Source organism: Halobacillus sp. 12SKB (assembly GCF_052941655.1).
Window position 1 is genome coordinate 3,356,858 of sequence record NZ_JBRFWR010000001.1, and the last position, 459,307, is coordinate 3,816,164.

Sequence of the window (459,307 nt, forward strand, 5' to 3'; positions counted from 1 at the left end):
CCCAGCAATTGGAACGATGAAAGTTCGGTCACCATCGTTTCATCTGCCGCGGTACTTCTTGCCACCTCACAAGAGACATGACCGATATTTCCTGCAAGCGACACCTTTTGTTGATCTGCCTGAATCATTTCATGGATCAATGTCGTCGTTGTCGTCTTCCCGTTGGAGCCTGTTACGGCAACTAATGGACCCTCATGAAGGAAACTTGCCAATTCCACTTCGGTTACGATCGGAATATTCCGTACCTCCGCTTCCGCTATGACGGGATTTTCATAAGGGATGCCTGGATTCTTGACGAGGTAATCCATGTCATCCAATACGGATAATGGATGACCACCAGTAATAACCTCTGCCCCTTTTTCGATCAGTTTACGCACTTCCGGTGCATTCTGGTCAGCTTTTAGATCATTGATTCGTACTTGGATGCCACTGTCTAAGAATAATTCAGCTGCTGCTGTACCACTTTTCGCAAGCCCCAATACGAGAACTTTCTTGTATGGAAAGTTTTTTAATGTTTTCATCCGAACATCACCTCAATATAAATGCCGATTACTGCAAAGACAAGTCCAACCGCCCAGAACGTCGTCACGACACGCCACTCGGACCAGCCCTTCAATTCATAATGGTGATGAAGCGGACTCATCTTGAAGACACGTTTTCCTGTCGTCTTAAAAGAGATGACCTGAATGATGACAGACAGGGTTTCAAGGACGAACACACCGCCGATAATGACAAGAATGAGTTCAAGTTTCGTTAAGATAGCGATGATAGCAATCGCTCCACCTAAAGCAAGAGACCCTGTATCTCCCATGAAGACTTTAGCCGGATGAGCATTGAAGACAAGGAAACCGAGCAAAGCTCCAACAATAGCAAGAGAGAAAATGGTGATTTCTACATTCATCTGGCCTGTCCACGCTAAAATAGCGAACGCACCGAATGCGATCGCAGCAGTACCTGCAAGCAGACCATCCAGCCCATCCGTCAGGTTCACAGCATTTGATGCACCAACGAGCATAAACAGAATCAACAGAGCATAACCCCAGCCAAGGTCTACTTCAAAGGTTGTGCCAGGAATACTGATATACGTCGGGAAATCCGAATTTCTAAGAATAAAATAAACGACGAGCGCAATGACGATCTGACCGAGCATTTTTTGCTTGGACGTGAGGCCCAAATTCCTTTTCATTGCCACTTTAATATAATCATCCAGGAACCCAAGCAGCCCATACCCGACTAATACAAATAATACGAGGAACATTTGTGTGTTCCCAGTGTCCGGGGTGAACCAAAAGGATGCAAGGATGGTGGTGATGACCACCGCTACAATGATCATCACCCCTCCCATTGTCGGGGTTCCCGATTTTTTCTGATGGGATTCAGGTCCCTCATCCCTAATTGCCTGACCGAACTTCAACCTTCTCAAAAAAGGGATGATCATCGGCGAGATCACAACAGTGATTGCGAATGAAATAGCCATAGTGATTAGTAGTATGTATTCGTTCATGTTTAGTTCTCCTCCTTTTCCATCATCATCGCCTATCGATCAATCCACGAGATTTTCAAGTAATTCTTCTAGTTTCATTCCTCTGGAAGCTTTGATGAGTACGACGGTGTCCGCTGTTAACCCTTGACGGACGTGATGACTTAACGTTTGTTTGTTTGTAAAGTGATGCGTTTCAATGGACGGGTATTGATTCTCTACGGCATCCGTGATGGCCTTGGAATCCTGACCGATCGTATAAACCGCTTGAATCTTCTCATCAATAGCAGCGGCTACACTCTTATGAAGCGATTCTGATTGTTCTCCTAACTCGAACATATCACCTAATATTAACACTTTCCTGCTTTTAGATGTCAATTGACTGACAACTTCAATGATTGCTTTCATGGAAGTCGGGGAAGCATTATAGGCATCATTAATGATCAAGGAACCCTTATGGCCCTCATGTTTTTCAAACCGCATACCGGACATTTGCAGGTGCTGAAACCCTTGTTGGATCTCTTGTGAAGATAAACCTAAACGTTCGGCAAGAGCAATGACATATGTAGCATTTTTCACATTGTGTTTCCCGGCCATAGGCAATTCAAAAGACTGCCCACCGACTGTAAACGTACTATTCTCATCTGTCAATTGAAGAATCTCAGCTTGATAGTCAAGGGTGTTACCAAAGCCACATGTAACCGTCCAGTTTTTAGACTTTTGTTCTTGCAATAACGGCTCATCTCCATCAAGAATTAAGGCCCCTTCTTCAGAAAGACCTTCTGTGATCTCAAGCTTCGCCGCTGCGATTCCTTCTCTGGAACCGAGATTCTCGATATGGGACTCCCCGATGTTCGTTATGATGGCATAGTTTGGTTCAGCAAGCCTTGATAAAACGGAAATTTCCCCCGCACGATCCATTCCCATTTCCAGAACGACAGCTTCTGTTTCTGGATCCATGGCAAGGACAGTGAGAGGGAGGCCGATATGATTATTAAAATTACCCGCGGTCTTATGTGTTTTGTATTTGATTTGCAGAACGGATGCTGTAAGGTCTTTTGTTGTTGTTTTTCCATTTGATCCGGTGACGCCGACAACAACAGGATCCACCTTTTTCAAGTAAAAGGACGCCAACTCCTGCAGTGCCTTCGTTGTGTCTTCCACGAAAAAGACAGGGAAATCCGTAGGTGTCAGCTTCGGCAAAGGCTGGTCTTCCTGCCATAACGTTGCGACCGCTCCCTGTTTAATCGCATCTCCAAGAAAATGATGGGCATCGAAATTCTCACCCACGATCGGGACGAACAAGCTTTGCTTGGCGGTTTTTCGACTGTCGGTCATCACAGACCTGAGCTGGATCTGATCCGATGCGGCTCCTTGTTTTTTCGGAAAAAGTTTTGTAAGTTCATTGACTTCTAAAATCATGATGGATGCTCCTTCATCTCTCTTAATATCGTACGGGCCACCTCGCAATCATCAAAATGATAGCGGGTGCCTTTGATTTCCTGGTACGTTTCGTGGCCTTTTCCTGCAATAAGAACAATATCTCCTGTTTTTGCATGATGTAGTGCGTATTTAATGGCCTCTCTTCGATCCTCAATCTGTTTATAACGCCCTTTCACATGGGCGGTCATATCTCTGAAAATCTGTTTAGGGTCTTCCGTACGCGGGTTATCATTAGTAAATATGACCCGGTCTGCATAATCGACGCTTACTTTCGCCATCTCAGGACGTTTGCTGCGGTCACGGTCCCCTCCGCATCCGACGACAACCGTGATGGTCCCTTTGCATAGATCCCGAAGCGTCTGCAAAACGTTCTTCAAGGAATCAGGAGTATGGGCATAGTCGACGACAACACCGAAACCCTGCCCTTCTCTTACAGGTTCGAATCTCCCTTTTACGCCTTTGGTTTGTTGAAAGGATCGCTGAATCGTCTCTAGAGGAACGCCTGATAAAATAGCGGCACTTGCTGCAGCCAGCATATTATAAATACTAAACAGCCCCATCAATGGACTCTTTATGAAGACCGAACCGATGGGAGTCGTCATAATAAAGGCGGTACCCGTTTCAGTCATCGTGTATTCCTCTGCTTTTACATCCGCCTTTTCATAAATGCCGTAAGTCAGCAGTCCTTGTGAAGTAGAGCGGATGAATTTCTTCGCCTGAGGGGAGTCGTTATTGATGACGGCAAATTTCTCACGTTCCTTATTATACCCATTCCCCAATTGCGCGAACAATAGGGACTTTGCACGAAGATAATCATCAAAATTTTCATGATAATCCAGATGATCCTGGGTTAAATTCGTAAACACAGCAATATCAAAATCACAGCCGTACACCCTGCCTTGGTCGAGGGCATGGGAAGATACCTCCATAATCGCATGGTCGACGCCCGCCGCATGCATCTTGTGGAAATAGCGCTGCAAGGTAAGAGCGTCCGGTGTCGTGTTTTTCACCGGGAACGTCTCTCCCGCTATATTCACCTGAATCGTTCCGATGATCCCGGTCTTCTTTTTATGGTGCTGAAAAATTTCCTCCAGTAAATAGGTAATGGTCGTTTTGCCATTTGTTCCGGTCACTCCGATAACGTGGAGAGACTCTGAAGGGCACCCATAATAAGCAGCAGCTCCCATAGCAATTGCTCTTGAAGTATCATTTACAAGGACGACAGGAACAGAAACGGCCACCTCTTCTTCAGCAATGACGGCCACCGCCCCTCTTTCCACTGCGCCCTTTGCAAACCGGTGCCCATCGACATCCACTCCGCGCAGGCAGACAAACACATCGCCAGGCTCCGTCGTCCTGGAATCCATGGAGAGCCCTTTAATATGGAGGTCCGCCACTGATTTCGTCACTTTATAAAAAGGAATATATCGCAAGAGTTTCTTCATTTTCATATGTGTCACCCTTACCTGATCACAAGTTTTATTATACCAAACGTGGGTTTAATTCCCCAGATACACACGAATGGTCGAACCACTTGGAACTTTCACACCGGCTTCAGGCGCCTGTGTGATCACTTTGGATCCGCTCCCACTGACTTCCACTTCCAAATTCAAGAGCATTTGTTTTAATTCTTTTTTCTCCATTCCTGTCACATCCGGAATTTCTACCAACGGTTCATCCGGCCAGGAATATTCTTTTTCCAACCCATCTTTTCTAGGTTCCACTCCTAAGGCACGTAAGCTGTCACCCATGATGTTCCCGACAATCGGCGCAGCGACGACGCCACCGAACTGAACGGTATTTTTCGGGTTATCAATGGCAAGATATACGACTAGTTCAGGATCATCGGCTGGAGCAAAACCGATGAAGGATACGATGTGGTTATTTTCCATGTATCTGCCGTCTGGACCGACTTTTTGAGCGGTCCCGGTCTTCCCGCCGACACGATACCCTTCCACATAGGCCCCTCTTCCTGTTCCTTTGGCCACAACACTCTCAAGAGCACGACGTATTTCTGCCGATGTTTCTTCAGAGATGATTCTCTCTTTCAACTTCGGTTCATTTTTTTCTAACGTTTCACCAGTGGTTGGATCGAGCCACGCTTCCTGAATATAAGGCTCGTAATAATACCCTCCATTCACTGCTGCTGCGACAGCCATGACCTGCTGGATTGGTGTGACGGATACCCCTTGTCCGAAAGCTGTCGTCGCCTGCTCTACAGGACCGACGTTTTCCGGTTTGAACAGGATCCCTTTTCCCTCTCCTTCAAGGTCGATACCGGTCTTCTCACCGAAGCCGAATCGATCGATATATTCAAAAAGCTTCTCTGTGCCGAGGCGCTGACCGAGGGTGACAAACCCAGGGTTACAGGAGTTTTGGACAACTTCCAGGAAAGTCTGATCCCCGTGCCCGCCTCGCTTCCAACAACGAAGAGTCGCTCCGTCTACTTTAATTGATCCCGAGTCGTGGAAGTGTTCGTCATCAAGGTCGACAAGATCCTCTTCCAGAGCTGCAGCAAGGGTGATAATTTTGAACGTGGAACCAGGCTCGTACGTGCTCCACACAGGTAAATTCCGGTTATAGACCTCTGGTTTCACTTCCTGATAGTTGGCTGGGTCAAAATTAGGACGAGTCGCCATCCCCACCACTTTCCCTGTATCAGGATCCACCGCTAACGCCACTGCTCCATCAGGGTTGTATCTAGCCTGAGCGATATCAAGCTCGCGTTCCATAATCGATTGGACCTTGTAATCAATTGTCAATTGCAGGTCTTTTCCATCTTCGGGCGGCTTATAAATATCTGCCATATCCGGCATCCTCTTCCCTTTGGCATCGGAGAAAAAAGACAACGCTCCTTTTTCACCCCTCAATTCATCATCATAGTACGCTTCTAAGCCAAGCAGCCCCTGATTATCTATGCCGCTGAACCCAAGCACATGCGAAAGGAAAGAGCCGTGAGGATAATATCTCTTCGAGTCTTCGGCAATGTACACACCAGGCATCTGCAATGACTGGATCGCCTCCGCCTGTTCCTCACTTATTTTACGTCCCTCCGGGTGAATTCTTTCAATCGAGGTCACTTTCGTCACGTGAGAATAAGCCTTCTCTTCACTCATGTCCAAAATCTGAGCGAGGCTTTTTGCTGTCTGCTCCGCATCTTTGATTTGTCTCGGTACCACCATAACGGTCGGAGCTGATTGATTACCGACGAGCACTTCACCATTCGAATCGAGAATCTTCCCCCGCTCCGGTTCGAAAGTAATATCACGGCTCCATGATTCCTCCGCCTTTGAAATCAGGAAGTCACTTAAGAAGAACTGGACGTATCCAAGCCTCCCTGCGATGACAAAAAAAATAACCATTCCAACAAGAAAGACAGCGACTAACCGTTTCTTTACGACCACTTGTGATACTCGTCTCATCTTAATAACTCCTTTTTGAAGTCAATAGAGTCAGCTTGTATCACTATATGCAATCTAGAAACGATTAGAACACTGCCTGGAATGGTGTCACTCCTCTCTTGGAGGAGCTAATTCTACGACTAAATAGCCGCCTTCTTTTATGCTGGATCCTTCAGGGATGCTTTGCTTTTCTACAAAGCCGTTCCCCATCGTCTCGATATTCAGATTGAAATGTTTCACAAGTCTATGCACATCTCGTGCTGAATAACCGGTCAAGTCAGGCATGGTCGGTTTGTCTGTAATGACCATGACCCTTTGATTCTCTACAACTTTTGAGCCTGGCTGTGGAAGAACAGCTGTCACCTCGCCACCGTTACCAATGACTTCTACACTCTTGAACGTTTGTTTCAACTCATCTTTTGCCGTAGACGTACCTTTTCCTATTACATCTGGAACAGTCAATGGTGAAATTGATTCATCCACCTCTTTATCTGGTTGGATATCCATGTAATGGAGACTGTTTTCAAGTACAGTCCTGGTAATGTATGAAACAGGTTCAGAACCTAACTCCGTAACTTCCAGATCCGGCTGCTGAACAGCGACATACATGAGAAGTTCAGGATCCTCCTTGGGAGCCATCCCCATGAAGGAGAAGATGTAGTTATTACGCCCCGTCAAATAACGCCCATTCTCAATCATCTGAGCGGTACCTGTCTTGCCTGCGAGCGTGTAATCATCCAATTTGAACGATTGGGCGGTTCCTTGTTCAGACGTGACGACTGTTCCCATAAGTTCGCGCATTTGCTTTGCCGTGCTTTCAGAAATAGGCTGTCCAATCTCTTCCGGTTTGTTTTCCTTCAACACTTCACCGGTTTCACTTGAGGTGATTTTAGACAGCATATAAGGGCGCATCATTTTGCCATCATTCGCGACAGATGTCGCTGCCGTCATCAATTGAATAGCCGTAAATGTGGAACCCTGCCCAAATGAAGTCGTCGCCTGTTCAGACGCCTTATTGAAAACAAAGCGGCCGTTCTTTTCATTCGGAAGATCAATGCCTGTCTGTTCATCAAAGTGAAAATCGGTCAAATATTTTCGTAGTTTCGTAGGCCCCAGAACCTCGAGGGCAATCTTAGATGAAGCTACATTGGAAGAACGTTGAAATCCTTCGTCAAAAGAGATCATGCCCCATCCCTCATCATTGTTATGATCCCCAATGGTATGACCGGGAACTTTATACGTTCCGGACTTGAACATATCACTTCCGTTATATAGTCCTTCTTCCATCGCTGCAGCCCACGTGAAAATTTTCATTGTGGAGCCTGGTTCGAAGGTATAGGAAACAAGATCGTTATACCAGTTATCCACCTCACCTATATTGTTCGGGTTATAACTCGGACGGTTACTCATCGCTAAAATTTCACCGGTATCCGGGTCCATGACCGCTGCCATGATCTTTTCCGGATTATACTGTTCATCCACCTGTGATAAAGCATCTTCCAAGAATGTTTGAATCTTTTGGTCGATGGTCAAATGGACATCGTTCCCGTTTTCAGGTTCTGTCATCACTTCGTTCGGATCTAACAGTTTCGTTCCGTACTTGTCCCGTTCATAACTGATCTTACCCTTTTCTTCCTGCAGATGTTCTTCCATCTGCTTCTCAACCCCTGTCACGCCGTTGATGTTTCCATCCTGACTTCGGGCAAACCCAATGACATGGGAAGCAAATTTCCCATTAGGGTAATAGCGTTTGGACTCTTGTTTGAATGCAATGCCGTTCAACTCAAGATCTTCAATTTCTTCTTTGGTCTCCTGGGAAATGGAACGTCCGTTGGAACCGAATTCGACTTGAAAGCGTTCATTTTCCTGGCCTTCTTCAATCGTCGTTCTAATTTCACTCGCTTCCATATCAAGCAGTGGAGCGAGTTTATCTGCTGTCTCCCCCGGATCCGTAACGTGCCTCGGTGGATCGAGGTTAGCGGAATACTCAGGGTCTACAATGGCATAAAGTCTATAAGTAGGACGATCATAGGCAAGTACCATGCCATTTTTATCAAAGATTTTACCTCTGTCTGCATCGATTTCATAAGAGCTTGTCCGGATGTCTTCCGCCCATTTTTGCAAATCGACACCTTCCACTGTCTCTGCTGTCTCAATATAAATGAAACGCCCCGCAATGATGAAAAATACAATCGCAAAGGCGACCATCAAAAATGCGGAGCTTTTATTATTGTTGCTTTTTTTCATTAGGAAATCACCAGCCGTTACTCGTTATTGATTTTACCGGCTTGCTTCACTTGTGCATTTTGGATATTCAATCCATTTTCTTTAGCAATGCTCAAAATCCGATCCGGGTTACTGAGTTCTTTCACCTGATAAGCTAGATTTTCGTTGAGAGACTCCTGTTGTTGGATCTCTTGTTCAAGCCCGCGGATATCACGGTTGATCGTATCTGTTTGAGCAGATGTCTGCACTAAAAACACCGACGCTGCAAGCACTGCAGTCGTTGCAAACGAATAGAGGAACTTCTCCCCTGTACTAATCCATTTCTTCTTTTTATGTACCTTTACTTTCGCCTGTTTTTGTCTTTCAGGCTGCTGTAAAGGCTGCTGTTTTCTAATCTGTTCAGCACTCATGTTTGTTTCCACCCTTCATTAAATTCAAATTCCTTATTCCAAGGTTTGACTTTCTCGACAATCCTCAGTTTCGCAGAACGTGAACGACGATTCTCTTCGAGTTCTGACTCATCGGCTACAATAGGTTTTCGGCTGACCAATTGAAAAGGTGGCTGTTTATCTTCCGGGATCATTGGGATGTTCCTCGGCAATGGAGGGTTTGTACTCCATTTCTTGAACGCCTGCTTGCATAGACGATCCTCTAGAGAGTGGAAAGTGATGACGGCAATCCGTCCACCGATCCCAACGACTCTTGCTGCCTGATGAAGGCTGTCCTGAAAAGCTCCAAGCTCATCATTGACTGCAATACGGATGGCCTGAAAAACCCTTTTGCCAGGGTGTCCGCCTTTTCTTCTGGCAGGTGCAGGAATCCCTTCCTTGATGAGTTCCACCAATTCTCCTGTTGTTTCAATCGTTTTCTCTTTTCTTGCTGCTTCAATCTTTCTTGCAATTTGTTTCGAAAATTTCTCTTCTCCGTATTTGAAGAAGATTCGGACAAGGTCCTCGTAGGGCCACTCATTGACAACTTCTTTCGCACTAAGTTCTGCTTCCTGGTTCATCCGCATATCGAGCGGAGCATCCTGATGGTAGCTGAATCCTCGCTCTTCTACATCCAATTGGGGACTGGAAACGCCAAGGTCGTAAATAATACCATCGACTTCCGTTACCTCAAGTTCTGCTAATTTCTCTTCCAATTGACGGAAGTTGGCATGGACGAAAGTAACACGGTCCTGATAATCCTCCAGGCGGTCTTTTGCAGCTTTCAAGGCCACCTCATCCTGATCGAAAGATATCAATCGGCCATTCCCTTTCAAGGCTTTGGCAATCGCTTCGGAATGCCCTCCGCCTCCTAAGGTGCAGTCGACATAAATGCCTTCTGGGTCCAAATCTAAATGTTGTATGGTTTCACTTTTTAATACACTGTAATGTTCAAACATGGTTTCACTCGTTTCTATCGATCAGATATCAAAATCCAACATATTTTCTGCGATCTCTGAGAAGGAATCTTCAGATGCCTCGAAGTAACTTTCCCATTCATCATGACTCCAAAACTCGATCCTATTGGATACGCCGATGACGACACATTCTTTTTCCAGTGATGCATATTTCCTGAGAGGTTGTGGAATGTTGATTCTTCCTTGCTTGTCTACTTCACACTCAACAGCACCAGAGAAGAAAAAGCGGGTGAAAGCGCGGGCATCTTTTTTTGTTAAGGGGAGTTTTTTCAGCTTCTCTTCAAGCAGCTTCCACTCGTTCATAGGATAAGCAAACAAGCACTGATCTAAACCTCGAGTGAGAACAAAGCTGTCACCAAGGTCCGGGCGGAATTTCGAGGGTACGATGATCCGTCCTTTTGTATCAATGTTGTGTTGAAATTCACCCATGAACATAGAGTTCCCCCACCTTCTAATTTCACCTTACCACATCGCCCCACTTTTCTCCACTTACTTTTTTATCATTCTATTCCCATGAAAAAAATCCTGCCCGTGAAGGCAAGATTTTAAGGGGTTTGTTCATATTTTTTCGTGGTGGGGGATGGTGGAGGACCTTCCCTACAAATATACGACATAATGATCGTTTCTAAAGCTCAAATGATGTCTGTTCATCTGCTGAAACACCGTCGTTCCGTACTTGTTTACCCATGGGACGATGCTCCACATCCTCTCCTGAAGTCCACCACCAGGATGAAGGGTCCATTCCATATTTTCAAACTGATCCATTTCATGTTGATGACGGGATTCCATCGTATGGTTGATCCGTTTTTCTAGAAAATCGATGTTTTCCAAAATATACTCCAAATTTTTCTCCGCAAGCTGACCGAGGTCTGCACCGAGTGTCGCAGATTTTTCGCGAAGTGGAGCATGGACGGCGTTTATTTCTTTCTTCACCTGCTCAGTTAGATGATGAATCTGAGGGGTGCTTTGGGAAGCGATCCAATTCATCTTCTTTTCTCTCACTCCAGAGCGGATCGCTTCATCCGTTGGAATATGAAATTTTTCTAACTGCTGGCCTGTCTTCCTGTCAATCATCGTAAAGGATAGACGCGGAAGAACAGGCGGCATACACAACCCCGCTGCTTCAAAAGCTGGCTTTAAAACAGACCAGTAATTGATTTCTCCCGGACCTCCGATAAAGGCGAGGACTGGGAAAAGCGCCTCCTGCATCAACGGTCTTGTTACTACGTTATTACTGAGAAGCTCCGGTGTTTCTTCAGCGATCTTCAATAGCTCTGCTTCACCAAGGACGACTTCATTGTTTTTGCCTCGAAAATTCCCTTCTTCATCGCGTACAAGGAGAACTCTTTCTCCTTCGAAACTATAGAACAAGTGGGCGTCATCCAGCTCGCTGTCAAGGATAGTCTCATACCCTTCCTGGCGGTTTTTCTGCAAGACAGCGTACACACCACTAGCCATTTCTCTATTTTTTTCAATCATCGTACTGAAGTAGGGCGTTTCAAGGCGGCGCAGTTCCGGGTCATGAGCATCGATTAAAACGAGTCCATCATCAGGGAAAAGATGATAAACCACTTTGGCAAAAAAGTCACTGTAACTGTCCGATTCTTTTAATAACCTTTCCATTTCTTTATAAAAGTCATGCGTGTGCTCTGTTTCCTTCACCATTCCGAAAACGTCCTTCAACCAGGCAGAAGCTTTTTGTTGATCGATGGTAATCTCAGAAACGGAAGCTTTCGTCTCAGGGGTATGATCGATGGTCATCTTTTCCATACCGCTTCCCTGCTTCATCATGACATGGTGAATCTCATCAAAATCGTGATCCTCCCCAGCAATCCAAAAAACAGGAATGACCGGTTTTCCAAGATCACGTTCCTTTTCTTTTGTCAGCTGCAGAACGGATATGATTTTATGGACGGAATAGAGCGGACCTGTAAGCAGGCCGGCTTGCTGGCCAGCAATGACGACGACACTCTCTTCATCTTTCAGCTTTTCAATATTGTTAAGGGTTTTCTCAGGAGCTTCCCACCGTCGATTCATTCGATTCAGCACTTCAGAAAGCTCAGCCCTTTGATACGTTTGATTCCTTATTTCAGATAACCGACGCTCCCAAGTAGATTCTTCAAACGGGTGGTGGTTAAACCGATCAGCTATTTTTTGATAATTGTTTTTATAGTCACGAAACAATGTTTGTTTCGGTTCGAGTTTAATCGGTTCGATGCGCATCTCTATACGACTCCTTTATCGGCAATAATTACATGATTAATTATGTATCCTATTGTATTGTACAAAAAACCACCACAGACTTCACATTATCTGTTTGAAACCTCTAAATTCCATATAAGCTCCCTTTACTTGAAGACTCAGTTTCGAGATGACCGGGGTTCGTTGCCTAGGTTGAGCGTCAGGGGGTTGGGAAGCTACTCGCTTTCCTGTGGGGGAGTGGCGAGCTTCCTCGGGCTAACGCCCTGCGGGATCTCGCCTATCTCCTTTCTCCCACGGGAGTCTCGCAGCTTCCCAACCACCCCATTCGATGCATGTGAGAAACGAACCCCATTACCAAATTGGATTGTCTTCCGCTCTTCTCGATTGAGGCATAAAACGCTCTGTATCAAGTTTTCAGGATTTTAATACCTGAGCATAGAGTTTTATCCTTGTACTCCCAACAAACTAAATAGCAGATTATTAGGGAAGTGGTTTCGAGACACTTATATAGAAGAGGGCGGAGGGGAATGGCGAGACTCCTGCGGGGAAAAAGTGCAGGGTGAGACCCCACAGGACGAAGTCCGAGGAGGCTCATCACTCGCCCACGGAAAGCGAACCTTTTCCCGGAGCCCCTAAATCCACACAAACATCTCGAAAACGAGTCTTCCACAATCCTGCCATATTCTTTAATAACTAATAAGGAAAACTAACATGTGAAGAAGTCTTTAACATGTATAAGCACAGCCTTTTTCTTTGGGCTGTGCTTATCAATTGCTTTCATTATTTTATGTCGGACTGAGGAATTCATGTAAAAGCTTTGTTCAGGCACTAACTGAAAAAGACTCTTGTTACGAGTCCAAAGGTACTCAAGCCCATATAGAATAGAATGAATAAGAGGAAACTCACACGCCAGAATCCTTTGAGCGCGCGGAAGAGCCGGACTTCTTCGTTTATTTTGTATTGCGCTACCATCGACATACCTAAGAGGATCAAAAGGAAGATAATGATGAACGGAAGAAAGCTGCGGTCAAACAAGACGGTAAGGAGAACATGAACCGACATAATAAAGATAGGCGCAGTATAGTTCGCTGTACGGTGCAAGGCTTTTAACTTATGCTTGCTCCACTTTCTCGCACATAAGTAGAAAACCACCAGGAAAGGAATAGGCAGGGTAAGCAGAAACGCAATCGTATAGATAATCAGATCACTCATCTTTTTCGCATCCCCCTTTCATATTCGAGTGCATGAATGGCATGCACGACGAAGTGATGGTAAGGAAGTGGGTTTTTCCCATGATCGAGGATGTAGCCACTGATGCTGTCCACTTCTGTCAGCCTGTTTTCCGTGATGTCCTTTAACATCGAGGAATGATTTTCTCCTGTTGTTTCGGCGATTCTTTTCACCCGCTCCCATTCTTCAAAAAAGGAAAGGCCTAGAACGGAGCAAGCTTCTTTGCACAACATGCGGGCCAGTTCATTTATGGATGGATTCGTGAGGATAGAACGATTTGGTTGAGAGAAAAGTGCAGTAAGAGGATTAATCACCGTGTTTATGATTAATTTGCTCTTTAACATAGGCTCATATTGTTCTTTATAAACGACCGGAAAGTTTGCTGTATGTAATTCTTTTGCCAGGGATCTTCCATGAGTGGGCTCCATTCTTCTATAGGCGGCTATTTGAATATTTCCTATCCCTCTATGATCGACTTCGTTTGAACTTTTAGCTAATGCCCCGTGTTCGATGACACCGACAGCGCTTTTCAAACTGGTTCGTGATAGTTTCTCCAAATGCCCCATCCCGTTTTGAAGGAATAAATATGGGGCGTCACTAGGAAGGTCTTGTTCTAAAAAGTCATCCATCGCATGTTGTTTGATGGTAACCACCCATAAGTCGTAACCTTCTCTCATTTGTGTAACAAGATGCGCATAAACGGGCACAGGTTCTGTGAACTGTTCGCATATTATGCCTTCCTCCGCAAGGGTTTTTCTTTGTTCTTCCTTTTTAACAAACATATGCACTTCGTGCTGTTCACCTAAATAGGCCCCTGCCAATAATCCTATGGAACCAGCCCCTATGATACCGATTTTCATGATTCTCTCCTCATTTCGTACTAATCTGCTTCACTATTGTAGCAGATTCCTAAACGATATTGCAGTCGATTCTTGTCCAATGTATTATTATTCATTTCATTCTGAAAATTTTTATATTATAATATGGATATAGACAGATATTTGAAAGGGGATTCTTTCATGATGACGAAAACAAGAGTTCAACCTTTGTTGGTCAACTATAAGACACTTGAGGAGTTTAAGCGGTTCAAAGAATATGGGAACCAGGAACTTGCGATGCTCGAGGACTTAGAGAGCAATATTGTGGAAAACGATAGTGAGTCGCCATTTTACGGAGTGTATTATGGAAGCGCTTTAGTTGCCCGCATGAGTTTATATCGAGTGAAAGCGAAGTATGATCATTATTTCACTCCTTCCCAGGACTACCTGGAACTGTGGAAACTTGAGGTTCTTCCGGATTACCGCGGGCTCGGATATGGAAAAGCGCTCGTAGAATTCGCTAAAAGCTTTGATCTGCCAATTAAAACGAATCCTAGAATCAATTCTCATGGATTTTGGGAGAAGATGGGTTTCCAGAAAGCTAATTATGATGTAGAACGCGACCTCGGGGAGAATCCATTGATCTGGATGCCTTCAGGCGTGGAAGAAAGAGATATAAACGCATAAAATATGAATGAGGCCGCTACACAATGTTGTAGGGGCCTTTATTTATGATGGTAAATAATATGAATGGCAGGTGAAAGAATCGTTCAAACACCACTCTCACTTTTTCTTTTTTCTCTTACCCAATGCACAAGTTTATCCATTTCATTCCACGCAGCTTCCCACTGTTTCAATTCTTCTCTAAGCTTCTCATTATCTTCATTGAGCTTTTTCAGCTGGGTTTCTAAATTCTCTTTCCCATAATCTTCAAACTGCTTGGATCTCATTTCTTTCAGAAACGAGATAGCCGCGTCCAAAGACATGGGTGCATCGTCAGAAGACTTGGAGGATGAATAAATTGTCCGTGTGGCTTTACGGCTGTTTTTCGCTTCCTGGATCTCTTTCTGATATTCTTTCCTTACAGTCGCATTCCATCTGAATCCACAGGCAGCCGGCGTCCTGTGCAATTGTTCAGCCACTTCCTGGAAAGCTTCCAGCTGCGTCTTCCCTTCACGAATGTGCTTTAAAACCGTCGTTGCCAATAAAAGATCTTCCTCGTCCTTCCAGGCATCTTGTCTAGGGGCATCCATAGCATCCCTCCTCTATCGTTTGCTTATAGTTATGCAGGAGGAATGATTGATAGAATCCCATTTCTCATCTTTTTCTCTTAGCTTCAAAGTTTCGAACCGCTTCTTTATGCTCCTCCGACTCCCATAATAAGGAGCATTGCTTAACCTCACGCCCCATACGTTCAGAGAGTGTTTGGAAATCTAAGTGATCCAAAAACTGTTGCTTAAAGATTCTCATTTGTTCAGGGGTTTTAGTGAGAAACGATGAAAAAATTTCTTCACCCCAGTTTACTGTAATCATCTTATGTAACCATCCTATTCGATAGACTCGCTCCGCTGAGTACATGTCAGCATCCATTAACCAATGAGCTGCTATGTCACAGTTTACCCGCTGATATAGGAGAGTGCCTCCTCCCCATCCAGGGATAATGCCTAAATTAGCTTGCACGAAACCAAAAGAAGCGTTCTCTATTCCATATCTAAAATCACAGGCCGTAGCAATTTCACATCCGCCTCCCCTTGCTTGGCCGTTTAATACGGCAATCGTTGGGACAGGGAACGTAGCCAATTCATACAGGACTTCTTTCATCGGATGCAGCGTCGCGTAAGCTTCTTCAGCATTCATTTCTCCATGAAGTTCACGCAAGTCTCCCCCTGCACAAAAAGCACGATCACCAGCACCCGTGACGACAAGGAACTTCAGGTTTTCTTTCTTCAACTCTATAATTGCTTGATAAAATTCTTTCGTCATTTGTTTAGAAATGGCATTCATCTTTTCCGGCCGGTTCAAGGTTAAAACCGCATAGCCTTCTTTTTTCTCTACTAAAATTAGTTGTGACACTACCTCCACCCCTTCCTATACTAATGTACCAGAAATTTATAGAATTTGTTCAACTATATGGCAGGATTGTATAATACTCGATTTCGAGATGTTTGTGCGCGTGTAGGGGCTCCGGGAAACAGTTCGCTGTCCATGGGGCGGGCGGTGAGCCTCCTCAGGCTACGCCTTCCGGGGTCTCACCTGTCCCACACGTCCCATAGGAGTCTTACCGTTCCCCTCCGCCCCTTAGCCGTATAAGTGTCTCGAAACCACTTCTAGAATATGCTGTTATTCAGCTTGGTGGGAGTATAAGGATAAAACTCCCATGCCCAGGCATTTGAATCCTGGGAGCTTGATGCAGCGCGCTTTATGCTTATTACAGTAGTATAGTGGAAGGCAATCCAAATTAGTAAAGGGGTTCGTTTCTCACATTCATCGAATGGGGTGGTTGGGAAGCTGCGAGACTCCCGCGGGAATGGATGGGCTGGCGAGACCCCACAGAGCGGAGCCGTCATCCCCGCAGGAAAGCGAGTAGCTTCCCAGCCACCCCTGACGCTCAAACTCAGCAACGAAACCCAAAAGCATCTCGAAACTGAGTCTTCAAGAAAAGGGGGCGTTAGTGGAAGAGTTTGTGGACATAAAAAAAGACCTGACGGATGTCAGGCCTTTTTTTGATAAACTTAGTCGTTTACCACTTGTTTTCCATTATATTGTCCACAAGATTTGCAAACATGGTGTGGTTTTGAGTACTCGCCACAGTTATCACACTGAACCATTCCTGGTGCGTGAAGTTTTTTGTGAGTACGACGTTGGTTTTTGACTTTCTTAGACGTTTTACGCTTAGGTACTGCCATGTTGTACACCTCCTTTAAGGGATTTCTGAGAACCATAACATATTGTTTTACTCGTTCTCTTCTTCATTTAATAATGATTGCAGTTTAGCCATTCGAGGATCCACTTTCTTTTCCTCTGGTTCCTCTGTAACCACCTGCCAGCCTTTCCCTTCCTGGGGGGCTGCTTCATGAGCCTCATCATCATTGGAAAAAACGCGAGTCGGAATCTCCAACTGTACATTTTCCTTGATATAAGGCGTTAAGTCAAGCACTTCTCCATTCACGGAATGAACTTCAGAGTCATCTTCTTCTGTATGGTAAGGTGACAGATTAAATGCCTCCAGAGCATCAATGTGAAATGGATAAGTCACATCAACTAACGTTCGGGCACAAGGCAACACCATTTCTCCATCAATTGAAAAAGTTACCGTTATATCATTTCCTCGAGTCATTGCTTGACCTTTGACATGAACAGGGGAAATCCTGCGAATGTCATTGTTCAGTTGTGCTAATTCGCGAATATCTACGTCATCCTCAAAGTAGAACGGCTCATCACCTGTCTGCTTGAGTTTTTGTAGAGGAAATTTCATAGTTATCACCTCATGGCAACAAGAGTTATTGTAAAAGGATTTCGCTGATTTGTCAATATTTTTTCTTTACAGCATATCCTTATTCTCGTGCGGTTTTAGTAAGATTCTCATATTTCACGGTCAGGAATGCGAAATTTCCATAGTATCATGATAAAATAAACCAAACACTTGTTCAATAGTAAAGAATCAGATGGGAGGATCTTTTGTGAAATCATGTGGAGTAGTTGTTGAATATAATCCTTTTCATAATGGACATCTTTATCATTTGGAAGAATCGAAAAAACATGCAGAGGCCGACTGCATGATCGCTATCATGAGTGGTAACTTTTTACAGCGCGGAGAGCCTGCTATCATCGATAAATGGCATCGTACAAAAGCCGCCCTTCATGGTGGTGCCGACCTTGTCCTTGAGCTTCCTTTCCTTTATGCGGTTCAACACAGCGATTATTTCAGCCAGGGAGCTATCCAGACGCTTGCAGAAGTTGGAGTGGACAGCGTTTGTTTCGGGAGTGAAAACGGCAGAATCGCTGCTTTCACAGAGGCCTTTGAGCATATGAACAAACACCAGGAAGAGTATGATGTGACCGTCAGAAGGTATTTGAATGAAGGATATGCCTATCCAGAGGCCTCCCGCCTTGGATATGAATCCATTGCTTTCCCCTCCGGTTCCATTGACCTCACACAGCCGAATAACATTCTTGGTTACAGTTACGTAAAACAACTTCTTACTTATGCTCCTGATATCAAACCACTTACCGTCTTACGAAAAAATAATCACTACCATGATGAAGAGATCCATGGAAAGATTGCAAGTGCTACGAGCATTCGAAAAGAACTGTTTGAAGAAGGTCGGATGACAGAAAAGGCTGAACAGTCTCTTCCCCCTTCGACGAGAGAGGTTTTACATCAGTACAAAAACAGCCAGGGTCTCTGGCACGATTGGGAAGCTTATTTTCACCTGCTTCAATACAAGATCATGACAATGGAGGAAAGTACCCTCCGCTGTTTCCATGGGGTCGACGAAGGTTTGGAATATCGTTTAAAAAGGACAATCAAAGAAGCTGCAACGTTCCATCAGTTTATCTCATCATTAAAGACGAAGAGGTACACGTGGACAAGACTTCAGCGAACCCTTGCCCATATCCTTGTTGGAACGGACAAGCAAGAGGCGCGCGTTCTTTTAAGAGAAACACCGCCTCCTTACGCAAGGGTCCTGGGCATGTCAGAAACTGGAAAAAAATATTTACGTTCCGTAAAAAAAGAAGCCTCTATCCCGCTCATCACTCAACCTCAGCAGTTGGAACATGAACTGCTAACCTTGGAAGCCAGAGCCGCTGCTGCTTATTACAGTGTCTTAACTCCTGAGCGTAGAGTGGATCAACTGAAACGAGAATACGGACCACCTGTAATCCATTCTTAACCGGTATAGCATACATCTCCCCTAGGAGCGTACTCGATGCGGTTTTACGGGAGCTTACAACTAATAAAAGTTCACAGTATAGAATTGATTCCATGATAAAAACAGCCGCTCCTCCTTCGGAGCGGCTGTTTTTTATGCTTCCTGTTTCGGTTCTAATTCCTGCAGATAATCCAGCGCATCCTGGAATGTATCCACGGGAACGACTTTCATTTCGGTATCGATTTCTTCCGCCGTTTCTTTAGCGATTTGATAATTGGACCCTTCTCTTCCCTCTTCATTCGGAGCAAAGAAAATATCGGCACCATGATCAGAAGCGGCTACCACTTTCTTATCAATGCCTCCGATTCTGCCTACCTGTCCTTCATAATTGATTTCTCCAGTACCTGCAATTTCATATCCTTTTGTGATATCCGGTTCTGTCAATTGATCGTAAATTTCCAGTGAAAACATCAACCCGGCACTCGGCCCTCCGATTTCACCACTTTTAACATTCACTTTCGGATTCACATCCACCGTCCGGTCAGTCACAAGGGAAATGCCGACACCGACTTTGTCAGGGTTATCAGGGAAAGGAGCCAGTTCAAGTTCCCGTTCGATTGTTTCCTCATCTCTCACAATGGTAAGCATCACAGACTCCCCTTCGCCCTTGTTGCTCACATAGTCGATCAAGTCGCTTGTCTCTTGAATGTCCTGTCCATCGACTTTCACAATCTGATCGCCCGTTTCTAAGATTTCTTCCGCCGGCATGCCTTCGATTACGTTCATGACATAAACGCCTTCGTAGTTGATGTCAATTTCTTTGCCGGCTGCTTGATAGGCGACGACTTTGGAGGCTTCTTGAGATGATTCCATCATTTGTAGCTGCGCATGGAAGTACTCTTCCTCCGAAACCCCTTCCGGACGGATGTCTTCTATAGGATAGATTTGATGGAATGGACGTACCTGGGCAAGGACCCATTGAATGGGTGTCGCTTGTCCACCACGTACGGTTACAAGGTGCATGTCCCCTTCACTGTCGAAACCGCCTTCGACTTCGACAATGTCATTCAGCGCATCCGCTGTTCCCGGCTTATAAATATAATAAGGGAGGCGGAAAGCCCCCAGAAATGCCACGATAAGTACGGTTATTATTCCGGTAATAATCAGTCTACGATTTGCTTTCATTCGTCATTTGACTCCTTCCACGCAGCGAGCTTCTTCTTTATTTCTTCTATAACTTCTTCCGCTGCTTTCTCCCCCGCCTCTACAATTTCCTGGATCTTCGTAAAAGCCCGGGAGCTGAACTTCGATACATCCGGCTTGATCATCACATCTGCATCAGAGGAGACACCAATCGCTGTGACTAATTCATCCTGCATAATATCGATGCTCTGTGTGATGACATCATAGATGGAATTAATGTTTGGGTCGGAATCAAAATGCGCACAATCCACAGCAATAATGAATGCGGCCCCCATATCTTTCACCACGGATACAGGTACACGGTCAATGACCCCACCGTCAATATATAGACGATCTTCAATTTTTTCTGGAACAAAGATCCCGGGAATCGCAATGCTTGCCCTGACTGCTTCACTGGCAGGACCTGTCGTAAAGATTTTTTTCTCTCCTGCATAAAGATCCGTGGCGACAATGGACATTGGTGTTTGAAAATCCTCAATGTTCTTTCCGAACGTGAAAAGCCGGATGTATTCTTTGATCCTTTTCCCTTGCACGAATCCCATTTTCGGAACGGTGAAATCCAAATAATACTTCCGTTTAAACGTAAAGGCGAGTTTATACATATCTTCGATTCTTTGTCCGGCAGCAAAAAAAGAGCCGACGAGCGCCCCCATGCTGCTTCCTGCAATGAAATCAACGGGAATATCATGTTCACGGAGGACCTTCAGAACACCCAAGTGTGCAAAACCACGTGCTCCTCCAGAACCTAAAGCCAATCCGATCTTTGGTCTCGCCACTCGTCATTCCTCCTTCATCCATGTGGTTTATTTTATGGAATAAACCATTCCCTTATGAGCGTACACATGGAATATAGACAACCTGTGAGCACGCGTCGAAATCTATACCCATTCTACTATTCCTATGATGAGAAGTACAGAAAACACCCATGTCTAAGGAGGCGTTCTCGATTTCCAAATTGAAAACCTTCGCATTGACGCTGCTCGCTTCGGCGCTTGCGGTTTCCTTGATTTTATATCCACGTGATGCCCTGTCCGCTAGTCTCAGGGGCCTTGATCTTTGGTGGGAAATCGTCTTCCCTTCCCTTTTACCATTTTTTATTACGGCAGAATTTTTAATCGGCTTCGGTGTTGTCCACGGGCTCGGCGCCCTTAGTGAACGGTTTATGAGACCATTGTTCAATGTCCCTGGTTGTGGCGGGTTCGTTTGGGTGATGGGAATGGCAAGTGGCTATCCATCCGGAGCGAAATGGACCGCCGATCTGCGTAAGAAAGGACAAGTAACCCGTGCAGAAGCTGAGAGACTTGTCGCCTTCACCAACGCATCCAGTCCACTTTTCATTTTCGGGGCGATCGCTGTAGGCTTCTTCCACGATGCAAGCCTTGGAATTCTCATTGCCATAGCCCATTACGGTGGGAATTTCCTAGTGGGCATTGGTATGCGCTTTTATAAAAGGAAGGACCAGGAACGAAGCATGGACCGGGGTTCTGCTTCATGGAAGGATGCTTTCGGTAAAATGCACCAATCCCGGCTCGAGGATGGCCGGACGCTGGGGAAATTGATGGGTGATGCGGTAACACGTTCAGTAGACACGCTTCTTATGGTCGGTGGTTTTATTATGCTTTTTTCTGTTCTCACGGAATTGTTGAAGCAGACGGGAGCCATTCATATTTTTTCGCATTTGCTCTTTTATACAGGACTGCCGGAAACCTTTCATGTTCCCTTTACTGCCGGTATGTTGGAACTTACAACCGGTATCGGTGCGATTACTGAAACGCATGAGCCATTGCTCGCTCAGCTTTTGATCGTAAGCTTCATTCTCGGTTTTCACGGGTTTTCCATTCAGGCACAAATCGCAAGCATCCTCGCCGAAACGGACATTGGGTTCAAACCGTATGCACTCGCAAGGATTGCTCATGGATTTGTTGCTGCAGGTCTGATATATGTGTTGTATTTCATTTACCGTCCTTTTCAACAACAAAGCATGCCGATCTGGAATCCGAACGAAAACTTCACAACCCCCATTCTCGAATTTTTCAATCATTACGGACCGCCGATTACTTTGCTCATGATCATGCTTATGATCGGGGTGAAATGGAACAGTGAGCGGAAAACAAAAAAACGATCCCTACGCATATAATTCGTAGAGATCGTTTTTGTTTTACCTTTAAAATTTTTCTGAAAGAGCTTTTTCTACGGGCGGAGGAACAAGGTCACTGATGTTCGCTCGGTATTTGGCCACCTCTTTAACGATGCTTGAACTCAAGAAAGAATATTGATTGTTTGTCATTACGAAAAACGTTTCAATGTCTTCATTCAATTTCCGGTTCATGGAAGTGATCTGCATTTCATATTCAAAGTCACTCACGGCCCTCAAACCTCGAATAATCGCATGCGCTCCTTTTTCCTCCGCATAATCCATCAAAAGGCCACTGCAGGCATCTACGGATACATTGCCGATATCTTTTGTTACTTCTTCCAGCAATTCTTTGCGTTCGTTCACATCAAATAGAGGAGATTTACTTTGATTGTTGAAAACAGCCACAATGACGTGATCAAAGACTTTCGCCCCTCTTCGGATAATATCCAAATGTCCATATGTAACGGGATCGAAACTTCCCGGGCAAATCGCAATACGTGTCATACCCTTCTCTCCTTACTCAAAAATCGATACACCAATATTACTCCCGTAATGATCGGTTTTCATACGTTTCAGACGCCCCACTTCTTCAGGTATTTTCTCTGAAGCATCGTGTTCACAAACGATGGTCGCATGAGCTGCAACCAAATCAAATTCTAAAAGCGCTTCCATTAAGTCCTGATAAGAAAACTTCTTATAGGGTGGATCCAGGAAAATATAATCGAACGTCAATCCCCGTTTTCCAGCCGCCTTGATTGCGCGCATGGCATCGGTTTTAAAAACTTCAGTACGCTCATTGATGTTGAGCGTTTTTATATTTTCATAAATGGTTTGGATCGCTTTTTGCTGTTGATCGACGAACACACAAGAGTCCACACCACGGCTCAAAGCTTCGATACCAAGACCACCGCTCCCAGCGAATAGATCCAAAGCTTTACCACCCTCAAAAAATGGTCCAATTCCATGAAAGACCGCTTCCTTCACCTTATCTGTCGTCGGTCTGGTTTTATGTGTAGGGACAGATTTCAACGGACGTCCCTTAAATTCACCAGCAATCACTCGCATCCTGTACACCTCACTTGTCATCATTCCCCATAATCCTACCACAAAACAGACGTCGCAGGGAAGTTCTAAAGCGGAAGTGCCTTGGGCAGCCCCGACAAGCTTAAGAACAAATGTGCAGTGAAGCGTTTTTCTTCACGGAACATTTGGGCTTAAGACCTCGAGGGGCTAGGCACTGGAGCTGGATGGGATAGGGTGTGGAAGTGCCCTGGGAGACACGACAAGCATAAGCAAATCTGCGGAGTGACGGGCTTTGCCACAGAGCAGAGTTGCTTATGCCTCGAGTGTCTCCCAGGGCACTGGAACCGGATGATTAGGGTGTGGAAGGACCCTGTGAGCCCGAAAACTACATAATATTGTACATTTTTTTAAAACCAGTGAATAATCAAGTTCAGCAACGTACATACTAGCACTTGAAGCGGATGATACTGCTTCTGAAAACGGAGAAGGCTTACATCCCCATAAGCTCTTCCTCCGGTTTCTCCTCTCCCTTTACTTTTTTGTTTCATCTCTGATGAATCAGAAAAGCAGGGTCGCCCGTGATGGGCGACCCTATTTTTTTTGCCATTAATACGGTTTGGTCGTAAGGGATATATCAAACAACTCCTGAAAATCCTGCCACTTTATATACGGAGAATTCTCGACCATGATCAATAACTCCTCCCCCATACCAAAACTTTCTTTATTAACGATAAACGTCGGTTGATCAACATAAAAGCGATACTCATTTCCAATAACCTCTAAACGATAGACCGCGCTTTTCTCGATTTCCGTAAGTTCATAATCCAGTACAGTGCTGATATCGATTAATGAAACATAGGGCGCTCCATGATAATGAACAAAATGATTTGTGACAAGCTGCTCATTATAAAAAACACGTTTGTCTTCCACGAAGTAGAGGTTATCTTTTGTAGGAGCGTCAAAGTCTTGAAAATAGGAGGTTTCTGCTCCGTACACGGTAGACAATGCGCGATCAAGGAATAGTCCTAAATCCTCTACGTTTTCAGCTCCCAGCAGATGTTTCTTCCATAACGTAAGCTCTTCATTGGATAGCGAGGCTGCTATTTCATTGGCCATCACTGTTTGCTTTTCTGTAAAAACATCTAAGAGGGTCTTCAACTCCCAAGGTTTTTTTTCTCCAGTGACATTTCTCAAATGTGCCACTACATATTCTGCTTGCATCTTCTTTACATTTCTTCCTTCTATCTTTATAAGGTTGTCCGACACTTTAGTTTCGGACTGATCCAGCTGAATCAAAACAGGACCTGTCGACTCTATAAAGGATTGTAACTCCTGTTTGACTTCAACCGAAAGTTCTGTTCCTGCTTCATATGTAACTATACTATTTCCTTTTTTCCATAAGGAGGCTTCTCCTTTTCTTATAAGAGGCAATGATTCATCCATGGAGGGAAACTTATAATAACGCAGGTTCTCCATTGGGATATCACTTTTTTTAGCGGAAGGAACAAGCCATGGGTCTTTCATCTCATCCAAATCATGTATGGTCAATGAAAATGGGGACTGCATCACACGATTTTCTTTTTTCAATACAAGCAACCAATCATGGATGACCTCGTTCTCGGGCATTGGCATTGTATAATCTACAAGAACTTCTCCTTCGGTTTCTATAATCATATCAGGGGTTGCTTGATTGGTTATACGACAGGGTGACTCTTTTTGTGAACACCCGATTCCTGCTGCTTTTTCCGGAACCTCAAGCGTATAGATTCCTGGTTTTAAATGTTCATATGTATAAGCGAACTGCAGCTTGTTCTCACTGACCGTCATAGTAACGTCCAGATTAAGATAATTGCTGACCTTTTCACTACCCGCTTCTGCTCGGTCCCACTGATAAAGAAGCATGAGGGTGGACACACTGAGAAGTAAAGTGAGCGGAATCCATATGCGCTTCATCCTGCTCCCCTCCTTTTCCAATTTACATGCACAAAGTTTCGTGCTACCTTTAATTTGATTGTTTAATAGTCTGCTCTGGTAAATCTCAATGTTTATTCCTGATAAGCTCCCTATTCTTGAAGACTCCGTTTCGAGACGTTAGTTGAGTGGAAGGGGGCATCGGGGGATGACTCGCTTTCCGCGGGAGCGCGTTGAGCCTCCTCGGACTGCGTCCTGTGGGGTCTCACCATGCACTTTTTTCCCGCAGGAGTCTCGCCATTCCCCTCCGCCCCTTGGCCATATAAATACCTCGAAACCCCATTCGGAATAAGCTGCTTTAGTCACATGGTAATTGGAGAGCGATTAACTCCAAAAGCCCTATTCTTCATGCGGAAAGCTGATAATAGAGACTTTATACTTATGAAACCGAGATAGTGGAAGGCACCTTCCCAGTGAAGGGTTCGTTTCTCTCTTACATCGAATGGGGTGGTTGGGAAGCTGCGAGACTCCCGTGGGAGAAGGAGATAGGCGAGATCCCGCAAGGCGATAGCCTGAGGAAGCTCGGCGCTCCCCCACAGGAAAGTGTTCAAATGCGGAATCGCCCTGGTAGACACGACTGGCATAAGCCGAACAGCAACGGAATGTGCTTTTCATTCCTTTGCTGTTCGGCTTATGACGCGAGTGTCTGGGCGATGGAGCTAGACGAGTTGCTTCCCAGCCACCCCTGACGCCCAACAGGGTAACGAACCCCGGAAACATCTCGTTACTGAGTCTTACACAATCCGTCCATATACTTGAATAACTAATAATCAATGAGTATCAGAGCTGATAAGAAAGGATGTACATATCTATGATACAAAAATTCATCGAACTTGGCGAAGGGTATGCGGATATTTATGAACTGATCGACCTCGGCACGCGGATGCCTGAACGTATTCAGCATGCCATCGCTTTTTACAGTGAAAAAAACGGCGTACCCGTCGCTTCCTTATCTTTAGTGATGAAGCCTGCGCATAACGATAAATTCCAGCCCATCTATATTTGCAGGGAAGGCGTGCCCAACCCGCATGAAAAGCCGAACCAACGCTTTGATATGTATAAAGAAATGGTCGAACAGGCAGGAAAAGAAATCGCCGAATTCACCATCAAACCTTCCAACCTCTTTCCTGAAACCGAGCTTTTTTACCAGCATCTAATCGGGATTCTTCGAATGAATAAATTTATTGCACCATTAAGCTGAAGCATCACCATTATGGGCTTTACAGCATCAAAAAAGCGTCCGCTCAAGAAGCAGACGCTTTTTTTGTAGATCAGATGCCCATCTTATAATCGTACTGTTTGGCTTTGTCAGGCTTCGCCCCTTCATATTCTGTGCGAACCTCCGGTTTATAAGAGGGTACGACACGGGAAACGAATGGTAAGCGTTCAAGTTTTTCCATTTTAAACTCGATATCTTCCTGATTCACATACAATAAGGCATACTTCATTTTTTTAGATGCGTGGATCAAATGTCCATGTTTCTTGATCTGTCGGATGTTTTTCATATGTTGAAAATATACGATTAGTCCTTGTCGTTTCGTTCGGATCATTGTTTGACTCTACTCCCCATCGAACATAATAGATTAACGTCAGTTTACCAAATATCCCCGCTTACGGCAATGAGGAGGTTGGTGTTCATGCTCACAGACCATGAACGGGCATCCCTTGTTTTTGAAGAGCTCTTACAAAAATCGGACAAAATCCATACGGTGATTTTAAAAAAGGTCGCTGGTATTCCTTTCGTCTATTTGCAGCCGGAAAAAGGTACAACGAAGAAAGATGTGGAAGAAACATTAAAGTGGTGTGCATCGAAGGCGATGAAAGGAAAACGCCTGACTCTTGCGATGAGCTATGTACGCAAGAATCAGGCGCTCTATGTTTATCGTGTCCGCTTTTTAGTTCCCCAGCGTAAAATGTTCTGCTGTGGGAACTTATGCGACGACTGTATTCGTTTTACTGATCCTTAAGATGCGCAACCACAGCTGCCGCCACTTCCGCATCCACCACTGCAACCTGTGTCGGTAAGCGCCATGCCATTTTTCGGCACTTTGATTTGCTCACTTACACTGAAAGCTACACTTTCGCTGATTTCATCCAGCAGTTTCTGGATATTGCGTTCAGCTTTTTTAAAGTGGGCTACCGTTTCATGCATGTCCATCTCTCTTTTTACGGAGCGGACTTTTTTCATGATGGTATTGTAATCGGGATGATAACGTCCGAAACGTTGCACATCCTCATAGTGTTCTTTCATATCTGCAAAGCTTTTAATGAGCCTTTGCGCCTCTTTATCGTTCTCAAGAGCATTCTTTGCCTCTTGGTACTCTTGCATGGTGTCTGAATGCATGACCATCTGGCCAATCGATTCCGAGTGGTCCAGCAGATCGACAATCTCCATTGTAGCTAGCATAGTACATGTCCACCTCCACTTTCTATCTTATCAAATAGGAAAGCAGATGGAAATGAAAGATCTTTTCCATCTGCCCTGTTTTTTAATAATAAGGGTATTCCATTTCCTTCTGATTCTTTCCTGATTCTTTCTTGACATTGGTGATCAGCTGTTGAAATTGCCCTATTGCTCCGTTCAGTTCATCGATTTGCCTTGAAACCTCTTCCCAATTGATTTCTTCCATCAGGCCACCCAGCTGCTTGATCCAGTCCATCTTTGCTGTAGCACTTTCTTTTTTTTCAGATGGAAGAGAATCCCAAAAAGGGTCATCTTCGCCGAGGATCATATACTTCTCGTAATAACTTTGGATCAATTTATGATTTTTCCTCAACTCGCCCTTCACTTTTGAGTGTTTGTTGACAAAGGCTTTGAACTGCTGGACGCTCGGGTGCAATTCATTTGTACTCATCCCTTTTACACCTCACTGTAAGAACTACAGTATAGCCTATGCAGAAAAGAAACGGGCGTTCATGGGACAGTCAAGAAATTCTGTGTATAATACCGCTGATGAACGCCTACTCCCAGGTGTGTATAAAGAGGATCAAGAAGGGCTTTTCTGTGTCCTGGACTGTTCAGCCATCCATGAACCGCTGCGGTAGCATCTACATATTGGGAAGCAATATTTTCACCAGCTCGCACATAGGATATTTCACCCAGTCGCTCTTTCAAACCTTCTCCATTCTGCGAATAGTGAGAAAAATACTTATTCTGATTCATATCCCGACTATGTGCGTAAGCAACGAAAGAGGCTTCTTCATGTGCCAGAAGGGGGCCGGATTCATGGAGAGCTCGGACGCCATTGGTAATGGATAGGATTTGTGCTTCCATGCCATCTTCAATTCTTTGCCATGCTTTCTTGTCCAAAACCTCTTGAATAGGAAGGGTACCTCGATATACGACTTTGTAAGGCTGATGTTTGAGAAGGACATCATTTCTCAACATCCGAATGGCAAAAATTTCATCGGTCACGTTGTCAAAGTATAACTGTGCTGACCATCGTTCTCCTAAAGAGATCACAGGTCTTTCGACGATATCCTTTTCTGTCAGCTTCAAGGTGTACGCTCCTTCACTATCCAGACGATAGGACGATTCAAAAGGATAAGACTCTGCGACCTCTTCGTAAGAATCTTGCACACGAACGGGCCCATCCTCTATTTTAAAAAGAACCCCTGTCACCACTTCTCTGTCCTGCACACCAAACTGCATCTCGATCTCCTCTTCAGAACCATAAACCCACCAATCATATCCATATTCACTAAGGTCTTTCCTCAGCGGTTCCCCTATTTCCTCCAATAAGGCGTCAGAGGATACTCCACGAAAAGAGAAAAAGTCCGCACCTTTCTCGGTCTGGGGCTCGCCAACCGTTTCTATGGTAGGTTCTGAAAACTCCTGAACTACCTGCTCCTCTAGAGGAGAGTCAAATAGTAGGTACACCCCCATTAAAATAAGAGTAACCAAACATAAGATCACGAATTTTTTTATCATATCGGACCCCTCATCAAAGACTATTTTATTTTATGTATAAGCGAATCAACTGGAGGCTATGATTAGAAAGAGATGATTGCACCCTTTCATAAGACGAAAAGAGCCTGCTCCCTTAGAAGCAGACCCTTGTAATTAGTGAAGCTCCGGACGCTCGGAAATATCCTGCAACGCAACACCTGCTGCATGGTCGGACATTTCTTCTGTCGACAAGTCACCAAGAGAAAGGATGCCGGAAAGTTTCCCGTTTTCCACAACAGGGAGACGGCGTACCTGGTGTTCAGCCATGATTCTGCTCGCCTCTTCTAATGAACAATCGGGTGTACAGCTGTACATACGATCACTCATCACTTGTTGAATCGGTGTAGAATCAGGTTTTTTCGCTGCATATCCACGAATAACCAAGTCACGGTCTGTCACCATACCCATGAGGTTGCCTTGATCGTCACAAACAGGAATAGCGCCGACATTCTTTTCTTTCATCATAGAAGCTGCGTCACTCAACTGGTCATTCGTATGACAGATGGAGACATCGCTTGTCATGATATCTTTTACACTTTTCATGAAAGATCCTCCTCATTAATCATGATCAATGTTTATTGTCCCCGTTTTACCGAATTTATTACATGCATCCGGTTTCCTTTTATAGTATAATGAGAACGTAATCACAGATATTAAATGTATGACAGGACGTTTGTCATGCCAAAATTGCAAGCATTACCTTTTCATACTAAAATGAGGTAAGATACATAACAATTGCGAGGTGGAACAAATGAAATTAGAAGGTACTGGGATTGAAGGTCTCGTCGTTGACTACAAGCCATTGACAGAAATCATGGAAAGAAATGGATTCATCCTCGGAGGATCCTGGGATTATGAGCGTGTTACATACGATTATAAAATTCCCGCTCCGGAAAAAAATATTACCTATTATATCCGCATCCAGGGATTTGCCCTTGAAGGGGATGTAGATAAAGGCGACGCTGTTGTGCGTTTAATGAAACCGCTTCTAGGCCGCCACTATTATCCACACGGCGTAGAATATGGTCATCAGGAAGGGTTTACAGACAGCATCATTTCTAAAGCGAAATCATTGGTTTCCAAAGTGAGTGAACCTGCAAAAAAATACCACAGCCAAGTGCCGGAACATGTGGTCCTGGACAAGCTGAAAAAATGGGCGGAAGAGAATGAAAACCAGGAAGTTCTTAAGAAAGTCGAAGAACTATCCACGGATTCCGATCGCCGTATATAATCATCCGGATCTTCCGGATGAACAACAGTCGCACATCATTGTATGGTGAGCGACTTTTTTAAAAGGAAGCAAAGAGTGAACTCATGACTGGTCTATGGGGGAAAGGAGACTCATACATAAATTGTTCCGATATCTATCAAAAAAACAGTGGATTTTAATTTTAATATCCACTCTACTCATCATTGCAGGGTATTTCATTTTACCTGTCTCTATTCCATTAATACTCGCTTTCGTTACGGCACTATTCCTAAATCCGGCGGTAAGGTTCATCCAATTTAAGTTCCGGATCAACCGGAAAATGTCCGTGACGATCGTTTTCTTATTGTTCCTTATCTTTCTTGGTCTCTTGGGAACATTCGCTGTGACACGTGCCGTCACCCAAATTGTACAGCTGGCAGACAACGCCCCGCAGTACATCAATCAAATTAATAATGTGCTGCTGGACTGGGAAGATCACATGGCCAGCTTTTCACAATCGATGCCAAAGGAATTCGTAGATAAAGTGACCGCAGAAATGATGAATGCGATCGACCGGACGACAACAGCTATTTCCGAAAAGCTTCAACTTTCCAATATAGCCGCTGCTGCTGCAAAAATTCCTGAGCTGCTTGTCAGTTTTCTCGTTTATTTGATCGCATTGTTCTTGTTCATGCTTGAACTTCCTCGACTGAGGAATAAAATGCACGACCAGTTCACAGAAGCGACATCGGAAAAAGTGAAGTTCATGAATGCACGTCTCTCTTATGTCGTGTTCGGATTCTTGAAAGCACAGTTTCTTGTCAGTATTATCATTTTCTTCGTGTCATTAATCGGCTTATTATGGATTGCGCCCGATGTCGCTTTAATTATGTCATTGATCATTTGGGCTATCGATTTCGTCCCGATTATTGGTTCAATCGTCATCCTTGGGCCATGGTCTGTCTATATGCTCATTATCGGGGATATTGCGATTGGAACAAAGCTTGGTTTGCTGGCGATCGTCCTGCTCGCCATCCGAAGGACTGTCGAACCGAAAGTGATGGGTCGTCACATTGGCTTGTCACCGCTTGCCACGTTGATTGCCATGTATTTAGGATTACAACTGATTGGACTTCTCGGGTTCATTCTGGGGCCACTCGTTGTCATTGCATTCAATTCTGCCAAAGAAGCAGGCATTATACGTTGGAACTACAAACTATAAGGAAAAAAAAGCCTGAAGCGAAGCTTCAGGCTTTTAAAGTTCTTTATTCATCGTATTCTCTTTTTGTTGAATTTTTTTCTCTTTCTTAAAAACGAGGATATCCATACTTCTACCTGTATGGTTAAATCCGTTATTTATGAGCACTTTCTGTGAAGGAATATTATCCTTATCACACTGCGCCTCAATCCCCTCTACCTCAGGATGCTCAAAAGCCCATTCACAGAGGGTTTGAACGGCTTCCGAAGCATACCCGTAATTCCTTTCTGAAGCGACAACATGATAACCGATCTCAACATTACCCTCACTGTCCGGCTTGCCTTTGAATCCGATATCCCCAATGACATGCTCACCTGCAGAATCAATCATGACCCATGGGCCAAATCCCAATTGATCCGAATCATTTTCTAAACGTTCCGCATACATGGGCATAAGTGCTTTCAAACCGTCATGTGGCCAGTTTTTATTCCATGGCAATTGAAACTTATAATAAAAAGCGAGTGAATTTTTCATTAGTGTCTGTGCGAGGTCCAAGGTAATCGGGAATAGCTGTAATCTCTCTGTTTTCAATTCCATTGTGGGTCATCCCTTTCCTATTTTTATGTACATGGAAATTTATGCATCCATACACTGTTTCCCTCTACCAACACAAGATAAACCAAAAAACAACGAATCGCTGATCAACGATTCGTTGTTTTTCTTTAAGTCCCTAATATGGCTTTAATCATACTTGTCGTCGTACCACCATCATAGATGATGTATAACAGCATATAGACGGCGACACCCGTAACAGCTGTACAAAACCAGATAATACTTGTCACTGGTCCAATTTTACGATGTTTTTTAATTTTGCGCTTGAAAGCGAAAGTCAAAGTCACTAAACCGAATACGGCTCCAACCGTCGCAAGGAAGATATGAAAAATCAAGAAGATCGTATAAAAGATTTTCACATCATCCGGTCCACCAAAGCTTGTGTTCCCAACGAAAATGGTACGGCTTAAATAAATTATGAAAAACGTCAGAGCACTGATGGCAGCTGCAATCATCACTTTACGATGCGAGCTTCTCTTATTTTTTACAATCAGTACCCAACCGATAGCGACGAGTACAGCGCTTAATACAATGAAGAATGTACTCAGTGTCGGCAATAACGGCATACTTCCACCTCTTCCCCTCTAGCAAAACTTTAAGATTCTGTCTGTACTTGACTCGGCAGTGGATCGATCGTATCTCTTTCCCTGTTGAACCAACTAAAGAAGATATAAGCGATGATCGCACCAAAGATCACTTCCTGCGCAATCTTCATGATAATTCCACCTAATTGCTGATCTTCAATCAATGGCATCGGTGTAAAGTAATTCGGACCACTCAGGTTCGATGCGAGACCATTCAAAACATCTGCTGGTACACATAAACTCATTGCCTGGATCCAAGCTCCAGCTTCTGAGTAGGTTTCATATAGCGGTGCTCCAGCAAAAATGATTAACCCACACGCTGGTGTAATTAGCACACCATTGGCGAAAATGAAGCCGATTTTTAAAATCGGACTTAACCTGTCCAAATGCTCCAGTGGAGGAAAGACAGAAATCCACATACAAAAAGCGATGAACAATATGACCGTTGTAATCACTGTGTGTGCCAGGTCACTGGATTTGGCGTAATCAAAAATGACAGGCATGTGGTACATGGAAAACAGACCGTTGAAAAGCAACAGGGATATTAATGGGCGTGTAAGAAGATGCAGCACGGACTTTATACCTTTGACAGCAAAAACTTTTTCCCATATCCATAGAGGAATCCCTTTGATAACCAGAATGGGAAACAACAAAAAGTAAATCGCCATTTGTGTCATGTGCGCGGTAAACATGATGTGCCCAAGCAAGTCTACAGGAGATCCTTTGACGATGTATAAAAGCACCATTCCACTATAAAACATGAATTGCTGTAAAGCACTCGGACGATCCGTTCCCTTCTTGCGTCCAGGTCCTGTTATGTAGAAATATAAGGCTGATAATAACAGAACGAATACGAAATAATACGGGCTCCATAAGGCGCGGAAGCCAAAAATTTGAAGTTCTAACCACATTGGTGTCTCACCCCAGATTGTTTTACTTGTACTTCTCCATTTTACCTAATTATCGCCGAAAAAACGAGCGGACATAAGGAATTCTTCCATTGTTCATAATTTAGTCATATCTATTATGAAAAACAAAGGCGCAAGCCCCACGGAAGCTCCGACACGCATAAGCAAAACGCCCGGGGGAAGGTGTTCTTTCCTTCCGCAGCATGGGAAGGTTATGTCGCGTGGAGCTGGTTGCTCGAGCCAGACCTCGATGATTAGGTATGAGTAGTTTCCTAAGCAAGAATAAAGAAAAAAGACCGGAACACCGGTCTTTTTTCTTGGTCTCTTATTCACTTACCACCAGATAATCGATGTGAACGTGATGATGGTCAAAGCAGCAACAGCCACGCCACCATACATCATGACAGCAACCATATTATGACCTTTATTCTTCATGTGCATGAAGTAATAAAGTTGAAAGGCTACCTGAACGACAGCAAGGATAATCAATGTCGGAATGATGAAGTAAGAATTCACTTCAAAAATAACCATTCCAAAAGCAATCAACGTGAACAGAATCATCAACCCGAAGGTAAGGACCTGCTGTTTCATTTCTTCACGATGCTGCTTTTTTTCATATTCCTGGTGATGAATGGGTTTGGAATGTGTTTGATCTGCCATGGATTAACCCACCTTTCCCATAAGATACACAACTGTAAAGATGAATACCCACACAACGTCGATGAAGTGCCAATAAAGGCTTGCAATATAAAACTTCGGCGCGTTATAAAGGTTCAATCCACGCTTCTGGTTACGGATCATAAGCGCTACAATCCAGCTGAGTCCAAAGAGAACGTGTCCCCCGTGGAAACCGACAAGCGTGTAGAAAGCTGATCCAAATGCGGAGGAGCGGAACGTAAATCCGTATTCATGGATGTAGTGATAAAACTCATAAACCTCCATACCCAGGAAACAGAGTCCAAGCAGGACCGTTACTCCCAACCACATTTGCATCTTACGGAAGTCATGATTTTTCATGTGGTACATTGCATAAACACTGGTTAACGAGCTTGTAAGAAGAAGCATCGTCATGATGAACACAAGTTCCAACCCGAACAGATGCTCAGGTGTATTCTCCCCTTGCGTTGAACCATTCAAAGCAAGGTACGTACCGAAGAGGCTTGCGAACAAAACGGTTTCTCCACCAAGGAAAAACCAGAAGCCAATGAATTTATTTTTTCCTTCAAGGGTGGCTTTTTCCGGATCATGCGGCATACGTTTTGGATTGAGTACATCTTCAGAACTCATTATTTGCCAACCCCCTTCTTAATATCTTCTTCCAGTTCTTCTTTATGAATATGGTGACCCAAATCGTCTTTCACGGATCTGATTAACATGGAACCGAGTGTGATTCCCATACCTGCGAACACAGCGATTAACCACATTGGATCATCGATTTGGTAAATAAATCCGAAACCGGCGATGAATAATCCTAAGGACATCGTAAATGGAAGAATAGATGCATTTGGCATATGAATGTCACCCAGCGGCTCTGCAGGTGTCATGCCTTCTTTTCCATCCATCTTCTCTACCCATAGTGGATCAAGCCCACGTACAAGCGGTGTCTGTACAAAGTTGTAGTGTGGCGGTGGAGATGGAATGGCCCACTCAAGAGTACGGCCATGTTCCCAAGGATCTCCATCCGCTTTCTTCTCTTTTACTGATGTGTACACGACATTAATTAGGAAAATAATCGTACCGATCGCCATTAAGAATGCGCCGATTGTACTGATTAAGTTTCCTGTAGCAAGTCCCTGTCCTTCAAGGAAGACCCAGTAACGACGAGGCATACCCATAAGTCCCAGGAAGTGCTGGATAAAGAAAGTCAAGTGGAAACCGATAAAGAAAGGCCAGAATGCCAGTTTACCGAGCTTCTCATTCAACACTTTACCGAACATTTTCGGCCACCAGTAGTGTAGAGCTGCAAATATACCAAAGGCTACTCCACCAACGATAACGTAGTGGAAGTGTCCGACTACAAAATACGTATCGTGATACTGGAAGTCAGCTGCTGCCGCGGCCAGCATAACCCCAGTCATTCCACCAATTGTGAATGAAGGGATAAAGGCGATGGACCATAACATCGCAGCTGTCATTCGAATTTGTCCGCCCCACATTGTAAATAACCAGTTGAAGATCTTGATTCCTGTAGGTACGGCAATTGCCATTGTCGCAACAGCGAAAATGGAGTTAGCAATTGGTCCCATACCAACCGTGAACATGTGGTGGGCCCAAACCATGAAGCCTAAGAAACCGATTAAGACAGTTGCAAATACCATTGCTGAATAACCGAAAAGACGTTTCTTAGAGAATGTTGAGAAGATATCACTGAAAGCTCCGAACAACGGAAGGATCAATATGTATACTTCCGGGTGACCGAAGATCCAGAATAAGTGCTCCCAGATGATGGCATTACCACCAAGACCTACATCAAAGAATGCGGATCCGAACATACGGTCAAACATCATAAGGAATAGTCCAACTGTCAAAGCTGGGAAAGCGAATAGAATCAGCGTACTTGTGACGAATACTGACCATGTGAACAATGGCATACGCATGTACGTCATACCTGGTGCTCTCATGTTTACAATCGTTACAAGGAAGTTAATTCCGCCAATTAACGTTCCGGCACCGGATATCTGCAGACCCATAACGTAATAGTCTACCCCGTGCCCTGGTGAAGTCGTCGATAATGGTGCATAGTTGGTCCAACCGGCATCCGGTGCACCACCTGTAAACCAGGAGACGTTCAGTAAAAGTCCTCCAAATAAGAACAACCAGAATCCTAAGGAGTTCAAAAATGGAAAGGCAACGTCCCTTGCCCCGATCTGTAAAGGAACTACAGCGTTCATGAGGGCAAAGATGAGCGGCATCGCCGCTAAGAAAATCATCGTTGTACCGTGCATGGTGATCATTTCATTGTAAAGTCCAGCAGAAATGAAATCATTGTCTGGTTTCATCAACTGGATACGAATTATCATGGCTTCGAGCCCACCGATTAGGAAAAACAGCCCTCCAGAGACCAAATAAAGATGCGCGATCTTCTTGTGGTCTACTGTTGTCAGGTAATCCCAAATCACAGCGCCGAGCCCACGTTTTTGTGCTACTGCAGTACTCACGCTTTAACCTCCCTTTTCAACCTCTTTCTCATAAATCCTTACTCTTCAACGCTTTGCATCTCAAGATCGTTTCCTACATCCGAGTGATCCAACTCTAGAAGGTAATCAGCAATTTTTGCTGCATCTTCCTCTGAAACCAGCTCTGCAGGCATTTGGTTCCCCGGCTTGACTTCATCCGGATGAACAATCCAATCCACAAGATTTTCTTTCGATGGCTGCAGGATCCCTGCAATTTTCTCTCGGTTTGCAAAGTTGCCTAAGTTCGGTCCTACACCAGCTGACGCGCCACCAATTGCGTGACAACTCATGCAGTTTTCGTTGAACAAATCTTGACCAGTCTGAACTGTTTCAGGCGCAGCTTCAGGATCGATGTTCTGCATGTCTTCCACCCATTGATCAAACTCATCAGGGCTGACAGCGATTACTTTGAAGTACATAAGGGAGTGGGAAGGTCCGCAAAGTTCAGCACAAAAGCCTTCGTAAACCCCTTCTTCATAAGCTTCTAAGTACATTGTGTTCATGTTTTCACCAGGAATGGTATCCATCTTACCCGCAATTGCCGGCACCCAGAAGGAGTGGATGACGTCACTGGCTTTCATGTTTAAGTATACCCTTTCATTTGTAGGGATGTAGATTTCTTGACTTGTAGAGATCTCTTGATCTGCATAGTCAAACTGCCACCAATATTGGTTACCTGTGACATCGACCGTTATAACACCTTCATCTCCTTGCGTCGATTGATCAGCGAGGTCGAAAGTCGCCTGCACAGTAGGGATTGCCAGCACAAGTAGCAAAATGATTGGAATGACTGTCCAAATCACTTCCAAAGCTTTGTTCCCTTCTGTTTGTTTCGGAACGATGTGTTCCTGCCCTTTCTTCTCACGATAACGGAGAAGAACGAAAGCATAAATGGCCATAACGATTACGAAAACGAAAATCATTATCGCAATACTGATCAACATAAGATCAAATAATAATTCCGAGCCATACCCTTTTGGTTTCAGTGCACTGATGTTTTCAATACCACATCCGGTAAGGAGCATGGTTAGGGCACCAAATAAGAATAATGAACGGAATTTTCCCATCCAACCTCTCATGCGTCATACCTCTCTTTCTCTTGTAATGCATTTTTTTATTTAGAAACTGACCTCCTTGTAGGAGGTCAGTTCTTTAAAATGGGAATGGCAAAGTGACGATGACCATCATAAAGAACATGATCGTCAGATAGTTCAAGGAAAAAATGAACATCCATGTCGCCCACTTGTAGTCGTCTTTCATGAAAAAGCCTGCAATCCCTAGAGCCAACCAGCCGATAGAGAGTACATAAGCCGTGATTAGAAAGACTGTTCCAAGAGAAGCCAAGTAAATCGGTAATGGAAGCAAACAGGCAACATATACGACAATTTGACGCTTTGTCATCTCGAAGCCGTGAACAACAGGCAGCATCGGAATTCCAGCTGCTTTGTATTCATCCTTTTTCTTCATGGCGAGTGCCAGGAAGTGAGGAGTTTGCCAAATGAACATAATGAGAAACAGAATCAAAGCTTCTAATTGCAATCCTGGATCAACAGCAGCCCATCCGATCAATGGTGGAACAGCTCCTGAAAAGCTTCCAACTACTGTATTGATCGTGTATCTTCTCTTCGACCACATCGTGTAAAGAACGACGTAGACGAACCAACCAAATGCGCCCCACAAGGCCGCTTGCCATGTCGTGAGGAGCAATGTGACAAATCCGAGAATGGATACGCTGATCCCCAATGTTTTTATAAATGATAAAGACATCGTTCCTGTCACAGTCGGACGATTATTCGTCCGTGACATAACCGGGTCAATGTCCCTGTCATACCAATTGTTAAGAATACAGCCGCCGGCGATTACGAAAGCGGTTCCGAGCATCGTCAGCAGGAAAGTGACCCACTGATCAAAAAATAGTGTACCAGTATAATGGAGAGCCAGCCAAAATCCTGCAAATGTAGTAATCAAATTAGAGTTAATGATACCGACTTTGATCAAGCTCTTTATATCAGCTAACAAAGAATGGTCATTGGTTTTTGTTTGGATCATTTCTGTAGAAGCAGATTCGACTGTTCTTGGATTGTCCATCGTATTATCTTCCTCCTTCTACCACCTTCGTATAGTGAATCATGTAGATTAATAAACGGATTCAACGAAGGCTATTTCCATTCTTGCCTCATAAAAGGATGACAAGAAACATCAAAATAATTGTATCATGTAATTGTAGTTGTATCTATTTAAACTCAACAATTTTATTTATTTGTGACAACTTTGTGAAACGCCAATCACTCTTAGTATCTACCATTCTCAACGATTTTAACGGTACTGGCTGGATTCCCTCAGAAAAAGGAACAGCGTCCACTTAAAACACACCCTTTATTTCTAGCAAAACCTGCCACATATTGCAAGTTTTTTTCAAGACTTTAGTGATTTTAAAGAGGGGAAATGGTATGATATCCTCCGTGTTCTTTTGATAGGAATGGAGGTGGCTTCATGCCATGCGATTATTAAAGTGGTTAGCGGTTTTTGCCACATTAGGGATGCTTCTCGTTTTATTAGGCGGAGCACTCGTCACAAAAACAGACTCAGGGATGGGGTGCGGAAACAGTTGGCCGTTATGTCACGGTGAATGGATCCCATCTGAAATTGATATCGCCTTAATCATTGAATTAAGTCACCGGCTTGTTTCTGGAGGCGTAGGTTTGCTGGTACTGGCTCTTTCCGTGATCGCCTGGGTGAAAGTTGGACATATAAGAGAGGTGAAGTTCCTTTCCTTCCTTGCCTTCTTTTTCTTGCTCGCTCAAGGTCTGATTGGGGCCGCTGCCGTTAAATGGGGACAATCCGACTTCGTACTCGCGCTTCACTTCGGAATCTCCCTTGTATCCTTTGCAGCCGTCCTTCTATTGATGCTGATTATATTTGAGATCGACCGGAAATTTGATGCACATTCCCTACTCATTCGTAAACCATTCAGGCTTCATATTTATGCTTTAACTACATACACATTAATCGTTGTATATACGGGCGCGCTTGTCCGCCATACCTACTCATCAATGGCTTGTTTGGACTGGCCGCTTTGTACAAATGCATCTCCTTTTGACTTTTCTTCATATGGCTCTGCTCAATGGATTCAAATGGGACACCGTGCAGCAGCAGCCGGGGTTTTAATATGGACGGGTTATCTTATGATGAAAGCTTTGAAAGATTACATGAACAGTCCGATTATGAGAAAAGGCTGGATTCTTGCTGCAATTCTTATGGCCGCTCAGGTTCTCGTCGGTGCTTTCGTGATTATGACGTACGTGCATTTGGGCCTGGCCCTCCTGCATGCATTGATTATTTCCCTGTATGTCGGTCTTCTATCATACTTCCTATTGCTTTCTTCAAGAAGCGCTAAATATGAACGTTCGGTGAAATAAACCAAACAAAAATCTCAGAGCCCATGCCTCTGAGATTTTTTATATGAGCTCCCGTTTGTTTAATATTCAGTTTCGAGACGATTGTGTAGTTCTGGGGGCTCCGGGAAAAGGTTCGCTTTCCGCGGGGCCCCACACGAAGTGGGGTCGTTCGATGTTGGCACAGGATGTGCCGAACTTAATCGAACTTCCTCTATTCCTTTTAGCCTCCTCGGACTGCGTCCTGTGGGGTCTCACCATGCACTTTTTCCCTCTTCGATATCCGGTTCCGGCGCCTGCACACTTAAGGTAGGTGTCTCGCCATTCCCCTCCGCCCACTTGCCGAAAGAGATTCTCGAAACTACTTTCCAGTTATAAGAGCTTTTATGACTAAGAATCCTATATCGACGCAGATTAAGCTTGAATTCACAACACAACCAGGCAGTAATTAAAAGAGGGATTTCGAAAACCTCACTTGGTAAAGGGGGCGGAGGGAAAAGGTGAGACTCCTGTGGGAAGTGCGTGGTAGATGAGACCCCGCAGAGCGTTAGCTCGAGGAGGCTCATCACTCGCCCACGGAAAGCGAACCTTTTCCTGGAGCCCCTATCTTCCAATAAAAGTCTCGAAATTGAGTCTTCAACAATCCTGCCATATTGTTTAACAAATCAAAAAAGAGAGGAAGACTCTCATGAGCTTCCTCTCTTTATAAGTTATTCAAATTCAATCAGTAAATCACCGACGTGGATGGCTTCGTTGTTTTCTACATAAATATCCTTGATCACACCATCAAAAGGAGCTTGGACGGTCGTCTCCATTTTCATGGCTTCTGTAATCATCAAGTGATCGCCTTTTTTCACATCCTCACCTTTATTAGACAACACTTTAATAACCGTTCCCGGCATAGTTGCTCCGATGTGTTTACTGTTTGACTTATCCGCTTTCGGACGCTGCTGAACAGTCGCTTTCACGTTTTCATCCTTTACAACGACTTCACGAGGCTGTCCATTCAACTCGAAGTAGACGGTACGGGTCCCATCGATCTGCGGCTCACCGACGGAGACAAGCTTCACGATCAACGTTTTCCCTTGTTCAATATCCACCTCAATTTCTTCACCAAGCCTCATTCCGTAGAAGAATGTCGGAGTGTCGAGAACAGACATATCGCCATACTGCTCCCTGAACTTATGATGATCCATGAACACTTTTGGATAAAGAGCGTAGCTGATCATATCAAAGCTGGTTACTTGACGGTCCAGGGAATGGAAAAGTGTCTCCTTCAAATTATTGAAGTCCACCGGTTCCAAAAGCTCCCCTGGTCTCACCGTGATCGGTTCCCGGCCTTTCAATATAATCCTTTGCAGTTCCGCCGGAAAGCCCCCGTATGGTTGTCCGAGATAGCCCTGGAAGAATTCCACGACGCTGTCAGGGAAATCAAGAGAATCACCTTTTTCATAAATGTCATCCTCATTCAGCTCATTCTGGACCATGTACAGGGCCATATCCCCAACGATTTTGGAAGACGGAGTCACTTTTACAATATCACCGAACATATCATTCACCCGGCGATACATCGTCTTGACTTCATCCCAGCGGTGTCCTAATCCAACCGCTTTTGCTTGTTGTTGCAGGTTGCTATATTGCCCTCCAGGCATTTCGTGTTCATACACTTCTGTATGCGGGGCCATCATACCGCTTTCGAAATCCTGATAGTACTTTCTTGTATCTTCCCAATAGTGACCGAGTTCTTCATAAGCAGAGATGTCCAAATTCGGCTTACGTTCACTACCTTCAAGGGCATAATAAAGGCTGTTTGCGCTTGGCTGAGAGGTCAATCCTGCCATTGAACCCGTAGCAACATCGACGACATCAACTCCTGCTTCTATCGCTTTGGCATATGTGAACAAACCATTTCCACTTGTATCGTGTGTATGAAGGTGGATCGGGATGTCGACGGTTTCCTTCAATGAGCTGATCAATTGATACGCCGCTTCTGGTTTCAGCAGTCCAGCCATATCCTTAATTCCAAGGATATGTGCTCCTGCTTCCTGAAGTTCAAGAGCAAGTTTTTTATAGTAAGCGAGATCATACTTCGGTCGGCTGCTATCCAGGATGTCCCCTGTATAACACATAGCGGCTTCAGCTACTTTCCCACTCTCCCGCACAGAATGGATAGCAAGCTTCATACCTTCCACCCAGTTCAAACTGTCAAAAATGCGGAAGACATCAATGCCTGCGCTTGCACTTTTTTCTACAAATTCACGAATGAGATTATCGGGATAGTTTTTGTAACCGACTGCATTAGAAGCCCTTAAGAGCATTTGGAAAAGCACATTCGGTGCTTTCGCTCTCAACTTCAACAGACGCTCCCATGGATCTTCATTTAGGAAACGGTAAGAAACATCGAATGTCGCTCCCCCCCACATTTCCATTGAGAACAGGTCAGGCAAAAGGCGGGCGGTCGGTTCTGCTATATTTTCTAAATCCTTTGTTCTTACACGGGTAGCCAGTAACGACTGGTGAGCATCCCGGAAGGTCGTATCTGTGAGGAGAACTTCATTCCTCTCTTTCAACCATGAAGCGAGACCTTCAGGACCTCTTTCATTTAGAATTTGTTTTGTTCCGCCTGGAATCGGTTCCGAATGCTTAATGATTGGAATCCTAGGCTTTGAATAGTTCGGTTTCTTTCGGTTGCCGTAACCTTCGAAACCATTGACGGTACGATCAGCAATATAAGCCAACATCTTCGTCCCTCGGTCTTTTCGTTTCGGAAAAACAAAGAGCTCTGGAGAACGATCAATGAACGTTGTATCATACTCTCCGGACAAGAACTGTTTATGCTGTACCACATTCTCTAAAAAAGGAATGTTTGTTTTGATTCCGCGGATACGAAATTCTTTCAAATTTCTGACCATCTTATGAGCGGCTTGGTCAAAGCTTAGGGCCCATGTAGAGAGTTTCACCAGTAAAGAATCGTAGTATGGAGAGATGACCGCACCCTGGAATCCATTCCCGGCGTCAAGCCTTACCCCGAAACCACCACCGGATCGGTAGGCCATGATTTTTCCTGTATCTGGCATGAAATTGTTCAGAGGATCCTCCGTCGTCACTCGAGATTGAATGGCATAGCCGTGGGTAACAATATCCTCTTGTTTCGGAATGGCAATGCGGTCGCTATGTAAGCCATATCCTTCTGCAACAAGAATTTGGGTCTGTACAATATCAACACCTGTTATCATTTCTGTGATCGTATGCTCCACCTGTACACGAGGGTTCACTTCGATAAAGTAAAATTCATCCCCGGTCACTAAAAATTCTACCGTTCCTGCGTTGATATACTTCACGTTATCCATAAGTTTGACGGCAGCATCACAAATGGCCTCTCTCACTTCATCTTTCAAACTGACACTCGGAGCGATCTCCACAACCTTTTGGTGCCTACGCTGCACCGAGCAGTCCCTTTCATACAAATGAACAATGTTTCCGTCCCGGTCCCCGATAATTTGCACTTCGATATGCTTCGGTTGTTCAATCAGCTTTTCGACATAAACTTCATCACTACCAAAAGCTGCCCGCGCTTCCGAACGGGCGCGGTCGTAGGATTCTTCAAGGGTCGTAGCGCTTCTGACTACACGCATACCTCGACCACCGCCGCCCATCGCTGCTTTGATCATCAAGGGATAGCCATGCTTATCACCAAATTCACGAATCTCTTCCAGCCCACTAACAGGACCGTCACTTCCCGGTATGACGGGAATCTCCGCTTGTACCGCTTGATCCCGTGCCTTAACTTTGTCACCAAACATATTCAAATGTTCACTGGTCGGTCCAATAAAAGTAAGACCTTCTTCTTCACATCTTCTCGCGAACTCGATGTTTTCAGATAAAAATCCATATCCAGGGTGGATGGCATCAACCTCCACACTCTTAGCGATTTCAATGATTCCTTCAATATCCAAATACGCATCGATCGGTTTTTTCCCTTCACCAATTAAATAGGCCTCATCAGCCTTGTAACGGTGGTAGGACCCAGTATCTTCCTGCGAATAAATGGCGACGGTACGAATATTTAATTCTGTACACGCCCGGAAGACTCGAATAGCGATCTCGCCACGGTTAGCGACTAATACTTTATTGATTTTCTTTGTATTTGCCATGATTCCACTCCCTGATTATCTATGTTTTAGGAATTTGTCCGTTCTGTTACATAGTTTTCTACTCAAGGTCCGAAAATTCCTTTAAATCTGACAATTTTAGTTGTAAAAATCATAAACAAACACCCTGTGTGTGTATAAAAGTGAAAACAAAAAAACCCAAATCACAACAAAACGTCGCAATTTGAGTTCTTATCTTATGACTTCTGTGCAGCCTCATGCAAAACATTCAGCTGTTTTTCAAGGTTATCCAAAAGTGTTTTACCTTCTTCGTCGCTGATTAAATTCAAGCGAACCGCAAAATGAATTTCGCGGGATAATCCAAACATTTGTGTATCTAAAACTTCCTCGTAGAGTGGACACTGAGGCATAGTCAAGTTGTCCATCTGTACTTTTATTAACCTTAATATTTTATCAGCGTCAGCTTTTAGAAGGGCATAGGCTTTTTCACGATGATCCACAGCCACATCAGACAACATCAAAATCCCCTCCAATGTACATGTCTTTCTTCTTTTTATCTTATCGTTTAACACAATAAATTGCAAGATAGGAATGAACAATTAGAAGATTGACAAATCGTAACGATTGGACAGAATTTCTAACAGCTTCAACCCGACAACACTATTCCCCTTTTCATCAAGGCTGGGACCATAAACTGCAATTCCTCCAAATTCGTTTAACGAAGCAAGAACGGATCCCGACACCCCACTTTTCGCTGGAATACCAACTTTGATGGCAAAAGACCCTGAAGCATCGTACATGCCGCACGTGACCATAAAGGTTTTACAGATTCTTGCAAGATGCTTCGGTATGATTCTACGCCCAGAGTGGATGTCCTTTCCACCATTTGCAAGGAGCGCTCCAATCCGCGCCAGTTGACAAACATTCACTTCAATCGCACATTGTTTTGTATAGGCATCAAGAGTTTCCTCTACACTACCAGTGACAATCTGATGCTGCTTCATGTAAAAAAGCAGGGACCGGTTCAAAAATGCGGATTCAAACTCCGAAGTGGCCACTTCTTCGTTGTACCCGATGGAATGATCATCGGTCAAGTCATGAATAAAGCTCAACAAGCGCCCGACTTTCTCATCAGGCGTATCTCCGTGAATCATATTTGTCACCGCAAGGGCCCCGGCATTAATCATCGGATTGAGCGGTTTGGAAGGGATTTGTTCCAGACGGTAAATCGAGTGAAATGGATCCCCTGTTGGTTCCATACCTACACGGTCGAACACATAACTTTCCCCATTATCCATAAGAGCAAGAGCAAGTGAGATAACTTTCGAAATACTTTGAAGTGTAAACCTCACTTCTGTTTCTCCGGCCTCCACTGTATTACCATCTAAGTAATGGATAGCGACAGCGAGATCTTCTGGATTGCTGCGGGATAAAGCTGGGATATAATTGGCTACCTGGCCATCGTATGCATAAGGTCGTACATTGTCTAACCAGTCTTCCAGTACACTTTCCGTAATATCTTTAATCAATGGATCATGCCTCCTTTAATGAAATCGAATTCATTTTTTGCTATGATTTTGGATGGATGACTTTTTATTAATCGAAAGGTGGCCAAAGCCATGATTGTTCAAATAGCAGGAAATGTTAAATTCCCAATTACTCTCGATCCGACTGTCTGGATCTTTGACGATCGAAAACAGACGTTTTCAGAAGTATTCGAAGGCGAAGAAAAACCAACAGAATCAACGCAAGAAGACGAGTTAAAGCGCCAGTCTACTCGTTTTGACAGAGAAGTCTATCAACAAAAAATTAACCCGCCAGTCAACAAGAGCATCAATCGTTATGAAAAACAAAGGATTTTGAAAGGCACATTTCTCATGCCGTTGAAGCCTTTTCTACATACGAGCGAACCTGCTGCTGATGTACAAAAAGCGGCTCTGATCACAGACGAAGGCGAAGAAGTGATCGATGCCGATGTTTTATCCGAATCGCTTCTACTTTTCGCTGAAAATGGGAAACCTTTGCAAGAGCATGGCCCGGTTCACCTTTATTTCAAAGACGGATCCAACCGTTCTGAGCCAATCAAAGGAATTAAAAAAATCGTATTGCAGTAAGGATGGGCAGCTTTTAAGCTGCCCTTTTTGTATATTATCTGCAAGCTGACACAGGCTATAAATAAAAAAGTGGTGATTCCCTTGAAAAAATTTATTTGGTTAGCAGCCCTTTTGGCCTTAGTTGCGTGTCAGCAAAACGGCGGTGAAGAGTCACTGCTTCAAGAGCGACAAAGCGATCCTGAGTTGAAGTATGTTACGGATTCAGATCCGGTGGAAAAGAAAAACATGACGAGCCAGCAGGCAGCCAGGCACCTTGCTAAGCTCGCCGTCCAAGTTCCTGATGTCCATGATGCAACCGCCCTTGTCCTAGGCAACTATGTAGTTGTAGGAATTGATGTAGACAAAGACCTGGATCGCTCCCGCGTCGGTGTCATCAAATATTCAGTAGCCGAAGCCTTAAAACATGACCCTTACGGAAAACAGGCGGCTGTTATTGCGGACGCAGACGGCGTGGAACGAATCCGGGGACTTGGCCAAAAAATGGCTGAAGGTCACCCTGTGGAAGCGGTCACCGATGAACTGAGTCAAATTATTGGTCGTTATATGCCAAGTGGTTCTGTTGAAGAAAAGCCACAGTCCAATTCCAATCAAGAATCGGTCCCGCAAAATGATCAAGAACAACTTGAACAAATTGAAAAAGAACAATCAAAGCAAAACTAAACGAACAGAAAAACAGCTAAATCCTCTCGGGGATTTAGCTGTTGCTTTTCTCAAGGATTTCTCTTTCTTTTTCAGTCAATTCATTATAGTATTGGACACCGAATTGAGATCCTTCTGCAACCATATCTGAATTATCCAGCGATGCTGTTTCAGGTTTGCCAGCTTCTTCAACCGGAAGATCCTCTGATTTTCCTAAGTTGCTTTGAATGGATTTTGCTTTGTCTTTAACCTGCCGACGCTTGTCCTCATCTTTCAAGAAATAAGCAAGCGTTCCTCCGAGAGCGGCACCAATTGCTGTAAACATCCAACGTTTTCTCAAACAAATCATCCTTTCCTCTGCTTCTGTAATTACATTTCCCAATCACAATTGAAGTCAAACGTGGAAATCTCATCTATTTATAAAAAACTTATTATGTTAAACTATATGTAATCGAATGGATAATAGAGGTGAAAAAGATGCGTGTACAATGCGTCATTTGTGATGAAATTGAAAAAATTGACAGCTACTGCCTACAGGCAAAACGACTTCGGAACCGCCGGATTCACACGTACATGTGTCAATCCTGCCACGATCGTATAGAAGACAACACAAAAAAACGTTTAGCAACCGGGAATTTCCGGTTTAACAGAGAGCGAAAAAAAGAAAAGCATTTAAGCTAGTCACTGAAAGAGAGAGGTTTTCCTCTCTCTTTTTTTATTTGTTAAACATAAGCTCCCGTTTGTTGAAGACTCAGTTTCGAGACGATGGGTGGTTCTAGGGGCTCCGGGAAAAGGTTCGCTCCTTTGCCATGGAAAGGATTCTCGAAACCAACACTAAAAGGTCAGCTCTTATGATTATAGAAGGTGGATTATAGAACTCCTAAACTTATAAGTAAGGTTCCAATTTCACCCACATAGTCAGGCATAAAGTGTTTTCTAAATGTCCATTGAGTAGAGTTTATATGATTCACTTCCCATAACCATACAAGGTGATCTTACAAGTAGTGGTTTCGAGAATCTTACTTGTAAAAGGGGCGGAGGGGAATGGCGAGACTCCTAACTTAAGTGTGCAGGCGCCTTGATCAGCGGCGTATGGACTGGACTGAGCTGGCGGAGATAAAGGAAACACGAAGAACGGAGTGATTCGATGTTGACTTATCGTACAGAAGCGAGGGAAGTCTCACTAGCCGCTAGGCGCCGGAACCGGATATTGAAGAGGAAAGAAGTGCATGGTGAGACCCCACAGGACGCAGTCCGAGGAGGCTCACCGCGCTCCCGCGGAAAGCGAGCTATTCCCCGCAGCCCCATCCACTCAACAAAAGTCTCGAAACTGAGTCTTACACAATCCTGCCATATACTTTAATAACTAATTAGACAGCTTTCTATACAGAAATGTTAGACAAAACCCCCTTTCCTTGGTAAGGAAAGGGGGTTTTGGGGTCAGGATGATTCGTTTTGTTGACGGGCTCCGCGCTCTCTATGAAGCCGGATCCGGTAAATACCGAGAATCAAGGCTGCCACCACTAAACTTTCAGGAAGGGGCAAGTTCAATCCAAGGATTAAGGTTAAGATAAATGTCCCTATAATGAGAACGGAATAAACGACAATCGTCTTCATTAAAGGTAATTTTCTTGCGAATCCAAGTTTGAATGTAATGATAGCAAGTGTAACAGTTGTTAAGTATAGAAGCATGAAAGAACGAAAGAGCATGGTAACTTCGCTTTCATCGTTTAAATTCACTTCACTCCCGAATCCGCGGAAAAAGAAATCCGCCACAGGCCATAGATCCGTCGGCACAGGTAGTGTGGACATATCGTTCATGATGTTCCTCCTCATGGATACCCTATTCTTTTATCTATCATACTAGAAAGCCCTGAAGGATGCTACCCGTGAAACCATTTTCATTATATCGACAAATCCTATATAATAGACCTGAATAGAGGTGAGCCTTTTGAAGAACTTTCATATGAACACAGCACTATTAGCCAGTCTGGTTATTTTATCGTTTATCTCCGTTGGATTTGCTATCGGCCAAGAAATTTTCTGGCTTGCAGCCGTCCTTTTCTTTTCCGGATTCGCTCTAATGAGTGTTGGGTTAAGAAGAAAAAGAAAACAACAGCAAACGTCCTGAATCATGCAGAAAGCGACCTCGATCGAGGTCGCTTTCTTTTATTTCTTCAATCGGACATAATCCTTCGATATTTCTTCATGAATGTTGGAACGGCTCGCGAGGACGGTCGTCTTGTTCAACAAGTCCAATTCTTCACGGTCCGCACGGGTAACGATTCCACCCACTTCACGGACGATGATACTTCCAGCTGCGTAATCCCAAGGCATCAACGTCATCGTCAAGTACCCATCCAGCAGCCCCTCTGCAACAAAAGCAAATTCCAAAGCAGCAGAACCATAAGATCTCGTACTACGCAATTTTTTCACTAAATCTTCCATACCTTTATGATCTACGTGAGGATTTTCAGGTATTAACCAAGTAGTATTTAGTGCGAGAATCGATTGATTCAATGGACGCTTTTCATCAAGTTGTGGTAACTTTTGTTCGTTCTTATATGCGCCTTCGCCTCGTTTAGCTGTATATAAAACATCGTCCATGACATTGTAAATCAAACCAACTTCACCGACACCTTCATAATAAACCCCAACAGAAATGGCGAAATTTCTTTTTTGATGAACAAAGTTCATTGTTCCGTCAATGGGATCTACAATCCACACAGTTCCACCGAGGTCTTCTATTTCATCCCCGAATCCCTCTTCTCCTAATAAGTAATGATCCGGATACGTCTCATTGATTTTTTTTGCGAAAAATTGTTCTGTTTCCTGGTCCATTTCAGTGACCAAGTCGTTCGGGTTGGATTTCGTTTCAATGGATCGAGGCGAATCAATGTTGGTTTTGATTCGTTCACCAGCTTCCAAGACCCAAGCTTTTGCATTTTCAAAAATCTCGTTCTTTTTCTGTTGATCCATAACATCGTACCCCTTTTATAAGTATCAATCTTTATCGTACCAAATCCGTCCAAACATTGCATCAATCCGATCCCCTTGTCCAACTAAAGCTCCCGAATGTGGAATACTCAGTTTCGAGACGTTTGTTGAGTGTATGGGGACTGCGGGGAATAGCTCGCTTTCCGCGGGAGCGCGGTGAGCCTCCTCGGACTGCGTCCTGTGGGGTCTCACCCTGCACTTTTTTCCCGCAGGAGTCTCGCCATTCCCCTCCGTCCACTTGCCGGAAGAAATTCTCGAAACTACCTTCCAGCAATAGGAGCTTTTATGGTTGAAGCCTATGTCAACGCGGTTTATGCAGGATTTAAAAGAGTTTTAGGCAGGGTACTATAAGAGGGATTTCGAGAACCTCATATGGCAAAGGGGCGGAGGGAAACGGTGAGACTCCTGTGGGAAGTGCGTGGTAGATGAGACCCCGCAGAGCGTTAGCTCGAGGAGGCTCATCACTCGCCCACGGAAAGCGAACCTTTTCCCGGAGCCCCTAAACCCACACAAACATCTCGAAATCAAGTCTTCCACAATCCTGCCATATTCTTCAATAAGCTGTTTGGATTTAAAGGCAATAAAAAAGACGAGCAACTTTAGTGTTGCTCGCTCTTATATGGACCATTCAATCAATTGCTTACGAAGTTCAGAGAGTCTTCGCTTTGTCTTTTTCATTTGTTCGACATCTCCGGCGACCATGGCATCATGCAACGTCACCAATTCGTAATCAATTTCCATACGGATTACCGGGAGCTTCTCTTCAGCTTCTCTTTTACGCAATGCTTCCATGACATGTTTCACTGCTAATCCCTCCCTCTCAAATCCTTACTATATATATATGTGACTTTTACGACAGAAGTTTCAATTAGATTACTTATATGTAACCCATTTTTACATCATTCAAACCCACCGAACACATCACTTAGTAAGCATAGTTTCTTGTGGTAAAATAAGGGCGAGAAATGAAGGAGTTGATCGAATGACGACATTTAGCGGATTTACACAAGAGGACTTTGACGTTTTTTCCATTCCCGGATTAGAAAATAGAATGGAAGCTTTGAGAGATCGTATTTCCCCAAAGCTTGAGTCTGTTGCGACAGAGCTTGCGGCAGATGTCACTGCCATGACTGGTGACGAAATGTTTGTACACGTAGCGAAACACGCGCGACGTAAAACAAACCCGCCGAATGATACTTGGGCAGCTCTGGCTTCAAATAAACGTGGTTACAAGAAGCTTCCCCACTTCCAAATCGGTCTTTGGGAAACTCATGTTTTCATTTGGTTTGCTGTGATCTATGAAAGTCCCATTAAACAGGACTTCGCTTATAAATTGGAGCAGAACAAAGATGAAGTTCTCAATCGTATTCCGGAGGATTTTGTATGGTCCATCGATCATACGAAGCCAGGCAGCATTCCTCAGTCAAATGTTGATGAGGACAAGTTTTTGAGTATGACGGAGCGTTTGAAAACTGTGAAAAAAGCAGAGATCTTATGTGGCAGAAACATTGAACGCGGAGATGCACGACTGAAAGATCCGGATGCTTTCATAGAGCTTTGTAAAGAAACATTCCAAACCCTTGAACCACTATACCGCTACACCAAACAACTGGATCAGTAAAAAAAGGCGCCCCTATGGGAGCGCCTTTTTTTGTTTACATCTTCACTTTGTCGCCTTTACTGAGACCTTTCGCCTGTTTAACAGCTCTGTAACAAGAATAGCCGGATTCTTTTTCAAATTGTCCGCACAGCGTTTTTTCTTCACTTTTAGATGGGACGATCTGTTTGAACCGAGTATAGGCAAGCATCAGCTCATCACGGTCGATTCCTTTTTCATAAGCTTGTTCAACCATGCTGTAAAAATTGACGACATCAATAATTTCTTCTTTTGACCAATAAATTTCATCGATTGGATACGTATAACTCACTCATCTTCCTCCTTACTTGCTCCACCGGCTTCGGATCTCTTCCGCTTCCGTGACGATGCGTTTGAACAATTCATCCACTGATGGCACGTCATGGATTCTTGAAGCCACTTGACCAGCCCAGCCGAACCCGTAAGCTTGTTTTCCATCATAAATGAACTTTTTATTCGCTTCGCCGTTGATGTAAGTTTTCAAGCCTTCATAACCGGCTTGCTTGTCTTCCAATTCTAAAATACGTGCTGTCCAGTCATTTTTCAAGGCGCGGGCCGGGGCCTTTAAACTCCTTTTGATGACAGTGGTGGATGTTTCATCCGCTTGAATCAAAGCTTCCAAATAAGCGGGATGGGCGTGAACACATTCTGTGGTTGCGATAAACCGTGTCCCCATTTCCACTCCTTCTGCTCCTAAAGCAAGTGCAGCCATCAGCCCTCTACCGTCACCTACTCCTCCTGATGCGATGACAGGTATATCCACGGCGTCTACGACTTGTGGCGTCAGGACAAATGTACCGACATCATCACGACCGAGGTGTCCACCGCCTTCATGACCGACGACCATAACAGCATCAGCTCCAAGCTCTTCCGCTTTGACAGCCTGCCGTCTAGCCGCTACAAGTACGAGGGTTTTGATCCCAGTATTCTTGACAAGTTCAAGAACAGGGGCGGGATTCCCACCTGTAACTGAGATGACCGGCACCTTTTTTTCCACGGCTACTTGAACCATTTCTTCAAATGGACGACCATGCTGACCAATCGCGAAGTTCACACCAAACGGACGGTTTGTTTTTTCTCTTACAGCCTCAATTTCTTCTTTCAGTTGATCAGGACTTTCCATACTCATCGCTGTTAATTGACCGAGCCCACCAGCGTTTGATACCGCTGCCGCCAATTCTGAATAAGCAAGATGTGCAAGTCCTCCTTGGATAATCGGGTATGTAATGCCTAATACTTCTGTAACGCGAGTTTTCCATTCCACATGAATCCCTCCCTTTTATTCATTTTAGCATGATTGGAAAAAGGATACACAAAAGACTAGCAAGGGAACGCGGAAACTGCTATAATTCATGTGCTTTTCTAAATTAAAGAGGTGGAAACACATATGAACCAACATGAAACTCCCCTGTTTACAGGGTTAAAAAAACATAGAGATCGAAAGCCTGTCCAATTTCATATCCCAGGACACAAAGGCGGAAAAGGAATGGATGAAGAATTCCGATCTTTTATCGGTGAACAAGCGCTTTCGATAGATTTGATCAACATTGAACCACTGGATGACCTGCACCACCCACAAGGCATGATCAAACAGGCACAGGACCTTGCTGCAGAAGCCTTTGGTGCAGACTATACATTCTTCTCCGTCCAAGGTACATCTGGTGCGATCATGACGATGATCATGAGTGTCTGTCATCCAGGTGATAAAATCATCGTACCTAGGAACGTCCATAAATCTGTAACCACTGCGATTATTTTCTCAGGAGCGAAGCCCGTCTTTATCCATCCCGAACTTGACGACCGCTTCGGAATCTCTCATGGCATTACTTCAGATGCTGTGCAGAAGGCTTGTGAAGCTCACCCGGATGCGAAAGGGCTGCTCGTCATCAACCCGACCTATTTCGGCGTCTCTGCCGATTTGAAAAAGATTGTCCATATTGCCCACAGTTTCGATATTCCTGTACTTGTCGATGAGGCGCACGGCGTCCACATTCACTTTCATGAGCGCCTTCCCCTTTCCGCCATGCAGGCAGGTGCTGATATGGCAGCTACGAGTGTCCATAAGCTTGGTGGGTCGTTAACCCAGAGCTCCGTATTAAACTTGCGAGAGGGGCTCGTCTCCCACGAAAGGGTTCAGTCCATTTTGTCCATGCTTCATACGACTTCGACTTCATATCTTTTACTTGCGAGTCTTGATGCAGCCCGGAGACACCTCGCGATTAACGGCAGGGAATTGATGGAAGAAACTTTACGTCTCGCAGACCATGCAAGAAGAAGATTGAATGAGATCCCGGGCGTCTATTGCCCTGGAAGCGAAATATTGACGAGCGATGCTACCGTAGACTTCGACCCTACGAAATTGATCATCTCCGTAAAGAAACTCGGATTGTCCGGCTATGATGTAGAGGTTTGGCTACGGGAAAAGCATAACATTGAAGTAGAACTTTCCGATTTATACAACCTCTTATGTATCGTCACTCCTGGAGACCGGGAAGAAAACATCGATCAATTAGTATCCGCTCTAGAAACACTTTCAGAAGAGCGATCCACAGAAGAAGAAACAGAAAACATCCGCGTGAAAGTGCCGGACATTCCTGTATTGGCTCTTTCTCCAAGAGAAGCCTTCTACTCTTCAACAGAAACGATTCGCTTAAAGGAAGCTGTCGGGAGAATCAGCGCCGAGTTCGTCATGGTGTACCCCCCAGGCATCCCTATTTTTATACCGGGAGAAATCATTACTCAAGAAAACATTGACTATATTCATGAAAACGTTGAAGCCGGGCTGCCTGTACAAGGCCCGGAAGATGACACACTCGAAACGATCCAAGTCATTCGTGAACAACGTGCATTCAAATAAAAATGAAGCCCAGTGTGGCTTCTTTTTTTATTTACTGTTGGACGCGTTTCACCCTTCTTACGCGGAAACAAAAAAAGAGCCAAGTCTAAGACCTGGCTCTTCCGCTTTTATGCTTCCTTCACAGGAAGGATGCCCCCATTTAATAGTACATACTCTTTATTGATCTTCTGGTTTGTTGCAAGTAGGACAGGTGCTGTAAAGAGTAGAAACCTTCTCATTTTCGTAGTGCTCAATTACCTTCTGACAGTCTTGACAAACGATTGTACCCATTCACATCCACTCCCCATATTTGTAATCGTTTTCAACGTAATTTTATTCTAATATGGCACAATCGAAAAATCAAGCCCAAAAGTATAACTTTTTATAAAATGTGTCATACTAATAATTTCTTTACCTACTAGTATATGATCAAGATTCATCTTTAAGCCTAAAAAAAGATCACTCCTCGGAGTGATCTTTGCTTTATGGTGTTTGAATAAGCGCTGGATCTAACAGCTCATAGCCTTTGTCCCGCAAACCATCTGCAATAGAACCCAGTGCCTTGTTTGTCCATTCCCTGTCATGCATGAGCAGGTTTGCCCCGTTATTTAGCAGCGGTGTATTAACCATGATGTCTGCAAGTGCTTGAGCGTCCTGGTAATCACTTTCCCAATCATATCCATACGTCCAGTTCATCACCAGCATGCCTTCTTCTTCTGCCAACTGTTTGGAGTAATCAGTGTTCTGACCAAATGGTGCTCGGAAGAAAACGGGACGTTCGCCGATGATTTCTTCAATCGTATCATTCAATCCAACAATTTCCTCTCGTTGTTCTTCCTCACTGAGGTCGGGGAGACTCGCATGTGAAGCCGTATGGTTCCCAATGGCAAAGCCCATCTCATGAATCTTTTTCAATTTTTCTTTTTCTTCTGGTGTATCAATGAAGTGTCCGTTCACGAAAAAGATCGCTGGTGCATCTTTCTCTTTCAACGTTTCAGCCATTTCTACTGCATGGGTATCTGGTGCATCATCAATAGTAAGAAGAGCGACTTTTGGATTCGCATCTTCGATCGGCGTGAACGACCAGTTACCTGTCAATTCATATTGCGGTTCCACATTCTTCATTACTTCCTCTTCTTCTTCAGTCGTTTCTTCCGTTTCTTTTTCTTTATCAGTTTCTTCAGCCTTCTCTTCTTCCTCGACTACTTCTTCTTTCGGCTCGTTCTCTACAGTCTCTTCTTCTGATTTCTTAGCTTCCTCACTATTTGCTCCAGAGCAGGCAGAAAGCAGGAAAATAAGTACAAACCACAAAATTGTCCATTTTTTCATAGGTGTTCCCTCCACTGTTATGTATTTCCACTTCCTTCATTATAAAAGAAAATTCAACATTTTTTCTATCGTTTTCGGGTAAAATATTATATAATGTTTTATCGTGGTCTCATGACTTCTTACATATGGGTGATTTAAATGCTACATTCATTGAAAAAATTCAAATTTTTAGGAAGCCGAACGTTAAAAACGGGGATTTCTGTCTTTTTGACTGCATTGATTTGCGGTTTTTTTAATTTACCCATTATATTTGCTGTGATCACAGCAATTGTAACGATTGAACACACAGCTGCAGATTCGATTAAAAAAGCCGCCGTACGTTTTCCTGCCTCCGCCATTGGAGCGTTGCTCGCAACAACTTTCTATGGGCTGTTGGGAAAAGGTGCGTTGACATTCGCTCTTGTAGCTATGGTGACGATCGCCGTCTGTCACAAGTTGAAACTGGATGATGGAATTCTCGTTGCTACCATTACAGCTACCGCAATGATTCCTGACTTCCAAGATCAATACGTGGTTTCGTTTTTCACGAGATTGGGTACAACCTCCATTGGAATCATCATCTCGACTTTTGTGAATTTTTTCCTTCTGCCACCCAATTATTCGCCGATGATTTACAAAAACATCAACGATTTGTATAATCATGCTGGTCTGCTTTTAAAGCGAATAATTTCTGAGGTAACGGCAGAATCTAAAGAGAAAACTCGTGCTATCCAGAGGTCCTACCGGCAGTTGACGGCCCATCTGGAAAAGACCAATCAGCTTTCTCAATATCAAAGAGAAGAGTGGAAATATCACCGGCACTCAGAAGAGTCGATGGTCGCTTTTCAACTATCTCAGCGGAAATTGGCGGCTTTCCAACAAATTGCTTATCATCTCGGAAACTTACAGTACGTCCAAACAAAAGCTTCTGATTTTACGAAAGAGGAGAAAGAGCTTTTGCTTGCACTTACAGAAGAATTCACCAAAGTACTTAGTGACCCGACCCACTCGATTAATGAAAGGCAATTCGAGATGGTAAATCAATTGGATGATGCATTCTGGAAATGGAAAGAAGACCATGTCATAAAGCAGACAGGTTATCGACACCATTTACCACCGCAGACGATCTTAATTTACGAATTGCTTTGTTTTCATGACGTCTTGGAAGAATTGCAAAATTTGTCAGAAAAACAAAAACAATTAGTGAAAAAATGTTACTTACCAGATCAGTCATAATGTGGTGAAGAAATCTTTAATAGGAGGGAAGTCAGTAATGAAACAAGTAACAAAAGTGTTTTATATTTCAGTTGTTGTCGCATTCTTATTCATTGGCTGGGGAGTCATCCCTGAATCAACATTACCGACTTGGAACTTACAAAATGTAACATCAAACATTCAAGGTTTCCTTACAGAAAAGTTTGGATGGTTCTACTTATTATCAGCTACAGGATTTTTAATTTTTGCTATCTTTTTGGTCTTCTCGAAATATGGAAAGTTAAAACTGGGTAAGCCGGATGATGAACCGGAGTATCCTTATATCACATGGTTTGCCATGCTCTTTAGTGCGGGTATGGGTATAGGACTTGTTTTCTGGGGAGCAGCAGAACCGCTTTCCCACTTCCATACACCACCTGTGGTAGGACAGGAATCAATGAGTGAAGAAGCCGCTCAATCAGCTATGAAGTACACGTTCTTCCACTGGGGTTTACACCCTTGGGCTATTTACGCGGTACTTGCCCTTGCACTTGCTTACTTTAAATTCAGAAAAGATGCACCAGGAGTTATTAGTGCAGCTTTAACACCTGTATTAGGTGAAAAAAGAGTCAAAGGCCCACTTGGTACACTTATTGACTTCATTGCTGTATTTGCAACGATTTTCGGTGTAGCCACTTCCTTAGGTCTAGGTGCTTTGCAGATCTCAAGTGGACTTGCTTTCACTATTGATGGTTTAGAAGATACGTTTGGACTACAACTGACAATCATTGCTGCTGTTACCGTGTTGTTTATGGTCTCTGCCATGACCGGCTTAAACAAAGGAATTAAGTATTTAAGTAATACGAACGTTGTTCTTGCCATTGTCTTGATGGTATTCATGCTATTTGCTGGTCCGACGAACTTCATTATGGATTATTTTACAACCTCATTCGGTTCATACCTGCGCGACTTGCCGTACATGAGTTTCCGAATGACTCCATTTGCTGAAGATAATTCATGGGTTCAAGGATGGACGATCTTCTACTGGGCATGGTGGATCTCATGGGCTCCATTCGTAGGTACGTTCATTGCCCGTGTTTCCCGCGGTCGTACAATCCGTGAGTTCATCCTGGGCGTTCTTTTAGTCCCTACCGTCTTTGGTGCTCTATGGTTCTCCATATTCGGTGGAACAGCAATCTCCCTTGAGTTCTTCGATGGAGTGGACATCTATTCTGATGTCAGCGAATTAGGTACAGAAGTTGCTTTATTCTCTATGATGGAAAACGTTCCTCTTGGAGCCATCATGTCTGTCATCGGGCTATTGCTTATCAGTACATTCTTCGTTACCTCTGCCGATTCAGCTACATTCGTACTTGGAATGCAGACGACAAACGGAAGCTTGAATCCTAAGAACCAGGTGAAATTCACATGGGGAATCATCCAAGCAGGAGCAGCAGCCGTCCTGCTATGGCAAGGTGGTTTAGGTGCCTTGCAAACGGCAGCGATCATCGCAGCCTTCCCATTCACCTTCATTATGATTCTTATTTGCTTCTCCTTGTTCAAGACATTCCAGGAAGAAGCGAAGAAAGTCGATCTTAAGAAGAAAACAAAATAAAGATGCAAAAAAGAACCTAGAATTGATTTTCTGGGTTCTTTTTTAATTGTTGTCTTTTCTATTTAACCAGTCATCCTTTATAACTCCTGAGATGTACAGACAGCACTTTTTCCTCTTTCGCTACTCTCCCCCTCTCTTCTCTTCATTTATGGCTCACACCCTCCTTAAACGCTAATATTCGCTTCTATTTCTTCGTATTCCTGGATAAGAGTATGTAAATGATTTTACATGAGATGTCACAATACAACATGGGACTATCATTTACATGACAAAACAATAACAACCATTAAATATCCCTTTTTCCTTGTTACACTTAGTATGGATTAAAGACAAGGGAGTGGGTCGGACCATGATGAATCGCATTATCCTATCTTTCTTAGCTATATTCTTACTTGCAGGATGTCTCCAGAAAGGCGAAACCGTCCAAGTACTTACAGCTACACCCGAAAATTATGAATTATACTTATACTCAGAAGCCGATAAGGAAGAGTCCGCACAGGATTATTTAAGTGCCCTTCTCGATTGGAAATTAAAACAGGATGACGGTGCTGAATTGCAGTTCGAACAAACCGAAAAGGACAAAAACGACTTGAACATCCCTACGGAAGAATTACCCGTTCTCGTAGTTAAAGAAGAAGGTAAAACAGTCACCACGATCTCTGGAAAGAACCCACGTGAAAAAATATTAATGACATTAGAAAATCATATAGCGATGGTCAGATAAACCTTTAAGCCTCCCCCGTAAAAGCCGTGGGTGGCTTTTTTTGTAGGCAAAAGAAGACAACTCAGGTCCTATGAGAAATCCCTGGTCGACTGATAGCACATAGACCGGTTAGAATTTCTTCCTCCATGCAAAAAAGCCCGACAGACTCATGGGAGCCTGCCGGGCTTTCTATCAAAATATTACTTAACGATGTGAATCGGTTGGTCAATGGCAACTTCAGCTGCTTCCATCGTGATCTCACCTAGTGTCGGGTGAGCGTGGATCGTTAGAGCTAAATCTTCAGCAGTCATACCAGACTCAATTGCCAAGCCAAGCTCAGCAATCATGTCACTAGCATTCGCACCAGCAATTTGAGCACCGATGACAAGGCCATCTTCTTTACGTGTCACGAGCTTCAAGAAGCCGTCACTTTCGTTAAGAGATAGCGCACGTCCGTTTGCTGCAAATGGGAATTTGGAAGCTTTCACTTCGTAGCCAGCATCTTTCGCTTCTTGCTCTGTGTAACCAACAGAAGCTAGTTCTGGATCAGAGAAGACGACAGCTGGAATTCCAAGGTAGTCAATTTCAGACTTCTCACCAGAAATCGCTTCTGCAGCGATTTTACCTTCATAAGAAGCTTTGTGAGCAAGTGGTGGTCCATCAACGATATCACCAATCGCATAAATGTTATCAATGCTCGTGCGGCACTGTTTATCGATTTCGATGATACCTTTATCTGACATCTTGATTCCTAGATCTTCAAGACCGAGTTCGTCTGTGTTTGGACGGCGGCCGACAGTTACAAGTACGTAATCCGCATCGATGGATTTTTCTTCACCTTTAGCTTCATACTTAACAGTCACGCCGTTTTCTGTCTCTTCCACACCTTGAGCCATTGCTTCCGTTACAACGTCTACGCCTTTTTTCTTCAGACGCTTCTTAACGATGGAAGACATTTGCTTCTCGAAGCCGCCAAGGATGTCTTTTGTACCTTCAAGGATAGTTACTTTTGTACCGAAGTTTGCATACGCTGTACCAAGTTCAGTACCGATGTAACCGCCGCCGATTACGACCATTTTCTCTGGGATTTCATCCAGGTTTAAAGCACCTGTAGAATCTAGAACGCGATCAGAGAATTTGAATGAAGGAATCTCAATTGGACGAGAACCTGTTGCAATGATGCAATTGTTGAACGTGTATGTTTGAGAGTTTTTCTCATCCATAACACGGACTGTGTTTTTATCTACGAAGTAAACTTCGCCTTTTACGATGTCTACTTTGTTTCCTTTAAGAAGACCTTCAACACCGCCAGTCAGTTTGTTTACAACGCCGCCTTTCCACTCTTGTACTTTAGAAAAGTCGACGGTTGTGTTCTCTGACTTGATTCCCATGTCTTCAGCGCCTTGAGCGTGTTCGTAACGGTGACCCGCCTGGATCAACGCTTTGGAAGGAACACAGCCGACGTTCAAACAAACGCCACCAAGGTTACCTTTGTCGACAATGGTTACATTTTGACCGGATTGTGCAGCACGGATGGCGGCAACATAACCGCCAGGACCCGCACCGACAACTAACGTATCTAGTTCAATTGGGAAATCTCCTACTACCATACTTTACGCCTCCATCATGATTAGTTGTGGATCGTTCAGTAAACGCTTGATGTTGTTCATTGCGTGCTGAGCTGTTGCGCCATCGATAATACGGTGGTCGAAGCTTAGGGAAATCGCAAGAACTGGAGCTACTACAACTTCACCATCGCGTACGATTGGCTTATCTGCAATGCGTCCGATACCAAGGATCGCCACTTCTGGGTGGTTGATGACTGGTGTAAACCACTGGCCACCGGCAGATCCGATATTCGTAATTGTAGTGGAAGCACCTTTCATTTCTTCAGATGATAGTTTACCGTCACGAGCTTTCACAGCTAGTTCGTTGATTTCGCTTGAGATTGAGAAGACGGACTTGCGGTCTGCGTCTTTAACGACTGGAACCATTAGACCTTTCTCTGTATCAGCAGCGATACCAATATTATAATAGTGTTTCTGAATAATTTCATCCGTATTGTCGTCAATTGACGTATTAAGAACAGGATATTTTTTCAGAGTAGAAACAAGAGACTTCACAACATATGGAAGGTAAGTCAACTTGATGTCCTGTTCAGCTGCAACAGCTTTGAACTTCTTACGGTGAGCAACTAGTTCAGATACATCCACTTCGTCCATCAACGTTACGTGAGGAGCTGTGTGCTTGGAGTTCACCATAGCTTTGGAGATCGCTTTACGGATTCCGCTCATCTTCTCACGTGTTTCTGGGTAAGCTTCACCTGCAGCTGGAGCTGCTTGCTGTGTAGAAGCTGCTTCTTCCTGCTTCTCTTCAGCTGGAGCTTCTGTTGCTGCTTCTGCTTGTCCGCCGTTCATGAAGCTTTCAACGTCTTCTTTAAGAACGCGGCCGTTTTTGCCGGATCCTTGAACTTTACGGATGTCGACATCGTTATCACGAGCGAATTTACGCACAGAAGGCATCGCTACAACGCGGCGGTCTTCGTCCACGTCACCATCGTTTGCAGATGCTGCTGGTTGTTCAGCTTTTTCTTCTTTGCTTTCTTCTTTCGATGCTTCCTCTTTTTCTTCCTTCGGCTCTTCTTTAGGCTCTTCAGAAGCAGGAGCATCTTCAGATCCATCATCGATTGTGATGATAACTGTTCCAACAGTCGTTGTTTCACCTTCGTCCACGTGGATGTCTTTGACCGTTCCATCTACTTGGGAAGGGATTTCTACTACTGCTTTATCGTTTTGTACTTCACAAAGTACATCGTCTTCTTTTACTTCGTCGCCAGGCTTGACGAACCACTTCGCAATTTCACCTTCGTGGATACCTTCACCGATATCAGGCAGTTTAAATTCGAATGCCACGGTTATTACCTCCTAGTATTAGAGATGATTAAAAGTTCATAACGTCGTTGACTTTTTCAACGATCGTGTTGTGATTTGGCAACCATACTTCTTCTGCTTGTGTGAATGCATACACCGTGTCTGGTGCTGCTACACGCAATACAGGAGCTTCAAGGTGAAGGATGGCTTTCTCTTGAATTTCAGAAACAACGTTCGCTGCGATTCCTGCTTGTTTTTGAGCTTCCTGGACAACAACAGCGCGGTTTGTTTTCTTAACAGATTCAAGGATTGTTTCGTAATCGACTGGAGATACAGTACGTAGGTCGATGACTTCAGCACTGATTCCATCTTTCTCAAGCTCTTCAGCAGCTTTAAGAGAAGAGTGAACCATTGCACCATAAGCAACAAGGGTAACGTCTGTACCTTCACGCTTAACGGCAGCTTTATCAAGATCTACTGTATATTCTTCTTCCGGCACTTCTTCACGGAAAGAACGGTAAAGCTTCATGTGCTCAAGGAAGATGACAGGATCGTTATTACGGATGGAAGAGATCAAAAGACCTTTCGCATCGTATGGATTGGATGGGATAACTACACGAAGACCAGGCTGTTGAGCCATTAGACCTTCAAGGCTGTCTGCGTGAAGTTCTGGTGTGTGTACACCGCCGCCGAAAGGAGAACGAACAGTAATCGGCATTGGACGAGTACCACCAGAGCGGTAACGATAGCGAGCCATTTGACCGCTGATTGCGTCCATGACTTCGTATACGAAACCGAAGAATTGAATTTCAGGTACCGGACGGAAGCCTGTAAGAGCAAGCCCGATGGACATACCGCCGATTCCGGATTCAGCTAGTGGTGTATCAAATACACGATCTTCGCCGAATTCTTTTTGAAGACCTTCAGTCGCACGGAATACTCCGCCGTTCTGACCAACGTCTTCACCGAAAACAAGCACGTTTTCATCATTTTTAAGTTCTGTGCGCATCGCGTCTGTGATGGCTTGGATCATTGTCATTTGTGCCATGATTTACTTCGACTCCTTTTCCTTGTATTCTTCCATCTGCTCTTTCAAGTTTGAAGGAAGTTCCTCATGCATGATACCGATCAAATCAGTAACACTTTGTTTTGGAGTATTGTCAGCTTCTTTAACAGCTGCTTTAATTTCTTCTTTTGTTTTTTCGATCAATTCGTTCTCTTCCTCTTCAGACCATAGACCTTTTGCTTCGAGGAACTTACGGAAACGAACGATTGGATCTTTCTTCTCCCACTCGTTGTCTTCATCTTCCGTACGGTAACGAGTCGGATCGTCTCCGGCCATTGTGTGTGGGCCATAACGATAAGTAAGTGTCTCGATCAATGTCGGACCTTCACCGTTTACAGCACGCTCACGAGCATCTTTTGTTGCCGCATAAACCGCAAGTACGTCCATACCGTCAACCTGGATGCCTTCGATTCCGGCAGCTACTGCTTTTTGAGCGATTGTTTGAGCTGCGGACTGCTTCTCAACAGGTACAGAGATCGCGAAACGGTTGTTTTGTACAACGAAAATCGCTTGCGCACCGAATGCACCAGCAAAGTTGATGCCTTCGTAGAAGTCACCTTGGGATGCACCGCCATCACCAGTGTAAGTGATTGCTACAGCATTTTCACCGCGCTTTTTATAACCAAGACCAACACCAGCTGTCTGCGTAATTTGCGCACCGATGATGATTTGTGGGCTCACTGCGTTGACACCTTCAGGCATTTGGTTTCCTTTATGGTGTCCACGGGAGAATAGGAATGCTTGGTAAAGTGGAAGACCGTGCCAGATCAACTGTGGAACATCACGGTATCCTGGAAGAATAAAGTCTGCTTTCTCCAGTGCAAATTGGCTTCCAAGCTGAGATGCTTCCTGTCCAGCAGTTGGAGCGTAGAATCCAAGACGCCCCTGGCGGTTAAGCGCGATGGAACGCTGGTCTAGAATACGCGTATAAACCATACGGCGCATAATTTCTTTTAGATCTTCATCAGATAGGTCAGGCATAAAATCTTCGTTTACGATTTCGCCTTCTTCGTTAAGGATTTGAAACGTTTCGAACTGATTTTCAATGTTCTCAAGAGTTCGTTTCAAAGTCATTCACCCTTTCCTTTCGTATTTTAAAATGGATGCTGTGAGTAGCTTTCCCAATTATGAAAAAAAACTGTACCGATTTGCTCTTTACGTTTTACCCTGAACACTTATTTATTAATCATTCAGGGGCGTTTATAGAAACTGTTACATTCTTCAAGTAAGATTCAATGGTACAATGTCAATCCATTATGTAGTTTAGCTCAAATCGTCATCATTCGTCAATCACTTCGCTACATAATATCTATACATAGTCATAGAGGCTTCTAACAGCAGTCGGAAAATGACTTATTTTGTTATTTCAGAACACAATACTGTATCACCACAAAATTAAGCCTGTATTAATCTTACGTTTTTTTCCCTTTACAATCAAATGAATTGTTTAGTGGAGAGCCTCCACTGTTAGATTCAAATTCTTCGTTCGGGAAGTTGAACAACAAAGCACCACCTTCACCACTAAACATTTCACAGTCATCTTTTTAAAACAAAAAGCCGTTGGCGACCATAGTCACCAACGGCTTTCCTGTTACTCTTCCGAAGAAGATGATTCTGATTGTTCCTCATAAGTTACATCAAGATCCATCGCTTCATAAAGTTCTTTTTTCAATGCATTATATTCTTCTGTGTGTTTATTGAACGTTTCGTTATGTTCGATCACTTCATTATATTTCTGATTGATCTTATCGATTTGTTCCTGCAGTTTTTCTTCTTTCAAATCTTCATTCTGCATCATTTCATATAGTTCCTCATCCAGAGTCAAAGCTTCGTCATAAGCCGCATATAAACTTTGATAGGAATCGTACCTTGCATTCATTGTTTCAACTAATTGCTCTGCTTTTTCTTTTGCCTCTGAATTTTCTTCATCTATATCTTCGATTAAAGGTTCAATCTTATCGAATTCCTCTTTTGCCGTATCAATGCTTTCTTTTTCAAGTTCGAGCTTTTCTCTGCGTTTTTCAACAATAGATGCCGCCTGCTTGGATTTTTCTTGGATTTCATCAAACTGATCCATGTTCAAATTGATGATTTCTTCATATAATTGTTGTTCTTCTGTCTCAAGATCCACCATCGGCTGCTGCTGTTCGCGAAAAGCATCTTCTAACGTCACTGCTTTTTCAAGATGTTCATAAATTTGTTCTTCTGCTGACTGACCTGTACAGGCAGATAAGAAAGCTGCAACTGCCAGGAGCACCACTAGCTTATGTAATCGCACACCTTTTCCCCCTCGAATTCCATGAAACATTATTGTAATCTAAACGTATCTACAATAGTATAATAAATGATATCAAATTGAAAGCACCTTTTTCACATATGTTACCATTGACATGGACAGGAAAAAGGTCTAAAAGCGAGTACTCATTATTCCATTCATTATAAATACTGAATCCAATGAGTTAGAGCTGTTTGAAAATGTCTAGTTTGAAAGGATGTTGCTTAAATGATCACAATGGACGATATCGTTCGTGAAGGTCACCCCGCTTTGCGTAAAGTGACAGAGGAAGTGACCCTCCCCCCTTCTGAGGAGGATAAAAAAACATTGGAAGAAATGATCCAATACTTGAAAAATAGTCAGGATGAACAAGTGTGTAACCGATACGGCCTCCGTCCTGGGGTCGGCCTGGCTGCACCGCAAATTAATGTGAATAAACGGATGCTCGCGGTCCATTTCACTGATATGAAAGATAAGTTATACAGCTATGGCTTATTCAATCCTCGTATTGTTAGTCATTCAGTGGAAAAGACCTACCTTTCTACAGGAGAAGGATGTCTTTCCGTCGATCGTGAAGTGCCTGGATATGTTCCACGCTATCGCCGTATTACAGTGAAAGCTACGGACCTTGAAGGTAATGATGTGAAGCTGCGCTTGAGAGATTATGCAGCCATCGTGTTCCAACATGAAATTGATCACCTCCACGGGGTCATGTTCTACGACCACATCAATCAGGAGAACCCTTTCAAAGAGCCGGAAAACGCTACACCTGCCGATCGATAAAAAACAAAAGCTCCACCGTCCTAGGACGGTGGAGCTTTTTTATACTCTTAACTTCTTGCGTGTAAGCTCCCTATTCTGGAAGACTCAGTTTCGAGACGATTATGTGGTTCTAGGGGCTCCGGGAAAAGGTTCGTCTTGCTCCATCGTCCAGACACTCGAGTCATAAGCAGAACAGCAAAGGAATGAAAAACACATTCCGTTGCTGTTCTGCTTATGCCAGTCGTGTCTACCAGGACGATTCCGCATTTGAACACTCTCCATGGGGCGGGCGGTGAGCCTCCTCAGGCTACGCCTTCCGGGGTCTCACCTGTCCCACACGTCCCATAGGAGTCTCACCGTTTCCCTCCGCCCCTTTACTTTATAAGTGTCTCGAAACCACTTCTAAAAGGGACAGCTAGTATGGTTGAAGGAAGTGGATGATTAGAACATATGTATTCATAAGAAAGGTTCCAATTCTTCTCCCCCGGGCGGGCACATAGTGTGTTGTATCAAGCATTCGCGTATCCTAAACGTCAATGGGATAGAGTTTATATCATTCACTACTCATAACCATACAAGTGATTTTTTAAGTAGTGGTTTCGAGAACCTTACTTGGTTAAGGGGCGGAGGGGAATGGCGAGACTCCTGCGGGAAAAAAGTGCAGGGTGAGACCCCACAGGACGCAGTCCGAGGAGGCTCACCGCGCTCCCGCGGAAAGCGAGCTATACCCCGTAGCCCCCATCCACTCAATAAAAGTCTCGAAGCTTAGTCTTCCACAAACCTGCCAGTTAGTTGAAGAACGGTTATTTCAACAAACCTATTTCATAAATCGCATGAGAGAGACCGTCTTCACCTACATCTTTTGTTACAAAATCACTGACGGCTTTCGTTTCAGATACCGCATTTCCCATCGCGATTCCTGTTCCTACCTCACGGATCATTTCGATATCGTTCAATCCGTCGCCAAAAGCGTACGTATCCTCCATCTTTAGACCAGCTGCTTCAATCATCTTCTTGATTCCTTCCGCTTTCGATCCACCTTTTGGAAGAACATCACAGGAAACGGGGTGCCAACGGATGTAATCGAAGGATTCGTATGCGTCTCTATACTCTTCGATTTCATCCCCTTCACAAAACAGGAGGGACTGATAAATATTTCTTCCTTTAAAAAAGGAGGCGTCCGCACTAGGGTGATCAATATACAGCGTTCCTAGACTCTCTTCTATATGATCGTGATCCGGTACAGAGGCTTTCATCTCTTCATGGTTCATGAATACCATTGGATGGTCGTTCTGCTCTGCGTGTTTATGAAGTTTTTCTAACTCAGGTTCAGATAATGGATTCGTGTAAATTTCTTTTCCTTCAAAAACGACATATTGGCCGTTGAAACTTACAAAGGAATCGATTCCAAGTTCCTCTCTCAACTTCTTGTACATAAAAGGAGCACGACCGGTTGCAATGGCGCAGTACACTCCTTCATCTTTAAGTGCCTGGATCGCTGCCTTCGTTTTCTCCGGAAGTTTTTTATCGTGATCCAATAGTGTTCCATCAATATCAAAAAAAGCAATTTTTTTCGTCATATCCTCGTTCCTCCTCGTCGGCCTGCGTACAATTTCTCTTATGTATCATAGCATACCCCACTCTTTGGCTATACTGTAGCATGAGTGGATAGGTTTGAGAAGAAAAACACACGATATATACAAAATCTAATATGTAAATGTTTCATTCTTCCACAAACCGTATTATACTAGAGATAACAGGGATTGGGCGGTTTAACGTTTTTTTGTTTTCTTCTTCAGGATGAAAGGGGATAGATGCCAATGATGAAGCGTCTACGAAGGAAGCTTAGAAAACGTTGGAAAAATTTCATGAAACGAAAAACATACGCGTAAACCATTGTTTTAGGGGTGTACCGAGCACCCGCACATACCATTATCATTCCCATACAGGAAACAAACGTGCTATGATGATGACAGGACAAGAATGTGGAAATTATATCTAGTTAGGAGCGATAGAGTAATGATATTTAAAGTACTTTATCAGGAACTTGCGAGCGAAGTTCCTGTCCGTGAACGTACAGACAGCATGTACGTGGAAGCGGAAACAGAAAGACAAGTTCGTGAAAAATTAAAAAATGAAGGATTCAATATTGAATATATTCAGGTGCTTGATGAGGATCACCTTGAATATGAAAAGCAATCCGAAGATTACAAAGTGGAGAATTTTTAACCGATGAAATTCGTGAAAAATGACCAGACAGCCGTATTCGCCCTTGGCGGACTCGGTGAAATTGGTAAAAACACGTACGGAGTACAATTCCAAGACGAAATCATCCTCATTGACGCTGGTATCAAATTCCCGGAAGACGAGCTGCTCGGTATCGACTATGTTATTCCGGATTATACGTACCTCGTCCAAAATCAAGACAAAATCAAAGGACTATTCATTACGCACGGTCACGAGGACCACATTGGTGGAATCCCTTACCTGCTACGTGAAATCAATATTCCGATTTACGCGGGCAAATTGGCCCTTGGCCTGATCCGTAACAAGTTGGACGAACACGGTCTCTTGCGGAATGCGAAACTGAATCCGATTCAGGAAGACGATGTCATCAAATTCCGTAAAACATCCGTTTCCTTCTTCCGTACGACCCACAGTATTCCTGATTCCTACGGAGTTGTAGTTAAAACGCCACCAGGAAACGTCGTGCACACAGGGGATTTCAAATTCGACTTCACCCCTGTAGGAGAACCGGCTGACCTTGCCAAGATGGCCGAAATCGGTAAAGAAGGCGTGCTTGCCCTATTATCCGATAGTACAAATGCAGAGGTTCCTGGTTTTACAAAATCAGAACGTGTGGTTGGACAGAGCATCGATGACATCTTTTCGCGTATGGATGATGGTCGATTAATCTTTGCTACCTTTGCATCAAACATTCACCGCCTTCAACAAGTGGTGGAATCTGCCGTTAAGAAAGGCCGTAAAGTGGCTGTTTTCGGACGCAGTATGGAATCTTCCATCCGAATCGGTCAGGAACTTGGATATATCCGTGCCCCTAAGGATACATTCATTGATGCCCAGCAGATCAACCGACTTCCAGCAAATGAAGTCGTGATCCTATGTACGGGCTCACAAGGTGAACCAATGGCTGCCCTGTCACGTATCGCCAACGGTACTCACCGTCAAATTCAAATTCAACCAGGCGACACCGTCGTGTTCTCTTCTTCCCCAATCCCTGGAAACACGATCAGTGTCAGCCGTACCATCAATAAACTCTACCGCGCCGGTGCAGATGTCATCCACGGCCCATTGAATGACATTCACACATCCGGTCACGGTAGTCAGGAAGAAATGAAGCTTATGCTTCGTTTGATCCAACCGAAATTCTTTATGCCGATTCACGGGGAATACCGTATGCTGAAAGAGCACACGAAGCTCAGCCATGATTGTGGCGTCGAGCCTGAGAACTGCTTCGTCATGGATAATGGTGACGTCCTTGCTCTCGGGAAAGATGAAGCAAGTGTCGCAGGTAAAATCCCGTCCGGCTCTGTCTATGTAGATGGAAGCGGAATTGGTGACATCGGTAACATCGTCCTTCGCGATCGTAGAATCCTTTCTGAAGAAGGTCTTGTCATCGTAGTCGTAAGCATCAACATGAAAGAATTCAAGATCGCATCAGGTCCTGATATCATCTCCCGCGGATTTGTCTACATGAGAGAATCAGAAGACTTGATCAAAGAAGCACAGAACCTTGTCAGCTCCCATGTTGAAAAAGTGATGGAGCGTCGTACGACTCAATGGTCTGAAATCAAAAATGAAATCACTGATACCATTGCACCGTTCTTGTTTGAAAAGACAAAACGTCGTCCGATGATTCTTCCAATCATCATGGAAGTGTGATCATAAAAATCCCCGCTGGGAATTCCAGCGGGGATTTCTTTTTATGTCAGGCGTTTCAATGCTTTTTTCATGTCTGGTAAGTCGAGATTTCCTGACTCAAAGAACTCTTTAACGATATACTTGGAAAAATTCACAGCTGACTGATAATCAATCTTCCCAGGTAGTGGCGCCTGATCTTCAATAACAACATCAATCAGGACAGGCTTTTCGGAAACGAAGGCCTGCTTCATCTTTGTAGAGAGCTCTTCATAAGATTCAATTCGATAACCTTCTCCTCCGCAAGCTTCCGCAAATTTAGCGAAGTCCACTTCCCCTAAGTTCGTCGCGTAATTGAGATGACCCATCTGCTCTTGTTCGTATTTAATCATTCCGATTTTACTGTTGTTTAGCACAATCATCTTAATGGGCAGCTCATATTTAACGGCGGTTACAAAGTCATGCATGACCATGGAAAATCCACCGTCACCGGAAACTCCGATCACTTGTTTATCCGGATAGGCTTTTTTCGCTGCAAGCGCGCCAGGAAGACCACTTCCCATTGTTGCAAGCCATCCAGATAAAACGAATTTCTGGTTCACAAGGTGGAGAAATCGGGAAAGCCAAACGGTCACGTTCCCAACATCTCCAGAAATAATAGCTCCTGGTTCCATATGTTTTTCAAGTTCATACATCACTTGAGGTGCATGTAATGGGTTTTCCGTAGATCGCTTCTCTTCTTGAAGAGCGATTCTCCAATCATTCATTTTTTCCTGATAATACTCAAGGTACTCTCGCTTTTCGACAGGAGTCGTAAGCTTCGTCAAAGCGGCGAGGGTCTCTTTACTATCCCCAGCCAGTCCGACTTCAATAGGATAATACTTCCCTAGGTTCTCAGGCTTATTGTCGATTTGAATGGCTGCGACATCTCCAGGAAGGAAATCACGGTATGGAAACTGTGTTCCTACTAGAATCAATAGATCCGTCTCCTTCATCGCATGGTAAGCTGGCTTCGTTCCGATTTGACCATGCTGTCCCAGGCAATACGGATGGTTATCCGGGATTACTCCCTTAGCAAGCAGACTTAAAATGATCGGGGCTTTAATGGACTCTGCAAAATCGATCAATTCATTCGGGGCATTTCTCGTTCCCTGCCCTGCCAGAATGATCGGTTTCTCTGCTTTTTCAATCAGCTGTCTTGCTTCGTTCAATTGTTTCTGCGCAGGGAAGATTTCTGGTCGATAATAGTCTCCAGATGTGAGGCGGACCTCATCTTTCTGTTTGGCTGCAAACAAATCATCCGGCACAATCAGAACCGAAACTCCTTTGTGGGCGTATGCCTCTTTAATGGCTTGATCCAGCAAGTCGGGAAGCTGTGCCTCTGTCTCTGCACGGCGATTGAAGACCGCTACATCATCGAACATTCTCTCCAGATTGATCTCCTGGAATGCACCTGTCCCTACCTCTTCACTATGGACTTGTCCCACAATTGCAAGCACTGGCGCACTATCCGCTTTGGCATCATAAAGGCCGTTAAGTAAGTGGACGGCTCCTGGTCCAGCAATCGCTGCGGTCACACCGATTTTTCCTGTCAACTTTGCATAAGCGGCCGCTGAAAGTGCTCCCGTTTCCTCATGACGGACTTGTATGAATTCGATTTCATCCTGCCTTTTTCTCAAATCATCAATCAATTCATTGATGGAGTCGCCCGGCATTCCATATATGTGATCGACACCCCAATTGATGAGTTGTTGTGTCATGACTTCCCCTGTTCGTTTATTGAACATCCAAATCATCCTTTCAAGATCCATAAATTATCTCCTATAACCCTTCTTATTTCCTTTTCCCGCTTTTCTTAAACAAAAAATGGATGAGCAAACCTAATCATCCATGTGCTGCCTATCTGCTCTTATCGTTTCTCATTTTCGATCTATGTACTAATGAATTAAAAAAAGCGCTTCGAATGATCATTCGAAGCGCTTTCTGAACTACTTTTTATTCTCCTTGTCTTCCAGTTCAAGTATTTCATTTCCCAGCTGATCAATTTTCTCCTCCAGAGACTTCATAAACAGAATTTTCGAATCCAGTTCTTCTTCGTATTCAAAAGTCTGACCAAGGATCTTTCTCATTTGCTCATCTAAAAAGGTTATCATATCTTCGGAAGCATCCCCTGTTTCATTTGAGAAAGCATGCAAGTATTTTTGATTGAGTTTTACCAGTTTTTCATTCTCAGCCTTCCATTGATGCAAAGACTGTTCTTTTTGCTCCAGTTCCGAGCGGGCGGCAGACAATTTCTTTTCTAACTGCCCTTTCGTCTGTTCCCATGCTTCCTCTTTCTTCTTCCATTGCTGACATTCCTTTTCATATACATGATTGTTCTTCTCGAACTGCTCTTTTTCTTTTTTAAATTGTTGAAGCAATTGGTCATTTGCTTTTTGCTGACCCATTAATTTGTCTTTCTCCTGCTTCAATTTTTGAATCGAATCTTGTAAAGTCGGCAATTTCTGCTCAAACGCTTTACTCGTGGCACTTCGTTTTTCAAGCTCATTTTTTAAATGTCGAATCGTGGCCTGCTGTTCGGACTTTTCTTCTAAAGAATTCTTTAACCTGCTTGCCTGCGATTCATTTTTAGCAAGGAGTTTATTGATTTTTCTATCCTTATCTTCAAAGGCAGCTTTCAGTTTTGTATACTCTTCTTTCTCTTTCTCCTGTTTATTCATCAATTCAGCATAGGTTTCTTCTGCCTGATGTAAGGATTTTTTGTACGTATCCATTTGTTTGTCTCTTTCCACTTGTTGAGACTCTAACCCCTGGACCTTTCCATTTAATTCTTCTTTTTCTTGAAGGATCATTTCCATGCTTTCTTTCAACGATTGGTTTTCTCCGGATAGATCAGCCAAGCGTGCCGCATGTGCAGATGCTTTTTCTTCATACTCCTGGATGGATTTTTTCCACTCTATTTTTATCTCATCCAGTTCTTTTTCTTTCTTATGGAGCCGAAACTCGACTTGAGTGATCTCTTTTTTAGCTGAGGAAAGGTGTTGGGAGATCTCTGAGAAATTTTTTTGATACCGTTCTGCTTTTTCCCTCCACACAGCCGCTTCCTCTTGTAACGCTTCTTGACGCTTCTGGCTATTGGACAATTGGGATTCTATTCCTTGAATCCTGCGATGGGCTTCCTCTGTGGCTACGCCTTTTTCTTTAATCAGTTCTTCATTCTCCTGCAAGAGTTCAGCATTTTCTTTTTTTAATTTACTTAAAAGAGCATAATGGTAGTTTTCCTGATAATCCTTGACTTTCTCTTTGTATTTGGCGAGTTCTGACTTAAAATGAATGATTTTCTGTTGAAGAACAATTGTGTCTTTTTCCATTTTCATTCCTCCCATCAACAAATCTGCTTACTCCTCCAACAAATCAAGAATGTCCTTGAGCTTTTTTTCTTGTTCTTCCATAAGGGACTCCCATTTTTCATCATCTAAAGGAGCGGAAGCCACAGGTTTATTCCAGGAGTGTCCTTGATGGAACATCATCATTATAAATAGCATATGAATGGTCTCCCCATCCAAAAACATGAAACTCTTGCCTGTATCGCCTTCCTTTACTTCTTCCAGTTTACGAACCATCCATTGTTTTAGATACTTTTTCATTAAAATTTGGAGTTCCAGGTCATCCACCTCAGCCTTCCCCCTCCCTCACATTCATTCCACTAACATGAATTTGATTCAAAGAAGGGATGCCATTTTCAAATCCATCCCCATACGTAAAACCTTTCATGCTCTCTGAATAATTCTCTTGAGGTGACCATTTCATTTGGAAATTATTAAACGATAAGAGGTTGCCAGGTTCTATCTGATTCACTTCTATTGGCTTCAACCAAAACTCTTCTTTATCGGATTTTTCATTCATCCTTTCCCAGGCTCCCGGCATGCGCATTTTCATGGTTGAGTCCTTGTAAACATATTTTCCGGAAAAGCGAAGAATGGAAGCTTCTTTAAGCTTCAGACAGATGTAGGGGTTACGGAAGGGTTTCATTTGATGATTATAAATATGAAAACTTCCAATAAGCATGCTTTCTTGAGCTGGGTCGTGGGAAAAATGAATAGAATATGTAAAATAACAGTACGTGGATGGAGCCTGGTGTTTTTTTAGTGACTGAACCTTAGCTTTAATGGATTGAAGATACTGGTCATTCTTCCTCTTCCATTGTCTGATGTTGTCCTCCACTTTGACCACCTCCTCTAGTCTCCATGACTTCCTATTAATGGGGGACCCGCCGTTTGAGGGTTCACCATTTTTTGCAAAAATAAAAAGAGAGGATTAGATCCTCTCTTTTAATCTATGCTTAATACTTAAGCATCATCACCATTGTCGCCATCAACATTTGGGAACAATACAGGGCATTGTGGTGGAATTGTAGGAGCCGGGCAAGGCGGGATAGGAAGAATATCACGCGGCTGGCAGAACTCTGCTACGATTTCAAGTGTGACATCGTATGTGGACTGAATGCTTTGGCATAGACGTACAGTCACATCAACATCAAGCTCGTCGACTTCTGTTCCGTTTTCTATACCGGAAGCTGTGCAAACGAAACAGCTCAAGTCTGTGTAATCCACATCAATGTCTGTGCCTTCTGGTGCACAAAGAAGGACCTGCTCACAGCGCGTGAATGTAGCGCTTCCAACCTCAACGGTTCCTCCACCTAATTCAGGTGTAAGTTCAACAGAAATGGTCACTTCAAAGTTTTTACGGATGTTGACAAGCTGCAAAGTCAGCAACGTACCATCGACAACAAGTTCCTGATCGACTCGGCCAAGAACCTCGACATCCACAGGCTCCACTTCACATGTTACTGAATCGATGACGATATCATCAAATGTCAACTGACCCCCATCTGGACCGACTGGTAGTTCAAGTCCATCGACACTCAAATCGAAAGTCGCTTCATTGATAATCCAATCATAAACTTTTTCTGTGTTGATACATAGGAGCTCCTGGCCCCCAGTAAGATTTTTTGCTTGCATGGTATGCAAACACCTCCGAATAAGATTTTTCTTTCATTCGTAGCATATGAACGGATGTACCGATGGGTCTAGTGCAAATGCTGATATTTCGTACGTTTTAGCATTTTGTGCGAACACCTATAGTAGATTCATGGACATGGATGGCTGTGACTGTCCTTATAAAAAGAAAAATCTAATATAATCCTTTTTACAAGGCATACAATGATTAGTACACGAATACAATTGCGGAATTTACAAAATAATTGGCACATATGTCACGTATTGGAAACACAAAAATAGTATATTAATGTGCTTGAAAAGGGTGATGAGTGATGGATCAAAAACGTCCGAACAACTCAAAAGAACTAGAATCTAAACTGGAAAAATTGTCGCTTTATAAAGAGATGCTGCAATCACTACAGAAAACCAATGTCATCGATGACTACCTTCTTATCAAACAAGAATCTCATGATTCTAAGAATCAAACAGAAGGAGTTTTAAAGAAAATGGATGAATACCATTACAATGCCGAGCAGAGATCCCAACAACTCGCTGCTCAATTACAATCCGTGAAGGAAACAGTGAACGGATTGCAAAAAGACATCGACTTTATTAAAGATAAAATGGACCGTCTTCAAATCCATGATTTAATGGAGAAAATGAATCGTTTCATGGATAATCAAGGGTCTGCTAAAAAAGCAGAGGAAGTGAACGAGGTTACACGTTTGACTCAGGAAATCCAGCAGTTGAAGCAGCAAATGCAAACCGTTGAGCATCAGAAGGAAAGACCTGTTGCTGAACACCCTGCGAATCAAAAAGGAAAAGTTCAAACCTCCGATTTTCGGAAGCTTCAAAATATGCTTCAATCAAAAAGGATCTCACCACAACGAAATGATTACCATCAGCCAATGAGTCACCACCATCCCTATACGTCCTACCAGCAAAACTACTCTGCCAATACACAGGGTTTCCAAGGCCCCTCATCGTTTCCTAAACCGACGAGAGCCAAAGCTGGAAAATCAAAAACTTACGTCAACCCTCAGTTCGACTTCAACCAGCAGACAACGATAAAGGCAAACTCAAAAAAAAACGATAAAGAAACCGCCCAAGTCGCAATAAACAAAGAAAAGACCACGAAGAAAACGAATATTCAATTTCAATTGATGAAACCAGAATCAGCTCAAATGGCGATGCACCATACGGAAGTACAGAAAACAAAGATGAATAAACAGGAACCCATCAAAGAAAAAAATCAACTGGAGACTAAAGATCAATCACAGCTTCCTTCCAGTGAGAAAAAAGAACGTTCCCTGTTTTCTATTTTCCAACGATGGAACAGCTGACATGAAAATCCCGGAGAATTTATATGCCCAAATGATTCAGCAAGGCTCAGAAGCTCTTCCATTTGAAACGTGTGGTCTAATCACAGGAATGAATCCAACCGTTATTGAGAAGTTATGGCCGTTAGAAAACGAGTGGAAGTCAGTGCACCGCTTTTATGTCAGTAAGAAGGTCGTCGCAGAGACAATAAAGAAAATTACAACGATCAATCACATGGTGCTGGGCGTTTATCACTCTCACCCAACCACAGCACCAGTTCCTTCCTTTTATGATCTTAAGAATCATCCGGATGATGAGGTTAAAATGCTGATTATCTCCTATAAAACCAGCCCTCCAACGATAAAATGTTATTCCATTAAAAATTATACTTATGACGAACACCCTTTTTCCATAGAATAAACATCTGCCCTTCCCATTCAACCTTTTTTGATTATAATAAACTATCAAGGTTAAGGAGAGGTAAACGTGAAAGCCAGAAATGTGAAAAGACAAGTTCAAAACAAGCCTTTTATGAGAGCTTCCAACCAACCAATTGTCATTAACACATCTTCCAGTAAAACCGTTCGTCCACGTGGCGGATGCTGTGGTAAAAAGAGAACCTAATCCACTCGCCTCCGAATGAGAGGAAATGTGCGTTCTTATTTTATGTATCCTAATCCCTGGGAACTCTTTCTCTGCTTATTGGAGTTCGACCATCCCTGGAATAACAAGTTTAAATGAATAATTCAAATTAAATTTTTCTTCATATAAGATAAAAAAGGAAGAAGACGCGAACCGGTAAATTGCGTCTTCTTCCTTTTTTTATCTTATATTCACTTGTGCAGGCTTTTTATGTCCTAATCCTCTAGTACCAAATTCTTTTCAAAACGACTGATATCTTTATCCGCCCCAATGACGATAAGAACATCGCTTTCTTTAATTTCTTCCGTGGCCATCGGGGATACAATCACATCTTTCCCCCGTTTAATCGCAACAACGTTACATCCATACTCGGCACGGATATCAAGGTCTACGAGCGTTTGTCCGCCCATTTTGCTTCCAGCTTTTACCTCGACAACACTGTGATCATCAGAAAGCTCGATATAATCCAGGATGTTGTTTGAGATAATATTGTGAGCGATTCGTTTCCCCATATCTCGTTCCGGGTGAACGACTTGATCTGCTCCAATTTTGTTCAATATTTTTTCGTGGTAATCATTTTGAGCTTTGACCGTAATCATTTTGATGCCCATTTCTTTTAGAATTAATGTTGTCAGCATGCTCGCCTGAATGTTATCACCAATGGCTACGATGACATGATCAATGTTCCGAAACCCGAGCTCTTTCAGCACATTTTCATCTGTAGAATCGGCAATAACAGCGTGTGACGCGATATCCCGGTATTCGTTTACTTTATCTTCATCAAGGTCGAGGGCAAGGACTTCCATTCCCTCTCGGCTCAATTCGCGGCAGATGCTGCCCCCGAATCGGCCCAGACCGATGACAGCGAATTCTTTTTTCATACGTCAACCTCCAACTGTCTCGCAAAATCTAAGCTTATTCTATCACATAAATCCCCACCTCAACATATAGATCCACCATATTCATCAAAGAAAAGATCTTCAACTAAAGCTCCCGTTTGTGGAAGACTCAGTTTCGAGATGCTTTCGGGTTTCGTTTGCCAAAATGGGAATCAGGGGTGGCTGGGAAGCAACTCGCTTTCCTGTGGGGGAGCGCCGAGCTTCCTCGGACTGCGTCCTGCGGGATCTCGCCTATCTCCTTCTCCCACGGGAGTCTCGCAGCTTCCCAACCACCCCATTCGATATGTGTGTGAAACGAACCCCTTTACCAAGTTGGATTGTCTCCTGCTATACCGATTGGAAAAGCATAAAAAGCTCTGTATCAAGCTTTTCAGGGTTCAAGTACCTCGGCATGGGAGCTTTATCCTTATATAACTGACTAGCTGATTATTCGGAAAGTAGTTTCGAGACACTGATATAGCAAAGGGGCGGAGGGGAATGGCGAGACTCCTGCGGGAAAAAAGTGCAGGGTGAGACCCCACAGGACGCAGTCCGAGGAGGCTCACCGCGCTCCCGCGGAAAGCGAGCTATTCCCCGCAGCCCTATCCACTCAACAACAGTCTCGAAACTGAGTCTTACACAATCCTGCCATATTCTTTTATAAAGAGAAAAAGCATAGAATCCTTAGACTCTATGCTTTTCAGGTAACTTTATTATTTTTTTCCTTTTACATAGTCAGCGTCGAATAGGAAGAGTCTCATTAATAGAATGAGTGATGGAATCAATAATAACAGCCCTGCGATAAAGACGATGACCAAAGCGATGGCCATGGATTCGTTGGTCACACCACTCGTAATAGTCACGTAAGGATAGAGCAAGTACGGCAAATGAGAGGCTCCATAACCAAAGAAGGCTATGAAGAATTGAATCATGACAGCGACGAACGCCCAGCCATAATACTTCCCTTGATATACAAGAAAGACAGCAATCATGAAAAAGGCTACGGATATACCGAAGACCCACCATAATTCAATGGCCCTTTGAAAGTGATCCATATTTTGCTGACTAAGTGCGATGAACGTCGTGAGACTGGCAATGATTGTCGGAGAACTCCAGAACAGCGCGTACTTTCTAAGGATTTCAAGTGCAGGCTTATCCCCTGCCCGGTTGGCATAATACGTCAAGAACATGGCGCTGATATAGAGAACACTGACGATGGCAAGGAAAACAACACTCCATGAATACGGACTTGTGAGTAGTTTTCCAAACAGCAGCTGGACCCCGTTATCGGTCTCTTCAATGTACCCACCTTCGGAAATGGTGAGAGCCGTGGAAAGAGACGCCGGGATGAGCAGGCCTGTTGCTCCATATAAAAACATATAGAGGGAGTTATCCTTTGAACCATAGTTTTCAAACGCATAGAAAGATCCTCGGATGGCGAGCAGAACAATCGCTATACTTCCTGGTATAAGCAAGGTTTGTCCGAAGTAGTACGCCATATCCGGGAAAAACCCGACGAGTCCAACGAAAAAGAAGACGAAAAAGACGTTGGTCACTTCCCATACGGGCGATAAATAACGTGAAATCAGCTGATTGATCAAATGATCCTTCTTCGTCATTCGTGCGTAATAAGCGAAAAAACCGGCTCCAAAGTCGACAGAAGCGACGATTAAATACCCATAAAGGAAAAGCCATAGAACCGAAATCCCAATCAATTCATAACTCATACGTCACCCTCCTTGCTTGCAGCGGCTGTCTGAGGATAACGATGTTCCAGTTCCAATTCAGCCGGTTTACCTTTGAAAATTTTCCGTAATGTGATGAGACATCCCATAGCCAGTACAAGGTACACAGCTGCAAATAGAATGAACATCCAGAATACATACGGAGAGGTTGTCGCCCCTTCTGCGACAGTCATGAAACCACGTAAAATCCATGGTTGGCGCCCTACTTCTGCGTAAATCCAGCCAAACTCGATCGCAAACATCGTCAGAGGACCTGTAGCTACAATACCCCATAATAGAAGTGGGTTGTATTCGTTCCACCTTTTAATCTTCCAAAAAATGAGGAATAGGAGCGAAATGCCGAGTGTGTAGAATCCGATGCTGACCATGAGGTCGAACATGTAGTGGATCCATAGAGGCGGCCGTTCCTCTTCGGGTGTTTCATTCAATCCTTCAACCTCTGCATTAAAGTCTCCGTGTGCAAGAAAACTCAACGCGTTCGGAATCCGAATCGCATTCTCTACTTCATTGTTTTCATTTAAGGTACCGAAGACAACAAGGTCCGCACCCTCCTCTGTCTCAAAATGCCACTCCCCTGCCGCCAATTTTTCCGGCTGGTACTCAGCAAGAAATTTAGCAGAAAAGTCGCCGGCAACAGCTGTCAGAATCGCAAATAGAAACGTCATCGTAACCGTAAGCTTCAACGCTTTTTTATGATATAACGATCCCTTTTTTATAAGAATGATAAAAGCTGCAATACCAGCAAGTACAGCCGCGGCTGTTAAATAAGAAGAAGAAATAACGTGAAACACTTTCGTCGGGGTCGCAGGGTTGAACATCGCCGCAAGCGGATCAACCGCTGTAAAGCGCCCGTCCTCCATCTCGAAACCCTGAGGTGTGTTCATAAAAGAGTTGACTGTGGTAATGAAAAACGCAGACAACGTACCACCAATGACCACGGGAATCGATAAGATCCAGTGGTAGATCGGCTTTTTGAAACGGTCCCATGTATATAAATAAATGCCTAGGAATATCGCTTCAAAGAAAAACGCGAACGTTTCCATAAAAAGCGGTAACGCAATGACATTCCCCGCCAACTGCATAAAACTTGGCCAAATCAATGATAACTGCAGCCCAATAGCCGTACCTGTCACAACTCCGACAGCTACAGTGATCGTATAGCCGCGCGTCCAACGTCGGGCAAGCAATGTATAGTGTGGATCTTTTTTCTTAATTCCGATGAGCTCGGCAATCGATACGAGCACAGGAACACCGACTCCAAGCGTCGCGAAAATCGCATGGAAAAGCAGTGTCATAGCCGTTAGTGCCCGGCTCACTTCAACGGTTTCAAAACCAAACATCTTTGTTCCCCCTAACTAAAATCGGTCACTACTACCGTTAGTATAATGCGTGAAAACGGTTCATGGTTAGATGGTTGTTGACGATTTTGTGACATCCTTCACAAAGTGTCCATTTTATGAAAATGTTACCCGATCTCTTTGTTGTTGTCGAACGTTATGCCTGTATCTCTTCTTCCCTATTGCTCAATCTAATTAACTTAAGAATGCACACCGCTTCTTCCATTAAAGCTCCCTATTCTTGAAGACTAAGTTTCGAGACTTTTGTTGAGTGGATGGGGGCTGCGGGGAATGACTCGCTTTCCGCGGGAGCGCGGTGAGCCTCCTCGGACTGCGTCCTGCGGGGTCTCACCCTGCACTTTTTTCCCGCAGGAGTCTCGCCATTCCCCTCCGCCCACTTTTCGTAAGACATTCTCGAAACTACCTTCAAGTAATAAAAGCTTTTGTAGTTAAGAATCCTATACCGACGCAGATTAAGCAGGATTTCACTACACAACTAGGCACGTTACTATAAGAGGGATTTCGAGAACCTCATTTGGTAAAGGGGCGGAGGGAAACGGTGAGACTCCTGTGGGAAGTGCGTGGTAGATGAGACCCCACAGAGCGTTAGCTCGAGGAGGCTCATCACTCGCCCACGGAAAGCGAACCTTTTCCCGGAGCCCCTAAACTCCAACAAAAATCTCGAAATCAAGTCTTACACCATCCTGCCATATATTTGAACAAAAAAAGACACCGGATGACCGGTGTCTTTTTGAAAAATCATATAGCATCGAGCATTTGGAACTGGGCTTTAACAAGGTCGTAGTACTCGCCTTCCTGGTCCATCAATTCATCATGCGAACCTTGCTCGAGGATGCGGCCGTTTTCCAGAACGAAAATATTGTCCGCTTCCCGTATGGTCGACAAGCGGTGCGCAATCATGATCGCTGTCCGTCCTTTAAGCAGTTTACGGAGCGCCTGTTGGATTTTCAGTTCTGTTTCAGTGTCGATACTGGCGGTCGCTTCATCTAAAATTAGAATTCTAGGATTGGCAAGAAGCGCGCGGGCGAAGGACAGGAGCTGTCGCTCACCGGCGGAAAGGATATTTCCGCGTTCTTCTACTTCTGTTTCATATCCATTGTTCAAACGCTGGATAAAGTCATCGGCTCCGACGACTTTCGCGGCTTCCATGACTTCTTGATCGGAAGCATCGGGACGTCCGAAACGGATGTTTTCCATGATCGTCCCTGAGAAAATGAAGGTATCCTGGAGGACGACACTGATCTGCTGACGCACACTATCAATCGTGGCATCTTTCAAGTCTACCCCATCAATTTTGACAGCTCCCTTAGTCGGATCATAAAAGCGGCTGATCAAGTTCGCAATCGTCGATTTACCAGAACCGGTATGACCGACAAGAGCCACGGTTTCGCCTTGCTTCATTTCAAGGTTGATGTCGTGTAGAGCGATGCGTTTAGAATCATACGCGAATTGAACATGATCAAATTCAATGTGGCCACGCATATCTTTCAGTTCAATCGCATCTTTCTTCTCTTCGACGTTCGGTTCCTCATCCAGAAATTCAAAGATTCTTTCAGAGGCGGCCATCGCCATCAGAAGCTGGTTATACATCTGTCCCAAACGGGAGATCGGCTCCCAGAACATGCCAAGGAAGAAAGCGAACATGACAAAGTCGCCTACTTCGATACTGGACTGTAAGATTAAATGAGCTCCATAAGCGATAAGTATGACCGTTCCGACCGCATTACTCATTTCAACAAATGGGCGGAACATGGCACTTTTCTTTGAAGCTGTATTCCAGGATTGGAAGTTATCCGTATTCACTCCATTGAAGTACTCTGTATTTTCTTTTTCCTGAGAAAAAGATTGAGTAATGCGAATCCCCTGGAGGCTTTCATTCAAGTGAGAATTCAATTTAGACTGCTGAATCCGGACATTCTGCCAGGAGCGGCGGATGTTACGGCGCAGCTTTGTTGAGATGTAGAACATGAGCGGCAGGATGACAAGAATCGCCAGGGCCAGTTTTGGACTGAAAACTAAAAGAATGACGACAATTCCTGTCAACATGACGACATCCATCAGCAGGTTGATGATTCCATTCGTGAACAATTCCTGCAGGGAGTTGATGTCATTCATGATCCGGACAAGGATCGAACCTGCGGACCTCGAGTCGAAAAACTTATGAGAAAGTCTTTGGACGTGGGAAAACAAATGCTGCCTCAAGTCATAAATCACATTCTGACCGAGGATGTTCACATATTTAATCCTAAGTGCATTACCGATATAACTAAGTAAATACATGATAGCAATGCCAACCACGAGTTGAATCAATAGATTGGTGTCCCCTTCAGCAATCGCAATATCGATCGCTACTTGACCAATTAACACGGGAACAACCAGCCTCACAATAGTGGAAATGAGCATCGCAATGATGGCAACGGGCAACAATGTTTTAGCATAGGGCTTCAAGTACGTAAGCAGCCGCCACATTTGCGCCCAGTTGAACGGCTTTTCAATCGCCTGGTCCTGCGTATATTTAAATCGATTCAAATGGGTGCTCGTTTCTGGTTCATGCTTTGGTTTGCGAGCCATGGTCTCCCTCCTTTTATGAAATGTTAGATGTCTTTAAAATTTTCTCTTTATCCTGATATTGAATATCGTAAATCCGTTGATATGGTCCACCATTGGTAAGAAGTTCCTCATGAACCCCTCGTTCTTTGACGGATCCATCTTCAAGAACGATGATTTCATCGGCGTGTTTTAATGAAGAAATACGGTGGGCGATGATGAAGGTTGTGCGTCCTTTCATCACTTCCTGAAGCGCTTTTTGAATGTTGAATTCTGTTTCCATGTCCACAGCAGAAGTCGCATCATCCAACACGAGGATCGCCGGGTCAATAAGGATCGCACGAGCTATCGCTATCCGCTGTTTTTGACCACCGGAGAGTCCCATGCCACGTTCACCTAAGAGGGTGTCATACCCGTCCGGCATATCCATGATGAACTCATGAGCCTGTGCCCTCTTAGCCGCGTCGATGACATCATTCAGTGTCGCATCCGGATTTCCATAAGCAATGTTTTCTTTAATCGTCGTAGAGAAAAGAAACGACTCTTGTAAAACAAAGCCGATGTTTTTGCGCAGACTTTTCAATCCATAATCTTGCACCGGACGACCATCGACGAGGACTTCCCCTTTTTCCGGTTCGTAAAAACGGGTGATCAATTGGGTGATACTCGTTTTCCCTGATCCCGTTGCTCCGATCAGTCCGATCGTTTTTCCAGGAGGAGCATCAAAGCTGATATCTTTCAATGCGGAATCGTCATCTTCGACGTAAGTGAGTGTGACATCCTTGAACGTCACGTGTCCTTGCAAACGGTCCTGGTGAATGGCATCATCTTTTTCAGAGATTTCTTCGGGTGCTTCTAAAATCTCTAACAACCGCTCCCCGGAAGCTTTCGCCTGGGAGAAAAGGTTGATGACGAAACCTAAGTTCATCAATGGCCCGAGAATGTACCAGACCAAACTGAAAAAGGCGACCAGTTCGCCGAGCTGCATCATGTTATTCATAACCATATATCCACCGTAGGCAAGCAAGGCTACAACCGATACGTTGCCGATGAACTCCATCAAAGGAAAATAACGCGCCCATATGTTGGATGTGGTAATGAACTTGGATCGATAATCTTCACTTCTGTTGGAAAAACGTCCAATCTCAAAATTTTCTCTTGAAAGAGATTTAACGGTATTCATCCCGCTGATATTTTCTTGCACCCTTGTATTCAGCTTCCCGAACGACTTACGGATCTTTCGGAATGCCGGGTGTACTTTGCGGTCAAACCGGTACACCACAAGTGCAAGAAACGGCATTGCAGCCATTGTCACAAGGGCCAGAGGGACGGAGAAGTAGAACATGACGCTCAAACTGATGACGATCAATAGGAAGATCCGGATCAGTTCTGAGAATCCAAAGGAAAGAAAAAAACGGAACCCTTCGACATCTGCGGTCAGTCTTGACATCAAATCGCCAGTTTTCGCATTGTCATAATAGCGGAAAGGAAGCCGCTGCAACTTTTTATACAACTCGTCACGAAGGGTATAAACGGAGCGTATGCCGAAGAAGTCCCCTAAATACTGATGAAAATATGTAGCGAACCCTTTGATGATCATGAGTGCGATAAATGCAATACATATATATGGAATGAGACGATACTCTTCAGCGAGAACAACATCATCGATGGTGATCTTCAATACGATTGGATAAACCACTGTGATGATGGTTACGAAGAATAATGAAAACAGAGACCAAAAGAAAAATTTTCGATATGGCCAATAAAATGCCTTTAGTTTTTTAAACGTATCCAAAGGTTTTCCTCCTTCTTATTTTTTAACGTAATATTAAATATATCGGGTTACGAAATAAATATCTACCCATTTGCAATAATTTTTAAAATTTTCTATCTAGAGGATGATTTTCCCTCATACAAAAGTTGTAGACGAGCCTTTCGTTTCATGTAGTGCCGGATCGTATAAGGTTTGATTTTAGGATAACGCTAGGCGTGCCAAGGTTGAGTTTCGGGAATGGTTGGTGAGATGAGCCATCTCCCCACCTCTATGTAGATCAATCACATGAGCAGATTTTCCCTTTACCGCTCTTCCATTATGAGTGATATTCTTCATTCTTATGCCGATTGTTCCTCTTCATGCCATCCCCTCTTTTGATTGGTAACAAAAGAAAATCCGTGTCTTTCTATGTAAAATGTTGAATTCTCCTGTCAGATTCCGCTATTCTAATAGAGGAGACTGGAAGTTGGAAAGGAGTTTATTGATGAATTTATTTGAAGAAGGATTAAATTTTAATTTTGATGTCCTCGTGGAGTGGCTGATCACAGGAGGACTGAAAATCGCTGTCATCCTCATCGCTTTTGCGATTATTAAACCTCTAGGTACGAAGGCGATTGAAGCAGCGATCAATCGTATGAGCCAGCAGCGTAATATTGCAGAAGGAAGAAATAAAACGTTGCAGAAGATTTCTGTGAATATGTTTTCATACACGTTGCTTTTTATCCTGATTATGATGCTGCTCAGTGCAGTGAACATTGAAATTGGTCCATTGCTTGCTGGTGCCGGAATTCTTGGTTTAGCAATCGGATTCGGTGCACAGGGACTTGTTTCTGATATCGTTACCGGATTTTTCTTATTGATCGAGCGTCAGATTGAAGTAGATGACTACGTCACTGCTGGTGGATATGACGGTGTCGTAGAAGAAGTCGGTATTCGTACGACAAAGATCCGCAGCTTTGATGGAACATTGAACTTTGTTCCAAACCGTAACATCGTCGGCGTCGCTAACCACTCCCGTGGCAACATGCGCGCGCTTGTGGACATCGGCATTGGTTATGATGAGAACATCGATGAGGCGCTTGCAGTGCTGCAAAAGGTCGCGGACCAATTTGCAGAGGATGAGCGCTTTGTTGAAGGACCGAACGTGCTCGGTGTCCAGAGCCTCGGTTCTTCTGATGTGGTCATTCGCATCCTCGGTAAAACCGAAAACATGGAACAATGGGCAGTTGAACGTGATATGAGAAAAGCAATGAAAGAAGCCCTGGATGCTGCGGATATCGAAATCCCATTCCCGCATCAAGTGTATATTCAAAAAGAATCTTAAAAAAATAACCCGACCTGATGAGGTCGGGTTATTTTGATTCTTCTTTCCACATTTCCACTTTCTTAATTTGTCCTTTGACGAGGTCTACGATTTTAAATCGGTATCCCTCCCCTTCGACTACTGTTCCTTCTTTTGCTTCAAAATCCTTCGTATAGATCCAACCTGAGATGGTATCAATATCGATGTGATCCAATTGGATATCAAAGTAATCATTGATGTCCTGAATCGCCGTTTTGCCTTCAATCAAAAAGTGGCCATTTTTCAGCCGTTTGATATCACGTTCTTCTTCTGCATCAAATTCATCACGGATTTCCCCGACGATTTCCTCAAGAATATCTTCCACGGTCACAATGCCTGAGGTTCCACCGTATTCATCGATAAGAACAGCCATGTGCGTATGATCTTTTTGCATCTTAACGAGGAGGTCGTGGATGGGAATATTCTCAAACACTTTCATGACCGGTCGCAAAAATGGTCGGAGCGTACTTTGATTTTCTGCATCATCATAGAGCAGTTCTTTCATATGGATGATGCCGATAATTTCGTCTTTACTGCTTCCGATCACCGGATACCGGGTATAACGGTTATGTTTCACTTCTCTTACCGCGTTCGTCACAGACTGCCTTACATCAAGGACAGCCATCTCCGTGCGGGGAATCATGATCTCTTTCGCCGTACGGTTATCAAATTCAAAGATTCGATCGACATACGTATATTCGGAACGGTTGATTTCCCCTTTTTGATAGCTTTTCGTTAAAATATGTCTCAGCTCTTCTTCAGAGTGCACTTCATCCGATTCACGAGCGGTCTGGAAACCGAGCATGCGCACAAAAATATTGGCAGATCCATTCAACAGCCAAATGAGTGGATACATCAATTTGCTGTATAACATAAGGGGTCTGGCTAAAAGCAGGGTGATACTTTCTGCCTTCTGGATCGCCATCGTTTTCGGAGCGAGCTCACCGAGGACGACGTGTAAAAAGGTGATGACAAAAAAGGCGATGACAAATGAAAGCGTGTGGGTAAGGCCTTCGGGTAGAGCAATTTGATCAAACAAAGGTCTCAACAAAACTTCAAGCGTGGGTTCTCCTAACCAACCGAGCCCAAGGGCGGTGATCGTAATACCTAATTGGCAGGCACTAAGATAATAATCAAGATCACTAACGACACGGATGGCATTCTCGGCTTTTTTATGCCCTTCCGCTGCCTTAGCTTCCAGTCTTGTTTTTCTTACCTTTACAATGGCAAATTCACTCGCTACAAAGAAAGCAGTGAGGAGAATCAATATTGCCACTGCTGTCAATTTAATCGTTATTTCCATCAGGGCCACTCCTTATAAAAAAGAAGGAGGAAACCTCCTCCTTCTCTCATCTATCCTCTATTGTTAACTGGAATGACCAACCTATGCGCACTTTACAATTCTCGAAGTGTTTTTTCAACAATATGAACGCCTACACTTAGTGCCTCTTCTTTAGGTTTTAACGTGGATTGATGAAGGCCGGAATCAGAATCGACACCAAGCCAGAACATGAACCCTGGAATCTCTTTTAACATGTAGCCGAAATCTTCACCTGTCATTGCCATCTTCGCTTCCTTGTATTGATACTCTGTCTCTTGCACAAGGTTCTCAAAACGTTGCACTTGTTCGGCATCGTTGAACACCTGATGATAGTTGGACCCGTAATCGATGTGAATGTCGCAGTCATTGGCGATTTCAAAACCGCGGGCTACCTTCTCGACCTCCGCTTTGACTTTTTCCATAGCTTCTGGAGACAACGTACGGATGGTGCCTTCTAAGCGAGCAGCCTGGGCGATAATATTCTGTACTGTCCCTGCTTCAATTCTTCCAATGGTAATGACCGCACTGTCCAATGGATCGACTCTGCGGGCGACGATTTGCTGCAAATGCGAAACGAAGGCACTTGCCGTGACGACCATATCATGTGTCAAATGAGGAAAAGCGGCGTGTCCTCCTATGCCCTTAAAATCAATAAAAAGTTCGCTCGTGTTGGCAAACAATAACCCGGACTTCGAGGAAACGGAGCCGACCGGAAGTTCTGGTGCCACGTGCAAACCGAAAATCACATCCGGCCGGTATTTTTCCATTGCTTCCGATTGAAGCATCGGTTCTGCTCCACCCGGCCCTTCCTCTGCGGGTTGGAACAGGAAAACGACATCATCTTCGGCTGGATTCTGAGCGAGTTGCGTCAAAGCTCCAAGGGCGATGGTCATATGAAAGTCATGACCACAGGCATGCATACGTCCTTCATGGGTGGACCGAAACTCATACCCCGTCTCTTCCGTTAGTGGAAGTCCGTCGATATCCGCCCGGTAACCGATCGTTTTACTCCCGAGGCTCCCTTTGACACGAACAAAAATACCCGTTCGCCACGTTTCTACTGTCAAAGCCTCTTGAGGAAGTTTGTTTATATAATCCAACAAATACTGCTGTGTTTTGTACTCCTTAAAACCAAGTTCAGGAATCTGATGCAGCTCTCTTCTGATTTGACTCAACCATTCTTGTTCCAAAAAGGTCCCTCCCTATACGAAAGGCCCTGCTCCAGGAGCAAGGCCCTTCCTTCTATATCATCAGATCGAAAATTAGTTATCCAGTTTACGAAGGGCCTGCATGATTTCCGTCTTGGACTTCGTCTGATCGTCAATTTCTTTGATCACTTTCGCAGGTGTGCCGGCAACAAGGGTGTTGGCCGGTACATCTTCTGTGACGATCGCTCCGGCAGCAACAACCGCCCCTTCGCCGACCGTTACCCCTTCAAGAACGACAGCGTTCGCACCAATGACGACACCATCTTCAATGACAACCGGTTTCGCAGAAGGAGGTTCGATGACGCCTGCAAGGACAGCACCTGCTCCGATGTGGCAGTTCTTTCCGACCGTTGCACGTCCGCCAAGAACAACATTCATGTCGATCATCGTGCCTTCACCGACGACAGAGCCGATGTTGATCATAGCCCCGAGCATGATGACCGCTCCGTTTCCGATTTCCACCTGGTCACGGATGACAGCACCTGGCTCGATACGTGCATTGACTTTTTTCAAGTCAAGCAAAGGAATCGCAGAGTTGCGGCGGTCGTTTTCAAGCACGTAGTCCTCAATTTCGTTTTCATATTTTTCTAGAATCGGCTGGATGACTTTCCATTCTCCGAAAATCACGCCGGAGTTACCTGTGATGAAATCTTGAACCTGCTCACCAAATTCGATATTTTCTAAATTTTCACCTTTCAAATAAACTTTGACCGGTGTTGATTTTTCACTATTTGAAATGAATGAAATGATTTCATTTGCGTCCATCTGTTTCATGAGTAGTTCCTCCTTTATGTATCTTTCATCCTTTACTTTATCAAAGGGAGCCTGTCTTTTTCAATCTTCTTTTTTTGGAATTCTGAGAATTAGTAGAAAACTAATGACAGCAAGTAAGAGTAATCCCATATAGACGAAGTGTAACCCTGATGTCAATCCATCCTGCAAAACGAGGAGAGCTTCCTGACTCAACTGCTCTCTCGTTTCCTCTCTAAGCAGGGAATTGGCAGAATCGACACTGAATGAGGCCGGAAGACTTGATCTCTCTATCGCTTTCGCCACCTGACTGTTCAAGATCCCTCCGAGTAGTGCTGCACCAACGGCACTCCCAATCGTACGCATGAACATATTGGTCGCTGTCGCAATCCCTCTTTTTTGCCAATCGACACTGTTTTGAATCGAGACGATAAAGGAGGTTGACGAAAGCCCCATCCCGATTCCGATGAACAAGGATCCCATCGCGGCAAACCAAGGGCCTTTTTCAGGACTGAGCATGGAAAATATAACCGCTCCGATGATGAGCGAAATTCCCCCAAGGATGGCGGTTGGCCGAAAACCGATTTTCAAAATCAGCCGTCCCGCAACGGTTGCTGCAATCGGCCACCCGATTGACATCGTCGTCAACGTAAAGCCAGCAACGGTAGCGGACTGCTCCATCACCCCCTGCACGAAAGCCGGTAAATAGCTGCTCACCCCGATGAGAATCATTCCGGTCGTAAGTGAAGTAAGGTTGGCATATCGGATGGAACGAATGTGCCATAAATCCATCGGCATCATAGGATCATCCGTTTTTCTCTCATGAAAGAAAAAGGCCAGTGCACCGACGAGAGCCACGACAATCATGGAAAACATCGTCCAGGACATCCAATCAATCCCTACTCCGCCTTCCACTAGGATAATCATCAGCGTGCTGACTGTGATGACGACCCACATGGAGCCAGCTACGTCTACACTTCTCTTTTCTTTGGAAACTTCTTCTTTAAAGAAAAAGAGGATGCCGAAAAGAGCAAGCAGGCCGAGAGGGATATTCATCCAGAATACATACGGCCAGGAGAGGAGATCGACAAAGAACCCTCCGAGTGCCGGCCCCGTAACCGCAGAGATGCCCCAGACACTCGATAAGTACCCCTGGATCTTCGCGCGCTCTTCTTTTGTATAAATATCACCAACAATCGTTGTCGCAATCGGCATCAAGGCTCCTGCCCCCAGCCCCTGAACGAGTCTCGCCCCAATCAAAACATTCATGGAAGGAGCTAGGGCGCAAAGAACGGCTCCCAATAAAAAGAGGCTGATTCCGAGCATGAAGATCGGTTTCCGACCGAAGACATCTGCTAATCTTCCGAAAAGCAGGACAGTCGCTGCATTTGTCAGGAGATAGGCGGAAAACACCCAGCTGTATAAGCTGAACCCCCCGAGATCCGCTACGATGCTCGGCATCGCTGTCGAGACGATCGTCGCTTCAATCGCTGCGAGGAACATGGCGAGCATGATCGATGCAAGCACAAGTCCCCGTTTTTGTTTGTCATTCTTCATATGTACGTTCACCTTCAATACAAAAATAGATGACATCTCAGATGCCATCTATTCTATCATAATCATTTTATTTGCTTGCTTCTACCATTGTATGTTTAAACGTTTCATGATAATGCTTGCTGAATTGTTTAAGGATTGTCCGACGAGTCACTATTCCGTCGAATTCTCCCTCTTCATTCGTCACACAGACAAAAGGATAATCAATAAGCTTGTGCATCGCATCAATCATATTGTCACCAAGCTGTAGACAAGGGACTTCATCATCCATCACTTCACTCACTGTCATTTCAGACAGTCGGTTTAATTCAAATTGTTCAATTCCCAACGTTTCTTCCAAAATCTTCGTTTTGCTGATGACTCCTTGAAATTTAAAGGTAGGATCCAGTACAGGTACCGCAGAATAACCAGACTTCACTAAAACCAAAAGCGCATGCTCAAGCGGGTTACCAATTTGTACGTGGGCTACTTTCTCAGATGGGATCATGAGTTCTGAAACGAGTGGGATCCTCAATGCTTCTTTTTCTAAACTTACCATGTTCTTGTTCACTCCTCTTTTTCTTGAACATTGAAGGAGCAGAAAGAGACGCTCTTAAGACCATTACATATTCTAACACAATTTCTACCTAAGCACGAACGCAAATTCCGACAATTCTCTCTCCAGCAATCTTCCGACTATCTATTACCCCCATTGCTGTTCTGGATAAACCTGTTTAATCCTCCATTCTTTATAAAAAAACGAATCAAGCGTATAATGGAATCAGTTCATGAAATTGGAGTTGAAAAATGTGCTGACACACACCTTTACAAAGCGCGAAGAAATAGCCAATGCCATCACCCATGGGATTGGTGCCATTCTCAGTATCGCTATGCTCGTCCTGCTTATCGTGTTCGCAAGTCTCGGAGGCAATGCCTGGCATATTACAAGTGTGACGATCTACGGGGTAACGATGCTCATCCTGTACGTATCCTCAACTCTTGTTCACAGCTTCCCACCAGGCCGTGCCAAGGATTTGTTTGAGATTTTCGACCACTCCGCCATCTATCTCTTTATTGCCGGAACATACACGCCGATCATGCTCGTTCCGTTACGAAGCACACTTGGTTGGACGTTGTTCGGCATCGTTTGGGGGATGGCCATTCTCGGAATTGTCTTCAAAGTATTTTTCGTCAAACGATTTGTAGTGATGTCGACGGTCTTTTATGTATTGATGGGCTGGTTGATTGTTCTTGCCTGGGGCCCATTGACAGCAGAAGTCCCTGCAGCAGGCATCACCTATCTCGTCGTCGGGGGCGTCATGTATTCGATCGGATCGATTTTTTACGTCTGGCGGAGCTTCAAATACCACCACATGGTCTGGCATTTGTTCGTGCTCGGCGGTTCGATTCTTCACTTTTTCTCGATTTTCTTCTATATTATCGGTTGATCCAAGACTCGCAGATGCCTCCTGCGAGTCTTTTTCTTATAACCGTTCCTAATGAAAATCGTTCGTCCGCCTGCGGGTTCCCTATGAAAAAATAAAAACTCCAATGGCATCCCATTGGAGTTTCTTCCTTATGAAACGGTTTCCCCTTTTTCAACAACCTTCTCCCAATTCTCTCCCCCATCTTCAGAAATATAGGCGGCACCATTAAAGGTATAAATGGCTATTCGGTTGTCCTTTTCTGCAAAATACATGACGGCGTCTTCGGTCAGGTCGGGAAGTGGAACATCCGAAGTGCCGGATTCTCCAATTAAATAGGAGGTCATCGTAGCTTCGCCGTTGTATAACCCATAAAATAATTCGTCTTCAGTAAAATACAGGCCTCCAGCTTGTCCAGACTCAGAAATCCTCTCAAAGCTCTGCCCGCCATTTTCACTTAAGAAAACTCCGGAATCTGTAGCAATCGCCACCGTATCACCATTCGTAGGATGGACCGCCATTTGGAAAACACCGCCCTCTATGCCTTCCGCACTGATAGACTCCCATGTCGCGCCAAGATCGGTACTTCTATAAAAACCTTGATCCAATTGAGAATTAGGCTGCTCATTGAACACGTAAACAAACTCATTGGCAAAGCCTGCCCCCATGACATGAAAGTCACTTTCCCCGACAAATGCAAGAGATTCTAAGCTCTCTTCAGAAACCTTCCCCTTCTGTAGACCCAGTGGATTTTGAAGGTCACTGGATGGAACCGGGTGACCTGAAGAGAGAAATCCGTCCTCTCTCACCTGAAAACCCATGTAATCATGAGGGTGAAAAACCGCTTCTTTCCATTCCCCCTCCTGGTATATTTTGATTCCCGTATGGGCGGCAAAAGTGAATCCTTCTTCTATATAGCCGAGACCGTGAACATGTCCGAGATTTCCTTCAAATGGTTGTAAGTATTCCTGCTTTTCTACCTTCTCTTCTGAGCTGTCCTCAGAATCCGTCGCTTCTTCTTCCACTTCCTGACTGCAAGCCCCGAGAATAGTGGCGGCTGCAAGAAAGCTCAGTGCCGCTTTTTTTAGATGACCCATAAGATTTCACCCCTTTTAAAAAATACCCCCGGAGCGTGTTACACCGGGGGTTTGTTCGTTATACCACATCGTAGCCTTGTTCTTCGACCGCTTCTCTCATTTCTACTTTATTGGCGGTTTCTGAATGAGATACTTTCACGTTACCCGTCTCAAGATTGACGTCAACAGAGCTTACGCCGTCGACTTCTTTCAAGGCTCCTTCAACAGCACTTTTACAGTGTCCACATGTCATTCCTTCTACTTTTAATGTTGTTTCCATCTTCAACATCCTTTCATTATTATTGTGCGTTTATATTTTCGCCCGCTTCAAGCGTAGGGAGTTTGTGACAACGCTGACGGAACTGAAAGCCATTGCTGCGCCGGCCACCCATGGAGCGAGAAGGCCAATCGCAGCGACTGGAATACCGGCAGAGTTATACGCAAGTGCCCAGAAGAGATTTTGACGAATGTTACGCATCGTCTTTCTGCTTAAGCGGATCGCCTGACTCAAGTGAGCAAGATCTCCACCGACAAGGGTAATGTCTGCTGTTTCAATCGCTACATCAGATCCGGTCCCGATGGCAATACCGATATCAGCCGTAGCAAGAGATGGAGCATCATTGATGCCGTCTCCAACCATGGCAACCTTTTCTCCCTGTTTCTGCAGTTCTTTCACTTTTTCAGCTTTCTGCTCAGGAAGAACTTCAGCAAAGACACCGTCAATGCCAACTTCTTCAGCGATCGCATCCGCTGTACGCTGGTTGTCTCCCGTCACCATATAGACGTTCAGTCCAATGGATTTCAAGTCAGCAATCGCTTGTTTGGAGGTTTCCTTAACTGTGTCTGCGACAGCGATGTAGCCTTTTAATTCATTTTCAACAGCGATGAACATTGCTGTTTTCCCTTGTTGTTCCAGTGTAACCAATGGATCTTCATACGAACTATAATCGATGTTTTCGCTCTGCATTAATTTTCTTGTTCCAATATAGACCCGGTCTCCGTCTACAACGGCTTTAATTCCATGCCCGGGAATCGCTTCGAACTCCACGGCGGCTGACTTATTGACACCCTTTTCCTCTCCATAATGGACAATGGCTTCTGCCAAGGGGTGTTCAGAGGATTTTTCTGCAGCAACGATGAGAGGCAGTAACGTTTCCTCATCCTCAAAGGCTACTAAGTCGGTCACTTCCGGTTTTCCTTTTGTGACGGTGCCGGTTTTGTCTAATAAAATAGTCGTTAAGCGGTGGGTGCCTTCTAAATATTCTCCGCCCTTGAACAAAATCCCCTGTTCGGCTCCTTTACCTGTACCGACCATGATTGAAGTCGGTGTAGCCAGGCCAAGTGCACACGGACAGGCAATGACGAGGACAGCAATGGCAGCTTCCAGAGCAGGTGGCCATTCTCCCGGAGAGACGATCAGGAACCACACAAGGAAAGTCAGAACAGCGATACCGACGACAATCGGAACGAAAATTCCAGAAATCTGATCGGCGGTTCTTTGGATCGGTGCTTTTGATCCTTGCGCTTCTTCCACAATTTTGACGATGCCGGATAGTGCCGTATCTTTCCCGACCTTTTCTGCTTTCATTGTGATCGTTCCATTTTTGTTGATCGTTGAACCAATGACAGGTTCCCCTTGCTGTTTATCGACAGGGATGGATTCTCCTGTGATCATCGATTCATCGACAGAGGTGATGCCGTTGACAACCGTGCCGTCGACAGGAATTTTCTCCCCTGGTTTGACGAGGATGTCATCGCCGACCTGTACATCATCGACAGGAACTTTTTCTTCATTTCCATCACGGATGACGGTCGCTTCTTTGGCCTGAAGATTCAATAACTTTGTCAGGGCAGCTGTCGTCCGGCCTTTGGCGAGCGCTTCAAAAAGTTTCCCTACAAGGATGAGGGTGATCAGGACGGCACTCGTTTCAAAATAGAGTTCAGGCGTGATCCCGGGATTCAATTGCCAGCGGATCGCTTCGACCAGGCTGTAAAAATAGGCGGCCGAAGTTCCAAGCGCTACAAGGACATCCATATTGGCACTTTTATTGGATAGTGCCCGGTAGGCTCCTTTATAAAACTGGGCCCCGATATAAAATTGGACGGGGGTTGCGAGCAGGAATTGGAACCACGGATTCATCAGCCACATCGGCACAGGAAGCCCGATATCCCAAGGTAAGTGACCAATCATCGTATAAAGGAGAGGAAAAGATAACAGAGCTGATATCCAAAGCTTCCGTTTCTTCGCTTGGATTTCCTCTTCCTTCTGCTCTTTTTGTTCTTCCCGGTTCTGCTTCGTCACCGCATGGTAGCCGAGCTTCTCTACTTTCCCAATAATGTCATCGACGGTCAGGGTATTAGGGTTGTATTCGACAACCCCCGCTTCTGTCGCTAAGTTAATGTTTGCCTCACTGACACCACTCGTTTTGGACAATACTTTCTGGATCCTTGTTGAACAGGCAGAGCAGGTCATCCCTTGAATGTCCAGCTCTACACGCTCTTTCTGAACGCCATAGCCAAGTTTTTCGATCTTGGCCTCGATATCCTCCGGCTGTACTTTGGACTCATCATAGTGGACATTCGCTTTTTCCATAGCGAGGTTGACGTTCGCTTCGACACCATCCATTTTGTTAAGTACTTTTTCAATTCGGGTGGAACAGGCAGAGCAAGTCATTCCAGTAACTCCTATATTCATCTGCTTCTGATCAGCCATTTTTACACCCCCTTATTTCGAAAACTGTTGGACGACTTTCATCAATTCATCGATCGCTTCATCACCATTACCTTTTTCAATGGCATCTTTGACGCAATGATGGGTGTGGCGCTCCAGCAAGTTGTATCCGACTTTATTCAAAGCGTTATTGATTGCTGAAATTTGTACCAGAATGTCTACACAGTAACGATCATCTTCCACCATTTTCTGAATGCCGCGAACCTGGCCTTCGATTCGTTTCAAACGATTCAATACGGCAACCTTTTCATCTTCTGTTCTCGGCTTTGCCGGTTGTTTCCCACTATCCTCGGGGAGAATACTCTCTGACATATCCACCGCCTCCTTTGGTTATTATTATATACCGGGTATGGGTATAGGAGTCAATAAATCAAGCTTATCAATTCTAAATATTTTCCGCGTTTATTTATTTACTACCTGAGGGTATAGATATTTACACGTAAAAAGTACAGAGGTGATTGGAATGTTGTCTACGATTTCTGTGACCGCTCTTGCGATTGGACTTTTATGTTCTCTTATTATTACCATCGATGTTTTAAGGCACCCGCAAATGATGAAGATCATGAATGTTGTCTGGCCGATTAATGGATGGTTCATGGGCCCTTTAGCCTTATGGACTTACTTTAATTGGGGACGTTTGAAAAGCAAGGATAATGATAAAGAAGATCATCGGGGCCGACCTGCGAAAGTGTTTGTTTCCACGAGCCACTGTTCAGCAGGCTGCACCCTGGGTGATGCTGTTGGAGTACCGATTGTCGCTTTGACAGGGATGATGATCGCCGGTTCCACATTATTTGCCCACTACACCGTTGAATTTATCCTGGCTTACTTGTTCGGCATCCTTTTTCAGTTTTATGCCATTTATCCGATGAATAAAGATCTTGGAAAAAAAGGCGCCGTCTGGGCCGCGATCAAAGCCGACTCGCTATCATTGATCGCTTTTGAAGTGGGGATGTTCGGGTGGATGGCCATCGTCCATTTCGTCCTTTTCCAGGAGCCGCCGAAGCCGAACGAGGCTACGTATTGGTTCATGATGCAGATTGCAATGATTCTCGGCTTCCTTACTAGTTACCCTGCAAACTGGGTATTGGTGAGAAAAGGAATTAAAGAAGAAATGTAAAAAAGTAAGAGCGTCAGAGAAGCTTTTCCTCTGACGCTCTTACTTTTTTTATTCTGTGGGGATTAAGTTGGAAGTGAAGCCTTTATATATAAAAGTCCGCACTCATGGCTATGAACTCTTAAATTCGTCGATCTGTATCTGAGCGAAGTAAAGGGCTGTGAGATACCAAAGGGTGACAAAGAAAACAACAAGTACGTACTTCCTTACCTCTCTCCATTTCCGCGGAAGAGATAACCTTTGGTGTTCGGTGACTTCGACTGGTTTGAAAGGAATGCTAAGCAATAAGCTCATGAAATATAAAAAGATATTTTTCATCTTTTTATTTGGCGACAGCATCGCGATTTTATAAAAGATATAAAAGAGTAAAACGGAGATTAAGAACAGATAACACATGGTAGCAATGAACGAGTAAAATTCTACCTGGGCCATACTTTTCGCTTTTGGATAAATAAAGGACACAACTTTCTATTCCGATATTCTTCAATGTGCTTCAAAATAACCATAACAGGAAGGTTGCTCCATCTTTAAAGGAAATTTGCACCAATTCATCTCTCCTCTCCCCCCTGCATGCACGTTGGAATTTTCTTTTTTTTCCAATCGTATGATAGTCAATAAAGGGGGAGATTGCAGTGAGTCATCGCATAGATCTACACAGTTACGGAGCATTAAGTTACCCCAAAGATATGCTGTCCATCATTCAAGATGGATTGCCTGTTTCGAATGGCCCACCGAAAAAAGTGGTCATCGTCGGAGCAGGCATGGCCGGCTTGGTTTCTGCTTCCTTATTGAAACAAGCAGGACATACGGTAAAGATCATCGAAGGCAACGATCGGGTCGGTGGGAGAATCTACACGTTAAGAGAACCTTTTTCAGAAGGGCAGTACCTTGATGTCGGGGCCATGCGATTCCCGAATATCCATGAGCTGATCTTCGCCTACATGCGCAAATTCGATTTGCCTATCAATGAATTCAATAATGAGAATGATCTCTATTTCGTCAATGGTGTCCAGAGTACAAGTACGACGTACATGCAAAACCCCAACGTTCTTAAATTCCCATTGAAGCCTGAAGAACAAGGAAAAACGGCGAAAGAATTGCTTTCACTTGCTGTTCAACCCTACTTGGATCTGTACGAGAATGCCTCCCCCACTGAACAAGAGCGCTTAAGAAGGAAGTTTGACCGTTATTCATTTGAAGGATTTCTCCGGTTTAATCCCTTAGGAGTTTCCTTATCTGAAGGGGCGATCAGAAAGGTCAAAGTATTGTTGGGAATCGAAGGTTTTCCTGAACTGTCCTTTGTCGATATCTTGTTGGATATTGTCCGGACCGTGTTTAATCCAGACCTCAAATTCTATGAAATCACCGGAGGGAATGATTTGCTTCCTGAAGCGTTCCTCCCTGATCTAAGTCCCCACATCTTATACAAAAGGAAAGTGCAGCAAATCTTCCAGGAAAACAATGGAGTCAGAGTCGTCGCCATCAACCGGAACACATACGAATACGAAAGTTTCAAAGGAGATTATGTGATCGTCACCGTTCCTTATTCCGTCATGCAGTTCATTGATATCATTCCTTACGATTCCATATCTTTTGAGAAGTGGAAAGCGATCAAGGAGTTGTCCTACGTTTCATCAGTAAAAATTGGACTTGAATTCAAATCAAGGTTTTGGGAGGAGTTGAAGATTGGGAATGTCCTAACAGATATTCCTTTAAGGTACACCTACTCGCCCAGCCCTGGCCGTCAGGTGATGCTTGGCAGCTATAGTTGGGGTGCGAATGCCAATTTGTGGAACAGCTTACCTGAAAGAGAAAGGATCAATGAAGCTCTCTATGGTTTATCAAAAGTTTACGGCAAGAGAGTGTACGAAGAATTTACAAAAGGGGCTTCTTACAGTTGGAGTCAAAATGAATTCTCAGCCGGATGTTTCACTTTATTTGCTCCAAATCAGGCGACTGATTTTGCGGATCGTCTCTATACACCAGAGGGGCGCATCCATTTCGCCGGTGAACATACATCCACGTTCCATGGATGGGTAGAAGGAGCCATCGAGTCTGCGATTCGGGCTGCGAATGAAGTGAACAAGAGATGAATTTAACATTGGAAGTATTCTCATAAAAAAGGTTCCTGCCCATGCATATAGAGATCATGGCAGGAACCCATTTCAAAAGACCCGGTCGTTCTATCTCAAAAACTTATCGTGTGAATCGATCATGTCGGGATTGAGTCCGGTGCTTGTCTGCGCGTCTTTCTGCATCGATTGATTACAAGATTTGCACACATAGGACGCTTCAGGATTTTTACTAATTTTCATATATTGTGGATCAGAACGGTCTAATTTGTACACCTTTTTACAAAAGAAACATTTCTTTTCCATGCACTCTCCCCTTTTTAAAAAGGAAATTTGCTGAGCCATTGGCCTCCATCAAGGGTGACGACTTCTCCATTCATATAAGCTCCTTCTTCAGAAAGAATGAACTTCGCCAAGCCTGCGATTTCCTCCGGCTTCCCTAAGCGGCCGAGAGGTACGGAAGCAAGCGTACGCTGCGCCGCTTTTTCCGATTGAAACAGTTTCTCAGCACCACCGGTACGCTCGATTGGTCCAGGAGCGATGGCATTGGCACGAATGCCGTATTTCGTTCCCCATTCGACTGCGAGTGTACGTGTCATGGTAAGCACTCCTGACTTCGCAGAAGCGGAATGGATGACGCCTGCGCCTGCATTCCAAGCATAGGTGGCGACGATATTCAAAATCGACCCTTTGATTTCATTTTCAATCCAATACTTACCGACCGCCTGGCTGCAATAAAACGTTCCATTCAAGACGATGTTGATGACGGAATTCCATCCGTTCGGAGACAACTCCTCCGCAGGTGCAATGAAATTACCAGCGGCATTATTGACGAGATGATCGATCCTCCCGAAAGCCTCCACGGTTTCTTTGACCATCCGCTCGGTATCTTCCACTTCACGGACGTCCATCTGCACGGTTAGGACATGGTCTTCTTTTCCGGCTGCGATCTGCTTCTTCGCTTCTTCCAGCCTTTCCACATTCCGGCCGGTAATCGCGACCTTCGCCCCTTCCTGCACAAACCTTTTTGCCATATGCAGTCCCATTCCACTGGAACCACCCGTAACGATGACGACTTGATTTTCCATATGTACAAACCTCCTCTTCTTGACTACTTATCTAATTCAACAAGAACAAACTGAATACCTGTTCATTTTCAAAAGAAAGTGTAAAAATTCGACGTAATCTTCCCTTCACCCATGTTATAATGGCGGAAGAATTCAGAGGAGAGACGTCATGAAAATAACGCGAAGAACCTTTATAAAACGGACACTAGCAAGCGCGGCAGCCTTGATCGGCCTCAATGCGTTCGGCTATTCGTACGCGCGGTACTTGGAACCGAATATGCTCGCGATCCGCCGCCATGAAATTGAACATGGGAAAATTCCCAGGCATTTTCATAATTTCAAAGTCCTTCAGTTCTCAGACACACACGTCGGCTTTCATTATGAATTGGATGACTTGGAGCGGCTCGTTGAAAAAATGAATGAAGAGGAAGCAGACCTCCTATTGTTTACAGGAGATCTCGTGGACGAACCACACACCTACTCTTTCCCACCCCGTCTGATTCAAATCCTGAAGAGATTGGAAGCGAAGCACGGCAAGTATTGGATCTATGGAAATCATGACCATGGCGGCTATGGAACGGAAAAAATCCGCGATGTCATGCAGCAGAGCGGCTTTCAACTTTTGCAAAATGAACATACGCTCATTGAAAATGGATCGGCCTCCTTTGCGCTTGCTGGTGTCGATGACATCATGCTCGGACAACCAGATGTAGAACGGACACTCGAAAATGTTCCCAAGGATTCTTTCACCTTACTCATGGTTCATGAGCCGGATGTTGCTCTTGAATATCAGCACTACCCTGTGGATGTCCAGTTGTCCGGACACAGCCATGGCGGGCAGGTGCAGGTCCCTTTTCTCGGCTACCTTGTCACTCCACCGTTCGCCGAGCATTTCGTCGAAGGGCACTATCCATTAGTGAACGGTTTCAACCTTTATGTGAGCCGCGGCATCGGCACGACAAGACTTCCTTACCGGTTCATGTGCCGTCCGGAATTTTCGGTATTCCGCTTAAAATCAATACAATGAACGAAACGGAACTCTTACATTTTTGTGACAGATAGAAAACAAGTCTGTCCTTTTTTCTTTGGAGTGATACACTAAAGACAATTTAGAAAGTTGGAGGATCTTATGAAACTACGATTTTGGATCAGCATCATTTTTCTCCTATCCTTCACCGCGGCCTGTGGGTCAAAGGATGTTGGAGAATTATCAGCCGTGAATCAACACGGAAAAGAAATTTCTGTGCCCCAAGCATACGCGGGAGAGTACTGGGTCGCGGATTTCATTTTCACCAACTGTGAAACCGTCTGTCCTCCAATGACTGGAAATATGTCCAGGCTGCAAGCACAATTGGAACAGGAAAATCTAGACGTTCAACTCGTCTCAGTAAGTGTAGACCCCGAGAATGACACCGAGGAAGAACTGCTTTCTTTTGCCGAGAATTATCAGCCAAATTATGAGCAGTGGGACTTTCTTACAGGTTATTCTTTTCAGGAAGTGAAAGAATGGTCCATCAAATCATTTCAGTCTCCCGTCAAAAAGATGGAAGATTCGGACCAGGTCGCACACGGAACAAGCTTTTTCCTCGTCGATCCTGATGGAAACATTGCAGAAACATACAGCGGTACGAAAGCAGAATCCGTTAAAAAAATCGTCGAAGATCTAAAAAAATATAAAAATGAATCCTGATATTGTAAAATGTTGTAAATAAACAAAAAGAGAGCTATACTTGGATGGAAAGGAGATCATAGATGAAAGACAATCAAATATCCAACCGCGAATTAGCCGAATCCCTATTCATCGTCAACCGGCATGCCAAAACTGCACCAGAACCGAGGCATCTGTATGATATTAAGAAGCATACGATTGACAAACTCCTAAATGAAAACCGCGCCAAAAAGGTCGGACTCCATTTTTCCGACCATCCGAAATTCAGCCAGCAGCACTCGACCCTCCTCATTGAAGTTGGTGGTTACTATTTCCATGTTCCTGCAACAAAGAAAGACTTTCAAGATTTGGAACACTTGGGGAAAGTCGACCAGTCCTACCGGAACCCAAAACCCAAATTATCACTGTCGAGAGCCAAGCGAACACTGTATCATTACTTGGATTGGAAGCAGCCGAAAAAGCCTGCATATTCCTTCCAAACGTCTTCTCAACCAAGTATGCTCGGCCAGCCGACAGGCAGTCCATGGAACCAGCGCAGACGAAGGCGCCCGTAAACCCTTTTCGAGGTTTCATTTCTTGAAAAATAAGGAATGGACAAGAAGAGGAGGATGATACAAATGGCTGTAAGTGAAGTCGAGGATTTTTTATATCATTTAAAGAAGTATATGGAATACACAACAGAAATGCGTGCTTCCTACGAGCACCTTTCCGATCATCACAAAAATATCGTTGTAGAGTCATCACCGACAAAAGCTGGTCCTGAAACGTTATCCAAGCATGCGTATGACTGGCACGATGAGTTGTTCGAGCGATTAAAGAAGGAATAAAAAAATCCGCCCCGGAGCGGATTTTTTTATTCCTTCTTTTGTGTACCTCTCATCCATATGCAGCAAAAGCTCCCTTTTCTTGAAGACTCGTCCCGAGACGATTGTGTGGTTCTAGGGGCTCCGGGAAAAGGTTCGCTTTCCATGGGGCGGGCGGTGAGCCTCCTCAGGCTACGCCTTCCGGGGTCTCACCGTTTCCCTCCGCCCCATTACCTTATAAGTGTCTCGAAACCATTCCTGGAATAAGCAGTATCTCCAGCTTTATGGAAGTGAAAAAAATTTAACTCCCAGCTATGTGTTTGAATCCTACAAGCTTTAGATAGAGCGCTTTATGCATATAACAGCGGATAGTAGAAGGTGATTCCCCTGAGCAATAGGGTTCGTTTCACTCATACATTGAAGGGGTGGTTGGGAAGCTGCGAGACTCCCGTGGGAGAAAGGAGATCGGCGAGATCCCGCAGGACGTAGTCCGAGGAAGCTCGCCACTCCCCCACAGGAAAGCGAGTAGATTCCCAGCCATCCCTGGCGCACAACCCGGGAAACGAACCCTGGAAAGTCTCGAATCTGAGTCTTACACACCCCTGCCATTTCCTTTAATAACAGAATGGATGTCATTAAGGGAATCTGCTTTTTCAGAGGATGTGATGATCGATAATTTTTACGAGTTCTACGATTTCCGGTTTGGAAACTTGGGCATCGGCTCCGACGATTTCTCCTTTGTGACGAAGGTCATCCGTGATCAGTGATGAGAAGATGACGACAGGGAGTTTACTCAAATCGTTATGGTCCTTCAACAAACGAGTAAAATGATGGCCGTCCATCCGAGGCATTTCAATATCAGTGATAATCAATTGATATTCCTCTTCGATTGTTTTTCCTTCTTCCAATAAATCTTTCAGATGTTCATAGGCTTCTTTTCCGTCCTCAAAAGAGATCGTATTTTCATAACCCGCTTCACTCAGCGTTTCCTGAAGCATGGCTCGAAGCATTCCCGAATCTTCGGCAATCAGAATTTTCTTTAGTGAGCGGTCCCTTTGGCCCAGTTCACGCAGCTGCTCCGCGTTAATACTGGATTCAGGATTGATATCTGCGACTACTTTTTCGAAATCAAGCAGAAGCAGCATGTCGTTATCCATTTTGATAACGCCAGTGATTTGTGTTTCCAGGCCCTGGTACATCTTATTCGGCTTCTCAATTTGTCCCCAGGAAATCCGGTGAATTTGTGTCACGGTATGTACGTGGAAGACGATCTTGGTCTTATTGAATTCTGCCAGAATAAACTTATCCTGCTTTGGGTTTTCTGATGGTGAAAACCCGAGCGCATGGGCTACATCGACGACAGGGACGACTTCCCCACGGATTTCTATGATTCCTTCCACCGATTTATGGGAATGAGGAATTTTTGTAATGGATTGAGGGTTCAGTATTTCTTTTACTTTTATAACGTTGATCCCGAAACGGTTATCGCCGATTCCGAATTCGACGATTTCCAATTCGTTCGTTCCGCTTTCTAATAAAATGCCTTGGTCCTGGTTCATGAAGCATCGTCCTTCCTTTGATAGAATCCACTCTTTATATCGTCTATCAAAGGCTAATTGTGAAGCAGTTGTGCTCGATTACTATAAGCCTCTCATTTGTTCCATATAGCTGCCTATTGTTAAAGACTCAGATTCGAGATGTTTTCGGGGTTCGTTGCTATGTTTAGTGCCAGGTGGTGGTTGGGAAGCTACTCGCTTTCCTGTGGGGATGGCGGCAAGCCTCCTCGAGCTTCGCTCTGTGGGGTCTCGCCAGCCAATCCATTCCCACGGGAGTCTCGCAGCTTCCCAACCACCCCATTCGATGTATATGAGAAACGAACCCCTAAACCAAGATGAGGAAGGTCTCCCAAACCAAAAACAGACATATAGTGCTATGTCAGGCCTTTCCCGCTGAGAATCAACACTGGGGAGAACTTTATAATATTCACCTCGCTTAAGCATACTAGCGGAGTTACTGAGAAGTGGTTTCGAGAATCTTCCATGGCAAAGGGGCGGAGGGGAATAGCGAGACTCCTATCTTAAGTGTGCAGGCACCTCGATCAGCGGCGTATGGACTGGACGGAGCTGGCGGAGACAAAGGAAACACGAAGAACGGAGTGATTCGATGTTGACTTATCGTACAGAAGCGAGGGAAGTCTCACTAGCCGCTAGGCGCCGGAACCGGATATCGAAGAGGAAAAAAGTGCATGGTGAGACCCCGCAGGACGCAGTCCGAGGAGGCTAAAAAGAATAGAGGAAGTTCGATTAAGTTCGGCACGTCCTGTGCCAACATCGAACGACCCCACTTCGTGTGGGCCCCCGCGGAAAGCGAGCTATTCCCCGCAGCCCCATCCACTCAACAAAAGTCTCGAAACTGTGTCTTCAACAATCCTGCCATGTACATGTCGTTAATAACGAAGAGCACAAAAAAAGAGCGGGAGGCCCGCTCTTTTTTTAGTCATTTCTTATAATGAGGTAAACAATCAGTCCGACTAAGGGGAAGAATAATGTACCGATAAGGACGACGAGGCTGTAGGCGGTACTTCTGCCTTTGCGGACAGAATCACGATACGCCCATACACTCGTAATAATATTCAATACCAACAACCCGACCACGAAGATTAGGAAAGTTAGAAATAAGATGCCGATTTCCATGATGTTCCTCCTCTATTCCCGTTTCTCACTTATTCTACGATTAAGAAAAGAGAAGGTTTCAAATCAGGCCGCTTTTCTTTTGTTTCGTTTCGATAGGCGCGCATAAAGCTTACGCATCCACCTTATGGTTACGTACACCACGCCGAAGCTGCTGATGGCAAGAAGGCAAACAGACCAATAGGAGGCGGGCAGTGTTGAAGTCGTGTCAGACATCGCGTAACGATCGACAAGCTGAAGAAAGACCAGGGCTAGAAGAGTGCTTGTCACATAACTTGATAAGGTCTTCCAATGATTCAGCATCATCCATTCGATGACTGGTTTGACGACCCACATGAGGGACAGCATAAACAGAAAGACGAGTGAGAATTGAACATACTCCGGCTCCAGACCGAACACATCCAAGAGATCGTGATCAAGCCAGCTAATGGTTTCATCTAAAAACGATGGATCGAACCATTCCATAATATTCATTTTCTACCGCTCCTTGTTCGTTTTTTACCATTATGAACAAGGATAGAATGGAATAAACTTCACGCCTCTAAAAGGTGTGGATGTTTGTTTTTCAGCCACTTTAAACCTTCACGTCGGCTAAGTGGCCGTACTTCCTCCTGATTAAGGTAGTCGATGACCGCAGCTGCATCGGTTTTGCTGTATTCGCGGAGCGCCCACCCGATTGCTTTTTCAATAAAAAATTCTTTTTCATGCTTGAGGGCATCTATCGTTTCGAAAAGGAGGGGAGCATCTGTTTTTTCTTTATATTTCAACTGATGCAGGACGCTCGACCGTCTGACCCATAGGTGATCGGACTCTCTCCACTCTTCTGTGTAGGGGCGCAGCTTGTCTTCGTATCGAAGAAAATATTCGCCGCACAATGTGGATGCAATCATATCGACCGTGTCCCACCACGGTTTCGTCATAAGCAACTGTTTGTATGTATCAATGCTGTGTTCCGGGGCTTTTTTGATCCCTTTTTCAAGAAAAGCGAGAGCAGCGTAGTGACATTCTCTTTCCGACTTTTGAAAAAGGAGCACCGCCGCTTCTAATCGTTCATCTGCCGTCATATCTTTGTATTCTTTCAGCAAAGGTGCGAGGATGCGTTTCCGATCAGGCGCTTTAATCCCGAAAAAAGGGAAATGATTTTTCATGTAATTCTCCATAGGGATTCGCTGATCTTCATCTCTATGTTTTTCTAAAACTGTCGTCACGTTCTCACATAATTCAGCAGGTCTGTTCATTCCTTCTCCTCCGTTTCATTAAAAAGGCGTACGCCGACGATCAGGAACATCGATACACTCCATACAAAGGCACCGTCCAAAGATGAAAGGACATCGCAGCTGATGCCATCGATTGAGGTTCATCCTGAGAAGCCCTGGGGCGCAGTGATCGAAGTGCCTATACCAGAAAAGCCATGGAAAAGAAAAGATGAGCAGCCATATGGGCGCTTGTTCCCTTTTCTCTTCATCAGGAAAACGATCATCCCCGGACTTGCAGAAACTGCTCCAGCCTTGTTGCATGGGCCTCCGCTTCTTCATATCCTTGAGCATACAAGTCATGCAGACGGTCACGATTCCGTTCGATTCTGCTCACTTTCAAAGGCTTTAAAGGCCGGATGACAAACGCATCTCCGTTTTGTTCCGCTTCTTTCACTTTTTGCAATTGCTGATTATAACGAAGGTGCCTTTCAAGCAGGGCTTTCGCGAAGAGCGGAAACTTTTTGTACTTCCGGTTGAAATACCAGCCGGCTTTCATTCTACCTTTGATGTATCCATCATTGCGTGTAAGCACCACGACATGCTTTTTGTTCCCATCCCGTTCAGAAGCCTGCATCGGTATAGGGTCGGCAATTCCTCCATCCATCAACTCCCGACCATCATACAGAATGCTTGGGGCGACCATCGGTAAAGAGCTCGAGGCCCGTATGACTTTCAACAGACTCTCCCTGTCAGGAAAACGGTCGTAAAAGACAGGTTCTCCCGTATTCATATCTGTAGTCCCCACGACAAAACGCGTTTTCTGCTGAAGGAACGTGTCATAATCGAACGGAACAAGTTGATTAGGAAGCTTATCAAATATGAAATCCATTCCAAACAACTGACGTTTCGTAATCATCCTTTTGTACGATATGTATTCCGGATGCGCCCCATATTCGACGATCACTTCATAGTTCCTTCCCCTCTGTTTCGCGACGTAAGAGCTGCCATTACATGCTCCGGCCGATGCTCCGACCACATAGGGGATGTGTATGTCTTCATCGAGAAAGAAATCAAGCACGCCCGCGGTGTATGCGCCTCTCATCCCACCGCCTTCAAGAACTAAACCAACATCATCCATAAGATATAAACACCTTCCTTTTCTCATTTGTTCCCATATCTATATTTTGCCATGTTCTCTTAGAAAAGTAAAAAAGCAACCCCTTCTATGCGGTTGCTTTTTGGTGTGATATCATCAGTTTACATAAGCATCGGAATCGTTTTTCCTTGTATGTTTTTCATCTATTTGACGTTCGATTTTTTCGATTGCTTCCTGATCGTTCAACAATTGTTGTTTATTACGATCCACTAAGTCTTCAAAGGAAATTCGTTTGTAACTTCTCATTATACAACTCCTTTCATAGGCTTATTTTAAATTATAACAAAATTCAACAAATTCCACGCAATAATTGTTTGAACATTTTGTTAACTTTATGTAAAGAAGGAGAATACGCATTGGAACACTTCATCAATCCAAAAGTCAAGCAAATAGAAATATCAGGAATCCGGCGTTTTTTCAACATGGTCTCCCACTATGAAGACGTTATTTCATTGACTATCGGACAGCCTGATTTCCCCACACCTCCTCAAGTGAAAGAAGCGGGAGTTCAGGCCATCAAAAATAATCATACGAGTTACACGCACAATGCCGGGATGCTGCCCCTTAGAAAAGCCATTCAGCAGCATGTGAAAGTTTCTTATGGACTCGATTATGAAGCGGAAGAAGAAATCATCGTCACCGTCGGAGCTTCCCAGGCGCTTGATATTACGCTGCGAACGATCATCCAGCCTGGGGATGAAGTGCTGCTGCCAGGTCCGGTCTATCCCGGGTATGAGCCGCTGATCCGCTTAGCCGGCGGGACCCCTGTGTTCATCGATACATGTCAGGATGGATTTAAGTTGACGGGGGAGAAAATCAAAGAGAAGATCACTTCAAAAACAAAAGCCGTTATTATGCCGTATCCATCCAATCCAACGGGAGTTTCTTTGACGGAAGAAGAGCTGCGCGGGATTGCGAATGTGATCAAAGAGCATCAAATTTTCTTATTAGCCGATGAAATTTACAGTGAACTTGTATATGATCGTCCGCACACATCTATAGCAAGCTTTTCAGATGTTCGCGACCAGGTGATCGTCATTAACGGGGTGTCGAAATCCCACAGTATGACCGGCTGGAGAATCGGGTACCTCCTCGCCCCTTCCTGGCTGAGCCGGCACCTATTGAAAGTGCATCAGTACAATGTCTCCTGCGCTAGTTCAATCAGTCAGCACGCGGCACTAGAGGCGTTGACCAACGGAAAAAAAGAAGCCGAATCGATGCGTGATGCTTATAAGGAAAGAAGAGCGTTCGTCGTCAAACGCCTCAATCAAATGGGCCTTCCATTTGCTGAGCCGAATGGAGCCTTCTACATTTTCCTGAACTTCCCATTGAATGGAAAGACGACGTTCGAGCGTGCTGTGCAGCTCGTAGAAGAAGCAGGAGTTGCCCTTGTTCCAGGGGATGCCTTTTCAGAATATGGGAAAGGCTATATGCGCCTATCCTATGCCTACAGTATGGCTACGTTGGAAAAAGGACTGCAGCGCCTGGAGGACTTCATCTCAACAGAGGATTGAGCTTCCCTGTAGATCTTCAGGTACGACGGGAGGACCACTGTTCTGACGCCTCATAAGGTCCTTAAAATAGACATAAAAGAACTCATGGATGCGGATTCCATGAGTTCTTTTAATTCGGCTTATCTTTTTGTACTTCATTCAAAAGGGCATCGAGTTGTTGACTGATTCTCACAGACTCTGGACTCGACAACCCTTTTTCAAACGCCACTTTCGTCATTTTCTTACGCAAATACTCTAATTCAGCAATACGAGGATCTTTGTCGGCCACTTGCACTATCGACTACCTCCTGACTTGTTCTTATCCTTATTGTACATCTTTTATAAAAAAATGAAAAGAATGTGTGTTCGCATCCAGTTCTTGCACGAAATGAATTATCTCAATTTTCTTTACTATTGTAAAGACAATCGGTAAAGGTTCTGATATTTCGACAGATAGCGATAAAATAAAAAATCACCTGTTAGGAGAGTTTACAATTTCGTAAAACCCTTCTCCCGTACCTTTTCTTTCCGTTACGATATGGTAAAATTAAGGATGAGATATTCTATGTTCATCTAGAAAGGAAGATGAGTTTGTCTGAGCAATCTAAAAAAGAATGGTTGGAATGGTTGAAAGCCATTGCTGTTGCCATTACACTCGCATTTATATTACGAACATTTTTCTTTGCCACCTCGATCGTTGAAGGGGCCAGTATGGACCCGACACTAAAAAACGGGGAACGCGTCATGTTCAATAAGATTATATATTATGTAGATGAACCTGAACGAGGGGATATCGTCATCATTGAGAGACCAGTTAAAAGTTATGTAAAACGAGTCATCGGACAGCCGGGAGATACAGTGGAGATCCGTAATCATGAACTGTATGTAAACGGTGAAGAGCAGACTCAGGAATACTTGACGGAAGAGGCAGCGTCCTCAACGAGAGATTTCGGTCCCATCGAAGTTCCAAAAGGAAAATATTTCGTCATGGGAGACAACCGTTCCATCAGTAAAGACAGCCGCAATGGACTTGGTTTTGTGGAAGAGGAAGAAATCATCGGACGTACCGAATTGATCATTTACCCCTTCAATGAATGGGGCTTAACGAAATAAACAGACAAACGACCCGCCGTTCAAATGGCGGGTCGTTTGATTTCCTCTTATTTGTGAATCAGAAAAGCTATGCATTCATTTAGTCGTGACGATTTTCTCTGGCAGCTGATGTAGCGTTTCAATCAGTTGATCAAGTTTTCCTTCCACGCGGTGCAGCAAGTAAAACGTCACCGCCATTGGAAAACCAACATCGGCTAAAATTGAAATCCACGCATCAATCCCCATCCTTTCACCTCTTCTCCTAAAATTTATAGATGCTTTCGAATTTGAAAACTTAGTATAGAGATACAAGGGGTTCTTTGCCTGTGTTGAGCGTCAGGGGTGGCTGGGAAGCTACTCGCTTTCCTGTGGGGGAGCGTCGAGCTTCCTCGGACTGCGTCCTGCGGGATCTCGCCTGTCTCCTTCTCCCACGGGAGTCTCGCAGCTTCCCAACCACCCCATTCGATATAGGTGAGAAACGAACCCCTTCACCAAGTTGGATGCTCTCCCACTATCCTAACGGCTAAAAGGATATGGCGCTCTATATCAAGCTTTTACGTTCTTTACAGAGGCTTATATGGTACACTTGCAAGCTAATATTTACAGAAGTGGTTTCGAGAATCTTCCTTGGTAAGGGGCGGAGGGGAATGGCGAGACTCCTGCGGGAAAAAAGTGCTTGGTGAGACCCCACAGGACGTAGTCCGAGGAGGCTCACCGCGCTCCCGCGGAAAGCGAGTTATTCCCCGGAGCCCCCATCCACTCCATAAAAGTCTCGAAACGGTGTCTTCCAAAATTCTGCCATATGCTTGAATAACTGATCATGATTGTTTTTGCTAAAAAGAGCCGCTACTTTGGATAGCGGCTCTTTCGTTTTTAGAATGTGATATCGAAGACGTTGCGTTCGACGATCCTTGCTTCTTTCTTCTCAACAAGTTCTCCACCGTTGGAATAAAAACAACCTTGAGCAATGATAGCGTCCATTGCAGCAGTGACCTGGGCTGTATCAACAGGCTCTACGGGGTCGTCCAGGCTGATGGTGACTGTTTTTCCTTCTTCATTTAAAAATTTCAGCTCCAACTTTTTCATTTATTCTCCTCCTATCTGATTATGATTCCGTCAAGACAGAGCGGTCATCACGAGCGATATCGACAAGGATGTGCTGCTGTAACGGGTATAGAGCGATAGATACTTCATGCAATTGTTCGTCTGTAGCACTTGTTTTGATGTTGTTGAATGATTTACGTTTAAGGACCATGTTTCCGTCTTCATCCGTTCCTGTTGAAAAGACAAGCTGCAAGCGACTGTCTACTTTCAAAGTATTTACGGCCATCTGCTTCACCTCCTCTCACTTCTATAATCGAAGGAGAAGAGAAAAAAGTGTCGACCGCTAACTTTTTTTCATATTTAAAAGTTTACCTTATATGTTTCAGTTAACTAAAGAACATAAAAAAGCGTCGGGGGAAGGAACCTGTTAAGGCTCCTTCCCCCGACGCTTTTTTTCATTAAGTATCAACCGTTATCAAAAATCGTTAATCCTATGAGTCCTAGCATTACAATAATACTTACAAAAAACATGATCATTTCCATCCTTGTTCCACCCCTCTTTCTTCTCTATCATAGCAAATATTTAAAGCGTTTGCTTTGGTTGTTTTCTATTCCTTGTATATTTTATCTTTCCCTGAAATGTAAATAGAAACACTCGTCTTTTCATAATCCTGACATAACTAATTGGACATATTGTGAAATTGTGATCAAAGTGTGGATATTCTTTCCTTCTCACCATATACTTGAATTGTAAGAAAGAGATCTTCTTACACAACATCATGTGAAATGATGAACAAACTTTGATAAGGAGTGAGTGACATGTTGAATGAACTGTTACGGAACAACAAAGGGATTGCAATGATTCTTACTGTCTTCCGCATTTATCTAGGCTATGCCTGGTTGACTGCCGGCATCGGAAAAATCACAGGCGGGTTTGAAGTGAGTGGCTTTCTGAATGGAGCCATTGTGAAGGCAGAAGGCGCGCACCCGGCTGTCCAGGGATGGTGGGCTGTATTCCTTGAACAATTCGCCCTTCCGAATCATGAGTTTTTCGCTTTCATCGTCATGTGGGGAGAAGTTCTCGTCGGTATTGCACTTATTTTAGGATTATTCACGAACGCAGCTGCTCTCGGTGGCATTCTCATGAACTTCGCTTTCTTATTCAGCGGAACGGTCAGCACGAATCCGCAGATGGTTCTGCTAACGATCTTCCTTCTAGTTGCCGGTGCCAATGCCGGACGTTATGGATTAGATCGCTGGGTCTTGCCAATGCTCAAAAAACAAGGCACCAAACTTCACATGGGAAGAGGAAGACTGGCTCATCAATAATACATCAAGCCCTATGTCATCGCGCATAGGGCTTTTTTCGTTTATTTTACTTCTGGATGAGGTATGATGATTTTATACATTATTCTTTTGAGGACCGTACAATAAGAGAGGTGTCCTATGGCAAATTATTTCTACCGCTTTTTTATTTTTTGGTACATATGTGGCGTGTTTCTAGTAACTTTCGACTGGCTTCCCCCCTGGCTCGAATGGGCGAACAGCGTTTTTTTAATTTCTGCCGGCATCGTCGCAGGCATTTATTTTATTAAAATGTACGGGGTTTGGCGTGGGATTATCTACAGCTTGATCATCATTATCGTCAGTATTTACGTGGAACACTTAGGTGTAGAATACAATTTCTTATTCGGAGCCTATCACTATACAGATAATTTTGGATTAAAGATTGCAGACACCCCCATTACCATTGGATTTGCATGGCTTCTGATTATCGGATGCTCTCATGAACTGGCACGTATTCTATCGAAGGGATGGGGTCTTTGGGCCAGTCGGTTCATTTTTGTTGTCACCGGTGCGCTCGCAGCGGTGACGATGGATCTCATTCTTGATCCAGTCTCCTTTAAGGTGAAGGAGTATTGGATTTGGGAAGATCCTGGCTTCTATTATGATATCCCATTTTCAAACTTTTTTGGCTGGTTTGTTCTGGCTGCACTGTTTCACCTGATTTTCCTATTCATTCATCGGGATGTGGTAGAGAGGAACGTTCAACCTTGGCCGGGAAGGATGGTCCTGACGTTCGGTCTGATCATATTCCTGTTTATTTGTATCGCCTTCACCGGACGGTTGTATGGGGCGATTGCGTTCGTGAGTACCCTTACACTCGTATGGTATGGCTTGTACTTTTGGAGGAGATCAAATGTTTCTACCCGCACGTAAAACGGCATGGATTGAGTGGGGTTTCACCCGTTTCAACCGTTTATTTTTAAACTATCATTTCAACAAAATTCTGATCCAGCCCCCTTCTTCCCTACCTGATGAGAAGACCCTTTTTCTTATCAATCATTCGACATGGTGGGATCCGCTTTTCATCTTTTACATCAATGATCGTCTCGTGAAATCAGACGGATATGGCATGATGCATGAAGAGGGTATCCGCCGCTTCCCTTTCTTTCGGAGAATTGGAGCTTATTCAGTGAACGGTGATGATCGCCGCCATTTGGTGCAATCGTTGCACTACAGCAGGCGTTTGCTAGAAGAGAGCAAAACGGTGTGGATCTTCCCTCAAGGGAATGAACAGCCTCTCGAGAAAAGGCCGCTTGAATTTTTTTCAGGTATCAGTTACCTTACCCAGCAATGTCCGGACATAAAAGTCGTACCTGTTTCCCTATACTATGCGCTTGAACATACGAAAAAGCCGAATGCCTACATACGCCTGGGAGAAGCACTGCCCCCACTGGAATACGCAGGCCTCTCCAGAAAAGAGATGACACGATATTTTGAGGAGGCGGCAACCAAACAGCTTGACCAATTACGGCAGGACGTCATCGAAGAAAATCTTCAATCCTTTAAAAAACTGTAATGGAAAGGGGGAATCGTCATGTCGCTATTTTTTATTCTCTTGATCATAACCATCGTTTTGAATGTGTGGACGATTATTAACAGTCTCTTCCTCTATCCTTTATCTGCGAAAAGAGAGCTGGAAGACCAGCCATCCGTTTCGCTGCTTGTACCGTTAAGAAACGAAGCAGGAAATGTGGAGGGGATGGTCAGGTCGCTGCGTTCGCTTACTTATCCCGATTTGGAAATGATTCTGCTTGATGATCATTCGGAAGATGGAACATTGGAAAAGCTCAACGAACAGGTGGCCGATGATGAACGTTTTTCTGTAATTCAAGGAAAAGAACTTCCGGAAGGCTGGAACGGAAAAGTTCATGCGTGTCACCAGCTCTCCCAGGCCGCCAATGGCGATTATTACTTATTCCTTGATGCCGATGCACGTGTCGCTCCCGGAATCATTCAACAAACGCTCGCCATGATGCAGCAGAAAAAAGCGAGCATGTTAAGCGGATTTCCGAATTACCCGAATCACCATTTTCTGAGTCATATGCTCGTCCCGCTTCAACATATGGTCGTCCTGCTCCATCTTCCCCTGTTCGTCGCCAACCGGACGACGAAGCCGATGTTCACGGCTGCGTGCGGGATCTTTCTTATGATTGATAGAAAAGCATATGAAGCGATTGGAGGTCATGCATCCGTCAAAGACTCGCTGGTCGAAGACGTACATATTGCGAGAGAAGTGAAAAAACATGGATACAAGATGGTCCTCGCTAACATTACAGAATCCGTCCTTTCCTACATGTATGATTCTGGAAAAGAGACGTGGGAAGGCTTTAAAAAAAATGTGTACACAGGTATTGGCCGATCAGCGGGTATGGTCTTGAACCTGACCTTATTTTATGCCGTAGTCTTCTTAGCCCCGGCCGGCTTTGCCATAGTGGGACTGGTTACCGGTGATTACGCCTTTTTTCTTCCATACCTTTTGACGGTTGCGTTCAAGATGTACGTGGACGCACGGACAGGTCATCCGTTATGGCTTTCCTTCCTCCTGCCTGTGGCCGTTGTGCTGCTGATTTCGATTATGATGGCGTCAATGTTCGTACATAAACGAGGGGAAAAATACCAATGGAAAGGGAGGTTCTATCAATGAAAGTAGCCATCATCGGGGGCGGACTCGGCGGCTTATCTGCTGCTGTGACCCTCGCAAAACATGGAGTGGACGTCAGGCTGTTCGAAAAAAATGAACACTTTGGCGGAAAAATGATGAGCGTCGATGAATCTGGATTTCATTTTGATTTTGGTCCCAATACGATCACGATGCCTGAAGTGTTTCAGGACGTCATACGTCAAGGGGGACTTGATCCCCGTGAGGAGCTTCCTTTTGCGAAAATCGTCACCCACACGAGAAATGAGTTTCATGATGGGACAACTTTTGATTTCTCTACAGATCAGACGTATATGAAACGTCAGCTGGAAAAAATGGATCCTAAAGGACATGTCATGTATGAAGATTTTCTTATAGAAATCGAACGCTTGTACCACCTATCCCAAAAGCACTTTTTACACAGGACCTTCAATGGGTGGCTCGACTACCTTTCCCCTTCTCTGGCGAAAAGCATGACGAAGGTACGTCCGCTTGAATCGATGGACCACTTTTTCACACGGTATTTTTCAAATCCGAAGATCATCCAATCATTAAATCGGTATTCCACCTACATCGGTTCCAACCCTTATCAAGCACCAGCCACGTTCAGTATGATTGCTCACCTTGAGTGGAATGATGGGGTTTATTTTGTCCGCGGGGGCAACACACGGATTGCAGATCGGTTCGTTAAAGCTGCGGAGAACGTCGGAGTCCGGCTGTACAGCGGAACTAAAATAAATCATATCCTTCACGCAAATCAAAGAGTGACAGGAGTCGAAACGGAAGATGGCGAGCGCTATGAGGCGGACCATGTCATCTTGAACGGGGACCTCCTCCATTCTGTTCCGGAGTTGATTGATTCTGAAGCGAGAGGCAAACTGACGAACCAGAAGCTGAAAGGCTACGATCCTTCCATTTCTGCCTTTGTCATTATGGCTGGGCTTGATACGAAACTCAGCCGTTTGAAGCATCATCATTTGTTTTTCTCAAACGACTATAAAAAGGAATTCAATGTTTTAAAGAACGGTTATTACGCTGACGATCCGACGATCTACATATGCACTTCTTCCAAATCGGATTATTCCGTCTCTCATCAGGGGGACAACTGTTTTATCCTGGTCAACGCTCCCGCTCTCAATGAAAAAGACGGATACGATAAACAAGCCTATAAGGAGCACATTTATGATCGACTTCAGGAAGCCGGCGTTCCCATCAAAGATCATATCCAGGTGGAAAAAGTCTGGGATCCAGAAGACATCCAAAACCATTTCGGTGCTTATCGAGGGTCGTTATACGGGCCGTCCTCAAACCGCCGGTCACAGGCTTTTATGAGACCCTTCAATAAATCTCAGGATCTTGATGGTCTCTGGTTTTGCGGAGGAAGCACGCACCCGGGCGGCGGGTCCCCGATGGTCGTTTTGAGCGGCCAGAACGTCGCCAACGAAATTCTCGGAAAGATTGTCCAAATCGAATAACTCCTCTCCTTTTCAGGCAAGCTAAAATGGGAGGTGTACGGAATGGATAAGAACAAACGCGACCAACCGAGAAAAGAAGAAAAAAGGCCGGTGAATCCCATAACCAATGACCTTGGTGTCGATCAGGATGAACAGGCGATGAATGGCGATTATGGCATGCTTGAGACGGAAGAAGAAGATCGCCTGCACGACCGTAAAAAATAAAAAGAGGAAAGCATAGATGTGATGCTATGCTTTCCTCTTTTTTTTAATCATCCAAAGATAAAGTTTCATCCATTCTAAAAAGTGAAAAGATGCCGGATAATACCGGAAGCGCACCAACGATCCCGATCGCCCATGGGACGGATAAGACATCCGCGAAAACTCCTGCGAGTATTGCTCCGAATGCATAGCCGCTGTCGCGCCAAAAACGGTAAACTCCCATAGATGTGGCTCTCCAATCCGGACGTGCCACATCACTGATCGATGCCAGAATGGTTGGGTAAACCATCGCCGTACCAATCCCTAAGAAGAGGGCACCGGCCAGCCACATGCTGTACGTTTGAACGAGGAGAATAAACCATAAAGAGAGCCCTTGCAGCAGCATTCCTGACACAATCAGCTTCTTTCTGCCAATTTTGTCACTCCATATGCCTGTAAACAATTGAAAGAATCCCCAGGCTGCAGGGTACAACGCGACCACTGTCCCTACCTGACCCACGCTCAGGCCGCCCGCACTCAGGAAAATAGGAAACAACCCCCAGGCCATTCCATCTTTCAAGTTCGTCGTCAGACCAGCCAGACTGCTGCTCGATAAGTTTTTATTTTTCCATGTGGTTTGCTTGAATACCTCTTTTGTAGATAAAGCAGCAATCATACCTTCCTTTTTCACCTGGCTTTGAACATGTTTTTCTGTATCTTCAGCGAAGCATGATAAGAAAAGTCCTATGAAAACGAGAACGATGCCGATATAGAAAGGTTCTGGTGTGAGCGAATAACGAGATGCCACGTAACCTGAAACAGCCGCCATTACAGCGACACCAATGTAGCCTGCGAATTCATTAAAACCAACTGCCAAACCTCTTTGTTCAGGTTTCGCAAGATCCACTTTCATATTCACCGTCATTGACCACGTAAGGGCCTGATTGATTCCAAGGAAAATATTCGCTACGACGATCATCCACCATGCTTCAGCAAAGATGACGAATAGAGGGACAACCAGACCGATGATCCAGCCACCTAAAAGTACGCGTTTTCTCCCCCACCGGTCCGCCATACTTCCCGCGAAAAAGTTCATCAGCGCTTTTGAAAAACCGAAGCTGACGATAAAGGAAAGTGCAGCACTTGTTGAAGCCATTCCATAAAGCTCTTCTCCTAGGATCGGCAGAATGGTTCGTTCTAAACCGACCATTGAACCGACAAAAAAGTTAATGACAACAAGTAGCGAAAATGAAAGCAGATTGGCTTTTACACCTAAACGAATCGGGTTGGGTTTCATTTTTTCCCTCCTCTCTAAATTATGGATCTTTCCATAGAGACTATCATACTACACAGGGTATACTTTTCAAAACGTCCCGACTAAACAGGAAAAGAGCAAAGGGCTGCATCCCTTTGCTCTTTATACTGGCTTTTTATAGCTTTCTACATGGTTGAAATAATCGTCAATAACTGCAAGTTCGGAGTAAGGGACTTTTTCATCACCAATGATCTGGTATCCACCAAATCCGATACCTGTCAGTAAAACAAGGTCCCCTGGTCCAGCCAAGTCGAGGGACTTGTGAATACCTTCTTCTCTGCGGAGCCGTGTATGGATATGGGGAGAAAATCCACGTGTGAAGCCACGGCATACATCATTGATGACCGTTTGGCGATCCGCATGGCCCGGTTGGTCGACGCTGACGACAATTTCATCCGCCACACCTTCCACAACCTCAGCCATCCGCGGTCGTTTTTTAGGATCCCGAAGTCCAATACCCGTAATCATCACCACGAGTTTCCGATGAGGAATCTGAACGACAGCTTCTAAGACATGAGATAAGGCATCCGGGGTATGAGCATAATCCAATAGAATTTGGTAGGGGACTTCTTTTTCAACGATTTGGAAACGTCCCTCCGGTTTCCTGATGGTATCGATGACCGATAAAATAGACGTTATGGAAAAACCGACATGATGACAGGCTGCAATGGCGGCAAGCAAATTTGATACATTGTATTCTCCAAAAACCGGAGCCTGCACCTTATATTTCATTCCAAATGCATCCAGATCGAACGTGGTACCTGTTCTGGTCGAGTGGATGTGAGAGGCTTGCAGGTCGGCAGGCTGGCGAATGCCATAAGTGGTCGCAGGGCCTTGAAACGCTTGAATGAGATCATCAGCCATCAAGGGATCATCTACATTAATCACCGCCTGATCAGCCTGCTGAAACAACTTCATTTTCGCCGCTTTATAAGCATCCATTGTCTGATGAAATTCCAAATGTTCCGGGGTAAGATTGGTGTGGACCGCTACATTGAAGTGGATTGTTTCTAATCGTTTTTGTTCAAGGGCGATTGATGTGGATTCAATGACGGCTGCTTGCATCTTTTCCTCACAGAAATATTCCAGAACTTTATGAATATCCGGTGCTTCCGGAGTAGTCGGTACCGTTTGTTTGAAATCCGTTTTTTTGCGATCATCCCATATGCCCGCTGTCCCAAGTGATCCCGTCCGGAACGAAAGGCTGTTTAGAATGGAATGCGTGAACGTCGCCACCGTCGTTTTCCCGTTGGTACCCGTTACACCGATTGTATGTAAAGATTCTGATGGAGAGCCACACACAATGGACGACAATACAGCAAGAGCAGAGCGGCTATCCTGTACACAAACGAAGCTGAGGTCTGGGTGTTCAGCTGCATAAAAATCTAGCACCTCTCCATATGTTCCGACAATGGTTTGGGCACCCGCTTCGATCGCCTGCTTTATGAATAAGTGACCATCATGATGTTCTCCATTTATGCAAATAAAAGCATCTCCCGCTTCAACTTCCCTTGAATCATAGGAAACGGAGTGAATCTCCTGTCGTTCAGGACCCTTGAAAGAACCGTGCAATAGTTCGCTCAAGATGTAGGTTTTCTTTGTCATATCATCATCCTCTGTTCACTAAAATCCGCTTTATTTCGATAAAGTAACACATTATTTAATTTCCCACATTCGAGAGTATTGAAACCTAACATCTCGAATTCGATAGGTTTTCCATAAAAAAAAGACAGTGGCCGGAGCAGCACTGCCTTTTCTTCTAAAAGAAAATGGATTACAAAAGACGAATATGCGTAATTTTTGCCTGCGGGTTACTTTTCAAATGAGCTTCCCGTGCTTTTTCTTTATGCGAAGCATAGACAGGAATTTGTTTGACTACGCCTGATTTTGCCTGGTAATAGATTAAATATTTTTCTGCCATTCGACTCTACCTTTCCTGAATCATTGTTGCTACAAGTATTCGCAGGAGTTGACAGGAATATACATGGGGTAGGCTTTGGCGTGTTGGTCTTGCGCGCGATAGACACGTTCTTGTGCGCGAATCACGCACTGGAGGCATAATTCACCAAGAAAAGAAGCAGCATCACTGCATTTCTGCAATGATCTGCTTCTTTTCTTGGTCGGTCACATAATTGCGATGGTTGAAGACGTGATATCCGTTTTTTCTTACAGTCGGGAGGATGGCCCGGTACATCTTGGCAGCGCCTCCTACGGGTGTTCTTGAGTATAACGGATAATCCGGTAATGTTTTCATCGCCTTGTCGTAGTAGGCTTCAGCCTCAGTGGCCAACTCTTCCCACATGTTGATGAAAGCTTGATTGACCTTTTTCTCTTTCAGGTCAAAAAAAGTGTAACCATGACGATCCATCACTTCTTGTGGTAAGTAAATGCGGTCAATTTCCATGTCCTCACCTATATCTCGCAGTATGTTGGTGATCTGCATGGCGTAGCCGAGCTCGATGGCTCCTTGGCGGAGAGCACCGACTTTTCCTGGAGCAATGACAGGAAGAAGCATCAGACCAACGGTGCTTGCGACATGATAACAATACTCTAATAAGTCTTCTTTCGTACGGATGGTGGTGGGGTAAAGGTCCATGCGTTGGCCTTTGATCATGTCATAATAGGGCTCGGGATCGATAGAGAAATTTCTGAACACATCATCGAGCGCGATCCAGGAAGGGTCTTTCAGTTCGAGCTTCCCTTCCATGAATTGATCGAATTGCTGAGAGAAAGTTTCTAGTTCTGCTTTTGGTTTAAGTCCTTCATCTACGATATCATCTACGCGACGGCAAAAGGCATATATCGCCCAAACCGCTCTTTTTTGCTGTTTGGGCAGCATAGCGAATGCTTTTGAAAACGTTTTGGAATGCTTTTCAATTACTTTGCGACAATGATCGTATGCTTGGTTCAAGTCCGTCATCACTAAACACCTCGCTTGTAATTATGCCTTTCTTTGACCCTATATTGCAAATAATCTGCCAACAATTTTGCTCCTTGCATGACAATTGGAACGCCACCTCCTGGATGAATCGAAGCTCCAACCGCGTACACATTGCCGACTGCATACGGCTGCAGCTGCGGCCGGAACACCCCGGATTGGAAAAGAGTGGGGGCAATTCCAAAGCTTCCTCCTGCATACAAGCCTTCGCGCTCTGCGTCTTCAGGAGTTCGAACGTGCTGCCATTCGATATGATTTCTCAAACCTGGAAAACCACGTGCCTCCATTTCATCAATGACGCTCTCAATCAATTGGTCTTTCTTCTCCCAATCGACGGACTCTCCTGTAGGAACCGGAATCAATGTGTAGAGCACCCCTTTTCCCTCAGGAGCGAGCGAAGGATCGACTAAGGAAGGGTGGAAGGTATAAAACGATGGATCATCCGGCAGTTGCTTTTCCACAAATACTTGCCGCATATGCCTGTCAAAGTCATGAGACATGAAAAACTGGTGGATGGAGTCGTTTTCATAGATGCGGTCAAGTCCCATATAGAGCAGGAGACAACCCGAGGACGGGGTGTATTTACGTTGCAGCTGCTTTTCAGCTGGCATGATTTTGTCCATGAGAGGAAAATCCCCATTCAAAATCAGCTCATCGAACCGTACTTTTTCTCCTCCTACGGTTATGGACACTGCTCTATCCTTCTCTGTTTCTACACCTTCTACAGGTATTCCTTTATTGATTTGCACCCCTCTTTTTTCCAACTCTTCCTCAATGATCTCGACAAGGTGAGCATAGCCGCCTTTCATGTACCAGATGCCGTGCTCATGTTCACTGTAAGACACGAGCGAGTACATCGCCGGCGATTGTTCCGGGTGACCTCCGATGTAAAGCGTCTGTAGCGTGTAGGCTTCCACGAGACGCTCATCGTCAAAGTAACTGCGCATCATTTTCTTCACATTTTGGTAAGCTTTTAACTTGATCAATGTTTTCAAGTTTTTACGGGAGAAAAACGTTCGTTTGTCGACGAACGACTTTTCGAGAAACTGAGCTTTCCCCTGCATAAAACGAGCCCGCATATCATTTAAAAAACGGTCGAAATGCTTTTCATTGCCAGGAAACTTTACCTCAAGCTCTGCTTTTTGTTTTTCAGCATCGGAATACTTATTGAACGTTGTTCCGTCAGGGAAATGGATGTTATAAAGAGGATCGCATGGAATCAATGGAATACGCTCCCTTGAAATGCCTCCTTCTTCTAAAATACTTAGGAGCATATCAGGAAGTAGAACGATCGTAGGTCCCTGGTCGATTTTGAACTCGCCATGCCGTTCGTAAGCAAGTCTGCCTCCGAGCACGTCTTTCTTTTCATACATAGAGATATCCCTGTCCGGGTCGTTGGATAAAAGCAGGGCCGTGACAAGTCCACCAATACCTCCACCGACAATTGTCGTCTTTGTCATATCGGCTGCACCTCCTCTTCCCTGATCCATCCTGTCGTTATCCTTGCAGATTCCAGTATAGTCGGCAGCCCGCTTCCGGGATGGGTTCCTCCTCCGACGAGCCAGCAATGATCAAGCTCCTGAAACCTGTTGTGCGGACGGAAGTACATCATCTGGGAAAGCTGGTGACCGAGACTGAATGTAGCACCCTGATGTACGAAATGATCGGTCTGCCACTGCTTTGGAGTAAGTACTTTTTCTTCGACGACGTGGCTGCGGATATCGGTAAACCCTGTCTTTTTCTCAATTTCATCGTAGATCAACGATTTGAATGTTTCCTGCTTATCGTCCCAGTCGATCTCCGAATAATTGTTCGGCACTGGAGCTAAGATGTAGACGGCCGAATGCCCCTCGGGTGCAAGCGTCGGGTCGGTTATGCTTGCGTTATGGATATAGATGGATGGTTCATCGGACAACACGAGGTCTTTCGTCATCTCATTTACATTCTTCTGGTAGTCCTCTGCAAAGAGAATGGTATGATGCGGCATATCGTACACCTGATCAAGACCGACATAGATCATAAATGTCGAACAGGAAAACTTTTTCTTCTGGAGTTTTTGTTTGGAGTGGCGGCGCAGGACGCCGTCATCAACTAAACGGGTCATCGCTTCAGCAAAATCCGCATTGATGATGTATTCATCCGCATGCACCGTTTCCCCGGAGTCGAGAACGAGCCCGGTAATCTCCTTGCCTGATACGTTTATTTTCTGGACGCCTTCATTCAAATGAATCTGCCCTCCGTGCTCTTCCGTCACTTTTGCCATTGCTTTCGAGAGTTGATTGACCCCACCGATTGGGTGGAACACTCCCCACTCGTGTTCCATATATGAAAGGATGGAAAAGGCTCCCGGACATTCCCATGGAGACATCCCTAAGTATTTCGCCTGGAACGTAAAAGCGATTTTTAAACGTTCATCTGTAAAGTAGTCGGAAAGGACGTCATAGACGGATTTGCCGAGTGATAGTTTCGGCAAAGCCTTCAGCGCCCGCTTGCTCATATAATCGGTAAGCTTATTATGTTTGGTTTGCAAAAGCGGCATGAGCGCCTGCATCTTTTCCCGTGTATCCTTCATAAAGTTTTCATATCCGGCCTCATTGCCCGGGAAATGCTCTGAGATCACATCCAGCATTTTTTCCCGTTCCCGGTACATCGGTACTCTTTTTCCATCGAACTGAAGTTCGTACATAGGGGAAAGTTCTTTCAAATCCATGTAGTCGTGAACATTTCTCCCTGACATTTCGAAGATCTCCTCCATAATTTGGGGCATACTCAAAAATGTCGGGCCGATATCAAATGTGTACTCCCCGAGCGAAAAATGGCCGTTCCTTCCGCCCACATAGGATTGTTTTTCATAGACATGAACGTCATAGCCTTTAGCTGCAAGGATCATCGCTGAGGCTAAACCTCCAGGTCCCGCTCCGATTATGGCGATCTTTTTCATAACCATCCACCTTCTCTCCTGAACTTCTACTGTACAATCATTATACAAATTATGTACAAAAGCAGCCATTGATCCAACTTCACCAATGTGCTCTGCCAATTTTTCCATTTCTTTATACTCATTTTTTACCCTTCAGGTGGATGTTATAACCCTCTACTTCAGTAAAGTACTACTTTCGCTTCTGCTTCTTCATTTTCCTTCTTGCGATTCAAGGTAAATGTAGGACAAGGATAATAAAGGGAATCGAGGGGATAATATGGTCGAAGGAGGCATGGTTATGTATTCAAATCAAAGGATTTCCGGTCCTTATTTCCCTTCCCATTCGACCCACAACCCGCCACACAACCAATACAGCAATGAACAATTGAACCATTGGTGTGAGGAACTGGATCAATGTGAACATCACCAGGAACAACAGTCGGACAGCATGCACCAGAAAAGTAAAATCACCAAACTCTCTCCCCCGACCTTCATGATTTGATGAACGTGGGTAGATGACCATACACAGCCGCTCCTCCGTGCATAGGCTAGGAATGTAACAACAGGAGGTGAGCTTATGTACGGAGGCAATCCTTACGGAGGAAGACGGTGCTACAGACCACGACGTTACGGCAACAACTTCGCCTTGATCGTCGTATTGTTCATCCTATTGATCATCGTAGGTGCAGCATTTTACTGCTAAGCACTGATGAGTGATTGAGAAGAAAACAAAAAGCATATGACAGGGGACGGGAAGATCTGCTTTTTCCCCAAACTTGTCCAGCGTCTTATGGAGAAAGTAGAGATAGACGCTGAGAGAGGGTGGGAGAAAAAGATCCGCTCCCCTCTTACAAGACTTATTTTTATTCTTTTTCCTAAAAAAGGACACAGCCGATAAAGCTGTGTCCTTTTTATTAGTGGATGGTTTTGTTTTCAAAGACTGTGATTAACTGATCAGGAGGGAGCGGCTTGCTGTAGAAATACCCCTGAATTTCATCACACTTTTCATTTTTCAGAAAATCCCATTGTTCCGCGGTCTCTACACCCTCAGCAATGACTTTCATATTCAAGGAATGGGACATGTGAATGATCGATTTTACAATAGCCTGGTTTTGCTCCTTGTTTTCGCTGATAAAAACTTTGTCGATTTTTAACTTACTTACTGGGAAACGGCTCAAGTATTTGAGTGATGAATATCCGGTGCCGAAATCATCGATCGAGACATGGACGCCTAGATTTCGAAGATCATTCAGCGTTTGGATAATGTACTCTTCATTGGTCATCGCCATGGATTCGGTAATTTCAAGTTCCAGATACATGGGATCAAGGCCGGTTTCTTCTAAAATCTGTTTCACACGGGGGACCAGGTCTTTTTGTAAAAACTGCAAGGCAGAGAGATTCACTCCAACAATCACGGCCGGGTACCCTTCCTCCTGCCACCGCTTATTTTGTCGACAGGCTTCCCGAATCACCCAATCCCCTATTTCAAAGATCTGCCCATTTTTCTCAGCCACCGGTATGAAAGTCGCCGGAGAAATCCTTCCTTTTTCCGGATGATTCCAGCGAATCAATGCCTCGAGTCCCACGATTTTTCCTGTATGGATGCTTTTTTGTGGTTGATAATGCAGTTCCAGCTGATTGTTTTTCAAAGCTTTCCGCAGTTCAGAATCGATCGAAAGCATTTCTTCAAACGCTTCACTGATCGATGCATTATAACAAAGGTAATCGTTTCGGTGCTGTTCTTTGACCGTGTACATCGCACTGTCCGCCTGTTTGATGAGATCTCCCGCTGTCTTCCCGTGTTCAGGATAAAGGCTGATCCCTATGCTCACCGACGTGTATAACTCATACCCGTCAATGACGACGGGCTTCCGGAAAGCTTCAATCAACTTTTCTGCCAATGACTCTGCGTCACTCTGATCGCTCACATGCCTTTGCAGGACAAGGAATTCATCGCCGCCCATTCGAGCAATGAACGTATCCGCATCCTGGTACAGCTTCAACCTTTGAGCACATGCTTTTAACAGTTCATCCCCGAAAGAATAACCGAGAGTGTCATTGATCTGTTTGAAATAGTCCAAATCGATGAAGTGAACAGCAAGCCCGTCCTTTTCTTCAACCGCCTCTTTGACCATATCCATGAAGTAATAGCGGTTGGGAAGGTCCGTCAGTTCATCAAAATAGGACATGAATTCGATTTTTTTCTCATTATGTACTCGTTCGGTGATGTCCCGAACGATCGCCACGCGTAAAATACGACCATCCTGTGGATAAGGATGAGCGAGGACTTCGATATAAAAAAGGGACCCATCTTTCTTGATCGCCTTCAACACATAGGGCTGTTCAGGAAAGCTGAGAAAAAGCCTATGAAGCGCTTCGTGTTCTCCTTCTTCGGTGAGTGTGAATGCATCCTGATTCATGATTTCTTCTTTTTCATAGCCGAACATGTGAGCAAGCGTGTCATCGCAATCGATGATTTTTCCTTCTTCATGAATGACCATTCCCTCGGATGGAACCGTCAACCGTTGATCCATGATCTTCTTAACTTCGTACGATTGATCGATCATCGATACGGGTTGAAGAAAAATGGCATAGAGGGATCTGATTTTTTCCAATTGTCGGCATAGCACTTTATACAACTGCCCCCCTTTTAGCGGAAGGTCCACCATTTTCGGAGTTTCGTCCTTTTTCAGTTGATGAAAATCAAGCAGGTCGACGAGTGACTGCACATCACCGTCGTTCAGTTCTCCTGCTTTGTCATTAAACCGGAGCAGCCCACCTTCTTCATCTACGAAAATCAGGGCATCATTCATTTGTTGAAAAATCCAATCATCTATAGGTAATGCAAGCTCTCTCAAACGGTCCGACATATGTGCGCCCCCTAAACAGCTGTGTTCTAACCAATAATGATTCTTTCTCTAGGATAATGAAATTTCCCTTGGGCTTTGTCATGTTTCTTAAAGGAGAATAAGAATGTCAATAATCCGATCCGTCCTAAGAACATAAGCAGCATAAGCACAATTTTCCCAAAGGAAGACAGGCCCGGCGTGATGCCGAGGGATAACCCGACGGTTCCGAACGCGGAACAGACCTCAAAAACGAGTTCATTCAGTGTAAAAGGTTCAGTGATGGTCAGTGTAATGACGGCGCTGAAGCAAACAAATAAAGCGACGATCGTGACAACAACCGCTTTATTCAAATCTTCCGGATGAACTTCTCTTCTAAACAAGCGGATATTGTTTCCGCCTCTCGCAAAGGTCAGCACGAAGATGACCACAAGGGCGAACGTCGTCGTCCGAATCCCGCCTCCCACACTACTCGGGGATGCTCCGATGAACATCAAGGAAGACATGAACAGCTGCGTTTGTTCCGTAAATTGATTGATATCCATCGTGGAGAGTCCTCCGCTTCTCGTTGTGACAGACTGGAACAAGGCATAAAAGAAAATTTCATGCCAGGATTTGTCTGTAAAGAAATGGTTGCTTTCCAAGATGATAATCATAACTGTCCCCAAGATGACCAAGGCAAAGAAAGTAAAAGTCGTCAATTTGGCAAACAATGAAAAACGAATGGTTTTTTCTTCTTGGTTCTGCATCAAATATTGTTTGACTTCAATCAGCACTGGAAAACCGATGGCACCGGCAATGATGAGAATAATGTTTATAAATTGCACAAAATAATCATCACGAAACGGAATCAAGGATTGGCCCGTAATGTCGAACCCACCGTTCGTCATTGCACTGATCGTACCGAAGAATCCTTGTAGATAGGCCTCTCCTGGTTCGTAGTACTGAAGAAAATAAGTCCCAAGAACAAGAAATCCGACCAGTTCGATGAGCAGGACGACAATCACAATCTGCTTGACAAGCCGGACCATCCCGGAGAAGGAGGTTTGGTTTTGGTCGGTCATAATCAAACGGCGCTCTTTCAAACCGATTTTCTTCCCGAGCATCAACCAGATCAGCGTACCTAAGGTCATCACACCGATCCCTCCGAATTGGAGAACGATCGCCAGGATGAAATATCCCGTTGTACTGAACGTTTCAGCCGTCGGCAACGTGGTCAACCCTGTAACACTGACCGCACTGACAGCGGTGAATAAAATATCGATGAATTCAATTTTGACTCCCTCCCGATGTGCCACAGGAAGGGCAATCAATATAGAGGATATGGTTACTGCGACCATATAGTATAATGCGATTAATTGGAATGGCGATAAGTCATTCAGCCATCGCAGGCTCTTTCTTCTCACCCACATAAAGTAAAACTCCTTTGATGTTGCCAGGTCTAATGGATGTCTATCACCACTAATAGTATAGCAGTATATTCGACAAATTACTTCCGTTTTTTAAAAAATGTAAGACATTTGAACTAATACACACGTCGGAGGCGTCTGAATATCAGACGCCTCCAATCGTATGCTTATGCTTTTGATTCCTGGCCACGCTTTTTGAATTCTTCTAAGAGGTCTTCTCCTTGATAGCCTTCATCCATCAATTGCCGTAACACCCACTCCACTTGTTCCTGCTGACGATCAACTATGGTTCCCATAAAAATGACGTTCATCCGGTCGCCGATCATGTTCACGTCAATCGGCTTTACGAGGAAAGTCGCTGGACGGTTGCTTTGTTTCGTTATTTTCACTTGAATGATGATTTCTTCTTCTTTTTCTTTCATCGTTTCAAAGAAATCCCGATAACTCTCATCGACGTATGCCTCAATCACCCAGCGGCCGTGATCATCTTCTCTATTGATAATCAAACCGTCTTCGAGCTTGATGCGTCTTTGAGTGATATCCTCGTGCTTTTCTTCCACGATATCCAATGAAATCAGTTTAAAGGTTTTCATTCGAATGACCTCCGAGAATGATAATTAACTCCATTATAGAACACGGAGAGGACTGGAGCAAAGACTGATTTCGACCTTTTTTTATCCTCCGATGTAGGACATTTCGATTTTGTTCTCTTTCATCGGCTTTCCCTGGGCTCTGTCGACCGAATATTGATCGGTACGTCCTGTCCAGATCGCGAGCAGATAATCAGAGATCGTTTCATCATTTTCCCCTTTACGAAGCATCGTTTTCAAATCATACCCGGAAGAAGCAAACAGACAGGTAAACAAGTTTCCGTCTGCGGACAAACGAGCCCTCGTGCAGCTCGAGCAAAAGGCTTCCGTTACGGATGAGATCACCCCGATTTCTCCCGCACCATCTTCATAACGGTAGCGCGAGGCCACCTCCCCATAATAGTTCGGACCTTGAGCGACGAGCGGCATTTCCTGATCGATCTGTTCGATGATCCATTTTTTCGAAACGACCGCATCCATATTCCAGCCGTTGTGGTTGCCGACTTCCATGAATTCAATGAAGCGGAGCGTATCACCGGTTCCTTTGAAATAGCGCGCCATCGGCAGAATTTGGTCTTCATTCATCCCTTTTTTCACGACCATGTTGATTTTTATTTGTAACCCAGCTTCTCTCGCTGCTTCGATTCCTTTTAACACAGGTTTTGTTTTGATTCCCCGCCCATTCGTTTCCTGGAAAACGTGATCTTCAATCGCATCCAGACTGATGTTTACACGATCAAGACCCGCATCCTTCAGTTTTTGGGCTTGTCTGACGAGAAAGACCGCATTCGTCGTAACGGCAATATCCTCGATGCCATCGATCTCTTTTAACCGGCGTATGAGATCAGCAAGATCTTTCCTCATCAGCGGTTCACCTCCGGTCAGACGGATTTTCTCCACACCGAATTTCGCAAAGATCTTGGCAAGCCGGATGATTTCATCAAAATTCAAAAGTTCTTCTTTTGGTAAGAAAGCGTAGTCCGGTCCGAAAATTTCTGCCGGCATACAATAGGTACAGCGAAAATTGCATTGATCGATCACAGATATTCTTAAATCTTTAATGGGACGACCAAGTTGATCAATGATGTGTGAGTCGATACGATCACCCCTCCTCAAAATACTCTTGTCCCCTTTGATCTTCTAAAAGAATCGCTTCTGCTGTATCTCCGTTTTCAAACCCTCTCGTCCCTCCAGGAAGCACAAGAAAAGCATCTGTATGTGCTAAGGATGTCACCACATTCGACTTATCCATCCCTGCAGGGGACACCATGACTTTCCCTTCTTCGTAGTGCACTTTACCACGTACAAAACGGGTGAAAGGATTAGGTTTAGGGAAATCCTCCCCGAGTGTCGCTACAATGCGGTTATGAAAAGGTTTCGGATTCCCAAGTAACTTTTGTATGATTGGATAGGTGAATAATTCAAAACCGACATAACAAGCCGACGGATTGCCGCTCAATCCATAAAGCAGCTGGCCATCAAGTTCAGCCACAGTCGTGACACTACCCGGGCGCATCGCAACTTTATTGAAAAGCACCTGAGCCCCTAGTTCCTCATAAATATCCGGCATGAGGTCATAATCGCCGACGGACACGCCTCCTGTCGTGATCAGGAGATCGTAATCGTGCAATGATTGAGAAACAGCATCAAAACAAGCGTCAAAGTCATCCACCAATTTCCCTAAGAAGTGACCTTCTGCTCCGGCACGTTCAATCTGGGATAAAATCATCGGAGCATTGGAGTTACGGATTTTCCCCGGCTGAAGCGGCTCATCAACGTCCAGCAACTCTGTTCCAGTGGCAAAAACGCCGATTTTCGGCTTCCGATAGACCTTTACTTCCGGATATCCAAAAGTAGCGAGGAGTGCTTTGACACCAGGATTTATACGGGTCCCTGCCTCGACGAGTACCGTCCCCTCTTCTGTCTCTGACCCTTTTCCGATAATGTTCTGGTCCTTTTCCAAGGATCGCTTCAGTGTCATGTAAGAGGCGCCCTGATCTTCATAGGTTTGGCAGATTTCAAACATCGCGACACAATCCGCCCCCTCAGGGATTTCTGCCCCCGTCATGATCCGGACGGCTTCTCCTTTTTGTACCGGATGACTTGCCAGCTGTCCGGCACCAATGGTTTCCGTGACATGAAAATGACCAGGGTTTTCTCTCGATAAATGCCTTGTATCTTCCGAACGGAGGGCAAATCCGTCGTATGGAGATTTATTGAAAGGAGGTACAGGGTGCGTAGCAAGTAAATCCTCCGCTAACCTCCGTCCATCCACATCCTCAAGCGGGACGGTTTCCATTCTTCCTTCTTTTTTATAATTCATCACCCTGTCGACTGCTTCAGGCACAGGGAGCGGTTTTCTATGTAAGTTCATCTTCGATCCTTCCTTTAAAAACGTCTTCCTTTGAACATATAGGAATATTCATATTTTTTCAAAGATTGTCTATGTAGGATTATGTTCTTTTCCCCAATCGGTTGAAAAATAAACACGCATTTTGCAGATTGATGAATCCTTCCTGTGTAGCAAATGATGAGAATCGCTGCGATCCAGATTTGTGATCGCAAACTTTTTTTTGAATATAAAAAAGCCCGGGAGCAAGGCTCCGGGCTGTGTATACGTTAAATGGGGTCGTAAACATTGACGACGTGGTTGATCGCCGTTTCATCCTGCTTTTTGCTGCGTCTTTCTTCTTTACGCGCATGCTTTTTCTCATTACGCTTCGTTATTTTCTTATTGCCAGATGCCATGTTCATTCACTCCCCTCTCTCCTATTGTCCCAAGGGAAGTAGGATTTTATGAAAAAAAACCTCTGCCTGTTAAGCAGAGGTTTCAACGTTTATATGATTGTGTATTTGCTTTTTACATCATTGATGCTCTGTTCGATCTGCCGGCTGCGTCGTTTCGATTTCTCGATGGAGGCGGCATTCGCACGTTCAATAATGATCGTAAAAAGGATCATATGGATTCTCATGTATTTTCCTCCTCTTTGTACTGAGGCTAAGCGGTATCCTTCTCAACATTCAACCAGTTCATAAATGCCAATCTTACTAATTCTCCCATTTCCATCTCCTCCTTTTGTATTGTACCTATTACATGTAACGGCTGAATGCGGACTTCCGGTCGAGCCACTGGTCTTTGGCTGTCGGTCGGTACCCTGGTAACGGCTGACAACTTTTTTTGTTCTTCGCAACAGTGATCGTAAAAATCAAAAATTGAATCGTCATGATAACCCCCCTTTTTATAGTGTAATATTTATATCTAAAGAGTAATTTTACTCTTAGATAGCATAAGAAAAAGCCGCAGGGACACTGCGGCTTTTTGAAGAAATCTCTCCATTAAAAAAGCCACAGGAATACATTATGCATCTCCTGCGGCTCATATGAATGCTTTTTTATGAATAGTCGTAGATCTCAGAAATGGATCTCCGCGCAGGTCGATGGTATGAAGTTGGTTTGGTTTAGTGTCATCCAGTTTTTCATGTTTTCCGACCTCGCTTTCTGAGAATTTTTTCTTACACTGGAAATTATATAGGACGTTTTATGGAAAGTAAAGCCCATTTCCAAAATATTCTTGACTTTTTAGAAGGGCAGAAATAATTCCTGCCCGTTACGCCCCTGCTCTAATTGAATGTATGAAGAGTCCGTTCTAGTTATGCCAACTCATCATCATCTTCCAGAAATTTTTCGATTTTCAAGTCTAATTCGTGCAATCGCTTCAAGGCTTCGCTTCTATCCATTTGTTTGTAATGATGCAGACCCATCGGCTGCTCATCCTTTTCATCGGCTTTGGCAACGACATGTTGAAGCGGTGTTCTTTTTTGTTCGAGACCAAATGGTAAATAACTGTCCGTATGGAGAAGAACCGCCACAGAGACTTCCTTGGCAACGAGACGATCTTCGCCCAGACGGATCAGCAGCTTATGCGCCCGTTCTGCTCCCTTGATTGCATGGATGTCTGACTTCCGGTATTCATCATAATCCCATTTGCCATCCCGGTACCATTCATAATGCCCCATGTCATGAAGCAAAGCTGATTTCGTAGCAAGATCAGGGTCCACTCCCTTTTTCACTGCCATATCAAACGCGTATCCTGCAACGGTGACCGCGTGGTTGATGCCTGAGCGCTGCAAGTACTTCTGTGTAATGCGGTGTTTGAACACATCGACGAGTGTCACTCTTTTCATACGATCACCTCCGATTTTTAAAAAAGATCATATCATGATTACCCTTTCAGAACAAGATTCCACTTATAAGGTTGGTCGCTTCAGAAGAGATTGGTGGGGAAGGAAAAGCTTGGTGAGGAGTATACGAAACAAGTCTTTGTTTCACGTCCATAAGGAAGTTTACCCTATAATAGAAAAAGGAAACGATACCGGGGAGGGATCAACATGTCAAAGCAGAACGAAACAGTACTTATTACAGGCGTTGCCGAGGGCATTGGACGTGGATTAGCTACAGCTTATGCAGAGAAAGGGTACGAGGTGATTGGCTGTGATGTGCAGGAAGAAAAAGGCCGGAAAACGATGGAAAAGGTGAATGGACGATTCTTCCATTGTGATGTGAGTGATCCACAACAGGTCGAGACTCTTTTTAAAAACATCAAAGATCCTTTTTCGATCCTCATCAATAATGCCGGGGTAAGTGAATTCAAATCGATGTTCGAGTTGGATGTGGATGAATGGGACCGTGTGCTGAATACGAACTTGCGCAGCTGCTTTCTTTTTTCAAAATATGCAGCTGAGCGTTGGAAAAAGGAGGAGACTCCAGGTCGCATTGTGAATATCGCGTCCACGAGGGCATTTATGTCTGAGCCGGATTCAGAAGCCTATGCGGCTAGTAAAGGAGGCATTTTCTCACTCTCCCATGCGATGGCCGCTTCTTTATCTCCCTACAACATCCGGGTGAACAGCATCAGTCCAGGATGGATTCATGCAGGAGACCCTGATGAGTTAAGAGATAAGGATCATCATCAGCATTTATCCAATCGTGCAGGTACAGTGAAGGACGTTGCCAAAGCTTGTTTTTATTTGACGGATCGAGAGAATGATTTTGTGAATGGAGAAAACATGACCGTTGATGGCGGGATGACTCGAAAGATGATTTACGAACACTGAATATGGCGAAATGTTTAGTACAAGTTTTGCACGGGTAGTGATATAGCAACAAAACATTACGGAGGTGACGACAGTGAATGAGCTGTCTTCTTACCAAATCACATTGAACCGCCCGTTAAAAACAAACCAGATTATGAAAGTGTACAAAAAGATTTCGAAAAATGGGTGTGACTTATACTTACATCAAAATCAGCTGATTGCTGATGCTGGGCACCTTCCGAAATTATTATCATTTTTCCTATTCATGAACAAGGAAGAGTCGTTTGTTATGATTATCGATGGCGAGTGTGTTGATGATGTTTACAACGAAATCAAAGGCGAATGGCAGGATCATATTGCTGAAAGTACATGCCGTAGAAAATACAAGGAAGATATGGTTCAAAACGAAACTTCTATCCTAGTATAACTTTTGTATAATAATTATGAAGTCCACTGTAGGATGTAAATGTCGAATTATCATGAAACTTCTTCCCAGCGAAGGAGTGATCATCTTAGTTTTTCATACCTATCCAGAGACTCCTTCGCAATTCTTTATACATAAGACGAAAACCCGCTCCTTTTACAAGGAAGCGGGTTTCTTTTGCGCATACGTCTGTTCTTTTTTATTAAAGTTCAAGCGGAACTGTAGAAATCCCAGGAGGATGATGAGCGCGAACGCAAGAAAAATGTTGCTGTAAACTGCTGTCGTGCCTTCAAAACCAAACCAGTTGAACGGCTGGTTCGGGTTGAATACATCAAGCGCTCTGCCAATCAAAGCCCCACTCAGCGCACCGGATACGAAGTTGAGCAGGTTAAACACACCCATCCCTACCCCGGTTTCATTTTTGTGTAAAATGTTCGCAAGGATATCAGCGGATGATGCCTGCACGAGCGGGAAGCTCATGTAGGCAATGATAATCGCTGCACTTACGATATACGGATGAGCTCCGACAAGTGTAGACAACACGACAAATCCAGTTCCTAATAAACCGAGTGCCATATAAAGAACGAACGTGTTCCCTTTCGAATCGACGAGGTTTCCACCTTTTTGGCCCATCAAGGCTGCACTTAAGGCTCCTGGGAAAAGGACGAGACCGATCATCATCGTTCCAAGTCCATAGGCATCACGGAACATGATCGGCAGCATGAACATCATGCCGAACAAACACACGACGCCGAGAAAGCTTGTAATGATGGTCGCTCTATACGGGTTGCTTTTGAATAGATGAGCCGGTATGAACGGTTCGTCAATCGCCTTCATCCGCCATAAATTCAGAACAAAGAACAGTACCGTAAATAGGAATAACCATGTGATTCCGAGTGTAATACCTAGCATCAGCGTGGAAATTACCCCAGCGATCAAAGCGGCACCGACGTAATCGATGTACCCCTTTTTTGACTCTTCCTGAGGCAGGTTTTTACGTAAGAATGGCAATGTAATGATAATCATCGCGGACGTTAAGAACAAATAACGCCAATCGAGAAAACCTGCAATGAAGCCACCCGCAATCGGACCGACACCTGAAGCAAAAGCCATTACAGAGGAAACGATGCCGAGCACTTTCCCGCGTTCATTCGGAAAATAACGGATCGGTGCCAGGAAAACGAGTGCCGGAATCATGGCCCCACCGACAGCCTGGATGACCCTCGCTAACAGCACCATCCCATAGTTCTGAGCGAAAAAGCCGAACAAGGATCCGGCACAAAATATACTGAGTCCGAACGTAATCAACGTTCGATAGGGATAGTAGTCCGCCAGTTTTCCGTAAGTAAGAGCTCCGACGGCATAGACCATTATATATCCAGTCATGACCCAGCTGACTTCCGATGGCATCAATTGATACGTTTTTGCTATATCTGGTACGGCGATGTTGAACATCGTCCCATTCATCACTGACATCATCATAACCGCGCAAAGGGAGATCAATAATCCCTTTGGGTTACGTACTTGTTGTTCTTCCTTCATGTTTTGATCTCCCTTCCATTATTTCGTTACCCGAAATGATTCTACAGGACATCTCTAAATAAAGCAACGGTCAAACGTTGGATATGAAAATTTTACTTTGTCTTCATATTTATTTCATATAAGCTCCCAGGTGTTAAAGACTCTGTTTCGAGATGGTCGATGAGTGGATAGGGCTCCGGTAAACCGTTCGCTTTCCATGGGGCGGGCGGTGAACCTCCTCAGGCTACGCCTTCCGGGGTCTCACCTGTCCCATACGTCCTTTTAGTTATCCGGTTCCGGTGCCTAAGCGGCTAGTGAGACTTCCCTCGCTTCTGTACGATAAGTCAACATCGAATCACACCGTTCTTCGTGTTTTCTTTATCTCCTCCAGCTCCGTCCAGTGCATACGCTGCTAATCAAGACGCCTGCACACTTAAGATAGGAGTCTCGCCATTCCTCTCCACCCACTTTTCGTAAGACATTATCGAAACTACCTTCCAGTAATAAGAGCTTTTGTAGTTAAGAATCGTATCCCGATGCAGATTAAGCAGGATTTCACAACACTACTAGGCAGGTTACTATATGAGGGATTTCGAGAACCTCATTTGGTAAAGGGGCGGAAGGAAACGGTGAGACTCCTGTGGGAAGTGCGTGGTAGATGAGACCCCGCAGAGCTTTAGCTCGAGGAGGCTCATCACTCGCCCACGGAAAGCGAAGCTTTTCCCGGAGCCTTAAACTCCAACAAAAGTCTCGAAATCGAATTTTCCACAATTCGGCCAGATTGTTCACCAAAACCATACTGTCAAAATTTAAATGGACGGAAAATTCAGATATAATGGAGGAGAAACTTCAAAAAGGAGTGGTTGGATGTACGATGTAGCGATTATCGGTGCCGGACCTGCTGGTGCCAGTGCCGGGCTTTTCACAGCAAAAGCCGGCAAGAAAACGATTCTTTTTGATAACGGAAAAAGCATTACAGCAAAAGCCTGGGTCGAAAACCACTACGGCGTCGATCCGATTGAAGGTCCGAAGTTATTAGAACAGGGACAGAAACAGGCAGAGAACTTCGGAGCAGAAATCATCCAGGATGATGTGGTTTCCATTGAGGAAAAAGAAGAGCTCTATGTCATCCATACAGGAGAGGGCAGTTATGAAGCCTCCCACGTCATTTTTGCGACTGGCATGTCTGTGAAAGCTGCCGAATCCTTCGGTCTTGATGTGGTCGAAGGGACCGAACCGCGCGTAGCCAAAATCATTGAGACCGACAAACACGGACGTACGTCCAAGCCGAAAGTTTGGGCTGCCGGTACTGTTGCCGGTGTGAGTGTCCATACGATTGTGACATCAGGGGATGGAGCGAAGGTGGCCATCAACGTCATTAGTGAGTTGAATGGCAAGCGTTATGTCGATCATGACGTACTCGGTAAATAAATACGCAACGAACAAAGCCCCCGATCTTTTTCAGATCAGGGGCTTGCTTTATGATTTTTTATCGTCAGGCGGGTTGAACCGTCCTACACCCAGCTCCCTGCCCTCTTTGTAGATCGCCTTCACAAAACTGATGACCATCATCAACATGATGATCGAAAATGGCAGGGCTGCGATAATCATCGTATTTTGCAGCGCCTGCAGCCCTCCTGTATAGAGAAGAGCCAACGCTGTTGCAGACAGCAGCCCACCCCATGTCAGCTTGATGGACGTTCCCGGTGTTTCAGAACCACCCGTCGTCATCATTCCGAGGACAAAAGTTCCCGAGTCTGCGGATGTGATGAAGAACGTAGCGATCAATGTCATCGCAACAATCGAAGCCAGCCATCCGAGAGGAACGTTTGAGAATACTCCGAACAACGATTCTTCTGTCGCCAGAGATGAAATCGTATCAATCGCATTGTGCTCCAGTTGTATAGCTGTACCGCCGAAGGTCGCAAACCATAGAAATCCGATGATCGAAGGCACAACTAGGACTGTGAAAACAAACTCACGAATACTCCGCCCTCTCGAAACACGGGCGATAAACACTCCGACAAACGGCGACCACGCGATCCACCATGCCCAGTAAAAGATCGTCCACGCATTGATCCATTCACGCGTTTCCTGATTAAGCGGGGCAATCCGAAAGCTCATGGTAGGCAAGTATTGAAAATAGGCCCCGATGGAACTGGTGAAGATGTTCAAGATGAACATGGTCGGCCCTACAATGAAAACAAGGAGAAAAAGAAGACCTGCAAGCGCCATGTTCGCATTACTGAGGATCTTGATTCCTTTTCCTAAACCCGTCCAGGCGGAAATCATGAACAAAACGGTGACGATCGCGACGATAATGAATTGAACGACAATGCCGGTCGGAATATCAAATAGATAGGACAGTCCTCCATTGATCTGTACGGCACCGAACCCAAGAGTCGTCGCCACCCCGATGACGGTCGCGATGACGGCAAGGATATCAATGACTTTCCCAAACGCTCCTTCTGCCGCCTTTTCCCCGATTAATGGTTTTAATGTGGCACTAATCAGCCCTGCATGGCCGTGACGGAAATTGAAATATGCGAGCACAAGCGCAACAATCCCGTAGATCGCCCACGCATGAATGCCCCAGTGGAAAAAGGTGAACCGCATCGCATCTTTGATCGCCTGATCAGTTCCGGTCTCCCCCGTCGGTGAACTGATGGCATAGTGGCTGATCGGTTCCGCTGTTCCCCAGAACACGATCCCGATCCCCATGCCGGCACTGAAAAGCATCGCAATCCAGGTCGGACGTGAAAATTCGGGTTTCTCCCCCTTTTTCCCTAACTTGATCCGCCCAAGCGGGGTAAATAGGAAGGTGAGACAAACAAGTACAAATAGTGTGACGACGATCAAATAATACCAGCCCAGTTTGTTGGCGATGAAACTTTTGACGTTCGTGGTCATCTGTTCCAAGCCATCCGGCCAGACGATACCGATGATGACGAGAACAAGCATGATTCCAGCTGAAACCTTGAAAACTGTATTGAATTTTTTCATCAGCAAGCGATCCCTTCCAAAAAAAGATTGTTAGAGATAGTATCTTTCCACTTGCTTTTCCTATTCTTTTTGAGGAAAACTGAAAAATAAGAAAGTTGCTTTCCATTCCGATACCTGTCAGACTTGAATAGTCGAAGAAACGAGATTATCCGTGGGAACGGATCGCTTTTATAGAAGAAAAATCACGGAGGTGAGACGATGATCGAAGTACGTATGTCTACACTGGAAAACGAAGAATTGAACCGCGGCATTTTCGCAAAAAGGGATATTGCCAAAAATGAGCTCATTCACCAGGCTCCTGTCATCCCTTATCCAAATGAAGAACATGTCCACATTGAAAAAACCCGCCTGGCTGATTATGCGTTCGAATATGGCGAAAATCACACAGCCTTCGTGCTCGGCTATGGAATGATGTTCAACCACTCCTATGAGCCGAACGCCAACTATGTCATCAATTTCGAGACACACACGTTTGACTTTTATGCTTACAAAGATATCAAAGCGGATGAAGAAGTGTACATCAACTACAATGGTTTTGTTGATGAACAGGAACTTCTTTGGTTCGACCAGGACGAAGAAGAATCTTAAATAATATTTAAAAACGGTCGTGACATTCGTCACGACCGTTTTTTATTAGCGAGGGCGGCGCTCCTGGATATCGATAGAGATTTCAAAGATGTTGATCATTCCGGTCATCTCCTTTGTTTTCTTGTTACTTTAAGTATAGAGCGCTTTCCATTTCTTTCTAACGGCCGTTGGAGTGATTTCCCTTCATCCTCTGGACCGAAAAAAGACGGAGGGGAAAGGACTGAGCCGCTTCCGCCTTCTGTCTCAGAGAGATAGATACTGATAAATGCTTCAAACCCACCGATAAAAGTGCAAAAGTTACCGATAAAACCTCAAAAGCCACTGATAAAAGCTTAAAAGTAATCGATAAACTCTTAATTGAGACTGATAAATGTCCAAAACCCCTAACAAGCAGATCCTATGTCATGCGCTCAACAAAAAAACGCCCGCGACCTCTCAGTCACGAGCGTTAGTTCTATATAATCAGCGAGGGCGGCGGTCCTGGATATCGGTAGAGACTTCAAAGATGTTGATCATTCCGGTCATCTCCTTTGTTTTCTTGTTATCTTAAGTATAGACCGCAACCCTTTTCTTTCTAACGGCCGGTGGAGTGATTTCTCCTCATCCTCTGGACTGAAAAAAGACGGAAGCCACCTGCCCTGGTGGCTTCCGTCTTACGTCTTAGATTCAATCAAACCATCCTTTGTTTCTGAACCAGATAAACATCGCAACCGAGACCGCAATCATAACTCCCCAAACGACAAAGTAGCCGTACTCCGTCTGCAGCTCAGGCATGTTGGCAAAGTTCATGCCATACACACCAACAATGAATGTCAGCGGCATGAAGATGACGCTGATGACCGTGAGAATCTGCATCGTCCGGTTGGTTTCGTGGGAGTTCAAGGACAAGTAGCTGTCCCGGATATCCTGCGTCATTTCCCTGTTTGATGCAACCATGTCGGCCACTTTGATCAAGTGGTCATGGATATCTGCAAAGTATTCCCGTCGATCAAACACCCCGTCCAAGTGCCTTGTGTTCAAAATACGGTAGAGCAGATCTCTCATCGGATGAATCGTCTGCCTCAACGTCAGCAGTTCGCTGCGCCGGTCGAACAACTCCTCCAGCAGCCTTTCCATCGACAAGTCTTTCGTGTTGTCTTCGATTTCATTGATGTGGTCTTCAATTTTATAAATGATCGGAAAATAATGGTCGACGACCTTATCCAGAATCTGATGAAAGACATAATACTCGTCGACATCCTCATGCTGCTTGTTACCCTTGACGATCCTTTTCGCTTGTTCCAGCGGTTCATTCTTCTCTTTATGAAAAGTGACGATGGAACAATGACCGAGAAAAACGTTGATTTCCTCCCGCTCCAGTGTCTGTGGATTTATGGAGTGGACAACGATGAAGCTGTGATCGTCATAGTAATCCAGCTTCGGACGCTGCAGCCCGTGCAGGCAGTCCTCAACCGCCAGGGGGTGGAACTCGAACGTTTTCTCTAAGAGCGTTACTTCCCCTTCCGACGGTTGATTGAAGTCGACCCAATACCAGTCCCAGTCCCCGCTGGAAAGTTCTTCGATGGAGAGACCATTATGCAACCCAGACTCTCTATTATAAGCCATAACCTCAATCATGCGTTTCACCTACCTATGTACGTCTTATTCTTTTATAACCGTAAACGAAATTATTCAAACAACCATTCTCACTTATGGTACGATGGTAGAAAACACGGAACGGAGGCAGGCGGATGCTGCAACGATTGAAAAACGATGAGCAATTAAAAGGACAACGGGTAACTTTACGGACGATTTCCGAGAAAGACATCCCCGTTTTGTACCAGTTGATCTACAATGGCGACCAGCCGGAATGGAAAAAATGGGATGCGCCTTATTATCCGCTCGAGCCTCATACTCTTGATAGCTATCGCAGTCACGAAAAAGCCCGCATCCACAGGCTCGGACCGAACGAACCCGACTCACGACTGATCATCGAAGTGGATGGAAAAACGATCGGCACCGTCACTTATTATTGGGAACACAAACCATCCCTATGGCTTGAGGTCGGTATCGGCATCTATGACCCCGACTATTGGAACGGAGGGTATGGATCAGAAGCGCTGGAGCTTTGGGTGGACTATCTGTTTCGCACACTTCCCCTTGCGCGCGTGGGTCTCACGACATGGTCCAAAAATGAGCGGATGATGCGAGTCGGTGAAAAGCTCGGCATGAAAGTGGAAGGCCGTTTGAGGAAGTGCCGCATTTATGAGGGTCAGTTTTATGATTCGATCCGTATGGGTGTCCTTAGGGAGGAATGGATGAAACGTGCGTAGAAAAAGCTTGGCTAAGCAGCCAAGCTTTTTCTTTTTCCTATCATTCTAAATGACTGGTCCTGTGTTCCATTTCACTTCGTAATACCTCATCCCTCTCGGAACACCTCTAATCAGGAATTCCCCCTGCAGGACAAGTTCACGGACGCGGTACTCAAAAAAGCTGTCCCCCACGACTTGTGACGAGTGCCCCAGCACTTCTCCAATTAATCGGGCTGCTTTTATGTAATCTTCCCTCTCACTCTCCTCCTGCAACCTTTTTAATGATTGGATGAGAACCGCATCAAAATAGTCTTCAGTCTTGGATTGGATGCCTTCCTCCCACACTCGGAGATTCGCATTCTCCTGGGATAAAGCCTGCCATTCGTCCCGATAGGATTTCTTGATCTGTTCGGACACGGGGAACCTAAAGGAACGCTCCAACAATACCGCAAAACGACCGGGAGAGAGTTCCCCTGTGTGAAGCGGAAAATCTAAAACATCCGTTACTTGAACCACATCGATTTCGTTCGGTTTCTTATTCAAAAGATGCATCACAAAACAAAGCCCGGTCTGTTCGTGTGCATTGGTACTGGTCCAGATTGTAACCGGCACCCCGGCTGGAATGGACCTCAAGTTCTCAATGGTCTTCAGGGAATCTTCTACCATGTGCATCCACTCTTCATCATCTATGACTAGATGATAGAACAGCCATTCTTTCCGCTTTTCGATCCCTTCTTTTTTATCCAAATCCTGAATGGGCCCGATGGAAAACATTGGAGAAAGAGCTATGACTTCTTCCCTCGACTCTTCTTGGTTCAAAGCATGCTGCAAAGAACCTTTTGTAGATTCACTAAAGACGATATGTACATGCTCTACTTCGCTCCCTTCCTCCGCTTGGAACGGGGTCAGACGATCATCACACACCCGTTCTGTTCTTTCATTCATTTCTTTTATCCGATGTAGCCATTCTTTCTCTGATATCTTGCCCGCTTCAACATAAGAGAACATCGCCCACTGATGAAACAGAATGGTGCGCATTTCTTCTTCCTTCAATACTTCAAGCTTTCTTTTCATGGATAGATCCATTATTTATCCCCTTTAATTTAGTAATAAGCGTGAATACGATTCAACAAGCCTGATGGTTTCATTTCATAAGAAAACGGACACCCGCATAGGTGTCCGCCTAACTCAATGATACACTACTCATAAGACCAAGGTACAAGCACCATACAACCATGGCACTGACGAAAAAAGTACCTGCCAACGAGTTGCGCTTGATCATCACTGCTGTAAACAGCAGAAAAATGAAGGCTAAGACAAAAGAAGCGATACTGATCAAATTCGGAGCAAGGGTCAATGGACCGACCCCGTCAACCGTTGTGAATAGACGGAAAAGGATAGAAGGTTCCTGTTGCTCCAGTGTTTGTGCAATCTTATGCGGCGTTTCCTGTTCGGTCATGTATCCGGTAATCGTATAGATGAAAACGATGAGAAGACCTTCTGCTTTCCACCAGCGTCTCGGTGAGAAATTTGGATCCTCCGCTACTAAGCGCTTCATGAGAAAACCATTGACGAAGGCAAACAGCAGGAGAACGATAAACAGAAGATGTTTGACTACCAACGCCTGACCATAGGAGAGCATCCATGAAGCTACGATGCTTTCTGATAATAATAAACTCATAGCTACTCCAGTCAGGATGACCCATACGATGCAGCCGATAGCTACCTTCGTAAACCAGCTCACAAAAGATTCCCAATGGTGCTCCCGATCAGAAAAATAGCTGACAACAAACAATATTCCAGACCATACGCCTACAGCGATAAAATGAATCGTATGAAAGAGAGCCCCTTGAAAAGAATTTGTGCTCGCAGAATGCCCTGTCAAACTTTGGGTGAGAATCATCCCCACGATGAATAATAGACTGAATGAATAGACGATTTTCGACCTTTCTACCGTGTTCAGCAACACCACAAGAAGAACAGACAGGGAAAATAGAAGAAGCCAGGACTGTCCTCCCTTTAACTGGGTAAGCACATGAATAAGACTCGAGAAAAAGCTGCCTTCTCGATACCCCTGAAGCGTGACTGAGAGCTCTATGATTGGAGATAGAGCGAAAACTGGCACCAGTAGGGTAACAACAGTCCATATCTTTCTTCGTTGAGCAAGCTTTTCATCAGAAAAGGACAAGAGGCTTGCACCAATCAGAATGGAGAGACAAGCATAGAGGCCTCCATTCGTTAACGCATGAATCATGATTTTTTCCTGATCCCCAGAAATACAAGAACAGCCGTAATCAAAATCCCGAATCCAAGTACCGGTACAATCCAGACCATCGATTCATTCCCCTGGTTCGACCCTGCTACTTCTTCACTTTCAGCAGCTTCTCCGCTTGTATTTTCATCTTCATCTGAAGTGGTTTCTGGATCCTCTGTTTCGGTATCCTCCTCAGCTGCCGCTTCATTCACTGTATAAGTGAAAGGCAACTGATTTTCCATCACATGCCCGTCTTCCCCAATGATGCTGTAGAAGACCTCAATCTCTCCACCATCAACTTCATCAGGAATGCTGAATTCAATGACATTTTCAGGGGAATGGGTATAGCTCTGTATTTCGAACTCCTGCCCATCTTCACCTGTAACCGTCAGGGCGGTCGGCTCCTGGACTTTTGAGTCAAAGGTCAGCGTGACATTTGGGTTTTCAGAAGTTAACGCACCTCCTGATTCAGGTTCTGAGCTGTCAAGATGTGTGTGTGCCCCTACCGTCATTGGCAGTGCAAGTACAATAAGTAAACAAAACATAGAGATATATTTCATGGTCCTACTCCTTTTCTCTTTTATAAAGACTACGAATGGAAAGGAGCGATGGTTCACTCCTCCTCTCATTTAATCAGAGCAATGGTAGGAATACCAGAGTAAAACATGGACAATTTGGTGAACAGAAAAACCTACGTTCTAGAACGGAACATAAACCAAGGGACTTTTTTTGAGGGGATTATTGAATGATGCTTTTCTTTCCTATACCACATGTATAAATATCACCACTAGTCTTCTTTATATTCCTGTTAGTAACAAGTACAGTTCCACCGTCTTCCATAGCGAGGATGTGAAATCTGCCTTTCTTTGTGACTCGAACGATTTCATTCTCGCTCTCAGGCTTGTCGTGGCACCAAATCCTGTAGTCCTCCACAAGATTCAGAGCTTCCCCTCCTGAAAAGGCCTTTCCAAACAGTGGTGTGCCTGCACTCTTACCGAAAATTACGCCGCATCGTTTGTAAACCCGCCTTTCACCAATTATTTCAAAGGTTCATGAAATACTCAATTCTTTTAGTAAACATGCCAACGTGTTCCATGATACGATACGGTTAATGATGGACAGCAAAAAAGGAGCCGTTACTCATGTACAAAATTTTCACAGGAATCTTCTTATTAACCAGCATCATTTTCGCTTATCTTTGGTTCGATACAACCAGGTCCTCTGAGATTGACACGTTCACAAGAGATGCCGCCACATCCGCCGTGTCCGAACTTCCTTTTCGTATAGAAGACGTCACCCTATCTTTTGAGTCGTTTCATAGCGAAAAAGATGAGAAAGCAAAGTTCTACGCAGAGACATTGCTCACCCGCAGTCTTCAGCAATTGACCGGAAATCAGAGGCTGTTGAATGCTGCCGAACGATCAAATGAATTGGAAAATGGATACTTCCGTGATTATTCGAATGAGTTATTCAAACTTCGGTCAGTGATTACTAAGGAGTCCTTCAAAAACGAGGAATCAGACAAAATCGAGGAAATCACAACCGCTTTAAAACAGATCCACACCGACGTGAAATACATTATAGAAAAAGAATCTTTCACAGTATCTGACAAGGAAAAAATGGAGGCCCTGACAGAAACGATCCGTTCATTTAATGACCAGTTTCTATGATAGAGGATCCATAGTAGTTATGAAACTAAATGGCAGGTTTGTGGAAGACTCAATTTCGAAACTTCTGTTGAGTGGATGGGGGCTGCGGAGAATAGCTCGCTTTCCGCGGGGCCCCACACGAGGTGGGGTCGTTCTATGTTGGCACAGGACGTGCCGAACTTAATCGAACTTCCTCTATTCTTTTTAGCCTCCTCGGACTGCGTCCTGTGGTGTCTCACCCTGCACTTTTTTCCTTAAATATCCGGTTCCGGCGCCTAGCGGCTAGTGAGACTTCCCTCGCTTCTGTACGATAAGTCAACATCGAATCACTCTGTTCTTCGTGTTTCCTTTATCTCCGCCAGCTCCGTCCAGTCCATACGCCGCTGATCAAGGCGCCTGCACACTCAAGTTAGGAGTCTCGCCATTCACCTCCGCCCCTTTGCTATATCAGTGTCTCAAAACCAATTCACGAATAATCAGCTTTTCAGTTTGAAGGGACTATAAGTATAAAACTATCATGCCGAGGTATTTAAACCCTGAAAGCTTGATACATAGCCTTTTATGCTTGTAACAATCGTAGATAGCGAAAGACAATTCAACTTGGTAAAAAGGGGTCGTTTCTCACCGATATCCAAGGGGATGGTTGGGAAGCTACGAGACTCCAGGGGGAGAAAGGAGATAGGCGAAATCCCACAGGGCTTTAGCCCGAGGAAGCTCGCCACTCTCCCACAGGAAAGCGAGTAGCTTCCCCGCCACATCCTTCGAAGTGATAAACGTATGCCCTGTGCAAGGTGGAAAATCTTCCATTATCCCAATGTTTGAGGGATATAACGCTCAGGATCAAGCTTTTACGTACCTTATCATCTACTTCCCGCAATCATACGAACTGACCTTTTAAAAGTGGTTTCGAGAATCTTCCATAGCAAAGGGGCGGAGGGAAACGGTGAGACTCCTATGGGACGTGTGGGACAGGTGAGACCCCGGAAGGCGTAGCCTGAGGAGGCTCACCGCCCGCCCCATGGAAAGCGAACCTTTTCCCGCAGCCCCTAGAATCACACGAACATCTCGAAACTGAGTCTTCAACTAAAGGAAGCTTATATGGAAAAGAATGATATAAAAAAAGCGAACGCCTCTTGATGAGGGTTCGCTTTTTTTCTTATCCGAAATACGTGTTCAATGGAGGTACGATTTGTTTCTTACGGGAGACGACACCTTTCAAGACAGCCTGATTTCCATCAAGCTCCGTTTCAAAGGCTTTCGCAACCGCTTCTGTTTCGTTACCGACCGCAACGACTGTTGAATCACTTTCCAGAATGTCTGTCACGACAAGAAGGAACAAGTCCAAATCCTTTTCAGAAACGTTCTTCTCAATCGCTGCTTCAAGCTCACTCTTACGGGAAAGCACATCGTCTGTATCGACGGTGTTCACTTGAGCGATTTCTACTTTTTTATCGCCCATGTTGAAGCCTTTCGCATCCAGGGAGATCAGCTCTTCTGCTGTCTTGTCACTGATATCCGCACCAGCTTTCAACATCTTCAGGCCGTATTCTTCAGCATCGACACCAGCAATCGCCGCAAGTTCTTCAGCTGCTTTACGATCTTCGTCCGTGCATGTCGGGGATTTGAATAATAGAGAATCGGAAATGATGGCAGACAACATCAGTCCTGCCATCGGCTTGGAAACCTGCTGTCCTTTTTCCTTATACAGCTTGTTCAAAATCGTTGCTGTACAACCGACAGGCTCGGCACGATAGTAAAGGGGGCCTTTTGTTTCAAAGTTTGCGATACGGTGGTGGTCGATGACCTCAAGCACCTGCACCTCATCAATATCCTCAGCACTTTGCTGGCGCTCGTTGTGGTCAACAAGGATAACCTGCTCCACTTCATCGGAAACACGCTCAACAAGACGCGGCGCATCGACATTGAACTGATCCAATGCAAATTGAGTTTCTCCGTTTACTTCTCCAAGACGAACCGCTTCCGCCTCTTCGCCAAGGGCTTTTTTCAATTCAGCATACACAAGCGCTGAAGTAATCGTATCCGTATCCGGGTTCTTGTGCCCGAAAATCAATGTTTTGCTCACAAAAATCTTCCTTTCTTTATCAAGGGTATGTAGGATATCTTGTCCGTCTCGATTATAAAATAGATTGCAGCCATAGTCCATCTTCTCCTACCATTCCCCTTAATATGGAAAAGAAACTATTCTTTTTCAAACCCTTTGATCAAAAAGTATCCGCACAAAACCTGAATCACCGAACTAACGGAAGGGTTGGTAATCAGTAGATTTGGAAAGAGTGAACCGACAGGGATGACATAGGGAACCAGCATGATATATATAGTAGGAAAAAGAAAGAACAGTCCATACCTTTTCTTCCATTTCCACTGACCTTCCTCTTCCCATTGACGAAGAAACCCAGGTATAGCGAGCAGAATTCCAACAGGGACATACACGAATTGTGAGAAAATAATATAAAAATAAAAATTTTCTGTCACAAGGGCGGACCCCTGTACTTTCACTGTTACAAAAGAGATGAAAATCAAGTAACCAAAAATGGCCATAGACTGCATAAGAACAAGCTTTTTACGATTCATACCATCCCTCCATTCCACTTATAATCTACCTTATGTAAGAGGACGAAATATTTTACTAAATCATAGGTTTAGGTGAAAAAAATAAGGGAATTTAAATAAAAGACATTTGAGATTTGTCTACACTATGTGTTAGAATTCCTTACATAAGAAAAAGTGAGGTACATATCCAGCACTATTCCGGATACAAATCTCATAATAAAATTGTTAAAGAGAGGGTAATGTATGACTTACACAAAAGAGCAAATTATTCAGGAAGTAAAAGAAAACAACGTTGAATTTCTACTATTAGAATTCACAGATATGTATGGGGATACGAAAAATGTTGAACTACCAGCTGAAGAGCTAGAAATGGTTCTAGCAAATGAAGCAATGTTCGACAGTTCTTCCATTTCAGGTTTTTCCGATATCCAAGAGAGTGACATGTATCTCGTTCCAGACTTAGATACATTCCTACTACTTCCTTCTTTGGTCGATGAAGACCGCAGTGCGCGCTTCATTTGTGATATCTACAAGCCGGATGGCACTCCATTCGAAGGAGACCCTCGTTACATCCTAAAACGTGCAATGAAAGAAGCAGAAGATATGGGATACACCGTAAACGTCGGTCCAGAACCAGAATTCTTCCTATTCAAATTGGACAAAGATGGTTACCCAATCCGCGAAATGAATGACCGCGGTGGATATTTCGATGCTTCTCCTAAAGATAAAGGAGACAAAGTACGTCGTGACATCGTACGTACCCTTAAGAAATTCGGTTTCGAAATGGAAGCTTCCCACCACGAAGTTGCGATGGGTCAGCACGAAATCAACTTCCGTTTCGATAACATGCTGAAAACAGCTGATAACATCCAAACATTCAAAAACGTCGTAAAAGATATCGCGACGAACCACGATTACCATGCGACATTCATGCCTAAACCGATCGCAGGTGAGAACGGTTCCGGAATGCACGCCCACCTTTCCCTATTCAGAGATGGCGACAGTGCTTTCTATGATGAAGATGCGAAAGATGGCGTTTCTAAAACGATGAAACAGTTCATCGCAGGAATCCTTCACCACGCTCGTGCGATCGCAGCGATCACGAACCCGAACGTGAACTCTTATAAGCGTCTCGTTCCTGGTTATGAAGCACCTGTAAGCATCGCTTGGTCTCACTCCAACCGTAGCTGTATGGTCCGTGTACCAACAACACGTGGTCAAGGTACTCGTTTCGAAGTCCGTAACCCGGACCCGACAGCGAACCCTTACCTGACACTTGCGGTATTGATCCAAGCTGGTCTTGAAGGTATCCGTAACGGATATGATGCAGGTGAAGCAGAAAGCCGTAACCTGTACGAAGTTGAGGACGACAGTGTACCAACACTTCCTACAAACCTGAAAGAAGCTCTTTCTGCTCTTAAAAAAGACGAAGTTCTTCTTAAAGCTCTTGGCGATCACACAGCCAATGCGTATATTGAAGACAAAGAAGATGAATGGACTCAGTACTCCTTGCAAGTAAGCAAGTGGGAAATCGACAAATATATGAACAAGTAAGAAATAGAAAAAGCAGCGCTCCGTCTTGGGCGCTGCTTTTTTTGTGTGCGTTCCTGTCTCCCTGCGCGCGACTCACTCTCCCTGCGCGCGACTCACTCTCCCTGCGCGCGACTCACTCTCCCTGCGCGCGACTCACTCTCCCTGCGCGCGACTCACTCTCCCTGCGCGCGACTCACTCTCCCTGCGCGCGACTCACTCTCCCTGCGCGCGACTCACTCTCCCTGCGCGCGACTCACTCTCCCTGCGCGCGACTCACTCTCCCTGCGCGCGACTCACTCTCCCTGCGCGCGAAAGGTCATCCTCAAATCGGATGACCTTTCGCTTCATTTATCCATAAAATAACGATAAGACAGAACCAACCCTGCCACGTAAAAAAACAGGGCGATGTAGGCAGGCAGCAAGTGGATGAATGTCGTATACCCGATCATGATATGTACAAAAATCCCTGCGCAAAAGGCCGGAATCCCTCCGATCAGGAACATCCACCAAAACCAGCGTTTCCCCTGGTGATAGCCCCATAAAGCGCTCATGAGGACGAGAGCTCCCACACTGAAGAGAGCACTCCCGAATCCGGCACGGTCGTGGGCAATGACGGGGATCAATCGTTCGTTGAAGTTCTGAATCAATTCAGGAGGCATACACAGATATGCGATATCGGTCGGAATAAAAACCCCAGTCACCCCAATACAGGAAATGATGATCCCTCCAAGTACAAAAGAGAATCCTAGGACGACGAAGCAAAACTGTCCGTAGACACCGAGAAGCCACGCGCGATCATTTCTTCGATTCTTGGAAGCTGGCTTTTCAGACAGCCCTCGTGATTTCATCCATCCCGTCACATACAGCGGCAGGAGAATCAACCAGAATAACAAATGCAGCCAATCAAAATAGCCATAACCGATGAAAAAGAGAATGCCTAAAAAGCCTGCAATCGCCGCAAAGTCTATCGCCTGTTTCGCCCATTTTTCTCCCTTAGATACAGAAAATCTTGCAAGCCACATGTAAAGGTGGCCACCGGATATCATCGTACCGGCGAGAGTCATTCGGTCATGGGCCATAAACCAGAGGATCCGTTCGTTGAACAAAAGCAATTCTTGTCTCGATATTCCGAGAAACGCTTCATCATAAGGAAGGATGACCGAGGTCAAGCTGAACACCAAGGCAAGGATGCCACCTAGAAAAATCGCCAGACCGAACAGGAAATACCACATCCAACCGGTCTCCTTTTCGTAAACCACGGGTGTTTTATCCAGGAGAGCTTCATGAATCCGCTTCGGCAGGCCAGGACCTGCATCGACGTATTCAGCAGAAAGAAACACCATGCTTGCTCCAGCGGATAGGAGGACGAGCGCATCTTCGGGGTCTTCCACCCCTCCGACTGTAATCACTTCATAGCCATGAAGCTTTTCTAAGGCCTCTTGATAATCTTCTACGCCACCACCACTTCCAGATTCTTCTAAAATAATACCGGCAGCTCCTTCAAAACGATCCATATCGGAAACGCTTTTGACAGGCATTCTTAAAAAAACAGGTTTCCATTCCGACAGTTCTTCAACGAGCTTTGACTCCCACTCCTTGTATGTGATACTAAAAACCCCACGGAAAGGTTTTAATGCTTCTGCCATTTCCATTATTTCACCCTGTGATCCTTGCAAATGAAAGAGAAAAGGAACATCTGCGTCCGCCTTTTCCAGACGCCGAACCGTTTCTTCCAAACCGATGGATTCTCCTTGATCCGGAAGCCGAATACGACCCTCTTTTCGTTCAGGGAAACCTCCACGCTCTGGTTCCCGTGTCACAGGACCAACTTCAATCATGCTGACCCCTAAGTTGCTGAATGCTTTCGTGCCTGTTAATCGCGGATCAATTTTTCCCGATAATCCAACAGGTCCTCGTATAGGTTCGCCTCCTACAGAAGTGGCAAGCCGCTCAGCAATCTCTTCTCTGCCAAGAAATTGAATGATATTGCTGCCTCCTGGTAGAGAGGCGATCCGGTTCATATTTTTATGTATAAATTCCCTGGAAGTCACAGGTGAGATTTTTGACAGCCAAGGTTTGAACAACACATGATAAGACCAATCCGGCATAAAATCTTCCTTTTCATTAATAATCCAACGGTGCAGTTACAAAAAAAGAGGCACCGGACCCGGCACCTCTTTTTTCTACTTGACCGCGTTCGGTCCATGCAGCATCCGGTTTGTCCGGTGCGTCCCGTACCGATCTTTCAGCTCGAGCCGCTTCAGCTCCCGTTTCAACTTGTTGTAGCTTTTCAGGCGTGCGGCTTCAAGCTCGCCTTCTTCAATCGCTTGTATTACCGCACATCCCGGCTCTTGTTCATGCTTGCAGTCTCTGAATTTACAAGACGCGCTCAAGAGGTCGATATCCGAGAACGTCTGGTCGACACCATCTTCATCTCCACCCCAAAGCTGCAACTCGCGCATCCCGGGTGTATCGATGATATAAGTACCATTCGGCAGTTCAAACAGCTCCCTGTGAGTCGTCGTATGGCGCCCGCGCTGATCCTCTTCACGCACGCCTTGAGTCGCTTGTTTTTCCATACCGAGCAAATGGTTGATCAGCGTCGATTTTCCAACACCTGAAGAACCTACAAGGGAAATGGTTTCGCCCGTTCGTAATTCAGTGACAAGCCCTTCCATTCCAACCCCTGTCAAACTATCGACCGCATAGACAGGAACGCCAGGCGCAACACTTTCGACTTCAGCGATATGATCAGCAACCGTGTCGCACAAGTCCCTTTTTGTTAAAACAACCGCCGGGCTCGCTCCGCTCTCATATACTTGTTGAACATACCGTTCAATTCTTCTTGGATTGAATTCTTGCGTCAAAGCGGTGACGATAAAAACGGTATCGACGTTCGCAGCTATGATCTGCTCTTGATGACTTCCTCCCGCCTTTTTCCTCGACAAGACTGTTTTCCGGTCCAGGACGCGGTGGATTTTGGCGCGCGTTCCTGCATCATAAGGTTCAAATACGACCCAATCCCCGACAGCTGGATAATCTTTGTCTACCTCAACGGTATGATGAAACCTTCCGGATACTTCTCCATTCCGCTCCTGCTCATCATCCACGACGGTATACAAGCCATGAGTCAGACGGGTGACCCTTCCGATGTGGTCCCCTTCGTGCATTTGTGCTTTGAAAAATTCTGTAAAATCATTCCGTTTCATTCGATTCCTCCTGAAATGTTGGAGGACGTTACGAGTGATGTCCTCCGTGATTTGATTGATTTGAGTTGATTAGAATCGTTACGTTTGCCATAAAACATCACTCCTAACTTTTTGATTAGTTCTATTATATCAGAATTTATTACCAGTGATTAGATTTATCCGCGGGAAACCGCTTTTTTTGCAGAAATGGCCGCAAAGGTAATGGTGATGGTGCACACGATGACGATCGCGAATACGCCCTGCATCAAATCCCAAAACACCCAGCCATCGATGAGTGCCGTCCGCATACTTTCAAAGATATAGGTCGTCGGGTTGATCGTCGCTGCGACTTTCAGCCACTGGGCTTCAATCAGTTCATACGGGACAAAAGTCGTACTAAGAAAAATAAGCGGGAAAAAGATGAACGTTCCTGCTTGTGCTGCCTGTGCGTTTCCTGTACGGAGGGCAACCCCAGCGGAATACCCGGCAAACGCAAGCCCCCACCCGACCGCAATAAGCAGCACAAATAGAATGCCGCCAAAACCGGTGACGACTTCAAGGCCCAGCAAAAAGGCGATGCCTATGATGAGCAGCGTTTGGACGACAAGCTGGAGCATTCCGGCAATGATCGGTCCGAGGACGATCGCCAGTCTTGAAGCTGGTGTCAACAACAAACGGGAGAAGAAACCATTTTCTATGTCTTTGACTATGCTCTGTCCGGCACCGCCGGCTCCACCAATAGCTGCAGACACAATCGATACAGGCAGAATGAACGCCAAGTAGTTCGCTCCTTCAAATGTCGGGAGCTGGGAGATCCCGCTCAAACCACCTTCATAAACAAGGAGGAAGAATGCCGATATGATCAAGTTTGGGATAAAAGAAAATGGATTGCGTAACGTCGTTTTGATGTTTCTTACCGTCATCAGCCACGTATCTTTCCAAAGGTTATTCCCCATGTGCTCTCACTCCTTCCTTTTGCTCACTCGTAATTTTTAAGAAAATATCATCCAAGGTTGGAGATGAAAGTTGGATATCCTCAATTTCATAGCCTTGCTGATCAAACAAACGGACAACTTCAAGCAATTGTTTCGTCCCTTCTTCCACGTAAATGAGAACCTTATTCTGGCGGCTGATGACGTCAACATCCGCCATTTGCCCTCGTAAGTACGCCACTGCTTCGGATTGCTGGTTTTCATCTTTCAATGTAAGTGTGATCAGGTCATTCCCGATTTGAGCCTTCAACTCTTTCGGTGTGCCTGTCGCAACGATCTCCCCATCATTGATGATGCTGATGCGATGAGCAAGCGAATCGGCTTCCTCTAAGTACTGGGTGGTAAGAAAAATCGTCGTCCCCACCTCTTCGTTCAGCCGTCGCAGTTCCTCCCAAATCGCCATCCGGTTTGAAGGATCAAGTCCTGTCGTCGGTTCATCGAGAAAAAGAATCTTCGGTTCATTGACGAGCGTTAGAGCAAGATCAAGACGCCTGCGCATCCCACCCGAATAATTGCCGATCCTACGTTCCGACGCTTCCGTCAGCTGCACAATCTCCAAAAGCTCCTGCGCCCTCTTTTTCCCTTCTTCTTTCCGGAACCCGAAAATATTCGCTTGAAGCTCAACCATTTCTCTCCCTGTCAGATCAGGATCCACGCCTGTTTCCTGCAATGCCACACCGATATAACGTCTGACTTTTTCCGGTTCCCGGATGACGTCGTGGCCTGCGACTTCCGCCTTCCCTGACGTCGCGTTGATGAGCGTCGTCAGAATTTGAACGGTGGTCGATTTACCAGCTCCATTCGGTCCTAAGAAAGCGAAAAATTCACCTTCCTTTACTTCAAAAGAGACATCTTTCACTGCTTGTACGTTTCCTTTTTTGAACGTTTTTGTTAAATGTTCCACAACGATTTTCCCATTCACTACAATCCCTCCAGTCGTCGTTCCTTACCTTAACTATATACAAAAGTCCCACCATAATCACTTTTCCAAACCCATCCCACCACATCCCTTTGTTAAACGATCTGGCAGGATTGTGAAAGACTCGATTTCGAGATTTTTCGGGGTTCGTTGCTTGGGATGATCGTCAAGGGTGGCTGGGAAGCTACTCGCATTCCTGTGGGGGAGTAGGTGAGCTTCCTCGGACTACGTCCTGCGGGATCTCACCTATCTCCTTTCTCCCACGGGAGTCTCGAAGCTCCCCAACCACCCCTTTCATTGTAAGTGAAAAACGAACCCCCTGTACGAAGTTAGAAGCTCCCACTATCCAACTGTTAAAGGTACAATGCGTTCTGGATCAAGTTTTTACATACTGTGGAAGTGTTCTAATCATCCCCTTTCCTATATCATACGAGCCGATTTTTCAGAAGTAGTTTCGATAACCTCCCATGGCAAGGGGGCGGAGGGAAACGGTGAGACTCCTATCATTTAGTGTGGAGGCGCCTTGGTCAGCGGCGTATGGACTGGACTGAGCTGGCGGAGATCAAGGAAACACGGAGAGCGAAGCGATTCGATGTTGACTTATCGTACAGAAGCGAGGGAAGTCTCACTAGCCGCTAGGCTCCGGAACCGGATAACTAAAAGGACGTGTGGGACAGGTGAGACCCCGGAAGGCGTAGCCTGAGGAGGCTCACCTCCCGCCCCATGGAAAGTGTTCAAATGCGGAATCGTCCTGGTAGACACGACTGGCATAAGCAGAACAGCAACGGAATGTGTTTTTCATTCCTTTGCTGTTTTACTTATGACGCTAGTGTCTGGACGATGGAGCAAGACGAACCTTTTCCCGGAGCCCCCAGAACCACGCAATCGTCTCGAAACTGAGCCTTCAAGAATAAAAACCTTTATTGACAGAATTTTAGGAATAAAGACTTAGAGGTTTGAAACTGTTTCAAGCGGGGAATCTTTATTTTTACGTCACTACGGAAAACCGCCAAAACTAGACGGTTTTCACGGTTGAAACAAGATTTCAAAACGTGATAGAATCTTCAATAATAATAATTTTCAGAATATATTTCAGGAGGTGAATACCATGGAGCTTACTCAATTATATCCTTGGTTGATGCCGGCCCTTTTGATCATCAGTATCGGGACATTGTTCGGTTCATACTTAACGTTTAGAGCAGAAAAATACATGATGTTGATCGCTATTGGGATGGTACAGACGCTGATTAGTACGATGCTTGCGACAAATGTCGGGCCGCTTTTGTTCGGGATTGGGCTGACACAATTTTATGTAGGAATCGTCAACATGAAAAAGGTGAAAGGCTATGAGACATGAGAAATCATCGTCTTATAGGTCTTTCACCTTTTTTTCTATATATATACAAAGATCTCCAAGCGTCGGAAATTGGGATAACTCTTGATATTCAGGCAGTTCCTGATGGCTGTTCGGAGGGAGCTCCCAATGTTGAATAAGGGCAGCGAACGCTTCCAAAAATTTGTCACGGTCATTTTTGAAAATGTCGGCAAGATCGATATTGGTCGTTAAGTGCTCCAGCGGATGTTGATCGGTTTCATCGCTATACAAATGTACATAATAAACAACACTACGATAAATGGCTACCGTTGTTCTCGGGTCCTGGCTCTTCTTCTCTCTTTCCTTCTTTGACTGAAAAGCTTTGAAGCTGTAGATTTCTCCCATTACCCCCACCTCACTCTTTTTTCTATAACGATATATTTCTTGTTTTTTAATCCTTATTCCTTTAAAAAAGTAGATAAACTTTGTAAAAGTTTCACCCTCATGAATTTTTGTTTGTTGTGGTATCCTTTAGAAAAGAGCTTTTTTAAGTGAGGGAATGGTTTATGATGAAGAAAAATGTGTGGTGGATCGGCTTGTTCCTTCTTTTATTGACCGGATGCAGCTCGAATGCAGATGCACAAGAGACGTTGAGTATAAATCCGCTTGAGGGGGACGATCCCCTTACCGAAGAAGAATTGGCCGAAGACAATGGAGATAACATGCAGCTCACCCTCGATGGTGCTTCTTATCCATTTACAACTAAAGACTACCCCATTCTAGCGCAGTATGTACATAATTTTGACCGCCCGGAAGAGCAATTACGCCATCTTCCTTTTTCTAAAATAAACGAGGATCAGTACTTGGTGGAGTTTGCCTGTCATGAGGAGCGTTGCTCGCATTTGATGATTGACTTCGAACAGCAGCACTCGTTTTTAATCAGCGATTTGAGTAAACTGGTTTCCACTCACGTTTCTCCTGACCAGCAGTATGCCGCCTTCCTTTTTGAACGCACGTATGAAGAAGAAGCACTGCATCAGCTGGTTGTCATGGACATTGGCACGCTCGAACCGGTGGATCTCGAACCCGGGGAAGATCACCTCCTACCAAAGCCGAATCAGTATCAATACGCTATCCATTCTGTTACTTTTATGGATGAAGAACGATTACAAATTACCAGTGACGATCCAGCGGCAGGTGCCGATACCCATGATCCGGTTCGGACGCAATGGATCTATAAATAGGAGGAAACGATTATGAATGAGACCATTGAAACACTTTTGAACCACCGTTCGATAAGGAAGTTCAAAAACACCCCTATCACTGACGAGCAGCTGAGCACCATTTTATCTGCGGCCCAGCAAGCATCTACATCCAGTTACATGATGGCTTATACGATCATCGGGGTGACGGATGAAAAGAAAAAAGCACAGCTTGCCGAAATCACCGGTCAAGGCTATGTGAAAGATAACGGCCACCTGATGATATTCTGTGCTGACCTTTATCGCCATACCCTTCACGCCTCTTCAGAGCAGTATGAGGAGATGCTCGCCAACCTTGAAAACAGTGAACATTTTCTCGTTTCTGCCATTGACGCTGCCCTTGCTGCCCAGAATGCGGCGGTTGCTGCCGAATCGATGGGGCTCGGCATCTGCTATATCGGAAGCATTCGCAACCAGCTCGATAAAGTCGATGAAATACTCGGATTACCGAAACATGTGCTTCCACTCTTCGGCATGGTCCTCGGCGAACCCGATCACCAGCCAGATCAAAAGCCACGACTTCCGAAAGAAGCGGTATATTTTGAAAATGAATACAACCGCCATCACAAAGATGAACTCGGAGTGTTTGACGAGAAGATCGCTGCTTATTACCAGTCACGTCAAACGAATACGAGGAACGATTCATGGACGGATCAAATGCTCCGCCGTTTCACTAAACCGATGCGGATGGACGTCACCAGTATCGTGAAAAAGAAAGGTTTTAACAAGCAGTAAGAGGAGTTTGTGTCTATGTATGAAACGATTGCTCTCCATATAAAAAGTGCTGAACGGATGGCCGTCTTGACCGGTGCCGGTGTGTCGACCGCGAGCGGAATTCCTGATTTCCGCTCAAGCGAGGGATTATGGACAGAAGATCATGATCGCGAGTATTACATGTCCACCGACTACTTTTTCCATGATCCTGAGGATTTCTGGAAGAAGTATAAGGCGATTTTCCGAATGAAACTTTTGAAAAACTATCGGCCGAATCCTGTCCATGAATTTATTAAGGAGTTGGAAAGCGAGGATCGGGACGTTTCGGTCATTACACAGAATGTCGACGGGCTTCATTCGCTTGCCGGCAGTTCCCATGTTCTTGAATATCACGGTACATTGAACCGCTCCAGCTGTCCAAACTGCGGCAGGTCCTATGCTTTGGATGAGGTCATGAGAGTAGCTGTACCGGTTTGTGAGGACTGCGGATCTGTTTTGAAACCGGATGTCCTGCTGTTCGGTGACTTGATCACCGCTCATGATGAAGCCGAGTCGATCATTGAAAAAGCCGACCTCCTTCTCGTGATGGGGACGTCGCTTTTTGTGACTCCTTTCAACCTTCTGCCGTATCTTGCCTATGAACAAGAAAACACGACGACCGTTCTCATCAACAACGAACCGACAGATAAGGATCACCTTTTCGACTATGTCGTGCACGAAGATTTGTCAGAAGCCATAGCGAAAATCAAAGAATACATGTAAAAAAAGCCTCCTTCATGAAGGAGGCTTTTTTCCATTATCTGTATGACCTGGTACACCATAATATGGAAGTTAAGCCAGTCCGAGTTTTTTTATGACTGGCTTTAGGGTGAGTCCTTGGACAATTAATGAGAAGAGGACGACGGAGAAGGTGAGCAGCAGCACTTGTTCGCGTCCGTCAAAATCCATGGGCAGGCTTAAGGCGAGAGCAATAGAGAGACTTCCTCTTAAACCACCCCAGTTGATGAGAATTCTTTCTTTGGAAGAGAGTTCTTTTATCCAGCCTGTTCCGATATAAACCGCGATGGTACGTCCAACAAGTACAATAGCGATCGCCCCGACGATATATCCCCAATTGCCAGCAAGATCGATATTCCTTATTTCCAAACCGACCATCAGGAAGATCAAGGCATTAGCAAGCAGGGTGACACTATCCCAGAACGTATTGAGGTTCGTCTTCGTTTCCTCTGACATTCCTATCTTCGCTCCGTAATCCCCGAAGACGAAACCGCCGACGACAACCGCGATAACGCCGGACGTATGGAAGTGTTCAGCAATGAAGTAGCTTCCGAAAAACAGCAGAGCACTGAAGGCAACTTCCAGCGGATAATCATCATAGAACCGGATGACTTGAGAAAACACATAGCCTAAGATCAGGCCGATCAGGGCGCCACCGACCGCAAATTTCAAGAACATGAACACTCCGCTGCCAAGTCCGGCCCAGCCCATTTCAATGTAAGTAAGCAAGTAGATGCTGGCGATTTTGAAGAGCACGACGGCAATCCCGTCATTGAACAATGACTCCCCTTCCATAATCGTCGACATTTTTTGTTTCACCCCGAGAGACTTGAAAATGGAAAGCACACTGATCGGATCGGTCGCACTCATGAGCGCAGCGAAGGTAAACGCGACAGCAAGCGGCAGGTCCAATAAGAAATAAGCCGCTGCCCCGATGGTGAGCGAGGATATGAACGTTCCCAAAAAGGCCAGTCCCATGACCGTTTTCTTTTGTGAAAATAGATGATGAAAAGGAAGCTTCAACGTCGCATCCCCAAGCAGGATCGGAAGGAAAAGGGAGATGACCGTTGCCTGGAACACTTCCGATTGTGTGATATAACGCTCCGCTTCCTCAATGAACGGGAGCTGAGTCAGTCCGAGGACAAGCCCCACCAGAACCAGGGCTATGGAGTCTGGTTCCTTCAAGAGTTTGGCGATGGCGATCACCGTGACAGAAATGGCGAGTAACAGTAGAATTTGAATGAAAACATCATGAAATCCGTGCATGAAAAACCCTCCCTGAAATCAAAACCTATCGTTAGTTTTACCCTTAATGACTATACGTTACCCATAAAACCGCCACGATTGCTGCTAGTTTTTTCGGAACGTATGCTCAGACAACAGGATCGCCAGTTGATCTTCAATCTCCTTCACCTCATCAGACAGAACGTTGTTGAAAACAAAGGCAAAAATCAACGGGTTACCGTCAGCTGTTGTAACATAGCCGGACAGGGAAGAGACTTCTGAGAGCGTTCCTGTTTTCGCCTGCACCTTTCCCTCTGCGTGCGTATCGATCATCCGTGACCGTAATGTCCCTCCTGCAAACCGTTCCGGGTTCCCTGCCATGGGCAGGGATTGAAACAACACCGGAAACCATTCCTCATCCTGTACTTGAAAAAGCAGCTCAGAGATTTCATGCGCAGGGATTAAGTTGGACCGCGACAGTCCAGATCCATCCTTCAATCGCATCGTCTCCACATCGACTCCCATCTCGGCCAGTACCTCTTCTACCACTGAAAGACCTTTCGCCCAGCTTCCTTCCCCATGAACAACCCTCCCCATTTCCTTCACGAGCACTTCCGCATGGCCGTTGTTGCTCAGTTTCATAAAAGGAAAAAACAACTCTTCAAGCGCCATCGAATTCCTAGTAACTAAGAGTGTCGCCTCTTCAGGCGTGACCCCTGAACCTGCCTTATCAGCTTTCATGGTAATCTTGTATTTTTGAAGAGACCTCTGAAAAAGTTCCATGACAAGTCCAGACGGTTCCGACACAGCGACCCAGGAATGGGAGAAAGGGTCGTCCAATGCTATTTCTCCTTTCACATTAATCTCGTTTGTTCCATGCCTTCGTTCGACCTCAAGCTCTGTCCCTTTTTCCGGTGAAGATGTCACGGTTTGATTGATGATCTGCACATACTCATTGTCCGGAAAAATTTCGATATGTGCTTGAGCCCCTTTTACATCAGCAGGTATGGTCTTCACGATAACTGTGCCCGCATCATAATCCTTATCCGGCGACAATGTGAGGGCGGAAATCTGGGCTGCATAGTACTCCGTCTCATCCGTCCATTGGATCCCGTCCGATAAACGCACATCATCATACCACGAATCATCTGCGATCAGACGGCCTGTAATTTTACGGACACCCGCTTTCTTCAAAGCCCGCGCCATAGCATCCAGGTCTTCTGTTCTTAATGTGGGATCCCCTTTTCCCTTCAAATAAAGGTTCCCGTCCAATATCCCCCGCTTCGACTCTCCATCTGTCCAAAGTTCCGTTGCAAACGTGTACCGAGGCCCAAGTGTTTCCAGGGCTGCAGCACCAGTGAAGAGCTTCGTATTAGAGGCAGGGATCAATCGAAGGTCCGCATTTTTTTCAAAAAGGATGGCTCCCGTGTCGGCATGACGGATGCTGATGCCCGCAATAGCCCCTGCCAATCGCTCGTCGGTTAACACCCGTTCCACTTTTTCCTGGAGCGACTCATCGTTTCTTGCCTCCCCTTCCTTATGTATCAAAAGCGCGGCTGTGAAGATCAGGATCACACCAAGGAGGGAAATGGCGGCTTTCGTCTTCGGTATTGTTCGCATATGTAGGTTTCTCACCTTTCATTGAAAATGGGGATTCACTTCCCTTCTATTGGTTCCCTCTTCGGTAAGCTTCATCCAGAAAAGAGCTGCAGGAGATGAAACGGAAACGGTAGTTATTCGTACATAAGGTAAGGAGTAAAGACAACCTGGAGGTGTTTGCCATGTTTATGTTCTCGATTCTGTTCGGATTATGCGTTTTATTTTTCCCCTTACAAGGAATTAAAAATTTCAGAAATGAAAAAACAAGCCACAAAGTCATTCGACTCATTTTCATTGGAATCGCTCTTTTACTCCTCACAGCAGGAGGGATTGATTTAGCCGCTTTTATCAACAATCCAGGAGATTATTTTCAATGAGGATACCTCTTCCCCATACGTAAGGAAAAGCTGCCTCCGGTTGGCAGCTTTTTTTTTCATTCTAATAAAATTTCAAAGCATTTCCGTATTCATTGCAACCAATCATTGATAAAGTACAAATAGAAGAAAGAGGTGCCGAAATGAAAATAAAACTCACATTGACCATCGCCGCTGCGCTGGCAGCGTTGCTGTGGTTTTTATATGAAGGAAAAGAGAAAGGATCGCAGCAAGTAGAAGACGACTGTTCCGGGGATCGGTTTTGTTCATTTGAAGAGCTGACGGAGGTCTATAAAGAAGGGGAAGACTGGGTCATTGCCACAAGTACAAAAGGTCATCCAAAGTGGCTGATCAGCGCAATACATGGTGGCGGTATCGAAGAAACGAGCTCGTCCTTAGCTGAGGCGGTTGCAGGTGACTCCTATCCTTATTACGCCTTCAAAGGAAGGTTAGCCTCTGATAATTTCAAAAACTTACATATCACCTCTACAAATTTCAATGAGCCCAAGGCGCTTGAAATGGTGGCAAAGGCCGATCACCACCTTTCCATTCACGGGGCAGGCGGAGAGGAGCGAAAAACACTGATTGGCGGCCGGGATAAAGAGTTGATGAAAATCGTGGAGCGGCATTTAGAAGAAAAGGGATTCACCGTCGAAGATGCTCCGGAACACCTGGACGGGGACGACCCTGACAACTACGTCAACAGAACGAAGACAGGAAAAGGTGTGCAGCTTGAGATCACACGCGGGCAGAGGAAAGCCTTTTATAAGAACGGCGACATCAGTTACTCCTCAAGGAAAGATCCTTCTAATGAGACCGGTGCGTTTCATGCTTATGTAGGAGCCATTCGGGAAGCACTGAAGGAATATCAAGACTAGCAGACGTAACGCCCCACCCTGAGGTGGAGCGTTCTTAAATCAGTCAGCACAACTTTCACCCTTCCTCCCATGTAAACTCACCATTCTCGATCACTTGTAAAAGCATGTTCTCTCCTTCAATTTTATATTCACCGCCCACATCCTCTCCATCCATACGTCCCAAAATACGGACGGCACCCTTTCCGACAATGATCTGAATCTCGTCTCCGTAAGAGTCCCCTTCCAGCCAGATCGAATAAAGGTGCGTAGATAAGCCTTCATCAGAAGTCACAAGCGTCATATCCGAGGGGATCTGGAGGATTCTGTTCTTCTCTTCCGTTTTTTTCAACGTCACAGACTTGAATGGTTTCCCCATCTCACGATAAATTTTAATTTCAGTGACCACTTGGCCCGAGCTGATAGGCTCCGGCAGTGCTTCACCGAATGTGGTCGTTGTAGGTTTGTTTATTAAATAAAACAATACAGGAGTCGCAAGAAAAACAGCCAGCACCAAACCTATCACGAGCTTACCTCTTTTTTTGAAGAGGAGTGACAGGAAGACGAAAACAGCTGCTCCGATCATGCCTATGAGTACGATGACATTCCCTATTTCCACATCATCCTTGAAATAGATCCCTGACAAACCCACTGCGATCAGTAACGCAGCTGCTGCGAGCGGCAGGACGATAAGCGCTGTTTTACGCAAGCGGTCGTTGATCAAGAAAAACACCTCCGTTCTCCTCCCCTTTTTTACATTCTTCAATGAATCTTAAATGTTACTGATCATTGGAAAAGGATCGAGAAATAAATAAAGAGGCTTCCATTTTTCAGAAAAGCCTCTTTGAAGAGAGTAATGAAGTCATTAAAAACCCAACCCGTGACAGAAAAGAAAACAGGATGTTGCATGGCTTATTTTTTCAGCTTCTTAAATCCACCGACAGCCATGAAGACTACAAAGAACAAAATGAACCATGAACCAAAACCCATAGGATCTCCCTCCTTGAAAGTCTTGTTGACTTCTATACGTTCGAGAGCTTTAAAGGTTTCAATCTAATGGGTACTCCCTAAAACGGGTGAATAATGGCGATGACTAATAAAAGGAACCATCTAAAATTTCCTTGATATCCCCCAAATGACGGATAAGGGATAGTCCAGAGACAAAAACGTAAAAACAACTGAGGACAAGCACTTTCTTCAAGGGTACCCCTTTAAGGACATCCAATCCCACCCAGAAGATGGCCACCATGATGGAAGTGAAAAAAAGATGGTACTCCATAGCTTGACCTTTGATACGATCAATCAGTGCTTCCGCTCTCCATTCATCCCCTTCAGGTGGTTGATAGGTGATCCTCTCTTCTTTGAAACCCCAAGCATTCAAAGACTGTACCACGACCGCATTCTCCTGTTTTTCCACCACTTCATAACCGAGCGGAGCATAACCGAGTGGATAAGCGAGACCATAGGATAAGATGAATGCAGCCAGCAGAAACGCGATGTAAAGAAGGATGCGTCTAACTTTATTCAATAGCTCTTCACTCATGATCATCCCTCCCTGACGATTGATGCAGCCAAACCATATGACCGGCTCCTGTCTGTCTATACGATGCCAGCCCAAAATCGTTTCACTTCGCAGATCAAAAATTCATTTCCTCTTCTTCAGTAAATAGTCCCTGGGGTTAATCCTTAAACGATAATCCTTTTTCACTCAAGGCTGAGCGGAGTTTCGGAATCGAACTTTTTCCAAGGCCATGAAGTTTCAAAATTTCCTCTTCCCTGTAAGTAGATAAAACCTTCAGAGAGTCTACTCCGTGATTCTCCAATGCTCTTCCTGCCGGAGAGGCGAGTGTCGAAAGAAACCCGTTCTCAGGCTTCCGCTCTTGCTCACAGATCGGACAGATCGGGCAGTCACTTGTCTTCTCGTACTTATGACCTCTGTCACATGTTCGATGACTCATCGATCGTACCTCCTTGAACCGCTTTTTTTATTTTGAACACCAGCATTCACTCTTTCGGCAATCTCAACGTAAACGTTGTCCCGCTCGGGGAAGATTGACGTAGAAAAAGGTCTCCGCCAAGGGCACGGGCTAGCATGCGGCTGAGTGGGAGACCAAGCCCCAGTCCCCTTTCCTTCAGTTTCTTCGCTTCGCCTCTATAGAAACGTTCAAAAATAAGCGTCTGTTCTTCACTCGGGATTCCACCACCGGTATCCGACACGTCGATGTCGACATAATCGTTGGAATGATGGACTGTCATAGTGATGATGCCATCGTTGTCCTTGACGGCGTGATCGGCATTCTGGACAACGTTTAACAGAATTTGCTTTACTCGGTGGTCATCGACGTTCATTTTCAAAGCTTCTGCCGGTCCTTCCATTCTTAAAGGGGTATGCGTTGGATTCGAACGCCATTGTTTTTCAAAGTCCCGGAGGATGAGGTGAAGGTCCTGATGTTTTTTATGGATGGGGAACGAGCCGGATACGTAAGTATTGAAGCTTAACAGGTCCTGGATCATCGTTTGCAGGCGTTCCATTTCTTTTAAAGAGAGATCCAGGTATTCTTTCGCTTCCTCCCCATCCACAATCTCGTCCTTCACTGCCTGAATCAACCCACTCATCGATGTGACGGGTGTTTTCAAATCATGGGTCACACCAGCGAGCAGTTCATTTCGCATGTCCTCAAGGCGCTTCAATTTATCCGCCATTTCAGAGAACGAGCCCATCAATTCAGCGAGCTCCCTCTCTTTAGGAACGTCCGTAAGATGGATGTCATAATTCCCTTCACTCACTTGTTTGGCTGCCTTTGCCGTATCCTTTAGTGGTTTGGATACCTTCTTCGTCATATAGTAGATCACCACCCAGCCAAGCAGACCCACCCCGCCAAGCATGGCTGCGAGCAGGCGGTATTCCTGGTTGATGCTTTCGAGAACCGATTTTTCGTTCACGAGGACAATATACCCCAATGTTTCTGAATCACTTTTGATCGGTTCACTCACCACGTAGGCCTTTTCGTTTCCTTCCAACGTTATGGTGGATTCATTTGTTTTATAAAGGGATTCGGCCAGATAGTCCCCTCGGTTTTTAAAGGTTCCTCCCCTGTTGTTGGTAATAAGGATTTCACCTTCTGCTGACACAACGATTCCTGTAGGCGGTTCGGCCACCTGCAGTTCTTCTGACCTCTTCCTAAGAATGTCTTCAAAAAGAGGTCCGGCTAAGATCCGGCCGTTCGTGCTCACGACGCGGCCCGCGATCTCCTGGGCGACGATATGCATCAAGTTCAGACGGTTGTCCACCGTCGTCTGACGAATCCATACGACAGAAAGTACGGCAATAATCACGAGACCCACGAGGAGGGTGGTCAAATATCTTCGTGACCAGTAATAGAAGATGTTTTTACGTTTCTTTTGTTTGAACACGCCACTGATACCCCAATCCACGTAGAGTTTTGATCGCATAAGGATCGTCTTTGGAAAGGCGGAGCGCTTTGCGGATCCTTTTAATCGATAAATCGACCGCCCGGTCACTGCCATCGTAATCAAATCCCCAGACGTGATCGAGCAGCTGGTCCCTGGAAAACGTCTGGTTCGGATGTTGGACGAGGAACAAAAAAAGAGAACAGTCCTTCGGAGACAATTCCACTTCCTCCCCCTCATGCAGGATGGTGTGGCCAACTGGATCAATACGAAGCGATCCATACTGCAGGATGTGATCCTCTATTGTCGGAATCGGACGGCGCAGCACGGCTTTGACACGGGCGACGACTTCCTCCCCGATAAAGGGCTTTGATATGTAATCATCCGCACCGCCCTCAAATCCTTTCAATCGATGATCGATTTCACCGAGAGCCGTCAGCATAATAACCGGGCACGAGCTCTTTTTCCGTATATCTGACAAAATGGACCATCCATCCACATCAGGAAGCATCACATCCAGAAGCACAAGATCCGGCCGACTCCGGAAAAACACATCGAGGGCATCCCTTCCTGTGAAAACCTGTTCGACTTGAAGTCCGTTTTTCGTTAAATAGGCGGTAAGAACACGGGAGATCGTCGGTTCATCTTCCACAATTAATACTTTACTCATCGTCATGAACTCCTTTGGCTTTCATTATAAAGGTTTGCCGGACTAAAAGAAAAAGAAGACTTCTTCTATTGAAAAAGCCTTCCTTTCTTATGCACGACGTTACACGGAAGAATCCGTGTCCTCCGCTGTCTCTTCTTCTGTAGATTCCTGAGGGCGGTCCCTATGGAAGAAATCCAAACCGAGCGCTTCCATTTCTGCTCTCGCCTCTTCTTTCGTCAGTTCTCCGCTCTTCACTTTTTCATGGATGTCTTCTAAAGCCGTTCTTTGTTCCTCTGTCAGGTTGTCCAGCATTGGTTTTTTGAACCCTTTCGGATGAGGGCGTTTAATTCCCAGTTCTTCGATTTGCTCCCTTGCCTCTTCTTTCGTCAGCTCACCAGCTTCCATCTGATCTTTGATCGCTTCAAGTTTTTGCTTTGTTTCTTCATCGATCTCTTCAAAGTGATGGTTGCCTTTGTGGAAAAAGAACCGTTTCTGCTCCCTCAGTTTCTCAACCACCTCATCTTCCGTCAGTTCCCCGTTTTTAAAGGACTGCAGAAGACTGCGGATTTCGGTTTCACCGCTTTCGACCACTTCCTTGTTCACGTTTACCTCCACTTCTGCGTCCGAAGTACTTGAGGCATAAGAGATCCCAGGTATAGCAATAGCCAAAGCAATCGCACCTGTTAAAGCTTTTTTAGATAAAACGTTTTTCAATTTCATGCCCTCCTCTGGGTGTCATTTTTGATGGTACCCGTTTATCGTATAGAAGAAATAAGTCAGGAAGATGTCAAAGGATCTTTTTTTCATGATCGCTCTCAGCTACTCCAACACTTACAGAAAGTCACACACATGAATCCTAAACCACCGACTCATACTAACTTCAGGAGGAGTCAGGGATGAAAATTGCCATACTTTCATTATGTTTGCTAATTGCTGCCCCGTTCATTCAGGAACAGCATTTATCCATTACTCATGACGGGGAAAAATTATTGACCGTGAACCGGGAAGACTTCGCGGATGAGGTGTTCGGAAAGCCTTTTGTTGATAAAACGAAAACAGCGGACCTGTTAAAACAATTGGAGAAGGAGATCAACCGGGAACCCGTTTCTGCAAAGATCGGAAAAGCGGAAGAAATCATCCCTGGTAAGCCGGGAGCTAAAGTCGATCACCAAACATTCACCGAAGAGTTTTACCGTTATCTGCACAGCACCGGAACATCTACAATCGACGTGCCTACGATTCCGGCTCACCCTAGAGTCGATAGTGAACTGCTCGCAACGATCCGGACGAAACAGATCGGCCAATATGTGACCTATTTCAATAAAAACAATGAAGAGCGCTCCCACAATATCCGGTTGGCTGCTGAAGCCCTGGACAGCCATGTCGTTTTCCCCGGCGAGGTTTTTTCTTTCAATAAAGTGGTTGGAAAAAGAACAGTGGAAAAGGGATATAAGAAGGCTCCAGTCATTGTCAAAGGAGAAGTGTCGGAAGGTATCGGCGGGGGTATATGCCAGTTATCTTCCACCCTGTTTAATTCTGTCGACAAAGCGGGGGTTAAGATCCTGGAACGCTATTCTCACAGCAAGCGTGTGCCTTATGTTCCCGAAGGCCGTGATGCGACAGTGAGCTGGTACGGTCCTGATTTCACATTTAAAAATCCATACAATCAGCCCCTGTTGATCCGGTCAAAGGTGTACGGCGGACAGATGATTGTAAAAGTGTATTCTTCTGATGTGATCAACACAGAACCAAATGAAGTTCCCGATGCAAGCAAGCAGCTTCCGGAAGAGATGTTCCAATAATTTCGCACCATCATAAAAAAGCCTGTTCATCCTGAATATCACAGGAGGTACAGGCTTTTTTTGTGTGAGACATCAGACGTAGAGCGAACCCCGGAACCCTCTGGCCTTATAATAGGACTCTGCCCCGTTATGATACAAAAAGACGTGATCAAAGCGACGATCGCAAAAAAGCGCCCCGCCAAGTTCTCTAATCTTCTCAGGCGTATGAACCCAGCTGGATGTCTTCAAATCAAATTCCCCGAGATCCTGCAGAGCACGATACTGTTTTTCCGTCAGCATTTCGATCCCCATCGACGCGGCCAGATCCATTGCGCTGGTTTCCGGTTTATATTTCTTCCTGGATTCCAGGGCAGCGCGGTCATAACACACACTTCTCCGGCCTTTAGGACTTTCTTTTGAACAATCATAAAAGATGTAGGCGTCCTTCTCTTTGCTGTATCCAACGACATCCGGTTCGCCACCGGTTCTTTCCATTTCATTCAGTGACCAGAGTTTTTCCGGGTGTGCTTCCAATTTGGCCTGAACTTTGGCCCAATCCAGCTCCTCATGCCGGTGGCTATTCTTTTCAAAGCGTGCTTTCAACCCTTGAAGTAATTCCTGCTTCTCTTCTACTAAAAGCTCCCCTTTATTGCTTGTCCCCGTTTCCTTTGACATGACTCTTCCTCCCTTATTTTCAATCCAATGTAGTCGTTACCATCTATCTTACTATAAAAAAGCAATCCCTTCCTCCTTCTATGAAGCAAATGGAAATGCCAGTGAACGATGGGAAAAGCCTGGATTACCCAGTGGTCATAAAGTTCTAAAATACATCCCACAACACCTTGCCTTGACAGAGTTTTACATATTCATTCGCAACATACCCGTTTAGGTATGAAAGAAACCGGTTATGGAACAACTGTAAACGTAGATAAACAATAGTTTGAGTTCGGTCATGTTTAAAAATCCCTAATGTCGCCTTTCATTTTGATTTGAAATTTCGAACAACCAATTTAGAGGAGTGATCGTATGGAACAAGAAAATCAGGTACAGGAACAAACGTACAGCTTACCTAGAATTGGTGAAAAAGCACCCGATTTCACGGCGCAAACCACACACGGGGAAATTTCGTTAAACGACTACGAAGGAAAATGGTTCATTCTTTTCTCCCACCCTTCCGATTTCACACCTGTGTGTACGACTGAATTTGTGGCTTTTCAAGGGATCTATGATCAATTACGTGAACGGGACACAGAATTGATCGGATTAAGTGTCGACAGTGTCACATCCCACATTGCCTGGATTCGAAATATTGAAGAAAACTTCAATACGACCATTGAATTTCCGGTCATTGCTGATCTAGATAAACGAGTCGCTACAAAGTTCGGAATGATCATGCCGGAAAGCAATGGAACAGAGACCTCAAGAGCCGTCTTCGTCATTGATGATAAAGGGACCGTCCGATCTGTGATCTATTATCCACTCACTACCGGTCGCAACATGGGTGAAATCCTCCGTCTTGTGGAAGCACTGAAAACGACGGATGAACATGGCGTATCCACTCCTGCCGATTGGAAGGAAGGAGATCGAGTCGTGGCTTCTCCTCCAAAAACGACAGAGGATGCAAAAGCACGTATCGATGATCCGAATTATGAATGTGTGGATTGGTACTTCTGTAAAAAGGATATCCACTCCTAAAGGTAAACGATTATAGCGGGACGAAATAGAATCCACCTGTCTTCAAATACGCACCTTTCCCTTACACCCGGGAAATCATCATAAGAAGACCATGGAAGATAAGACTATGAAGTGAAGTCAATCATTTTCAAGGAGGAGTTCCAGTGGCGAATACAAAAGTGGCCATCATTGCGGCAAATGGAAGTCTATTTGATGCTTATAAAGTTTTTAATATCGCCTCAGCGGCAGCAGCTTCTGATGCAGAGGTAGGCATTTTCTTCACATTTGAGGGGTTGAACTTGATTCATAACGAAGGGCACAAAAACCTGCCTTTACCTGAAGGAAAAGAACATTTCCAAGAAGGTTTTGAAAAAGCGAATGTGCCTTCCATTGAAGAGTTGGTCGGCATCGCTCAAGAGATGGATGTCAAACTCATCGCCTGCCAAATGACAATGGATGTCATGAGTTTAGACAAAGAGGATTTTGTAGAGGGCATCGAAGTCGGCGGCGCTGCTTCTTTCATTGAGTATGCAAAAGATGCAGACATTTCCTTAACTTTCTAAACAAAGGAGCTTGAATGGTGACCGTTAAACATTTATCAACTAGTGATTTAGCTGAAAAGATGCAGAACAACGAGGATAAAACTCTGATTTTGGATGTGCGCAACAGTGACGATTTTGATGAAGGGAAGATTGAAAGCAGTCAGGTGGAGGTCATCAACGAACCTTACTTCAATCTACTCGACGACCTCCAAACCCTTGATGGGAAATTGGCGAAAAACCAAGAGATAATCGTCGTTTGTGCGAAAGGGAATTCATCGCAGATGGTCGCAGAAATGCTTGATGAAGAAGGATATGAAGAGGTGTACTCTTTAGACGGCGGCATGCAAGCATGGAATGAGCAGTTCGAACGATAAAGTCAGCCGATTAAAATGATGAACACAGAACCGTCGTCTGTCACAGCCACGGAACAGCAATAAAAAGGAGGAAGAACAATGGAAGCGAATGAAGTGTTGGATGCAAAAGGATTGGCATGCCCGATGCCGATCGTTAAAACGAAAAAAGCGATAGAGAAACTGGAGACCGGTGAGGTTCTGGAAGTCCAGGCGACCGATAAAGGAGCGAAAAGTGATATCGCCGCCTGGGTGAAATCCGGCGGGCACGAACTTTTGAAAGATACAGAGGAGAACGATGTCTTGAAATTCTGGATTAAAAAGGGATAAGGATTGGACAAGTGAGCCCTTTTTAAAGATGGGCAACATGCTGACAAAAAGAAAAAGATCTGCCCCGGGCTTTATGAAAGTCGGAGGCAGATCTTTTTTTATATAGGATGAATGCAAGAAGGTTCACAGAAATACAAAATACATAATAAACAGTCCACCAAGCGTGTACATGATCGGGTGTACCTGCTTCCAGTCTCTCTTCGCAATCATAGCAAACGGATAAAGAATAAAACCAAGGGCGATTCCAGTCGCGACACTGAACGTGAGCGGCATCATGATGATCGTGACAAACGCCGGCACAACGATTTCAAATCGGCTCCAGTCGATTTCTTTCACTTCTGTCGCCATAAGAGCACCGACGATGATCAACGCAGGTGCCGTCACTTCTGGTGTAATGACACCAAGGACAGGTGAAAAGAACAAGGCAATAAAGAAACAGATTGAAATCACAACGCTCGTAAATCCTGTACGTCCGCCGACAGCAACACCCGCGGAAGATTCGACGAAGGAAGCCGTCGTCGATGTTCCGAAGATGGCTCCTGCCACTCCGGATGTGGAGTCAGCCAATAGCGCACGGCCTGCGTTTGGAATTTTGTTGTCTTTCATGATTCCCGCCTGACTGGCTACAGCAATAAGCGCGCCTGCCGTATCAAAAAATGCGACAAACAAGAAAGTGAAAATAACCGCTAAGACTTCCGGCCTGAAGATATCCCCTAAATGCTGAAATACCACACCGAAGGTTGGCTCGAGGCTTGGAATTTCTCCCACGACAGATTTAGGCACATCCACCAATCCAACGATCATACCAATGATACTGGTAATGACAATCCCGTAAAAAATCCCTCCGCGAATGCCACGCACAAGCATCATCAGCGTAAGGATAAAACCGAATGCGGCGAGGGCTGTTGTTGGCGAGGTCAATTGACCGATTGATACAAACGTCTCTTCGCTCCCAACGACGATGCCGGCATTTTTCAAACCGATGAAGGCAATGAAAAATCCGATGCCTCCTGCAATCGCATGCTTTAAATCTTTCGGAATGACATTGATGATTTTCTCCCGGATCTTAAGCAGACTGAGAATCATGAAGATGATCCCGGCGATGAAGACACCGGTCAAAGCGACCTGCCACTCAATGCCCATCCCGATGACTACAGAAAAAGTAAAGAAAGAGTTCAGTCCCATACTCGGTGCAATCCCTACTGGGAAGTTAGCAAGAAGCCCGATCAACAGCGACCCGACAATGGCGGATAATGCGGTAGCTGTGAACAGTGCCCCTTTATCCATCCCTGCCTGACTTAAAATGATCGGGTTGACGACTAATATATAAGCCATGGAAAGAAACGTCGTAACTCCAGCGAGCGTTTCTTTTTGAAAGTTCGTTTCACGTTCTTTGAATTGAAAAAAGTTTCTCATGATGTCCCCTCCTATACACGAAAAAAAGCACCGGCAAACTACCGGCGCTTTTACATAGGGAAAGGAACATAGACGTTCCATCCCTTGTAGACGAGCTATTTCCGGTAGCTGGTAGAAACGTTCAGGCCGTATTCCTGAACTTATACAAGGTGCTGCTGTTTTGAATTATAGGGAGAATCATAACAATCCAAAGGAGAAGGGTCAATAAGTTAAAAAAATGTTCGGGAATTCACTTTTTTCTGATATTTGATAGTCAGTGCTTGGTTTAGAAGACGCTCCACGTGGGTTATGAAGAATTTAATACCGGGGTAGCCGAAAAGTTTGTGCTCGCCCCATATAACCTGATCCAGTGCGGACCCTTTATGACCGTGTCAGTAAAAGGACCCGGATCACTAAAAAAGCTGACCCGTCCACCGAGTCAGCTTTCTTCGTTCATTCACTCTGCTGTCTTTTCTTTCAGTGCTTTCACTGTGCCGGTATGTACACCCTCATGATAGATCGTGAAGTTAAGGATTTCACCAACTGTGGGCAGGGATAGAAAAGCTTGTGCCGCTTCATCATCCAGCTGTCCGCTAAGGATTTCCTTCAGTTTTTCCGGCTGCTCCTTGAGGACTTGTTTCAGCTCATCAAGAGACGGGATGTCGCCCTTCCAATCCGCAGGCTTTGTTCCTGGTGCGAACAATTCTATGTATCGGGGGGACGTTTCGACAGGTTTGCCTCCGAACTTAGCCAGCAAGGCGTTTTGCACCACGTGTATGTGTCCAATGTTCCAGCGGATCGTGTTTTTGAACCCTTCCGGTTGATCATCGGCCTGTGCCTCTGTGACACTTTCCAATTGTTTTAATGTGGCTTGCCTTACCAGGTCAATCTGTTTAAACAGCTGTTCTTCGTTCATATGAACATCTCCCTTCTTTTCTATTATTCTAGCTTCCTCCCCTATGGTTCACAACTATACTGCTCGTTTCCTCCTTTACATAAACACCCATGACAAGGCTAAAAAAACGGAAATCCCCTGTGAACCTCTCAGGAGATTTCCGCTTCCACTAAACAAGGTTTGGACTATAGATTACGTGTGCATACTTCCTACAAGCGAACTCTTCGGTTGGTAACAGCCCATAGGGATTTGAATGAGCGTTGTTTCTCCTGATTTCTCCAACTGATAAATCCGATCACAAGCCTTCCCGTCATACCCAAGCAGCGGATGACCGTTCATGCCAAGTGCACTGGCTGTCAACAACAGCCTTTGAAGGAGCATACCTGCTTCCATCTGCTGAATCCGGTACCCCCTGTACCCGAACGCTTTTTTATAGTGGGTCCCTTCCCCGACGATATGAAGGCAGATCGGCACTTGATGGAGGTTGACGTTATCGACCTTCATCGCCTTCTGCAACGGGATACGGAAATCCCCTTGAGCGATTTCGGTCAATGAATGACTTTGTGCATCATAGCGGTAAGCGCCATCAGGCAATCCTTCCACCTCATGAAAACAACCATAGACCGCCAAAGAAGATTGGCCGTCTTCGGCATAGAGGTCCGTATGGTATGGTTTGATCGTCTCTTTCAGAAGCAAAGCGAGCTGCTTTAAAGAAATGGTTCGGTTCACAAAATTCAGTTCTGGTGAATGTCTCTTACGGCACGCCTCGGCCAGATCGTAAACCAATGGTTCAACTTCCGGCAAGGGGTGGGTCGGATTCTTTATCAAATTGGGCTCATTGTGTTTGATAAGCCCGAATTGTGCAGGAGAGTCAAACATGGCCTGTTGATTGATTTTTTTAATGTATGGAAAATCAAGGACGTTTGTGGAACGTTGATAGTGGCTGGTTTTGATTTCTGGAATGTCTCTGCTCCATTGTGAGGCAGGCAGATTTCCTGTTTCATGTTTTATAAAAGAATGCTCTTTTTCTGCAAAAGGGATAACAGCGTAGGTACTCTCCTCCCCCTCATCCAAGCCAAGCAGATGATTGATCGGACGGTCGAGGAATTGAAAATGAACCTTTATCGAAAACCGGGCACGTGAACTTATTTCCTGCCATTGACCGAGGAGCGCTCCAGCATCGAGGCCTTGCAGACGATAAGCGAAATGGTTGTATTTGAAGAAGTTTTTCCAAAACATCGTCGTCACGAACAGGACTCCCTGCGCTTCAGATAAATCGCAGCGACCTCCAAGTGCTTCAGTCAGAAAAGAATCGAAATTCCCCTCTCGAATCAGATGCAGACGGTGGTGAGCGGCATCATAATGGTAGATGCCGTAGGGTACGTCCTCGTTTTTCAAATAGATATAAACTTCACTCGGATACAAGCCCCCACCTGAAGGGACGTAGCGTCGAAACGCATGGATGGTTTCGACGCCGGCTCCGTCCGTCTGCGGCATGGTTGTTTCACTGTATCCTGTCTGCCCGTAAGCATACCAGAGTAGATGACTGAGCCTCTTAAGTCCGGTCGTTGCACCCAAGGACGGTTCGTTTAACGAAAACGGAATGTCACAGTCGAGCGGAATCTCCTTTCGATGCTGATAAAGTTTAAAAGGAAGGGGAGCGTCATCCCAAGCGGGTTGCCAATTTGCAGGAATGACCTGCTCCGATTGAAATTGCAATTGATAGAGGAACCGGTCAAGATCCATCACACGCCTCCTTCTGCCATCATGGGAATGGATGCGGATAGGGGTTTAGTTCACCCGGGGTAAGGGGCCGGTCGGTATAACCGAGCTTCTTAGGAACTTCCAAGACTCTGTTCAACCCCTCCAGACGTCTGAGGTGATGTCCGAAAGTCATCGGCAGCATCCCCGGGATCAACACTTTGACGCAGTGCAGTCCGTTCCTTTCCAATTCACCCGCTGTCTGGTCGACAACGATGACATCCAGGTTCAATCTCTGAAAAACTTTCAAAATGTCTTTTACATCCTCGGTGAGGTCTGAGTGAACACTTTTATAGTGAAAAGCTTCTTCGAAAGTCTGAAGAGGCCCGTTCTGGTTCAACAAAAACCCGAGACGTTCTTCCGCTTCCAGGAGTCCGTACACCATCCCGTGATCATCCATTTTTTCGACGAGGAAGGAATCGTTATGCATCTGAGTAAATTTCTCTTTGTTCTTCCTGAACTCTTTATTCAACGGAGCGATCATGCCGACACTTTCAAATACTGCACTTTTCACAGCTTTCACGGGATCCAGATGGGCGCCGGCGGCACAGATCAGATTCAACTCTCCGGAGTCCGCTTTCCTTTTCTTGATGACGGTCAGTATACAAGGAATGCCGTGTTCCATCGTCGCATTGTACAAATACAGATCATAGCCAGCAATCTCTTTCATCCGCTCGATCATCAAAAGCAATTCCTGGTCACCGCATGAGTACGGGTCAATACGCGGCAGCGGAAGTTCTGCATACCAGGTCAAAAGAAAAGAATCACGTTCCAGCACTTCCATCATGCCATGGAAAATCGCCTCTTCCCTGCTTCCACCGATCGCGCATCCGTTGGAGGTTTCAAAAATATACCCGCCGCCACACCCCATGCTGTAATAGGCAAGCCTTTCCGGCACTAAAATCGGCTTTTCCTGTAATAATGAATACCCCCACACCCAGTTCATTTTTTTATCGGGATGATAAGGAGTGAAAGGAAAATCTTTTTTTGCATACTGTTCAGCTGAATGAACGCCGACATCCAAAGGATTGAGCGCTGAACGGAGGTTGCTGTAACAGTCATAAACACGCGTTCTCTTCCGTTTCGGATCCATCCCGCAGAAGCGTTCCAGCCCTTCCAGAATGGCGGTCCTTTCACTGGCCGTATAGGAATTCGTCCTCCCTGCCGACCCTTCATTGCCGTTCATAAGCGGGAGATTCACAATCACATCCGCGAACGGGGTTTCAAAATCGATCATTTTATGATTGAGGATCCCTGTGCGGGGTTCGAGGTAATCTTTGGTCAGGAATGTGCTCAACTCTTCCATGGACCTTGTGCGGTAACTGCCTTCACTTATTTTCATACTTGGCTTCAGCGCGACCTCTGCAAGGCGAGGAGAATCTTCGACAATCCTGCTGCAATTTCTACACTGGGAATCTGGCAGAAAGCGATGACGTGAGCTTTCCAATGTCCTCATGTTGAGCAGGTGGACAGCCTGATCTGTCAAGACGCTTTTCCCTTCAACCCAACGCTGAACCTCATTTTTTATAAAAGAAGTCATATGCAGGATCCCGCTTACAGAAACCCATTCATCCTGTCTTGCCTGTGTATCCTCCGTCAATTTCTGTTGAATGGTCCAAAGGTCTTCGCGATCGCCTGCTGTCATGACTCTTCTCAAATCCGCACACTGAGAACATCCCTCACCGCCATGACGGATGAAGGGGCCGATGACTCCTTCCCCGAATGCTACAAACCCTCTCAGCCAATCGACACCACTTTCCCTGGCGATTCTTTCTCCCACGATTGAGGTCGCCGGGTTCCAACCGTCCTCTAGAACAAGAAGTAAATCCGTCGTGTCCGGTACCGTTTTTTCAAAACCTTGAATACTTGTCACTTCATAATGGGTCTTTAGTTCCTTCACTACATGATCAAGCAGATCGCCTTCTCCTACGGCCGTTATGAAAATGCTCATCGACTGTCCCCCCTTTCCAACCATACCCCGCAGAGATTGATCACCCCAGCCTCCTCGAAAGGATCCATAGAGATTTTGACAAAGAAAGGTTTATGCTGTCCTTTTTCTAACTGGGCGACTGCACCACGAAGGACTTCTTTGTTATTTTCCGCTTCCATAAAAGGGAGGTCGAGCGGTTCCATCGATTCTTTTTCAAAATCGAGCTGGGAGCAGGAAAAGAAGGAATAAGCAGCTGGAAGGCCATCCATTTGCTTCTCCATGATGAGCAGAAATAACGCCTGACGGACGGCCGATGTTTGATGCAGCGCAACCGTCCCCCTCCATTTGCTATGGGCCGTTTTTACCCACACCACAGGGAAGCCGAAATCATCTTCTGAAATCGCAAGCTCTGGTATCATATCCATCGTCTTGAGAACCTGCCAATAATAACAGCAGGACTCATCTTCGAACCTGTTCAAGGTGATTTTCCTTGCTTTCTTGACTTTGTGATGGTCCTTGGTCCATACGTTTTCAATAGCTTTTTGCAATGCTCTGAGGCTGGATATGGTGTGATTTTCCCCTGCACCGATGTGGAAAACGTCATCAGAAAATCTCTTTGGTGACTCCGCATGAGGGACGAGGCTTTGTAAAATTTCAGGTTCCAGTGTTTTCGCATAAGCCTCCACCCCCATGAAACCTGCTTCCCGCCTTGCCTCTTCATGAGTTTTCCCTCCGGCAATGATCTCAGGTGTCAATTTTTGTGACCGGGCATGAACCACTTGAACGCCGCATAGAGAAAGAGGGAGCTGTTCCAGATCCTTTTCTTCCCAATGATGGAAGATCCCTAAAGGGCTTGCTGTTAACTCACCAAAATAGTAGAGCGATTCGTTCTGGTCTTTTATGGGACTCGAACTTTCCTCTCCACCGTTCATTTTTTCCGTTGAAATGTTCCTTGTAACGAGTGGATGCGGTTTAAAAGGATGCCACTTTCCCTCAAGGGTTTCCATGTTCATGAGATAGGTGTGATTGGTCTGATGAGGCTCTTCGACACCGATCATCTTCTTGAACAGTTCAAATACCATAACCGTTGAAAGCATCGACTGAGCGGGTCTCGACGCAATGAAGGATGGAGATCCACTCTTCATATGCTCGGGCAGGCTGCGCCAGGCCGACGGCCAATCTTTTTCTGAAGCTTCATTTATATAAGGACCTGCCATTCCATAAGGTCCTAGAACGACAGCCGGCAGGAAAGCTTTTTTCTTTTCAAGGCAATGGTTCATGATGTTCTGAAGTTCATCCACTTTTCCTTCCGGAGATACGTATAGAACGGCATCATAAGAATCGATCTCATCCGCCCAGGAGTGTGGTTCCTTTTCAAAAAAAATACTCACCGATGCTTCAGGATCCACTTTTCTGGCGGCCGTTTCTAATTCCGATAATCTATATACGTTTGTTTTCCTTGGATCCGTGAGGAAGACGGAAACATTGGCTAACCCCGCTTGCAGCATGGCGGATACGAGCCCGGTCACCATCGTCCCCTCACCAATCGCTAACACTTTTTTCTGACGAAACCGCTGGAAGTGGTAAGCAGGGGACTCAACGAAACTTTCTAAGTATTCGATTTGAGCGGCGAACGCTTCCTCCACCTGCTCTTTCAATTCATGCGGCCGCTCCTGACTGACATCTAAAAGAAACCCATTCTGATAAAGCGTGTCGGTAATTTCATAAAGCCGCTCGCGGTAGGGCTTCGGCAAACCGTCCGTCAGATTTTCCATCGTATGACTTCCATTCAGCATAGGAATGAGTTTTTCAATCCACTGGTGGATCATCGGGCCTTCCATCCGGAAGGAACCCGCATTGTTTTTGAAAAAAACACGATCGGTCTCCGGCATAAAGAACGTGCCCTTTTTGACTTTCAAACACATGAAAGGTTGGACCTTTGTCATGACGTTCCTCCTTGCCCACTAAGGTGACTTCCTAACCGATTTTATGTATTCCGACACGTAGGTTATGCGTGGACAACACCGAAGAACCCCTGTCGGAATATCCGACAGGGGTTCTCATTCTCGTTCCTTATGTCTGTAAAAGTCGATCCATCAACGACCCCCGCAGCGTCCGCAGCCGCCGCAACGGGCGCATCCTCCACAACGAGCACAGCCTCCGCATCCGGCACAGCGGGCACAACCACCGCATCCCCCACAGCGGGCACAGCCTCCACAACCGCCACATCCAAAGCAACTGAAGCAGCCGAAACATCCTCCGAGTCCGAATCCAAGGCCGACACACAAACGCGCATCATTCGAATACGCTTCTGCCTGCTGACTCGGGACTAATTGTTGAGCACGAAATTCGCCGACATCTAAGTTCTGAATTTGATTTTGAAATTCATTCAACTTGTTTTCCCCTCCATAGTTCCAGTCTTTGCGCACAGAAATCACAAACCACTACGTTCACAACAACGTATGATGAAAGCCTATGGATTGTTACTGGTGAGGAGGGGAGAAGGACAATGGGGTCACAAAAGAAAATCCTCTCTTTTTGCTAACATTACATGATCTTTCATGATTATAATAAAAAAATTAGCACTAAACATCATCCTGAACTTACAGCGCTCGTCCTCCCCCTTCATCCTTTTTCTTTTAATGCTCTGTTAAAGTTAAGTATTGATATTATGAGCAACAGTAAAGGAACGGCCAAATTTTATTGTATTTCCTCTTTTTTATATTAGCTTAAACAACTAACGCTCCCGTTTGTTGAAGACTCAGTTTCGAGATGTTTGTGTGGTTCTAGGGGCTCCGGGAAAAGGTTCGCTTTCCATGGGGCGGGCGGTGAGCCTCCTCAGGCTACGCCTTCCGGGGTCTCACCTGTCCCACTCATCCCATAGGAGTCTCACCGTTTCCCTCCGCCCCTTTGCTATGGAAGATTCTCGAAACCACTTTTAAAAGATCAGTTCGTATGATTGCGAGAAGTAGATCATAAGGTACGTAAAAGCCTGATCCTGAGCGTTATATACCTCAAACATTAGATAATGGAAGAACCTCCACCGTGGCACAGAGCATTCATTTATCACTTCGAATGATGTGGCTGGGAAGCTAATCTCTTTCTTGTGGGGAAGCGCCGTGATTTCTCGGACTGCGTGCTGCGGGATCTCGTCGATCTCCTTCTCCCACGGGAGTCTCGCAGCTTCCCAACCACCCCATTCGATATGTATGTGAAACGAACCCCTTTACCAAGTTGGATTGTCTCCCGCTATCCCGATTGGAAAAGCATGAAACGCTCTGTATCAAGCTTTTCAGGGCTCAAGTACCTCGGCATGGGAGCTTTATCCTTATACTCCCCATTTAACTGACTAGCTGATTATTCGGGAAGTGGTTTCGAGACACTGATATAGAAAAGGGGCGGAGGGGAATGGGGAGACTCCTAACTTAAGTGTGCAGGCGCCTCGATCAGCGGCGTATGGACTGGACTGAGCTGGAGGAGATAAAGGAAACACGAAGAACAAAGTGATTCGATGTTGACTTATCGTACAGAAGCGAGGGAAGTCTCACTAGCCGCTAGGCGCCGGAACCGGATACCGAAGAGAAAAAGTGCAGGGTGAGACCCCACAGGACGCAGTCCGAGGAGGCTTAAAAGAATAGGGGAAGTTCGATTAAGTTCGGCACGTCCTGTGCCAACATCGAACGACCCCACTTCGTGTGGGGCCCCGCGGAAAGCGAGCTATTCCCCGCAGCCCCCATCCACTCAACAAAAGTCTCGAAACGGAGTCTTCCACAATCCTTCCCGTTCTTTGAAGACATAGCTTCGAGATAATAAAATATCAACCACTAACTTTAACAGAGCCTTTTTATTTAAAAAGGATGAAATGATTCCTTATTCATCAAGCATCGATGCGGCTTTTTCAAACTCACGTTGACTTTCTTGAACCTTCTTTTCTTTTAGAGGAAACGATTGGTCAAATGCAGTGACTTCCTCATCATCAACTTCCAGAGCATCAGAAAGAACGACATAACCGGAAATGTCCTCAAGCGCACCTTCATAGAGCGGCAGGACCAACAAACCTTTATAGAACTTTCCATCAGGCATGGAGATGTTGTATTGTTTTCCACCTACAAATCCATAGGGTTCATAATGATAGGGAAACCCTAAGGTCAGGATAGCGCGGTATCCCTTTTCTCTCGCTGCTTGAATAGAATGAGTGATTAACTTTCTTCCAAGCCCTTTTCTATGATAGTCAGGCGAAATGAAAACAGGCCCAAAACTAATCGTTTGATGTTCTGTTTGATCTTCAGAGACTATTTTTGAATGCGTATAGAAGATTCCACCGACAACCTCACCATCAACTTCAATCACAAATGAGAGGTCCTTGATAAAATCTTCATGTTCTCTCATCTTGTGGATAACGAAATGTTCATGACATCCAGGGAAGTATAAATTCCAAAAGGCTTCTCTCGCCACTTCCTCCACTCTTCTGTAATCTTGTGGTTTTTCGTTTCTGATGTTCGTTTGCATAGGTCGTCCCCTTTCACAATGTCTTTTCAGGCTTATTTTTATAATACTCAAGTTTCAGGTGTATAATCAAAACCTACAACCTTAATGAGACCTCAACTCCCAATCAAACCATCGTCCGTGCCCATCCGTTTCACCAATCGTCTCTGTTCTAAACTCTCCATCAACATGAGCATCCACATGAAGCTTTCTATCATTCATATTGTTGTAGATATGGTAGACCTCTCTTTTCTCTCCAATCCCGTCCACTTGACGAAGAAGCTCACCTTTTACACTTTCCGGCATCTGGTTGGCTACATGGGTATGGAAGATACATAGAGCCGTGTCCCCCGGAATCTCATCAGCGATGTCAGGAAGCAGGGCGACTCCATCCCCTTCTTTTAAAACGGGGGGATGAGTTCTCAGTTGTTGGACAGCGGTTTCAAAATTCTTTCTCCGCTCCTCATGCTCAGGCCATATGAGCGCCTTCAGCCAATGAACATCCTCTTCCTTTGTTAAATCACTGACATGCAAATCGATCCCTACCCGCTTTGTCACGGGAGGAGTGTCTTTCAGTACATCAGGAGAGAGTGATCCTTTTCTTACCTTGGACGTGAGATGAACGAACGAATCCTGGTTTCCATAAATGTGGTCGTCTCCATAGGAATAGCTGTACTGATCCCACTGTAATTGCAGTCCGGCACTTGTACCGATTTCGATGAGCGATAGAGGCTTATTCGTTTGCTTATAAATGGAACAAAATACTGGGTAAAGGTAAGCACAACGGCGAACCTCGTTCGTTTGGACTCGTTTTGTTCGTAGACGATCAAGGATAGCCTCTTCATTCTCCCGACAAAACGCCTTGAAGATTGGAAAAGGATTTCGCTTCCTGTCCGGATGATCCGTTACACTCTGATAGAAATGGGCGAGCTCATGATCCGCGCCTCCCAAAAGTAAATCGTGAACAGCTGCGAAGAGAAGGTTTGGAACCGGCTGCCCTTCTCTTGCTGCGAGACAAAGTTGTAATAGATACTGGTCGTCAGCGATTTGGAAAGACAACCGTTCATAAAGGTCACTGGACTCTGCACACTCTTCCCTCGCGAATTGAATGAATTTTCCAGCCATTATTTGTATCTTCATACGTTCCCTCCTTGATCTCATTCATTTATCTTTTAAGGACCATCGAATCAATGACTTCTCTATCTTGCCTATGTATAAGTTCAATTTCATTATGTGAATGCAAGTCTTTTTCAATGTACCATATATACAAACCTTTCCATTGGTGCTTAATCCACTCACTCTCAGGAAGCACGGCTGTTACATCCAGCATGGTAGCTTTATCATTCCCCACCTTCACTGATCGCTCGTCTCCTTTTCGGATCACACCATAAAGGAGGTCGTCGCCATGAACGAAAATCCGGTTCAGCCTTTCCCCCATTCTTCCCCTATTTAATGGGTTGAAGGAGAACATTCCTGCCTCCCAGCCGAATAAACTTTTTTGAACTTTAACAGCTCCTATATGAAGGTCATCCTTAATAAAAAAGAAAAAGGCTTCTCCATTCAATTGTTTAACCGGGATCAGCGTAAGACCTTTTTCAGTAGCGTGTAGGGCTTCTTCTGGTTCAACGTATGCATCTGATTTTCCAATTGCAGCCCACAAAACAATTGGAAAGAGAACGATTACAAGGATTGAGAGGTTTCGTCTTTTTTTCAAAATCATCACCTACTTCAAGCTCCAGCGTCTTTAATATTTGCTTCCATTTATACTGGAAACAATCTCCATCAAAACATAACATACCGCTTGTTTTCTGCAAAGAAATACAAAAACGAGGGAACGGTCCGACGTCCTTTTCCCTTAATAAAAAAGCCTGGAGGATGATTACTCCAGGCTTTGAAGCTTTCGCTTTAAATGAAGACATCATAAAGCGATTTGGTTCTTTTTAAACGACGCTGTTCCTATTCATTCTACACCTACCGCATCATACGCGCTCGCCAAAGACGCTGCTTCTTGAGAAGACTCTCCATATAGATCCACAGCTGATTGAATTGCTGCTTCTCTCATCATGCTGAAGTCAGAGGACTGTGTTAAATATTTGGTAAGGGCGCGGTAATAGATTTGTTCAGTCGCTTCTCTTCCGACTCCCTCTACATTCACCTCATAATGAGTGCCACCCTCAGACAGTAAGTATGCCGCTTTGTTGTTGATACTGGAATTGATGTGCACCCCTCCATTATCTAAATCACCCGTATACAACTCACTGTAGTGATCCGGGTATCCACGATCCGGATAGAATGGATGCGGAATTGAGGAAGGATCTTTCAAAGAGCGTAGCCCATCTCCTTCTTTTCCAGGAGTATAGACATCTTCACCCATCAGCCAATCATCACGATCCACCATGGCACCTAAAATATCGGAAAGTGACTCATTCAAGGCTCCTGGTTCATCTTGATAAATAAGATCAGCACTGCGGTCTGTTACGGCGTGAGTCAATTCATGACCGATGACATCAAGCGCGCCTGAGAGTGGAAGGAATGTTTCTCCGTCTCCATCTCCATACATCATCTGTACCCCATTCCATGCGGCGTTGTTCCAATTTTCACCGACATGGACAGAAGAAATCATTCGCGCTCCTGCATCGTCAAAGGAGTTACGATCAAAGGTCTCCTTGAAATAGTCATAGACTTCTCCTGCATGGACGTGTGCATCGACGGCTGCAGGATCTGAGAAGTATTTATGACCATTCACCACTTCTTCCCCATGGTAGCCTAACAGCTGTGAGAAAATGTTGAACCAAAGCGGATCCATGTTAAGGGCATCAAACGTGTGAATCCCATCTCCACGGGTACCATCAAACAGGTAGTACTGCCCTTCTTCTTTCGTAACTTCAAAGATTTCCTTGTTTCCAAGAACCCCTTTACCAAAACCTGTCACATGGTCAATGGCGTTATAACCCTTAACCACATCCCCATTCACAGCATCAACAAAGTAATGCCAATAACCAGGGGCTGGCTTTGAGGTGGATGCTTTCACAAGGTATGTTAAGTGAAACTCTCCTTCATGCTCATAAAGGAACAATTCACTGGAAGGCGGAGCATCAAAGTCCTTCACTTCCCCTATTTCAGATTCAATGGATTTTGTCGCTACCTCGATGGCTTTTTCACCCTCAATGGAAGCCTTCGTATTCAAATCTTTCTTCTCCAGTTCAGGAACGACTTGTCCAAAGAAAGCTTTCACGTGATTTTCCTCGTTTAACGTCACCGTCTGTGATGAGCCGTAAATAGGTACACCTTCAAATTGCTCTACCAGACGGACATGAGTGGTCCCTTCTTTGTCGTCTTTCTGTGTTTCCACCACTTTAAAATAATCATTGATGTTCCCCTTCAACTTGAATTTGTCCTTTTGGTAATTCAAGTAAGATAATGCGATCTCCTCTTCCGACACCTTTTGCTTCGTAATGGATGGGAATTTAGGCATTTCCCATTTTTCAATAATATAGGACGGGGTGTCGTACTTTTCATTCATCTTCACTTTGCCCTCATCTGCATGCACACTTGAAGCGCTCACCCCAAGGCCGCTCAATGCCACCGTCAGCGCTATGGAAGACGTAAATAATCTCTTCTTCATAAAATCTCCCTCCTAATATCGTATATATGAACTCTGAAGGTAAGGTGGTTTTACTCGTAATCTTCCCCTTCAGTTTGTTCCGCATTGAACGTCCACTCTAAGTTCAAACTGTCGCCCTGAAAGGCGTTTTGATCTTCATCATTATCCACGAATTCAAATTGAACCCAAAGCGTATCCTCGGCTCCAACATCCAAACCGCCACGCTTCTTCCATAGGGGATCGAAGATATCTTTTGCTACGACATCCGGATCCTCGGACTGCAATTCTGCCAGAGTCGTCTGAAAGACTGGTTCGCTTTCCTTATCCCAGTTCCACATGAAGTTGACACGAATGTGTTCTCCTAAATCCATGCCGTCATTATCCCCCTGTGCATCGGTGACACTGTAATTGGTTAATAGATTGATAGACTTAATATCCAGCGTCCCTTCATTCCCCAGTTTGAATTCTCTCAAAACCGTGTCCCCAGGTTTCAAATTATCAATGTCTACAATGACTTCTGGATCCAGGGACATATCAAGCGTCCCCATACCGAACGTATTATTTGCTGTTTCGGTATCGCTGAAGTAGGCATATGTCCCGCCTCCCATTAGCGACAAACCTAAGGATGCTGTCACGACTCCTACACTCACTTTTTTGAATAAACCCATTTTGAACTCCTCCTTTTTATATTTGGACTCCTATGTAAGATAAACATAAGAAGTGTCTCACGATTGATCGGACGCCGGGGCGCTATGCTCTTTCTTGAAGTCCTCCACGGCTTTCCGAAAAGAGAAAATCGCATAGAGGAATAAAACAGCCCCTGGAATAAATAACAGCAGAGCAGCTCCCGTTTTGGAACTTGCATAATTTATAAGAAAACCAATGTAAGGGATCGTAAACCCTGTGTATTCCCCGACCACATTTTGTGACAGGACAGGATCCACATCTGATCCATCATTGTTATCTCCTTTTGTTGTGTAAATCGTATCCTTTTTTGTTTCCTCTACCTCTATAATGCGGTGGGTCACCAGATTCTCATTTTTGTCGATGAACGTAAGGACATCCCCTTTGGTATATCCTTTTCCATCATCGGTCAGCTCAATAGTGATGATGGATCCGGTTTTAAAGGTAGGCTCCATCGATCCGGATAAAACGGATTTGAATTGATGATTGAAAACCGTGGGTTCTCCTCCACTTGCTTTGACGGATAACACTAAAACCGCCAAGCAAAGAATAAAACCGACAACGATGACAGAAACCGTCTTTCTTACCATGTTAAAGATCTTCTTCATCGTCTTGCCCCCCTAGAGTTTCATGTTCTGTTTCATTTTCATTCGTTGATACACCCTTGTCATCCGACTGCTTTTCCAGTACTTCATCATCTGAATGTTCCTCGGAATCCTGCAATCCAGAGTCGGTTTGTTGTGTTGTTTCTTCCTCTCCATCCTTATCTTCTGGTTGCTCCTTTTTTTCTTCCGTTGTATCTACAGCAGAGGCAGCATCTTTGCTTTTCTCACTGGTGGAATTCACTGAATCTGAGCTTTCTTCCTCCAGATTCTCAGATTCCTTCGTTTCTTCCGAATCATCCGTCCCCTCTGACGAAATATCTACCATTTCTTCTACTTTATCCGACTGATCCTCTGCTTCTTTCTCTTCAGAATTGGCATTCCCCTCTTGGTTCTTATTCTCATCGTCCTCTTCGGAAGCGGTCTCTTTTTCTTCTTTCATCCAATCTTCTTTCCTGGCTCTCAGATGTTCAACGGCCTCATCCATCTTTTTGGAAGATAATTCTTCGAACTTTTTATTTACTTCCTTAACCTTGTTTAATTCGTGAAGCAGGAATGAATACTTTTCGAAATCATACTCCTGGAAGAACTCCATCGCTTCATTATGTACAGTGTAATAACGCTCCGTCTGATCCTGAAAAACGCTCCTTTTTTCCACCGCCTCATCTAAAGCTTTCTCAATGCCCTTTAAAGAGTCCTCATTTAAAGAGAGGTCAGTCAGCTTGGCGTATGTTTCACTTGCAGAGTGAAAGGCCTGTTCAACTTCAGCTGTGTAGCCTTCAGCTGTGCCCGGAAATATAGGTGCTGTCGTAATTTCCATAGACCGCTGCTCCTGATCCATAAAAGATGCTTTTGTTTGGGTGACGAGCTGCGATGATAGGAATATAACTACACACAGGATACAAACTCTCAGGAGCACTTGAGTGAAGAACTTGCGACGTTTCATCATGACCTCCCTGTTTTTGGCTTATCCTTATCATCTAATATTTTGAATTTTCTTTAAATTGGCTAAGCGTACTAATCTGTTAGACCTTAAGATTGAGTTTTAGGTATACACCAAAAGTATTAGATCCTTCAATATGATGAAATTGCACAAAAAAAAGCCCCCATATACTGGGGACTATTCAGCAAAAGAATGAACATCTGAAGGATTAAACCACTGCTGTTTAACCGCATAGAGTAAAGCCTGGGAGCGGCTCTTCACCTTCAATTTTTTATAGATGTTACTAATATGAATTTTTACTGTCTTATCACTGATAAAAAGAATATGAGCGATCTCTTTATTACTGAGCCCTTTGGACAACTCTCTTAAAACTTCGAATTCGCGCTGAGTGAGCGTTTTACTTTGGACATTCTCTTTTTTATTTTGATTATGAAGCAGTGCTTTAGTCATTGAAGGAGGGATGACACAATTTCCTTTATACACGCTTTTAATCCCATAAACCAGCTCTTCACTAGACATTTCTTTGAGTAAATATCCGTCGGCCCCCGCATCCATAGAGGCTTGAAGATAATAATCATTGTCAGAGAAAGTAAGGATCAATACTTTGCATTCAGGATAATCTTCTTTTACCAATTGCGTCAGTTCAATCCCACTCACATCTTGTAAATGGATATCTAAAATGATGACATTAGGCGCACAATTCTTAATTTTCCTCCTGAATTCCTCCCCGCTGCTTGCTTCACTAACGACTTCCATCCCTTCTTGTAAACGAATAACGTGTGAAATTCCATCCCTTAAAACAACATGATCATCAACTACCATGACTCGAATCATAACCTTCTCTACCTCCCGTTTAACCAAACAATGTTTCAGTAAGACGATGTTTAGAATCATCCAGGTGTTCTAACAATGACAATATTCGACATAACGAACAACACCACAAAATATCCTGTAAACATCAACACCTGGCACTAGAAGGTATTTATCCTTTTGCCTTCCCTTTTAGTACTTATCGGGACCCCTATCCTATATGTATAATACATATATTACCATACTATCATTTCCACCTGCTACCATTTTGGTGAAACTTGTTCTTAATGAAGGATAAAAAAACATCTCAAAAATCTTTATTACCTAACAAAAAAACCTGGAGGCGGGATCCTCCAGGTTTTGCTTTCAACCATATATACTGACGGGTTTATGTTGTGTTGTTTCGTCTTCCTGCCCGATCAAATCATAGGTGATCAAGGCCGGTCGATGGGTTCGGGGGTCGGTGACGATGGCCGCATCAATATTGAACACCCGTCTTAGGACAGAAGAAGTCATCACTTCATGGGCTGTTCCTTCCTTAATGATCTTCCCGCCATTCAAAGCGACTAAATGGTCAGCGAAGCGAGCCGCATGGTTCAAGTCGTGAAGCACCATGACGATGGTACGGCCTTCTTCTTTGTTCAACTTTTCCAAAAGGGTGAGGACTTCAAGCTGGTGTGCAAGATCCAGGTAGGTGGTGGGTTCATCCAGCAGCAGGAGTTCCGTCCCCTGCGCTAAGGCCATCGCAATCCACACTTTTTGACGCTGCCCGCCGGATAAGGCATCAATTTGACGTTCTGAAAATTGCTGAACCCCGGTTACTTCAAGCGCCCATCCGATGATGTCACGGTCTTCATCCGTCAATTTACCGAAACCGCGCTGATGTGGAAAACGTCCATAAGAAACGAGTTCATAGACCGTCAAGCCACTTGGTGCCTGTGGGGTTTGGGGAAGAACCGCCATTTTCTTGGCGATTTCTTTCGTCGATTCTTTATGAATCGCTTTTCCATCCAAATAAACGACTCCGGACTTCGGTTCAAGCAAGCGCGACATCGTTTTCAAAATCGTCGATTTCCCGCAGCCGTTCGGTCCGATGATCGTCGTGATTTCTCCTTCAGGGATATGCAAGTTCAAATCTTCGACAATCTTCACTTCACCATAGGCAATGCCTAAGTCCTGCATGGACATTCTCACCATTGTTGTGCACCTCACCTTTTCGATTTCCAAACATTCTATCCGTTCATATGTAGATAGTAATAATCATTCTCAATTAATCGTATATGGAAAATGTTTTTTCGTCAAGGAAGAGCATGCAAAAAAGAAGCCCTCAGGAAAAGGACTTCTTTTCGTATAGATCATAGCTGTTCCGCTTATGAAGATCTTTGCGTTACAGAAAAATATTGAAACCAGAATCGGAACTCATCAAAAAATACTTGTGGTGATAATTCGATGTTGTCGAAGAATGCCTCCAACTGCTCTTCCTCCACTTCATCGAACAGTCCTGTTACATAAAGAGGGGTTTGAAAACGCCTGTACATCTCTCCATGTCCATAGGTTTCAAACACGTCTCTCATTTGCTCTTCCGTCATCAGCGCACACTCCTTTTCACTAGGGTGGCACGATTTCTCCATTCATATTCCCTTCCCTTACAACTCTTCAGCTGGATGGATGGAAGGTCAAAAAACTCAGTTTCGAGCTGTTTGTTGAAGTTTAGGGTCGTTTGGGAAGGGCTCGCTTTCCTGCGGGGGATCTGGCAAGCCTCCTCAGGCTACGCCTTCCGGGGTCTCGCCTACCTCCTTCTCCCGCGGGAGTCTCCCCCTTCCCCAACGCCCCTTGCCATATAAGTTTCTCGAAACCAAACAAAAAGCATTCTGTCTAATACTGCAATAACTGTCTGGTTAAATCCCACTATATTAGAAGCTCCAACCACTTTAGAAACTCTGCTCGTATAACTAGGGAATAGGGTCCTGGATACTTCCTCATGAAGAGCGAAGGAGAGTACGGCCCTATACGGTTTTATTTTTTTCTTTTTAAAAGCTCACTTTGATTGAATATGGTTTCGATCCCCTCACATGGTAGATGGGTTCTGGGAAACTGCGAGACTCCTGTGGGATAAGAGTGCTAGATGAGACCCCGGAAGGCGAAGCCTGAGGAGGCTCAGCGGACTCCCACGGAAAGCGAGTGGTTTCCCAGAACCCATCCCTTCCTAGTAAAAGTCTCGAAACCGAGTCTTCAGGATATGGGAGCTTATTTTGAGGAAAGGGAGTGCGTTATAATGGTAGAAAGGATAGTGGAAAGGAGTGGTGAGGGTGCCTGTGATTATTCATCGGACATTCATAGAAGCCCCTACGCATGTGTGCTTCGATCTCGCGAGGAATGTGGATGTCCATACACAAACCACAAGCAAAACAAATGAAAAAGCAGTAGCTGGAGTGACAGAAGGCTGGATGGAAGAAGGTGATGAAGTAACTTGGGAAGCGACACACTTCGGTATCCGGCAACGACTGACAGCCCGGATCACAGAAATGGACCGACCGCACCGTTTTGTCGATGTCATGGTCAAAGGGGCTTTCCACTCCTTTACCCATACCCATGAATTTTTCGAAAAAGCATGGGGCACAGTGATGGTGGATACGTTCGATTATCAATCACCACTCGGTCTCCTCGGTCTTATGGCGGACCGTCTTTTTCTGGAGAAGTACATGAAAGGCTTTATCGAACGTCGTGCCAACGAACTGAAAAAGATGGCGGAAAACGAAAAAGACTCAGAGTTGAACTCTGAGCCTTAAATGATTATGGATTGAGGGTCAGAACCTCCCCGTCCACTTCATCTGTGGAGGTCAGGTGGTACTCCCCTTCCACCCAATCTTCCAGTTGATCATGGTACCAGTCGCTTCTGAAATGACCGGATTGTCCAGGTCCGACGACATGATACGCTTCGGTCGGGTCATCCATGTCGATGACAAAACGCCACGATGCACCGTGATTGACGAGCCCTTTGCTGTTGAAGCCAGCGACACGTACGGTCACACGGCTGCCACTAACGGGATGAGGATCGCCTGGATTCAGGAATCGTTCCAGGAATCCGATGCTTGAAAGCGGGTGGGTGAATTCAACCGCATGCGCATCTCCCCACGCCCATTCAGAAGGGTTTTCTCCAAACTCCTCCTTCACTTCATTCAGCGTCGCTTGAAAAGCCTCAGAAATCACTGATTCCATCCCTCCCGCTTTTTGCATCCAGCGGGACTCCTCCCCCATCCGCAGCAATTCATCCGTCGTTTGTCCGGAGCCTTCGAAGAATTGTTGCATGTCTGAAGACAGATCAACATTGTAAAGTTCATCCTGAATTTTCGCCATCCAGCGGTGGAAGATCAAAGGCTGCGCCAGGTAGCGATCATCTTCCCTGTTCCATTCTTCCATCAGAGCGACGGCTTCTTTTTCCATAGAAGTTACGGGTTCAACATAATCAAGCAGTAGTGGCACAAACTCTTCTGCCTGAAGGTTTTTCACATCCATCTGCATCGCTTGGAATTGCTCCGGAGTCAACTCATTCTCTCCTTCGAGCATCTGGCTGATCCGCGCATAACGATATGGTTGCGCCCAATTGTGGCTGATATGGTAAGGGTAGTCCTCGGTCGTAATTTTGTTATTTGCTGTTGCAATGAATCCTTCTTCCGGGTTGACCACTCGCGGCAGCTTATTAAACGGAACGAATCCCTGCCACTCATCCTCAGACTCCCACCCCCGCATCGGAAGCAGCGCAGCATCCGGCTCATTGTAGATCGGCACCTGCCCATTCGCCTTGTAGGCAATCGTTCCATCTTTACTTGCAAAAACGAAGTTCTGTGCCGGTGCAAGGAATTTTTCCAATCCTTTTTCAAATGACGCCCAATCATCCGCGCGGTTCATTTCGAGCACTGCTTCCAATTCTGTAGTTGCATCAAGGGCGGTCCATCGTAATGAGAGCAGCGTATCTTTTCCGGACTCTCCTGCATAGTCGCTGATGACAGGACCGTGGCGAGTCTCCACGACCTCAAGTTCTACCGGATCCCCGTCTTTCACATCAATCGTTTCTTCAAAAACATCCGCCTCTTCCCATTCATCTTCGTATAAAAATTGGTGCGGATTCTCAGGATTCCTTTTTTCTAAGTACAGCTGTTGCACATCAGGGCCAACGTTCGTCACACCCCAGGCAATGTTGTCGTTATGTCCGAGGATGATGCCGGGAATCCCTGCGAAAATCACTCCGGAAACATTGTAATCAGGGGCTTCCAAATGCATCTGATACCAGATCGACGGGGTCGCCATTCCGAGGTGCGGATCGTCGGCAAGCATCGGAGACCCTGAAGCCGTCCGATCTCCGCTCACGACCCAGTTGTTGCTGCCATTGAATTCGTTCGGAATGATGACATTGGCAAAGCTTTTTTCAATATCGACAGCGTCTGCTTCTGCAAGAACTGTCGGTGCCTCAGCAGGATAGGTTGGAAAGAGTTCATACGCTTCTTCTTCACTGAAATTCTGAAGCAAGTAATAGTTGAACGCCTGGCGCTCCCAGTGGCCGCCAAGATCGAACGCCATGTATTTTCCGATCGTTAACGAATCGAGCGGTGTCCACGGTTCAGGATCGATATTCATCATCGCAAACTCCGGAGGCAGCGGTTCGTTTTCCATGAACGCATTGACTCCCTCTGCAAAGGCCTCCAGCCGTTCGGTGGCTTCGTCTGAATACACCGCCAGCGATTTTTCAGCGGCCCGCCTTAAGCCCAGCGTCCGGAAATACCGGTCCTGATCGATCGTTGCCTCCCCGACCACTTCACTCAACCTTCCTGATGCCTGCCTGCGCGCAAGCTCCATCTGAAAAAGCCGGTCCTGCGCCTGGACATAGCCCTGGGCCCGGAAGACATCGAGTTCGTTTTCCGCCTGAATGTGAGGCACCCCCTGTTCGTCCCTGGTCACGGTCACGGAAGCTTCCAATCCGCCAAGCGATGCCTCCCCGTCGGTCTCAGGCAGGCTCCTTAATGTGTAAGCGTTTACAAAAATCACAGCACTGACTACCAATAAAACGATGATTCCAAGCGTCAGCCAGGCCGCCTTTTTCCACCGTGGCCGCTTCTTTTTTTGTGGTTCGATTTGTCTAGCTGTCTCCATTCCCCCACCTCCAGAACTTTCCTTCATTATATCTCATTTTCGAGAAAATAGATTAAAGAATTTCCGAAACGGGTATGGGACGAGTGTGCTTGACTTTGGAGGTGTAATAATGGAAAAAATCAAAATTAGTGATACATCCATGGAAGCGAGCCGCATCGGCCTTGGCACATGGGCGATTGGCGGCTGGATGTGGGGAGGGACGGATGAAGAACAGTCCGTAAAAACCATCCACTCCGCGCTTGACCAGGGCATCAACTTGATCGATACCGCACCTGCTTATGGGTTCGGACGCTCAGAGGAAATCATCGGAAAAGCGGTTGAACAATATGGCCGGCGCGAAGACATTCTGCTTGCGACGAAAGCTGGCATTGACTGGAACGAAGACTCTGTTTTCCGTAATGACAGCAAAGAGCGCATCCATAAAGAAGTCGAAGATTCACTGAAACGCTTAAAAACCGATTACATCGATATTTATCAGGTTCACTGGCCGGACCCGATCACTCCGATTCACGAAACAGCGGAAGCTCTGTCCTATTTGTACAAACAAGGAAAGATCCGCGCAATCGGAGTCAGCAACTTTTCACCAGAACAGATGGACACGTTCCGTGAAGCAGCACCACTGCACACGCTGCAACCCCCTTACAATCTGTTCGAAAGGGAAATCGAGTCGAAAACCCTGCCTTATGTCCAGGACCATAACATGACGACCATCTCTTATGGCTCCTTATGCCGTGGACTGCTATCTGGGAAAATGTCTACGAAACGTGAGTTTGAAGGCGATGATTTGAGAAACAATGATCCGAAATTCCAACAGCCGCGCTTCAAACAGTACTTGAATGCCGTCAACGAACTCGAACAGCTCGCTGAAAACCGTTTTGGCAAGAGCGTGCTTCAGCTCGCCATCCGCTGGGTACTGGATCAGCCAGGATCCGGCATCGCCCTTATGGGTGGCCGTCGTCCGGATCAACTCAACCCGATCGACGGTGTCGACAGCTTTACGATTGATGAAGAAACGAAACGGGACATTGATGAGATTTTGCTCAAACACGTCAGTGATCCGGTTGGACCGGAGTTCATGGCTCCCCCTGACCGTCAAGAATTAGGATTGAAATAATAAGATGGGCGGACCCTCTTGTATGAGGGTCCGTTTTTACGTGAGGGGAGATGGATGCTCGGTTAAAAGCTACGGCTGATATCCCCGAAAGTTTAGAAACTTTTATTCTCGTCAATCGTATAAAGGAAAGAATCAGAAACTCAGGAGGTACATGCTTATGGATATTTTAATATGGGTGATCATCATCGCCTGTTTCATCGCTAGTTTTGCAAGCGTCATTTTTCCAATCATTCCGGCACCGCTCGTACTATGGATCGGCTTTCTCGCTTATGCCTTCTTCATCAATGGAAGTGGACTCTCCGTCTTCTTCTGGGTTGGGGCGGTCGTCTTAACCATACTGCTCATCGTCTCTGACATCATCGCCAACAGCTACTTCGTGAAAAAGTACGGCGGAAGTAAATGGGGCGAGCGTTCGGCGGCGATTGGTGTCATCATTGGATCCTTCATCATTCCGCCATTTGGCATCATCATCATACCATTCGTGCTTGTCATCATTGTGGAACTGGTCCAGAAACGATCGTCGGAAGAGGCGTTCAAAGCAGCCATCGGCTCTCTGTTCGGATTCCTCAGTGGGACGGTTGCGAAGATCATCATCCAAGCGATTCTCATCATCTGGTTTTTCTTTGACATTTAAACACGATAGAAAAAATCTCAGAGTTTATGGCTCTGAGATTTTTTTATCTCTTACGTTGATGCATGTATTTTATCGTATTCAGACCGATCACGATCCTTGGGCGCATCCTTCGTTACATAGGTTCCGCCGATAAAATCATGGATTCCTCGTTTATCTTCTCTCAGCCCGACCATAAAGGCACTGACAATGAAAGCAATCCCTAATGTCACAACATACACTAAACCGCCGACAAGTTCACGTAGAACAATGTTGATAAAAGTAACATCTGATCCATCAGTTTTGACAATTCTGTTCCCCAAAGCTTTTCTGCCCAAAGTATAGCCATACCAAATCGGGGGCAGGAGAAGGGCATAAAAAATAGCCAATACATCTACCACTGTAAAATCATCCTGAACAAACTCGCCCGTAAGGACTCCGAAAACTCCCGCTAATATGAACCCATCTACAAATCTCGCGCCCACTCTATTCCAAAAACCAGCTGGATTTTCCATACACCATCCCCCCATGTGTTTTACATATCTTTTGCTACAATTGTTCCTTTCGTCCTTCTATGTAGATGTACTCATTATCATGGATGGTTCTGGCATTTTCAACCAGGAACGCTTTCGAAATAAATAGACAATAGATCGATAATCGAAAAAAACTCAGAGTTTAAGACTCTGAGTTTTTCTGATTTTCCAAGCTTCAGTTCTTTTCTCTTTGTTGTTCTTTGATCAAGACTTTCAGTAAAGACTTGATTTCCTGGACGTCTGCCCGCTGCTTTTTCAACATCTTCTCCATGTAACTCACTTGGAAAAAGAGATATAGAACGAGCCCCAGACCTATGATCATCCAAAAGGCTCCCATGGGTTCCCTCCTCAATCGACATCAACGATGACCCAAGTGAGTATATCAACTAACCTTTAGGATAGACAATCATTTTATAGATCGAACACATTTTCCTTTTACGATACATGTTCTTCAGCAGAAATCTTCTTCTCCGGACTTTTTGACTTAGATAAGAACCAGCCACCAACAGCGATCAACATTAAAATCGACCAGAACGTGATTTTCCATGGCGCACTTTTGGCAAAACCTTCGGATAAAATCGCGATTTCCGGGTGGGCCATCGTATAGACCGCAAGCTTGACGCCTACCCAGCCGACGATCAAGTAAGCAGCAGTCTCCAGACCTGGACGGCGGTCGAGCAGGCCGACAAAATAGCTGGCAGCAAACCGCATGATGACAAGACCGATAATTCCACCAGCAAGAATGACAGCGAAGTGTCCTCCATCCAAACCTCCAACTTGCGGGAGACTCGTCGAAGGTAAGGTTACCGCTAAGGCAACGGCAGCAAGAATGGAATCAACCGCAAAAGCAATATCGGCAAGCTCTACTTTTATCACCGTAGCCCAGAACCCGGATCCCTTTTTGACTGATGTTTTTGTTTCCTTCACCTTAGGTTTTAACACATGTTTCTTCAACAAATGGTAAGCGGCAATACCAATAAGATAAAGGGCTCCGATCGCCTGCACCTGCCAGATGTTGACAAGGTATGAAATGAGGAACAAGGAACCAAAGCGGAACACAAAGGCCCCGGCCAACCCGTAAAACAGTGCTTTCTTTCTCTTTTCCTCCGGAAGGTGTTTGACCATTGTCGCGATGACGAGCGCATTATCCGCAGCAAGAATCCCCTCAAGACCGATCAAAATCAACAACACCCAGCTGTATTCCATAACTAAACCGAAGTCCATTTTCTTTTCTCCTTATTTATAAGTTTTTTAGTTTACGACAATCTCATCATGATCAAAACTTTTGGCGTTGTTTTCAAAGACCAGCCGAGTCTGCAGTTTATAAGATTTCCCCTCTGACAGAAGAGGAAGATTCCTGGGCAGTTCATAACGGAAAGGATACGCATCGTATCCTCCCGCTTCCATCGTCCGGGTCATGAGGACAGTGGTCACCGGCTCTACAAGGATCGGCTTCTTCCCCTTCTCAACTACGACCAAATCGCATTCAAGGCGCTTGATGTTCTGCTTTCTCCAGCTTCCGGACAGATGAAAAATACCCGACAGAACGTAGGGGTCCTCTCCTTTTGAATCAAGTACTAGATCCACCTTTGGAGCCATGATCCTGAATCCATTCATCCATTTGCTTAACAATGAAAATCCCTCCTATGAATATAAAAAAACCTTTACCAAGTGATGGTAAAGGTTTTTGAGAGTTCTTCATTATATCCCTTTACCATTATGGCAAAGGTCTCGCGAACAACGTTTAACGTTGCCAGGTATGCCGGAGGCCGATGGGCCACGTAATGACGACATAACTGTAAGCTACTCCCCTTTGGAGTTATATAAGCTCTATTGAGCACAGTTTTCACTCGCTGACTGTAACTCAATCATAATAAGTTTTCAGAAAAATGTCAATTCTTTTCTTCTGCCTTTACGAAGCTTTTTTATTAAATCATATGACAGGATTGTTGAGACTCAGTTTCAAGATGTTTCCGGGGTTCGTTGCCTGTTTGAGCGTCAGGGGTGGTTGGGAAGCAACTCGCTTTCCTGTGGGGGAGCGCCGAGCTTCCACGGGCTACCGCCCTGCGGGATCTCGCCTGTCTCCTTCTCCCACGGGAGTCTCGCAGCTTCCCAACCACCCCTTTAGAATAGAAGAGAAACGAACCCTCTTTCGCGGGTGGAGCGTCTTCTATAATCACTGCTCTACCGCTGAAAAGGTCTCAATATCAAGCCCTTACTAGTGATGTTCCTATCCTGGAAGTCTGAATTCCGACACCTCCCTGATGCTGAAAAACTGCTTATTCAGGAAGTGGTTTCGAGGCACTGATATATGAAAGGGGCGGAGGGGGATGGCGAGACTCCTAACTTAAGTGTGGAGGCGCCTTGATCAGCGGCGTATGGACTGGACTAATCTGGCGGAGATAAAGGAAACACGAGGAACGGAGTGATTCGTTGTTGACTTATCGTACAGAAGCGAGGGAAGTCTCACTAGCCGCTAGGCGCCGGAACCGGATATCGAAGAGGAAAATAGTGCAGGGGGAGACCCCACAGGACGCAGTCCGAGGAGGCTCACCGCGCTCCCGCGGAAAGCGAGCTATTCCCCTTAGCCCCCATCCACTCAACAAAAGTCTCGAAACGGAGTCTTCAACAAACGGGAGCTTTTTTAAAAGAAGGAGAATGAATGAGAAAATAAAGAGGATGAAGCCATGGTGGCTTCATCCTCTGCATTTGTTACCTTCCCATGCCCTTCAAAAAGTGAAGGAGCATCGTGATGCTGCGGTTGATTTCAGGATCTTTCAAGGCTTTGGCAAGGTCGAAGAACGACGTCTTGTCGGTCGTCCCTTCCCCTTCCATCGCTTCAAGACCATGATTAAGTCGTGAACTTAAGTCACGGATCCCGGTCACATTGATCTCACCAAGCAGGAAGACGAGTTCAGGCAGATTGCGCAGCAAAGGTTCGTATTGATCCTTATCGATTTCCTTCACCACGTTCGCAAGGGCTTCATCCTTGGCTTTTACAAAAGCGGTCACAGAGTCCAGGGTACCTCCGTTGTCGAGCGCCTTCAACAATTCGATGCCTTTAAGGATGGAATCTTTGTTGTCAGCAACGGCTTCTTTCACTTCCTTAACGTCCTGTTCGACCTGGTCTTCCCTTGATACTTCATACCTTTTGATTTTCGTAATGGCTTTGGCCATCATCGTCCCCCCTTGCCTGGGAATATATAATCTTCACGCTTCCATTTTTCCTGTACTTTGACACCTTTTTGCGGAACTGGATTCCCGCGGCGGTGGTTGTTATGCGGAATCGGCGACTTGCCTTTTTTCTTCAACACTTTCATCTTCACCGCGATTTCTTTGTATGCCGGTGTATTCGTATCTTTATCGACCCGGTTATCTGTGAGGAAGTTGATGGCTGACTTGCCGTTGTCGTTGAGCGGCAGGAAGATTTCCTTTCCGCGTACACGGTCGGTGACGGTGACGACGCCTGACGCTTCCCCTGCTTCTGAGATCAGCTTCACTTCGGCGCCTTCTTCAATGCCTCGTTCTTTTGCAAGCTCTTTCGACACTTCAATAAAGGCGTTCGGCGTTTTACGGCGGATCCCCTCCGACTTATACGTCATGTTCCCTTCGTGGAAGTGCTCGAGCAGGCGACCGTTGTTGACATGCAGGTCATATTCTTCATTCGTATCGTACTTCAGCTCGTACGTCAGCGGGTACAGCTTCGCTTTTTTATCTTCAAAAGGAAAACCTTCCGTAAATAAGAGCGGCTGATCGGATCCATCTTCTGCGACCGGCCATTGCAGGGATTTGTACCCTTCGAGACGATCGTAGTGAACGCCTGCGAACAACGGAGCTAGACCTGCCGCTTCGTGCATGATTTCAGAAGGGTGCTGGTAATTCCAGTCACGTCCCAGTTCTTTGGCGATCAGTTGAATGATCTGCCAGTCCGGCTTCGTTCCTTCAAGCGGCTCGAAGCTCTGATACAAACGTTGGATACGGCGCTCTGTATTCGTGAACGTTCCTTCTTTTTCAAGGCTCGGTGATGCAGGGAGTACAACATCCGCATATTCCGCCGTTTTCGTTAGGAAAAGGTCCTGAACGATGAACAGGTCTAATTTTTCAAATGCGTCTGTGACATAGTTGATGTTGGCATCGACGATTCCTGTGTCCTCACCCATGACGTACATCATGGAAAGCTCTCCATTATGGATCGCCTCGATCATTTCGTGGTTATCCATACCTGGTTCTTTCGGAATCGTGGCATCCCACGCTTTTTCATAACGGGCACGCACCTCATCGTCAGCTGTCGTTTCATATCCAGGGAAGAAGTTCGGCATGCTTCCGAAGTCACTGCATCCTTGAACGTTGTTGTGACCGCGGAGTGGATAAGCACCTGTCCCCGGTTTGCCGTAGTTCCCTGTAATAAGCAGCAGGTTACTGATCGCTGTACTCGTATCACTTCCGAGCATATGCTGGGTGACACCCATCGCCCAGCAGACGGCTACAGATTCCGAATGGGCGATTTCCTTCGCGACATCCTTCAGTTCCTGCTCAGGGATTCCGGTCAGGTTCGAAGCATAGTCCATCGTGAACGGCTCCAGACTGTCTCGGTATGCATCAAAATCGTTGACCCATTCCTCAAGGAAATTCTTATCTTCCCAGCCCTGATCAAGAATGTACTTCGCAACAGCGGATAGCCAGACAAGGTCCGTTCCGGTCTTCGGCTGATAAAAGCGGTCGGCGCGCTTCGCCATTTCGTGCTTTCTCAAATCAAAGACGAAGAGTTTCTGGCCGAACAGCTTTTGAGAACGCTTGATCCGGGAGGCGAGTACCGGGTGGGATTCGGCTGTATTCGAGCCGATCGTCAACACCAGTTTACTTGCTGCGATATCGTCGATGGAACCGGAGTCTCCGCCATATCCGACCGTACGGAACAAGCCTTTTGTTGCTGGTGCCTGACAGTAACGGGAGCAGTTATCGACGTTGTTCGTCCCGATCACTTGGCGGGCTAATTTCTGCATGACATACGATTCTTCGTTCGTCGCTTTGGAAGATGAAATGAACGCCAGATGGTCCGCACCCTTTTCTTCCTTGATTTGTGTCATGCGATCCGCGACGTGAGCGATCGCTTCGTCCCATTCGACTTCTTCAAAATGGTCGCCGCGTCGGATGAGCGGCTTCTGCAGGCGCTCTTCACTATTGACGTAATCCCAGCCGAACTTCCCTTTCACACAAGTGGAAATACCGTTCGCCGGAGACTCGGCACTCGGTTCGACTTTGAGGATTTCTCTTCCCTTCGTCCATACATCGAAGGAACAGCCGACGCCGCAGTAGGTGCAGACCGTTTTTTCCTTCTGAATGACTTCTTCGCGCATCGCCGCTTCTGTATCCGATACGGCGAACAGCGGGCCGTACCCCGTCTCCACTTTCTTCGTCAGATTGATCATCGACTTCAGGATTCCGGGCTCGGTGTCTGTTAAGAACCCGGCCTCGCCTTCCATCCCTTTTTCCATCATCGCATTACAAGGACACACCGTCGAACACTGCCCGCAGTTGACGCACGAGGATTCATCGATCGGCACATCATTGTCCCAGATGACACGTGGTTCTTTACGATCCCAGTCGATCGTCAGCGTCTCATTCACCTGCACATCCTGACAGACCTCCACACAGCGGCCGCAGAGGATACACTGGTCCGGGTCGTAGCGGTAAAAAGAGCCGGAATCGTCCTTCTCATAACTGGTCGGCTGGAACGGACGGGACTGATGCTCCAGTCCGAACTCTGCCATCGTATTATGAATCTCACAAGAGCCGTTGTTGTAATCACAAACCGTGCAGTACAGTTCGTGTTTTTCCAAAATGCGGTCCAACGACTCCTTCTGTGCTTTATGTACATGAGGAAGTTTCGTTTGGACTTTCATTCCCGCTTTCACGCTCGTCCCACATGCGCGTGTCAATTCACCATCGACCTGGACGATACACGTATCACACGTCTGAATCGGTCCAAGAGATTCGTTGTAGCAGATTTGCGGTACCTGTTCTTCCGCCTCGTTCATCAGTTGAAGCAGGTTCTGACCCGGTTCCGCCAGAAATTCTTTTCCATTGATCGTCACTACTGTGTGTTCATTCAATCGATACTCCTCCTCCACCAGCTGCAGCGATACGCCTCGGATGAGTGTACACATTCATCCGCTCCCCCCGCAAAAATCCGACAGCCGTAATGTTTAAATCATCCGCAAGCTGTAGGGCTAAGTCTGTCGGTGCCGATTTGGACAGCAGGACACCCAACCCCATTTTCGATATTTTTAAAAGGACCTCCGAAGAAATCCGGCCTGTAAATAAAATGATCTTCCCTTTTCTGCTTATGTTTTCTTTCAACAAAAATCCATACAATTTGTCCAGCGCGTTATGGCGGCCGATGTCCGCATACGCTTTCAGAATCCCATCTTCCGTAGCGATGGCTGCCTGGTGCACCCCGCCCGTCCGTTGGAACAAACCCGCCTGGGACTGGAACTCTTCCATCAGTCTGAAGCACACATCCGGATTGAATGTACTTTCATCCATGGCTGTCCGGGCTGTCGCCGCGTCGCTTTGAAAATAAAACGCCCGGCTTTTCCCACAGCACGATCCGAGCCACCTTTTCTGACCGCTTTGCATCTGTGGAAGGCTCTTCGCCGTTTCCACGTAAGCAAACCCGCGGTCTTCATCGATGGTCATCTCTTTGATCTCCTTCACATTACGAATCAGACCTTCGGATGCAAGGAATCCAATGACCATTTCCTCTTTGTCCATCGGAGTACAGACCATCGTCGCGAATTCCTCCCCGTTGACGGTCACCGTGAGTGGATACTCGATAGCGACTTCATCTTCTTCAGAGGACCATTCTCTCTCTCGAAATCTATGAATCTGCCACGATCTCGTCCCCAATTTTTAACCCCCTTACCAATCGTTCCCTAACTTATTCCCGTTCTTTCGACAAAACAAACACCTGCCCTTAGGAAAGTTGGACAGGTGTCTCGGCGAATGTTTTCTATTTTTCATTTTTCTTTCTTCCTAGCCATTTCCCTTTTTCTCTGGTGTTTACATTTACAATATATAGGAAATAAACCTTTACATAGGCTGACGGAAAGTGGTGAGGTTCATGAATGTATTCGAAACGATATTTCAATTCATACGAAAAGTACGTGGAATCATTTTGTCAATTGTGCTTCTCTTTATTATTTTGTTCGCGCTCTTTGCTGCGGCGGGATATATCACTTCCCTTTTCCAATAGAAAATAGAGGATGAGCAACAAGACACCTCCTGTGATCCCCATCCCTCCTCCCCACAAACCAAGGGTGCGGGCACTGAAAACATCCAAAAACCAGCCGGAGGCGAACATCATGAGTCCAAGTTGGACGTTGGTCCATGATTCGATCCAACCGAAGACGCGTCCCTGTTCTTCTATTTTCATAGACTTCATAAGGAAAGCATCCAGCAGGGCTCCCCACACCCCACCGATCAAGGCGATGCATACAAAAGTCATCCACAACCCGGAAAAAACAGTCATACGGCTGGCGAGCAGATGGAACATCCCTTCAACGATGAGGAGAGCAAGACATAAAGGCAGGCCATAGGTTTTGATCTTACTGGAAAAAAAGAAACTGGCCACCAGTCCTGTGCCGAGAGCTCCATATAAAAAACCGACGCCCAGTTCCCCAAGACGGAAGGTATCAGCCCCATACACACTGATCAAGACATTGAACGCCCCATCCATAGCAGCACCGACAAGCTGGATCGCAAGAACAAACAGCATCCAGCTTTGCCAATGGACGCTTTTTTTTCTTGCTGCTTTTCCAAAACGGCGATTCGATGTGTGCCCCTTCAAAGGGAGTACCACTACCGCGGCGGCGATAAAAGAAAGGCCGTTCAGCCAAAAGGCAAAGGAAGTTCCGAAGATGTAAGCGACCACCCCGCCGGTAATGGAGCCGACAATCAAAACCACACCCTGCAGAAGCTGCTCCCAGCCATTCACCTTCACCAAATCCTTTTTTTCCACAATAGCTGCAAGGAAACTTTTCCGCACCGGTTGATAAACCGCCTCTCCGCAGGCTAAGACGAACATCGACGTGAAGACGAGCCACACCATCTCTTTCGTATCCACGAGCAAAAAACTGAGAGCAAACGGAACCCTGAACACGTCGGTCACCATGAGGATCCACTTTTTGTTCAAGCGGTCGGCAAGCCTTCCCCCGAGTGGGGAGAGCAGCAAGTAGGGAACCACCCGTAACCCAAGGGCCGCCCCTACGGCCATCCCTGATCCGGTCAGTTGCAAAAGGAGCGTCAACACGGCTACCTGACTGAACCGGTCACCAATCCCATTCACGATCCCTGAATAAAACAGATAACGGTACGGGTGATTGCGAATCATACCACCCACAACCAGTTAGATACACATCTAATTAGTTTCTCAAAAAAAGAAGCCATGTCGTCACCTTTGGACGACGACCGGCCACATTTCTACAGGGTTCAATTCGTATTGATTGTTTTCCCTGTACATGAACTGCTGCATGATCCATTCTCGTCTGACGGTCGCAAAATCATCGAAGAACGTTTTGATATATTCATTGACCTCTTTCTCATCATAGGTTTTTCCGTGCTCAAACCATTGGACAAAATAAGAAAGAATGACGTTCTTCTTCTTCAGCTGGCTTGGCATTTGTTTCAGTTTCCCTTCCACCGTGACAAAGTTTTTAACAATTTTCGCCTGATCTTTGGCATCCACTTTCAATTCTTCGGCTACCACTCGTTCATCATCTCCAATCCTTAAGATTGCGGTCGTCATGAACTCTAAATTCTGTTCATTCAAATAAAAATAAATCGTATTTTTATCCCTTCTCGAGTAGACCGCTCCTGTATCTTTCAACTTCTTCAAATGATGGGTAATCGTCGGCGGCCGCAGTCCTAACTTTCCGGCAATCGCCTGCCCGTGCAACGGCCCCTTCCGGAGAAGTACGATGATCCGCAGGCGTGTCGGATCTCCCACCGCTTTATGAAACGCGACCATTTTTTCTAATTGCATCTTTCCACCTCACTAATTAAATGTGTATCTAATTAAACAATAGTCTAATTAGTTAGGAGTGTCAACGACGATTTCTGATTATTGAGAAGAACTCCTTGCCCCCATAAAAAAAGCACCCCATTTCTGAGATGCTTTTGCAGCTTATAAATCGTCGACCACTATATAGGTCGCTTTCACAGGCCCATGAACACCGACGATCAAGTTCATTTCAATATCCGCGCTGTTGCTCGGCCCTGTAATAAAGCTGACGCATGACGAAACAGGATTCCCTTTCTGCTCCTGTTCATGAATGACACGCGCCGCCTGCGTCATCCTCGGTACGAGCGTACTTTTCGGGATGATGGCGATGAACGTTTCCGGAAGAAGGCTGATGGATCTGCCGTTATGTGTATCGTTAAAAAGGGTCACCGTTCCGGATTCTGCTAGTGTGATATCACTGAAGACGATCCCGACCCCTGCCTGTTCGGCGAATGTGACGTCCCCGTTTTGGTCATTCCAGATACGGAGGTCGAAGCCTTCTTTCCCCAGCGCTTCATAAATCCCCCGCATGCCGAATTCATCTAATCGGGGACCTCCTGCGCTGATGACTTTTCTGGAACCCTCAAAGGTAGCGAGCACTTTTTGTAAGGAGTCACCTAAATCGGCAAGCTTAGTCCGTTCAAAGGAAGTATGGATGACACGGCATTGGGCTTCCAGTTTTTCGATCAGTTCGTCCTGGGTGGCTCCTTGGAAAACGCGGTTCTGCGGCTTTACGGAATAAGAAGGAGGCTTCACTTCTGTGCGCCGCTCCCTTCCGAGGTTTTCAGCGACACGATCCAGAAACGATGTCCGGTTATGAATCGTCATGCCTCTTCCCTCCTTTTTTCTCGTTGTTTGTACCATTCCCGGAAATTCTTTTTGGCAGGAGCAGGAAAGTCTCTACTCTCTGTCCACCCTTTCAACAGACCCGGTCCCTTTTCGATCTGTTCGTCTTTCGTCCATGGCTTCATCGCCGTCCTCGCCATTTTCGTACTTAATTTGTAAGCAGCAGGCGTGGAGGCCCATTTGGCGAATCCTTTCATCATCCATTCTTCTGACTTCGCCCCCATCTGTTCCCGCTCGACGATGATCTCACGGTGGCGGATCAAATGTTCATGGAGTGGAATTTTCACAGGACACGCCTCTGTGCAGGCGGCGCACAACGTGGACGCATAAGGCAGGTCTTTATGGTCTTCGTACCCGTCAAGGAGCGGCGTCAGGACGGCACCGATCGGACCTGGATAAATCGATCCGTAAGAGTGGCCGCCCACATGACGGTACACTGGACAGGCGTTGATACAGGCTGCACAGCGAATGCAATGCAGTGCCGACTGGAATTCCGTCCCCAGAATCTTCGAGCGGCCGTTATCAACAATGACGAGGTGGAAATCCTCCGGCCCGTCTGTTTCGTCTTCTAAACGCGTACCTGTGAGTGCCGTAATGTAACTCGTCAGTTTTTGACCAACGGCTGCTCTCGTGAGTAAGCTGACGACGACTTCAAGCTCCTCCCACGTTGGGACGACACGTTCCATGCCCATGACGGCAATGTGGGTATCAGGTAGGGAAGTGACCATGCGCGCATTTCCTTCATTCGTCACAAGCGTAACCGCACCGGATTCTGCGACAGCGAAATTGCATCCTGTCACACCAAGGTCCGCTTCCAGAAAATCTTTCCGGAGCTGTTCGCGGGCAAAGGCTGCCAGTTCCTCAGGCTGATCGGTTTTCGTGTACCCTTTCTTGTTCGCGAACGTTTCGCGGATCTGCTCTTTATTCTTGTGAAGGGCCGGGGTGACGATATGGGACGGTGGATCTTCATCGAGCTGTAAGATCCATTCCCCCAGGTCTGATTCCACCACTTCGCAGCCGCTTTGTTGCAATGCTTCATTCAAGCCGATTTCTTCTGTGACCATCGACTTTGATTTCACGACTTTGCGTGCCTGCTTCTTCTTTGCGACTTCCTGGACGTAAGCGTTCGCTTCCACAGCGGTTTCTGCAAAAAACACCGTTCCGCCCCGTTTTTCCACCTGCTCGCTGAGCTGGTGCAAATAGTAGTCGAGGTTTTCCATCGTATGATGACGGATTTCTTCACCAAGCGTCCGCCAGTCTTCCCAATCGCCGAGTTCTTCCGCTGCTTTCAGACGTCCACTTCGGAAGCGTCCCTGGGCGGAAGATACAGCCTGTCTCATGAAGCTATTTTCAATCCCTGCCTGGATCCGCTCGGCATACGGCTTATCCCCAATTCTTATTCCCATGTGACCTCTCCTTTCTTATTGGCTGTTCAACACTTGCGCGATGTGCAGCACTTTCACGTCCTGTTTGTTGCGTCGCATGCATCCGCCCATGTTCATCAGGCAGCCCATATCGCCCCCGATGAGATATTCAGCCCCGGTCTCATCGATATGCTGGGCTTTTTCTTCCACCATCTGCCCGGACACGGCGGCATTTTTAACCGCAAACGTTCCCCCGAACCCACAGCAGTCTTCCTTCATCGGAAGTTCGATCAAATTCAATCCTTCCACGTGTTCCAGTAAAATTCTCGGCGCATCCTTCACACCTAAGAGCCGTGTCATATGACAGGACGGATGATACGTCGCGGTCCCTTGGAACGTCGACTTCACATCGTTTATTTGTAAAACTTCCACTAAAAACTGTGTCAGTTCATATGTTTTGTCTGCGACAGCCTGTGCCCGTGCACTCCATTCCGGATCATCTCTCAACACATGAGGGTACTCCTTGATCATTTGCACACATGAACCCGATGGACCGACCACGTATTGGGAAGGTTCAAAGGCTGTAATCATCTGCTTCATCGCTTTCATCGACTCTTGCTTGTACCCGCTGTTGAAGGCGGGCTGCCCGCAACAGGTCTGGTGCTGAGGAAAATCCACCTCACACCCGAAACGTTCGAGCAGTTGGACGGTGTCTTTCCCGACGTCTGGTGTGAACGTGTCGCACAGACAGGTGATAAATAATGATACTTTCACGGTTATGTCCTCCCTTTTACACATAAGGTCATCAGATGACTTAACTTTTAAGAAAGGATACTGACAACAGAATCCTTATCATGATAAATATTCAGCTAGATGTTCTTCCACACTCTGCAAGTGATGGACCATGGCCTCCTGGGCCAGTGCTTCATCCTGAGCTTTGACAGCATCGAAGATTTGTTTATGCTGTTTCAACAAGCGGCTTGTTCCTTCCGGCGTATGCAAAAGTTTGCGGGTTTCCCGCATGGCCTGAACCATGATTTCAGAAACGCTGTTCATCAGATTGATCAAAATCTGATTCTGCGTCGCCTGGACAAGGGCAATATGAAATTCGAGGTCCGCCTTTTCGCCGAGCTCCCCGTTCCCTTTCGCTTTTTCCATATCCGCCAGGGCCTGCTCCATCGCTCGGAGATCATCCTCCTGCCGCGTCCGGGCGGCTGTCCCAGCTGCGCCGACCTCCAGGATATGTCTTACTTCCATCAAATCTTTCATATCCTCTTTTTTCATCAAAAAGGCGACGGATACGGGTAAAGAAAACCGGGAAGGATCGAAGGCCTTCACATACGTCCCTTCTCCCTGGCGCATTTCAAGAATACCCATGGCTCTCAGTGCGCTTAGAGCCTCACGGATCGCCGACCTTCCGACACTGAAACTGCCGGCCAGGCTCTCCACACTGTCCAGTTTGTCTCCTGGCTTCAATTCCCCTTTTTTCAAAGAATCCAAAAGAGAATCGGCGACTTGTTCATATATTTTTTTCGTACGAATCGGTTTATAATTCATGCTGTTTCCTCCAAAGTTTCGCTTGCCTCTTCCTTTTATTCTAATCGAAAACCATACCCTTTAAAAGAGAAAGCGATTTTTAAGTGAAGAAGAGATAAACGAGAGCAGCCGTTCCGACAAGCAATCCATACAACAAAGCAGGACCGATCGTTTTTCTTATGATATCTCCTTCTTTGCCTGCAAGTCCTACGACCGCACCAGCGGCTACAACATTGTGCACACAAATCATATTGCCTGCCGCTGAACCAAGCACCTGCAAGGACAACACCGTATCTTTAGCCAGAGCTGTTTCCTCGGCGATACTATACTGAACGGGTGAAAACGTCAGGGTGGATACCGTAGCGCTTCCCGTAATGAACGCTCCCAGCTGTCCAAGGAAAGGCGCCACCATGACCCACATGGAACCAAATCCTGCAGCAAGGGTCTGGGCGATGTACTGGGGCATGCTCACAAGGTCCTGTGCGTTCATCCCTGAGTTCGTAAACACCTGGACAAGAGCGAGTGTCGCAACTAAAGCTAAAGCCGCATCCTTCATGGAAAGAACCGATTCTTTCGCCGCCTTTGTAAAGCGGTCAAAGGATTTCCTTTGCACAACGACCGCCATCACAGCAGCAAAGACGAGTACAGATCCCGGAGAATAAAGCACCTGCCAGGAGGATGTGATGCCTTCCACACCTAAAATATCCGCCCAGGAAAGATCAACCCAGGTCAAAGTGAATGTTTTGACCGCTGGAACAATTCTTGTCACAAGCAGGAGCAGGACAATGATTACATAAGGTGACCAGGCCGCCCACAAGCTCATAAAGACAGGCTTGTCGGCTCCTTTTTCCTCTTGAAGGGCGTCCTGCCAAGGTTCAGCTGGAAGCAGAAAACCTTTCTTTGCCGTCAAGGTGGCCACGAGCAGGCCTGTCAAGGAAGCTAAAATGGCAACGAACTCATGACCGAACAAATTGGCATAAAGATAAGCGGACAACGTATAAGTGAAACCGATCAGAAGTGTCCACGGAATCAATTGCGTTATATCCTTGAGCTTACGCTGTCTGCCAAAAAAGACGGTTAGGATGACCACAAGAATTAGTGGAATGAAACTTCCTGCAAACAAATCAAAAAAAGCGACATGAACTCCAATTTCTTTGTAAAAAGAAAGATCCGCTCCTGGAATATTACTCAACCCGACCTGAATCGGTGTTCCAACAGCTCCATAAGAGACCGCTGAACTATCCGCTATAAGCGCAATGGCTGCGGCTGCCAGCGGGGAAAATCCTAAAGCCACCATCAACGGGCCTGTCACAGCCGCCGGTGTCCCAAACCCTGCAGCCCCTTCGATCAAGGCGCCGAACAAGAAAGCCACAATGACGATCTGGACTCTCATGTCTTTGGAAATGCTCCGGAATCCTTGATTGATCCGGTCCACAGCTCCGGTGTTTCTCAGCGTGTTCAAAAGGACAATCGCACCGAATAAGATGAACAGGATGGTCAATGTCTTATGTGCCCCCTCAAGGATAGAGGCCGCGATCACCCTCTCCCCCACACCCCAGACGAAGTATGCAAGGCTGATCACAATCAACGCGCTATACAACATCCCTTTTTTTGCCGGCATCCGTAAAAGGACCAAAAAGATAAAAGGAGCGAGTATCGCACTTAATGCCACGAATAAAATCATATAAATCCTCCCCCACCACTCGTAATGTCAACGCTTTCAATACATGTATAAAAGTAAGGTCATCAGATGACCTGCTTTAATTATATTTTATACCTAAGGTGGAGGTTTTGCAATCGCTTTTATAGATTTCATAAAGAAAAGACCAGGCCTTTTAAATTCCTGGTCTTTCCGCTTTTTGAAGAAGGTTTACTCCACCCGGTTTCCTTCTGCCGGGATCGGATGTTCTCTTAACATGCGTGCAAAATGGAGCGTGTTATAAGCGAGTATTTCAACATGCTTTTTTGTGAATTCGTTGTTTGGACCATCATCCTCTAAATAGGAAGGGCCGGGTCCAGCTTCCCCCACCCAGTACGCATCCACATTCGGCGGCACAACAAAGCCGATGTGTGACATTCCGTAAAGCACAGAAGCTGCCGCATGCTTCGCACCATCTTCATTTCCAGTAATGATGACACCACCAACCTTGTTGTAAAAGATCGACTGTCCTTTTTCATTCGTTTCCCCGCTGCTGCCGTACAAGCGTTCCATCGCTACGGTAGCAAGGCTGCTTTTCTCACCAAGCCACAACGGTGTTCCGAACAGGACGATGTCGGCTTTTTTCACTTTATCAAAGATTTGAGGCCACATATCCCCGCCCCCTAAATCACCACTGATGCCATAAGGAATATGATAATCCGCCAGGCGGACGATTTCAGTTTCGACACCTTCTTTTTCAAGAATCTCCAGAACCTCACGACTCAGGCCTTCTGTATGGGAAGGTTCCTCTGCCTTCGTCTTTTTCAAGGATGCATTCAGAACGATCGCTTTCAAATGTGTCATGTCATCCACCTCCTATCCTGCTCCTTTCCCCTTCATAAAAACGTTCAATCAAAAATCCGCACATCTGGGATGTACGGATTTTCTCCATCATTGATTCTTCATATATTCAAGAACTTTCAAATCGATTTTCCCACGCGCCTGCTCACGGGATTCAAAGTTTTCCGTGTGCAGGTAAGTCGTGAACGTTTCATAAAATTCATCAGGTGTGACATCTTCTGAAGTGAGATAACCGAGACGACGGAGATGATGCTCGACCTCTTTCTTCACTTCTCCGTCCACTTCCACGATCTCGTCCGGATTCGATGCCCCGAAGTAAAGTTGATGGAGCTGATAGATACGATCAAGCTCCTCGATCGGTTCCGGATGATCATCGACACGAAGATCGACGGCGACGTCACTGAGCTCCCCATATCCTGCTTTATCTTTGACGACGAGGATGGCTGCCGATTGCTTTCCGCGACTGTCTCCTCCTGCACGCTGAGCCGCTTTAATCGCCGTCATCAAACGATCGGCAAGTGGTCCTTCGGCCTGTTCAAAAGCTTCCCCCATATCGGTGACAGTCTCCTCATTCACAAGGATGTTCCCTTGAGCCGCATAGTGTTTGCCGACTTTGCCACCGGCCCACTCGTAACACTCTTTCCCCGTAAATGTAGCCCCGTTCCCCTTCGCGTCAACGATTCCGACTTGGCGGTCTTCCTTTTGAAGATCGTTGGAAGTCAACCGCTCGATCACTTCTTCAGCTGAAAAACCTTGTTCAAGCAGCTTCAGCCCATCCGGGCCGTACTGCGGGTTGCCAAAAGCCTGCGTAGCGACAGCTCCTACACCTGCTTTCGCCCATGGGACAATCGATCCCACACCTAAAAACTTCGACTGCACAGCAACGCCCCACTCCCCCGTTTCAGGATCGTGGGCACAAATAGAAAAGGTAGCGATGATCTTTGCATTCATTTTATTCCCTCCAATCTTGTATGTAATTCGAGAGGATTGGACAAATTCCTGCAATTTTCCGGTTTGTGATTGGACACTAAGAACCCAATTGATATATCAAATTTTTAATTGATATTTCTACATTTTAATTGATATCTCTTTGGGTTTGGTTGATAACCCCCTGCCCATCCAGAAGTTTTATCCACTACAAACCGGGTACATTCCATACCGTAGCAGCTATAAAAAAGGAGCGATCCAATAGGAAGCCAACCTTAAGAGAATACACAAATGATGAAAAACTGATGGAAGATGTGAAGCGTTTAAAAGATGAAGGCATCGACAACAAAGACATCTACATCCTGTCCCACGATGAACGACCGCACCGATCGCATTGCTAAAAACGTCAATGCCAATACGATCGGCCTATCAGAACAGGACATCAAAAACGTAATCAGCAACCTCTTCAGCAAACAGGGCGATGAACTACGGACGAAACTGCAGGAAATCGGTTTTTCTGAACAGGAAGCAGAAGAATATGAAGAAGACTTGGATGAAGGGAAAGTTCTCCTGATCGTAACAAACCCGTCCAAAGCAGAAACCTTATGATAAAAAGAAGGAGCGCACGGCATGTGCGCTCCCTTTTTATTAGTATGTGGTAAACCATGTCCACTTCTGCAAGTAGTACGTGGCATAACGGATGAATGTTAAATTGTCCTGGTACTCTTTATAATCCGCCGTATAATGTCCCTCTTCGTTGTTCCATATACGAGTAAAGTAATCATTGACATCCTGGAACACTTGCTCTTCGCCATTCCCTTTGATGACAACATCGGCTTCCAAGTTTAAGTTGGAAAGGTTACGGCGCGTATAGTTCGCCGACCCGGCGATGATGACATCTTCCTCCGGATGGTCGATATAGAGCATCTTCGTATGGTACTGCTCGATGTTAACATCATACCACCGCAAATGAATATTTTCGTTACCTAAATTCTGTAACTCGGAAGCCACAGGTAAGTTGGGAATGCCGGTTTTTTCATGACCAAACGCTTTTTTGTTTGGATCCATCACAATGTTCACCGTCGCTCCACGGTTGGCTGCTTCATCAATGGAATTCATGATTTTTTTATCGGCTAAATAATACATACCAAGCCAGACGGTGTCCCCCTCACCAGCTTTGGAGAATTCTTCAAGAATCGATTGGTAGATCTTTCCTTCCGTGACGAACTTTGTAGTAATCGGCCCTTCCTGTTCCTCCCAATCACGATTTTCATAATCAGGAAAATCAGCCCCACCTGAATAGTTAACCACCGCTTCTTCAGCTTCTAAAATATCTTTGATGATCGGCCCCGTCATCTTAAATGCGACGTTTTCATGATAACCACTGGCATCGTGAGGGTTGGCTGTGGAGACAATCGCAGATTTCTCTGTGACGAGAATTTTCCTATGGTTCGCTTTGATGTTAAGCAATTTCATATAGGACCTGAGCGTTACATCTGGTGCTTCCTTGGCCATAGGGTTACTGATCCATCCGTTGTCCCCGGTCCCCATCCATGAAAATAAAAGCCGCCAAACACTCGAATATAAAGGGTTCGAATCTCTCAACTTATTCAAATTGGTCAAAACGACATCCACCCCGCCATCCTCAAGGCGTTTGATCGTCTCCGATTCATACGATCCATAAACCGTATTGATCCGATCCGTAATGAAAACGACCTTCAGATCAGGAACTTCCTCTTTCCTTTTTAATATGGCGTCCACTAAATTTTCGGATATCTTCGGAAACTCATTTTTTCCGTTCGTGTAGCCATTGAATAAAAACATATCCGCTACAATAAAGTCCTCCGCTTCTGAGATCGTCTGGTTGATCTCTTCAAAAACCTGAAGGTCATGTACTGTCTTTCCTGCTTCATCTTCGTATGTTAAATCACGGAAAAACTCGATATTTTCCATCTGGTGCGTTTCTCCCTCATAAGAAATCCCTTCAGGCAGAGCTTTCCATGAAGTATGATAAGCAATCGTGACACTTAAAATAGCAATAATAATGACGATGATCCAAAACCACTTGCTTTTTCCAATCCGTTTTAAACGGTTCATTATGTAGCCTCCTCAACTAGAGTGCTTATTTTATTTTCACTATAATGCCCCGTTTCAAACCTTGATCTCAGAAAAAAATAAATAAAACGCCATTTATTGAGATGTTTCGAAGTTCGTTTGCTGTGCTGAGAGCCAGGGGTGGCAGGGAAGCAACTCGCTTTCCTGCGGGGATGACGGCAAGCCTCCTCGGACTTCGTCCTGTGGGGTCTTGCCAGTCCATCCATTCCCGCGGGAGTCTCGCAGCTTCCCAACCACCCCATTCGATGGATGAGTGAAACGAACCTCTTTACCATGTATGATTGTCTCTCGCAATTCCTTATCTATAGTAAAGGGCACTCTATAGAAGGATTTTATATCCAGAATAACGGCTTTGAAAATTCATACTTCTCCTTCCTTGATAGAAAAGCTTCTTATTCCAGAAGTGGTTTCGAGAATCTTCCATGGAAAGGGGCGGAGGGGAAGGGCGAGACTCCTGCGGGGAAAAAGTGCAGGGTGAGACCCCGCAGGACGCAGTCCGAGGAGGCTCACCGCGCTCCCGCGGAAAGCGAGCTATTCCCCGCAGCCCCATCCACTCAACAAAAATCTCGAAACTGAGTCTTAAAGAACAATAACAAAAGAAAGAAAAAATCCCCCTCTCGATGATCCGACATGGAGAGGGGGATTTTTGTTAATGGCTTAATAGTTTTGGTCGTTTTACAAATAGGAGACTAACGACGATACTGCTTAGGATGAACGCGGGCAGCATGTATCCGCCATTATAGACGAGGGAATACAACCAGACCGGCTGGCCTTCCGGGGCGAACTCGCCGTAAAAAACGATGCCTGCGAAAAAGTGTCCGAAAAAGCGCAGCACACTTCCAATCAGGCAGCCGGCGATGATCCATCCGACCAATCGACGGGACTCTTTCGATTTGATCGCCTTCCATAGCGGTTTCGCCACTAAACCTGCCCCTCCAATCACAGCAAAGGCAACAACATAGTCCAGAAATGCCTGGAGAGGGGTCATAATATAGGCGCCTGTCATGATTTGGTAGATTCCCAGCAGCAAACCGGTGGTGACGCCCCCTTTTAAGCCCCAGCGAAAGGCCATGATAAACACAGGGACCATCGCAAAGGATACCGATCCTCCCTGCGCCCACAGTTTAAAAGATAAAAACGGGATGATATCCAACAACAATGCGAGTGCTGAAAAAATCGCAACTTCTACGAGAAATAAAACGCGACGATTTCTCATTTCAACATTCCTCCTAAAAAAAGACACAAAAAAAGCAACGCCAAATAGGGAAGCTTCCTGATGGAGGAGTCCCAATTCTGCATTGCACCATCAAAAAAGCCGCCATCCCTACGCCAGTGCTAACTGACAGGTTCGAAGGGTCAGAACGAAATGTTCACTCTCAGCCGGAGGCTCCCCTTGAAGGCTTTATACCGTTTACTTTTCTTGATTTGTCTCTATTATAATAAACTTTTTACTAGATTACAAAACCTTTTCTATTTCCCGGGCAATCACTTTGTGTTCGTGTACATTTGGAAAAATTCCAGCGTACGCTCGATGATCATATCCTTGTCATGATCAAGGGTAGCCACATGGTAACTGTTTTCCAGATGGATAATCTCCTTGTGTTCAGAAAACACCGATTCGAAAATGACTTCTGAATTGTGAGGTGGAACGACGTGATCCTCATCCGATACGAAAATCATGATCGGACAGTGGATTTCGTCAAGCCTGTCCTTCACTTTACCCATCAACGTGACGAGCTCGCCGATCGATTTCACTGGTGTGCGGTCATACGCAAGTTCAACGGTTTCCGGATCCTTGATATCCGAGCCGATGGCATCAATGAAGCGTTCGTCCATTCCCTGACTATTTTCAAGTGCGGGTATATCGATAGCCGCATTGATCGGAATGACGCCTTCAATATCCCGATGCTCACTCGCCATATATAATGCAAGGGTTCCCCCCATCGATAACCCGACGACAAAAATTTTCGAACACCTTTCTTTCAACCAGTTGTATGCTTCTTCTACGGACTGCACCCAGTCCTGATGAGAGGACGATTCCATGTCCTCCGGGGTCGTTCCGTGCCCTATCAATCGCGGACAGCTGACGGTGTAACCTGACCTTGCATACGCTTCGACTAACGGCTTCATGCTCTGTGTTGTTCCAGTAAACCCATGAGAGACAAGAATGCCGACTTCATTACCCTCGAAGCGCATCTCCTCCGCTCCATGCATCACTTTTTCCATTCAACCCCACTCCTTTGGCTTTCTCTTTTCCAAGAATTTTTTGTAACACCGTCTTTTCCAGCCACTTCCACGGCAGCAAACGTTTGAACCACACATTCGCCCGAACTCCGGGACCTATGGGATAGCGGAGTTTCACAAGCGTTTCTTTTTCCATCAGTCCGGTCATCAGATCAGACACGTCCTCGGGGTTGCCGTGGGATTCACTGTTCAAAGCATTCCACAACCCTTTTATGTAATCGGCGTAAGGAGATTCAGGGTCCTGGACTTCTTCCGGCATTTCAAGCCCTGTCGACCAAATATTGGTCTGATAAGATCCTGGCTCGATCAGCGCGACATCGATCCCGAACGGTTTCACTTCGAAACGGAGACTTTCCGATAATCCCTCCAATGCGTGTTTGGATGAAACATAGGCAGATAAGCCAGGAAAACCGATCAGTCCGCTCACACTGCTGACATTTAAAATCTTCCCACTTCCCTGTGCACGCATCAGTGGCAGAACCGCTTTCGTAACGGCGATCACACCAAAGACATTCGTATCAAACTGCTTCCGGTAGGTTTCAAGCGGCACCTGTTCAAGAAATCCACCCACCGCATAGCCCGCGTTATTCACGAGGACATCCAGCCTTTCCAGCGTGTTCACTTTTTCTGAAAAACGCGCGATGGACTGTTCGTCCGTCACATCCAACGGCCACACTTCGATCCGGCTACGTACTTCTTCATCAAGTGTTTCGTAGGCGGCGGCCTTTTCTACATTTCTCATCGTGGCGATGACACGAAAGCCTTTTTCGGCACATTTCACAGCTGTATGAAAACCGAATCCACTGGATGCTCCTGTAATGAGTACGGTTTGTTTCATAATCTGACTCCCCCTTGTGCTAATCGTTACCCCATATCATTCGCTGTCACACCCTTATTCTCCTCTTTCTCGGAAACCTAAACAGCTCCGCATCGTCATATCACGACATAATTCCGATACATAATGTATGGTTTTAGGCATATTAATGATAGAATGGTAAAGGTTATCGACCGAATAAATATTAATAGAAAGGAAGTTTCATATTTTATGAGTACGAACATGAAGCTTCAGGCGCTTACCCCCACTTATGATCCGTGGGAAGCGTATATGGACGTGGAAGAACACGGAAAAATGACGTTATCGAACATAGAATTTACGACGACGACGCTCTGCAACATGCGTTGTGAGCACTGTGCGGTCGGATATACGTTAGGTGCGAAGGATCCAGAGGCTCTGCCGATGGACCTGCTGAGGAAGCGGCTCGACGAAATCCCCCATCTCAGGACGCTCAGCATCACGGGCGGGGAACCGATGATGTCTAAGAAATCAGTAGAAAATTATGTCGTGCCTCTTCTGAAATACGCTCACGAGCGCGGGGTGCGGACACAAATCAACTCGAACTTGACGCTTCCTTATGAGCGATACATCCCGATCATTCCTTATTTGGACGTTTTACATATTTCCCACAACTGGGGAACGATCGAAGAATTCATCCATACCGGATTTGCCCGAATGGAACGGAAGCCTTCCGAAGAAAACCGTAAAAAGTTCTTTGACCGGATGGTGGAAAATTCGCAGCGGCTTTCTGAAGAAGGGGTGATGGTTTCAGCGGAAACGATGCTCAACCGTCGGACTTTCCCTTACCTGGAATCCATCCATGATCATGTCAAAGAAATGAAATGTGCGCGCCACGAAATTCACCCGATGTATCCCGTCGATTTTGCCAGCAGCTTAGAGACGTTGAGCCTGGAACAAATGCGGGAAGGCATCAATCGTCTTCTTGATCACCGGGATGACGACATGTGGATGTTGTTTGGAACACTGCCGTACTATCCATGCAGTACTTCACAGGACGATCTCGATATGCTGAAGCGCCTGTACAGCGAAAAAAATGTGACTGTAAGAAACGACCCGGACGGACGCTCCCGCCTGAACGTGAACATCTTCTCGGGCGATATTATCGTGACAGACTTCGGCGACGAGCCTGGCCTTGGAAACATTCAGGACACGAAACTTGGCGATGCCTATGAAAACTGGCTGTCTACAAAAACGGCGCAGAGCCTCAACTGTCACTGCCCTGCTGTGAAGTGCCTCGGTCCGAATGTGCTTGTGAAGAACACGTACTATGAAGGAGTCGATTTCCAAAAACGGAAAACGAACATTACGTTGTAACGTAGAAAGGAGAGCGCCATGCCGACCCTGACTATTGGAGAGGAAACCATAGCTTATACTGTAGAGAGGCAGGACGTCTCTTTTATTAAAATCTACCTTGATGATTTGAATGGAGTAAAAGTGACTGTATCCCCTCATAAAGAGGAAGCAAAAATCCAGGCGTTCGTTGAGAAGAAGGCGGACTGGATCCTGGAAAAATGGCAGCAAACGCACGAGGATTTATATGCCGTTGATTCTCTTACTGCTTCCGATCACGCAAAGATCGTTTACCTTGGCCGCTCCTATCGGCTGAAGATCGAACATCAGGAGGAAGCCCGCTTTGCTTTTCAAAAAGGAACCTTCCTTTTTGCTTATCCTGAAAAATGGACAGAGGAAGAAGCGAACGGACACCTACGAAGAGAGGTGAACGATTGGCTGTTCCGTAAGGCGAGCGAAAAATTTCCGACACTGTCCGATTGGAAAATCGACGCAGCAGACGACCAGGTGAAGCTTGGCATGAAAGAGGATGATCACATTCACCTCAACTGGCGGCTGATCCAGAGGTCCAAACAGAAAATCCAAAAGGCCATCGAAGACCTTATCCATGAAAAAACGTGTTAACAAAAAATGCCCGGCAGGCCTATACCTGCTGGGCATTTTTTTATATGAATAAGAGGAGGCTCAAGGCCATGACGGCCATACCGGCAACGACTCCATAAATCGATAAATGCGCTTCTCCGTATCTTCTGGAAGCAGGAAGCAGTTCATCCAGGGAAATGAAGACCATGATCCCTGCCACTCCTGCAAATAAAATACCAAACATCATGTCGTTCAAGAACGGCATCAACAATAGATAAGCTAAAATGGCACCCACCGGTTCAGACAAACCACTCAGGAAAGAGAGTTTGAACGCTTTTTTCTTATCTCCTGTCGCATAGTACACGGGCACAGATACCGCAATCCCCTCTGGAATGTTATGAATCGCAATCGCAGCAGCAATGGCTAACCCAAGTGCCGGGTCGTTCAAGGCTGCCGTAAATGTCGCGATTCCTTCAGGAAAGTTGTGAATCGCAATGGCGAGCGCTGTGAACGTTCCCATCTTCAATAAATCAGGATCTTTCACGGCTGTTTCCCGTTTCGCCATGTCTTCCACCTTTTTCACTTCGTGAGGGTTCCCTGATTTCGGTATGAATTTATCAATGAGTGCGATGACAATCATTCCTCCGAAGAAGGCGCCGACCGTCGTCCACTGACCTGCTTCGTTCCCCATCGCATCCACAAGTGAATCCTGTGCTTTAAAAAAGATTTCCACCATAGATACATAGATCATAACCCCCGCTGAAAAACCAAGCGCAAGGGAAAGGAACTTCGTGTTCGTCGTCTTTGCAAAAAAAGCGATCAAACTTCCTACACCTGTGGCTAATCCAGCAAGTAAGGTAAGTCCGAAAGCCAATAACAAGTTTTCCATTGTACCTCTCCTTCATTTCGACCATTTTCTCTAAGCATATTGTAACGAAGGTTTTTCCTTAGAGCAACTTTTTTAGTTCCAGTTATATTTTATGAGCCCATAAAATAAGTGCTACACATTATTCTCAACTTTTATATTCATATTTAGCGCCTTCCGTGCATAATCTATCCTTTTTTGCCTATAAAAAAACCACCCTCCGTTCAGGAAAGTGGTGACTTACGGTAAATATTGAAAATGGGCTTCCACCCTGGCGACGGTTTCCAGCGTCCCCGGCTCAATCGGAGTGGCGGTCGCTCCGAGCACATCAGCCTTTTGAAAGCTTTGTACAGGAACTGCGGGCGTGGTACCAATTTCGATGATTTTGACAGGCGTCTGATCCAAATTCAATCCCATAGTATTAGCGATCGTCTGTGCGTTGGCTAACGCGTTCCCGAGCGCGATTTTTAACGCTTCCTGATAATTTTGATACGGATCACTCACCGTAAATGCAATACTCGAGATCCGGTTCGCCCCAGCGGCTACTGCTGTATCAATGATATAACCCGTTTGACTCACATCGTCAACCGTCACTTTCAGGGTGTGGGTCACTTGATAGCCGCGGAACTCCTGCTTGCCATCCACATAATCATACTCAGGGAAAATGAAATAGTCCGCCGTCTGAATGTTTTCTTCCGGAATGCCGGCAGCAATCAGCTGTTGGCGGACGTTTTCCATCGTTCGGGCATTTTCCTGCTGCGCTTTTTCCAGGTTTATATCTTTTGTCACGACTCCGATGTTCACATTCGCAACATCCGGCCGCACTTGAACTTTACCGACACCATTAACCTTTAGAAGTCTTCCTTCGCCTTCTCTTCCTACCTGTCGCATACCAGGATAATACATCTCACATCTCCTCCTTTTTTATTTAATGAAACAGGGGCTCGGATTATGTCCTTCCTCCAGATAAGGATTTCTCCCTATACTTTTTTTTCCATTTTTTGAATAGATAGTAAAAGGGGGTGGCGTCGATGCATCGTGTCTATGAAGAAAGTGTGAAAGAATATAAATCCTATATTCTCGAGGGGTTACCCAAATTCGGGCAGAAAAAACGGATTCTGATCTTAGGTGCGGGTATGTCCGGCCTTGTCGCCGGATCACTTTTGAAGAACGCCAGCCATGACGTCGTTATTTTAGAAGGAAACGATCGCGTGGGCGGGAGGGTCCATACCGTCCGGGAACCTTTTTCAAACGGAAACTACATAGACGTGGGTGCGATGAGAATTCCGAAAAATCACCAGTACGTCCAAACGTATATTGATAAGTTCGGGCTGTCGACCAATACCTTTATTAACTCTAAACCCAATGACCTTTTGATGATCAATGGTCAACAGGTGTTCCGTTCGCAATACCAAAAAAATCCTGACCTTTTGCAATACCACCTCCTCCCGCACGAACGGGGAAAAACCGCCAAGCAATTGTTTCTTGACGCTGTTCAGCCGTTCCTGGACCTTTACCGTAAAAGTTCAGATCAGGAAAAAAAGAAATTGGAGGATCAATTTTCTAATTTTTCGATGGGGGAATATTTGAGAAACAACCCTTACGGACCTTCGATGTCCAATAACGCTGTCCGTTTGATCAAAGTTGTACTCGGCATTGAAGGTTTTCCTGAGTTTTCTTTTCTCGATATTTTAATTGATATCACGTTCCCCATCTTTAATGGCGATACAGAATTTGTAGAAATTCAGGGTGGAAATGATCGGCTTCCCCATGCTTTTCTTCCCGACTTGATCGATAATATTTATTTTGAACAAAAAGTGACGAAGATCGTCCACAACCATGACCGCGTGACCGTTCATACGGAAGACCAGCGCTTTTCAAAACCATCCTGTTGGAGTGGTGATTTTCTGCTGACGACCATTCCTTTCAGTGCTTTTCAATTCATTGACGTCTTTCCCCACGGCTGTTTATCACAAAAGAAATGGCAGGCCATCCGGGAGGTCATTAACGTACCTGCCGTGAAGATCGGCATCGAGTTTAACACCCGTTTTTGGGAAAGGTATCCGGTCGGCAACCTCATTTCCGATTTGCCGATCCGCTTTGCTTATCAGGCCAGCCATCATCAGGGTATGCCTGGGCCCGGCATTCTCCTGGCCAGTTACACTTGGGGGCAGAATGCTCTTCTTTTTAACAGCCTCAGTCAAAAAGAAGCGACGAAACAAGTCCTTGAGAATCTCGCTCGTGTGTACGGAAACGTCGTATATGAAGAATATATGCAGAGCGTGGTTTACAATTGGAGCCAAAACCCGTTCTCCGCCGGATGTTTCACCTTGTTCACTCCAGGGCAGAGCCGGGATCTTGAAGAAGTGATGCCCCTTCCAGAAGGACGGATCCACTTTTCCGGAGAACAAACGTCCTCCTACCACGGATGGATTGAAGGAGCTGTAGAATCCGGCATTCGTGCCGCTAAAGAGATCAATGAACGGTGATCGGGGTACCTGGCATCACAAGGACCCTCCAGGGTGCCAAACTTACCGTCCACCCATAAAAAAATCCCCTTCCACGTTTCCATGTGGAAGGGGATTTTTCATTCTTAGGATGCTTCTTTCTCTTCAGTACTCAGCTCTTCCCCAGAGCCGCTCCAAATTTTGACGGATTGGTTTTCTTTTTTGACAGGATAGACGACTTTGTATTTCTTCATCTGCACTTCGCCATCCACCGTTTCTTCAGCGGTGAGGAAAGCGGTGACTTCGACCTTATCGCCCTGCGGATCTGCAACAAGGTTATCCACTTTCACACTGAGCGTATTGTTGTAGCCGGATCGGAAATCTTCAAACGAAATATCCTCCTGCCAGCTTGCGCTAAGCAGCGAATAAGCCGTGACGAAATCGCCTTGATTGATGCTGTCGTAGAAATACTGCACCATATAGCTCGCCTGCTCGGCATCTGTCCCTGTCACAGGTGAGTACACCTCCCCTGTAAGCTCCGGAAATTCCGGAAGGGAGCGCATCGGAGACTCACTCCAGCGCTTCACCATTGGCACTACATCGGCAACCGGAATGCTGAACCCGATCGATTCGTCATCCATTTTTGCGGAGTTGATGCCGATCACTTCCCCGGTTTCCCTGTCAAGAAGAGGGCCGCCACTGTTTCCTGGTGAGATCGGTGCGGAGATCTGATATAAATTTTTGTAATGGAAAGGCTCGATGTCGAGTGTCCGTTCAAGTCCGCTGATTTCCCCGCGCGTGACGGTATTTTGCAGCCCGAGCGGACTTCCGAGAGCCAGCACTTCATCGAGAAGTTCGGCTGAATTTTCCTCTCTGATCGGCAGTGGATCTTTCCCTTTCAAGCCGGGCACCCGTACAACAGCCACATCGATGTCGCGGCTGAGGCCGATCACGTCGCCGGGCATTTTTTTCCCGTCTGATGTAATGACATTGACACTCTCTGTATTCGCAACGACGTGCGCGTTCGTTATGATATCTCCTTGATCATTGTACAAAAAACCTGAGCCGACCGAACCATCTTCGAGCTCTAATTGCACAACTAACTTCTGTGATTCAAAAATGATCTCCTGTGTTTCTTTCGGTACTTCTCCCTCTTCGTCATCCTCAGCCGGCGGTTCATTTAAAACAGCCGAAACCGTTACGTCCTTTTGAACGGTATCCATCACGTAGAAAACGCCTGCGATCCCGCCCCCGAGTATCAGAAGAGTGGCGAGAAGGCTGATGATCCAAGAGCGTTTCATCTTCCATCCCCCTATTCTACGAGCCACTCCATCTCTGTCATTTCGACGGAGTATTCTCCTTCTTCTAATTCATAATGTACTTTTTCAAAAGTCCCCTGATCTCCCGGGTTCATATAGTTCGGAAAAACTTTCACAGATTCAGAGCGGACGACCTTCCCTTCTTTATCGAGGATGTCATACTTCACAGTCACCGTACTGATGATCTGGGTCGCCACACTTTTCAGAGCACCCTTCACTTTATAATCGCCGAACTCATCTTTTGTTATCGAAAGATCTTCGACTTCAAGTGCCTGGGTCTGGTTCCGCAGTTCATCCTGGGCAGCCTGCTGCATCGCATTTTCCAGCCTCTGTTGTTCCGCTTGTTCGAAGGCTGTTTTCTCCTGTTGGATCCGTTCCTTCAACTGAATTAATTTTTCATCATTGGAAACGTACTGCAGCCCCTGGTCGATGATGGCAATCGCTTCGGCATAGCGCTTTTCACCTGCTGCCGCTTCTGCCTTTTTCGTCGATTGGTTCACGATTTTTTCAAAAATTTTATCCCGGACTTTGGAGGCTTCCTCCAAGTTGAGGCCGGATAATGTATTCAGTTTGGCTGCGAGTTCATCCACATCGGTAATCTTGGAAAGTTCCTGATTGATTTCCTTCAATGTCAATCTGGAATCCATTTCATTCATTTTCGGAACAAGGGTCACAAGCAGACGGCTGTCTTCCTGTCGCAAAGACTTCTGGATGGCCGAAAGCTTCTCACTCGCTTTTTTCAATGAATCTTCTTCAATCCATTGGCCGACCGTCTCAAGCTCCTGATCCCAGGTCAATGCTTCCTGCACTGATCCTAGTTCCTGCTGAAGAGCCTCGATCTCCGGCCTGCGGTCAATCGCTCCGACGAGCAGTTTTTCCGCTTTCCGGTACTCTCCGGCAAGGGCTTCCTGCTCCGCTTCATTTTTCATCGCCACCACTTCGGTGTTTACATCTTTTTGATAGTCATAAACAAAATAAAGGGCTACCCCCATTACGACAAGCATGATGAAAGGCGTAATGATTGGCAACCACGATCGTTTAGCCGTGCTATTCTGTTCAGGTGTTCGCTTCAAGTTCTTACCGCATTGAGAACAGTAACGAGCACCGTCATCCATCACATGCTTACAATGAGGACATTCAGTCATGGTCCCGTCCTCCTTTTCTATCACTTTCATAATTCTGGAATCTCTAAGAATCCTTATCTATTATAGCATGCCATACACTGGATGAGTAAACGACATAGGTCCCTTTTTTATAAAAAATTTCCGTATGCAGGATAAGCGCACGGCCCGTTCTTATTTGTCCGCATAAAATGATATATCTTAAACCCGAGAGGAGGGTCCTCATGTCGAATCGTCCTAATGAAAATAAGCCGAGCAGAAAGCCCTCAAAACCGTGCTGCGGACGTAAACGCAAAGGAACGTCCCGCTGAAAATAACCGGAGCCGCCGGAGGTTAGCGGCTCTTTTTCAAAAAGGTGTCATTTGTCACATGAATGTAATCATTTTGTAGGCATTTTGTCTTTGTCTATCGTCATAATGGTTGTTACAATGGGCGAAGTGAAACATTGAAAGGGGACATCTACTTATGAAAAAACGTCTATTTTCCCTTCTTCTTTTGCCTATGATGATCATTGGCCTTGCCCTTCCGGTTTCTGCCGATGAAGTGGACAAGCCTGCTCAAAATATAGAAACGAAATCGCTCTCGTTAGATAAGAAAACAAAAGACCTCGAACGTTTTCCTGAGAAAGAAAAGAAAGCCGTCACAGCATCTGCAGAGAAAGATGACGTCAAGCGCACGGTGGCTGTAGAAGCGACTGCCTACACAGCCTTTTGTGAAGGATGCAGCGGCGTTACGTACACAGGCATCGACCTTCGTGCCAATCCGGACCAGAAAGTGATCGCCGTCGACCCGAATGTCATCCCTCTTGGTTCTACAGTCCGCGTACCGGGCTATGGCACAGCCGTCGCTGGTGACATTGGCGGAGATATTGAAGGTCACCGCATCGACCTCTTTATGGAACAGGAAAAAGACGCCTTCGATTACGGGCGCCGTCAAATAGAAGTTGAGATTTTGAATTAAACTCTTCCTTTAAGGGAGAGTTTTTTTATTGTAAAAGCACTTTTAGGATCACTCCACATTCTCTTTCTGGACAGTCCGATCTGCTGTACTGAAGAGCACCTCCTTCGCGCCCCTGTATAAAAAAACGCAGCTTCCTTTTCACAGGAAAGCTGCGCATTTTTTAATCTCTGCTGAACCTTGTTTTCTTTGCACACTTGTCTAAATAAAAACTTTCAACCCCACTGGTATGGAGTGCGACGCCATCTTCCAAAAACCACCATGTACCTTTGTCTAACTGCTTCGTGATGAACTCAGAAGCTTCGCGTTCATTCATTTCTTCGCTCAATTCCAGGTCATGCGTCACGACACGCTTACTGTCCAGCAGGAAAATCACGTGCCACTCTTTTTTCGTTGCCATATAAACCACTCCTTTTCCTATATGTAACTTACTATTACTTACCCACCTGCTTTTTAGTTTAATCTTAAAATTAAAACTCATACATCTTTTTCAGCGGACATAGGTATAGGAGTCTGTGCGTTTCCGTCTTTTTACGGTGTTTTTGGATGATGAAGTTCTGCTGCTTGTTATATTAGCAGCTTTCGCAATTATATTAGCAGGTTCGGTGAATATATTAGCAACTTTCCTGCATTTATTAGCAGGTTCGATAAATATATTAGCGACTTTCCTGCATTTATTAGCAGGTTCGGTAAATAGAAGCCACCTCCTCCCTTAATAACTGCTGCAACGTCCTTGAAACAACAAAAAAGCCACGCCGGAAGCGTCGCTTTCGATCAGTCTTTATGTAGGGGGAGGTGCGCCAGATGTACGCCAAGAAGTTCTTCGATTTGCTTTCCCACAAACAAAGAAAAACCAGCGAGTGACATATGAGCGAGCGACAGGTATAAGACATCCCTCCAATAAGTGTTTTAGGTCGTCCTGTCTACACATTTATTTTACCACTTGTCCTCATTGAATCATGTTAATTCTACGTAAAGACTGATCTTTGTTCTCTTTGTACAACCATTGTATGCAAGATCATTTACAAATAGACGAGTCTTCGTTACAATATCAAAAGTTCATTTAATAATAAGTAAACAAATCGGATTTAGGAGGAATAAAACATGCTACAACAGACGGCCCAGCAGACGGCCGAAGAAAACAACCGTTCGACCGTTGTCGCTCCATTAGATCCGGTACAAAAACCATTCGTATGGATCGGAGCGATATTATCGCTGCTTTTATTTATAACGATTGTATCTGTCACCACCTTCACACAAGGCGTATTATTCCTGATCGGCCTTGCTTTCGGACTCGTGCTTCTTCACGCACGGTTCGGTTTTACTTCCGCATTCAGACGGCTGATCTCTGTCGGGAATGTGCAGGGACTTCAAGCGCATATGTTGATGCTTGCTGTTGCGACAACACTTTTTGCTATTATTTTAGGAACAGGATTCAGCTTTACAGGTAACGCACCTCAAGGGTATGTGTTCCCTGTCGGCATCAGCGTCGTCTTCGGTTCCTTTATCTTCGGCATCGGCATGCAGCTCGGCTCTGGCTGTGCATCCGGAACGCTTTACACTGTAGGTGGAGGTAAATCTTCCATGATCCTCACGCTGCTCGGTTTCATCGGAGGATCCGTACTTGGTGCCTACCACATCGGATTCTGGCGTGAAACACCGACACTTCCAGCCATTTCATTAGCAGAGTCTACAGGGTTCGGCTACTTAGGCGGCTGGATTTTGCAGCTAGCGATTTTCCTTGGCATCTACGGTATCACTGTTAAAGTAGCCCGGAAAAAGAACCCGCCGAAAATGGCACCACTTAAAACAACGACCGGATTGAAAAAATTGTGGCGCGGTGCGTGGCCGCTGCTTCTTGCTGCTGTAATCCTGGGCGTATTGAACGCCATCACCCTTGCGGTACGTGGCAATCCTTGGGGCATCACTTCCGCCTTCGCGCTTTGGGGATCCAAGTTCATCCAGATGTTCGGCGTCGATGTCGCGAGCTGGACGTACTGGTCCAATGATCCGGCGCCACTCAATCAAACCGTTCTTGCCGATTCCACAAGTGTCATGAACTTCGGCATCATCCTCGGTGCCTTCATCGCGGCAAGCTTCCAAGGCAACTTCAAGCCTGGAAAAATCAAACCAGGCATTGGAGTAGCCTCCATCATCGGCGGTGTGCTCATGGGCTATGGTGCCCGCCTTGCGTTCGGTTGTAACATCGGCGCATACTTCGGCGGCATCGCTTCCTTCAGCCTTCACGGCTGGGTATGGATGATCATGGCGCTCGCAGGAACCTACCTCGCTCTGTTCCTGCGCCCGATGTTCGGTATGAAAAACCCGAACCCGAAAGATTCCATCTGCTAAATGAAAACCTCCAGCTTGCAGGCTGGAGGTTTTTTATGCTCTGTTGATAAATAGAATAATCAGTTGATATTTACCTGCTTTTCATTAATATATTGGAGATTTAACCGATATATTTTAAATTCAGCCGATATCCTAGACGTTCAGTTGATAGGTCTGCCCAAACCATCCACCTGTTTCTTTTTCAAAAAATGTGGTATGATAAGAGCAGATAAAGGATACACATAAGAAAAGGACCACAGCTGGCACTGCGGTCCTCCCGGATCAGCGCTTCAGCCAAAGGGCGCAGCCTTAAAATAGACTCACCCGCATTCACGTCAGAATAGGGAGTCTATTTTTTTATGCGTAAAATCGCGACAACTAAGCCGAGAACGGACACGATGAACGAACTGAACGCGATCATCACCATCAACGATTCATACATACTCAGAGGCATCACCCCCTTTGCTGTGGGGTTAGCCGACACCCTATTCAATTGGCGAAAAGCGTGATCCACTTGTAATTATACCATGTCCTTCCACGGAATCAGACAGGCTTTTTGGACTATCCGTTCTTCCACGATCGCTCCCTATTCTTGAAGGCTCAGTTTCGAGACGTTTGTGCGATTCTAGGGGATCCGTGAAACAGTCCGCTTTCATGGGGCGGGCGGTGAGCCTCCTCAGGCTGCGCCTTCCGTGGTCTCACCTGGCCCACACGTCACATAGGAGTCTCACTGTTCCCCTCCACCCCTTTACCATATAAGTGTCTCGAAATCACTTCTGGAGTAAGCAGCTTTCCAGCTTGATGGAAGTGTGAGCGTTAAACGTCTACCCTATGTATACTTGAATTCTGAAAGCTTGTTATAGATGACTTTATGCTTATAACAGCGGGTAAACAGTACCTCTAAGCAAAGGGGTGGTCGGGAAACTGCGGGACTCCCGCCGTCAAGCGAGTAGCTTCCCGACCACCCCTGACACTCAACCAAGGCAACGAACCCCGAAAACATCTCAAAACGGAGTCTTCCACAATCCTGTCATAACCTAAAAAAGGAAGGCACTGAAGTACCTTCCTTTCCTCTTATAACAACTTCCCAACGAACTTCCGGCTTCTCGGCCCATCGAACTCACAGAAATAAAGCCCCTGCCACGTCCCAAGCACAAGCCGTCCATCTTCCACAAGCAGCGTCTGGGCATGTCCGACGGTGCTCGTTTTCATATGGGCTGCTGTGTTTCCTTCCGCGTGGCGGTCTTCCGGATGGTCCCATGGATACACTTCACGGAAGCGGCGCAGCATATCTGTCTTCACGTCAGGATCGGCGTTCTCATTCACCGTCAGACCTGCCGTCGTGTGCATCGACTGCACAACGACAACACCGTCCTTGACGCCCTCTTCTCTGATCCAGTCCTGAACTTGACTGGTTACATCAATCATTTGATCATGGTGATCGGTTTTCACATGAAATGTCTTCAACATATCCTCAACCTCCGATTTCTGAAGCGGCAAACGCTTCTAGTTTTTCATAGGTCGCATTTTCTTCTTCAAAAAATTGTTTGTCGGAAACTTCAAAGGTACGGGCTTCCAAATCGATGTCGACCTCTGCTTGATAGACATTGGTTCCATTCCCACGCAGCTGGATGGAGAAACGTCCGTCGGCCTTTTCTACGACACAGTTGACGAGCCCCCCTTTATTGATGACGACGATCGGTGAATCCAGTTCATTCGGGCCAAGAATCGTCGATACGAGCGAAGAAGCACTCATCGCGGTTCCACAGGCATTCGTCAAGCCAACCCCGCGCTCAAACGTCCGGACGAAGATTTTGTTTTTATCTAACACCTGGACGTAGCTCACGTTCACACCGTTCGGAAAAACATCCGGCAGATTGTTCGCCTTTTTCCCAACCACAAGCAGCTCCTCCTGATCGACGGAATCGACGATGCTCACGATATGCGGGTTGGGTACGCTTAAGGCTGTGAATGTGCGTGTCTCAGACAGCTCTGGAATTTTCACATCCACGGCTTCTTCCCCGGCCGCTTTCATCGGCAGAGACTCGACCTCGAAGCTGACAGGCTCAATCATAACGGAGAACGTATCGATCTCCGGGAAAATTTCCTCCACTTGTGAAACCGGCAGGACGGCTTTTTCTGTTTCAATCGCGATTTCCTTTTTCCCGAGTTTCTCAATCATATGTCGCGCCACACAGCGCAGGCCGTTGCCGCACATTTCTGCTTCCGTGCCGTCTGAGTTGAACATCCGCATCCGGCCTTCTGCTTTTTCACTCGGCATCACAAAAAGAATGCCATCCGAACCAATCCCCTTTTTCCGGTCACACAATAATAATGAGAGCTCCTCACGGTCTTTTTCTGAAAAACTCACAGCGTTTTCAATCTCATCGATCAGGATGAAATCGTTCCCCGATCCATGGCATTTGATGTATGGAATCTTCATAGTCCAACTCTCCCCTGGCGTTCATTTTTTCATTATCATAGCATACATACGCGTAAAAAAAGAAGCGTGTGACCGTTAAGCCGCACGCTTTTTCATCAACCATAAAAAGTAAGGCGCACCAATCAGGGCAACGAGGATCCCTGATGGAATTTCATTCGGCGCAAGCAGGGTCCGGCTGAACAAATCAGCGACGACCAACAGCACACCGCCGATCAACATTGTGACAGGCAGGAGCTTCTGATTGACGCTTCCGACAAGCAGTCGTGCCAGGTGCGGCGCGATCAGGCCGACGAAGCCGATCGAACCCACAGCAGCCACACTGCAGGCGGCAAGGAGTGTAGCGATCAACGCCATTTGGAAACGGACATTCACGACACGAAGTCCGAGTCCTTTGGCCGTATCGTCTCCGAGCGACAGGACATCGAGCGTTTTAATGTAAAACGCAAGGAGCGGGATGAACAACAAGACCGGCCAGATCAAGTACTGCAGCAGTTCACTCCATCCTTTGGCATAGGTCGTTCCGGAAAGCCATGTCAACGCAGAAGCCACGCCAATATCGGCCTGAACGACCATGATTTGAATCAGCGCCGAACCGAACGCCGACATCCCGATTCCGAGCAAGGCAAGCACGGTCGGCTGGAATTCCGCTTTAGCTCCTAAGGCCATAACGACAATGAAGAACACCAATGCCCCAGCCATCGCCCCAACTGGAATCCAAACGGCCGACACACTGAACCAGTACATTGTCATCAACGCACCGACGCCGGCACCGGAAGTGATTCCGATTACGGATGGGTCAGCAAGCGGATTCCGCAACACGCCTTGGAAAATGAGACCACTGACTGCGAGAACCGCCCCACTGAATAAAGCGACAAGCGCGCGAGGCAGTCTCAAGTCTACGATCAAACCTTGAAGGAAGGTGTTCGCTTCCCCGAAGAACGCGTTATAGGTAACCAGCGGCTCAAATCCGTAGTTTCCGGAAGCAAGGCTGACGAGCAGCGTAATCGTAATAAGCGCCAACAGTAAGGGTAGCAATTTTTTCATAGACAAGGCAGCGGAATTCTTCCCTGCCATAATTGCCCCACTGTCCTGGCTGCCTGTCCGCTTCATCCGCATCACAAGCCATATGAGCCACGGCGAACCGACAAGGGCGGTGATCGCTCCGACCGGAAGTTCATTGAAGGACGGATCGATGACGCGGGCAAGGACGTCCGCTAAGAGAAGCACGTTGCCTCCCCATAAAAATGATCCTAAGATGAGCGGCAGGTGGGCACGGTAACCGATCAGCTTAATCAAGTGCGGCGCGACAAGTCCGACGAAGCCGATCGGTCCGACGATACTGACGGTCACGCTCGTCAAAAGCACGGCGGCGATAATCGTCACGACTTTAACGCTGCGCACATTCTGCCCGAGCGCTGTCGCGACATCGTCTCCGAGGGTCAATGTGTCAAGTTTGCTCGAGTAGATCATCGTCACGATTACACCAACGATAATCACAGGAAGTGAAAACGTGACGCCACCCCAGTCGTTCTGAATCAGTGTCCCTGAGCCCCACAAAAACAGTCCCTGCGTTTCATTTTCATAAAAAATCTGCAGGACGGACGTGAGCGCGGAGAATAAGAAGGTAACGATCATCCCGGCAAGCACCATCCGGACAGGCGTGGCATCAGAACCGCCGGATAAGACGTAAACGAATAGAAATGTCAGAATACCGCCGAGAAAAGCGGTCATGATTCCATTGCCGACCATAGCGGCTGGCAGAAAGATCGTTGTCACGACAACCGCAAAATACGTTCCGGAATGAATGCCGAGTGTACTTGCAGACGACAACGGGTTTTTCGTAACCGTCTGCAGAATCACACCGGATACGGCAAGCGCCCCGCCGGCAATGATGCCCATTACAGCTCGCGGCAGCCTGAGTGTACGGACCGTATGATGCTGCAGCGTATCCTGAGGATTAAAGATCGATTCAACTACGACACCCAGTGGGATTTCTACATTCCCTTGATTGATATGTATAAATGTTAAAAGACACAACAACGCGGTCCCACCTCCGAAGGTGAGAACCGCAATCATTGTGTTCTTAAGCGTAGAATTCATAACATCCACTCACTTTATTTTTCTTCAAGTGCTGCGTTCACCACTTGTTCAGCTAAGACTTCTGCGGATAGCGGTCCACCGAATGTCCAGGCATCGCCTGGCATTTGATACGTACGATCTTCTTTTACGAACGCAAGGTTTTCCCATACCGGATTTCCAGCCAGCTGATTTTTGAAAATGTTGTCTTCTTCCTGCACGATGTAGAAGAAGTTGGAGTCCTGATAGTTTTGCAGCGCTTCGACGGTTGTTTCCGTGTAGCCGTAAACTTCAAGCTTTTCAGACTCATAATCGTTCTTCATGCCCATGCTGTTCATGATTTGTGCGACCATGGAGTTGTCTGTGAACAAACGAAGCGTTGGCGTATCCTGCATCGTAAACGCTTGAGTGATCACATAGTTCATGCCATCTTTCCCTGCCTCTTCCAAGCGGGCCTGCTGCTCTTTGAATGTCTTCTCCATATCAGAAAGGACTTGTTTAGCTTTGTCCTCTTTATCAACGATTTTCGCCATCGTATTGAACTCTTCTTTCATATTCTTGAACTGATCCTGTGCTGCTTCTTCAGAATATGGGGCAAACATGACTGTTGGAGCGATGCTTTCCAAATCCTCTTTGATGGCATTGTGGCGGAAATCAACACCAATGATCAAATCAGGGTTCAAACGGGAGATCGCTTCCAGGTTCGGCTCCTGACGTGTACCTACATCTTCCACATCTTCGCTGAATGGAATACCGACATTAACCCAGTCTCCATACTGATCAAGACCAGCGACACCAACCGGCTCCATGCCAAGCGCCTGAAGGTTTTCCGCGTACGTCCATTCTAGAACTACGACTTTCTTCGGTGTTCCTTCGATCGTCTGCTCTCCGTTCGCGTCTTCAATCGTAACCGAACGCGTCTCTTCTTCTGTTGTTTCTTCTTCCTGATTTTCTGTTTCTTCACTCTCTGAACCTTCCTCAGATCCGCCACCGCAGGCAGCTAAAACGACAAGCCCAAGCATAAGGGCATATAACCAAAACTTCTTCATGTTCGACATCCTTTCACCCGTTTCTATTATGTAGAACCTTAGATCAATCGCTTCATCTTTATACCCTTTTATAAAATTTCAACGAATGATAAAGATTCTCATTATCATTACAATCATTATCCTACCTCAGACTCAAATTTCTGTCAATGAAAACTTTTCTCAATTAAGGAGCTGTGGAACGTTGGGGGTGCTCTTGCTACGTTTATGAATCCATTTCCTCCAACCAGTCATAAAAAATCAATCCTTTCCGGGACACAAAGCCTTCCTTCCGCACCTCCTGTTTAAACACTTCCATTAGTCCACCATAAAAATAGCGCAGCAATTCGGTACGCACCATCCCATTTTTATAAGCAAAAACCGCCTGCCTGAACGTCTCATTGATCTTATCCGAATAATGCTCGACCGGTTGTTCCAGCTTCCATTGTTTACACGCACTCTGGACCGTCCGCCAAGCTGGTAACACCTGCTCCACGCCTACGAATGGCAGAGAAGTTTCAATAAACGAAGCAGGAATGAACGAAGGCAGAAACGATGCATCAAACGGTACAACTTTACTAATAGAAGATTTTCTCTGTTTTTTCTCTGTTTCGGGTGTAGATTCGGCTGCTTGAGGGTTGTCCTGTCGGGGAGTAGCCGTTTTATGTGGGGTGTCAGGAAGGGTGTCATGTGGGGTGTCATCACAGGGTAAAAAAAGATCCGGCTGCGGGAGGAACACGAGCAGGTTGCCCCCCTGCCGTCCATTCGGTTTTTTCGTTACGACTTTTTCAATCAGTTTCTCGGTCACGAGGCATCTTAATGCACGAACCACGGTGCTCTCACTCAAACCCGTCCCTTTTACGATTGTGGCTCTTTTAGGAAAAGCAACACCCGGAAACTTGACGGCATGACGCCAGATGAACGTGAGTACCTTGAGCGTCCCTTCTGACAAGGCTGCCTTTCTTTTGAATAAAAAACTGCGCACATGCAGATCAAGCTCTTTTTTATCTTTGAAGCGCTGATGCTCCTTGAAGCTGTTCCAATCCATATTTCTTCCACTCCTATTTTACAGTCTCAAACTATAATCGATAGAAGTGACAGTTTGGTGTCTAAGAAAATGAACGTTTTCATAAAATTTAGAGTTCAGACAGTTTTGATTGGCTTTAGGTCACTTTCAAGCTGCGTTAAGTCACTTTGTCTAATTGTTAGGGCACTTTCCCGCGACGTTAAGTCACTTTGACTCCCTGCCCGGGCACTTTCACACATAGCCACACATCCGAAACCTCCGAAAAACCTGTTTAAACAAGCCTCAAATCGGTAATTCTAAAATTGTCGGCCCAATTTATGAACATTTTGTGTCCAAAGTGCGAATTTTTTGTTACAATAAGATCAAAGAAAACGTTTACATTAAGGAAACATCAATAAGGAGATGATTTTCATGGGTGCGATCGTAATGTTCTTGATTTTGGCGACAGTGGCTCCATTTCTATTCTTACAAGCGAAAAAGATGGCTTTCGCCGTCGCTCAATCGATTCTGCTCATCGGCATGTGGTTGTACTTTTTCCAGGTGACGATGTACTCAGATCCAGGCGTACTCTCCATCACATGGTCGATGTTCTATCTCGGTTTGATCGGCGCACACGTCGCCTGGGTGATGTTCATCGTGGCAACGGTGAAATCAAGCCCTGGTTACAAAGAAAGTTTAACCAAAGAAAAAGAAACGCTCCTTTCCTGATTTCAGGAAAGAAGCGTTTCTTTTTTTAATCTCTCGGCTGCAGTTTGTACAGTTGGATCATCGCCTGTACGAAACTGAAGCCTGTCAGAATATATAAAACAAATTTAGGGTCATAGGAGGAATAAAGCGCTCCACCCAATGAAAAAGCCGTCAGCAGTATGCAAAGAACGAATCCAACTAAATCTTTCCACGGCCATCCGGCCTCCATCGGCATGTTTTGTTTTTGTTCCATCCTGATAACCCCCATTTGTTTTAGTGACCGCTATGGTCTTCTGAATGCTGTTCTTCGTGCTGTTGATTCTCGCCCATATCTCCGTGGTCTCCATGGTCATGCCCGAAGGACATAACGAACAGGGAGCCTGCGACAAGGATACCAGCAAGTGCGAAGCCGTGGAACATCATGTTCCATGGGACATGTCCATTTCCGCTTGAAGCTTCCGTGACGTGCATGAACATGAACAATTGAACGCCCGCCTGCAAGAGAGCCAGAATCATGATGCCGATGATGACCCATGTGACAGGCAGATCGGATTGAATCGCTGCCCATGCGGCCACCAGCGTCATGACGAGTGACAAGATGAATCCAATGACGTGATTCATCGGTACGCGTTTTTTAGAATCGGCCATATTAAATCACCATCCCAATCAGATAGACACTCGTGAAGATGAAGATCCAAATGACATCAAGGAAGTGCCAGTATAAGCTGATGATAAAGAATTTACGGCTTGTGACGTTCGTCAGTCCACGCTGCTTGATTTGGATCAAGAGCAGAATCGCCCAGCCGATACCAAGCGTAACGTGCAGTCCGTGTGTTCCGGCAAGGATGAAGAACGCAGACCAGAAAGCACTGGACTGGATCGTCGCCCCTTCATGTGCATAGTGAACGAATTCGTAAATCTCAAAGCCAAGGAATCCAAGACCAAGAGCCAGCGTAATGACCATCCAAAGGATCAGCCCTTTGACCGATCCTCTTCTCATTTCGTGAATCGCAAGTCCACATGTGAAACTACTTGTCAAAAGCAGGAAGGTCATGACAAGGACGATGCCGGGTTCAAACAATTCGCTTGGCAGCGGTGCATCAGCCGTACGACCGAACAACACCGCATACGTTGCGAAAAGAGTGGCGAAGAGGACGACTTCGGCTCCAAGGAAAATCCAGAAGCCCATGATGCCCATCTGACCTTCTTGGGTGCGATATTCTAAAGGACCTGTTTTCAGTTCTTCCGCAGCCATATCATAACCCCCTCGCTTTTTTCTCTGTTCGTTTGATTTCTTCCACCGGTACATAATACCCGTCGTCATAATCGAAGGAACGGCGGATCATCATGAATACGGCACCGATCAATCCGAAGACTGCGACATACATCCATTCGAAGACGAGACCGAAACTGGCAAGTCCAAGGAGAGCCATCATGATGAACGGCTGGCCTGTGTAACTTGGCATGTGAATCGGCTTCACTTTGTCTTCTTCAAACGTCGTCTTGCCTTCTTCTTTCATACGGATATATGGATCGATCTCATCCACATATGGAACCGTTGCAAAGTTGTAATAAGGAACTGGAGTCGTTGTCGCCCATTCAAGCGTACGGCCGTTTCCATTCCAGGAGTCGCCCGTTGCTTCGCGTTCGCTGTAACGGAAGCTGTAGTACACGTTGTAAACGAATACGATGAAACCAAGTCCCATTCCGAAAGCACCGACGGTTGAGATGACGTTCAAAGGAAGCCACTCGGCGACGTTCGTAATGAACAAACGACGCGGCATGCCGTCAAGGCCTAGGAAATATTGTGGGAAGAAGCAGACATGGAAGCCGAAGAAGAACAACCAGAATGCCCATCTACCCAAACGCTCGTTCATCTTGTGACCGAACATTTTCGGATACCAGAACACAAGACCTGCAAAGCAGGCGAATACGGTACCTGCGATCAGCACGTAGTGGAAGTGCGCGATCAGGAAGTACGAGTTGTGGAACTGATAGTCCGCTGCTGCCATACCGAGCATGACACCTGTGACACCACCAAGGATGAAACTTGGGATGAAGGCCAGGGACCAAAGCATCGGTACAGTGAACTCGATTTTCGATTTATATAAGGTCGCAAGCCAGTTGAAGATCTTCACTCCGGTCGGTACGGCGATCAACATCGTCGATATTGAGAAGACGGAGTTGACGAAGGCGCCGGCACCCATCGTGAAGAAGTGGTGGACCCATACTAAGAAACTAAGCAATGCAATGACGATCATCGACCAAACCATCACATTGTAGCCGAAGAGACGTTTTTTCGCGAATGTGGCGATGACTTCGGAGAAAATACCGAAGGCAGGAAGAATAACGATGTACACTTCCGGGTGGCCCCACATCCAGAACAGGTTCGCCCACATCATCGGCAGGCCTTCCCCTGTCAAAGTAAAGAATTGTGCACCGAAAATACGGTCAATCGTAAGTAGTGCAAGAGCTACTGTCAAAATCGGGAAAGCGAACACGATGATGAAACAAGTCACCAATGTCGACCATGTGAAGATCGGCATATGGAAAAGCTTCATGCCAGGAGCACGCATTTTCAAAATCGTGACCATCAGGTTGATTCCTGTAGCTAAGGTACCAATTCCTGATAGCTGCAGTCCCATGAGGTAGAAGTTTTGTCCAGGTCCAGGGCTCATCGCTGCTCCGGAAAGCGGCGTATAACTTGTCCACCCGGCATCCGGAGAACCTCCGATGACGAAGGAAATGTTGAAGAGCGCCATCCCGAAGAAGAAGGACCAGAAACTTAGTGCGTTCAAATATGGAAACGCGAAGTCACGCGCTCCGATCTGAAGTGGAACGATAATGTTCATGAGTCCGATCAAGAACGGCATCGCCATGAAAATGATCATGATCGTTCCGTGCGTTGTGAAAATTTCGTTATAGTGCTGGGAGTTCAAGAATCCCAAATCAGGAAATGCCAGCTGCACCCTCATCATCATGGCGTCGACGCCACCACGGAATAACATGAGAAGGGCACTTAAAATATACATGACACCGATTTTCTTGTGGTCAACGGTCGTTAACCATTCGCTCCAAAGCCATTTCCATTTCTTGAAATACGTCAGAATGAAAAGGAGGGCGAGACCAACTAAGGCCATCGATACCATGGCACCATAGATGATCGGTTCACCGGTGACTAGAATATCTGTAATGTGCATGTCTTCACCTGCTTTCTTTACGTTCTATTGGAAGCTTTCTTGTTTTTCGATTTCATATAAATGAAGCTTCTCTTTGAATTGTTCACGGTACTTATCGACGACGTACCCCATATCCTCTCTCGTATGGTGCTTCACATAATCCAGGTGTGTGTTGGAATAGGATTGTACGTCGGTCATCCCAGGTGCCAGCAGCTCATCGTAACGTTCTGCTGTCAGCTCTGGTGCTTCGTTTTTGATTTCCTCTGCCCATGTATTGAATTCTTCTTCGCTCTCGGCATAGACCTTGAACGTTTGAGCAGCAAAACCTTCCCCATTGAAGTTGGAGTTACGTCCATCGTAGACCCCTTCTTCATCGGCCTCTAGATACAATGTCGTCATCATACCGGCCATGTTGTACTTTTGACCGCCGAGTGCCGGAATCCATAGTGCTGACATCGAATCTGCGGATGACAGTCTGAATTCGATCGGACGATCGGTCGGAATGTGTAAGTAGTTCACGGTTTCAATATCCTGTTCCGGATAACTGAAGAACCATTTCCAATCCGCGGTTGTCGCATAAACAACGAGCGGCTCTTTCACCTCTTCACCAGCAGCGGGCTCGGGAGGCTTTTCCAAATCGAACAGTGTCGTAACCGTCGGTATGGATAATAGGACGACAATAATAATAGGAATAATCGTCCAGATGACCTCGATCGTCGTATTTCCATGCAAGTTCGGGTCATAGTCACTTTCTTTACGTCCCGGGCGGTTCTCACGGTACTTGATAATCATGTAGGCAAAGAGAGCAAACACGACAACAATGATTCCAAGCATGAACCAAAGGGAGTATACAATCAGGTCATATTGACTTTGAGCGACCGGCCCTTTGGGATCGAGCACAGTCATTTCCAACTGCCCGCACCCGCTTAAGAAAAGAATCAAGCCGAGCGGCAGCAAACCTAACCATCTATTGCGGAGATGTTTAGCTTTCATGAATCTTAACCCTCCTATCAATCTGTTAAATTATAAGTATAAAACTCGGAAACTAGGAGCTGTTATACGTATCAGGGCTTGACTGATTATATCAGATTTTGCGGAATTTGAAGTACAAGTTCACAACTTTGTCATACATCGTTCACGAACTTTTAATAAATCCGCCACATGATAGACGCTTTCAAGGAAATTACTAACAATTTAATAAAAATCAGGATGTGTGTTCAGGAAGGGATTGGCATTTCATAACGTCGAAAAAACAAGAACAACCGGGGATGGTGCGCTCTCCCATCTCCGTTCCCTTCCAGCAGGTGGAACAAAACCTCTTCCAGACATTCATGGCTTATAGAAGTTTCAACTTTTTAGAAAAATAAAGAACCTGTTTCACTATAAAAGTGAAACAGGTTCTCAGAATTGATGAAACACCTTTTATGGAAGAAGAACGATTTTTCCTTTTTTGCCCGATTCCTTGAAATACTGCTGCGCTTCCTTCGCTTCTTCTAAAGGGAAGGTACGATCGATCACCGGTTGTATTTTCTGTTCAGAAATCGCTTTTAACATGCGTTTGAATTCTTCCCGTGTACCTAAAACAGATCCATACATCGTGATGTGTTTCAAATAAAGGGTGCGGAAATCAAGTTCCGTCTTTTGCCCGCCGGAAGAGCCGGATGTACAAAATTTCCCGCCCTTTTTAAGTACCGTAAGAGCTGTGGAGAACAATGCATCACCAACAACGTCAAGGACCGTATCAATTGGACCGCCGTTGGCCTCTAAAATTTCATCCGCCAGGTTCTCGGATTTATAAGACAGGACATGTGTCGCTCCGAGTTCCTTCATTCTCTCTTCCATGCTCAAATCCCCGACGAGTGCGATGACGTCTGCTCCGAAGACTTTCGATGCGATCTGCACGTTCAGCGAGCCGACACCGCCGTTGGCACCTGTGACCATCACCGTTTCGCCTGGTTTCGGCTGCACTTGTTCGACCATATGCCAGGCGGTCATGCCACTCACGGAAAACACACAGCTATCTGTGTAATCTTCAAGCGGCATATCAAAGCAAAGCTCTGCCGGCCATACGACATACTCGGCATATCCGCCATCATACTCGGAGCCGATGAAAGACATGTCTTCTGAAATGTGTTCTTGTCCATCCGGACCACTGGACGTGAACGGAAACAGAACGACGTCTTTCCCTATCATTGTTTCATCCACTTGTCCGCCGACCTGGACGACTTTTCCGGTAATATCAGAACCCGGAGTACGCGGGAATTGAACGCCTTCCGGACGCCAGCCTGACTTGCCGCCTTGTCCATAAGCCCCTTCCCTCATCCAGATTTCTGTATTATTGATGGCACAGGCTTTCACCTGCACGAGCACTTCGTTTTCTTTCGGTTCTGGAGTCGGGATATCCACCAGCTTTAACTGATCGACATCGCCATACCCAGTCACTTGTACAGCTTTCATCTCAAGGCACCTCTTTCCGATTCGCTTTTCTCTCAACTAATATGCGACATTCATCATAAGGTTATGCAATGTTTTCATCAAGTGATTGGCTCACAGGATCTATTCAGGAACCGATCACTGGCAGAAAAACCTCGACCTCTTCCCCATTTTCCGTGGGGTGGTAAGTTTCTACAATATAGGAAAGCCAATCACGCGTGAGATTTTGTTCAGCTCTGAATTGGCCCACTTCCTTATAGAGGAGATTTACGTGATCGATGGACCCTTTTGCCGCGACATAGGTGCCGGAAACCTCTAAATACTCCATCCCTTTGGGAACATGGCTTGGCTTATCTCTTACCAGGATCCCTACATAATAATGACCTTCGAGATGACTGTCCCCCCATTTCGGCTCAAAGAGGGCGATTTCGATATTGGTATGATGTTCGATTTCCCTCGTCCGATGTAAAAGCTGTCTTGCAAATTCCGGGACTTCGGTTGCAAAATTTTCAAAAGCACCGTGGCCTTTAATGCCGACAATGCGAAAGGTGTGAGTGATTGTATGCATGGTGAAACTCTCCGTTCTGAAGAATCCGTTTTATCATTATCTAGAGTTTCTTCATTAACATAGTTGTGCTTAAAGTCTCTTATGAATTGATCCAGCACGCTTTACTAATTTTATCACTTTCGCCCACTTAAAATTGACGCTCACACTATAATTTTCTAATTATTTTAGTTTTTTATATGGGTTTCTAATTTTTTCTAGCTTTTGAGCCAGTCCATTGTTTCAGTTAGATCCTTGTCAATTATAGAATTACTACTATAACTATTTAATAATGGAGAGTCTAAATAGCTTTGAAGTTGGTAGTCATGCATAAAATCTAAATTCAACTTAAAATAGGGCACTGTTTCATGTAATTTTCTTGTAAAGGTATTAAACTCATTTGAAAACTGTAAAAAGTCCTCTTCTAAGTTCACCAAGTTACCTTCTAAATAAAACCCTAACACGTTAGGAAATTTTCCTATAAGGTTAATTTTTGAGTTCATATTAATTTGGAAGATAGTTGGATGCTGATCAGATATATCTCCTTTAGTTGTGGAAAATCCATTGCCACTACCAACTAATATTTTAGAAGATATTTCTGGTATTTTTTGAATTAAATTCCTATTTACATTTCCTTCTATGTGAGTTTCTAAAAATATACTTGCAGGACAATGGGTTAAGTCTTTCTCAGCCTTCCCCTTTTTAATCTCTCCCTTATTCGTATTAACTTTAAGACAAATGGAAGGCATCTTTTCATTTATAGGGTTTGCAACATCGGAAAAAGCCATTGTAGAAAAAGCGTTGGAACGAAATTGTTTTACTAGTTGATCAGGTAAAGTCCCTACTTTCCCTGTTAATTCAATATGTTTGTAACGATTCTTTACAATATCCTCTTGCCTTAAGAGAATAGGTATTGGCTTTGCATTCCTAGGGATATCAAATGTAGGGACATCTATTGGACCTGAAGTAAAAGCGTTTACACCTGGATAAGTAAAACCTTCAAAATCAAAAGGATATAAGAAAGCTAGCGAAAGAAGTCCATCTTCTGTTTGAACTGAAGGTATTTTACTAACAGGCAACTGGAAGGGTTTCCAACTCATATCTAGGACACGAGTCATCCTTCCCCCTTTTTCTTCCTCATTTATAGGGTTATTAACTTCAATGCTGTTAATATAACTCTTTGGTTTGTATAAATGTGCATAGTCAATTAAGATACCTTCTATTTTTACATGGTCTTGGTAATCAATTTTACTAGCTAAGAACCCCTCTAATAATTCTTCCCTGGACTCTACATTAATTTTAGTTTTCTTTTGATATATTTCTTTAACATTCATTCCTTCTGTATAAAGGGTTTTAACATCCCTATACCACTTTAACCCTTCTCTAATCATTCCAACTGACTCTAAAAAGCCCATCAGAAAACACCCCATTATACAATATCTTAATTTTATTATTCATAAATTTGCTAGAACGCATATTTCCTGTGAAGATTCAAAACAACACAATACTATTCGTGCCTTCTTTAGTCGTGATATTTTTTAAATATTCACTCAAGTATAGCATGATTCTGAAATTGTTTGAGTATCTAAAATGTAAAATCTGTTCGCCCCATTCTTAGGCGACCAGACCCTATATATTATCCTTAAAACAGCCTCTTCTCTATCAAAGTGAAGAGAGCTATTCTTCTACTCAAGAAGATTCCACACTTTTAGAAGATAGCGCGCTAAGCCTAAAATTCCTCACCGACAAATAATAATTAAACACCATCACAATTCCAGAGTACAACACGCCAGCTCCTTGCAGTTGAGCAAAAGAATGGTTGTAATATTCCGCTCCAAGATGATGTTTGAAGATGAAAATATTAGCAAGAAAGATGAAAGCGAATAGAACTCCTAACAAGAGATTGCCGTTTCTATCGTTAAACACTACAGAGGCGATAAGGAACAAAACGGCAGATAAAGCAAACATCACATGGGTGGTCATCGCTTCTGCAGCCGTATAAGATACAGGGATATCTGAAGTAATCAACCACTTATAAACGATCGCGATTCCTGCGACAAAGAAACCTAAGACTAACAAAATACTCGTAGACAAACTTCGTATCATAAATAAAAGCCTACCTCTCATTAAGAAATCATTACCAATTATATCAAAAGATGTGAACCACTTCAGTTTTATTCCCAATAAAAGTAAGACCTGGTCACCCAATTTTTAGGTGACCAGGCCTTACAGATAATCTCATATTCACTTCCTACGAATGCCGATTGTGCGTCCGACTTGTTTGGGTTGTTCTTGGTCAGACGTCTTCTCATACTCCGCTTTCACATGGGCAGTCACTTCTTCCGGGAATGGTGCAGGGCGGCCTTCGTTCTGGTCGATGCCCATCAGCATCTCCTCAAGCGTCGCAGCAACTTCTCCGTCAGCATTGTGCATTTCCAAGAACAGATGGATACGCTTCGCATCAAAGTCCAAAACGCGGGCGGACACATTAAAGTCTGCCCCTTCGTGCATCTCTTTCAAATAACACGTATGCGTCTCTAGCGTGAACATCGTGTACTGGTACTGCTCACGCCCCTTCTCATCGAGGCCGATCCAATCGATAAACGCATCGGTAGCAAGACTGAACGCACGATTATATTCCGCATCATTCATATGCCCGTTATAATCGACCCACTCACTCGGAACGGTCTGTTTGTAAGAAAAGGATGACACAAAAACCCCTCCTTTACGCTTTTGTCTTTTCTGTTTCCTGCGGCCAGTATTCCTGGACAAGATCATACAATCGGATCAGGAATTCATTACGGTTCTGATCGAGTTCAGACATGCTCATGCCATTCGCCTGCTCTTCACATCCGGTCACGACTTTCTCGTACAACTCATCTGTCAGTTCCGGCGCTTCAAGCTTCGTCCACGGTTTTTTCAATGCCGGTCCGAACTGTTTCAGCATGTGACGCATGCCGCCTTCTCCACCAGCCAGATGGAACGTGAGGAACGGTCCGTACTGCGCATAGCGCATGCCAGCCCCGTGGGTAAAGGCTTTGTCCACTTCTTCTGTCGTTGCGATGCCTTCATTGACGATATGCAGGGATTCTCTCCAAATCGCTTCGATGAGACGGTCGGCGATGTGCCCTTCAATCTCGTGACGGACAAGCAGGACACTCATGTTCAAGCTTTCATAAAAAGCCTTCGCTTTCTCTACGTTCTCCGTTGTCGTCTGTTTTCCTGCCACGACTTCCACAAGAGGCAGAATATACACCGGGTGGAACGGGTGCGCAACGACAACGCGTTCCGGATGCTGCAAGTTCGCCTGCAGTTCGGATGGCATGATACCTGAAGTACTGGATCCGATCAGGGCATCAGGTTTTGCATGCTGATCGATGTTCTTCAGGACCGTCTGCTTCAACTCTTCCACTTCCGGTACGTTTTCCTGGATAAAATCCGCATCCTTCACGGCATCCGCCAATTCGTTTTCAAACGTCAAACGGTCCTTGGATGCTCCTTCTGCAAGCCCAAGGGCTTCCACATAAGGCCATGCCTGATCGACCGCACGGCGCATGCGCTCTTCTGCTCCTTCTGCTGGATCTGTCGCGACGACGTCATACCCTTGTGCAAGCATGCGGGCGATCCAGCCGTTTCCGATAACTCCTGTGCCGACGACGGCTATTTTTTGTACAGTCATGATTACTTCCCTCCGCGTGGATTTCTAAGATTGTAATAGTCACGTGCTTCCTGCGGCGTCATTGGCTCAAGATCAAGGCCACGCAGCATCGTCACCGCTTTGTCGACAAGCTGTTCGTTTCTGGCCACCACACCTTTAGAAAGGTAGATATTATCCTCAAGACCCACACGAACATTTCCGCCAAGCATCGCCGCTTGAGACGCCATCGGCATTTGCATACGGCCGATGCCGAACGCGGACCAATGCGCATTCTCAGGAATACGGTTCTTCATGTAAAGCATCGTTTCCGCATCAGCGGCTGCTCCCCATGGGATGCCAAGACAGAATTGATACATCGGATCGCCGTCGATCAATCCTTCTTCCACCAATTGATTGGCAAAACGGATGTGCCCGGTATCAAAGCATTCAAGCTCAGGCTTCACACCACTTTCCTGGATCAACTTCGCCTGATCACGCAGCCAGTCGGTCGGGCTCATGTAAATCATGTTGCCAAAGTTCGTACTTCCACAGTCAAGGGTGCACATTTCCGGTAAAAGTTCTCCCACCGGTTCATGGCGTTCTGCTGGCGTTTGGATATCGGTACCATCGCCACCCGCTGCCGGTGTATTCAAACTCGGAATAAAATCACCGCCGCCTCCGGACGTGATGTTAATGATGACATCCGTTTCTGATTCACGGATGCGATCGACGATTTCACGGTAATGCTCCAAGTTATGACTGATCCCACCCGTTTTCGGATCACGGGCATGGACGTGAGCAACCGTCGCGCCGGCTTTTGCCGATTCAATCGCAGATTCTGCAATTTCTTTCGGTGTTACAGGGACATGTGGATTTTTCTTCATTGTATCTCCCGCTCCTGTCACGGCAGATGTCAGCAATACTTTATTTTTCATTCCAAAGGTCCTCCTTTGAATTTGTTTGTTTCATCAACCAGCACAAACTATACCATCTGGACTGTTTAGTTTCAAATGCTTTTTATGGATTTTTCTTTAAAACCTTTTTTCTTCCCCTATAGGAGGGAGATCAACGACTCAGTCATTGAAGCAATTTCTACTTTTCAAAGTATATGAACAGTCATCAAAGCACAAAACATACGAAAATCGGTGAAATATAACTTCCCATCCTATCATTCCTTGAATATGGCTTTATATTCTCCCATTTGCACCCTTATCCATGTTTTGAAACAAAACCGTCCAGATTGTACAGTTTAAAAAGTCACATACGAAACAACCGCATTTGAATAAAGGAGGAATAGCCATGAAGAAACAACTCATGGATTGGAAAACGTTCGGAGGCGCACTTGCCTTATTATTATTCGTATCATTGCCTTTGATCATTTTCCCTGAACAAGGAAAAGAGATTGTGCTGGCGGCGAATGAGGTCGTTACACAACGATTAGGATTCTTATTTTTATCTGTCGGATTAATCATGCTGCTCTTCTTACTATTTGTCGGAGTAAGCCGCTATGGAGATATCAAGCTCGGAGACGCTGAAACGAAAGCGGAATTCAAAACAAGCTCCTGGGCAGCGATGCTGTTCACAAGTGGGATCGGAACGGGAATTCTTTATTGGGGCGTGATTGAGTGGGCCTACTATTACCAGGGACCTCCCTTCGGCGTCGAAGCAGGTTCCAATGAAGCAATTCAGTGGGCATCCACGTATGGGTTCTTCCACTGGGGGCCGATCGCATGGGCGATGTTCGCGATCCCAGCTCTTCCCATTGGCTACATGTTTTTCGTTAAAAAAACCGATGTGTTCAAAATCAGTGAAGCCTGTCGCCCTGTCCTCGGAAAATACACCGATGGCTGGGTCGGACGCCTTGTCGACATTCTGTTCATGTTTGGCCTGTTAGGTGGAGGCGGAACAGGACTTGCGCTTTCCGCACCGATTATTTCTGCTGGACTGAACAACTTGATTGGCATTCCCGATACGATGACAACGAAGTCGATCATTTTGCTTTTCTGTACGTTGATCTTCGGTCTGAGTGCTTATTCAGGTTTACAAAAAGGGATCCGCGTCCTCAGTGATATCAACTTGTGGCTCGCGTTCATTCTGTTGATTTTCATTTTCACCGTCGGACCGACGACATTCATTACAGAATCGACGACTTCTGCGCTCGGCCGGATGATGGACAACTTCTTCCTTATGAGTTTATGGTCTGAACCGTTCAATGACCTTGCTTCCTTCACCCGTACAGGATTCCCGGAAGGCTGGACCGTCTTCTACTGGGCATGGTGGATTGTCTATGCTCCGTTTGTCGGCTTGTTCATCGCCCGGATTTCCAAAGGTCGGACGATTCGTCAAGTCGTGTTCGGGACGATCTTATTCGGAAGTTTAGGGACGATCCTTTTCTTTGGAATCCTAGGAAACTACTCCATGTATCTTGAATTGAGTGGGCAGTATCCAGTCATCGAAACCTTGAACCAGCAAGGAGCACCGGCGGCCATCATCGGCACGTTGACGGAACTGCCGCTCGCAACACTCGCGATCATCGTGTTCATTCTGCTCGCCACCATTTTCTTATCGACGACCTATGACTCCGGATCGTATGTCATTGCATCCGTTGTGCAAAAACACGTCGAAGGTGAACCACTGAAATGGAACCGCCTGTTCTGGGCGCTGGCATTATCGATTCTGCCGATGATTTTCATGAACATGGGCGGACTGACAACCCTTCAGACGATCAGCATCGTCGGCGGTTTCCCGCTTCTGATCATCCTGCCGATTCTCGGATGGTCGTTCATTAAAATGGTGAACGAAGACCGCGCCAAAGAAGAAAAAGAAAACAAGAAGGCATCATAAGAAAGGAAGACACACCATGAAGACACGTTATGAAAAAGGACTGGAAACCTTAAATTCCTATACAGATGTAGAAAAAGGCACCAACCACTTTGAACTTATGAAAGCACTGGAAGATATCGCCCCGGATCTCGGAACATACATCATCGAGTTTGCCTACGGCGATATCTACAACCGTGATCACTTAAGCAAACAATCTCGTGCGCTGACGGTATTATCAAGCCTTGTCACCCAAGGTTCAGGGAGCCTTCCGCAGCTCGAGCTTCACAGCAATACCGCTCTAAATGCCGGGCTTTCGGAAAAAGAAATCATTGAATCCATGATGCAGCTGATTCCTTACGTCGGTTTTCCATCCGTCATCAATGCTCTTACGCAGGCAAGAAAAGTATTTCAGGAACGTACGGAAAAGGCCTACGCATAAGCTTTCTACAGCAAAAAATCACCAGCTCTTTCAGAAGAGCTGGTGATTTTTATTTCCGTTTATATGTTTGTTCGTTCAATCGTTCAAGCACCTGTTTTCTGAGCGTTGGAGGCAAATTCCCGAGCCCGAAAATTTCGGACAGCCATAGACCATCCACCGCAAGACGCAGGATCGTCGCATCCACTTGATCGAGGCCGTCATGCTCGATATGGTTCTGCCAGTCGGCATATGTATCCTGCAGAGGTTTCAACAACTTGGGATTGATCCCTTGTGCGGCGAGCATCCCGGAACTGAGCGGACGGTTTTCCGTACTTTTATCGTGCATGACGTTAATGAACGACCGTGCCCATTTCCCTGTGTCCTCCTCATCGTTTTCTACTAATTCTTCCACATTCTCCCGGTAGACATCGTTCATGTACTGAACGAGACCTTCTACAAGCGCTTCTTTTGTGGAAAAGTGATACAACAGACCGCCCTTGCTCACTTCTGCGCGTTTAGCAACAGCGTCCAATGTGAGCGCATCACTCCCCTGCTCCCGGACGATGAGTGCGGCTGCTTCCAAAATCTTTTGCCGTTTCGACTCTCTTGGCATGTGCTTCCCTCATTTACGTTCATTTTTCTTCATGTTATCAGTATTCATGAGGCTTTTCAATTTGAGTTTGCCCGATGCCGCTTCTTTTCGTATGCATTTCCGACGATGTAGCTGACTGCAATCGCCAGGATAAAAGGAACGACTGAACCGCCTATGTAAACCCCATCCGCTGTCTCTTCATAAAAGGAGAACATGAACAGTTTGTACTCAAGCGTGTGACCAATCGCTAAAAGGAATGTGCTGATCCCTACGAAAGTCAATAAACCAATCATGACCGTTTTCCACATCTTCCGTCACCTCCCACACCTTTCCTACAACGACTAAACAGCAGGATTATTGTATCAAACTCTTCTTCATATGAGTATTAGTCCATCCCTCTCATCATGTAGTTAAAAGGAGGATCTTTTTGGAAAAATGTGAAAAAAATGAGCTTGAAATGATAGGATTAAAGAGCACGCACACAGGGATAGGAGAGGTTTGCATGTTAATGACGTTCAATATCGAAGAAACAGAAGGCTCAAAAAAGAAAATAACCAAAAGCACAGAAGAAATTTCTAAAGTAACATACAAAAAACTGGGATTAACCGAGGAAGCTTTAGAAGACTTCCTCCAGGATCATATTGAAGTGATTACATTGGAAGAAGATTGGGACTTGAAGATTATCGGCAAACAAGTCCGTAATGATGCGAATAAGCGGACAGACCTGGTTGGACTCGATAGCAACGGAAGCATTGTCATTATCGAAATCAAGCGGGATGAGCAGGATATGAAAGCGAGAAGAGATAATTTCGAATCCCAGGCGATTCGGTATGCCGCTTCTTTTGCGAAGATGGAAACCATCGCAGAACTTGTCGACCAAGTGTATGGCCGTTTTTTACAAAAAAATGGTGAGGTTGACGAAAGTAGGATTGTTGAAACGGGAGTAAAAGAAATCACAGATTTTCTTAAAAAGAACGATGCCCTTGACAACTTCAATCAGAACCAGCGGATCCTTTTGATTGCGTCCAGTTTCGAACCAAGCGTCCTTTCCGCATCCACCTGGCTTCTGTCCCAGGGCGTGGATATTTCCTGTGTTGAAGTCGCTCCTCATTTAATTGATGGGAGTAACGACAAAGAGTATATCCTGAAGGTGAATAAACTGCTTCCCCTCGGCTCAGAAGATGATTATCTCAGTGAGATTGTGAAAAAAGAGTTCACCTCTGCTCCCGATAAAAAAGCAGGAGGAAAACACCGCGTCCTACCCCGGTTACCTCAAATGTTAGAGGACGGGATCGTGGACATTGGCGACGAAATCCACCATGTATCGGATGAAGAAGGGATCGAGACGAAATCCCATATTCACGGCCCTAAAGAAGTCATCTGGAACGGCAAAGTGTACTCCCTGAATGAATGGGGAGCGATGTTCCATCACAAAGAAAAAGTGAATGCCTACACGAGAGCTGTTGTCGTGAGATACGGCAAAACATTGGAACAGATCAGAAAAGATTACTATAAGCTTTAATTTCTCTAGTAGAGCTCATAAAAAAAGCCAAAGGTACACATCAGACATGCGTACCTTTGGCTTTTAATCCTGGACTCACGCGTGACTCTTCACATTCTCAAGCGCCATAAAATAATTGAGCACGAACTCGCGCACTTCCCATTCCGGCACTTCCTTCACGCCATCCGTAAACACCGACTGATGATAAGAATAATTCCCGAAATCACAGCGATTGCCTGAAATCAGATCGGCCATCACTTTGTTCGTCTTCTCCATGTACTGCATGCTCATCACCCTTTCTATCACAAGCATAACCAGAATAAGAGATTCTTATACTAGGAAGATAGAAGATCTGCAGCCTTTGTAAGCACACCACTGACTTCTCCTTCATTTTTAATGGTAAAAAAGTGGTCTGCCTCCTCAGCAGACGGGGCCTGGATCTGAGATGATTCTTCCTGCTGACGCCGCAGGACCTCATCAAAAGAAGAGACGGTGCGTAAAACGGATGGATCCCGCTTTGTTTCTCTTACACGTGTTTCAAGCATGGAGTCCGGCACATCAGTAAATACAAGAATCGTAGATAAGTCTTTCCTTTTAAAGTCTTCCAGCAGCGCTTTTCTTGCCTTTGCATTCCGGTTTGAATTACATAGGATGAGATGCAGATCCGTTTCTACTATCGCATGGTCGACAATCATTTTCGTCATCCTGTGTTTGATTGAATTTGGACCATCATCAGGAACGAGCTTGGAATAATGGGTATTCAAAAACGCCGCATGGTCATCCTGGTCAACCACGACCGTGTTCTTCACCTTCTCCTCAAGTAGTCTCGCAAACGTCGACTTTCCGCTGTGCGTCATCCCGACAGTCATCACAACAAATCTATTCATGACTCCTCCCCCCAATCCATTTTTGGACGAAAGATGTTTTCCACAAGAGGAAACCGAGCCAGGCGCCGAAAAGATTCAGAATAAAATCATCGATATCAAAACTCCCTCTCTGGGTCAGTAATTGCGTGACTTCAGCCGAGAGGATGATCAAAACGAAGGCGAGCAGGTAGGCCCCCATTCGCCTCAGCTTTCTAAACAGAGAAGGCAGGAAAATGCCCATTGGGATGAATACCAGCACATTCCCGAGCAGATTTTTCAAAGCCGTCCACGTATTCATCGTCCCATTCTCCCAGGCTGTTATATAATTTCGGATGGTTTTGAACGGAACCAGATTGGAACGGTTTTGTATATATTCCACTAGACTCATAGACATCCCCGCCGACCCACGCAATTGAAAAAACATGTAAAACGTGAGAAACAGGAGATAGCTGATCAAACCTATACTCATGATGATGCGTTGAACCTTTGACATAAGAACCTCCACCAATTTTTCATCTGTCTATTCCCTATCCTTACCCAAGAGCGGTGACAAACCAAACCCTCCCGCTCACTGTGTCATGAAAATGTAACCACCCTTTATCAAAAATCGTAAGCTATACCGCTGCCTCATCCACTTCCTTCTCTTTCCACTGCCGATTGACTAAACCGATCCCAAACGTTACGAGAAGCATCATCCAGGATCCTCCTACCACCGCCGCTTGGATCGAAACCCATTCAGCAGCCGCTCCTATAATGATGGTCGCAAGGATGACAAGCACACTTTCGACCAAACCGAACACGCTCGTCACCCTCCCCATCACTTCAACAGGAATATACTCCTGATAGAAGGTATGAAAACCTGTATTTGCAAAAGCCAGCGCAAACGATAGCAAAAAGAACCCGACCGCCGCTCCTGCAAAATTCACGGAAAACGCATAGATCAAATAGCCTGTTGCTACCAACACTCCGCCGCCAGTAAGGAGGGTCTTCGTCGAGAGATGATTCCCGAACCACGTAAGGATGAGTGCCCCGACGGCAATTCCTGCTCCCGCAATACTGACAAGAAAACCATAGGTCGTATCCGTCAGCCCGAGCACTTCTTTTGAAAAAGCCGCTTCCAACGAATCCAGCGCTGCCGCCATCACCATCATCAGACCGAACAGAAAATAGATCGTCATAATCAGGATGTGATGCTTTGTAAACCTCCGAACAACGTGCCAATCTTTCTTAAGTAAGGACACCGACCACGATTCATTTTCCACTCCAACCTCTTTTTCCAAACGGGGAAGCAGCAGGGAGAGGATCCCTGAAATGAAAAACGTCCAGGCATTAAAGTAAATCGCGAACTCCGGCGTTCCGACTATAAAAAGTACGCCCGCAATCGCAGGTCCGATCAGAAACCCTCCCGAATCAATCAAACTTCTCAGTGCATTGAACCGTTGCCGCTGGTCCCTTGGAATCAACTTGGTCACATACGTCATAGATGCAGGTTCGAATACAGACCCAGCCATGTTCACAAGCAAAACAAGCCCATACATCGCTGGAAGGTAGGTCAAAGCAGGGAGAAAGACAAGGAAGATGGCCCTGACCAGATCAAGCCCAATCATAAGATTCCGCTGATTCACCCTGTCCACCAAAGACCCTGCCCATAGGTTCGTCAAGAGCGCTGCCGCCGGCTTCAGTAAGTACAAAACAGCGACGGCCAGCGGTGAGCCCGTCATTTCAAGCACGATAAGATTCAAGGCAATTAAATAAATCCAGTCTCCGATGTTCGAGAGACCGATCCCTGATAATAATAAAAACGGATATTTCCACGAATGAAACATGTTTCAACCTCCCTACAGATTGTTTTAGAGAAATGAAAAACCCCACCCCCAAGACATGTCAGTCTTGGGGGCGAGGTCTGTTTCATCCGCGGTGCCACCCCAGTTTCAAGGATGTGTCGCCACACCCAGCTCATCAGGTACGTTCATACCCTGTCTCTGTAACGGGAGCTCCCGTCCCATGATCCCCATCAGGTTCCCATGAGAAGCTCAGAGGTTTGGTTCAATAAGGGAAGCCCTGCTCCCTTTCAGCATCCGGAGCTCTCTGTGAAGGCTTCTACTTATCTACTCTTCTCGTCATGGCCGCTTTCATTTCATTTCTCTATACTATGCAAGATTCATCCATATTTGTAAAGAGGAATGTCACCACTTCAACCAAAATTTTGAAACCTTTCCCGTGATTAAACGTTATCTATGTAACAAGCGATGAGGAGGAACATATTCATGAAAAGAAAGCACCCTTGGATTCTAGTCATTCTATTATCCTTACTATTAGCCGCCTGCAGTGAAACAGACACGTCAAACAGCACAGGAGACTCATCTGAGGATAGGAACATAGAAACACAAGAATTCGTGACCAAGGTGAAAAACTTTGAAACCGAACCTTATTCTTATGATCCAGAGGGATTCCAAAACTTCTTATTCGATGTCCAAAAGTATTATGAGGATGAAATCTTTGATGACTATTTGGAGTTCCCAGCATTAACGCTGGATTACATGACTTTTGATTATGATGGGTACGGAGATACATCCATTACACAGACTTTTAAAGAAGATGTGTTTGTAGACACTACCATTGCTGAACCGTCCTTTGACGAAAAGTTCACGGATGGGAATTTTGAAAAGGTGGACATCGCCGGTCGTGAAATGTACACGATGGAAACAGCATACGGCGAACGCGTTTATTACTGGTATGAAGGGGATCTTCAGTATTACTTATCCATCGGTGAAGTTGGTCAGGAGGAAGGAATCGAAGCTGAGCAAATACTGAAGGAAGCAGAAAAAAGTCATTTTGCCGGCAACATTTCAGCGGAAGTGTTGGATGGTGTGGTACAAGCAAATGATTTCCCTTCCCCAGCTCCCCCTGAAGGTACCAAACCGATCTATGATATTTTCCTGGAATACTGGCCTGGGCAGGAAATCGAGTACAACTACGAGTACGGGAAATTCGCCCACTATGTGAGAACAAATGATAGCGGAATGGAAGTCACAACCGATTATTATGACGAAGTACTGACGGTGGAAGCCGGCGGAGAACAGGTGGATATCGGTGTGCTGTATGAAGACGGGGATGTTTATGTAGAATTTCTATACGGCGGCCTTCAATATATGCTTGAATATGGAGAGACCATCATCGAGAACGAATCGGACCAGCCCAGCGAAGAAGAAATCGTAGAGAAAATGCGTGAAATAGCTGCAGCTATCGTAGAAGCGGATGAAGGAAAATAAACCTGCCGCTGGATACCATGAAACAGCAAGTAAGTTGTATTTCATCCAACTCCTTCCCTTTGGAGTAATGATGTAGTACATACGGAAAAGGTTTTCTTTAGTTATGCTGAACACATCCTTTTTGGCTGGATCTGGTTCCTCACGTTTATTAGGATCTTGTATACCCAGCAAAAAAGAAAATTCATCCCATATCTAATAAAAAAAGAGTGCTTCTATTGAAGAAGCACTCTTTCCTATGTTTACTTGCCAGACCCCTTTTCTACTCGTGCACTGCTACTGTGGGGGTCCGGTACCGATTTGGACACGGCAAGGTGATGAAGAAAAAAAGCTCATCGATGTTGATCAATGAGTATAGGATTACCATCAGGGTCTTCAATCGTGAAACTATCCGGTCCTTCCCCCGATTCATCGGCTTCTGACAGAATGTTCACCCCTTTTTCTTTCAGCTGCTTTTGCAGTTCGCGTACATCGGTAAACGAATCGATATTTTCTGCCTCTTGATTCCAACCGGGATTGAACGTCAACATGTTTTTCTCGAACATTCCTTGAAATAAACCGATGACACTGTTTCCATTCTTCATGATGAGCCACTTTTGCTCAGTGTCTCCACCAAAAGCCTCAAATCCTAAATTTTCATAAAAAGCTTTCGATTTGTTTATATCTTTCACCGTTAAACTTACTGAAAACGCTCCAAGTTCCATAGAAAATCCTCCTTTAAACATTAGCTCTATGGAACATGTTCGCTTTCACAATGGAAAAACCCTGCTAAAGCAGCCCGTACTTTTACTTTTTAAAGAGAAGCCGACTCTTCCGATGCACTCTTCGAACTCACACGCTTCAGCATATATTCAAGCAGGAAAAGATAATCCTGCTGATGCCCGGTGTTTTGAGCAAGCTCTGACAGCTGCTCTAAAATATATAGGCAGTCATTTTCATACAAACTGTAATTATCAAATCCTAAAATTGTCTGACGAGCGAATTCCCATAGATCTTCATGTACTTCTTTATCCATCGTCTTACTAAGCAGCGAAATCATAGTCAAAAGCTCTGTCATCACGGTCGAGTTCTGGTTTGAGTATTCGCGGATGGAAGCGAATCCCCTATGAAGATAGTAGCGGAAATTCTTCTGGTTCAAGATGATGCGAAGCTCTTTGTCATTGTCAAAAAGATAGGGAGAAAAATTGGTAGACTGCCCGATGCTTTTCAACAAGTCCGCAATCTGGTGAATCGTATTCGTGACCGTAAGCGGATCGTTATGACCCAACGCCTTGATGGCGACTTCGGCAAGCTTATTCAACCCGTACTCCAGGTCCTGGATTTCTGTTTGTTTGACCCCGATCTCAATCGACTTGAAATAGCGGTCGGGATGAATCGTTTGACCACGCTCCCAATACGTAAGGATCGGTGTTCCTTCTAATACGAACTCCCCGATTCTAACATCGAACCTAAGCAGACCGTCATCATTTTCCGCCTGCTTAATCAACCTCGAAAAATCTGCGACTTGAAAATAACCAGACTGCTTTGTCCTGATCACTTTTCCATCTTCTTCAGCAGGAAGCGAACTTTCGTCAACCTCCTGTTCCAGGTGATAAGGCTTTAATTCTTTTTCCAATGACGCCTGGACCTGTTTCGACTTGGCATTCATGTTGAAACTGATGTTATGAACCTGCATCCAGGTGGTGGTATGGTTGATGAAATAAATGAACGTCACCGCCGCTGTAATCGCTGTAAGGATGGACAAAACCGGTGTCGCCACAATATACTCCTCTTCTTCATGCGTCACATACAGAAAGTTCAATAGCACATAAATAAAACTTCCGTTAAAGATTCCGAGAACGTGCTGGGTCGCCCGGTCACTGACAAAGTTCACGAGCATTTTGGACGAAAACTGGCCGCTGAACGTCGTCAGCGCAACCAGCAGGGAGTTAATCGTAAAGGCACTCAAGGTCAGGACCCCTCCGACAAGTGCACTCAGAAGCACCTGCAGCGTCTGCCCGCTGAAACCGATCGCCGCCGGCAGATATAAACCGACATCCACCACATAATCAAGGTAGAAGGTAAAGACGGATAATCCGATTGCTCCTAAGATATACCAGAAGGGCATAAACCACAGTGTTGACTTCAGTTCGCTTTTCCGTTGTCGTTTCGACATCTTTAAATATTTTTTTATATAGTAAAAGATCCCCATATGATCCCCATTCTTTTCTTAAGACTTTTGAATACTCCTAATTCCTACCCTGTAAAGAAGGAGAGTGAACCTGTTTTTTATATTTTTATCGAAAATTAGGGAGAAGTATCGAATCTTTCATGGGCTTATAACCCGGTCCCCAGGGAATCCTCGATAAAATACCAAAAGTCCCCACCATTTCCCCAAGCATAATTTCTCATTTATCACATTTGGAGGCTGAATGTTCCATTCCACACACACTGGTCCATGTTTAATAATTAGAAATATAAGGAAATACCGTTAACACATTTTCAAAAACTATTGTAGAATAGCTTTTAAAAAGATCGGCCGCCTCTTTCGGAACTTGTGTCAATCTAAGGGAACTTTCAGCGAATGGAACAATGGCATCATTACTCAAACCTTAGGAGGCAAATAGTGAGATATGCAGGAGTGGGATTAGTGATGCTCGCCGCAATCGGCTGGGGCATCAGTGGAGGAATTGCTGATATTCTTATGGAAAAGGGATGGGACCCGGTAGTCATTTCTTTTTACAGAGGGGCGGTTGGATTCATTTGTTTCCTCGCCTGGCTGCTTACGAACGTAAAACAAAATTGGACCTTCTCGAGGCGTTTGTACCTGTGGGCAACATTGGCCGGCTTGGGTGTGGCAGGGAATTTCACTTCTTATTTCCTGAGTATTGAAGCTTCAAGCATTGCTGTTGCCGCTACTTTAATGTACACCGCTCCGGTATTCGTGCTGTTGATTTCCTTTTTATTAGGAATTGAACGGTCAAACTGGTTTAAATGGGGATGCATTCTTGGTGTCCTCTTAGGGATCATCCTGCTCACAGGCGCCTATAACCCTGCGTCCGTTTCTGTCAGTTTCCTGGGAGTGGCAGGGGGACTTGGTGCTGGGCTCTCCTATGCATTGTTCATCTTTGGTTTTAAAAAAGCCGCTTTGCTCGGAAAGCCGCAGACCATCTCAACCATCGCCTTTTTCTCATTCTGTGTCATCCTCTTCTTCTTGAGCGACAGGCATGAATTGGCTGATGTGCTGAGCTCAGGCGACCTCAGTTGGTTCATTCTGCTTGGGCTCGTCGGGGCTGGGATCTCCTTTATCTTTTATGTGATCGGGATACGCAAGACCGCTCCGTCGACCGCTTCCATGGTCGCCATGATTGAACCCGTGACCGCCTCATTATTCGGTGTTCTGCTCCTTGGAGATTCGCTGAGCGTTGTTCAATTCCTCGGGATAGTCCTGATTCTGTTTACGATCACGTTCCTTAGTGTGAAGCAGTCGGACTAATGAATTTCTATTTTATCGTGATTGGCTATAAAAAAATCCCGCTCCTAGTCATAGGAGCGGGATTTTGTGCTTGAATCAGGGTTTACGCAGAATCTTCTCCATCGCTTTCCCTTTGGCCAGCTCATCGATCATTTTATCCAAATAACGGATTTCCTGCATCAATGGCTCTTCAATCTCTTCCACCCGAACGCCACAGATAACGCCCTTGATCATCGTCCGTGAAGGGTTCATCTCAGGAGCTTCCGCAAAGAAGGTTTCAAAGTCTGTCTTCTTTTCTAATAACTCCTCTAACTGCTCCTGGTTATACCCCGTTAACCAGCGGATGATTTCATCGACTTCTTCTTTCATACGCCCCTTTTTTTCCGCCTTGTTGACATAATGGGGATAGACACTGGCAAAACTCATCGTATAAATCTTATGTTTAGCCATGAATCAACCTGCCTTTCCTGATCTATGGTTTAAAGTATATCACGTCCAAATTTCTCAGGATCATTCGACTGTCGAAAAGATATCTTTTATGATCGGATAAGACTTCTTCAGGCGTTCTTCATGCAGAGGAAGGTCCCAGTTCTCCCACGTGTACCGGACAGGCTTATCAAAACCGAACGACTCCACGACTTTCCCCTGTTCTGTTACAGAGGCTGTGATATCCAAACCATCAATAGCCATTGAAGAATCCAGTCCATCCTCGTAAAGATCCCCGATAAACTCCTTCTGACTAGGATCCTTTGCATTCAAAAGCATCCATGGCAGACGGATTTCCAAAATCCCTCTCTCCTCCGAGTAATAATAGTCGGCAAGAGAATCATAGTCTTCCGATTCGGGATCGCCTATCCCATAGCGCAGGACACCTGTCTCGTAAGCATCAAAAGGAAACTCTTCCCCGGTATCCGGGCGGACGAGCCCTTTGTTGAGTGCCAGACGAATGGGACGGAAATCCTCATCCGCATGGGGATCCTCGATCATATCCTTTTCCTGGACATAATGATAGTGAAACACATCATAGTCTCGCGCCACTTCGATTTTTGCATTTTCTTTGCCTGGAATGGTCACACGGAAATCTGAAACGAGTGTTTGATCTTCCAGCTCAATCCCTTTGTCCGGTCGCACGCTGATATGGAATTGAACTTCTTTCTCTTCCCAAGAACCTTCCGTGCCGACGTTCGCTTTGAGATAAAGGTACCGTTCATCATGGTCGGCCATCAAAGACTCGAGATCCCCTTTCCCATCTTCATAGAGGATTTCTCCTTCTTCCCAATCGTCCTTTCCATCGACTTTCACTTTCAGACGATCGAAGCTTAAGAGTCCGAACTGCTGTTCATTGGTCTGCGCATTGGACCAGTAGGGTCTGCGGTCCGGATTGTCATAATCCATCGTATTCCACGTCCGTTTGAACCACTCATCCTGCCAGCTGAATACAAGACCTCCAAGCAATTCTTCCTGCAGTATATCTTCATACAAACGTTTGACGATTCTCCCTTGTTCTTTCTCTGAAATAAAGCCCTGGTTCCAGCCAAACGGATTTTCGTGCGTCTTTCCTCTCGAAGCCGGAATGCCGAATTCCGCAATTAAAATCGGGAGTTCGTGCGAGTCATGCAAATCTTTCAAATATCCGGCATAGTTGTTCTTTTCCCCGCGGTGATCCTCAAATTCCGTATAGGATTCCTCCATGTTGAGAAAATCCGGATAGTACGGATAAACATGATAGGAAGCGAACATTCCGACGGACTCCGCCTCCGCTTTTGGAAAGATATGATTGGGATCGATACTGGCCAGATCCTCCTGTTCCAACGGTTCTGCCGGCTGATCCAGATTGTCCGTCGTGACCCAGTTGGTGAAGCTCAACGGACGCATGCTTTGATACTCCTCGATTTCATAACTGGTGAGGATATCCATCTGCTCTGCCAGCCAGTATTCCATTGGACTTGCGCCTTCGGTCCTCGTATAGGTACCATCATAGTCGCCAAGATCAGGGTAATCCTTTTCCATCTGATCGACCATATAGGGATACCATTCGATCCCGATGATCCATCCCACCACATAAGGAGAGATGTCTTTCGTATAAAGTCCGGACGCATGGCCGGTCTGTGCCGGTATTTTTGCTTCGCCATGGATGACGTCCACGATTTTTTTCATTTCCTCCTGAAACGCTGCTGTACTTTCTTCATGAAAAGCATCCTTCGTCTCTTCTAAAGGTCCTTCATCGATCCAAACGCCATGAAACACATAAAGCGGTTGTTTTGCATCTGCATTGTATTCCGCTAAAGCCTCATAAAAGCCGGGCGGATGCAGGGTGTACACGCGGATGGCGTTGGCGTTCATCGCACTGATCTCTTCAAACCAGCGGGCGTATTCTTCTTTCTCGATCGCCGCTTCTCCAGGAAAATATCCAGGTTTCCCCATCCCGATATTGACGCCTTTGACCGTCATCGACTGCCACTCATTGTCCTGGAAAACTTCGATTTTCTGATCATGCACACGGGACGGATGCTTAGTATCTTCCGTCACCGCTTGAGGGATAGATGCCTGCGCTGTCTGCTCTTCCTTTCCAACAGAAGAAAGAATGCTTTCCATCATCGGGTGGTACGTACTCCAAAAAAAGCTCGCTTCCGAGTCGGGTTGGAAGTTCGCGACCCACTCTCTCACCTTTGCAAAGCCTTTAAACTGATAAATCGAAGGGACGTCTTTCAGATCAGCGTAATCCCCGGAAAAATAATACCGGTCTGATTCTTGTTCCTGATGATAGGTGACAGCGGGAAAAGTGGAAGGAATGCCATAGGTTTCAAGCTTCTTTTCCCCTTTGTCACTCGTTTGAATTTCGTATTCAGCCAACACATCCGCTCCTTTTTGAGGCTCAAGGATATCGAACCAATAAAGGTAAGGGGTACTTTGCTGCAGGTTGAAGTGTTCTTCCCCTTTTTCATTAAAGATGGCGAGGATCTCTGCCTCCTGCAAGTCACCTTCTTCCACAGACAAGACCACAACCTCCCCAGAGAATTCGTGGATAAGGATCACTCCTTCACCTTCATACATCCACGTCTCTCCCTTTTCTTCAAAACGTGAAACGACCCACTCCGGGACTTCTCCACCTTTGTTCAAATCCTGAAAATAACGGCCGATCCAGCCCTGCCAATCCACCTTCAGAAAGTCGGTCACATCGTTGCGTACCTCCTCACTTGTGGGTGAAGCGAAGCTGTTGAACTCCATGACCAAATCCTTCCCGTTGGATTCGACCTGCTGCTTGATCTGCTGCCATTCATCCATCGCAAGTCCTCCCTCGATCAACTCTGGAGGTCCTTCACCAGGTTCCTCTGTCCAGGGCAGATCCTGCTTATATACTCCGTATGTATCAGCGACATAAATCAAGTCTGTTCCACCGAGATCTTCTGGCAGCGTTTTTTCTTCTATGGTCTGCCCCTTTTCATCGGGAACTAAACCGTAATAATTCATAGAGTCATAGGATTTCTTCTCATTGGTCTTGTATTTGTTATAATTCAACAGCCATGTCAGGCTTTTGTGTTCACGAGCGCTCTCATCCGGTACGGTTTGATCAAGAATCGTGACATCGAGTGTTTTGGATGGTGAAAACAGCCAGATGACCGATGGTAAAGCTAAAATAAAAAGTACGCTAACCACAATCCATAGATTTTTTCTCATAAAATACCCCCGATTACAGGAAATTGATGGCAAGGTTATGTTCATTATAATAGATAAGTAGAAGGATGAATATCTTTAACACCATTTCATCTGAGTAACCAGGGAAATCCTGTCCTGGATCTTCCTCATTCCTTCTGGACGGCTGTCTACTTTCATAAAAAAAAGCCAACATTAAATGTTGGCTTTCTCCTCAAGTAATTCCAAGGATTCGATGGCCTTGTGGAGGCTGCTGAAAGTGCTGATCCCTTTCATATCAATGCCCAGGCTGACCATTGTCTGTACGATATCCGGACGGATGCCGCTCATGATTCCATTCACACCCGTAAGTTTTAACGAATTGATCACTTTAAATAATTGATGAGCCACCATCGTATCAATGATACTCACACCGGATAAATCCAGGATGATCGTCTCAAGCTCGTATTCTTCCCCCTGCTTCAGGGCATTCTCCATGAGGAGCTGCGCCCTCTTCGTATCGATTTCTCCAACAATGGGAATGACACCGACCGACTCTGTGACTCGAACGATAGGAACGGAAAGTTCATCCACTGCATAATTAGCCGTTTGTATGGTATTTTCGAAGTCATCCATATACGATTGACTGACGAATTGAACCGCTTGGTCAACCGCATGATTGAACGGAGTAAGGATATCATAAAAATCGTCAAAGGAAAGATTTTGTGTTTTTGCTTCGTCTTTGATAATCCCACCGATGACTTCTCTATACTCACTTATTTCTACCAGGGCTATGTTCAATGGTAATCTTAATTCTACAAGTTCACCTGAAACACGATCGCTCCACTTTTCCAGATGTTGAGTTACTTCATCAAAACCCTGGGTTAAAGAAGTGGCATACGCTTCAATTAATTCCATTCTCCAAGTAATTAATTGTTCTGAGACTCCTTTTCCTATTTCACCAGGTATAGCAACCGCACGGGCCAACTCTTCTTTCTGTTCAAGTATAGTAGCTGTTACAGGCTTTAATGTTGTTTGCTTTCCAGCCGTCATCTGTTTTCCCCCTCAAAAAATATAAACAAATCCTATGAATTTACTTTAACTACCGAATGATATCCAATAATATATTACAATAATATGCAATAAATTTCGAGTGGGAATATTAAACTTTCATATCCTATGATCCTAAAGAATTTATGCAGAATCAGCATTTTCTCCCCACTATTCTTTAACATCATAGTTTGCAAGTAAATAATAGTGTCCTACACCTACAATATCTTAAAGAAAGAAAGAAAAAATATTAGATGGATGAATGAAGGCCTGGGGATTTCTTTTGTTTATTCATATAAGGAGTTTCGTGCAGTAGAGGAAAATTGTATAAACACGCAGGGTAAATCATCGATATAAATATAAAAAAAGCAGAGCCCCCTCTTTCGGGAAGTCCCTGCTCCTTTTCCTATCATTCAATTCATCCACCAAGTCCTTTTACGAAATAGGTTCAAATCAACCTTAAAAACCCGCCCACTGTAAAAATGGCAAAAAGACTTGTTTAAAGTTCTTGAGAAGTAGGTCGGACGACAATTTCGTTGACTGCTACCTCTGCAGGCTCTTGCATGGCGTAACGAATGGTGCGGGCGATGCTATCCGGCTTAATCGCATCACTATAAAGTTGATCCACTCCGCCCTTCACATCATTATCTGTGATACTCGTCGTTAATTCCGTAGAAACGGCGCCTGGCGAAATAATCGTGGCACGTATATTGCTTCCAGGAGACTCTTCCATACGCAAGCCTTCTGTAATGGCACGGACAGCAAATTTTGTACCACTATAGACTGCACTGCCAGGAAATACCACATGCCCAGCTACAGAAGACAAGTTGATAATATGGCCCTGCTTTCTTTCACGCATATATGGAAGAACCGCGTTTATGCCGTAAAGCACCCCTTTAATGTTGACATCAATCATTTTATCCCATTCATCCACTTTTTGCTTATTAAGTAGAGACAGCGGCATAATCCCTGCATTATTTACAAGGACATCAATTTGACCAAAGGTCTCATGGGCAAACTTTCCTAGTTCCAGCATTTGTTCGGAGGAAGCTACGTCTGTCACTTTATATACAGCCTCTCCTCCATGGCTATTGATTTCCTCTGTTAATGCCTGAAGTCGCTCCTCTCTTCTTGCAGCTAACACCAATTTAGCTCCTTTTGAAGAAAGTTCTTTGGCTGTTGCTTCTCCAATACCACTGGATGCACCAGTTAGAATGACTACAGAGTTTTTTATCGTTTCCATTGTTCGAAAACCTCCTTAATTTTAATTACACGTGTAGTATAATTGTTAGAGTCGACTCTAAATCAACTAAAACCACTTGACCGATCTCAAAAAGTTGACCAGACGCTTTCCTAACGTATAATCTAACGGAAGAGCAATATTCTCTAAGGAGAGATTCTAGTGGAATTTAAGATAGGACAAGCAGCCAAAGTACTCGGTATATCCACCTATACACTTCGATATTACGAGAAAGAAGGGTTGATCCCTTCTGTGAAACGCAGCCAGAAAGGTACGCGAGTATATGATGAAAGTGATTTATACTGGATTGATATGATTAGGTGCTACCGGGATACAGGTATGACTCTCAAGGATATTAAACAAATGATCGAGTTATCGCATGAAGGGGACCATACGTTAGATTTACAAAAAGACATTTTGAACGATCATAAAACAAAGGTAGAAAAGCAGATTGAAGACTTGCAGGAACATCTTCATAAGATGAACCAGAAAATCAAATGGTATGACGGAGAAATAGCAACCTGTCCATTCTCCATACACATTCATCCATAACGTTCAAGACGAATCCCATGTTTTTCACGGATTAAACATCAGAGCATATTCAAACCTACGAAAGGCGCTTTCTACTGTGTAGAAAGCGCCTCTTTTGTGGCCATAAAAATTTTAAGTGCTCTGCTCAACCTCCGCCTCTTCCAGTATCGACCGAATCATGTGTTTTGAATCGTATTCATGACTGGAATGGTAAACAATCATCGGCACTTTGGAGAATAATTCAGCATTAATTTCTTCAATGGTGTGCCCTCTTCCATACAAGTGGTGTACGTGTTCACTCAGCTCCTCTAAATAGTGAAGCTTTTTTCTCATCGCCAGCTTTCCATCTTGTATGTAACCCGCATGTTGGCAGAACATGTTTTGAAAATCTAATTGAAGTACTTTCCTGAGCGATTGAATCATAACCGGGATAGATTCATCCTCCATCATGACCTTGGGCTTTGGATGTAAAAACAGATCCCCTGAAAAAATCCTTCCGTGCTCCTCGTCGTATAAAACTACATGATTCTTCTCATGTCCTGGAGTATGTATGAGTTTATATAAGTGATGATCGGACTCTACCGTTTCACTAAATGGGGAAGGTGAGAATGGCAGGCGTCTGCCCCATAATTTCTCCCTGTATAAAGGTAAAGTCGCTTCAACCTTACATTCAGGTATCGCTTCTTTCTTGATATATACAGGAAGATCGTATTCCTTTTGCAGCCACTTTGCTGTTCCCGTATGATCTTCATGAGGATGGGTAAGGCTGACAAATTCAATGGGCGTTTGCTTAAAGAAAGGCTTGAAATCTTCAAGCATCCGTGAAGCCCCCGTGTCGATCAACATGCCATCGATGTAAAACATATAAACAGACATGGCAAAGTCTCCATATCTCACTTTTCCTAACACGGAGGTTACTTCTCCATGCTGTTCGATCCTCATTTTAACACCCTCCTAAAGAAACGCTTTCCTTAATCCTACCAAAAATGCACCATATAGTTATAAAATTATTCATTGTTTTTTCCATTTCCCTTCCCCCATCACCAATACCATTAACTTGCTTTTAGGGTAAGAACGTATTAAAATTGCCTGTATGAAATTACCTTATCATCCACCAATAGAAAGCATTCATTTCACAAAAGTCCTTCATGCATTAAGTGAACCCAATAGAGTGAAAATCATCCGGTGCTTAGACGAAAGTTATGAAAATAATTGCACCGCGTATTCTCTGAAATTGATGTTGCCGAAATCTACGGTCTCTCACCATATTAAAGTACTTCGAGAGGCCGGATTGATCCAGGCCAGAATTGACGGAAAGGAGCACATCTATTCTCTCAGAAGAGAAGAAATCGAAAAGAAGTTCCCTGGTTTATTGCAAACGGTAACGCAAATAAACGAAGAGGATATATAATCCTGTAAGAGCCATTTCTCATTGGCTCTTTTTTTATTGTCATTTTTAGATAATCAAAAAAAAAGTGAACCTAAAGATTGCATTCAAAATAAAACGGTGATAATATTTTTATCAGTTCGATGGTTTTCGAACTATAAAACTATTAGGAGGATCTATCATGAAAAATATATTAGTCATTAACGGGCACGAGTATTGGTCATTTGCACCAGGAAGGTTGAACAAAACCATGTTCGAAGAAATTGTCAGCCGTTTGGAAGGCTCCTACAACATCAAAACCACCATTGTTCAGGATGGATACAATGTGAAAGAAGAACAGGAAAAATTCATGTGGGCAGATACAATCATCTTCCAAACACCAATCAATTGGTTCAGCTTACCTGGAGCTTTTAAATCCTATATCGATGCAGTATATGAACCAGGTGTCTTCTTTGGCGGCGATGGTGAATATGGACACGGCGGTCTAATCGAAGGAAAATACATGTTCTCAACGACATGGAACGCTCCGGAGTATGCGTTTAATGACTCGGAGAAATTCTTTAAAGGGCAGGATATCGAAGGCGCTCTCGATCACCTTCACAATATGAACAAATACGTAGGTCTTGAACCACTAAAAAGTTTTGGTGCTCACGATGTTATGAAAAATCCGGATATCGATAAATATCTAACTGAACTGCGCCAACACTTAAAAGAAGTATTTAACGTTTAAGTCATATAAAGACTAGAATTTAAATTTTTGAGGTGAATAGCATGTTGGTCGACGAATTAGAGAAGGTGAGAAAGCGTTTCTTCTCGAACGCCCCTGAACAAGTGAAGAAGAATGTCACTCAATCGACAAACGAATTGATTGAGTCCGGTATAGCCACTGGCTTAGCGGCGGGTGACAAAGCTCCTGATTTCACATTAAAGAATGCAAAAGGTGAAAAAATCACGTTGTCAGAGGAATTGAAGAAAGGCCGCGTGGTTTTGAGTTTCTATCGGGGCGGTTGGTGTCCTTACTGTAACCTTGAATTAAAAGCATATGAAGAAATCATCGATGAAATTGAATCGGAAGGTGCACAACTCATGGCCATCTCCCCTCAAAATCCAGATGAATCATTAACGACCCAAGAGAAAAACAACCTCTCTTATCCCGTATTAAGTGATTCCACACTGGAAGTGATCAAGAGTTACAATTTGTTATTCGAGCTGCCCGATGATCTTATCACCACCTATAAAGATGATTTTAATATCGACTTACAGCAATTTCATGGTGACCACCAAAACCCATGGAAACTGCCTGTAGCGGGAACGCTAGTGATTGACCAGGATCGAACAATCCTAAAATCAAGTGCCAATGCTGATTATATGTACCGAACTGAACCTAAAGATATCCTCATGTATCTTAAGAGTTTAAAATAAAAATCCAAACTAGAAAAAGGGTAAGAAAATCTCTTACCCTTTTCTTGTTTTGTATGAATGATTAGAAGGAGCATACCCATGAACAAATTCTTATTTGGATTTCTCGTGATCGTTACAACTGCTTTGATGGGCTCTTCTTTCGCCGTTGGAAAAATCGGCATCACCTATATTTCTCCATTGTTACTAAACGCCTTCAGGTTCATCATCGCAGGTATAATCATGGTAATTGCTGTCCTTTACATAAAAAAACCTCACCCTCAATCTATGAAAGACTGGTTCATCATTTTACTGATCGGTCTCTTTCAAACCACAGGGGTCATGGGGTTCATCTTTGTCAGCCTTCGCACCATACCAGCTAGCGAGTCTTCTATTCTAGCTTTTATGAATCCGTTACTTGTGGTCGTATTTAGTACGATTTTCCTGAGAATACGCTATAAAAGAAGACAATGGCTGGGAGTATTATTAGGATTTCTTGGTGTGTTTTTTACTCTTGGAGGTCAAATGAATGTACAGGTTGGTACCATACTAAGTTTATTAGCCGCCGTCTCCTGGGCGATAGCAACTTTACTTATTAATACCTTCGGAAAGAGGTTGAATGTGTGGGTTTTAACTGGTTATCAGATGTTGTTTGGCGGCCTTTTCTTACTGTTATCAAGCTTCTTGTTCGAAGATCAGAGGATTATCATCACAGCTGAATCTGTGGGTATTACTTTATGGTTATCGATCATGGCTTCTGTTGTGCAATTTACCATTTGGTTTTATCTCCTCCAAAAAGGAGATCCCGGCAAGACTAGCGCCTTCTTATTTTTAGCGCCATTCTTTGGTGTCCTTTTTGGCTGGTTATTGTTAGGTGAGAAGTTGCATGTCTACACGGTTTTAGGAGGCATGCTCATTATTATTGGCATATTTTTAGTTAATTGGACCAGGAAAAAGCCCGCAGCTGGTAGGAATGATGCTGTTATGAATGGGTAGTATTTTGGGAGCAAGCGTGGGTGGAATGTAGGAATGGTTTTCTGAACTCATGTGAATGAAACAACAGGACGCTTACTCCAATGGAGTAAGCGTCCCTGTCTTTTTTAGAAAAACGTCAAACTTTGCCTCTTACTCCCCTTTCCCGTCCTTTTTCTTCAATGTAAATTTCATGCCGGCCTCACCAGAAAAATCCACAAACAGCTTGGTCGCTCCTCCAGAATCAATGGCCCCTGCGATATGTAATTCAATCGTATCCAGCTCAAACCCATGAAAAGAATTGACCAGGTCCGTCAGTTCATCCGGGAAAAATTCCAAATACTTTTCGCTGGATGTATTCGAGATCGATGCTTCTTTTTGTTGATCAGGCAGCATAAACGTGATCTTTTTTTCTTCACTCATCCGTACACCTCCGCTTTTCCATGATCTTCATTCTTACCCACAGCCTTACTTGTATGTAGATTTATTTCATCTTCTCGTGAGCGCATTCCTCACATATAAAGGTCCCCTCATTTCTTAGATAGGCCTTTATTTCCGTAAAACCTTTTCTCTTAGGGTAACGCATCTTCACAAAAACCACTTCATCTTCTTTTATTTCTTTTTCGCAATACGTGCATTGAGGTTTCTCCCAAATCATAACCATACATCCTCCTCTTACAATACTTTCTATAATCTACACGAAAATCCTTTATAAAAAGTTGCTGGTTCATCACAAAGAACCCCAGGCAACGATTTTTTGCCTGGGGTCATCAGTAGCTGCACTAACCAAACGTGTACCCATCAAATACCTTCAGACCTTCGTCATTTAATACTTGTTCTACTACTACAGGCTTGAGTGGGCTTTTAGCAAATACCTCTTTACAGGAAATCATAATGTTGTCCCCTGCGATCTCTGCTAATTGATCGTGGGTGACACTGTAAACCATTTTACCAAGATTAGACCAAACCATGGCACCTGAACACATCACACAAGGCTCGCAGCTGGTGTACAGGATGTATTCATTCAAATCAAACAGCTGGTTCTCTGAACAAAAATCCCTGATCAGTCCTATTTCTGCATGATAGGTAGGGTCTGAGTGTGTATGTACTTTGTTCTCAGCCACTTTCACAATATCATTGCCTTTAACCAGGATTGCGCCAAACGGTTCGTTTCCTTCTGCTCTCGACTTTGAAGCTTGTTCGATCGCTATTTTCATGAAATATTCATCGTTGTGCGTCATAGAAGCCCTCCATTTTCTGTTGAATTCTTCTTCATTATATACGGTGTACAATTTTCTTGCCATCGTGCTTGATATACCCTATTAATCACGTAAATTCCTCTAACCATTGTTCTACACTCCATAATAATCACCGCAAAGACTCTGCCACAAACAAGCCCGTTTTTCTATGCTGAATAGAAACAAAAAACAGACGCCCTGACAGGAGGGCGCCTGCTCTAACATTAATACAGTTTTTGCAGCGCTTCTTTATCAAAGGCTAACAGATCATCCGCTCTACCTTCACGGACTTTCTTCACCCATTCAGGATCCATCAATAAAGAACGGCCAATAGCTACAAGATCGAACTCCTCCCGGTCCAGTTTGTCCACTAAACCATCAAGATTTGTTGTACCGGCACCAGAAAAGTCTGTGAAGACACCATCCAGCCCGACAGAGCCTACGGAAATGACCGGTTTACCTGAGAGTTTCTTCGTCCAGCCGGCAAGGTTTAAATCGGAACCTTCAAATTCAGGCTCCCAGAACCTGCGGGTTGAGCAGTGGAACAGATCCACCCCTGCTTCTACAAGTGGCTGTAAGAAACGTTCAAGCTCATCTGGCGTGTGAACCAATTTCGCCTGGAAGTCATTCATCTTCCATTGGGAGAAACGGAAAATGATCGGAAAATCTTCTCCGACTTCACGACGGCATGCTTCAACGATCTCTACGGCAAACTGCGTGCGCTCGACGAAATCGCCGCCGTAACGGTCGGTACGCTTATTGGTGTTTTCCCAGAAGAACTGGTCGATCAAGTACCCATGAGCCCCGTGAATTTCGATCGCATCAAAGCCAAGGCGCTTCGCATCGGCGGCTGCTTTGGCATAGGATTCCACCAATGCCTCTACTTCTTCTGTCGTTAATGGTTCGGTCACTTGCTCCCCATCCAGGCTCAGACCTGATGGACCTACAGGCATGGCCTCTTCATTCGGAAGGTCGCCTTTGCTGCGAGTCATTCCTACGTGCCACAGCTGCGGAGCAATTTTACCGCCGGCCTCATGTACTTGTTTCACCACATCGGCCCAGCCGTTCAGCGCCTTTTCTCCGTGAAACACAGGAATATTCGCACCAGAGACTGAAGCGGGATGGTCGATTCCTGTCCCTTCTGTAATAATCAACCCGACTTCATTTTCGGCACGTCTGCGGTAATACGCAGCCACTTCCTCATTAGGAATGTTGCCGGGAGAAAATCCACGTGTCATCGGGGCCATCACGGTCCGGTTCGGAAGATTTAATTTATCACTCGTAAATGTTTCAAATAAAGGTTTTGTTGTTGTTTGGTTTGTCATTGATCTGCCTCCTTTTGTAACGGTATTTTTTATTATTACAGATAAAAAATAAGAACGAAAGCAATCTGTTTCTACCCGGCACATTCATTCCTTCACACAGCGGGGCTAAATGAGAAGTCCTACTATAATTGCAACGTTGATCCTCATCGGCCCTGCCCCCATGGACGATCACCATACTTTTGATTTCAAGTAAATACAAAAAAGGAACCTCCGCATCGGAAGTTCCTTTTTCACTGTCCGTCCATATCAATGGAATAAACCTGATTCTCTTGATTTTTTCATTAATTTTCTTGATTTATCATGCAGTGGTCCTTTCAAGAAGATCCCAATGGCAAGGAATAGCCCGGCAAACGCAGATAAGCGGATCACGTCTGTTTTAACGCGTGCCTCAACGATGCCTCCAACCGCTTCCCTTAATAAGTCGACCGCGTAGGAGAACGGCAAGAATGGATGAATGTTCTGGAAGAATCCCGGAAGTAAAGCGACCGGATACGTTCCCCCTGAACCGGCAATCTGCAGGACAAGAAAGACAATCGCCCCTGCTTTCCCGACATCCCCAAGAACGGATACAAGCGTAAACACAATCGTCATGAAAACAAAACTAATCCCAAGGCCAAACAGCACAAAATAAAGGGATTCAGCAATACCAATCTTTAATAAGAACAGATTACCTAAAGTAACAACCAAGGTCTGCAGGAAACCAATACTTACAAAAGTCGCCAGTTTACCGAGATACTGTTCGTAGGATCGGTACTCCGACGTATGGACGGGTTCCGTTGATAAAAGGGAAACTAGTAGAAGGGCTCCTACCCATAGCGCAAGCACCGTGTAAAACGGCGTCATCCCTGTTCCGTAATTTTCAATCGGAAACAGTGTATTTTTACTTAGACTCACCGGCTCCTCAAAAAAGCTTTGCTCTGCTTCAGGATCATTTTTCAGAAGCTCAATGATTTCATTTATATCTGTTTCTCCCTGGATATCCCGAATTCGGTCAGCCATCTGATTGACTTTCTCGTTCACATACGGATATTCATTTAACATATATTCAAGAATATCCTGCCCTTCCGCCAGATTGCTTTCTGTACTTCCGAGGATCTGCGAGATCTGTGGAATCGTAGATTGAGCTTCCGTCAGAATACTTCGGGCATCGGCAAGCGTCTGCTGAGCCTGATTGATTTCTTCGAGGACTCTTGGCTCAATATTTTCATTGTACTCTGTCAGGAAAGCATCGATTCGATCAGCAGTTTCGCCGGATTTCTCTTCCAGTGTCGTCAGTGTGTTATCAATCTCTCTCTGACTATCCTTGAGTTGTTCTTCAAGCTGGCCGGCATCATTCTGAACATTCTGTAACCCTTCACGAATGCGCTCGACCTCTGTTAACGCTTGATTCACCGTTTCCTGAGACACTTGAGAACCAGCCTGCTGATTCTCTTCCCCGTTTTCAGGACTCTCTTCACCATTCTGTTCTTCCTGCTGTTGCTGCTGCTCCTGAATCTGCTTCAACAAGTTTTCCACTGTATTCAGCTGCTCCAGCGCCTCATTCGTCCGTTGGTTAATTCCATCTTTCAATTGCATGACGCCTTCTAAATCAAGGTCCACAGATTGAACATCAGTAATGAAGCTGTTGACATCTTCTGCCGTCTGCTTAGCTTTTTTCAAGTCAGCTTCCACTTGAGGCGCAACTTCATTTAACCGCTGTTCTGCTTCATTTAAGAAACTTGTTGTCTCATCAATGGTGCCAAGACTCTCGCGGGTCACTTGATCTGCCCGGGGCAGAAGTCCCTGCACATCGTTAATGATCGAAGCCGCGTTTTCTGAATCATCATAAGCTCCGGAAATCAGATCATAAATTTCCGGGAGATTTTCCTCAAGCTTAAAGACGTATTCTTCAAAACGTTTGATATCAGGAAGATCTTTTTCAAGTTCCAGACCAAGGTCGTTAAACAATTCTGCGACTGTGCCATTCACTTCTGAAACAAACGCATTAGTAATCTGATCTACAATGACACTGGCACCCTTTTCTGTAATCTTTGGTGCAATAGCATTGATTTTTTCATTGACATAGTACTCGACTTTGGATTTTTCCGGTTGATCACTGACCACTGTACCGAGTTTCTCCGAAAAGGTATCCGGGATGACGATGACGGCGTAATAATCCCCGTATTCGACTTTACCCATAGCCGTTTCCCGATCGGTAAACTGCCAATCAAAGCTGTCATTATCTTTTAATTCTTCTACTAAATCTTTCCCTACATCAATTTCCGTATCTCTAACGGTTGCCCCTTCATCCTCATTGACGACCGCAACAGGCAGCTGATCGGTCTGACTATAGGGATCCCATGAAGCCTTAATATTAAACCAGGCATATAAGGAAGGCAGAACAATCAATCCGCCAATCAAAATCATAGCCACCCAGTTTGTTGAAATACTCTTCCAATCTCTTGCGAAAATTTTCCATATCTGTTTCATACATGTTGCTCCTGTAAATAAAATAATCAGGGCTGATGCATGAAACGGTTGATCATGATCCTCCTTAGGGGCTATCCTGAGAGAATTTCATGATATACTCCCGTTCATGCATCAACCAGGAAATGAAATCTATTAAGAACCGGCCCAGACATCTTTCGCCAGACGTCCAGACTGTTCTAATTCTTCTAACCACGAAACAGCTTCCTGCTCACTAACTTCATTGAGATCACGGTAACACTCCACCAGTGTATGCGTGACTTCAGGAGCCATTTTGCTGCCATCCCCACAAATATAGAGACGGCCTCCCTGATCTAATAGAGAAAGGATCGCTTCCGCATTTTTCTTCATCACATGCTGGACGTAAACCTTTTCTCCATCCGTTTGTCTTGAAAAAGCAGTATGCAGGTCGATCAATCCGAGGCGTTCTGCTTCTTTCAATTCTTCCTCGTACAAAAAGTCCTGTTCCGGATGACGGCATCCGAAATAGAGGTGCGCTTCGCCGAGCGTCACTCCATCCTGATGCATCGCCTTACGAGCCTGGATGAAGCCTCGGAAGGGAGCGATTCCAGTTCCCGGACCAACAAGAATCATCGGTGTTTCAGGGTCTTCCGGCAGTTGGAAGTCTGATTGAGGGGTACGGACGAAACAGGCGATTTTATCTCCGGCTTCCCGTGATGCCAAATAGTTCGAAGCCACGCCTTCATACTGGCCTGTCCCGCTCCAGGCCTCTCCCCTGACAACACTGACCGTGACACTCGGTTGATGAGCCTCAACTCGAGGGGAACTGGAAATCGAATAATAACGCACTTTCAAAGCTGGAAGCAGGGAAATGAATGGCTCAAATTCCATCTCACAGGATGGATAGGCTTCTAACAGCTCGAGCATCGTTTGACGTTTCTTTAGAATCTCGGTCTTATAGGTTTCATCCTCAACGAGCTGCTCAAGCTCGATTTTGTGAGGTGGGCAAGGGTTGCTCGCTGCAAGCGCACGGATCTGCGTCCTTGTTGCAGGCTCTTGTAATTCCACGTAGGACGACAACAACTGCAGAAGTTGAACGGGTTGTCCTGTAGGCAGATGGGAGGCGCGGCCTGTGCCTTCGCTCAAGATCACATGCTCTTCTCCTTTGAGTCCGAACCGGTCGAGCACACGGTTTACCATGGCCGGCGTATTTTCCGGTACGACACCCAAGTGATCCCCTTCCTGGAAAGTCATCCCTGCAGGAAGTTCCACCTCCACGTGACGGGTGCTGCGTTCGGCATCCTTCAACAGTTCCTCGTTCTCAAGGACAACGGCAGTGAAGGCATCATAGGTGCGCGCCACAGGTGTGTAGCTCGTTCCGCTGACGAATTCCATGGAAACGGGACTCGAGGCCTCCTGTCCTTCTTCCAAGTCCAGGCTGAAATGGTCAGCTAAGGCCGGCCAAAGCTTCTCTTCCCATTTTTCCAGATCGCCATCAAAATCTTCGTTGGCATCTCCTTCTCCCCGCTCAAGCAGACGGAAGGCTCCTTTCGCATCGAGCTCATCATCGATCGTTGAAGGAACCCGTTGATACGTGCTCGCCCAGTTCCGGTCTCCGCATCCGAAAACGGCGTAGGTTACCCCATCGAGGTCTGCTTCCTCAGCTGAAGTCAGCCACTGGACAAACGAAGTCGCATTGTCTGGCGGGTGGCCGTTATAGGAAGCGGAAACGATCAATGTCGCTCCTTCTTTCGGAAGATTTCCTGTCCATTCATCAAGCGGAGCCGTCGTTACAGCAAACCCTTGATGACGGGCCGTTTCCGCAAGCTCGCGGGCCACGCCTTCGGCGGTTCCCATATTCGATCCGAACAGGACAAGGAATGGCGTACCATGAGACTCACGTGCAGGCATGTCTTTGGTTTCACTCTTTTCATCCGCCTCTGGTGTTTGGAACCCGGTGAATGCTCGTCTGGATTTCACTTTCATCGTCAGACCATCCGGTTTGAACGTCAACGTTTCTTTGATGTCCAATTGATAATCCGTATGATCTTCAAGATCGAAATGCTGTAAAATCATGCCGAGAACGAGAGTCGCTTCATGAAGGGCAAACTGCTGTCCGATACACGCACGCTGACCATTACCAAAAGGCTTGTACGCGTGATGAGGAATGCTTGCTGGATTTTCAAATCGTTCCGGGTTGAATTCCTCGGCATCCTCTCCCCAGACCTTGGTATCACGGTGAAGCTCCGGGATGAGCAGTGTGAACGTGTCTCCTTCTTGCACCTCATATTCGCCATCAAGGCTTGTCTTATCTTTTGCATACACAGAAAATGCAGGAGCAGTCGGCCATAGACGTAACGCTTCATTCAAAATCATCCGTACATATTTCAGCTGTTTCACCTGTTTAAAGGAAGGGGTATCATCACCCAGCACTTCATCTACTTCCTGATAGGCTTTCTGTAACTTGTCCGGATGTTTCAATAGATAATACATGGCAAAAGAAAGCAGTCCGCTCGTCGTTTCGTGTCCAGCGATGAGGAAGGTGATGATTTGGAAGCGGATATTCTTATCATCCAGGGCTTCGCCTGTTTCAGGGTCTTTCCCTTTCAGCATGTGCCCAAGCAGATCGTCCTCCCCCTGATCTCCTGCCTGTTTTCGTTCTTCGATGAGTTGATCGACAAGATTGAACATGTAATCGATATCTTCTCTGAACTGTCGCTTGGATCGGACCATCAGCTTATCCTGAATGCCCAGGCGCTGCGTCTGACTCATGGATTCATCCAGAGCACGCACCATTTTTTCAATGAAAGGATGCGCATCTTCCCGATAGAAACTGTTGAATCGATAATTGAACCCGCACAATCCGATCGTATCAAGCGTCAGACGGGTCATGTCATCGGGAACGTCCACTTCTTCATTGGGATTGAGTCTCGCCCACTTTTGAACCAGCTGTGAAGCGAGGTCGATCATTTTGTCATGGTAACCTTTCATCGCCTGCTGACTGAAACTCGGCAGCAGAATATTATGAGCTTTCTTCCAATTCGGCTCATCTGTTCCACTTGTAAACAAACCGTCTCCGCCAAAAGCACGCACCTTTTGGAGAGCAGGACCCACCTTTTTATCAAAACGGGTCTCGTCACAGATCTCAGCAGCAAAACGGGCACTTGAAATAAACGTACTGGTCCGTCCCGGAAATTGGATTTGAAAGATCGGGCCGAGTTCACGGGCATGCTTCATGAACGACTGTACGGGTTTTTCCTTATCAATACTCGGCAAATTTCCGAGCGGTCCATAAGACTTAGGTTGTGGAAGATTTTCTGTATGATTCATAGTTACCCACCTCTTTGATGATAATTGTAGATACCGGAATGAATATTCATTCCGTTTATTGTAAAGGAGACACTGTCTCCTTACTCATGATGACGCACAGCATCCCAGCAACTTTCTTCGACACCGGCTAACAATTGATCCGTCGCTTCGATCTCACCTGCACGAATCAATTTGAACAGCTCAAGAAACCCGCCGAAGATGATAGCAATCAACGCTTTTGACGGCAGATCCCTGATGATTTCTTTTTCTTTCCCCTCATCAAGGAATTCCTGGAGAATCATCAACAAATGGTTGAACTGGTTCTTGCTTGTTTCATCAAGAAAGTAGGCGGCGTTATGAGTTTTAATGAAATAAAGCGCATGCTCATGCTCGTTTGTAAAGCGCACCATCCCTTGAAACAAATGATGAAATTGATCACGGATTCCTGCATCCTTGGGATATCCTTCTTCAAGGGTCTCTGTGAACAAGCCTGTGTAATATTGAAACAATGTATTGACTAGAACTTCTTTGTTCTCAAAATAGCGGTAGATCGTACCCGCCCCTACTTTAGCATCGCTCGCAATCATCGGAATCGTCGTTGCATCGAAACCGCGTTCGGCGAATAGTGACAGCGCACTATGGAAGATATGATCTCTTTTATTTGTGGATGTCGGCATATAAACATCCTCCCTCCTATGCGGAATGAACATTCATTCCTAACTATTCTAGTATATATTATCTTACCCTTCAATCAATCGAATGACTCATCATTTAAATTTTTAGCATTCCTTTACTTCATAACCCCAAAATAAAAACGGTGCCAGCTCCCGCTCTTTACTGTTGTAAAAGAGCTTAGCGCTGACACCACTTTTGAATGATCATTAGATTTGGGCATGCTGTTTTTTCGTCGTCAATGTGAAAAAGATCACCGCACCAATCGAAGCGGTCGTAAACAGGATCGCCCCCATCGGTACAGCTGTAGTCTCATCAAGGCCGACAAGGGGGGAAACGGTCGCGCCAAATAACAAAGGCAGCATACCGAGTACCGCACTGGCACTCCCGGCCCGGTGCCCCTGATGCTCCATCGCCAACGTGAACGTACTTGTCAGCACCATCCCCATCGCCGTCATGTAGATGAAAATCGGTATGACAATCGAATACAACGGTCCTTCAATGATGGTCATCGCCAAAAGAAAACCGGTGGCACTGACGGCAACAATGACAGCGGTCCGGAGCAGACTTCTTTCATGGAAAATCCCACCGAGGCGGCCGACTAAAAAGCTTCCGGTAATGATTGCGAGTCCGTTAATCCCGAACAGGACACTAAAGGCCTGCGGGGAGACGTCGTAGATGCCCTGGTAAACGAACGGCGTTCCGGATACATAAGCGAAACTCCCGCCATGGACAAAACCGATCGTCAGCGCATAGCCGATGAACGAGCGGTCTTTCAACAGGCGTCCGATCGTCAGGATCGATTCTTTCACAGAACTCGGGATTCGTTTTTCTACCGGAAGGGTTTCCGGTAATTTTCCCGCGACAGTCAGAACAATCGCAATACCTACGATACTTAAAAAGAAAAAGATCGTCTCCCAGGTGGCGAATGGTAAAAGTAAAATGGCTCCCCCTGTCATCGGTGCGATCATCGGAGCCGTCGCATTGATCACCATGAGTAAGGCGAAGAATTTCGTCAACTCTCTCCCTGAAAATACGTCACGCACGACAGCTCTGGATAGGACGACGCCGGCAGAAGCTGTGAACCCCTGGATGAAACGGGCGATCACGAGCACCAGGATATTCGGCGCAAGCGCACAAAGGAAGGATGCCAGTGCGAAGAGAGAAAGGAAAACGATGAGCGGTTTCTTCCTCCCCTGCGAATCACTGACGGGACCCACGACAATTTGACCGACGGCAAGTCCGATCAAACAGGTCGTCAAACTGAGCTGAACAAGAGAGGCACTCGTCTCTAAGTCGGAGGCGATCCCCGGGAAGCTCGGCAGATACATATCAATGTTCAATGGCCCTAGAATCCCGAGCATGCCAAGTAGAAAAGCAAGCCCTAATCTTTCTTTACCTTTTGGATTATGTAACACATGAAACACCTTCTTCTATTCAATCTAAAATTATAACTCCTTGAATCATGTCCCCAAGTTCTTCAAGCTGTTAAACATTGATTTTATCTTCATTTCTCACGGAAGTCTATGCAAAAGCAAAGAAAAACCGTCCCATAAAATATTTATGAACGGTAGGTCGTTCAGCCGCGTACTTGATAATACTCTTTAACAAGCTCCCCCATCACCTTGTTGGTGCGAAGCGCTGTTTTTCCGGTGCTTGGACACGTCCCTTTTCCGAGCAGCTCATCCACAATCGTCTGGATATGGTGCTGTTGAATATGTTTCGGACGCTCGATGTAAAAAGACTCTTCCCCTGCATCTGTGACAAGGACAACCGGTTTGTCATCAAAGGTGGAAAACTGGATCTCTCCTTTTGTTCCAACAATACGGTTGTCATCCTCATTCTTATAAGAAGAGAAATTCCATACGCCTGTTCCCACCGCACCGTTTCCAAATTTCCATACACCACTGACCGTGTCTTCCGCTGGATAGGAATCAGCAAGGTTCAGCCCAAATCCTCTCACATCTGTCAAAGGCCCAAGCAAGTAATCGAAGAGATCTAACGTATGAGAACCGACATCGTAGAATAAGCCTGCTCCGCTTTCTTCCGGGATCACCCGCCATGGCCAGTTTCCATTCTCATCTTTGGCGACGATTTTCTGGGTCTGCTGCATAGACGCGAAGCGTACATCCCCAATTGCGCCTTCATCAATCAGTTCTTTCACTTTCAAAAATCTCGGCAGTGACCTCCGATAATAGGCTACAAATAAAGGTACACCATGCTCTTCACATACACGGACCATTTCTTCACATTCTTCCTCGCTGTTGGCCATCGGTTTTTCCACATACACGGGCTTTCCCGCTTTGGCTGCCATGAGGGTATATTCCATATGAGAAGAAGGTGGTGTTGCAATATATACCGCGTCCACTTCGTCATCATGGATTAAATCTTCCGCCTGGTCATACCATTGAGGCACGCCGTGGCGCTCCGCGTAGTTTTTCGCTTTCTCTCCATTTCTTCGCATCACCGCTTGAAGAGAACTTTGATCGATCTTTTGAAAAGCGGGACCACTTTTCACTTCCGTCACGTTCCCGCACCCGATGATTCCCCACTTGATCGTTTTCACTAAAATTCCTCCTCTTCATTCTTTTCGTAGAAGTCGATGTCTGCCCCCTCGTATGTTCCCACTTTAGCATAGGAAATGGCCTGTACCAAAAACTAGTAAAAGATTTCCGATTCATTCCGAGTGGGATATGAAAATGAGAAAAAACTACGACGAGGACTATTTTTTCAAATCACTCTCTTTCGATTTTTTTCGACATTTTACATAAAAAGCGTTTTCAAACTTGAAAAGTTGTACTACACTACTTGTATACAAGTATACAGAGATGAACAAAACGAGGTGAATACATGAAGGATTCTAATGAATTTTTGTACCCACGCCAATGGTTATCCAAAGCATCCGCTGGTGAACGCGTCGCCTGCGAGCTCCGAATGCGAATCATTTCGGGCACGGTTGAAAGCGGTTCAATCTTATCGGAGAATCAGCTGGCTTCCGAATTTTCCGTAAGCCGTTCCCCTGTACGGGATGCTTTGAAAGCCCTTGCTTCCGAAAATCTTATCCGCCTGGAAAGGATGGGCGCGCGGGTCCTCGATATAACGGAAAAAGAAATCCAGGAAATGTACGATGTCCGGTTGCTCGTTGAGAGCTTCGTCTTTGAGCGGCTCGTCCATATGGAAACAGGAGAACTGGTCAAAGATCTCAGCAAGATTTTTGAAATGATGAAAATAGCCATTCAATACAAGGATGCCGATGAATTTTCCAAGCAGGACCTGGAATTTCACGATACGATTATCCGTTCGATCGGCCATTCTCATATTCAGATGATTTGGAACAACCTGAAACCTACACTCGAAAGCCTTGTCCTCCTCTCCATGCGGTACAGATTTGAAGAGATGTATGAGGACTTTGAACGAATTATTGAGAACCACGAATTATACATTGAAGCCATTAATAAGAAGGATCGCGACCTTATGGTTCAATCCCTTCATCAGAATTTCGATGATGTCGCCAAAGGCCGCGTCGAAGAACTATGGATGGCACAGGAAACCTTTACTAAAGGAGTCGAAAAAGAAGATGACTAACTTCATGCTCGGTATCGACATCGGTACCACAAGTACAAAAGCCGTATTATTCAGTGAAAAAGGCGATGTCATTCAAAAGGAAAGCCAGGGCTATCCCCTGCATACCCCGGACATCTCAACGGCTGAACAGGATCCGGATGAAATTTTCCAGGCGGTTGTCACGGTCATGACCGCGATTATGGATGATCATCAAGACAAGAATATTTCGTTCGTGTCCTTCAGTAGTGCGATGCACAGCCTGATCGCCGTCGACAAAGACGGCCACCCTCTGACGTCCTGTATCACCTGGGCAGATAACCGAAGTGAAGCATGGACACAGAAAATCAGAGACGAATGGAACGGCCATGAGATTTACAGACGTACAGGCACACCGATCCATCCCATGTCTCCTTTGAGTAAAGTTACATGGCTCGTTCAGGAACATCCTGAAATCGATTCCATAACCTGCAAGTACATCGGAATCAAAGAATACATCTTCCACAAGTTTTTCAACGAATATGTGCTTGATCATTCGCTTGCTTCCGCTACTGGAATGATGAACTTGGAAAAATTGGACTGGGATGAGGAAGCGCTTCAGATCGCAGGGATTTCCCGGGATAAGTTATCCAGACTTGTACCCACGACGGAAGCGTTTACTTCCTGCAACCGTTCCCTTGCTCAGAAAATCGGAATAGACCCGGAAACTCCTTTTATTATCGGCGCGAGTGACGGGGTTTTATCAAACCTTGGTGTAAACGCTATCGGAAAAGGAGAAATCGCGGTCACGATTGGGACGAGCGGAGCGATCCGGACGATCATCGATCAGCCCAAGACCGATGAAAAAGGAAGAATCTTTTGTTATGCACTGACAGAAGATCACTGGGTCATCGGCGGTCCTGTCAACAACGGCGGGATGATTCTGCGCTGGATCAGAGATGAATTCGCGGCAGCAGAAATTGAAACGGCGAAGCGTCTCGGCATCGATCCTTATGAAGTCCTGACAAAAATCGCCGATGGTGTGAGACCAGGAGCAGAAGGCTTGATTTTCCATCCTTATTTGGCCGGGGAGCGAGCACCGCTTTGGAACCCGGATGTCCGTGGATCATTCTTTGGATTGACCATGTCTCATAAGAAAGAACATATGATCCGCGCTGCTCTCGAGGGAATCATTTACAACCTGTACACCGTCTACCTCGCCCTGGTGGAATGTATGGACACACCAGTGACACGGATTCAGGCAACGGGAGGTTTTGCCCGTTCCGACGTATGGCGCCAGATGATGGCCGACATTTTCGAATCAGAGGTTGCTGTACCGGAAAGCTATGAAAGCTCTTGCCTCGGGGCTTGTATTCTAGGACTCTATGCAACTGGTAAAGTCGATTCGTTTGAAGTCGTTTCCGAGATGATCGGAAGTACCCATCAACATACACCGGTGGAGGAAGCCTCCCACGAATACCGCCAATTACTGCCGATCTTCATCGATTTATCCAGGAGACTGAGCAGTGATTATACAAGAATCGCCGAATACCAGAGACGTTTAATTCACAAGTAAAAAAACACAATATGGAGGGATCATCATGCCATTAGTCATGGTTGCTATAGGAATTGTCGCCCTGCTGATCTTAATTATGGGGCTGAAACTGAATACATTTGTTTCTTTGATCATTGTTTCGTTTGGAGTAGCGATCCTGCTCGGAATGCCGCTTGAAGAGATTGTCGGAACGATTGAAACCGGATTGGGCGGTACACTTGGACACCTGGCCCTGATTTTTGGACTTGGAGCCATGCTCGGGAAGCTAATTACAGATGCCGGCGGTGCGCAACGTATTGCTATGACGTTCGTCAACAAATTTGGCGAGAAAAACATTCAATGGGCGGTCGTTTCCGCGTCTTTCGTCATCGGAATTGCCCTGTTCTTTGAAGTAGGACTTGTCCTTCTTATCCCTATCGTCTTTGCGATTTCAAGAGAATTGAAAGTTTCTATTCTTTATTTAGGGATCCCGATGGCGGCTGCTTTGTCTGTCACCCACGGTTTCCTGCCGCCTCACCCTGGTCCAACCGTAATCGCCGGTGAATATGGCGCTGACCTTGGAGAAGTATTGCTTTACGGAATCATCATTTCCATCCCGATCGTTATCGTTGCGGGACCGATTTTCACGAAAATGGCTCAAAAACTTGTACCTGATTCGTTTACCAAACAAGGGGACATCACTTCCTTAGGGGAACAGAAGAAGTTCGACCTTGAAGATACACCAAAGTTTGGCATCAGTGTCTTCACAGCTATGCTTCCGGTCATTCTGATTGCGATTTCCACGATCATTACATTGATCCAGGAGATGGCAGGGTTTGAAACCAACTCGTTCTTATCCATTATCAATTTAATCGGTAACGCTTCAACAGCCATGATCATTTCCCTGCTTGTAGCGATGTACACGATGGGGATCGCACGGAATATTCCTGTGAAAACCGTCATGGAATCCTGCTCCACGGCGATCTCTCAAATCGGGATGATGCTCCTGATCATCGGGGGTGGCGGTGCGTTTAAACAAGTATTGATCGACGGAGGTGTCGGTGATTACGTCGCAGAACTATTCGAAGGTTCTACTATGTCACCGATCGTACTCGCATGGTTGATTGCAGCTATTCTTAGGATTTCTTTAGGTTCGGCTACGGTTGCAGCCTTGACCACTGTCGGTCTTGTCATCCCACTATTAGGGCAGACCGATGTCAATCTGGCGCTTATGGTTCTTTCTACAGGAGCCGGGAGCTTAGTTGCCTCGCACGTCAACGACGCCGGTTTCTGGATGTTCAAAGAATACTTCGGACTCACGATGAAAGAGACTTTCGCCACCTGGACACTGCTGGAAACGATCATCTCTGTCCTGGGCCTTGCTTTCACACTATTACTGAGTTTGTTTGTATAAAACGGAATCGTGAACAAAACAAAGACTGTCGAGACTTTCTCGACAGTCTTTGTATTTGGAATCCTTTCTTCATCCCCATTTCAAATGACCAGCGGCAGACATCCAAATGTAAGAGCAATCTATTAATTGAGGCTATTGTACAAGCGCATTTGATAGATTTTCATAGAGTATCTATGTAAGAGACGTCTCCTGCACACATTCTTGTGATGAAGGAGGAAACATGATGAACTTCTTAAGAAACTTAGTCGCTGTGGTCATTGCTGTTTTGTTTTTATTGGCACTTTTGGTCGCTGTTCTACTAGGATCAAGTGAGCAACGCCAGATTGTCATTTCATGCATGAATGAGATGCTAGGAACGATCAGCTAAAACTTAGAGGGCTATGTAGGATAACATAGCCCTCTATATATCTAAATAGAAAGGGGACATGAATATGAAAAGGAAAAAACCAGCAGAGGAAAACACGCCTTCATCTAATGACCTGGATTTAGACAGCCTTCTGAAACTTGCTTCAAACCTTACCAATCAAGAATCCTTATGGAATCAACTTTCCCGGAACCCTTTAGCGGATGACTCGGATGATGTGGTTCTATCAGGCATCATGAAAGACATCTCTGAAGCCGCTTCTCATACATTCAGTGGAATAGAAGAAAAATTAACCGTTATGATTGAAGAACTGAAAAAATTGAACCATAACCTGGAATCCTTAAATACAAAGCTTGAACAATAATGAGGCGGGGGATGAACACTGCTCCCCTCTTTCCATAATAAAGAAGCGCCGATCCTCCGCGGGGATGGGCGCTTCTTGCTCATTGCTCAGGATACCTTTCGTTCAAAGGGTAAGGCGGGTATTTCTCCCTCTTTTTTTACCGCTCGCTCTCTATTAAATCAGCAATCAGAATATATCTTTCTGGTGCAGGGCCGATATAATCGAAAGGATAACAGGTAGAAACCGTCAACGTGGCCTTCGGTTTAGGAACGATGATCGTGCGGTCGTCCTGATCGACGATTCTCACCTTCCGGACCTTGTAGGTGAACACACCCGCTTCAGACTTGACGGTCAACCGGTCACCGACCCCTACTTCCCCCAGGCGGCGGAAGACGGTATCCCGGTGACCGGACAATACGGTATTATCCTGTTCCCCCGGGAGCACACTTCCAGCAAAGTGCCCCACCCCTTTTTCCAATTCATCCTCATCCGTACCATGATAGATTGGAAGACGTGCATCAAGCTTAGGAATGATGAGCTCCCCCATGTGATCCCCGATAGCCGGAACCGACGTGTACAAAGGGGCGCCGGCATCGCTGTCTGTTCCTTTAGGAGAAAGGCCTGATTCCTGTTCTTCTGACTCAACGACCGGTGCGGCATTGGTTTTATAAAGATAGTATCCTTTCACTAAAGGATGCAGGTTGGAACTTGTGTACCACCATCCGAATAAGATCAGTCCGACACCAACCGACAATAACAAAAAGCTCCTCTTACGGTGCTGCCTTGCTCCCATTTCTATGCATCCTGTCTACGGAAGTAAAGGACGAACCAGGCCCCGAGCCCCATCACACTCAGACCGGCGAACACTTTAGTAAGGTACCCTCCGGATGTTACTGGAAGACGCTCTCCCTTGACCGTTTTTTCAACGCTTTCAGGAGCACTTCCTCCCGTTTTCGCCTCGGTTTTCTCCGGAGCTTGCTGAGCCGTGACTGCCTGTTCGACCGTCGGCAGATCTTTCGCCGTCTCTTGAAGAAGCTCAGAACCAAACATCTCATTCGTCAGAATAAAGTCAGCTAAAAATTCTCCTTGAAGATTGTGTAGAACAATTTTCAAATCATAGCCCCCTCCATCTGTCATCTGAATGAGGTCGGCCAAAGTCACAGGCATTTCTTCTCCACTTTTCACGAGAAAGAACGTCGCATCGATCTCGAACAGGTCAAGCATCTCCTGCATGATCGATAGCAGTTCTGCGATTTGTTCCGCCGACAATTCAGTGGCAGACTCAAATTCTTCAAAGGCCATCAAGCGTTCGTACAACCCATCCAATCTTGCTTCTATGGCTTCACCATCGAGACTTTCCAAGTGAACGAACAAACGATCCAGTTCTTCATCCGATAGTCCAAAATCGCTGAACATATCTTCATAGTCAATATCTATTGTTGCTTCAATCAAGTAGAATTCAATATCATCAATAAACGTGTAATCTTCCACCGTTTCACCATATTCAGCAAGAATATCATCCAATTGCTGTCGGGTAAGGCCATAGTCATCCAGCAACTGTTGTAAACTTTCCTCTGTGATTACCGGACCAAGAAAATCTTTTAATTCTTCCAATGAATCAAAATCACGAATCTTCAAATCATAATACTCCCATAAATAAGTCTCCAACTCCGCTTCTGTCCAACGAAGCTCGGAAAGGTAGACCTCCAATTCGTTTTGATTCAAAGCTGCAAAACCAGCACCCGGAAAACTGCATACCAACATGACCACCGCGAGAAACAGCAACATCAACCTTTTCAATCGTCATCTTCCTCTACCATTTTATACTTACCAATCTATTATAATCGAGTGGTAGAGAAAAAGGATACAAATATTTTACAGGTCATCATAGATTTGCATTCGCACCTGAGCACCCTACCCGCTAAAAAGCACAGGCCATAGATACGGCCTGTGCTTTTTTAATTCAAGGGTATTGACCTCAGCCTATGAACCGATCTTGCGGCGAAGGATGTCCTTGGATTTGTAGAGGACTTCAATGTGTGTCCCCTCGACTGTGTAGTGGTCTCCGTCCAGCAGAAAAACACTTTCTTCTATGGCATCCCCGTCCCCCTCATTCGTATAAGAGGCAGCGGTTACCTCCCCGTCCGCCCACGCTCCCGTTCCTGTATAAGGAACGACTTCCAGGTACTTGATCGATTCTTCTCCCGATCCTGCGATGACCGTCACATCGATGCTCCGTTCATTAATAATGGCACGTTCAGCATTCAGCGAATCGAGAAAAGCGTTGGTCGTCTTCATTTGTGAATAAGGAAGAAGGCTGCGGTTGCCTCGATCATTCATGATTACATAGTTCTGATAATCGCTCCCAGGTAAGATATCCTGTAAACCTGGGAAGTGCTTATGGATGATATCCATCCGGTTCCCCTTGTAATGATGACTCAGATACTCCAAATACCACCGCATATAAAAGTGCACAAAGTTCATCTTACCCTTTGGCGCTGTCGGCAGTTCTCCACCGGTCCAATAACTGTAGTTCGGTGCTGAGCCGGCATTTGGTGTACAGAGTTGGATCAGCTGATCGACATCATTCTTGTACTCGTTCCCTTGGACATACGCCCTGGCAACTAAGCCTCCCATACTGTGACTGACAAGATTCACCCGTTTCGCCCCAGTCTGCCGCTTAGCGAGAGCAACCGTCTTCAGCAAGTAATGACTCGCGGAATGCTCTATTTTCTGACTCCAGTCATAAAAACAGATGAACAGGTTCTTCCCTCTCCGGTACCCCATCGTTTCCAACATGAGCACAAAAGGTTCATAAACCATCCCGGCAAGACCGAAACTCCACCCGCCTGTTCCAGGTATGATTTCATCACTCATCGAACCGAATAAACCAGGAATCACAATCAATGGGACGTGTTCTTTTCTCATGTTCCCCCTCCTCACCACCACTTCTTAAACTATATGAAAAGGAGGAGAGAAACATTTACCATCGGTCCTATTCCGCATGGTCTATTTTCCGATGCGGATGGGAACCATCGATTGGATGAAGGATTCTTTTAAAGGACTCTACCTCCCTTTCTGATGGTCGAATTATTTGACCATACGAAATTTCTCTTTGTCCAAGAAAACGTCTGCAGGTTCACTCGTTTGTTTCAACCCTTTCGCTCGTTTCAGCTTCCGCTTCGCTTCCAGCCCATAAACAATGACGTTGACGGCTAGTATCGTCAAAGCAAAGGCAGCCACAGGAGCAAGAACCATCCATGGGAAAGGTCTCATATACTGAAAGTTATCACTAATCATCCCCGCCCATTCGTTCGACATGGAAAAGGTTTCGGTTCTGGCTTCTCCTGTCATGACGTCGTATTCCATTACTCTCGTTTCAGAGCCTCCAATGAATACATTTAATAGTCCGAGGTGCGCAAAAATAATCAGAGACTGCCCGATCTGCTGAACAAACGTGATGAAGATTTTCGGGGTTAGGTAAGGCGCGATATGTTTTCTAAAGATGTGGAATCTACTTGCTCCCATAGTCCGTGCGCTATCGATGAACTCATTCTCTAAAGCGAGGTCTATTTCTTTTTGTACATATAAAGACAACACAGGTACACCTACAGCAATGATCACTAAACAAGGAAACACAATTTTCGTTGTCACATCATAGCTCCAGCTGAATGTTAAAACGACCGGGGTGATGAGCACATATGTAAAAATCGTGGCAGGAGCATAATGCAGCGTATCAGATAACCCTCGAAACAGACGTTTCATCGAAGCCGGAAGTAAAAATAGCAAATACCCACCAGCCACAGATAAAAGCATTCTTCCTACAGCAATGATTACCGAGAGTCCAATGGTATATTTCGCGCCCTCTATAACTTTAACGAGGTAACTATTCCCGTCAATATCACTCCCTAATGGATATTGGATCGAAGGGGGAAAAGGGGCCAGGGCAAGGATATTGCCTTCATCATCAAATAATAACTTCTCCGGTTCTGCCAGTTCAGGTTGTATGAAAAAGCTGTAAGCAAAACTTGCGGTCATTAAGCCAATAAGGTATAGAGAACCGATAAAAACCAAGGCTTTACTTGTATTAGTCAACCGTTACCCCTCCCTTCAAAAACTTCGACTCCAACCCCCATTGAATGATCGTAAACAGGATGAAAAACGGAACAAATACGAGGAATAAGCCAATCGTCAAAATTTCAGGATTCAATACACTGTGCTCATAAATGAACGTCATAAACCCATCAATATCAAAAATGATTTCCAACATCAGCAGATTAGCTAATGCGAAAGTGAAGATACTTTTAAAATGGTTGAATAAGGTCAGTACAGAGTTTCGAAACATGTGAATGAACAATATTCTCCACTTGCTCAGCCCTTTGCTTAACGCTAACTTCACGTACGGCTGTTCTTCTTCAAACTCAAAGGCTAATAACAAATACTTCGTTACATAAATGCCAGGAAGAATAGATAATACCAGCACAGGAAGTAACCATGGATCGCTGTCCATAGTACTTGTGATAGAAAAGAGGAGGATATTCGTATTTTTGTAGATCCACACGATAAGCAATTGAAGGACCAGGATAATAAAAATATCAGGCAGTGATTCCAGAACAAACAAGACCATTTTAGGGAACGCACGCCATCTATTGGATAACGACATGATCAGCATCGTGGTTAGAACAGCCACAACCAGACCAAGTGCCAACCCTAAAAGTAGATACATCATAGACTTGGTAAATAACTCCATCAACTCAGGAAAAAGCGGAAAGTACTTCCCACGATGATAGTATTCAAGCGCCCCACCTGTAAAAATGAGTCGTATGGTATTCCATATGTGTCTCCCATATTCCTGGACATTTAACACAATCGTATCGTGCAGAAAGAGTGTATTATTTAACTCTTTTCTTTCAATCATCAACAATACCGACATCTGAGCTTTCATGTTAAAGAATAAATAAGGAAGCGATCCAATCAAAAGGATACCCATGGATGTCAGGCTGAATTGGTAGATCGATTTCCGGAAGAATGTGAGAGTCACAGCAGGTCCTCTTTTCTCTTATGTACTATTGGAGAATTCCATATTATGTATTTTCCATTCCTATAATTTCTACATTTCCTCTCCCTTCTCCTTCTTTTGACTCCTCCTGGTTAAGTGAACAGCCGTTGGGTTTCTTTCTCATATAACTTTTAGAAACTACCTAAGGCTCTTATCCTGTAAATCGATCAGATGCAACTCTAATAAAACAAAGCCCTATTCATCACTGCGAATAGGGCTCTTGATATCCTGTTTATAATGGAACTTCTCTCACTGGTTAATTTAGGGAAAAAGCTGATTCATGAGGGAGATATCGAAGTTTTCCTTTTTATATCATCCACTTCCATACGGAGACGCTCTAATTCCTGCAGTAACTCCATCACCATTTCATCGCTCTTTCGCAGCTCATCATTCAAAGCAGTAATCGTTTCTTCCTCCCAGTTGAACGGATCTCCTTGTTCAGGAGTGATGGGAATATTCTCATAAACGATTCCTTCCTCTTCCTCTGTGGGTTTAAAGAAAATAGCGACTTCACAACCTCCATCACCTTTAGCAATCCGCTTGCGCAAGTTCACTTTCCCATATCCCATTCTTCTGGAAGCCACGCCACCAAATACACTGGACGTCATCATACATAAGTGCGGGGCATCGTGGACAGCTTCTCCAAAAGGACAAGCAGAAGCTTTCACAATAACACGGTCTTCATGAACTTCTGATATCTCAAAATGACCACCGATTGAATTTTTCAAGTCAACGATCACATGAGCATATTGATCAGGCGTCCATGCCTGTCCTTTTTCACTGTAAAAAGACTCCAGCCATTCTCCCGTTTTAATTCCTAATTGGCGGATATACTCCTCAACTTTTGACCCTACCGTCCGGCTGTGTAAGTGAGCGTATTGGACAATTAGTTTCGACAAGAATATCGTGCCGGTAAGCTTCATATTCTCTCTCAAGTCCTTCTCTCCTATCTTTTTACTTTTATTATATAAAAAAATTCAGAGAGTTCCTAATAAAAAATGAGCGTCTACTATGCCGGCTCTTCCTGCTTTTTCACCCTGAGCAGTTATGTACTGTGATTTCTTGAAAATAAGAGATGGAAATAGGACCATGCAGGCCGAACACTTTAAATCCTAATCCCGGAATTCTCTCCCCTTTTCAAGAATTCTATATATCCCTCAACATCAGGAGAACTATTAAGGATCAATACTCACTTTCCAATATCGAATACACTTCCGTATCTCTGAATTCGCCCTTGATCCACTCATTCTTTCTTAAAGTGCCTTCATATTTCATGCCCAATTTCTTCATCACCTTCTGCGAACCGATATTATCCGTATCACATCTGCCCTCGATTCGATTAAGATCTAACTGACTAAATCCATAGTGAACCAGTTCTTGAAGGGCTTCCGTAGCAATTCCTCTGCCCCAATAATCTTCCGATAAAAAATACCCCACTTCTACGCACTTATGTAGATTACTCCAATCAATAAAGGCCGCTACACCAATTACTTGACCTGTTTTATTCCACTCTATGGCCCATTCACCAGATTCACCTTTTTCGTACCCCGTCATGACCATAGTTAAAAACTCGTGGGTTGCCTCTCTAGACTCGGTGACTTCCCAAGTCATAGGATGCGCTACTTTAGGGTTGGAACAGAAACTAAAGACATCTTCTAAATCAGAAAAAGCCAGCTTTCTAAGTGTTAACCTTTCCGTTTTAAATTCAGGCATTTCTTTTAAATAATTCTCAACTTCCATATGATCCCTCCCCATATAATTATTCGAATCTTAAAAAAATAAATATTATGACAGCATATCGTTTTCTTGCATCATATTCAATACTTTTAGATATTCTCAAGATTAAAAATGAAGACCCTTGCTGTTTCTGAACAAAAGCCCCATTTGTTAAAAGGGTCAGTATTGTCCGACTTTCATTGGTCCAGCTTCAGTTAACCATTTATCAATGGCTTTCACAGAGAAATAGAACTCATTTCCAATCTTCACATATGGGATTTGGCTTTTTGTAACATCTTCACTAACAAACATTTGAACTTCCTCTTCTGTAACTCCAAGATAGTCTCCTAGCTCGGGTAACGTTAAGAATTGTTCTTCTTGGGCCGTTTCCGTATTATTTTCTTCCATACCCATCTGTTCTCCATTATTTTTTAATCCACTCGAAATTAACCAACTACCAATTACAATAGCGATGGCTAATGTAAAAATTGATGTAGACATTAAATTATTTTTCATTTTGCATCCCCTTTTTTTTCTTAAAAAACTAAACTGCTCCTTCAATTATACAATCTAAATCACTATAAACTTCTATGCTTATGAAATAAGAGCGACACTCTTTTCTTTTAATTTTTATGGACATGATCTTAAAGAGCATTTCTTCCCTGACAAACAAAAAAGGAATCGTGACTTGGTGCTTCACACTTTTACCTATCTCCTATCCTGCTCCTTCTTTGTGATGGGAAAAACCCCTCTCCACATCAAGGATGGTAACCAAACAGAAGAATCCTAAAAGATCGTTCCGCTAAAGAAAGGGTTCTCTTGACTTTGTTCTTTTGGCATTCTTTCATAGATCTTAGGGAAGAATAAATAATAGTGGCATAATTTGCCTGAATATAACAATTCTTATATAATAAAATATTATTATGTCGAAACTATTCCGCTTATGTCCTTTAAAAAACCGCATGTGTCTGCTTATATAGGTTTGTAAATGCTCTATAACATTATTCTCAAGGATATTCTGGTGGTTTATAGAAAAATCGAATCAAAATATCTACAAATTAGGAGGATTGGATGAAGAATAAAAGCCTGCTTATTGTTATTGCGATCATTTTGATTTCTAGTTTCATTGGCGGTTCCACCATCTTCTCCCAACCGAACGAAGCAGACATGGAAAAACGCGTGTCATCCAATATGAGAACGCTATACAAACCAACGAAAAAGACAGAAGTGAAAGAAGTGACAGAAGTTTCACTCGCAGCCGTTGGGGATCTGTTAATACATAAAGAAGTATACGATGATGCGAAGACTTCTTCAGGCTACGATTTCAACCCTATGTTTCAGGAGGTCACTCCCCATCTTTCAAAAGCTGATATTACATTTGCCAATTCAGAGAGCATCATGGGTGGGGCAGCCATCGGCGTTTCCACCTACCCTTCATTCAACACGCCCTTTGAATTAGGGGATACGTTAAAAGCTAACGGCATTGATATTGTTTCTATGAGCAACAATCACACCCTGGACCGAGGTATTCCCGCTATTGAAAACGCAATTAATCAATGGGATTTGCTAGGCATTGAAAAGGTGGGTTCCTACTTGTCACCGGAGGAAAGAGACACGATCACAACGATCGAAAAGAATGACATCACTTTCTCCTTTTTGGCTTACACCTATGGAACAAATGGAATTCCCACCCCTGATGGGAAGCCTTACCTGGTGAACAGGATTGATAAAGATCTGATTGCCTCTGATATCAAGCGAGCCTCCAGCGAATCTGATGTCGTCGTCATGAGTTTACATTTCGGCAAGGAATATGAAAGAAACCCAAGTGCTGATCAAAAGGAATTGGCAGCTTTTGCGTCCGAACAAGGAGCAGATATTATATTCGGGCATCACCCGCACGTGCTGCAGCCACCGGAATGGATTCAAAATACAGATGGGTCACAAAGTCTCGTTTTTTATTCTCTCGGTAATTTTCTCTCCGGCCAGGAAGAAAAGTACCGACGGATTGGTGGCATAGCGGGGGTGACTGTACAAAAAGTGAAGGGGATGGAGGGAACATCCATCGATATAAAAGAACCCCGGTTTAAACTTACGTATGTAGACTTTGAAAATGACCAGGACTTCAAAGTTCTCCCTATGAAGGAATTTAATGCTGACATGTTTCAGGAACTTTCCAAACACATGAAAACATCTATCCATGATCTATCGGTAAACTAAGTAAAAAACCGGCCGCTCTTCCTTAGAGCGTCCGGTTTTTTATTACTGAATAGGTTTCCCTTATTAATTTTTTGAATGTCTACGTAAAGGGGGTATAATCAAATACGCGTTTATTTTTCTGGATTTTTCGCTAATAAAAAGCCCAATTGTGCTATTAGAATCCATATAATAAACAATAGAATATTTTTTGATATGACATACCCATCGATAGCTAAATCGTATCCAGCCGGTATTAACATATCAGGTGACCTATAAATAACAATCAAACATATAATCGCTATTATTATGATGATAAAACCTAATATTCTTTGAAAATTAAAATTCATAGGGAGTTATTCCTTTTCATAATATTTTAATATTTAAGAAGTTTATACTCACCATAAGCAGGAGTTTTTACAGTGTAAGGTGTTTTCGACCTGACTACACTTCCCGTTTTAGTTACTCTGGTTCCTTTTTCTACATTATACTTTACTCTATACGCCATATAAACCCTGGAATATTTAGGTACATTTAAAGTGTAACTCTTTGCACTAGTCACCGTTTTACCTAATGAAAATCCTAAATTGGAATATCCCCCACTAGCTGAAACAGTAAATGTGGTTGTTCTATCAGATTTAATTGAACCGGTGTGGTTTCCTGTAACAACGTTATCTGATACTCTTCTAAAAGGTGACCATTCAGTATAAGTTGAAACATTTTCTTTTGAATATTTAACAGTTCTAATGATTGAGTTGGTTCCAACATCAAATTCATTTCCAGCTTTTAATGTTCCATCTGTTTCCTCTAGAAGGTTAGGTTCTTCTGGGTAAAAGACAGGATCTTTTAAAGGATCTTCTTCAACTTGAACATCAGCTTCATTTAAAATTTCTTCCTCAGCGTTTACTGAAGCACTAGTAGTACCTAAAAATGAGGTGAAAACTAGTAAAAACAAAAGCACTAGAAATACAGTCTTTTTCATTTCATCTTTCTCCTCTGAAAAAAAGTATTTTTTTCCAAATCTATTAATATATTACATCCGATTTCCAATTATAGCTAGATATTTTTTTGAAATTTTTTCATGGATAATTTTTTTACTATGTTCCTTCCAGCTAACAATGCAAAATATAAAGGAATTGTGACTAGTACTATGGCATAAAAGTCTCGTCCAGCAAGGTAAGTGGCAGAGTGAAGACCTTTTATAAGGAAGTGAGCCAACAGGTAGGAGATAGGCAATAGAAGAATCTTTTCTAGTCCATTTCTTATTTTTTCGTTCTTACGGAATATCACCAATCCAATTCCACACGTAAGTAAAAACCCTACAGCGAACAACAAATAGTAGCTTAAAACTAGCCGAGGTAACGTCATGACAGAACCATCTGTTATGGGATCTCCATAAATTAAAATATTTTCACTTCCATCGGTATTGTAATAGTAGATGGAAGCGACCGTTTCCCCATTCGGGTTTAAGACCGTATTTTCCAGGTTGTTCCTGCTTATTTTCTGGTGCCAAATCGTTTCCCATGTTGTTATATCATAGACATAACCTGAATTGTCTGCTGCTGGATATTCAGTTACATTGAATCCAGAGACTTCTTCACTAACATTCAAAAGTACAGTTCCGTCATCCTTTTCAATGATTGAAACCGCATCTTCATTATAAGAAATGTATGCTGGCGTTGTCAGATAAGCGATTGTAACCATTACAAAAACCAATGTTACCATGACTGAAAGTATAATCGTCTGCAGCTTTTTCCTTCGCAATGTATTTTGTATGTTTCTTAAGGGAGCTATATTGGTATCTACTGGCGGTTCTTCAACAGACTTCATTACTTCAAGTCGTTTTTTACAGTTTTCACAAGAAGCGATATGTTCTTCAACTAGATCTCTCGTATCTTGACTTGCCATATCCTCGGCGTACAACGGCAGTATATCCCTAACCACATTACAGCTGATTTTCATCAATAATCCCCCAATCGCGCTTTAATCTTTTCTCTAGCGCGGTGATAAGTAACACAAGCCCAGTTGTCGCTTTTTGCATACAATTTGCCAATTTGCTTAAATGACAGTTCTCCAAATACACGGAGCGTAAAGACCTTTTTGTATGGCTCTTTTAAATTCCGGATCATTTCATGTACCTTCATAGACGCTTCTGAAGCGGCTATTTCTTGTTCTACATTGTCTCCACTAGCTGATTCTGGAACCGACTCAAAATCTACAAAGCTTTTTTTCTTACGCAAATAAGAGTAATAACTGTTTTTGGCAATTTGGCATAACCAAACACGGACATCACTATTCCCTTTGAAACTGTCTAGCGATGCTAATGCCTTCATAAAAGTTTCCGAAGTGATATCTTCAGAGATATGCTCATCGCCAGATAAACTATACACATATAAAAATACATCTTTAAAGTATGTATGATAAATATCCTCAAGCTGTGTCACCATCTCACCTCCTTACATATAAGACGCGATAAACTCAAATATCTTACAAAAATATAAAAAAAACCGGACAAAGTCCGCCCGATCCTTTTTCTTCTACCATAATTATTGAGTACTGTAGTCGATACTTCTTCCCATGTATCCCTTAATCATATTCAGGGACCATTTCTCCTCGATATTGTTCACAATGAAATCGGTTTCGTTTAAGTGAGGTATATACCATCTATGACTTACTAGCCCAAGTTCCACCAGCATTGACAAGGATCATCAGTCATTTATTTTTCATAAATGACAGTGAATATTTTATTGTACACGCAGATCATGGAGTGGTGGTCGATGAACAAGGTGTTTCTCGATAGAAAGAAGGACTTCCTCGTTGCCTGGTATTGAAACTGTATCCATTGATTCTTTAAAGGGAACCCATTTGTAATCACTATGCTCGTAGTTTATATTTACCTTTTGTGACTCATCAACGTAACCTACGAATACCGGTGCAATATAAATATAGTTCTCTTTAGGTGAATAGATCTGGTCAAATTGATTGGAGCTATAAAGCGAGAGATCTGTAATTCCTGTTTCTTCTTTCACTTCTCTAAGAGCAGCTTCCCAGGCTTTTTCCCCTTCTTCGATTCCTCCACCTATGTAACACCACACATCTCTTAAAACTGATGTATCACGTTTAAGTAATAAAACTTTATAACCTGAATCCGTTCTCTTTATTAAAACTGCAGCCACACCTGTGCACCTAAGTGGTACCTCTAAATTCATTTACTTGAGACCTCCCCCTTTCACTTGTATTGAATTTTGAAAATGATCATTCTCTGAGGCTACTCTATACTTTACTTACCTTAAACTCAGCATAATGCTAATCATTTCAAAAACCTACTAATCACTCAACCACTTTACATAAAATAGTAAACGACCTCGAAACGGACTATTGCACAAACCAGCCCAAATAGACAACTCCCTTTCTAACAAAAGGATCTTACTTATTCATAGCAGTCTTTCACCATATGTGGCCGCTCTTTGGTGTACTCATTTGTAAAAAAGTTCGGACTCCTCTCATACTCACACATTTGAACGATTTTATTCTCCTTTTTCAACTCAATATAACGATAGGTATTGGCAGGATCATCTGTAAACACAACCTCTGCAATGGTAGGCTTCGTCCGATTGGTATTCCGTTTGCCATTAGTAAAGGTTTCCACGGATTCCATTTCACTTGATTTATAGCCCTTTTCCTGCAGGTGATCCTTCACTTTCCTTTCCATCAGCAAGGCATTCACGGGTCTGGAGCCGGCTAAAATAAGTGCAGGGATAACAACAGCACTTATTAGAATAATCCCAGTTACTTTTTTCACTTTACGGCTGGGCTGAAATTTACGAAGAAGAATATGACTGGTTATCCCTCCAAAGAAAGCGAGAGCGGTATAGATACAGGTCCAAGTAAAAAAAGAGAAGTTTAAGTAAGTGAGTTGAGCCGAAAACGAAAGGACAAAAACGATTCCAGGGGCAATGTACAGCTTTTTGAAGTAAGCGTAACCTATAGCGCCGAGCACGAAAGCCAGACAAGGAAATAAAAATAGGACAAGTGGAATTAAGTACATGCGTAGCCTCCTCCATTCAACATTTAGTGTAATATTACACATAAAGTGGCTAGTTTTCAATAATAACTACAAAAAAAGGACAGAAGCCCTGATTGATCAGAACTACTATCCTATGCGAAAGAGAACTTTAACTGAATAGCTACTCTTCTTCATTTTCCTCATTTTTTCTTAAGCTCTGTCCCAATTTTTTAAGACTTCTTTTTTATATTGAGCTTATTCAACTAATGACCCTCTTGGGGAATCTATTACCTTACCCCCTACAGAATCTCAACTTCAAGTTACAAACCTTATACATCCAACATTTCGGGACTGGACCTCATAATCAACTAGTTTCCCCTACAGTTGCAATTTGCAAGTTACAGATACTTTTCTAACCAATGGTGACACTCATCATCAAAATACATTACAAAAAGTAAATTATAATTGACATTTTGTAATGTGTTGAATACTATAAATGTAGGAGGAGGGGATGATTTTTTTTGAAAAACAAAAAAATGAAGATCGCCCGTGTTGAAGCCGATGTTTCTCAAGAAAAATTAGCAGAAATTGTAGGGGTTACCAGGCAGACCATTAATTTAATCGAAGCTGGTAACTATAACCCGAGTCTGAAATTGTGTACGGCCATCTGTAAAGCATTAAATAAAACTTTAGATGATTTATTCTGGGAGGAATGATCAATGAGTGCTGAAAAGTTAGTTAAGGAAACTAAATTAACCATTGGTATAACGTTATTTGTTAGCTTAGCCCTTTTTATCACCTGGTTTATTTTCGAAACAACGGCCATTTCTTTTACTAACAGCAAAGCCTTCTTAGCCTTATCACTTATTCCTCTCAGTGCAGCACTAGCTTCCTTCCTTAAACTAATGAAAATAAAAAAGAACCCTAAAATTATTGTATCGGAGACGGATGAGAGACTTGTAGCCGAGAAGAATCAAGCCGATGCGAAAACATTGAAGGTACTTCAAGGTGTTTTGTTCTTATCATATTTGGGATACACATTTATCATTCCCGAACACACATTTAAATCGATCGGTTGGTGGGTAACGTTAAGTGTACTTCTTTTCTCTTTATTCGCTCCATTCATTTTTCGCCATATTTTGAAAGAAACCTGACAAAGCTTTCCGCTTTCTCTAACCGTTGAGAAACTTCAAACGCTGATACTCACAACACATAATATTGCATTTAAAAGGGAACCTCATTAAAAATGGGTTCCCTTTTAAATCCAGTAAACGCCCGCTTTTCTATTAGACTCGAACTCGAGATAATTTCTGCGAATAAAAAAACTACTATCCCGGTTAACGGACTATAACATCAGGCTTTGAAAAAGCGTAATGGTTATAAATAAAGTGGATAAAGAACCAGCAGTCAGTAATGTTATCATTTTCCACCTGTTTATTTCTTTTAAAGGTTTTACAGCCTCTTTAGACACCGTTACCCATATAGCCATAGATACTATAACTAAGATAAATAAAAATTCTTTCGACATATTTCACACCTCCATTTTAGTTAAAAAGCTAAATACGGCTATGCTATGTACTAGAATACTATGTAACAATCGCCCCCGTTAACGGAAGACTCGAAATCAAGATATTAAAGTATTTATAAATAACTTATGTAATTACAAATGCATCATGATAGTTTATAAATAGACAACTAATACTTTTATCACTGGGAAAATAAAAAATATAGCTGCAACAATATATAGATACCCTCTTCTCTTTTGCTTGGTCTTAACCTTTTCAACTCCTATTAGTAAAAAGAAGATGAACAAAAAAGGGATAAATATAACTGATAGTATTCGAACATTATTAACAAATAAATGAGAGAACCCCAGCACCATAGCAATGATAGCTAGTATGACATTCACTATTTTAAGTACTTTCAACGTTTACTCCCTCCTTAAGAGAGTTTCTTCCATCAAACTATATTTCAGCACAAAAAACTTATGTAATGAGGTCAAATTTTTAAACTTTGCCCCCGTTATAGTAAATGAAAATCCTGCCCCCACTACATTAACACTTTAGCGAAGTGGTGGGCAGGTACCCACATTAAAATAATCATATTTCCTTACACGTTATCATCAACCTATAAAAATTTACTCTTCTAGTAAGTATTGCTTTAAAAAAGACTCTTCAGAGTTCAAGATATTTTTAAAATCTTCTAGTTGATTTAATTCCTTTAAGATTTCATTGAGTTCATCCAAAATATTTTCAGGAGCTTTATCTACGTCTTTTTTTATCCATAAAATTATAGATTCCATTTGTTCGTATATCTCAATATAGTTTTTATATGCTTTTATTGTAGCATTAGGCTCAATAACCTTTGCAACATTAGAAAAAGTTTTAAATAATTTAAATATGATTATCTTTGCTTCTTCATCAATTAGTAATTCTTTTGCTAAAGAACGGCCCACTGTTCCAAAGTCATTTAATATGCCACTATTTAATCGATTATATTTTGTAACGGGCATTAATAAATCAATCATAAAACTAATATGCCAATAATACGCGGATTTTTTTTCCCCATTTAAATCCCCATGGAAATAAAAAAAGCTTATATTCGGTTCATAAACTGTATTTTCCTTCATAGAAGTAGTGATAAAATCAATTAGTTCATTAGATAACGCTTGGATTAACCTTACACGCTGGTTTTCACTGAGGTTATCGCTTTTTAAAGTTTTCTCTATCATGCGGTTATAATCAAGCACACAAGATACAATTAAATTTTCAGCATTAAAATCAATTTTATTTATCACTTTCTTAAAATTATATAATAGCGTAGAAGATATATAAGTCCATTGGGAATGTAATAGCTGATCAAATTCTTTGTTGGCTTCAAATTCACAATTATCATTTAGCGAGCCAAACCTTGTGCTAACCTCGCTAGGTACAAAATAATCTAAATTTGATTCGTATATTTTTTGGTAAACCTTTAAACTTTCCTTACTTAACTCTATATCAAAGTGTAATGCTTTGATCAAACATTCTTGTATGAAATCATCGTATTCTAAGAAGTCAAAATAGGGGAGGTTTTGTTCTACAGCTCTTTTTTTAAGCTTTATGTAGGTATTTATCATCTCATGTAATACCCATTCTTTATTTTCTGAGTCAACGTCTTTTAGGAATACATATTGAATTTTTACGTAAGAATTTATAAGGTCTCGTATTTGGTTGGCAATGTTTGGGTTTATGTCTTTAATTCTATTTGATAAAACTTTCTGAAAGTGATTGAGTATTTCGACGAAACCAATTCTATCTTGGTTTTTTATCAGGTTCACACCTATTATAGATATAGAGTAAAAGCTGTTGTTTTGATCATATTCACTCTTCAAATAAACTTGCGCCTCACCTTCATTCATACGTTTTAAAACACCCATTACAGATTCTCTAGAAGAAGCCTTAATAATAGTTTTCTTTATAGTAGGTACTAAAATAAGTATTGATAGAATGAAAGTAAATGAGCCAAATAAAGTAACATTGACTGCTAAATTAGTTACAGTATCATTTAGTAAAAAATTAGCAGTTATCATAATCAACAACGTGGATATTGAAACTTGAAAATAGTAAGATAATATCTTGTATTCAAGTATCGTATTTTTCATTTGTTCACTAATCGTTTTACCAGCAATAGTTATACTTAAAATTAGTACAGATACCAAGATTCCCAGGATTGAACTCAATGAACCGATTGCAATATTTATAATATTCCTTAAAATATCTTCATCAACATTTACTTTTATTAATGTGTACTGACTCAATAGAAATTGTGTTAAATACCCTAATATAATTACAAACGAAACCCAGTACTTCGGTAAATTCCCAATCATCTACCATACTCCTTATTAAGAAATTCTTCCAATTGGTTCAATCAAAAAATATAGATTATTTTTCCATAAATCCCTACCATTCATTTTTTCACATAACCACTATTTGCTCAATCAATATGTATTATTAAAAAGGATGTTGAATATTTATCTCGAAACTGAGTCTTCAACTAACCTGCCCGTTAGCGGAAGACTCAGTTTCAAGATAAATACTACAACGACTCTCATGATCACAATAAAAAAAGAAGGTTCCTAAATGAACCTTCTTTTAAAGAATTACTTTATTACCGCTCCTCCAACCTGTCGAGCAGTTCCTCAAGGTTTGGATCACTGATATAGTTTTCAATTGTGATGATCTCTTTGTCCTGGTGTGCGTGTTTCGCACGGTCATAGAGATCTTTATGAACGACGATGATGTTCGAATCTTGTGGTGCATCTTCAATTCTGTAGTGTTTTACTTCAATTCCTTCGATTCCTCTTTTTTGCAGTTTCTTTCTGAACGTCGTGGCACCGAGGGCACTACTTCCTGCACCTGCATCACACGCGAAGGAAACTTTATCAATTTTCTCTTCCTTTTTGCTACTGCTTGCCACTTGTTTTCCTTGCTGCTTCATCGCTTTAGATTTTTCGATGGAATCGGAAAGTTCATCTTCTTCCCCGTCTTTGTTCTTCTCCATTTTCAAAATCAGCGATGTGATCAGGAAGGTGACAGCTGCGGCAGCGAGAACGCCGGCGATGATGCCGATAAAGCTTCCTTTAGGAGTAAGTCCAAGGTAAGCGAAAATCGAGCCTGGGCTTGGTCCTGCGACGAGCCCTGCATCGAACATACTGAACACGGCGATCCCCGTCGCACCCCCGGCGATCATTCCAATGATTGTAAGGGGTTTCATTAATACGTAAGGGAAGTATAGTTCATGGATACCACCGAAGAAATGAATAATGATAGCACCTGGTGCGGTTCGTCGAGCCGTCTTTTTACCGAAGAACGTAAACGCCAGCAGCAATCCAAGGCCTGGGCCTGGGTTGGATGCGACGGTAAAGTAGATGGACTTGCCTGTTTCAGCTGCCGCCTGCATGCCGAGCGGGTAGTAAATCCCCTGGTCGATCACGTTATTCAGGAACAACACTTTTGCCGGTTCGTTAATCAAGGATAGCAAAGGCAGTAAGCCGGTAGCCACCAAAGCTTCAATGGCTGAGGTAACGAAGTTGTTCGCCGATTCGATCACTGGACCGATGAACAGGAACGATACGATCATTAACAAGAATCCCAGAATACCAAGGGAGAAGTTGTTCACAATCATCTCAAACCCGGCAGGAATTCGGTTTTCAACGGCACGGTCAAATTTCTTTATGATCAAGCCGCCTAAAGGACCGATCACCATCGCGCCTAAGAACATAGGAATATCAGATCCGACGATCAAACCAATGGCCCCGATCGCCCCCATGACCGCTCCACGCTGGCCACCGACCATACGGCCGCCGGTGATCGCGAGAAGCAATGGAAGCAGGAATTTAATGGCTGGACCGACAATTTGCGCCAGCTGCTCATTAGGGATCCATCCTGTCGGAATAAACAAAGCGGTCAACAGACCCCAGGCGATAAATGCGCCGATGTTCGGCAGGACCATATTGGTTAAAAAGCCGCCGAAAGCTTGTACTCTGGCCCTTGCCGAAGGACGATTCATGTCTACTACATTGCTATCTGTTGTTGCCTTAGCTGGACTTGCCATCTTTCTCATCCCTTTCGAATGTGAATTATGAAAAATCATTGATTTACGATCAAAAGACTGGACTTATTCTACCGTTTGAAGCAGATCCAGGATTTCCTGTTCACTGTTTGACTGTTCCAGTTTTTCTCTAACCTCATCTTCAATCAGCAACGAAGATAAGTCAGAAATCAAGTCTAAGTGGCCGGACGTATCTTCAGCAGCTAGTGTGAACAGAAGATTGACCTTTTTGTTTTCTGGAAATGGCACGGCCTCTTCCAACTTCAGAAGTGAAATCCCTGTCTTTTTAACAACGCCGTCTTCGTTTTTGGCATGAGGCATAGCGATTCCTGGGACGATGACGATATACGGTCCATTTTCGTGCACGTTTTGAATCATATCCTCCACATATTTTGGAGTAATCGAGCCATCATCCAGCAAAGGAGCTGCTGATTCTTTGATCGCTTCCTCCCATGTACTCACAGAGTTCAAAAAATGAATATTTCCTTTTAATTGTTGACTTAACATATTGTCAGCACCCTTTCCATTCAGCTTTTCAGCGGTTGTTTTTGTTTCAATTGCAGATAGTAATTTTTAATTTTCGATACGACCGTGTCATCGTTCCATTCAGTGAAATGAGCGATGGCTGCTTCAATCCCTTGATCTTCAATATAATTTTGAAGTGTCACAGATTCCTCATCTTCAGGGTTATCAAATAGAAGTGCGGCCGCGATTGCCGTGGTCAGGTTTTCATTTGGCAGGCCTAAATCATTAAGAACTTTCGCTGGTTTGACTAACCGTTCCTCTGATCCTAGCTTCCGGATCGGTGCCCTTCCCACACGTAAAACAGCATCGCTGATGTTTTCATTTTTGAAGCGATTGATGGTTTTTTCAATAAACGCTTCCAACCCCTGCTCGTCCATATCATGGATATGGGTGAAATAGCGGGCAGACTCATGAAGGGTTGCTCTTAAGAACTCCTCCAGCTTGTCATCCTGTAAGGCCCGTTGAATGGTTGGATAGCCTTTCAAATGCCCCATGTACGCTGTGGTCGCGTGCCCCATGTTCACCATGTACAACTTGCGCTCGATGTGGGGTTTCAACGTTACCACGTAGACGGCATTTTTCACTGGGGGCAGCTCCTTATTCACCATCTCAGAACGGTTGATGATCCATTCATAATAGGGCTCTACAAGGGCGACGTCCCCTTCCCTCCGTTTTTCAGATAGCGAAAGGCGGTCAATCGCGGAGTTCGGAAAACCAACGGAAGATATGATTTCATCCATTTGTTGTTCGGAAACTATTTTTTTCACTTCTTCTTTCAGTTGTGAAGTAGCATTTATGGTATTTTCATTGGCCATCACATCAATGAGAGGTTTATTCTGTTGCTTTCTTAACAAAAGCCCCCTGGATAAGATCGGAGCAATTCTTGAAAGATTCTGTGCTCCTACAGATGTCGTGATGAGATCCGCTTCGAAAATTGCTTCGATGATTTCATTTTGAGCACTTGTATGAAGGGCTCTCACAGGAGAAACGTTCTCCTGCGTGTGATTTTCATCCAGTAACTCGATCACATACTGCTTTTTGTCATTGATGCTTTCGACCAGCTGGTGGTCTGCATCGACAAAGCAGATTTCATATCCCGTCTTGTTCAGCAGAGATCCGATTAAGCCTCGACCGATATTCCCCGCTCCAAAATGTAGCGCTTTCATTTGTGGACCTCCTTTATGTCAGGTTCTCTTCATTCGTCCAGGCCCTAGTAAACCATAAAAACCAGTATAATAGGACAATGGAAGAGCGTCTATAGAGAAAAAAGAAAATTAACCCTTTTTGTTTAAATTTACATATTTTCTCATCTGCTTCAGGCTCACTTATGGATTGCATGGCCTGCCCATCTGATCTTCCTTCCTGTATCAAAGGGGCCTGGAATTCCTATACGTCTATTATTCTAAGTTTGCGTGGTATTCCCAAAGCGAATGCAGTTCGATGTTTTCTTTTTTGACAATCATTAATGCGATGGTATCCCCTAGTAGAAGAAGACTTTGTTCAAACAAACTCTTCATCGGCTGGTGGGATTGTACTTCTTCCTCTGATTCCGGGCTGGAACTAATAGGAAGACGTACGAAGACATCGGCGTATTGGCTCATGGAACTACTTGGATTCGTCCCGATGTGGGCGACCGTTGCGTTCAGTTCTTTCGCTTTTTTGGCAATAATGAGAGGAAAAGCTGTTTCGCCGCTGCCTGATCCTACGATGAGCAGGTCTTTCTCCGTCATGGCCGGTTCTGTGATCTGCCCTACCACGTAGGTCTGAACACCGAGGTGCGCCAACCTTTTGGCGATGGATTTCAATGATAAAAGCACCCGTCCGACACCTACGAAAAATACTTTTTCTGCTTGATTGATCTGCTCGATCAACTGATCAATCTCCTGACTGTCCACGTTGTTTAATGTGGATGTGATCTCATTGGTAATGACTCCAGCTGCTTCCTTATAGTTAACCATTGATTCCAACCTCCTCTTGCAATCCTTCTTGTATTAGTGATTCCATCAATTTTTTGTTATCTTTCAAGCTATTGCTCTTTTCAAACAAACTCGTGCTTCCGGCCACCAGGATGTCCGCTCCGGCTCTGACCAGTGTCGGAATCGTATTCAAGGATACGCGGCCGTCCACTTCAATCTTCGTATCCAAATCTTTGGAACGGATCAGCTTAGCCAGATCCTCTACTTTTTTCGTAGCATAGGACACTTGCTTTTCCCCTTTATCTGTTGCAAATCCAGGGTTGATTAGCATTAAGAGAACCGTGTCTACTTGCGGTAACACATAATCCAGGACCGATAATGATGTTGCTGGGTTCAATGCGATTCCCACTTTGGTGTCATGCTTTTTAATTAAATTGATGTAACGGTCAAGGTGGAAGCTTGTCTCCACATGGAAGGTGATTTGTTCCACTCCGATCCGCAGCATCTCCTGTATAAAGAATTCATTCGTGTTGGCCATTATATGAACATCGAATTTCATATCCGTTATTTTTCTTAATTGTTCAATGGTGTTGATTCCCAAAGGCATGCTTGGACTGAAGGTTCCGTCGATAATATCAATGTGCAGCGTATCCAATCCTGCTTCTTCAATCTCTCTGACACTCTTCTCAAGATTGCAGAGATCCGCACACATGATGGACGGTGCAATCGTTATATTTCTTTGCATGTTTGTGCCTCCTTGTTTGTGTTTATGCGCCTTTGTCAAAATATTAAGGCATAAACAAGAAAATGTAAAGCGTTTTCTTGCATGTTTTTGCTTTTATTTGCACCTTAATGCTGTTTTGATATTTGTGAAAGCGAAGATCCATGATATACTGGAAGAAATCTTAGAAGGAGTCTTTCGTGTATGCTTAAACAAGAACGCCAGCAAACCATTATCGATATAGTAAACGAAGAGCACAAAGTCATTGCCAGCGACTTAAGCAGACGCCTGTCTGTTTCAGAAGATACCATTAGAAGAGACTTGAAAGAATTAGACAGCCAGGGCGTCATCAAAAGAGTTCATAGCGGGGCATTAAGAAAGGGACCTCCCGTCCAGGACTTTTCTACAAGACAGGAAATTTTCAATGAAACGAAATCAAATCTGGCGAACAAAGCCCTACCATATATTGAAGATGATATGGTCCTGTTGATCGATGGCGGAACAACGAACTTACAACTGGTCCACCAGCTTCCTTTATCATTAAAAGGGACGGTGATTACCAACAGCCCGCCGATAGCCATGGCGCTTTCCAACCATAACGACATCGAGGTCATCATGATCGGAGGAACCTTATTTAAACAATCCATGGTGAATTTAGGGATCGACACCTATGAAGCTCTGAATACGATGAGAGCAGATCTATATATCATGGGCATTTACAACATAGATCCTGAAATCGGGATCAGTATCCCCCGTTCATCAGAAGCACTGATCAAAAGGAAAATGGCATCGATTTCCACTGAAGTGTTAGGCATGGTAACCAATGATAAGCTGGATACTGTTTCCAACCATATTGTTTGTCCGACCGACCATTTGACGTACTTAATCACAGAAAATGTGCATGCGGATATTAAACGTTTGTATGAAAAACAGGGCATTACGATCATTGATAAGTGAGCCCGTTTACGATTTGAGTGCAGCCCAAACCCTTGCCTCTTCTTCATGAAATGTATGAATACCAATAAAAAGTCGGCCCTTTCAGGCCGGCTTTGTTTATGTCACAGATTCATTGGTTGACCACTTAGGAACCATACACAAAGCAAGTAAATCACTTGATGTTTGCGGCATATGGGCAGAGCTGCTCACACATTAGAATTCTACAACCGACCGTTCGGTTTATAACTTAAAATTCAAGAGCACATCAATTATTGGATTTTTCAGAAATAAGAACTTTAGACCTATTACCAATTGTCAAATAAAGTGTTAAAAATATTATAGGAATATCCTCTTTGAATGAAGATACATAAGGAGTGATGCCTCTCTTAGAATATTAAATACAACTAAAAATTCATTTACTCATCAATTCTTAATGACTACAATAAGGATCCACTGATCATCACCACTCTCTTTTTTTTGAAATTTGATGACCGACCGTTCGGAAACCTAATCTACTATGTTCCTCTCATCATGTAATCCTTTATAATGAAAGATAGAACGATAAATATTTAGTGGGGGGAACTTATGAAAACAAAACAAGCGATCATTCAGAATGCTCTTCAGTTCTTTGCTGTTCATGGTTACCAAGGAGCTTCGATGGCTCTCATCGCAAAAGAATCACAGATTACTAAATCATCCATCTATAGTTATTTCAACAGCAAGGAAGATTTGTATCTTGCCGTTTTAGATCACTTATTGGAATTCCACTACGAGTATTGGGATCGAAGGAAAAAAAGCATTAGAAAAACGAATACAAAGAAAGCTTTATCCGATATTTTATATACGGCCTATACGACTTCAAACAAAGAAAAGTTCATCTCTATTTTTTGGCAGACGGCTCTTATCGTTCCACCGATCGACTTGAAAGATATCATTGATGACAAGCTGAAACTTGCCAAAGAGGTTGTGATCACCTACTTGGAAAGCATTTTTCAAATGGGGATAGAAACAGGACAAATTAAACCTGAGCATGAACCCTTTTACCTTGCCAGTGCTTATTACTGTCTGCTTGAAGGTGCCACTCTGTCTCACGTTTATGATGCTGTACCAGAAAAGGAACAGTTGCTTCAAACCATTTTCGACACTTTTTGGAGAGGCCTGGAACCCACTAATACGAATTCAAACTTGGCAACCAAATGAATCAAAACATAGGATGACGGTAAATGTTGAGGTTGTCGCAGGAGGCTATAGAATGAAAAATAATAAAGAGCAAATGGATTCACATCTGCTCTATTTATACTCACCTCCCATTAAAAAATTGTTATGTAAACTGAAAAAACATCACGCAGACTCTTATGAACATTCCACTTTAACCACTGCCATGTATTATGATTTTTGTAGATTCTCTTCATTAAATGAATGCTTGACCATTAAATCCTTACGCTCCGTACTTATGAGGGATGTAGGAAATCTATTACTTCCTCCCTCCATGTTGGATAACCAACATGCATTAACACGATATGACTCGACCCTAATAAAAAAGCATCCCGAATATAGTTTAAACATCGTCTCTCAGTATCCGGAAATTGATATAGATCCACTATTAATCCTTCACCATCACGAAAACATAAATGGAACGGGCTATCCCTCTCAGCTTACACATCGCAGCATTCCCGATTCAGCAAAGATTGTACGAATCATCGATGCTTATACAAATATGTCTTCCATAAATACCAATAAACCCGACCTCACCTATGTGCAGGCGCTTGCAAACTTAAAGAGCTATGTAAACAGTCATTTTGATTCAGAGTATCTAGCTTTTTTTTCGCTCTTTATAGAAAACCAATCTCAAACGGAACAAAGAGACCACTCTTTTGTTAAATAAATCATTCCTGAAGGAGGAAAGTTGAGGGTGAGAGACTTAAGCGACCACATGCTGAAAAAAACTTATATTCAAGCCCAAAAACTTGAACTTCGCCCTGATTTCATTGAACTATTAAATCAAGAAATACTGAGGAGGAAGCAGAACTGTTGCGATAGAACATCCCTTAATGGGAAAGATGATCCTTTCCTAAAATCGCTCAAAAAATGATGTCCAGGTGCTTAGCACGGCGGACGTGTTTTAGAAAAAGGATCAATAGAAATTAGAAGCCCCCTTTTTATAGAAGCACAGGTAACCATGCCGTACATCTTGACTTAAAAGGACTGATTCATTAATTTAAGGCATAGCAAAACAAGCCATCCTTCTAGAATGACCATTCACTTTATCCGGTATAGAAGTCGGTCCGGCGTTCGGTCCATTACCACTTCAGCATCCGGGGCAGGCCACAAACTCCACCAGCACTCCAGAGAATTCAGGCCTTCCCCGATCTTTCATGTACTAATCCCTGATCATTCCGTGACTAGAACCAATTAACACTTCTTTTCCTTTTTGATTACGATAGACAGACTTCATTTCCACTTTCTTATGACCTTCCGCCTGAGCAACCTTTTCCAAACTCACTTCACAGGTAATCGTATCCCCTGTAAAAACGGGGCGTAAAAATTCACTGACCATATCCCTTGCAATATAGTGCAAATCTCCACCGATCTTCGTTCCAATCGTCGCTGTTAATAAGCCTTGAACCATCAGCCTTCCCTCGTCATCCGGTTCCACATGGTGTCTCCCCTGGTCACCGGAAATCCGGCCGAACTCCAACACTTCCTCGTTCGTAAACGTGCGCTTCCACGTGTACACATCCCCTGTTCTCATCGTCCTCTCCCCTTTACATGATTAATAGGAATTCTCATTGTGACATCTTATCTCGCTAAGTTTTTTTCAAAATGGTAACGTTCGCCATCATCTGAAATAAGGTGATAGCCATTGGATGTATAAAGCCGTACAGCACTTTCCCAAGTATGATGCGTCTCTAATACAAGTCGTTCATACTGGCTGGATCGTGCCGCATCCTCAAGTATCATTAGCATCCTTTGCGCGATGCCCCTTCTTCTATAGGTACCCTTCACCGACATCCGCACAATTCTCCCCACCTGATGATCCTCTTTCTTAACGGCCCCCGTTGCTACAAGCTCACCATCATTAAGGGCAACAAAGAATACATTTCCTTCCGTATGATAGGTACCCATCATATCTTTCAAATCGGGATTCATCGAATGATCGATAAACCCAAAGCGCTCCAAAAACCCGGCCAATATGAGTTCTCTAGCTTCGTCCTCCACCGCTTTATGCAAGGGCAGGATGTCCAGTGTTAAGACCTGTTCTTTCCCCTCTTTTTCCAAAGCTCCTCTCCTCCTTTTCCCAAGCGCACTTCCTTCTTAAAAATCCTCTAACTCGGCGAGGTAGATATACAGACGCTTTTCAATTTGTTCTTTCGTTCCAAACCGTATGATCTGCTCTTGTGTCAACGTATCTTCCTGAAGCAATTCAAAATGAGCATGAGCCATCGTCACAAGCTTCAGAAACACTTCAATATGTAAATCCGTCCGCTTCTGTTTTGAACCTTGCGTATATCCATCTACAAATCCACCAGCATGAGCTTTCAACAAAGGGGCATGGTGATGATAGTTTCCTTTTCCATATCTCCTTGTATCGTAGACCGTTTGGAAAAAGGTATGATAATTGAACACATGGTTAGCGGCAAGCGAAGTCCCTGTGTAAAGGATCGGAAAAGGGTCGATCATTTTCACACCGCTTTTTGTGAAGATCAAATTTTCAGGTGATGTGTCCTGGTTGGTCAAGATCCGCTTTTCCCGGTCGATGGACCGGTTGGGGATTAATTCCTTTCCGGTGGCAGCCACTTTTTCTTTATTGAATGCATAGTCACTTGAGAGAAGGACATGAAGTTCTTCTTCATACTCTCCTCTCTCTTCGACGATACATGCACTCAAATCCATGTCGAGACCGCCCTTCAGTTCCCCGTTTTCTCCGACTTCCAAATATCCGATGCCTTCATAAGGAGGATCGATCTCTTCAAGGGCACGGAAGAACTCCCCTATGTCCCTTCCGTATTGCTTCGATTGTGGTTGGGTCTGTCCTTCCAATCCCAGCGTTTGACCCACATACGTTTCAATCGTGTAGGTAAGATCTTCATTAATGTAATAATGGAAGTGTTCAGGACACATGCCTTTCTGCGCCTGGTTCGCTGTCTTGTAAAAGGCTTCGGTAGAGCCATATTCCGCCATCAATTGATCCCGGTTGAAGTCGACGGCTTGATCATACGCAAAACTTTTAGGAATCCGGAGGACAAGCTGATCACTTTCAATCAAGTAAGCATAGTGCCAGGCCCCTTCCCCCAGGCGTTTGATGTCCGATTCTCCAGCTAATAGGTTTACCCCTTCATTTTCCAGCGCACGGTTGATTTGTTCTAATTCTGTGACTGAATGTTTCGTCAAAAACTCCATGGTTTTATCTCCTTTTTCATCACGTTCGTAAGTGTGTTGATTCTTTGAATTGAAGAGTTGGTGGATATCCCCTCTTTTTGTTCCCACATCTTGTTTAAAGTTCGTTATCCCTTCAATATTTTAACATATAATTCCTAATTGTCTGAAAAAATTAGTAGTCTACTATACGGAAGACTACTTCACTTTGACTCATCTCCTTATAAACGTTATACTGGAAAAACTCTTGAGACTTCGGTACTCATTTGAAATAAGTGATCAGGAGTGAGCGTATGTCAGAAATGAAGGTGGGGCAGTCCATCCAGGAAAGATGCACGAGCTGCTACCACAATGTTCTTAAAGTTATTAAAGTGGTCCCTAAAGAATTTGAAGATAAAACGGCTTATGTTGTTTGGACGCAGTGTCCGGAATGTGGAAACAATGATCATCAACTGACTCAAAAAGACGCATAGAGAACAGGCGATTTTTCCAGGAGCCTGCCATAAATATCGAGCCAATCGCAAAAAGGACTTCCTTATTCAGGAAGTCCTTTTAGTTTTATCCATACAGAAAGCGGTATCATCTGATTATTTTCTAAGAATATCGAAAAGTCTATTGTCCCCTGTAGACATTCTTGTTAGGATTATCTTTATTCCTTTAAAGCAAACCATTACATCAAGAAAGGAACGAACCTATGAAACAGAAAAACTCATTCTCTACGTATGCCGTCATCGGGACGATGCTTTTCGGGCTCTTCTTCGGTGCAGGCAATTTAATCTTTCCCATTCAACTCGGTCAAATGGCAGGAACTTCATTCTGGCCGGCATTGATCGGGTTTCTTGTAACGGCGATTGCTCTACCCTTAATGGGAATCCTTGCGATTGTATTGTCCGGGAGTCAAGGCTTGAATGATCTGGCAGGCCGGGTTCATCCGTTATTCGGAATCTCTTTCGCTGTCATTCTCTATTTAACAATCGGTCCATTTTTCGCGATCCCGCGAACGGCTACGGTTCCTTTTGTCGTCGGATTTGAACCCTTCATCCAACCTGATCAGACACAATTGTGGCTTGCGGTATTCAGTTTTGTATTTTTCGCACTCGTCTATTATTTTTCCCTGAACTCAGCCAAAGTCATGGATATTATCGGAAAATACCTAACGCCGACATTCTTACTGTTTTTATCCATTCTCATCATTACCGCCATCGTTAAACCGATGGGCAATTTCGGAGCACCGACGGGCGATTATGCCTCGGTCCCTTTCATGACAGGATTCACAGAAGGTTATAATACGATGGATGCCCTCGGTGGACTGGCACTCGGGATTCTGGTGATCACCGCAATCCGTCATATGGGAATTACCGATACAAAAGCCATTGCCCAAACGACATGGAAATCAGGAATCTTCGCCATGGTGCTTATGATGCTTATTTACGGGCTGATCGCCTACATGGGAGCTTCCAGCGTATCTGTCGTCGGCAATCTGGAAAATGGCGGTCTCACTTTTGCCGCGGTTGCCGAGCATTACTTCGGTCCATATGGCGCGATTCTACTGGCCATCATTATTGTCCTTGCCTGTTTGAAAACGAGTATCGGATTGATTATCGCCTGCAGTGAATTTTTCCATACGGTCTATCCGAAAATCAGCTACAAGACATTCGTGCTGATTCTTTCCTTGATGTCGTTCATGATCGCGAACTTCGGTCTGACGAACATCATCCAGTATGCGATTCCTGTACTGATGTTCTTGTATCCAATGGCGATTGTACTGATTCTGCTCGGACTCAGCTCCAAACTGTTTAATCATAAACGTACAGTCTATGCCGGAGCTATGATGCTGACTGTTTTCGTCAGTACCATCGATGGCTACAACGCGCTTCTGGGAACGATCCCTGGTGTGGCGAATCCTCTGATGGAGTCGGTTAACGGATTCTATCAAGCGTATCTTCCGCTATACGGAATTGGGCTCGGCTGGATGCTGCCCGCATTGATCGGTGCCGTCATCGGTTATACCTTGAAAGAGGAGAACAAATCCAACTCCCCCGTCCTTTCGCATGAGCCAGAACATTTATCTCAATAATAAAGAAAAGACCAAGCCCACGGGTTTGGTCTTTTTACTTTTTCTTGCGGCGGTACAAGTCCAGTGATTTATATCCTTCCGATAAAATCTCGATCATCTGATTTGTTCGTTTATCTCGCGTCGACTGCTGTTTGGCAGAAAAAATCTGCCGGGCCCAATCCCGTTTGTACCCTGGCGTCAAGCTTTTGTAAAATTCTTGTTCGGCCGGATGATCCTCTAATAATCTTTCTACTTCTTCTACCTTTTCTTCATAGTCAGCCACACACTGACTAGCCGGATTGGTTTTTGGTGCTTTTTTCTTCTCCCGCTTCATACCGACAACTGTGTAAACCTCATCCATACTGACTATACGCGAAAACTTGATGTCGCTACCTTCGACATACTTATCCTCTCCAATCTTCAATGCTGGAAACATATCATCCCTGTGTATGTAAGTCTCATAACGCGTATTTCCTTTTTTCGGATAGGCAAAGAAAACGTAGCCTTTCTCTGCTAAAACTTCCTTACGACGTACAAGAGTTTGCAAGTGTGCTTTCATTTCCTCCACGTTTTTCACAAAAATGAAAACCGCATCGTGATGCTCCGATAGTGTTGTCGGTTGGCCCTCGAACAAATCATAGTCCTCCGGCTGATTAAGGACAGCCATATGTTTGTAATTCGTTAGCTTCAACTTCTCTTTGATCGCGGTCATTAGAAACTCCTCCTCTTTTCGTCAGTCCATGAGTATGATACTAAAATAATATAGCAGGATTACTATTGAGTTTCCTTCTTCTCATTCATGAATCGAAGTTCATTTCCATCCGGATCGCTGATACTTAATGTTCGGATGCCTTTTACCATTTCAAAAGGAGGATTCAATTCAAGTTTTTCCTGCGGCAATGTCTCATAAAGACGATCGACATCTTCAACGAGAAAATGAACCAAACCGCCGGGCTGGCAATCTCCTTCATGCTCGGTTAAATAGAGCACATCCGCTCCCCTTGAAATCTGCAAGAATACGGGAAAACCAGGTTCAAAACGGTGCTCCCAATCCACTCGAAACCCAAGACCCTCTACATAAAAAGCCTGACTCTTTTCTTCATTTGAAATTTTCAATGTCGGAATAACCTTCTGCATCCGCCTTCCTCCTCCTAAACAAACCTCTTATTTTTCTATTATAAAGAATATTTCCAGAAAAAGTAGCTGACGAAAAGCAAATCTTTTGTCATCCACACGATATTTTGAAATAATTGTAAAATGTCATATGGCCCCGTATAAATTTCCCATATTATGAAACAATTTCATGGGTTGCATCGTATGATAGATGTTGGAAAGTACGAGGGGTGAGGATATGTGGATTTGGACGATGATCAGCTATTTGTTCGCTGGAATCAATGGCGCATACGTGGTGACGAAGTGCAAGATGCAGGAAGATATTACAACGCTCGGAAGTGGCACAGGGGGAGCAAGAAACGCAGGCAGAATGGCAGGTAAACAAGCGTTCATCTGGACCGTGGTGATTGATGCACTGAAAACCATTCTTCCTCTGAGCCTTGCTCTTTACCTAAGCCTCTCCCCTGTCATCCTTGCGGCGATGATTGTGGCCACGGTTGCTGGTCATATTTGGTCGGTTTGGCTGAAGGGCCGCGGAGGCAAGGGCGTTGTCGTCTATCTTGCCTGCACTCTTGTCCTCGAGTGGCCGGGACTTTTGATCTTTGGAGGAACCGCATTACTCGCCAAATCCCTTCCCGTCTCTTTTTCAAAAGTGATGGTAGGCGCTATGATCATCCCTGTGCTCAGTGCCTTTTTCCGAGGAAATCCAGTTGTTAGTTTCGGACTTTTGATTGGATATGGATTGGTCGTCCTTTCCCATATATACCCTGTACATCCAGGCAGCAAGAAAGAGGAGGAACATCTATGAAACAACCATTCACTTATAAAGTGGCATCAACTGATAAAGAATACGAGCAGATCCATCAATTGAATTATGCCACCTTCGTCGAGGAGATTCCCCAACATGACCAAAATGAATCTCGTAGACTCACAGATAAATTCCATAATGAAAATACATATATCATTGCCAAAAAAGAAGAGGAAGTCATCGGCATGATTGCTGTCCGAGGCGATCGTCCCTTTTCTCTCGATCATAAGCTGCCAGATATCGATGACTATTTGAAAGAGGGCTCCGTCCCCTGCGAAATCCGTTTGCTATCGGTGAAAAAAGAATACCGGAAGCGGACGACCTTCTTTGGTATGATTGACCAGCTGGCCAGTTACTGCCTGAAGCAAAAATTTAATGTCGCGCTCATTTCGGGTACTGAACGTGAACTCGTCTTATATCGAAAGCTGGGCTTTGAACCGTTTGCCCATACGGTAGGGACGAAGGAAGCACCTTATCAGCCGATGAAGCTGACGAAGGAGAATTTCGTCAAGGCGACACAGGCCTATCACCGCATTCTCGCCCGCTATGAGCCGATTTCTTTTTTATCCGGACCTGTTCCGGTGGATGAAGATGTGGCTCAATCACTGAGTGAAGCGACACTGTCCCACCGTTCAGATGAATTTTTCGAGATGATGACGAATGTACAGTCTCTGTTGAGTGAAAGAACGAACGCTCATCATGCTTCCATCCTTGTCGGAACGGGAACGCTTGCCAATGATGTGGTGGCCCAGCAAATCAAGCAGCTTGATGGGGAAGGGCTGATTTTGTCCAATGGAGAGTTCGGAGAGCGGTTGATCGATCACGCCACAAGAGCTGACCTCCCTTTTCACACCATCCAAAAGAAGTGGAACACGTCCATCTCCATGGATGAAGTCCGTTCTGTGTTGGAAAAGCATCCGACCATCCGCTGGATATGGACGGTCCATTGTGAAACCTCCACCGGCTATTTATACGACCTCGGAGCACTGAAAGAAGCAGCCGCCGACTATGACGTGCACCTATGCCTCGATGCATGCAGCTCCCTCGGCGTCGATGACGTGGACCTTCGTGGTGTGTATCTGGCTTCCAGTGTGAGTGGAAAAGGACTTGGCTCTTATCCCGGTCTCGCGATCGTCTTTCATCATCACAAACCGTTTCCGAATTCCACGATTCCAAGATACTTGGACTTAGGATTATACGCATCAAAGAAAAGCACACCCTTTACACACTCCTCAAACGCTCTTTTTGCTTTAAAAAAAGCACTGGAGCTTGATGAATCAACGAAGGCTGAAGGGATGATTCTGCTGAGATCGGAATTGGAAAACCAAGGGTGGACGGTTATTGGGGACAAGACGTACTCAAATGGCATCGTCACCATCGCCCTCCCCTCCACACTTTCTTCCGTCACGTACGGGAATCGGTTGAAGAAGCAGGGAATTTTAGTCAATTATGAAAGCAGCTATTTGCAAGAGCAGAACTGGATGCAGATTGCCTTAATGGGAACGGTCTCTCATGTAAACATCACCCGGTTGCTTGATGCCATGAACCGCTTGAAGGAGACCGAACAGAAAAGGGTTTCTTCATGAAGGCGTACACAGGGCTGATTGCCTTTTACTGGGTTAAAATCGTGCTTCTTATGTACATCGGTTTTCAGCTGCAGCCGACGCATTGGCCCGGACATCTTGTGATGATCCTGACTATTATCGGTCCTGTGATGCTTCTTTTCAGCGTGCCGCTTTTTACACCGCACAGGTTCAGGAAGTGGGTATTACCAGCACTCCTGTTTCTCGTGACGTTCTGGATGTACGCCCACCTTCTGTACTATCGTTTTTATGAAGACTTCATGACCTTGACGATCCTCCTTCAAATTGGGAATGTCGGCGGTTTGAGCCGCAGTACGTGGGAGCTCTTTTCCCCGTGGGATCTGCTTTTATTTATTGATATTTTTGTGGTCGGCTGGGCGATGTTCAAAAAGGAAACATTCCAGCTGCCTCCGAAAAAGGGGTACCTTGGAGTTGCAAGCCTTCTGACCATCACCATGCTTGCGGCCGGTATTCTCTACAAGCCCTATGTGCTCACAGAGAATTACAACCGCACCCAATTTGTGCAGACGATGAGTTTGTTTACCTATCAATGGTTCGATGTCGGGCACTCCATCCGCTCCCCGTTGTTCAAATGGTTGTCCGACCCCAGCGATGCAGAGCCGATGCAGGCCTACGTCAAAGAGCAGGAAAAGGAGACGACCGAATGGTTCGGGGAAGCTGAAGGGATGAATGTCGTGTTCATAGGGCTTGAGTCCGTACAAAATTTTGTCCTGGACTTGGAAGTTGATGGCGAAGAAGTGACGCCGTTCTTAAACGAAATCAAGGACGAGAGCTTTTATTTTTCTAACCTATATGAACAAACCGCCCAGGGAAAAAGTTCCGATGCCGAGTTCATGCTTGATACCGGCCTCTACCCGCTCGATGGCGGTTCCGTCTTCGTCCGCCGTCCCGACAATGCGTTTCACGGTCTGCCGGAGATACTCGGAAACTACCAGTCTGCCGTCTTCCACGGCAATGAGCGATCGTTCTGGAACCGTACGGAAATGTATGACACGTTAGGCTACGATCGCTTTTTTTCAGAAAAGGACTATACGGTCACCGAAGAAAACTCTGTCAACTATGGCCTAGAGGATCTCCATTTCTTCGAGCAGTCGGTACCCAAATTGAAGGAATTGGACACGCCTTACTTAGCTAAATTCATCACGTTGACGAACCACTTCCCGTTTTTGCTGCATGAAGAGGACCAGACGTTTGAAACGGACGTGACCTCAGAACCCGTTGTGAATCGTTATCTTTCAACCGTTCACTACTTGGATTCCTCTCTTGAAACCTTTATGGAGAGATTAAAAGAACAAGGGATGTATGAAAATACGATGTTCGTCCTTTATGGAGATCATTACGGAATCTCCACAGAATATGAGGAAGGTCTATTTGAATTGCTCGACCAGCCAGAGACGACCTTTTCTCACATCAAGAACCAGCGCGTCCCCGTTCTGATCCATATTCCGGGACTACAAGGAGAAGCGTTCAATAAAGTTGCCGGCCAAATCGATATCCGTGCGACAGTTCTACACCTCCTGGGAAAACGGAGCGCAAACTATATGAGCTTTAGCGAGAACCTGCTGACCCGGAAGCACGACGCCTTTGTCACCTTCCGCAACGGTAATTACATCTCTGAATCTACCATGTATATTAAAGGACAATGCCTGGATACAGAAATAAGTACCTCCTTATCCAACCAGGCATGTGAAGAAGGAAGAAACAAAGCCAGAGGCGAACTGCAGCTCTCTGATCAAGTGATCAAAGGGGATTGGCTGCGGTACATAGATTAAGGAGTCATGAGACCATGACTCCTTTTTTCTTGTGTGTGTTACATGTTTCTCACGCGCGTTCCCTGCTTCTCGCGCTCGTTCCTCTTCTTCTTGCGCGCGACTCACTCTCCCTGCGCGCGACTCACTCTCCCTGCGCGCGACTCACTCTCCTTGCGCGCGACTCACTCTTCCTGCGCGCGACTCAACTTTCCTGCGCGCGACTCACTCTCCCTGCGCGCGACTCAACTTTCCTGCGCGCGACTCAACTTTCCTGCGCGCGACTCACTCTCCTTGCGCGCGACTCACTCTTCCTGCGCGCGACTCACTCTTCCTGCGCGCGACTCACTCTTCCTGCGCGCGACTCACTCTCCCTGCGCGCGACTCACTCTCCCTGCGCGCGACTCACTCTCCCTGCGCGCGACTCACTCTCCCTGCGCGCGACTCAACCTTCCTCCGCGCGGCTCAGTTTTCCTGCGCGATATACATTTTCACAACTGCGCCCATAGGACAGCCTCTACACATCATCCCACTCACTCATGAATAAGATAGGTACAAGGACAGATGTTTCACTTCGCAAAGGAGGAACCGTATGATCCAGGTATCCGGGATGCCGTTTCAACCAAGTGATTCATGGAAGCCAGATCAAATCGAGACGACTATTATAAAAGCATTACAGAAGACTCCAAACATCTACTCTTTTTCTTCAGAAAAGGAGCTTTTATTTGAGGTGAGAAGTAGAAAAAATATCATTGCCAGTGCAAAAGAGATGGACGGAGGAGAGTCAACCTTTGCCACTTTCCGGACAGCCCGCTGCAATCCTGATTATTGGCAGCTGACCAGAGCTGGCGGGTTCTTATTGCGTCGGCAGGTCACCCCCGCTGGCGCCATCCGGGATATATTCAAAAATAGCACCTTGTACAAATTCGAGTGCGCAACAGCCTGTGTCATCAACTTTTACCACGGCCTCCTGAAAACGATGGGTGACTCATCCTTCAACACGCTTTTTCCAAACCTCTATTTATACAGCTGGCATACCGACGATGATCTCGGTTTGTCTTCAAATTTTATCAATCATTATATTCCGGGGGATGTCGTTTATTTCAACAATCCTGATGTGAACCCGACCACTCCATGGTTTCGGGGGGTCAACGCGATTGCGATCGGAAATAACGAGTTTTTCGGGCATGGGTTCAGTATCCGAACAGAAGAAAAGATGATCGAAGGTCTGAATACGAAAAGGAAGGAAGACAGTCAGCAATCGGCTTATTTGACGAGCTTGATCACCCGCCCATCTTTCCGACCATTAGCCAGATTCTCCACCGGACGTACCATTCATAAAACGAGACCGTTCATCGTCCACCACAACAAGAGTTCCGTTTCTTTCAGACAGTACCTGTATGAGCTGACCTACAGGCCCAAGTATTAAAATTCCCTGTTTTGTGTACTCGTGACATGCACCCATTTTTAAGGTTGACGGGCTCAACTTTCTGTTAGGCGAGTACAATATAGTGACAAAGAAACAAAACGAAAGGGATGTTTTCACATGGAAAATGTTAATGCTCCGTACACGATGGGTGCAAACGTGAACGCACCATATATGGGTGCAAATATGCCTCACATGCCCGTTGCTCCAATGTATCACTGCCGTCCACGTCGAAACAATTTTGTTTTGATCGTGGTATTGTTCATTCTCTTGATCATTGTCGGCTGCAGCATTAAGTGGTAAACCACTACTAAAATCGTCCGTCAGGGAAACCCCTCATGGACACAGATGAAAACCTAAAAAGGACGATGGCTCCCCATGAGCCATCGTCCTTTTCCATCGTCTTACTTCATGTACTTATATTCCATCAGACTATTTAAAATATAGATCTCCTGCAGCAGTTCTTCTCCCACATTCGTCTCCAAGACTTTCTTTCTCTCAAGCTCTTTATCTACCAACCGCTTCACAGACAATACATCGGTTCCATCCCGCAGCACTTCTTCCTTCGAGTTGAAGCGTTTATGGGCGACAAGCTGCATGCCGAAAGAGTTGTACAATAAGGTGTACCCGGCAATTCCTGTTGTCGATTGATAGGCTTTCGAAAAACCTCCATCGATGACGACCATCTTCCCGCCGGCTTTGATCGGATCTTCCCCTTCAATCTCTTTGACAGGCGTGTGGCCGTTGATGATATGGCCCTGGTCTGGATTCAAATCGAATTCAGCAAGAATCTTCCGGCAGACCTCCTCATCTTCCCGCAGATAATAGTAAGGATTTTTCCTCTCTTTGTGAGTGGATTTATCAGAGATGAAGTAGCGCTCGAATGTCGTCATTTCTCTTTTTCCGAACAGGGATGAGTACTGCCCCGTCCATAAATACCAGACCATATCGGTCGCGAGGTCATCCGTCTCTTTTGGATTCGCAAACGAATAGCGTAAATAATGCTCAAAAATATCAAGCAGCTCACGTCCGGCATAGGACTTGTCTTCGATCGTCATCTTCTCCATATTTCCTTCTTCATCGACCGGGATACACCCGTGAATCAATAGGTTTCCGTTGTATTTAAGATACAGGCTGCCCTTTTTCATAAGGAACTTCATGTGCCTGGCAAGCTTCTCCGAATGCTGGATGGAAAACAACAGCTTCTCGATGACCTGTTCTTCTTCCTCCAGGAGGCGGTTCGGATCTTCTGGATCAATCGTTGAAAAACAAGGATTCACAAGTGGATACGTGTTCCCGTGGAGGGTGATTTCCTCCCGGTCATAATCCACTTTTTCAAGCAGCAGACGCTCAGACATGTTGAAATACGGGCGCCTTTTAATAATCGAACTCTCCAGTTTGAACTGGATCATCGCGATGGCCTGATGCATTTTTGTAATCTGCAGCTGCTCATGGTCCGACGGTTTGTCATCGGTATGAATCTTAGGTCTGAACGCCGCATGATCGCCATAATATTTCTCGGCAAGGTTGAGCAGCGGTCTTAAGTTGATGCCATACGCATCTTCAATGATTTCCAAATTGTTATAGCGGGCGCAGATGCGAAGAATGTTCGCTAGACACACTTTCGACCCGGCAAAAGCACCGATCCATAACACATCATGGTTGCCCCACTGGATATCAACGGACGGATAATGGATGAGTGTTTCCATGATTTTATCCGGCTCCGGTCCCCGGTCGTAAATATCGCCGACAACATGAAGGTGGTCCACTACCAGCTTTTGTGTAGCATAAGCAAGACCACTGATCAGCTTGTCCGCCTGGCCGAGGGAAATGACCTGTTGAACGATTTTCTTATAGTACGATTCTTTATTAGTAATGTCATCCGTCTTGTAGAGCAGTTCTTCTATGATATAAACGAATTGCGTCGGTAAGGCTTTACGCAGCTTGGAACGCGTGTACTTGGAAGAAGCATAGGAAATGAGCTTGATCATCCGGTCAATGGTGTGTGTGTACCACACTTCCAAATCCTCGTTATTATCAAAACCATTTTTGATCAGCTTGATTTTTTCTTCCGGATAAAACACGAGGGTCGCGAATTCGTCCAGTTCCCTACCAGACATTTCCTCTTCAAAAAGATCCCGGATTTTCTCTTTGACCCTCCCAGAGCCATTCCTCAGCACATGTTGGAACGCCTGATATTCCCCATGAAGATCACTGACGAAATGCTCGGTTCCTTTTGGCAGGTTCAGGATCGCTTTCAAATTGATAATTTCGGTGACCACTTTTTCTTCGCTGTCGTATTTTTGAGCCAGTAAGTCTAAGTATTTTGTATTCAAGGTTATGTATCCCCTTTCAAAATTCACCATGCGATCATTTTTTTAAGACGAACTCTCTGACAAGCCTTGCTGTTCCACTTAATTATTTCAAACGATTCTGTCTAAGACAATACTCTTTGATAAAAAAGAGGGAGTTTCCAGTTAGGAAAATCCCTCCATCTGTAAATTAAGCATTGGAATTCGCTTGAACCTCCTGGCTCTTTGCCTGTTCATCCGCTTCGGGGCTCGCCCGCTTCCAAATGAGATTTTGGAAGACAATCCCTACGAAACCAATACCGATCAAACCTATGCCGATGGTTTTAAATGCCGACATTACACCAAACTGATGAATGAGCAGGCCGCCCAGAAGCGGGCCGATGATGAACAACAAACTCAAGGTAGAGTCTACAATGCCGGATACCCTCCCAATCGCTTCTTTTGGAGGCTCTTTTTGAATCAGATAATTAACGGCAGTAAAGGCGAGGCCATTGCCGATTCCCCCCAGGAGACCCAGACCGATGACTACAAATAGAATGGTAGAGGTGTTCAAAAAGCCGAAACCCCCGGTCATGATACCGATGAGAAGGCTTCCTGAGCCGAAAAACCATCCGTATTTCTTAATTTCATCCAATCGATTCAAACCGAGGACTACGAGAAGCGACCCAATCCCGATGGCTGAAATAACCCAGCCGGTGAGCTCTGATTTTTCAGGAAACACTTCACTGAATAATGTAACAAACTGGGCATCAATCATCTGAATGGTCAAAGTAGTGACGATGCCGTATAAAAGGCTGGCGGTCAGAATCCGGCTGGTCAACACATAGCTCCAGCCTTCTTTCCACGATGTCCAGAATCCAACGTTTCCCCCTGGAAATTCTGTCTGTTCCTTTGCCTCCTCTTTATTGGGACGAATGAACAGAAGAATGAATCCTGAAAGAAGAAAAGAAGCACCATTGATCGCGATTGAAAAAGATGGTGAGAAAGCGGCAGTCAAGGATCCACCAATTAACGGCCCTACCACTTTCACGAGTTGAAACAGGCTTCCGTTTATCGTTACCGCCTTCATGATGGCCTCTTCATCCACGATCCTTCTCACCAGTCCCTGCTGGGCAGGTAAACTGATGGCCCCCGCCGTATTCCTTAGGAAAATCAAGGCAAGGGCAAGGTATGGGTAAGGAGTGAAAACGAGCACCAATGTCAGTACCCCTCGGATCCAATCGGAATAGACCAGGATTTTCAGCTTATCCCGACGATCGGCAAAAACACCAGCGAACTGTCCGAGCAATATACTGGGAACGGCGTACATCACTGGGATCAAAGCAATCAGCAAAGGATCGGCCTGCCACGTATATCGAAATAAAATCAATACCGCTACAAAGTCAAACCAATTTCCCAAATTAGAAAGGGCATTCGCTGAAAAAAACGTAACAAAGTTCCTGTTTTTCCAAATGGATTGTTTCTGTTTCATCTTTCCTACCTCCCCGTCGTTCTTGCAAAAAGGATAACGGAGAAATATCAGAAGAATATCAGAGATTATTATTTTTTCTCAAGTGAACATCCAATTGGTATTCAATGCGCGTCTTCAACTCAGAAAATCGGTATTCAGCAGCAAGTTCCTGCCACATCTCTTGGTATGTAAAAAGTAAACGGCTCTCTGCCCGGAATTCTTTGATGAAAAAGAGGATGACGTTCAAGCTGATCAGTAAACCCGGGATATACTTCGCTTCCTTGAATAACTTGAATCCTTTTTGAAAGAAACGATCTGCTTCGGTTTCTTCCTGCTTGCAAAAGCATAGGACTCCTTTTAAAATGACAAACGTTGCTTGTTCCCGAGAGTAAGGATACTTCTCCAGCATCTCCCTCACTTCCTTCATCTTTTCCTCTATCGCCGATTTTTCGTTCTTTAAGAATACTAGATAAAGTTCGGTTAATAGAAGGAAAGGATACATATTCTGCCGTCCTCGATGTTCGATTTCATCCTTTGAAGCGCTGAGCTGGTGTTCTGCTTCCTGAATCCTTTTGGTAAAGATCATTAGACTCAACCGGTTCAACCATCGTATTTCTGTCCTGTGAGATTCGGGGAGTTTCTCTTCCTCTAATGCCCTTGTGAAATAATCCAGACTTTTCTCTTGATCGGGTTGAATGTACGAATAGATATGCAGCAAATAATAACAGCAATCCCAAAACGAACGTTCATCCCTCAGAAACCACCGGAAATCACCCTTCATGAAGTGGAGGTAACACTGGTTTTCAACATCCAGTTCAAAACCGAAGATATCCTGATTTTCCTCCAGCACCTTCAATGCTTTTCCCTGCCCGTAGAGGTGGTACTTGTGAAAGAGCACTTTCGCACTGGAGGCAACTTCATGGTCTTGCGTGAGGGGACTTTGGTGGACCTCCTCATCCACTTTTAGCAGGTACCCTTTCCCCCTTACTGTAGCAATGTTCAAGATAGAAGCGAGCGGTGTCAGCTTTTTCCGGATCCGATAGATATGGTCATCCACGGTGCGGTCTGTGGGATTTTCCATCGACCACACCGCATCAAGAAGATCCTCTCTTGAGAACACTTGAAACGGCCGCTCCCATAAATACTGCAGCAATTGATATTCTTTTGGGAGCAAAGATACTTCTTCTGATGCATGTTTCACTTTCAGCTCATGATCGATCCATTGTAATTTTTCCATTTGTTCCACCTTCACTTCTGCGGATCAGTCCTTGAATTACATTCCATTCCAATGAGCTCTGAGGCTAAAAAGCACCATTATTATTCGGTGAGTCCTCCGGAAGCGGCTGACCGATATCCCACAACTCTACGATTTTCCCTGCTTCAAAGCGCATGATATGGACTACGGCTACTCCCGTATCATCCTGCTGTTGTTTAATATGAGAATGAACGACGACCATATCTTTTTCTTCAATCGCACGATGGAGATCAAGCGTCTTATGAGGATTTTTGGCGGCGTCCTCTTCCATTGCGCTCATCAGAGAATCTTTATCTCCACGGAAATAAGGGTTGTGATGGGAAAAATCAGAACGGACATACCTTTCATACGCTTCCCGTACCTCTCCACCTGCCACTTGCACCAAAAATGATACCGCTCGTTCTTTGTTGGACAATGCTTCACTGTTCTGTTGAGAATTCATAGATAAGCACCCTTTCATCAATAAGTCATCAATTTAGTTATGTACCTCTCAATTATTTCAAACGCTTTCAAAATACTCAAGATGTATGAAAAAAGCGCAACCTTTTTAAAGGTTACGCTTTCCACATGGTTTGATTCTAAGTTAAAAAGGGGACGGGCACACCCTTTTAGGAAAGGATGTTCACTACCGTTCTTCCTCTTACTTTTCCTTGTAAAATATCAGACAACGTATCAGGAAGTTCTTTTAGAGAAACTTCCTTTTCGATTTCTCCTAAATCATCCGGCTTCAAGTCCGTAGCCATACGCGTCCATAATTTCTCTCTCAAGTCTTTCGGACAGTAAACGGAATCAATGCCGAGCAGATTCACTCCTCTAAGGATGAAAGGGAACACCGTTGTCGGCACTTCCACTCCGGCAGTCAAACCACTTACAGCAACGGCACCACCATATTTCGTATTGCTCAGCACAGATGCCAGTGTTTTTCCTCCCACGGGATCGACTACACCAGCCCACTTCTGCTTACCGATCGGGCGGATCTTCTCAGGGGTCACTTCTTCCCGGGAAATGATTTCTTCTGCGCCTAACGTTTTCAGATATTCATGTTCCGATTCTTTTCCTGTACTAGCCGTCACATGGTATCCACGTTTAGCGAGCATCGAAACAGCCATACTGCCGACACCACCGGTAGCTCCGGTCACAAGAATCGTTCCGTCTTCCGGCGTTATGCCGCTTTCTTCAAGACGGTGGACAGATAGCGCTGCTGTGAAGCCTGCTGTACCGAAAGCCATCGCTTCTTTCAACGTCATATTCTCCGGCAAAGGGACGACCCAATCGCCAGGGACACGTGCATATTCACTGTAACCACCATAGTGGGAAACGCCCAATTCATAGCTTGTCACAACCACTTCGTCTCCCTCTTGATAGCGGTCATCATCGGACGAAACGACGGTCCCGGCAAGGTCGATGCCCGGTACGAAAGGATAGGACTGAACGATTTTGCCGTTCGGAATACTTGCCAATCCATCTTTATAGTTGACGCTGGAATAGTGGACTTGAATCGTCACATCCCCTTCCGGCAGATCTTCCAAAGTCAACGATTCCACATTCACTGAAAAATCTTCCTCTGTTTTGTTCACGACAAGTGCATGGAATTCTTTTGTCATCCGATCATTTCCCCTTTCTTCTTCCTCATTTACTAGTATATAAATCTATCATAGACTATTTTATACTGACTGGTCAATTTATTTTGACCAGTCAGTATAAAAGATTCGAATATCCTCTCTTTTTCTTGTATAATAAACAGAGCATCCAATGGAGGTTAGATTAGAAAATGGCAAAAAAAGCAGAACAGAGACGCAAACAGATATTAAAAGCTGCCTTCCAAGCCGCAACCGAAAAAGGCTATGAATCCGTCACCCTACAGGATATCGCCGATTATGCCGATGTCAGCAAAGGGGTCACGAATTACTACTTTAAAAATAAATCCGATGTTTTCACGCAATTGTTTGAATGGATCACAACACGCATCTATGAAAAAGAAGCCGCATCCGTTGGTGAACAGGAAACGGCAATTGGTAAACTTGAAGCTTACATAGACCGCGTGTTCATCAGTCCAGAAGAAAATAAAAATTTCTACCGCGTGTACCTGGACTTTTTATCTCAAGTGAAAAATAACGAATCTTATAAAGAGATCAACCAAAAATTCTACGAAAACTGCTGGTCCATCGGCAGGGAGATCATCCATCAAGGACGGGAAGAAGAAATTTTTGAAGTTGATGATGTGGAGCAAACAGCGATAAGCATCCGCTGTATGATTGACGGAAGCTTGATTCAATGGCTGATGAGAGATGACGATCAACTGCATGACTATTACCGGAATGCCTGTTACGAGTCTATCCTGAAAATCCTTCAATACAAAAAATAAAGCGACCGCTTCCGGTCGCTTTCTCTCTAAGGTAACCATTCTTTTCATTCATTCTTTCTAGGAAACAGGTGTCATCATTTGATAGTACTTATACAATGCCTGCGTCCCATTATTATCTCCACCTGCTTCACTCAGTTCCTCATACAACTGCTTCGCAAGTTTCAATCCAGGGACGGGAATCTGCATGTTCTCCGCAGATTCAATAGCGATCTTCATGTCTTTAATAAAATGCTTCACATAAAAGCCTGGATCAAAGTCCCCATCTATCATCCTTGGTCCGAGATTAGATAATGACCAGCTTCCAGCGGCACCGAAAGCTATACTGCTCAACACTTTCCTTGGATCAAGACCGGCTTTTTCTGCATATGTAATGGCTTCACAAACACCCATCATGCCGGATGCAATCGCGATTTGGTTGCTCATTTTCGTATGCTGGCCTGCCCCCGCTTCGCCTTGAAGGACGATATTTTCGCCCATCGCTTGAAATACAGGAAGGATTTCGTCAAAATGCTCCTTACTGCCGCCGACCATAATCGTGAGCTTTCCGTTTTTTGCTCCGACATCCCCGCCGGATACAGGGGCATCATACGCATAAATACCAGCCGCTTCCGCTTTTCCAACAATCTTCTGTGCCAAATCAGGAGAGGACGTTGTCATATCGATCACGAAGGAACCAGGCTTCGCATTCTCTAAAATCCCTTCTCCACCGAAATACACTTCTTCCACATCGCTCGGATACCCGACAATCGTAATGATTATATCGGAGTGCTCAGACAGAGCAGCCACACTTTCCTTCCAGTTCGCTCCTTCCGCTAACAAGTCGTCCGCCTTTTCTTTCGTACGGGTAAACACATTTAAATCATACCCAGCCTTCATCAAATTGCGTACCATGCTCTTCCCCATTACACCTGCGCCGATGAAACCAATCGTTTGTCTTGTCATCTGACTCTCCCTTTCTTAAATGAACTTGCCTCAAGTATAGCAACTTCAGTATTCAATATAGAAGAGAAACACACGATTCTTAAGAAGATCAATAATTTCCCGCGTTAGCTGGATTTCAGTTGGATTAATCTCTATCTGTCTTTCGATCCCAAGTCGCCTCAAACAACCATTTGAAAAAAGTTGTGAAAAAAGAGAAAGCCAGGATCTCTACCGGGTTAAATGATGTAAAAAGCATCTGCCATAATGAAAGGCCGACAATCATAAATAAGAAGAATTTTAAATAATTGACCATTAAACCACCTCTACGTCTTCATAGGAAGACGGCATAGATTATAAAGCCTACGATCAGTACAAGAATAATGATTCCTGTACCTTTCCACCCTAAGTTCCCGACTAAGTCAGGAAGGCCTCCGCCATGAATACTTCCTGAAGGATCTCTTTTAGATTCCTCCTGCCTTAATCTTTCCCTTGCTGTTTCAGGTTTTTCATCCCTCATTTAAAAACCCCATTTGTCGCATTTTTTCAGATTACATTAAGTACATTACCTGCTCGCCATTACTCAGCCTATAGCTTATTGATCACGATCATCCATGAAGCTGCCCCCAATAGAATCGTCATCATGATCAATATCAAAAGTATTATAGTATTCAGCATCTGGATTACCTAATACAGCTCCTCTTTTCTTATCATATGTTCTAATGAGATGTAATACTGAATAGCTGATTCCTCCAACTAATGCTATGTAAATGAAATAGTCCGCTTGAACAAACAAGTATGTACAAACGCCAGCCATGGCGATGACAAGTAACAAAACTTCCACTGCTTTCATTCTCATCCCTCCCCTTTACAACCTTACAAAAACACTTCACCGCTTTACGAAACTCTCCTTTGTATACGATCTTGTAAGTAAACCGTTTCAGATTATTTACACCTCACATCTATTTTTTCCATACCTTTTTGCTTCCTCTTAAAATAAAGAGGGCGGTTATTCTATATGGAATAACCGCCCTCTATCGTACTATCACCCGTTTATTTTGAAGTAAAGGGCTTCAACAAGTGGCTGAGTCCTTTCAGAACACCCAGGTTCGGCTGAGTGATAATCTTCCTTACCACAGGATTGTGAAGCGACTTCGTAACTAAATCCAGTTGATGGTTGCTTAACCGCTCAATTCCTCTGCGGAGTACAAGGGATTGATCATAATCCTTCAAGAGCGGTTTGCATAACTTTTCATAATCTCCTTGCCCGCATATGTCGAGAGCTGCATAAATACCACTAAGAATAGATCCCGTCTGCCCGAATCCTAAGAATGGAGTAATGGCCCCGAGACAGTTACCGACAAAAAACGTGTTTCCGATTCTTGGATAATGGCATTTCCCTACAATGTAATCGGAGATCGTAAATTCATGTTCGATGATTAATTCCTGTTTCAGGGTACGGGAGGCTTCCTTCACCATGGCTTCCCAGAACTCATTTCTTTTCTCCAGCCACTCGTCTTTATATTGTGGATAGACAATCACAAGCGTTGCTTCTGTTTTGGAGTGAGGGATCAAATAGCCCATACCTTTTGGAGCGAAATCGTTATTAAACCAGGTATGTACCTCATTACGGACAAAATCACCTTTTACAGTAGCACCGGCAAATGCTGAAGGGAGGGCTATGTCATAAGGCTGGATCTGCTGCGTATCCTGTGGGTCGCCGGTGGCTACGATGACATGGGTATATTCTTTGGAGATGTTTTCATAAACCGCATGGCTGTCATAGTGGATTTCGCTATGCACCAGCTGTTGGGCTAATTGTTTCTCATAAGAATCCTTGTATCTCCCCCGCATATTGATGAAACCGATTTTCCCTTCTACATAGGCCGATTCATTTTCGGAGTGGACATAGATCTTCTGCACATTACTGGCCGGCTTGAAGTGGATATCATAGGTTTCAGAAAAGAATTTCACCGAGTCGTTGATGGGTGCATGAAGAATAGGCGTCATTAATTCCGCAATATCATAACGTAAGCCTATTTCCTTCCCTTGCTCAAATATATCGGCGCTATGCCCGTGTTTTTCTAATGTCAATGCACACGAAAGACCGGCAAGTCCCGCTCCAATAATCGCTGTTTTCACTAATTTTCCACCCTTTTTTCATAGTGTTCGTAGAGACGTTCATTTTATTCTTCGTTGGGTTTAGAGTATAGGAGGAAACATCGCAGGTATGCTCCATCAAGCGGTCTTGAACTTCCTGTGATTCTTGGCATGACTCCCATTTTATAATGGCTTGCAGAATAAACCTGACTATAAAGAATTGCTGTTTTTAGACTGCTTCAGTTGTAAGTATTGATCGTAATTTTGAATTTTTTTATTCACATGAAAAATGAGCGGGAAGGATAACAATAAAATAATGACGGCATAAACATAGAAAGCCACCTCAGAAACAATCGATAACCCTCCAAACATCAAGTTACCCAAAAGATAAACAAATAAAATCAATACTGATGAAACCATATACTTCACTCTTAGCGTATAGCGGCTGTTCACTAATACTTTAAAATGAATAAAAAACGTTATGGAACAAGATACTACAGCGATGAGAATGCTGATCAAATAACTGAATCCATTGGAAAACAACGGCTGCCCGGTCACAAGAAGTAAGGATGCCCGAATCATCACACCGATACATACAGATAAAATCAGGGCTTCAAAGAAATATTTACGCAAGCTCACTCACCTCATTCCTAAAAACGCTTTAAAAGATTTGACGTAACTCTTGGAAACTTCCACTTCTTTTTTTGACCCCGCAAATGTTAATAAGAGTCGCCTGTTGAACCATGGGATGACCTTCGTCACCGCATTGATGTGAACGATAAAGGATCGGCTCACTCTGACAAATTGGTCTCGTGGCAAACGGCTTTCCAGTTGAAACAATCGTTCTTTCAGCTGGTATGTTTCATCAGAAGTATGACAGAGAACCATGGCATCCAGCGCTTCAAAATATAAAATTTCCTCATGGGGAAGAATGTAATACGCATCATTCAACATTCCTGTCACCTTAGAGGTCACGGATCTCCCGGCATAATGGTGGAGGAACTCTACCAATCCGTTGAGGTTGTCGGGGTGAAAAACGATACACGGGAGCAATCCCTGGTGCAATCCTTCTTGTACAAGGTACATATCAGCGTTTGCATATAACTCAATCCCCAGTTCCTGCACTCTTGCAGCAACGTCTTCTCGAATCCTATCCTCACAAACTAATCCGATTTTCATAACTACTCCTTTACCTATGGCGTCTTTTTTTAAAGAAGAACAATAGAAGACCTATAAACACACCGACGACCCATCCACCAAAATACTTTCCTATACTCGTATAAAACGTGTTCGTTCCCCGGACAGGCATATGTCCACGCATCACCCAGTGGTCGGTTGTGAAATGATTCATCTTCGCCAATGTCTGACCTGTATAATCGGTCATCATGGACATACCGTTTACCGTTTGGGTAACGGTGTTTGCCCCATTTTCAATGCCTCGGAAATTCCCCACGATCGTATGATAGGGAGAGATTTCTTCCCAATCTGCAGAAGGGATGAATAAGTGGTCGATGTCTTTTTCCCCCACTTGGTTGACTACGGACGGAAAGTCTTTATCCCAGCAGATGATTCCCGTTAAACGGCCATAAGGCGTATCAACAGCATGGATCTCCTCGCCCTTCGTTACCGTCTGTTCAATAAAATTTCCGCCATATTTATAGTGCTCTAATACAATCTCTCCGTTCGGATCCAAGACATACAGGACATTCTCATTCTTTTTGTCGGCCTCTGTAAACACATACGGAACCGTAATGATGTACACATCATACTGTTCAGCTATGCCTTGCAAACGTCTTAAGTAAGAGGTTCGCTGAGATTCATCCATCACGGCGGTTCCTTCTGAATGGTGAATGATTTTCGCACCCGCTTCCGCTTCTTCCGTGGTGCGCTTCATGAGGATTTCTAGTTGTTTTTCAGTTTTCTCGGTAAAATCATTCAAATCTTTATTTCTCAAATTGAAGATTTCCAAAACTTCTGTATTGTTCCGGTCCAACGTATGAATGCCTGACACGAGAACCGTTTCATGACCCGCTGAATCATTGATTCTTAAGCTGCCCCATACGATGGTGAGTAAAAGAATCATGATCGTTGCCAAAGCGACTCTTTTTTTGTGTACTTTCGGCCGATCAAGGATCAGCCAGTACACGATGGCAGCCACCCATGTAATGACAAATGTGATCCCCGTCACTCCAATGAGCGAGGCCACCTGCGCCATTGGCAGGAATTGAGCCTGCGAATACCCAAGAACACCAAACGTACCAAACGGGTTCAAATACACATTTACATAGTCTAATAGTGCGTAAGAGCTCGGGAAAATCAAGGTAACCAGAAAAGATGGCGTGACCCGGTAACAAAGTTTCTGCAAAACGAATGGCACAGCATACAAAGCCCCCGCCAGTGCAGGTATATAACCAAACAGGGGAATCTCCAATTCCGGAAGCATATGATGAAAACTCAACTGATTCCCAAGGGCCATGATCAACGTCAGCAGAATCCATGCCCACCGCCCCCGAAGATCCTTTACGGCAACCATTAAAGCGACCGGAAACACCCAGGCAGCTATGGCAATCAGATATTTCCCGTTACTTAACATCATAAGCACTGTCCCTAATAATAATAAACTAAAAATGTAGCTTTTCTTCAATTTCATTCCCTCCTTCTCACTGATACTCTTATTCTAGGAGTCCAGGGCGGAAGAGGGATCTGTTTATGAATAGAAGGGACAAAAAGAGTGATCAAAGGTACAGATAGTAAAGTGAGAGGGGCAGGGTCCCGCTGTTTTCATGACCACTGAGCTTTACATTTATAGACCCAGGAAAAAAGCATAAGCCTTCATGAAGACTTATGCTTAAACTCACGAACCTCTCAAGAGTCCTCTTCTTGCCCTTTTAGTAAAGATGGAGGCGCAGACTTGATGTGCAGATCTCTTTGAGGAAAAGGAATTTCAATCCCGTTTTCATTCAGTTGTTCATAAATGGAGAAGTTCAGCTCACTTTTCATCCGGATGACTTCTTTCGGATCGGAAATCCAGAGAAACAATTCAAAGTCCAAAGACGAATCACCGAAGCCCTTAAAATTCACGTAAGGCGCTGGTGACTCAAGGACGAAGGAGTGCTCCTGTCTCGCTAATTCGGCAACCACAAGAAGGATTCTTTTCACCTTTTGCACATCTGTTCCATAGGCGACCCCGATGGGAATCGTCAAACGAAGCCTCGGATCCGAAAACGAACGGTTCACTACTTTTTCTTCTAAAAAATAAGAATTCGGGATGATGATGTGCTCATTCTCAAGCGTACGGACGACCGTCGCCCGCATGCTGATTTTTTCAACATCACCGATGACATCATCAATAAGTACTCGATCCCCGACTTTTATCGGTCGTTCAAAGAGGAGGATCAATCCGGATATGAAGTTAGAGGCGATGTTCTGCATTCCGAAACCGATCCCCACTCCTAAAACCCCGGCAAAAACAGTCAGGGCACTCAAATCGATGCCGACTGTCGTCAAACTGACCAATACCGCGACGACCATAATGACATAATGGACAATCCGCTCCATCGTGAACTGAATCCCCTTATCCAAATGATGACGCTCAAAGAAAAATGGCAGCAGATGTTCATTCAGAACTTTTGACAGCCTGTAGGCAAAAGTAATGATCAGTACAGCAATAATGATCAGAAATAATGTAATCTCTACTTGGCCGATCGTGAATAGCGGAAATAAAAGCCAGGCGGAATCAGAGAAATAGAAAATCACGAATAAAAGCAGGCCATTGAACACAACCCAATTGATTAAAGAAAAGGCTGCTCTCTGGATACTTCCCCTGTCCCGGAATACCCGGTTGATCAATAAGCTCAATCCCAAACGGATCAAGAATAGAAACAATAAGAACCCCAGCACGATAAGAATATCTGACCAGGGCCAGTCGTTTACCTGGTTGATTGACATAAGTACTCACTCCATACAAGTCTATAATCCTTTTATTCCCTCACAGGATATATTAAACAAAAAGATAGAAAACTCCTCCCCTGTTCATTGTTGATAGACTCCAACTCGCCCTTCACTTGCATGTCTATTCTATTGTCCCTTTAAACTTCTCCGGCTTTTTCACATAGCTTTCGATGATATACCCGCAGCTTGTGCAGATGATGTATTCCACTTCAGAACCAAAAGACATGGCTTTATTAACGGGAAGCATGACAGCATATCCGTTCTGCTTTCCTCTCCCTAATTCCCTTCCCCCACATTTTGGGCATTCGTCTATATTCGATGGATGTTTCATCCTGTCCCCTCCTCCTGCGGTAATGCAAACGTTCTTGGAATCTTTTACACCGAACGCAGCTTTTTTGAGTTTTCTATTTTCTTCCTTTATAAGAAAAGTATATAATACTACACAGGCTGTACCAAACAACCCACTCCTTTCTCGGAATATTCGTGTGAAGATAAACCATATAACTTCACATACGGGGAAAATTCTTTACATACATAGGTGATTCCATTGATTTTAAAAGAATTAATATCCAACTTAGCCCTTTTGATCGCATCATTATTCATTTATACCCAAACGACCCAGGCCGCTCCCCTCAGCCGGTCTTCCACATTCCGGAACAAAATGGTTTCAGGGATTCTGGCGGGAGTCTTGAGCAATGTCCTTATGCAGTACAGCATGCGCTTCGACAGCACCATTGTTGACTTACGTCATATCCCGGTCATTCTCGTCGCTTATTACGGAGGGACCTTCCCTGGGATTGCCGCCATGTGCCTCGTCGTCGTCGGCCGTTTTCTTATCGGATTCAATACATCATCACTGCTTGCTCTATTAATGATCACTTCCATTACACTCATTACATTGACCATTACGAGACTGAATTTGACGAAGCGCATCAAGATTCTGCTCACGTTAACCGCTTCGAATGTCATTTTCACAGGCATGGTCGTCTATCTATTACAGAACACAACCACCTTATTGGTTCTGATCCCTTCTTTTTGGATTATCTCTTATACGGCAGGATTCGTCTCTTTCTATGTCGTGGAATTTGTTCGTAGAAGCCAAAATCTATTGAATAAATACAAAGCAGAAGCAGCCACGGATGGTTTGACCGGATTGAACAACGTCCGCAAATTCGACCAATCTTTCAACGAGATCGCTTCGCAGGCGGTACATAAGGAAGAAAAACTATCACTCTTGTACATCGATATCGATCATTTTAAAAAAGTGAATGATACCTATGGTCACAAAGAAGGCGATCAAGTGTTGATAGAACTGAGCCGGATTCTGAAAAACACCGTTCGATCCTTCGATATTGTCAGTCGGAACGGTGGAGAAGAGTTCACAGTCATTCTTCTGGATTGTCCGATAGACCGGGCCAATGAAATCAGTGAAAGAATTAGAGAAAAGGTCGAAAACCATTCTTTCCTCTTAACTACAGGCCAAATGATTCACATAACAGTATCCATCGGACTCGCCTGCTACAATGAAACGACCAGTAAGCCGAAATTGTTGATCAAAGAGGCCGACCATGCTCTTTATGATGCTAAACAAACCGGCAGAAATAAGGTGTGCATCGCACCCAGCCATCAGTGGGCGAGTCACCGAGCGTAACTTTACACAGTTACGCTCTTTTTTATGTCTCATTTTTGTAAGCAGACGTTAAAGGACTTTATATAGAATTGCGATATTCTGAAACGAGCTTCCTGCTTCCACCAAATAAAATAGATGCAGCCACATATATTTAACATATGCAAGGAACACGGAAGAAAGGGTGAGTCATTTGGAGAAAAAGAAGCGGCCGAACATCCTTGTTTTGATGGTCGACCAGGAAAGGTATCCATCTGTGTACGAAACAAAGGAATTGAGGGAATGGCGGAAAGAAAATTTAGTGACCCAGAACCTATTACGTAAAAATGGGATGGAGTTTTTGAGTCATTATGCCGGAAGTACCGCCTGTTCTCCCAGTCGGGCTACACTTTACACCGGCCAATACCCTTCGCTTCACGGGGTAACGCAGACCACCGGGGTAGCGAAAGGACCGTTCGATCCGGATGTTTTCTGGCTCGACCCAAACACGGTACCGACCATTGGTGATTATTTCCTTGCGGCTGGTTATCAGACGTATTGGAAAGGAAAATGGCACGCCTCAGATGAGGACATCTTAGTACCCGGGACCAAAAATGCCTTTCCAAGCTATAACCCGAACACAGGAGTACCGAATGAACAAAAGGAGAAAATGTACGAGGATGCAGACCGGTTGGGCCGCTTCGGATTTTCCGGATGGATCGGACCTGAACCCCACGGATCGAACCCGCGTAACTCCGGCTCTTCGGCAGCTCTCGGGACCAGTGGGCGTGATGAGGTTTATGCTACGGAAACCATCGAGCTGATTCGGGATCTTGAGAAACAGTCCAGTGAGAAAGAATCGCCATGGTTCATCATGTGTTCTTTCGTCAATCCTCATGACATCGCACTCTACGGGGTTCTGACTGCTCTTTCACCAGCATTCCAATTCCATATCGACCCAACCCTACCCCAGATCCCGCCCGCACCGACCCATCAAGAATCGCTTTCCACGAAACCCGATGCTCAGGAAAGTTATCGGATCACGTATCCACAAGCATTACAGCCGATCATCGACCAGCCCTTTTATCGCAAGCTCTACTACAGTCTGCAGAAGCAGGCGGACGAAGAAATGCACAGAGTCTTTCGAGCTCTTCAGAAATCTTGCTTTTATGAAGATACCATTGTCATTTTCACATCAGATCACGGAGAGTTGCTTGGAGCTCATGGCGGTCTTCATCAAAAATGGTATAACATGTATGAAGAATCGATTCACGTCCCGCTTATCATCCATAGCCAGAAACTTTTCTCCCAAACAGAGCAAACAGACATGTTAACGAGCCATGTCGATCTTCTACCTACAATGCTTGGCCTTGCAGGGGTGGATGCAGGTCAACTCCGGGAGAAACTGAGCCGCTCCCACACTGAAGCCCAACCCCTCGTCGGAAGAGATTTGACCCCTCTCATCAAAGGAAGGTCTCATTTTTTCAGAGCCAACGAACCTCTCTATTTTATGAGTGATGATGACATTACCAAAGGGTTGAATCAGACGACTGCAGCCGGGGTCCCTTATGAATCGGTTGTGCAGCCGAATCACATTGAAGCCGTCATTACAAAAATGAAAACCGGGAAGAATCACGAGGAAGAAACGTGGAAGTTCGCCCGCTATTACGACAACCCCCAATTCTGGAGTGACCCTGGGTGTAGTGATACGTTTCAGAAGAAAGGCAAGGCCATGGAGGTAGAAGATGATATCCAATGCTCCTGCTGTGTGACCACAACAAAAACGGAACCCTTTCCGTCTCAATATGAACTCTATAACCTTACGACAGACCCGCTCGAGGAAAAGAATTATGCCGACCCTCAATACGCGACGCCAGAGTCAAGAGTTGTGGAAGGATTATTGTTGAACACCTTGGAGCAGCAGTGCAACCAGAAAAGATTGGAGCCTTCCAGCGGCGAAGTGCCTGGAATGCCCTCATGCAATTGCCAGGAAAATTAGAGAGGTCCCACGATCAAAAAGAGGATGAACGCGGCTTACGTTCATCCTCTTTTTCCTCATCTATAATATCTTATAAGACCATTCGCATCTCAATATCACGATCTTTCTTCCCGACTTTCTTAAACCCTATTTTTTCATAAACACGAATGGCTGCTTTATTTTGTTCATCCACCTCTAACCGTACCTCATTCATGTCCTGGTCATAGTGATGAATACCAAAAGCTATGCCCTGCTTCACATAGGTTGCACCTAAACCATTTCCAATCAAATCTGGCCGCAAGGCTAATCCGATCTCCATGATGCCTCCGTTCACATGGTATTCAAACAGACCAACAACGGCGTCGTCGAGAAAAGCGGCATATCCCTCACATCCACCTTGACCTCGTAATTCTCCTGTTTGCTTATAGGAATCAAAATAAGGCTTCATCATCACTTTTTCGACAAAGCCATCGTAATTCCATGTATCAATCTGCCTCACATCTTCCATCTTGATCGGCCTGAATTCAAATTCCATTAGACCCACTCCTTCACAAATTCCACTTTTTCATATCTAGACACTTATATCCTTGTGAGATCGAGCGCGTTACCATTCATAAACGACTCGTAATCAACTTCTTTTCCCCTGTCTTTCTTTTCAGCATGATAGATAAAGGACCTGAATCCAATTATTTCAAACCCCTTACCAATACTCAAGAGGCACAGAAAAAGCGCACCCCTGTGCAGGACTGCGCTTTTCAACTTTCTCTCTATCCTTATGAACGTTAGCTTTCTTAAACGTAAACACTGGCACATGTTCCAGCTACTGGTTCATAATAGCAATGATTTTTATATCTCCCTGTAAATTGCTGTCCGTACCATGTCGGAGGGCATGTGGCATTTGGATTGAAATACCATAACGCATACTTTGCCGGGTGCTGCCTCCAGAACCTCAGATTCTTTTCTGCTAGTCTTTTCTCTGTAGATCTCGCCCGGTTATAAAAAAGATTCCCTTTCTGTACGGCTTCAAAAGAATAATTTCCTCCCTGGACCTGATAGATGACATCCCGGATGGTCCTCACATCTGTGAAATCCAGGCAGGATGCTGCGGCACGGTTTACAATAACGTTTCCGACATACAGCATCCCTTGTTTCCCTTCCCCTACAGCTTCTGCCCGCATCATCCGAGCCATCAAAGCTACATCTGAATCCGTATATTTCACTCTCGCCATTTTACTCACCCCACCCTATTGTATGAAAAAAAGCTGGGTTGATGTCATCATTTAGGAATGAACCAACTCAAACAGGAATTCGACCAGCTAATACACTTGTGCGTTCGGGCTTCTTTCCTCTCCTCCGAGTCCATCCCTCTCAAGAGAACCTTTCTTTACTCGCTTCAAAGTCGCTACAATAAGAAAACTCACAATCACTAATAACAGCCATGAACTCACTTTTCCTAAATGCACAAGACTCCACGCATCCGCCTGATTCGGGTATTCCCACGCGCTGAAATAAGTCGCGATATTTTCTGCGATCCAGATAAAGAAGCCGATCAGAACGAACGAAAGCGCGAGCGGCATCCGGTATCGTGTGCCGTTGACCTCGTAGCGGACCCACGCGTTCCAAAAAACGAGAATGACGAGCGCTGATAACCACCAGCGGATGTCGATCCAAAAATGGTGGGTGAAAAAATTCAAATAGATGGCAGATGCCAGAGGAACGACGAGCCAGGAAGATGGCCAACGCACGAGCTCCACCTCAAGCCTTCTCCAGGCCTGGCAGAGATAACTCGCCACACTCGCATACATGAACCCGCTGTATAAGGGGACGCCGAAAACTTTTGAATATCCTTCTCCCGGATAAGACCAGGAACCCATATGAACCTTGAACAGTTCCAGTGCAAGTCCGATGATGTGAAACAATGATATGACTTTTAGTTCATCCCGTGTTTCAAGCCCTGACCGCACCATCCACCACTGCATCAACAGGCAGATGATCAGCAGCCAGTCATACCTCGGCAAAAAAGGCAGCGGCACCCATTTGGTGATTGCCAATGAAGCGAAAATAACGACAGGAAACAAACAGGACCAGGCCTGCTGCCAACCAAAATGTAAGAGTTGTTTCACTGCTCGCATCCGATCCCTCCTACTCTTCGTCTTCCTGATATTCCAAGATGTCCCCGGGCTGACAGTCAAGCGCTTTACAAATTGCCTCCAAGGTTGAAAATCGGACGGCCTTCGCCTTGCCATTTTTTAATATAGAGAGGTTCGCCATCGTAATTCCGACCTTCTCCGAAAGCTCGGTTACGCTCATTTTCCTTTTCGCAAGCATTACATCAATGTTGATAATAATCGCCATGTTGATCACCTCAGACCGTTAGATCATTTTCAGATTTGATGGTTATCGCTTCCTGCAAAAGTCTCTCCAGGACAGCAGCAAAAACAGCAATGACTGTAGAAGCGAAGATGATGACCATCCCGATCATAATCAGACCCGGAGCATCATCAATTTCAGCGACTGTATAGATCACCGGCAACAGGATAACGTAAAGGACGCTGATGGTAATAGCACAAAATTTGACCACCCTCAGTGCTTTGACCGATAAATCTGAGAATGCCTGATTCCTGTCGATATAGTTCAGAAGCTTAAACGCTTGATAAAGCGCCATGTAAAAAGGGACAGCGGTTACATACATATAAATGAAAACGACCGGTTCAATGATTGGAAAATCAGACAGCAGCACGCCTGTATAATCTGCAAACTTAGGAACAAAAAATATACATAACGCAAGAACCGGCAGCCCAATCAAGATGACCGCCACCTTCAAAAAGAGAGTCGATCCACGTTTCATAAAAGCACCTCATTTCCTAATATCTTTTTCAATCATACCTCCACATTTATCGTTTTTCAATAAAAATATATCTTTTATAAATACTTAATTATCGAATTAGGTGCGTTTAACCTATTAAAAAAAGCGCAGATCTCCTCGTTTTAGGAGATCTGCGCTTTTCTTTATAATCTTGTTGGACAGCTCAATCGATTTCTTGGTGCGATTAGCTGGCTCTTTTGCGCGGTTCGCAACCCTTTTGGCGCAGTTCGACGCCCCTTTGGCGCGATTCGACGCCTCTTTGGCGCGATTCACTGCCTCTTTGGCGAAATCCAACGCCTCTTTGGCGCGATTCACTGCCCCTTTGGCGCGATACGACACCTCTTTGGTGCGATTTGCACCTTAACCTCGGACCGCTAAACTTTTCTCATACTCCTCAACAGCTTCTTCAAAGACAGCCAGTCCCCGATCAATCTCCTCACGAGAAACCACCAATGGAGGAATCATCCGGATGACTTCCTGGTGCTTTCCACAAAGATAAAACAACACCCCTTTTTCAAGGGACAAATCAAGGACACGCATCATCCCTGTCCCATCTGGTTGTCCGGTCACAGGATCTACAATTTCAATACCAATCATAAGTCCGACACCGCGGATATCGCCGATGACCCGGTGTTTTTCCCTCAATGCCTTCAGACGATCCACGGCGTAAGCACCCAGCGTTCTTGTGTTTTGCAGCAGGTTCTCATCTTCTATGACGTCAAGCGTGGCTAGTGCTGCTGAGCAGGCGAGCGGGTTCCCGCCGAACGTCGTTCCATGCGTTCCCATCGGCCACTGGCTCATCAATTCTTTTGAAGCCACCGTAGCACTGAGCGGCATCCCTGATGCAATGCCTTTGGCGATCGCCATGATGTCCGGGGTCACCCCGAACGTTTGAGCAGCAAACCATTCTCCCGTACGTCCGAACCCGGTCTGCACTTCATCAAAAATCAACAGGATCCCGTGCTGGTCACAAATGTCGCGTACCTTTTGCAGCCACTCTTTCGGAGGAATGATGTATCCTCCTTCCCCAAGAACCGGCTCAACGATCATACACGCCACCTCTTCCGGGGTCACTTGATGGTCGAACAGCATTTCAACATCCTTTTCCAGTTGATCCACACAATAGACGGCAGGATCTTCCCCTTCCGGACAGTTCTTCGGATCAGCATAAGGAACCTGGTATGTCAGACCATTCGGCTGTAAAAATCTGCGATACTTGCTTTTGGAAGTACTGACACCGAGAGCACCTAACGAACGACCATGAAAACAGCCGGTAAAAGAAACGACATAAGGGCGTTTCGTTACATATTTCGCAAGCTTCAGCGCACCTTCAATCGCTTCTGTGCCACTGTTGGCAAAAAAGAAACAGTCCAGGTTCCCAGGTAGGATTCCCTGCAGCCGATCCGCGACGCGCAGAATCGAATCATACATGATGACGCCGGAAGGCCCGTGCATGAGCTGGTCCACCCCTTCCTTGATCGCCTCAACGACTTTTGGGTGCCGGTGCCCGGTATTGGCTACGGCAATGCCTGAGGTGAAATCCAAATACTCTTTTCCATCGGCCCCATAGTAATAGCAGCCTTCTTCTTTTACGACCGGTAAATTAGGATGATCTTTCGCCATGCTGGGTGCGAGTAAGTCTGGTAAACGTGTGTACAATTGATCGAATGTCGGTTTCATTTTTCCATCCCCTTCTATACCTTTGGTTCATACATGTGATTTAAAATATGAAATGGGCAATCACCACAATAATCGGCAGAGTAATGACAGTCCTCTGCAGGAAAATGATGGCCAGTTCTAAAACGGAAATCGGTATTTTCGATTTGACGAGCAGTACGCCAATCTCGGACATGTAAATCAACTGCGTCAGCGATACAGCGGCGATGACAAAACGTGTCAATTCACTTTCAATTCCGGAACCGATGACAGCCGGCAGGAACATATCCGCGAACCCGACGAGCATGGCGGGAGCCGCTTGTGCAGCTTCAGGAATTCCCATCCATTGGAGGAGAGGAACGATCGGCATCGACAAATAGGTGAAAAATGGTGTGAATTCCGCAATGATCAAGGCTACGGTTCCGAGTGCCATCACTAGTGGGATCAAAGCGAAATAAATATCAAGAACCGTTTGTGCTCCTTGTTTCCCGACTTCTTTCAAGCTCTTTACTTGTGAGGCTTTGTGGAGCGCTTTTTCCACTCCCCATTGAAAATTGGAAACTCCCTCAGGGGTTTCTTCAGAAATTCTCATGCCTGTTCCTTCATAATAAGTGTCCGCCTTTCTCGATAAAGGCGGAATGCGGGGACAGATAAACGCCGCTACCAATCCTGCGACAACGACAGTCAGATAGAAAGGAACAAAATATTCTTCCAGTCCGATAAAACTGATCACGACCAAACTGAAAGCAATCGAATTAATGGAAAAGTTTGTAGCAATGATCGAGGCTTCCCGCTTCGTATAGTAACCCTCTTCGTATTGCTGAGTGGTAATGAGGACACCAACGGTCCCCGCTCCCATCCAGGATGCGAGCGCATCGATGGAAGACCGGCCAGGCAGCTTGAACACCGGTCTCATCACCCGGCGGAGCATGGTACCGATGAAATCCATCAAACCGAACTGCATGAGTAACGGCATCAATACTCCGGCAAATAAGAACCAGGCAGCCAGTACAGGGACGAGGGCATAGAGCATTGTTCCTCCTGTCACTTCAGACGTTATGACCGCTGGCCCGATGGCAAAAAGCGTCATAAGCGCAAAGACAGCTCCCAGGATTCTTGTCACCAGCCAGAAAGGATGAATATAAAAAAGCTGTTTCATAAATGGACGGTTCATGATCACAGAAGGCTGAAATGCTTTTGCAAAAATCGGTACAATGGCGGAAACAACTAAAATAGCAGTCATCAACCCTGGTAGAACGGGCTCTAAGTATGCCTGTACCGTTTCTGCAAGTACACCGACACCGATCGTGATTTTCCCTCCGTAGGGAATTGGGAATAAAAATAAAAACACGCCCAATAACGAAGGAATGATGAACCAAAGGAAATTCCTCTTGGTTCGATAGCTGTCCGGTTTTGACTCCGTATAGCCCTTCTCAAAGTCGTCCGTCTGTTTCACTTCCATGTATTCCACTCCTTATAAAAGTAATAAAAAAGGCAAAGGAAATTTTTCATCCCTCACCCTTTGTATCGCAAGAATCATGCCAACCTTTCATTTTATTCTGTATTTTTTGAGTTTTCTGACTACCGTTGGTTGACTGATCCCTAAAGCCTCCGCCATCTTCGTGGTCGTCCTGAATTTTTCTTTTGCTCGTTCAAGTCTTTCTTTTTCCACTCGATTTAGAGTTTCAGCTAATGGCTCATCAAAATTATTCATTTTTGAATAAGCCTCTCCCCTTTTACGATATCCTTCGGGTAGATCGACCGGGTAGATCACTGGATTCGGGGAAGTCACCACTAAGCGCTCTAATAAATTGATGAGCTCTCTTACATTGCCACGCCACTCGTATGTATTCAAATCGTGCATGACTTCTCTACTCAATACCCGCTTCCGTTTGTAACGGGCAGCGAAATGATCTAAAAAGGTATGGATGAGTGGGGTGATGTCATCTTTCCGTTCTCTTAAAGGAGGAATCGTGATCGGTACGACATTCAACCGAAAATAAAGGTCCTCCCGAAACTCCTTATGGTCGACCGCTTGATCCAATTCCTTGTTCGTTGCACTGATCAATCGGAAGTCGGATTGAATTTCTTTGCGCCCTCCGACAGGATAAAATGATTTTTTCTGAATCAGTTTCAAAACCTTCACTTGATTCTGTAAGGAAAGCTCTCCGATTTCATCCAAGAACATCGTCCCGTTATGGGCTAGTTCCGCGAATCCCTTTTTCCCGCCTTTGGTCGCTCCTGTGAAAGATCCCCCTTCGTAACCGAAAAGTTCAGCTTCAAACAAAGCGTCAGGAATCGCCCCGCAATTGACTTCTATAAAAGGTCCGTCCGCTCGACTGCTCTTTTCGTGAATCCTTCTTGCGAGCTCCGTTTTCCCGACCCCGGATTCACCGAGAAGAAGGACATTCGCATCCACTCCTGCCACCTGATTTGCGGTCGCAAGAACTTTGCGCATCTCTTCACTTTTGCCGATAAACGTTTCTTCCTTCTCTTGTTTCAGGCGGTTCAACTCGTCGCGGACACGTTCCATCTCCATCGTCATTTCTTCCATACCTGCTTTGATTTCCATGAGTTCTGTCACATCATGAGAATAACTGACCACTCGAACGAGTTCCCCCTCATCATCAAAAACGGGCAAACCTGTCACGAGCAGCTTTTTTCCATCGGCAACGGTTTGGACAAACGTCACCCTTTCCAGAGATTCCATCACCATAGGCGTAGCCAGGGGCGTAAATAATCCCTCTTTTTCCAAGTCATAAACCGATCTCCCGAGCAGCTCATCAGCATGGACGTCATAGACTTTTCCTGTCGCTTCACTCACTTTGACAATCGTCCCATCTGTATTGGTGACAAGAATATCTTCCTGCAGTGAATGCAAAAGTGTTTTATATTCGGACCATTCTTCCATGAAATCCCCCACATTATTCATGATTGAATACTTTCTACAATTCTTGTCAAAACCTCTTCATGATCAACGAAATTATTACTCATTTCTGAATATTTACACTTTATTATACCATAACCTTTAAGCTTAGTTGAGGAACGATAAGATTATACAATTTCAGAAATAGCTTCATAAAAGGGTGAAATAGGAGACTGGAAATTTACTAATCATTCTTTTCTCTCTTTTTTTCAACAATCTTCCAATGTACACGTTTACACTTGTTTACAGTTCCTCAGATAAGGTAAAAGAATAAATGTTTATAGAACGAACTGCATCCATATGTAGCAGAAGATTAAAAAAGGAGTGCATGACAGATGAGTCCATCCATCCCTGAAATTCAACTGAACGACGGTCTTACGATTCCTGCCTTAGGATTCGGCACCTATCGCCTGAACGGAAACCACGGAGCTTCCGCCATTCAAAGTGCCATAGATACAGGCTACCGTTTAATCGATACTGCCTATAATTATGAAAATGAGGCGACGGTCGGAGAAGGAATCCGCCGCAGCAGCATCCCTAGAAATGAACTAAGAATTACTTCCAAACTCCCTGGCCGGTACCACGAATACGACAAAGCCGTCACGGCCATCCAGGAATCCCTGTTCCGCGCGCAGCTTGACTATTATGATCTTTACTTAATCCACTGGCCGAATCCCAAAGAAGATGGATATGTAGAAGCCTGGCAGGCATTGATCGACGCTCAGAAATGGGGACTGATCCGCTCGATCGGGGTATGTAATTTCCTCCCCGAACATTTGGACCGTCTGGAACAGGAAACAGGCATCAAACCGAGCATGAATCAGGTGGAGCTCCATCCGTTTTTCAACCAGGAGGAACAAAGAGCTTATCACCAGGAAAAGCAGATCCAAACCCAATCCTGGAGTCCATTGGCGCGCGTCCAAAACATCCTCGACAATGAGGTGATCCAATCGGTAGCCGATCATTACGACAAAACGATTGCTCAAGTCATTCTCCGCTGGCATTACCAGCTCGGTTCTGTCGCTATTCCAAAATCTTCTTCCCCTCATCGTCAAAAAGAGAATTTATCGATTTTCGACTTTTCCCTGACCCAAGAAGATATGAATCAGATCCATCAATTAACTCAACCCGATGGCAGAATGAATGACCAGGACCCTGCCACTTATCAGGAATTTTAATACATGAACGAAAAAGCAGGCCCCGATTGGAGGCCTGTTTTTTTAGGATGCCATAACCTGGAATGGCTGAAATCCCGTGAGTTTGGATGATGAAAACAACGCGGATGTTCATTTTGATTCGTGACTGTAAAAGTGAACAAAGAAAACTCAACAATAGGATGGAACAAAAACTTTGACTTTCCTATGCAAATCATGAATGATGGTTCCTGTGGAGGAAATGAATAGAGGTTCTATCGTTCATATATTATACAAATATATAAAAAGGATTTTTGTCATAGGAAATAGAACTTAATATAATAGAGAGCGCTTCATCAATCAGGTTCTAAGGGGGAGCAATATGCCGCCAGTAAACGAAGTTTTCGATCAACTGTCCTTAGGTGTGATGGCGATTGATTTAGACTATCGAATTACCCAGCTTAATATACAAGGTGCCAGTCTATTGCAGGTAGAAAGAGAAAATGTTGTAGGGAAAAGTGTATATGACCTCTTTCCTAATGCTCCTGAAGAAGTCCGCTATGTGGAGCGGACCGTACGGACATCTGAGGAATTCACGTTTGAGGCCATTCCTTACCTTTGGGGCAATTACAATTTGTATTTATCGATCCGCACCAAGGTATTGAGCGAAAACGGAATTGTGTACGGCGCGATGGTCGAATACAGTGATGTGACCAGTTACTATGAAAAAGAACAGCGGATGCGGAAATGGATGGAAGATATGTCCGTGAACGTGATCCCGTTATCCGAAGGGATTGCTCTTCTACCCTTGCAGCCGATCATGGAGCAAATCGAATTCCAATACATTCTGGATAGAGGCTTACATAATGTGACCCACATGAAAGCCCACGAGGTGATCATCGATTGTTCCACCATCAGCACAGTGGATATTGTGTTCTTTGAAAAACTGTCCAAACTCATCCAATCCCTTTCTTTGATGGGAATCCGGGTGACGATTTCCGGGATGAAACCCACGCTGTCCAAAATGTGGGTATCCTCCGATCTTCCATCTTTGAAGGTGAAGTTTTTTACTAATTTACAGGTAGCTTTAAAAGAGTTATACAATAAGTAAAATCCTTAAATTGATGTTTTCCTCTACCGATGATTGAGGATCACAGATAAAAACAACAGGAATGAACGGACATCCATTCCTGTTTTGTTGTTTGTCTTCTTCCCCATTTCTTTCTTCAAAGTCACTCCCTGAAAGTTTCCTTTTGCTGAACCCCTTTGATTCACTCGCAGGAAAACTCATAAGACGGAGGTGAGCCACATGTTCTTTCGGATCTTCCACAAAGCTGACCGCAAAGTGAAAATCGCCCTGCTTTCAGGGTCGTTGATCGTCTTGATCGCTGGACTCATTTCCCTCATCATCTAAAAAAAGAAACCTATGAATCGTGTCAATCTTCCACCATTCAGAGGTTCGTATCATGATTGATGAGCCACGCTCTACTAAAATTAATTTCCCCTTTTTCAATACAGGACTGTTTCCAATCAAGCTCACACTTCACATTCACACAAACAGGTTTTACTTAAGCAAAGCGCCCATCTTCCGGGCGTTTTCTTTTAGTTGGTTTCATCTGTTTACTGAACCGATCCATGAGCCATATGTTCTCATTCTTCCTTATTTGGCACATTCCACTTATCTTCCATGTTTTAACAATTAAGAAGCGGGTATCAAAAGAATGTGCGCACATAAAACCATTACAAAAAGGAGTTTTACAACTATGGCTAATCGTTACAAAACAGGAGAAAAAGCACCAGAAAACGGAACATACAAATTCGACGGTCTAGTAAATGATGGAAACGAAAACGAAGTAACAGAAGATGAAAAACATATCGAATTGAGCAGCGGGGATCAGTTTCCTCCGATCCGTTCCAATAAAGAAGCCGCTTATTGGACTAAATCCAATTGATAGATAAACATAAAAATTCCTGAGTGACAGGCTCAGGAATTTTTTATTTCCTATCATCTTCTGAGATTACCAATCACAAAAGGAGGAGGGCTCCGCAAAAAATCCCTTCTCCTTTTTTCATTTATCCTTTACTAGTGTGAGTGATCACTGGTTTTAAAAGTCTCGTCTATTACTATAAAGGGACGGTGAATATGATTGATATCCATAACATCAAGCAAGGGGCAGGCTGTCGAGTGACGTTCAATAGGCAAGCGGTAATTTGTGATGGTTCACACTCATAAAGGTGTCATACACCTGTCGAGCCAAACCTTTTCCATGTTCTTCAGGGACCGACACACTCCATACGGCTGGATGAGTGTCGATGGGATGGATCTCTTCCAAAGGCATCCACTCTTTTTCATTCAACCAATCGGTCTGCTTCCTTTTTCCTTCCTCATGAGTAAAAATCAAATGAATGGCCGCTTTTTGACCCTCCGTTTGAATGGATTGTATTCCCAGCTGCTCTTTGGATTGATCAAGGCATGTGATTACCTGGTCAAGATCATCTTCTTTAATGACGACAATACATTCCTCTGGTTGTGAATGAACAGGTGTGGTTCCAATTACGTCCGTATCCTTCAACCACCCCAACAATTTTTCTTTTTTCAACCGCCATCCCGAAAGACGGAGGTGACAGAGGTTGTTTTGATACGTAACCCCGGTGACAGAAGTCCGAGAAGGATCATTGGATATCCAGGTCCCTGGCTTTTCACAGAAGCTGGAACGAATAACAAGCGGCACTTGATATTCTTTTGCATGGGCGACCGCCCGCGGATGAATCACTCCTGCTCCCATTTCAGCCATGGTTAGAAGGCTGTCGTAATCCATGGAGGCATACTTACCTGCATTCGGGATCATGCGTGGGTCTGCCGCATACACCCCATCAACATCGGTGCAGATGTCACAACGCTCCGCGTCTAAGGCAGCAGCCAAGGCAGCGGCTGTCGTATCGGAGCCGCCTCGGCCCAGTGTGCAGATTTCCCCGTTCGCCGCTGCACCTTGAAATCCAGCGACAATGACAACCTTTCCCTGTTGCAACATTTTCTTAATGGCACAGGAATCAATGGACGTAATCCTGGCATTCCCGTGGAGGTGTTCCACTTCAATCCCGGCCTGCTCGCCTGTCATCGCAATGGATGCCTGTCCTTTCTCCTGTAGGGCAAGGGCCATCAGGGCACATGACACTTGTTCTCCTGTAGCTAAAAGCAAATCCTTCTCTCTCCCGTTTGTACAAGAAGAGACTTCACGAGAGAGTTGCACCAGTCGATTGGTCGAATCCCCCATGGCTGAGACAACGACGACCAATTGGTTTCCATTCTTCTGTTCGCCAATAATGCGACCGGCTGCCTGTTTGATTCGTTCGGTTGTTTGTAGTGAAGTTCCTCCATACTTTTGGACAATGATTGCCACGGTCCATCCCTCTTTTCGTCAGGTATCACACCATCTGTTCTTTAAAAGCAGCCAGTGCATTGGTTACTTTGCCAAATTCCGATGCATGCGGGCGGTCATCGCCATCCGCATATCCATAATCGACCATACGATTGCGGTTCAGGCAAAGCTTCGTCATTTCCGGTTTAAAGAAATCAAACAGCTCAAACCGATCCTTCAGTTCAGGGAACCTGCGCTGGTAGTCGTGAATCGAGCCTGCAAGCAGCTGCCAAAAAATTTCTTCCGACATCAGCTGATGATTTTCTAAGATATGGCTCAAGTACCGAAGATGGCAGATGAAAAGTCCAGTAAAGATAAACTGCGTCAAACCTTCGGGTGGTTCAGTTCGCAGTACGGCTTTCATTTCTTCCGTAACGTGCTGAAGCTCAGGAAACGGCTGGTCGGTCACGTTCACGTCATCGACAAAGTCTTTGACGGCAAGACGATGCGGTTCATGATCTTTCAGCACGAGAATCGTATTCTGCCCGTGCGGTGAAAAGACCGTCCCATATTTGTATAAGTAATGAAGCAAAGGATCCATGACCACTTTATAAAACTTCTTCATCCATTCTTCCGGATTCAGTCCAGAAGACTCGATCAACGATTGGATGAAAGGTTTGCCGTGATGATCTTCGTGAACCAGCGCTGCAAGTGTGATGGCCTGCTCGCCATCTTCCAGATACGTGTAGATGCTTTCTCGCCAAATCGTCCCCAGCATTTCAAGGTATTGATACGGAGCGTCCTTAACCGCCGTGTAATGGTTATGATCGACATTGATGCTTGCGTTTTCCCCTGGCAGAATCACCCGGCACTCGTTCTTCAAGAAGTCGTCCTGTTCATAAAGCCCTTTGATCCATTCCGTGACTTTCGGTGCGATCACAGTCCGCTCGGAAGGCAGGCCGCGATATACGAGAGTATTGAGGATACTCATCGGAAGCTTCACATGATGTTTCTCTTTGGAACTTCTATTAACAAATGTACGGACTGACTGTTGCGGAAGATACGCGTCGATGCCATCTCCCACCGCAATGATTTCCTTTTTTGCGATTTCTTCCGGGAAGTTTTGGATCAGCTGATTTTTCCACTGCCACTCATGGACCGGGAAAAAGTAATAGTCTTCCGGATCACGGTTGTGTGTCCTCACCTCGGAAAAGAAGCGTTCCCGCTCTTGTTCACTCCATTCCTCATTCAGGAGTTTTTCATAGCTGAAGTCCTGAATAGACTGGAAGGTTGCTCTTTTTTTATGTGCAGCAATCCAGGAGAGCTTCACTTCCTGTTGATGCTCGGGAGCAAAACGCAGGTAGTCATCATAACCGAAGCCGATCCTACCTTTGTTGTAAGTGATCCACGGATGCCCCTTCATATATCCTTCCAGTTCAGCGTAGTCAAGAGAGATCAACTCATCAGACGACACATCTGTCTTTTCCATCAGATGAACATCTGCGATCAAAGTGGCGTTCATTTCTTTGATTAAATGGCCGATGGTCTCTGCGGACATACCGATGATTTCCTTTAAGTCAACCAACAGTTCGATGGCATTGTCCGCTTCTTCTTCCACCCCTCCCTCGACCTTTTTCAAATCGTCAGAAGAGACATCAAAACTGTCGAACAGACGTTTTTCAGCTGCAAACCTGTACGATTTTTGGGCGGAGACGGACAGTTCATAGGCCCTCGTTTTCCCCTCTGCACGTAAAACTTCCGGCTGAATCATATCTTCATACATATATTCCGCGAACATTTTCGCCATCAACTGCTGATTCGCCTTCTTCCAATTCTGCCTGTTCAAATGTTCATGAATATCCTTTTGAAATAACAAATCGATCCCCTCTTTCTTATGATTGATGATGTGCAGCCAAGGTCTTTTTCGTTCCGAAGGTTTGGAAGACGTTGTTTTCCTGTATGGAATAGACCTCCCGCTCTGCGATACGGTTGATGATCACGGCATTTCGATGCGCGCCAAGTCCAAGGTCAGGGGCGCCGACGCCATGGGTATGGAGTTCGCCATTCTGGATGAAAATGTGCCCATCCGCCTCAAGGTTTGTAGCCAGGTCATAGCCCTTATTCACAGTAAACCTGCCCTGATCATCCCAGGTGATGCCGTCCTTTAACTTTGAGAAAAAGCCGGGCACACGAGGCTGATACCCCGTCCCTAAAATGACCACATCCGCTTCCATTTCCACAGGATCTTCTGTGACTTTCTGGTGACCACTTAAGCTCAAGTGGTCTCCTTCTGGTTGAATGGAAGTCACTTCCGTCATTGCTTGAAGATGGATCGATGGATCGGTATTGCCGACCGTCCGTTCATAAAGATGATCATAAATAGCAGCGATCGTTTCTGCACTGATCCCTTTGTAGAGAAGGTCCTGCTTATGTAACAGCTGGTCTTTCTTCGATTGAGGCAGCTCATAGAAGAAATCGATATAATCGGGAGAGAAATACTCAAGCCCTAGCTTTGAGTACTCCATCGGAAAGAACCCTTGCGACCTTGTGTACCACTGAAGCGAACCGCCTGTTTCCTCCTGGTGTTTTGCCACATCAAGGAAAACTTCCGCCGCGCTCTGTCCCGATCCAATGACGGCTACAGACCTGGATAAATCACACGATGGTTTTCTCTTCAAATATTCGGACGTATGAAAAACGGATGCACCCAGTGCGTCCTGCAGCGCCTCCGGTACCCGCGGCTCCGTACCGATGCCCATCACGATGTTTTTAGCGGTGTACGTTTGTTCCTCACCTGTAGTGGAATTCAAAGCTCTAACTTGATAGAGCGTTTTTCCAGCGATTTCTACAGTGGTCACCCTGGTGACTTCCTTGCCAAACCGAAGGCTGTCCAACCGGTCACTGACCCAGCGGCAGTAGTGGTTGTATTCCTTCCTCGGGATATGGAACTTCTCCAAAAAGTAAAAATTGTACAAACGGTTATGTTCCTGCAGATAATTTAAAAAACTGTGCGCATTCGTGACGTCCGCCATGCTGACAAGGTCCGCGAAAAAAGGTACCTGCAGCGTCGTCCCTTCCATTAACAGATGAGGGTGCCACTGGAACTCTTCTTCTTTTTCAAGAAAGAGGGCCGACACATCGTCGACCGTATCCAAGAGGGCGGCCATACCTAAGTTGAACGGCCCAAGCCCGATGCCGACCACATCAAAGATCTGCTTTTCTGTATTCATCGTTCCACCTCGATTCAAATGTATCTCGTTCACAAAACATGAGCAGCGCCTTTTTATCCGGTAGACTTATGGGAGTGATCGGCGTGAAACCGCACGTTTCGAAAATATGGATCATCTTGTCGTTCCGAATATCCGGTTCTGCCACGACTTTCGTTGTTGCTTCCTGCTGAAATTGAAAACGTACCATCGCTCTTAAAAGGGGCAGGGCAAAGCCTGAACCGAGGTAATCCTTTTCCCCGATCAACAGATGGATGCCCTGATCGTAAGCTTTTGGCGAGTATGAGTTTTCTAAGACATCCCCTTTGACCCAGTAGGCCTCCCAATAGCTCATCACTTCCCCGTCGATCATGCCGAGATAAAGCGTCTGATGAGTGTCACGCAGGGCTTTCCGGTAATGTTTTTCAAAGCGTTCAAACGGAAGATTCAACTGCCAGAAGGGGTGCACATGGTCTTCATTCATCCACTTGTGCACCAATGCCACATCTTCCATTTGAGCTTTCCGAAACGCAATCGTGCGCTGGACCGTTTCATCATAAACCTCAAAATCATTGTTCATGGATGACTCCCACCTTTGCAGCAAGCGGATTATCAACCGCAGTATAGACCGACTGCGCTTCCATCGGACCGACCAGTTCGTCCATATCGTACAAACGTGTCAGCAGATTAGCCTTACAAGGGAGCTTGCTTTCTTCCAGGAGACTACGGACAAACGGAGATAAATGATGGTTCATCAAACGGGTACGAAGAAGATCCATCAATTTCTCTTCATCAATCAATCGACTGACACCGAATCCGTTGATCAGCCCGTATAAATGGTTGAAAACGAAATAATAGCGAAGCCGTTCATCTGCGACATCATCCTCACAGATGGTATCGCTTTTACTGTTCAATGAAGGAAGCAGCTCCACCAATTGATCCGCTTTGGACCGGCTGAAGTAATAACCCTGGTTATCCCTGTAGTAAAACTCGGAAGGATACCCTTTTTCCAAACGAACCAGGGAATTCTGCTGGTGGGCTTCAAGGGCGATCCCGTACGTGTGATGCAGCCAAAGGATAGGATCCAGGCTGATCGACAAATACTTGTCAAACCAGTCGAGACTAACATCCTCCACCGCACGCCCTTCTCTTTCCGCCAGACCATGAATGATCGCAGAAAGTCTGGACTGCTCTCCGAAGGCATGATCCTGGACAAGTCCTGCAATTAGACTCACCGTATCGCTATCTTCGTAAAAAGGATTTTCCCTTAAGGAAACTTCAAACCCTGACGTTTCTTTGGATAAAAGAAGATTGATCACAGCAGGATCTTTCATCATATGGAAATTCGGATGGTGATGCTTCAGTTGCTCCCCAAGCTCTGTGTCAAGCAACCGGGACACTTCCACCCCTCTGGCTAGTTCCTTCGGCTGGTTCGCCCTCAGGGAGTTCGTGATTTTCACCGGCACAGAGAATTTGTACATAAACCGGGAAGATTCATTGTACAGCGTCCGGAACGATGAGGTAGCTGTAAACCGGACACCTGCCGGCCCAAGATAGCTAAGCCCTCCTGAAGCAAGCAAACGTTGAACTTCTGAATCTTCCATTACAACAGGGACCTGAAGGGGATGGACAGGGATTAAACAGCGTCCCTTGTTCCACTCCTTCACAAGCCGTTCCGAACCTTCTGTATCTTTTACATCTTCATAGATGCAGGCAGATGCGGAACGATCCAAACTGGACTCTTCTTCAATAAGATCAGGATTCACACTGAAATAGTGGAGCTGAAATCTACCTTTATATTCAGGCGAATACTTCAGATCCTCAGCATCAGTCAGACCTTGTTTACTTTTCGGAGTTGGATGCAGCAAATGCCCGAACAGCAGCGACTGCTCCGTCTCGATGAATGTAAAATCTTCAGCCATAAGCTGGTGACGATCCTCGAACCGTGCGGCTACATAATCCTTCATTTTCTTACAGCTGAGAATCACACGCAGGATGAGTTCATCTTCTGACCATTCCTGTCGGTTCCCAATCAGCCATTCCTTCACAAGAAGGGTCGCGAGTGTAACATAGTCCAGGGTATGCGATTCCTCGCCTCCTTCTGATTGATAGGTGAACGGAAAGTCAAACAGATGCCTCCCTGTTAACGACCAATACTTCACAGGTACATGGATGACCAAATCCTGTCTGACCAAAGGGATGCGCACTAAATCGCCTTCACCAGCCTTCATCCACTCATAGTTGCCCGTTTCTCTTAAGTAGCAATTAAGAAAACTTTGCATCGTAGCCTTTTCGGCAATTTCTTTTGCTTTATTCAATGAGGTGTCCCTCCTAATATCTGTTTCGCTGTATGTTCAATGTCATGAATCACGGCCCACACATCTTCTTCCGTCGTTCGTGGATTCAAGATCGTAAATTTCAAGTATGTTTCTCCTCTGACCGATGTTTTCGCAATCACAGCCGTTCCTTCATGAAAAAGCTTTTGCTGTATTTTCCGGTTCAAACCGCACACATTCCGGCTTCCTTCCGGTTGGTACTGAAACACGACAGTGGAAAGTTCAGGAGAAGGATTTTCAACATAGAAAGCTTCACGCCCACCCAATTCTCCGGCAGCAAAACGCGCCACTTCCATGGTCCTGTCCACCATCCTCCCTAATAAGCGCGTGCCGAGCACTTTCATTGTCATAAGAACTTTCAGCGCATCAAACCTGCGTGTCGTCTGGATGCTTTTATTCACAAGGTTCACGATGCCTTCTTCTTCATCTTCTAAAGGATTCAAGTAATCGGCGTGATGAGATAACAGTCTCAGGTGCTTCCGGTCTTTAACGGCAAACATCCCACAGCTGATCGGCTGATACAGCCATTTATGGAAATCGAGCGTTACCGAATCCGCCCGGTTTAGGCCAGCAAGCTTATCTCCATGTTCCTCACTAAGCAGAAGTCCTGCCCCGTAGGCAGCATCCACATGAAGCCAGAGTCCTTTTTCTTTACAAAAATCCGCAAGGCTCTCGATAGAATCGATGCTCCCAAAGTCCGTCGTGCCGCATGTGCTGACAACCGCATAAGGAAGAAGCCCCTCCTGTTCCAGTTGTCCAACCGTACGTCTGACCTTCTCCGCATCCATCTGATGGTCCTCGTTGACGGGAACCGGGACGACTGCCTGTTCACCAAGACCCAGCTGAGACACTGATTTTTTCACAGAAAAATGAGCTTCTTCAGAACAGAGCACCCTCATCTTTTGGAACGATTCCGGCAGTCCGTCTTTTTGAACGACGTGATTCCATTCCGACAGGCAGAAAGCATCGCGTGCGAGCAGCATTCCCATATAGTTGGACTGTGTCCCTCCACTTGTGAAGACCCCGTCTCCCCGTTCTGATAACCCAATAAGCCGGCACCAATAACGGGTCAGTTCTTCTTCGACATAGGTCGCTGCCGGGCTCTGATCCCATGAATCCATCGATTGGTTCAGCGCTCCGATAATCAGTTCCGCCAGTACGCCGGGCAAAACCGGAGGGCAGTGTAAATGAGCCATACTCTTTTGGTGGGAAACGTGAAGGCTGTTTTTTATGACAGGGCCTTTGATTTCCTGTAGGACTTCATGCAGCGACTGCGGTTCTTCTGAAAGATCCATCACCGTATGAAGCTCCTGCTGGATGTCCTGAACGGTCTTCCCTTCCAATGGTCGATCGATGTCTTGAAAAACTTCCGTTAGTGCATCAATGACAAGTTCGACATGGTTCCGAAAATACTCTACGCCTTCTTCGCCATGCTGAAGGAAAAACGAATCGAATGCGGCAGCTGCTGATTTATTCGTTGTCGTGATCATGTTCTTCACTCCGTAACGGCAGCAGCTACGGCTTCGTGGAAGATAGATAAAATCGAATCGACCTGCTCTTCTGTAATGATGAGTGGTGGCAGGAAGCGGAGCACGGATCCATGACGGCCGCCACTTTCAAGAATCAACCCACGGTCAAAACAGGCTTTTTGAATCTTGTTCGTCAAATCTGGATCCGCTGGATAACTGCCGCTCAGTCCAGGTTTGCCTGTAGGATCAACGATTTCCACACCAAGCATCAAGCCGCGGCCGCGAACATCCCCAAGCTGCGGGTAAGGCTTCTGCAGTTCTGTTAACGACCTGAAGATCTTTTCGCCCATGGCTTTTGCATGCGTAGAAAGCTGGTGTTCCTTAATATATTTAAGGGTCGCTGTTCCTGCAGCCATCGCCATTTGGTTGCCCCGGAAGGTTCCGATATGAGCACCAGGTTCCCATGCATCCAGATCACGATCATACACGACAACCGAGAGTGGAAGACTGCCGCCAATCGCTTTCGACAGCACAAAAGCATCCGGTACAATGTCTGCATGTTCAAAAGAGAAGAGTTCTCCTGTGCGGCCGATTCCTGTTTGGACTTCATCAATGATCAGCGGAATCCCACGTTCTTTCGTAATCCGGCGCATTTCCTGCAGCCACTCAATCGGTGCTGGTATGGATCCCCCTTCTCCTTGTACGGTTTCAAAAATCATGGCTGCCGGAGGAAGGATCCCACTCTCCGGGTCGTCGAGCAATTGTTCAATGTAAGCGGCGCTCAGCTCAGCCCCTTCTTTTCCTCCCTTTCCAAATGGACAACGGTAATCATAAGGGTATGGAAGGAAGTGTGTATCCGGCATCAATCCCTGTACACGTTTCTTTGGTCCAAGGTTTCCACTGATCGCCATCGTTCCATGGGTCGCACCATGATACCCGCCCTGAAAGGTAAGAATGCTTTGTCTCCCTGTCGCGGTTTTGGCAAGTTTCAATGCCGCTTCAATCGCATCACCGCCTGTTGGCCCACAAAATTGAACCTTCGCACGGTCGCGAAACCCTTCTGGAAGACTTGAGAAGAGCTCATCGACAAATTGTTCTTTCACTTCTGTCGTAAGATCGAGCGTATGTAATGGCAATTTATCGTGAAGCACTTTTTCCATCGCTTCAATGACGACCGGGTGGTTATGTCCTAAAGCCAATGTGCCGGCACCGGCCAGGCAGTCGATGTAACGATTGCCCTCCACATCTGTGATATAGACCCCATCCGCTTCCTGGATCGCTAACGGAAACCGTCGAGGATACGACCTTGCATTCGACTCTCGTTGATTTTGTTGATTCAATAATTCCTGATTGGATTTCTTTATATTGACACTCATTTGATCCCACTCCTTTTCGTTTTGCTCTATGGCCTACAGCTATACTATTTGATAATGATTATCAATGTCAATACTAATTGAAAACTATTATCATTCTCAGTTATGTACTCACCCTTTGGTATAGAGCGGTTTTTATCCAGGAAACGAGTCGATTATTTTTCTGATAATTAAGGAAATCGTCACGAATGGATACAGGCGTTTTTAACTATTCCCTCCTCCATTACTAGTATTTTCTTCACCTGTGTTAAATTAGGTAAAAAAAGTCCACCTCCTCGAAAGAAGGTGGAAAATATTATAGATGCAGCATCTCTCTCAGTGTCCTTGTAATATCCTCGAGGGCTTCTGCAGAACGATCGACGACACCCGCCATATTGATGAAACTGTGGACGAGATCTTCAAAATGGAGATGATTTACGGACACGCCTGAGGTTTCGAGCCGCTCAGCATAAGTAAACGCCTCTTCCCTGAGAGGGTCGTACTCTGCGGTCACCAACAAAGTCGAAGGTAACTCAGCTTTGTTTTGGAGCCGGAGTGGTGAAACAAACACATCCCGCCCATCTTTCTCCTCTTTCAAATAGTGCCGGAAGAACCATTTCATTTTTTCATTCGTCAGGTTGTATGTATAGTTCGCCTTATACGATGCCGTATCGAAGTTATGATCCAACACAGGGGTAATGAGAAATTGATGAGAAATCTCAATTTCCTCATCATCCATAAAATAAACCGCCGAAGCAGCAGCCAGGTTACCGCCAGAGCTCTCCCCTCCAACAGCCAGTCCTGTGAGGTCTATGTTCAAGCGATGAGCCTCATTGGAGACCCATTTAACTGCATCTAAAGCATCGTGAAAAGCTGCAGGATATTTATGTTCAGGCGCAAGGCGGTAATCCACAGAGATCACAACGGTTTGCGCATGACACGAAAAATAACGAGAGATATTGTCTGAACTGGCGATATTTCCGAATACCCAGCCACCTCCGTGAAAATAAACGAGCACAGGAAATGGCCCTTCACCTTCAGGGGTATAGATTCTAACCGGAACTTCATTCCCTGATCTGCCCTGAAAAGAAGAATCAAACACGGACACACCGTCGACAGGCAGCTCTTTAAAATATTCTCTAGCCACTTCGTAGTAATCTCTCGACTGTGCGGGTGTTAATTGATCGAGTGTGGGATGTTCAAGCTCTACCATCCGATTTCCAATGGTATTAAGTAAACGGAGTACTTGTGGATCGACTTTCATACCACCAGCTCACTTTTGGACGTACCCATCCTGGTCAACATCTCAATATCGACGTCATTGTCCCGAAGTGATTTTTCAAACGCTTCTTTTGCTCCCACAATTAAGGCTGCTTGCTTCCCATGAAGATCAATATGACCGAGATTTTCTCCACCTACCTGCTTCAAAATCGGAATCACAATCCGGTTCCGGCGGTCGGGTTCTCCAATGATTCTTTTTGCTTGGTAATGATCAAACAAAAAATAGATCATCGCACGAACAAGCGACAAACCATCCTCCTTATTCAACAAATGACGGGGTCCAATCAACAGATGCATACCTAAATCGCCTTGTTGATCGTCGTAATAGTCTTGGATCGGATCCTTATCAATCGCATACGCAATCAGATAGCAGACAGGCTTCCCATTGTACGTACCTATGTAACCGTCCTTATGTTTTGCTTCTACAGACTTTCGAACCCAGGAACGAATCTCCCCCATTGGTAGGTCCAGCTTCCAAAATGGAGCAATGTGCTTCTGATGCATCCAGTCATGCAGCAGTTCGACGTCTTTTTCTTCATCCAGGGGACGGAAAGAAAAAGCTGATTCCTCTGTCCCGTCCTTCATCGTGAATTGCGCGATAGGATTACTATCATTCATTCTATCTCCTCCTCATTAACAAATGATAACGATTTTCATTATCATTTGTTAATGATTATAGAAAAGACAACCGCCAAAGGTCAACGGATCTTTTGACCTATACCCACCTTGGGCAAGGAAAAGAACGGCACCTCCCCACCTTCCAATAAATAGAAAATGATGGCTTGCAGAAGTAAAAAGATTGTAAAAGATACTCCATCCACTTAACGAATGAACATAAGCAGAGTAGAATGTGAGGTAGACCGAGCTCCACGGAGACGAATCTGTTGGGAGGGAAATGATGAAAATACAAACGGTTTACGACCGTCTTAACAATGAAAAGATTGTTGGAATGTATTACAAATTCTTAACCGAAATATTCAATGGAACACTTTCAGATGTCATGTTCAACGAAGTAGACTTATTAGAAACCATTGCCGCAGATCGAGGGTTTTCCCTTTCCTATTATAGATTCAGAGAACATTTAAATAGACCTTCCCAGTTGATCATACTCATAAGATTCAACTGATTCCCAAACGATTCATTGTACCAGCACAAGTCCATTCCATACATGCTTACCTATTCATTTTCAAGCCATTTTGAGGGATTCCCAAGTCCTTGTATTTCGCCTCCTCTTAGCGGCCATCACGCCTCCTGTATATCCCAAACACGAATTCAGAATATTATGTTACATTGAATTTGTGTTAAAAATACAGGAGGGATTCGATGAACTGGAAACACACAGTAGCTACATTTGTTTTAGGTACCAGCCTGGTGACTGGCGGAACCATGGCTCACGCAGAGGTTGGAAATAATGGAAACGGAAAAGCAGAAAATCCTGTTTTCATGAAAGAAAACCAGCAGGGGAAGAAAGTCAAGTCTGAAAAGGGAATGAAAGAGTTCTTCAAGCACAATGAAAAACTCTCCCAGCTGAACCCAGGCAGTGACTTGAAATTGTTGAAATCCGAAACGGATGATCTTGGAATGACGCACTATACATACCAACGATTGGTCGGTCAGGTTCCTGTGGCAAATGCCAAGGTTGTCGTTCACACAGATCAAGATGGACATGTGACGGCAGTGAATGGGGAACTGCACCAAGATGCTCCAAAGAAAATAAAACAAACGAAAGAAATTAAAAAGAAGGAAGCGCTGGATTTGGCTTGGGATGAAATTGATGTCTCCCGTGAAGAAGCAGACCATGTCCAGAAGAGTTTAAAAGGAGAAGACTTCCAAACGTTGACAGAGAACTCCGATCTCGTTGTTCACTATGAGGATGGCACGTACACACTTGCCTATCACGTTGAACTGCAGTTCTCCAAACCATACCCTGCCAACTGGCAGGTCTATATCAACGCTGAAAATGGAGAGGTCATTAAATCTATGAACCTTGTTCATGAAGCGACAGGCACAGGCACGGGTGTTTTAGGAGATACAAAATCTTTGAATACTTATTTCTATAACAATACGTATTATCTTTTCGATACATCAAAGCCGATGAGTGGCGTCATTGAAACCTTTGATAACTATGGTGGCGAGTATTCCAGCCTGCCTGGATCTTATGTTACAGACTCCGGGAACACCTTTTACAGTGAACGTCAAAAGGCTGCAGTAGATGCTCATTATTATGCAGGAGAAGTCTTTGATTATTACTATGATCAATTCGGTCGTGTGAGTTATGACGACCAGGGAGCAGACATCCGTTCTACCGTCCATTATGGCAGCAATTACAACAATGCAGCTTGGACTGGGAATCAAATGATTTATGGAGATGGTGATGGTTCCACATTCACTTACCTATCTGGCGCAGATGATGTGGTTGCTCACGAATTGACACACGCCGTAACCGATACGACAGCCGAATTGGTTTATGAAAATCAATCCGGTGCACTAAACGAGTCCTTCTCTGACGTGTTTGGATATTTCGTAGATTCAGAGGATTGGTTGATGGGTGAAGATGTTTACACACCAGGACAGCCGGGAGATGCCCTGCGCTCCATGTCCAACCCGAACGCGTACGATCAGCCTGATCATATGAATGAATACCAGAACCTGCCGAACACAGAAGCCGGCGACTGGGGCGGCGTCCACATCAACAGTGGAATCCCGAACAAAGCCGCTTACTATACGATCAACAGTTTAGGCATTGCACAATCCGAGCAGATCTATTACCGCGCGTTGACTGTTTACTTGACTCCGAACAGCAATTTCACAAATGCTAGAGAAGCATTGGAACAGTCTGCTTTGGACCTTTACGGTACATCGGCAGCGAATGCAGTATCTCAAGCATGGGATAATGTAGGGGTTTATTAAAAAAGTTCGTGCAGGAAGACAAATGAACAAGAATACTCACAGCCAAGCGCGTCTAAGGAATCCCTTAGACGCGCTTTCTTTTACTAGTAATCAAAGATGAACGGCACAAACACTTCATACTAAACCGTCAACGGTTGGCAATCACTTTCCTAATCACTCTCATCTGCCCTCTATGATTGATTTCATCTTCCAACACATGAAACCAGATGAAATAGTTGTTCGAAGAATGATGATCCCATATCCTCTCTTCAAATAACCAATCATCCGGCCGTTGTGAAAGTTCTTCAAGCGTCCGTCCCCTCACTTCTTCAAGTTTAGAAAGGTAGTATTCCAACGGGTGTCCTTTGATGTCCTCTCTTCCTTTTTCTCCAAGGCTGTAAGCAGCCCCCCATTCCAGCATCTCCTGCTCGCTCGGCGTTCGACCGTCAAAAACTTCGATTTGGAACCCTTTCTCCACCGCTGCGATATGTAACAATAACGCGCCTATACTGTTGCCGTCCTGACTAGGTATAAAATCCAGTTCCGCAGTGGTCAGTCCTTCTACAGCTTGTCGTGTTGTTTTTCTAGCATAGTTCATTTGGGACACCAGCAGACCTATTTGCGGGGAGTATCCCTTCAGCGGCTCTACTTTCACTTTCACATCAAACACCTCTAATCCTTAAAACTAACAATCATCGATTCTCTATTTTCATCTCTTTATTAGCCGTGACCTCATTCCCGAAATAAGTAGCAACGATCGGTTCAGTGCTAGCCGTCATTGGTGGCAGGGAATCAGAAGCGAATACTTCAATTCCCGGCAATCGAAAACAAGATTTACAAAATAAACTTCATCCCGTTCGGCAGGTGACAAGCTGACTTTCACCCGAATCACTCATTTCCCGAGCAATACCTCCACTTGACGTTGAAGGCGGTCAAATGGAGAGTTTTGATCCAATTGAATATACAGGCTCTTCAAAAAAGCTTTGGCGTTGTTTCGGAATACTAAATACTGCTCCATAGTGGCACTGTTTTTATGCTCGTTCCAATCGAAGGAGAGCTCTTTCATTTGATCCTCCAATAGTGTCATATCCAATCCACGGTTCAACATTTCCATGATCGGCGTCAAGATCCGATCCTCTTCCCCATGAATATAGGCATGATCATAGATAAGGACCTTCGACCATAAAGCACGGAAAAGCTCAGGATATGCGTCCCTGTCCGTTTTTTCGTTTCTGATAAGTTCATCAACGGCATCAGCCGCATGGGCCATGCTGTGAGCCCAGCCTTTCACTTTGACATATCCCCTATAGTCTTCCTCTAACGAGAGGTAACGCAGAAACGCTTCTTTCACCTCGACCACTTTCGTTCCGCTCAAAAAGCCATTTTCTTTATCCCGATACAGTAGCAGAGCCATCAGTAATGAAGTAAAAGCTCTGGTGAACACAGTGTCTGTCCCTTTTTCTCCAATCCCTTTGAAAAGCAGATCCTGCAGACACAGATCCATCATTTCTTCCATCAGCTCCGCTTTCAGCTGATTCTTTTCTACAATCAACTGAGCGAAGATAGAGAAAATCAAATCATCCCGAAGCTCAGCATCCAGCGAGCCGATGTGAGCCATCATCGAGGAGATGACCTCCTGTTCATGAACCTCGGTCCATGGAGTCTCTCCCGCTTTCACTCCCGATAAAACCCTCTTCAATTGCTCTTCATCCATAGGTGCAGCTTTTACATGGATCATCAAACGTCCCCTTTTCTGACTAGGTACTCTTATGAATCATAAAAAAGTCATATGAGGTTTAGCCTCTTTGTAATAGTCGAGCCGATCTTTCCTAGTCCCTGTATGAAATTCGAACTTGTGACCATCCGAATCTGTAAAATAGATGGATCGTTTATCCCTCTCGTCACGCTCCCGCCCCGGAAGAATATTCACCCCGAGGCTTTTCAATTCGTCATAGGCGTCATCAAAGTCACTTTCTTTGATCGTAAAAGCGGTATGCGTATAAGAAGATGCCCCGTCATGTCTGGGTATATCCTTCTCTTCATTTAATGCGAGCCATATCCCCTTCAGATCGAAGTAGGCGGTCGTCTTTCCTCTGACCAATAACTCGGCGCCAAAAACTTTTTCATAGAAAGTGATGGATGTATCTAAGTCGGATACCGAGAACAGAAAGTGATTGAGGCCTTGGATTTCCATTGCAGCACCTCCTACAAATTTTTTTTTGGGCAAGTTACCATAGATAACAGGAAAGGAAAATCTCCGTTCTCATACTTTCGAAAGGATAACCTTTCTGTTTCCACCCACTCACATGATGGATTCATAGATTTCCAGAAGGTTACCATCGGGGTCCCTGAAGTGCGCGACCTTGATGCCCCAATCCTTCTGCTCCACGGGTTCGGTAATAAACGTCACTTTATCCTTCCACTCCTGATACGACTCGATTACGTCATCCACTTTTAAAATGAGTGCCGCTCTGTCGTCTCTCGTGCCCCTCTCTGTATAAACATCTCCAAGTGCTTCCACCATCTGCTTACGTTGAAAGACGCCAAGCGTCACCCCTTGGAATGCAAAATCGGCATAGTTGGAGTTCTCATCTCCCCAAGTCACTTCAAAGCCGAGCGTGTCCCGGTAAAAGTAAAAACACTTTTGGTAGTCATCCACCAGTAATCGTACATGAGTCAATTCCATATCCATCATCCTTTCTTCATGTTTTCGGTTTGATAAAAAAGGTAATAACAGGAAGTAAACCTTTAAGGGAGCTGATTCAATGACTCGAACTCAACAAATCATTCTTGGCCTCGCCCTCGGTTTCGCTCTTTTCTTAGGTTTTTTACTGGGTTTGTCTGTTTCTAATCAATGGATCGTCGTCATTCTCATCGCTCTGGGATGTGGATTCATTACCCGTTTCGTGATGCAGTGGTTTTTCAAAAGGGGGAATCATGGATAAGGAGGGATGGCTATGTGGGGAAGATTGACATGGGGATTCATCACCGCTTTAGGATACTTGATCATTTCATTGATTTTCGGCTATTTTATTGTTGGAGAACCCAACCTAAGCCTTATCTTAGGACTGACTTCATGGGGTTTCATTTCCGGGGTTGCTTACCTGAATCCTCCGCCAAAGAAATGGCGGGAAAGTTAATTTTCCCTCTCCATGGACATCCTCCCTCATTATAGTTTAATAGTATATGATTTCCAATTGAACGTCCATGGCACTCCTGAGTCCTGAATCTCTCATGCTGCAGATATCCCCTCCCAAACTCTCTCCTCCGAAAGAAGTTTCTATTGATAAGATGCATCCCTCTCTTTATGATGGTACATAACCCGTAAGATTCGTATATAAAGGAGTACATAACCATGGACATCCGCCATTTGCAATACTTCATTGAGGTCGCGCGTTTTCAAAGTTTTACGAAAGCAGCTGAACATTTATTCATCTCACAGCCAACCATCAGTAAAATGATCAAGAACCTGGAAGAGGATCTTGGTGTGGAATTGTTCGAACGTACACGAAAAAAAGTCATCCTTACCGATGCCGGGCGGCTGATCCTTATGCAGGCGAAAACCATTGATAAAGCATTCGAAAACCTCAATACTCAGCTCAATGATTTGCTGGGGTTGAAAAAAGGCCATATACGAGTAGGGCTGCCCCCGATTATGGACGCCGAACAGATCATCAACATTATCGGAGGCTTTCATGCCAGGCACCCGCACATTACCTATCAACTCGTAGAGGATGGCGCAAAAAGAATCGAAGAGAATATCCTTCAGGAGGAACTGGATGTCGGCATTACCGTGCTGCCTACACAGGAGGATAAATTTGACCACTTCTTCCTTTTAAGTGAAGAGCTTGAGGTCATCCTCCCTCATGCCCACCCGCTGGCTGGCCGAAAGCAGGTTCGGCTGGAGGAGCTCAAAGACGATTCATTCATCCTCTTCAGTAAAGACTTCGTGTTAAATGACCGGATCACTTCCTCCTGTAAGGAAGCCGGATTTATACCAAAAGTCATTTCCGAAAGCTCGCAGTGGGATTTTATCGGCAAAATGATCGCTTCCAATCTGGGCATTTCCATCCTGCCTAAAAGCGTCGCCCGTCTGCTTACTCAAGATGTAAAGCGACTCAAGGTCATCCAGCCAACCATTGCATGGGAACTCGCCATTATATGGCCGAAAACCCAGTACATATCGTATGCCACGAAAGAATGGCTCACTTATACGCAGGATCGATTGAGTATAGAATAAAGGCGGACCAGCTTCCTAATGAAGCTGGTCTTTTTCATGCATGAAATCAATCTTTGAAAACACTTCCATTGATAAAAGCTATACAACTCATGACGATTTGCTATTTCACTTATAAAGACATCGCTCGTACACTGAAACTATCAACGAACACAAAGACATATCTTGATGTAGAAAACAAACAAAACAGGAGGCAGACTCATGGAAGCGAAACGTACCAAAGAAAGTCTAGTCATCAATACGGACCAAGTGATGATCAACGATTTAAACAATTACAACACCTTGTTCGGCGGGGTGCTCATGAAAAAATTGGACAATAATGCCACCATATCCGCGAGGCGCCATGCACGGGTGAAAGAATGCGTCACCGCATCGACCGATTCCATCGACTTCCTCCATCCGATCCATCAAACCGATTCGGTTTGTGTAGAATCATTTGTCTCCTATACCGGAAACAAATCGATGGAGATCTTCTGCAAAGTCATTGCTGAAGACATGATTACCGGTCACCGTCGCATGGCCGCCACGGCATTCTTAACTTTCGTTGCACTCGATGAAAATAAAAAAGCCATCACAGTTCCAAGAGTGATTCCAGAGACGGAGGAAGAGAAATTCCTCTATCAATCTGGTGAAGATCGTGCCAAAACAAGACGAATACGCCGGGAGCACAGCGCCCAGCTCACGAAGATTATCGGCCTTGAAAAACCATGGGAAGAAGGAGCGGATCAACATGTTGAAGTTAGCCAGCTTGGATGAATTGTACGAAGCTAAAAAAGGGTTGGAAGAAGTCAGCCGCCGCTACCCCGACGTCTATGAAACGTTAACTCATGTGGTCAGCTTCACACGCCAGCTCCAAATTAAATATGGCTACATGGGGGCCATGTTGATGGAAGAAGAATTGACCACCACGTATCCATCCTTCATCAAAGGGTCGATCCTCTCTGTTTATAAGAAAGAAGTGGACAAACTGAAAAAACACGCAGATTTCCCTGTCGTCAAAAACGTGTTAAACCAACACAGAGAAGTGGGAGATGCGAAACTCTTCCTATTAATACTGGGAGCTAAACCGGAGCTGTTAAAAGGGTCCACATTTATTAAATAAGCATTGCGGATATCTTTTGCCTCTTAAGCCTCGTTCAGCTTAAACAGCAACTGGACGGGGCTTAGGCCATTGGTAGCATAAAACTGCACAACCTTAGTTAAGTGGATACCGTTTGTTATGTACGATAAGATGCACTCTTCGCATTGACTTCCCCTAATTCAATGCGGTTTCCATCCGGATCAAGTAAAACCGCGATCGTCCCCCAATCAAATACACGCCGCTCTTCTAAAAAACGGATGCCGCGTTCCTTTAGGTGATGGACTTCTTTACTGAGATCTTTCACATCGAAACGAAGGACGGTCGGATTATGGATCCTCTTTTTCTCCCCTGGTTGAGCCACCCCTCCCTTTTCGACCATCAGATAACCGGTCTGCAGTTCGAAACAGACGAGCGTGTCCTGACTCCTTCTTACAGGTAATTGTAAAAGTCTCTGATAGAATCTCACACACGGTTCAAAACGCTCCACAAACAAAATCAACCCGAATTCATCAACCTCCATCCTATTAAACTCCCTTTCATCACTAACGTTTGAAACCTGCTCTAAGGACACTCTTTTATGTCGTAAATAATGTGCCTTGAATGGCACGAATGTAGCGTTCAGCTGAATTCCGAACCACTTCATCCGCCCTTGTTTTTACGATGTTGTGAAAAGCATTATAAAGGCGTTCGAAAGCAAGACCATCGACTTTCTCTGCTATTTCCGAAACTTTTGCTGCCGGGAGGGGAATCAAGTTCGGATAGCTGTACATGAAGCTCACCCATTGGTTATCTGCAACAACCTGGATGATATCTCCACTCATCAGCAATCCTTCCGCCCCATTTTCGATGTGCAGGACCGCTCCCCCTTTAAAGTGTCCACCTAAACGATGAAGAGAAAGATTTTCTGAGAGTTTCATAGATTCCCCGTTCCAGAAATGAATGTACTGGCTTTCATCCATGACCCATTCCTCGTCATCCGCATGAAGGTACACGGGAGCATCAAACGTTTCTGCCCAATCGGTCATCCTTGAATAGTAGTGCGGATGAGAAATGGCGATCGCATCAATGCCGCCAAGATTGCGAATGACATTCACCGTCTCTTGATCAAGGTAAGTGATGCAGTCCCAAAGCACATTCCGTCCATCTTTTTGGATGAGGTAGGCCGTTTGACCAATCCCTACTTTTGGAGTGGTGGTAATGCTGTACAGTCCTTTTTCCTCTTCTCTAATGATGTTTTGATAACGTTTTGTCTGAACCAGGTCTTCATGTGTGGTCCATGTCTGTCCCTCCGGGTTTACATACTGCCTTTCTTCGCTGCATATCTCACATCGATCTGGTACTTCTTCACTTTCTGAATACTGAACGCCGCAAGTCTCGCAAATATACTTCTCCATGAATCTTCCTCCTTGGATTATTCCGCTTTTGTTCTATCTTCAGCTTAGCTGGAAAATGAGAAAGAGAGCACCTGCCATGGATGGAAGAATTTCTACAACTTTCGGAGTATAAAAAAAGAGACTCATCACGAGTCTCTCTTCTCATCTTTATTCTTCTGTTTCCAAATCCGACTCCTGCGTGACGAGCTTTAATGGTACCGGAATCGTATCTTCAACTTCCTCGCCTTGCAGCACATCGGCACCGGCCTGAACGGCAAGCTTGCCAATTTCCTCTGGCTGCTGAGCAACCGTAGCCGAAAGATTTCCATTCTGAATACTAGTGATCGCATCATCGTTCCCGTCAAATCCGACGACCAGAACATCCCGACCTGAACTTTGAATGGCCTGATAGGCTCCGAGCGCCATTTCATCATTGTGAGCGAAAACAGCTTCAATGTCCGGATTTCCCTGAATGATGTTTTCCATCGTATTCAATCCTTCCGTCCGGTCAAAGTTCGCCGTTTGTTTGGCTACAACATCCAGTTTTTCATCGGCAATGTTGTGGAAACCAGCGCCGCGTTCACGTGTCGCGGATGCGCCGGGGACACCTTCAAGTTCAGCTACTTTGGCACCTTCACCAAGCTGCTCAACCAAATACTCTCCTGCCATTTCGCCGCCTTTTTCGTTATCTGAGCTGACCAATGTCGCGACTTCCCCTTTTTCTGCCGAACGGTCAAGCGTCACGACCGGAATGCCTAAGCTGTTGGCGGACTGAACGGCCGTCGAAATAGCCGAAGAATCGGTAGGGTTGATCAGTAATACATCCACACCCTGCTGGATCAAATCTTCCACGTCATTGATTTGTTTAGCTGCATCATTTTGCGCATCTACGATTACGACTTCCATCCCTTGAGCCGCGGCCTCATTTTCTACCCCTTCTTTCATAGAAACGAAGAATGGGTTATTCAACGTAGATACAGACAGGCCGATTTTAATGTCATCCGGATTTTTATCCCCTTTCGGTTTCGCCCATTCCGGTGGCTGCAGCGAGCAGGCACCGAGGAATACCAGGGATAAACTCATCAGTAATACGACTAGCTTTTTCATGTTACCCCTCCTATGCTGCTTTCTTTCGATCAATGAGTACGGCGATGATGATGACGACACCTTTGACCACCATTTGGAAAAAGGACGACACGCCGAGAAGGTTCAAACCGTTGTTCAACGTTCCGATAATCAGAGCACCAATCAATGTGCCGATAATCAAACCACGTCCACCGGAAAGGCTTGTCCCGCCAAGAACAACAGCAGCAATCGCATCAAGTTCATACGATGTACCTGCTGTCGGCTGCGCCGAGTTCAATCGTGATGTAAGAATAGCCCCGGCAAGCGCTGAAAGCAGTCCTGCGAGTGAGTAGACCATCACTTTGATTCGAGAGACTTTGATACCTGAGATAAGGGCAGCCTTCTCGTTTCCTCCGATCGCATACGTTTTACGGCCGAATGGAGTTTTATGCAAAATCACCCACAGGACAGCAAAGGCAAGCAGCATCGTGATTGCTGGGACCGGAATCCCAAGGAAATAACCTCTTCCGAACAATTGGAAAGCATAGCTGTCGCCAAGCCCGGTAATCGGGTTTCCATCCGTATAAACAAGCGTCAGTCCACGGAACATCGTCATCGTTGCAAGTGTCGCGATGAACGGAGCCATTTTCCCTTTGGTAATAAGAAGACCGTTAACCGCTCCCATGAGTGCTCCAAGCAAACATCCAATCAATATCGCTAAAATCGGATCCACACCTGAGACCATCATTCCGGCCATCAAGGCACTGGATAACGCGAGAATCGAGCCGACAGATAAATCGATGCCCCCGGTTAAAATGACAAATGTCATTCCATAAGCAATCAGAGCATTGATCGCGACTTGTCTTAATAGATTCAATAAGTTCAAGGGTTCAAGAAAACTAGGATTAATAATGGAAACTGTCGCCATCAATACAAGTAAACCAACGAATGGTCCTAACTTCTGCATCACGTTTCCTAAATGATTCGTTTTTTTGATTGCATTAATCATTGACTGTACCTCCTGTTGCCAGTGTCATAATTTTTTCCTGATCGGCTTCGTCTTTGGAAAGTTCTCCAGCAATCGTTCCTTCATGGACGACGAGCACACGATCACTCATTCCCAATACTTCCGGCAGCTCAGAAGAAACCATGATGATGGCTACTCCTCTGTCTGTCAGTTCATTCATCAATTGATAAATCTCCCGTTTCGCACCAACATCGACACCCCGGGTCGGCTCATCCAGGATGAGAACTTTCGGACCGATCCCGATCCATTTGGCAATGACAACCTTTTGCTGGTTTCCACCGGATAAGTTCTTTGCTTCTGTTTTGGCAGATTCGGTTTTGATCGTCAGCCTTTTGATCAGCATATCGACAAATTCACGTTCGCGTTTTTCTCCAATGAGGCCTTTGTCTGTGAAACTGTACAAACTCGGAAGCGCGATGTTGTCCTGGATCGGGAAATCAAGAACGAGTCCCTCTTCTTTTCGGTCTTCGGTAATGAAACCGAGGCCGAGCTTGACCGCCTGACTCGGGCTTTTCACCGTTACTTTTTCTCCATTGATGAAAATGTCGCCCTGATACTTGCCATCCAAACCGAAAATGGTGCGCATGATTTCCGTACGCCCTGCACCCATTAACCCTGCCACACCAACGATTTCACCTGAATGGGCACGAAAGCTTACATTCTCGAAGAGGCCTTTCCTCGTAAGATTTTTCACTTCCAACACAGCTTCTCCAGGCTTCGCTTCTCTCGCAGGAAAACGATCGGTCAGTTCACGGCCAACCATCTTTCTTACAACATCATCAAAATTCGTTTCAGGGATCGGTGTGGTATCCACCGTCTGCCCATCACGCATGACCGTAATCGTATCGCAGATCGTGAAGATCTCCTCCATCCGGTGAGAGATGTAAACGATGGATACGCCGGACTCTTTCAAGGAGCGAATGACTTCAAAAAGTTTCTCTATTTCCCTGTCTGTCAAAGCGGCTGTCGGCTCGTCCATGATGATCACTTTGGCATCTGTCATGAGTGCTTTAGCAATCTCGATCATCTGCTGTTCACCAACCGAACACTGGCCCGCTTCTTTATGGAGTGGAATTGAAATGGATAACTTCTCAAACTGCTCATTAGCAATCGCTTTCATTTTATTCGTTTGAATGAGACCAAAATGTGTAACCGGTTCCTTATTGATGAATAAATTCTCCAGCACCGTCATATCCGGCCATACATTCAACTCCTGGTGGATGAAAGCAATTCCGAATTCTTCTGCTTCTTTTGGGTTGGCAAACGTCTTTTCCTTCCCATCAATTTCGATTGTACCTTCGTCCTTCTTATGAAGCCCTGTCAGGATATTCATGAGCGTAGATTTACCTGCACCGTTTTCGCCCATCAGGGCATGAACTTCTCCGTCTTTTATGTGAATATCAACGCCTTCAAGAACTTTATTCTTACCGAAAGCTTTATGAATCTCGTTCATACGGATTTCCATGATTGCTCACCTCTTTAAAAAGTTACTCCAGCGTGAAGGATACAGTTTGCATAGGGGGTGATCTCCCCTGTCCGCACCACCGCTTTGGCCTGTTTCAACTGATCTTTCAGTGCTTCATGAGTGAGAGAATCCATTTCACCAAACCATTCCTTCATCCCTTCATGAACAGAGGGGTTCTGCTCCATTTCCTCTGCAACGGTGACACGTTCGACAACCATTTCTTCTTTCAATACTTCTACGACGTCAAGGAAAGAAGGGACCCCATGCTTTAATGAGAGGTCGATCTTTTTCACTCCGTCCGGCACGGGAAGCCCCGCATCAGCAACAACGATGGTATCAGTGTGTCCGAGATCTGCAAAAACTTTGGATAGATGACTGTTCAAAATGCCGTGTCTTTTCATTCCTTGAGTCCCCTTTCTACTTCTTCCCGTCCAGGCATGCCGCCTTGGGCTCCGAACCCTGTAACGGACAGGGAAGCCGCTCGATTCGCGAAGCGCAGACTTTCTTTCAAGTCCATCCCTTCGGCAATTGCTGTTCCGAAGGCTGCATTGAATGTATCCCCTGCACCCGTGGTGTCTATGGGTTTCACAGGGAAAGACGGAACGAGCACCTCTTCTTTTCCATCAAAATAGCGGACGCCTGCTGCTCCTTCCGTAATGAACAGCTTATTCGGATGTTTCTTTAATGCTGTGGCTGGTTCTTCTCCATGAAAAAGGAGGGCAGCTTCATGTTCATTCGGCGTAAGGTAACTCACTTGTTCCACCACCGTATCAGGGATTTCCCTGGCTGGTGCCGGGTTCAATAGCAAGGGCACACCAAGCTCCTGGCACAGTTGGGCTGTTTCAATCACGGTTTCTTCAGGGACTTCCTGCTGGATCATCACAAGGTCACACGTTTCAATGAAGTCTCTCTTTTCTTTCACATAGGCAGGAGTGACGTGATCGTTGGCTCCTTTGACGACAACGATGCTGTTGTCACCTTCCGCTAAAATAATGTGAGCCGTTCCACTCCTTTCATGTGTAACCGGTTCCACATAATCCGTCTGAACGCCATTCGATTTGAAATTATTTAAGATCGCTTCTCCGTAGGCGTCCTCTCCTACTCGGCCGATCATATACACGTCTGCTCCGAGACGGGCGGCGGCAACAGCCTGGTTCGCCCCTTTGCCTCCAGGTACGGTTTCAAAAGATTCACCAAGAACCGTTTCGCCCGCGCCCGGCCGCCGTTTGGATGTCACAACTAAATCCATGGAAGAGCTGCCGATCACAGCTATTTTAGGTTTTCTCATACGTTTCATTCCTTTCGTGTCGTCTTTCGTTCTACTAATTCCACAGGCATTTGAATGGTCTGTTCAACGCCTGGTTCTTTCTTTATCGTCCGTATCAACAGCTTTGCCGCTTCCCTTCCCATTTCATAGGCGGGCTGACGGATTGTGGAAAGAGTCGGATAGGACAAACGGCTTTGTGGAATATCGTCATAACCGATGATTTGTACATCCTCAGGAATACGCTTTCCTCGTTCCATAGCCTCATGAACGATCGCAATCCCGACAATGTCGTTACTCGCAATAATTCCATCTGTATCTGAAAACTTATCAAACAGTTCTTCTGCCCAACCCTGTGCCTCTTCAAAAGAATAGGAGGTCGTGGACAGTACAGAAAAATCAACATCCGCCTGACTCAGCTCTTCAATCGCTCCTTGGAAGCGGTCCTGGGCGGGCTTGATATTAGCCGGTCCTTTCACCAGCGTAATCCTTTCTGCTCCTTTTTCAATAAGGGTTTTCGCTGCCAGGCGACCACCCTCTCTTCCATCCGCGTAAACCGCTGGATAGTTTTCCGATGCCCGGTCCAGGAGGACGAGTGGCAGATCGAGAGCCTCATAAATTTGATAATCGACATGATTGGTTGCCGTAATGATTCCGACCACATTATTCTGGACGAACGTTTGTATATATTCCAATTCCTTTTGAATATTTTCATCACTATTCCCAAGCAGAAGACGATATCCAGCCTGGCTCAGTTCATCTTCCACACCTCTTGCCAGCTGTGGAAAGAACGGGTTCGTAATATCAGGTAAAAGCAGACCGATCAGACGGGACTCCCTTTTATAAAGAGAACGTGCCACTTCGTTTGGACTGTAGTTCAATTCAGCAATGGCTTCCATCACTTTCTTTCTCGTATCTGCTCCAACATAGCCATTATCGTTTAACACACGTGAAACGGTAGCCACTGAAACGCCTGCTTCACGTGCAACATCTTTGATTGTTACCATACGTTCACCTCTGTGTGTAACCGGTTACAGATAAAGTACCACATCCTTGTAATCGTTTGCAAGAACTTTTTTATGGAGATGGGACATGTTTGATCATAAAACTGATATGATGAAACTCACAACCTATGAAAAGGAGCTCTTACATATGCTACGTGCTATCATTTTTGATATGGATGGAACCTTGTTCCAGACAGAAAAAATCCTTGAAGGATCACTTGTAGAAACGTTTGATCACTTGAGGGATTCTGATGAATGGGAAGGAGAAACACCTCTTCAAAAGTACAAAAAAATCATGGGTGTCCCTCTCCCTACGGTGTGGAAAACCCTGCTCCCCCATCACTCGGAGGAGATCAGACACCAGGCAAACGTGTACTTTTTAGAAAAACTCATCCTCAACATTCAAAAAGGGAAAGGCGCGCTCTACCCTCATGTTGAAGAAACCCTTGAAGCGTTGCAAGAAGAAGGATACTCCCTTTACATAGCCAGCAACGGTTTAATACATTATTTGCAGGCCATCGTCGAATACTATCGTCTGGATCGCTGGGTGACAGAAACGTTCAGTATCGAGCAGATCGACTCGTTGGACAAAGCCGTTTTGGTGGCGTACATCCAGGAAAAATACGACTTTAAACAAGGCGCCGTTGTCGGAGATCGCCTCTCAGATATACAGGCCGCTGAGAAAAATGGTTTAACTTCCATAGGCTGTCGGTTTGACTTTGCTCAAGAAGCTGAACTTGCTGAAGCCGATCATGTCATTGACGACTTTCCTTCACTGAACGAAGTGATACGAGTCATTGAAAAGTTGCACGTTTGACGGATGCATAAAGAAAGCAGCTACCCTTGTCACAGGCAGCTGCTTTCTTTATTGGATATCTGTAAATAGACCGCTCAAGTAATCAAGGTTCTCCTCTGTTCGTGCGTAAAGATACATGTCTCTTTTAAAAGGATTGTCTTGAATCGGTAAAAACACGACGCCCCGATATTCCACTTGTTGAACCATCATCTCCGGAAGGTAAGCAATCCCCATTCCAAGTGATACCAACCCCGCCATAGCGTGATACTGGGATTCTATCACTTCCCCTGTGCATTCATACTCACGCATGACCTGCCGCACTTTTTCAGATAAAGGCCCCTCTGTCGGGATGATTTGAGTTTCCTCTAAACATTCCTCAAGCGTGACGGTCTGTTTTTCTGATAATGGAGAGGTTATGGGGATGGCAGCTATAAAGTGATCGGTGAACAAATAGGAGGACCGCAGCGTCTTATACACAGGTGTGTCCTGGATAATAGCTGCATCAATCTCGCCTTTCTCAAGTAATGGAAGAAGATCTTTACTATCATCTTTGATGACTGTCACATGAAGGTTCCCTCTTACCAGCTTATCGTAATACTTGGGCAGATAATAGGAAGTAAGCACAGGTGTGGAACCAAAACGGATGTGATCTTCATGGGACTGGTATTGTTTCACGGTTTGATGAATACGCCCGATTAACGGCGTCAGCTCCTCCACCATCCCTTTGCCTTTTTCCGTCAGCTCGACACCATAGGAAGCTCTGTTGAAAAGGGAAAACCCAAGCTCTTCTTCCAATTTCCTCATCTGTTTGCTCAGTGCCGGTTGAGAAATATACAAAGCTTCTGCTGCTTTCGTAAAACTCCGTTGTTTGGCGACTTCGATAAAGGCGTTTAATTTCTGCAGCATTCTCTTACCCCTTTTCTGTATTTGTAGGATATCTCTATTATAACCTCAGGTTATGATGGTATGACAATTCGATTGTTCCTACTTCCTCCGATTTCTTTTATCCTGAGAATAGAAGAAAGAAAAAAGGAGGACGGAAGAATGAAAACCTATCTTTTATTAGGAATCTCCATTTTGTTTGAAGCTGCCGGGGCGACGGCGATGAAATATTCGGAAGGCTTTACGAATGTCACGGCCAGCCTTGTCGTCATTTTCTGCTATGCTCTTGCCGTTTCCTTCTATATATTTATTACTAAAAATCATGAGATCGGGATGATCAACGCCTTATGGTCGGGCGGTGGGACGTTGCTTGTCACATTCTTAGGTGTTGGTTTGCTGGGGGAATCGGTGACAATATCCAAACTTCTCGGACTGACGTTGATCCTGGCAGGAATGGTGGGCTTGACAGTACCAGGTAAAGAAAGGAGTGTATAACCATGGGTTATTTGATACTTTCTCTAGTATTTGCGACAATCGGCAACATTTCCGTGAAATTATCATCCGGTTTCAAGCGGGTCATCCCCAGCATCACAGCCTTCGTTTTCATTGGAGCCTGCCTGTATTTTCTCACGCTGAGTGTCCAGACAATCGAAGTCGGCATTGCTTATGCCATTTGGAGCGGAGTCTCCATCATGGCAACCACGATCTTTGGAATTCTACTTTTCAATGAAAAAGCAAGCCGAAGAAAGTTCCTCTTTATCATTCTCATTATGCTTGGCGTGATGATTATTAAATAAAAGGAGAGAAGGGTTCCTGCAAAGGCCTTCTCTCCACTGTGATGGAAGTCACTCTTTTTTTCGTTCAAAAATGCGATCCACTTTTTCTTCCACTCTGTCCAGCTGACTCTTCCTTCTTTTTATAAAAAGGAAGATCGCAACGACCCCTATGATCACACCGATAAAAAAAGCAAAAAACAGAAGTTGTGCGATCATATCCCCTATAACGAAACTTCCTGCATTCTCCACTTCCAAACTCCCCCTTCTATTTCTATCGTTATTCTATGTACTCCAAATCCAGTGTCTCTTCCTTTTCTCCCCATTCAATCGTAACCTGGATTTCGTGATCTTTTCTGGTCACCGCACATCCAGAGCAGTAGTTCCCCATTTGCTGAACCATCCCATCGTTCAACAAAACGTAATCTCCTCCTCCACCGCCTGTAGGACGATCCAGGGTGTAATCGATATGTTCAGGAGCTTCACCTTCTCCTATATACGTGATGTGTACACCAGTCGATTCACGATCTTCCGATTGGACATCCGCTATGTATTCGACCTCCCAATTTTCGGTTTCTTCTTGAAAGTGCAGAGTTTTCTGTCCAAGACAGCCTGTTAAAAGGAAAGCAAAGCTCAGCCATGTGATAACGCCCGTCCTTTTCATAGCGCATCTCTCCTTCATTTATTCTATTGTTTCCTACCTACAACCCTCAGAAGATACGATCAGCCGAGGAAGGTAATTTTCTCACCTGTTTTAAATAACGCGTCATGTTTTCGTCCTCGTCCTCTCGATACGTGTAAGACAACTCACCTGCTACACGATGCGCCAGCGTGCGGAATAAATGACAGGCGGCAAACAGTGCATCCCAGATGTGTTCAGGGTCTAGATCCGCATAAGTCGCTTCATACATCGTCCAATATTTTTCAGGCAGGAGCTTCTTAAAATAATTCCCGGCCTTCCCTGTCGACACCTGAAAATCTGTCTGGATCCCAATATACCAGGAAACCATCTGATCCAAGTCCCTGCGGATGATACACTCCAGCATGAACTGCGCATAAGGAACCTCATCCCGCCACAAGCTTTTCGCTACGTTCTGCTGACACCACCAGAAATTATTGCAGCGCGCGAGATACTCCTGTTCCGTCGGCTTCTGCACATGATAATCTTCATCTGTCGCATCAGGAATCTCAGGCAGACAGTCATCCTTGTCCAACAAAGGAACGGTCAGCTTGTCCTCCCCGTAGTGCTCTTCCATATGCGGGATGGTTTCTATATGTAAATCGATCCGATTGCCATCCGTAAAGAGCATCAAATAACCATAAAAGTCCGCAAAGTCCCCATTTTTCCCCTGATCATTTTTTTCCGGTTCCTGCATCATCAACCGATCACCGAACACATCCACCCAACGCTCATCTTCCAAAAAAGAAGCCGTTTCCGTCACAACATAGACGATGTCGTAATCCTGAAAAAGATCTTTTTCTAAAGTAGGGTTGGTTCGTGATCCATTCATATATACCGCCCGGATTCGTTCATCTTTCTCAGCGACAGTCAAAATCAGATCCATCATTTCCTTTTCTGATCGCATCCTTTGCTCCCTCCTCTTTACAGTCCATCTTTATGATTCAAATAATCTTCGTATCGTTCCTCCCACTCTCGTTTTTTCATTTCTATATATACACTTTTCTTCAGACTCATCCATGATAAAACCGAGAAGAACAAATAAATGAAATATGGATTTTCCTGCTGGATGATTTTTTCTTTCACATCGAACCCTCCCTCATTCAGAGCATACTTTTTTCCACCTTCTCAATAATAAAAGAAAAAGGAGGTGCTGAGATGCGTAAACGACTTCTATGGCTAATGGCTTTAAGCCTTATTCTTTTCTTCCTGATCAGCTGGGGTGTCATGACAAACCACACCTTCCTCATGGCTATGGATGAATGGGGTATGAACGCTAAAGCTGACCCAGCCGAACAAACCACCATTCAAATCGCTCGTTTCTTCTCGATAGCGACCGGCTACAAAATCTGTCTAACTACCGGATTTATCGTTTCTTTTCTATTCATTTATTTGAACAAGTACCGCATCAGTTTTTTCATTTTATCAGGGGAGGCATGCACCAAGCTCATCAGCTTTGGCTTAAAGAATATCCTGGGCCGCGAGCGTCCTCCTGGCACTTCTTTTGTCTCTGTAAGCGGGGAGGCTTTCCCAAGTGCTCATATGATTTACGCCGTCTTCCTAACGGGAGCCCTCTATTTCCTTATCGCCATTTATTTCAAAGGGAAGAGGCTGACTATTCTTTTGTTTAGTGGCTTTCTTGTTGTTGGAATGGTTGGGTGGTCCCGCGTATACCTCGGTGCACATTACATAAGTGATGTGCTCGGTGGCTTTTTCATCGGGGTCGTGTGGCTGCTTGCGGTGTATCTTTTATCGCAAATGAAAATCCCTAATGATGCTCAAAGGGAAGATTCTTGATGATGCATTTTACGATGTCCTCCATGTCCATCCTTCCATCAACGATAAGATCGGCATCAGGTTTAATGGAATGGAGCATTTCTAAATAAGCTTTTCTTCCACCATTCAAATAATGGGTCAACTCTTCCTTTCCTCCCCGCCCTCCCCCATCACGAAGCAAACGCCTTGCCATAGCGATATCCAGAGGTGTATCAATGTAAACCGAATAGTCAATCCATGGCGCCATTTCCTCATGCTTATAAGAAAAGGGGTAATCAAGGATAAGAAAGGACGCACTTTTCATCGATTGGATATCCTTAATCAGAGGGTCCAGATTCCATTGGTTATAATCGGGGCCCTCTTCCACCCACTCGGTGATGTTTTCCGGTGTCCCCTCAAATTCATACCCATCAAAGAAAAGCGCTTCAGCACCATCGAGTCGCTCCCGAAGTTTCTTAGTAATCGTCGTCTTTCCACCACCTGAAACAGCGGCTACTGCAATGACCTTTGGCTCGGTCATTGGTGCTTCTTCCTTATTTTCAATACCAGTCTTCTTTTTACATAGGCAGGCATTGCTACATCCCCCCGTGATAGAATCAAAGTATATTATTCCCATAGAAAATTTTAACACAAAGGAGAATGCTTATGTCGCTGAAGGAACAACTGAAAAAACTGGAGAACCACCACATACAGTTAAGCACCCGCGAATCCACAGAAGAGCTTGATCAGATATTGGCGGAGGACTTCTGGGAAATCGGCAGTTCGGGTGTGCCGTATGATAAAAAATTCTGCCTGGATCAAGGCGTCGTCCTGACTGAGATGACCCTTCATCACTATCAAATCCAGCCCCTATCCGAGGACACGGTGCTCGCCACGTATTATGTCGAGGACCGGACAAGAAGCAGAAACACTCTCCGCAGTTCTATATGGAAAAAGATCGATGAGCGCTGGCAATTGTATTTTCATCAAGGCACCATTACAGACTTACATAAAGATGAATATAGAGAAAGCGTTGGTCTGTGATCATGTCATCACCTTCCAGTCAAAAGTCCTTTTCCAAGCCAAGTACGTTTGTATTCTTTGAGTGATGGGTACAACATAGGAAGAATTTTGAAGGACGGGAGGTTTCTCTATGGGTGCAAAATCCCTTCATTCTGATCCAAAACATACCTTAAAGCGCAGCCTATGGTCCGGAGTCCTGTTCGGAATCGGCCTGGCTGCTTTTATCGATGAAACGATTTTCCACCAACTGCTAAGATGGCACCACTTTTATGATCAATCCACCACCGACATCGGCCTGATATCAGATGGTTTGTTTCACGCGTTCAGCTGGTTCGCAACCATTGGCGGCCTGTTTCTTTTGGCCGACCTGAAAAGGAGGAATGGCTTAACATCGAAGCAATGGTGGGGCGGCGTTCTGCTTGGGGCAGGTTCCTTCCAGTTGTACGACGGGATCATTCAGCATAAACTGATGCGGTTGCACCAGATCCGTTATGTAGAAAATGTGATCCCTTATGATCTGGTGTGGAATCTATCCGCTGTCGTTATGATTGCTGCAGGTCTATTCCTTCTAAAACGCACCAGCAAAAAAGGAGACCCTTCCGATGCATGAGGCGCATGCGGGCGGAAGTGGGCTCCTGTTTGACTTGATTTTGTCGTTCCCTTTCCTCTTAGCCATTGGCTTGTATATAGGAGCAGGCTTCGTCTCTAATCGTTCTCCTCATTTACAAAAATGGCCGACTTGGCGTTATGTGTGCTGGACCATCGGGGTCCTGTGCGCAGGATTGGCTGTCATCGGCCCGCTCGCTGACCAGGCACGCATCGATTTTCGCGCTCATATGATGGGGCACTTACTCTTAGGCATGCTCGCCCCACTCCTGCTCGTCCTCGCCGCACCGATGACCCTTTTGCTAAGAACCCTGCCTGTTTCCGCTGCAAAAAAACTGACCCTTCTTCTGAGAAGTAGTTATGTACGTGTCATCAGTCACCCGGTCACCGCCTCCATTCTCAACATAGGCGGATTATGGGTGCTCTACACCACAGACTTATATCACATGATGCATCAAAGTCTATGGATTCATGTGCTCGTCCATCTGCATGTGTTCCTGGCCGGTTACCTTTTTACAATGGCCATGATTTATACCGACCCTGTCGCTCATCGCTACAGCTATCTTTACCGGGCCATCGTGTTCATCTTCGCTCTTGCCGGCCATGGCATCCTATCGAAATACTTATATGCCTCTCCACCAGAAGGAGTCAGTGAGAACAAGGCAGAGGCTGGGTCCATGCTTATGTATTACGGGGGCGATGCGATCGACGCCGTTCTTATTTTCATTCTCTGTTTGCAGTGGTACAAAGCTGCTCAACCAAAAAAGAGACTGGCAGCTAGTCAATGAAGAGTGCTACCAAGTTTTATCCAATTGTCCCGCATAAAAAGAAATGGCCTTTTCGTACTTTTTCACCCAAAGACTCTCAGCAGTTTTTTCACCGCTAATGGCGACTGTTCCAAGTTGTATAAGACCATCGCGGTGAAAAACTCAATCGCGGGATTATCTGGAAATCTGATTTCGTTGATATATGTTCGTTTTAATTGATATATCTTGATTTTAATTGATATATTTCGAGTTCAATTGATATATCTTAATCCCAGCCGATAAATCTCCACTTTGGCCGATATCCCAACAAAAGACTTAGAGCTTCTGCAAATGATCAATCCAGGCATCCAACCGCCTGCGATCCCCCGGTCCTTCCAACAGCTTATCGTAAATCCGGTACCCTTCCACATCGTGATCACGTAACCAGTTCAGCGACTTTTTCGGACCGAGGTACCAGCGGCCGATCATCTCAAAATAGATTTCAAGACTTTCCTTCACAAGCCAGTGAAAGCGATAGCGTCCCTCCATATCCCCTTTTCTCGAACGGATCTTCATCTTGATCAGCCAATCTTTCAAAAACTGCTTCTCCTTCGGTTGCAAATGCGCCGGTCCCTCATTGAAAATGGAATCGATTTCTGTCATCCATGTCTGGGCAAGGCCATGATCATCCACGAGGACTTCTGCACGATGGACCTTCAAAAAGTCGGCTGGCTTTTTCATATCATCGGTTTTGTGGACCCAAACATCAAGAAGCTTGCCACTGAACGTTTCCACTTTATTCTGCGTATCCAGCTCATCGGAAAAACCAATCAAATCGACATCGCTCTCATTTGTAGCATCACCCGTTTGATAGGAGCCGTACAAAAATACGGTATGACACTTATACTTCTCTCTCATATGTTCGGTTGCTTTTTCTATAAATGCTTCTCTTTCCATCGCTTCATTTCTCCTTTTTCTCTCCAATCAGGATGAACTTCTCAGCCTTACAAACTTCCTTTTCCCGACTTGAACCACAATCCCGTCAGTCACCTGCACCATTTGGTTGGTATCGGTCACTTTCTCCTGATCAATCCGGACACCGCCATTCTTGATCATCCTTCTTCCTTCACTTTTGGAAGGTAAAAGTCCGAGTTCCTTGACGAGATCGACAACGAGCAATTCCCTTTCTCCTTCCCATATCACTTCAGCAATCTCATCCGGCATCGCTTTTTTCTGAAAAACATTGACGAACTGCTCACGGCTTTGGCGGGCCGCTTCTTTTCCATGAAGCATTTCAACAAATGAAGCGGCAAGCGTCATTTTGGCATCCCGCGGGTGAAGCGTCCCTTCATCAAGACTCCGTTTCACTTCGTGCACTTCCTGAATGGATAAGGGAGACACGAGCTCAAAATATTTCATGATCAACGCATCAGGGATCGACATCGTTTTTCCGAAAATGTCCTGCGGCCGTTCATCCACGCCGATATAATTGCCTTTCGACTTCGACATTTTCTCTACACCATCAAGACCCTCAATCAACGGCATCAGCAGGACGACTTGCTTTTCCCTGCCGTAGTGCTCCTGCACCTGGCGGCCAAACAACACGTTGAATTCCTGGTCGGTTCCACCGAGCTCGATGTCTGATTCCAACGCATACGAGTCGTATCCCTGCATGACGGGGTAGAAAAACTCGTGAAGGTGGATCGGTTTATTCGCTTTGTACCGGTTATGAAAGTCATTGCGCTCAAGCATCCTCGCTACTGTCACGGTACTCGCAAGTTTCAACACTTCTGAAAATCCTACTTGAGACAGCCATTTCGAATTATAGTGGAGCTCCACTTTTTCCATATCGATCACTTTGCCGAACTGCTCGAAGTAGGTCTTGGCATTGTGCTTCACTTCCTCATCCGTCAAAGCCGTCCGAGCGGTCGCTTTCCCCGTCGGATCCCCGATTTTCCCTGTGAAATCTCCAATGATCAGCTGAACCGTGTGCCCGAATTCCTGGAACTGTTTCAGCTTATTCAACACAACGGTATGACCAAGGTGGACATCCGGCGCGGTCGGGTCGAGCCCCAACTTCACTTTCAACGGCTGCTCATTTTTAATCGACTTCGCAATCTTCTCTTTGAATTCGTTTTCCGGAATGATCGAGGAGACACCATAAGATAGAACCTCCCATTGTTTTTCCAGTTCTCTTTTTTGCCCATCATTTAATAGTTCCATCATCTTACAGCCCTCCATTTTTCAGAATATAAAAAAGACACGCCCCATCATGGGACGTGTCTTCATCACGCGTTACCACCCAAGTTGAAGACGAATCTCTTCATCCTCCCCTCAAAAAGATAACGGATTTACCGTCTTCCACTACTTACCTGAGTTTTCGTAAAAGAAGCTCCAGAAGGTAATTCATGAAGAGGTGTGTATCGACTCGCAGCAACCGTCGACTCTCTGAAAACAGGGATCTCTTCACTACTGCATTTCTATCATAGCCGTAGATATTAAAGTTAGGATTATGTTACGCGGTAAGGAAGAAGATGTCAACGTTTTTTTCTGAATCTTTTATGTTTTGAACTTTTTTTTGTCTTTAAAATCTTCTTACCCTTCGGTATCCACTTATCATTCCACCGATAGGGACTAAAGACATGTGGAAAGTAACTACTCAAAAAGTCTGAGCTGCATCCTTTGCTCTAGCTATCGCATGTTCTCTAATCTCATCCGCCTGATCCGGATTCGCCGCATGTCCTTCAACAAAAATACCATCGAAGGAAGGGACACCGAAAAACTGCATGACGATGTTCAAATACCGATGCCCCATCTCCATCCCCGCTGCAGGACCTTCCGAATAAATTCCCCCACACGCCTGGATGTGAAAAGCTTTTTTGTCTGTTAATAGACCAACCGGCCCCTGCTCTGTATATTTAAAAGCTTTGCCCGCTACGGCCACCGAGTCAATATAAGCCTTCATCACAGGAGGAAAAGAGAAGTTCCACATCGGGGTGACGAAGACGTATTTGTCTGCCGAGATGAATTGATCACTCAGCTCTCCCAATCGCTCGACTTTCCTTTTTTCTTCTTCAGAGAGTTGATCGCCGGACTGCAGCTTCCCCCACCCGCTGAAGATATCAGCATCAATAGGAGGGATGTCTTCTCTGTACAAGTCGATGTGAATAATCTCATCCCCGTCATTTATTTCTTTGTAAGCGTCGATGAATGCCTTCCCTACCCTCATGCTGAAAGAGGCGGTCTCGTCATGAGGATGTGCGGTAATATATAAAACCTTTGCCATACGTATCCTACCTTTCGATTCAAGATAGTATAGTTTGGATGAAAACGCGCTTTTTTACTATTCAAATACATAAAAAAAGAACCCACCCTGATTAGGATGAATCCTTAATAATAGCTGTTATTCCTGCTCGGAATTTACATCATGGAGATAAGGGTTTGCTGCTATGTTCATTCTTGCTTCATCTGTCATGACAAACACTTCGTCCGGCGTTCCTTCTTGGTTCATAGGTGAACGTCCATCGTAGTGGAATGGGGTGCCTTTCATTCTGCCGCCTCCTTCACTTCTTTTTCATTAGCATCCGCTTACAAAAAGCCATTATTCTATCCATTAAAAAAAAGAACTTCTGTGTATCAAAGTTAGTTGATCCAAATATTTAAAAGTGACCCAGTCCGGCAGACGGCCACGCACCAGCTAATTTTCCCTTATATGATACTTCGCTCTCGTAGGAAGAACCCCTTCTTATCACACCAATCAAAATAAAAAAGGGATGACACAGTTACGTCCCATCCCTTTCATCGACTTTCTCATTCATTTATTAAGTTCCACTTTTATCCTTTTCACCTTCGCATCATGGAATGGAAAATGGAATCAAACATCCGATCGGGCAGCACTTTTCTTAAGAACATATAAGGTTTGGCATACTTGCCGGCCGCATAACGTGTTTTCGGCTTTTTCGCTTCGATCGCTTTCTTCACTGTTTCTGCAATCACTATTGGTGAAGAGGATGCTCCCGTCATATTCTCAGTCATGTTAACGAAAGATCGTGTCATGTCTTTGTAGGCAGACGTTCCAGACGTTTTCTGTAAATTCTCGAGCATGATACCGGTCCATTCACTCTCAATACTCCCCGGCTGTATAACGACCACATCAATCCCAAACGGCGCCACCTCAAGCCGGAGACAGTCCGAATATCCTTCGAGTGCATGCTTGGATGCATGATACCAGGCTCCCATTGGTGTAAAAATTTTTCCACCCATGGATGAATTGTTGATGATTTTGCCTGACTGCTGTTTTCTCATATGGGGCAATACAAGTTGAGTCAATCGGCTCAATCCAAATAGATTAACGTCGAACTGGCGCTTCGCTTCCTCTAATGGTACGTCTTCCACAGCTCCATACGATCCATATCCAGCATTGTTGAACAGCACATCAATTTTTCCCTGTTCTTGAATAATCCGGTTCACCCCATCCACCATAGATGATTCATCAGTTACATCCATAGAAAGAATGTGAGCCCCTTGAGACTCGATTTCTTTCATCTTTTCCAAACGTCTTGCAGCTCCATAGACGATGTAGCCTTCTTCCAGCAACAGTTTTGCCGTTTCCATCCCCATCCCTGAAGAAGCCCCTGTAATCAGCACGACACCTTTTTCATCATTCTTCATTTCACATTCCTCCTCCTTCTAATCCCGAAGTGACACATGTATATAGATACACACTTGTGTCACTTATGTAAGCAAATTATAATGAGATTATCATCATAGGGTCAATGGTTTCTGATCAAGTGATACAGATATAAGAAAGTGTGACACTTGTTACAACACGCTCAATGGAGAGGAGAAATAGCAGGATGAATGACAAAAGCATGAACCCTATATCTATGAGGTCGAGGAAATGGATCATCGATGCTTTACTAAGACTTATGGAAGAAAAGCCTTATCACAAAATCACAGTCAAAGAAATTACCGAATCTGCCGAGCTCGTCCGGAAGACGTTCTATCGTAACTTCCAAAGCAAGGAAGAAGTCCTCCAAGAATACATTACAGGGTTGATGAATGAGGTTGAGAAAGAATTCGAAGCGCTTGAAGCCTTAACCCCTTACGCGATGGCTAAGCTTTATTTTGAATTTTGGCAGGAGCATATTGAATTCCTCAACCTGATCCAGAAAAACGACTTGTTTGTCATCCTTCTCAAACAGTTGGACGACTATCTGCCATCCTTGAATGAGAGATACAAAGCGGATATGATGGAAGGCTTTGATGAAACATTCCTGCAGTATTACACGGCATTCAATTCCGCAGGCATATGGCATATGCTCGAAAAATGGATTCATCATGGCGCCGTAGAGACTCCTGAGAAAATGGCTCAGATCTATTCAGATATTACATTGAATAACCCTCATTTGAAGAAGTGAGAACAGTGGTTTGCGTTTGTAACGCATAGGGAGGATGTTGAATTATGAAAAAATGGCTCAAGTATATATCGGTGGGTCTCCTGGGCCTGATCAGCATTGGAGTTCTCTTCTTTTTCATCTGGACTCAACAAACTTACGAACCTTCGGAAGAGATGACACGCCTGGTGGAAGAAGAACCCCACAATAAAGACGGATGGGTCGTACATGAACCCGGCGGTAAAGCTAAAGCAGGGTTCATCTTATATCCTGGAGCAAAGGTGGAACCAGAAGCCTACAGTTATCTGGCTCAGCAACTGGCAAACAGCGGATACGTTACAGGGGTTCCTGATGTAACGTTGAACCTACCTATATTAAGCACGAACAAAGCAAATGAATTGATGGACCGCTATCCTGATGTTGAAGCATGGTATGTGGGAGGCCATTCACTCGGTGGGGTCGCCGCTGCTTCTTTTGTCAAAAAGCATCCGGAGGAAACAGAGGGATTGATTCTTCTTGCTTCCTATCCCACGGAAGGAAGCAGCTTCGCCGATGCCGAAACCCCGATTCTATCGATATATGCAGAAAATGATGGGTTAACGACAGAAGCGAAAATAAAGGAGACAAAGCCACTGCTTTCAACGGACATCACTCTTCATAAAATTGAAAAAGGAAACCATGCCCAATTCGGTATGTATGGTCCACAAAAAGGAGATCTGCCTGCTGAAATCCCAGCGAAAACCCAGCAGGAAATCATCGCTCGAACCATCTATAAGTGGCTGGAAGATCAAATCTGACCCGCGAAAAAGCCCGGGTACCAACAGATGGCCCGGGCTTTCTTCTTTATTTCACACGGATGGACGTACCAATTAGGAGATTTCTTGCATCAATTCCAGGATTCAATTCATAAAGGTCCTGCACAGTCACTCCTTGATGAATACCAGCTATTCCATAAAGCGTATCGTAAGGAGCAATCGTATGATCGTGAGCATTCATATTTTCAGCCGGTGAAACCCGTACTTTCTGACCTGGCTGCAAATTCCATGGGTCGATGCCGGGATTTAATTCGAACAGCTCGGAAAGCGTAAGCCCTTCATGGAGGTTTGCAATGCTGTACAACGTACTTCCCGGTGTAACGGTATGAAATTCTTCATTCGGATAATCATCACTAACCATTTCGTCTGTTTTCACTGTAATTCGAGACCCAGGTTGAATGATATCTGCGTCAATCCCTGGATTCCATAGGAACAAATCATCAACGGTCACATCATCATATTGTTCGGCAAGGCTCCAAAGCGTTTCCCCTTTTTCGAAGGTCACTTGATAAGTTTCCGCAGAAACACCGGCAGTCCCAACCCCAAACGTCATCCCTAAAGCGAGTACAGGTACCAAAAGCTTCTTTTTGTTCATCCTTGGACCCTCCTTAAGGTAAAATGGCTTTCAGTATTTGTGTTTCGGTTTTCTCTGTCATCTAAACGTAATATTTTGAAAAATATCCAGTAATCCCCTAATCCGTGCAGGACAATACAAGAACCTGTAGAAAAGGGTAGAGACCATAGGAAAGCCACGTCATATTGTTGAAGGAGGAAGTCTATGCTGTGGTTGATTTTTGCTGTTCCAGGTCTGTTCATCCTTGTCACGCTTTTTTTCGACCGACGCAGAAATAAAGGAAGCAACCGTTTTGCAAATAAAGGGACTTTCGAGGATATGTATCGCCACTTTTCTGCCAAAGACAGAGCGGGAGACCCTAAACATTCTAAGCCCTTTTAAATCGTAGATGTTCAAAAAGAGATCGTTTCATTTAAAAGCGGGAAACCTAAATCCAAGATTTCCCGCTTCTGATTTTCGAACGGTAGAATAACTAATGATCCATTCCCTCCCTGGCCATTGGCCACTTCAAAATCATCAGGAGAGATAAAATAGCTAAGAATAGAAAAATAAACCGATACAGGATAATCTCCTATCATCCTACCAATGACCGCATAGAAAAAAGGTCACAGCTGAAATGAAGCACCATACCTTCCCGGTTCCAGCCCCAAGGTTTACCTTAATGGATAGACGACCTCTATCTCTTCCTCTTTTCGCAAGGCCTGATGATACCAATAATTATGATCAGCCCCATGAATACACAAAATCCTCTTGTCAGGATATTTTCTTATTGCGTGAACAACCCGTTTGACCATGATCTGGTGCCTGGCGTTCCAGACGATACCCTGGACCTCAGGATTTATGTTATGAATCCATTCATACATCTGTTCTGTAACCTGGTCATAAGAAGTAGAATTCAATGGAATCCGCCCATCATTCCATGTGGCCAGTTGCTTCTTATTCCAATCTTCCCATTCTTTCTCTAACTTTACCCTTTTCGGCTCATCATAGCGATCAAAAGGCTCTTCTTCGAATACATCCTCTTCAAACCAATTGACAGGGACAAAAGGAATGCCCTTTTCTTCACAATAAGGGAAAATCAGAGCAGGATACTCTTCCTGTGTTTCACCAAGGATTCCGTAAGGGTCTCCTTGGTGTATGTAAAGTTCCCAACTGGATGGGTGAACCTCCCCACAAATGACATCCGGCTCGAATTCTTCGATCAACTCTTTGACCAGGGATAATGGATAGTGATATTTTTTCTGCATTTCCTGGTCGTGTGTCATTCCTAAAATGCCTACTACATTCATTCGAATAGCTCCTCTCTCTTAATTACGGGTGGAGCGCCCTTGCCCTCTAATAAAACTGTACCTCAGGCAAAATCCCCATTCTTTTTACGTTCCCCAATCCATGTTTCTATTTCATTAGCGACTAGCTGCGGAGCATCCCGGTAAAGATCATGACCAGCCCCCGGTACACGAATGACATCGAAACACTTTATGTTTTCACTCAATGCTGCAGTAGCAGATTTGCGCATTTCCTCCATATCTTCTGGAGTCGTACCTCGAAGCAAAAGCACAGGAACATCCATTTTTGGTCTTACTTTTTCTACGGGTTCCGCTGCCATTCCCTTAATGACCGATCGAGCGGTGAAAATGGAAGCAGCCAAGCGGATTTCTCCATCGACTTCCTGTACTTGAGCTAACGATGCCTTTTGTAAATCCACCGACCACCGACCCAGCTCTTCTTTTTCAGCAGCTAGAAAAGCTCGTTCATTTTCAAAACGTATGTTTTCATAAAATGACTCGACCATTCGCAGCTCATCATCAAGATCCTCTTCATCTAAAGGTAAATATCCACCATCCAACAGGATCACCCCTTTCACCTTTTCAGGATAAGCGGCAGCATAATAAAACGCCAAGTGTGCTCCCCAAGAATGTCCAGCTAAATAGAAAGAGTCCTGTTCGGTACGTGCATCGATCTCATCAATCATTCGCGTCGGAAAGTAATCTTCTTCCGTTGCTTTCGGCGCTGTACCTCCATGACCTGGAAGATGGAAAGAAACGATATGGTACGCTGACAATTTTGAAGCCAATTCCCCGAATGACAGCCCTGTGCTTCCTAACCCGTGAACAAAGATGACCGTCTCCTTTTCCCTGTCACCCCACTCAAACAAGTTTTTCATACAACCTCTCCTTTTTACGAAAAAATCCAGCCATTCGAGACCATTCCCATGTTCCACAACCAATGAAAAACGATGGGTGGGTATAAACTCTCTGTCTTCCAAACGAGGACGGCATAATAGAATCCTGCTCCTACAAAAAGCAAGCTCATGAGGAGAGAGAATCCGATGGAAAGATGAATCAACCCAAACCCCAGACTGGTGATAATAATGGCGTAAGTGACAGATCCATACTTTTTTAAACTGGCAAATAAAACCCCTCTCCATATCCACTCTTCAAGAAGAGCGTTGACGATGGAAAATAGAAGGCCATACCCGAATAATAATTTCCAATCCGTCTCCGGTTCACCAATTAAAGTTGGAATAAAAACCATTAAAGAGATGAATAGCCCAATCAGCAAAAAGGAAGAGGCTTTGATTGAATGGTATGGAAAATCGAGACGCCTTTTCCAATCTGGCAACTGGAAGGGCAGCTTCACTTCTTTTTTATGTATCTTGAGAGGAAAATAAATGCCAAGAAGGATAAGGATCAGGAGAATCCTTTCTAGTACATGATTCCCCTGGACAGCTTCCCATTGGTTTGTAATCCCCTGCCATAATGCAAAGCCGCTGAGGAAACCGAGGAAAACATCTGCCATTACCCCCTCATCGGGACCCCTTCTTCGTATGAATAGGAAAAGAAGAAATAGAAAGAACGTCATCCACCATAGTTGTTCACTAATGAGGACAATGCCGGTTACAAAAAGCACACCTGTCACACGATCGAACGATCTCATACCACAACCTCATGATTGAAAAGCAAAGACTTCGTATTTTCCTTCAACGATTTCCACCCTTTCCCCTGCATATTTGCTCCGTAACTCGTTCTTTTTCCAGCAGATTTACTATCTTCTTTCCTTATGTACACCAGACAATAATTCGTATAGAAAAAGCCAGCACTCCTGCTGGCTTTTTATAACCTACACCTTCTTCAGAAGGATGTATTCTTATCAATGAAAGCCTCCGAATCCTCCATGATTGCCGTGATTTCTAGAGTGCTGACGAACTTCTTCCGTCCTGGTTTCAGCTTTATCATACCGTTTTTCAACAGAATTACGTTTTTGCTTGTTCATTTCATCACCGTAAAATTTGTTCCTGTTCCATCCGAAAGCATCGCGCAAAAACCCATATAACAGCGGCACAACCAACAAACCGATGAGGCCGAGAAAAGCCCACATGTGCGAAACCCTCCTTTTCTTCTTAATACAAGTACGGAAACCGATCAAGAAAAGTTTCAAATCTTTTCCTTTTTACATAATAGTCGGCCTAAATGGATCTGTCATTTATACCATTCTGGCTTTCACTATCTACAAATCATCCGGATTAATGATCGCAAGGACTTGATGGTCTTCCCACTTCCCATTGATCTTCACATTCTTCTTCGCAACCCCTTCTTTGTGAAATCCGGCTTTCTCAAGCACACGAATGGATGCTTTGTTGCGGGGCATGACCCCTGCTTCTATCCTATGTAATTGAAGATGATCGAAAGCATACGCAACAAGAAGTCTCACAGCCTCTGTCGTATAGCCTTTCCCATTGTAATCCTGATCGAGAAAATAACCGATGTATGCACTTTGTAATGACCCGCGGATGACCTGAAAAAGATTAACCGTCCCGATCAGCTGATCTGTATCCTTTCGGAATATACCGAAAAAGTAACCCTTGTCCCCCTCGCCTTCTTTATGAAGAGTTTCCAATCGGTTATTTTGACCCTCCAGCGTATAAAAGTCATCCGTTCTCACCATCGAGAACTGCTCAAAAAACGACCGATTCTTCTTTTCATACTGCAGCAATTGTTCGGCATCATGACTTATAAGTTCTCGAACATAGATCGCTTCTCCGTTGATCACATTCCGTCACCTCCCCCTGGTCCACCACGAAATCCTTTTTCTCTTGCCACCGCACGTTCCACTTCTTTTTCCTGCTCTGTCTTCCGAATGGGAGGCTGCCCCTTGCGTTTTTCAGACTTTCTCCTGTCCAAGAAAATCATAAAGGCAATGAACAAGACAAGAAACAATCCCCATAAAATGTTCGCAAGCATAACATCCCACCTTTCAAATACTGATTCCAGGAAAAACATCCCTTTTTCTATTATTTCAAAACATATCCATCCCATCAATAATACGACGCCACCTTCCCGGTGGCGTCTGAATCATTGGATATTCTTTTTGTCTTTACTGAGAACATAAACCTCATATTCGTCTTTTCTAATCGGAGCTGTTTTCTCTCCGGTTTGAATGAAGAGGTCAATCTCTTCTCTTATTTCTTCAGCGATTTCCCTTGAGGTTCGATCTGAACGATCAAGGGAAGTTTTAATTTTGATTTGCAGCGGATACGGATGGAAAGAAGAAGCAAAACCTGTGACTGGATATTGTTCCGATTCCATCATTGCCTGGGCAATATCGTTAATAGCTCCTGTCTCTCCCCACCGGATTTCTTGTTCCCTTGCCTTTTTCTCTACTTGACGGATATCAAGTTCTGGATCTTCGTTATATTCTCCCCCCTCTTCCAACAGGATGTCTTCTAAAAGATTTAACCTCGTCTCTGCTTCTGAAACGATGGCATTGATATACAACCCTTGGGTCGGATTCATTTGCACTTGGAGAGGGAACAAGAGCTCAAAATCTTCTTCCTGCAATCGTGTTGATATCTTCTCTTCCAGTTCCTTCGTATTTTTATAGAGCTGTTCCATTTCCTCTTCGGTCACATCCGACTGCTGGACTCTTTCTTCAAAAAGCTTCACAGAGACCGCATAGTCATGAAAGCCGTTATTTTCCAAATGTTCTTCAACGATTGTTTGGATTTCTTCTTTTCCACTACTCATCTCTATCAATTCAACGGTAACTTCCTTGTCATCCCTGCTGACCTGCATGTTCCCAATCTGATATCCTTCTTTTTCAAACGATTGGGTTGTTTCATTGAAAAACGTCTCCATCCTTTCCATCCGATCTTCTTCCTTCTCAATAAACTGACTGATATAAGGAATTTTTGCAACGACATGTTCCATAGCCGGTGTAAACAATAATCCACCTAATAAAAGAAGCACGACAGCAGCAGCCATCCAAAAACGACCAAACGTTCTTTTCTGACGAGCTTGCGGATGTTGCAAACGGTCTAACACCTGCTTCTGTTGCTCTTCTTCAAACTTCATCTGCTGAACCTTTTCAGGATACTTCCATCGGTTATTCAAAGACCTCTCCTCCCTTCAACATTCTCTTCAAACTGCTCCTTGCTCTGTGCAGCCTTGTTTTGACCGTATTCACATTGACACCTAACAACTCAGCGACTTCCTCCACGGATAATTCTTCGTAATAATAAAAGATGATGACCTCTCTTAACTTCACGGAAAGCTTCAGCACTTTTTGAAAGAGAACCTGATTTTCCTCTTCTTTTAATAATTGGTCACTAATACTGTTTGTTTCCTTTCCTTTTTCCATCTTCATCGGTTCAAATGGAATTAGATTTCGGAACGACCAACTTCTGACGTGGTCTTTGCAATGATTGACCGTTATGCGGTACACCCAGGTTTTGTAACTCGATCGATGTTCAAATGTATGTAAATGTTGATAACAGCGGATGAATACATCCTGCGCCAAATCCTCAGCCAGCTGCTGGTCTTTAACATAAGTAAAAGCAATTCTCACGACCATGTCCCCGTAGGATTCCATCAAGTCGACTAGTACTTCTTTATCTGTACTCCGCTCTGTTTGTTCCCCGTTCATAAGCTTCCCCCCTTTGTCATTACCTTTGACGAAATGGTTCATCAAGAGGTTCCATAAAATTCTTATGTGCTCATCTGAAGTCTATTCTTTTTACATGCATCCGGAAATTTCTTACTATGAAATTTATAAGGAGTGATAAGGATGAAAGAACAAGCGTGGACGAAAGAAGACATTCCTTCCCTGAAAGGTCAAATAGTGATTGTAACAGGAGGGAACAGCGGTTTAGGGTATGAATCTGTGAAAGTTCTTTCCAAGCGGGGAGCAACCGTCATTCTCGGCTCAAGGTCGATGGAACGGGGGCAGGAAGCCTTTCTATCCATTCAAAAGGAAAACCCGAATGCAGACATTGATGTCATGGCTCTCGATTTAAGTGATTTGGAATCAGTAAAGGCTTTTGCAGATGCCTTTAAGGAAAAGTACGACAGACTGGATCTTCTTCTGAACAATGCTGGAGTGATGACCACCCCATATGGGAAGACAAAAGATGGTTTTGAACAGCAGCTGGGCATCAATCACCTCGGTCATTTCGCACTGACAGGCCAATTGTTTGAGACATTAAAGAATACGCCAGATGCTAGAATTGTCAATATTTCAAGCAACGCCCATAAATCTGGAAAAATGAATTTCGATAACCTCATGTTTGAAGGTGGAAAAGGATACACACCTATGAAAGCGTATGCCCAGTCTAAGCTTGCCAATCTATTATTCACTCAAGAACTGCAACGAAAAATCACAGAGAATGGTTTAGATATCACCGTATCGGCTGCCCACCCCGGGATAGCAAGCACGAATCTTATGAGGCACATTGAAGATAAATTCCTCTTCAAGATTCTCGGACGTTTGCTTACACCAATGACCCAGGAAGCTTCAGAAGGAGCGCTACCTGGCTTAAGGGCAGCGACTGACCCTGACGTACAAGGAGGGGAATACTTTGGCCCCGGAGGCAGATGGGAAATGAAAGGTGCCCCTGTCGCCGTTTCTCCGATCACGAAATCTTACGATGTTATGGACGCCGATCAATTGTGGAAAGTATCCGAAGAACTTACCGGAGTCACCTATCCTTTCACTAAATAATCATAGATGATCAAAGCTGAAGGGGATATCCTCTTCAGCTTTTTTTAGAAATACAGACTCCCAGTTGAATAACCTTCCTTTATTTGGAATAATAAAAGCTATAAAACCATGGAGAGGAGCATGGCAATGTCCAAGAAAAAGACGTGGGGTCTAGCTTTTATTATCAGTCTCCTATCCATACTTACCATCTATGGACTGGCGATGGACTTCGAATTTTTGAAATATGAAGTTAATGAGCAGAATCAATTAGTTATATATGAAGGCATGAGCGGACCAAATCCAATCATTAACTCTGATGTAAGCAAGGAACAGGAAAGCCTGACTGTTTTAGGTTCCTATATGAGTCAATTCAACCAGTGGTTCCTTGCAGGCATACTAATCGCTCCATTTTTTATTGCCTCTTATTATCTATTGTTCAGTGAGAAGTGGATGGGGGACCACCCGAAGAAAAAGAAGTACCTTTCTTGGACACTTTCGGCGAATGGAGTGGTCATTACCATTGCGGTCTTTGTTTGGATCCACTACATCGAACTCGTGAACGAAGCCTACCATAACGTCTTGTTCTGAATCCTCCTTCTATATTGAAATCACGATGAAGGAACAGAACAACATACGCCCCCTCATTTCAAACCATAGGAACATAAACAAAGATGGAAGTCCTTCACAGACTTCCATCTTTTCTTTTACCCCGTTAAAATATCTTCTTCCGGATGTTTCACAAGATCCGGGGATTGCTTAGCAAAGGCAAACGCGAAGGTCAAAGGCCCCAGTTTTCCGATCAACATGGTCCCAATGATCATCACCTTACCTACTAAACTCAAGTCTCCTGTCAACCCCATGGAAAGTCCGACAGTCCCAAAGGCCGAAACACTCTCAAACAAAATCATTAAGAACGGAGCATCTTCCGTCAAATTCAAAACAAATGTCGTAAAAATGACCACACACATGCCCGCAATGGTTAGAGCCAGAGCTTTGAGAATGATGTGGGGAGAAAGACTACGTTGATAAATGGATGTATGCTGCCTGCTTTTGAAAAAGGAGATCGTCGCAAGCAGAATTGCCAGGGCCGTCGTCAACTTGATCCCGCCAGCCGTGGAGGCACTCCCTCCACCGATAAACATGAGTGTAATCATATAGAACAACGTGGATTCTTCCATCTGCCCGATATCTAAAGTATTAAATCCAGCCGTACGGGGGGTCACCGCCTGAAAATAAGAGGCTTGAATTTTACCCAGCGTCGAAAAATCAGCAATGGTGGCAGGATTATTGAATTCTAATAATAGAATCACTAAAAAACTGATGGTGTTCAGAACCAACGTACCTACAATCATCAACTTGGTTTGTAAGGCCAGACGATTGAACTCTTTCGTCCTCCACAGATCAAAAACCACGGTGAACCCGATGCCGCCGATGATAAATAATAGCGTGATGACAATATTGACAGCCGGATCTATGACATATCCGGATAGACTATCCGACCAAATCGAAAACCCGGCATTATTAAAGGCTGATATGGAATGAAACACACTTGCATAAATGCCTTGAAACCACCCATATTCAGGAACCCACCGGATCGACAAGAAAACGACAGCGATACTTTCTACAATTAATGAGAAGATGAGCAGCCGCTTCGCAAGCTTCACCACACCACCGATGGCCGATTGATTCAACGCCTGTTTAATAAGCAGCCGATGCTTGAGCCCAATCTTCTTACCGACAGCGATATAGATAAAGACGGCAAATGTCATTATGCCAAGGCCTCCCAGTTGAATAAGCATCATGATTACCACTTGTCCAAACATCGTAAAGGCTGTCGCCGTATCCAATACGATCAAGCCGGTTACTGTCATCGCAGAAGTGGATGTAAAGAGTGCATCAATAAAACTGATACCGTTTGTTGTCGCCATAGGAAGCATGAGCAATCCAGCGCCAAATAGAATAAGGACAACAAAAGTCACAATCAAAATTTGAGGTGGAGACCATGAATGACCTTTCATTTTCAGACCGCCATTTCTTCTATAGGATGATACTTATTGTATAGCGGTCCTCGTGTTTTATAAACATATTCTTTCAAATTTTACATTTCACATGTGTTAAAAGTGAATGACATTCTCCCTACACTTTTTATCTCTATGCTCGAACAGGCGAAATGACATGAACCTGTTCATCACTTCCTGTACTACGAAGGATCAGTGGGCTCATTGACCCGTTATAAAAAAGCTGGATCTCCTCTCCTTTTGTAGCTTTTAATGCTTCTAACAAAAAAACGCTGTCGATATAAACATCCATGCCCCCCTCCCCTGAAGCTTTAATTAAAGGAATGTTTTCCTCAATCATGCCCACTTGTGGGGAAAAGGAAGAAATGTTCAGTGTCTTCTCGTTTGTAAGACGGAGTTTAATTTGGTGGTTCCTACTATCTTTCGCAAACAAACCAGCTCTGTCCACACTGTACATCATACGACTCTTCTCTATGACCAGTTCCACCTTAGAAGATTTGGATAAGAGTGCTGCCATATCCGGAAATGCTCCGTCTAGCAACTTTGAAATCAATGTCACTTCGCTCGATTTCACTTTGAATAGTTCATTAGTCATGGATATCATCAAAGGTCCCTGCGTATGCTTAAAAAGCTTCATCAGTTCTCTCAGTGTTTTCATAGGCACCGTACAGGAATAATTATTCTTCTTCCCTTTCGTTAGTCTTTTCTTCACAAAAGTCAATCGATGAGAGTCTGTGGCCACAGCTAGTACATGCCCCTCTGAAAATTCGAAATGAACTCCCGTTAACACAGGGCGACTTCCTTCTTTTGCTACAGCGAAGATGGTTTGGCGCACAAGCTCCACAAAATCCTTACTATTCATTGTGATCGCGTCATCCGATTCAACATCCGGGATGACGGGATACTCTTCAGCTGAGAGGACGGATACAGAAGTTGTCACTTCACCGGATTGAATCAACAATCGGCTTCCATTCTTCCTCATGTGAATAGGACCAGGCATTTTCTTGACTAAATTCTCAAGAAAAACTGCCGGTAATACACAGTCACCTGATTCAATACATTCGAAATCACCTTCTTGGACAGGTATGACTCTCTTAATCATGATTTCTCCATCACTTCCAACCAGGACAAGCTCCCTTTCCCTTACCTCCATCTTTATTCCACTCAGTACAGGAAGCAGTGAATTTTTCCCAATAACAGAAGCTGTTTCAGAGACAGCTCCCTCCAATGTACCCTTATGTATTCGCAATTCCATGGAAAGAACCCCTTTCCTTTCTACCCTTCACATTCGACACGAACGTACGTTTGTCCTTCTTTTATAAAAAAAGAACTCCCTATGTTCATAGACAGCTCTTTTCAGGATTCAACCCTTACCCGACAATCGGTGTGACACGTTTATTCTTTACATCTTCAATGACCTGCTGATGATCTTGAAATATGTAATCAGGAAGATCATCAAGACCAAAGAAACGATTGCTCAGGGATTCTTCATTCTCCTTCACTAAATCCCCTTCATAGGAACGACAAATAAAACATATTTCTACAATCGCGGCCTGGTCTCCATTTCCAAAGACTTTATGTTTTTGAGGCCCAGAGTAGATACCGAATAGTTCCATCTCGTTCAAAATCAAGCCTGTTTCTTCCAAAACTTCCCGCCGCGCTGTATCCTGAACAGACTCATCCAGTTCCATAAAACCGCCAGGCACCCCCCAGCTACCCGAATCCGTTCGCAATTGCAGCAATAATTGGTTCTTATCGTTAAATACAAGCGCTCCTGCTACGACCATCAGCACCTTCTCATGGCCGACCATGGAGCGTAAATGACGAATATAATCCATAGCTTTCACCCTTTTATGAAGATTCTCTTAACCCGCTTTTCCGCACATCGACTTTCTGCATTCGTCCGGCTACACGATACTCATTCGTATTTAAGCGGAAGTAATGACGAGCACCTGTATAAGTGGTATACCAAAGGTTATTAATGATCACCATTTCTTTTGTTTTTTTATCCTTCTGAATCGGATGGAAAGAAGACCCGAACCGTTCATCTTTCCGTTCAATGACTCCAAGCCTGCCTTCTTCATCTAACCACATCGCTAAAATACTATGCATCTTTTCCGCCCCCTTATTTAAATTTGATCGACTGTTCACCGACCAAGTTCATCAACTGTGATGGTTCCTATGTTTATAAGAACCACTTCAAGGGGATGAACCTCAGAAACCTGATCAGAAAAAATCCACCGTCTGCCTGGTTCAACGAGAAGGAGATAACGATCACTTCCATCATCTCCCATAATTTAAGATATGCCCTGTTTATCGGATCGTTGTCTCTGGATGTTAAGCCCGTCGCCGCCATTCTTCACCGGCTTTTTCAACATTATTTGTAAAAAGGCCTGCTTTCTTTTTCTATATACCAAGAATAGCGTTTATTTACAAAATTCACCTCAGGTACTGGAATGATTTCGTCTACGACTTCAGATGGATATAACCCTCTACCTACAGGATTATCCAGGAGCTTTAAAACCCTAAATATTTCCAATTCATGAAACGTTATACCCTCTATATCCGTAAGTATAGAAGAAAGGAAGGGATACCCATGAATTTTCCATCAAAAAAAGATGTCTTTCACACGATCACCATCTGGGGCATCGTCCTGTTTATTGTTTTCATCTATGCCTTTGGAGGGGAGCCCATCGGTTTTCAACTCATTTCTTACCGTGACCCATTAGGTTATGTATTAGGAGGCCTGACTATTGGTGTTTTAGTATGGATCTGGTTCCATACCGGATACAAAGTGAGAAATCAGTATCTTTACATCCACTCCGGACCATTACGAAAACGCATTAAAATCATGGACATCACAAAAATAAAACCAACGAAAAGTCCGATGTCTTCGCCAGCACTGTCTTTAGATAAACTGGAAATCTTCCATGGAAATAATAAATCCACGTTGATTTCTCCTCAGGATGAACAAAGGTTTGTGATGGCCATATCAGAAGAGAACCCTCAATTAGAACTCGATCCGGCCTTGAAAAAATGAAGTCACACTATTCTCTTTCACTTGGATAAGATCCGTCCCGTAATGTTGACTTAGTGGAGAGCAAAAGCTTTCTCGTGATAAACCAGTGAAGGCAAGGGCGCTACCTTTCCCATGGACCGACCGCTTCCTGGAATATTGGTATTGCTGGACGATTGAGCTGTTCATGACTGCACACGTGGGATGCTTCCCAACCATAGGTCTTCCAGCTTCGTATATGTATTCGGACTACATTCTTCATAAACTCTGACCCGGTCCACTTCAAACGCTTGGAAAGGACGAAACTCCTTATCCGCAGCTTCAGCCATATCGATCAGATCTTGTTTTGCCAAACCATAAGTCGTTTTTGCTAGCGTCAAATGAGGGACGAAATGTTCCCACTCAAAATAATCATCCACCTGCTTTGAAGTAGGGTGTGTGATCTGAACCATTTGTTTATGAAAGTCATAGATTTTTTCCGAACACACACTCAAATAAAGCACGTCTTCTCCAAAAAAAGCGGGTACACCTATTTGGACACGAAAGGGATTGGTTCTCCGGCACATTGCTCTCACTTGGTCCAACCATTTCCGATCAGGGGTCAGACCCCCTTGGGCCTTTAACGTGATATGAGGTTCGACAACTACTGTGATCGTATTTCCGCTCCACTTTTTTTGAAAGTGGATGACCTTCTCTTTGAAATCTTCCGGTGGTACCCATCCAATAAAATGCTGCACCTTTCTCTCTCCCTACTCAGGTATGTATTGATATCTAGTCACAAACGATGATCCCATCAACCCTGTGGTAAACAGACTTAAACCTCCCAGTAGATTCAATGAATGATTTTCAAATGGAGAGATAAATGAACTAAAAACCACTAAAGGAACAACAGTGACCATGACAACCAAAAAACGATCGATGAAATAAACCTTTGTCTGCAGCTGCAATTTTCACAAGAAGCCTTAGAAAAGAAAAGGTTCACTGCCAAAATCTGTGCTAAGCGAAAAGGCTGCCCACAACATTCGCATTGCGTCACCACTCCCGCCTCCCTTTCTTCATTACGATGAAGTGACCCCGGAAGTTTCATGAATTGGAAAAAAATATGAGGAAATCCGTGACTTTACTCATCCGCATTCAACCACCAAACCTGCTTTCTTCAACCGTCATTCCTATCCTACTCTCAAATCACCTGAGCTCGTCTCAGCCGATAGTTGGTACTCGCCATCAGCTTTTGTGCCCCGCACTTCATTGTCCTTTTTCACTTCATAGTCAAGACCCGTCCAGTTAATCTCTGCTTCTCCCGAATTCGATATGTAAACGAGTTGACAAGAGGCCGGTTCTTCTTCATAGAAAAAGCGGATATCCCCGCTGGACGTTGAAGCTTTCACATCACCAAGCATTCTCGCTGCCTGGATACGGATCTCCCCAGATGAGGAACCGAACACGCCTGTCCCATAATTAAACTTCTCCCCAAACAATTCCCCGCTGCTTGTATGAATGTCTGACTTCCCGCTTTGCACCCTTTTCAGTAAAACATCGCCGCTGGACGTTTGGATCTGTAAATTCTCTTGAACCACATCTGCCATTGTCACATCACCCGAGCTTGCGGTAAGGGTGGAATGATGGACTGCCAAGCCTTCGATATCGATGTCAGCCGAGGATGTTTCTATCATTAAAGCCCCTATGGTTTCCGCTGGAACTTCTATTAGAAGTTTCATATCTTTCCGCATTTGAATGCCGAACCGCGTTTTTTCTTCCGTCACCTTTACGATCAAATTCTCCCCTTGCTGATCATGAAAAAGGGTGAAGTGCTCCTTATCTTTTTCATAAACGGTACCAGATAAAGTGACTTTCCACTCCTCACGGTCCACTTTCACAACTTCTACATCCACAGACGTCGATTCTACCTGAAGATTCTTGATTTCATCTGTAAACTTCTCCTGAATATGTAGATGATAAGTCTTTCCTCCATTCGATCTCTGGTAGAGAAGCGCTACACCAATGATCGCTATGATTAACACCAACATTAATTCCATAATAAATTTCTCCTTTAGACATGTCTGATTGAGTACCTAACCTGAAAAATTCGACAAAACTTTCCAATTTCCTCCCACCTGCAAGAAAAATCCCTGGTCCATTAAGACCAGGGATTCAACATTTACCATTCTGTTTTCATCTGTTCGCACAACGTCTTCTAACGCATGGACAGACGCTTTTTAACTCTCATCATTCGAACACGGTTATATCTTTGGACGATAATAAAAGGAAGGTTGAACAAGATGGCATAGGCGACCATAATCCAGCCGGCCCACGGTGGGTTGAATAAGAAGAAAAAAGGAGCCGCGAGCATTTGGACCCAGTGGGAGAGCTCCGAGCGATTCGTCTGCTTTTCAAAACGCTCCCATTGGGACGTACTCCGCAAATGAGCCGCTGACTTTTCCCTCCGAAACCACTTTCGCGCTTCAGGGAGCCGGTCTTTCCACTTTTTCACGCCCAGACGTTCATAAACCTTCCCCTGTAATTCCCACCTTTTCACATGATATAATCCAGCGAAGGCATTCACAAAAGCATCCGGGACAACAGAGACGAGACTGCTCACGCCAAGGTGGATGCACAGCCATGCGACTACATTGACGACCATTAAGAAGAACTCCTTTTCTTATCAACAATCGAGCGGCCTTTCCATGTCGTTTCCTTTATGAAAAAGGTTTTCCACAAGGAATAAGCAAAAACGGACACGAAAAAGAAAAAGTGCAGCGGGAATAAAAGCACATCAAACCACCTGAAATTACCGATCTCCTTCCAAGTCCTGAACAAAACAAACACTAGAGTTACATATCCAATAAAGCCCCACCACTCAAGGGAAGTAAGGTTTAACAAAAAAGATATAACGGCGGTAAGCCACACGACATTCGCAAGCGTCATGATGGGAGACGCTGTTTTTGCCCCTGACGAAAAGCTTTTAGCCCAGCCCTCAATCACTTGTTTCAGGTCAGAGTCATACATGCGCATATTCAATACACCACGACCGCTATAGGCTTTCGTTTTTAACCCTTCAGAAGCTGCTATTCTGGTAAATGCCAGGTGTTCGACGATCTCTCCCCGGATGGCCTCATGACCTCCAAGCTTCCAATAAGTATCAACGCCGATCACAAGACACGGGCCGAAACCGCCCTGGGTTCCGATTTTATCCTTACATACAGTAGTTAAACCGGAGGAGGCCATAACGACAAGGTGAAATACTCCGGAGAACTTTTCCCAGAACGAGCGCATCTCATGATAAGGATGAACGGACATGACCGTTTCTTCACCGTCAAAAGCTTTCACCAAACGCTCTGCCCCTCCATCTGAAAACCATGTATCCGCATCAAGGAAAATGAGCGTTTTACCTTTTGCTGCTTTCGCCCCGTTATAGCACGCCCATGACTTGCCCATCCAACCGGGAGGTAAGGGCGGATTGTCTACCACTTTCACGCCAAAACTCTCAGCAGCATCCCGCGTCCCATCTTCTGAATCATCGTCGACGACAATGATTTCCCGTTGTGGATCCTCAGACACTAAAGTCGGCAGCAGACGTCTCAAGTTTTCCGCTTCATTCCGAGCTGGAATGATCAATGTGTACATCTCTGTATTCTTACGTTTTCCTCTAGGAAACGATAATTTGTGCCAAAAAAGGAGCAGGGTTGATAAAACTGCCAGGATCATCACCCACATTCCGGCCACCTCCCTATGTACTTCCATTGTCACCTCAGGAACTCTTGATTATACAAGGACAAGAGCGGGTACAATGGTTATTAAAAAAAGAGGGTTCAATGATGCTTAAATTATGGATGGCACGATTACTGCGACTTTTCCCCAATCAGGCAGAAAGAAACCTGATGGTCCCGTTTCGATATGTACATAAGAAAGTAGACCTGGTCGTCGATACCGGGGTGAAACCGACATCCATCAGCTTGTATTATCCGGCTGCACCTGATGGAAAGCGATTCCCCGTTTATATGAACATGCACGGAGGCGCCTTCATTATGAATGAAAAGAGAATGGACGATCCGTACTGCCGTTTCCTTGCGAATGAAACAGGAAGCGTGGTCGTCAATGTCGACTATGCAAAAGCGCCTGAATATCCTTTTCCAAAACCTGTGGAGCAGTGCTACGAGATTTACCAATGGCTCAAGGCCCATGCAGAAGAACTTCAGCTTGATGCCGATCAAATGATGGTCGGCGGGCAAAGTTCAGGTGGGAACATGGCCGCTGCCCTTTGTCTTCTGTTAAAAGAACGCTCCGAAAGACAGCCGCTTCTGCAAGTGCTGGCCTATCCGATGCTCGACTTCGTCACTCCGCACAGCGATAAGCCCGAACCGGATAAATGGCGGGCGAAGTATCCAGAGGCTGCTCATTTCCTCAACTATTGTTACGTCCCGGAAAAAAATCAAGCGGAACACCCGCTCGCTTCCCCTGTGAAAGCTGAAAAGGTGGAGGGCCTGGCTCAAGCGCTATTCATCATACCCGAATACGATGCTTTTACTATGGAAGGAAAAGCCTACGCGGAAAAGTTGAAACAAGCGGAGGTTGATGTAGACGTCAACATTTTTGAAGGCTGCTGCCACGCGTTCACCCATCAGGGACCGCGGGATCAAGCAGAAGAAGCCTGGCGTATCATCTCAAAAACGATGCGTCAGGTCACAGAATCGTAACAAAACCAGACCGATTATCCTTTGCCACCCCCTGCTTTTTGACTTATAATGACGATTAGTGTCGTATAGAGTTTTATAAAAGCAGGTGATCCATTGTTAGAATATAAAGTGTTAGGCTCCGACCCTTCCAAGGAGTATGTGATCTTCCTCCATGGAATCGGTGGAAGCGTCAACATCTTTTTTCCACAAATGAAAGCTTTTCGAAAATCTTTCAATATCATAGTCGTCAATCTGCCCGGTCACAAAAATTCACCAAGCGTGTCCAGTTACAAAGAGAAATTTTCCTTTGAAACCGTGACCGACGAAGTACTCGGAGTCCTTGATGACGTGGGTGTGGAAAAGGCCCATTTTGTAGGAATTTCCTTAGGTTCCGTCGTCATTCAACATGTCCTGTCCACCTCCCCACACCGAGTCCAAACAGCTGTCTTAGGCGGAGCGATCACACGGATCAATCTTTTGGCAAAGTTTCTTCTTATGCTGGGGACCATGCTTAAAAATGTTACCCCGCACTTGTATCTGTATTCGTTGTGCGCACGCATTTTGATGCCGAGGAAGAACCATACAGAGTCCAGAAATGCCTTTATCCATGAGGCCTCCCAAATGAAAAGGGAAGATTTCCTAGGCTGGTATAACATCGTCTACTCGGTTCCAGACACGTTTACACACGTGAATGAGAACGCTGCGTCCGTCCCAAAATTGTACATCACAGGGGAAGGCGACCACATGTTTAGAGATGATGTGATGAAAGATACAAGGCACATGCCGAACACCTCTTTCCTCCTTTTATCTGAAAGCGGGCATGTCGTGAACCTAGATAAAACCGAGTCGTTCAACAAACTGGCCATTTCGTTCATTCAGTCGGAAGGTCAGATGGATTTGACGGACGTAACGGAAGAAGTCATAAACTCCCATCACTAAAAAAGCGCCGGCATCAAGCCCGGCGCTTTACTTTTATTTGGATTCTAAATGCTTCATCCATCGAATCGAACAGCCCAATATAAAACGATCCTAGGAAGGATGAACTTCGTCATCCATTCCACAATTGTCATATCAGGGTGAACACAATCACGCCCCGCTCTTTTCAGTCGGCATCATCTCTAAATGAAAGTCTTAAGCATTTATTATGTCATCACTCTTTATTATGTAAGACTCTAAACAAAGATCATCGTGAGGTTCTTACGTAGATGATGCAGCAAACCTTCAGACGTTAAAATCCTCCTTCCTATGCTTGATTCCACGTAACAAATAGAGGTATATCTAAGTCACCCCTGGTAGTGAAAGATTTTTAATAGCCCCCTACCTTCTCGTATAATTCATTCACGAAAAAATGCCAGGAAGTGTTATTGACTTACCATAACAATGAATCTACAAAACAAACAGACCCTGGATGGTAAAGCGGGCATCAACGTGAACCTAGGCCATAGGTATTCAAACATTTACTAGGAAGTTCAGTTACTTCAGGCATGGAAAGGATATTTCATACAACCCATTCATATACTCCCTATATGAATGGGGGGGTAATCCATGATTTTTATCATTTTCTTTCTTGCAGCCATCCTTGTGGTGACTGCTGCTATTTACCTTAATCAACTCGGTGACGTCATTAGTAAAAAAAGTTCCATGAGCGGGGCTGTGGTAGGTACCTTCTTAATTGCCGGCGCGACTTCCTTGCCTGAATTGACGACCAGTGTCACTGCCGTTTATATAGACAACCCTGATATTGCGGTAGGAAATATGCTTGGTAGTAACGTATTCAACTTATTAATTCTTGCCTCTATGGATTTGTTTTATCGAAAGCAACGTTTCTTTCAAAGAATCAATCCTAACGCTAACCTGCCCTCTGCATGGACAGGCCTTGCTTTTCTAATTATCCTTTCCCTATCTCTTCTGTTTCCTGTACCTATACAATTGTTTAATATAGGAATGGAAATGTATATCATTGTCCTGATTTATATATTTTCAATGAAGTTCCTTACCAGTAATGATGATGATGATGATGTTGAACACACCCTTCCACCTAAGGATATTCCTCTTTCAACTGCGATTACGGGTTTTATATTAGCCGTAGTGGCGGTTTTTATATCCGGAAGCATCCTTTCCATTGCGGGAGACAAAATGGCGGAAGTAACAGGAATGAATGCTAGTTTTGTAGGCAGTTTTTTAATTGCAGCCTCCACCTCTTTACCTGAATTAGTAAGCGTCCTAGCTGCATTTAAATTAGCGAACTATAATATGGCGATAGGTTCCATACTGGGAAGTAACTTATATAATATAAAGTTACTGGTATTCACTGATTTGATGTATCAAAAAGGACCGATATTAAAATCAATCCAAGGGACCCACCTATATTTGGCTTTACTTGGAATCACTATGACTCTGTTCTTTATTTATACACTGATGAGGACAAAGCAAATGAACCGTTCGTGGAGTTCATGGAATTATATCATGCCATCTTTAGTAGTGATTACTCTATATTTTGTGATTTCTTATCGGATCTTTTTCCTGTAGAACCGTATCTACCTCTCAATCTATATGTTCTTCACATTCAAGAAGGAAGCCTCCAATACACATGACAAAATGTAAAATATAATTGATATTCCGTTCTGTTGTGTACGGCCATATGTAAAGCCTTAAATAAAAATTTAGATGATTTATTCTGGGGGGAATGATCTATGAGTGCTGAAAAGTTAGTGAAGGAAACTAAATCGACCATTGGTGTATCATTATTTGTCAGCTTGGCCCTTTTGACTTCATTCTTCTCGGCTACAAATCTCTCATGCGTCTCAGGTACGTCTATCACCCCAGAGGACACATTCTCATCGATCGGATGGTGGATAACGCTAGGTGTCCTGCTTTTCTCTTTATTCGCTCCATTCATTTTCCGTCATATGATGAAAGAAACCTGACAAAAACCTTTGCGGTGAAAGGCTTCGTCTCCCCAAAAAATCACCACACATTCTATTGGATCTGAAAAAGGGAACCTCATTGAAAGAAGAGGTTCCCTTTTTCATTTATACAGAGTTCTACAAAACAGACCTTCAAATCCATCCCTTTTTCGGTCAATAATCCCCATCGCTTATTTGGTGAAGGGGGAGTCACTAATCGTTCAGATCACCCCACCTCTTCTATAATGCCGCCCTATCATTCCTATGAATATAGGATGTTATTTATTTACAATGACCTACATAAAATAGCTTATCTGTATTTATAGGGGGGCTTCTATGCATAATGTTTTACTGTTCTGCGACCCAGGGATTGATGACTCACTAGCCATCATGTACGCACTCCTAAATCCAAAAACCAATGTAGTTGGAATCGTTTCAGGTTATGGCAACGTGCCCCAAAAACAAGCCACTCAAAATGTATCCTACCTTTTAAAACTGGCGGGAAGAGAAGATATTCCGATTATCGGGGGAGCCAAAAGTCCTCTCAGTGGTGAAGTAGCCGTCTATTATCCAGAAATCCACGGGGAAGAAGGACTAGGGCCCATACGTCCTCCGGATACCGTTGAAGGGGATGTAGTAAATTTCGATGAGATCTTTAAAATCATCGATTCCTACGCAGACAATCTGGTCATCCTGGATGTAGGAAGGTCCACATCTCTTGCAATTGCATTTTTATTAGGGGGCAGAGAGAATTTAAGCAAAGTAAAAGCCATTTATTGTATGGGTGGGGCCTTTTTAGTACCAGGAAACGTAACCCCTGTGGCAGAAGCTAACTTTCATGGGGACGGGATCGCTGCCAACCTCGTTTTAAACAAATTAAATAATATCTATATCACTCCATTGAACGTTACGAACCACGCCATTATTACACCCGAAACCATTCAAAGAATCACCTCTCAATCTTTCAATGCGTTCACCCATCTGATCAAACCGATTTTTGACTACTACACCGCTGCCTATAAAAAATTGGACCCGAGCCTTTCGGGGAGTCCGCTACACGATGTATTTACTGTCTTTGCCTTAGTCAATCCTGAACAAGTCCGATACATCGAACGTCAGGCTTCTGTATCCATTAACTTTGACAATACAAAAGGGGAAAGTATAGCCGACTTCAGGGCGAATTCCAGCGAACAACCGACTGAAAATAGAGATCATATCGCCATATCGTTCAATTACGAGGCATTTGTAAAGGATTTTGTTAATGTGATGACTACTCGATATATATAAAATTGTTGTAAATTTTTGAGTGATACAGCCCTCAGAAATCCTTGGAAAATTACCATCTCCCTATGACTGCTTATACATAGGGACGAGACCCCCGCGCATATCTTCATAAAAAGTGCAAAAAAGGAGAGGCGAAATGATCATTCATGTTGTTGAAGCTGGCGACTCTCTATGGAAAATCGCCCAACGGTACGGGGCCGATATCAATCAGATCATCCTTCTGAACCAGTTGAACAATCCAAACGTGGCCGTGATCGGGCAGGCCCTTGTCATACCTGAGCCTAATAGAGAGTACGTCGTCCAACCTGGAGACAGTCTTTGGAACATTGCCAACCGCTACGGGGTCCGTGTTCAAGACCTGGCCGAGAAGAATAATATTGTGAACCCAGCGCTCATTTTTGTTGGTCAAATGCTCCTCCTTCCTTTTACGAACTATACGATCCAGGCAGGCGACAGCCTTTGGAAAGTCGCCAACCAGTTCGGCGTATCGGTTTCGGAGATTGCTGAAGCGAATGGCATTGAGAACCCAGCGGTCATTTCTGTCGGTATGACGCTTGCTATCCCGTCCCCTCTTCGTCCTGTGAAGGAAATCAACGCCTACATTACGCGGACGAATGCGGAAGGAGCAAGGGAAGTGAACACGCTTGGCAGCCATTTCACCTATCTCTCCCCTTTTACACGCACCATTCAGACAGATGGAAGCCTGACAGATCTGGATGACGCAGCGGTTTTACAGGCGTCCGCAGCTCAAAACATTTCGCCATTGCTGGTGGTCACCAATTTTGTCGGAGGCAGCTTTGATTCGGATCTTGCGGCTACTTTTTTACGAAACCCAGGCATTCAAGATACCTTCATTGATAACCTATTAGAGCAGATGCGTTCCAAAGGATACTCTGGTGTAAACTTCGACTTCGAATATGTGTATCCTGAAGATAAAGAAAACTACAACGCGTTTCTAAGAAAAGTCGTCAGCCGCTTGCGTCCCGAAGGTTTCAGTGTTTCCACCGCCCTTGCACCTAAAGTACGCGCAGATCAGCAGGGACTGCTTTATGAAGCCCATGATTATGAAGCTCAAGGGGAAATTGTTGATTTCGTTGTGCTCATGACGTATGAATGGGGATGGTCAGGAGGAAGGCCATGGGCGATCGCGCCGATTAACAAAGTCCGTGAAGTGCTCGATTACGCCGTGACGGTCATTCCGCGCAATAAAATCCTGATGGGAATGCCTTTGTATGGACGCGAATGGGAAATCCCATGGGTGCAGGGCACTTATGCTCGAACGGTCAACCCTCAGGAAGCAATCCAACTAGCAGCAACATACGGGGTCCCTATTCAGTACAATGAAGAATATCAATCTCCCTTTTTCCGATATACCGATGCAGATGGTCAGCAGCATGAAGTCTGGTTTGAAGACGCAAGAAGTGTGCAGGCCAAATATGATACGATCGAAGATTACGGCCTTAGAGGAGGTAGCTACTGGGTTCTAGGCAGCCCTTTCCCTCAAAATTGGCCGGTTCTTCAGAGCCAATTCAAAGTGAAGAAAATGTAAGGGACCCTCTCTTCTGGAGGCCCTTTTTTTATTCTAGTATTTTTAATTTGAATCCACCCGCTTCGACTTTTCTCTTTCTTCCCTCTACTTCTACAATATAGATGAACGGCTGATCCGTGGGATGGATCTCTCCCACTTTTTGATTTCTCTCTTTGAAAAAGGAGCGGATTTCCCGTTCATCCTCAGGGTCTATTTTTGAGGATTTCCCAACTTCCTTTTCATATGTAAAGTCTTTCTCTAAATCTTCATTCTTTCTACTGTGGTCATAAATGCCCTGCAGCAAATGGATGATTTCTGCAAAACCTAAGAACAGCACCCCCGTGATGAAGCCGCTGATCAAAACAGTCAGCCCATGGCCTCCTGTCCCGAACCTTTGGTTGAGAATAATAGCAAAGAATACTAGCACCCCAAGGCCCATGATTCCAAACGCACAATAGGTCAAAAGCTTGGCGATTCTATTGGATCTCTTCAATGGTCTTTCCCTCCCTTGTCCTTGCATCTCTCCACATCCCACCTTGTGCAGCATCAATCAGGTTTTCTTGATTCATTTCTTTCCTTCCGTGGAAGCACACCCCTTAATGAACAAACATAGTAGAAACAAAAAATCCTAGCGGAATAGTCAACCACAACGTAAAGTTGGTCAGCGCAATATCCATATACGCGACGTCTTCCCATTCTTTCCTTGAAAAATAACGCCATACAAGATAAGCCCCCACTCCCCATATAGGAAGAAGCAGAAAAAAATCCGGTTCCCCAATGACTTCATCCGTCCGCCCCACTACCAACGGTCCGCTTGCAAAATGATAAGCAAGCCATAATGCAGACAATCCGCTCCCCATGATGTTTCCAATAACAAGGAAAAGCTTCAAAACCAACACTCCTGTTTATTAAACTTTTTCAATCTAAAAGTCTATTCCCCTCCCTGTTCTTCATCTAACAGTAATGGAGCGTAACCCTTTATTAAAAGCACGACTATGGATTTATAACTTATGTAAGAGTCTTTCACTCTCATGGACTAATTCAATATAATGAGAACCTATCCTGAACGCTGCACAAGCATACAAAGATATGAATACACCAATCATGACCGGTTTCCATTTTTCAGGGACTTTTACCATCCCTTCCAGTGTTACCTTCCATAATCCAGATAAGCACGCCAACACGACCGAATACACGAGCACTAAAAAAAGCAGAACAACTGCAGCAAACGTCTGCTTACATTCACTTTCTAAAATAAAAAGATCGACCTCTTCTTTTAGGGTGAGACCGTGATTGGGAAACTCAGCGACGATATTACCTCTTCAATTGCAGCTCTCTACCATGCGCTCATCCTCATTAAATAAAACCCCAAGAGGAACCGCATAATCTTCAATTGAAAGATACCTATGAAGCCCTAAGATCACAGGCATCACAAAAAAAGGGGAGAATCGTAACCAGTTTTTTCACACGCCCCCCCCTTTACTCTTTCTTATCTAAAAGCAGTTCTTTGATCTCTTTGAGATGTTCAATTTCTTCATCTTGTCGATCTGTTATACGCTTCGTCATTTTTTCCAACGTCTTCGTAATCGACCATAAGGAAAGAATGATGATGATACTTATGAAAACAGCCACTTGTTCCCCCTCCTTTTCACTTTTTATATGGTGCAGGATGTTATAGGTTCCGTAGAAAAAAGGACCTATTTCCCTTTCAGTGATTATAGTAAAATGTTGACCCTATTAAAAACCAGGAGGATCTTACATACGAAGGTGATTTGGATTATGACAAACTCCCTGTTACCTATTCAGTAAACACAGCAGCCACTTGGAATGGGAAAGAAGCTGCTTGGAGTGGAACGAAGCAGCTCTCCGGCAGACAATTATATCTGGTACCGAAATGTAATGACTGTCGCATCGTAGTCCATAGTAAAATGACGGTTATGCTGAATTGGGAAGGTGAATAGGAAAAACTACTGTTGAGCAAATAAAACGTCTAGAGAGTATATTCCCTAGACGTTTCTTAGGTTTCTACAAATTGAGAATTCCCAGCATCTCTTTATTGCCTGGCCCTTATCTTTTCCTGCTGTTTCCTAACATTCTCTTTATGATAAGGGGAATTCAAATCCTCATCTACCACACTGAACGCATTTTGATCCGGGTCAAAGAAATCAAAATACTTCATATCACCGAACTCATGAATTTCTGTGGTCTCGACTCCAGAGTCATTCAATCTTTTGTGAGCGGCCTCTATATCGGCTACGACAAAATTGAAATAGACATTCTTTTGGTTCTTTTCTATAATGAATTCCGTAGGCTGTGGATTAGAGACTTCAATGAGCCCAAGCTGGGCGGAACCATGCGGAAAGAAAAAACCAGCGCCTCCTTCCCAACCATCAATTTCACGCACATCCAGGTGTTCTTCATACCATTTTTTCGCTTTCTCAAGATTCGTCACAGGGACGAATACACTTCCAACTTGAAACATCCAAACCCCTCCTATTTTTCATTCAACCCTGTAACGTTTTTGAAAGACAAAAAGTTACAAAAGGGAGAAACTTTTTATGAAAATACATAAAGATCTAATTACCAGGTTATATCGATACTGCCTTACGCTTACGAGTGACCCTCATCTGGCGGAAGACCTCGTTCAAGAAACCATTCTAAAACTCTATCAAAAACAAAAGGACGGCTATTGTGCGGATCATTCTTTTTCTTATGTAAAAACAACCGCCAGGCATTTATGGATTGATGAGAAAAGAAAGGAAAAGCCATCCTTTCCTTTTGATGAACTTATTCACCACCCACAGGGAGATTTTATGGAGTATGACAGCCTTATCGAACTCCTGGTAGCGGTTTTACCTCTCAAACAAGCCATGCTTTTAACTTTAAAAGATGTCTTCCACTATTCATCAAAAGAAATCTCCACCATGCTCCGGATGAGTGATGCTTCAGTGAAGACAACTCTCCACCGTACAAGGAAACAATTGACTCGTATAGATCCATTAAAAACCGAAAACCGTGCGACTGGTTCAGCAGTCCAAAAGTTCGCACATGCATTGAAAATACAACATCCGGAGAAGATTTTTTATTACTACCGTTTATTGGAGTCAGCCAATTATCAGATGAAGAGCGACCAAAAAAACTTCTATGTCGTAGATCCATCGGGAAACCTTTTAGAGATTACCAGATCCTGAATCCTGCTGACAGAACAGATGAGGGTCAATTTTCTCTCTCTGCGTGTTCTTTAGATGCTGCCACCTCATATTATTAAATGATCAGTCTTATCTTTCTTTAGGGAGAACCCGGCGGCGTGTCAGGAATAAAAAGATGAGCAGGGAAATCACCAATCCGCTCATGACCAAAACCCCTATGTTTTCATTGAACGTCTCCATGACTGTATGCGCCTTAGGTTCTGGGATGTGCTCTTTTCGCTCTTCTACATAACTTAAGTGCTCGACCGTATTTCCGCCCGCTGCAGACTCCCATCCGTATTCCCCTTTTTCCAACCAGATTTCAATTTGGTCACCCTCATAAATATCCATTTTACTTCCACCTGCCGTAGCGATCCATGAAGGAACGTAGGTGTAATAAATTTCTATAGTATGCTCCTGATTGTGAGAATCGGGTATCTTCCTATACTCCTGAACACTCAGCTGCATTTTTCTTAACTGCCTGGGAGAGTCCTCAGTAGATAAGTCTTTTACGAGTACATCACTTTCTACACTTCCGATGACATGTAAAGGCGCATTCCTCTTTATCTCTTGGACTTCTTCAGGATCCATAGCACCAAAAGCTGTACCAGGCAACAATAAAAAAAACATCATGCAAAGGAATAGGAGTGAATAAAAGGACCGGATTTTCAAAAGTCTCCCACCCTCCCATCAAAAACTTTTGAATCCATTATCCCACTTTCTTTATTTTCTGTAAATTTAACCCACAACCATTAATGTATAAGGGAGTTGTAAAACTAATAGAGAACATATAAAATCCATATATAACTTGATATCCTCACCTGAAGGAGCATCTTTATGTTCAATAACCTAAAAACCAAATTCAACAAATACTTTGACCGTTTAACTCCTTTTCAGGTGATTGTATTGTTCTACGCTACGGCAGTCATCGTTTCCACCATACTCGTAAGCCTTCCATTTTTACATAAGGAAGGTGTCCATTTAAGCTTTATTGACGCTCTCTTTACTGCTGTAAGCGCCGTGAGCGTAACCGGGTTAACTGTCGTATCGACGCTGGATACGTTTAATACCGCCGGATATTTTGTTCTCATGTTTATTCTCCAATTCGGCGGGATCGGCGTCATGACGCTGGGAACGTTCATCTGGCTGATGCTCGGTAAAAAGATCGGCTTGAAAAGGAGACAACTTATTAAAACCGACCAAAACCGCTCTACGTTCGCGGGAATGGTCAATCTGATCAAGCAGATCCTATTGATTATTCTTTTGATTGAACTGGTTGGTGCCATCATTTTAAGTGTTTACTTTACTCAATACTTCCCGACTGCAGGAGAAGCCATTGTACAAGGAATGTTTGCATCGGTCAGTGCCACGACCAATGCAGGGTTTGATATTACCGGCGTATCCCTTGTCCTATTCGAGAATGATTATTTTGTGCAGTTTATCAACATGCTCTTATTAACACTCGGAGCCATAGGGTTTCCGGTGCTCATTGAAATCAAAGATTATCTGACACATAAACAAAAGAATGTCATCCACTTTTCCCTTTTTGCAAAATTGACGTCTGTTACGTTCGGAGTCCTCGTAATTGTTGGGACAGTGCTGATCTATCTTCTGGACAGAAAACACTTTTTCGCAGATAAGTCCTGGCACGAGGCTTTCTTTTTCTCCCTTTTCCAATCCGTCACTACACGGAATGGAGGGCTTGCGACCATGGATGTCGCTGAATTCAGTGTACCGACCTTACTCGTGATCTGCATTCTCATGTTCATCGGTGCGTCACCAAGTAGTGTCGGAGGAGGAATTCGCACAACGACATTCGCAATCAGTGTGTTAACCGTTATCGCCTATGCCCGGGGGAAAAGTCATGTGCGTGTATTCAGGCGTGAAATCGATCCGGATGATATCTTCCGTTCGTTTATCGTCATCAATACAGCCATTGCCATTACAGGCATAGCGGTTATTCTATTGAACTATTTCGAGCCGCAGTTTTCTTTGATGCAGATCTTATTTGAAGCATGTTCCGCATTTGGTACAACCGGACTATCGATGGGAATCACGCCTGATTTGCATACAGCCGGGAAAACCATCATCATTACCCTCATGTTTATCGGAAGGATCGGCATTTTCTCCTTCTTGTTCATCATTCGAGGGAAAGGCATCAAAGACAAATACCATTATCCGAAAGAACCGATGATTATCGGCTAACAGGAGGAAACCACCCATGAAGAAAACATTTGCTGTTGTAGGACTCGGCCGTTTCGGCGGGAGCATTTGCAGGGAACTCAGCCGTGAAGGCATGGAAGTCCTTGCTCTGGACCTTGATGAAAACAAAGTCAATGAATATCGAGAGATCGTTTCCCACGCCGTCATGGCGGATTCCACCGATGAACTCGTTCTCAAAGAGTTGGGGTTCCGGAATATCGATCACGTCATCGTAGCGATCGGAGACAACATCCAGGCAAGCATGCTGACGACGTTAATTTTAAAAGAGATGGGCATACGGATGATCACCGTCAAAGCCCAGAACGATTATCACGAGAAAATACTGAACAAAATCGGGGCCGACCAAGTCGTCCACCCGGAAAGAGATATGGGAAAACGTATCGCTCACCATATCATCTCAGATAACATCCTCGATTATATTGAACTATCCGATGACCACAGTGTTGTCGAGGTGAAAGCAGGAAGGAAGATGAGCGGCAAGACGTTGATCGATTTAGATATCCGCGCTCAGTACGGGTGTAACATCGTAGCGATCAAACGTGGAAAAGATGTCATCGTTTCCCCGATGGCCACCGAACAAGTGAATGCCAGCGATATTCTCATTGTTATTGGAGCGGATAAGGACGTCAACCGCTTCGAAAAAAACCTTGTCGTCGAGGATTAAAAAAGCAGCAGCTGTCAGACAGCTGCTGCTTTTTTTCAGGATTTGAATATGGCCTGATTGACACGAGTGACTACTCCGTAAACCAGCCGGAACATCAACGGAAACATAACGAAACCCATGATGAAACTGAGCCAAAATTCTCCTTCACCGGTTAGTATGGCAGCAGTGAACAAAAAGATTGAAGCAATTATGTACAGACTAACGGCTATCCAATAGTACACAGTCATAACCTTTGATTCCTTGTAAGGGGCACCAAACAAAAACTGGACGATACTTTTCATTAAACATGACCTCCGTGATTACAAACCAAACGTTTCTCGAATCCTTTCTGCAACAACATAAGGTTCAAGTTCTGAATTATTGATCTTGAGGTAGTTCTTCTCTTTTATTTCACCATCTTTTGTATTCATGCGCAAATGGTCCATGGAAGCAATCATCCTCTCTTCCGATGCTTCCACATCTCTTTTGGAAGGTTTATGCTCCAGTCTGTTCGGCGTACGGTTTCTCTTGACCCGTTCTTCCATGTCCGCCTGCAGTTCCACGAAATAAACGTCTCCTCCTTCACCTTCGAAGATATCAATGATCGTTTCAACAAAATCCCAATCTTCCTGCTTATTGAAAGCCCATATAAATGTAAAAATCATGCCGTATTGATCACTCTTCGCATAAGTACGGAAGATTTCTTCTCTGAACGATTGAGATAATCTCCACATCTCATCACCAAAACCAAAAAACGGCTGCAGCAGTTCAATGGTCATGTGATTGTGAAAGAGCTTCAGCCCCGTTAATTTCTCTAACTCCTGCCCAACGGTCATTTTTCCGACAGCTTGAGGTCCAAATAATAAAACAAGTTTAATTCCGATCACCTCTCTTCTTTTTAATCGTCATCATAAATGCCCTTCTTTCGTAAGTCCGTTACTTATCACTCCACTTGAAAAAGCGGGAAGCTAGCACAATGGATACGACCGCAATTCCTAGTAAAATCCCGACTTCGAGACCGAATTCAGAGATTGGAGCCTCATTCCAAGTGCCACGCAGCAACTGAATGACATAATACAACGGCAAAATTTTTGCTACATACTGAAGAATGGTCGGCATCATCTCAAGCGGAAACGTAGCTCCAGAGAGAAAAAGCATCAAGTTTAAAAAAAGCGAACTGATGGCCGCTGCCGACTGCGTGTTTTTAGCCAAAGATGTGACGAACAGGGCAAACGGGAAAAAGGCGAGAATGCTGATGAATAGAGCCAAAAGCGTACTTCCGATATACACAGGAGGCTGAAGGTCGTACATAACCATCCCGAAAACCATAAGCAATAGGGCAGAAATGATGAAAATCACTGTTCCCTGGATCGTATGGGCGGCGAGAATTTTCCACGGTTGAAGCGGGGTTGATTGATACCTGCGGAGAACCCCTGTTTCTCTATAGCTTGCGAGTACGGTACCTAATGTAAAGAACGAAGTGGTCACAATATTGACACCGATCCATGACGGGATGAAGACTTCAGCAAAGGTAAAAGGACCAGCCATGCCGCCACTGAACATCGAGCCGAACAACCAGATCATCACAACAGGAAATAGGAACGTCCAGAAAACACTGAGACGATCACGGAAGAACATTTTCGTTTCCAAGTTTGCGAGCTTTACTACAGTATTCATCCTGTTTTCTCCTTTTCTAAATATTGAACGAACAAGTCATCAAGAGAACCTCGATCAAATTTGAAGTTCTTCAGTTTAATATTTTCATCATGGCAGTAGGAGAAAATTTGGTAGGCGGTATGTTGGAGATCCTCACTGAACACTTTAAAGTTCCCCTCTTCTTTTTCCACACGCACCACATCACCTAGCGTCAACAGGTACTCATAAGACATCTGTTCACTTTCAAAAGCGAGGTAATGGGTCGCGACATCATCCAGAAGAGCATCAGGGTTGTTCAATGCTTTTAGCTCCCCACTATAAATCATCGCAACACGATCACAAAGCTTTTCCGCTTCCTCCATATAATGGGTGGTCACAACAATTGTGCTTCCATTCTCCCTTAAAGTGCGAATCATCCCCCACATTTCACGCCGTGCATGAGGATCAAGGCCCATGCTCGGTTCATCCAGAAACAACAGTTCAGGCTGGTGCAACGTCGCGAGAGCAAGGGTGACCCGCTGTTTCCAACCACCAGAAAGGTCTTCAAAGTGGACGTTGAGTTTCTCACCGAGGCCGAGCATATCAATCAGTTGATCCTTTTGGGTGTTCCCTTTGTAAAAGCTTGAGAACAAATCCAGCGCTTCTTTCACCTTCATCTTCTTCTGGATGGAGGTCGCCTGGAACTGGACACCAATCCTCCGATTCAATTCACGCAGCTGTTTCTCAGGATTCAGCCCGAGCACCTCCACTTCTCCTGATGTTGGTTTCTGAATCCCTTCCAACATCTCAAGTGTCGTCGTCTTGCCAGCTCCATTAGGCCCGATGATCCCGAAGATTTCCCCTTTACTTACCGTAAACGAAAGGTCTTTAACCGCATCTGTTGTTCCAAACGACTTGGATAAGTTTTCGACCTGGATGACGTGTTCGATGTTGACCGCTCCCATCTATTAAGTTTATATATGTATCTACGCGTAGGTGGCACTAAAGTTTCACAAAAGTTAGTAAAGTGATCCCCCATCCCAAACTCCCGTGAAATCCTATGAGCAACTCATAAAGGGTGGACGGATACGAAATTAGTCTTTGTCTTGTTTAAAATTTTTCTTTATCCCCATGCCTATCGATGTACCAATGAGGCCGCCAATACCGAGTCCGATAAGAAGACTCCAATCGATTTCTCCACCATTCCATAAACTTATAATGAATATGCCTGCAAGAACACCAAACATCCAGCCGATCCAGGATTTGAAGAATTTTTTAATAAGAGTCCCCCCTTCCATCCGTTCTCAAATGTGTTTCGTTTTCATGATCCACTGTTTTTTACGGTTGCTAAAAGAGAAACATCCAACTCTTCACTTTCAATGACAATCGCTGTTAAACCGTTGTCTGTTTTCGTTTCATGCCATTCGTCTTTTTCCCAATAGACGGCGTCCCCACTTTTTACAGGAGTAAACCTTTCCTCTTCCCCTCGGACCATCCCTTCTCCTGCGACCACAAGCAACAACTGTGGAACGACGGCTTGATGGTAACCGATCACTCCACCTTCATCCAGATGCATGCAGCCGATATGGGCGTCTTTCTGAGTCCTGGTTATGCGTGCCATGATGAAATCCGATTGGAACTTTTCAATCTTTCTACCTGTTTCTTTTTTAAAAGAATAAATATTCATGTTTACCTCCTCAGGACATTTGATAAATGAATGGGTTTCCTGAGCACTCATGCAGCAGGCTGTGAAGCAACCGGCATATATCTAGTAAAATAAGCGCCTAATATGAGGAGGAAAATCGTGATCATCCAACTGATGATGCCAAGACCATCCAGCCAGTAAGCCATTAGGTTCAATATAGCAATAGCGAAAAAACAGATGGATGTCAGTGCTGTTTTCCATCCCTTCACTCCTGCCTTCTTTCTTTTATGTATGAATACAGAAACCGATACCAATAGCGCTAGAAGTAAAAAGCTGGAGAGAAGTATTTTCATGAAGATCACCCTTCCTTTTTTAATAGTTTTCCATATAAGCCGTAAACTGAATGGCGAATCCGACAAGAAGAAGAATTCCTACAAGAAGACAACCGATATGGATCACTCTCTGAAATAACGTTTCTTCCTTCACTTTTTTAATCGTCGCAAGCGGCAACAATGTTAAGAGAACGCCAAATAGTAAAGCCAAATCCATCGTTCATCCCCCTTTTATTGGAATAGATGGTGAAACAAACGATCTTTGTCGTCAAAAAACTGCTTCATGATGGTGTAATGGTTCGTTGCTTCAAGCGATGTCTCTTCCATACCATCCTCCGTCAACTCTAAAATTTTCGAAACAGGATAGGCCATCAATAAAGGAGAGTGGGTGGAGATGATAAACTGGGAGCCTTCAAGAACGAGATCATGAATCCTTCGAAGCATCGATAATTGGCGTATTGGAGAAAGTGCAGCTTCCGGCTCATCCAGTATATATAACCCTTCGCCTTGAAAGCGCTCAGTAAACGCCGCAAAAAAGGACTCACCGTGCGACTGCTCATGCAGGGACTTTCCTCCAAATGATTCGATGATTTTCCTACCACCTATTTTTCTGTCCAATTCTTCGATATTTGTGGCGACATTATAAAAGCTCTCTGCACGGAAGAAGAAGGAATCCTTCGGTCGATGGACCCCTTTGACGAGACGTAGGTATTCATCCAAATTGGAGTGCGAGTCATAGCTGGAAAAATTGAAATTGAGTGTCCCGCCCTCAGGGTTAAAACCAAGCGCAATCGCCACTCCTTCAAGCAATGTCGATTTCCCCATCCCGTTTTCACCAATGATATAGGTGACATTCGGATGTAGCTGTACTCCCTTGAAGTTTCGAACCACCGGTAGATTGAGCGGGTAATTCTTGTAGGATTGAATTTGCTCGCGTTTTAGCTCAATGGAACGAATATACTGGGTCTGTTTATTTAATTTTGTCATTCTACCACATCTAAAAATAAGGGTTTCGTCTACCTTTGATAAAAGCATCCAGGAGGGCTATGACTGGTGCAGAAACGAAAAACATAAGGACCATGTTTTCCGTTGGACCTCGAACAGCATGGATGTTTGCCAGGATGATGCCACCATATAGAAAACATTTCATGATCACTGCCCTGTCCTTTTACTTCCTTACTTGTCCTTCCGTCGGCATAACTACTGCAGCCACCAAATAAATGAGCCAGGTCAAACCTCCTGTAAAAAACCCGGATACGACCACGATGATCCTCAAAATACTCACATCTATGTTATACGTTTCACTGAGACCGCCGAGAACCCCTGACAACTGGCTTTCATTCGTGGAACGATATAATTTCTTCATAAATTTCCTCTCCTTCATCATTTATTCGAACAACCAATCAAAAAATGTGATGACGTAGGACATATTGAAAAAATACACCACTTGCATACCTGAAAATACAACCATAATTACCAGCGCCCGCTTCATGGTCTGTTGGGTCAATTGAAGAAAATAACCGATTCCCCAGATCACATAGACCAGCAGAATACTAAGATTTCCACCTATATATGGATCTTCCTCTTCTACGAAGTGAGTACCGAAATAAAGAAGAAATCCCCACGCTAATAAAAGTACGAATAAAATCAGATTAGTCACATGAATCTTTGGACGAATGGTCAACTCTCTTTTCTTCAAGGTTCGCTTATTCCCATCGCAAGAAGAAGAAAGAACATAACAACGAGCACGCCCCCGTTCAATACGAATCCTGCGGTCCCGGCGATGATTTTCTTAGATAGCACCGCACAGACGATCCCTATGAGGGAAAGGGAACTTCCAACGATTACTACCAAAGGCAGATTGACGTTTGGCCCTCGGACCAATAGAAATAAAATTACATTAACGATAACCATCCCCAATGACACCAACATCCACTTGTTCATGATTCGCCTCTCCTTCCCTTACAAAATGTACTTCGTTTTTCCTTTCTGTGTACCATTGATAGGCTGATACCGCCCAGTCTGCCGGAACATTCTCCATTGCCGTATGTCTTACGGGGTTTGCCTGATTAACCGTATTGATTGAAGCAAGTTTCAGCATTTTTTGAATAAACGTTTGCGAAGCTTCCATTTCAATGACTTTGTTTCTTTTAGATACAAAGAGGCTCGTCGTAAATCCACCTGAACGAAGCTGAATGTATTGATCATGGATAGCATAGCTGGAATGATAAAAGCTCAGAGCACGAGAAATCATAATAAAGATGAACAGAAAGACGGAAAGAATCCACCAGGCTGAAGATATCCCGAATGGTTCAGGCTTGACGAAATATAAAAGGCCTGTCGAAATCATCCATAGCCAGCTTGGTTTCAGCATTTTAATCCAAAACGACTGCTTTGGCAGTCGGTTCATTTGTGAGGAAAATTGATAATCAGGTAGTAACTCCTCAACTAAGGAATAGGCCCGTTTGACAGGCAAGAATGGATAAAGCGCGCTAACTTCCGATTCCTCTCCACTTCCTCCCGCACAAACGAATTTCACTACAGCAAGGCCGAGTATCCTTTTCATAAACGATTGCTCAATAAGGATGGCCTGTACTTTGTTTTTTGAGATTGATATATGTTTCTCTTCCACCATTCCCTTCGTAATAAAAATCATGTCTTCATCAGAAGCGATTTCATATTTTCCGTATTTTACAATTGTTCTTCCGATGCCAAACACACCAGAGAGTACTACGAATAGAATGCTAGCTGTCACAAGCACCGTCGGTGACTCAAACAGGAAAGAAAGGAATCCATCCACCTGCTTCTCAAAATGAAAATCATCCAGCTTTGACAATAGTGAACCTATCATTGGAATGAATGCTAAAAAACTGAGAGATGCAAACGAAGCCTTCACGATTTCCTTTTTCGTCGGAGTGAAATGAACCGTCTTCGGGTAACCTCTTTGGATTTGGTCATCCTCAAAATTTCTCATCTGTTCTTCAAGTACGGGAACTTCTGCTTCCTCTGATTTTACTGTTTCCTGCTTAGAAGCTGGAGACAATTTTCTTTGCACACTCTTCTCGATCCACGCCGCTTCTTCCTTTTTCAAAACAGGAAAGCGAATTGAACTTTCCCCTCCCTGCATGCTCGTTTCCAATGTTAGTGAGGTCATACCTGAGACACGATGGAACCACTTCGATTCCTTTTGGACATTCTGGATTTTAGAATAGGGGACCGTTTTTTGTGTGGATGTAAGCCAGCTGTGGGTCATATGTACAGCCGTGGCTTCCAATTGATATGTACGAGAATACCATTTAATAGGCAGGTAAAGCGCCGTCAAAAAGAACAAACCAATAACAACATAACGACCATACTCGAAAAACCATGTTTCTGAACCCGCTTTTACAACAAAGAAAAAGATGAAAAAGAACAGACTGTTTTTGATCAAATTTGCTAATTCATAGACCATCATCAGGGGATGGTTTCGTTTTCTGCTCATATCTCCACCTCTTCTACTTTGGCATACACAGCGATTGAATCTCTTAATTCAAAAGCTTTTGATTTTGGCAAAGCAGGAATTTCATGATCAGATCCCACCGTATTTATTTTGACAGAATAGAGATTGTACCTTTTAAGTAACGGGCCCTGGTGAGTAGAAACCGACTGGATTTTTGTCATAGGAATGATGTGGTGTTGTTCATGAAGAGCTCCAGATTTTAATTGCAAATATTCTTCATTGACGTCATACCGCCAATGCTTATATAACAAAGAGGCTCTATAGAATGCCCAGATGGTTGATCCAACAGAAAGCACAGTGAGAGCGATAAGGACCCATTCAATCCAGTCATACCAGGAATAATATTGGTCGGCGACAAACAGCGTTGCAAGAATCACGAACCCTATAAGATTCCCTATGGTTTCACTAATGATCCATACCTTTACACTGTCCTTCGATAATCGTTGTTTGGGGCCATCCATTAACGCCTGCATTTCCATCTCTCCTCATAAGAATATGATGTAAGAAAGTGTCATTTCTTCCACTATCTTATACGACTGTGCATCCAAACGGTTTCATAAATACACAAAAAACGTTTGAAAACTTAGTCTCGAGTCTTAAATAACTCTGGATTCGATGATAGTTTAATAACACAAATAAAAAAGCCTCTTCCCAGGGAAAGAGACTATTGATCAAATTAGTTTTCTATCGACCGGTCGGCAAAGAGTTCCTCTTTCATCGCATAAATTGCCGCCTGCGTACGGTCATGGACCTGCAGTTTGCTTAATAAATTACTGACGTGCGTCTTAACCGTTTTTTCTGTTATGTACAAGTCACTGGCAATTTCTTTGTTGCTTTTCCCAAGGGTGATTTGGTACAGCACATCTTTCTCCCTGTTCGTCAGCTTGAAATGGACGCCCGGTTCTTTCTTTTCCGCTCCACTGCTCATTTGTTCCAAAAGTAGATTCGTCGCTTTCGGATGCAGAAGTTTTTCCCCTTTAGACGCGGCTCTGATTGTTTTCACAAGTTCATCGGGATCGACATCTTTCAGCTGATAACCGACAGCCCCGGCCTGCAGCGCAGGAATGACATGATCCTGATCCGAATAGCTTGTAAGGACGACCACCTTTGCTTCCGGATGGGCTCGACGTAATTTTTTCGTCGCTTCTACTCCATCCATGACCGGCATCATCAAATCCATCAGCACAACATCCGGCTTCCACTCTTCATACGCGTTTAGCGCCTTTTCCCCATTCTCCACTTCACCGATGACCTCTATATCTTCTTGCGTATTCAGAAAAAATTTCAACCCTCTTAGTACGACGAGATGATCATCTACGAGCATCACTCTAATTTTCATACTCACTCCCCCCTCTCCCTTCGATAAGGTAAAAAGACCTCAATGGTTGTTCCTGCCCCCGGTTCGCTTCTCACAAAAAGTTTCCCACCTAACAGTTCTGCCCGTTCTTTCATGCTGATCAGCCCGAGTGTCCGTCCATCGTCATCCGCTTCTATTTGAAATCCACTCCCATGATCCATCACAGTCATCCCAGTTCCTTCTTCTGTATCAAAAAGGCGGACCGTAATCTCATTCACATTCGCGTGTTTCGAGACATTGTTCATCGCTTCCTGACTGATCCGCCACAACGTTTCTTCCGCCTGGCGTGACCAGTCAGGGAGACGTTCCATATCAAACTGAATACAGAGACCAAGATGCTCACCATATTTCTTCATGGCAGAAATCAACCCTTCTTCAAGTCCGACGGGGCGCAGCTGCCAAATCAATGAACGCATCTCTTTCAAAGACTGCTGGGACATGGACAGCATCTCATCCATCAATTCTCCAAGCGATGAGTCATACTTGGACACGATCTCCTTTGCCCCCTTCGCCGTCAACGATAAGGAGAAAAGCTTCTGATTCACAGAATCATGCAAGTCGCGGGCCAGCCGTTTCCTCTCCTCATGGAGGAGCAATTCCTGCCTTTTTTCTTTTAAAGCGATGCTTTCATAAACCAGTGTTAAATGTCGCCCCAGTGCAAGGAGGAATTCCCGATCACCAGGCTGAAACGAGGTGCTTTCTTGTGGTTCGATCCAAACGTATCCTAATACTTCCTGTTGTCTCTTCAACGGCAGCACAGCAAGGGATTCTTCAACCCTGATTTCATCTGTCAACGTATAAGGAGGCTTCTTGCTCTCTTCATTTTTTATATAACAACCCGTGGAAGACCACCCGAAAATCTGGCAGCCTTCCTTTTCCAAAATCTCTTTTAAATCATAAAAGTCATCCGCAGACCACAGAAATCCGGCAAGCTGGTTCAATTTCTCAAAGCTTTCCGCACGCCTCCGCTCATCTTGGTACAAGCGTGTTCGGCGGATGGCTGTCCCGATTTGGAAGCCGAGCGATTGAAGCAATGTCAATTCTTCCTGTGAAAAATTTTCTTTCCGAGGAGAAGCGACGTTTAACAAACCGAAGGATTCTTCCCCGTCCCCAAGCGGAATGGTGGCATGGTGGGTAATCCCATTCGTCTCCCCCCAGGCATGCTGAATCGCTTCATTCAGCCGTTTACACTCTATGATGTTCACCGGCTGGTTCAGTTTCCCATTGCGATAACGGCTCAAGCAGTGACAATCCCCGCTGCACATCGGCTTGTACTCCTCCCACGATAAAGCTGGAGGAAGTCCATGATGAGCAGCAAGTACATAATCTTCTGGAGTGTCGATGAGAAATACCCATCCCGCATCAAGCTTTGTCAGCTCCAGCAACTTTTCCAACACCGTCTGAAGCATCGTCGTCATGTCATTACACCGGTTAAGCGTTTCAGCTATCACTTTCATAATGTTTAATTCTTCCACCCGTTCATAGCCCCTCATTTTGCACCCCCTTTTTGTCGAATTCTCAAGTGAGTTTGTCGAATCCCCGACTATCCCATCTGGATTCTTAAATAATGATGTCGAATACTTAAATATCTTTGTCGAATTCTCAAATATCGCCCATTCAACTGCTCTTCACATCCACAAAACGATCCGCCATGGATTCCGCCAACAACAAATCGAGCTTCTCTTCCATTTCCGGTCTCAAACGACTCCCTTCAAAGTGTTCCGGGTCAAAAATCAGCTGTCCGGGAACTACCGCTGCGTAGAGTCCACGTCCAACGGTGCGCATTTGGTTCAGCGCATTGATTCCGCCTTTCCCACCTCCGGCAACAGCAAGCAGTAAAGTCGGTTTCCCTTTAAAATGGAACCCGCTTAAAAATTCGAGCGCATTTTTCAACGCGCCACTCATACCATTATGATATTCCGGCGACACCCAGATAAAACCGTCCGCTTCTGCGACAACTCTACGCAGCCACTGGACGGAAGGATGATTTCCCTGCGACTCTTCTCCATTGAATAATGGAAGATTCAGCTTACTTAAGTCGACCAGCGTGCCATTCAATTTATGCTCTAATGCCTGAGCGACAATCTTTGTCCGTCCATTCGTCCTCGGTGTTCCACTAAAAATCACGATACTCATTGTTCATAACCTCCTTACTTCTTAGGTTATGGGAAAAGGCATCGTCTTGAATCCGAGAATGGAAGGAACATTATCTACACCATTGGACTGAAAACATACGTTCGTCTATAAAGGAAGAAAATCATCCGGTTGAACATCTCCGCCTTCTCCTGGAGGAAGCGGACGGCTGTGGATGGAAGGATAAAAGAGATGGAAGAAAGCTGATCTGGACATGGATCTGGTTTCTTCGTCTGTCTGCAAGTAGACGGTTTTCCGGTCCGTCCCATAATAGATGTGGATCATTTCTTCATCTCCAAAGTCCAGGGTTCCAAGTTTCTCCCCTTTCGTCCATCGAACGTCCACAGAGGCCGCCCCATCTATCCCCTCAGTAATCGCCCTAATCTCCTTAATGGATTCGACCTCTATCATTCTTTTCATCTCAGAATCATGAAGAATGATGGTTGAAGGAAGTCGGGTGAATTCTACTTCCCTCGACCCCTCTAAAGCTTCGTCTTTAAGAACATAAGCATCCACAGGCGTGGCACCAAGCAGCACAAGCATAAAGACAAAGGTCAAACGCTTCATCCACTCACCCTTCCTGGAATTTTATACAAAAAACACTTGAACCTTAATGGATTCAAGCGTCTCTCGCTGCTATTTTTTGAATAAGGACATGATTTTACCGAGCGTTCCGCGGGAATGTTTGACGGAATGTTCCAACCGTTCATTGAACTCGCTTTGAGAGCGCCACTCTTTCTTCTGTTCCTCGCGCATCTCCCGGATTTCTTTTTGGAGATACTCCGACTTTTCCTGCTCTTCACGCAGCAGTTCTTCATATTGTTCTTTCTGCTGCTGCATCATTTTATCCATTTTCGTATGCGTCTTTTGTGAAAAATTCCCGACTCCGGAGCTGATCACATGGTGATCCTGTTTTAATCGGGAGACGGTCGTTTTCAGTTCAGCCATATCATTTTTCAACTGAACGTTCATTTCTCTTGAGGCCGCAAGCTCACTGGCTAAGAAACGGAACATCTCTTTCATCTGATCGGAATCCTGCAGCTCCGTTCCGTCATATGTATCTGAAAGAGCGAGTTCCCTTGATTCATAGCCTGCGAGAAGCTCCTTCTGTTCTTCTACGATTTCTTTTATTTTATCTTCTTTTGGCATTTCCGTATCACGGATCTTAATGAGAGCCTCGACATCTGACCTCACAAAAATCCGCCGGTCGCCGTCTTTGAAAAACTCATACCCGTTCTGTTCCAAAAGCTGCCCATACCGTCTGACCGTCGTTGTGGCGATCCCGACTTCTTCAGCTACTTCCTTCGTAGAGAAAGCACGTTCGTTCGGTTGTATATCGTGTCGCATATCGGGCCTCCTTTTCTATCTATATAATGAATAACAAACATCATTACTTCTATTATAGAAGTTTTTCGACTTTCTGCCCATCCACATTCCGTTTTATTTTTTTCCAATTAAATTCCGTGTTTCCTTCTCTTTTACAAAAATTTCTCCATACGGATGTCCGCCCACTTGCTACCGTTCCAATACGTAAAATCCGGGATTCTAGCAATTTCTTTATACCCAAGCTTCCTGTAAAGCTTCTGTGCTTTTTCATTAAATTCAAACACTCCAAGCTCCACCCGGTCGAATCCCTTCTCTTTGATTCGATCCTCCAGGTACCTCATCGCTTCAAATCCGATTCCTTTCCCCCGACCAGCTGCCTCACCAATGGTAATTCCGATCCAGGCTGTATCCTGTTCTTTTTTATGTAGATGACCAGGGTTGATCATGTAATTCATCTCTCCAACGAGTACATCATCCTTGTAAATAAGGAAAATCTCATGATTCTTCAACCGCTGTTTTAAATTTTCTGTTGTGACTTCATACCTTTTCTCCAATGCGTCTTGATCCGGATTCGGCCGGACCATCGGAATGAGCGATGTATCATTTTCCCATCGATCGTATGCCGATGCGATCTGTGACGTTGGCTCAGTCAGCTTTTCAAATGTAACACCCATGACTGCTTCCCCTTTCGCTACAAAAGCTTAAAGATTATATCCGCCAAATTTCCCATGCTATAGTTTTCGGAATGTTTTCTATATATATGGGAGTCTCTATCTAATCATTGTTCTTCTATTAAAACATACCCTAACCCTTTCAAGCATAGATTCATGGGTTTACAATAAGATGGACTTGAACATCAGGAGGTCTAATGTGAGGAAAAAAGAAAGAAGGAACAAGCAAGGATTTTTAAAGGAGGATACTCATTGGGGAGTAGAGAAAGGACTGGTCATTCAATAAATGGGGGCAGACAATCCTGGAGTCCCTTTACAAAAAACATTCCTTTCCCTTTCATCATCTGCCGCTGCTGTTCAGAATACATGACTTGACTATAATCCTCTCCACCACCTTTTTATGGAAGGGGGACAGGGACGAACTCAAACAAATACGCAAAAAACAGTAAAAACGCCACAAAGGAAACGACAAGCTTACGTTTTTTGAATTCAATTATGGCAAAAGCTGCAACGCCTGTCATGGTCAAACCATAGAAAACAAAATCGAACCACCGCTCCTCAATATAGAAAATTTTCACCGTATATAAAAGCCAGTAAAAAACCACGGCATATAGGTACCACTTTGTATGTTTAGACTCTCTTTTCTCATCTGTCATTGATAACCACTCCACAAAGGAAAATCAAAGTTTTCGTTTTTCGTCCTCTATTAGATTGAATCATGATCCATCTGTGTACTTGCGAAAACGCGGCTTGCTGAAATAAGCACCCGTAAGCAAGAATAAGAGTGAAACAAGCACACCTGTTGCAGCCTGATTCATTAATAGAGAAATTGGGATTACGATCGATGCTAATAAAAATAAGGGTTTCATCATTTTTTGTACTCCTTTCCCCTTTCATTACCTCACCCTTTGGAAAGGTAAAAACAGGCATGAAATAAGCTAAGACTGAAGTATTCTTCCCGATCCCTCTTTTTACCTGATAAGTTCAAACCACCTTGAACGTATTTGAATTATTCAAGAATCAAATCATCTAATATTCTATGTAAAAAACCTAAATGGAAGGACGTTCAGCATCCATCGTGTTGGCAAGAAGGATGTAAAGGAAGAATGAGATCGGGAATGTAACAATAAACAACAGACGAATGGCCATAGGATAAAGACCAACATGCTGTGCAATGCCTGCACAGACCCCATGCAAGGATTGGTTCCTCACGGATCGTTTCACTTTTCATTCCCCCTTCATAATTTATAAACTCTCCTCATGCTGAAATTAGGGAACGAACTCTTTCAGCTTCAATAATAACAGCATACTTGAAGACGATTACCATCTAAATCGTAAAAATCAAAGTAATAGTTTTCCGAGTCTCTGTGCTTATCCCCGACGTTCACCTTTTTGTCTTTCAATTCTTCATACGTTTCATCTAAATCCTTCGTGAAAAAGATCGGATAGTTCCGACTCGGCAACTCCCCGTTTTCTTTCTCTTCAATGGTCAAAGGGACCGGATGATCGCCGATGGACAGCACCCGGTACCCTTCCCCTTTAAAAGAAACGGTAAATCCAAGCTTTTCCTCATACCATGTACCGGCTTTTTCTATGTCCTTCACTCCGAGACACATGGTATCGATCTTTTCAATCATACTGAACCTTCCCCCTGCTCATATATTTTCCTCGCATCCGCCTTTTTCTGCGCCTGCCACGTCCGAATCATATTGGGAACCCCGACACTTAAACTGACCAATAAACTCCACATCACGTAACGCCACTCGCCTGAAATTGATGCCACAACAATAAAAAAGGCGAGTTGTCCAACAAGGGCAAACCATGAAGCAATCCAGGCAAACGTCAGGTTTTCTTTCATCCCATCCCCACTCTCTTATGGTAAATGATTCCTTTTACTCATCGTATCACAAAAATAGTCATACAGAACAAAAAAGCCACTGAATCCTTTCAGTGACTTTTCCGGTGTTTACCACCAATAGGAATATGGATAATAATACGGCCACCACCTGCGGATTCCCCAAAATGGGAAGCCGAACAGCCCAAACGGTCCAAAGAATGGAAAAAACAGTCGACTGTCTTCCTGATCAATGCTCCTATTCTGGCCCTGCTGGCCGGTGGGCATGATCAAATTCATCTGATTTTGATCATAGCTGTGCAATAATCCGGTATGTGTCTGCCCATCAGCCATTTCAATCTGTACCATTTGAAAAAGGTTTTGTCTGCAGAAATCATGGATATTTTGAGGCTGGCTTCCACTTCCCTGCGTTTGTGGATTCCCTGTATTGTTCACCCCATCACCCTCCTTTGACTCCTCACATTTTATGCAAAGCGCCCAGGAAGGTGATTAAAAACATGTACTTATAACCTTGAATGTCTGGTGGACCACACGAGGTCAACAGAATAACGAGTAGCGGTATCCGTTGACCGGTATAGCTTGCCCTACAGAAAAAGATTTCTCAAGTACAACACTCCATAAATGACTCCGCCAAGTAGCCCGATAAATAATCCGACCATGATAAATCCATAGGCGAACCCTTTGATCATGGAGATGAAGTCAAGGGCCATGTTTTTTAATGTACGCAAAATAAAACTCATGTGACGACTCCCTCTCTACTGCCACTTCTTAAATGCTTTCCAAAGCTTCTTCCACTTTTGTTCAACAGGTTTCTCTGATTCCGATCGTTGTTTCTGCCATTCGTTATAACTCGCAATTCCGATCAGAACGAGCCCGGCAATCAACAGGTAGACCCACCATGGAACATTGCCCCAGTATGGGCGTGTCTGGTAGATGATGTTGAAAATGAGAACGCCCATCCCGACAAGGAAGTACGATTTGATCCGGAGCTGCATGCCGGCAATCATTGAAACGAGTGATAAGCCTCCGATGATCCAGGCATCCCAAATGGTGTGGCTCTGGATGGCATCAAGGACCAGATAGGCCGAAATCAAAAGCAAGACAGCGAACTGAACGTAGGACATCACCTCAACAGACGCAGACCATATGTTTTTCCTGACAAATGCAAGGACAAGTAAAACCGGCAGGGTCTGAATCTCTGCCATGATTAAATCAGGGATGTATCCACTGTAGGCGGCAGCGATCATCAAGTAAGCGCCATAAATACTGAGTGTCGCACCTGTATAAAAGACGTTCTGAAGGAATTTTTCGGTACATTTATTTCCACCAAGATAAAACCACAAGCTGATAAGTACAACAGGGAGAATGCGTATCCAGACACTTTCATCCCACAAAGTGTACAAGTTCAAATAACCGATATACAAAAGCGCGGTCCACGTATAGGCATCAGCTCGGAATTCAGGGCCGAGCAGCCTTTTTTGCAATATCTTTCCTGCTCCAAGAAGAACGAGAGCCCCTAAGGCAAGGACAAGGATCATATCCATATCGGTCCAGAACACCCGCAGCTTTTCCCATAACCCGAAGGTCAAGATTAATGGAACGAAGCGGACAAGCGGCCATGACCTCTGATGCAGGAAGAAAAGGTTGAGAACGGTGTAGCCGATCACCAGCAGCCATTCTCCCTCCGCCTCAAAACGAACATCACTTATGATGACGAATAGACCTAAAATGGAAAATGGAATGATGTACCACTCTATCCGCTTTTTCCACTGTGGGGTTACAAAGAACCAAAGGACAGCATATAAAAAACTGCTGGCCATAAAGGCGTATTCATAAGGAAACGCATCCCATCCAAGTTCTGTCGGAAGCGTGACAACAAGGAAATACCCAGTTGTCAGGCCCGCATATAACATCGTTTTAGTTCCAGATTCTCTTCCCGCTTTCAAAGCACTGAAGACGTACACCGCTAATGGAATCAACAACAGGGCAGGGTGAACATTTTCCGTCCCCAGCTGATCGAGAAGAATGAGAAGGATTACGAACGGCTGAACGATATGGCCAAGCATATAAAAATGCGGGCGCATCCCTTTCGATTTTTTTGCTCCCCACTCTCCGACAGCAATCAAGATCAAAGGAGCGAAGATCATATACATCAATACGTTAGAAAATGAATCGATACGCAAGGGCTCGGTCAATGATGTATAAAAAGCGAGTGACGCGACGGATACAAAACTCCAGTAATACGTCTTTTTTGAATAGCGGACAAGCAGGTACATCATTCCGATGCCTGCAAGTAACAAGAGCGGCCGGACAACCACCAGGTCCACTCCGTTATCTACAAGCAGAAGGAGCATGGCAGCCACGTAGGTGCCTTGAGCGATATAAAAAGTCGACGTCTCAAATCCGTCTTCTCCGGCCTTTTTCCATAGAAAATGGAGACCCAGGAGAAGTACGCCTGTAAAAGCCAGATGAAATGAAATCGAATACCCTTCACTGTAAGCAGGCACCCATTCGAGAAACTTTTGATAAAAGATGGCAGAAGCACCCACTAAAGCTGATGGAAGCATCCAGACAGCCGTACGGTTCATATCGGCTTGTGCAGCACTCTTTTTTACAAAATAAGAAAGCAGGCTGACGATAAGCAGCATGATGGAACTATACCCGTATTGCAGGTCGTAAAGGGCGAAGTATAAACACCCCGTCAATACAAATAAAGACGTGTAAAGGCTGCTATCCTTCACTACATGCAGCCATTTGATTTTCGTCCATAGGCCCCCATATAAAAGCAGGAGAGCAGCGGTTGTAAATAGGAAGAAGAACCAAGGGCCCGTCTGAATCAAGTCCCACAACTGAGCCGCTGAAACAAAAAAGAACACAGGAGCTAAATAAGTAAAAATCAAATGGTTCGTGACATTTGATAAAACGAGATAATTAATCATAATGACAACATAGGCGAGGAGCAGGAGCCATGAGCTGGTCTGCTCCGTGATCAAGATGCTTTCATAAGTAATATAGATGAAAGCCAAAAACGAGACGACTCCGCTCGTATAACGGAATACTTTTTCAATGAAGGTGTGGTTTCTGAACGCATAAGCAAACCCGATGTAAAGCAGGCCGATAAGCGCATATACAAGGGAATCCACAGCATACAACGGCGTATTCTCGACGAGTTGGTACACGGCATACACGAGCATCACTGAAAAGACAAACTGATATTCTTTCGTTTTATAAACAAAAACCATCGCCATATAGATACTGGCTGTCAGGAGCAGGTTGAAACTGTAAAACACTTCGTTTTCGAAGAAAAACAGCATCAATAAAGTAGAAATGACTAGATTCAACTGGGCGAACAAAGGCACCTCTTTTATGAAGAACTGGAACTGTTTCCTGTCCTTTAAACGGATATAACCGGCAAGCAACCCGGCATTGTACAACATCAATCCCAAGTAGAAAGCATCAAGAGATAACGGAAGTGCGCCAAGAAAGAACCCTGCGGAAAGCGATAGAAACAAGAGCGCAATCCATACATAAAGCCGGGAGCGATGGACAAAGGCATGCCTCACATATAGTGGAAGCGGAACCGCCGTTCCTATCAAACCGAGCAAGTGCCTTCCTTCACCCTTCAGAGATAAGTAGGGGCCAAACAGCTCAAAGTATCCAATCGCGACAATCACAATGGGAATAAGTAAACTTCCGAGTGTCAAGAAGGCGAAAGCTGTCTGTTTGATTTTCAAGAATCTTCCGGTACCATAGCTCAAAGCGAAGAAAAACAGCGAAACAAATGAAATCGAAACAACTTTCGTGGCCGCTCCCATCTGATCCCACTGACTCGTGGCAACGATCAAGCCTGTAATCAACAGGATGGAAACACCTAAAATGAGCGTCCATGTGATGTTCCGTTCGCGGATTTGCTCTGGTGTGCGTTCTTTTTTCTTCTTCACAGGTTTAGGAGTCGGTGCTGGGGTAGTCTCCCGGGTAGGTTCTGGCTGTGCTTCTTGCTTATAGACTTCAGGTTCATGCTTCCGATCTATAGATTCATAGTCTGCCATATACGCCCCTTGCGCCTGTACCAGCCTTTTGTACTCCTGATTGGTTATGTATCCACTTTCCTTCAAATGATTCAATTGTTCCCGGAATACCCTCTGTTTCTCTTCCTTTGATAAGGCAGACATTTCTTTCCCCTCCCCCGATTGAATGTACAGTGTAATTTTACACCTTAACTAATGGATTTTCAACATTTTTCCATGAATTTTCTATCCTTCCCCCAACGAAGCTCATCAATAAAGAAGGTTGCTCACTTCAGGAGCAACCACTACCTTATTTCAACCATATACTTCTTAGGAGCCCATGCCCCATCTAAGACCATGGCTACTTTTTCTGGAGCTTCAGGGACTTCATACGCCCATTCTGATATGATTTTTGGTTGTCCTTTAGCAGATCGCCATTTACCCCATCCACTTCCATCAACAGGCCAACCAGCCATAGTCGCCACTTTTTCAACTTCCCATTGAACCACAACACTTACATTTTTTTGTAATTACATAGTAACACACTTGAACTATTATCCTAGTCTTCCAGTCTATTTGCTTATGATTTCTTCCAAAGTTCGATCAAGAGTCGGATATTGAAAAATGAATCCCTCTTCCTCTAATCTTTGCGGGATGACCCACCTGCTCTTTAATACAAGCTCCGTTTCCGTTCGAATGAGAGCTGAACCAATTTCAAGCATCCACTTCGGTGCAGGAAGCCCGATATACCGGTCTGACTTTTCCCGGAGAAGCCGCATCAGTTCTTCATTGGTGACAGGGTTCGGGGCTGAGCAGTTGAAAACTCCTTCGAGCTTTTGATTCTCTTTCAAAAACAGGCAGATCCTGAACAGGTCTTCCACATGGATCCAGCTGAACATTTGCTTTCCAGAACCTTGAGGACCACCGAGCCCAAATCTCACCAAGTTTTTATAGGGAGTCATCACACCGCCTTCTTCCCCTAACACGATGGCTGTCCGGAGAGCGGCTTTTCTTGTTTCAGGTGTACGGAAAGCGAAGAAGTTTTCTTCCCAATTCATAGCCACATCCACGGAAAAACCCGTCCCGATTTCTCCTTCTTCTTCCGTCATCGGACGATCCTCCGCGTGACGATAGATGGTAGCCGTACTGGAGTTCAGCCAAGAGTCCGGTGGATGATCGCATTTCTGAACTGCTTCTCCAAGAATATTCGTCGTTACGACTCTTGATATCATGATCTCATTCTTGTTCTTAGCGTTATAACGGCAGTTGACCGATTTTCCTGCAAGGTTGATGAGGATGTCCGCGCCATCCATCGCCTCGATGATAAGCTTTTGATCCTCCCAATGAATGTACCCTTTCCTTCGGGAGATGACTTTCACCTCATACCCCAGGTCCTTGAATCTTTTTTGAAAATATTCTCCTATAAAACCGGTTCCTCCAGCCAGGACAACCTTTTTCATAATGCCAGACTCCCTTCTCAACGGTTATTCCTTCTCCTATCCATTCTACGGAGCCCCCGTTTATTTGTACAATTTTCCAATGCAAGTGACCAATCGCTAGAAACCACTGACCTCCCCCTTTCGGCCACATACCTCCAAGTCCATGACAGATCCCCCCTTCCCATCTATACTGACAATAGAAAGACAGACGGGAGGCAGCGGGAGAATGAAATTGATTGTAGATATCAATGAAACGTATGAAGAAACAAAGGTAACGGTGGAATGTAAGGAAGTCGACCCATCCATTAGAAAAATCCTGGATGCTTTGGAGGAAAAGAAACAAGACTTGGTGATCGGAGATCGAGCGGATCGTCAGCACCTGCTCCAGCCCATGGACATCGAATATTTCTACACGGAAAAAGAAATCGTGCATGCCGCTCATCAGGATGGGCCGTACAGATTAAAAGAGAAGCTTTATGAACTGCAGGAGGCGCTGCCTTCCGACCAATTCATCCGTATTTCGAAGTCCGTTCTCGCTAATGTTTATAAAATCAGTCATTTTGAGCCCTCTTTCCATGGCACGCTGGTCGTCCATTTTCATTCCGGCAGCAAAGAGTACGCATCCAGACATTATGTGAAAGAAATCAAAGACACTTTAAAAATGAACAGGAGGAAAGAAAAATGAAAACATTTTTATTCAGGAGTACGGCCGGCATTTTCTTCGGCGCATTTATCGCGATTCTTATGACTTTCGCTGTTATTTGGTTCGGGGATGTGCAAAAACTCTCGGGAGATGCCTTTATACAAAATTCGCTTGGCAGTATGTTCTGTGGTTGGTTCTTCTCTGTAACGCCTTTGTATTTTGAAATCACAACACTCAAACTCTGGCAGCAAACCCTTTTACATTTCCTCACAGTTACGCTGCTCTATTTCATCATCAGCTTCGGCATTGGATGGATTCCTTTTCAACTAACATCCGTCCTCTTATCCATCCTTTCATTTTTCCTCATCTATTTGATCATATGGATCGGCTTCTATCTCTATTTCAGATCCGAATCTAAGAAATTGAATGAGGAATTGAATCATCTCCAATAAAAAAACGCCGACAACCTTGCAAGGTTGTCGGCGTTTTTATCCTCCATCACGAAGACGTCGCGAGTAAGTCCCCATCTTCTTCATAGTGGTCCAGCACAGCATCTACATAATAAATATCTCCATAACAGGCATCATACTGTTCAGCTTCTTCACGGATACAGCTGTATTTCCCTGTATGTTTTAATTCCTCATACTTCTTGGAGGAAAATTCAATGGCTAATTCCTGCGTATATTCTCCCCCATGGTTCATGACAAAATCAATGAACCCTGCACCAAAATTGTACGATTGAAGCGCTAGTTTCACATCTCCATCAGCACGTTCCAATGTCTTTGCGAAATAAGCAACCCCTTGCTCGATGGACTTTTCAGGATTGTCAATACAGCCAACTTCGCCGCAATGGGATTCTGACGCCTGCATCGGGTCGCCCCCACGGCCACCTGATTCCTGCGTCATCAAAGCGAGCAATATATCTTTGTATTCTCTGATCCCTTCCTGCTCCGCGTAGGTTGCAATTTCATTTTCATACTGCAGCACCTGCTGCGGGAGATCCGGTTCTTTTTCTTCAACAGTGGTCCAGCTGCTCATGATTCCATCCCCAAGCTGACTTTTCATGGTTAAGAAAACGAGTCCGAGTAGAAAGACAGGGAGAAGAAAGGCTCCCCATGACCGGCCTCTGTTTCTATCATTCTTCTTTTTCACCCTTCTCCCCCTCTCTTCGACGCTATTCTATTTATATCTTACCATCTCCCGTTTGAAATCACTGAAAAAATGCATCCAATAGAGCCGATTGGGAACTACGTATTTCCTCTTAATCTAGGAATTACACTTTTTCTTACCCCAGGATTGCTAATTGCACGAAAAAAGCCGCCACAACATGTGACAGCTAATTCTTTTCTTCCAAATAGATGAATTCCGGCTCGGGATGACTTAAAAATTCATGATGTGAAATCGTCCACGCATAAGCACCAGCATAATCAAAAATCACAACATCTCCCGCTCTCAGTTCTTCTACATATTCACTTTTCACAAGTACATCATTCGGTGTACATAACTCTCCGGCAATGGTCACTTCCGCATCCTTCATTCCCGGCCGTTCATAGGGAGCGTCCCATTCCTCGGTAGGATAAACGCGGAACGGGTGACTCATTTTCCAGGCAGCCGGGAGCCGGAGGTGATGGGAGCCTCCCCGGATGAGGGCGAAATGATGATCATGGTTAGCCTTTACATCGATGACCTCCGCCACATAAGATCCGGCAGCGGCTGTCATGTACCTTCCAAGTTCAAGCACTAAAGTCAGCCCGTCCATTTGGGATTCTAATTTATCAAGTCCTGAAGTGAACAAGTCCCAATCAAACGCCTCCTCAGGATTCCAATAATTGATGCCGATGCCTCCTCCGACATCGACCGTGTGGATGTCCAATTCAAATCGGTTCCGCCAACTTTTCGCTTTTTCCAAACACATGGATACAAATTGCACATGAGCTTCAGCATTCAAGTTATTGGACATGGCATGAAAGTGAAAACCTTCTACCCTGACATGGTCCATCTGTAGTACCTTCTGTATGATCTGAGGTACCTCCCGTTCATCAACACCGAATTGAGTCGGGACCCCGGACATCATATGATGACTTTCCGGGACATCACGACTCAAATTGACGCGGATGAAGACCGGGGTTACGGTTCCCTTCCCTTTCGATAACCATTCGATACGGTTCAAATCATGGAAACTTTCTACGTTAATGGCTTCCACCCGTGCATCAATCGCTTCCTCTATTTCCGCCTGTTTTTTGGCGGGTGCTCCAAAAAGCACTGGTTTTTCATGAGGTACTTTCTGCAGCTCCCCGCCCGAGGCTACTTCATATCCATCCACAATTGGGGCGAGAGTTCCTAGAATACGTGGATCAGGATTCGCTTTCACCGCATAAAAAAGCCGGCAAAAATCCGGGAGACTGCTTTTTAACGTGTCCACATGCTTTCGTAACCGACCTAAATCATAAACATAGGCACAAATGGGGTCACTATGGACTCGTTTTTTATTTTCTATATACTGATCAATTCTCATGACTACATCCTCACACTTTCTTCATGCTAAAGGGTTGGGTACTTCGGTGTACGCATCCCCTTTACTATTGCTCAGTCTCATTTGGGTCAAGGACTTATGCATGACCGTCGGCTGGAATAGGAATGTTCGATCATCCGCCACTTGGCGCGCCAAATCATCCTCCAGTGCCAAACGAGCCAGTTCTTCCTGTACCACTCTTTTTACTTCCATCCAAAATGTATCTTCTGCTAGTCCGGAATACCGCACCAGCTGACGGATGATTTCTCCCAAATGGTTTTGAAAAACGGTGTAATACAGCTTATTATGCATCGAAGAACGATCATTCGTCACACTGACCGAATCAGCAGCAAACTTTGGAGAGATTCCCTGTTTCCGAAGGCGTTCCGGATAAACCCTTGCTCCGCCCCAGTCCCGGAAATAGAAGCGGGTTAAACGGCCATTCTTAAAGACAGGAACACTGTTCTGCAAATGTCCTTCCAACGCCACTCCATACTTGACCAACATCGTCATATACCCGGGAAGCACTTTTTGTAGATAATGACAGAAAAACTCTCGGGCTGCCTGGGTACGATTAAGGTGATGTTTCGTTTGAAATTCCTGGACAAGCTCATGCAGGATTGTCAAACCACTGATCGGGGACTGGGCGTACAAACTCATTCCAGCAACCGCCACTTCCCCTTCTTCCAGGTGGGGCTGGAGAGATTCACGAATCAACATTGTCAAATTACGACTCTTCAACCGATCCTCAGACCGGAAAGCAGCCCCGCCCCATTCATTTAAGGGGATAAAGGAATGTAACTGTGGTTCTTTTTCTTTGATTTCCTGTATCATTTTTGAAAAAACGGTAGCATTCATCGCTGTCTGTGTAGAGATCGAACGGACGGTCGACGTCATCTGGCTATTTACCGCAAGCTTTAACACAGGTGCGTCTTTTCTTTTAGGAGATACCGTCCGGAACGAAGAAGTCGCCTCTACATTGATAGGTCGTGAAGATAAAAGAATCACTTCTTCATCTTCAATTTCCTTTTGATAAATCTCCGGTATCGCATGGTCGTACTGCCAAGGGTGGACAGGCAAAATTGTGTACAGGCTCTTCTCGTATCCCAGATCCTTTAACTCCTTATACCCCTCCTCAACGCTCTCCGGAAAACTGGATTCAAACGTTGCTCCTGTACTCAATATCAATGACTTCTTCACGGCCACCATACGGATGGGAAACGTCTGATGAAATTCCGGTGAGTATCGGAACGTATCTTCATAGGTCAGTCCGATTTTCGTCTTGGCACCAGGATGAAGATGGTGCCCGTCAACGACAAGTTGTTCGAAAAATAAATGAGCATCCTCCCCTTTTTTCAACACATAACCGATGGATGTTTCCACATTCAGGCGGGCGGCTTCTGTGCGAATGATCTGTTTCCATTCCTCATGAAAAGTTAGAGCGAGCGCAAGGTTTGCGGTTCCATTATTCAACTCCTGGACAAAGGTGTCACGATTTGGGTAGTCTTCTTCTTCAAACAAATGAAACACGAGCTCAGAAGCGGAAGACACTTGACGAACTTGCTGCCCTTCAATCAGCACAGGCACATCCACTTCGACAAAACGGAAAGCCGATTTATTTAAGATCGGGAATAAGATTTTGTTCCTCTGCGTTTCGACCAGTAGATACGCGCGTTCTTTCTCTAATGATAAGTAACTGCTTTCACTCATCGTTCTACGAAAATAAGAAGAGGTACCATCCATTATGGTCGAACCGGAATAAACATCATCAATGTTCTCCCGAATAATAGAATTCGCAAGCTTTAATAAGATCCCTTTTCTTGCTTCAGCCCGGCATTTCCTAAAATGCCCGGCATAAGCGGGATGAGCGTTTTTCAAAAATTGAAATACCTTGTCTTCTTCTTTACGCAAGCCAGGATTCCGCGAATTTATACGCTCAGTTAAGGGCAGGATCATTACGTTTCACCTCTTTTCTTTTAGCAAAAGGATGAGGAATTTCCACATGAAGGTTGTCGGTATATTGATCAGACAAACGCATTTTCACGAGGGCCTTCATCTTCGTGGGCTTTGTAAGAATTTCCTCTTTATCAAGTAATGCTTCTGTAGGGATCTGTTTATCCTCTTTCATATGTTCATACGTTTCGTGGATCACCTGCTCGACCGCCTTCCACAGCTCTTTCTCATTGACCGATGTTCTTCTAGCGAGTGCGACGATCAGTTCTCCTAAATGATTATGGAAAAGGGCATGAGAAAACACATCCAACAACTCAGACCGATCTTTAGTCAGCAGATTCGTACTTGGATCAATCGGCTGTTCGGCGAAATACTGTTCTAAGCGTTCATTCATAATCCGGATGCCACCGTAATCACGGAGTACCGCCTTTTTTGGCTTTCCTTTTTTAAAAATAACGACACAGTTCTGAAGATGTGCTTCCATGCTGATCCCATATTTCGTAATCAATGTAAGCACACCGGGCAGAACCGTCTTTGCATAGTCATAGATGAATTTTTCAGGCGAAGGATAGAGTTCCGCCACTTCTTCCACGATCAACTTTCCTGAAAACGGAGAAGGCGCGAGCAAAGAAGCCGCCGGAACCGCAATTTCGTCCGTCTCCAAATTACGCTCTGGATTTTCACGTAGGATCGCGGCTGCATTTTTTTGCAGGAAATTCTCGTTCTCTTCTTGCGCTGGCTTGTAATGAATACCGACTTCCTCCCCCATGACGGATAATGATCGGGATAGTCTCGGATCATGACTAAAAACCGTTTGTAAGAGTCGCGATAAAGTGGGACCATTTTTTGTCGATGCCGCTGAAACAGTCCGGACCGCGCTTGTCATTTGTACATTGACAGCGGTTTTAATGTGATGCCTGAACCGGTCGTTTAGAGGTGCAAGCGACCGGAAAGAAATCAGTGCGCAGGTCGGGATGGTAATTCCATTAACCGGAAGTAGTAATTTTTTATTCAAATCATCCTTATAATATTTTGTGATGGTATGTTCCCATTGCCATGGATGAATCGGAATTATTTCATAGTCTTCCGCAACTACATCATGATCTTCACAGACTTGTTGAAAGGCTTTGTTTAACTCCGGATACTCTTGCAAAAGGATGGACTTCGTGCTCTCACCGTTTTTGGATGTCATATGATACCGGTCTTTATGAACGAGCAGTGGCAGGACATCCGGCTTCCCTTCCCATTCCGGTGCGTACCGGGCGACATCTTCAGAGGTCACGCCCATTCTCGTTCGGCTGCATGGGTGGATGGTATGCCCTTGAATCACCCACTGCTCGAAAAAGGTCAGTGGGCTCTTGAGTCTAGCTGCATAAGAGAACGCATCTTCCGCCAGGTTTTCGATTTGCCTTCTTCTATGCTCCGCTACAGTAAGTGCCAAGGCCAGGTTCGTCACACTGTTGAGGACTTCCTTATAAAAATCAAATCGATTATTTCCCGGGAAAAGCAGTTCCAAGCATGTTTCGGACTTATCGACCAAGGCTTGATTTCCATCCCGATCCAGAAAACGGATGTCCCCTTCAATATCGATGTGGTGAAATATGTAGAGATTGGAAACAGGTACGTGAAGTTCTCCATCGTTTAATAAAAGGATCAATGTGTTTTCAGAGTTTCTCCATTCGCAGGGAACGATCCGCTCCCGAAAAATCGCTTGTATCAATTGGTGTAAAGTATGGAGATCCGCTTTTTGCATATTTTTTAAAAAGGTGGATTCATACCCCGGTAACTTTTTTTGTATTACATTCATGGCTTCCATTCTGTTCACCTCCGTGGAGGAATGATGTAGTATTGTAAGTCTGCCTATTCCCTAAATCAATGAATAGTAATCGACCCATCTCGTGCCCATGACCTTAGCTTACTCCCAAGTCCATGTCCATTATGCTTCTTAAGTTGTTGTATAGATGGTTTTATTTTATAATTGAAAACAGTTATCAGCAAAAATAAAGCTTACAAACGGGAGACATCGATATGAAACGAGTATTTGAACAAATTCAGAACGATCATCGCATCTTTGTTGGTTCTGAGTACAAGGACCGTTCTCATTACAAAGTCGATGATCTCATACATGATAAAAACGCGATGAGAGCATTACTGGATATACAAAAGCATCAGCTGGATGCCCCGAACATGGCCATTGCCGGTTTGTTGTTTGGAAAAATGTATTCTGTGCTCACGATGGGATTGTTCGAGACGATGATCAAGCATGGTGTCATCATTGATGCAAGCCCCGAAAACATCAGCATTGAACTGAAAGAAAAAAATGCGATGAATTACATGGTTGACGATTCAGCGGTGCACAAAATTGCGGACCTGCCGGAAGAAAAAGTGAAAGAATACGTTCACACTTTCATAACCCAGCACTTGCAGCCATTGTTCCAAACCGTCGCACAAATATCCAAATGCAAGACGACACATATGCGTTCCATCGTCTCTCACAACCTTCACCAACGAAAATGTGCGCTTGTGAAAGATCAGGCTGATGAATGGACAGAGACCGTTTTCCGCTGGTTCACCACTCATGAACTGTTCAAAGAAAACCGGAGGAATCCTCTTCATTTCAAGTTCCGCTTTTATCAGGCGGACAACGGAAAAGAAACCTACGTCAGACGTCACTGCTGCATGAAATATATGCTCCACGATGCTGACAAATCCAAATGCTGTCCCACCTGCCCCCTTATCCCAGATGAAGAACGCGACGACCGCATCAAATAAAGCCCGAGCTAGCCAAAAAGCTCAGGGCTTATTTTTATGGAAATAAATGTATGAACTGGTACACCAAAATATGTAAGACCTGGTCACCCATAAAATGTAAACCCTCCCTCTAAAGAGCGGACTAATTTACCAATCCCTGCATAATTGTAAGGAACTACAGGAAATGGGGGGATGATTGATGTAACGTACGATTGCCTGCGCAGGATTACATAACAAACATTATAGAAACAGAGGCTTTCAATGGGTATGCTTTAAAAGACGGCCATGAATGGCATAATTATCCCGGCAAAATTGTCGTAGAAATCAAAAACGAATAAAACGAAGAGACCCATGGAAGATCTCATCCATGGGCCTCTTTTTCATTTCATTTGAGTAATCATTTTCTCAACTAATACCACAAGGGGATGGTTTTCTGTCAACCCACTAACCTGGCAGAAGGTTTCGGTCATTCCTGAAGTCTGAATTTGTTGCTGCAGTTCTCTTGCTTCTTCATCTAGTTCATTCTTGTAAAGAAGTGTCGCAGCAATGACCTCAGCCAAGTACTGCGGCTGGCCTCCAACGACATTGAAATATTCAACAGCCGGCCTTACAAGACGGTCTTTTGGCCCAAGCTTACGAATAGGAGCACGGCCAACACGGGTAACTTCATCCGACAAGTCCGGGTTTAAGAAGCGGTTGATGATCTGGTCTATATAAGCCTCATGTTGTTCCTTGCCGAACCCATACTTCTCAATCAGTACAGCTCCCGTTTCACTTAGCGCGCCTTCAACCTTTTCCTTGACTCTATGATCTTCCATCGCGTCTTTGATCGTTGAATGTCCATAATAGCTTCCGAGATAGGCCGTCGCTGCGTGCCCTGTATTGACCGTAAACAGCTTACGTTCAATATAAGGGGTCAGGTCATCCACATAGGTGACCCCTTGGACTTCCGGCTGAACTCCTTTGATCGCAGGTGTTTCCACAACCCATTCATAATAAGGTTCAACCTTGACCGTCAACGGATCTTCATTGTGTTGATCAGGCACAATTCTGTCTACGGCTGCATTGGGGAATCCGATCGAATCTTCCAATTGATCCTGCAACGTTTCATCCATGTTATCAAGCACATGCTGCTTCAATGCTTCAGATCCACCAATCATATTTTCACAAGCAATGACGTTCAAAGGTACTGCTTGATCTGTGATGCGCTTTTCTACTCCTTCTGCCAAGAGCTTTGCGATGACAGGAAGAATGTTAGGACCAACAGCGGTCGTGACAAGGTCTGCATGAGCGATCGCTTCCACCACTTCTTGTGGCTGTTTCAAACTATTCAATCCACTGACATTTTTAACCTCAATGGAAGAATCATCCCCAGCCAATTCTACTAGGTACTGATTGCGTTCATTTAATAGATCGATCAACTTCTCATTCACATCGACAAAAACGGTCTCGTAACCAGACTGATCAAGAAGCGCGCCGATGAACCCTCGTCCTATATTCCCTGCTCCGAAATGAACAGCTTTCATCTTACTCCACCTCGCTGAACGTCTGGAGAACTTCTTCTTTCGTTTCTGCTGCAATCAATTTTTCAACATTCTCTTCTTCTGAACAAACGATAGCAATCTGAGAAAGGATTTCTAGATGCTCGTTGCCTTTTCCAGCAATTCCGATAAGGAGCTTAACAATATTTCCATCTCCGAAATCAACGCCTTCTGGTACTGTAACTACAGAAATACCTGTTTCATTGACGGCTTTTTTTGCATCCTCTGTACCATGCGGAATGGCTACGAAGTTCCCCATGAAAGTGGACGTGATTTCTTCACGCTTCAGCATTTCTTCGATGTAAGCTTCATCTACATAGCCTTGTTCGTTCAGAATGCCGCCCACATAGCGGATGGCTTCTTCTTTCGTTGCCAAGCTCTTGTTCAATTCGATGTTTTCTTTTTTCAAAATGTTTGTAGACATTATAAAAACTCCCTTATCCTTTTGATTTTAAAAACGTATAAAGTTGGTTTGCTAAATAATGAAGGATGTTCTCCTCATGTTCTGACTCTAAAATTGACGTACACTCTTCATCTTCTATAATAAGAGAACTAATAAAACTCAACGTCTCTAACCCTTCTTGACTCGGTGCTTCAGGTGCGAGCATTAGCAATATCGTTTTGATGGGCATCTCTTCTCCATCCATCCCCTGCACCTTCAAAGGTTCAGTCAAGATATGAACAGAGAAGGAAGGCTGTTCAATGGAAGAACTACGCGCATGGTAGAGCGCAAGTTTTGTCTCCGGGATTCCGAGACCTCCGACTTTTTCCCGTTCCAACAAATGATCAACAATGGAATTTCCTTCTGTAACGGCTCCGTTTTCTTTTAAATAGTGAACCGCCTGTTCCAATGCCTCCTCCACATGAGCAGCATCTATTCTCGCCACAAGCAGGTGGTCTAGAACCTTTCCGATATTACGGGCATAGCGTTCAGAAGCTCCGATTTTCTCTTGAATGGCCTGGAAAGTCTTTTCATCTCCGCCCTTCTGTTCCAAAACCGGCTTTTTCATTTGTTTCGTCACACGTACCCTTCTGATTGCATGCTCGATTTTGTGAATATCCTTTTTAGGTAAAACAGGACTCACCTGCACGTATGCCTCTACATCGACAAGAGAAATAGTTGAAACGATCAAATCATATTGCGAGATATCCATTCCCTTAAGATCAAACAGAGAATGATGTTCAATCTGCTCAATTTCGTTGAATTTCTTTTGTAGTTTGGCCGCCAGTATTTTGGCTGTCCCGATTCCGCTTGAACAAACGACAAGGACATTGATCCCTGCCACACCTTCCATATTCAGAAGCGCAGATGCAAAATGCATGACGATAAAAGCGGTTTCTTCACGTGGAAAATGTAGTCCAGGGAAGACCTCCTGAAGCGAATGTTCCACTTCTTTGAACAAAACAGGATAATCTTCCTCCATTTGATCGGTAAATGAGTTTTCAATATCCATGTTATGCTGCAAACGGTACACACTAGGTTTCAAATGGACGACAAGGTCATTGAGCAAACGATCATACTCGTTGAAATCCATCCCTACACGCCGAGATACTTTAGCGATCAGCTGCTTCGCTTTAAAAGCTATACTCATACTTGAGTCCTCAAGCAAAGAATCGCGATTGTAACGCGCCTTGGCTCCCATCAAATGCATCGTAATATGGCCGGTTTCCGCTTCTGGTATAGAGAGTTGGAACTCGCCCGCTAATTGGTCTATTAAACCTTCCGCAAAAGAGTACTCTTTCGTAGAACGGAGCTTTTCCAACTGTGCTTCATCGATATGGATCTTTTCCCCTTGCTGCATGCGTTCAATCGCCAAAGCAAGGTGAACGACCAACGCAATGTAGGCACTATCCGCGAGAGGATAAGATAATTCTTTCCGCAACTCATCGAGGTGAAGTTCAATCAGCGCAAGCGTTTCTTTATTTACAATGTCCAGCAGCTGCCCGGATAAAGAATCATCTACTCCCTGATTCCCTTCCTGGATGTTCTGTCTCACCATGGAGAAAAAATCAAGCTCGTTCATATGGGTCATAATTAATTGACTAATAGCTTCTCGTATGCCCGATTCTTCTCCGACCACTTCGACGCCATAGCCCCTTTTTCTAACAAGCTTCAACCGAAAGTCCTTGAGGTGCTCTTCAATCTTATCGAGGTCATGACTGATCGTTGCTACTGTAACACCCAGATCATTCGCAATCGCCACAAGCTTGACAGGTTCACGAGTCTCTAAAAGCTTGGACAGAATCAAAACGTGCCGTTCTTCCGGCGTATAATCTACTGAGGCCTGCTGCCTTAACTCCATTTTCAGCGTTTTCTTCTGATCCACAGGCCCTTTCACCAAAAGGACGCCCCCGGATTCTTTCTCAAGCGACAACTCCCTTTCGGCCAGGAGTTCTTCCATCCCTTTCAAATCCCGATGCACCGTTCTTGTGCTGATACCGAGTTCTTTGGCCAACTGTTTAACCGTCACTTGATCTTCCTGACCAAGCAGGCGGTCTAAGATCTTCCTTTCACGACCTGTCACATACATTCCCGATTCACCTCCTTCAAGGACAATATTTAACAACTATTGTTTCTATACTTTCATAATATGTTGTACCGTAAGGGTTTTCAATGATTAGAAAAGTCATCTTCGTCAAACCATCTGTGACAAAATTTAATAAGCTCTCCTTTATTAATGACTACAGCAACCATTAAGTAGGGTGCTGAACTAGAATGACGTTTAGTGAACGTTTGTATGAGCATGTAAGTTAAACTTATTAGCAGCTTTAAACCTTTTATTAGCACCTTCCGAACATTTATTAGCGACTTTAGGAATTATATTAGCACCTTTTGAGCGTTTATTAGCAACTTCATGACTTTTTTTAGCATCTTCGGAATGGTGCCCCCATCCTTCAAAATCAGTTAAGGAAAGGCCTGATCACCGGATCAGGCCTTTATAATTGTTATTCAGATTTAAGTTCGTTGACGAGTTCATCGTACTTCGGACTATTTAAGAAGTTATCGACAGAGATATGGTGAGCACCTGGTACTCTTTGTACGGCACGTTCCGTCAAATCCTTGTGTGTAATGACAATGTCTACATCATTTGGCAGATCATTGATGGCCATGTTGGTGACATCAATTTGGATGCCGGCTTTCTTGAACTTGTTCTTCAGGAGAGACGCTCCCATCGCACTGGACCCCATCCCCGCATCACAAGCGAAGATGATTTTATCGACATTGCTGCGGTCTACGGAAGGAACGACATCTGTGTTTCTATCTGAAACCTCTTCGTTCGCCTCTTCTTTTTGCTCTTGCTGCTGAGAATTTAACTGTCCGGAAACAGAGCTCTTTTTGCCTTTCATTTCTTCCATTTTAGCTGTAGCTTCGTTCAAATCTTCTTCCTCATCGTTTTTGCTGAATTTTAGAATCAAGGAAGCGACAATGAATGATGCGAGTGTGGCAAGAAGAACACCTGCGATCACACCAAGGTGGTCACCTCTGGCTGTCAGTGGCATAAGCGCTACAATACTTCCTGGAGAAGGAGTCGCCGTCAAACCGACACCGAAAGCGACGAACGTTGTTGTCCCGGTTACACCACCGGCAATGGCTGCTAAAATCAAAGCCGGCTTGGACAAAATGTACGGAAAGTAAATTTCGTGAATACCACCAAAGAAGTGAATGATGGCAGCCCCTGGTGCGGTTTGGCGGGAAATTCCTTTTCCAAAGATGCTGAATGCCAATAGAATTCCTAAGCCAGGACCCGGGTTCGTTTCAAGTAAGAATAGAATCGATTTCCCAATTTCCTGTGTCTGATCCACAGCGATGGGACTCAGAATTCCGTGGTTGATGGCATTGTTTAAGAATAAGATTTTTGCTGGTTCTATGAAGATGTTGACAAGCGGCAATAGTCCCGCATTGACTAATGCTTCAACGGCAGAACCTAAAACATTTGTCAGTCCTGACATAATTGGACCGATAATGTAATAACCGACAATTCCAAGAATCGCTCCAACGATACCGGCTGAGAAGTTGTTGACAAGCATCTCAAATCCAGACTTGACTTTGCCTTCAAAAAGTTTATCCACCCATTTGATGGCTAAACCTCCTAGCGGACCGATTAACATCGCGCCAAGGAACATAGGAATGTCTGCTCCGACAATGACTCCCATCGTAGCTGTCGCACCAACGACCCCTCCGCGAAGTCCGTGGACCAATCGTCCACCTGTAAAACCAATCAATAATGGCAGTAAGTAGGTGATCATCGGACCGACCATTTCTGCTAAATCTTCATTAGGAAAGTATCCATCAGGAATAAATAAAGCCGTTATAATACCCCATGCAATGAAAGCCCCGATGTTCGGCATGATCATTCCGCTTAAAAAGCTTCCGAACCGCTGAACACGAGCTCTTGCACCTGTTTGTTTTTTCTCACTCATGAGATTTCCTCCTCGTCTCGTTTGTTCTCTTTTTTCTGTACTTTCATAATAAAGCGGTTACACCCCTGCGCTCAAGACAATCTAAATGCAGCTTTGTCATACAAGACGTGACAAATCTGAAAAGGACTGATAAAACGGAAGAAACGCCGGTCACAAACAATGACCGACGTCCTTTTCAATCTCTTCTTTTTTTCAAACCTGCTTTTATACCTTTTGCTACCCAATGGTGAATGAAAAGGGCCGCACCGATTCGAATATAACTTTTGAATCCATCCAGAAAAAGAGACATGAGTGATTCATAAACTCCCCATGTTATTAGAACGGTCGATGTAGAGGACATGAAGCCGAGCAAGATGGATTCGTAAGAAAAGTATTCTAAGTAAGTTATCACGGTAAAACCAGTGAACAAAGAAACATTGCCGATCCACTGATTTCCACCTAACAAATGATTGATCAAAGCGAAAATAATCAAGATAAGCGCACAACTAAATAAAATGGCTCGTTGATATGGGCGTTTTTTCATCCAGACTCGGATTCCTTCTCTTTTTTCTTATTCATGAGCTGTTCAATGTAAGGTTCAATACCTGTCCATTTGCTGATCAGCTTCAGCATTACTAAAAAGAAAATCCCTTCCAGGGTCACCCCTTTGACCGTATCCGCAGATAACCACTGATCATAAATGTTGATCGGAACCATATCGATTAATTCGGAAAAAGCAAAAGTTATTCCAAAAGCAAACCCAAGCAGGCCGAAACCCTTCCATATGGGATCCACACCTAAAAACCAGAGCAGGTAAACCATCAAGCCTATGGAGATGATCATGACCTGCTTCCCAAACTGGAGGTGAGTCCCTGTCAAAATGCCACCAATAATCAACATGGCCATAGATAAAAATACCGCTGTAAGTAAATGCTTTTCGTTCTTTCTTAAATGATGGATAAGCTTTTTCATACGTTACCTCCCCGCAAAAATACCGGTCTCCATTTTATCGCTCGACTGTGAGTGAGAACAATGGAATCATTCTCCAACCTTTTACTCATAACTTCTATTGCGATAACGCAAAATAAGACAAACAAGGAGGAAAAGTTATGAATGTTGCGCAACTATTAATCAAATGCTTAGAAAACGAAGGCGTCGAATATATCTTCGGTGTGCCAGGAGAGGAAAACATCGACGTCATGGATGCCATTTTGGACTCTTCCATCGAGTTCATTACGACGCGCCACGAAACAAGTGCCGCCTTTATGGCGGGCACCTATGGAAGGCTGACGGGTAAACCGGGGGTCTGTCTGGCGACGCTCGGGCCGGGCGCGACTAACCTTTTGACTGGCGTGGCCAATGCGAACATGGACCATTGTCCACTCATCGCCATTACGGGGCAGGCCGGACTGAACCGCCAACATAAAATTTCACACCAATATTACGATCTTGTAGACATTTACGCCCCTGTAACCAAGTGGAATGCGCAAATCAAAACAGGCGAAATCGTGCCAGAAGTCGTAAGAAAAGCGTATCAGTTAGCCATGCAGGAAAAACCAGGAGCGACGCATATCGATCTGCCTGAAGATGTAGCAGGCATGGAAGTGTCAGCTGATCCACTACCGATCACCGGTCATTCTCTTCCACAAGCCGATGAAACTGTCATCAAGGAAGCGGCGGACCTCCTATCCAAAGCAGAAAAACCTCTGATTTTAGCAGGAAACGGAATTACTCGGGAACAAGCAGCGAATGAGCTTCAATCATTAGCAGAAAAAGCGAACATCCCTGTCGTCCACTCTTTCATGGGAAAAGGAGCCCTTTCATGGAAACACGAACTTAGTCTTCTCACGGCAGGACTGAGTGGGAAAGATCACATCACCTGTGGTTTTCAAAAAGCCGACCTGATCATCCCGATCGGTTTTGATATGGCCGAAACGCCGCCTCAAAACTGGAACCCGACCGGTGAGACCCCGATTTTGCATATCGATACAGAGGAAGCAGAAATTGACGCGTACTATCCTGTAGCCCTGAACGTAGTCGGAAATATAAAAGAGAACTTAAAGCAACTGACAGAAGCTGTGTCGGCAAAAGAAAGAAATCTTGACTGGGCCACATCCATCCGGAAAAATGTGCTGAAAGATTTTGAAGAATATCAACAGGATGAGGCCTTTCCTCTTAAACCGCAAAAGATCATTGCGGACTTGAGAAATGCTATGGGAGATGAAGACATTGTGATCTCAGATGTCGGCGCACACAAAATGTGGATGGCGCGCATGTACCATACATCCAAGCCGAACACCTGCCTGATATCGAATGGACTCGCCTCCATGGGAGTTGCCGTTCCAGGAGCAATTGCAGCCAAAATGGCGGCTCCGGATCGTAACGTTGTCGCTGTTTGCGGAGACGGTTCTTTTCTGATGACCGGAGCAGAGCTAGAAACGGCAGTAAGATTGAACTTACCCATCATCATTCTTCTATGGAGAGACGATGGATACGGGCTGATCGAATGGCACCAGATGAAAAAATTCGACCGTCCATCCCATATTGAATTCGGAAATCCCGACTTTATCAAACTCGCACAATCTTTTGGAATGGAAGCTTTACGTGTCGACCAAACCCAAGATCTGCAGAAAGCGCTGGACCAAGCGATTTCCATGAATAAACCTGTCTTGATCGACTGCCCTGTCGACTACAGCGAAAACATGAAACTGACGGAAAAACTAAAAAATATCACATGCGAATGAGGTGAAATCATGAAGATCGGATCGATTATCAACGGTGAAGAATTTTGCGAAGATGACCGCGAGACAATGACGGTCAAAAATCCGTATAACACGGAGCTTGTTGCGGATCTGGCTTTAGCTAAAGAAGAAGACTTGAACAAAGCGATCGACATCAGCTACGATACGTTTCATCAGACGATGAAGAAAATGCCCGCTCATAACCGGGCGGATATTCTTTTGAAAGCATCCCAACTTTTAGAGGAGCGCCAGGAGGAATTTGCTGAAGCTATTACTAAAGAAGCCGGGAAACCTTTACAGTTCAGCCAGGGTGAAGTGCAGCGTTCAATCCAAGTCCTCCGCTTTGCGGCAGAAGAAGCCAAGCATATCGAAGGAAAAGTCATTCCGATGGATGCCGCCATCGGTGGAGAAAACCGGGTCGGTTTCACGAAACGGGTGCCACTCGGGGTCGTCGGGGCAATCACGCCCTTTAATTTTCCGTTGAACTTAACATTGCATAAAGTCGCTCCAGCTATTGCAGCCGGCAACACGATCGTATTGAAACCAGCGGAGAAAACGCCGGTATCCGCCTACAAACTCGTGAAGCTTCTCCATGAGGCGGGACTACCAAAAGGGGCGATTCACTTGCTGCTTGGCACTGGAAAAGAAATCGGAGACCCCCTTGTGAAGCATGATAAAATCCACAAGGTCACGTTTACAGGCAGCCTGCCCGTAGGACGCACGATTCGCGAGAATGCAGGGTTTAAGAAAGTGACGCTTGAGCTTGGTTCAAACAGTCCTAATATTCTTTTTGAAGATGCGGACCTCGACTATGCCGTTTCGAGTTTAGTTAAAGGTGCTTTTGCTTTTTCAGGACAAGTGTGTATCTCCGCGCAGAGGATTTACGTGCATCAAAATATCTACGACCGCTTCTTAAAGGCGTTCATTCAAAAGACCGAAGAATTGAAGATCGGAGATCCGATGAGCGAAGAGACGGATTTTGGTCCGATGATCAATGAGGATGAAGCGGAACGTGCCAAGATGTGGATTGATGACGCCGTGGAAAATGGAGCAAAAATTGAAACCGGGGGCAAGCGTAATGGCTCTTTATTGACCCCCACAATCCTGACTGATGTGAAAAGCGATATGAAAATCATTGCTGAAGAAGTATTCGCTCCGATCGTATCAGTCATTCCATTTTCATCTGAAAACCAAGTAGTTAGTCAATCGAACGACTCGATCTATGGTCTCCAAGCAGGAATTTTCACAAGAGACATTGATCGTGCCTTTCGTGTAGCCGATCAGCTGGAAATGGGCGGTGTCTGGATCAATGAAATGTCCACTTACCGACAGGACAACCACCCTTATGGAGGCGTAAAGCAAAGCGGCATTGGCCGAGAAGGTGTCCAATATGCGGTGGAAGACATGACAGAATTGAAGTTTTACGGTATTCGCCTAAATGGATAAACGAAAACAGTCGCCCTGGCAGGACGACTGTTTTTTAATGATTTTCTTTTTCTCCAATCCAACCACGGGCATCCATCGCTTTTACCAAATGCTTGATGCCTACCATATAGGCTGCATCACGCATCCGACACCCCTTTTCCTCTTTCATCTCGATCACCTTCTCAAACCCTGAGAGCATCTTTTCTTCCAGCTGCTTGTTCACTTCGTCCACTTTCCAGTAATAATTCATGTTGTTCTGCACCCATTCAAAATACGAAACCGTCACTCCACCAGCATTACAGAGGATATCAGGGATAACGAAAATCCCTTTTTCTTCAAGAATTTGATCCCCGGCTGGGGTGGTTGGACCATTAGCGGCCTCGGCCAGTATTTTCGCTTGAATCGTCGGGGCCGTCTCTTCAGTGATTTGGTTTTCAACCGCTGCGGGAACGAGAATATCTACGGGGAGACTGAACATTTTCTCGTTTGAGATCGGCTCTGCTTTTTCATAAGAAGAAGCATACTGATCTCCACCGTTCGTATACGCTAGCAAATCAGGGATATCCAATCCGCCTTCTTTGTAAATGCCGCCTTTCGCATCCGTCACAGCTACAATTTTTACACCTAATTCATGCAAGAACTTGGCTGTCATACTTCCTACGTTACCGAACCCTTGAATGGCGGCTGTCGCTTCTCCCATTTCAATTCCGAGGACTTTGCACGCTTCACGAATGGTGAACACTACTCCTCGTCCTGTTGCTTGAAGACGACCGAGAGATCCTCCGAGAACCACTGGTTTTCCTGTCAGCATGCCAGGAATGTTATATCCCCGAAGCTGGTCGAATTCGTCGATCATCCATCCCATGACTTTTGGATTTGTATTGACGTCAGGTGCAGGAATATCCTTTTGAGGACCAATGATCGGGGTGATTTTCTTAATGTAATTGCGACTTAACTGTTCCAACTCACGTTCGGACAGTTGTTCAGGGTCCACAATGATGCCACCTTTACCACCACCAAATGGTAGATCAATGATTGCAGCCTTCAAGGACATCCATATAGAGAGCGCCTTCACTTCATCCAGATTGACATCCGGGTGAAAACGGATCCCGCCCTTAGTGGGTCCAAGGATATCCATATGCTGAGACCGATATCCCGTGTAATTCTCAATTCGTCCATCATCCATTCTTACAGGGATCGAGACTTCAAAGACACGCATCGGCTTCTTCAACAAATGGTAGATGTTCTCATGGAGACCGAGTGTCTCCACCGATTCCTTCAGTAACCCCTTAACGATTTCATAAGGATTATGTCCATGCGTCATAATATCCGATTCCACTTTATCGTACTTTTCCTTACCCATACTCCCACCTCATCCAATTCCATATTTTACTACACCAGGTCATACATTATTTCCCTGTTTTATTCTATTCACCTGACCAGGTCTTGCAATTATTACCAATCCATTACACCTGATTATCATCAGGGTCCCAGGACATTTGATCATCATCTTTATCTGATTCAATGATCACTTCAGTAACCCCTCGCTGACTCAGTATTTTCTTCTCAATACCATCAAGGACTCGATCCACTTGTTCGATCGACATATCCGGATCGAACTCCAGCTTCAGTTCCACATGCAGCTCTTCTCCTTCTTTCATGACCATCAGCTTTTGTATGTCCTGTACTTCAGGATGTTCAAATACGAATTCACCGATTTTCTTTTCCATTTCTTCATCCGCTACCCCTAGTACCCCAGCTGCATTATCTAAGAAGATTCGACCGACCACATAAAACAGCATCAATCCGATGATGACAGAAGCATAGCCTTCAGCTGTATGAAAAGGGGTATAAGTTGCAATTAAGATCGAGATCATCGCAATCAAAGCACCTAATGTAGCAACCATGTCCTCAAGGAAAACCAACTTCGTAGCAGGTTTTGCTTCTCCGATGTTTGCAAAACTTACTTTTACAACCT

489 protein-coding genes, 1 pseudogene, 2 riboswitches and 2 other annotated features (2 of these 494 cut by a window edge) are annotated in these 459,307 nt (G+C 44.8%); of the genes and pseudogenes, 140 read left to right on the forward strand and 350 right to left on the reverse strand.

The window, feature by feature from the left end:
• The 12 genes from murD to ACQ4XT_RS16780 all read right to left on the reverse strand — a co-directional run.
• Positions 1-521 carry the start of a UDP-N-acetylmuramoyl-L-alanine--D-glutamate ligase gene (gene murD, locus ACQ4XT_RS16725; protein WP_446854644.1) on the reverse strand. It extends 823 nt beyond the left edge of the window, so only the first 521 of its 1,344 coding nucleotides appear in the window; it begins with the start codon at positions 519-521; its stop codon lies beyond the left edge, outside the window.
• Positions 518-1,504 (reverse strand): phospho-N-acetylmuramoyl-pentapeptide-transferase, encoded by a 987-nt coding sequence (gene mraY, locus ACQ4XT_RS16730; protein WP_160912582.1) that lies wholly within the window; start codon positions 1,502-1,504, stop codon positions 518-520. The genes murD and mraY overlap by 4 nt, the downstream gene beginning before the upstream one ends.
• Positions 1,505-1,543: 39 nt before the next feature.
• Positions 1,544-2,902: a UDP-N-acetylmuramoyl-tripeptide--D-alanyl-D-alanine ligase gene (locus ACQ4XT_RS16735; protein WP_446854645.1), complete on the reverse strand. Its 1,359-nt coding sequence runs from the start codon at positions 2,900-2,902 to the stop codon at positions 1,544-1,546.
• Entirely contained in the window at positions 2,899-4,374 is a 1,476-nt protein-coding gene (locus tag ACQ4XT_RS16740; RefSeq protein WP_446854646.1) for a UDP-N-acetylmuramoyl-L-alanyl-D-glutamate--2,6-diaminopimelate ligase, read from the reverse strand. The genes ACQ4XT_RS16735 and ACQ4XT_RS16740 overlap by 4 nt, the downstream gene beginning before the upstream one ends.
• Positions 4,375-4,422: 48 nt before the next feature.
• Complete coding sequence (locus ACQ4XT_RS16745) at positions 4,423-6,345, reverse strand: stage V sporulation protein D (protein WP_446854647.1); 1,923 nt, start codon at positions 6,343-6,345, stop codon at positions 4,423-4,425.
• 87 nt (positions 6,346-6,432) lie between these two features.
• Positions 6,433-8,571 carry a penicillin-binding protein gene (locus tag ACQ4XT_RS16750; protein ID WP_446854648.1) on the reverse strand — a complete coding sequence of 713 codons (2,139 nt, stop codon included), beginning with the start codon at positions 8,569-8,571 and terminating at the stop codon, positions 6,433-6,435.
• Between the two features lie 17 nt (positions 8,572-8,588).
• Positions 8,589-8,960: a cell division protein FtsL gene (gene ftsL / locus ACQ4XT_RS16755; RefSeq protein WP_146818696.1), complete on the reverse strand. Its 372-nt coding sequence runs from the start codon at positions 8,958-8,960 to the stop codon at positions 8,589-8,591.
• Positions 8,957-9,937, reverse strand: a complete 981-nt coding sequence (gene rsmH, locus ACQ4XT_RS16760; RefSeq protein ID WP_446854649.1) for a 16S rRNA (cytosine(1402)-N(4))-methyltransferase RsmH — start codon at positions 9,935-9,937, stop codon at positions 8,957-8,959. The genes ftsL and rsmH overlap by 4 nt, the downstream gene beginning before the upstream one ends.
• A 21-nt stretch (positions 9,938-9,958) precedes the next feature.
• The gene (gene mraZ, locus ACQ4XT_RS16765) at positions 9,959-10,390 is read right to left on the reverse strand and encodes a division/cell wall cluster transcriptional repressor MraZ (protein WP_160912596.1); all 432 of its coding nucleotides are present in this window, start codon (positions 10,388-10,390) and stop codon (positions 9,959-9,961) included.
• Positions 10,391-10,552: 162 nt separating this feature from the next.
• Complete coding sequence (bshC, locus tag ACQ4XT_RS16770; RefSeq protein ID WP_446854650.1) at positions 10,553-12,178, reverse strand: bacillithiol biosynthesis cysteine-adding enzyme BshC; 1,626 nt, start codon at positions 12,176-12,178, stop codon at positions 10,553-10,555.
• Positions 12,179-12,985: 807 nt separating this feature from the next.
• Positions 12,986-13,369 carry a DUF3397 domain-containing protein gene (locus ACQ4XT_RS16775; RefSeq protein WP_446854651.1) on the reverse strand — a complete coding sequence of 128 codons (384 nt, stop codon included), beginning with the start codon at positions 13,367-13,369 and terminating at the stop codon, positions 12,986-12,988.
• Positions 13,366-14,247, reverse strand: a complete 882-nt coding sequence (locus tag ACQ4XT_RS16780) for a ketopantoate reductase family protein (protein WP_446854652.1) — start codon at positions 14,245-14,247, stop codon at positions 13,366-13,368. Before ACQ4XT_RS16780 ends, ACQ4XT_RS16775 begins: the two co-directional genes overlap by 4 nt.
• Before the next feature lie 159 nt (positions 14,248-14,406).
• On the opposite strand from ACQ4XT_RS16780, the gene ACQ4XT_RS16785 reads away from it, so the two are divergent.
• Positions 14,407-14,892: an N-acetyltransferase gene (locus ACQ4XT_RS16785; RefSeq protein ID WP_446854653.1), complete on the forward strand. Its 486-nt coding sequence runs from the start codon at positions 14,407-14,409 to the stop codon at positions 14,890-14,892.
• 83 nt (positions 14,893-14,975) lie between these two features.
• On the opposite strand, the gene ACQ4XT_RS16790 is transcribed toward ACQ4XT_RS16785, so the two are convergent.
• The 4 genes from ACQ4XT_RS16790 to ACQ4XT_RS16805 all read right to left on the reverse strand — a co-directional run bounded on the left by ACQ4XT_RS16790 (position 14,976) and on the right by ACQ4XT_RS16805 (position 17,680).
• Positions 14,976-15,458, reverse strand: coding sequence for an RsfA family transcriptional regulator (locus tag ACQ4XT_RS16790; RefSeq protein WP_146818688.1), 483 nt, complete (start codon positions 15,456-15,458; stop codon positions 14,976-14,978).
• A 64-nt stretch (positions 15,459-15,522) separates the two neighbouring features.
• On the reverse strand, positions 15,523-16,278 hold the full coding sequence (locus ACQ4XT_RS16795) for an enoyl-CoA hydratase/isomerase family protein (protein ID WP_446854654.1): 756 nt from the start codon (positions 16,276-16,278) through the stop codon (positions 15,523-15,525).
• A gap of 659 nt (positions 16,279-16,937) precedes the next feature.
• Entirely contained in the window at positions 16,938-17,111 is a 174-nt protein-coding gene (gene rpmF, locus ACQ4XT_RS16800; protein ID WP_035505553.1) for a 50S ribosomal protein L32, read from the reverse strand.
• A 47-nt stretch (positions 17,112-17,158) separates the two neighbouring features.
• Positions 17,159-17,680 (reverse strand): YceD family protein, encoded by a 522-nt coding sequence (locus ACQ4XT_RS16805; RefSeq protein WP_160913018.1) that lies wholly within the window; start codon positions 17,678-17,680, stop codon positions 17,159-17,161.
• A gap of 205 nt (positions 17,681-17,885) precedes the next feature.
• On the opposite strand from ACQ4XT_RS16805, the gene ACQ4XT_RS16810 reads away from it, so the two are divergent.
• Complete coding sequence (locus ACQ4XT_RS16810; protein WP_446854655.1) at positions 17,886-19,100, forward strand: nucleotidyltransferase; 1,215 nt, start codon at positions 17,886-17,888, stop codon at positions 19,098-19,100.
• Positions 19,101-19,232: 132 nt separating this feature from the next.
• On the opposite strand, the gene ACQ4XT_RS16815 is transcribed toward ACQ4XT_RS16810, so the two are convergent.
• Together ACQ4XT_RS16815 and ACQ4XT_RS16820 are read right to left on the reverse strand one after the other, a co-directional pair.
• On the reverse strand, positions 19,233-20,264 hold the full coding sequence (locus ACQ4XT_RS16815; protein ID WP_446854656.1) for a SepM family pheromone-processing serine protease: 1,032 nt from the start codon (positions 20,262-20,264) through the stop codon (positions 19,233-19,235).
• Positions 20,261-21,058, reverse strand: a complete 798-nt coding sequence (locus ACQ4XT_RS16820) for a patatin-like phospholipase family protein (RefSeq protein ID WP_446854657.1) — start codon at positions 21,056-21,058, stop codon at positions 20,261-20,263. The genes ACQ4XT_RS16815 and ACQ4XT_RS16820 overlap by 4 nt, the downstream gene beginning before the upstream one ends.
• Positions 21,059-21,207: 149 nt before the next feature.
• Here ACQ4XT_RS16820 and spoVV point away from each other — a divergent pair, with 149 nt between their 5' ends.
• The gene (gene spoVV, locus ACQ4XT_RS16825) at positions 21,208-22,419 is read left to right on the forward strand and encodes a dipicolinic acid transporter SpoVV (protein WP_446854658.1); all 1,212 of its coding nucleotides are present in this window, start codon (positions 21,208-21,210) and stop codon (positions 22,417-22,419) included.
• Positions 22,420-22,446: 27 nt separating this feature from the next.
• Here the strand turns inward: spoVV and coaD are convergent, their stop codons facing one another.
• The 3 genes from coaD to ACQ4XT_RS16840 form a co-directional block, all read right to left on the reverse strand.
• Complete coding sequence (gene coaD, locus ACQ4XT_RS16830) at positions 22,447-22,923, reverse strand: pantetheine-phosphate adenylyltransferase (protein WP_226589140.1); 477 nt, start codon at positions 22,921-22,923, stop codon at positions 22,447-22,449.
• A 12-nt stretch (positions 22,924-22,935) separates the two neighbouring features.
• Positions 22,936-23,484 (reverse strand): 16S rRNA (guanine(966)-N(2))-methyltransferase RsmD, encoded by a 549-nt coding sequence (gene rsmD, locus ACQ4XT_RS16835; RefSeq protein WP_446855722.1) that lies wholly within the window; start codon positions 23,482-23,484, stop codon positions 22,936-22,938.
• Between the two features lie 564 nt (positions 23,485-24,048).
• Positions 24,049-25,395, reverse strand: a complete 1,347-nt coding sequence (locus tag ACQ4XT_RS16840; protein ID WP_446854659.1) for a hypothetical protein — start codon at positions 25,393-25,395, stop codon at positions 24,049-24,051.
• A gap of 829 nt (positions 25,396-26,224) precedes the next feature.
• Between ACQ4XT_RS16840 and ACQ4XT_RS16845 the strand changes: the two genes are divergently transcribed.
• A complete protein-coding gene (locus ACQ4XT_RS16845; RefSeq protein WP_446854660.1) occupies positions 26,225-26,614 on the forward strand; it encodes a DUF7147 family protein in 390 nt (129 codons plus the stop codon).
• A 70-nt stretch (positions 26,615-26,684) separates the two neighbouring features.
• On the opposite strand, the gene ACQ4XT_RS16850 is transcribed toward ACQ4XT_RS16845, so the two are convergent.
• Positions 26,685-26,963, reverse strand: coding sequence for a YlbG family protein (locus ACQ4XT_RS16850; protein ID WP_446854661.1), 279 nt, complete (start codon positions 26,961-26,963; stop codon positions 26,685-26,687).
• An 87-nt stretch (positions 26,964-27,050) separates the two neighbouring features.
• Between ACQ4XT_RS16850 and ACQ4XT_RS16855 the strand changes: the two genes are divergently transcribed.
• The gene (locus ACQ4XT_RS16855) at positions 27,051-27,380 is read left to right on the forward strand and encodes a hypothetical protein (RefSeq protein ID WP_446854662.1); all 330 of its coding nucleotides are present in this window, start codon (positions 27,051-27,053) and stop codon (positions 27,378-27,380) included.
• On the opposite strand, the gene ACQ4XT_RS16860 is transcribed toward ACQ4XT_RS16855, so the two are convergent.
• From ACQ4XT_RS16860 to ACQ4XT_RS16875, 4 genes are all read right to left on the reverse strand, one after another.
• Positions 27,377-27,820 (reverse strand): YlbF/YmcA family competence regulator, encoded by a 444-nt coding sequence (locus ACQ4XT_RS16860; protein WP_446854663.1) that lies wholly within the window; start codon positions 27,818-27,820, stop codon positions 27,377-27,379. The two genes, ACQ4XT_RS16855 and ACQ4XT_RS16860, sit on opposite strands and share 4 nt — an antisense overlap.
• Before the next feature lie 82 nt (positions 27,821-27,902).
• Positions 27,903-28,268, reverse strand: a complete 366-nt coding sequence (gene ylbD, locus ACQ4XT_RS16865; RefSeq protein WP_446854664.1) for a spore coat protein YlbD — start codon at positions 28,266-28,268, stop codon at positions 27,903-27,905.
• Positions 28,269-28,327: 59 nt separating this feature from the next.
• The gene (locus ACQ4XT_RS16870; RefSeq protein WP_446854665.1) at positions 28,328-29,344 is read right to left on the reverse strand and encodes a CAP domain-containing protein; all 1,017 of its coding nucleotides are present in this window, start codon (positions 29,342-29,344) and stop codon (positions 28,328-28,330) included.
• 132 nt (positions 29,345-29,476) lie between these two features.
• On the reverse strand, positions 29,477-29,905 hold the full coding sequence (locus ACQ4XT_RS16875) for a CBS domain-containing protein (RefSeq protein WP_160912999.1): 429 nt from the start codon (positions 29,903-29,905) through the stop codon (positions 29,477-29,479).
• Positions 29,906-30,113: 208 nt separating this feature from the next.
• On the opposite strand from ACQ4XT_RS16875, the gene ACQ4XT_RS16880 reads away from it, so the two are divergent.
• Both ACQ4XT_RS16880 and ytvI read left to right on the forward strand, forming a co-directional pair.
• Complete coding sequence (locus ACQ4XT_RS16880; protein ID WP_446854666.1) at positions 30,114-30,593, forward strand: YugN family protein; 480 nt, start codon at positions 30,114-30,116, stop codon at positions 30,591-30,593.
• A gap of 121 nt (positions 30,594-30,714) precedes the next feature.
• The gene (ytvI, locus tag ACQ4XT_RS16885) at positions 30,715-31,773 is read left to right on the forward strand and encodes a sporulation integral membrane protein YtvI (RefSeq protein WP_446854667.1); all 1,059 of its coding nucleotides are present in this window, start codon (positions 30,715-30,717) and stop codon (positions 31,771-31,773) included.
• Positions 31,774-31,806: 33 nt separating this feature from the next.
• On the opposite strand, the gene ACQ4XT_RS16890 is transcribed toward ytvI, so the two are convergent.
• From ACQ4XT_RS16890 to cyoE, 8 genes are all read right to left on the reverse strand, one after another.
• On the reverse strand, positions 31,807-32,346 hold the full coding sequence (locus tag ACQ4XT_RS16890) for a GNAT family N-acetyltransferase (protein ID WP_446854668.1): 540 nt from the start codon (positions 32,344-32,346) through the stop codon (positions 31,807-31,809).
• Between the two features lie 125 nt (positions 32,347-32,471).
• On the reverse strand, positions 32,472-32,927 hold the full coding sequence (locus ACQ4XT_RS16895) for a DUF420 domain-containing protein (RefSeq protein ID WP_446854669.1): 456 nt from the start codon (positions 32,925-32,927) through the stop codon (positions 32,472-32,474).
• A 29-nt stretch (positions 32,928-32,956) separates the two neighbouring features.
• Complete coding sequence (ctaG, locus tag ACQ4XT_RS16900) at positions 32,957-33,856, reverse strand: cytochrome c oxidase assembly factor CtaG (RefSeq protein ID WP_446854670.1); 900 nt, start codon at positions 33,854-33,856, stop codon at positions 32,957-32,959.
• 330 nt (positions 33,857-34,186) lie between these two features.
• On the reverse strand, positions 34,187-34,513 hold the full coding sequence (ctaF, locus tag ACQ4XT_RS16905; protein ID WP_226589106.1) for a cytochrome c oxidase subunit IVB: 327 nt from the start codon (positions 34,511-34,513) through the stop codon (positions 34,187-34,189).
• 3 nt (positions 34,514-34,516) lie between these two features.
• On the reverse strand, positions 34,517-35,140 hold the full coding sequence (locus ACQ4XT_RS16910; protein WP_446854671.1) for a cytochrome (ubi)quinol oxidase subunit III: 624 nt from the start codon (positions 35,138-35,140) through the stop codon (positions 34,517-34,519).
• A complete protein-coding gene (ctaD, locus tag ACQ4XT_RS16915) occupies positions 35,140-37,011 on the reverse strand; it encodes a cytochrome c oxidase subunit I (protein WP_446854672.1) in 1,872 nt (623 codons plus the stop codon). The genes ACQ4XT_RS16910 and ctaD overlap by 1 nt, the downstream gene beginning before the upstream one ends.
• A 38-nt stretch (positions 37,012-37,049) precedes the next feature.
• Positions 37,050-38,108, reverse strand: a complete 1,059-nt coding sequence (coxB, locus tag ACQ4XT_RS16920; RefSeq protein ID WP_446854673.1) for a cytochrome c oxidase subunit II — start codon at positions 38,106-38,108, stop codon at positions 37,050-37,052.
• A 73-nt stretch (positions 38,109-38,181) separates the two neighbouring features.
• A complete protein-coding gene (gene cyoE / locus ACQ4XT_RS16925) occupies positions 38,182-39,117 on the reverse strand; it encodes a heme o synthase (protein ID WP_446854674.1) in 936 nt (311 codons plus the stop codon).
• 410 nt (positions 39,118-39,527) lie between these two features.
• Here cyoE and ACQ4XT_RS16930 point away from each other — a divergent pair, with 410 nt between their 5' ends.
• Positions 39,528-40,448, forward strand: a complete 921-nt coding sequence (locus tag ACQ4XT_RS16930) for a COX15/CtaA family protein (protein WP_446854675.1) — start codon at positions 39,528-39,530, stop codon at positions 40,446-40,448.
• Positions 40,449-41,134: 686 nt separating this feature from the next.
• On the opposite strand, the gene pyc is transcribed toward ACQ4XT_RS16930, so the two are convergent.
• From pyc to glsA, 3 genes are all read right to left on the reverse strand, one after another.
• A complete protein-coding gene (gene pyc, locus ACQ4XT_RS16935) occupies positions 41,135-44,578 on the reverse strand; it encodes a pyruvate carboxylase (protein ID WP_446854676.1) in 3,444 nt (1,147 codons plus the stop codon).
• Between the two features lie 194 nt (positions 44,579-44,772).
• Entirely contained in the window at positions 44,773-45,054 is a 282-nt protein-coding gene (locus tag ACQ4XT_RS16940; protein WP_446854677.1) for an Fpa/YlaN family protein, read from the reverse strand.
• 81 nt (positions 45,055-45,135) lie between these two features.
• Positions 45,136-46,065: a glutaminase A gene (gene glsA / locus ACQ4XT_RS16945; RefSeq protein WP_446854678.1), complete on the reverse strand. Its 930-nt coding sequence runs from the start codon at positions 46,063-46,065 to the stop codon at positions 45,136-45,138.
• A 90-nt stretch (positions 46,066-46,155) separates the two neighbouring features.
• Between glsA and ACQ4XT_RS16950 the strand changes: the two genes are divergently transcribed.
• Both ACQ4XT_RS16950 and ACQ4XT_RS16955 read left to right on the forward strand, forming a co-directional pair.
• Entirely contained in the window at positions 46,156-46,650 is a 495-nt protein-coding gene (locus ACQ4XT_RS16950) for a hypothetical protein (RefSeq protein WP_446854679.1), read from the forward strand.
• Positions 46,651-46,731: 81 nt separating this feature from the next.
• Entirely contained in the window at positions 46,732-47,310 is a 579-nt protein-coding gene (locus ACQ4XT_RS16955; protein WP_446854680.1) for a YhcN/YlaJ family sporulation lipoprotein, read from the forward strand.
• A gap of 34 nt (positions 47,311-47,344) precedes the next feature.
• Here ACQ4XT_RS16955 and ACQ4XT_RS16960 read toward each other — a convergent pair whose 3' ends face one another.
• On the reverse strand, positions 47,345-47,629 hold the full coding sequence (locus tag ACQ4XT_RS16960) for a YbyB family protein (protein ID WP_446854681.1): 285 nt from the start codon (positions 47,627-47,629) through the stop codon (positions 47,345-47,347).
• A gap of 137 nt (positions 47,630-47,766) precedes the next feature.
• Between ACQ4XT_RS16960 and ACQ4XT_RS16965 the strand changes: the two genes are divergently transcribed.
• Complete coding sequence (locus ACQ4XT_RS16965) at positions 47,767-47,970, forward strand: YlaI family protein (RefSeq protein WP_160912966.1); 204 nt, start codon at positions 47,767-47,769, stop codon at positions 47,968-47,970.
• Between the two features lie 759 nt (positions 47,971-48,729).
• Here ACQ4XT_RS16965 and ACQ4XT_RS16970 read toward each other — a convergent pair.
• Positions 48,730-49,110 (reverse strand): YlaH-like family protein, encoded by a 381-nt coding sequence (locus ACQ4XT_RS16970; RefSeq protein ID WP_446854682.1) that lies wholly within the window; start codon positions 49,108-49,110, stop codon positions 48,730-48,732.
• Between the two features lie 121 nt (positions 49,111-49,231).
• On the opposite strand from ACQ4XT_RS16970, the gene ACQ4XT_RS16975 reads away from it, so the two are divergent.
• Positions 49,232-49,420 (forward strand): DUF5325 family protein, encoded by a 189-nt coding sequence (locus ACQ4XT_RS16975; protein ID WP_446854683.1) that lies wholly within the window; start codon positions 49,232-49,234, stop codon positions 49,418-49,420.
• Positions 49,421-49,458: 38 nt separating this feature from the next.
• Here the strand turns inward: ACQ4XT_RS16975 and ACQ4XT_RS16980 are convergent, their stop codons facing one another.
• Both ACQ4XT_RS16980 and ACQ4XT_RS16985 read right to left on the reverse strand, forming a co-directional pair.
• Positions 49,459-50,268, reverse strand: coding sequence for an inositol monophosphatase family protein (locus tag ACQ4XT_RS16980; RefSeq protein ID WP_446854684.1), 810 nt, complete (start codon positions 50,266-50,268; stop codon positions 49,459-49,461).
• Positions 50,269-50,901: 633 nt separating this feature from the next.
• On the reverse strand, positions 50,902-51,090 hold the full coding sequence (locus ACQ4XT_RS16985; RefSeq protein WP_446854685.1) for a YkzI domain-containing protein: 189 nt from the start codon (positions 51,088-51,090) through the stop codon (positions 50,902-50,904).
• A 178-nt stretch (positions 51,091-51,268) separates the two neighbouring features.
• Between ACQ4XT_RS16985 and ACQ4XT_RS16990 the strand changes: the two genes are divergently transcribed.
• Positions 51,269-51,907, forward strand: coding sequence for a YktB family protein (locus ACQ4XT_RS16990; protein WP_446854686.1), 639 nt, complete (start codon positions 51,269-51,271; stop codon positions 51,905-51,907).
• Positions 51,908-51,941: 34 nt separating this feature from the next.
• On the opposite strand, the gene ACQ4XT_RS16995 is transcribed toward ACQ4XT_RS16990, so the two are convergent.
• Positions 51,942-52,214, reverse strand: a complete 273-nt coding sequence (locus ACQ4XT_RS16995; protein WP_446854687.1) for a UPF0223 family protein — start codon at positions 52,212-52,214, stop codon at positions 51,942-51,944.
• Between the two features lie 12 nt (positions 52,215-52,226).
• Complete coding sequence (locus tag ACQ4XT_RS17000; RefSeq protein WP_446854688.1) at positions 52,227-53,186, reverse strand: NAD(P)H-dependent flavin oxidoreductase; 960 nt, start codon at positions 53,184-53,186, stop codon at positions 52,227-52,229.
• A 123-nt stretch (positions 53,187-53,309) separates the two neighbouring features.
• Between ACQ4XT_RS17000 and ACQ4XT_RS17005 the strand changes: the two genes are divergently transcribed.
• A complete protein-coding gene (locus ACQ4XT_RS17005; RefSeq protein ID WP_446854689.1) occupies positions 53,310-54,779 on the forward strand; it encodes an aminotransferase class I/II-fold pyridoxal phosphate-dependent enzyme in 1,470 nt (489 codons plus the stop codon).
• 156 nt (positions 54,780-54,935) lie between these two features.
• Here the strand turns inward: ACQ4XT_RS17005 and ACQ4XT_RS17010 are convergent, their stop codons facing one another.
• Entirely contained in the window at positions 54,936-55,049 is a 114-nt protein-coding gene (locus tag ACQ4XT_RS17010; RefSeq protein WP_446854690.1) for a GapA-binding peptide SR1P, read from the reverse strand.
• Positions 55,050-55,241: 192 nt separating this feature from the next.
• Positions 55,242-56,087: a polysaccharide deacetylase family protein gene (locus ACQ4XT_RS17015; protein ID WP_446854691.1), complete on the reverse strand. Its 846-nt coding sequence runs from the start codon at positions 56,085-56,087 to the stop codon at positions 55,242-55,244.
• Positions 56,088-56,225: 138 nt separating this feature from the next.
• Here ACQ4XT_RS17015 and ACQ4XT_RS17020 point away from each other — a divergent pair, with 138 nt between their 5' ends.
• From ACQ4XT_RS17020 to ACQ4XT_RS17030, 3 genes are all read left to right on the forward strand, one after another.
• Positions 56,226-57,302, forward strand: a complete 1,077-nt coding sequence (locus ACQ4XT_RS17020) for an FUSC family protein (RefSeq protein ID WP_446854692.1) — start codon at positions 56,226-56,228, stop codon at positions 57,300-57,302.
• A 37-nt stretch (positions 57,303-57,339) separates the two neighbouring features.
• Positions 57,340-58,875, forward strand: a complete 1,536-nt coding sequence (locus ACQ4XT_RS17025) for a glycine betaine uptake BCCT transporter (RefSeq protein WP_446854693.1) — start codon at positions 57,340-57,342, stop codon at positions 58,873-58,875.
• Positions 58,876-59,227: 352 nt separating this feature from the next.
• The gene (locus ACQ4XT_RS17030) at positions 59,228-59,599 is read left to right on the forward strand and encodes a hypothetical protein (protein WP_446854694.1); all 372 of its coding nucleotides are present in this window, start codon (positions 59,228-59,230) and stop codon (positions 59,597-59,599) included.
• A gap of 179 nt (positions 59,600-59,778) precedes the next feature.
• Here ACQ4XT_RS17030 and lpdA read toward each other — a convergent pair whose 3' ends face one another.
• The 5 genes from lpdA to ACQ4XT_RS17055 form a co-directional block, all read right to left on the reverse strand.
• The gene (gene lpdA / locus ACQ4XT_RS17035; RefSeq protein WP_446854695.1) at positions 59,779-61,188 is read right to left on the reverse strand and encodes a dihydrolipoyl dehydrogenase; all 1,410 of its coding nucleotides are present in this window, start codon (positions 61,186-61,188) and stop codon (positions 59,779-59,781) included.
• 3 nt (positions 61,189-61,191) lie between these two features.
• A complete protein-coding gene (locus tag ACQ4XT_RS17040; protein WP_446854696.1) occupies positions 61,192-62,490 on the reverse strand; it encodes a dihydrolipoamide acetyltransferase family protein in 1,299 nt (432 codons plus the stop codon).
• A 28-nt stretch (positions 62,491-62,518) separates the two neighbouring features.
• Positions 62,519-63,496: an alpha-ketoacid dehydrogenase subunit beta gene (locus ACQ4XT_RS17045; protein WP_089652751.1), complete on the reverse strand. Its 978-nt coding sequence runs from the start codon at positions 63,494-63,496 to the stop codon at positions 62,519-62,521.
• Between the two features lie 3 nt (positions 63,497-63,499).
• Positions 63,500-64,582 carry a pyruvate dehydrogenase (acetyl-transferring) E1 component subunit alpha gene (pdhA, locus tag ACQ4XT_RS17050; RefSeq protein WP_160912981.1) on the reverse strand — a complete coding sequence of 361 codons (1,083 nt, stop codon included), beginning with the start codon at positions 64,580-64,582 and terminating at the stop codon, positions 63,500-63,502.
• Between the two features lie 523 nt (positions 64,583-65,105).
• Complete coding sequence (locus tag ACQ4XT_RS17055; protein WP_446854697.1) at positions 65,106-65,792, reverse strand: YkyA family protein; 687 nt, start codon at positions 65,790-65,792, stop codon at positions 65,106-65,108.
• A gap of 225 nt (positions 65,793-66,017) precedes the next feature.
• Here ACQ4XT_RS17055 and def point away from each other — a divergent pair, with 225 nt between their 5' ends.
• A complete protein-coding gene (gene def, locus ACQ4XT_RS17060; RefSeq protein ID WP_446854698.1) occupies positions 66,018-66,572 on the forward strand; it encodes a peptide deformylase in 555 nt (184 codons plus the stop codon).
• A 782-nt stretch (positions 66,573-67,354) separates the two neighbouring features.
• On the opposite strand, the gene ACQ4XT_RS17065 is transcribed toward def, so the two are convergent.
• Positions 67,355-68,131, reverse strand: coding sequence for a Cof-type HAD-IIB family hydrolase (locus tag ACQ4XT_RS17065; RefSeq protein WP_446854699.1), 777 nt, complete (start codon positions 68,129-68,131; stop codon positions 67,355-67,357).
• A gap of 439 nt (positions 68,132-68,570) precedes the next feature.
• Here ACQ4XT_RS17065 and rpoY point away from each other — a divergent pair, with 439 nt between their 5' ends.
• Positions 68,571-68,780, forward strand: coding sequence for a DNA-directed RNA polymerase subunit epsilon (gene rpoY / locus ACQ4XT_RS17070; protein ID WP_446854700.1), 210 nt, complete (start codon positions 68,571-68,573; stop codon positions 68,778-68,780).
• Between the two features lie 3 nt (positions 68,781-68,783).
• Positions 68,784-70,454 (forward strand): ribonuclease J1, encoded by a 1,671-nt coding sequence (gene rnjA / locus ACQ4XT_RS17075; RefSeq protein WP_446854701.1) that lies wholly within the window; start codon positions 68,784-68,786, stop codon positions 70,452-70,454.
• Positions 70,455-70,495: 41 nt separating this feature from the next.
• Here the strand turns inward: rnjA and ACQ4XT_RS17080 are convergent, their stop codons facing one another.
• The 5 genes from ACQ4XT_RS17080 to ACQ4XT_RS17100 all read right to left on the reverse strand — a co-directional run bounded on the left by ACQ4XT_RS17080 (position 70,496) and on the right by ACQ4XT_RS17100 (position 75,451).
• Entirely contained in the window at positions 70,496-72,217 is a 1,722-nt protein-coding gene (locus ACQ4XT_RS17080) for a pyruvate oxidase (RefSeq protein WP_446855725.1), read from the reverse strand.
• A gap of 201 nt (positions 72,218-72,418) precedes the next feature.
• On the reverse strand, positions 72,419-73,801 hold the full coding sequence (locus ACQ4XT_RS17085; RefSeq protein ID WP_446854702.1) for a coiled-coil domain-containing protein: 1,383 nt from the start codon (positions 73,799-73,801) through the stop codon (positions 72,419-72,421).
• A gap of 27 nt (positions 73,802-73,828) precedes the next feature.
• Complete coding sequence (locus ACQ4XT_RS17090; RefSeq protein ID WP_446854703.1) at positions 73,829-74,077, reverse strand: hypothetical protein; 249 nt, start codon at positions 74,075-74,077, stop codon at positions 73,829-73,831.
• A 28-nt stretch (positions 74,078-74,105) separates the two neighbouring features.
• Positions 74,106-74,654 carry a hypothetical protein gene (locus ACQ4XT_RS17095; protein ID WP_446854704.1) on the reverse strand — a complete coding sequence of 183 codons (549 nt, stop codon included), beginning with the start codon at positions 74,652-74,654 and terminating at the stop codon, positions 74,106-74,108.
• 125 nt (positions 74,655-74,779) lie between these two features.
• On the reverse strand, positions 74,780-75,451 hold the full coding sequence (locus ACQ4XT_RS17100; protein ID WP_446854705.1) for a BMQ_0737 family morphogenetic spore coat protein: 672 nt from the start codon (positions 75,449-75,451) through the stop codon (positions 74,780-74,782).
• Between the two features lie 311 nt (positions 75,452-75,762).
• Here ACQ4XT_RS17100 and ACQ4XT_RS17105 point away from each other — a divergent pair, with 311 nt between their 5' ends.
• The 3 genes from ACQ4XT_RS17105 to ACQ4XT_RS17115 all read left to right on the forward strand — a co-directional run bounded on the left by ACQ4XT_RS17105 (position 75,763) and on the right by ACQ4XT_RS17115 (position 77,374).
• Positions 75,763-76,773: a hypothetical protein gene (locus ACQ4XT_RS17105; protein ID WP_446854706.1), complete on the forward strand. Its 1,011-nt coding sequence runs from the start codon at positions 75,763-75,765 to the stop codon at positions 76,771-76,773.
• A 1-nt stretch (position 76,774) separates the two neighbouring features.
• The gene (locus ACQ4XT_RS17110; RefSeq protein ID WP_446854707.1) at positions 76,775-77,170 is read left to right on the forward strand and encodes a M67 family metallopeptidase; all 396 of its coding nucleotides are present in this window, start codon (positions 76,775-76,777) and stop codon (positions 77,168-77,170) included.
• 66 nt (positions 77,171-77,236) lie between these two features.
• Positions 77,237-77,374, forward strand: coding sequence for a hypothetical protein (locus tag ACQ4XT_RS17115; RefSeq protein ID WP_160912917.1), 138 nt, complete (start codon positions 77,237-77,239; stop codon positions 77,372-77,374).
• 233 nt (positions 77,375-77,607) lie between these two features.
• Here ACQ4XT_RS17115 and ACQ4XT_RS17120 read toward each other — a convergent pair whose 3' ends face one another.
• The 5 genes from ACQ4XT_RS17120 to ACQ4XT_RS17140 all read right to left on the reverse strand — a co-directional run bounded on the left by ACQ4XT_RS17120 (position 77,608) and on the right by ACQ4XT_RS17140 (position 85,715).
• Positions 77,608-78,273, reverse strand: coding sequence for a potassium channel family protein (locus tag ACQ4XT_RS17120; RefSeq protein ID WP_226589048.1), 666 nt, complete (start codon positions 78,271-78,273; stop codon positions 77,608-77,610).
• Positions 78,274-78,983: 710 nt separating this feature from the next.
• Positions 78,984-79,997 carry a cytochrome d ubiquinol oxidase subunit II gene (locus ACQ4XT_RS17125; RefSeq protein WP_446854708.1) on the reverse strand — a complete coding sequence of 338 codons (1,014 nt, stop codon included), beginning with the start codon at positions 79,995-79,997 and terminating at the stop codon, positions 78,984-78,986.
• A complete protein-coding gene (locus ACQ4XT_RS17130) occupies positions 79,994-81,355 on the reverse strand; it encodes a cytochrome ubiquinol oxidase subunit I (protein ID WP_446854709.1) in 1,362 nt (453 codons plus the stop codon). Before ACQ4XT_RS17130 ends, ACQ4XT_RS17125 begins: the two co-directional genes overlap by 4 nt.
• 756 nt (positions 81,356-82,111) lie before the next feature.
• Positions 82,112-83,944: an ABC transporter ATP-binding protein gene (locus ACQ4XT_RS17135; RefSeq protein ID WP_446854710.1), complete on the reverse strand. Its 1,833-nt coding sequence runs from the start codon at positions 83,942-83,944 to the stop codon at positions 82,112-82,114.
• Positions 83,945-83,957: 13 nt separating this feature from the next.
• A complete protein-coding gene (locus ACQ4XT_RS17140) occupies positions 83,958-85,715 on the reverse strand; it encodes an ABC transporter ATP-binding protein (protein ID WP_446854711.1) in 1,758 nt (585 codons plus the stop codon).
• 463 nt (positions 85,716-86,178) lie between these two features.
• On the opposite strand from ACQ4XT_RS17140, the gene ACQ4XT_RS17145 reads away from it, so the two are divergent.
• Positions 86,179-87,018, forward strand: coding sequence for a mechanosensitive ion channel family protein (locus ACQ4XT_RS17145; RefSeq protein ID WP_446854712.1), 840 nt, complete (start codon positions 86,179-86,181; stop codon positions 87,016-87,018).
• A gap of 28 nt (positions 87,019-87,046) precedes the next feature.
• On the opposite strand, the gene ACQ4XT_RS17150 is transcribed toward ACQ4XT_RS17145, so the two are convergent.
• The 5 genes from ACQ4XT_RS17150 to cbpB form a co-directional block, all read right to left on the reverse strand.
• Complete coding sequence (locus tag ACQ4XT_RS17150; protein ID WP_446854713.1) at positions 87,047-88,339, reverse strand: hemolysin family protein; 1,293 nt, start codon at positions 88,337-88,339, stop codon at positions 87,047-87,049.
• Between the two features lie 92 nt (positions 88,340-88,431).
• On the reverse strand, positions 88,432-89,547 hold the full coding sequence (locus tag ACQ4XT_RS17155; RefSeq protein ID WP_446854714.1) for an N-acetyldiaminopimelate deacetylase: 1,116 nt from the start codon (positions 89,545-89,547) through the stop codon (positions 88,432-88,434).
• Between the two features lie 72 nt (positions 89,548-89,619).
• A complete protein-coding gene (dapD, locus tag ACQ4XT_RS17160) occupies positions 89,620-90,339 on the reverse strand; it encodes a 2,3,4,5-tetrahydropyridine-2,6-dicarboxylate N-acetyltransferase (protein WP_446854715.1) in 720 nt (239 codons plus the stop codon).
• A gap of 60 nt (positions 90,340-90,399) precedes the next feature.
• A complete protein-coding gene (locus tag ACQ4XT_RS17165; protein WP_446854716.1) occupies positions 90,400-91,872 on the reverse strand; it encodes an MDR family MFS transporter in 1,473 nt (490 codons plus the stop codon).
• Between the two features lie 67 nt (positions 91,873-91,939).
• Positions 91,940-92,407 carry a cyclic-di-AMP-binding protein CbpB gene (gene cbpB / locus ACQ4XT_RS17170; RefSeq protein WP_446855727.1) on the reverse strand — a complete coding sequence of 156 codons (468 nt, stop codon included), beginning with the start codon at positions 92,405-92,407 and terminating at the stop codon, positions 91,940-91,942.
• Between the two features lie 229 nt (positions 92,408-92,636).
• Between cbpB and trhA the strand changes: the two genes are divergently transcribed.
• Positions 92,637-93,296: a PAQR family membrane homeostasis protein TrhA gene (gene trhA, locus ACQ4XT_RS17175; protein WP_446854717.1), complete on the forward strand. Its 660-nt coding sequence runs from the start codon at positions 92,637-92,639 to the stop codon at positions 93,294-93,296.
• 128 nt (positions 93,297-93,424) lie between these two features.
• Here the strand turns inward: trhA and ACQ4XT_RS17180 are convergent, their stop codons facing one another.
• From ACQ4XT_RS17180 to ACQ4XT_RS17195, 4 genes are read right to left on the reverse strand one after another with little or no spacing between them, the layout of a single operon-like run.
• The gene (locus tag ACQ4XT_RS17180) at positions 93,425-94,369 is read right to left on the reverse strand and encodes a F510_1955 family glycosylhydrolase (RefSeq protein WP_446854718.1); all 945 of its coding nucleotides are present in this window, start codon (positions 94,367-94,369) and stop codon (positions 93,425-93,427) included.
• Between the two features lie 58 nt (positions 94,370-94,427).
• A complete protein-coding gene (copZ, locus tag ACQ4XT_RS17185) occupies positions 94,428-94,628 on the reverse strand; it encodes a copper chaperone CopZ (RefSeq protein WP_446854719.1) in 201 nt (66 codons plus the stop codon).
• Positions 94,629-94,658: 30 nt separating this feature from the next.
• Complete coding sequence (locus tag ACQ4XT_RS17190) at positions 94,659-97,061, reverse strand: heavy metal translocating P-type ATPase (protein WP_446854720.1); 2,403 nt, start codon at positions 97,059-97,061, stop codon at positions 94,659-94,661.
• Positions 97,062-97,073: 12 nt separating this feature from the next.
• Positions 97,074-97,391: a metal-sensing transcriptional repressor gene (locus ACQ4XT_RS17195; RefSeq protein WP_446854721.1), complete on the reverse strand. Its 318-nt coding sequence runs from the start codon at positions 97,389-97,391 to the stop codon at positions 97,074-97,076.
• Between the two features lie 151 nt (positions 97,392-97,542).
• Here ACQ4XT_RS17195 and ACQ4XT_RS17200 point away from each other — a divergent pair, with 151 nt between their 5' ends.
• Together ACQ4XT_RS17200 and ACQ4XT_RS17205 are read left to right on the forward strand one after the other, a co-directional pair.
• Positions 97,543-98,199, forward strand: coding sequence for a DUF4396 domain-containing protein (locus tag ACQ4XT_RS17200; protein ID WP_446854722.1), 657 nt, complete (start codon positions 97,543-97,545; stop codon positions 98,197-98,199).
• Between the two features lie 629 nt (positions 98,200-98,828).
• Positions 98,829-100,289, forward strand: a complete 1,461-nt coding sequence (locus tag ACQ4XT_RS17205; protein WP_446854723.1) for a flavin monoamine oxidase family protein — start codon at positions 98,829-98,831, stop codon at positions 100,287-100,289.
• A gap of 90 nt (positions 100,290-100,379) precedes the next feature.
• Here ACQ4XT_RS17205 and ACQ4XT_RS17210 read toward each other — a convergent pair whose 3' ends face one another.
• Together ACQ4XT_RS17210 and fadH are read right to left on the reverse strand one after the other, a co-directional pair.
• Complete coding sequence (locus ACQ4XT_RS17210) at positions 100,380-100,574, reverse strand: DUF2197 domain-containing protein (protein ID WP_446854724.1); 195 nt, start codon at positions 100,572-100,574, stop codon at positions 100,380-100,382.
• A 14-nt stretch (positions 100,575-100,588) separates the two neighbouring features.
• On the reverse strand, positions 100,589-101,356 hold the full coding sequence (gene fadH, locus ACQ4XT_RS17215; protein ID WP_446854725.1) for a 2,4-dienoyl-CoA reductase: 768 nt from the start codon (positions 101,354-101,356) through the stop codon (positions 100,589-100,591).
• Between the two features lie 148 nt (positions 101,357-101,504).
• Here fadH and ACQ4XT_RS17220 point away from each other — a divergent pair, with 148 nt between their 5' ends.
• From ACQ4XT_RS17220 to ACQ4XT_RS17235, 4 genes are all read left to right on the forward strand, one after another.
• Positions 101,505-102,362, forward strand: coding sequence for a metallophosphoesterase (locus ACQ4XT_RS17220; RefSeq protein ID WP_446854726.1), 858 nt, complete (start codon positions 101,505-101,507; stop codon positions 102,360-102,362).
• Between the two features lie 102 nt (positions 102,363-102,464).
• The gene (locus ACQ4XT_RS17225) at positions 102,465-103,025 is read left to right on the forward strand and encodes an SCO family protein (protein ID WP_446854727.1); all 561 of its coding nucleotides are present in this window, start codon (positions 102,465-102,467) and stop codon (positions 103,023-103,025) included.
• A gap of 62 nt (positions 103,026-103,087) precedes the next feature.
• Positions 103,088-103,558 (forward strand): YkyB family protein, encoded by a 471-nt coding sequence (locus ACQ4XT_RS17230; protein WP_446854728.1) that lies wholly within the window; start codon positions 103,088-103,090, stop codon positions 103,556-103,558.
• Between the two features lie 63 nt (positions 103,559-103,621).
• Positions 103,622-103,831, forward strand: coding sequence for a hypothetical protein (locus ACQ4XT_RS17235; protein ID WP_446854729.1), 210 nt, complete (start codon positions 103,622-103,624; stop codon positions 103,829-103,831).
• A gap of 629 nt (positions 103,832-104,460) precedes the next feature.
• Here the strand turns inward: ACQ4XT_RS17235 and ACQ4XT_RS17240 are convergent.
• From ACQ4XT_RS17240 to ACQ4XT_RS17265, 6 genes are all read right to left on the reverse strand, one after another.
• Positions 104,461-105,366 (reverse strand): chemotaxis protein, encoded by a 906-nt coding sequence (locus ACQ4XT_RS17240; RefSeq protein ID WP_446854730.1) that lies wholly within the window; start codon positions 105,364-105,366, stop codon positions 104,461-104,463.
• A 933-nt stretch (positions 105,367-106,299) separates the two neighbouring features.
• Positions 106,300-106,500 (reverse strand): PLDc N-terminal domain-containing protein, encoded by a 201-nt coding sequence (locus tag ACQ4XT_RS17245; RefSeq protein WP_226588993.1) that lies wholly within the window; start codon positions 106,498-106,500, stop codon positions 106,300-106,302.
• Between the two features lie 63 nt (positions 106,501-106,563).
• On the reverse strand, positions 106,564-106,971 hold the full coding sequence (locus tag ACQ4XT_RS17250) for a hypothetical protein (protein ID WP_446854731.1): 408 nt from the start codon (positions 106,969-106,971) through the stop codon (positions 106,564-106,566).
• A 59-nt stretch (positions 106,972-107,030) separates the two neighbouring features.
• Entirely contained in the window at positions 107,031-107,735 is a 705-nt protein-coding gene (locus ACQ4XT_RS17255; RefSeq protein WP_446854732.1) for a DNA alkylation repair protein, read from the reverse strand.
• Between the two features lie 238 nt (positions 107,736-107,973).
• Positions 107,974-108,831, reverse strand: coding sequence for a patatin-like phospholipase family protein (locus ACQ4XT_RS17260; protein ID WP_446854733.1), 858 nt, complete (start codon positions 108,829-108,831; stop codon positions 107,974-107,976).
• Between the two features lie 114 nt (positions 108,832-108,945).
• The gene (locus ACQ4XT_RS17265) at positions 108,946-109,095 is read right to left on the reverse strand and encodes an FbpB family small basic protein (RefSeq protein WP_446854734.1); all 150 of its coding nucleotides are present in this window, start codon (positions 109,093-109,095) and stop codon (positions 108,946-108,948) included.
• 110 nt (positions 109,096-109,205) lie between these two features.
• Here ACQ4XT_RS17265 and ACQ4XT_RS17270 point away from each other — a divergent pair, with 110 nt between their 5' ends.
• Positions 109,206-110,363: an aminotransferase A gene (locus ACQ4XT_RS17270; RefSeq protein WP_446854735.1), complete on the forward strand. Its 1,158-nt coding sequence runs from the start codon at positions 109,206-109,208 to the stop codon at positions 110,361-110,363.
• Positions 110,364-110,472: 109 nt separating this feature from the next.
• On the opposite strand, the gene ACQ4XT_RS17275 is transcribed toward ACQ4XT_RS17270, so the two are convergent.
• Positions 110,473-110,637, reverse strand: a complete 165-nt coding sequence (locus ACQ4XT_RS17275) for an aspartyl-phosphate phosphatase Spo0E family protein (RefSeq protein WP_446854736.1) — start codon at positions 110,635-110,637, stop codon at positions 110,473-110,475.
• Positions 110,638-110,933: 296 nt separating this feature from the next.
• On the opposite strand from ACQ4XT_RS17275, the gene lepB reads away from it, so the two are divergent.
• Entirely contained in the window at positions 110,934-111,455 is a 522-nt protein-coding gene (gene lepB / locus ACQ4XT_RS17280; protein ID WP_226588977.1) for a signal peptidase I, read from the forward strand.
• Between the two features lie 75 nt (positions 111,456-111,530).
• On the opposite strand, the gene ACQ4XT_RS17285 is transcribed toward lepB, so the two are convergent.
• The 3 genes from ACQ4XT_RS17285 to ACQ4XT_RS17295 form a co-directional block, all read right to left on the reverse strand.
• On the reverse strand, positions 111,531-111,674 hold the full coding sequence (locus ACQ4XT_RS17285) for a YvrJ family protein (RefSeq protein WP_446855729.1): 144 nt from the start codon (positions 111,672-111,674) through the stop codon (positions 111,531-111,533).
• A gap of 633 nt (positions 111,675-112,307) precedes the next feature.
• Positions 112,308-112,520, reverse strand: a complete 213-nt coding sequence (locus ACQ4XT_RS17290; protein ID WP_446854737.1) for a DUF2922 domain-containing protein — start codon at positions 112,518-112,520, stop codon at positions 112,308-112,310.
• 19 nt (positions 112,521-112,539) lie between these two features.
• Positions 112,540-112,764 carry a DUF1659 domain-containing protein gene (locus ACQ4XT_RS17295; protein ID WP_446854738.1) on the reverse strand — a complete coding sequence of 75 codons (225 nt, stop codon included), beginning with the start codon at positions 112,762-112,764 and terminating at the stop codon, positions 112,540-112,542.
• A 533-nt stretch (positions 112,765-113,297) separates the two neighbouring features.
• On the opposite strand from ACQ4XT_RS17295, the gene ACQ4XT_RS17300 reads away from it, so the two are divergent.
• From ACQ4XT_RS17300 to ACQ4XT_RS17325, 6 genes are all read left to right on the forward strand, one after another.
• The gene (locus ACQ4XT_RS17300) at positions 113,298-113,807 is read left to right on the forward strand and encodes a DoxX family protein (protein ID WP_446854739.1); all 510 of its coding nucleotides are present in this window, start codon (positions 113,298-113,300) and stop codon (positions 113,805-113,807) included.
• 117 nt (positions 113,808-113,924) lie between these two features.
• Positions 113,925-114,698 (forward strand): carotenoid biosynthesis protein, encoded by a 774-nt coding sequence (locus tag ACQ4XT_RS17305; RefSeq protein WP_446854740.1) that lies wholly within the window; start codon positions 113,925-113,927, stop codon positions 114,696-114,698.
• Positions 114,679-115,341 carry a lysophospholipid acyltransferase family protein gene (locus tag ACQ4XT_RS17310; RefSeq protein WP_446854741.1) on the forward strand — a complete coding sequence of 221 codons (663 nt, stop codon included), beginning with the start codon at positions 114,679-114,681 and terminating at the stop codon, positions 115,339-115,341. The genes ACQ4XT_RS17305 and ACQ4XT_RS17310 overlap by 20 nt, the downstream gene beginning before the upstream one ends.
• An 18-nt stretch (positions 115,342-115,359) precedes the next feature.
• Positions 115,360-116,469: a glycosyltransferase family 2 protein gene (locus tag ACQ4XT_RS17315; protein WP_446854742.1), complete on the forward strand. Its 1,110-nt coding sequence runs from the start codon at positions 115,360-115,362 to the stop codon at positions 116,467-116,469.
• Positions 116,466-117,938 carry a phytoene desaturase family protein gene (locus ACQ4XT_RS17320; RefSeq protein ID WP_446854743.1) on the forward strand — a complete coding sequence of 491 codons (1,473 nt, stop codon included), beginning with the start codon at positions 116,466-116,468 and terminating at the stop codon, positions 117,936-117,938. The genes ACQ4XT_RS17315 and ACQ4XT_RS17320 overlap by 4 nt, the downstream gene beginning before the upstream one ends.
• A gap of 42 nt (positions 117,939-117,980) precedes the next feature.
• Positions 117,981-118,142: a DUF4021 domain-containing protein gene (locus ACQ4XT_RS17325; protein WP_446854744.1), complete on the forward strand. Its 162-nt coding sequence runs from the start codon at positions 117,981-117,983 to the stop codon at positions 118,140-118,142.
• A 43-nt stretch (positions 118,143-118,185) separates the two neighbouring features.
• Here ACQ4XT_RS17325 and ACQ4XT_RS17330 read toward each other — a convergent pair whose 3' ends face one another.
• The 6 genes from ACQ4XT_RS17330 to ACQ4XT_RS17355 form a co-directional block, all read right to left on the reverse strand.
• Positions 118,186-119,415 (reverse strand): MFS transporter, encoded by a 1,230-nt coding sequence (locus ACQ4XT_RS17330; RefSeq protein ID WP_446854745.1) that lies wholly within the window; start codon positions 119,413-119,415, stop codon positions 118,186-118,188.
• Between the two features lie 120 nt (positions 119,416-119,535).
• Positions 119,536-121,038: a UDP-N-acetylmuramoyl-L-alanyl-D-glutamate--2,6-diaminopimelate ligase gene (locus tag ACQ4XT_RS17335; protein ID WP_446854746.1), complete on the reverse strand. Its 1,503-nt coding sequence runs from the start codon at positions 121,036-121,038 to the stop codon at positions 119,536-119,538.
• Between the two features lie 169 nt (positions 121,039-121,207).
• Positions 121,208-121,354, reverse strand: coding sequence for a hypothetical protein (locus tag ACQ4XT_RS17340; protein ID WP_446854747.1), 147 nt, complete (start codon positions 121,352-121,354; stop codon positions 121,208-121,210).
• A 162-nt stretch (positions 121,355-121,516) separates the two neighbouring features.
• Positions 121,517-122,353, reverse strand: coding sequence for a phytoene/squalene synthase family protein (locus ACQ4XT_RS17345; RefSeq protein WP_446854748.1), 837 nt, complete (start codon positions 122,351-122,353; stop codon positions 121,517-121,519).
• 2 nt (positions 122,354-122,355) lie between these two features.
• Positions 122,356-123,831, reverse strand: coding sequence for a phytoene desaturase family protein (locus ACQ4XT_RS17350; protein WP_446854749.1), 1,476 nt, complete (start codon positions 123,829-123,831; stop codon positions 122,356-122,358).
• Entirely contained in the window at positions 123,828-125,312 is a 1,485-nt protein-coding gene (locus tag ACQ4XT_RS17355; protein WP_446855731.1) for a phytoene desaturase family protein, read from the reverse strand. Before ACQ4XT_RS17355 ends, ACQ4XT_RS17350 begins: the two co-directional genes overlap by 4 nt.
• A gap of 277 nt (positions 125,313-125,589) precedes the next feature.
• On the opposite strand from ACQ4XT_RS17355, the gene ACQ4XT_RS17360 reads away from it, so the two are divergent.
• Both ACQ4XT_RS17360 and ACQ4XT_RS17365 read left to right on the forward strand, forming a co-directional pair.
• The gene (locus ACQ4XT_RS17360; protein WP_446854750.1) at positions 125,590-125,793 is read left to right on the forward strand and encodes a hypothetical protein; all 204 of its coding nucleotides are present in this window, start codon (positions 125,590-125,592) and stop codon (positions 125,791-125,793) included.
• Positions 125,794-125,868: 75 nt separating this feature from the next.
• The gene (locus ACQ4XT_RS17365; protein ID WP_226588941.1) at positions 125,869-125,994 is read left to right on the forward strand and encodes a YjcZ family sporulation protein; all 126 of its coding nucleotides are present in this window, start codon (positions 125,869-125,871) and stop codon (positions 125,992-125,994) included.
• Between the two features lie 211 nt (positions 125,995-126,205).
• On the opposite strand, the gene ACQ4XT_RS17370 is transcribed toward ACQ4XT_RS17365, so the two are convergent.
• The 9 genes from ACQ4XT_RS17370 to ACQ4XT_RS17410 all read right to left on the reverse strand — a co-directional run bounded on the left by ACQ4XT_RS17370 (position 126,206) and on the right by ACQ4XT_RS17410 (position 134,320).
• Positions 126,206-128,161 carry a sensor domain-containing protein gene (locus tag ACQ4XT_RS17370; protein WP_446854751.1) on the reverse strand — a complete coding sequence of 652 codons (1,956 nt, stop codon included), beginning with the start codon at positions 128,159-128,161 and terminating at the stop codon, positions 126,206-126,208.
• Between the two features lie 26 nt (positions 128,162-128,187).
• The gene (locus ACQ4XT_RS17375) at positions 128,188-129,549 is read right to left on the reverse strand and encodes a TrkH family potassium uptake protein (RefSeq protein ID WP_446854752.1); all 1,362 of its coding nucleotides are present in this window, start codon (positions 129,547-129,549) and stop codon (positions 128,188-128,190) included.
• A gap of 164 nt (positions 129,550-129,713) precedes the next feature.
• Positions 129,714-130,139 carry a YwpF-like family protein gene (locus ACQ4XT_RS17380; protein WP_446854753.1) on the reverse strand — a complete coding sequence of 142 codons (426 nt, stop codon included), beginning with the start codon at positions 130,137-130,139 and terminating at the stop codon, positions 129,714-129,716.
• 81 nt (positions 130,140-130,220) lie between these two features.
• Positions 130,221-131,252 carry a GTP 3',8-cyclase MoaA gene (gene moaA, locus ACQ4XT_RS17385; RefSeq protein ID WP_446854754.1) on the reverse strand — a complete coding sequence of 344 codons (1,032 nt, stop codon included), beginning with the start codon at positions 131,250-131,252 and terminating at the stop codon, positions 130,221-130,223.
• Positions 131,239-132,510, reverse strand: coding sequence for a molybdopterin molybdotransferase MoeA (locus ACQ4XT_RS17390; RefSeq protein WP_446854755.1), 1,272 nt, complete (start codon positions 132,508-132,510; stop codon positions 131,239-131,241). The genes moaA and ACQ4XT_RS17390 overlap by 14 nt, the downstream gene beginning before the upstream one ends.
• A gap of 245 nt (positions 132,511-132,755) precedes the next feature.
• A complete protein-coding gene (locus ACQ4XT_RS17395) occupies positions 132,756-132,884 on the reverse strand; it encodes a hypothetical protein (RefSeq protein ID WP_255574141.1) in 129 nt (42 codons plus the stop codon).
• Positions 132,885-132,973: 89 nt separating this feature from the next.
• On the reverse strand, positions 132,974-133,108 hold the full coding sequence (locus ACQ4XT_RS17400) for a hypothetical protein (RefSeq protein WP_446854756.1): 135 nt from the start codon (positions 133,106-133,108) through the stop codon (positions 132,974-132,976).
• Positions 133,109-133,226: 118 nt separating this feature from the next.
• Positions 133,227-133,361 (reverse strand): hypothetical protein, encoded by a 135-nt coding sequence (locus ACQ4XT_RS17405; RefSeq protein WP_264187675.1) that lies wholly within the window; start codon positions 133,359-133,361, stop codon positions 133,227-133,229.
• 425 nt (positions 133,362-133,786) lie between these two features.
• On the reverse strand, positions 133,787-134,320 hold the full coding sequence (locus ACQ4XT_RS17410; protein WP_446854757.1) for an HD domain-containing protein: 534 nt from the start codon (positions 134,318-134,320) through the stop codon (positions 133,787-133,789).
• Between the two features lie 204 nt (positions 134,321-134,524).
• On the opposite strand from ACQ4XT_RS17410, the gene ACQ4XT_RS17415 reads away from it, so the two are divergent.
• Together ACQ4XT_RS17415 and ACQ4XT_RS17420 are read left to right on the forward strand one after the other, a co-directional pair.
• Complete coding sequence (locus ACQ4XT_RS17415) at positions 134,525-135,250, forward strand: SDR family NAD(P)-dependent oxidoreductase (RefSeq protein ID WP_446854758.1); 726 nt, start codon at positions 134,525-134,527, stop codon at positions 135,248-135,250.
• A gap of 73 nt (positions 135,251-135,323) precedes the next feature.
• Positions 135,324-135,656, forward strand: coding sequence for a hypothetical protein (locus tag ACQ4XT_RS17420; protein WP_446854759.1), 333 nt, complete (start codon positions 135,324-135,326; stop codon positions 135,654-135,656).
• 153 nt (positions 135,657-135,809) lie between these two features.
• Here the strand turns inward: ACQ4XT_RS17420 and ACQ4XT_RS17425 are convergent, their stop codons facing one another.
• Positions 135,810-137,195 carry an MFS transporter gene (locus ACQ4XT_RS17425; protein WP_446854760.1) on the reverse strand — a complete coding sequence of 462 codons (1,386 nt, stop codon included), beginning with the start codon at positions 137,193-137,195 and terminating at the stop codon, positions 135,810-135,812.
• 846 nt (positions 137,196-138,041) lie between these two features.
• Here ACQ4XT_RS17425 and ACQ4XT_RS17430 point away from each other — a divergent pair.
• A complete protein-coding gene (locus ACQ4XT_RS17430) occupies positions 138,042-138,605 on the forward strand; it encodes an FAD-dependent oxidoreductase (protein ID WP_446854761.1) in 564 nt (187 codons plus the stop codon).
• Positions 138,606-138,653: 48 nt separating this feature from the next.
• Here the strand turns inward: ACQ4XT_RS17430 and ACQ4XT_RS17435 are convergent, their stop codons facing one another.
• Entirely contained in the window at positions 138,654-140,177 is a 1,524-nt protein-coding gene (locus tag ACQ4XT_RS17435; RefSeq protein ID WP_446854762.1) for a glycine betaine uptake BCCT transporter, read from the reverse strand.
• Positions 140,178-140,375: 198 nt separating this feature from the next.
• Between ACQ4XT_RS17435 and ACQ4XT_RS17440 the strand changes: the two genes are divergently transcribed.
• On the forward strand, positions 140,376-140,765 hold the full coding sequence (locus tag ACQ4XT_RS17440) for an SET domain-containing protein (RefSeq protein WP_226588913.1): 390 nt from the start codon (positions 140,376-140,378) through the stop codon (positions 140,763-140,765).
• A gap of 666 nt (positions 140,766-141,431) precedes the next feature.
• Here ACQ4XT_RS17440 and corA read toward each other — a convergent pair.
• Positions 141,432-142,382 carry a magnesium/cobalt transporter CorA gene (gene corA / locus ACQ4XT_RS17445; protein WP_446854763.1) on the reverse strand — a complete coding sequence of 317 codons (951 nt, stop codon included), beginning with the start codon at positions 142,380-142,382 and terminating at the stop codon, positions 141,432-141,434.
• A gap of 113 nt (positions 142,383-142,495) precedes the next feature.
• Between corA and ACQ4XT_RS17450 the strand changes: the two genes are divergently transcribed.
• Complete coding sequence (locus ACQ4XT_RS17450; protein WP_446854764.1) at positions 142,496-143,077, forward strand: GNAT family N-acetyltransferase; 582 nt, start codon at positions 142,496-142,498, stop codon at positions 143,075-143,077.
• 45 nt (positions 143,078-143,122) lie between these two features.
• Here ACQ4XT_RS17450 and ACQ4XT_RS17455 read toward each other — a convergent pair whose 3' ends face one another.
• The 3 genes from ACQ4XT_RS17455 to ACQ4XT_RS17465 form a co-directional block, all read right to left on the reverse strand.
• Positions 143,123-144,142: a DUF1835 domain-containing protein gene (locus tag ACQ4XT_RS17455; protein ID WP_446854765.1), complete on the reverse strand. Its 1,020-nt coding sequence runs from the start codon at positions 144,140-144,142 to the stop codon at positions 143,123-143,125.
• A gap of 97 nt (positions 144,143-144,239) precedes the next feature.
• On the reverse strand, positions 144,240-145,310 hold the full coding sequence (locus tag ACQ4XT_RS17460; RefSeq protein WP_446854766.1) for a CopD family protein: 1,071 nt from the start codon (positions 145,308-145,310) through the stop codon (positions 144,240-144,242).
• The gene (locus tag ACQ4XT_RS17465) at positions 145,307-145,870 is read right to left on the reverse strand and encodes a copper resistance CopC family protein (RefSeq protein ID WP_446854767.1); all 564 of its coding nucleotides are present in this window, start codon (positions 145,868-145,870) and stop codon (positions 145,307-145,309) included. The genes ACQ4XT_RS17460 and ACQ4XT_RS17465 overlap by 4 nt, the downstream gene beginning before the upstream one ends.
• A 582-nt stretch (positions 145,871-146,452) precedes the next feature.
• On the opposite strand from ACQ4XT_RS17465, the gene ACQ4XT_RS17470 reads away from it, so the two are divergent.
• Entirely contained in the window at positions 146,453-146,980 is a 528-nt protein-coding gene (locus ACQ4XT_RS17470; protein WP_446854768.1) for a hypothetical protein, read from the forward strand.
• Positions 146,981-148,115: 1,135 nt separating this feature from the next.
• Here the strand turns inward: ACQ4XT_RS17470 and ACQ4XT_RS17475 are convergent.
• Entirely contained in the window at positions 148,116-149,042 is a 927-nt protein-coding gene (locus tag ACQ4XT_RS17475; RefSeq protein ID WP_446854769.1) for a manganese-dependent inorganic pyrophosphatase, read from the reverse strand.
• Positions 149,043-149,158: 116 nt separating this feature from the next.
• Entirely contained in the window at positions 149,159-149,551 is a 393-nt protein-coding gene (locus tag ACQ4XT_RS17480; protein ID WP_446854770.1) for a hypothetical protein, read from the reverse strand.
• Positions 149,552-149,773: 222 nt separating this feature from the next.
• Between ACQ4XT_RS17480 and ACQ4XT_RS17485 the strand changes: the two genes are divergently transcribed.
• A complete protein-coding gene (locus ACQ4XT_RS17485; RefSeq protein WP_446854771.1) occupies positions 149,774-151,084 on the forward strand; it encodes a glutamine synthetase family protein in 1,311 nt (436 codons plus the stop codon).
• Between the two features lie 323 nt (positions 151,085-151,407).
• Here ACQ4XT_RS17485 and ACQ4XT_RS17490 read toward each other — a convergent pair whose 3' ends face one another.
• From ACQ4XT_RS17490 to ACQ4XT_RS17505, 4 genes are all read right to left on the reverse strand, one after another.
• Entirely contained in the window at positions 151,408-153,171 is a 1,764-nt protein-coding gene (locus ACQ4XT_RS17490; protein WP_446854772.1) for a beta/alpha barrel domain-containing protein, read from the reverse strand.
• A gap of 75 nt (positions 153,172-153,246) precedes the next feature.
• Positions 153,247-154,272: a ribosome small subunit-dependent GTPase A gene (gene rsgA, locus ACQ4XT_RS17495; protein ID WP_446854773.1), complete on the reverse strand. Its 1,026-nt coding sequence runs from the start codon at positions 154,270-154,272 to the stop codon at positions 153,247-153,249.
• A 155-nt stretch (positions 154,273-154,427) separates the two neighbouring features.
• A complete protein-coding gene (locus ACQ4XT_RS17500; protein WP_446854774.1) occupies positions 154,428-155,207 on the reverse strand; it encodes an ABC transporter permease in 780 nt (259 codons plus the stop codon).
• Positions 155,197-156,165 carry an efflux ABC transporter ATPase subunit, DrrA-related gene (locus tag ACQ4XT_RS17505; RefSeq protein WP_446854775.1) on the reverse strand — a complete coding sequence of 323 codons (969 nt, stop codon included), beginning with the start codon at positions 156,163-156,165 and terminating at the stop codon, positions 155,197-155,199. The genes ACQ4XT_RS17500 and ACQ4XT_RS17505 overlap by 11 nt, the downstream gene beginning before the upstream one ends.
• Before the next feature lie 1,105 nt (positions 156,166-157,270).
• Between ACQ4XT_RS17505 and ACQ4XT_RS17510 the strand changes: the two genes are divergently transcribed.
• Positions 157,271-157,519 (forward strand): hypothetical protein, encoded by a 249-nt coding sequence (locus ACQ4XT_RS17510; RefSeq protein ID WP_446854776.1) that lies wholly within the window; start codon positions 157,271-157,273, stop codon positions 157,517-157,519.
• Positions 157,520-157,531: 12 nt separating this feature from the next.
• Here ACQ4XT_RS17510 and ACQ4XT_RS17515 read toward each other — a convergent pair whose 3' ends face one another.
• Positions 157,532-157,882, reverse strand: coding sequence for a hypothetical protein (locus tag ACQ4XT_RS17515; RefSeq protein WP_446854777.1), 351 nt, complete (start codon positions 157,880-157,882; stop codon positions 157,532-157,534).
• A gap of 164 nt (positions 157,883-158,046) precedes the next feature.
• On the opposite strand from ACQ4XT_RS17515, the gene ACQ4XT_RS17520 reads away from it, so the two are divergent.
• The 3 genes from ACQ4XT_RS17520 to ACQ4XT_RS17530 are packed head-to-tail and all read left to right on the forward strand — an operon-like array spanning position 158,047 to position 160,215.
• Positions 158,047-158,721 carry a hypothetical protein gene (locus ACQ4XT_RS17520; protein ID WP_446854778.1) on the forward strand — a complete coding sequence of 225 codons (675 nt, stop codon included), beginning with the start codon at positions 158,047-158,049 and terminating at the stop codon, positions 158,719-158,721.
• A gap of 12 nt (positions 158,722-158,733) precedes the next feature.
• The gene (gene nfsA / locus ACQ4XT_RS17525) at positions 158,734-159,474 is read left to right on the forward strand and encodes an oxygen-insensitive NADPH nitroreductase (protein ID WP_446854779.1); all 741 of its coding nucleotides are present in this window, start codon (positions 158,734-158,736) and stop codon (positions 159,472-159,474) included.
• A 15-nt stretch (positions 159,475-159,489) separates the two neighbouring features.
• A complete protein-coding gene (locus ACQ4XT_RS17530) occupies positions 159,490-160,215 on the forward strand; it encodes an NAD-dependent protein deacylase (protein WP_446854780.1) in 726 nt (241 codons plus the stop codon).
• Positions 160,216-160,284: 69 nt separating this feature from the next.
• Here ACQ4XT_RS17530 and ACQ4XT_RS17535 read toward each other — a convergent pair whose 3' ends face one another.
• The gene (locus ACQ4XT_RS17535) at positions 160,285-161,496 is read right to left on the reverse strand and encodes a cation:proton antiporter (protein WP_446854781.1); all 1,212 of its coding nucleotides are present in this window, start codon (positions 161,494-161,496) and stop codon (positions 160,285-160,287) included.
• A gap of 84 nt (positions 161,497-161,580) precedes the next feature.
• On the reverse strand, positions 161,581-163,089 hold the full coding sequence (gene dacB / locus ACQ4XT_RS17540) for a D-alanyl-D-alanine carboxypeptidase/D-alanyl-D-alanine endopeptidase (RefSeq protein WP_446854782.1): 1,509 nt from the start codon (positions 163,087-163,089) through the stop codon (positions 161,581-161,583).
• 146 nt (positions 163,090-163,235) lie between these two features.
• Between dacB and ACQ4XT_RS17545 the strand changes: the two genes are divergently transcribed.
• Positions 163,236-163,430: a hypothetical protein gene (locus ACQ4XT_RS17545; protein WP_446854783.1), complete on the forward strand. Its 195-nt coding sequence runs from the start codon at positions 163,236-163,238 to the stop codon at positions 163,428-163,430.
• 140 nt (positions 163,431-163,570) lie between these two features.
• Positions 163,571-164,305: a poly-gamma-glutamate hydrolase family protein gene (locus ACQ4XT_RS17550; RefSeq protein ID WP_446854784.1), complete on the forward strand. Its 735-nt coding sequence runs from the start codon at positions 163,571-163,573 to the stop codon at positions 164,303-164,305.
• A 55-nt stretch (positions 164,306-164,360) separates the two neighbouring features.
• Here ACQ4XT_RS17550 and ACQ4XT_RS17555 read toward each other — a convergent pair whose 3' ends face one another.
• The 6 genes from ACQ4XT_RS17555 to ACQ4XT_RS17580 form a co-directional block, all read right to left on the reverse strand.
• Positions 164,361-165,014, reverse strand: coding sequence for a hypothetical protein (locus tag ACQ4XT_RS17555; RefSeq protein WP_446854785.1), 654 nt, complete (start codon positions 165,012-165,014; stop codon positions 164,361-164,363).
• A 360-nt stretch (positions 165,015-165,374) separates the two neighbouring features.
• Positions 165,375-165,824, reverse strand: a complete 450-nt coding sequence (locus ACQ4XT_RS17560) for a hypothetical protein (protein ID WP_446854786.1) — start codon at positions 165,822-165,824, stop codon at positions 165,375-165,377.
• A 136-nt stretch (positions 165,825-165,960) separates the two neighbouring features.
• Complete coding sequence (locus ACQ4XT_RS17565) at positions 165,961-166,239, reverse strand: RNA polymerase alpha subunit C-terminal domain-containing protein (protein WP_446854787.1); 279 nt, start codon at positions 166,237-166,239, stop codon at positions 165,961-165,963.
• A gap of 46 nt (positions 166,240-166,285) precedes the next feature.
• The gene (locus ACQ4XT_RS17570; RefSeq protein WP_446854788.1) at positions 166,286-167,695 is read right to left on the reverse strand and encodes a HAMP domain-containing sensor histidine kinase; all 1,410 of its coding nucleotides are present in this window, start codon (positions 167,693-167,695) and stop codon (positions 166,286-166,288) included.
• Positions 167,673-168,362 (reverse strand): response regulator transcription factor, encoded by a 690-nt coding sequence (locus ACQ4XT_RS17575; RefSeq protein WP_446854789.1) that lies wholly within the window; start codon positions 168,360-168,362, stop codon positions 167,673-167,675. The genes ACQ4XT_RS17570 and ACQ4XT_RS17575 overlap by 23 nt, the downstream gene beginning before the upstream one ends.
• Before the next feature lie 99 nt (positions 168,363-168,461).
• Positions 168,462-169,055, reverse strand: a complete 594-nt coding sequence (locus ACQ4XT_RS17580; RefSeq protein WP_446854790.1) for a hypothetical protein — start codon at positions 169,053-169,055, stop codon at positions 168,462-168,464.
• 182 nt (positions 169,056-169,237) lie between these two features.
• On the opposite strand from ACQ4XT_RS17580, the gene ACQ4XT_RS17585 reads away from it, so the two are divergent.
• Positions 169,238-170,143 carry a VanW family protein gene (locus ACQ4XT_RS17585; protein WP_446854791.1) on the forward strand — a complete coding sequence of 302 codons (906 nt, stop codon included), beginning with the start codon at positions 169,238-169,240 and terminating at the stop codon, positions 170,141-170,143.
• A 72-nt stretch (positions 170,144-170,215) separates the two neighbouring features.
• Here the strand turns inward: ACQ4XT_RS17585 and ACQ4XT_RS17590 are convergent, their stop codons facing one another.
• Positions 170,216-170,797, reverse strand: coding sequence for a DUF4256 domain-containing protein (locus ACQ4XT_RS17590; RefSeq protein WP_446854792.1), 582 nt, complete (start codon positions 170,795-170,797; stop codon positions 170,216-170,218).
• 351 nt (positions 170,798-171,148) lie between these two features.
• On the opposite strand from ACQ4XT_RS17590, the gene ACQ4XT_RS17595 reads away from it, so the two are divergent.
• The 4 genes from ACQ4XT_RS17595 to ACQ4XT_RS17610 all read left to right on the forward strand — a co-directional run bounded on the left by ACQ4XT_RS17595 (position 171,149) and on the right by ACQ4XT_RS17610 (position 173,018).
• Positions 171,149-171,817 carry a peroxiredoxin gene (locus ACQ4XT_RS17595; protein WP_446854793.1) on the forward strand — a complete coding sequence of 223 codons (669 nt, stop codon included), beginning with the start codon at positions 171,149-171,151 and terminating at the stop codon, positions 171,815-171,817.
• 143 nt (positions 171,818-171,960) lie between these two features.
• Positions 171,961-172,359 (forward strand): DsrE/DsrF/DrsH-like family protein, encoded by a 399-nt coding sequence (locus tag ACQ4XT_RS17600; protein ID WP_446854794.1) that lies wholly within the window; start codon positions 171,961-171,963, stop codon positions 172,357-172,359.
• Between the two features lie 17 nt (positions 172,360-172,376).
• Positions 172,377-172,712: a rhodanese-like domain-containing protein gene (locus ACQ4XT_RS17605; protein WP_446854795.1), complete on the forward strand. Its 336-nt coding sequence runs from the start codon at positions 172,377-172,379 to the stop codon at positions 172,710-172,712.
• Positions 172,713-172,790: 78 nt separating this feature from the next.
• On the forward strand, positions 172,791-173,018 hold the full coding sequence (locus ACQ4XT_RS17610) for a sulfurtransferase TusA family protein (protein ID WP_226588843.1): 228 nt from the start codon (positions 172,791-172,793) through the stop codon (positions 173,016-173,018).
• Positions 173,019-173,141: 123 nt separating this feature from the next.
• On the opposite strand, the gene ACQ4XT_RS17615 is transcribed toward ACQ4XT_RS17610, so the two are convergent.
• The 16 genes from ACQ4XT_RS17615 to ACQ4XT_RS17690 all read right to left on the reverse strand — a co-directional run bounded on the left by ACQ4XT_RS17615 (position 173,142) and on the right by ACQ4XT_RS17690 (position 191,716).
• Positions 173,142-174,434 (reverse strand): NCS2 family permease, encoded by a 1,293-nt coding sequence (locus tag ACQ4XT_RS17615; RefSeq protein WP_446854796.1) that lies wholly within the window; start codon positions 174,432-174,434, stop codon positions 173,142-173,144.
• Positions 174,435-174,501: 67 nt separating this feature from the next.
• A riboswitch (purine riboswitch) is annotated at positions 174,502-174,602 on the reverse strand.
• Between the two features lie 268 nt (positions 174,603-174,870).
• A complete protein-coding gene (locus tag ACQ4XT_RS17620) occupies positions 174,871-175,329 on the reverse strand; it encodes a DinB family protein (RefSeq protein ID WP_446854797.1) in 459 nt (152 codons plus the stop codon).
• A gap of 171 nt (positions 175,330-175,500) precedes the next feature.
• Positions 175,501-177,054, reverse strand: coding sequence for a SagB/ThcOx family dehydrogenase (locus ACQ4XT_RS17625; protein WP_446854798.1), 1,554 nt, complete (start codon positions 177,052-177,054; stop codon positions 175,501-175,503).
• A 19-nt stretch (positions 177,055-177,073) separates the two neighbouring features.
• Positions 177,074-179,020, reverse strand: coding sequence for a TOMM precursor leader peptide-binding protein (locus tag ACQ4XT_RS17630; protein ID WP_446854799.1), 1,947 nt, complete (start codon positions 179,018-179,020; stop codon positions 177,074-177,076).
• Positions 179,017-180,945, reverse strand: coding sequence for a bacteriocin biosynthesis cyclodehydratase domain-containing protein (locus ACQ4XT_RS17635; RefSeq protein WP_446854800.1), 1,929 nt, complete (start codon positions 180,943-180,945; stop codon positions 179,017-179,019). Before ACQ4XT_RS17635 ends, ACQ4XT_RS17630 begins: the two co-directional genes overlap by 4 nt.
• A 150-nt stretch (positions 180,946-181,095) precedes the next feature.
• Positions 181,096-181,392 (reverse strand): hypothetical protein, encoded by a 297-nt coding sequence (locus tag ACQ4XT_RS17640; protein ID WP_446854801.1) that lies wholly within the window; start codon positions 181,390-181,392, stop codon positions 181,096-181,098.
• Between the two features lie 1,477 nt (positions 181,393-182,869).
• Positions 182,870-183,508 carry a GNAT family N-acetyltransferase gene (locus ACQ4XT_RS17645; RefSeq protein WP_446854802.1) on the reverse strand — a complete coding sequence of 213 codons (639 nt, stop codon included), beginning with the start codon at positions 183,506-183,508 and terminating at the stop codon, positions 182,870-182,872.
• 81 nt (positions 183,509-183,589) lie between these two features.
• Positions 183,590-184,624, reverse strand: a complete 1,035-nt coding sequence (locus ACQ4XT_RS17650; protein ID WP_446854803.1) for a DUF2332 domain-containing protein — start codon at positions 184,622-184,624, stop codon at positions 183,590-183,592.
• Positions 184,625-184,649: 25 nt separating this feature from the next.
• Positions 184,650-185,198 carry a hypothetical protein gene (locus ACQ4XT_RS17655; RefSeq protein ID WP_446854804.1) on the reverse strand — a complete coding sequence of 183 codons (549 nt, stop codon included), beginning with the start codon at positions 185,196-185,198 and terminating at the stop codon, positions 184,650-184,652.
• Positions 185,199-185,444: 246 nt separating this feature from the next.
• Positions 185,445-187,109 carry a M4 family metallopeptidase gene (locus ACQ4XT_RS17660; protein ID WP_446854805.1) on the reverse strand — a complete coding sequence of 555 codons (1,665 nt, stop codon included), beginning with the start codon at positions 187,107-187,109 and terminating at the stop codon, positions 185,445-185,447.
• A 50-nt stretch (positions 187,110-187,159) separates the two neighbouring features.
• Positions 187,160-187,756, reverse strand: a complete 597-nt coding sequence (locus ACQ4XT_RS17665; protein ID WP_446854806.1) for a CalY family protein — start codon at positions 187,754-187,756, stop codon at positions 187,160-187,162.
• A gap of 57 nt (positions 187,757-187,813) precedes the next feature.
• Positions 187,814-188,380, reverse strand: coding sequence for a signal peptidase I SipW (gene sipW, locus ACQ4XT_RS17670; RefSeq protein WP_446854807.1), 567 nt, complete (start codon positions 188,378-188,380; stop codon positions 187,814-187,816).
• A complete protein-coding gene (locus ACQ4XT_RS17675) occupies positions 188,364-189,320 on the reverse strand; it encodes a hypothetical protein (protein WP_446854808.1) in 957 nt (318 codons plus the stop codon). The genes sipW and ACQ4XT_RS17675 overlap by 17 nt, the downstream gene beginning before the upstream one ends.
• A 174-nt stretch (positions 189,321-189,494) precedes the next feature.
• Positions 189,495-190,151 carry a response regulator gene (locus tag ACQ4XT_RS17680; RefSeq protein WP_446854809.1) on the reverse strand — a complete coding sequence of 219 codons (657 nt, stop codon included), beginning with the start codon at positions 190,149-190,151 and terminating at the stop codon, positions 189,495-189,497.
• Positions 190,152-190,493: 342 nt separating this feature from the next.
• Positions 190,494-191,324: an ABC transporter ATP-binding protein gene (locus ACQ4XT_RS17685; protein WP_446855733.1), complete on the reverse strand. Its 831-nt coding sequence runs from the start codon at positions 191,322-191,324 to the stop codon at positions 190,494-190,496.
• Between the two features lie 173 nt (positions 191,325-191,497).
• The gene (locus ACQ4XT_RS17690) at positions 191,498-191,716 is read right to left on the reverse strand and encodes a hypothetical protein (RefSeq protein ID WP_446854810.1); all 219 of its coding nucleotides are present in this window, start codon (positions 191,714-191,716) and stop codon (positions 191,498-191,500) included.
• A gap of 720 nt (positions 191,717-192,436) precedes the next feature.
• Between ACQ4XT_RS17690 and ACQ4XT_RS17695 the strand changes: the two genes are divergently transcribed.
• A complete protein-coding gene (locus ACQ4XT_RS17695) occupies positions 192,437-192,916 on the forward strand; it encodes an SRPBCC family protein (RefSeq protein WP_446854811.1) in 480 nt (159 codons plus the stop codon).
• A 4-nt stretch (positions 192,917-192,920) separates the two neighbouring features.
• Here the strand turns inward: ACQ4XT_RS17695 and ACQ4XT_RS17700 are convergent, their stop codons facing one another.
• Positions 192,921-195,275, reverse strand: a complete 2,355-nt coding sequence (locus tag ACQ4XT_RS17700; protein ID WP_446854812.1) for a penicillin acylase family protein — start codon at positions 195,273-195,275, stop codon at positions 192,921-192,923.
• A gap of 109 nt (positions 195,276-195,384) precedes the next feature.
• On the opposite strand from ACQ4XT_RS17700, the gene ACQ4XT_RS17705 reads away from it, so the two are divergent.
• Together ACQ4XT_RS17705 and ACQ4XT_RS17710 are read left to right on the forward strand one after the other, a co-directional pair.
• Positions 195,385-196,389: an aldo/keto reductase gene (locus ACQ4XT_RS17705; RefSeq protein ID WP_446854813.1), complete on the forward strand. Its 1,005-nt coding sequence runs from the start codon at positions 195,385-195,387 to the stop codon at positions 196,387-196,389.
• 157 nt (positions 196,390-196,546) lie between these two features.
• A complete protein-coding gene (locus tag ACQ4XT_RS17710; RefSeq protein WP_446854814.1) occupies positions 196,547-197,023 on the forward strand; it encodes a DUF456 domain-containing protein in 477 nt (158 codons plus the stop codon).
• Positions 197,024-197,073: 50 nt separating this feature from the next.
• Here the strand turns inward: ACQ4XT_RS17710 and ACQ4XT_RS17715 are convergent, their stop codons facing one another.
• From ACQ4XT_RS17715 to ACQ4XT_RS17790, 16 genes are all read right to left on the reverse strand, one after another.
• Entirely contained in the window at positions 197,074-197,514 is a 441-nt protein-coding gene (locus ACQ4XT_RS17715) for an RDD family protein (protein ID WP_446854815.1), read from the reverse strand.
• A gap of 193 nt (positions 197,515-197,707) precedes the next feature.
• Entirely contained in the window at positions 197,708-197,869 is a 162-nt protein-coding gene (locus tag ACQ4XT_RS17720; protein WP_446854816.1) for a hypothetical protein, read from the reverse strand.
• A gap of 98 nt (positions 197,870-197,967) precedes the next feature.
• Positions 197,968-198,756 carry a MeeY/MeeF family manganese export membrane protein gene (locus ACQ4XT_RS17725; RefSeq protein WP_446854817.1) on the reverse strand — a complete coding sequence of 263 codons (789 nt, stop codon included), beginning with the start codon at positions 198,754-198,756 and terminating at the stop codon, positions 197,968-197,970.
• 27 nt (positions 198,757-198,783) lie between these two features.
• The gene (locus tag ACQ4XT_RS17730; protein ID WP_446854818.1) at positions 198,784-199,164 is read right to left on the reverse strand and encodes a sporulation protein; all 381 of its coding nucleotides are present in this window, start codon (positions 199,162-199,164) and stop codon (positions 198,784-198,786) included.
• Positions 199,165-200,244: 1,080 nt separating this feature from the next.
• Positions 200,245-200,709, reverse strand: coding sequence for a helical membrane plugin domain-containing protein (locus ACQ4XT_RS17735; RefSeq protein ID WP_446854819.1), 465 nt, complete (start codon positions 200,707-200,709; stop codon positions 200,245-200,247).
• Positions 200,709-203,645 (reverse strand): formate dehydrogenase subunit alpha, encoded by a 2,937-nt coding sequence (fdhF, locus tag ACQ4XT_RS17740; protein ID WP_446855734.1) that lies wholly within the window; start codon positions 203,643-203,645, stop codon positions 200,709-200,711. Before fdhF ends, ACQ4XT_RS17735 begins: the two co-directional genes overlap by 1 nt.
• A complete protein-coding gene (gene fdhD / locus ACQ4XT_RS17745) occupies positions 203,638-204,441 on the reverse strand; it encodes a formate dehydrogenase accessory sulfurtransferase FdhD (protein ID WP_446854820.1) in 804 nt (267 codons plus the stop codon). The genes fdhF and fdhD overlap by 8 nt, the downstream gene beginning before the upstream one ends.
• A gap of 271 nt (positions 204,442-204,712) precedes the next feature.
• Positions 204,713-205,924: an MFS transporter gene (locus tag ACQ4XT_RS17750; RefSeq protein WP_446855736.1), complete on the reverse strand. Its 1,212-nt coding sequence runs from the start codon at positions 205,922-205,924 to the stop codon at positions 204,713-204,715.
• 60 nt (positions 205,925-205,984) lie between these two features.
• Positions 205,985-206,575 carry a DUF2087 domain-containing protein gene (locus tag ACQ4XT_RS17755; RefSeq protein WP_446854821.1) on the reverse strand — a complete coding sequence of 197 codons (591 nt, stop codon included), beginning with the start codon at positions 206,573-206,575 and terminating at the stop codon, positions 205,985-205,987.
• A 141-nt stretch (positions 206,576-206,716) separates the two neighbouring features.
• Positions 206,717-207,421, reverse strand: coding sequence for a LutC/YkgG family protein (locus ACQ4XT_RS17760; RefSeq protein WP_446854822.1), 705 nt, complete (start codon positions 207,419-207,421; stop codon positions 206,717-206,719).
• Positions 207,418-208,845 carry a LutB/LldF family L-lactate oxidation iron-sulfur protein gene (locus ACQ4XT_RS17765; RefSeq protein WP_446854823.1) on the reverse strand — a complete coding sequence of 476 codons (1,428 nt, stop codon included), beginning with the start codon at positions 208,843-208,845 and terminating at the stop codon, positions 207,418-207,420. Before ACQ4XT_RS17765 ends, ACQ4XT_RS17760 begins: the two co-directional genes overlap by 4 nt.
• Before the next feature lie 15 nt (positions 208,846-208,860).
• The gene (locus tag ACQ4XT_RS17770) at positions 208,861-209,577 is read right to left on the reverse strand and encodes a (Fe-S)-binding protein (protein ID WP_446854824.1); all 717 of its coding nucleotides are present in this window, start codon (positions 209,575-209,577) and stop codon (positions 208,861-208,863) included.
• 78 nt (positions 209,578-209,655) lie between these two features.
• A complete protein-coding gene (locus ACQ4XT_RS17775) occupies positions 209,656-210,360 on the reverse strand; it encodes a FadR/GntR family transcriptional regulator (protein ID WP_446854825.1) in 705 nt (234 codons plus the stop codon).
• A gap of 79 nt (positions 210,361-210,439) precedes the next feature.
• Entirely contained in the window at positions 210,440-212,023 is a 1,584-nt protein-coding gene (locus ACQ4XT_RS17780; protein ID WP_446854826.1) for an L-lactate permease, read from the reverse strand.
• A gap of 186 nt (positions 212,024-212,209) precedes the next feature.
• The gene (locus ACQ4XT_RS17785) at positions 212,210-212,842 is read right to left on the reverse strand and encodes a flavodoxin family protein (protein ID WP_446854827.1); all 633 of its coding nucleotides are present in this window, start codon (positions 212,840-212,842) and stop codon (positions 212,210-212,212) included.
• Between the two features lie 87 nt (positions 212,843-212,929).
• The gene (locus ACQ4XT_RS17790; RefSeq protein ID WP_446854828.1) at positions 212,930-213,790 is read right to left on the reverse strand and encodes a DUF1028 domain-containing protein; all 861 of its coding nucleotides are present in this window, start codon (positions 213,788-213,790) and stop codon (positions 212,930-212,932) included.
• 281 nt (positions 213,791-214,071) lie between these two features.
• Here ACQ4XT_RS17790 and ACQ4XT_RS17795 point away from each other — a divergent pair.
• Positions 214,072-214,375 (forward strand): annotated as a pseudogene (locus ACQ4XT_RS17795) (YflT domain-containing protein).
• A 39-nt stretch (positions 214,376-214,414) separates the two neighbouring features.
• Here the strand turns inward: ACQ4XT_RS17795 and ACQ4XT_RS17800 are convergent.
• The 4 genes from ACQ4XT_RS17800 to ACQ4XT_RS17815 all read right to left on the reverse strand — a co-directional run bounded on the left by ACQ4XT_RS17800 (position 214,415) and on the right by ACQ4XT_RS17815 (position 218,966).
• Positions 214,415-215,863, reverse strand: coding sequence for a phospholipase D family protein (locus ACQ4XT_RS17800; protein ID WP_446854829.1), 1,449 nt, complete (start codon positions 215,861-215,863; stop codon positions 214,415-214,417).
• A gap of 667 nt (positions 215,864-216,530) precedes the next feature.
• Positions 216,531-217,097, reverse strand: coding sequence for an energy-coupled thiamine transporter ThiT (thiT, locus tag ACQ4XT_RS17805; RefSeq protein ID WP_446854830.1), 567 nt, complete (start codon positions 217,095-217,097; stop codon positions 216,531-216,533).
• 88 nt (positions 217,098-217,185) lie between these two features.
• A riboswitch (TPP riboswitch) is annotated at positions 217,186-217,285 on the reverse strand.
• Positions 217,286-217,366: 81 nt separating this feature from the next.
• A complete protein-coding gene (locus ACQ4XT_RS17810; protein ID WP_446854831.1) occupies positions 217,367-218,107 on the reverse strand; it encodes an alpha/beta hydrolase in 741 nt (246 codons plus the stop codon).
• Positions 218,061-218,966: an SDR family oxidoreductase gene (locus tag ACQ4XT_RS17815; RefSeq protein ID WP_446855738.1), complete on the reverse strand. Its 906-nt coding sequence runs from the start codon at positions 218,964-218,966 to the stop codon at positions 218,061-218,063. Before ACQ4XT_RS17815 ends, ACQ4XT_RS17810 begins: the two co-directional genes overlap by 47 nt.
• A 204-nt stretch (positions 218,967-219,170) precedes the next feature.
• On the opposite strand from ACQ4XT_RS17815, the gene yfkAB reads away from it, so the two are divergent.
• Together yfkAB and ACQ4XT_RS17825 are read left to right on the forward strand one after the other, a co-directional pair.
• Positions 219,171-220,295: a radical SAM/CxCxxxxC motif protein YfkAB gene (yfkAB, locus tag ACQ4XT_RS17820; RefSeq protein ID WP_446854832.1), complete on the forward strand. Its 1,125-nt coding sequence runs from the start codon at positions 219,171-219,173 to the stop codon at positions 220,293-220,295.
• Positions 220,296-220,313: 18 nt separating this feature from the next.
• Entirely contained in the window at positions 220,314-220,895 is a 582-nt protein-coding gene (locus ACQ4XT_RS17825) for a YgjP-like metallopeptidase domain-containing protein (RefSeq protein ID WP_446854833.1), read from the forward strand.
• A gap of 40 nt (positions 220,896-220,935) precedes the next feature.
• Here ACQ4XT_RS17825 and zupT read toward each other — a convergent pair whose 3' ends face one another.
• Both zupT and ACQ4XT_RS17835 read right to left on the reverse strand, forming a co-directional pair.
• Positions 220,936-221,742: a zinc transporter ZupT gene (zupT, locus tag ACQ4XT_RS17830; RefSeq protein ID WP_446854834.1), complete on the reverse strand. Its 807-nt coding sequence runs from the start codon at positions 221,740-221,742 to the stop codon at positions 220,936-220,938.
• Between the two features lie 216 nt (positions 221,743-221,958).
• Positions 221,959-222,624: an SIMPL domain-containing protein gene (locus ACQ4XT_RS17835; protein ID WP_446854835.1), complete on the reverse strand. Its 666-nt coding sequence runs from the start codon at positions 222,622-222,624 to the stop codon at positions 221,959-221,961.
• A gap of 125 nt (positions 222,625-222,749) precedes the next feature.
• Between ACQ4XT_RS17835 and ACQ4XT_RS17840 the strand changes: the two genes are divergently transcribed.
• Positions 222,750-224,207 carry a flavin monoamine oxidase family protein gene (locus ACQ4XT_RS17840; RefSeq protein ID WP_446854836.1) on the forward strand — a complete coding sequence of 486 codons (1,458 nt, stop codon included), beginning with the start codon at positions 222,750-222,752 and terminating at the stop codon, positions 224,205-224,207.
• A gap of 104 nt (positions 224,208-224,311) precedes the next feature.
• Here ACQ4XT_RS17840 and ACQ4XT_RS17845 read toward each other — a convergent pair whose 3' ends face one another.
• Positions 224,312-225,466 carry a S1C family serine protease gene (locus tag ACQ4XT_RS17845; RefSeq protein ID WP_446854837.1) on the reverse strand — a complete coding sequence of 385 codons (1,155 nt, stop codon included), beginning with the start codon at positions 225,464-225,466 and terminating at the stop codon, positions 224,312-224,314.
• A gap of 11 nt (positions 225,467-225,477) precedes the next feature.
• On the reverse strand, positions 225,478-226,629 hold the full coding sequence (locus tag ACQ4XT_RS17850) for a zinc ribbon domain-containing protein (protein ID WP_446854838.1): 1,152 nt from the start codon (positions 226,627-226,629) through the stop codon (positions 225,478-225,480).
• 216 nt (positions 226,630-226,845) lie between these two features.
• Here ACQ4XT_RS17850 and ACQ4XT_RS17855 point away from each other — a divergent pair, with 216 nt between their 5' ends.
• Together ACQ4XT_RS17855 and ACQ4XT_RS17860 are read left to right on the forward strand one after the other, a co-directional pair.
• Entirely contained in the window at positions 226,846-226,995 is a 150-nt protein-coding gene (locus ACQ4XT_RS17855; RefSeq protein ID WP_446854839.1) for a hypothetical protein, read from the forward strand.
• Positions 226,996-227,070: 75 nt separating this feature from the next.
• Positions 227,071-227,565, forward strand: a complete 495-nt coding sequence (locus ACQ4XT_RS17860; protein WP_446854840.1) for a 3D domain-containing protein — start codon at positions 227,071-227,073, stop codon at positions 227,563-227,565.
• Between the two features lie 160 nt (positions 227,566-227,725).
• Here the strand turns inward: ACQ4XT_RS17860 and ACQ4XT_RS17865 are convergent, their stop codons facing one another.
• Positions 227,726-227,962, reverse strand: a complete 237-nt coding sequence (locus ACQ4XT_RS17865; protein WP_446854841.1) for a hypothetical protein — start codon at positions 227,960-227,962, stop codon at positions 227,726-227,728.
• A 704-nt stretch (positions 227,963-228,666) separates the two neighbouring features.
• On the opposite strand from ACQ4XT_RS17865, the gene ACQ4XT_RS17870 reads away from it, so the two are divergent.
• Complete coding sequence (locus ACQ4XT_RS17870; RefSeq protein WP_446854842.1) at positions 228,667-229,914, forward strand: YeeE/YedE family protein; 1,248 nt, start codon at positions 228,667-228,669, stop codon at positions 229,912-229,914.
• Positions 229,915-230,242: 328 nt separating this feature from the next.
• On the opposite strand, the gene ACQ4XT_RS17875 is transcribed toward ACQ4XT_RS17870, so the two are convergent.
• The 6 genes from ACQ4XT_RS17875 to ACQ4XT_RS17900 form a co-directional block, all read right to left on the reverse strand.
• Complete coding sequence (locus ACQ4XT_RS17875; protein WP_146813494.1) at positions 230,243-230,347, reverse strand: putative holin-like toxin; 105 nt, start codon at positions 230,345-230,347, stop codon at positions 230,243-230,245.
• A gap of 620 nt (positions 230,348-230,967) precedes the next feature.
• Positions 230,968-231,363 (reverse strand): secondary thiamine-phosphate synthase enzyme YjbQ, encoded by a 396-nt coding sequence (locus ACQ4XT_RS17880; protein ID WP_446854843.1) that lies wholly within the window; start codon positions 231,361-231,363, stop codon positions 230,968-230,970.
• A 4-nt stretch (positions 231,364-231,367) separates the two neighbouring features.
• Positions 231,368-232,336, reverse strand: a complete 969-nt coding sequence (gene dapF, locus ACQ4XT_RS17885) for a diaminopimelate epimerase (RefSeq protein ID WP_446854844.1) — start codon at positions 232,334-232,336, stop codon at positions 231,368-231,370.
• Positions 232,337-232,411: 75 nt separating this feature from the next.
• Complete coding sequence (locus ACQ4XT_RS17890) at positions 232,412-234,436, reverse strand: iron ABC transporter permease (RefSeq protein ID WP_446854845.1); 2,025 nt, start codon at positions 234,434-234,436, stop codon at positions 232,412-232,414.
• Positions 234,437-234,450: 14 nt separating this feature from the next.
• Positions 234,451-235,461 carry an ABC transporter substrate-binding protein gene (locus ACQ4XT_RS17895; protein ID WP_446854846.1) on the reverse strand — a complete coding sequence of 337 codons (1,011 nt, stop codon included), beginning with the start codon at positions 235,459-235,461 and terminating at the stop codon, positions 234,451-234,453.
• 202 nt (positions 235,462-235,663) lie between these two features.
• The gene (locus tag ACQ4XT_RS17900) at positions 235,664-236,485 is read right to left on the reverse strand and encodes a helix-turn-helix domain-containing protein (RefSeq protein ID WP_446854847.1); all 822 of its coding nucleotides are present in this window, start codon (positions 236,483-236,485) and stop codon (positions 235,664-235,666) included.
• 390 nt (positions 236,486-236,875) lie between these two features.
• Between ACQ4XT_RS17900 and ACQ4XT_RS17905 the strand changes: the two genes are divergently transcribed.
• A complete protein-coding gene (locus tag ACQ4XT_RS17905) occupies positions 236,876-237,172 on the forward strand; it encodes a spore morphogenesis/germination protein YwcE (RefSeq protein WP_446854848.1) in 297 nt (98 codons plus the stop codon).
• A gap of 25 nt (positions 237,173-237,197) precedes the next feature.
• Here ACQ4XT_RS17905 and ACQ4XT_RS17910 read toward each other — a convergent pair whose 3' ends face one another.
• The 12 genes from ACQ4XT_RS17910 to ACQ4XT_RS17965 form a co-directional block, all read right to left on the reverse strand.
• On the reverse strand, positions 237,198-237,404 hold the full coding sequence (locus ACQ4XT_RS17910; protein WP_146813506.1) for a cytochrome C oxidase subunit IV family protein: 207 nt from the start codon (positions 237,402-237,404) through the stop codon (positions 237,198-237,200).
• Positions 237,405-237,424: 20 nt separating this feature from the next.
• The gene (qoxD, locus tag ACQ4XT_RS17915) at positions 237,425-237,799 is read right to left on the reverse strand and encodes a cytochrome aa3 quinol oxidase subunit IV (RefSeq protein WP_146813508.1); all 375 of its coding nucleotides are present in this window, start codon (positions 237,797-237,799) and stop codon (positions 237,425-237,427) included.
• 1 nt (position 237,800) lies between these two features.
• On the reverse strand, positions 237,801-238,406 hold the full coding sequence (qoxC, locus tag ACQ4XT_RS17920) for a cytochrome aa3 quinol oxidase subunit III (RefSeq protein WP_089651036.1): 606 nt from the start codon (positions 238,404-238,406) through the stop codon (positions 237,801-237,803).
• Position 238,407: 1 nt separating this feature from the next.
• Entirely contained in the window at positions 238,408-240,351 is a 1,944-nt protein-coding gene (gene qoxB, locus ACQ4XT_RS17925; RefSeq protein WP_446854849.1) for a cytochrome aa3 quinol oxidase subunit I, read from the reverse strand.
• Positions 240,352-240,375: 24 nt separating this feature from the next.
• A complete protein-coding gene (gene qoxA, locus ACQ4XT_RS17930) occupies positions 240,376-241,323 on the reverse strand; it encodes a cytochrome aa3 quinol oxidase subunit II (RefSeq protein ID WP_446854850.1) in 948 nt (315 codons plus the stop codon).
• 429 nt (positions 241,324-241,752) lie between these two features.
• Positions 241,753-242,787 carry a zinc-binding dehydrogenase gene (locus ACQ4XT_RS17935; protein ID WP_446854851.1) on the reverse strand — a complete coding sequence of 345 codons (1,035 nt, stop codon included), beginning with the start codon at positions 242,785-242,787 and terminating at the stop codon, positions 241,753-241,755.
• A gap of 103 nt (positions 242,788-242,890) precedes the next feature.
• Positions 242,891-243,331, reverse strand: coding sequence for a GyrI-like domain-containing protein (locus ACQ4XT_RS17940; RefSeq protein WP_446854852.1), 441 nt, complete (start codon positions 243,329-243,331; stop codon positions 242,891-242,893).
• Between the two features lie 194 nt (positions 243,332-243,525).
• Positions 243,526-244,722 carry a hypothetical protein gene (locus ACQ4XT_RS17945; RefSeq protein ID WP_446854853.1) on the reverse strand — a complete coding sequence of 399 codons (1,197 nt, stop codon included), beginning with the start codon at positions 244,720-244,722 and terminating at the stop codon, positions 243,526-243,528.
• 274 nt (positions 244,723-244,996) lie between these two features.
• On the reverse strand, positions 244,997-245,413 hold the full coding sequence (locus tag ACQ4XT_RS17950) for a hypothetical protein (protein ID WP_446854854.1): 417 nt from the start codon (positions 245,411-245,413) through the stop codon (positions 244,997-244,999).
• Between the two features lie 138 nt (positions 245,414-245,551).
• Positions 245,552-246,019: a thioesterase family protein gene (locus ACQ4XT_RS17955; RefSeq protein ID WP_446854855.1), complete on the reverse strand. Its 468-nt coding sequence runs from the start codon at positions 246,017-246,019 to the stop codon at positions 245,552-245,554.
• Positions 246,020-246,032: 13 nt separating this feature from the next.
• Positions 246,033-246,986: a 3-hydroxyacyl-CoA dehydrogenase NAD-binding domain-containing protein gene (locus ACQ4XT_RS17960; RefSeq protein ID WP_446854856.1), complete on the reverse strand. Its 954-nt coding sequence runs from the start codon at positions 246,984-246,986 to the stop codon at positions 246,033-246,035.
• A gap of 2 nt (positions 246,987-246,988) precedes the next feature.
• Positions 246,989-247,879 carry a beta-keto acid cleavage family enzyme gene (locus tag ACQ4XT_RS17965; RefSeq protein WP_160912601.1) on the reverse strand — a complete coding sequence of 297 codons (891 nt, stop codon included), beginning with the start codon at positions 247,877-247,879 and terminating at the stop codon, positions 246,989-246,991.
• A 364-nt stretch (positions 247,880-248,243) separates the two neighbouring features.
• Here ACQ4XT_RS17965 and ACQ4XT_RS17970 point away from each other — a divergent pair, with 364 nt between their 5' ends.
• Entirely contained in the window at positions 248,244-249,788 is a 1,545-nt protein-coding gene (locus ACQ4XT_RS17970) for a BCCT family transporter (protein WP_160912599.1), read from the forward strand.
• A gap of 16 nt (positions 249,789-249,804) precedes the next feature.
• Positions 249,805-250,206, forward strand: a complete 402-nt coding sequence (locus tag ACQ4XT_RS17975) for a carboxymuconolactone decarboxylase family protein (RefSeq protein WP_446854857.1) — start codon at positions 249,805-249,807, stop codon at positions 250,204-250,206.
• A gap of 49 nt (positions 250,207-250,255) precedes the next feature.
• On the opposite strand, the gene ACQ4XT_RS17980 is transcribed toward ACQ4XT_RS17975, so the two are convergent.
• Complete coding sequence (locus tag ACQ4XT_RS17980; RefSeq protein ID WP_446854858.1) at positions 250,256-250,798, reverse strand: TetR/AcrR family transcriptional regulator; 543 nt, start codon at positions 250,796-250,798, stop codon at positions 250,256-250,258.
• A gap of 56 nt (positions 250,799-250,854) precedes the next feature.
• Positions 250,855-251,085, reverse strand: a complete 231-nt coding sequence (locus ACQ4XT_RS17985; RefSeq protein ID WP_446854859.1) for a hypothetical protein — start codon at positions 251,083-251,085, stop codon at positions 250,855-250,857.
• Positions 251,086-251,204: 119 nt separating this feature from the next.
• Between ACQ4XT_RS17985 and ACQ4XT_RS17990 the strand changes: the two genes are divergently transcribed.
• On the forward strand, positions 251,205-252,299 hold the full coding sequence (locus ACQ4XT_RS17990; RefSeq protein WP_446854860.1) for a hypothetical protein: 1,095 nt from the start codon (positions 251,205-251,207) through the stop codon (positions 252,297-252,299).
• 75 nt (positions 252,300-252,374) lie between these two features.
• On the opposite strand, the gene ACQ4XT_RS17995 is transcribed toward ACQ4XT_RS17990, so the two are convergent.
• From ACQ4XT_RS17995 to ACQ4XT_RS18010, 4 genes are all read right to left on the reverse strand, one after another.
• The gene (locus ACQ4XT_RS17995; protein WP_446854861.1) at positions 252,375-252,554 is read right to left on the reverse strand and encodes a hypothetical protein; all 180 of its coding nucleotides are present in this window, start codon (positions 252,552-252,554) and stop codon (positions 252,375-252,377) included.
• 59 nt (positions 252,555-252,613) lie between these two features.
• Positions 252,614-253,165, reverse strand: coding sequence for an AAA family ATPase (locus ACQ4XT_RS18000; RefSeq protein ID WP_446854862.1), 552 nt, complete (start codon positions 253,163-253,165; stop codon positions 252,614-252,616).
• On the reverse strand, positions 253,158-253,637 hold the full coding sequence (locus ACQ4XT_RS18005) for a VanZ family protein (RefSeq protein ID WP_446854863.1): 480 nt from the start codon (positions 253,635-253,637) through the stop codon (positions 253,158-253,160). Before ACQ4XT_RS18005 ends, ACQ4XT_RS18000 begins: the two co-directional genes overlap by 8 nt.
• 121 nt (positions 253,638-253,758) lie before the next feature.
• Positions 253,759-254,970: an MFS transporter gene (locus ACQ4XT_RS18010; RefSeq protein WP_446854864.1), complete on the reverse strand. Its 1,212-nt coding sequence runs from the start codon at positions 254,968-254,970 to the stop codon at positions 253,759-253,761.
• Positions 254,971-255,033: 63 nt separating this feature from the next.
• Positions 255,034-255,277 (reverse strand) — a binding site (T-box leader).
• A gap of 134 nt (positions 255,278-255,411) precedes the next feature.
• Between ACQ4XT_RS18010 and ACQ4XT_RS18015 the strand changes: the two genes are divergently transcribed.
• Positions 255,412-256,416: a hypothetical protein gene (locus ACQ4XT_RS18015; RefSeq protein ID WP_446854865.1), complete on the forward strand. Its 1,005-nt coding sequence runs from the start codon at positions 255,412-255,414 to the stop codon at positions 256,414-256,416.
• 329 nt (positions 256,417-256,745) lie between these two features.
• Here ACQ4XT_RS18015 and ACQ4XT_RS18020 read toward each other — a convergent pair whose 3' ends face one another.
• Together ACQ4XT_RS18020 and ACQ4XT_RS18025 are read right to left on the reverse strand one after the other, a co-directional pair.
• Positions 256,746-257,117 (reverse strand): VOC family protein, encoded by a 372-nt coding sequence (locus ACQ4XT_RS18020; RefSeq protein ID WP_446854866.1) that lies wholly within the window; start codon positions 257,115-257,117, stop codon positions 256,746-256,748.
• 89 nt (positions 257,118-257,206) lie between these two features.
• Positions 257,207-258,568 (reverse strand): DUF2254 domain-containing protein, encoded by a 1,362-nt coding sequence (locus tag ACQ4XT_RS18025; RefSeq protein WP_446854867.1) that lies wholly within the window; start codon positions 258,566-258,568, stop codon positions 257,207-257,209.
• 450 nt (positions 258,569-259,018) lie between these two features.
• On the opposite strand from ACQ4XT_RS18025, the gene ACQ4XT_RS18030 reads away from it, so the two are divergent.
• On the forward strand, positions 259,019-259,888 hold the full coding sequence (locus ACQ4XT_RS18030) for a DMT family transporter (protein WP_446854868.1): 870 nt from the start codon (positions 259,019-259,021) through the stop codon (positions 259,886-259,888).
• 75 nt (positions 259,889-259,963) lie between these two features.
• On the opposite strand, the gene ACQ4XT_RS18035 is transcribed toward ACQ4XT_RS18030, so the two are convergent.
• From ACQ4XT_RS18035 to ACQ4XT_RS18055, 5 genes are all read right to left on the reverse strand, one after another.
• The gene (locus ACQ4XT_RS18035) at positions 259,964-260,317 is read right to left on the reverse strand and encodes a DUF2200 domain-containing protein (protein ID WP_446854869.1); all 354 of its coding nucleotides are present in this window, start codon (positions 260,315-260,317) and stop codon (positions 259,964-259,966) included.
• A 60-nt stretch (positions 260,318-260,377) separates the two neighbouring features.
• A complete protein-coding gene (locus tag ACQ4XT_RS18040; protein WP_446854870.1) occupies positions 260,378-263,545 on the reverse strand; it encodes a glycoside hydrolase family 113 protein in 3,168 nt (1,055 codons plus the stop codon).
• Positions 263,546-263,558: 13 nt separating this feature from the next.
• Positions 263,559-263,717, reverse strand: coding sequence for a hypothetical protein (locus ACQ4XT_RS18045; RefSeq protein WP_446854871.1), 159 nt, complete (start codon positions 263,715-263,717; stop codon positions 263,559-263,561).
• Entirely contained in the window at positions 263,717-264,553 is an 837-nt protein-coding gene (locus ACQ4XT_RS18050) for an STAS domain-containing protein (RefSeq protein ID WP_446854872.1), read from the reverse strand. The genes ACQ4XT_RS18045 and ACQ4XT_RS18050 overlap by 1 nt, the downstream gene beginning before the upstream one ends.
• A gap of 496 nt (positions 264,554-265,049) precedes the next feature.
• A complete protein-coding gene (locus ACQ4XT_RS18055; protein WP_446854873.1) occupies positions 265,050-265,793 on the reverse strand; it encodes an SDR family oxidoreductase in 744 nt (247 codons plus the stop codon).
• Between the two features lie 159 nt (positions 265,794-265,952).
• Here ACQ4XT_RS18055 and ACQ4XT_RS18060 point away from each other — a divergent pair, with 159 nt between their 5' ends.
• On the forward strand, positions 265,953-266,342 hold the full coding sequence (locus tag ACQ4XT_RS18060; RefSeq protein ID WP_446854874.1) for a MerR family transcriptional regulator: 390 nt from the start codon (positions 265,953-265,955) through the stop codon (positions 266,340-266,342).
• Positions 266,343-266,453: 111 nt separating this feature from the next.
• Here the strand turns inward: ACQ4XT_RS18060 and ACQ4XT_RS18065 are convergent, their stop codons facing one another.
• Positions 266,454-267,263 (reverse strand): MBL fold metallo-hydrolase, encoded by an 810-nt coding sequence (locus ACQ4XT_RS18065; protein WP_446854875.1) that lies wholly within the window; start codon positions 267,261-267,263, stop codon positions 266,454-266,456.
• 151 nt (positions 267,264-267,414) lie between these two features.
• Between ACQ4XT_RS18065 and ACQ4XT_RS18070 the strand changes: the two genes are divergently transcribed.
• The 4 genes from ACQ4XT_RS18070 to ACQ4XT_RS18085 all read left to right on the forward strand — a co-directional run bounded on the left by ACQ4XT_RS18070 (position 267,415) and on the right by ACQ4XT_RS18085 (position 270,102).
• A complete protein-coding gene (locus tag ACQ4XT_RS18070) occupies positions 267,415-267,732 on the forward strand; it encodes an ArsR/SmtB family transcription factor (protein WP_206946184.1) in 318 nt (105 codons plus the stop codon).
• Between the two features lie 157 nt (positions 267,733-267,889).
• On the forward strand, positions 267,890-268,438 hold the full coding sequence (locus ACQ4XT_RS18075; protein WP_446854876.1) for an NAD(P)H-dependent oxidoreductase: 549 nt from the start codon (positions 267,890-267,892) through the stop codon (positions 268,436-268,438).
• A gap of 41 nt (positions 268,439-268,479) precedes the next feature.
• Positions 268,480-269,130, forward strand: coding sequence for a peroxiredoxin-like family protein (locus ACQ4XT_RS18080; RefSeq protein ID WP_446854877.1), 651 nt, complete (start codon positions 268,480-268,482; stop codon positions 269,128-269,130).
• A gap of 78 nt (positions 269,131-269,208) precedes the next feature.
• Positions 269,209-270,102 carry a DMT family transporter gene (locus ACQ4XT_RS18085; protein WP_446854878.1) on the forward strand — a complete coding sequence of 298 codons (894 nt, stop codon included), beginning with the start codon at positions 269,209-269,211 and terminating at the stop codon, positions 270,100-270,102.
• A 129-nt stretch (positions 270,103-270,231) separates the two neighbouring features.
• On the opposite strand, the gene ACQ4XT_RS18090 is transcribed toward ACQ4XT_RS18085, so the two are convergent.
• The 9 genes from ACQ4XT_RS18090 to ACQ4XT_RS18130 form a co-directional block, all read right to left on the reverse strand.
• Complete coding sequence (locus ACQ4XT_RS18090) at positions 270,232-270,501, reverse strand: hypothetical protein (protein ID WP_446854879.1); 270 nt, start codon at positions 270,499-270,501, stop codon at positions 270,232-270,234.
• A gap of 61 nt (positions 270,502-270,562) precedes the next feature.
• Entirely contained in the window at positions 270,563-270,736 is a 174-nt protein-coding gene (locus ACQ4XT_RS18095; RefSeq protein ID WP_446854880.1) for a Fe3+ hydroxamate ABC transporter substrate-binding protein, read from the reverse strand.
• A gap of 124 nt (positions 270,737-270,860) precedes the next feature.
• The gene (locus ACQ4XT_RS18100) at positions 270,861-271,319 is read right to left on the reverse strand and encodes a nucleoside deaminase (RefSeq protein ID WP_446855740.1); all 459 of its coding nucleotides are present in this window, start codon (positions 271,317-271,319) and stop codon (positions 270,861-270,863) included.
• 221 nt (positions 271,320-271,540) lie between these two features.
• The gene (locus ACQ4XT_RS18105; protein ID WP_446854881.1) at positions 271,541-272,641 is read right to left on the reverse strand and encodes an NADH:flavin oxidoreductase; all 1,101 of its coding nucleotides are present in this window, start codon (positions 272,639-272,641) and stop codon (positions 271,541-271,543) included.
• Between the two features lie 246 nt (positions 272,642-272,887).
• Positions 272,888-275,110, reverse strand: a complete 2,223-nt coding sequence (locus ACQ4XT_RS18110; protein WP_446854882.1) for a YhgE/Pip family protein — start codon at positions 275,108-275,110, stop codon at positions 272,888-272,890.
• Positions 275,111-275,242: 132 nt separating this feature from the next.
• The gene (locus tag ACQ4XT_RS18115; RefSeq protein ID WP_446854883.1) at positions 275,243-278,398 is read right to left on the reverse strand and encodes a bifunctional cytochrome P450/NADPH--P450 reductase; all 3,156 of its coding nucleotides are present in this window, start codon (positions 278,396-278,398) and stop codon (positions 275,243-275,245) included.
• A gap of 80 nt (positions 278,399-278,478) precedes the next feature.
• Positions 278,479-279,054 carry a TetR/AcrR family transcriptional regulator gene (locus ACQ4XT_RS18120; protein ID WP_446854884.1) on the reverse strand — a complete coding sequence of 192 codons (576 nt, stop codon included), beginning with the start codon at positions 279,052-279,054 and terminating at the stop codon, positions 278,479-278,481.
• 204 nt (positions 279,055-279,258) lie between these two features.
• Entirely contained in the window at positions 279,259-280,467 is a 1,209-nt protein-coding gene (locus ACQ4XT_RS18125) for a Bcr/CflA family efflux MFS transporter (protein ID WP_160912561.1), read from the reverse strand.
• A 161-nt stretch (positions 280,468-280,628) separates the two neighbouring features.
• Positions 280,629-281,621, reverse strand: a complete 993-nt coding sequence (locus tag ACQ4XT_RS18130) for a Gfo/Idh/MocA family protein (RefSeq protein ID WP_446855742.1) — start codon at positions 281,619-281,621, stop codon at positions 280,629-280,631.
• A gap of 278 nt (positions 281,622-281,899) precedes the next feature.
• Between ACQ4XT_RS18130 and ACQ4XT_RS18135 the strand changes: the two genes are divergently transcribed.
• From ACQ4XT_RS18135 to ACQ4XT_RS18155, 5 genes are all read left to right on the forward strand, one after another.
• Positions 281,900-282,634 carry a GntR family transcriptional regulator gene (locus ACQ4XT_RS18135; protein ID WP_446854885.1) on the forward strand — a complete coding sequence of 245 codons (735 nt, stop codon included), beginning with the start codon at positions 281,900-281,902 and terminating at the stop codon, positions 282,632-282,634.
• Positions 282,627-284,165: a gluconokinase gene (gene gntK, locus ACQ4XT_RS18140; RefSeq protein WP_446854886.1), complete on the forward strand. Its 1,539-nt coding sequence runs from the start codon at positions 282,627-282,629 to the stop codon at positions 284,163-284,165. The genes ACQ4XT_RS18135 and gntK overlap by 8 nt, the downstream gene beginning before the upstream one ends.
• Before the next feature lie 25 nt (positions 284,166-284,190).
• Entirely contained in the window at positions 284,191-285,537 is a 1,347-nt protein-coding gene (locus ACQ4XT_RS18145) for a GntP family permease (protein ID WP_446854887.1), read from the forward strand.
• A 223-nt stretch (positions 285,538-285,760) separates the two neighbouring features.
• Complete coding sequence (locus ACQ4XT_RS18150) at positions 285,761-285,904, forward strand: hypothetical protein (protein WP_446854888.1); 144 nt, start codon at positions 285,761-285,763, stop codon at positions 285,902-285,904.
• A gap of 64 nt (positions 285,905-285,968) precedes the next feature.
• A complete protein-coding gene (locus ACQ4XT_RS18155) occupies positions 285,969-286,265 on the forward strand; it encodes a hypothetical protein (protein WP_446854889.1) in 297 nt (98 codons plus the stop codon).
• A gap of 136 nt (positions 286,266-286,401) precedes the next feature.
• On the opposite strand, the gene srtD is transcribed toward ACQ4XT_RS18155, so the two are convergent.
• The 8 genes from srtD to ACQ4XT_RS18195 all read right to left on the reverse strand — a co-directional run bounded on the left by srtD (position 286,402) and on the right by ACQ4XT_RS18195 (position 293,535).
• Complete coding sequence (srtD, locus tag ACQ4XT_RS18160; RefSeq protein ID WP_446854890.1) at positions 286,402-287,037, reverse strand: class D sortase, LPxTATN-specific; 636 nt, start codon at positions 287,035-287,037, stop codon at positions 286,402-286,404.
• A gap of 2 nt (positions 287,038-287,039) precedes the next feature.
• Complete coding sequence (locus tag ACQ4XT_RS18165; protein WP_446854891.1) at positions 287,040-288,044, reverse strand: processed acidic surface protein; 1,005 nt, start codon at positions 288,042-288,044, stop codon at positions 287,040-287,042.
• 183 nt (positions 288,045-288,227) lie between these two features.
• A complete protein-coding gene (locus ACQ4XT_RS18170) occupies positions 288,228-289,172 on the reverse strand; it encodes a lipase/acyltransferase domain-containing protein (protein WP_446854892.1) in 945 nt (314 codons plus the stop codon).
• A gap of 162 nt (positions 289,173-289,334) precedes the next feature.
• The gene (locus tag ACQ4XT_RS18175) at positions 289,335-290,339 is read right to left on the reverse strand and encodes an ABC transporter permease subunit (RefSeq protein ID WP_446854893.1); all 1,005 of its coding nucleotides are present in this window, start codon (positions 290,337-290,339) and stop codon (positions 289,335-289,337) included.
• Positions 290,332-291,285: an ABC transporter permease subunit gene (locus ACQ4XT_RS18180; RefSeq protein ID WP_446854894.1), complete on the reverse strand. Its 954-nt coding sequence runs from the start codon at positions 291,283-291,285 to the stop codon at positions 290,332-290,334. Before ACQ4XT_RS18180 ends, ACQ4XT_RS18175 begins: the two co-directional genes overlap by 8 nt.
• A 296-nt stretch (positions 291,286-291,581) precedes the next feature.
• On the reverse strand, positions 291,582-292,238 hold the full coding sequence (locus ACQ4XT_RS18185; RefSeq protein WP_446854895.1) for a methanogen output domain 1-containing protein: 657 nt from the start codon (positions 292,236-292,238) through the stop codon (positions 291,582-291,584).
• 247 nt (positions 292,239-292,485) lie between these two features.
• Positions 292,486-293,043: a GNAT family N-acetyltransferase gene (locus ACQ4XT_RS18190; protein ID WP_446854896.1), complete on the reverse strand. Its 558-nt coding sequence runs from the start codon at positions 293,041-293,043 to the stop codon at positions 292,486-292,488.
• A gap of 156 nt (positions 293,044-293,199) precedes the next feature.
• Entirely contained in the window at positions 293,200-293,535 is a 336-nt protein-coding gene (locus tag ACQ4XT_RS18195) for a helix-turn-helix domain-containing protein (RefSeq protein WP_446854897.1), read from the reverse strand.
• Positions 293,536-294,090: 555 nt separating this feature from the next.
• Between ACQ4XT_RS18195 and ACQ4XT_RS18200 the strand changes: the two genes are divergently transcribed.
• Positions 294,091-295,236, forward strand: a complete 1,146-nt coding sequence (locus tag ACQ4XT_RS18200) for a CapA family protein (protein WP_446854898.1) — start codon at positions 294,091-294,093, stop codon at positions 295,234-295,236.
• Positions 295,237-295,588: 352 nt separating this feature from the next.
• Here the strand turns inward: ACQ4XT_RS18200 and ACQ4XT_RS18205 are convergent, their stop codons facing one another.
• From ACQ4XT_RS18205 to ACQ4XT_RS18225, 5 genes are all read right to left on the reverse strand, one after another.
• Positions 295,589-296,194 (reverse strand): hypothetical protein, encoded by a 606-nt coding sequence (locus ACQ4XT_RS18205; RefSeq protein WP_446854899.1) that lies wholly within the window; start codon positions 296,192-296,194, stop codon positions 295,589-295,591.
• Positions 296,195-296,268: 74 nt separating this feature from the next.
• Positions 296,269-297,174, reverse strand: coding sequence for a zf-HC2 domain-containing protein (locus tag ACQ4XT_RS18210; RefSeq protein ID WP_446854900.1), 906 nt, complete (start codon positions 297,172-297,174; stop codon positions 296,269-296,271).
• The gene (locus ACQ4XT_RS18215; RefSeq protein WP_446854901.1) at positions 297,174-297,659 is read right to left on the reverse strand and encodes an RNA polymerase sigma factor; all 486 of its coding nucleotides are present in this window, start codon (positions 297,657-297,659) and stop codon (positions 297,174-297,176) included. Before ACQ4XT_RS18215 ends, ACQ4XT_RS18210 begins: the two co-directional genes overlap by 1 nt.
• Before the next feature lie 297 nt (positions 297,660-297,956).
• Entirely contained in the window at positions 297,957-298,421 is a 465-nt protein-coding gene (locus tag ACQ4XT_RS18220; RefSeq protein ID WP_446854902.1) for an NUDIX hydrolase, read from the reverse strand.
• Positions 298,422-298,642: 221 nt separating this feature from the next.
• A complete protein-coding gene (locus ACQ4XT_RS18225; RefSeq protein WP_446854903.1) occupies positions 298,643-299,260 on the reverse strand; it encodes a DUF2651 family protein in 618 nt (205 codons plus the stop codon).
• A 479-nt stretch (positions 299,261-299,739) separates the two neighbouring features.
• Between ACQ4XT_RS18225 and ACQ4XT_RS18230 the strand changes: the two genes are divergently transcribed.
• Positions 299,740-299,934, forward strand: coding sequence for a helix-turn-helix transcriptional regulator (locus ACQ4XT_RS18230; protein ID WP_206946163.1), 195 nt, complete (start codon positions 299,740-299,742; stop codon positions 299,932-299,934).
• Between the two features lie 3 nt (positions 299,935-299,937).
• Positions 299,938-300,372 (forward strand): hypothetical protein, encoded by a 435-nt coding sequence (locus tag ACQ4XT_RS18235; protein WP_446854904.1) that lies wholly within the window; start codon positions 299,938-299,940, stop codon positions 300,370-300,372.
• Between the two features lie 191 nt (positions 300,373-300,563).
• On the opposite strand, the gene ACQ4XT_RS18240 is transcribed toward ACQ4XT_RS18235, so the two are convergent.
• The 7 genes from ACQ4XT_RS18240 to ACQ4XT_RS18270 all read right to left on the reverse strand — a co-directional run bounded on the left by ACQ4XT_RS18240 (position 300,564) and on the right by ACQ4XT_RS18270 (position 307,996).
• Positions 300,564-300,746 (reverse strand): hypothetical protein, encoded by a 183-nt coding sequence (locus tag ACQ4XT_RS18240; RefSeq protein ID WP_446854905.1) that lies wholly within the window; start codon positions 300,744-300,746, stop codon positions 300,564-300,566.
• A 609-nt stretch (positions 300,747-301,355) separates the two neighbouring features.
• Positions 301,356-303,086 carry a hypothetical protein gene (locus ACQ4XT_RS18245; protein WP_446854906.1) on the reverse strand — a complete coding sequence of 577 codons (1,731 nt, stop codon included), beginning with the start codon at positions 303,084-303,086 and terminating at the stop codon, positions 301,356-301,358.
• A 281-nt stretch (positions 303,087-303,367) separates the two neighbouring features.
• Positions 303,368-304,813 carry a PTS mannitol transporter subunit IIBC gene (locus ACQ4XT_RS18250; RefSeq protein ID WP_446854907.1) on the reverse strand — a complete coding sequence of 482 codons (1,446 nt, stop codon included), beginning with the start codon at positions 304,811-304,813 and terminating at the stop codon, positions 303,368-303,370.
• Positions 304,814-304,876: 63 nt separating this feature from the next.
• Positions 304,877-305,317 (reverse strand): PTS sugar transporter subunit IIA, encoded by a 441-nt coding sequence (locus ACQ4XT_RS18255; protein WP_446854908.1) that lies wholly within the window; start codon positions 305,315-305,317, stop codon positions 304,877-304,879.
• A 20-nt stretch (positions 305,318-305,337) separates the two neighbouring features.
• Complete coding sequence (locus ACQ4XT_RS18260; RefSeq protein WP_446854909.1) at positions 305,338-306,501, reverse strand: mannitol-1-phosphate 5-dehydrogenase; 1,164 nt, start codon at positions 306,499-306,501, stop codon at positions 305,338-305,340.
• Between the two features lie 231 nt (positions 306,502-306,732).
• A complete protein-coding gene (gene hxlB / locus ACQ4XT_RS18265; RefSeq protein ID WP_446854910.1) occupies positions 306,733-307,293 on the reverse strand; it encodes a 6-phospho-3-hexuloisomerase in 561 nt (186 codons plus the stop codon).
• Positions 307,286-307,996, reverse strand: a complete 711-nt coding sequence (locus ACQ4XT_RS18270; RefSeq protein ID WP_446854911.1) for a ribulose-phosphate 3-epimerase — start codon at positions 307,994-307,996, stop codon at positions 307,286-307,288. The genes hxlB and ACQ4XT_RS18270 overlap by 8 nt, the downstream gene beginning before the upstream one ends.
• A 180-nt stretch (positions 307,997-308,176) precedes the next feature.
• Between ACQ4XT_RS18270 and ACQ4XT_RS18275 the strand changes: the two genes are divergently transcribed.
• The 4 genes from ACQ4XT_RS18275 to sda all read left to right on the forward strand — a co-directional run bounded on the left by ACQ4XT_RS18275 (position 308,177) and on the right by sda (position 311,000).
• Positions 308,177-308,929, forward strand: coding sequence for a DeoR/GlpR family DNA-binding transcription regulator (locus ACQ4XT_RS18275; RefSeq protein WP_446854912.1), 753 nt, complete (start codon positions 308,177-308,179; stop codon positions 308,927-308,929).
• A gap of 564 nt (positions 308,930-309,493) precedes the next feature.
• A complete protein-coding gene (locus ACQ4XT_RS18280) occupies positions 309,494-310,108 on the forward strand; it encodes a TetR/AcrR family transcriptional regulator (protein WP_446854913.1) in 615 nt (204 codons plus the stop codon).
• 52 nt (positions 310,109-310,160) lie between these two features.
• Complete coding sequence (locus tag ACQ4XT_RS18285; RefSeq protein ID WP_446854914.1) at positions 310,161-310,793, forward strand: HD-GYP domain-containing protein; 633 nt, start codon at positions 310,161-310,163, stop codon at positions 310,791-310,793.
• A 27-nt stretch (positions 310,794-310,820) separates the two neighbouring features.
• Complete coding sequence (sda, locus tag ACQ4XT_RS18290; protein WP_446854915.1) at positions 310,821-311,000, forward strand: sporulation histidine kinase inhibitor Sda; 180 nt, start codon at positions 310,821-310,823, stop codon at positions 310,998-311,000.
• A 288-nt stretch (positions 311,001-311,288) separates the two neighbouring features.
• On the opposite strand, the gene ACQ4XT_RS18295 is transcribed toward sda, so the two are convergent.
• From ACQ4XT_RS18295 to ACQ4XT_RS18305, 3 genes are read right to left on the reverse strand one after another with little or no spacing between them, the layout of a single operon-like run.
• Entirely contained in the window at positions 311,289-311,660 is a 372-nt protein-coding gene (locus tag ACQ4XT_RS18295) for an FAS1-like dehydratase domain-containing protein (protein WP_446854916.1), read from the reverse strand.
• A 47-nt stretch (positions 311,661-311,707) separates the two neighbouring features.
• Positions 311,708-312,187, reverse strand: a complete 480-nt coding sequence (locus ACQ4XT_RS18300; RefSeq protein WP_446854917.1) for a GNAT family N-acetyltransferase — start codon at positions 312,185-312,187, stop codon at positions 311,708-311,710.
• 36 nt (positions 312,188-312,223) lie between these two features.
• Positions 312,224-313,396: a hypothetical protein gene (locus ACQ4XT_RS18305; RefSeq protein WP_446854918.1), complete on the reverse strand. Its 1,173-nt coding sequence runs from the start codon at positions 313,394-313,396 to the stop codon at positions 312,224-312,226.
• A 182-nt stretch (positions 313,397-313,578) separates the two neighbouring features.
• Here ACQ4XT_RS18305 and ACQ4XT_RS18310 point away from each other — a divergent pair, with 182 nt between their 5' ends.
• Both ACQ4XT_RS18310 and brnQ read left to right on the forward strand, forming a co-directional pair.
• Complete coding sequence (locus tag ACQ4XT_RS18310) at positions 313,579-313,758, forward strand: hypothetical protein (RefSeq protein WP_446854919.1); 180 nt, start codon at positions 313,579-313,581, stop codon at positions 313,756-313,758.
• A gap of 221 nt (positions 313,759-313,979) precedes the next feature.
• Positions 313,980-315,362 (forward strand): branched-chain amino acid transport system II carrier protein, encoded by a 1,383-nt coding sequence (brnQ, locus tag ACQ4XT_RS18315; RefSeq protein WP_446854920.1) that lies wholly within the window; start codon positions 313,980-313,982, stop codon positions 315,360-315,362.
• Positions 315,363-315,396: 34 nt separating this feature from the next.
• On the opposite strand, the gene ACQ4XT_RS18320 is transcribed toward brnQ, so the two are convergent.
• Complete coding sequence (locus ACQ4XT_RS18320; protein WP_446854921.1) at positions 315,397-316,053, reverse strand: YdeI/OmpD-associated family protein; 657 nt, start codon at positions 316,051-316,053, stop codon at positions 315,397-315,399.
• 62 nt (positions 316,054-316,115) lie between these two features.
• Positions 316,116-316,478 (reverse strand): glyoxalase superfamily protein, encoded by a 363-nt coding sequence (locus ACQ4XT_RS18325; protein ID WP_446854922.1) that lies wholly within the window; start codon positions 316,476-316,478, stop codon positions 316,116-316,118.
• A 214-nt stretch (positions 316,479-316,692) separates the two neighbouring features.
• On the opposite strand from ACQ4XT_RS18325, the gene ACQ4XT_RS18330 reads away from it, so the two are divergent.
• The 5 genes from ACQ4XT_RS18330 to ACQ4XT_RS18350 all read left to right on the forward strand — a co-directional run bounded on the left by ACQ4XT_RS18330 (position 316,693) and on the right by ACQ4XT_RS18350 (position 322,343).
• Positions 316,693-317,262 (forward strand): glycerol-3-phosphate acyltransferase, encoded by a 570-nt coding sequence (locus ACQ4XT_RS18330; RefSeq protein WP_446854923.1) that lies wholly within the window; start codon positions 316,693-316,695, stop codon positions 317,260-317,262.
• A complete protein-coding gene (locus ACQ4XT_RS18335; protein WP_446854924.1) occupies positions 317,259-318,848 on the forward strand; it encodes an aminotransferase class V-fold PLP-dependent enzyme in 1,590 nt (529 codons plus the stop codon). The genes ACQ4XT_RS18330 and ACQ4XT_RS18335 overlap by 4 nt, the downstream gene beginning before the upstream one ends.
• Positions 318,845-320,638: an LTA synthase family protein gene (locus ACQ4XT_RS18340; protein WP_446854925.1), complete on the forward strand. Its 1,794-nt coding sequence runs from the start codon at positions 318,845-318,847 to the stop codon at positions 320,636-320,638. Before ACQ4XT_RS18335 ends, ACQ4XT_RS18340 begins: the two co-directional genes overlap by 4 nt.
• 568 nt (positions 320,639-321,206) lie before the next feature.
• Positions 321,207-322,043 carry a spore coat transglutaminase TGL gene (gene tgl / locus ACQ4XT_RS18345; RefSeq protein ID WP_446854926.1) on the forward strand — a complete coding sequence of 279 codons (837 nt, stop codon included), beginning with the start codon at positions 321,207-321,209 and terminating at the stop codon, positions 322,041-322,043.
• A 117-nt stretch (positions 322,044-322,160) separates the two neighbouring features.
• On the forward strand, positions 322,161-322,343 hold the full coding sequence (locus ACQ4XT_RS18350) for a YjcZ family sporulation protein (RefSeq protein ID WP_237417107.1): 183 nt from the start codon (positions 322,161-322,163) through the stop codon (positions 322,341-322,343).
• Positions 322,344-322,444: 101 nt separating this feature from the next.
• Here the strand turns inward: ACQ4XT_RS18350 and ACQ4XT_RS18355 are convergent, their stop codons facing one another.
• The 5 genes from ACQ4XT_RS18355 to ACQ4XT_RS18375 all read right to left on the reverse strand — a co-directional run bounded on the left by ACQ4XT_RS18355 (position 322,445) and on the right by ACQ4XT_RS18375 (position 328,661).
• A complete protein-coding gene (locus ACQ4XT_RS18355) occupies positions 322,445-324,376 on the reverse strand; it encodes a fructose-1,6-bisphosphatase (protein ID WP_446854927.1) in 1,932 nt (643 codons plus the stop codon).
• 166 nt (positions 324,377-324,542) lie between these two features.
• Positions 324,543-325,823 carry an MFS transporter gene (locus tag ACQ4XT_RS18360; RefSeq protein ID WP_446854928.1) on the reverse strand — a complete coding sequence of 427 codons (1,281 nt, stop codon included), beginning with the start codon at positions 325,821-325,823 and terminating at the stop codon, positions 324,543-324,545.
• A gap of 58 nt (positions 325,824-325,881) precedes the next feature.
• A complete protein-coding gene (locus ACQ4XT_RS18365; protein ID WP_446854929.1) occupies positions 325,882-327,039 on the reverse strand; it encodes a winged helix-turn-helix domain-containing protein in 1,158 nt (385 codons plus the stop codon).
• A gap of 64 nt (positions 327,040-327,103) precedes the next feature.
• Positions 327,104-327,499: a nuclear transport factor 2 family protein gene (locus ACQ4XT_RS18370; RefSeq protein ID WP_446854930.1), complete on the reverse strand. Its 396-nt coding sequence runs from the start codon at positions 327,497-327,499 to the stop codon at positions 327,104-327,106.
• Positions 327,500-327,665: 166 nt separating this feature from the next.
• Positions 327,666-328,661 carry an NADPH:quinone oxidoreductase family protein gene (locus ACQ4XT_RS18375; RefSeq protein WP_446854931.1) on the reverse strand — a complete coding sequence of 332 codons (996 nt, stop codon included), beginning with the start codon at positions 328,659-328,661 and terminating at the stop codon, positions 327,666-327,668.
• 167 nt (positions 328,662-328,828) lie between these two features.
• On the opposite strand from ACQ4XT_RS18375, the gene ACQ4XT_RS18380 reads away from it, so the two are divergent.
• On the forward strand, positions 328,829-329,422 hold the full coding sequence (locus ACQ4XT_RS18380) for a TetR/AcrR family transcriptional regulator (RefSeq protein ID WP_446854932.1): 594 nt from the start codon (positions 328,829-328,831) through the stop codon (positions 329,420-329,422).
• 57 nt (positions 329,423-329,479) lie between these two features.
• Here ACQ4XT_RS18380 and ACQ4XT_RS18385 read toward each other — a convergent pair whose 3' ends face one another.
• The 10 genes from ACQ4XT_RS18385 to ACQ4XT_RS18430 all read right to left on the reverse strand — a co-directional run bounded on the left by ACQ4XT_RS18385 (position 329,480) and on the right by ACQ4XT_RS18430 (position 336,722).
• Positions 329,480-330,364, reverse strand: coding sequence for an NAD(P)-dependent oxidoreductase (locus ACQ4XT_RS18385; protein ID WP_446854933.1), 885 nt, complete (start codon positions 330,362-330,364; stop codon positions 329,480-329,482).
• A 124-nt stretch (positions 330,365-330,488) separates the two neighbouring features.
• The gene (locus tag ACQ4XT_RS18390) at positions 330,489-330,656 is read right to left on the reverse strand and encodes a hypothetical protein (RefSeq protein WP_446854934.1); all 168 of its coding nucleotides are present in this window, start codon (positions 330,654-330,656) and stop codon (positions 330,489-330,491) included.
• Positions 330,657-330,674: 18 nt separating this feature from the next.
• Positions 330,675-330,860 carry a DUF6366 family protein gene (locus tag ACQ4XT_RS18395; RefSeq protein WP_446854935.1) on the reverse strand — a complete coding sequence of 62 codons (186 nt, stop codon included), beginning with the start codon at positions 330,858-330,860 and terminating at the stop codon, positions 330,675-330,677.
• A gap of 75 nt (positions 330,861-330,935) precedes the next feature.
• Positions 330,936-331,193, reverse strand: a complete 258-nt coding sequence (locus ACQ4XT_RS18400) for a hypothetical protein (RefSeq protein ID WP_446854936.1) — start codon at positions 331,191-331,193, stop codon at positions 330,936-330,938.
• 200 nt (positions 331,194-331,393) lie between these two features.
• Positions 331,394-332,482, reverse strand: a complete 1,089-nt coding sequence (locus ACQ4XT_RS18405) for an NAD(P)/FAD-dependent oxidoreductase (RefSeq protein ID WP_446854937.1) — start codon at positions 332,480-332,482, stop codon at positions 331,394-331,396.
• Between the two features lie 168 nt (positions 332,483-332,650).
• Positions 332,651-333,079, reverse strand: a complete 429-nt coding sequence (locus ACQ4XT_RS18410; protein WP_446854938.1) for a hypothetical protein — start codon at positions 333,077-333,079, stop codon at positions 332,651-332,653.
• Positions 333,080-333,619: a LytTR family DNA-binding domain-containing protein gene (locus tag ACQ4XT_RS18415; protein WP_446854939.1), complete on the reverse strand. Its 540-nt coding sequence runs from the start codon at positions 333,617-333,619 to the stop codon at positions 333,080-333,082.
• 10 nt (positions 333,620-333,629) lie between these two features.
• Positions 333,630-335,090 (reverse strand): nitrilase-related carbon-nitrogen hydrolase, encoded by a 1,461-nt coding sequence (locus tag ACQ4XT_RS18420; RefSeq protein WP_446854940.1) that lies wholly within the window; start codon positions 335,088-335,090, stop codon positions 333,630-333,632.
• Positions 335,091-335,305: 215 nt separating this feature from the next.
• On the reverse strand, positions 335,306-336,388 hold the full coding sequence (locus tag ACQ4XT_RS18425; protein WP_446854941.1) for a mechanosensitive ion channel family protein: 1,083 nt from the start codon (positions 336,386-336,388) through the stop codon (positions 335,306-335,308).
• Between the two features lie 124 nt (positions 336,389-336,512).
• Positions 336,513-336,722 (reverse strand): transcription initiation factor TFIIIB, encoded by a 210-nt coding sequence (locus ACQ4XT_RS18430; protein ID WP_206946126.1) that lies wholly within the window; start codon positions 336,720-336,722, stop codon positions 336,513-336,515.
• A gap of 216 nt (positions 336,723-336,938) precedes the next feature.
• Here ACQ4XT_RS18430 and ACQ4XT_RS18435 point away from each other — a divergent pair, with 216 nt between their 5' ends.
• Together ACQ4XT_RS18435 and ACQ4XT_RS18440 are read left to right on the forward strand one after the other, a co-directional pair.
• Positions 336,939-338,042 carry a GGDEF domain-containing protein gene (locus ACQ4XT_RS18435; RefSeq protein WP_446854942.1) on the forward strand — a complete coding sequence of 368 codons (1,104 nt, stop codon included), beginning with the start codon at positions 336,939-336,941 and terminating at the stop codon, positions 338,040-338,042.
• 169 nt (positions 338,043-338,211) lie between these two features.
• Entirely contained in the window at positions 338,212-339,996 is a 1,785-nt protein-coding gene (locus ACQ4XT_RS18440) for a sulfatase family protein (protein ID WP_446854943.1), read from the forward strand.
• A 70-nt stretch (positions 339,997-340,066) separates the two neighbouring features.
• On the opposite strand, the gene ACQ4XT_RS18445 is transcribed toward ACQ4XT_RS18440, so the two are convergent.
• The 9 genes from ACQ4XT_RS18445 to ACQ4XT_RS18485 form a co-directional block, all read right to left on the reverse strand.
• Complete coding sequence (locus ACQ4XT_RS18445; protein ID WP_446854944.1) at positions 340,067-340,510, reverse strand: GNAT family N-acetyltransferase; 444 nt, start codon at positions 340,508-340,510, stop codon at positions 340,067-340,069.
• A 256-nt stretch (positions 340,511-340,766) separates the two neighbouring features.
• Positions 340,767-341,204 (reverse strand): cell wall hydrolase, encoded by a 438-nt coding sequence (locus ACQ4XT_RS18450; RefSeq protein ID WP_446854945.1) that lies wholly within the window; start codon positions 341,202-341,204, stop codon positions 340,767-340,769.
• 87 nt (positions 341,205-341,291) lie between these two features.
• Positions 341,292-342,107, reverse strand: coding sequence for a DUF817 domain-containing protein (locus tag ACQ4XT_RS18455; RefSeq protein ID WP_446854946.1), 816 nt, complete (start codon positions 342,105-342,107; stop codon positions 341,292-341,294).
• A gap of 10 nt (positions 342,108-342,117) precedes the next feature.
• A complete protein-coding gene (locus tag ACQ4XT_RS18460; RefSeq protein ID WP_226588511.1) occupies positions 342,118-342,330 on the reverse strand; it encodes a helix-turn-helix domain-containing protein in 213 nt (70 codons plus the stop codon).
• A gap of 10 nt (positions 342,331-342,340) precedes the next feature.
• Positions 342,341-342,823 (reverse strand): DUF2975 domain-containing protein, encoded by a 483-nt coding sequence (locus ACQ4XT_RS18465; RefSeq protein ID WP_446854947.1) that lies wholly within the window; start codon positions 342,821-342,823, stop codon positions 342,341-342,343.
• Between the two features lie 114 nt (positions 342,824-342,937).
• A complete protein-coding gene (locus ACQ4XT_RS18470; protein WP_446854948.1) occupies positions 342,938-343,156 on the reverse strand; it encodes a hypothetical protein in 219 nt (72 codons plus the stop codon).
• 45 nt (positions 343,157-343,201) lie between these two features.
• Positions 343,202-344,521 carry an aspartate aminotransferase family protein gene (locus ACQ4XT_RS18475; protein WP_446854949.1) on the reverse strand — a complete coding sequence of 440 codons (1,320 nt, stop codon included), beginning with the start codon at positions 344,519-344,521 and terminating at the stop codon, positions 343,202-343,204.
• Between the two features lie 40 nt (positions 344,522-344,561).
• Entirely contained in the window at positions 344,562-345,959 is a 1,398-nt protein-coding gene (locus ACQ4XT_RS18480; RefSeq protein ID WP_446854950.1) for a YjiH family protein, read from the reverse strand.
• Positions 345,960-346,046: 87 nt separating this feature from the next.
• Positions 346,047-347,429, reverse strand: coding sequence for a sigma-54 interaction domain-containing protein (locus ACQ4XT_RS18485; protein ID WP_446854951.1), 1,383 nt, complete (start codon positions 347,427-347,429; stop codon positions 346,047-346,049).
• A gap of 329 nt (positions 347,430-347,758) precedes the next feature.
• Here ACQ4XT_RS18485 and ACQ4XT_RS18490 point away from each other — a divergent pair, with 329 nt between their 5' ends.
• The 3 genes from ACQ4XT_RS18490 to ACQ4XT_RS18500 all read left to right on the forward strand — a co-directional run bounded on the left by ACQ4XT_RS18490 (position 347,759) and on the right by ACQ4XT_RS18500 (position 350,508).
• Positions 347,759-348,601 (forward strand): aldo/keto reductase, encoded by an 843-nt coding sequence (locus ACQ4XT_RS18490; protein WP_446854952.1) that lies wholly within the window; start codon positions 347,759-347,761, stop codon positions 348,599-348,601.
• 337 nt (positions 348,602-348,938) lie between these two features.
• Entirely contained in the window at positions 348,939-349,667 is a 729-nt protein-coding gene (locus ACQ4XT_RS18495; RefSeq protein WP_446854953.1) for a PAS domain-containing protein, read from the forward strand.
• A 652-nt stretch (positions 349,668-350,319) separates the two neighbouring features.
• The gene (locus tag ACQ4XT_RS18500) at positions 350,320-350,508 is read left to right on the forward strand and encodes a YjzC family protein (protein ID WP_446854954.1); all 189 of its coding nucleotides are present in this window, start codon (positions 350,320-350,322) and stop codon (positions 350,506-350,508) included.
• A gap of 240 nt (positions 350,509-350,748) precedes the next feature.
• Here ACQ4XT_RS18500 and ACQ4XT_RS18505 read toward each other — a convergent pair whose 3' ends face one another.
• The 9 genes from ACQ4XT_RS18505 to ACQ4XT_RS18545 all read right to left on the reverse strand — a co-directional run bounded on the left by ACQ4XT_RS18505 (position 350,749) and on the right by ACQ4XT_RS18545 (position 362,177).
• The gene (locus ACQ4XT_RS18505; RefSeq protein ID WP_446854955.1) at positions 350,749-351,957 is read right to left on the reverse strand and encodes an aspartate kinase; all 1,209 of its coding nucleotides are present in this window, start codon (positions 351,955-351,957) and stop codon (positions 350,749-350,751) included.
• Positions 351,958-351,982: 25 nt separating this feature from the next.
• Positions 351,983-353,791 (reverse strand): IucA/IucC family protein, encoded by a 1,809-nt coding sequence (locus tag ACQ4XT_RS18510; protein ID WP_446854956.1) that lies wholly within the window; start codon positions 353,789-353,791, stop codon positions 351,983-351,985.
• A gap of 16 nt (positions 353,792-353,807) precedes the next feature.
• A complete protein-coding gene (locus ACQ4XT_RS18515; protein ID WP_446854957.1) occupies positions 353,808-355,145 on the reverse strand; it encodes a lysine N(6)-hydroxylase/L-ornithine N(5)-oxygenase family protein in 1,338 nt (445 codons plus the stop codon).
• Entirely contained in the window at positions 355,120-355,701 is a 582-nt protein-coding gene (locus tag ACQ4XT_RS18520; RefSeq protein ID WP_446854958.1) for a GNAT family N-acetyltransferase, read from the reverse strand. Before ACQ4XT_RS18520 ends, ACQ4XT_RS18515 begins: the two co-directional genes overlap by 26 nt.
• Positions 355,691-357,439, reverse strand: a complete 1,749-nt coding sequence (locus tag ACQ4XT_RS18525; RefSeq protein ID WP_446854959.1) for an IucA/IucC family protein — start codon at positions 357,437-357,439, stop codon at positions 355,691-355,693. The genes ACQ4XT_RS18520 and ACQ4XT_RS18525 overlap by 11 nt, the downstream gene beginning before the upstream one ends.
• Positions 357,436-358,947, reverse strand: a complete 1,512-nt coding sequence (locus ACQ4XT_RS18530; RefSeq protein ID WP_446854960.1) for a pyridoxal phosphate-dependent decarboxylase family protein — start codon at positions 358,945-358,947, stop codon at positions 357,436-357,438. The genes ACQ4XT_RS18525 and ACQ4XT_RS18530 overlap by 4 nt, the downstream gene beginning before the upstream one ends.
• A gap of 5 nt (positions 358,948-358,952) precedes the next feature.
• Positions 358,953-360,302 carry an aspartate aminotransferase family protein gene (locus tag ACQ4XT_RS18535; RefSeq protein WP_446854961.1) on the reverse strand — a complete coding sequence of 450 codons (1,350 nt, stop codon included), beginning with the start codon at positions 360,300-360,302 and terminating at the stop codon, positions 358,953-358,955.
• A gap of 292 nt (positions 360,303-360,594) precedes the next feature.
• Positions 360,595-361,542, reverse strand: coding sequence for an alpha/beta hydrolase (locus tag ACQ4XT_RS18540; protein WP_446854962.1), 948 nt, complete (start codon positions 361,540-361,542; stop codon positions 360,595-360,597).
• Entirely contained in the window at positions 361,539-362,177 is a 639-nt protein-coding gene (locus ACQ4XT_RS18545; protein ID WP_446854963.1) for a GNAT family N-acetyltransferase, read from the reverse strand. Before ACQ4XT_RS18545 ends, ACQ4XT_RS18540 begins: the two co-directional genes overlap by 4 nt.
• A gap of 280 nt (positions 362,178-362,457) precedes the next feature.
• On the opposite strand from ACQ4XT_RS18545, the gene ACQ4XT_RS18550 reads away from it, so the two are divergent.
• Both ACQ4XT_RS18550 and ACQ4XT_RS18555 read left to right on the forward strand, forming a co-directional pair.
• A complete protein-coding gene (locus ACQ4XT_RS18550) occupies positions 362,458-362,685 on the forward strand; it encodes a hypothetical protein (RefSeq protein ID WP_446854964.1) in 228 nt (75 codons plus the stop codon).
• 197 nt (positions 362,686-362,882) lie between these two features.
• On the forward strand, positions 362,883-364,469 hold the full coding sequence (locus ACQ4XT_RS18555; RefSeq protein WP_446854965.1) for a M4 family metallopeptidase: 1,587 nt from the start codon (positions 362,883-362,885) through the stop codon (positions 364,467-364,469).
• 127 nt (positions 364,470-364,596) lie between these two features.
• Here the strand turns inward: ACQ4XT_RS18555 and ACQ4XT_RS18560 are convergent, their stop codons facing one another.
• The 5 genes from ACQ4XT_RS18560 to ACQ4XT_RS18580 form a co-directional block, all read right to left on the reverse strand.
• On the reverse strand, positions 364,597-365,109 hold the full coding sequence (locus tag ACQ4XT_RS18560; RefSeq protein WP_446854966.1) for a DinB family protein: 513 nt from the start codon (positions 365,107-365,109) through the stop codon (positions 364,597-364,599).
• Between the two features lie 31 nt (positions 365,110-365,140).
• Complete coding sequence (locus tag ACQ4XT_RS18565; protein WP_446854967.1) at positions 365,141-365,269, reverse strand: hypothetical protein; 129 nt, start codon at positions 365,267-365,269, stop codon at positions 365,141-365,143.
• A gap of 71 nt (positions 365,270-365,340) precedes the next feature.
• The gene (locus ACQ4XT_RS18570) at positions 365,341-366,186 is read right to left on the reverse strand and encodes a DUF2785 domain-containing protein (protein WP_446854968.1); all 846 of its coding nucleotides are present in this window, start codon (positions 366,184-366,186) and stop codon (positions 365,341-365,343) included.
• 36 nt (positions 366,187-366,222) lie between these two features.
• Positions 366,223-366,642, reverse strand: a complete 420-nt coding sequence (fosB, locus tag ACQ4XT_RS18575) for a metallothiol transferase FosB (protein WP_446854969.1) — start codon at positions 366,640-366,642, stop codon at positions 366,223-366,225.
• Between the two features lie 108 nt (positions 366,643-366,750).
• The gene (locus ACQ4XT_RS18580) at positions 366,751-367,134 is read right to left on the reverse strand and encodes a VOC family protein (protein WP_446854970.1); all 384 of its coding nucleotides are present in this window, start codon (positions 367,132-367,134) and stop codon (positions 366,751-366,753) included.
• A gap of 79 nt (positions 367,135-367,213) precedes the next feature.
• Here ACQ4XT_RS18580 and ACQ4XT_RS18585 point away from each other — a divergent pair, with 79 nt between their 5' ends.
• The 5 genes from ACQ4XT_RS18585 to ACQ4XT_RS18605 all read left to right on the forward strand — a co-directional run bounded on the left by ACQ4XT_RS18585 (position 367,214) and on the right by ACQ4XT_RS18605 (position 369,787).
• Positions 367,214-367,393: a hypothetical protein gene (locus ACQ4XT_RS18585; RefSeq protein ID WP_446854971.1), complete on the forward strand. Its 180-nt coding sequence runs from the start codon at positions 367,214-367,216 to the stop codon at positions 367,391-367,393.
• A 12-nt stretch (positions 367,394-367,405) separates the two neighbouring features.
• On the forward strand, positions 367,406-367,588 hold the full coding sequence (locus ACQ4XT_RS18590) for a hypothetical protein (protein ID WP_446854972.1): 183 nt from the start codon (positions 367,406-367,408) through the stop codon (positions 367,586-367,588).
• 215 nt (positions 367,589-367,803) lie between these two features.
• Positions 367,804-368,688, forward strand: a complete 885-nt coding sequence (cidR, locus tag ACQ4XT_RS18595; RefSeq protein ID WP_446854973.1) for a cidABC operon transcriptional activator CidR — start codon at positions 367,804-367,806, stop codon at positions 368,686-368,688.
• Between the two features lie 198 nt (positions 368,689-368,886).
• A complete protein-coding gene (locus ACQ4XT_RS18600) occupies positions 368,887-369,441 on the forward strand; it encodes an acyl-CoA thioesterase (protein ID WP_446854974.1) in 555 nt (184 codons plus the stop codon).
• Entirely contained in the window at positions 369,416-369,787 is a 372-nt protein-coding gene (locus ACQ4XT_RS18605; RefSeq protein WP_446854975.1) for a hypothetical protein, read from the forward strand. Before ACQ4XT_RS18600 ends, ACQ4XT_RS18605 begins: the two co-directional genes overlap by 26 nt.
• A gap of 115 nt (positions 369,788-369,902) precedes the next feature.
• Here the strand turns inward: ACQ4XT_RS18605 and ACQ4XT_RS18610 are convergent, their stop codons facing one another.
• The 8 genes from ACQ4XT_RS18610 to ACQ4XT_RS18645 all read right to left on the reverse strand — a co-directional run bounded on the left by ACQ4XT_RS18610 (position 369,903) and on the right by ACQ4XT_RS18645 (position 376,967).
• A complete protein-coding gene (locus tag ACQ4XT_RS18610; RefSeq protein ID WP_446854976.1) occupies positions 369,903-370,286 on the reverse strand; it encodes a VOC family protein in 384 nt (127 codons plus the stop codon).
• A 55-nt stretch (positions 370,287-370,341) separates the two neighbouring features.
• A complete protein-coding gene (locus tag ACQ4XT_RS18615) occupies positions 370,342-371,160 on the reverse strand; it encodes an MBL fold metallo-hydrolase (RefSeq protein WP_446854977.1) in 819 nt (272 codons plus the stop codon).
• A gap of 147 nt (positions 371,161-371,307) precedes the next feature.
• Positions 371,308-372,246: a ribose ABC transporter substrate-binding protein RbsB gene (gene rbsB, locus ACQ4XT_RS18620; RefSeq protein ID WP_446854978.1), complete on the reverse strand. Its 939-nt coding sequence runs from the start codon at positions 372,244-372,246 to the stop codon at positions 371,308-371,310.
• Positions 372,247-372,256: 10 nt separating this feature from the next.
• Positions 372,257-373,213, reverse strand: a complete 957-nt coding sequence (gene rbsC / locus ACQ4XT_RS18625) for a ribose ABC transporter permease RbsC (protein ID WP_446854979.1) — start codon at positions 373,211-373,213, stop codon at positions 372,257-372,259.
• Positions 373,206-374,696: a sugar ABC transporter ATP-binding protein gene (locus ACQ4XT_RS18630; RefSeq protein ID WP_446854980.1), complete on the reverse strand. Its 1,491-nt coding sequence runs from the start codon at positions 374,694-374,696 to the stop codon at positions 373,206-373,208. The genes rbsC and ACQ4XT_RS18630 overlap by 8 nt, the downstream gene beginning before the upstream one ends.
• A 14-nt stretch (positions 374,697-374,710) precedes the next feature.
• The gene (gene rbsD, locus ACQ4XT_RS18635) at positions 374,711-375,097 is read right to left on the reverse strand and encodes a D-ribose pyranase (protein ID WP_446854981.1); all 387 of its coding nucleotides are present in this window, start codon (positions 375,095-375,097) and stop codon (positions 374,711-374,713) included.
• Positions 375,094-375,984 (reverse strand): ribokinase, encoded by an 891-nt coding sequence (gene rbsK, locus ACQ4XT_RS18640; RefSeq protein ID WP_446854982.1) that lies wholly within the window; start codon positions 375,982-375,984, stop codon positions 375,094-375,096. Before rbsK ends, rbsD begins: the two co-directional genes overlap by 4 nt.
• Before the next feature lie 5 nt (positions 375,985-375,989).
• Positions 375,990-376,967 (reverse strand): LacI family DNA-binding transcriptional regulator, encoded by a 978-nt coding sequence (locus ACQ4XT_RS18645; RefSeq protein WP_446854983.1) that lies wholly within the window; start codon positions 376,965-376,967, stop codon positions 375,990-375,992.
• 145 nt (positions 376,968-377,112) lie between these two features.
• Here ACQ4XT_RS18645 and ACQ4XT_RS18650 point away from each other — a divergent pair, with 145 nt between their 5' ends.
• Complete coding sequence (locus ACQ4XT_RS18650; protein ID WP_446854984.1) at positions 377,113-377,781, forward strand: HAD hydrolase-like protein; 669 nt, start codon at positions 377,113-377,115, stop codon at positions 377,779-377,781.
• 48 nt (positions 377,782-377,829) lie between these two features.
• Here the strand turns inward: ACQ4XT_RS18650 and ACQ4XT_RS18655 are convergent, their stop codons facing one another.
• Entirely contained in the window at positions 377,830-378,666 is an 837-nt protein-coding gene (locus ACQ4XT_RS18655) for a LysR family transcriptional regulator (protein ID WP_446854985.1), read from the reverse strand.
• A 138-nt stretch (positions 378,667-378,804) separates the two neighbouring features.
• Between ACQ4XT_RS18655 and ACQ4XT_RS18660 the strand changes: the two genes are divergently transcribed.
• Both ACQ4XT_RS18660 and ACQ4XT_RS18665 read left to right on the forward strand, forming a co-directional pair.
• Positions 378,805-379,137, forward strand: coding sequence for a DMT family transporter (locus ACQ4XT_RS18660; RefSeq protein WP_446854986.1), 333 nt, complete (start codon positions 378,805-378,807; stop codon positions 379,135-379,137).
• 2 nt (positions 379,138-379,139) lie between these two features.
• The gene (locus tag ACQ4XT_RS18665; RefSeq protein ID WP_446854987.1) at positions 379,140-379,439 is read left to right on the forward strand and encodes a DMT family transporter; all 300 of its coding nucleotides are present in this window, start codon (positions 379,140-379,142) and stop codon (positions 379,437-379,439) included.
• 48 nt (positions 379,440-379,487) lie between these two features.
• Here the strand turns inward: ACQ4XT_RS18665 and ACQ4XT_RS18670 are convergent, their stop codons facing one another.
• Genes ACQ4XT_RS18670 through ACQ4XT_RS18685 form a run of 4 tightly spaced genes read right to left on the reverse strand, consistent with a single transcriptional unit; the run spans position 379,488 to position 381,180 of the window.
• Positions 379,488-379,667 carry a DUF4083 domain-containing protein gene (locus tag ACQ4XT_RS18670; RefSeq protein ID WP_446854988.1) on the reverse strand — a complete coding sequence of 60 codons (180 nt, stop codon included), beginning with the start codon at positions 379,665-379,667 and terminating at the stop codon, positions 379,488-379,490.
• 28 nt (positions 379,668-379,695) lie between these two features.
• On the reverse strand, positions 379,696-380,079 hold the full coding sequence (locus ACQ4XT_RS18675) for a hypothetical protein (RefSeq protein WP_446854989.1): 384 nt from the start codon (positions 380,077-380,079) through the stop codon (positions 379,696-379,698).
• A 46-nt stretch (positions 380,080-380,125) separates the two neighbouring features.
• Positions 380,126-381,001, reverse strand: coding sequence for an aminoglycoside 6-adenylyltransferase (locus ACQ4XT_RS18680; protein ID WP_446854990.1), 876 nt, complete (start codon positions 380,999-381,001; stop codon positions 380,126-380,128).
• 17 nt (positions 381,002-381,018) lie between these two features.
• Positions 381,019-381,180 (reverse strand): hypothetical protein, encoded by a 162-nt coding sequence (locus ACQ4XT_RS18685; protein ID WP_446854991.1) that lies wholly within the window; start codon positions 381,178-381,180, stop codon positions 381,019-381,021.
• Positions 381,181-381,252: 72 nt separating this feature from the next.
• Here ACQ4XT_RS18685 and ACQ4XT_RS18690 point away from each other — a divergent pair, with 72 nt between their 5' ends.
• Complete coding sequence (locus tag ACQ4XT_RS18690) at positions 381,253-381,891, forward strand: phosphatase PAP2 family protein (RefSeq protein WP_446854992.1); 639 nt, start codon at positions 381,253-381,255, stop codon at positions 381,889-381,891.
• Here the strand turns inward: ACQ4XT_RS18690 and ACQ4XT_RS18695 are convergent.
• Positions 381,863-382,390, reverse strand: coding sequence for a nucleoside/nucleotide kinase family protein (locus ACQ4XT_RS18695; protein WP_446854993.1), 528 nt, complete (start codon positions 382,388-382,390; stop codon positions 381,863-381,865). The two genes, ACQ4XT_RS18690 and ACQ4XT_RS18695, sit on opposite strands and share 29 nt — an antisense overlap.
• 119 nt (positions 382,391-382,509) lie before the next feature.
• Here ACQ4XT_RS18695 and ACQ4XT_RS18700 point away from each other — a divergent pair, with 119 nt between their 5' ends.
• The 3 genes from ACQ4XT_RS18700 to ACQ4XT_RS18710 all read left to right on the forward strand — a co-directional run bounded on the left by ACQ4XT_RS18700 (position 382,510) and on the right by ACQ4XT_RS18710 (position 384,266).
• Positions 382,510-382,893: a nuclear transport factor 2 family protein gene (locus tag ACQ4XT_RS18700; protein WP_446854994.1), complete on the forward strand. Its 384-nt coding sequence runs from the start codon at positions 382,510-382,512 to the stop codon at positions 382,891-382,893.
• 109 nt (positions 382,894-383,002) lie between these two features.
• Entirely contained in the window at positions 383,003-383,482 is a 480-nt protein-coding gene (locus ACQ4XT_RS18705) for a DUF2243 domain-containing protein (RefSeq protein ID WP_446854995.1), read from the forward strand.
• Entirely contained in the window at positions 383,475-384,266 is a 792-nt protein-coding gene (locus ACQ4XT_RS18710; protein ID WP_446854996.1) for a cytochrome c oxidase assembly protein, read from the forward strand. The genes ACQ4XT_RS18705 and ACQ4XT_RS18710 overlap by 8 nt, the downstream gene beginning before the upstream one ends.
• 294 nt (positions 384,267-384,560) lie before the next feature.
• Here the strand turns inward: ACQ4XT_RS18710 and ACQ4XT_RS18715 are convergent, their stop codons facing one another.
• From ACQ4XT_RS18715 to ACQ4XT_RS18735, 5 genes are all read right to left on the reverse strand, one after another.
• A complete protein-coding gene (locus ACQ4XT_RS18715) occupies positions 384,561-385,181 on the reverse strand; it encodes a nucleotidyltransferase domain-containing protein (protein ID WP_446854998.1) in 621 nt (206 codons plus the stop codon).
• A 27-nt stretch (positions 385,182-385,208) separates the two neighbouring features.
• Positions 385,209-386,450, reverse strand: coding sequence for a tyrosine--tRNA ligase (gene tyrS / locus ACQ4XT_RS18720; RefSeq protein WP_446855000.1), 1,242 nt, complete (start codon positions 386,448-386,450; stop codon positions 385,209-385,211).
• A gap of 44 nt (positions 386,451-386,494) precedes the next feature.
• Positions 386,495-386,720 (reverse strand) — a binding site (T-box leader).
• A 163-nt stretch (positions 386,721-386,883) separates the two neighbouring features.
• Entirely contained in the window at positions 386,884-387,510 is a 627-nt protein-coding gene (locus tag ACQ4XT_RS18725) for an FMN-dependent NADH-azoreductase (protein WP_446855001.1), read from the reverse strand.
• Between the two features lie 117 nt (positions 387,511-387,627).
• Entirely contained in the window at positions 387,628-387,774 is a 147-nt protein-coding gene (locus ACQ4XT_RS18730) for a hypothetical protein (protein ID WP_446855003.1), read from the reverse strand.
• A 293-nt stretch (positions 387,775-388,067) separates the two neighbouring features.
• Positions 388,068-388,895, reverse strand: coding sequence for an oxidoreductase (locus ACQ4XT_RS18735; RefSeq protein ID WP_446855005.1), 828 nt, complete (start codon positions 388,893-388,895; stop codon positions 388,068-388,070).
• Positions 388,896-389,080: 185 nt separating this feature from the next.
• Here ACQ4XT_RS18735 and ACQ4XT_RS18740 point away from each other — a divergent pair, with 185 nt between their 5' ends.
• Together ACQ4XT_RS18740 and ACQ4XT_RS18745 are read left to right on the forward strand one after the other, a co-directional pair.
• Positions 389,081-389,644 (forward strand): TetR/AcrR family transcriptional regulator, encoded by a 564-nt coding sequence (locus ACQ4XT_RS18740; protein ID WP_446855006.1) that lies wholly within the window; start codon positions 389,081-389,083, stop codon positions 389,642-389,644.
• Between the two features lie 44 nt (positions 389,645-389,688).
• The gene (locus tag ACQ4XT_RS18745; protein ID WP_446855009.1) at positions 389,689-390,417 is read left to right on the forward strand and encodes an alpha/beta hydrolase; all 729 of its coding nucleotides are present in this window, start codon (positions 389,689-389,691) and stop codon (positions 390,415-390,417) included.
• A gap of 46 nt (positions 390,418-390,463) precedes the next feature.
• On the opposite strand, the gene ACQ4XT_RS18750 is transcribed toward ACQ4XT_RS18745, so the two are convergent.
• Complete coding sequence (locus ACQ4XT_RS18750) at positions 390,464-391,030, reverse strand: LysM peptidoglycan-binding domain-containing protein (protein WP_446855012.1); 567 nt, start codon at positions 391,028-391,030, stop codon at positions 390,464-390,466.
• 183 nt (positions 391,031-391,213) lie between these two features.
• Here ACQ4XT_RS18750 and ACQ4XT_RS18755 point away from each other — a divergent pair, with 183 nt between their 5' ends.
• Positions 391,214-391,390 (forward strand): hypothetical protein, encoded by a 177-nt coding sequence (locus ACQ4XT_RS18755; RefSeq protein WP_446855014.1) that lies wholly within the window; start codon positions 391,214-391,216, stop codon positions 391,388-391,390.
• 272 nt (positions 391,391-391,662) lie between these two features.
• On the opposite strand, the gene ACQ4XT_RS18760 is transcribed toward ACQ4XT_RS18755, so the two are convergent.
• From ACQ4XT_RS18760 to ACQ4XT_RS18795, 8 genes are all read right to left on the reverse strand, one after another.
• Positions 391,663-392,298, reverse strand: coding sequence for a hypothetical protein (locus ACQ4XT_RS18760; protein ID WP_446855015.1), 636 nt, complete (start codon positions 392,296-392,298; stop codon positions 391,663-391,665).
• 62 nt (positions 392,299-392,360) lie between these two features.
• Entirely contained in the window at positions 392,361-393,173 is an 813-nt protein-coding gene (locus ACQ4XT_RS18765; RefSeq protein WP_446855017.1) for an alpha/beta fold hydrolase, read from the reverse strand.
• A 14-nt stretch (positions 393,174-393,187) separates the two neighbouring features.
• The gene (locus tag ACQ4XT_RS18770; RefSeq protein ID WP_446855019.1) at positions 393,188-393,946 is read right to left on the reverse strand and encodes a CPBP family intramembrane glutamic endopeptidase; all 759 of its coding nucleotides are present in this window, start codon (positions 393,944-393,946) and stop codon (positions 393,188-393,190) included.
• A 213-nt stretch (positions 393,947-394,159) separates the two neighbouring features.
• Positions 394,160-394,387, reverse strand: a complete 228-nt coding sequence (locus ACQ4XT_RS18775) for a hypothetical protein (protein WP_446855020.1) — start codon at positions 394,385-394,387, stop codon at positions 394,160-394,162.
• Between the two features lie 129 nt (positions 394,388-394,516).
• Complete coding sequence (locus ACQ4XT_RS18780; protein WP_446855022.1) at positions 394,517-395,059, reverse strand: GNAT family N-acetyltransferase; 543 nt, start codon at positions 395,057-395,059, stop codon at positions 394,517-394,519.
• Positions 395,056-395,250 (reverse strand): hypothetical protein, encoded by a 195-nt coding sequence (locus ACQ4XT_RS18785; protein WP_446855023.1) that lies wholly within the window; start codon positions 395,248-395,250, stop codon positions 395,056-395,058. Before ACQ4XT_RS18785 ends, ACQ4XT_RS18780 begins: the two co-directional genes overlap by 4 nt.
• Before the next feature lie 111 nt (positions 395,251-395,361).
• Complete coding sequence (locus ACQ4XT_RS18790; RefSeq protein ID WP_446855025.1) at positions 395,362-396,399, reverse strand: DUF4179 domain-containing protein; 1,038 nt, start codon at positions 396,397-396,399, stop codon at positions 395,362-395,364.
• Positions 396,392-396,931, reverse strand: coding sequence for a sigma-70 family RNA polymerase sigma factor (locus tag ACQ4XT_RS18795; RefSeq protein WP_446855027.1), 540 nt, complete (start codon positions 396,929-396,931; stop codon positions 396,392-396,394). The genes ACQ4XT_RS18790 and ACQ4XT_RS18795 overlap by 8 nt, the downstream gene beginning before the upstream one ends.
• A gap of 141 nt (positions 396,932-397,072) precedes the next feature.
• On the opposite strand from ACQ4XT_RS18795, the gene ACQ4XT_RS18800 reads away from it, so the two are divergent.
• The gene (locus ACQ4XT_RS18800; protein WP_446855028.1) at positions 397,073-398,005 is read left to right on the forward strand and encodes an oxidoreductase; all 933 of its coding nucleotides are present in this window, start codon (positions 397,073-397,075) and stop codon (positions 398,003-398,005) included.
• A 126-nt stretch (positions 398,006-398,131) separates the two neighbouring features.
• Positions 398,132-398,572: a hypothetical protein gene (locus ACQ4XT_RS18805; protein WP_446855030.1), complete on the forward strand. Its 441-nt coding sequence runs from the start codon at positions 398,132-398,134 to the stop codon at positions 398,570-398,572.
• A 116-nt stretch (positions 398,573-398,688) separates the two neighbouring features.
• On the opposite strand, the gene ACQ4XT_RS18810 is transcribed toward ACQ4XT_RS18805, so the two are convergent.
• The 5 genes from ACQ4XT_RS18810 to ACQ4XT_RS18830 all read right to left on the reverse strand — a co-directional run bounded on the left by ACQ4XT_RS18810 (position 398,689) and on the right by ACQ4XT_RS18830 (position 402,296).
• A complete protein-coding gene (locus tag ACQ4XT_RS18810) occupies positions 398,689-400,002 on the reverse strand; it encodes a TrkH family potassium uptake protein (protein ID WP_446855031.1) in 1,314 nt (437 codons plus the stop codon).
• Positions 400,003-400,135: 133 nt separating this feature from the next.
• Positions 400,136-401,257, reverse strand: coding sequence for a DNA polymerase III subunit beta (gene dnaN, locus ACQ4XT_RS18815; protein WP_446855033.1), 1,122 nt, complete (start codon positions 401,255-401,257; stop codon positions 400,136-400,138).
• Positions 401,258-401,372: 115 nt separating this feature from the next.
• Positions 401,373-401,840, reverse strand: coding sequence for an NUDIX hydrolase (locus ACQ4XT_RS18820; RefSeq protein WP_446855035.1), 468 nt, complete (start codon positions 401,838-401,840; stop codon positions 401,373-401,375).
• Between the two features lie 13 nt (positions 401,841-401,853).
• Positions 401,854-402,114, reverse strand: coding sequence for a hypothetical protein (locus ACQ4XT_RS18825; protein WP_446855036.1), 261 nt, complete (start codon positions 402,112-402,114; stop codon positions 401,854-401,856).
• 35 nt (positions 402,115-402,149) lie between these two features.
• Positions 402,150-402,296 carry a hypothetical protein gene (locus tag ACQ4XT_RS18830; protein WP_446855038.1) on the reverse strand — a complete coding sequence of 49 codons (147 nt, stop codon included), beginning with the start codon at positions 402,294-402,296 and terminating at the stop codon, positions 402,150-402,152.
• A 302-nt stretch (positions 402,297-402,598) separates the two neighbouring features.
• On the opposite strand from ACQ4XT_RS18830, the gene ACQ4XT_RS18835 reads away from it, so the two are divergent.
• The gene (locus tag ACQ4XT_RS18835) at positions 402,599-403,042 is read left to right on the forward strand and encodes a PH domain-containing protein (protein WP_446855040.1); all 444 of its coding nucleotides are present in this window, start codon (positions 402,599-402,601) and stop codon (positions 403,040-403,042) included.
• A gap of 161 nt (positions 403,043-403,203) precedes the next feature.
• Here ACQ4XT_RS18835 and ACQ4XT_RS18840 read toward each other — a convergent pair whose 3' ends face one another.
• The 4 genes from ACQ4XT_RS18840 to ACQ4XT_RS18855 all read right to left on the reverse strand — a co-directional run bounded on the left by ACQ4XT_RS18840 (position 403,204) and on the right by ACQ4XT_RS18855 (position 406,732).
• A complete protein-coding gene (locus ACQ4XT_RS18840; protein ID WP_446855042.1) occupies positions 403,204-403,755 on the reverse strand; it encodes a 2'-5' RNA ligase family protein in 552 nt (183 codons plus the stop codon).
• A 432-nt stretch (positions 403,756-404,187) separates the two neighbouring features.
• The gene (locus tag ACQ4XT_RS18845; protein WP_446855043.1) at positions 404,188-405,054 is read right to left on the reverse strand and encodes a DUF4097 family beta strand repeat-containing protein; all 867 of its coding nucleotides are present in this window, start codon (positions 405,052-405,054) and stop codon (positions 404,188-404,190) included.
• A 158-nt stretch (positions 405,055-405,212) separates the two neighbouring features.
• A complete protein-coding gene (locus tag ACQ4XT_RS18850) occupies positions 405,213-405,659 on the reverse strand; it encodes a glycosyl-4,4'-diaponeurosporenoate acyltransferase CrtO family protein (RefSeq protein ID WP_446855044.1) in 447 nt (148 codons plus the stop codon).
• Positions 405,659-406,732, reverse strand: a complete 1,074-nt coding sequence (locus ACQ4XT_RS18855; protein ID WP_446855046.1) for a glycosyltransferase family 2 protein — start codon at positions 406,730-406,732, stop codon at positions 405,659-405,661. Before ACQ4XT_RS18855 ends, ACQ4XT_RS18850 begins: the two co-directional genes overlap by 1 nt.
• A gap of 101 nt (positions 406,733-406,833) precedes the next feature.
• Between ACQ4XT_RS18855 and ACQ4XT_RS18860 the strand changes: the two genes are divergently transcribed.
• The 6 genes from ACQ4XT_RS18860 (at position 406,834) to ACQ4XT_RS18885 (ending at position 413,430) form a co-directional block, all read left to right on the forward strand.
• The gene (locus ACQ4XT_RS18860) at positions 406,834-407,712 is read left to right on the forward strand and encodes an alpha/beta hydrolase (RefSeq protein WP_446855048.1); all 879 of its coding nucleotides are present in this window, start codon (positions 406,834-406,836) and stop codon (positions 407,710-407,712) included.
• Positions 407,713-407,805: 93 nt separating this feature from the next.
• A complete protein-coding gene (locus ACQ4XT_RS18865) occupies positions 407,806-408,630 on the forward strand; it encodes an alpha/beta fold hydrolase (protein WP_446855050.1) in 825 nt (274 codons plus the stop codon).
• A 606-nt stretch (positions 408,631-409,236) separates the two neighbouring features.
• On the forward strand, positions 409,237-410,220 hold the full coding sequence (locus ACQ4XT_RS18870) for a sodium:calcium antiporter (protein WP_446855051.1): 984 nt from the start codon (positions 409,237-409,239) through the stop codon (positions 410,218-410,220).
• 164 nt (positions 410,221-410,384) lie between these two features.
• Entirely contained in the window at positions 410,385-410,618 is a 234-nt protein-coding gene (locus tag ACQ4XT_RS18875; RefSeq protein ID WP_446855054.1) for a hypothetical protein, read from the forward strand.
• Between the two features lie 315 nt (positions 410,619-410,933).
• Entirely contained in the window at positions 410,934-411,884 is a 951-nt protein-coding gene (locus ACQ4XT_RS18880; protein ID WP_446855056.1) for a nucleoside hydrolase, read from the forward strand.
• Positions 411,885-412,017: 133 nt separating this feature from the next.
• A complete protein-coding gene (locus tag ACQ4XT_RS18885; RefSeq protein WP_446855058.1) occupies positions 412,018-413,430 on the forward strand; it encodes a glycoside hydrolase family 18 protein in 1,413 nt (470 codons plus the stop codon).
• 28 nt (positions 413,431-413,458) lie between these two features.
• On the opposite strand, the gene ACQ4XT_RS18890 is transcribed toward ACQ4XT_RS18885, so the two are convergent.
• The 3 genes from ACQ4XT_RS18890 to ACQ4XT_RS18900 all read right to left on the reverse strand — a co-directional run bounded on the left by ACQ4XT_RS18890 (position 413,459) and on the right by ACQ4XT_RS18900 (position 415,041).
• Positions 413,459-413,902, reverse strand: coding sequence for a hypothetical protein (locus ACQ4XT_RS18890; RefSeq protein ID WP_446855060.1), 444 nt, complete (start codon positions 413,900-413,902; stop codon positions 413,459-413,461).
• Positions 413,903-414,005: 103 nt separating this feature from the next.
• The gene (locus ACQ4XT_RS18895) at positions 414,006-414,299 is read right to left on the reverse strand and encodes a hypothetical protein (RefSeq protein WP_446855061.1); all 294 of its coding nucleotides are present in this window, start codon (positions 414,297-414,299) and stop codon (positions 414,006-414,008) included.
• Between the two features lie 589 nt (positions 414,300-414,888).
• Entirely contained in the window at positions 414,889-415,041 is a 153-nt protein-coding gene (locus tag ACQ4XT_RS18900) for a hypothetical protein (RefSeq protein ID WP_446855063.1), read from the reverse strand.
• Positions 415,042-415,181: 140 nt separating this feature from the next.
• Here ACQ4XT_RS18900 and ACQ4XT_RS18905 point away from each other — a divergent pair, with 140 nt between their 5' ends.
• Positions 415,182-415,370, forward strand: a complete 189-nt coding sequence (locus tag ACQ4XT_RS18905) for a hypothetical protein (protein WP_446855064.1) — start codon at positions 415,182-415,184, stop codon at positions 415,368-415,370.
• Positions 415,371-415,462: 92 nt separating this feature from the next.
• Here ACQ4XT_RS18905 and ACQ4XT_RS18910 read toward each other — a convergent pair whose 3' ends face one another.
• Positions 415,463-415,891: a VOC family protein gene (locus ACQ4XT_RS18910; RefSeq protein WP_446855066.1), complete on the reverse strand. Its 429-nt coding sequence runs from the start codon at positions 415,889-415,891 to the stop codon at positions 415,463-415,465.
• Between the two features lie 76 nt (positions 415,892-415,967).
• Between ACQ4XT_RS18910 and ACQ4XT_RS18915 the strand changes: the two genes are divergently transcribed.
• Positions 415,968-416,600, forward strand: a complete 633-nt coding sequence (locus ACQ4XT_RS18915) for an RNA polymerase sigma factor (RefSeq protein WP_446855068.1) — start codon at positions 415,968-415,970, stop codon at positions 416,598-416,600.
• Positions 416,601-416,687: 87 nt separating this feature from the next.
• Here ACQ4XT_RS18915 and ACQ4XT_RS18920 read toward each other — a convergent pair whose 3' ends face one another.
• Positions 416,688-417,230, reverse strand: coding sequence for a hypothetical protein (locus tag ACQ4XT_RS18920; protein WP_446855071.1), 543 nt, complete (start codon positions 417,228-417,230; stop codon positions 416,688-416,690).
• A 204-nt stretch (positions 417,231-417,434) separates the two neighbouring features.
• Between ACQ4XT_RS18920 and ACQ4XT_RS18925 the strand changes: the two genes are divergently transcribed.
• Complete coding sequence (locus ACQ4XT_RS18925) at positions 417,435-418,802, forward strand: TrkH family potassium uptake protein (RefSeq protein ID WP_446855073.1); 1,368 nt, start codon at positions 417,435-417,437, stop codon at positions 418,800-418,802.
• Positions 418,803-418,818: 16 nt separating this feature from the next.
• The gene (locus tag ACQ4XT_RS18930; RefSeq protein WP_146813820.1) at positions 418,819-419,484 is read left to right on the forward strand and encodes a potassium channel family protein; all 666 of its coding nucleotides are present in this window, start codon (positions 418,819-418,821) and stop codon (positions 419,482-419,484) included.
• Between the two features lie 35 nt (positions 419,485-419,519).
• Here the strand turns inward: ACQ4XT_RS18930 and ACQ4XT_RS18935 are convergent, their stop codons facing one another.
• From ACQ4XT_RS18935 to ACQ4XT_RS19085, 31 genes are all read right to left on the reverse strand, one after another.
• Positions 419,520-419,765: a hypothetical protein gene (locus ACQ4XT_RS18935; RefSeq protein WP_446855075.1), complete on the reverse strand. Its 246-nt coding sequence runs from the start codon at positions 419,763-419,765 to the stop codon at positions 419,520-419,522.
• A gap of 18 nt (positions 419,766-419,783) precedes the next feature.
• Entirely contained in the window at positions 419,784-420,341 is a 558-nt protein-coding gene (locus ACQ4XT_RS18940) for an ATP-binding protein (RefSeq protein WP_446855743.1), read from the reverse strand.
• Positions 420,342-420,399: 58 nt separating this feature from the next.
• Entirely contained in the window at positions 420,400-421,140 is a 741-nt protein-coding gene (locus ACQ4XT_RS18945; RefSeq protein WP_446855076.1) for an ABC transporter permease, read from the reverse strand.
• Positions 421,137-422,048 carry an ABC transporter ATP-binding protein gene (locus tag ACQ4XT_RS18950; protein ID WP_446855745.1) on the reverse strand — a complete coding sequence of 304 codons (912 nt, stop codon included), beginning with the start codon at positions 422,046-422,048 and terminating at the stop codon, positions 421,137-421,139. The genes ACQ4XT_RS18945 and ACQ4XT_RS18950 overlap by 4 nt, the downstream gene beginning before the upstream one ends.
• Positions 422,049-422,192: 144 nt before the next feature.
• Positions 422,193-422,396, reverse strand: coding sequence for a hypothetical protein (locus ACQ4XT_RS18955; protein ID WP_446855078.1), 204 nt, complete (start codon positions 422,394-422,396; stop codon positions 422,193-422,195).
• Positions 422,397-422,419: 23 nt separating this feature from the next.
• Positions 422,420-422,785 (reverse strand): cupin domain-containing protein, encoded by a 366-nt coding sequence (locus ACQ4XT_RS18960; RefSeq protein ID WP_446855080.1) that lies wholly within the window; start codon positions 422,783-422,785, stop codon positions 422,420-422,422.
• A gap of 47 nt (positions 422,786-422,832) precedes the next feature.
• Positions 422,833-423,096, reverse strand: coding sequence for a hypothetical protein (locus ACQ4XT_RS18965; protein ID WP_446855081.1), 264 nt, complete (start codon positions 423,094-423,096; stop codon positions 422,833-422,835).
• A 19-nt stretch (positions 423,097-423,115) separates the two neighbouring features.
• Entirely contained in the window at positions 423,116-423,292 is a 177-nt protein-coding gene (locus ACQ4XT_RS18970; protein ID WP_446855083.1) for a hypothetical protein, read from the reverse strand.
• Between the two features lie 14 nt (positions 423,293-423,306).
• Positions 423,307-424,062, reverse strand: coding sequence for an AAA family ATPase (locus ACQ4XT_RS18975; protein ID WP_446855085.1), 756 nt, complete (start codon positions 424,060-424,062; stop codon positions 423,307-423,309).
• A gap of 10 nt (positions 424,063-424,072) precedes the next feature.
• Positions 424,073-424,225: a hypothetical protein gene (locus tag ACQ4XT_RS18980; RefSeq protein WP_446855087.1), complete on the reverse strand. Its 153-nt coding sequence runs from the start codon at positions 424,223-424,225 to the stop codon at positions 424,073-424,075.
• Positions 424,226-424,243: 18 nt separating this feature from the next.
• Positions 424,244-424,441: a PspC domain-containing protein gene (locus tag ACQ4XT_RS18985; RefSeq protein WP_446855089.1), complete on the reverse strand. Its 198-nt coding sequence runs from the start codon at positions 424,439-424,441 to the stop codon at positions 424,244-424,246.
• A 21-nt stretch (positions 424,442-424,462) separates the two neighbouring features.
• Positions 424,463-424,735, reverse strand: a complete 273-nt coding sequence (locus ACQ4XT_RS18990; protein WP_446855091.1) for a hypothetical protein — start codon at positions 424,733-424,735, stop codon at positions 424,463-424,465.
• A gap of 35 nt (positions 424,736-424,770) precedes the next feature.
• Positions 424,771-425,019, reverse strand: coding sequence for a hypothetical protein (locus tag ACQ4XT_RS18995; protein WP_446855093.1), 249 nt, complete (start codon positions 425,017-425,019; stop codon positions 424,771-424,773).
• A complete protein-coding gene (locus ACQ4XT_RS19000) occupies positions 424,976-426,556 on the reverse strand; it encodes a PH domain-containing protein (RefSeq protein ID WP_446855095.1) in 1,581 nt (526 codons plus the stop codon). Before ACQ4XT_RS19000 ends, ACQ4XT_RS18995 begins: the two co-directional genes overlap by 44 nt.
• The gene (locus ACQ4XT_RS19005; protein ID WP_446855097.1) at positions 426,553-427,047 is read right to left on the reverse strand and encodes a PH domain-containing protein; all 495 of its coding nucleotides are present in this window, start codon (positions 427,045-427,047) and stop codon (positions 426,553-426,555) included. The genes ACQ4XT_RS19000 and ACQ4XT_RS19005 overlap by 4 nt, the downstream gene beginning before the upstream one ends.
• 203 nt (positions 427,048-427,250) lie before the next feature.
• The gene (locus tag ACQ4XT_RS19010; protein ID WP_446855099.1) at positions 427,251-427,913 is read right to left on the reverse strand and encodes a response regulator; all 663 of its coding nucleotides are present in this window, start codon (positions 427,911-427,913) and stop codon (positions 427,251-427,253) included.
• Positions 427,914-427,915: 2 nt separating this feature from the next.
• Positions 427,916-429,424 carry a GAF domain-containing sensor histidine kinase gene (locus ACQ4XT_RS19015; RefSeq protein WP_446855101.1) on the reverse strand — a complete coding sequence of 503 codons (1,509 nt, stop codon included), beginning with the start codon at positions 429,422-429,424 and terminating at the stop codon, positions 427,916-427,918.
• 124 nt (positions 429,425-429,548) lie between these two features.
• Positions 429,549-430,067, reverse strand: a complete 519-nt coding sequence (locus ACQ4XT_RS19020) for an NADPH-dependent FMN reductase (RefSeq protein ID WP_446855102.1) — start codon at positions 430,065-430,067, stop codon at positions 429,549-429,551.
• A 105-nt stretch (positions 430,068-430,172) separates the two neighbouring features.
• Positions 430,173-430,631, reverse strand: coding sequence for a hypothetical protein (locus tag ACQ4XT_RS19025; protein WP_446855103.1), 459 nt, complete (start codon positions 430,629-430,631; stop codon positions 430,173-430,175).
• A 69-nt stretch (positions 430,632-430,700) separates the two neighbouring features.
• Positions 430,701-431,411, reverse strand: coding sequence for a helix-turn-helix transcriptional regulator (locus tag ACQ4XT_RS19030; protein WP_446855104.1), 711 nt, complete (start codon positions 431,409-431,411; stop codon positions 430,701-430,703).
• 131 nt (positions 431,412-431,542) lie between these two features.
• On the reverse strand, positions 431,543-432,064 hold the full coding sequence (locus tag ACQ4XT_RS19035; protein ID WP_446855105.1) for a GNAT family N-acetyltransferase: 522 nt from the start codon (positions 432,062-432,064) through the stop codon (positions 431,543-431,545).
• A gap of 395 nt (positions 432,065-432,459) precedes the next feature.
• The gene (locus tag ACQ4XT_RS19040) at positions 432,460-432,717 is read right to left on the reverse strand and encodes a hypothetical protein (protein WP_446855107.1); all 258 of its coding nucleotides are present in this window, start codon (positions 432,715-432,717) and stop codon (positions 432,460-432,462) included.
• 60 nt (positions 432,718-432,777) lie between these two features.
• Positions 432,778-432,933, reverse strand: a complete 156-nt coding sequence (locus ACQ4XT_RS19045) for a hypothetical protein (RefSeq protein ID WP_446855109.1) — start codon at positions 432,931-432,933, stop codon at positions 432,778-432,780.
• Positions 432,934-433,111: 178 nt separating this feature from the next.
• Positions 433,112-433,285, reverse strand: coding sequence for a PspC domain-containing protein (locus ACQ4XT_RS19050; protein WP_446855111.1), 174 nt, complete (start codon positions 433,283-433,285; stop codon positions 433,112-433,114).
• 68 nt (positions 433,286-433,353) lie between these two features.
• Complete coding sequence (locus ACQ4XT_RS19055) at positions 433,354-433,698, reverse strand: VOC family protein (protein WP_446855113.1); 345 nt, start codon at positions 433,696-433,698, stop codon at positions 433,354-433,356.
• Complete coding sequence (locus ACQ4XT_RS19060; RefSeq protein ID WP_446855114.1) at positions 433,695-433,919, reverse strand: hypothetical protein; 225 nt, start codon at positions 433,917-433,919, stop codon at positions 433,695-433,697. Before ACQ4XT_RS19060 ends, ACQ4XT_RS19055 begins: the two co-directional genes overlap by 4 nt.
• Positions 433,920-434,027: 108 nt before the next feature.
• Positions 434,028-434,351, reverse strand: a complete 324-nt coding sequence (locus tag ACQ4XT_RS19065; protein ID WP_446855115.1) for an LSm family protein — start codon at positions 434,349-434,351, stop codon at positions 434,028-434,030.
• A 149-nt stretch (positions 434,352-434,500) separates the two neighbouring features.
• On the reverse strand, positions 434,501-434,656 hold the full coding sequence (locus ACQ4XT_RS19070; RefSeq protein ID WP_446855116.1) for a hypothetical protein: 156 nt from the start codon (positions 434,654-434,656) through the stop codon (positions 434,501-434,503).
• A 15-nt stretch (positions 434,657-434,671) separates the two neighbouring features.
• Entirely contained in the window at positions 434,672-438,088 is a 3,417-nt protein-coding gene (locus ACQ4XT_RS19075) for a hypothetical protein (protein WP_446855117.1), read from the reverse strand.
• Positions 438,089-438,228: 140 nt separating this feature from the next.
• Positions 438,229-438,432 carry a hypothetical protein gene (locus ACQ4XT_RS19080; protein ID WP_446855118.1) on the reverse strand — a complete coding sequence of 68 codons (204 nt, stop codon included), beginning with the start codon at positions 438,430-438,432 and terminating at the stop codon, positions 438,229-438,231.
• Positions 438,433-438,495: 63 nt separating this feature from the next.
• Positions 438,496-439,386 carry a TIGR01777 family oxidoreductase gene (locus ACQ4XT_RS19085; RefSeq protein ID WP_446855747.1) on the reverse strand — a complete coding sequence of 297 codons (891 nt, stop codon included), beginning with the start codon at positions 439,384-439,386 and terminating at the stop codon, positions 438,496-438,498.
• Positions 439,387-439,588: 202 nt separating this feature from the next.
• Here ACQ4XT_RS19085 and ACQ4XT_RS19090 point away from each other — a divergent pair, with 202 nt between their 5' ends.
• A complete protein-coding gene (locus ACQ4XT_RS19090) occupies positions 439,589-440,047 on the forward strand; it encodes a LytTR family DNA-binding domain-containing protein (protein WP_446855120.1) in 459 nt (152 codons plus the stop codon).
• On the forward strand, positions 440,044-440,457 hold the full coding sequence (locus ACQ4XT_RS19095; protein WP_446855121.1) for a DUF3021 domain-containing protein: 414 nt from the start codon (positions 440,044-440,046) through the stop codon (positions 440,455-440,457). The genes ACQ4XT_RS19090 and ACQ4XT_RS19095 overlap by 4 nt, the downstream gene beginning before the upstream one ends.
• Positions 440,458-440,503: 46 nt before the next feature.
• Here the strand turns inward: ACQ4XT_RS19095 and ACQ4XT_RS19100 are convergent, their stop codons facing one another.
• The 4 genes from ACQ4XT_RS19100 to ACQ4XT_RS19115 form a co-directional block, all read right to left on the reverse strand.
• A complete protein-coding gene (locus ACQ4XT_RS19100) occupies positions 440,504-441,157 on the reverse strand; it encodes a lysozyme family protein (protein WP_446855123.1) in 654 nt (217 codons plus the stop codon).
• Between the two features lie 184 nt (positions 441,158-441,341).
• Entirely contained in the window at positions 441,342-442,520 is a 1,179-nt protein-coding gene (locus tag ACQ4XT_RS19105; RefSeq protein ID WP_446855125.1) for a type III PLP-dependent enzyme, read from the reverse strand.
• 21 nt (positions 442,521-442,541) lie between these two features.
• The gene (locus ACQ4XT_RS19110) at positions 442,542-444,395 is read right to left on the reverse strand and encodes an IucA/IucC family protein (RefSeq protein ID WP_446855128.1); all 1,854 of its coding nucleotides are present in this window, start codon (positions 444,393-444,395) and stop codon (positions 442,542-442,544) included.
• Between the two features lie 58 nt (positions 444,396-444,453).
• Positions 444,454-446,277, reverse strand: a complete 1,824-nt coding sequence (locus ACQ4XT_RS19115; RefSeq protein WP_446855129.1) for an IucA/IucC family protein — start codon at positions 446,275-446,277, stop codon at positions 444,454-444,456.
• A gap of 221 nt (positions 446,278-446,498) precedes the next feature.
• On the opposite strand from ACQ4XT_RS19115, the gene ACQ4XT_RS19120 reads away from it, so the two are divergent.
• Positions 446,499-447,242, forward strand: a complete 744-nt coding sequence (locus tag ACQ4XT_RS19120) for an IucA/IucC family C-terminal-domain containing protein (protein WP_446855130.1) — start codon at positions 446,499-446,501, stop codon at positions 447,240-447,242.
• 359 nt (positions 447,243-447,601) lie between these two features.
• Here ACQ4XT_RS19120 and ACQ4XT_RS19125 read toward each other — a convergent pair whose 3' ends face one another.
• The 6 genes from ACQ4XT_RS19125 to ACQ4XT_RS19150 all read right to left on the reverse strand — a co-directional run bounded on the left by ACQ4XT_RS19125 (position 447,602) and on the right by ACQ4XT_RS19150 (position 454,135).
• A complete protein-coding gene (locus ACQ4XT_RS19125; protein ID WP_446855131.1) occupies positions 447,602-448,747 on the reverse strand; it encodes a mannitol-1-phosphate 5-dehydrogenase in 1,146 nt (381 codons plus the stop codon).
• Position 448,748: 1 nt separating this feature from the next.
• The gene (locus tag ACQ4XT_RS19130) at positions 448,749-449,186 is read right to left on the reverse strand and encodes a PTS mannitol transporter subunit IIA (protein ID WP_146813884.1); all 438 of its coding nucleotides are present in this window, start codon (positions 449,184-449,186) and stop codon (positions 448,749-448,751) included.
• Positions 449,187-449,199: 13 nt separating this feature from the next.
• The gene (locus ACQ4XT_RS19135) at positions 449,200-451,293 is read right to left on the reverse strand and encodes a BglG family transcription antiterminator (RefSeq protein WP_446855133.1); all 2,094 of its coding nucleotides are present in this window, start codon (positions 451,291-451,293) and stop codon (positions 449,200-449,202) included.
• A gap of 415 nt (positions 451,294-451,708) precedes the next feature.
• On the reverse strand, positions 451,709-453,184 hold the full coding sequence (locus tag ACQ4XT_RS19140; protein ID WP_446855134.1) for a PTS mannitol transporter subunit IIBC: 1,476 nt from the start codon (positions 453,182-453,184) through the stop codon (positions 451,709-451,711).
• A gap of 175 nt (positions 453,185-453,359) precedes the next feature.
• A complete protein-coding gene (locus ACQ4XT_RS19145) occupies positions 453,360-453,707 on the reverse strand; it encodes a hypothetical protein (RefSeq protein WP_446855136.1) in 348 nt (115 codons plus the stop codon).
• Positions 453,704-454,135, reverse strand: a complete 432-nt coding sequence (locus ACQ4XT_RS19150) for a hypothetical protein (protein WP_446855138.1) — start codon at positions 454,133-454,135, stop codon at positions 453,704-453,706. Before ACQ4XT_RS19150 ends, ACQ4XT_RS19145 begins: the two co-directional genes overlap by 4 nt.
• Positions 454,136-454,272: 137 nt before the next feature.
• On the opposite strand from ACQ4XT_RS19150, the gene ACQ4XT_RS19155 reads away from it, so the two are divergent.
• Together ACQ4XT_RS19155 and ACQ4XT_RS19160 are read left to right on the forward strand one after the other, a co-directional pair.
• Positions 454,273-455,907: an acetolactate synthase large subunit gene (locus tag ACQ4XT_RS19155; protein WP_446855140.1), complete on the forward strand. Its 1,635-nt coding sequence runs from the start codon at positions 454,273-454,275 to the stop codon at positions 455,905-455,907.
• 9 nt (positions 455,908-455,916) lie between these two features.
• The gene (locus tag ACQ4XT_RS19160) at positions 455,917-457,350 is read left to right on the forward strand and encodes an aldehyde dehydrogenase family protein (protein ID WP_446855141.1); all 1,434 of its coding nucleotides are present in this window, start codon (positions 455,917-455,919) and stop codon (positions 457,348-457,350) included.
• A gap of 34 nt (positions 457,351-457,384) precedes the next feature.
• On the opposite strand, the gene ACQ4XT_RS19165 is transcribed toward ACQ4XT_RS19160, so the two are convergent.
• Both ACQ4XT_RS19165 and ACQ4XT_RS19170 read right to left on the reverse strand, forming a co-directional pair.
• Positions 457,385-458,692, reverse strand: coding sequence for a Glu/Leu/Phe/Val family dehydrogenase (locus ACQ4XT_RS19165; RefSeq protein ID WP_446855143.1), 1,308 nt, complete (start codon positions 458,690-458,692; stop codon positions 457,385-457,387).
• A gap of 103 nt (positions 458,693-458,795) precedes the next feature.
• Positions 458,796-459,307, reverse strand: partial view of a cation diffusion facilitator family transporter gene (locus ACQ4XT_RS19170; RefSeq protein ID WP_446855145.1) — the 3' portion only. Its footprint extends 463 nt past the window's final position; only the last 512 of its 975 coding nucleotides appear in the window; the start codon falls outside the window, past its right edge — the gene reads right to left on this strand; it ends in the stop codon at positions 458,796-458,798.

Coding starts and splice junctions, on each gene's coding strand:
- mraY (WP_160912582.1), bottom strand. CDS start 1,504: ATGAACGAATACATACTACTAATCACTATGGCTATTTCATTCGCAATC.
- ACQ4XT_RS16735 (WP_446854645.1), bottom strand. CDS start 2,902: ATGATTTTAGAAGTCAATGAACTTACAAAACTTTTTCCGAAAAAACAA.
- ACQ4XT_RS16740 (WP_446854646.1), bottom strand. CDS start 4,374: ATGAAAATGAAGAAACTCTTGCGATATATTCCTTTTTATAAAGTGACG.
- ACQ4XT_RS16745 (WP_446854647.1), bottom strand. CDS start 6,345: ATGAGACGAGTATCACAAGTGGTCGTAAAGAAACGGTTAGTCGCTGTC.
- ACQ4XT_RS16750 (WP_446854648.1), bottom strand. CDS start 8,571: ATGAAAAAAAGCAACAATAATAAAAGCTCCGCATTTTTGATGGTCGCC.
- ftsL (WP_146818696.1), bottom strand. CDS start 8,960: ATGAGTGCTGAACAGATTAGAAAACAGCAGCCTTTACAGCAGCCTGAA.
- rsmH (WP_446854649.1), bottom strand. CDS start 9,937: ATGTTTGAACATTACAGTGTATTAAAAAGTGAAACCATACAACATTTA.
- mraZ (WP_160912596.1), bottom strand. CDS start 10,390: ATGTTCATGGGTGAATTTCAACACAACATTGATACAAAAGGACGGATC.
- bshC (WP_446854650.1), bottom strand. CDS start 12,178: ATGCGCATCGAACCGATTAAACTCGAACCGAAACAAACATTGTTTCGT.
- ACQ4XT_RS16775 (WP_446854651.1), bottom strand. CDS start 13,369: ATGAGTGATCTGATTATCTATACGATTGCGTTTCTGCTTACCCTGCCT.
- ACQ4XT_RS16780 (WP_446854652.1), bottom strand. CDS start 14,247: ATGAAAATCGGTATCATAGGGGCTGGTTCCATAGGATTATTGGCAGGG.
- ACQ4XT_RS16785 (WP_446854653.1), top strand. CDS start 14,407: ATGATGACGAAAACAAGAGTTCAACCTTTGTTGGTCAACTATAAGACA.
- ACQ4XT_RS16790 (WP_146818688.1), bottom strand. CDS start 15,458: ATGGATGCCCCTAGACAAGATGCCTGGAAGGACGAGGAAGATCTTTTA.
- rpmF (WP_035505553.1), bottom strand. CDS start 17,111: ATGGCAGTACCTAAGCGTAAAACGTCTAAGAAAGTCAAAAACCAACGT.
- ACQ4XT_RS16805 (WP_160913018.1), bottom strand. CDS start 17,680: ATGAAATTTCCTCTACAAAAACTCAAGCAGACAGGTGATGAGCCGTTC.
- ACQ4XT_RS16815 (WP_446854656.1), bottom strand. CDS start 20,264: ATGAAAGCAAATCGTAGACTGATTATTACCGGAATAATAACCGTACTT.
- spoVV (WP_446854658.1), top strand. CDS start 21,208: ATGTCTAAGGAGGCGTTCTCGATTTCCAAATTGAAAACCTTCGCATTG.
- coaD (WP_226589140.1), bottom strand. CDS start 22,923: ATGACACGTATTGCGATTTGCCCGGGAAGTTTCGATCCCGTTACATAT.
- rsmD (WP_446855722.1), bottom strand. CDS start 23,484: ATGCGAGTGATTGCTGGTGAATTTAAGGGACGTCCGTTGAAATCTGTC.
- ACQ4XT_RS16840 (WP_446854659.1), bottom strand. CDS start 25,395: ATGAAGCGCATATGGATTCCGCTCACTTTACTTCTCAGTGTGTCCACC.
- ACQ4XT_RS16845 (WP_446854660.1), top strand. CDS start 26,225: ATGATACAAAAATTCATCGAACTTGGCGAAGGGTATGCGGATATTTAT.
- ACQ4XT_RS16850 (WP_446854661.1), bottom strand. CDS start 26,963: ATGATCCGAACGAAACGACAAGGACTAATCGTATATTTTCAACATATG.
- ACQ4XT_RS16855 (WP_446854662.1), top strand. CDS start 27,051: ATGCTCACAGACCATGAACGGGCATCCCTTGTTTTTGAAGAGCTCTTA.
- ACQ4XT_RS16860 (WP_446854663.1), bottom strand. CDS start 27,820: ATGCTAGCTACAATGGAGATTGTCGATCTGCTGGACCACTCGGAATCG.
- ylbD (WP_446854664.1), bottom strand. CDS start 28,268: ATGAGTACAAATGAATTGCACCCGAGCGTCCAGCAGTTCAAAGCCTTT.
- ACQ4XT_RS16870 (WP_446854665.1), bottom strand. CDS start 29,344: ATGATAAAAAAATTCGTGATCTTATGTTTGGTTACTCTTATTTTAATG.
- ACQ4XT_RS16875 (WP_160912999.1), bottom strand. CDS start 29,905: ATGAAAAGTGTAAAAGATATCATGACAAGCGATGTCTCCATCTGTCAT.
- ACQ4XT_RS16880 (WP_446854666.1), top strand. CDS start 30,114: ATGAAATTAGAAGGTACTGGGATTGAAGGTCTCGTCGTTGACTACAAG.
- ACQ4XT_RS16890 (WP_446854668.1), bottom strand. CDS start 32,346: ATGGAATTGAAAACAGAGAGATTACAGCTATTCCCGATTACCTTGGAC.
- ACQ4XT_RS16895 (WP_446854669.1), bottom strand. CDS start 32,927: ATGCCGTTATTGCCGACACTGAGTACATTCTTCATTGTATTAAGCGCT.
- ctaG (WP_446854670.1), bottom strand. CDS start 33,856: ATGTGGTTAGAACTTCAAATTTTTGGCTTCCGCGCCTTATGGAGCCCG.
- ctaF (WP_226589106.1), bottom strand. CDS start 34,513: ATGGCAGATCAAACACATTCCAAACCCATTCATCACCAGGAATATGAA.
- ACQ4XT_RS16910 (WP_446854671.1), bottom strand. CDS start 35,140: ATGAGTTCTGAAGATGTACTCAATCCAAAACGTATGCCGCATGATCCG.
- coxB (WP_446854673.1), bottom strand. CDS start 38,108: ATGAGAGGTTGGATGGGAAAATTCCGTTCATTATTCTTATTTGGTGCC.
- cyoE (WP_446854674.1), bottom strand. CDS start 39,117: ATGGACAATCCAAGAACAGTCGAATCTGCTTCTACAGAAATGATCCAA.
- ACQ4XT_RS16930 (WP_446854675.1), top strand. CDS start 39,528: ATGCGATTATTAAAGTGGTTAGCGGTTTTTGCCACATTAGGGATGCTT.
- pyc (WP_446854676.1), bottom strand. CDS start 44,578: ATGGCAAATACAAAGAAAATCAATAAAGTATTAGTCGCTAACCGTGGC.
- ACQ4XT_RS16940 (WP_446854677.1), bottom strand. CDS start 45,054: ATGTTGTCTGATGTGGCTGTGGATCATCGTGAAAAAGCCTATGCCCTT.
- ACQ4XT_RS16950 (WP_446854679.1), top strand. CDS start 46,156: ATGATTGTTCAAATAGCAGGAAATGTTAAATTCCCAATTACTCTCGAT.
- ACQ4XT_RS16965 (WP_160912966.1), top strand. CDS start 47,767: ATGCGTGTACAATGCGTCATTTGTGATGAAATTGAAAAAATTGACAGC.
- ACQ4XT_RS16970 (WP_446854682.1), bottom strand. CDS start 49,110: ATGAACGATATGTCCACACTACCTGTGCCGACGGATCTATGGCCTGTG.
- ACQ4XT_RS16980 (WP_446854684.1), bottom strand. CDS start 50,268: ATGGATCAACAGAAAAAGAACGAGATTTTTGAAAATGCAAAAGCTTGG.
- ACQ4XT_RS16990 (WP_446854686.1), top strand. CDS start 51,269: ATGACGACATTTAGCGGATTTACACAAGAGGACTTTGACGTTTTTTCC.
- ACQ4XT_RS17005 (WP_446854689.1), top strand. CDS start 53,310: ATGAACCAACATGAAACTCCCCTGTTTACAGGGTTAAAAAAACATAGA.
- ACQ4XT_RS17010 (WP_446854690.1), bottom strand. CDS start 55,049: ATGGGTACAATCGTTTGTCAAGACTGTCAGAAGGTAATTGAGCACTAC.
- ACQ4XT_RS17015 (WP_446854691.1), bottom strand. CDS start 56,087: ATGAAAAAATGGACAATTTTGTGGTTTGTACTTATTTTCCTGCTTTCT.
- ACQ4XT_RS17020 (WP_446854692.1), top strand. CDS start 56,226: ATGCTACATTCATTGAAAAAATTCAAATTTTTAGGAAGCCGAACGTTA.
- ACQ4XT_RS17025 (WP_446854693.1), top strand. CDS start 57,340: ATGAAACAAGTAACAAAAGTGTTTTATATTTCAGTTGTTGTCGCATTC.
- ACQ4XT_RS17030 (WP_446854694.1), top strand. CDS start 59,228: ATGAATCGCATTATCCTATCTTTCTTAGCTATATTCTTACTTGCAGGA.
- lpdA (WP_446854695.1), bottom strand. CDS start 61,188: ATGGTAGTAGGAGATTTCCCAATTGAACTAGATACGTTAGTTGTCGGT.
- ACQ4XT_RS17045 (WP_089652751.1), bottom strand. CDS start 63,496: ATGGCACAAATGACAATGATCCAAGCCATCACAGACGCGATGCGCACA.
- def (WP_446854698.1), top strand. CDS start 66,018: ATGATCACAATGGACGATATCGTTCGTGAAGGTCACCCCGCTTTGCGT.
- ACQ4XT_RS17065 (WP_446854699.1), bottom strand. CDS start 68,131: ATGACGAAAAAAATTGCTTTTTTTGATATTGATGGAACACTATTGGAT.
- rpoY (WP_446854700.1), top strand. CDS start 68,571: ATGATATTTAAAGTACTTTATCAGGAACTTGCGAGCGAAGTTCCTGTC.
- rnjA (WP_446854701.1), top strand. CDS start 68,784: ATGAAATTCGTGAAAAATGACCAGACAGCCGTATTCGCCCTTGGCGGA.
- ACQ4XT_RS17080 (WP_446855725.1), bottom strand. CDS start 72,217: ATGTTCAATAAACGAACAGGGGAAGTCATGACACAACAACTCATCAAT.
- ACQ4XT_RS17085 (WP_446854702.1), bottom strand. CDS start 73,801: ATGGAAAAAGACACAATTGTTCTTCAACAGAAAATCATTCATTTTAAG.
- ACQ4XT_RS17090 (WP_446854703.1), bottom strand. CDS start 74,077: ATGAAAAAGTATCTAAAACAATGGATGGTTCGTAAACTGGAAGAAGTA.
- ACQ4XT_RS17100 (WP_446854705.1), bottom strand. CDS start 75,451: ATGCAAGCAAAAAATCTTACTGGGGGCCAGGAGCTCCTATGTATCAAC.
- ACQ4XT_RS17105 (WP_446854706.1), top strand. CDS start 75,763: ATGGATCAAAAACGTCCGAACAACTCAAAAGAACTAGAATCTAAACTG.
- ACQ4XT_RS17110 (WP_446854707.1), top strand. CDS start 76,775: ATGAAAATCCCGGAGAATTTATATGCCCAAATGATTCAGCAAGGCTCA.
- ACQ4XT_RS17120 (WP_226589048.1), bottom strand. CDS start 78,273: ATGAAAAAAGAATTCGCTGTCATCGGTCTGGGCCGATTCGGGGGCAGC.
- ACQ4XT_RS17125 (WP_446854708.1), bottom strand. CDS start 79,997: ATGAGTTATGAATTGATTGGGATTTCGGTTCTATGGCTTTTCCTTTAT.
- ACQ4XT_RS17130 (WP_446854709.1), bottom strand. CDS start 81,355: ATGTTTGGTTTTGAAACCGTTGAAGTGAGCCGGGCACTAACGGCTATG.
- ACQ4XT_RS17135 (WP_446854710.1), bottom strand. CDS start 83,944: ATGGCTCGCAAACCAAAGCATGAACCAGAAACGAGCACCCATTTGAAT.
- ACQ4XT_RS17145 (WP_446854712.1), top strand. CDS start 86,179: ATGAATTTATTTGAAGAAGGATTAAATTTTAATTTTGATGTCCTCGTG.
- ACQ4XT_RS17150 (WP_446854713.1), bottom strand. CDS start 88,339: ATGGAAATAACGATTAAATTGACAGCAGTGGCAATATTGATTCTCCTC.
- dapD (WP_446854715.1), bottom strand. CDS start 90,339: ATGAAACAGATGGACGCAAATGAAATCATTTCATTCATTTCAAATAGT.
- ACQ4XT_RS17165 (WP_446854716.1), bottom strand. CDS start 91,872: ATGAAGAATGACAAACAAAAACGGGGACTTGTGCTTGCATCGATCATG.
- cbpB (WP_446855727.1), bottom strand. CDS start 92,407: ATGGTAAGTTTAGAAAAAGAAGCATTGAGGATCCCACTCGTTTCAGAA.
- trhA (WP_446854717.1), top strand. CDS start 92,637: ATGAAATTGGAGTTGAAAAATGTGCTGACACACACCTTTACAAAGCGC.
- ACQ4XT_RS17180 (WP_446854718.1), bottom strand. CDS start 94,369: ATGGGTCATCTAAAAAAAGCGGCACTGAGCTTTCTTGCAGCCGCCACT.
- copZ (WP_446854719.1), bottom strand. CDS start 94,628: ATGGAAACAACATTAAAAGTAGAAGGAATGACATGTGGACACTGTAAA.
- ACQ4XT_RS17190 (WP_446854720.1), bottom strand. CDS start 97,061: ATGGCTGATCAGAAGCAGATGAATATAGGAGTTACTGGAATGACTTGC.
- ACQ4XT_RS17195 (WP_446854721.1), bottom strand. CDS start 97,391: ATGTCAGAGAGTATTCTCCCCGAGGATAGTGGGAAACAACCGGCAAAG.
- ACQ4XT_RS17200 (WP_446854722.1), top strand. CDS start 97,543: ATGTTGTCTACGATTTCTGTGACCGCTCTTGCGATTGGACTTTTATGT.
- ACQ4XT_RS17210 (WP_446854724.1), bottom strand. CDS start 100,574: ATGGAAAAGAAATGTTTCTTTTGTAAAAAGGTGTACAAATTAGACCGT.
- fadH (WP_446854725.1), bottom strand. CDS start 101,356: ATGGAAAATCAAGTCGTCATCGTTACGGGTGGTTCCAGTGGAATGGGA.
- ACQ4XT_RS17220 (WP_446854726.1), top strand. CDS start 101,505: ATGAAAATAACGCGAAGAACCTTTATAAAACGGACACTAGCAAGCGCG.
- ACQ4XT_RS17225 (WP_446854727.1), top strand. CDS start 102,465: ATGAAACTACGATTTTGGATCAGCATCATTTTTCTCCTATCCTTCACC.
- ACQ4XT_RS17230 (WP_446854728.1), top strand. CDS start 103,088: ATGAAAGACAATCAAATATCCAACCGCGAATTAGCCGAATCCCTATTC.
- ACQ4XT_RS17235 (WP_446854729.1), top strand. CDS start 103,622: ATGGCTGTAAGTGAAGTCGAGGATTTTTTATATCATTTAAAGAAGTAT.
- ACQ4XT_RS17240 (WP_446854730.1), bottom strand. CDS start 105,366: ATGAACCAGGACCAAGGCATTTTATTAGAAAGCGGAACGAACGAATTG.
- ACQ4XT_RS17245 (WP_226588993.1), bottom strand. CDS start 106,500: ATGGAAATCGGCATCTTATTTCTAACTTTCCTAATCTTCGTGGTCGGG.
- ACQ4XT_RS17250 (WP_446854731.1), bottom strand. CDS start 106,971: ATGAATATTATGGAATGGTTCGATCCATCGTTTTTAGATGAAACCATT.
- ACQ4XT_RS17255 (WP_446854732.1), bottom strand. CDS start 107,735: ATGAACAGACCTGCTGAATTATGTGAGAACGTGACGACAGTTTTAGAA.
- ACQ4XT_RS17260 (WP_446854733.1), bottom strand. CDS start 108,831: ATGGATGATGTTGGTTTAGTTCTTGAAGGCGGTGGGATGAGAGGCGCA.
- ACQ4XT_RS17265 (WP_446854734.1), bottom strand. CDS start 109,095: ATGAGAAGTTACAAACGAATTTCCTTTGAAGACTTAGTGGATCGTAAT.
- ACQ4XT_RS17290 (WP_446854737.1), bottom strand. CDS start 112,520: ATGAAAAAGTTGGAGCTGAAATTTTTAAATGAAGAAGGAAAAACAGTC.
- ACQ4XT_RS17295 (WP_446854738.1), bottom strand. CDS start 112,764: ATGGCCGTAAATACTTTGAAAGTAGACAGTCGCTTGCAGCTTGTCTTT.
- ACQ4XT_RS17300 (WP_446854739.1), top strand. CDS start 113,298: ATGTTGAATGAACTGTTACGGAACAACAAAGGGATTGCAATGATTCTT.
- ACQ4XT_RS17305 (WP_446854740.1), top strand. CDS start 113,925: ATGGCAAATTATTTCTACCGCTTTTTTATTTTTTGGTACATATGTGGC.
- ACQ4XT_RS17310 (WP_446854741.1), top strand. CDS start 114,679: ATGTTTCTACCCGCACGTAAAACGGCATGGATTGAGTGGGGTTTCACC.
- ACQ4XT_RS17315 (WP_446854742.1), top strand. CDS start 115,360: ATGTCGCTATTTTTTATTCTCTTGATCATAACCATCGTTTTGAATGTG.
- ACQ4XT_RS17320 (WP_446854743.1), top strand. CDS start 116,466: ATGAAAGTAGCCATCATCGGGGGCGGACTCGGCGGCTTATCTGCTGCT.
- ACQ4XT_RS17325 (WP_446854744.1), top strand. CDS start 117,981: ATGGATAAGAACAAACGCGACCAACCGAGAAAAGAAGAAAAAAGGCCG.
- ACQ4XT_RS17330 (WP_446854745.1), bottom strand. CDS start 119,415: ATGAAACCCAACCCGATTCGTTTAGGTGTAAAAGCCAATCTGCTTTCA.
- ACQ4XT_RS17335 (WP_446854746.1), bottom strand. CDS start 121,038: ATGACAAAGAAAACCTACATCTTGAGCGAACTATTGCACGGTTCTTTC.
- ACQ4XT_RS17340 (WP_446854747.1), bottom strand. CDS start 121,354: ATGGCAGAAAAATATTTAATCTATTACCAGGCAAAATCAGGCGTAGTC.
- ACQ4XT_RS17345 (WP_446854748.1), bottom strand. CDS start 122,353: ATGACGGACTTGAACCAAGCATACGATCATTGTCGCAAAGTAATTGAA.
- ACQ4XT_RS17350 (WP_446854749.1), bottom strand. CDS start 123,831: ATGACAAAGACGACAATTGTCGGTGGAGGTATTGGTGGACTTGTCACG.
- ACQ4XT_RS17355 (WP_446855731.1), bottom strand. CDS start 125,312: ATGAAAAAGATCGCCATAATCGGAGCGGGACCTGGAGGTTTAGCCTCA.
- ACQ4XT_RS17360 (WP_446854750.1), top strand. CDS start 125,590: ATGTATTCAAATCAAAGGATTTCCGGTCCTTATTTCCCTTCCCATTCG.
- ACQ4XT_RS17365 (WP_226588941.1), top strand. CDS start 125,869: ATGTACGGAGGCAATCCTTACGGAGGAAGACGGTGCTACAGACCACGA.
- ACQ4XT_RS17370 (WP_446854751.1), bottom strand. CDS start 128,161: ATGTCGGACCGTTTGAGAGAGCTTGCATTACCTATAGATGATTGGATT.
- ACQ4XT_RS17375 (WP_446854752.1), bottom strand. CDS start 129,549: ATGTGGGTGAGAAGAAAGAGCCTGCGATGGCTGAATGACTTATCGCCA.
- ACQ4XT_RS17380 (WP_446854753.1), bottom strand. CDS start 130,139: ATGAAAACCTTTAAACTGATTTCATTGGATATCGTGGAAGAAAAGCAC.
- ACQ4XT_RS17390 (WP_446854755.1), bottom strand. CDS start 132,510: ATGAACTTACATAGAAAACCGCTCCCTGTGCCTGAAGCAGTCGACAGG.
- ACQ4XT_RS17395 (WP_255574141.1), bottom strand. CDS start 132,884: ATGGCATCTGGCAATAAGAAAATAACGAAGCGTAATGAGAAAAAGCAT.
- ACQ4XT_RS17400 (WP_446854756.1), bottom strand. CDS start 133,108: ATGAGAATCCATATGATCCTTTTTACGATCATTATTGAACGTGCGAAT.
- ACQ4XT_RS17405 (WP_264187675.1), bottom strand. CDS start 133,361: ATGACGATTCAATTTTTGATTTTTACGATCACTGTTGCGAAGAACAAA.
- ACQ4XT_RS17410 (WP_446854757.1), bottom strand. CDS start 134,320: ATGAAAAGAGTGACACTCGTCGATGTGTTCAAACACCGCATTACACAG.
- ACQ4XT_RS17415 (WP_446854758.1), top strand. CDS start 134,525: ATGTCAAAGCAGAACGAAACAGTACTTATTACAGGCGTTGCCGAGGGC.
- ACQ4XT_RS17425 (WP_446854760.1), bottom strand. CDS start 137,195: ATGAAGGAAGAACAACAAGTACGTAACCCAAAGGGATTATTGATCTCC.
- ACQ4XT_RS17430 (WP_446854761.1), top strand. CDS start 138,042: ATGTACGATGTAGCGATTATCGGTGCCGGACCTGCTGGTGCCAGTGCC.
- ACQ4XT_RS17435 (WP_446854762.1), bottom strand. CDS start 140,177: ATGAAAAAATTCAATACAGTTTTCAAGGTTTCAGCTGGAATCATGCTT.
- ACQ4XT_RS17440 (WP_226588913.1), top strand. CDS start 140,376: ATGATCGAAGTACGTATGTCTACACTGGAAAACGAAGAATTGAACCGC.
- corA (WP_446854763.1), bottom strand. CDS start 142,382: ATGATTGAGGTTATGGCTTATAATAGAGAGTCTGGGTTGCATAATGGT.
- ACQ4XT_RS17450 (WP_446854764.1), top strand. CDS start 142,496: ATGCTGCAACGATTGAAAAACGATGAGCAATTAAAAGGACAACGGGTA.
- ACQ4XT_RS17455 (WP_446854765.1), bottom strand. CDS start 144,142: ATGGATCTATCCATGAAAAGAAAGCTTGAAGTATTGAAGGAAGAAGAA.
- ACQ4XT_RS17460 (WP_446854766.1), bottom strand. CDS start 145,310: ATGATTCATGCGTTAACGAATGGAGGCCTCTATGCTTGTCTCTCCATT.
- ACQ4XT_RS17465 (WP_446854767.1), bottom strand. CDS start 145,870: ATGAAATATATCTCTATGTTTTGTTTACTTATTGTACTTGCACTGCCA.
- ACQ4XT_RS17470 (WP_446854768.1), top strand. CDS start 146,453: ATGTACAAAATTTTCACAGGAATCTTCTTATTAACCAGCATCATTTTC.
- ACQ4XT_RS17480 (WP_446854770.1), bottom strand. CDS start 149,551: ATGAATCGTAAAAAGCTTGTTCTTATGCAGTCTATGGCCATTTTTGGT.
- ACQ4XT_RS17485 (WP_446854771.1), top strand. CDS start 149,774: ATGACTTACACAAAAGAGCAAATTATTCAGGAAGTAAAAGAAAACAAC.
- ACQ4XT_RS17490 (WP_446854772.1), bottom strand. CDS start 153,171: ATGCCGGATTGGTCTTATCATGTGTTGTTCAAACCTTGGCTGTCAAAA.
- rsgA (WP_446854773.1), bottom strand. CDS start 154,272: ATGAAACGGAATGATTTTACAGAATTTTTCAAAGCACAAATGCACGAA.
- ACQ4XT_RS17500 (WP_446854774.1), bottom strand. CDS start 155,207: ATGGGGAATAACCTTTGGAAAGATACGTGGCTGATGACGGTAAGAAAC.
- ACQ4XT_RS17510 (WP_446854776.1), top strand. CDS start 157,271: ATGGAGCTTACTCAATTATATCCTTGGTTGATGCCGGCCCTTTTGATC.
- ACQ4XT_RS17515 (WP_446854777.1), bottom strand. CDS start 157,882: ATGGGAGAAATCTACAGCTTCAAAGCTTTTCAGTCAAAGAAGGAAAGA.
- ACQ4XT_RS17520 (WP_446854778.1), top strand. CDS start 158,047: ATGAAGAAAAATGTGTGGTGGATCGGCTTGTTCCTTCTTTTATTGACC.
- nfsA (WP_446854779.1), top strand. CDS start 158,734: ATGAATGAGACCATTGAAACACTTTTGAACCACCGTTCGATAAGGAAG.
- ACQ4XT_RS17530 (WP_446854780.1), top strand. CDS start 159,490: ATGTATGAAACGATTGCTCTCCATATAAAAAGTGCTGAACGGATGGCC.
- ACQ4XT_RS17535 (WP_446854781.1), bottom strand. CDS start 161,496: ATGCACGGATTTCATGATGTTTTCATTCAAATTCTACTGTTACTCGCC.
- ACQ4XT_RS17545 (WP_446854783.1), top strand. CDS start 163,236: ATGTTTATGTTCTCGATTCTGTTCGGATTATGCGTTTTATTTTTCCCC.
- ACQ4XT_RS17550 (WP_446854784.1), top strand. CDS start 163,571: ATGAAAATAAAACTCACATTGACCATCGCCGCTGCGCTGGCAGCGTTG.
- ACQ4XT_RS17560 (WP_446854786.1), bottom strand. CDS start 165,824: ATGAGTGAAGAGCTATTGAATAAAGTTAGACGCATCCTTCTTTACATC.
- ACQ4XT_RS17565 (WP_446854787.1), bottom strand. CDS start 166,239: ATGAGTCATCGAACATGTGACAGAGGTCATAAGTACGAGAAGACAAGT.
- ACQ4XT_RS17575 (WP_446854789.1), bottom strand. CDS start 168,362: ATGAGTAAAGTATTAATTGTGGAAGATGAACCGACGATCTCCCGTGTT.
- ACQ4XT_RS17585 (WP_446854791.1), top strand. CDS start 169,238: ATGAAAATTGCCATACTTTCATTATGTTTGCTAATTGCTGCCCCGTTC.
- ACQ4XT_RS17590 (WP_446854792.1), bottom strand. CDS start 170,797: ATGTCAAAGGAAACGGGGACAAGCAATAAAGGGGAGCTTTTAGTAGAA.
- ACQ4XT_RS17595 (WP_446854793.1), top strand. CDS start 171,149: ATGGAACAAGAAAATCAGGTACAGGAACAAACGTACAGCTTACCTAGA.
- ACQ4XT_RS17610 (WP_226588843.1), top strand. CDS start 172,791: ATGGAAGCGAATGAAGTGTTGGATGCAAAAGGATTGGCATGCCCGATG.
- ACQ4XT_RS17615 (WP_446854796.1), bottom strand. CDS start 174,434: ATGAGAAACTTTTTTCAATTCAAAGAACGTGAAACGAACTTTCAAAAA.
- ACQ4XT_RS17620 (WP_446854797.1), bottom strand. CDS start 175,329: ATGAACGAAGAACAGCTGTTTAAACAGATTGACCTGGTAAGGCAAGCC.
- ACQ4XT_RS17625 (WP_446854798.1), bottom strand. CDS start 177,054: ATGGATCTTGACCGGTTCCTCTATCAATTGCAATTTCAATCGGAGCAG.
- ACQ4XT_RS17630 (WP_446854799.1), bottom strand. CDS start 179,020: ATGAGCATTTTCATAACGGCCGTAGGAGAAGGCGATCTGCTTGATCAT.
- ACQ4XT_RS17635 (WP_446854800.1), bottom strand. CDS start 180,945: ATGACAAAGGTCCAACCTTTCATGTGTTTGAAAGTCAAAAAGGGCACG.
- ACQ4XT_RS17645 (WP_446854802.1), bottom strand. CDS start 183,508: ATGCAAACGAACATCAGAAACGAAAAACCACAAGATTACAGAAGAGTG.
- ACQ4XT_RS17650 (WP_446854803.1), bottom strand. CDS start 184,624: ATGAAGATACAAATAATGGCTGGAAAATTCATTCAATTCGCGAGGGAA.
- ACQ4XT_RS17660 (WP_446854805.1), bottom strand. CDS start 187,109: ATGAAGAAGAGATTATTTACGTCTTCCATAGCGCTGACGGTGGCATTG.
- ACQ4XT_RS17665 (WP_446854806.1), bottom strand. CDS start 187,756: ATGGGTTTATTCAAAAAAGTGAGTGTAGGAGTCGTGACAGCATCCTTA.
- sipW (WP_446854807.1), bottom strand. CDS start 188,380: ATGAAGAAGATCTTTAACATGGTAAGAAAGACGGTTTCTGTCATCGTT.
- ACQ4XT_RS17675 (WP_446854808.1), bottom strand. CDS start 189,320: ATGAAACGTCGCAAGTTCTTCACTCAAGTGCTCCTGAGAGTTTGTATC.
- ACQ4XT_RS17680 (WP_446854809.1), bottom strand. CDS start 190,151: ATGATTCGAGTCATGGTAGTTGATGATCATGTTGTTTTAAGGGATGGA.
- ACQ4XT_RS17685 (WP_446855733.1), bottom strand. CDS start 191,324: ATGGTGAGAATGTCCATGCAGGACTTAGGCATTGCCTATGGTGAAGTG.
- ACQ4XT_RS17690 (WP_446854810.1), bottom strand. CDS start 191,716: ATGACGGAAGAGCAAATGAGAGACGTGTTTGAAACCTATGGACATGGA.
- ACQ4XT_RS17700 (WP_446854812.1), bottom strand. CDS start 195,275: ATGGAGACAGCTAGACAAATCGAACCACAAAAAAAGAAGCGGCCACGG.
- ACQ4XT_RS17705 (WP_446854813.1), top strand. CDS start 195,385: ATGGAAAAAATCAAAATTAGTGATACATCCATGGAAGCGAGCCGCATC.
- ACQ4XT_RS17710 (WP_446854814.1), top strand. CDS start 196,547: ATGGATATTTTAATATGGGTGATCATCATCGCCTGTTTCATCGCTAGT.
- ACQ4XT_RS17715 (WP_446854815.1), bottom strand. CDS start 197,514: ATGGAAAATCCAGCTGGTTTTTGGAATAGAGTGGGCGCGAGATTTGTA.
- ACQ4XT_RS17720 (WP_446854816.1), bottom strand. CDS start 197,869: ATGGGAGCCTTTTGGATGATCATAGGTCTGGGGCTCGTTCTATATCTC.
- ACQ4XT_RS17725 (WP_446854817.1), bottom strand. CDS start 198,756: ATGGACTTCGGTTTAGTTATGGAATACAGCTGGGTGTTGTTGATTTTG.
- ACQ4XT_RS17735 (WP_446854819.1), bottom strand. CDS start 200,709: ATGGCCAAAGCCATTACGAAAATCAAAAGGTATGAAGTATCAAGGGAA.
- ACQ4XT_RS17750 (WP_446855736.1), bottom strand. CDS start 205,924: ATGATTCGCAATCACCCGTACCGTTATCTGTTTTATTCAGGGATCGTG.
- ACQ4XT_RS17755 (WP_446854821.1), bottom strand. CDS start 206,575: ATGCAATTAGAAAAAATGGTCGCGTTTCATAAAGCGGTGGGAGATCCG.
- ACQ4XT_RS17760 (WP_446854822.1), bottom strand. CDS start 207,421: ATGACGATTCATAACCGGACATCGTTTCTGGATCGTGTCGCTGAAAAC.
- ACQ4XT_RS17765 (WP_446854823.1), bottom strand. CDS start 208,845: ATGGGAATAAGAATTGGGGATAAGCCGTATGCCGAGCGGATCCAGGCA.
- ACQ4XT_RS17775 (WP_446854825.1), bottom strand. CDS start 210,360: ATGAATTATAAACCGATTCGTACGAAAAAAATATATGAACAAGTCGCC.
- ACQ4XT_RS17780 (WP_446854826.1), bottom strand. CDS start 212,023: ATGATTTTATTCGTGGCATTAAGTGCGATACTCGCTCCTTTTATCTTT.
- ACQ4XT_RS17785 (WP_446854827.1), bottom strand. CDS start 212,842: ATGACACATTTGAAAGCGATCGTTCTGAATGCATCCTTGAAAAAGACG.
- ACQ4XT_RS17790 (WP_446854828.1), bottom strand. CDS start 213,790: ATGAATGCAAAGATCATCGCTACCTTTTCTATTTGTGCCCACGATCCT.
- ACQ4XT_RS17800 (WP_446854829.1), bottom strand. CDS start 215,863: ATGAACCGTTTAAAACGGATTGGAAAAAGCAAGTGGTTTTGGATCATC.
- thiT (WP_446854830.1), bottom strand. CDS start 217,097: ATGAGAAATCGTCGCGTTTTATTTCTCGTAGAAGTTGCGATTTTTTCA.
- ACQ4XT_RS17810 (WP_446854831.1), bottom strand. CDS start 218,107: ATGGAAAAAGTGATGCATGGAGCGGAGGAGATGCGCTTCGAGGGTAAT.
- yfkAB (WP_446854832.1), top strand. CDS start 219,171: ATGAGTACGAACATGAAGCTTCAGGCGCTTACCCCCACTTATGATCCG.
- ACQ4XT_RS17825 (WP_446854833.1), top strand. CDS start 220,314: ATGCCGACCCTGACTATTGGAGAGGAAACCATAGCTTATACTGTAGAG.
- zupT (WP_446854834.1), bottom strand. CDS start 221,742: ATGGAAAACTTGTTATTGGCTTTCGGACTTACCTTACTTGCTGGATTA.
- ACQ4XT_RS17835 (WP_446854835.1), bottom strand. CDS start 222,624: ATGTATTATCCTGGTATGCGACAGGTAGGAAGAGAAGGCGAAGGAAGA.
- ACQ4XT_RS17840 (WP_446854836.1), top strand. CDS start 222,750: ATGCATCGTGTCTATGAAGAAAGTGTGAAAGAATATAAATCCTATATT.
- ACQ4XT_RS17845 (WP_446854837.1), bottom strand. CDS start 225,466: ATGAAACGCTCTTGGATCATCAGCCTTCTCGCCACTCTTCTGATACTC.
- ACQ4XT_RS17850 (WP_446854838.1), bottom strand. CDS start 226,629: ATGACTGAATGTCCTCATTGTAAGCATGTGATGGATGACGGTGCTCGT.
- ACQ4XT_RS17855 (WP_446854839.1), top strand. CDS start 226,846: ATGAAAATAAGCCGAGCAGAAAGCCCTCAAAACCGTGCTGCGGACGTA.
- ACQ4XT_RS17860 (WP_446854840.1), top strand. CDS start 227,071: ATGAAAAAACGTCTATTTTCCCTTCTTCTTTTGCCTATGATGATCATT.
- ACQ4XT_RS17865 (WP_446854841.1), bottom strand. CDS start 227,962: ATGGCAACGAAAAAAGAGTGGCACGTGATTTTCCTGCTGGACAGTAAG.
- ACQ4XT_RS17870 (WP_446854842.1), top strand. CDS start 228,667: ATGCTACAACAGACGGCCCAGCAGACGGCCGAAGAAAACAACCGTTCG.
- ACQ4XT_RS17875 (WP_146813494.1), bottom strand. CDS start 230,347: ATGCCTCTGAGTATGTATGAATCGTTGATGGTGATGATCGCGTTCAGT.
- ACQ4XT_RS17880 (WP_446854843.1), bottom strand. CDS start 231,363: ATGTTGAAGACATTTCATGTGAAAACCGATCACCATGATCAAATGATT.
- dapF (WP_446854844.1), bottom strand. CDS start 232,336: ATGAAGATTCCATACATCAAATGCCATGGATCGGGGAACGATTTCATC.
- ACQ4XT_RS17890 (WP_446854845.1), bottom strand. CDS start 234,436: ATGAATTCTACGCTTAAGAACACAATGATTGCGGTTCTCACCTTCGGA.
- ACQ4XT_RS17895 (WP_446854846.1), bottom strand. CDS start 235,461: ATGAAGAAGTTTTGGTTATATGCCCTTATGCTTGGGCTTGTCGTTTTA.
- ACQ4XT_RS17900 (WP_446854847.1), bottom strand. CDS start 236,485: ATGGATTGGAACAGCTTCAAGGAGCATCAGCGCTTCAAAGATAAAAAA.
- ACQ4XT_RS17905 (WP_446854848.1), top strand. CDS start 236,876: ATGGGTGCGATCGTAATGTTCTTGATTTTGGCGACAGTGGCTCCATTT.
- ACQ4XT_RS17910 (WP_146813506.1), bottom strand. CDS start 237,404: ATGGAACAAAAACAAAACATGCCGATGGAGGCCGGATGGCCGTGGAAA.
- qoxD (WP_146813508.1), bottom strand. CDS start 237,799: ATGGCCGATTCTAAAAAACGCGTACCGATGAATCACGTCATTGGATTC.
- qoxC (WP_089651036.1), bottom strand. CDS start 238,406: ATGGCTGCGGAAGAACTGAAAACAGGTCCTTTAGAATATCGCACCCAA.
- qoxB (WP_446854849.1), bottom strand. CDS start 240,351: ATGCACATTACAGATATTCTAGTCACCGGTGAACCGATCATCTATGGT.
- qoxA (WP_446854850.1), bottom strand. CDS start 241,323: ATGAAAGCTAAACATCTCCGCAATAGATGGTTAGGTTTGCTGCCGCTC.
- ACQ4XT_RS17935 (WP_446854851.1), bottom strand. CDS start 242,787: ATGAAAGCTGTACAAGTGACTGGGTATGGCGATGTCGATCAGTTAAAG.
- ACQ4XT_RS17940 (WP_446854852.1), bottom strand. CDS start 243,331: ATGCATACAATCACTCACACCTTTCGCATTGTCGGCATTAAAGGCCAC.
- ACQ4XT_RS17945 (WP_446854853.1), bottom strand. CDS start 244,722: ATGGGCTTTTTAGAGTCAGTTGGAATGATTAGAGAAGGGTTAAAGTGG.
- ACQ4XT_RS17950 (WP_446854854.1), bottom strand. CDS start 245,413: ATGATACGAAGTTTGTCTACGAGTATTTTGTTAGTCTTAGGTTTCTTT.
- ACQ4XT_RS17960 (WP_446854856.1), bottom strand. CDS start 246,986: ATGACTGTACAAAAAATAGCCGTCGTCGGCACAGGAGTTATCGGAAAC.
- ACQ4XT_RS17965 (WP_160912601.1), bottom strand. CDS start 247,879: ATGAAAAATAAAGTATTGCTGACATCTGCCGTGACAGGAGCGGGAGAT.
- ACQ4XT_RS17970 (WP_160912599.1), top strand. CDS start 248,244: ATGAAGAAACAACTCATGGATTGGAAAACGTTCGGAGGCGCACTTGCC.
- ACQ4XT_RS17975 (WP_446854857.1), top strand. CDS start 249,805: ATGAAGACACGTTATGAAAAAGGACTGGAAACCTTAAATTCCTATACA.
- ACQ4XT_RS17980 (WP_446854858.1), bottom strand. CDS start 250,798: ATGCCAAGAGAGTCGAAACGGCAAAAGATTTTGGAAGCAGCCGCACTC.
- ACQ4XT_RS17985 (WP_446854859.1), bottom strand. CDS start 251,085: ATGTGGAAAACGGTCATGATTGGTTTATTGACTTTCGTAGGGATCAGC.
- ACQ4XT_RS17995 (WP_446854861.1), bottom strand. CDS start 252,554: ATGGAGAAGACGAACAAAGTGATGGCCGATCTGATTTCAGGCAATCGC.
- ACQ4XT_RS18000 (WP_446854862.1), bottom strand. CDS start 253,165: ATGAATAGATTTGTTGTGATGACTGTCGGGATGACGCACAGCGGAAAG.
- ACQ4XT_RS18005 (WP_446854863.1), bottom strand. CDS start 253,637: ATGTCAAAGGTTCAACGCATCATCATGAGTATAGGTTTGATCAGCTAT.
- ACQ4XT_RS18010 (WP_446854864.1), bottom strand. CDS start 254,970: ATGTTTCATTCGTGGAAATATCCGTTTTTATTATTATCAGGGATCGGT.
- ACQ4XT_RS18015 (WP_446854865.1), top strand. CDS start 255,412: ATGAAAAGAAAGCACCCTTGGATTCTAGTCATTCTATTATCCTTACTA.
- ACQ4XT_RS18020 (WP_446854866.1), bottom strand. CDS start 257,117: ATGGAACTTGGAGCGTTTTCAGTAAGTTTAACGGTGAAAGATATAAAC.
- ACQ4XT_RS18025 (WP_446854867.1), bottom strand. CDS start 258,568: ATGTCGAAACGACAACGGAAAAGCGAACTGAAGTCAACACTGTGGTTT.
- ACQ4XT_RS18035 (WP_446854869.1), bottom strand. CDS start 260,317: ATGGCTAAACATAAGATTTATACGATGAGTTTTGCCAGTGTCTATCCC.
- ACQ4XT_RS18040 (WP_446854870.1), bottom strand. CDS start 263,545: ATGAGAAAAAATCTATGGATTGTGGTTAGCGTACTTTTTATTTTAGCT.
- ACQ4XT_RS18045 (WP_446854871.1), bottom strand. CDS start 263,717: ATGTTGGCTTTTTTTTATGAAAGTAGACAGCCGTCCAGAAGGAATGAG.
- ACQ4XT_RS18050 (WP_446854872.1), bottom strand. CDS start 264,553: ATGACGGCTGGAAAGCAAACAACATTAAAGCCTGTAACAGCTACTATA.
- ACQ4XT_RS18055 (WP_446854873.1), bottom strand. CDS start 265,793: ATGGAAACGATAAAAAACTCTGTAGTCATTCTAACTGGTGCATCCAGT.
- ACQ4XT_RS18065 (WP_446854875.1), bottom strand. CDS start 267,263: ATGAGGATCGAACAGCATGGAGAAGTAACCTCCGTGTTAGGAAAAGTG.
- ACQ4XT_RS18070 (WP_206946184.1), top strand. CDS start 267,415: ATGAAATTACCTTATCATCCACCAATAGAAAGCATTCATTTCACAAAA.
- ACQ4XT_RS18075 (WP_446854876.1), top strand. CDS start 267,890: ATGAAAAATATATTAGTCATTAACGGGCACGAGTATTGGTCATTTGCA.
- ACQ4XT_RS18080 (WP_446854877.1), top strand. CDS start 268,480: ATGTTGGTCGACGAATTAGAGAAGGTGAGAAAGCGTTTCTTCTCGAAC.
- ACQ4XT_RS18085 (WP_446854878.1), top strand. CDS start 269,209: ATGAACAAATTCTTATTTGGATTTCTCGTGATCGTTACAACTGCTTTG.
- ACQ4XT_RS18090 (WP_446854879.1), bottom strand. CDS start 270,501: ATGAGTGAAGAAAAAAAGATCACGTTTATGCTGCCTGATCAACAAAAA.
- ACQ4XT_RS18095 (WP_446854880.1), bottom strand. CDS start 270,736: ATGATTTGGGAGAAACCTCAATGCACGTATTGCGAAAAAGAAATAAAA.
- ACQ4XT_RS18100 (WP_446855740.1), bottom strand. CDS start 271,319: ATGACGCACAACGATGAATATTTCATGAAAATAGCGATCGAACAAGCT.
- ACQ4XT_RS18105 (WP_446854881.1), bottom strand. CDS start 272,641: ATGACAAACCAAACAACAACAAAACCTTTATTTGAAACATTTACGAGT.
- ACQ4XT_RS18110 (WP_446854882.1), bottom strand. CDS start 275,110: ATGAAACAGATATGGAAAATTTTCGCAAGAGATTGGAAGAGTATTTCA.
- ACQ4XT_RS18115 (WP_446854883.1), bottom strand. CDS start 278,398: ATGAATCATACAGAAAATCTTCCACAACCTAAGTCTTATGGACCGCTC.
- ACQ4XT_RS18120 (WP_446854884.1), bottom strand. CDS start 279,054: ATGCCGACATCCACAAATAAAAGAGATCATATCTTCCATAGTGCGCTG.
- ACQ4XT_RS18135 (WP_446854885.1), top strand. CDS start 281,900: ATGAAGGATTCTAATGAATTTTTGTACCCACGCCAATGGTTATCCAAA.
- gntK (WP_446854886.1), top strand. CDS start 282,627: ATGACTAACTTCATGCTCGGTATCGACATCGGTACCACAAGTACAAAA.
- ACQ4XT_RS18145 (WP_446854887.1), top strand. CDS start 284,191: ATGCCATTAGTCATGGTTGCTATAGGAATTGTCGCCCTGCTGATCTTA.
- ACQ4XT_RS18150 (WP_446854888.1), top strand. CDS start 285,761: ATGAACTTCTTAAGAAACTTAGTCGCTGTGGTCATTGCTGTTTTGTTT.
- ACQ4XT_RS18155 (WP_446854889.1), top strand. CDS start 285,969: ATGAAAAGGAAAAAACCAGCAGAGGAAAACACGCCTTCATCTAATGAC.
- srtD (WP_446854890.1), bottom strand. CDS start 287,037: ATGGGAGCAAGGCAGCACCGTAAGAGGAGCTTTTTGTTATTGTCGGTT.
- ACQ4XT_RS18170 (WP_446854892.1), bottom strand. CDS start 289,172: ATGAGAAAAGAACACGTCCCATTGATTGTGATTCCTGGTTTATTCGGT.
- ACQ4XT_RS18190 (WP_446854896.1), bottom strand. CDS start 293,043: ATGGAAGTTGAGAATTATTTAAAAGAAATGCCTGAATTTAAAACGGAA.
- ACQ4XT_RS18195 (WP_446854897.1), bottom strand. CDS start 293,535: ATGAAAAATAATTTAATGTCTACATCAATTTTTACATTAGCCATCGCT.
- ACQ4XT_RS18200 (WP_446854898.1), top strand. CDS start 294,091: ATGAAGAATAAAAGCCTGCTTATTGTTATTGCGATCATTTTGATTTCT.
- ACQ4XT_RS18205 (WP_446854899.1), bottom strand. CDS start 296,194: ATGAAAAAGACTGTATTTCTAGTGCTTTTGTTTTTACTAGTTTTCACC.
- ACQ4XT_RS18210 (WP_446854900.1), bottom strand. CDS start 297,174: ATGAAAATCAGCTGTAATGTGGTTAGGGATATACTGCCGTTGTACGCC.
- ACQ4XT_RS18215 (WP_446854901.1), bottom strand. CDS start 297,659: ATGGTGACACAGCTTGAGGATATTTATCATACATACTTTAAAGATGTA.
- ACQ4XT_RS18220 (WP_446854902.1), bottom strand. CDS start 298,421: ATGAATTTAGAGGTACCACTTAGGTGCACAGGTGTGGCTGCAGTTTTA.
- ACQ4XT_RS18225 (WP_446854903.1), bottom strand. CDS start 299,260: ATGTACTTAATTCCACTTGTCCTATTTTTATTTCCTTGTCTGGCTTTC.
- ACQ4XT_RS18235 (WP_446854904.1), top strand. CDS start 299,938: ATGAGTGCTGAAAAGTTAGTTAAGGAAACTAAATTAACCATTGGTATA.
- ACQ4XT_RS18240 (WP_446854905.1), bottom strand. CDS start 300,746: ATGTCGAAAGAATTTTTATTTATCTTAGTTATAGTATCTATGGCTATA.
- ACQ4XT_RS18245 (WP_446854906.1), bottom strand. CDS start 303,086: ATGATTGGGAATTTACCGAAGTACTGGGTTTCGTTTGTAATTATATTA.
- ACQ4XT_RS18250 (WP_446854907.1), bottom strand. CDS start 304,813: ATGGCAAGTCCAGCTAAGGCAACAACAGATAGCAATGTAGTAGACATG.
- ACQ4XT_RS18255 (WP_446854908.1), bottom strand. CDS start 305,317: ATGTTAAGTCAACAATTAAAAGGAAATATTCATTTTTTGAACTCTGTG.
- ACQ4XT_RS18260 (WP_446854909.1), bottom strand. CDS start 306,501: ATGAAAGCGCTACATTTTGGAGCGGGGAATATCGGTCGAGGCTTAATC.
- hxlB (WP_446854910.1), bottom strand. CDS start 307,293: ATGGTTAACTATAAGGAAGCAGCTGGAGTCATTACCAATGAGATCACA.
- ACQ4XT_RS18270 (WP_446854911.1), bottom strand. CDS start 307,996: ATGCAAAGAAATATAACGATTGCACCGTCCATCATGTGTGCGGATCTC.
- ACQ4XT_RS18275 (WP_446854912.1), top strand. CDS start 308,177: ATGCTTAAACAAGAACGCCAGCAAACCATTATCGATATAGTAAACGAA.
- ACQ4XT_RS18280 (WP_446854913.1), top strand. CDS start 309,494: ATGAAAACAAAACAAGCGATCATTCAGAATGCTCTTCAGTTCTTTGCT.
- ACQ4XT_RS18285 (WP_446854914.1), top strand. CDS start 310,161: ATGAAAAATAATAAAGAGCAAATGGATTCACATCTGCTCTATTTATAC.
- ACQ4XT_RS18295 (WP_446854916.1), bottom strand. CDS start 311,660: ATGAGAACAGGGGATGTGTACACGTGGAAGCGCACGTTTACGAACGAG.
- ACQ4XT_RS18310 (WP_446854919.1), top strand. CDS start 313,579: ATGTCAGAAATGAAGGTGGGGCAGTCCATCCAGGAAAGATGCACGAGC.
- brnQ (WP_446854920.1), top strand. CDS start 313,980: ATGAAACAGAAAAACTCATTCTCTACGTATGCCGTCATCGGGACGATG.
- ACQ4XT_RS18320 (WP_446854921.1), bottom strand. CDS start 316,053: ATGACCGCGATCAAAGAGAAGTTGAAGCTAACGAATTACAAACATATG.
- ACQ4XT_RS18325 (WP_446854922.1), bottom strand. CDS start 316,478: ATGCAGAAGGTTATTCCGACATTGAAAATTTCAAATGAAGAAAAGAGT.
- ACQ4XT_RS18330 (WP_446854923.1), top strand. CDS start 316,693: ATGTGGATTTGGACGATGATCAGCTATTTGTTCGCTGGAATCAATGGC.
- ACQ4XT_RS18335 (WP_446854924.1), top strand. CDS start 317,259: ATGAAACAACCATTCACTTATAAAGTGGCATCAACTGATAAAGAATAC.
- ACQ4XT_RS18340 (WP_446854925.1), top strand. CDS start 318,845: ATGAAGGCGTACACAGGGCTGATTGCCTTTTACTGGGTTAAAATCGTG.
- tgl (WP_446854926.1), top strand. CDS start 321,207: ATGATCCAGGTATCCGGGATGCCGTTTCAACCAAGTGATTCATGGAAG.
- ACQ4XT_RS18350 (WP_237417107.1), top strand. CDS start 322,161: ATGGAAAATGTTAATGCTCCGTACACGATGGGTGCAAACGTGAACGCA.
- ACQ4XT_RS18360 (WP_446854928.1), bottom strand. CDS start 325,823: ATGAAACAGAAACAATCCATTTGGAAAAACAGGAACTTTGTTACGTTT.
- ACQ4XT_RS18365 (WP_446854929.1), bottom strand. CDS start 327,039: ATGGAAAAATTACAATGGATCGATCATGAGCTGAAAGTGAAACATGCA.
- ACQ4XT_RS18370 (WP_446854930.1), bottom strand. CDS start 327,499: ATGAATTCTCAACAGAACAGTGAAGCATTGTCCAACAAAGAACGAGCG.
- ACQ4XT_RS18375 (WP_446854931.1), bottom strand. CDS start 328,661: ATGACAAAAGAATTCCATGCACTTGTCGTGAACAAAACAGAGGAAGAT.
- ACQ4XT_RS18380 (WP_446854932.1), top strand. CDS start 328,829: ATGGCAAAAAAAGCAGAACAGAGACGCAAACAGATATTAAAAGCTGCC.
- ACQ4XT_RS18385 (WP_446854933.1), bottom strand. CDS start 330,364: ATGACAAGACAAACGATTGGTTTCATCGGCGCAGGTGTAATGGGGAAG.
- ACQ4XT_RS18390 (WP_446854934.1), bottom strand. CDS start 330,656: ATGGTCAATTATTTAAAATTCTTCTTATTTATGATTGTCGGCCTTTCA.
- ACQ4XT_RS18395 (WP_446854935.1), bottom strand. CDS start 330,860: ATGAGGGATGAAAAACCTGAAACAGCAAGGGAAAGATTAAGGCAGGAG.
- ACQ4XT_RS18400 (WP_446854936.1), bottom strand. CDS start 331,193: ATGAAAGCAGTGGAAGTTTTGTTACTTGTCATCGCCATGGCTGGCGTT.
- ACQ4XT_RS18415 (WP_446854939.1), bottom strand. CDS start 333,619: ATGAAAATCGGATTAGTTTGTGAGGATAGGATTCGAGAAGACGTTGCT.
- ACQ4XT_RS18420 (WP_446854940.1), bottom strand. CDS start 335,090: ATGAAATTGAAGAAAAGCTACATTTTTAGTTTATTATTATTAGGGACA.
- ACQ4XT_RS18425 (WP_446854941.1), bottom strand. CDS start 336,388: ATGTCAATCAACCAGGTAAACGACTGGCCCTGGTCAGATATTCTTATC.
- ACQ4XT_RS18430 (WP_206946126.1), bottom strand. CDS start 336,722: ATGAAACATCCATCGAATATAGACGAATGCCCAAAATGTGGGGGAAGG.
- ACQ4XT_RS18445 (WP_446854944.1), bottom strand. CDS start 340,510: ATGGAATTTGAATTCAGGCCGATCAAGATGGAAGATGTGAGGCAGATT.
- ACQ4XT_RS18450 (WP_446854945.1), bottom strand. CDS start 341,204: ATGGCGAGAGTGAAATATACGGATTCAGATGTAGCTTTGATGGCTCGG.
- ACQ4XT_RS18455 (WP_446854946.1), bottom strand. CDS start 342,107: ATGCGAGCAGTGAAACAACTCTTACATTTTGGTTGGCAGCAGGCCTGG.
- ACQ4XT_RS18460 (WP_226588511.1), bottom strand. CDS start 342,330: ATGGCGATTATTATCAACATTGATGTAATGCTTGCGAAAAGGAAAATG.
- ACQ4XT_RS18465 (WP_446854947.1), bottom strand. CDS start 342,823: ATGAAACGTGGATCGACTCTCTTTTTGAAGGTGGCGGTCATCTTGATT.
- ACQ4XT_RS18475 (WP_446854949.1), bottom strand. CDS start 344,521: ATGAAACCGACATTCGATCAATTGTACACACGTTTACCAGACTTACTC.
- ACQ4XT_RS18480 (WP_446854950.1), bottom strand. CDS start 345,959: ATGGAAGTGAAACAGACGGACGACTTTGAGAAGGGCTATACGGAGTCA.
- ACQ4XT_RS18485 (WP_446854951.1), bottom strand. CDS start 347,429: ATGAATAATGTGGGGGATTTCATGGAAGAATGGTCCGAATATAAAACA.
- ACQ4XT_RS18490 (WP_446854952.1), top strand. CDS start 347,759: ATGAGTCCATCCATCCCTGAAATTCAACTGAACGACGGTCTTACGATT.
- ACQ4XT_RS18495 (WP_446854953.1), top strand. CDS start 348,939: ATGCCGCCAGTAAACGAAGTTTTCGATCAACTGTCCTTAGGTGTGATG.
- ACQ4XT_RS18500 (WP_446854954.1), top strand. CDS start 350,320: ATGGCTAATCGTTACAAAACAGGAGAAAAAGCACCAGAAAACGGAACA.
- ACQ4XT_RS18515 (WP_446854957.1), bottom strand. CDS start 355,145: ATGAATACAGAAAAGCAGATCTTTGATGTGGTCGGCATCGGGCTTGGG.
- ACQ4XT_RS18520 (WP_446854958.1), bottom strand. CDS start 355,701: ATGAACAATGATTTTGAGGTTTATGATGAAACGGTCCAGCGCACGATT.
- ACQ4XT_RS18530 (WP_446854960.1), bottom strand. CDS start 358,947: ATGATCACGACAACGAATAAATCAGCAGCTGCCGCATTCGATTCGTTT.
- ACQ4XT_RS18535 (WP_446854961.1), bottom strand. CDS start 360,302: ATGAGTGTCAATATAAAGAAATCCAATCAGGAATTATTGAATCAACAA.
- ACQ4XT_RS18540 (WP_446854962.1), bottom strand. CDS start 361,542: ATGAAAGTCGATCCACAAGTACTCCGTTTACTTAATACCATTGGAAAT.
- ACQ4XT_RS18545 (WP_446854963.1), bottom strand. CDS start 362,177: ATGAATGATAGTAATCCTATCGCGCAATTCACGATGAAGGACGGGACA.
- ACQ4XT_RS18550 (WP_446854964.1), top strand. CDS start 362,458: ATGAAAATACAAACGGTTTACGACCGTCTTAACAATGAAAAGATTGTT.
- ACQ4XT_RS18555 (WP_446854965.1), top strand. CDS start 362,883: ATGAACTGGAAACACACAGTAGCTACATTTGTTTTAGGTACCAGCCTG.
- ACQ4XT_RS18570 (WP_446854968.1), bottom strand. CDS start 366,186: ATGATCCATGTAAAAGCTGCACCTATGGATGAAGAGCAATTGAAGAGG.
- fosB (WP_446854969.1), bottom strand. CDS start 366,642: ATGGAAATCCAAGGCCTCAATCACTTTCTGTTCTCGGTATCCGACTTA.
- ACQ4XT_RS18580 (WP_446854970.1), bottom strand. CDS start 367,134: ATGGAATTGACTCATGTACGATTACTGGTGGATGACTACCAAAAGTGT.
- ACQ4XT_RS18585 (WP_446854971.1), top strand. CDS start 367,214: ATGACTCGAACTCAACAAATCATTCTTGGCCTCGCCCTCGGTTTCGCT.
- ACQ4XT_RS18590 (WP_446854972.1), top strand. CDS start 367,406: ATGTGGGGAAGATTGACATGGGGATTCATCACCGCTTTAGGATACTTG.
- cidR (WP_446854973.1), top strand. CDS start 367,804: ATGGACATCCGCCATTTGCAATACTTCATTGAGGTCGCGCGTTTTCAA.
- ACQ4XT_RS18600 (WP_446854974.1), top strand. CDS start 368,887: ATGGAAGCGAAACGTACCAAAGAAAGTCTAGTCATCAATACGGACCAA.
- ACQ4XT_RS18605 (WP_446854975.1), top strand. CDS start 369,416: ATGTTGAAGTTAGCCAGCTTGGATGAATTGTACGAAGCTAAAAAAGGG.
- ACQ4XT_RS18610 (WP_446854976.1), bottom strand. CDS start 370,286: ATGGAGGTTGATGAATTCGGGTTGATTTTGTTTGTGGAGCGTTTTGAA.
- ACQ4XT_RS18615 (WP_446854977.1), bottom strand. CDS start 371,160: ATGGAGAAGTATATTTGCGAGACTTGCGGCGTTCAGTATTCAGAAAGT.
- rbsB (WP_446854978.1), bottom strand. CDS start 372,246: ATGAAAAAGCTAGTCGTATTACTGATGAGTTTATCCCTGGTATTCCTC.
- rbsC (WP_446854979.1), bottom strand. CDS start 373,213: ATGATTAATGCAATCAAAAAAACGAATCATTTAGGAAACGTGATGCAG.
- ACQ4XT_RS18630 (WP_446854980.1), bottom strand. CDS start 374,696: ATGGAAATCCGTATGAACGAGATTCATAAAGCTTTCGGTAAGAATAAA.
- rbsD (WP_446854981.1), bottom strand. CDS start 375,097: ATGAAAAGACACGGCATTTTGAACAGTCATCTATCCAAAGTTTTTGCA.
- rbsK (WP_446854982.1), bottom strand. CDS start 375,984: ATGAGAAAACCTAAAATAGCTGTGATCGGCAGCTCTTCCATGGATTTA.
- ACQ4XT_RS18645 (WP_446854983.1), bottom strand. CDS start 376,967: ATGGTAACAATCAAAGATGTTGCACGTGAAGCAGGCGTTTCAGTGGCT.
- ACQ4XT_RS18650 (WP_446854984.1), top strand. CDS start 377,113: ATGCTACGTGCTATCATTTTTGATATGGATGGAACCTTGTTCCAGACA.
- ACQ4XT_RS18655 (WP_446854985.1), bottom strand. CDS start 378,666: ATGCTGCAGAAATTAAACGCCTTTATCGAAGTCGCCAAACAACGGAGT.
- ACQ4XT_RS18660 (WP_446854986.1), top strand. CDS start 378,805: ATGAAAACCTATCTTTTATTAGGAATCTCCATTTTGTTTGAAGCTGCC.
- ACQ4XT_RS18665 (WP_446854987.1), top strand. CDS start 379,140: ATGGGTTATTTGATACTTTCTCTAGTATTTGCGACAATCGGCAACATT.
- ACQ4XT_RS18675 (WP_446854989.1), bottom strand. CDS start 380,079: ATGAAAAGGACGGGCGTTATCACATGGCTGAGCTTTGCTTTCCTTTTA.
- ACQ4XT_RS18680 (WP_446854990.1), bottom strand. CDS start 381,001: ATGCGATCAGAAAAGGAAATGATGGATCTGATTTTGACTGTCGCTGAG.
- ACQ4XT_RS18690 (WP_446854992.1), top strand. CDS start 381,253: ATGCGTAAACGACTTCTATGGCTAATGGCTTTAAGCCTTATTCTTTTC.
- ACQ4XT_RS18695 (WP_446854993.1), bottom strand. CDS start 382,390: ATGACCGAGCCAAAGGTCATTGCAGTAGCCGCTGTTTCAGGTGGTGGA.
- ACQ4XT_RS18700 (WP_446854994.1), top strand. CDS start 382,510: ATGCTTATGTCGCTGAAGGAACAACTGAAAAAACTGGAGAACCACCAC.
- ACQ4XT_RS18705 (WP_446854995.1), top strand. CDS start 383,003: ATGGGTGCAAAATCCCTTCATTCTGATCCAAAACATACCTTAAAGCGC.
- ACQ4XT_RS18710 (WP_446854996.1), top strand. CDS start 383,475: ATGCATGAGGCGCATGCGGGCGGAAGTGGGCTCCTGTTTGACTTGATT.
- ACQ4XT_RS18715 (WP_446854998.1), bottom strand. CDS start 385,181: ATGGAAAGAGAAGCATTTATAGAAAAAGCAACCGAACATATGAGAGAG.
- tyrS (WP_446855000.1), bottom strand. CDS start 386,450: ATGATGGAACTATTAAATGATGGGCAAAAAAGAGAACTGGAAAAACAA.
- ACQ4XT_RS18725 (WP_446855001.1), bottom strand. CDS start 387,510: ATGGCAAAGGTTTTATATATTACCGCACATCCTCATGACGAGACCGCC.
- ACQ4XT_RS18730 (WP_446855003.1), bottom strand. CDS start 387,774: ATGAAAGGCACCCCATTCCACTACGATGGACGTTCACCTATGAACCAA.
- ACQ4XT_RS18735 (WP_446855005.1), bottom strand. CDS start 388,895: ATGAAGAATGATGAAAAAGGTGTCGTGCTGATTACAGGGGCTTCTTCA.
- ACQ4XT_RS18740 (WP_446855006.1), top strand. CDS start 389,081: ATGAATGACAAAAGCATGAACCCTATATCTATGAGGTCGAGGAAATGG.
- ACQ4XT_RS18745 (WP_446855009.1), top strand. CDS start 389,689: ATGAAAAAATGGCTCAAGTATATATCGGTGGGTCTCCTGGGCCTGATC.
- ACQ4XT_RS18750 (WP_446855012.1), bottom strand. CDS start 391,030: ATGAACAAAAAGAAGCTTTTGGTACCTGTACTCGCTTTAGGGATGACG.
- ACQ4XT_RS18755 (WP_446855014.1), top strand. CDS start 391,214: ATGCTGTGGTTGATTTTTGCTGTTCCAGGTCTGTTCATCCTTGTCACG.
- ACQ4XT_RS18760 (WP_446855015.1), bottom strand. CDS start 392,298: ATGAATGTAGTAGGCATTTTAGGAATGACACACGACCAGGAAATGCAG.
- ACQ4XT_RS18765 (WP_446855017.1), bottom strand. CDS start 393,173: ATGAAAAACTTGTTTGAGTGGGGTGACAGGGAAAAGGAGACGGTCATC.
- ACQ4XT_RS18770 (WP_446855019.1), bottom strand. CDS start 393,946: ATGAGATCGTTCGATCGTGTGACAGGTGTGCTTTTTGTAACCGGCATT.
- ACQ4XT_RS18775 (WP_446855020.1), bottom strand. CDS start 394,387: ATGTGGGCTTTTCTCGGCCTCATCGGTTTGTTGGTTGTGCCGCTGTTA.
- ACQ4XT_RS18785 (WP_446855023.1), bottom strand. CDS start 395,250: ATGCTTGCGAACATTTTATGGGGATTGTTTCTTGTCTTGTTCATTGCC.
- ACQ4XT_RS18795 (WP_446855027.1), bottom strand. CDS start 396,931: ATGAACGGGGAACAAACAGAGCGGAGTACAGATAAAGAAGTACTAGTC.
- ACQ4XT_RS18800 (WP_446855028.1), top strand. CDS start 397,073: ATGAAAGAACAAGCGTGGACGAAAGAAGACATTCCTTCCCTGAAAGGT.
- ACQ4XT_RS18805 (WP_446855030.1), top strand. CDS start 398,132: ATGTCCAAGAAAAAGACGTGGGGTCTAGCTTTTATTATCAGTCTCCTA.
- ACQ4XT_RS18810 (WP_446855031.1), bottom strand. CDS start 400,002: ATGAAAGGTCATTCATGGTCTCCACCTCAAATTTTGATTGTGACTTTT.
- dnaN (WP_446855033.1), bottom strand. CDS start 401,257: ATGGAATTGCGAATACATAAGGGTACATTGGAGGGAGCTGTCTCTGAA.
- ACQ4XT_RS18820 (WP_446855035.1), bottom strand. CDS start 401,840: ATGGATTATATTCGTCATTTACGCTCCATGGTCGGCCATGAGAAGGTG.
- ACQ4XT_RS18825 (WP_446855036.1), bottom strand. CDS start 402,114: ATGCATAGTATTTTAGCGATGTGGTTAGATGAAGAAGGCAGGCTTGGA.
- ACQ4XT_RS18830 (WP_446855038.1), bottom strand. CDS start 402,296: ATGGGAGATGATGGAAGTGATCGTTATCTCCTTCTCGTTGAACCAGGC.
- ACQ4XT_RS18835 (WP_446855040.1), top strand. CDS start 402,599: ATGAATTTTCCATCAAAAAAAGATGTCTTTCACACGATCACCATCTGG.
- ACQ4XT_RS18845 (WP_446855043.1), bottom strand. CDS start 405,054: ATGGAATTAATGTTGGTGTTAATCATAGCGATCATTGGTGTAGCGCTT.
- ACQ4XT_RS18850 (WP_446855044.1), bottom strand. CDS start 405,659: ATGGTCGTCAATGTAGTCGCATGGCTGTGCATCCACCTTGGCGTGAGC.
- ACQ4XT_RS18855 (WP_446855046.1), bottom strand. CDS start 406,732: ATGTGGGTGATGATCCTGGCAGTTTTATCAACCCTGCTCCTTTTTTGG.
- ACQ4XT_RS18860 (WP_446855048.1), top strand. CDS start 406,834: ATGCTTAAATTATGGATGGCACGATTACTGCGACTTTTCCCCAATCAG.
- ACQ4XT_RS18870 (WP_446855051.1), top strand. CDS start 409,237: ATGATTTTTATCATTTTCTTTCTTGCAGCCATCCTTGTGGTGACTGCT.
- ACQ4XT_RS18875 (WP_446855054.1), top strand. CDS start 410,385: ATGAGTGCTGAAAAGTTAGTGAAGGAAACTAAATCGACCATTGGTGTA.
- ACQ4XT_RS18880 (WP_446855056.1), top strand. CDS start 410,934: ATGCATAATGTTTTACTGTTCTGCGACCCAGGGATTGATGACTCACTA.
- ACQ4XT_RS18885 (WP_446855058.1), top strand. CDS start 412,018: ATGATCATTCATGTTGTTGAAGCTGGCGACTCTCTATGGAAAATCGCC.
- ACQ4XT_RS18910 (WP_446855066.1), bottom strand. CDS start 415,891: ATGTTTCAAGTTGGAAGTGTATTCGTCCCTGTGACGAATCTTGAGAAA.
- ACQ4XT_RS18915 (WP_446855068.1), top strand. CDS start 415,968: ATGAAAATACATAAAGATCTAATTACCAGGTTATATCGATACTGCCTT.
- ACQ4XT_RS18920 (WP_446855071.1), bottom strand. CDS start 417,230: ATGATGTTTTTTTTATTGTTGCCTGGTACAGCTTTTGGTGCTATGGAT.
- ACQ4XT_RS18925 (WP_446855073.1), top strand. CDS start 417,435: ATGTTCAATAACCTAAAAACCAAATTCAACAAATACTTTGACCGTTTA.
- ACQ4XT_RS18930 (WP_146813820.1), top strand. CDS start 418,819: ATGAAGAAAACATTTGCTGTTGTAGGACTCGGCCGTTTCGGCGGGAGC.
- ACQ4XT_RS18935 (WP_446855075.1), bottom strand. CDS start 419,765: ATGAAAAGTATCGTCCAGTTTTTGTTTGGTGCCCCTTACAAGGAATCA.
- ACQ4XT_RS18945 (WP_446855076.1), bottom strand. CDS start 421,140: ATGAATACTGTAGTAAAGCTCGCAAACTTGGAAACGAAAATGTTCTTC.
- ACQ4XT_RS18955 (WP_446855078.1), bottom strand. CDS start 422,396: ATGGAAGGGGGGACTCTTATTAAAAAATTCTTCAAATCCTGGATCGGC.
- ACQ4XT_RS18960 (WP_446855080.1), bottom strand. CDS start 422,785: ATGAATATTTATTCTTTTAAAAAAGAAACAGGTAGAAAGATTGAAAAG.
- ACQ4XT_RS18965 (WP_446855081.1), bottom strand. CDS start 423,096: ATGAAAATACTTCTCTCCAGCTTTTTACTTCTAGCGCTATTGGTATCG.
- ACQ4XT_RS18970 (WP_446855083.1), bottom strand. CDS start 423,292: ATGGATTTGGCTTTACTATTTGGCGTTCTCTTAACATTGTTGCCGCTT.
- ACQ4XT_RS18975 (WP_446855085.1), bottom strand. CDS start 424,062: ATGACAAAATTAAATAAACAGACCCAGTATATTCGTTCCATTGAGCTA.
- ACQ4XT_RS18980 (WP_446855087.1), bottom strand. CDS start 424,225: ATGAAATGTTTTCTATATGGTGGCATCATCCTGGCAAACATCCATGCT.
- ACQ4XT_RS18985 (WP_446855089.1), bottom strand. CDS start 424,441: ATGAAGAAATTATATCGTTCCACGAATGAAAGCCAGTTGTCAGGGGTT.
- ACQ4XT_RS18995 (WP_446855093.1), bottom strand. CDS start 425,019: ATGAACAAGTGGATGTTGGTGTCATTGGGGATGGTTATCGTTAATGTA.
- ACQ4XT_RS19000 (WP_446855095.1), bottom strand. CDS start 426,556: ATGAGCAGAAAACGAAACCATCCCCTGATGATGGTCTATGAATTAGCA.
- ACQ4XT_RS19005 (WP_446855097.1), bottom strand. CDS start 427,047: ATGCAGGCGTTAATGGATGGCCCCAAACAACGATTATCGAAGGACAGT.
- ACQ4XT_RS19010 (WP_446855099.1), bottom strand. CDS start 427,913: ATGAAAATTAGAGTGATGCTCGTAGATGATCATCTCGTCGTACTAAGA.
- ACQ4XT_RS19015 (WP_446855101.1), bottom strand. CDS start 429,424: ATGAGGGGCTATGAACGGGTGGAAGAATTAAACATTATGAAAGTGATA.
- ACQ4XT_RS19020 (WP_446855102.1), bottom strand. CDS start 430,067: ATGAGTATCGTGATTTTTAGTGGAACACCGAGGACGAATGGACGGACA.
- ACQ4XT_RS19025 (WP_446855103.1), bottom strand. CDS start 430,631: ATGAAGCGTTTGACCTTTGTCTTTATGCTTGTGCTGCTTGGTGCCACG.
- ACQ4XT_RS19030 (WP_446855104.1), bottom strand. CDS start 431,411: ATGCGACACGATATACAACCGAACGAACGTGCTTTCTCTACGAAGGAA.
- ACQ4XT_RS19035 (WP_446855105.1), bottom strand. CDS start 432,064: ATGGGTGTTACATTTGAAAAGCTGACTGAGCCAACGTCACAGATCGCA.
- ACQ4XT_RS19040 (WP_446855107.1), bottom strand. CDS start 432,717: ATGACAGATGAGAAAAGAGAGTCTAAACATACAAAGTGGTACCTATAT.
- ACQ4XT_RS19045 (WP_446855109.1), bottom strand. CDS start 432,933: ATGATGAAACCCTTATTTTTATTAGCATCGATCGTAATCCCAATTTCT.
- ACQ4XT_RS19055 (WP_446855113.1), bottom strand. CDS start 433,698: ATGATTGAAAAGATCGATACCATGTGTCTCGGAGTGAAGGACATAGAA.
- ACQ4XT_RS19060 (WP_446855114.1), bottom strand. CDS start 433,919: ATGAAAGAAAACCTGACGTTTGCCTGGATTGCTTCATGGTTTGCCCTT.
- ACQ4XT_RS19070 (WP_446855116.1), bottom strand. CDS start 434,656: ATGAGTTTTATTTTGCGTACATTAAAAAACATGGCCCTTGACTTCATC.
- ACQ4XT_RS19075 (WP_446855117.1), bottom strand. CDS start 438,088: ATGTCTGCCTTATCAAAGGAAGAGAAACAGAGGGTATTCCGGGAACAA.
- ACQ4XT_RS19090 (WP_446855120.1), top strand. CDS start 439,589: ATGAAATTGATTGTAGATATCAATGAAACGTATGAAGAAACAAAGGTA.
- ACQ4XT_RS19095 (WP_446855121.1), top strand. CDS start 440,044: ATGAAAACATTTTTATTCAGGAGTACGGCCGGCATTTTCTTCGGCGCA.
- ACQ4XT_RS19105 (WP_446855125.1), bottom strand. CDS start 442,520: ATGAGAATTGATCAGTATATAGAAAATAAAAAACGAGTCCATAGTGAC.
- ACQ4XT_RS19115 (WP_446855129.1), bottom strand. CDS start 446,277: ATGAATGTAATACAAAAAAAGTTACCGGGGTATGAATCCACCTTTTTA.
- ACQ4XT_RS19120 (WP_446855130.1), top strand. CDS start 446,499: ATGAAACGAGTATTTGAACAAATTCAGAACGATCATCGCATCTTTGTT.
- ACQ4XT_RS19125 (WP_446855131.1), bottom strand. CDS start 448,747: ATGAAAGCTGTTCATTTCGGAGCAGGGAATATAGGACGAGGGTTCATC.
- ACQ4XT_RS19130 (WP_146813884.1), bottom strand. CDS start 449,186: ATGTCTACAAACATTTTGAAAAAAGAAAACATCGAATTGAACAAGAGC.
- ACQ4XT_RS19135 (WP_446855133.1), bottom strand. CDS start 451,293: ATGTATGTGACAGGTCGTGAAAGGAAGATCTTAGACCGCCTGCTTGGT.
- ACQ4XT_RS19140 (WP_446855134.1), bottom strand. CDS start 453,184: ATGAGTGAGAAAAAACAAACAGGTGCAAGAGCTCGTGTTCAGCGGTTC.
- ACQ4XT_RS19145 (WP_446855136.1), bottom strand. CDS start 453,707: ATGAAAAAACGCCCATATCAACGAGCCATTTTATTTAGTTGTGCGCTT.
- ACQ4XT_RS19150 (WP_446855138.1), bottom strand. CDS start 454,135: ATGAAAAAGCTTATCCATCATTTAAGAAAGAACGAAAAGCATTTACTT.
- ACQ4XT_RS19155 (WP_446855140.1), top strand. CDS start 454,273: ATGAATGTTGCGCAACTATTAATCAAATGCTTAGAAAACGAAGGCGTC.
- ACQ4XT_RS19160 (WP_446855141.1), top strand. CDS start 455,917: ATGAAGATCGGATCGATTATCAACGGTGAAGAATTTTGCGAAGATGAC.
- ACQ4XT_RS19165 (WP_446855143.1), bottom strand. CDS start 458,692: ATGGGTAAGGAAAAGTACGATAAAGTGGAATCGGATATTATGACGCAT.